The organism is Pseudoalteromonas issachenkonii, from assembly GCF_002310795.1.
In the GTDB taxonomy this organism is placed as follows: Bacteria; Pseudomonadota; Gammaproteobacteria; order Enterobacterales; family Alteromonadaceae; genus Pseudoalteromonas; species Pseudoalteromonas tetraodonis.
In genome coordinates, this window is sequence record NZ_CP011030.1 from 634,384 (window position 1) to 1,095,756 (window position 461,373).

The following is a 461,373-nucleotide window of genomic DNA, read 5'->3' on the forward strand; positions in this document are numbered from 1 at the left end:
GGGGCTCTCACTTAAGTTTTTGCAGAATTTTAGGGATAAGTAATTACACCTGCATGTAATTACTTAATAGTAATGAGTGCTTAGTTAGTCTTTCATTGAGCGCCATGCAAATGTAGATGCTGCAATAACGATCGCAATGGCAATACCTAAGTAGAGTGTTTCTATTGTGCCCCCGAACTCAACTGCGTGCTCTAAAAATAGTATTACCAGTACAACCGAAGTTACTTGTACCAGAGTTATTTTTAAATCATGAAAGTCTTTAATATTAAAAGCAGCAAGAAATTTACTTTCCTCAGGCTTAGATGGTGTTATAAATAGTCGGTACAAGCTAATAGCAATAACTTGTAAGGTAATTCCGATTAGTAGCAAATCAAGAATTTTCAGTAGTTCAACTATTAGGGCTTTACCGGCTTTAGCTGAATCAGGCAGGTCAAATAGTGTTGTTATTACTATATTTGCTACAATATTAATGCATGAAACATAAACGAGTAATGATGATATTGCAGCGGTAATAACGGCGATTACGACCAAAAACCGACTTGTTTGGAATATATTTTCCATGTTGCTCAACTTTATAATTAGACCTGATTTATACGAAACGTAGCTTAAGTTAGATCCCTTACGAACTTTTTACTTTTATATTTGCTTTAACATATTGGCTATTTACTTGTTAAGCATAGAAATAACAAATTTAACTGGAATATTATGAGTAAGAATAACGATGTACCTCAGGCTTATGTTAAGCAAGAGGAAGGTTATAGAATAAAAGCCTTAAGATTATACCCTTGGGTATGCGGGCGTTGTGCTCGTGAGTTTGAGTACTCTAATTTACGAGAGTTAACGGTGCATCATATAGATCATAACCATAGTAATAATCCAGAGGATGGCAGTAACTGGGAGTTATTGTGTATTTATTGCCACGACAATGAGCACAATAAATACCACGAATATATTATGTATGGCGGGTCGACTACAGAGCGAAAAGTTGAGGCTGCAACGCATTCTCCATTTGCCGATTTAAAAGCGATGCTTAATAAATCAAAGTAGCTACTATGATTTCAACTGTTTGGATAAAAACAAGGTTGTTACATCAGCTACTTTAATAAGTGACAGTTTATCTGCATGGCTCCATGAAATTTTTGAGCCAACACTTTCACAACAAATAACACCTAGCGGTTTGTTATCAATAAAGTAGATGTAATCAAGCAAGGAGTAAATGTTTGATGGTTCAAAATAAACCTTGGTAAAGTTTTTAGTGATTTCGTGGTTTCTCGCATCTGATGCGTCTAATACTTTATGCTCTAAAATATAGTCAAAGTATGCAGGAAAGTCTTCAGCTTTTAAAACTGCATTACTTACTATCTCATTTTTTTCATCAAGGCAAATTAAGCTATTAATGGCAGTATAGTCGTGATTAAACAACCATAGACTGACTCTGTCGGCATTTGAAATTAACTTTTTTAGCTCATTGCATATCTGTTTTAGCTTACGTTCACTCGTAATGTTTGGGTTACTAACTTTAACTGCTAAATTTTTGAGATTTGAGTTTTTTGGATTATAAACATTGAGCAAGCTATTTAAATGATCTTTATTAAATGGCTTCGTTAAATAGCCATCCATACCAATATCTAAATAGTGTTCAATATCTGGTTTCATGGTGTTGGCTGTCATGGCAATAATTGGCGTTGTTTTATCTGTTTGTTGCTCTCTAATTATCTTAGTGGCTTGCACTCCATCCATCACTGGCATTTGAATGTCCATAAAAATTAAATCAACATGGTTGGCAAAAAAGTAATCAACGCATTCTTTGCCATTTTCGGTAAATATTACATTCGCACTATGAGCTTGTAGCATTTTACTTACGACAACTTGATTTACTTTATTGTCTTCGGCAACCAAAATAGTGCACCCTTGTAAATCGGTTATTTCTTTATTTGGTTTTAATAATTCATCGGGTTCTGATGTTTCAAAGCTTTGTTGGTAAGTAAATACAGAACCTTTATCTTCTTTACTCGTGAAGTTGATTTTGCCATTCATTAAATCACTTAGCTTGGTGCAAATGGAGAGACCAAGTCCCGTGCCCCCGTACTTTCTAGATGTAGATGAATCGGCCTGATGAAACTCTTGAAATAGGTTTTGCTGCGCTGCTTTACTAATACCAATACCCGTATCGATTATTTCAAATACAATATTTTGCGTGTTTAAGAGATTCTCCTTTACAGTGACTTTAAACTCTACCTGGCCTTGTTGTGTAAATTTAATCGCATTTGAGCATAAGTTATTTAAAATTTGAGAAACTCTGACAGGGTCGCCTTTTAGGGTTGTAGCGATATTTTTATCTATAGATGGAATAAATTTTATGCCTTTATCTGTGGCTTGTTTCATTAGTGGATTAATTACATTGTTAATGACTTCGCTCAGGTTAAAGTTAATATTCTCAATATTTAATTTACCCGCTTCAATTTTTGAAAAGTCTAAAATGTCATTTACAATATTTGAGAGTATATTCGCGGAGCTTAAAATACTCTTTAAGGCGTTATCTTTTTCTATATTTGAAGTCTCTGCTAGTCCAAACTCAGCTAAATTTAAAATGCCGTGTAGCGGGGTTCTTAGCTCATGCGACATATTTGCTAAAAATCGACCTTTTAGAGTGTTAGCTGTATCAGCTTCTTTTTTTAGTTCTTCAAGATTTTTATTATGTATTTGTTGTTGTTTTAATGCAGTGGCCAGCTTTCTGTTGTTTAACCTGAGCTCAAGTTGTGCGATAACTTCTTTGCCAAGTATTTTCAGTGCGTTAATTTGTGTTTGAGTTAGCTTTTTTGGCTGGTCGCTGATAACACATAATGTACCAATTGTGCTGCCACTAGGTGTAACTAGCGGTGTGCCCGCATAAAACCGAATGTTTGGATCGCTGGTTACTAGAGGGTTATCATAAAAACGTTCATCAAGTAGAGCGTTTTGTATTTCAAATACTTGGTCTTGCAGTATTGTATGAGAGCAAAATGCGATATCTCTTTCGGTGGAGTCTACATCGATACCATACTTTGATTTAAACCATTGCCTTTGTGGATCAACTAAGCTTATAAGTGATATGGGGGCTTCACAAATATCAGAAGCAAGTTGAGTTAAATCATCAAATACTTTTTCGGCTTCAGTATCTAATATTTCATACTCGTAAAGGGCCTTTAATCTAGATTCTTCGTCAGCTGGTATTTGTGCTTTTATCATAGTATTGCTCAATATTTATATAGATTCACTATAAGAGTAATTTAGTGATAATGACAACTTTAACATGTAGAACCGGCTAAAAAAAAGACATTGCATTTTGCTACTCTATTATTACTTTATTGAAGTTTTTATAAAACCAGCGAAAGTAAAAAGGATCTTTCCATACTGAACACTCTCAGTAATTAACATCGGAATTAATAGGGATTAAACCAGTCTATAGTTTTACATCATCTGTAAATTTTGAAACTCAGCAGCTCTGCTGGTGGGCAAATTCTGCAACCTTGTGAATCATAAGCTTCTAAAAGCATGTGATGGCTCGAAAAGGCTGATATTTTCCTTGGCATAAGTGATATTTACGAATGAAGTATCACGAAATTCTCACAATTAAATCACGTTTTAACTGTGTATTTCACTTAGTTAAAACTTAATTTGAACACCCGCTCAAGTTGTGCTTTAATCGTTGCTCAATTATTGAGGAACTTTACATGATTAAATTTTATTTTCACCATACGCCTAACCCAATGAAGGTTGCGCTCTTTTTAGAAGAAACAGGCTTACCGTTTGAACTTGTTCCTCTTGATACTTTAAAAGGTGAGCAACATACACCTGAATTTAAAGCAATTAATCCAAACGCTAAAGCGCCAGCAATTGTTGATGGTGAAACACGTGTGTTCGATTCGAATGCTATTTTAATGTACCTTTCTGAAAAGTATGGGAAGCTTGAAGGCAAGGGCGAGGACCGCGCTGAAATGCTGTCGTGGTTAATGTTTATCGCATCTGGTTTAGGTCCGTATTCAGGGCAAAGTGTACACTTTAGACACATGGCGCCAGAAGGGCTTGATTACGCTGTTAATCGCTATTTACGTGAAGCGCAGCGCCATTACGAAGTACTTGATACTCACCTTGAAGGTCGTGACTTTATTGTGGGTGATACGTATACCATTGCTGATGTATCTGCATGGGGCTGGATTGATAAAGCACCGGTTGTATTAGGTGAAGAGGGCTTAGCACCGTATCCAAATCTTAAGCGTTGGTTTGAAAGCATTGATAGCCGCCCAGCGGTTGCACGTGCACGCGTAATTGGTACTGATGTAGCCTTTAAAAAAGAGTTTGATGAAGACGCTAAAAAAGCGTTTTTCCCTTCAAATTACCCTAAAGTATAAAAAGTACTTAATTCTAAACAGCAGATCAGCTAGCTGATCTGCTGTTTAGTATTTCATGGCTGTGTGAGCGGTTCTTTATTTTCATCTGCCACGAATAAATTAACTTCCTCTGTGTGCTGGCTTACGCTATTTCTTTTTAGGGCGATGTATAGGTCTGAGTGAATATATATACCTTCTTTTCCCGACTTCATTCCTGCAATTTCAAACCACGAAAGTAGTTGGCGTTTTCTACCTGCAAGCTCAAGCCTTATATCGCGCTTTTTAAATATAACATCTAGATCGGCAAGCATCGCCATTACGCTTAAATCTAAGTGAGTAAAGCAGGGCACAGCGTCAATTATTACACATTGAGTGTCGCCTTTTTGCCTTGCATATTGCTCAAGTAATCTGCGTTTAAAGTAGCTGGCATTAAAGTAAGTTAAAGGTGAATTAAAGCGATAGATGAACACACCTTGCACTGCTTTTGCTTTATCTGTGGCGTCTAAACTTCTTACTACACCGTTAACATCTACGCCTAATATGTTGTCTGTTGGGCGCATAACAGTGCGAATAAATTGAAATAACCCCAGTAATACAGCAAGTGTGATCCCTGGTATAACGCCAATAAATAACACCGCAAGTAAGGTGGCTGAGGCGAGATAAAATGCCTGTTTGTCTTTTCGTTTTAATTGCCAAACAGCTTTTAAATCGAGTAAGTGTACAGAGGCAATAATAAGTACAATACCTAGCGCTGCGCTTGGAATAAATTCAAGTGGGGCTGTTAAAAATACAGCTATGAGCGCAATAATAGCTGCTGCTATTATTGATACTAACTGCGTTTTACCACCTGTTGCATCGTTAACAGCGGTGCGTGAGTCGGCGCCACTGACGGCAAAACCTTGCGATAGAGCTGACGCTATATTGGCAATACCCAACGCTCTAAATTCTTTATCGGCGTCTATGTCGTAGCCATTTTTAGCAGCAAAGCTGCGGGCAGTTAGCATCATACTAACAAAGCTCACGATGGCTAAGTTAAGTGCGGGTACCACCAGCTCACGAATAATCCCTAAATCAAAAACAGGGGTATTAAAAACGGGGAGCCCGCCAGTTACGGTGCCAATGGTTTTTATATCAAATTGTTTTAAATCAAAAATCCATACCAAAAGCGCACCAAAGGTAATAGCAAACATAGATGCAGGCCACGTGGGCTTTATCCGTTTCATGGCAAAATAGACCGCCAGTGTAAACAAAGCCATTAATAAGGTGGGAACGTGTGTTTGCGCTAGGTATGTGGGCACACCACCGAGGCGTTCAAGTAAGTAGCGCTCATCAAAAGTAAAACCAAATACTTTAGAAAATTGACCAACAATAATAGTGATGGCTACGCCGTTTAGTAAGCCCATTAAAATAGGTTTAGATAAAAAGTCGGCTAATACACCTAACTTAAATTTACTGGCTATAAAGCACCAAAAGCCGGTCATAGCGGTCATGGTGACAACAAGTTGCCAATGCTTAAAGCTGTCACCTGCAGCAAGAGGTGTTACTACAGCGGCAATAACGGCGCAGGTTGCGGCATCAGGGCCGACTATTAATTGTTTTGAAGTACCAAAAAGTGCATATAGCATCATTGGCAGTATGCAAGAATATAACCCTACGGCGGCGTTAACACCGGTTAGTTGTGCGTAAGCAATGGCAACAGGTAAAGCCACTGCAGCTACTGATAGCGCCGCCCTTACATCATCAGCAAACCATTGGCGTTCATAGTGCAGCAATGTATTTAAACCGGGCATAAAATTATATAAACGCGACAGCACTTTAGTTTTCCTGCTAATAGTTACAACGTTTTGATAGTAAATTTAATATTCAAATAAGTATAGCTAGGACGACGGTTATTTTAATAAATTGCAGGTGATTATTTATCAAGATATTAAATTTATAATTTGGTAAAAAAGTGAAAATTGAATTTTCCTGAGGTGTCTTTTAATCAGCTTATGTGCGTAGTATTAATGTACTGATATTGAGCACCTCAGGAAATCACTAAATCTAAAATCTAGTTTTAAATTTTTAAGATTATTTAGCACCACATGCCGGATATAACTCAAGCACCTCTGTTACTACTTGTCCAAATAAGGCTTGTTCTTGCTGTGTTAAATCTATAGCAGGAATAAATGGCATTGTGTCTGTTAATTCCGAGGTAATGATTTGATAAAAGGTCATCGCTGTAAGGACATTCCCAGCATAGGATGCATGATTACCGTCGGCACTATGAAGGTTTATACTAGGCATTATTTCTAATACTCGATTCCATACAAAGCCAACAGGCGCTATGCAGCTAGGTTGTTTTTGACTGATTGCTAAATGGAGGTCGTAAACCTGCTTTGCTTCTGCGGGATCCCCTTTTTGAGGATGCTCTGGAAATAAAATAGGTGTAATTTTATGCTCTTTTGCGTTCGAGATTAATCGCTCAGTTGCGCTTGTAGGGTAGTCAGTCGAACCTGATTGTGAGTACTTTTGGCCTTGAAAAATTGCATGACTCCAGTTATCACTTTTTAATTTATCGACATTCGCATTTACTGCGACTATTTCATCTAAAAATCGACCACTAACAGTCGTTATTTTGACTGAAGTGCTAGGTAACTGGCTTGTAATAATTATTTCTAATAAGCCCCCTAACTGTGAACTATGGCTATTACCATAGATAATTATTTTGTAGTCACTTAAGGGACTGTTATTAATAACCGCTTTTGATTGTGGTATTTCAATGCTTTCAGCCTCTTTTGTTTTACTTCCCCCAGAGCCGCATGCTGTTAATAATAGTAATGATAATGTGATTGATATTGTTGTTATGTATTTTAGAAACATTGTTAATCCTTTTTTCGTACCAATTATAAGTACGACTTTAGAATACTAGACATTTTATAACCAAGCTGCAAGGTTGCTGGTTTTTAGTGCAATGTATGGTGCTTAGTTTGTGCGCTAAAAGTGAAGTGCAGGAGGTTGATATTGTTTACGCGGTATCTAAATTTTAGTTTGAAGTATTATTCAATGATAATTTTATTGCTTTAAATAAATATTTAGTTATAAAAATTGTGCGATGTTTTAACACAAGTGCCACTTTTTTATAGACGTAAAAAAGCCTGCATAAAAGCAGGCTTTAGTTTTTAGGGAAAATTAAAATTTAGCGCGAATACCAAAGCTGTAACGGCGATCCGCTTCAGTGTACTTCCAAGCACCACCTAGTTCAGATAGGTAAATAGAAGGCTCACCCGTTAAGTTGGTCGCATTACCTACTAAGGTCACGTTTTCGTTAATATCCCAGCTTGCAGAGAAGTCTAACTGGCCTCTGTCGTCACGGTAGTTATTACCGTAAACAGTACCTTCTGCTGAAATACTGCCGTCTGAGTTAATATTTTCTACACGTTTCTCGTTTTCAGTATCTAAGAAACTGTCACGGTAGTTATAAGCTAGACGAGTAGAGAAACCTTCGTATTCCCAAAATACTTGTAAGTTATACGTATTTTTAGAAATATCTAATAACGGGTTACCGTTTGGTTGCTCGCTGTCTGCGTATGTGTAGTTTGCGTTAATGCCTAAGCCAGAAAATGCGCCAGGTAGGTCTGTAAAGAACTGTTGATAACCAACTTCAAAGCCTTGTACTGAGCCGTTTTCACCGTTTACATTTTTAACAGTATCGATACCCGTTAGTCCTGCGTCACGTAAGCCTGCTACATGGTTAAAGCCATCAGCATCTACTGGGAAGTCAGTTGCATCCGAGTAAACTAGGTTATCTTGTGAAACACCTGCAACGTCAAGCTGACATACTTGGTTCCATTGAGTTACGTTTTGGCCTGTTGAAGTGCTTGATGCCGCCACACAGCTACTTTCGTTACTTAAGAAAGATTCAACATCTTTATAAAATACTGCGAAAGAAATTACGTTACCTTGGTCAAAGTAATGCTCTACAGATAAGTCGTATTGCGTTGCACGATATGGTTCTAAATCAATAGAGCCTTGCGTTGCACCTGTAATGTCGTTATTAACGTCAAATGCAGGGCTTAGTTCGCTAAAGTCAGCGCGGCGCATAACTTTTGCAGCAGCAAAGCGGAATAATGTTTCGTCTGAGTAGTTATACGTTACGTTTAAGCTTGGTAAAAAGTCGCTGTAGTCATTGTCGCCAGTTACTTTTTCGCCATTAAGAAATACGCTTGATTCTAAATCCGTAGTTACATAACGACCACCCACAATTGCAGTGATGTTATCAAAGTCTAAGTAGGCTGATATATACACGGCAGCTGTATCTTCAACTACGTTACGGTATGCGCTTTCTTGGAACTCTTGGTTATCTGAAAGACTACCTGTTGACGCTAAGTTAGTACCTGCAAGTAACTGCTGAAGTTGAGCGTAAGTATTGGCAGGGTTAGATAAACCGTTGTAGCTTAAAAAGGTTAGTAGGTCGTTTTGTCCCGAATGACCTAATTGGTCAAATGAGTTGTCGTGGCTAACTGTTGTAAAGCTATTTGAAAAAGCAGCGTTGTAGTCATCAACCCATAAAGTGGCTAACGAACCGTCTGAGTCGTTAAATGCATTTTTATAAATGTCTTTAATTTCTACTTTGTATTGCTCATATTCGTAATCGCGGTTAGTAACACGTACACCCACTTTTACTTTAGATACCCAGCTTAAGCTGCTGAGTGGCTCAAACATTTCAACATCAAAACGAATAGCTGTTTCGTCATTGTCTGTTCTTCTATCTTCACTTTTAAACGTACGAAGTGCTAAGTTTTGTGGGTCAGTAAATGCATTAGGATCTGAATGAATGATGCTTGGTAATTTATTACCGTCTTGAGAGAATGCACCATCATATAAATGATTTGTTAGCTGAGTTCCGCCACTTGCTTCAAATGTTGATTTTTCGATTGGGCGAAGTGTAAATTCAGAATCAGGTCTTACGCTTTCTGATGATGCTACCGCAATTTCACCAGAGATTTTGATGCTGTCAGTAAGGTTCCACTCTGCACCAAGTGCATTTGAAAACGAGTCAGTTTCACGAAAGTCACTGTATGTTTTAGGAATACCAAATTCGTTTGTTAACGTGTAATTATTTACGCCGTTAGCATCTTGAGTTGTATTTGCATCTGTTGATAACGAACCTGCGACACCTAAAATAGAGTTACCAGCTTGTTCACCTGAGCGCTTTGTGCCGCTTAAATCAAGATACACCATGCCATTACCTGATTGTGGTGCCCATTGAAGAGATAAATTTACAGCAGTTCGTTTACGTTGTTCTACATATTGTTCAACACTGTGCTCGTCTCTTACGATAGCGTTGCCACTAGGTGTATTACCTTCTTGGCCATTAATTTCGATATCTTGAGGTTTAACACGGCTAGATGTTTCATCTTGGCGAATTTCGCGATCTTGGAATGAAAACATAGCAATGGCACCAAAGGTACCCATTTCATCAAAGTCCCAGTTGTTACCAATTGAACCACTAAAAATAGGTGCTACTTTTTCTGTTTTATCAGCGTATTCGCCATCTAATGAAACTGCGCCTGTTAGTTTATCTAACTCTAATGGGCGAACTGTCTTTAAACTAACTGTTCCGCCTAATGCACCCTCAATCATATCGGCAGTAGGAGACTTAACTACTTCTACTGTTTTTAAGAAGCTTGATGGGTAATCTTGCAAGCTAATGCCGTCACGAGAGTCACCAATAGTAGAGCGACCATTTAATTCAACACGGTTTTGAGGTAAGCCACGAATAGAAACACTGTCACCCACACCAAAATCGGTATTAATAGATACGCCAGTAATACGTTGCAGTGCTTCTGCAATATTATTATCAGGTAACTTACCAATGTCTTCAGCAACAATTGCATCTACAATACGTCCGTCAGTACGCTTAAGCATAGCGGCGGCTTTCATACTGCCTAGCATGCCTTTTACTTCAATTACTTCGATGTCTGCAGCTGCCGTTTCTGAAGCTGCGGGAGCCTCTTGCGCTGCAATATTTGAAGAAGCCATTAGTAAAAGGGCTGCGGCACTGATTGCTGTAGAGCTACTTCTTTTATGTTTATTAATTAATGTTGAAGTAATTTGATTGAGTTTCATGTATCTCTCCCGTTTGGGTACGACTTGCGTCATTGTGTGTGTTGTTACTTGGTTTGGTTAACCAATTTAACTGTTTCTTTCCTGTAGTGTGTCATACAGGTGGTATGGTTGAAATTAATCCAATTCAACTTTATTTACAACCTTTGTTTACCAAAATTTCACAATGTGTATTACAAAAACCTCTTTTATTTTTCTTATATTTAATAAATTTAATGGCTTATAGTATGTTTTTATTTTTTTTATTTTGAATGAATTTTATTGAAGTATCTTTACCAAAGGCATTTTTATATATTATTTGTACTATTTAATACATTTGTTAGTACTATTTAATACATTTGTTAGTACTATTTTTAAATTTTATGCCGTACTTTTATACGTGTTTAGTTTACTTTTTAAGTGATATTGAATTGGAAGAGCGACCATTAAAAGTTCTAAATGATTTATAAATTTGCTAAATAGTGGAGAGGTTAAAATAATTAAAAATAATTTTGGTAATACCAATTTTCTATTGTTTTTATATTGATTTTGTACTAGCTGGGGTGGGGGCGATACACTAGGTAGCGATAAATAGATTTTTACGCAAAAAAAAGCCCAGCATAATAATGCTGGGCTTTCTTACTTTAGATGTATTAGCTTTGTAATTCGCCTGTAGATGATTCTAAATGTGCTCGTATGAACCACTGAAATTGCTCTAAATCGGCTAGTTGGCTGGTGATCATATCTTCAGAGACCGGATCTAGCTCAGAAAGAGTCTCGATTGCTTTACGGTGATCGGCATTAACGCCGTTATATACTTTATCAAGCGCAGCCAAATGTTCGGTTACTAAACCTTTGCCTACAGAGTATTCGTCCCAAGTACGGCGATCTACAATTGATTTTGGTGTGCCAACAGGTACTGCACCAAGAGTCGCAATTCGCTCTGCAATTGTATCTGTCATTTCGCGTACAATGTCTACTTGCGGGTCTATCATTTCGTGTACGCCAATAAAGTTAGGTCCCACTACGTTCCAATGAATATGTTTTAAAGTAAGCTGTAAATCTATCAATGCAACCATGCGGTTATCGAGGGTAGCTATTGTTTTTTGGGCTGATTCGTCACTCATACCTGGCGCGGTAAATTTAGTTGTTTTGTTTGATTCGTTATTGTTACTCATAATTTCTCCTACTTAAGTAATGTGTAGCTCATATAATGTGTTGCGTGATGAGCGTGACTTAAGCTTAATAAAGCAACTGCTATGCCGTAAGTTACTTTATTTTAAAAGTGATTAAAAAACAATTGGTTATATTTTAAATTAAAGTTTTTAAGGCTGCAGAGGAGATTGGATTTTTGAAAAGCCTGCATATATTTGTAAAATATGCAGACTTCGATCTAGTTACTTTTAGGTGTATTTAAACGTTGGCTTTATATTCGTGCGCTTTTAAAACATCGAGCGGCACTATTTCTAATGATTTTTTATTTGTGGATTCAAGTACCACCGGTGGCGCAACGTTTGCTGAAATAGCATGAAGCCATCTTAGCGCACACAAGCACCATTTATCACCGGCTTTTAAACCTTCAAAATCGTAAAGAGGGTTCGGGCTTATTAAATCGTTACCTTGTGATTTTGAATATTGTAAAAACTCATCAGTCATAATTGCACACACACTATGATTGCCAAGATCTGATTCTGGTACATAACAAAACCCTTCACGTGTGTAGCCACCATTACCGCAACATAGTTTTAAGCGTGTGCCGAGTACATTAAATTGATTCGCCATGAAATACCTTAATTAGTGGTGTTTAATAAATTTACTCTATCAGGAGTAACTCGCTTGAGATAGCTATAAAACTTAAAAGAGGGAAGGGCTACACAAACTTAAGCCCGCAGCAAATTGCGGGCTTAGTATTGTTTATTATTTAATACGCAGCGCCATACAATCGCTATGGCCGTTTATGATCATGCTTTTATCAACACGCACGCCACCACCGGAGTATTTACCGGCGGCTGTAAAACTACATATTTGTACAAAGTAATCATCTACTTTAGGCAATGCAAATAGCTGTTGGTATATTTGGTCTTGCTCGGCAAAGTGCCCCATTGTTTTTTCTATAACTTGCTGCTGCTCATCAACAAGTTGAATATTAGCGCCACAGCGTCCCACTATTGGTTTAACTACATATCCGGTTTGTAATAACTCGTCGTTAAGCTCAAACGCGGTATTAAGTAAATATTTATGATTAGGGAATAAGCTCCACAGTATTGGCAAAATAGCCTTGTTACTAGGAATTAATGTCCACAGCGGTTCAAACACCATGACATTTTTACGTAGTAATACATCGACTAAACGTGGCGTTTCACCAGCTTTGAATTGTGGTTCAAAGTTATCACCTAATGATTGGTCGGCTTCGCATTCTTCACGAATTTGATCAAGTGCGGTTTCCCACGACCAGGTTTTCCATACGTAACTCAGTTGTGCGCCATCAGTATCTACTATGTTGCCTGAATCATTCCAGCGAAGTGTGCTTAAGCCAATTACTAGCTTACATTCAAAGCCTGCGGCTTCAATAGCTTCTTTCATAAATAATGCGTGGTAATGTTCTTCTGGTTCATCATCTTGCAGAATATGAACAAGACCCTTTATCTCACTTTTGCGCCATGCTTTTACGAGATCTTTAAATAAATTTTGGCCTGCATCTACACCTGTTTTAACACTAAAGTGTTTTGCCCACTTTCCCTGAACTTTGCCGCTTTCCATGTAACACGATGCCGAATCGCAATTGTATTCGTAAACTTTTAAACCTGCTGCTGTTAAAGCAAAGTCAAACCGACTGGTAATTAATTGGTTCAAGCGGTTATCCCACGATTGGCGAATTTTATTAATCACAACATCGGGTAAATTAAACTTTTTTAATAACTCAGGGTGCTGCAGTACATAGTCGGTTGCATGCATAAATAAGCCATGCAGCTCATTTGTTGCATGCTCAATGCTTTGCTGCGCCGTTTGAGATATTGCAAAGTAATTATGCTGATCTTCATCTACGGATGTAAGTTTATGGCCTTGCATCATTTCTACGTAGGCAGCTTCATCGTCATTCGCAATATTTAACCATGACTTGTTTGCTTGGCCTGTATCTGCTGCTTTATGGGCTTCTATAGTAAATAAGTCAGTGTTTAGCTCAAACGTTGGCTCAGCATATTCTGTTTCATCAGTTTGTGTCATCCAACCTAAAATAGTGGCGTCGCTGTAAGAGCACTCAATCCAATAGTCGCCATCTTTAGTTACTTTTGCTTTTAGTTCACGGCACCAGTTTTGATTTGTTGGCCATATTTGATGCCCTACATTTTGCTCAGCAAGACGTATTTTATCTTCATGCACTTCAACAATGACAGCAACATGGCCTGTTTCTTCAAACTCGCCGCCTTCTTCCCATATAAGTAAACTACCTACTTGAGGGTGATGTTTAGCACCATTTTTAAACGCGTTTAGTGGCAATCTGTTTTGGCTATTTACATCGCGCACTGAACGCAACTCAAAAATATCGTAAGCCATAGCTATGTCATCAAAAATATAACCATGATTGAGGTACATCCATCTACGGGCAAATTCAACGCATTGCCATTTATAGCCCATGTAAATACCGTCTAGGTAACTACGATAGGCACTACGATTAGGATAAATGCTTTCATCAGCCGTATCATAATCAGATGAGTAAACAGCAACATTACCAGGTGCATAACCTAATAAAGTACCAAAATCACTAGCAGGAGCAGAAGATTTCATAAACAAAGATGTTCAAAATAAGGTGTGATAATTTGCTGACTATATGAGCCAAACTGCGTTATAGCAAGATATAAAATATGCTTTTACGAAGGGGGATAAGTAAAAAATTACTCATTCATTAAAGAGTGGAAAGATGGGAGAGTACTTTTACTAATAGTATAAGGTTTGGTACTTTTTGACTTTTAGCTGGTTGAAAGTTAGTAATATTTTTGACGTAATTATTACTGTTTAAATCTCAACTAAAAAATGGAGTAGCTATAGGTAACTTCTCCACTTTGATTATTCATATTTAGTGTTTTTTTATAATATGTAAAGCAGGTCAACGCGCTGCTAAATCATTTCAGCATCTATATGGCGTATTAGGTTTGATACCCAATTAACATATTGGCGGTGAATTTTTTTGCCGTTGTAGTTTAAGTTAATAGAGTCTTTATAGTTGATTGAGTATGCCGTTTTGTCATACGCAATATCGACAGTTAATTGATGTGTGCGAATATCCAGTACACCTTTTATTTTACCTTCACTCAAAGGCGTACACTTCCAACCAAGCTGAATACATGCCTTTAGAATACCTTTTTCTACGTCAGCTTCACTGTTGGTAATTGTTGATGTTTGCGGAATAGGGTTTTGTTCAAAGTCTCTTACTGCAACAGATGTTGAACAACCAGCAAGTACAGTAAGTGCTGCCGCTGTAACTAAAATTGAGTAATTTTTCATAATAATCCTTTGTTTTAATTTCATCCAATTGTGATGTCTCGCAATATATGCGCGCTTAGGTGAGATTATCGGTAAATTTATAGATGAGTGCCAGCAATAATTAGAAAATTAAGAGAGTTAACCGAGGTGTATCTCGGGTATTAGCTTTATTTATGAACTAGTTAAAGTCTAATTATTTAAGCTATAAACCAAGGGGTAAAGCAAAATTATGTGTTGAAAGATTTACATGAGCGATGACATGTTTTGAGGGGAACGCTCTTTCGTTATGTTTTAAAATACTCCTATATCCGTACTTTGGTTAATTTTTTGTTAAACTGTTGCGCTTGGTGTAGCAAAACTAGCTAAAAGTTTTTAAAACAGGAAAAACAATGGAAGACATAATAAACAACATTGATATTAATCAATATTTACCCGCTGCAATTACGTGGGCAACCAACATATTACTAGCAATTGCAATTTTACTTGCGGGCTTATGGTTAGCGGGCAAAGTACGCAATTTAAGTATTGGCTTGTGTCATAAATACACTCATCTTGACGATTCGCTTTTTAGGCAGCATGGCTCGCTACATCATATTAGCGTTCGTTATTATTGCTGTGTTAAATCGCTTTGGTGTACAAACAGCCTCTATTATTGCTTTACTCGGTGCTGCGGGGCTTGCTATAGGCTTGGCGTTACAAGGTGCAATGTCGAACCTTGCCGCGGGCGTTATGTTGCTTGTTTTCAGACCTTATAAAGTGAATGACTTTATTGAGGCAGCAGGGCGTTTTGGTAAAGTAACAGAAGTAGATATGTTCACTACTATTTTACAAACGTTCGATAACCAACAGGTTATTATACCAAATAGTCAAATTTGGGGCGCGCAAATTATAAACCATTCACATCATCCAATTCGTGGTGTGGATATGCATTTTGGTGTTGCTTACGGTGAAGATACAACGGCTGTACGTAAAGTTATAGATGGGGTACTTGCAGCGCACCCACATATACTAAAAGATCCAGCTCCTTTTGTTGAAGTAGAAACACTTAACAACAGCTCAGTAGACTTTTTAGTAAGGCCATTTTGTAAGGGCGAGCATTACTTCGATATTCTTTACACGGTGCCAGAGTTAATTAAAAAAGCACTTGATGAAAACAACATTGAAATACCTTTCCCACATCGTAAAGTTATTTTAGTTAACGAGAATAAAGATTAACTAAATTTAAAAATGCATAAACCTAAGAGCACTTTTAAGTGCTCTTTTTTTATGTGAAAAAGTTACATACCTGTGTAACCTTTTCTTTTATAAATCACCTCAAATACTACATTGTTATCTGTACATCCCTTTTTTACTAGGTTTGATGGCTGGTCTTTATTTTGCATTTGCATAGTCACTTTTAGCTTTAAAGCTCATAAAAACTATCGACCCATTAAATTAAACTGTATGAAGGACTAAACATGGCTGAATCATTTAAATACTCAGGTAATAAAGGGCATGGCGGCGAATTGCATCAAAAAGCGTCGGATCAACACCCTACCATGACCACCGCGCAGGGCTGCCCCGTAAGTGACGATCAAAACTCATTACGTGCAGGAAAGCGTGGCCCCGGATTATTAGAAGATCACATAATGCGCGAGAAGATCTTTCACTTTGATCACGAACGCATTCCTGAGCGTGTAGTGCACGCCAGAGGCTATGGTGCACACGGATATTTTGAAACTTACGACACGCTTGAAGATTTAACCTGTGCAGATATTTTTCAGCGAAAAGGTGAAAAAACGCCTGTGTTTACTCGCTTCTCTACGGTTGCAGGTAATAAAGGGTCTCCAGATTTAGCACGTGATGTACGCGGTTTTGCGGTAAAATTTTATACCCAAGAAGGAAACTGGGATTTAGTGGGTAACAATATACCGGTATTCTTTATTCAAGATGCGATGAAGTTTCCAGACTTAGTTCATTCAGCTAAAGCCGAGCCTGATCGTGGTTTTCCACAAGCGCAAACAGCACATGATAACTTTTGGGACTTTGTGAGTTTGTCACCTGAGTCAATGCACATGGTTATGTGGGCAATGTCTGATAGAGCTATTCCACGCTCTTTACGCTTTATGGAAGGTTTTGGTGTTCATACCTTTAAATTTATTAATGCCAAAGGTGAAGAGAAATTCGTTAAATTTCATTGGAAACCAAAAGGCGGCATGCAATCTGTAGTATGGAACGAAGCACTTAAGCTAAACGGCGCGGACCCTGATTTTCATCGCAGAGACATGTGGGAATCTATTGGTAACGGCGACTTCCCAGAGTGGGAGTTAGGTGTGCAGGTGTTTGATCAGCAATTTGCTGATGAATTTGAATTTGATGTTTTTGATGCCACTAAGCTTATACCTGAAGAGCAAGTACCAGTGCAAATTGTTGGCCGTATGGTGCTTGACCGTGTTGTAGACAACTTTTTTGCAGAAACAGAGCAAGTAGCATTTTGTACTCAAAATATTGTACCGGGGCTCGACTTTACACCTGACCCGCTACTGCAAGGTCGTAACTTTTCATACTTAGATACTCAAACTAAGCGTTTAGGTGGTCCTAACTTTACGCATATTCCGGTCAATGCGCCTAAATGTCCAATGCGTCATTTTCAGCAAGATGGCCACATGGCAATGCACAATCCAAAAGGGCGTGTTAATTATGAGCCAAACTCATGGAGCGGCGACGAAAACAACCCGCGCGAATGCCCAGTACATGGCTTTAAAAGCTCAAAGGAACCTGAAGTAAGTGGCGGTGATAAACTGCGTTATCGCTCAGAAACATTCAGCGATCATTACAGTCAAGCTCGTCAATTTTATTTAAGTCAAACAGAGGTAGAGCAGGCGCATATTCAATCTGCGTACGTGTTTGAGCTGTCTAAAGTTGAGCATTTGCCAATACGAGAACGTTTGGTATCGCACTTGTTAAATATTGACGAAACCCTCGCAAATAAAGTTGCCGAAGGACTTGGCTTGCAAGAAATGCCAGATCCGGCAGAAGCTGCAATGCCAACACGTAAAGACTTACCTGTATCTGATGCGTTAAGTATTTTGAAAAATGCGCCCAACACCTTCAAAGGCCGTAAATTAGGTATTTTAGTAAGTGATGGCTTTAATGCAGAAATTTTTGAATCGGTTACCAATGCACTTAAAAGTGAAGGTGCAAACTTTGAAATTATTGCCCCGCAAGTTGGCGGTGCTAAATGCAGTAAAGGTAAACACTTTAAAGCTGATCAGGTTATTAATGGTGGTCCATCGGTTTTATACGATGCGGTACTTGTACTCACCACCGAAGATGGAGCTAAAAAACTAGCTGCCGTAGCAGAAGCTAAAGACTTTGTAAGTGATGCGTACGCACATATGAAATTTATAGGCTTTACAAATGAGGCTAAGCCTTTATTTAAAGCGGCAGGCCTTGATGGAAAAGTAGATGATGGTTGGATAGATTTAGAGGCACATTCAGCCGATAAATTTATAAATATATTGCGTAATTTAAGATATTGGGAGCGTTAGTAAGCTCAATAATTAAAAAAACCACAGCATGTAATTGTTGTGGTTTTTTTAGCTCACCTAGTTAAGGTATTAGTTCAAGCCAACAATAAATATTGGATATATTATGAAGCTTAATGGCGCTTGTCACTGTGGCAAAGTGGTATTTACGGTCAACTCAAAACACCCTTATCCTTACAATTTATGTTACTGCTCTATATGCCGTAAAACCGCAGGGAGCGGCGGGTTTGTTATTAATTTAAACGCGCAATACAGCACGCTTGAGGTTACAGGGCGTGAACACATAACTATTTATCATGCAAAAATAGGCGATAAAATCAGCCCTGCAGAGCGTCATTTTTGTAAGCATTGTAGTGCTAACTTGTGGTTATACGATGCACGTTGGCCTGAGCAAGTTCACCCCTTTGCTGGTGCAATAGATAGTGAGTTACCCATACCGCCAGAGCGCACTCATTTAATGCTTGGTAGTAAAGCAAATTGGGTAAATGCGCCCATTAATGAAGGTGACAAGCAGTTTGAAGAATACCCTGATGAAAGTATTGCTGCTTGGCATAAACGTTTAAACCTCGAAAAGTAACGCAATTTTTTGTATGAGCTAAGCTTAAATTTAGGGGAAATTAAACGCATATTTAGTTAATTAAATATTAAAAATCACCGCGTAAGTAAAGGAGAATATTATGGCAGTCTCAGCAATACCAAAAGGGTTTCATTCAGTTACACCTTATTTAATTATGAATGACGCACAAAAAGCGATAGATTTTTATTGTGATGCATTTAGTGCTGAACACGTAATGCAGATGCCTTTACCTGATGGTGGGATAGCCCATGCAGAAATAATAATTGGTGATTCGCATATTATGCTTTCAGATAATGGTTCTGAAGAGCATTTAAAAAACCCAAAAGAACTCGGTGGTACAGCGCTAAGCCTTATGCTTTATGTTGAAGATGTTGATACCGTGTTTAAAAAAGCAATTGAGCTTGGTGCAACACTAATAAGACCCGTACATGACCAGTTTTATGGTGATAGGACCGGCACACTACAAGACCCATTTGGTCATATATGGATCATTGGTACACACAAAGAAGATGTTAGTGACGAAGAGTTAAATAATCGAATTGGGAATATAACAAATCAAGAGCAAGACGCATAACTCGCATGCTAATTAGATTTATGTACCTTTATAATTACATTGATGGCTTTAATGGAAGGCTTGTAGCTTTTGCTTCAGCTTAACTAGGTTTTACCTTGTTATCGACACGGTTTTCTTACCTAAAAGTAGCTCACTTAGTAAAGCGAAGTGGTATAGATTACTAGTTAAATTTTAGGCATAAAAAAACCTCAGCCAATAATTAGCTGAGGTTCAAAAAGTGGTACCAGCGGCCGGACTCGAACCGGCACTCCTTTCGGAAGGGGATTTTGAATCCCCCATGTCTACCAATTTCATCACGCTGGCATAATTTTTCTTTAATCTTTTAAGCATAAAAAGATAAAGAAAAACCACTTAAAATAAAAAGGATACTTATATACCTCTTATTCTGTATCCGCATTATACAAACAAAAGAGGGGGCGGCAAGCCTTTTCTTTTATTTGCATAAACAACTGGTTGATAATTAATCGTTTATAGCAAGGAAACTCCATCGGTGAATTTTTTAAGTCTTTTTGGGCTGATATATAAAGCGAATATTTTGGGTTATGAGTACTATTAAACTGTTATGCGATTGAATAAATAAGCAATTGAACTATTGATAATAGTGAATCGTATTATAATAATTATTCCTGCTTTATGCCGATTTTGCGCTTGATTCAGGTATTATTTGTACAACAAGGTTTTTAAGACATTAATTATGACCCAATTAAGTGCCAAACAGAACATTCAATCGATTGTTAAAGCTATTAAGGCAGAAGAAGCATTACTTCGTCAAAAATACCCATTACTTGAACATCAAAATACCTTAGGGTTAATTATTTTATTGCTGTCGCTTAGCGCATTAATTGGTGTTGGTGTTTTATATTATTTAGCCCTAATACCTGCTTGGGTGTGTATAGTGCTTGCGGCTATTGCTGCGTCTATTTCCCATGAGTTAGAGCACGACCTTATACATAAACAATACTTTAGCAATCAGCCTTTCATGCATAACTTAATGATGTTAGCAGTATGGTTAATGCGGCCAAATACTATTAGCCCATGGTACCGACGTAAAATGCATTTACACCATCACAAAACCTCAGGCACACAACAAGACCTAGAAGAACGCTTGGTGGGAAACGGTATTAAAAATCCATTTTTACGTGCGCTAGTTATTGTAGATGGGTTATTAGGGCTAATTATTTCTACTAAACGTTTTAGAAAAGAAATTAATGGCTTTAGTTTTTCGAGTGTTTTTAATGCGGGATTTCCGATAGCGACTGCGTATTTTGCTATTTTATATAGCGTTATTTTATTCCATATTGTTGATTTATTTATACCACTTTCGCTAAATTCACCTAGTTGGTTGTTAAGTACAATGGATGTGTTTGAATTTTTAATGGTTGTGCTCATTGTGCCTAATATTATTCGCTCAAGCTCGCTTAATTTTGTTACCTCAAGCATGCATTACTATGGTGGCGTTAATAACATGCTTGAACAAACTCATGTACTAACGAGTCGTTTATTTATGCCGTTTCACTTGTTTTGTTTTAACTTTGGTAAAACGCATACCATTCATCATTTTGTGCCAAATCAGCCGTTTTATTTACGCCAAATGCTAAGTAAAAAAATACTTAAAGTAATGGCGCAGCACAACGTGCGCTTTAACGATTTTGACAGCATTAAAAATGCTAACGCGTATAAATAATTACTCCCAACATAAGGGGAGGTTCTGCATTGCTATTCTTATTATATAATCTGAATAGCAATTATGTACCAAGCCTATTACTCTCCAGCTTCTTCTATCCACCACCGCGCTTATTAAAACTCACTTTACGTGCGTTGGTTGACTATTCAATGCCATTTTTAAATCAACAAAAGCAAAAATGGTAGGTTTAATTAGCGCTAAATCTTTACACTAAAAATAGATAAAGCCCCCCATAGTTGGGCATCTAACTTAAATGGGATTGATTATTGTAGAGCCTTCAGTAATAGTGGTTATAGAGCGAACTAATTATATTCTCAATAATACATAAGGTCTCGTGCTCATCAATATTATAAAACCAATAAATATAATAAGGACAAACAGGATGAAAAAATCACTAATTTCAGTAGCGCTGGGCTTTGCTGCCCTTAGTGCGTTTAATGCCAATGCAAACATTGATCAGCAAGTGAAAAAGATAGAGCAACAGGTTATTGATTGGCGACGTGATTTTCATCAAAACCCTGAGCTTGGAAATCGCGAAACCCGCATTACTACACTTAAAGTTGAGGTTAACCAGCAAAATGCTCGTCGTGCTGGGGTTAGTTCAAACGATGTTGCCCAAGCATTAGAAACCTACTTTTCGGGACGCACAATCTCTGAGTTTCGTGAAGGTGATGACATATTCCCCATTGTGTTAAGGGCACAAAACAGTGAACGTTACGATCTAGACCGTATTAACAGCGTAAATGTTTATTCTTCGGCTCGAGGGGTTAATGTTCCTTTAATGCAAGTGGCCGACATTCGCTATGAAACGCAATTTGCGCGTATTGCGCGTGAAAATTTATTTCGTACTGTAACAGTACAAGCTAAAAACCAGATTATGTCGGCGCAAAGTATGGTGCCATTAATTGAAGGAAAGCTTGATAAAATAAGAGAAAAATTACCCCCAAGTTATGAAATAGAATATGACGGTGTAATTGGAGACTCTGCGGAATCGCAAGCGTCAATTTTAGCTAACTTACCGCTGTGTATTGCCATTATGGTGTTTATTATTATTGCGCAATTTCGCTCTTACCGTGCAACTAGTATTGTGTTTTTGACTGTGCCATTGATCATCATTGGTGCCGCTTTTGGTTTGTTAATTATGCAGGCAAACTTTGGGTTTATGGTTCTTTTAGGTCTATATGCGCTTGCCGGAATTATCATTAATAATGCGGTGATTTTGATAGATCGAATCAATATTGAACGTAAACAAATTGAGCACAGTGAACAACAAACCGCTGAGCAGTATAATCAGCAAAATTATGAGGCGGTGATTAGCGCTTCTTTAAGACGTTTACGACCTATATTAATGTCTACTTGTACAACAATAATAGGCTTAATGCCGCTCATTTTATCTAAAGATGTTTTGTTTTATGGCCAAGCAAGCACTATTGCGTTTGGTCTTGCAATGGGAACAATTTTAACATTAGGATTTGTTCCGGTTGTGTATACTTTTTTCTTTAAAATAAAGCCGGTTAAAGCAGATAAACAACAAACCCAGCGTGAGTTAGAGCAGGCTTAATACGAAGGGCTGATAATAGTTTTATCCCTATTTAGTGGTGATTTTAGCCACTAAATAGGCCTGTTTTATTCATGCTTTATTTGTTTAGATAAAAACAAGTTAGTAACGTCTGCGACTTTGATTAACGACTCTTTATCAGCTTGACTCCAAGTTACCTTTGAGCCCACACTTTCACAACAAATGACACCTAACGGTTTGCTATTAAGTGTATAAATGTAATCAAGTAAAGAATAAATATCGAGTGGCTCAAAGTAAGAGTGAGAGAACGGCTTGGTTACTTCGTTATTTCTGGCATCAGAAGCGTCAAGTACTTGGTTAGCTAAAATATAGTTGAAATAAGCAGGGGAGTTTTCTGTGTATAGAACAGTTCCACTTGACACGTCATTATTTTCATCAAGGCAAATTAAGCAATTTAATGTACTGTATTCCTTATTAAATAACCAAAGGCTCACTCGATTAGCATTGGGAATAAGCGCTTTTAACTCTTTGCATATTTGCTTTAGCTTCCGGTCGCTAGAAACATTAGGATCGCTAATTTTTACTGCTAAGTTTTTTAGGTTGAGGTTTTTAGGATTATAAACATTGAGTAAGCTATTGATCTTAGCTTTATCAAACGGTTTAGTTAAGTAGCCATCCATACCAATATCTAAATAATGCTCAATGTCTTGTTTTAGGGTATTTGCTGTCATAGCTATAATCGGAACGGTTTTACCTGTAGGAAGCGCTCTAATAGCTTGCGTAGCTTTTATGCCATCCATTTCAGGCATTTGTATATCCATGAAAATTAAGTCTACCGAGTGCTCCTTGAAGTACTTAACGCATTCTTTACCGTCCTCTGCGATAATTAAATTAGCATTATGTGCTTTGAGCATTTTAACAATAATAAGCTGATTTATTTTATTATCTTCGGCAATTAAAACAGTACTACCTTGAAGGTTTGTTATATCAGTGCACTGCTTCGAGGTTGGTGGCAATAAAGCAATCTCAAAGCTTTGCTCATAGGTAAACGTGGAGCCCTTATCTATTTTGCTGGTAAAGCTAAGGTGCCCCTGCATTAACTCACTTAAACGAGCGCAAATTGATAAGCCTAAACCTGTGCCTCCATATTTCCTTGAGGTTGATGAGTCGGCCTGATGAAATTCTTTAAATAAATGCTCTTGAACAGTCTCATTAACACCAAGGCCTGTATCAATAACTTCAAAGGTGAGTACTTGTGTTTGCAATGTACTATTTTTAACACTTATCTTCAGTTCTACTTGGCCAAAGTTGGTAAATTTAATCGCATTTGAGCACAGGTTATTTAAAATTTGCGAAATCCGAAGAGGATCGCCTTTTAAATTGTCTGCTATTTTTGGGTCTATCGATGTAATCAGCTTTATGCCTTTAGCAGATGCCTGCTGTAACAGGGGTTTTATTACATCGCTAATAACCTCATTAAGACTGAAGTTGATATGTTCAATTTCTAATTTGCCAGCCTCAATTTTAGAAAAGTCTAAAATATCGTTAACAATATTTGATAAGTAATGTGCTGACTTTAATATGCTTTTTAAGGTGCTGTTTTTTCCTCTGTTGTGGTCTCTGAGATAGCAAACTCAGCTAAATTTAAAATTCCATGTAATGGGGTTCTCAGCTCATGAGTCATATTTGCCAAAAATTTACTCTTTGTGTTATTGGCGATATCCGCGGCTTCTTTTAACTTTTCTAGCTCTTTATTGTGTTCTTTTTGTTTTTCTAACGCCATAAACAGCTTTTTATTATTAAGCCGAAGCTCTAATTGCGCAATGACCTCTTTGCTCAAAACTGTGAGTGCATTTATTTGTTTGCTTGAAAGCTTTTTTGGTTTATCGCTAATAACACATAACGTACCTATAGCGTTTCCTCTTGGTGTGATCAGAGGTGCACCTGCATAAAAGCGAATATTTGGGTCGTTTGTAACTAAGGGATTATCGTGAAAGCGGGTGTCAGTAAGTGCATTTTGAACTTCGAATACTTGGTTTTCTAGAATTGCGTGAGAACAAAACGAAATATCTCGTGCGGTTTCGGCTACATCAATACCATGCTTTGACTTAAACCATTGCCTGTCAGGATCAACAAGACTTATTAGTGAGATTGGCGTTTCGCAAATATCAGATGCAAGCTGGGTTAAATCGTCAAAGGATTTTTCAGCTTCAGTGTCTAAAACGTCATACTCATATAAGTCTTTTAGCCGTGATAGTTCATCCTCAGGTGTTGACGCTTTTATCATTATGTAACCTTGTTTTTGTTATGCTTAACAATGAGTAATAGAATAAAAATAATAACGCATTAGCTAGGGTCTGTTGACCTTTCAAGGTTAAATTTGCAGCAGTCTGTTTGGCATTTAGGCAAGGCAGCGCCTATGTGGTGTGGTTGTTCCCCATAAATAGGCGATAACGCAGCATCAATACCAAACAGGCGCTGCCCGAAGGGTTCTGCCTAGGGGCGATTTACTCTTTGTTGCTCGGTTTTTACTTAGCCCACTAGGTTACAAACCTCGCGCCGCGATTAAACCGCCCCTAGCTTGAACAAATTTTAATCCGCAAAGGTCAACAGACCCTAGTATAAAATGAAAAAATACGCGTTTAATGTCAATTTGCTTAAAGTGTATTTTTATTTACGAATTTATCTACTGTTGAAAATTTAAGCTAAATTGTTGTGCTTAAGTATTTAGCTTATATGACCTTTTAAATTTTTACGAATTGATTTAAAACAATCCGTCTTATAGCGAGTCAATCAACAATTTTATTTCGACCACTATTTTTTGCCTCGTATAAATAGTCATCAACGTATTTTAAGCTGCTTTGTAGGCTAATTGTGCCATCGTGGGTAAGCAGTCCAATACTGACAGTAAAGCTAATATTTTTATTACGATAGTAAACTTTATGTTCATTCACTGCGTTTTTAATACGCTCAGCGGCTTGCTTAGCTTCGGCTTTGTTTGTGTTAGGCATAATAATTAAAAACTCTTCACCGCCAAGGCGAAATACGGCGTCATTTTTTCTGGTGAGGCCATGTAAAATATTAGCGAGTTCTTTTAAACCCTTATCTCCAGCTTCGTGGCCGTAGTTATCATTTATGGCTTTAAAGTGATCTATATCGAGCATTAATAATGAAATATAGGTATTTTCATCTTGTGTTTTTAATAGCTCATCGGTAAGGAACCTGTATAAGGTTCGCCTATTTAAACATCCTGTAAGTGGGTCTACATTAGCCTGTTTTTCTAACTCTTTGTTAAGTGTAAATAGTTCTTGAGTGCGTGCCTGTATTCTTTGCTCTAAACTGGTATTAAGGGCTATGAGTTTGTGTTCTATGTTTATTTCTTTGCTTACATCGTTTTGCACCGCAAAGTAATAAGCGATTTTTCCATCTCTATAAATCGGCGATATTGCCAACTCATTCCAATAGGGTTCCCCACTTTTGGTGTAGTTTAAAATTCGGGTGCTTATAGGCAGCCCTTTTTTGAGGTGAGTTTTAAGTTTAGCTATCGTTTTTAAATCAGTGTTTTCACCTTGTAAAATAGAGCCGAGCTTTTTGCCTTCAACTTCAAAAAGGCTATACCCTGTCATTTTTTCGAATGATCCATTAACCCAAATAACATGCTTATTTTTATCGGCAATGACCATTCCTACCGTAGTTTCTTTGAGTGCGGTAACTAAAAAGTCTCGTTCAAGGGCTATTTTTTCACTTCCTGTTATATCCTGAAAAATGCCGTATAGCTTAGTAATTTCACCATTTTTATTTCTTGATACGTTACCGCTTGATATCACAGTGCGTTCTTGTTGGTCGTCATCTACAACACGTAATTTTATACAACTCCATTCTTGCCCCGTTAAAAGCGCATTTTCGACAGCGCTGGCTATTTTGGGCTTATCATCTGCATGATAAAAGTTTATTGCAGTATCTAACTGTGGTGAATAGCGACTAGGGGCAACACCATGGATAGTGTAAATTTCATCGGTCCAAAATAATTGGTTGCTATTACAGTCGAGCTGCCAATAACCTACTTTTAAAACTTCGCCTGCGTTTTCTATGATGGTTTGTAATTCGTTATTACTAATAACAGAGGACACTTGGGAAAAATGCTGGTTAAAAACTAAAACCATATATTGGTGTTGGTTTTGATCCACATTATGTAAGCAGCAATTCAGTTTAATAGAGTAATCGGTTGCAAATGTGAGCTCAATATCAAATTGGTCTAACTCATTATGTTGCGATTTTAGTGCGAGAATTTGTTGTTGTAATAGTGTTTTGCTTTGAGTTGTACAACAGGCATACAGGCTTTCAATGGTTGGCATGTTTTTGGTTGTAATATTTAGCTCTGACCACCCATCTGAGAGATAACTGAGCTGATCATGGTTATCAAATACCATTAAAAGAAAGTTGCATTTTTCTAGCAGTGCAATATTTATGTCTTTAATATCCATAAGCTCCCTACATATGAAAAGTATTACAACAATATGGTTAAGTATAGACATCTTCTTTTATTTTTTCCGTTTGAAGGCAGTGTAAATAGTGGTCAGAATTTTTACTAAAAACGTATTTCAGGTTTGTTTTTGTGACTTTCCTGATAAGGTATTGGTTGTATAACAATATTTTAACGTTATTTCGTTGCTGTTAACGAAAAGCGAATCATTGGAGATTTTCATGAGCATATTTCGATTGAGTGTTATTACCTCGATTTTTTTAGCCGCAAATTTTTGCGCCAGCAGTGCACAAGCCAATACTAAAGTGATTCATGCGGGAGAGCTATTAAGCGTCCCTGGCGAAAAATCACAGCAAAAACAAACTGTAGTAATAGAAAATGGTAAAATAGTGTCTGTATCCGCTGGTTTTTTACCGGCCTCTCGATTTGGTGATGATGCTCAATTAATCGATTTATCAACCAGCTTTGTTATGCCAGGGCTTATGGATATGCATGTGCATTTACAAGGTGAGCTTGGGCCAGATAATAAAAAAGAACTGGTTGAAATGTCTGATGCAGATGTAGCAATGCGCAGTGTTTATTTTGCAAATAAAACCCTAATGGCGGGATTTACCACCGTGCGTGATGTAGGTAGCCAAAGCGAGCAAATGTACGCATTACGTAAAGGGGTGGCGAATGGCTGGGTTAATGGCCCGCGTATTATTGCCGGTGCTGGAGTTACTATTACTGGTGGGCATTTAGATGTTGATGGTATGAGTCCTGATTTACTTACCATAAAAACGCCACCAACAGTGTGTGATGGCGCAGTTGAGTGTCGTAAAAAAACACGTTATGCAATTAAGTATGGGGCGGATTTAATTAAAGTGGCCTCTACCGGTGGTGTACTTTCTGATACCACCACGGGGACAGGTCAACAAATGGAAGACGATGAGCTCAAAGCCATTGTAAAAACCGCACATGGGTTAGGACGAAAAGTAGCAAGCCATGCCCATGCTGCACAAGGTATTAATGCCGCACTTCGTGCAGGGGTTGATAGCATTGAACACGGCAGTTACACCGATGAAGAAGGCATCAAGCTCTTTAAAGAAACCGGCGCTTACCTTGTACCAACGTTATTAGCTGGCGATACTGTGGTTAATATGGCAAAAAATTCAGATTTTATGTCTGCACCTATTAAGGCTAAAGCAACGAGAGTGGGGGGCGATATGCTCAACAACTTTACTAAGGCTTACAAAGCCGGCGTTAAAATTGCCTTTGGCACGGACAGTGGCGTATCAAAGCACGGTATTAACGCAAAAGAAGCCGTATTGATGTATGAAGCCGGTATGAGTACCTCCGATATTTTAAAGTCGGCAACCGTCAATGCTGCTGATTTAATTGATATGAGCCAGAGCTTAGGCACTATAGAGCCTGGTAAGTTTGCCGATATTATTGCCTTAGATTCCAGCCCACTTAGCGATATTAGCGCTTTAATGGATGTTGATTTTGTGATGAAAGAAGGCGTAATTTTCAAACAACAATAAACACTATATTTATTTTATTATGAATGACGTTATAACGCTGGTAGGTCGTACAACAAAATGTTTGTAGACGATTGACCAGCGTTATTTTGTTATACCGTTTTTAGGTAAAAAGGAAGTAGTTTATTTTGAAGACCTTAGTGGTTTTATTTTTTAGTGTATGGCCTTTGTTAGCAAATAGTGCCTCGCAGCAACCAGTTGAATTTCCTGATGTTGAAAATAATGTAGCTTATGCAAAAGTGGCTTCATTGGGATTTAACTTAGCCGATGAAAAAATAGCCTACGGCAGTGATGAGTCACAGTACGCATTACTTTGGCGCGCAAAACAAGCACTGGTGCAAACGCCGTTAGTTATTTTACTCCATGGTGGCTGTTGGCTTAGTGAGTACGATATTAAACACACGTATGCGTTAAGTACGGGGCTTGCACAAGCTGGTTTTAACGTGTGGTCATTAGAGTATCGAAGAAGTGGTACAAGCGGTGGTGGCTGGCCTGTCACATTTAATGATATAAAAGCCGGTATTTTAGCGGCAAGTACTTACAATAATGGCGAGTTTAAATTAGCTGACTCGGTTGTGGTAGGACACTCCGCTGGTGGGCATTTAGCTCTACTTGCTGGTGGTGAAATTGATCAGCTCAAAGGGGTTATTGGCTTAGCCCCTATTACTGATATAAAAGCGTATGCACGCGGTAATAACAGCTGTCAAAAAGTGACAAAGGATTTTATGCAAGGTATGCCAACTGATAAACCCAAGGCTTACACGCAAGCTAACCCGAGCGAGCAGTCGCTTCATCCACAGAGTATTATTTTACAAGGTGACCAAGATACCATCGTGCCTGCTTTTAATTTAGAGCAGCTTAAACGACCTGTGGTTATGCTAGATGGTGTGGGGCATTTTGATTGGATCCACCCAGGTTCTGAGGCATTTAAGACACTAATACAAAACTTGAATGAGAAGTAATAATGAATTTTAATGAGATTGTAGCGCTTGATAAAGCCGATCCGCTGGCTAATAAACGTGATGAATTTGATTTACCCGCAGACACTATTTATCTCGATGGTAACTCATTAGGGGCTTTGCCTAAAGCCGTAAAATCGCGCGTAGCTGAGGTGGTAAGTCAGCAATGGGGTAGCCATTTAATTAGAAGTTGGAATGATCACCAATGGATTGATTTACCAACTCAGGTAGGAGAGAAAATAGCGCCGATTATTGGCGCAGCAAAAGGCCAAGTGATTTGTTGTGACTCTATTTCAGTTAACTTATTTAAACTGTTAAGTAGTGCATTATCGTTAAATCCTGAGCGAAATGTGGTGTTATCCACCGAGGATAACTTTCCTACTGACTTATACATGGTACAGGGGCTAAGTGAGCTATTAGGCCCCGACTTATGTCAGCTTAAATTAGTGGCAGAGCAAAGTATTGAGCAAAACCTTAATGATTCAGTGGCTGTGTTGCTATTAACGCAGGTCAACTTTAGAACCGGTCAGTTGCTGGATATGCAAAAGCTCACCCAGTTAGCCCACGAGAAAGGCATTTTGGTGATATGGGATCTAGCCCATAGTGCGGGAGCTTTACAAGTTGAACTTGATAACTGTAATGCTGATTTTGCCGTTGGCTGTGGCTATAAATACTTAAACGGTGGCCCAGGCTCACCTGCATTTTTATATGTGGCTAAACGCCACCAAGCTGCTGTGAAGCAACCCTTATCAGGTTGGATGGGTCATGCCAAACCATTTGCTTTTGATGCAATATATCAAGGTGCTGATACTATAAATCAGTATTTATGTGGCACACCTAGTGTGATTGCGATGAGTGCTTTAGATGCTGCGCTTGATGTATGGCAAGACGTAGACATTTCTCAAGTAAGAGAAAAGTCGATTGCACTTGCCGAGGTATTTATTAAATTAGTACAAACACATTCATGCTTAAGTGATTTACGCTTATGTTCTACTGAGGATTCGAGCCAAAGAGGCAGCCAACTAGCATTTTCACATACCGATGCGTTTGCTATATGCCAAGCGTTAATTGAAAAAGGGGTAATTGCAGATTTTCGTGCGCCTAATATTTTACGTTTTGGTTTTACACCTCTTTACACCTCGTTTGAAGAGATTTGGCAGGCAGTAACTATTTTAGCTGAGGTAGTTAAAAGCCAGCTATATACCCAGCCACGTTTTAATTTAGCGGGTAAAGTGACGTAACTTTATGATGAGCCATTATTATAATGGCTCATAGCGTTTCTCAAGTTAAAAAAGGCATAGCGTTAGCAGAATCACTAGCAGCGCCTTTAGGTTATTATTGCTCTTTTTCTAGATGAAAGTAATTAAGTTGTACTCTCATCTCGGTAGCTTGTTCTGCCATTTGACGTGCCGCCGCCATTGTTTCTTCTGTAATCGCTGAGTTAGCCTGAGTTAGCCCCGTTAACCGTTGTACAACAAGATTAACCTCTTTAATTGCTTGCTCTTGTGCGGAGGTTGAGTGCGCTATATGTATTATATTTTTATTAACATCGCTAACAGCTTGCATTATGTGTTTTAGTTTTTTCCCTGAGGTGTCGGCTAATTCAGTTCCAAGTGCTATTTTTTGATTACTGTTTACAATAATACTTTTTATTTGCTTTGCTGATTTAGCACTACGCCCCGCTAAATCACCGACTTCATTAGCTACTACAGCAAAGCCTCTTCCGTGGTCGCCAGCCCTAGCTGCTTCTACGGCGGCATTAAGTGATAGCAAGTTAGTTTGAAAAGCGAGGTTGTCAATAACCGAAAGTATTTCGTTAATGTCTTTACTGGCTTCATTTACTTCATCAATCGCGCTAACAGTCTGTATTGATAATTGGTTTCCTTCTTCAGCAATTTGCTCTGCATTGCTTGCCAATGCCACGGCACTTTTTGATTGTTCAGATACTTTAGTTAGCTCATCTAGCATTTGCTCAGTACTTGAGCTTGCCTCTTCAAGGTTGGCTGCTTGCTCTTCTGTGCGTTTACTTATTTCAGTATTACTTGAAGCTATTTCACCTGCATTTTGCATAACCTGGCCAGCTGATACTTGAATTTCTTGAATGACATTAGTTAATTTCTCAATGGTCGCGTTGGTGTCGCTTTTAAGGGTATTGAATACGCCTTGATATTGCCCCTCTATATTTTTGGTAAGGTCACCTTTAGCTAAGTTTGACAAAACGCTACTTACTTCATTTATAGCTAATGAAACTAATGAGGTAGACTCATTAACATTATTTTTTAAATCTTCCAATTGGCCTTGCAATGGTTGTTTTAATTGATGAGAAAAATCGCCATTTGCCATTGCAGCCATTACTTGATTAAGATCATTTATGACATGTTCAAGGTTTGTTACCGAGTGGTTTATATCTGTTTTTAAACTATTTAGCTGGCCTGTCATAGTCGATGAAATAGTATGATCAAAGCGCCCCTGACTAATTGCTAGCATGACTGATGAAATTTCAGTTAGAGCATTATCAATAGCAGTAATTGATGTATTGATGTTACTTTTTAACTGCTCAAGTTGACCGCTGGCTTCACCTTTAATCATTTTTTTAAAGTCACCTTTACTAACAAAGGACATGACTTCACCTATTTCATTCATTACATTATTTAAATTAGCCATACTGGAATTAATATCTTGTTTTAAGATATCAAGCTGTCCAGCTAAGGGAGCATCTAATTGCGCTGAAAACTGGCCCTGTCGTAATGCACTCATAACGTCACTAATACCATCTATGGCAATACTTAAGCTATTCACTGAGTTATTCACGCTGTCTTTTAGCTGGGCAAGTTTTCCTTTAGCTGGATAGGTAATTTGCTCTTTAAAGTTACCTTGCTCTACGTTAGCCATAATATCTACGATACTATTCATTGTGTTGTTTATTGAGGAAAGCGATTGGTTAATATTACTTTTTAAGGTGCCTAATTCACCTGACATTGAGACATTAATTTGAATATCAAATTGACCGTCAGCCATAGCAATCGCAATGTTATTTAATTCGTTTATTGCCCCGTTTAGTGAACTTGCGCAATCGTTGGTTGCTTGTTTTAACGTAGCTAACTCTCCTCGACATGGTGCTTCAATACGTTGATCAAATTTACCCGCAGCCATTTGGTTCATAACGCGATTTGTTTCACTAATAGATAACTGTAGAGCATCAAGAAGAGTGTTAAATGCTTGAGTGCTAACGCCTATTTCATCGCTTGAATAGACAGTTGCTCGTAATGAAAAGTCACCTTGTTGCTCCACTTTTTTCATCGTATCAGCCAATGCATGTATTGGCTTCGTGAGTGTTCGCGCAAACCAATATGCGGCAATAGTAACAATAAAAATAGTGACAAAAAGTATCACAATGAGTAGTTGGGAAAGAGTCGTTATTGACTCAAAAGCTTCTTGTTCGTTCATTTCTGCTATGAGTGCCCAGCGAACATTAAATACATTTACAGGTGCAAATGCAGAGAGCACCATTTCATTGTTATAGTCATTTATAACATGCTGCCCTTTTTCATTTTTTAGTGCTTTGATTACAGATAAGGTATTCACAGTGCCTTTATTTGGGTTTCTAAACGAGCTTTCTACAGAGTGATTTTTCGGATCAATATAAGAGTCAGAGCGCATTAACCCTTCAGGGCCAACAAGGTAGGTTTCTCCGCTTTCGCCCAACCCGTCACGTTCTTTCATAATTGAATTAATATCTTCAATCGATAATTGGGCAGCTAAAATAGCAACCGTTTTACCATCAACAACAATAGGCTTTCCTATAAAGCTTGCAGGGGCATTATATGAAGGGGAGTACTGTTTATAATCTGCAAAAGCAATTTTTTGTGGGTTGCTGCTGTCTTTTAATTGTCTAAATAGGTTCGCTAAATTACTTTTAGCGTAGGGGCCTGTTTGCAGCGATGTTGCAAAGTCTACTTCTTTATAAACAGAGTAAACAATATTGCCATTTGCTGGGTCGATAATGAAAATATCGTAGAACTTATTTATATTAGTCATATCGCGTAGATAAGGGTGATATTGGCGGTGCGCTTGCTCGTAACTGTCTGATTGCTCTGTGGTGGTTAGTTTTTGTTTTTCACCGATTGGGTTTGGGTTATTAGCTAGATAACGAGATTGCAGCTCAATACTTTTTGGATTCATTTGCTTTAATAGAGATGAAGAAACTGTATCAGTTGGGTTTAGCTGTTTAAATTTTGGAGCAAAAGACTCTTTATAAAAGCGATTTAGAGACTCTGATGAGGTTGAAGGGGAGGTATCATTAAATCCATCTATAAACTTTGTCGCAATATTGGCCATTTCTGGATTTGCTTGCAGCGCATTAAGCTTTTTTTCAATGTTGTTAAAATAGCGTTTAACAGCGCTTTGTTTTACTTTACTCACAGCGTCTAAACGCGAATAAACCTGTTCTGTCATCGAGTTTGAAGCTGTATTAATTGCGACAATAATAATTATTGTTATTGGCACTAGGGCAACAACTAAAAAGGCGGAGATAAGTTTTTTTGTTAAATTTAAAGAATTAAAAAAGTGATTAATTGTGAGCATTACTATGTCCCTGTAATAAGGTCTGAACCTCAAATGAGCATAGAACACAATTTGTGAAGATCTAGTTAATAATTAAAGTAATGAGTTTTTATTATAAAATAGCCGAGATTGATACAGAGCGCTTTTAATTTTAATGTAATTTCAGCATGCTTTTTTAGCGGTTTAAAGCAAAAAAACGTAGAAGCATTTAAGTGCTCCTACGTTTATTAATTAATAGTCGTTCTAACGTTGAAGTTGAAAAAGCAAACGATGTTAGAGTGCGACTAAACTGCGCTCTAACATAGTTTGAATTTGCTTTACTATTTTAGCTTCAGTTTCGGGTTCAAACTGAGCAATTCGTGGGGTGTGAATATGTCCTGTCGGAATATCTGAATTTAGCTGATTTCGCAGGCGAATACTGCGATACGAAATTTCGTTAGACAAATAACCACCGCCACCGCCTCGCACTGCAATAGCGTCTTTTAATTCATCGAAACTATTAGGCTCAAAGTCTTTTTTTAGGGTAATAACATGATGGTTATCATTAATAGGAAAAGGGCCTTTTGCGCTTAACATAGCGCTAACGGGTAAGCTAAATTCTACAAACTCAGTACCTGGTAATGGGCGGTCGTTCAAGCTTGGAATGAGCGGCGCTGTTTTGGTACCTCCATACACTACATTGGCGTTGTCGGGCGCTGTTACACTGCGGCGCTTGCCTGGAAAGCGCTCAAGGTCAAAGTCTTTACTACCCATACTAACGGTAACCACCATATCAACATTATTAAGTGCGTAATAAGGGGCAAGTAAGGATTCTATAATACCGTGATCAAAGTCTTCATAACGCACAGGCACCATCACTGTGTTTATTTCAGCACTAATACCTTTATAGTTAATGACTTGGCCATCAAGAAGCAGTGCTGCAACACCCGATGGGTTGCTTTGGTTTATATTTCTATCAAGTAAAAACGGGTCAAATCCAGTCAATAATATTTTTTTAGAGGTGTTTTGTGAGTAGCTAAGATCGGTGCGACCCCGGCTGCCATTCTCTAGAAGTGTTAATAACACGGTTTGCTGCGCGGCGCTCAGCGAAAATGCAGGCTTTGTGGTGCGAATAATTTTGCTTGATTGTAAGCGAGCCCAGTAAAGTGCGCGATCATCTAAGTTTTGCGTTGTAGCGATGCGTTTTTTTGCACTAAACCATAATCGTTTTGAGTAGTCATTAACGGTATCTACGGCTTGTGCATAGCTTGAGAGTGACTTGAATTGCTGCTCAAATTGATTAACTTCGCTGGCAAAAGCGCTTAGCACGCTAGGCATCGCTTGGCTGGCTTTTTCAATTCGCAATTCTTCTGGGGTTAGCGGTGTGTTTAAATTAGCTAACGCATTAGAAGAAGAAAAAATTAAGCTTGCAGCAATCAGTGTTTTTATCATGATGGTCCTAAACTGAGTCGTATTTGTTGTCTACTATCCTATGCCTAATAAGTGGGTGCAAATAAAATCGTTGGTTGGTTTTATGTTGCAAGCAGTATAAAACCGGCGTTAAATCAAAAACTACGGGTATTTTATTAAAAAGAGTCGAAACTCTGTGGTGGGTTTAGCTACAATGGTGGCTGTGTATTTTTTAGTTTTTTAATTTTAGGCAACTATGCAACTTATTCAAATAGATAAAGCTCGTTATCGTAAACATTTAAACCGCGTTATAGTCGGTTGTGCCGCAAGCTTAGCGATTGGTAGTTTAGCTATTTCACAAACGCTTATTGCATTATTCCCCGATGAAAGTGGTAGTCATTTTCATTGGAACTTATTAGGCGTTATTGTTACTAGTATTGGTATTGGCTGGTTGTTAAATAAATACCGTACACATCCTTTTATGACCGAGGTGGTGTATGTATGGGAGCTTAAACAAGCGCTTAATAAAATTACCCGCAAGATGGCAAAGCTTAAAGCGGCGGGACGTGAAGGTAATCCTGATGCGCTATTAGCCATTCACTATAGTTATGCAGGTTCACGCTTGTTATGGCAGCTTGACGATAACACCATCACCATGGATGATTTAGCGATTAAACAAGCCGAGTTAGATAGCGTTGCGGCTAAATATAATTTAACTCTTAATGCCGATGACTACGATGACGCAATTTTAAAGCAGTTTTAATTTATAGGAATCACAATGAGCATAATTCTCTATGGTGTCCCGCTTTCTCCCTATGTACGTAAAGTGCGTGTATGTTTAGCGCATAAACAACTCGACTATAAACTGGAAATAGTCTCGCCGTTTAATCAACCTGATTGGTTTTTAGAACTGAACCCTCTAGGGCGAATTCCGGCGCTAAAAGACGACGAGTTAAGTTTGGCGGATTCTAGCGTTATTTGCCAATATCTTGATGAAAAATACCCTAATTCAGCGTCCTTACTCGGTGATACTATAGAGCAACGTGCAGCCGTTCGCTGGTTAGAAAAATACGCAGATTACGAGCTGGCTCCTTTTGCAACATTTACGGTGTTTCAGCAACGTATTATTGCTCCCACAATGCAAAAGCCAACCGATGAAGCCTTAGTGCAAAGTGCATTAAATGAAAAACTACCGCCTTTATTTGATTATTTAGAAGGTTATTTAGGGGATAACGAGTTTTTTGTTGGCGAGAGCTTAACCCTTGCCGACATTGCTGTGAGCTGCCAGTTAATGAATATGGAGCATGGTGGTGAGCAACTTGATGAGTCGCGCTGGCCTAATCTTGCAGCATTGCATAGCCGTGTAAAACAGGGGACTGCCATGCACACAATGCTTGAAGGCGAGCAAAAAATATTAGCCTCGCTTAAGTAGCTTTTTAATGTTGGTGACTGGAATGTCGCTTATTTTACAAAATCTTAAACAATAAAGGAGCTATCATTGAAAAAAGTACTGATTGTTTGTTTGGGTAATATTTGTCGCTCACCGACGGCTGAGGCGGTATTAAAAGCTCGCGCTAAAGAGTTAGGCATTGATTTGCTAGTGGACTCGGCTGGGACTATTGGTCATCATGAAGGTAATCCGCCAGATAAACGCTCTATGCAAGCTGGCGAGAAACGTGGTTATAGTTTTAAAGGTATTTTTTCACGCAAGGTGTGCAGTAGTGATTTTAGCGAGTTTGATTTAATTTTAGCAGCCGATAAACAAAACCTGACGGATCTAACCGCACGCTGCCCCGAGCATTTGCAATATAAGTTGGCGTTATTTTTAGAGTATGGCGAGCAAACACAAAGCGCAATTCCCGATCCTTACTATGGCGGTGATGATGGCTTTGAAAAGGTACTTGATTTAATAGAGGCCGCCAGCGATAACATTTTAGCTAAGTTAAAGTAGAATAAACTAAAAAGGCGCTCAACGCGCCTTTGGTATGTTATTAACGGTTTACTTTAAAGTCGAGCTGTACTTTGGAAGTTGCTGCAACGGCTTTTCCATGTTCAAACTTAGGTGCATAACGCCATTGCGCTAATGCTTCTACTGCCGATTTTTCAAAGGCCACGCCACCTTCAGAACTAAGTACTTGCGGATTTTTTACAAAGCCAGACTCATCCACTTCAAACTCCATAACGACTTTTCCATCTTTACGAAAGCGCGCTTTGTTTGTAGGGTATTTAGGGTTAACGCGGTATAGCGGCGTTTGCTCTTGGCTTTCTTTCCACGGCACCATTTTAGCAATCGCGATGCAGTGTTTGGTGGCTTCATCACTTTTGCCTTGTTTTTCATACAAGCCAATTAATCTTGAGTGTGCGGTAAGCTCGGCGCTGTGATCGTAACTTAAGCTTTCATCAAACACGTTTACTACACGATTAAGCCGTTCAATTGCTTGGTCGTATCTTTTTCGACCTTCCGCAAATGACGCCATTAAAAAATCAGCTTTTATTTGTTCAACTGAGTTTTTAGGTAAGTTAGCCAGATAATACTCATCGGCTTCTTCTAGGTAGTTTTTAGCTTCTCGGTATTTTTCATAGCTGAATTTATTAGCTAATATGGTTGCCGCTTCTAGTTTCATATCAGCCACAAACTTAGGGTTGTTTTGTGTGTTTGCGATTGCTATCACTTGCTCTAAATAATAATCCGCTTTTTGAGCAGAAGGGGCAAAACTAGCCATACCGACTAAAGCATCAATGGTTTCAGGCGATTGCTTACCATGGTTATTAACTAAAATAGTATAGGCTTGTTGATAGAGCGAAAAACGCTTTTCAATCCACTGTTTACCGTATCGATTAATTGATTTTGCATAGTTAATCGCTAAGTTTGCGGTGTTATCAGCATTTTCACCGTAAACAGTTTTACCTAATGTGTAAGCCTGCTCCGCGGCTTGTTGCACATTTTCTTTGGTTTTAATCGCATTTAAATAATTTTGATACGCGTCGTTGAAAACGGTTTGAGCGTTATTTGCTTGCTCGGCAAATGACGTGGTGCTTAATAAAGATAAACTTAAGCCCATCAGTAATGCAAGTTTGTTTAATTTCATAATGATCCCTATTATTTGTCGATAACAAATTAGCAAATCCTTGTGTATATGTCATCACTTTAGGTAAATCAAGGTAAACGCTCGCTAGTAATATATTTGCGGTTTAAGATTGAAAATAGTCGCTACCGTCGCCATATATTTGCCATAAACAGTCTTGTACTACGGTGTATTTAACCTATTTTGTGATATTATCACTTTATCGTGTCGTAGTTTTTTAATATTTGGATTGGTCGTGGCGCAAGTAAGAGCAAGAGTCCAGCTTAATGTTGGCAAAAATAGTGATATTCCTGCAGAAATTATTTCCTTTAGTGGCTTAAAAGATGGCCAAGAGCATGTTGCGTTAGTGTTTAAAAACGCCGATACCGAGCAAGATGTTCCGCTTATTCGTATGCACTCTGAATGCTTAACCGGTGATGTGTTTCACTCGTCACGTTGTGATTGCGGTGAGCAGTTAAATGAGTGTATTGAAATGATGCACGAACAAGGCGGTATTTTACTTTATTTACGCCAAGAAGGGCGTGGTATTGGTTTATACAATAAAATTGATGCGTATGTACTGCAGTCACAAGGTATGAACACTTACGAGGCCAACAATCATTTGGGCTTTGCTGATGATTTACGTGATTTTTCGGATGCTGTATTAATGCTCAATGCGCTCAATTTAAAGCATGTAAAATTAATGACTAACAATCCTAAAAAGCTTAACGCATTAAAAGATGCTGGCATAGAGGTGGACTCTGTTGTGGGCACTCATGCACACATTAAAGCTGGGCTTTCAGGTAACAAGGCGTATTTAGAGACTAAAATTAAGCATGGCTCTCATATGCTAGATATTAAGAAAATTAAAAAACCTTAGGGTCTGTTGACCTTTCAAGGTTAAATTTGCAGCAGTCTGTTTGGTATTTAGGCAAGGCAGAGCCTATGTGGTGTGGTTATTCCCCATAAATAGGCGATAACGCAGCATCAATGCCAAACAGGCGCTGCCCGAAGGGTTCTGCCTAGGGGCGATTTACTCTTTGTTGCCTACATGGATGTAGGTAAGGGGCGTGAGCAGGACGCGGAAGCTTTGCTCGGTTTTGACTTAGCCCACTAGGTTACAAACCTCGCGCCGCGATTAAATCGCCCCTAGTTTGAACAAATTTTAATCCGTAAAGGGCAACAGACCCTAATATTAACGGCATTTATCGCCGCCACCTATGTAATACCAACCAACGCCGAGTTATACTCGGCGTGTTTTGTTTTAATTAAGAGCAAGTATGTCTACACAATTACGAATTTTTAAAGCGGATGCGGCATTAAAATGGTTTAAAGCGGGTTGGCTAATTTTTAAAACTCAGCCATTAACCTTTATCTTTATGCACTTGTTTATTGGCATTGTTGGCTTGTTGTCTTTATTTTTGCCGTTATTACAAATAGTCGCAGCATTGGCTACACCATTTTTAACCGCTGGTTTTTATCAAGCCGTGCTTACCAAGCAGCAAGGCGGAAAAATTATGTTAGCCGACATTTTGAAGCCCTTTTCAGCAAAAGGAAATCGGTTAGGCTTATTTCGCTTAGCGCTTTATCAAATGGGTGCCGGTATTTTAATTGCGCTGCTCGCCAATGGGTTATTTGCCGATGCGATGGCGGTTATGACGCAGCCTGACTTAGATCCTAATACAGCAATTAGCCAAATGCTTGAGAGTATTTCGTTTGCCAATGTGGCACTGTTTTTAATTGCGCTGTCGATATACTTTACTTCGTTTGCCTATGCGGTACCGCTGGTTTACTTTAATAAAGAACAACGTATTTTAAATGCCTTAAAAAGTTCGTTTATGGTGTTTTATTATAATATTTTACCATTGAGTGTTTATGGTATTATTTGCGCATTATTAATTGTGGTGTCGATGTTCTTATCGCTACTACCGCTGTTGATTTTAATGCCAATTTGCTACATTAGTTTCTTTGTTTCTTATCAGGCTATTTTTATGCCCGTTGTGCCACCAAGTGATGACAGTAACATTAAGCCTTTAAGTAGCGAGCAAAGCGGGCGCTTTGACGCTTAATGGATGATACGTTAAAACAAAAGTTAAAAAACTATGTGCTTTGGTTACTAGGAAGGCAAGAGTATTCGCGCCGAGAGTTAACCCAAAAGTTACAGCAAAGAGAAGCAACCGACGAGTTCATAGAAAACCTGCTTGATTGGTGCGAAAAGCACAATTTTATTAACGAGCAGCGTTACTGTGAAGGGTTTGTAAGAAAGCACATATTTAAATGCCATGGCTTAAAGCGAATTCAAAGTGAGGCCATGAGCAAAGGGATTGATAGAGCACTGCTTGAAACAGTGATTGAAGAGCTGGAAATAGATTGGTTTGAGCTCGCGCAGGAAGCGTACAACAAAAAATATTCAACGACACCGGCAAACCTCGAGTACAAAGAAAAAGCTAAGCGCGTGCGCTACTTAATGTATCGAGGATTTAGCTATGATCAAATAAATTTTGCAATGCAAGCACAGTAAATACAGGTGAGACTTTCACATGCAGCATATGACTACCGCACAAATTAGGCAACAGTTTTTAGACTTTTTTGCCAGCAAGCAACACCAAGTTGTTCCTTCTAGTTCGCTTATACCGGGTAACGATGCCACGTTGTTATTTAATAATGCCGGTATGGTGCAATTTAAAGATGTATTTTTAGGCGCTGAAAGCCGCCCTTACACACGCGCAACCAGTTCGCAGCGTTGTGTGCGTGCTGGTGGTAAACATAACGATTTAGAAAACGTAGGTTACACAGCACGTCACCATACCTTTTTTGAAATGCTAGGTAATTTCAGCTTTGGTGATTACTTTAAGCAAGATGCAATTAAATTTGCTTGGGAGTTTTTAACTGAGGTTGTAAAACTACCAAAAGAAAAGCTGTTAGTAACCATTTACCATGATGACGAAGAAGCCTTTGGCTACTGGGCTAACGATATAGGCTTACCTGAAGATCGTATTATTCGTATTGCAACGAGCGATAACTTTTGGTCTATGGGTGATACGGGTCCTTGTGGTCCATGTTCTGAAATATTTTATGATCATGGCGAGCATATTTGGGGCGGTCCTCCGGGCACACCTGAAGAAGATGGTGACCGTTTCATTGAAATTTGGAACTTAGTATTTATGCAATACAACCGTCAAAGCGACGGGACTATGGAGCCACTTCCTAAGCAATCTGTTGATACAGGTATGGGCCTTGAGCGTATTTCAGCTATTTTACAAGGTGTGCATTCAAACTACGAAATCGACTTATTCCAAGGCTTAATTGCGGCCGCTGCAAGCGTTACCAATGCACAAGATATGGATGATAAATCACTTCGCGTGGTAGCCGATCATATTCGTTCGTGTGCATTTTTAATTTCAGATGGGGTTATGCCATCAAATGAAGGCCGTGGTTATGTATTGCGTCGTATTATTCGTCGTGCAGTACGTCACGGTAATAAGTTAGGTGCTAAAGGCGCGTTTTTCTATAAATTGGTTGCTGCACTTATTGAGCAAATGGGTCAAGCGTACCCAGAGCTTGCTAAGCAACAAGAAATTATTGAAAAAGTACTACGTATTGAAGAAGAGCAGTTTGGTAAAACGCTTGAGCGTGGTTTAGCTATTTTAGAAGAAAGCTTAAGTGATTTAACCGGGGATGTGATCCCGGGTGACTTAGTATTTAAGCTTTACGATACCTATGGTTTCCCTGCTGATTTAACAGCCGATGTTGCGCGTGAGCGCCAGATGACGATTGACCATCAAGGTTTTGAAGCATGCATGGCAGTACAACGTAAAACTGCGCAACAAGCGGGTAAGTTTGGGGCTGATTACAATGACCAATTAAAATCAGACAAGCACACTGACTTTAAAGGCTACGATAGCACTCATTACAGTGGCACAGTGGTAGAAATTTTTGCTGGTGGCGAAGCTGTATCATTACTTGAAGATGGTCAACAAGGTATTATTGTTTTAGACCGTACTCCGTTTTACGCTGAATCAGGCGGCCAAATTGGTGATAGCGGAACAATCACAGTAGCCGGCGGTGAGTTTGTGGTGACTAATACCACTAAACTGGGTAATGCTTTTGCTCACCATGGAACAGTTCAAGGGCGTATTGGCGTTAACGATAAAGTGGATGCAACTATTGACGATGCGCGCCGTGACAGTATTAAGAAAAACCACACCGCTACGCATATTTTGCATGAAGCACTGCGTCAGCTTTTAGGTGAGCACGTATCGCAAAAAGGTTCACTTGTGCAGCCAGATCGTCTGCGTTTTGACTTCTCACATTTTGAAGCGGTGACTAAACAAGAACTGCGCGAAATTGAGCGCGTAGTGAATGACGAAATTCGTCGTAACTTTGCTCTTAACACTGAGCTAATGGCAATTGATGATGCTAAAGCAAAAGGTGCAATGGCGCTGTTTGGCGAAAAGTACGATGACGAAGTACGCGTTGTGACTATTGGTGACTACTCAATCGAGCTTTGTGGTGGTACACACGTAGAGCGTGCGGGTGACATTGGTTTATTCAAAATTGTATCTGAAAGCGGTATTGCTGCTGGTGTTCGTCGAATTGAAGCGGTAACAGGTGCAGAGGCAATTGCTTATGTAAGCGAGCAAGAGCAACAATTAGCTGATGTTGCAGCGCTTGTAAAAGGTGACAATGCGTCAGTGCTTGAAAAAGTAACTGCCTTGCTTGAAAAGTCGAAAGGGCTTGAAAAACAAGTTGCCCAGCTTAACGATAAACTAGCCAGTGCGGCAGGTGCATCGTTACTTGATTCAGTGGTTGAAATTAACGGGGTTAAACTGTTAGTGGCCAACGTTGAGGGCACAGAATCAAAAGCGCTTCGCGGTATGGTTGATGACCTTAAAAATAAAATTGGCTCAGGTGTTATTGCCTTAGGTGTTGCCAGCGGCGACAAAGTAAGCCTAATTGCGGGTGTAACTAAAGACTTAACTGGCAAAGTAAAAGCGGGTGAGTTAGTTAATCACATGGCAGGCCAAGTCGGTGGTAAAGGCGGCGGTCGTCCAGATATGGCGCAAGCGGGTGGTTCTGAGCCACAAAATTTAACTGCAGCACTTGATAGCGTAACAGCTTGGTTAACTGAGCGTACTTAAGCTTAAGTGGCACTTATAGTTCAAAAATTTGGCGGCACTTCGGTAGGCTCAATAGAGCGTATTGAAGCGGTCGCCGACCTTGTTGTTAAAACCAAGCAACAAGGCCACCAAGTGGTGGTGGTGCTTTCGGCAATGTCGGGAGAAACCAATCGCTTAATTAATCTTGCCAAACAAATCGACTCTCGCCCGAGTAGTCGTGAACTCGATGTATTACTGAGTACCGGTGAACAAGTCTCTATCGCTTTATTAGCGATGGCCATTATTAAACGCGGCCATTCAGCGGTAAGCTTACTAGCCGATCAAGTGAATATATTAACCGATAACATGTTCGGTAAAGCCCGTGTAGAAGAAGTTGCGGCAACGCGTTTAAAACATGAACTTGAACATAACCGTATTGCTATTATTGCCGGCTTTCAGGGGCGCGATATTGAGGGCAACGTGACCACGCTTGGCCGTGGTGGCACCGATACCTCAGCGGTTGAAATTGCTGGTGCAATAAAAGCCGATGAGTGTCAGATCTATACCGATGTTGATGGCGTATATACTACAGACCCGCGTGTGGAACCTAACGCACGACGTTTAAGTCATGTTACCTTTGCTGAAATGCTTGAGCTGGCAAGTTTAGGCGCTAAAGTATTACATATTCGCTCTGTAGAATCTGCTGGTAAACACAATGTTCCTCTGCGGGTGTTATCTAGCTTTAAACCCGATGAAGGCACGTTAATTAGTTTTGAGGAGAGCGACGTGACAAGCAATGTCGTATCGGGTATTGCATTTAATCGAGATGAGTGCTTAATTAAGGTGCATGGAATGCCGCAAGGCACCAAACATCTTGCAAAAGTTTTGAAACTTTTTGCTGATAATGGCATCGAAATAGATATGATTAATCAAATTAATCATAAAGTTGAAAAAGTCGACTATGCTTTTACTGTGCATTTAAATGATTACTTAAACGCACTTGATTTGTTAACGGCTGAGCAACAGCAATTTGACGCACATGCAATTGACGGATTGACCAATGTGGCGAAAGTGTCAGCGGTGGGTATGGGGATGAAATCTCATTCCGGGGTAGCGAGTTTATTTTTTGATTCGCTAGCACAAGAAAACATTGATGTGATGTTTGTTGCCACCTCAGAGATCAAAATTTCAGTTTTAATAGATGAAAAATACCTAGAGCTGGCTGTTCGTGCATTACATAAGACATTTTTAACAGAAAATGAATAGATTGAGAGTTTTTACTTACTTTTTAGTCTAATTTTAATTAAAATGTTTGTGCGGAATCTTATAATTTTATTGGAACATGGGAGCAAGAGAATGCTAATACTAACTCGTAGAGTAGGCGAGACCCTTATGATTGGTGACGAAGTAACCGTTACTGTTCTAGGTGTTAAAGGAAATCAAGTTCGTATCGGTGTTAACGCACCTAAAGACGTATCAGTTCATCGTGAAGAAATTTACATGCGCATACAAGCTGAAAAGTCTAACCCTAATCCGGGCAATGCTTAATCAACATAGTATAAAATGTGCTAGTTAATATAACTATGACATTTGTAAAAGCCACTCATTGAGTGGCTTTTTTGTTTATAAAATCAATCGTTTCTTCGTCGAGTATTGCCTTAGAAATGTATTGCATACCGCTTTTACTTTTTAACAGTAGCCCGCAATCGGTGGTAATTATTTCGTTAATGTCGTGCCAAGCTAACTGGTAATTTTTGTAATGATTGGTTGATTTTATTCCGTCTTCGTCGAAGGTGAGAGTGACTTCAGAACCAGACGCTCTGCTTAGCATTTGCCTGGTAACCCACCATGGGCGGCGATAGTAAAAGGCGATGCATTCGAGTAGGGCTAGCATCAGCAAAAATGTACCTAGGTAATGATCTCCTAAACCATAAATACCAAATAATCCCAATGCAACAAGCAGTGCTAATAAAAAATATTTAGGTTGCGCGCGTTTACTATAAGGCAGCGATTGGTCGAAGCATTCATAAAAGTAAGGTTTATCGAGTTTATAGGTTGTCGTAAATACCATGCATCTATACTTAAAAGCTATTTTTTATCATTTTAGCAAGCTATGTGGCAAATGCGCAGCTTAAAAAGAATTAATAGTTCAGAGTTTATAATTAATGGGTAGCAACTTGGCGACTAGTACTAAACACAAAAAAAGCGACCAAATGGTCGCTTTTTAAAAAGGGGCTGAATTAGCAATTTGTTTCTTCAGCGTTGACACCTTCTTTTACTTCTTCACAAGCATCTTCTACTTTATTTTGAACATCTGTCACGGCTTCGTCGATGCGTTCACCGGCTTCTTCTGCATGATTGTCTTCACAACCCATAATAAATGCACTTGCGAATAGGCCAATAGCTGCTGCTTTAAGTGTTGATGATTTCATAATGTAATTCCTTGTATATAAATTTAAAAATTTCGTTGTTTCTTATCTACCTGGGGCTTTTACCACGTAAAGCGCCAGAGACAAGTGAAATAACCAGTAAAACTAAAAAGATAAAAAATATGATTTTAGCAATTCCTGCTGCGGCTCCTGCAATACCACCAAATCCTAAAACGGCTGCGATTAGTGCGATCACCAAAAATGTAATTGTCCAGCGTAACATTGTCATCTCCTTGATTTATCTAAGTGTTAAAGTGTTGTTTTTATATAAGCGAGTAATGTGCCAGTATTTTATTTTGTTTTAAATCAATGGTTTAACTTGTATTTTTGAGTTTGGCTTTATATTAGGTTGGTAATTTTTACGGTTTTATCTGTAACTTATTCACAGTGGTGTCTGATGAGATAATAAATAGTTTTTACAGTCGTTATTTTGGTAAGACCAATTAGCATTTTTTTTGGCAGTTTTTATTGGATTAGCTCATTAGGTATATTTTTATGTGTTTTTACAGAATATTATGGTTTTTATATATTCTTTGTTTATAACGAACATTTTTACCATCTATATGTATAGGTTAAATAAGCTATTTTAGATGGTGTTAACCTTATTGGTGATATGTTACTTTTAGATTAATTGGTTTTACCAATTTACAATGTGTAGACAAAAGAATAGTTTTTGTTACTATTGGTGAATATTTATTTAAATAAACTGGTTTTTTATGTATTCAGTTTTGAACAGGGGAGAATTATGGATATAGGGGCTTTGCTCACAACTGCAGGCAATTTAATGCTAACCGGTATGGTGGGTGTGTTTGTATTTCTTTCTTTATTGATTGGTGCAGTGACAGTTATGTCTAAGCTGGCTAGCAAATTTTCTCAGCCAGAACTTGAAGTATCACAGAGAACACCATCTTTTAAATCTCAAGGTGTGCCAAATGAGCACATCGCTGCAATTAGTGCTGCCATTGCTCAGTACAAAACAAATAATAATTAGAGGAGCATACCAATGGCTAAATTAAAAATAACAGAACTCGTACTTCGAGACGCACATCAGTCGCTTTTAGCTACCCGCATGCGATTAGACGACATGTTACCTATTGCAAAAAAAATTGATGACGCAGGTTATTGGTCTATAGAGTCTTGGGGTGGGGCTACCTTTGACTCATGTATTCGTTATTTAGGCGAAGATCCTTGGGAGCGTATTCGCGCGCTTAAAAAGGCGATGCCAAATACACCCCAGCAAATGTTACTTCGCGGTCAAAACTTATTGGGGTATCGCCATTATGCTGATGACGTTGTTGAAAAGTTTGTTGAGCGCGCACACAAAAATGGCGTAGACGTATTTCGTATTTTTGATGCCATGAATGATGTACGTAACTTAGAAACTGCCATAAAAGCGGCGGTTAAAGTAGGCGCGCATGCCCAAGGTACGATTTCTTACACAGTAAGCCCGGTACACACATTGGATATGTGGCTAACACTTGCTAAGCAGCTTGAAGAATTAGGTTGTCATTCAATTTGTATTAAAGATATGGCGGGATTGCTTAAGCCTTACGATGCAGAAAAACTGATTAAAGGCTTAAAAGAAACGGTTTCAATTCCTATTGCCATGCAATGTCATGCAACAACGGGTTTAAGTACCGCAACGTATCAAAAAGCGATTGATGCCGGTATTGATATGCTCGATACGGCTGTATCGTCTATGAGTATGACTTATGGTCATTCAGCAACTGAAACAATTGCTGCAATCGTGGAAGGTACTGAGCGTGATACTGGGCTTGATTTAAACCACCTTGAAGAAATTGCAGCTTACTTTAGAGACGTACGTAAAAAGTACGCTGCGTTTGAAGGCAGTTTAAAAGGTGTTGATGGCCGAATTTTATTAGCCCAAGTGCCAGGTGGTATGTTAACTAACATGGAAAATCAGCTTAAAGAGCAAGGCGCTGCTGATAAACTAAACGAAGTATTACTTGAAATTCCACGGGTGCGTGAGGATTTGGGCTTTATTCCATTAGTTACACCGACCTCGCAAATTGTTGGTACTCAGGCAGTACTTAATGTGCTTACTGGCGAGCGCTATAAAACCATCACCAAAGAAACCGCGGGCGTATTAAAAGGTGAGTATGGTTCAACACCTGCTCCTATGAATAAAGAGTTACAAGAGCGTGTACTTGATGGCAGCGAAGCAATTACCTGTCGCCCTGCAGATGTGATCAAACCTGAACTTGAAACGCTTGAGGCTGAATTAAGTAAACTTGCGCAAGAGCAAGGCTTAACGCTTGCTGATGAGCAAATTGATGATGTGCTCACGTATGCCTTATTCCCACAAATTGGTTTGAAGTTTATTAAAAACCGCAATAACCCTGACGCATTTGAACCTGTTCCTAGCGCTGATGATAGCTCCAATAAAGCACCTGAAAAATCAGCGGCAAACAATAAAGGCGTTAAGGCTGAGCAATACAGCGTTAAAGTAGATGGCAAAGTATACGATGTCGTGGTTGCTCAAGGCGGTGAGCTTAAAGAGGTGACGCTAAAAGACTCTGAGCATATTCCACAGTCGGCATCAGTTGCTTCAGGTGAAACTCTTAATGCGCCACTTGCCGGTAATATCTTTAAAATTAAAGTAAAGCCAGGTCAGGTAGTAAATGAAGGTGATGTGGTGATTATTATGGAAGCCATGAAAATGGAAACCGAAGTACGCGCCATGCATACCGGTACAATTGCAGACGTGCTTGTCTCTGAAGGTGATTCAGTGTCAACCGGCGATGCAATGATTGCATTAGCTTAAGGAGTAATTAGAGGATGGATGGTATTTTAAACCTCTGGCATGCCACAGGCATTGCTAACTTTACATTTCCTGGGCTGATCATGATTGCCGTTGGTTGTTTGTTATTATTTTTAGCTATAGTTAAAAACTTTGAGCCGCTACTATTACTGCCCATTGGTTTTGGGGCTATTTTAACTAATATTCCTGTGGCGGGCTTATCTGACCCTGGTGGCTTACTTTATTATGTTTACTATGTAGGTATTGATACCGGAATTTTTCCGTTATTAATATTTATGGGAGTGGGCGCGCTCACTGACTTTAGTGCCTTAATTGCAAATCCGCGTATGTTGTTATTAGGTGCTGCGGCGCAGTTTGGTATTTTTGCTACCTTATTTGGGGCTATTTTACTTAACTTTATTCCAGGGTTTGAGTTTAGTTTACAAGATGCGTCAGCAATTGCCATTATTGGTGGCGCTGATGGGCCAACCGCTATCTTTTTAGCGTCAAAGCTGGCACCTGATTTATTAGGTGCTATAGCAGTGGCTGCGTACTCGTACATGGCGTTGGTTCCTATTATTCAGCCGCCTATCATGCGTGCGTTTACAACGCCTGAAGAACGTAAAATTCAAATGCCAGAACTGCGTAAAGTATCAAAAAAGGAAAAAATTATTTTTCCGCTGATGGTACTCACTTTAACTGCGCTCTTTTTACCAGCCGCCATTCCACTGGTTGGTATGTTTTGTTTAGGTAACTTAATGCGTGAGTCGGGTGTGGTCGATAGGCTAAGTAACAGTGCTCAAAACGAAATTATTAATATAACCACCATATTTCTAGGACTAGCGGTAGGCTCTAAGCTTGCTGCCGAGCAGTTCTTAACAGTGGAAACCATTGGTATTTTAGTGCTGGGCGCAATGGCGTTTGCTATTGGTACGGCCTCAGGTGTATTTATGGCAAAAGGCTTAAATAAAATTTCAAAAACCCCAATTAATCCATTAATTGGTGCAGCGGGTGTATCGGCTGTTCCTATGGCGGCTCGTGTAGTTAATAAAGTCGGTCTTGAAAATAACCCGCACAACTTTTTACTGATGCATGCCATGGGGCCTAATGTAGCTGGCGTACTGGGAAGTGCTGTTGCTGCAGGTATTTTATTAGCACTTGTTGGCTAGTAATATTTAATCCAACCATTAGCGCAGTTTACTGCGCTTTTTTTTGCCTAAAATTTAATGTTTTAGATTAAGCGGTTTCTTGTATAGGGTTTTTTGTTTAAAGTAATCACTCTTCATTTTTTAAAAGGGCTGTCAAATGTTACACACTCCGCTGGCAAAATATTTACCCAAGGTTAGTAAGCTTGTATTTGGTTGTATGGGTTTAGGAGGTGCTTGGAATAAAGACGCCATCAACAGTGGGCACTTAAAGCAAGCTCATTCATGTATAGACGCAGCATTTGAAAGCGGGATTAACTTTTTTGATCACGCTGATATTTATACCTTAGGCAAAGCTGAGCACGTTTTTGGTAAAGCGTTGGCTGAACGTCCTGAGCTCAGAGAACAAATGTATATTCAGTCTAAGTGTGGTATTCGCTTTGCTGATGAGAAAAACCCGCAGCGTTATGATTTTTCTGCTGATTGGATTGAGCGTTCTGTTGAGGGCTCACTTAAACGATTAAATACCGACTACTTAGATGTGCTAATGTTGCATCGCCCCGATCCATTAATGGAGGTGGAGGAAGTTGCGCAAATATTTAGCTGTTTAAAAGAAAGTGGCAAAGTGCGTCATTTTGCAGTTTCTAATATGTCTCAACATCAAATAAGGTTTTTGCAGCGCGCTTTAGATATGCCAATTGTGGCAAATCAAATAGAGGCCAGTTTACAAAAACATCAGTGGGTTGATGAGGGCATTTATGTAGGTAATGCCGATGGTAAAGATATTAACTTTACCCCAGGGTGTGTTGAGTATTGTCGTGAGCATGACATTCAAATTCAGAGTTGGGGCAGTTTGTGCCAAGGTTTATACTCAGGCGGTGACCTATCAAAAGCGTCACAAGCGGATGTAAACACGAGTATTTTAGTTAGTAAGCTTGCCGTTTTATATGGCACAAGTGCAGAAGCTATTGTATTGGCATGGCTACTTCGCCATCCTGCATCGATTCAGCCAATTATAGGCACAACTAATGTAGATCGTATTAAGGCATCGAGTGATGCAATTAATATTAACTTAAGTCGAGAGCATTGGTATGAGTTATATATTAGCGCGAAAGGCTGCGCTTTGCCGTAAGTTAATACCCGTTTCAATATTATTTAAACGAATTGGTATAATACAAAGGTGTTGATATGAATATATTTGTCATTTTAATTAGCTTAGTGATTGCTTTGGTGATCATTATTCCTTTGCTAGAAAAGTACCAAAGTAAAATGGGGCTAGAGGGTGCTACCAAATACAGCAAGTATATTTGGCCATTAGTCATGATATCTTTGGTTGTGCAGCTAATTTATGTACTTGTAAATTAAGTTTGAAACTTAAATATCACACACAAAAAAGCCTTTGCGGGTAACCCCAACAAAGGCTTTTTTTATTTAATCAGTGAAGTGGTTATCTAAGTGCTAGTTGTAGCTCACGATTACGCTCTAGTTGTGCGATAAAGTTATCAGCAATAGGCTTAAATTTAGCAAGCTCTGAACGAGGTAATGGTTCAGACTTAGGTAGTTTTACGGTTTTAGGGTTACGGTGAACGCCGTTAACCAAAAACTCATAATGTAAATGCGCACCGGTTACACGACCAGTTGAGCCAACAGTACCTATTTTTTCTCCCTGTTTTACCTTTTGCCCCGTTCTGACTAAGCGCTTGTTAAGGTGTAAGTACTTAGTAACATATTGAGTACCATGGCTAATAAATACGTAATTACCATTATATTTGCTATAGCCTGCTTTAATTACTTTACCATTACCCGATGATACAACTGGCGTGCCTGTGCGTGCAGCGTAATCAATGCCGCGATGTGCTTTCACTTGTCCTGTAACAGGGTGTAGGCGGCGAGGGTTAAAGCTTGAACTAATATATTTGAAATTAACAGGCGCACGCAAAAAGGCTTTTTTCATACTACGGCCTTCAGGGGTGTAAAAGTTACCGTCTGTGTGACGAATAGCGGTGTAACGCTCACCTTGGTTTATAAATTCAGCAGCAATAATTTTACCGGTGCCAATAAACTCACCGTCAACAAAATGAGACTCATAAATTAAGCCAAATTCATCACCCTTGCGAATGTCGTTAGCAAAATCGACATCCCAACCAAATATATCGGCAAAGTTCATGATTTGGCGTTCACTTAAACCTGCTGCAATTGCAGAGGTCCAAAAGCTACTTGAAATTTCCCCACCGGCTGTTTTGCTCAGTGTTTCTATTTCTTTGCTGTCAATTGAGGTGTCGTATTGGCCTTCGTCATTAAGTGTGACGAATAGCGTATCCGTTTTAGAAATAACGTAGCGTAATTGAGCTAATGAACCGTCTTCGGCGGTAGCAAAGCTTAACGTTTCACCTGGGTGAATTTTAGTTAGCTTACGTGTTTCAGCGTTGGTGTTTACAAGTTTATGCAGCGTTTGCGCAGAAAAACCGGCACGCTTAAAAATAATTGCTAAGTTGTCACCATTTTTAACTTGGTGATCGACAAAATCATATTCTGGAAGTTTTTGTGCTGCCTGCTCTGAATTTAGGTCTGTGAGTTTTTCGTTCTCACCTACTTTAATTTGTAATTCATAGCGCTTACCAATTTCTAGTGTGTTTTCACTATTGTCTTTGGATGCAGTGGCTTTTTCAGAAGGAAGAAAGGCTAAGGCAACAATAGCAGAAACCAAACCTAGAATAAGCATTTTGTGTTTTTTGGGGAGCGTGTTAACCACGTGAACCATAACGTGCCTTTTTCTGCTGTCAAGATAATAAATAGGTTATATTGCAGGATATAACGAATAATCTGTGAATACTAGTATTTTGTAGATTTAAACTCGAGTTAAATTAGGCTAAAATCATAGGGTATTCAGGCTGTTTGTGTTTAAAGTTGAACTGTTACACTATTTTATATTCTTGGATACTTTGCTTTTTCATCATAATGTTAAATTAGCTTATAAAACGGTTTAATTACGAGAAGTGATTAATTTGTAAACTGTTTTTAGTTTGTGATAAACACTTTTGGCGTATTATTAATCGCTCGTTTATATCCCCTTTTAGAACGTACACCCTGCATTTTAGTTGGTGCTGCGATTAGTTAAAAAAGTTGTTCTAATTAGGTGGAAATTTGTTATGTTAGCTAAATAGTTTTATTTGCTTTGTGATAACGCGCTAGCAATAAACCGTGAGCATATTACACCCCTTCGTTGTCAGAATTTTTTGGAGTAACACACAGTGGATTTACAAACCGCTCTAGCAGAGATAAAACGCGGTGCAGAAGAGATATTAATTGAAGATGAGTTGGTTGAAAAATTAAAGTCGGGGAAAAAGCTAAAAATTAAAGCTGGTTTTGATCCTACGGCTCCAGATTTACACCTAGGTCACACTGTACTCATTAATAAAATGAAAACCTTTCAAGATTTAGGTCATGAGGTTATTTTTTTAATTGGTGATTTTACCGGTATGATTGGTGATCCAACGGGCAAAAATGTGACCCGTAAACCACTTACACGTGATGACGTGCTTGCCAACGCCGAAACCTATAAAGAGCAGGTGTTCAAAATTTTAGACCCGGCTAAAACAACCGTCGCTTTTAACTCTACATGGATGGAGAAATTAGGCGCTGCGGGGATGATAAAATTAGCCGCGCGTCAAACTGTGGCGCGTATGCTTGAGCGTGATGATTTTAAAAAGCGCTATGCTGGCGGTCAATCGATTGCGATTCATGAGTTTTTGTATCCACTGGTGCAAGGCTGGGATTCAGTCGCATTAGAGTCAGATGTTGAGCTAGGCGGCACCGATCAGCGTTTTAACCTATTAATGGGTCGTGAGCTGCAAAAAGATGAAGGTCAAAAACCACAAACAGTATTAATGATGCCTTTACTTGAGGGAACTGACGGCGTTCAGAAAATGTCGAAGTCACTCGGTAATTATATTGGTATTACTGATACACCTTCAGATATGTTCGGTAAAATCATGTCAATTAGTGACGTACTCATGTGGCGTTACTACGATTTGCTAAGTAGCCTTTCTATTGAGCAAATTGCAGCGCAAAAACAGCGTGTAGAGCAGGGCACTAACCCGCGCGATATTAAAATTGAATTAGCTAAAGAGCTAATTGCGCGTTTTCACAGTGAAGCTGATGCGCAAGCTGCTCATGATGACTTCATCCAGCGTTTTCAGAAAAAAGCCTTGCCAGATGAAATCCCTGAGCTGACAGTTAATATTGATGATGAGTCAATTTTAATCGCTAACTTACTTAAAGAAGCGGGCTTAGTGGCGAGTACCTCAGAGGCCATGAGGATGATCAAACAAGGTGCTGTAAAGCTTAACGGCGAGGACAAAATTACAGATACCAAATTGGAAATTGTAAAAGGCACAACGGCTATTTACCAAGTAGGTAAACGCAAATTTGCAAATATCACCGTAGCTTAAAACTGCGGACATTATAAAAACCAGCTACGGCTGGTTTTTTTATGCGAACTTAAAAACGAGAACAGCCTTAATAATTTCAACGCTAATAATAATCAGAAGCCAAAAAAAGCGAGTTTGGTTAAGTGTATTGAGTAGTTGTGGTACGTCATCGGCGTTGGGAAGACGCTCTACACCGACACGCATTTTATTAAAACGCTGTGTATTATAAATAGCAGGCCCACCAAGTTGAACCCCCAAAGATGCAGAACATACACTAAGTAACCAGCCTGTATTGGTTTGATAAAAGTGTCGGCCATAATGCTTAATATAATGCATGCTTTTTTTACTGGCCTTTAGTGAGGCAATTGTCAGCGCGAGTAAACGTATGGGAATGTACTCAACAATAAAAAGAACCAGTTTAAGCGGCATCAAAAAAGAGCTGTTAGGGGCTATATCACTTCGCCACGCCTGTTGAATTAGAGTGATTAAACGATAGGCGAGAGCGGCGACGGGGCCCAATACTAAAAATATGAAAATTACCACAAAGTAATGACGCGCCGTTCTAAGTATGACACTTTCCATAATGGCTTTAATGATCCCGGGGCTTGAAAGTGCATTAACTTCACGGGCTACTAGTGGCTTTAATAATTCGCGTGCTGTCGATTTTTGATTTTTTTTGACTAGCCTAGCTATGCGTATCGCTTTTTTATTCAGGCTACTGTTTTCTAGGCATAAATATAAAATAAGACCTGATAACAGCTCGGGGTAAAAGGCAAGCTGAAGCAGTAAAACTACAATAATAAGCACAGTACTAAGTATAAGCGTACTTGCCATTGAGGCTGCTAAATAATGATATTGCTTGGTGTCTGTTTTTTTATAAATACGCTGGCTTATAGCGCTAAAAATAGCAGAGAGTATGTGGTTAGGGTGATACCAACTTACTAAAGGTAAAAAGCGCTCAGCAAGGAGCGCACAAATAAATACAATAAAGTCCAAATGATTTTGAACAATATTATTGAGCATTTACAGCGTAACCGCCGTTAATTTCTCAAGTAAAGCTACGACCATTTTTGATGAATTTATAGAGGCTGTTTCTAAGTATTCTTCAAATGATTGCGGCGACTCTTTGCCTGCAATATCAGACATTGAGCGAATAACAACAAATGGTGTATTAAGTGCAAAACACGTTTGCGCAATTGATGCACCTTCCATCTCTACTGCTAGCATTGTAGGGAAGTCACTGCGTGCTTTTTCAATACGAACAGGGTCGCACATAAACGAGTCGCCAGTGCAAATTAAACCAACAAGGGTTTTTACTTCACTAATTTGTGCAATTGTTTGCTCGGCTGCTTCTACAAGTTTAGGGTGAGCAGTAAAACCTGCTGGCATTTGTGGTACTTGGCCAATTTCGTAACCAAACGCTGTTACATCAACATCGTGATGACGTACTTCAGATGAAATTACTACATCGCCAACGTTTAGTGATGGGTCGAATCCACCGGCAGAGCCAGTGTTAATAACACAATCTGGATTGAAGTTATCGATAAGTAATGTGGTTGCGATTGTCGAAGCGACTTTACCAATACCTGATTGCACTAAAGTGACGGTATTGCCTGCAAGCTCGCCTGTGTAAAAAGTAAAACCAGCCTTGGTTAAAACTTGTGGATTTTGCATCGCCTCGCGCAAAATTTTAACTTCTGGCTCCATTGCGCCAATAATACCAACATTCATAGTGTTAAATTCCTGAGTTTGAATACGATGATTATACTGCAAAAAATAACGTGGGGTAAAACAAACAAAAATGCGAGCTTAAAAAGCCCGCACTTTATAAACTTATTGATTATATTTCAGCAAGGGCTGTTGATTGTGCCTTTGCTTGAGAAGGAGACAGTACCGCCGGTTTATGAACTCTAGCACGCGTAGGTCGTGAAGGTTTAGATGCCGCTGGCTTACCTAATTTAAACATAATTGCATCGCGTACTTCGCTTGGGCGGTAGCCTGCCTTCACTTTCATACGAATATGTGGAATACCTGCGGCTTCCAATGCGCCATTAACAAACCAGTCGCGCTGTGCTTTGTGGCCATCTTTATTGGCGTTATTAACTAAGTCAACCGCAGCCACTATGGTCATTTTTTCTTTATCTACTAAAACAAAGTCGAGCTGCTTATTTTTTGCTTTAGTCATTGCCGCACGTTTAGATTTGACAGACAGGCCTTGTTTACAGTCAATCACATCGATTAGTTTAACGCGACTAACAATTTTATATTGATCGCCAACAGCGCGCTCTAATAAATTCAGAAACGCTCCTTCTACTTGGGTAAATACACTTTGCTTACGAGTAAAAGGATAAGGGTTTCCGCCGTCATCATTAAATTTTGACGCAACGACAGATGCCCCAACAACTAGCACTAATATTAATAATAAAGCGAATTCCATACGGTAACTCCATAACAACAAATTGACACTGCTTTTCTAAAGCAATTTATGTGCCTAAATAGTTGTTATGGTTGTTTTATTAACGAATGGGGATGAGCACTATTATGCTTTATAACCGCCTTCAATACCTTTTACGGCAATCGCAACTGCATCATGAGCATGTAAAGACTCATAATGGTTAATTTGCAGGAAGTAATCGCTAAACTCTTTTGACTCTAACGTCGTTTTAATTTTTCGTGCTGCGTCTTCACAAAACATTAAATTTTGACCGTTTAAGCGAGCAAACTCTTGTTCGTCTTCACGTTTTACCGCAGCTTGTACTGGTGTTTTTAGCTCACCTTCTAGTAAGTTTATTAAGTTAACCACATCAAACTGTTTAATGTTATTTGCTAATTTAACTTTAACATTAGCAATTGAACGCTGTGAATGCGGGGTTGCTACAATGCCTTGAGTTGTTCCAAGCCACTCTAAAACTTCTGATTGAGTGAGTGTTTCTTGAGAAAACTTTTCGCTGAATGCGTTTTGAATTAATTGGCGAGCCAGTGCTGCAGAGCAGGGGCAAGTTGATGAATAAGTCACATCAACGCTGAGCTCAAAACTAATAACGCCTTGATTTATAGTGCTGGTAAGTACAATGGGATAGCTTTTCCAACCTGCTTTACCACTAAGTAATGACTTACGGCGTAGCGGCAATTCAAATTTAAATTCAATGTGTGCTTTATCACTTAAGCCTTCATGACTGGTGATAAAGGTATCTAAGGCTTGTGCTAAGGTTTGTGGATTGACCTGTTGCTCAGTTGAGAGGTGATCCAACGCTAAAAATAGTCGCGACATATGAATGCCTTTAGCATCTTCTTTGTGTAAATTAACAAAGGCGCGTGCTTTTGCATTAACGGTAACTGGAGCTAAATCAAGAGATTCAAAAATAAAAGGCAGCTCTATATCGCCCATACCTACCCAGTCTAATTTACCTGTTTGTAATGCGGCAGCCGTGTTAGCAATATCTGGCATAGTTTTTTGCATGATACGTTACTCGTTATTTGCAATATTTAAAACGCCGCATTTTACACTAAATAAAGATTTGCTGAAATGCAGCAAATAACACCAAACATGAAATTTTATTGTTTTTGTCGCACAACATGAAAATAGCTGATAGAAAATGCTAAAATTAGCCTTTAACCTTGAAAGGTCAACAGACCCTAAGCATTTAGCTAAGAGAAAAACTGATATATGACTGATTCTTCTTTGAACCCGTGGGTTCGAGTTCTTTCCAGTTCAATAACTCGTTTTGGTGAGTTTAAAACTGCTGCTATTTGCTATGCATTATTACTAACAATATCGCTGGTTTTATCAAGTATGTTTTATTACGTTGCCATAGGCGAAGTAAACTTGGTTGATATACTCGCCGTGGTATTTTTTACCTCGGTTGTTTCTCCTTTAGTTATCAGCATATTATTAAACTCTATTCGGCAACTTGATGCCTCTTATGCTTATTTAGATAGTGCCACAAAACAAGAGAAGCTTTTAAATCAAACCCTCAAAGACAATATTAACCGCTTAAATATTGAAATTGACGAACGTAAAATGGCTTTTCATGCCAAACACCGAGCAATAGAAGAGCTTAGGCGTGAAATTGCAGAGCGTAAAAAAACACAACAAGAACTCGCACAGCAAGGCATGTTACTGCGCTCAATAGTAGACTCCTCGCCGGATTTATTTTATTACCGCGATAACAACGGGGTGTTTGCCGGTTGTAATAAAATGTTTGAAGAGGTAATGGGCAAAACCAGTGGCGAACTTATTGGTAAAGCCGCAGAAGAAATATTCCCAAGCCACTTTTTATCAGAAGTACTCAGAACCGATGAGCAGGTTGAGCGTACGCACCAAGGTTTAACTATAGATGTGGAGTACTCAGTAAACGGTGAAATTAGGTGGTTTGAATTGCGTAAACTTCCCTTTATTAATGAACAAGGGGATTACATTGGTTTACTTGCGTTTGGCCGTGATATAACCAGTCGTAAAGAAGCTGCGCAGGCACTGGAAACAGCTTATAAAGATAAAGGGAAATTTATTGCCACATTAAGCCATGAGTTACGCACACCGCTTAATGGTATTGTGGGCTTAACGCGCATGCTACTGGATACCGAATTAAACAAACAGCAACGCAGTTGGTGTAATACCGTGTTTTCAAGCGCCGAAACGCTAGGTAACATATTCAACGATATTATAGATTTAGATAAAATTGACCGTGAGCAGTTAGATATTGCCGCCAACGAAATTAATGTTTCGGACTTTATCAACGATGTAGTTAACTTTGCAGGCCTTATTGCTGAGCAAAAAGAGCTTTCGTTTGAAGTGAAGCGTTCTGGCATGCTTGACATATATGCTTTGCTTGACCCGACTCGTTTACGCCAAGTGGTGTGGAACTTAATTAATAACGCCGTTAAGTTTACTCAACAAGGGAGCGTAATCTTAGATTGTGCCAGAGAAAACCGTGAAGATGGCCCTTGGCTTATTATTAAAATACTCGATACCGGTGAAGGTATTCCACAAGAGCAACTAACACGCATTTTTGACATGTACTATAAAGCGCCAGATCTTAAAGGCACCAATGCCATAGGTTCAGGTATTGGCTTAGCTGTCACCAAAGCGTTAGTAAGCGCAATGAAAGGCACAATAACGGTTAATAGTACCCCAGGAGAGGGCAGCTGCTTTACGGTACAAATTCCGCTGAATTTATGTAGTGCACCTACCGAACATAGTTATGTTGGCCGTAGCTTATATATTTTATTAGTGGAGGATGTGCCACTTAATGCTGAAATTGCTACTAACCTACTAGAGCAACGTGGACACGAAGTGCTGTGGGCTGAAACGGGGGAAGATGCTTTATCGTTTGTCGAAACTGAAGATGACTTAGATTTAGTATTACTTGATATGCAGTTGCCTGATATTAATGGTGACGAAGTAGCAAGACAAATTCGCGCTCAAAGTCATTTTGATCAGCTACCAATAGTGGCATTAACGGCCAATGTTCGCAGTGCTGAAGAAGAGCTTGAGGGTATATCTATTCAAGGCGCACTAGCTAAACCAATAAACACAAGCAAGTTAGATAATATGCTCGCTGAACTCTTTGGCATTAAGCAAGCGCTAACCGAGGCTCCTCAACGAGTGGTCAATCAAGCGTTATTAAATCAAATTAATACTGACTTGTTGGATGTTGAAACCATTGAAGACTTTGTAAATTCGATGGGCGTTGAAGTATTTAAACGCAGTAGCCAGTTGTTCGCAAAGCTAAATCCGCAGTACCAACAAGAGCTATTAGCTTCGTTAAACGCTGCTGATAGAGAAGAGTACAAATCGGTTGCGCACAAATTAAAAGGTGCCGCTGGTTCGGTGGGTCTTAATGATGTTCAGTTGCATGCAAAGCAAATGGAGCATGGGGCGCTGGAGCAAAGTGACGAAGTGTTAGCTGTGTGGCTTGAGGAGTTAACAGATAAAATAAATGAAGGACAACAGGCCCTTCATTTATTTTTACAGCAATTAGAGTAATAACTAATTAGCTGTCGATTTTACCAATGAAACGGTAACCTTCACCATGGATGGTGCTGATTAACTCAGATGTTGAGTTGTCGCTTTCAAAGTGTTTGCGGATACGACGAATTGTTACGTCAACCGTACGGTCGTTAGCGCGAAGCTCTCGGCCAGTCATGTGTTTAATTAGTTGCTCACGGCTAAATATACGACCCGGAGAGTCAAGCATTAAACGCAGTGCTCTGTATTCGCCTTTAGGTAGACGTTTCGCGTCTCCGTTTGGAGAAGTAAGGCAACGACTGTTTTCGTCAAGTTCCCAACCGTTAAAGGTGATCACGCCATTTGTTTCAATAGCAGACTCTTCACCACCTAATGCAGTACGCGTAATTAAGTTACGAGCACGAATAGTTAATTCACGCGGGTTGAAAGGCTTAGTAATATAGTCATCAGCACCAATTTCAAGACCTAAAATACGGTCTACATCGTTGTCACGGCCTGTTAAGAAAATAAGACCAACTTTGCGTTTTTGGCGTAATTCGCGAGCTAAAATAAGCCCGTTTTTACCTGGCAGGTTGATGTCCATAACTACAAGATTGACGTCATCGTTATTTGTAAGCTTATCATGCATATCATCGCCATCAATGGCTTCAATAACTTTGTAACCTTCGGCTTCAAATAAACTAACGAGGTTTAGTCTAGTTACGTCTTCATCCTCTACGATCAGAATGACTGGCGTTTGCATTTTTAATTAACCTTTTTGGAGTGTGTTTTATTTTAAAATCGGTGTGATCATCAAAACCGACTACTAGAATTATAGGATTATATCTAAATGTTAACAAGTAAAAACAAATTAGATAAAAACAGCTGCGCGCCCAAACCTACTTTGACGTATTATTAAAAACCGCGGCTTAATTGATACTTAACGTTGGATGTATAATTTGAATTATAAAGTCGAAGCCATTTCCCTTTAATAATTGATACATCCATCAACCACCTAAAGATACTTAAAATAATCAGACTAATTCAAAACGAAATTATATCACTTTACAATTTTTCATCAATGTATGTGATATGTTAAACACAATTAAGTTCATTAATTGTGTGAAAATACAGCATTAATGGTACAACTGTTCAATGAGTGCTGTCTTAGTATGGTCATAAAGTCGTAATTCAAGAGCAGGCAACGGATTTATTTCACTTTTTAAAATAGCGTAATAATAAATCGTGCTCCTGATTGATACTCAGTATCTAACACAATCTCTCCAGCCAAAGCCTGGGTCACTAAGTTGTAAACTAAATGCATGCCTAATCCACTGGCTCCTTGACCGCGTTTTGAAGTAACAAAGGGGTCAAAAATTTTCGCTCTTATGTTGCTCTCTACACCTAGGCCGTTGTCGGTGTAGGTAATTTGTGTTTTTGTGTTTGTTGCCACAATATCAATTTGCACTACATTGTCACCGCCAGCTACAAATCCGTGTAGTAGGGAGTTTAAAATTAGTTGATGGAAAACTTGCTGCAGTGGCCCTTTTTTACTTTCAACGGTTAAATCTGCTGGACAATTTATAAGAACTTTAGGATTTTTTATTCTTAACTCTTGCCCCATAGACAATAATGTATCGTTTATGAGCTGCTGTAAGTGAACTGTGCTAGTGATTTCATCATCTTTAATCACGGCCACTTTTTTAAAGTTAGAAATAAGCTCTGCGACACGGTTTAAACTACTGTAGATGAGGTCTAAGTTTTCAATGCCATCGTTAGTAAATTGCTCAAATTGACTGGCAGTCAATGACTTATTTTGAAAGTTAATTTGTAGCTCCGCGAGTTTATCCCTTAGTAAAGTAGAACCGGTGATCCCAAGCCCTATAGGGGTATTTACCTCATGAGCTACACCTGCCACCATTTGCCCTAATGAAGCCATTTTTTTGTTTTCAACAATTTGAGTTTGGTATTGGTGCATCTTTTCAAGTGTAGATAGCAACTCTTTATTTGCTTCTCTGAGCGCGATGGTTCGTTGGCTTACTTTTTCTTCAAGATTTGAGTTTAGTAGCTTAATTTCTTTTTTATCTTCTTCGTGGCGCTCTATTTGTCTTTGTGTTCGCGCCAGCATTACATTTAAGCTGTTAGAAAGCCGGGTTATTTCAGTTAAGTTTGTTAAAGGCGCCCGGGCGTAGTAGTTATGATTTTTAGCTATGTTTTGCAGTAACAAGCTTAAGTTTTCTATTGGGCTGGCTATCCTTTTTTGTAGCCTTAAAATAATCAAAGAGATGAAGATAAGTATTAAAGCGATAATGGCAATATCAATTATAATTTTTTTAGTGATAAGCTTATTTAAGTTATCCAAGCTGCCCCTAATATACACATAACCCAGTAACTGATCATTATTGAGTATTGGAGTAATGTACTCAATAAACTCATCACCTACTTGGGGTTCTATAAAGTCGTTAATACTGTCTGTTTTGATTGGTACAGGTGGCGATTTTCGGGCATTAAAACTGGTAAAAAATACTGGTTTATTTGTTTGCTCATCTAGCGCATAAATATGTAAGTTTGTAACCGATGATACTTGTTGAAGAAGCTTTAACCGCCTTTCTTCTGCAGGTCTATTTTTATTTAGTAATGACGGCATTGCATCAAAGGCAATGATCTCTGACACCAGCACAAGTTTACTAATGAGCTGCTTTTTTTGCTCTTGTGTACTTAAGTAAGTAGAAATAGAAAGAGATAATAGCAAACAGATGGCTGTTATAAGCATGATGGTTTTAAACAATATGCTACGAATGCTATTTTGCTCTACAGTTTTAGGCATTGCGAGAGGGTCATCCGTGTCAATTGTGAATGTAATAAATACTAGTTTAGCAAAAACAGGAAAAAGTGAAGCAAAAAGATTAGCTTAATTACACTATTTATTCTTAGTTAATCTACGTAATAAAGTAAATATGCGGCTAATATACCGCATATTTATGTTTTGATAGGGGATTAATAATAAGTTTTAGCTACTGTATACAGCAAACTTATTATTCTTAAACACCGTTTGATAACTATCAAATTGGGCTTCTAAAATAGGTGGATATTTTAAAAAGCTATTAGCAACAATAGTGAGCTTACCTGTTTTAGTTAGGTGCTGTTTGGCATTATTTAAAAACGATTCGGCCACTGTGTAGTCGGTCGCAATACCGGTATGAAATGGTGGGTTACTAATAATTAAATCAAACTTACCTGCAATGCTGTTTAAACCATCGCTCAGTACGGCTTCACCATTAACGTTATTAAGTTTAAGCGTTTGTGTTGTTGCATAGGCAGCCAGTGCGCTTACATCACTACATGTAAATGTAAGAGCCGGATTTTTTAGCCCTAAAAACGTAGCAATAACCCCCGCGCCACAACCAAAATCAAGAACGTTACCGTGTTTTATATTTGGTGCATTTTCTAATAGCATTTTAGTGCCTGCATCAAGGCCGCCATGGTTAAACACGCCAGGAATACTTACAGCAGTAAACTCAATATCACTTACGTTTACCACAAACTCTTTGTGGTAAGTACTAATATCAAATGTTGAATTCAGGGTTATTTCTGAAAATGAATATAAAACGCAGTGTTTTGCAGAGTCAATTTTATTACTAAACGCCGTTTTATTGGCGAGTTGCTTTTCAATTGATTTTACACCGCTTTTGTTTTCGCCAACGACTAGCAGCTCAGCTTCTTTACTTATCACTGCGCGTATGTTGTCTAATGCCATTAATAGCTCGGGCTTAGACTTGGGGTAATAAAGAATTACTAAATCATATTCACCGGCGTTAATCGTGTGATTAACTTCGACATTTATACCCGATATGTTTTTAGCAAATTCACCATTTGCATGGTTATAGCTAAAAGCCGTTATTTTACTTTGTGGGTTGAGCGTTTTTAGCTCATTTAAAAAGCCATCTTGAACAAAGTTGACCACCAATATTGATTTACCTTTTAGCTCCTCGCTGTTGCGAAGTAATAATAGGCTCGGATTGGTTAATACGCTCATAAATGGCTTTACCTTACTTGATTATTTAATTAACGGTTATTTAGTACGTTCGAACATTAAATCCCATACGCCATGGCCTAAACGATGGCCACGTTGTTCAAACTTAGTCAGCGGACGTAAATCAGGACGAGGTACATAGTCGTTAGTCTCTGATTGGTTTTTGTAACCAGGTGCTGCTTGCATTACTTCAAGCATATGCTCTGCATAGTTTTCCCAATCGGTTGCCATATGAAAAACGCCGCCAATTTTTAATTTAGAACGTAGTTTTTCTGCAAACTCAGTTTGTACAATACGGCGCTTATGGTGACGCTTTTTGTGCCATGGATCAGGGAAGAACAATTGTAAGGTCGATAAGCTTTCATCACTTATACAATCTGCAAGGACTTCAACGGCGTCGTGTTCAAATACACGAAGATTAGTAACGCCTGCTTCGTCGGCATCCATTAAGCACGCGCCAACGCCTGGGCGATGTACTTCTATACCGATAAAGTTCAGATGTGGTGCATTTTTTGCCATTTTAACCAATGACTTGCCCATACCAAAGCCAATTTCTAACACTACATCATTGTCATTGCCAAATACTGCGTTTAAATCGAGCAGGCCGTTTTTATGCTCAAGCCCCATTGTTGGCCAGCATTTTTCGATTGCAGCGGCTTGGCCTTTGGTTAATCGGCCTTCGCGTTTTACAAAACTACGAATAGTGCGGATATACTTACCTTCTTGCTTAGCTTGCTCAAGGTTGTTGTTACTTGATTCACTCATATTATTGGCCTGACAAAACAATGTGTTTAAAAATGGTTGCGTATTATCCCTGACCCGCGCGGGGTTGACAAGCTCTAGGGCGTTATAGCTTGATCTTTTCAACAACTACAATAGACTGAGCCGCCATTAAGCATTAGTAAAAAAGTAAATATGTTGGATTTAAAAAAGCAGCAGTCTGATTGGTTTTCTAACCAAGTAGTTGATTGGTATCATCTCCATGGGCGCAAAACATTGCCATGGCAATTAGCTAAAACACCTTATAAAGTATGGGTGTCTGAGGTGATGCTGCAGCAAACCCAAGTTGTGACTGTTATTCCTTATTTCGAAAAGTTTATGCAAAGCTTTCCCGATATTATTGCTTTAGCAAATGCTGATGAAGATCAGGTTCTGCATCACTGGACTGGTCTAGGTTACTATGCACGCGCGCGCAACTTACATAAAACGGCCAAAATAGTGCGAGACAAATATCAAGGCCAGTTTCCCAGCACACTTGAAGAGGTAATGGATTTACCCGGAATAGGGCGCTCCACTGCCGGTGCTGTTTTATCTTTATCGTTGGGGCAGCATCATCCTATTCTTGATGGTAATGTAAAAAGAGTGCTTGCACGATTTTTCATGGTTGAAGGTTGGTATGGCGTCAAAAAGGTAGAAAATCAGCTGTGGCATTTAAGTGAACAACTTACCCCTAAAAATAATGTGACTGAGTTTAATCAAGCTATGATGGATTTAGGGGCAAGCCTTTGTTCACGAAGTCGTTTTGACTGTGAAGCATGCCCGTTAAAAACACAATGTGGTGCTTTTAATGCGGGTAAGGTTAAAGAGTTTCCACATTCTAAACCTAAAAAAGCAGTGCCTAAAAAAAGTTGTCATCAGTTAATTATTAAACATGACGACAAAGTACTCATGGAAAAGCGCCCAAGTAGCGGTATTTGGGGCGGATTATTTGGATTTTTTGAATTTAATGAGCACAGTGAGCTCGACACTTTTTTAGCACAACAAGGGCTAAAAAATGAGCTTGAGATATTAGCGCCTTTTAGCCATGTGTTCTCACATTTTGAGCTAACCATAAACCCACATGTGCTCAATGTTCAGCAAATCCCTGATGTGGTGAACGACAAGCAATTAATATGGTATCCACTTGATCAATCAATAGAGGTGGGTTTAGCTGCACCGACTAAAAAGTTGGTTAAACAAATGAGCCCAATAGGTTAAACTAGCAGCATTTAGCGTTAGAGAGAATAAATCATGGCACGTACTGTATTTTGTCAAAAGTTACAAAAAGAAGCTGAAGGCCTTGGATTTCAACTTTATCCTGGGGAAATTGGCGAAAAGATTTTTAATAATATATCTAAAGAAGCATGGGGACAGTGGCAGCATAAACAAACGATGCTGATCAACGAAAAGCATTTAAATATGATGGACCCAGAACATCGTACCTTTTTAGAAGAGCAAATGGTTGGCTTTTTATTTGAAGGTAAAGAGGTTGAGATTGAAGGCTATAAGCCAGTAGAAAAATAATCGTTAAAAAAGGGCTATAAAAGCCCTTTTTTGTTGTGCATACCTATGAACAGTTTAGTTAAATCAAGTCATCTTGTTGATCGTGGTTTCTAATTTGTTCTTTTAAAAATTGTGCTGCTCTTGAATATTCAATTTCGAGCTCATCTCTCATCTCAATTAACTCATCGGCATTGATTTCATCAGCCTTACACTTATCCTCAAATGACTGCGCTAAATCAGCCACAATATTAGCCCCCACTGTTTTTGATATAGATTTCAATTGATGGCAGGCAGCTATAATTTCACTTTGACTCTTTTGTAGTACCGCAAAGTTGATTGATTTAATTTGTTCTTGGCTTTGCTCTAAGTACATTTTAAAGAAGCGAATTTTTTTAGCATCATCGCCATTTATATATTTGTTGGCAGACTCCATGTTAATAGGCATGGCTGGCTTTTCAGCTGAGCTAATTTGTTTTGGCTGTTTATTATCTAAATCGCTCCATTGATTTAATATGTCCTCAAGCGCATTTAACTCAATCGGTTTAGTTATAAAGTCATTAATTCCCACAGCTAAACAGCGTTCTCTTTCGCCTTTTAAGGCGTTGGCTGTTACAGCAATAATATAAGGTTGGGCGTCGATTGCTTCTAACAGTGCTGCTTCTTCTCTAATCTTTTCAACCATATCGTAGCCAGACATTTTCGGCATATGTAAATCGGTTAGGATGAGCGAATAGCTGTTTTTACGCCACATCTCTATGCCTTCCTCACCATTATTCGCTACTTCCACACTATACCCTAGTATGTGTAACTGCTCGGTAAGTACCTCTTGGTTTAGTAAGTTATCTTCTACCAATAAAACAAGCCTATTCGCAGCGAGTGCTTCTTCTGAATTTAAGTAATGATTCATGCTTTTAGCTTTTTTTATTTGCTTAGGTTTATGTAAGCCTGCCGCAACCAAAATTGAAAGCATAAAGTTAGATTTGCACAGTGGTGAAGCATTAATATAAAAAATATTTTTATGATTAATAACGGCTTCATCTAGCTTACTTAATACCACCATTTGCTGATTATTATCTTCTAGTGAGTAAAGTAAACTTCTTAGCAAGGTGCTAATGCTACTCATGTCGTCAATACCATCAACAACCCAAATAATATCCTTTGTGTCTTGATGATCTTCTATGTCCTTTTGCTCGTGGGCATAGGTTATTTTGGCCCCCATAAATGACAAGTAACGATAAATTACCTTGCCGCGTTCAGCATTATCACTAACAACAACAACATGTTTGCCATTGAGTGTATTTTTATGAGCAAATTCAGTTTTACCTGCCGTTGAAAAAGGCAGTTCAACGGTAAATTCACTACCAATCCCCTCATGGCTTGTAACATGTATAGTACCAAGCATTAGCTCGGTTAAGCTTTTACAAATTGAAAGCCCAAGTCCTGTACCGCCAAATTCTCGGGTAATTGAGCTTTCAGCTTGAGTAAACGGGCTGAATATTTTCCTTAATTGAGACTGACTCATTCCTTTACCGTTATCAACTACACAAAAACGGAGTGTAAAATGATCGGCAGTGTTGTGTGCAACTTCAACCGATATTTTCACCCTACCTTGAGTAGAGCCGTTAGTGCTGGTAAATTTAATGGCATTGCTACATAAGTTATAAAGTACTTGGCGAACCCTGACTGAGTCGCCCATAAGGTTATTAGGAATATCCGGTGCAATTGATAAATCGAGTTCTAGGTGACGGTTTTTTGCAACAGACGATAACACCTTTGCGACTTCTTCTAGCGTATCTGCAACAGAGAAGGGAGTCGGGTCTATATTGAGCTTTCCTGCTTCAATTTTAGAAAAATCCAAAATATCATCTAAGATACTGAGTAACGAAAATGCAGATTCACGAATAATTGTACTTAAACGTTGCTGTGCACCATCAAGTTCTGTTTGACGAAGTAAATCAATGGTACCGATTACACCATTCATTGGTGTTCTTATTTCATGACTCATAGTGGCTAAAAAGGTGGTTTTAGTTTCACTGGCTTTTAGCGCTTTTTGCGTTTGTTTCTCTAACTCAAAGGTTCTGCTTTGTACTTCTGTTTCAAGGCTTGTTTGTAATTTTTTTAACTCTTTTTTTGCCGCTTGATCGTCAGCTTGAACCTTACTCACCTTTTTGAGTAATAAATTAACTTGTTGAGCTACCGTTTCTAAACCACCCTCTAGTTGCTCATTTAGGGTGCTTTGATAGTTATCATTTTGCGTAATTTCTTTTAGTTCTTGAGTAAGTGAATCTGTATTTTTATGTAATCGCTTGTTAATGTATTTATTCAACATGAATGCTAATAAAAACAGCACCACCAGTGCAGCAAAGGCTACAACATAGGCATTTAGTGGTGAGTGTTGATTTGATGGTGTAACTGAGGGCTGTGTTTGCTTAATAATAAGCTCTCCAATTATCTGCCCCTCTGATGAGATTAAATGATGAAGAGTATTTTGTTCTTTAATATGTTTATTAACAGCTAAAGGCGCAATTGCTTTACTGTTATTGCTATAAACTAACTCGGCTTGATTATTGGCATTAAAACGGTGGAGCGTATATTTATAATCATCATTGAGTAAGGTGGTCATATCGAGTAATTGCGTGACCTTGTCTTGCTCGTATATTGTTAATGCTTCTGCTAAAGGCTGATCAAGACGCTCAGCAAGTTTTGTTAACGATAAAGTAGAGGTTGGAGCAGATGCATTGTTATCAGCATTACTTTGTGAATAAAGCACAAAGGCGACTACAAATAATGCGGTTATTATAAGGTTACTAACTAAGAATAAAGGTAGTAGGCCTTTTATTGCTGAAGAGGGCTTGCTCTGCATGAGTTTTCCTGTGGTCTTATTATTAAAACGGTAAGCCTGTACCGAAAGTTATTATTCAATCGTAACACCTAAAAAAAATAATTCACTACGTTTTTTAAACTCTTTTGTTGGATAAATACACTGTATTAACGAAAATAGCCTCGAGTTGTTTGAAAACCGTTCAAACGATTATAAAGAATAAAAAAAAAGTTGACTTGTAGGGGCAAAACTCGTTTAATACGCCGCACGCCCAGATAGCCAGTCAGTAGAGCTAGCTGGGAATTGCATTAAAAATCCGTTAAGATTTTTAATTAGCACTGTTTAAGTGCCTCGATAGCTCAGTTGGTAGAGCAGAGGATTGAAAATCCTCGTGTCCCTGGTTCGATTCCGGGTCGAGGCACCATTATTAAAGTAATAGTGTTTAAAATCATAAGATTAAACGTTATTACACGTGCCTTAGCACACAGTTTAGTGTGCCGACTTAGCTCAGCTGGTAGAGCAACTGACTTGTAATCAGTAGGTCAACCGTTCGACTCGGTTAGTCGGCACCATTTATAAAAGTGAAATTGCTCAAAGCAGTTCACTAGCACTGTTTAAGTGCCTCGATAGCTCAGTTGGTAGAGCAGAGGATTGAAAATCCTCGTGTCCCTGGTTCGATTCCGGGTCGAGGCACCATTTATTAAAAGTTATCAATCTTTAAAATTGATAAAGTGCCTTAGCACACAGTTTAGTGTGCCGACTTAGCTCAGCTGGTAGAGCAACTGACTTGTAATCAGTAGGTCAACCGTTCGACTCGGTTAGTCGGCACCATTTATTTAAATAGTTAATTTAACTATTTGCACTGTTTAAGTGCCTCGATAGCTCAGTTGGTAGAGCAGAGGATTGAAAATCCTCGTGTCCCTGGTTCGATTCCGGGTCGAGGCACCATTTATACAAAGCCTCGCATATGCGGGGCTTTTTTGTTTCTAAGTTTTTTCTATCCTGCTCTATTTTTCCAGCACGTCATAAACAGTAAGTCCCTCTGTCCTTTTCGTACCTCTTTGAGAACTTTATTCAGCTTTTTTGGCTAAAAATTAGGTTGTTTATTAATTTGTGATCAATATGTTAATACTTGGCGTATCTACGGCACTTATAATTTCATCGCAAAGTATGTAATGTTATGTAAAGTCAATTGAGCAACGTTTGCTAAAGTGCTTGAATAACATTCATAAATAGCATTAATCAGGTTTAAAAATGATGTGGCAATATAAGCCATCTTTATTGGCAATAAGTATTATGCTGCTAAGTGGTTGTGCGAGTAACTTAAACCCGCAACTGCGTGAGCAAGCACCGAATACACTTCCAGAACAGTGGCAACAAACAGCTGTTGAATCAGTAGTTGCTGTCAACGACACATGGTTTAATAAACTTGCTTCACCAACAGTAAAGCAGCTAGTTACTCAAGCGCTAAAAAACAATCAGCAACTATTGCAAAACCGTTTTGATGTAGAAATACAAAAACAGCAATTAATTGTCACCGGTGCCGCTTTATGGCCCAGTTTAGATATTTCAACGCGAGTAGGACGGAGCAAAGATAATCGTCCGGTTAGTTATAATAACTCAAGCTCTGTATCGTTAGAGTTAGGCTATGAAATTGATTTATGGGGTAAACTCTCTGATGCAAAGCGCAGAGACAACCTCAACTACCTTGCTCAGCAAGCTCGCTATGAGCAAACTAAACAACAGCTTATTGCAGATGTTATAACAAATTGGTTTAACTTAATCAGTGCAGAGCAATTACTTGATTTGTTTAAGCGCAGAGAAGCTAACGCCCAGCAAAACCTTGAGATTATTGAGTCGGGTTATCGCCAAGGTTTAAATGAAGCGTTAGATGTTTATTTAGCTCGCAATGAGTTAAACAATGAACGCTCCCGTATAGCAACCCAAAAAGCAAATTTGACTCAAGCTGCACGTAGCCTTGAGCGTTTATTGGGGGAGTATCCAAAAGGATTGATAGCAGCGAATAACGACCTACCTGTAATTAATGACGACATTCCTCTTGGTTTACCGTCGGAGCTTATTACTCGCAAACCTGCGTTGCGTGCTAGTTGGTATCAGTTATTAGCCAGCGACGCTTCGCTTGCGTATGCGCATAAACAGCGTTTTCCGAGTTTAAATTTAGCGGCAGGTTTAAGCGATAGCACTAACAGGGTAAGCGACTTATTTTCTGCTTCAAGTCTTGCGTGGTCACTTATTGGTAGCATTTCAGCGCCTATTTTTGACGCTGGGCGACTCGCTGCGAACGAGGAAATAGCCAGTTTACAAACGCAAAAGCAAGAGCAAGCCTATCTGCAATCTTTATATGATGCATTTGGTGATGTTGAAAATGCTATTACCCAACAACAATCTTTAAAGGCACGCTACCAAAGCACCTTGCAGGCACAAGAAAATGCCTTAGCAGCAGAGCAATTATCGTTTGAACAATATCAAAGTGGTTTAGTGAGCTACACCACCGTATTAGATGCACAAGCACGCTCGTTTGATGCACAAAGTTCACTGATTGAAATTAAAAACCAATTACTCACAAATCGCATTAAATTACATGTTGCTCTTGGGGGCGACTTTGCAAAATCAAGATCCGCACAGGATGAGCAAGCACTATGAAACTAAACAAACAAAAAATAATTGTTCCCGCTGCTATCATTATAGCGACCATTTTTTTGGTGATGTTTATTAAGGGAAACCCGCCTAAAGCATCACGTTTTTCAGCACCGCCAAAAGCAAAAATTAATGTAGCGGTAAAACCATTGCAGTTAATTGACTACCCCGTTGAAATTGATAGCTTTGGTACGGTTAAACCACGGACTCAAAGTATGTTGGTGGCTCAGGTTTCTGGGCTGATTATTGATATAAATGAGCAGTTCCGCGAAGGCGGCTTTTTTGAAAAAGGCGATGTGTTACTTCAGCTAGATGATCGCGATTTAAAAGCGGAAGTTAAATCAGCACAAGCTAATTTGCTCAATGCCGAGCAAAACTTATTAGAAGAGCAAGCACGAGGCCGACAAGCGCTTACTGATTGGCAACGTTTAGGCAATGAGTCTGAACCGAGTATTTTAGTACTTAGAAAGCCACAGCTAGCTGCAGCGCAAGCACAGGTTTTGTCAGCACAAGCACAATTGGAAAAAGCGCAACTAAATCTTGAACGTACTAAAATTAAAGCCCCTTATGCTGGGCGAGTATTAAACCGCAGCGTTGACTTAGGTCAGGTGGTATCTAACAATATGCAGTTAGCGACAATTTATGCAACCGACAGTGTTGAAATACGCTTACCGATAAAGAATAAAGATCTGCCTTTTATTAATTTACCTGAGCAATATCGAGATGGTGCTAAAAATCAGCGTGGCTCAGCGGTTAATTTCACTTCAGATTTAATTGGCGAGCAACAATGGCAAGGCCAACTTATTCGTACTGAGGGCGCAATAGATGAAAGTGCTCAGCAATTGTATGTGGTGGCTAAAATTAATGACCCTTATAAATCAACCAGTGATAATCAATACCCAGTAAAAATAGGACAATACGTTAAAGCTAAAATTAATGGCAAAGTCGCCTCTCAGGTACTCGTTATTCCCAATAGTGCGATATATCAAGGCAGTTATGTTTATGTGGTTGAAAATGGCACACTACAGCGTAAAAATATTGCTTTAGCGTGGCAAAATGCGCTGCAAGGCATTGTGAGTAAAGGTCTTGAAGCGGGTAGTCAATTAGTACTGACGCCACTGGGGCAAGTGAGTTCAGGTACGCCAGTGCAGATAATGGATGCGACTCCTAAAGCACAAAAAACAGGAGAGCAGCCATGATCGCTTGGTTTACTCGTAACCATGTGGCTGCCAACTTATTGCTAATTAGTATTGTGTTGGGCGGCCTATTCAGCCTGTCTTCTAAGTTACCGTTAGAGGTGTTTCCCTCGTTTGTTTCTGATCGTATAAATATTAGTGTGAGTTTACGTGGTTCAACCCCAGAAGATGCTGAAAAAGGGGTCACCATACGAATAGAAGAAGCATTACAAGATCTCGAAGGTATTAAACAAATATCGAGCCGCTCTTCTGAGGGGTCATCACAAGTAAGCGTTGAGGTTGATACTGGCTATGACGAGCGTGAATTGTTAGCGGATATAAAGAGCCGTGTCGATGCCATTAATACCTTTCCAGCCGATGCAGAAAAACCAGTAATAGGGTTAATCCAGCGTAAGCGTGAAGTAATAGCAGTCACTGTTTCAAGTGACTACAACGAAAAAGAAACCCTAGAATATGCAGAGCAAGTCCGTGATGAATTGCTGCGTATTCCGGCGATTACCCAAGTTGAACTTAGTGGCGTACGTAATTATGAGCTGGCAATCGAAGTAAGCCAAGATACGCTGCGCCAATACGATTTAACCTTGGCGCAAATATCCAGTGCCATTGCCAATTCAAGTTCTGATATTTCAGCGGGAAACCTTAAAACAGAGGGCGGCGATGTACTTATTCGCTCTAAAGGGCAAGCTTACCGCAAAGATGAATTTGCAAGCATTGTGATAAAAAATCAAGCCGATGGCACTATTATTCGCTTAAGTGATATTGCAACCATTAACGATGATTTTGAAGAAACCCCCGTGCGCACCCGCTTTAATGGCAAACAAGCCGCATTTATCGATGTGTACCGCATTGGTCCGCAAAGTGCGATAGAAGTGGCCGATGCAGTTAAAAACTATATTACCAGTGAGCAAGCTAATTTACCGCAAGGGTTTTATTTAAGCTATTGGGATGATGACTCTGAGGTAGTAAAAAGCCGTATTGCTACCCTAACTAGCAATGCTTTACAGGGCGGTATTTTGGTACTGGGGTTACTGACTTTATTTTTAAGACCTGCCATCGCGTTTTGGGTATTTATTGGTATTCCGGTTTCATTTATGGGCGCGTTTATGGCAATGGCCGCCTTTGGCGTGACCATAAATGTGATCAGCTTATTTGGTTTTATATTGGTGCTAGGGATTGTGGTGGACGATGCTATTGTTACCGGTGAAAACGTGTATACCCATTTAAAAACCGCCAAATCGGGCGAAGAGGCTGCTATAAAAGGAACTCAAGAAGTAGCCACGCCAGTTACATTTGGCGTGTTAACCACCGTGGCCGCTTTTTTACCGTTAGGTTTTATAGAAGGCGCGCGAGGCGCTATTTTTGCGCAAATACCGGTGGTGGTTATTCCGGTATTATTGTTTTCATTGATTGAATCTAAATTTGTGCTGCCAGCGCATTTAAAATATATCAAACTGCGCCAGCAAAAAGGCAAAGGTTCTAAATTAGAGCAACTCCAACAACGTTTTGCTGATGGTTTTGAGCATGCCATTTTAAAATATTACCAACCCGTATTAGGGCTAGCGCTACGCAACAAACTGGCCACAGTCAGTTTATTTATGGGCGTGTTTTTAATTATTTTAACCATGATCACCAGTGGTTGGACTAAGTTTATTTTCTTCCCACGTATTCCCAGTGAAACAGTTCGGGTTAATTTAACTTTTCCTGCGGGAACACCGTTTGAAGTCACGAATAAATACATTATTGATATGTCAGATAAAGCCAGAGAGCTTCAGCGTAAGTATCAAGATGAAGAAACAGGGCAAAGTATTATCCTTAATATTTTAGCCAGCACTGGCGGGCGAGGCGGTGCGGCTAATTCGGGTAGTGTGCGCTTTGAAATCACCCCAGCAGAACAACGAGAGTCTGATATTGGTTCGCGTGAGTTGGTAAAAGAGTGGCGGCAATTAATAGGGGTGATCCCAGGGGCTGAAAGTCTCACATTTAGAGCAGAAATAGGTAGAAGCTCAAACCCAATTGATATTCAATTATCGGGTAATTCCATAACCACACTGCAAACAGTGGCTGAGCAAATTAAACAACGATTGGCCACTTATCCAAGCGTGTTTGATATTGCCGATAGCATGTCTGATGGTAAAGAAGAGCTACAAATAGAGCTAACAGAGCAAGGGCTTGCACTTGGATTAAATAGAGTTGATGTATCAAGACAAGTGCGTAACTCGTTTTTTGGTGTACAAGTACAGCGCATTCAACGCGGGCGTGATGATGTGCGCGTTATGGTGCGCTTACCTATAGATGAAAGACGCTCAGTTGCTGATTTAAAAGATATATTAATACAAACACCTAATGGTGGGCGAGTGCCGCTGTCACACGTGGCCACTTTAGTACCGGGTCAAAGCCCATCAACCATTACCCGTATTGATCGTTACCGTACTCTTAATGTGTCGGCGGATGTAGAAAAAACCGATACCAATATGACCGTGCTTCAAGCTGATTTAAAAACCTACTTAGATGAACTTGTGCAACAATACCCAGGTGTAAGCCATTCATTAGAAGGTGAAGCCAAAGAGCAGCGCGAATCGTTTGGTTCATTATTGTGGGGAATGGTATTTGTATTTTTTGTAATTTATGGGTTGCTCGCAATTCCCTTTAAATCGTACTTACAGCCACTGGTGGTGATGAGCATTATTCCTTTTGGCATGATTGGCGCAGTAATTGGCCATTGGATCATGACTATGGAGCTTACCATTATGAGTTTGCTGGGAATGCTCGCGTTAATTGGGGTCGTGGTGAACGACTCGTTAGTATTGGTTGATTTTATTAATAAAAAACGCAGTGAAGGGCTCGATTTAATGGAAGCTGTTAAAACCGCCGGCGTAGCGCGTTTTCGCCCGGTTATGCTAACTAGTTTAACCACCTTTATAGGCTTAATGCCGCTGCTGTTTGAAAAGGCGACTCAGGCGCAGTTTTTAATTCCTATGGCAGTAAGCCTAGGTTTTGGGATTATATTTGCGACTTTTATAACCTTATTACTTGTTCCCGTTAACTATATGCTGATGGAGCGCTTTCAAGGTTGGTTTAAGTAGTGTTAGGCATTAAAAAGACAAAGGGATAGGTGTTAGAAACAAGTTTAATATCGGGCTGTGGAGGCGCAGTTCGATATATTTAAAGACGAAAGATAGGGAATGTTTAGTTAAAAAGAAATGCTTGAGAACCTAGAACCTAAGCTATAAAGGAAGGTGTTCCCCGAGAATGCGGTGCCCGGTGTCAGTCCTGAAACCTTGAGGTTTCAGGGCGGAAATCTGCGGTTTACCGTAGGCTTCTCGGTACATGCCGAGCTTGCACAATAGTAAACGAACAAAAATCCTGGTATAAAATTTATCGGCTCAGGGACTTAACCAAGCTCCTGCACCCCAGGGAACAAATTTAGTATATAAGACATATTCCAATCCTTAAACCCCAATCGTAAAAAATTAAACTGTTCGCTCAGTTTTCCTGCAAATTTAATCTTATATTTACTTTTAAGATTGCTTTTTGAACTCAATTTGCTTTTCAATCGCTTGCTTTTGACCTCAGTCATAGAATTCATTGGAGTTGCTTTTTATCGAGTGGTAGCATTGCTTTAATTAGCAAAGCGAAGACGTCATTATGAATAACTTACCAGATTACGAAAAAGCCCAACTTCTTTTAGAGAAAAACGAAATATTTGTATCACCTGCTGAAGCGCATGGCGTTATTAGCGGCTTACTTGCTTGTGGGCTAAGCATTGACGATAAAGAATACTTAGGCTTACTGAGCGACGTATTTAATGATGGCGAGTCGTTTAGCAACGATTTAAAACAGTTTTTTGGTAAAGTTTATCAACAAGTTGTTGAAAGCTTTAACAATGAAGAGTTTCAATTTGATTTGTTTTTACCGAGTGATGACGAAACACTCATCGATCAAGCCAATGGGCTCGTATCATGGGTAGCTGGGTTTATGCTGGGCTTTGGCTTAAAGCAAAAAGACTATGGCAAGCTGTCGGCAGATGTAAAAGAAGTGATTAGCGACTTTAGCGAAATTACGCGCCTTGATACAACCTTTGAAGAAACCGAAGAAGATAGCCAAGCACTGCATGAAGTGATTGAGTACGTACGCGTATCGGCGTTACTGTGTTTTGCTGAACTTGGCAAAGAGCAAAACCCACAAAGCAACAAAAAAACACTGCATTAATTGAGCAACACAATAAAAGTAATGGGTTAGTTATTAATGGTTGAAATACAAAAGTCAGAGTTTAAAGCGCGCCGCGAGCGTTTATTGGCGGCAATGGATAATAACAGTATTGCTATAATTCCCGCTGCAACAGAGCTAACGCGTAGCCGTGATACTCATTATCCGTTTCGACAAGACAGTGACTTTTTTTACTTAACTGGTTTTAACGAACCCGATGCCGTGTTGGTGCTTTGCAAAAACAGTGATACACCCTCACTATTATTTTGTTTAGATAAAGACAAACTTGCAGAGGTATGGCACGGCAGACGCATTGGTTTTGAAAAAGCACAAAGCGAATACTTATTCGACAAAACTTATGCACTTAGTGAGCTAAATGAACAATTATTGAATTTGGTGAACGGCCAACAGATTTTATTTTATGCACAAGGGATGTATCCTGCCTTTGATGGCAAAGTATTTTCAATGCTTAACACTTTGCGCAGTACCCCTAAAAAAGGGGATACAGCACCGAGTACAATTAAAGATATTCGCCCTTTATTGCATGAAATGCGCTTATTTAAATCGCCAGGCGAAATTAACATTATGCGTGAGGGCTGTGAAATAAGCGCTCGAGCACACATGCGAGCCATGCGTTTTTCCCACGTTGGCGCAACCGAGTTTCAACTAGAGGCAGAGCTTCATCATCACTATGCAATGAACGGTGCGCCATATCCTGCTTATGGCACTATTGTCGGCAGTGGCGATAACGCCAATATTTTGCACTACACCCAAAATAGCGATGTATTGAACAATGGCGATTTAGTGCTGATTGATTCAGGCTGTGAGCTACAAGGCTACGCTGCCGATATAACGCGTACTTTCCCCGTTAACGGTAAATTTAGCACTGAGCAAGCTGCGCTTTATAATATTGTACTCAAAGCGCAAGAAGTCGCTTTTAGCGAAATAAAACCCGGTGGCCTTTTATCTCAGGCAAATAAACTCGCTATGCAAGTACTAACCCAAGGGTTACTCGATTTAGGTATTTTAACCGGCGATTTTGATGAGTTAATGGCACAAGGTGCCTGTAAAGAATACTACATGCATGGCCTTGGTCACTGGTTAGGACTTGATGTTCATGATGTGGGCGATTACAAGGTTAATAACCAAGAGCGTGTCTTAGAGCCGGGTATGGTGCTAACCATTGAGCCTGGGCTATATATTAGTAAAGACTCAAATGCGCCTCAAAAATACCAAGGTATAGGTATTCGTATTGAAGATAACTTATTAGTAACTGAGTCGGGTCACGACAACTTAACCATTAGCGTGCCTAAAACAATTAGTGAAATAGAAGCGCTAATGCAAAGCGCTAAAAACGCATAAGCTTGGAGATAAAAGTGGCTAAGCAGTTTGATGTTGTAGTAATTGGTGGTGGTTTAGTCGGCGCAAGTTGTGCTCTGAGTATAAGTAAAAAAAATCCCAGCCTACATATTGCCGTGGTTGAAGCAAATCAAGTAACCACAGATTATCATCCAAGCTTTGATGACAGAAGCATCGCACTTGCCCAGCAATCGGTAGAGTATTTACAAAGCCTCAATTTATTTGAAATGAACGCTCCCTATGCTGCGGCCATAAAAAAAGTGAGTGTGTCAGACAAAGGGCACTTTGGTAAAACCCATATACAGTGTGAGGAGTTTGCAAAACCCTCATTAGGTTATGTAGTAGAGGTAAACCCATTTGGCAGAGTGCTGCATCAGCGCTTAATGCAATCAAACATATCGCTTTTTTGCCCAGATAGCGTAACAGCGATAAAACAAAACGCCGATAGTAATGAACTTACACTACAAAGTGGTGAAAAACTCAGTGCCAAGCTGTTGGTGATTGCTGACGGTGCACAGTCGCCAACTCGTAATTTATTGGGGCTCGGCTTCAATACCCAGCCTTATGAACAAGGTGCGATTATTGCCAATATAGAAGTCGCTGGTGGACACCATCATCAGGCGTTTGAGCGGTTTACCCAAAATGGGCCAATGGCTTTATTACCCATGAGTAAAAACCGCTATTCGTTAGTATGGTGTATGCGCCAAGAACATATTGAGCAGTATATGTCGCTAAGTGAACCAGACTTTATAAGTGCGCTGCAAATTGCCTTTGGTTATCGTGCAGGACAGTTTATAAAAGTCGGTATGCGCGCTAGTTACCCACTGGTTTATGGGCAAATAGAGTCATTAACGACGCACCGCACAGTGGTGATAGGCAACGCGGCACACGCCATTCATCCTATTGCAGGACAAGGCTTTAATTTAGGGTTGCGAGATGTACAAGTGCTGAGTAACTTAATTGCAAACAGTGAACATGATTTAGGTAGCTATGCTTTTACTCGTCAATATTCAATCAAGCGCAGTGATGATATAAACACCGTTATGACATTGACCGATGCCTTGGTTCGACTTTTTTCAAACTCATCACGGGTGTTAGCGCTTGGTCGCAGTATTGGGCTATTTTCAATGGATTTATTCCCCGCATTCAAAGCCCCATTAGCAAAACAATTAATGGGTCAAGTTAAACAAGGTACACGTTTATGAAACAAGTACAGGTTTGTATAGTGGGTGGTGGCTGCGTTGGGTTAACGCTGGCACTTGGGCTTGCTAAAGCGAATATTAGCGTGTTTGTGTTAGATGCAGCGCCAGCTCAAGCTCCACCGAGCGATGATTATGGCTTACGAGTTAGTGCACTAAGCATTGCCAGCCAAACATTGCTCGAGCAGTTAAATGTATGGCCACACATAATAGCTGGGCGTGCTTGTGCTTATACGCACATGGATGTACGCGATGCCGATAGCTTTGGAAAAATAGCCTTTAATAACGAGCAACTTGAGCTTGACCATTTAGGGCACATAGTTGAAAACGACATTATTCGCTTTGCACTAATAAAAGAGCTTGAGCAACAAAGTAATGCCACACTCATGTTTAATACCGAGTATCAGCAAATACATCAAAGTGAGTCTGACGTATTTATTAATTTAAAAACTGGCGAACCTATTATTGCTAAGTTGCTGGTGGCGGCTGATGGCGCAAATTCAGCGATTCGTAAACAGTTTAATATGGCGCTGAGCTTTAAAGATTACGATCACCATGCTTTAGTCGCGACAGTTAAAACCAAAGAGTCACACAAAAATACCGCACGCCAAGTGTTTTTACCAACCGGGCCGTTAGCGTTTTTACCACTAAGCGATGAGCATACTCATTCAATTGTGTGGTCAACTAGCCCGAATCATTGCGATGAATTGTTAGCAATGGACGACACCGCCTTTAATAAAGCAGTTATGGCTGCCATAGATGGGCAGTGTGGTTTATGTGAAGTGCAAAGTAAGCGCGTCGCGTTCCCACTTAAAATGCGTTACGCCCAACAATGGGTCAATGGCAACGTGGTGTTAATGGGCGATGCAGCGCATACCATTCATCCATTAGCAGGGCTCGGTATGAACTTGGGCCTAAAAGATGCCGCTTATTTAATTGAGTTATTAACAAGAGATAGCGAGGAGTTTGCAAGTACGCGGACACTGCGTGATTACGAGCGTACCCGCAAGCTCGACGCACAAAAACACATCGCCATGATGCAAGGGCTAAAAGAGCTATTTGAAGGCGCAAACCCAGTTAAAAAGCTGATTCGTGGAGTAGGGCTTTCACTCGTTGATAACTTAGGCCCAATCAAACACCTATTCGCTAAAGAAGCGATAGGGAAGTGATAAAGACAAGCGGTCAGTTTTTAGCTGTCAGCTTTCAGCCAAAGAAAAACCGATGTTTAGTTTAAGCATCGGTTTTTTTATAGGCTAATGCTTTCTTTAGTGTAGGCTTACAGTTTGCTGACGCGACGATCGAAGCTCGTAATGCTTTTAAATTAATGAGCTACAAATTTTCTTGTACTTCATTCAACATATCTTGCAGTGCATCGATTAACAGCGGGTCACGCGAGTTCTGTTTAGCAAGTTCTAGTGCGTGTTTCATACTAGTGAATGCCTCTTTGAACTGTTTATTAGCAGTGTAGCCTTGCGATAATCGCATGTGAGAGTAAGCAGCATTAGGGTAATCGCGAGTAAAGTGTTTAAGTGTTGTTATCGCTTTTTTAGTGTTGCCAAATTTCTGCTGGCTATGAGCAAATTCTACGTACACATCTTGTGGAATTTTAAGCTCAAATCCGTACTTATCACTAAGTGCTTGGTAATAACCGGTAATCAATGATACATCCGCAAATTTTCCGTGCTCGTCAGTCACTTTAAATATTAGGTCGCTAAATAAGTGAATTAGGCTATCGCTAAGTGCTGGAAGTATGGTGCCCATATGAGTAAAAGAGGGGTAATGCTTATATTCCCATTTTAGCTGCGTGGGCATTTGTTGCTCTAAATTTACTAAAGTATTTAATGCACCTGTATAAAAGCGTGCGCCTTCACTTGCTACACTAATAAATAACGCTTGAGCGCCTTTAGGGTTTTTAGTGTATTTAGTGATATTACTTTTTAACTCTTCATCACTCCACCAACTATTTGGGCTTATGGCTATATAGTTGTTAAATAATTCCGGCTGATTAACTAAAGTATAAAGCGCTAATGTACCAGCATTAGAATGACCAATTAAGGTGTTGTAACCATTAGTTGGGTAGTTGCTATTTATATAGGGCATGAGCTCATCAGACACAAACTTTAAAAAATTATCGGTTTGCCCTGCGTCAGGCCATTTATTTTTAACAAAGGTTTGAAACTCCGTTTTAGGCTCACTTTGTACTTTAGGTAAGTAATCACGAACACGGTTGGTTGTATCAATAGCAACAAGCATTGCATTAGGTATCTGCTCGTAATCAACAAGAGATTTTATAACGCCAGACGCCGTATGAAAGTGCTCAACACCATCAAGTAAATAAATAACATAGAGCGGCTGATCGTCTTTTACATTGTCAGGTATGAATATTCTGATAGGTCTGTCTTCGTTAAGTATTTTTGATTGTAGAATGACCTTTTTACCCACGGTTATGTCGGTTGTAGCGGTGTCTGCATAGCTTAAAACAGGTGTACTAAAAGTAAGTATTAACACAAGCGATAGTAAAAGCTTCATAAATATCCTTATTAAATAATGTGTTGCTCAATAATTGCACGGCTTTAGGTTTGAGTAAATGTTTATATTTTAGAAGCAAATGTAGAGCTTAAATAATTTAAAGCTATGCTTTTCAAGCTCGACGTCTACCTCGTAAATATTAAACACTTATCTTGGAACCCCGAACCCTTTAACGCTTATCTATTAAAGCTTAAAAAACCTGCTTGCTTAATTATCCTACTAAGCGTAAAATGCGCGCTCATTTCGGCTTTTAAACTATTAATTCCTTGCCTTAAACCGACCGGCCGAAACGGTAGAAGGCTCTATTAACCGTAAGGAATATCCATGCGTCATTACGAAATCGTATTCATGGTTCACCCTGATCAGAGTGAGCAAGTATCTGGTATGATCGAACGTTATACTGGTTCTATCACTGAAGCAGGTGGTACTATCCACCGTCTTGAAGACTGGGGCCGTCGTCAACTGGCTTACCCAATCAACAAGCTTCATAAAGCTCATTATGTTCTTATGAACGTTGAAGCACCAACTGAAGTAATCAGCGAGCTAGAAACTACTTTCCGCTACAACGATGCAGTGCTTCGTAACTTAGTTATGCGTACTAAAAACGCTGTAACTGAAGCGTCTCCTCTTGTAAGAGAAGAGAAGAAAGAAGCACCAGCTGCTTAATTGTTTTGAGTCCTAGCATGGCACGTAGTCAGCAGTTAATATAATGGTTAGCCCATATACGAATCAGCTGGTTATATCGGGGGTTGTTTGTAAAACACCCAAGTTTAGCCAAAGCCCCGCGGGCATACCGCATTGTATTTTTGTTGTAGAACATAAATCAATGCAAGTTGAAGCAGATCTTAACCGTAATAGTTATGTGAGGCTTCAGGTGGTTGCCAGTGGTAAGCAAATGCAACAACAGACTCAACATTTGCACGTTGGGCAGGCATTGCAAGTGAGTGGTTTTTTAAATCGCCACGAAGGTCGTAACGGCCTTAGCCAATTGGTTTTGCATGCTCAGCATATAGAAAGAATTATTTGAGGAATTAATCTCATGGCACGTTATTTCAGACGTCGTAAGTTCTGCCGCTTTAAAGCGGAAGGCGTACAACAAATCGATTACAAAGATCTAGCTACTCTTAGAAACTATGTTACAGAAAGTGGCAAAATCGTACCTAGCCGTATCACAGGTACTAGCGCTAAATACCAGCGCCAGCTAGCAACTGCTATTAAGCGTGCTCGCTACTTAGCCCTTCTTCCATACACTGACTTACATAAGTAAGCAGCGGATTAACACGTTTTTAAAAGGTGTAGAAACATGCAAGTTATTCTACTAGATAAGATCGCTAACCTAGGTGGCCTAGGTGACCAGGTTGTTGTTAAATCTGGCTTCGCACGTAACTTCCTTTTCCCACAAGGTAAGGCAGTTCCTGCAACTAAAGCAAACATTGAAACGTTTGACGCACGTCGCGCAGAACTAGAAGCAAAAATCGCTGAACAGTTAACTGCAGCACAAGCACGCGCTGACAAACTTGAAGCATTAGCAGAAGTTACATTAGTATCTAAAGCTGGTGACGAAGGTAAATTATTCGGTTCAATCGGTACTCGTGACATCGCTGACGCTATCTCAGCTGTTGGTGTTGAAGTTGCTAAATCAGAAGTTCGTTTACCTCTAGGTACTATCCGTGAGACTGGCGAATTTGACGTTGCAATCGCAGTACACTCAGACGTAACAGCTACTATTAAAGTAATCGTTATTGCTGAAGCTTAATTTTTAAAATTAAGTTAAAAAAAACCGTGCTTTGCACGGTTTTTTTGTATCTAAAATTTATAACCCAAAGTAATAAATTGTTTGTTGTGGATTAAATCAAACACTTTTCTAAGTTAAACCTTTATTTTCAAAAAAAATTTTATTTCATTTAAACCTTTCTATTTCTCCTCGCGTCTAATAAGTTAAATTGCAATTACATAATTATAAACAGGAAAAATTTGCGATGTTAATGGACGCTAATCAGCCAATAACTGATCAAGTGCAGCAAATGCTTATTGATCAAGTTAAAAACGGCGACCAGTTAGCCTATAAAGCGCTCTATGACATGCATAAAGCAAAAGTTTATGGCTTATGCCTGAGGCTAATTGCCGATGAGGGGCATGCGCAAGATGCAACTCAAGAAGTATTTGTACAGGTATGGCACAAAATAGCGCAATTTGATGGGCGTTCGCAATTTTCTACCTGGCTTTACAGTGTCACCAGTAATATTGCTATTAGCTATGTGCGTAAGCAAAAACATTGGCTTAATAAAGTTATTAGCTTTGAACAAAGCGGTATGGATGAGCAATCTGCAAATGACTGCAATGGCTTAAATAGCTTAGATAAATTAATCGTTAGGCTGCCTGAGCGCGCAAGAATGGTATTTGTACTGTATGCCGTTGAAGGTTATAGGCATGAAGAAATAGCAACCTTGCTAGGCATGGCTGTAGGCTCTAGTAAGGCGCAATATCATCGTGCAAGGCAATTATTAAAACAGTGGTACGAAAATGAGTAAAACAAATTTTGATGACTACTTAAATGAGTCGCTAACACAATTAAATAAAAATATAACACCCGATAAAGAGCTCTGGGATGGGATTGAGCGCGCCATAATGACTAATAAGCAGGCAAGTACAGTTAAGAGTGTAGTTTGGCCGAAGCTAACTGCTATTGCGGCATGTTGTGTGGCTGCTTTGGTTAGCACTATGGTGTTTTTTACATCTCCAGAGACAAATACCGCTGTGGCGATGAGTGATTTTTTTACTAAGCAAAAACAAAATTTACTTGTTCAATACCAAAGCCAAGCGGCACTAACAGATAACTGGCAAGTGCAGCTACAAGAACTTGAAGATGCTGAGCAGGCTATAAAGCAAACACTTGAAAATGAACCACAAAATAAGGCGCTACTGTCTATGTTAGCGCAAGTATATCAACAACAGCTCGACTTAATTAACAAGGTGCATGCACCGCGTTGGCAACAAATCTAGGAGAAATAAATGAAAGCAATAATACTTGGAATCGCTTTATTACCAATGGCTGTATTTGCCGGTGAAAAAATAGAACAACAAATTGAAGTACCAAACGGTGGCGTTATTCATATAGAAAATCAGCGCGGCAATGTAAATATTATGGGCTGGGAGAAAAATCAATTTAAAGTGAGCGGCGAGCTTGATGATAAAGCACAAGGCTACACTCTTAAAACACAGGGTAATAAAACTCAGTTTATTGTAAAAATGCCTGATCTTTCAAACTGGGATAATAACAATAATGGCTCAACGCTAACTATTTTCATGCCGCAAAGCAGTGCGCTGGAGTATGTTGGGGTTAACGCTTCGGTAACTGCAAAAGAGTTAAAAAGAGGCACTGAAATTGATGTAGTCAATGGCGCCATTACAGTAAATGATCTTAACGGCGATATTAAGCTTACTAGTGTTAACGGTGACATCAACGCAAAAAACCTCAGTGGTAAAGTGCAATTTGAAACTGTAAATGGCGCAATTGATGATCAGCAATCTAACGGAGAAGTTCGTTTTAATGCGGTTAATGGGAATATAAAATCAAACTCGACTGCCAATGATATTCGCTTAGAAAACGTAAACGGTGATATCAATCTTACCTTCGATGCAATCAAAGAGTTACAAATAAGCACTGTAAATGGCGAAGTTGAAGTGCGTATTAATCGCCTTTTAAGTGATGCTGATGTAAGTTTTGAATCTGTAAGTGGCAATGCTGAGTTTTACTTTCCAGCTGATTTATCGGCACAATTTGAAGTGCAAGCCCATGCCGGCGGTAAAATTGACAACCAGCTAACGAGCGACCAAGTGCAAAAAGCCAAATATGGCCCAGCAAGTGGAATTAAGTTTAATACTAATGGCACCGATGCCAGTGTAGAAATGAATACCATAAGTGGGACGATTGGACTTAAGCGTCAATAATCATCCATTTTATTTTAAGTTACAAAAAGCAGGAAAGATTTCCTGCTTTGCTATTTGCACAGCCCCGCCAAGTCGATAGAATAGAGCCATTCAATTTTAGTACTGTGAAGTTATGGCCAAACCAGATAAGCAAGTCGACACTCTTAAAGTTCCTCCCCATTCAATAGAAGCTGAACAATCTGTTTTAGGTGGTTTAATGCTTGATAATCAAGCATTTGATCGCGTAGCTGAACTTGTTGTGTCACAGGACTTTTATACCCGTACCCATAAGCTTATTTTTGAGGCAATGACAGCACTGGCTGAAATTGGCGATCCGATTGATTTAATTACTATTTCTGAAAGTTTAGAAAAAAATAATCAGCTTTCAGGGATTGGTGGCTTTGCGTATTTAGCCGAAATAGCTAAAAACACCCCAAGTGCTGCTAATATTGATGCTTACGCTAGCATTGTACGCGAACGTGCAGTTGTGCGTGAAATGATTGGTGTCGCCAATGAAATTGCTGAGGCAGGCTTTAACCCAGAAGGGCGCACAAGTCACGATTTACTCGACTTTGCTGAGAGCAAAGTATTTAAAATTGCTGAGCAACGTACAAAAAGTAGTGATGGCCCGCAAAGCATTCACAACATACTTGAAAAAACCGTTGATAAAATAGAAGAGCTTTATCAGTCACCACAAGATGGTGTTACCGGTGTAAGCACAGGTTACGCTGATTTAGATAAAATGACGACTGGTCTGCAGCCCTCAGATTTAATTATTGTAGCAGCACGTCCATCGATGGGTAAAACTACCTTTGCGATGAACCTTGCTGAGCATGCAGCAATGACCCAAGACAAGCCTGTACTTATCTACTCACTAGAGATGCCCTCTGAACAAATTATGATGAGGATGCTGGCGTCCCTTGGCCGAATTAACCAAACCAAAGTACGTACTGGTCAGCTAGATGACGATGACTGGGCGCGCCTTTCATCAACCATGGGGTTACTCATGGAAAAAGGCAAAATGTATGTTGATGACGCCTCAGGCTTAACACCCACTGATGTACGTTCACGTGCACGTCGTATTGCCCGCGATCATGGTGGTATTAGTATGATCATGGTCGATTACCTACAATTAATGCGCGTACCTAGCTTGTCAGATAATCGTACCTTAGAAATTGCCGAAATTTCACGTTCACTTAAAGCATTAGCAAAAGAATTACAGTGTCCGGTTGTTGCACTATCGCAGCTTAACCGTACCCTAGAGCAACGTGCTGATAAACGCCCAATTAACTCAGATTTGCGTGAGTCGGGCTCTATTGAGCAAGATGCCGATTTAATCATGTTTATTTATCGTGACGAAGTATACAACGAAGACAGTACTGATAAAGGTGTTGCAGAAATTATCATCGGTAAACAGCGTAACGGTCCGATTGGTAAAGTGCGCCTAACCTTCCAAGGTCAATTCTCTCGCTTTGATAATTACGCGGGGCCTGCTGTAGATGATGATTACTAATGCGCTTAGCTATTGCCGAAATTAACTTACAAGCACTTGCTCATAATTTAGCGCAAGTGCGACAGTTTGCGCCTAACAGTAAAGTTATGGCGGTATTAAAAGCCAATGCTTATGGCCATGGTTTAGTAAAAATAGCGCAGCACCTTAATGATGCCGACGCATTTGCAGTGGCACGAATAGATGAAGCGCTCGCACTGCGAGCAGGCGGGCTGACCAAGCCTATTGTGTTGTTGGAAGGTTTTTTCCATCAAGATGACTTGCCGATTTTATTAGCCAATAATTTTCAAACCATAATCCATGATGAAAACCAGCTCAGAGCACTTGAAAATGCAAAGCTCGATGCACCAATCAGTTGCTGGTTAAAAATCAATACGGGTATGCATCGTTTAGGGGTTGCACCAACGCAATTGAATGATTTTTATCAGCGCTTGCAAGCGACTGATAACGCTAAAGATACAATCAATTTAATGACGCACTTTTCCAGTGCCGATGATATTAATGATCCCAAAACAGCTGAGCAAATTGCTTTGTTTGATTCATTAGTGCAAGGCAAACAACAAGCACATTGTTTAGCAAATTCGGCCGGTATTATTGCTTGGCCTGCCGGTCATGGCGAGTGGGTGCGTCCAGGCTTGATGATGTATGGTGTATCACCAATGCTTAACACTTCAGGCAAAGATCATCAGCTTAAGCCGGTGATGCGCTTAACCACTAAGGTCATTGCAATTCGCGATGTTGATGCTGCGCAAGGTGTTGGTTATGGTGGCAGTTGGCAAAGTGCTCAGCCAACTAAGCTTGCAGTGGTTGCTATGGGCTATGGTGATGGTTATCCGCGTCATGCTAAACATGGTACCCCTGTAGTGATTGCTGGCAAACGTTATGGTATTGCTGGCAACATCTCTATGGATATGATCAGTGTTGATATTGGTGAAAATGCTGATGGCATCAAAGTCGGCGATGAGGTAGTAATGTGGGGCCCTGAGTTGCCGGTAGAAGAAATTGCACAATGTGCTGATACTATATCTTACGAGTTATTGTGTAATATTACACCGCGCGTAAGTTATGAGTACCAGCGCTAATATTTATTTTAAAAATACCCATTAAGTTTACATTGCTAGAATGATCGTGATGCTCATTTAATCGGTATCGTTACTCTTTTATAAAGTAAATATCGCTAAAGCCCATGCGAGCAAATTCTTGATCACGAAAGTTACGCACAGCCGATGACCCTTTAGAGGTCATTTCAATTTGGCGTACCATGTTTAAGTAGTTAGTTAAATCGATACCTTCGGCAGCCGCAATAGCCTGATACATATCGTGGTATTTATCTTTGGCGAAGTTAATTTCGCGCGGTTGATTTTTAAAAGTGTAGGTAATTCTGCGTGCCATAATGAGCTCATTTAAATTGAGTGTTAGTGTAATTTTACACTGTATTTAAGTTGCGTTGAATGATTAGTTGAAATCAAATAATTAAAAAGGTGAGTTTGAAATGAAATTATCAGTAGAGATCAGTAAATACCCGCTCCACCAAGATTACATTCCTTTTATTAAAGGCTTTATCGACAGAGTTAATGCCTACGAAGAACTCAAAGTGATCACTAATACGATGTCGACCCAAATATTTGGTGATTATGACCTAGTTATGCAAGTGATCAGCACAGAAATTAAACATTCATATGAGCAATTTGGTAAAGCTATATTTGTGTGTAAATTTATTTCGGGCGATTTATCTCCCGAATAACCTCTTAACAAACACGGTCGTTTTATAATGATGGATTTTGTAACGCAAATACTCAGTGGTTTTACTGCTATGTCGCATTGGGAATATATTGCGGTTGCTTTGTCGATGGCGTATTTATTACTGGCCATTAAAGAGAACTTATGGTGCTGGCCTGCGGCTTTTTTTAGTACGCTTATTTATACCATTATGTATTGGAATGGCGCGCTGCTAATGGAGTCGTTACTAAACTTTTATTATATGTATATGGCGGTGTTTGGTTGGGTCGTGTGGCGCAAAGGCAAGGCTAATCAAGCGCAGCGACTAATTACATCCTGGCCGGTAAACCGACATATTATTTTAATTGTACTGACTACATTAGTGTCATTAGCAATTGGCTATGTAATGCAAAACTATACGCATGCAGATTTTGCGTATCTTGATAGTTTCACAACTTGCTTTGCTGTAGTTACTACGTATCTGGTAGCTAAAAAAGTACTAGAAAATTGGCTCTATTGGATAGTCATTGATGCGGCCTCTATGTATTTGTACTATGAAAAAGGCTATTACCCAACCCTTGTTTTATTTGTATTTTATACCGTTATGGCAGCATGGGGATTTAAAACGTGGTACGAAGAATACGAGCAAAGCCAAGCCAAGCCCATGGCGCAACTTTAATCTATGAATCAGCATTCTCAGTTAGTTAATATTTGTAGCGCGTTTTTAGTACCGAGCACAATAACCTCAACAGAGTATTTGGTTAACGGTTTAAGCAACGATAACTTTTTGATCCGTACTGACAGCCAAGCTTATTTATTAAAGTGTTATAAATCGTATTGGCCACAAGTAGGGTTACATGCCCAGTATGAGCTCAGTAAACAACAAGTTTGCTCTACTCCCATCTGGCTTGATAAGCAAAATAAGCGCGCAGCTTTTAACTATATTGATGGCGACGTCGCTCAGTCTTATTTGGCGATGCCGCTACTGACTAAACTTGTTAAGCTTCATGCGTATACAACTAATAATGAGGCAATGAATATAGCTTTGGAATTGCAAGCCTATCAGCATTTATTAGTGTTTAAACAGTATGAAAAGCTCATAAACAAGACATTAAAAAGCATAGCCAACATGCCCGTAGATAGCGGCTTTTGCCATAACGACTTAGTCAAAGAAAATATCGTGGTAAACCCGCAAGGCGTTTATTTAATCGATTTTGAGTATGCTCAAACAAATGATGTGTATTTTGATCTTGCTGCGTTAGCAGTTAGTTTTAAATTAGATGCTTCAGGCAAGCAGGCTCTGCTTAACAATTACAAAACGCACACCCTATCAGAACAATTTTATTTATCTATGCATAAACTCAATTGCTATCAGTTAGTTTACTTACTGTTATGTATAGGTTGGTATGAGCAACGCGCTATAAACAATCAGGTTGTTGTATTGCGCGCGCAACTGGATGAGCTTATTGCTTTAATGGAGGGTTAAAGTCCGCCAAAGCGTTCCGCAAGCTCTTTGTATTTTGCTACTTCATCAGCGTCAAATTGCATTTCGCCGTTATCATCTTCTGATTTAGCGATTAATAGGCTTTCTCGAGCAAGGCGTTTAACGCGCTCTGCTTTTACACCTAAAAATTCAGCAACTTGCTCTGTTGACATTAACTTCATAATTACTTCCTCGTGTTTAATCTTTCCGTTCAGTGACAATAATAGATAATATGTGTCTAAAGCGTTACTGTTTTTTTATAGAATATAAACAAATAGCGCTTTTTTTACCTTTTGTGAAGTGATTAGTTTAAATTATAGACATGTAAACGAATCATGCTGGCATTTATACAAAGATGCCTTTATTATTGCGCATGCTAAAGCATTGATATCGCGAGTTGATGTGGCGGCAACAAATGTGCTCTCGTGGTGAAATGGATATCACGTGGCCCTCCGGAGGCTGAGTTGTAGGTTCGATCCCTACCGAGAGCGCCATTTGCGTTTAAAGTATCATTTCCTGTTTCTTCCTCAAAATACCTACAATTATTTAAATTAGTCCGCTGCCTTATATTATTTAATTTTCGATAATAAAATATGTAGCAATCTATTTTATACCTTTAGGCGTATATTCATTGCTGAGCTTATGGTTTATTCTTGCTAGTGCGTATAATTATTGATGTTAATCATTTATTATTACCCTGAACTCAAAAGCTAGACTTTTATAGCTAAATAATGCTATTTAAAGTATATATTCATTAATTATAGAAACCCTCATTTTTATGCTAATCACCTTACCTATATCAGAACTCGTTCCAGGCATGTACGTAAATAGCGTTACTAAGCAGCAGGAGAGTGTGGATGGCATAAAAATTAAAACCAGTGGTTTGGTTCGTGATAAATCAATCATTCAGCGTTTAATTACCGAAGGGGTGCTTGAGCTTCTCATCGACTTTACAAAAAGTGATGTCGCCGTACCAGCTAAATACAAAGAAAAACAAAAATCACAAGCTCCTGTAGCAAAGCAGGAGAAGCCTGTTAAGGCAAAGGTTGCTATAAGCTTAGAGCAAGAGTTTGCAAAAGCCAGTGTGAGTTATGATGCGCACAACAGAAAACTACAAAGTATTTTTGGTGACTTAACATCAGGTTTGTCACTTAATATTGAAGCGCTCAATGAAATAAGTAATGAAATAGTGAGCTCTGTATTTCGTAATGAACACGCTATGACTATTTTAACTCGGATCAAAGATAAGCACAGTTACAACTGGCGTCATATGATCAACTGCACCATTTTTACAGCGGTGTTTGCTAAATACTTAGGTTATAAACGCGCTGTTGTGCAAGAGCTTGCAATGGGGGCTTTAATGCATGACTTAGGTCAGGCTAAGTTACCGCAAGGGATATTTTCCAAACCAGGAAAAGTCACGGGTAACGAAATGACGGCAATAAAAAAGCATGTCGCACAAAGCTTAGGATTGTTAAAAGGCGGAAAAGGTATTACGCCTTTAATGCTTGATATGATTGTAAATCATCATGAGCGTCTTGATGGTTCAGGCTATCCAAGAGGTGTAGATGGAAGCAAATTAAGCCGCCCAGCTCGGATCATTGCGATTGTAGACGTATACGATGCATTGACAGCAGATAGACCGCATCAAGAGGGTGATGAGCCAATTAATGCGCTTCGCTATTTGTTAGCTAACAAACAGCTGTTTGATGCAGAGTTAGTACAGTTATTTATTAAGTGTTTAGGTGTACACCCAGTAGGGACTATTGTTAAGTTAACCAATGAGCGATTAGCGTTGGTGCTAGAGGGCAATCATTCAAACCCTATCAAACCTAAAGTGAAGCTTTTTTACAACGCTAAACATAACCATCATGTTACCGCAAAAGATATAGATTTAAGCTTAAATAATAACGAGATAAAAATACAGGCAAGTGTTAAACCTGCTGATTATAAGATTAATTTGCCTCGGCTTTTAAAAGAGCATTTACTGCTTTAGCGTTACATCTTCTTTTTTCGTTTGTTTTAACAGAAATATAGCCACCCAAAAAACAACTTCCCATCAGCGTTAACCACAGTAATGTGCCTAATTCTACATGCAGCGCTAAGCAACAAAAAACCAAAGAAATAATCGCCATGGCAATGGCTGCGAGCCAATATTGATTGACAGGATTGTCACATTTCCCAGCACGCGTACACGCGCAATAATTTGCCTTATAAAAGAAATAAACACTAATGCCGCAAAAAATAAGCCCAGCAATAATAAGTAAAATGATCACAGTTTTCTCCCTTTGTGATTTTAATTGCAGTGTAAATTGCAAAGTATTTTAAGTCAATGCAAATAAGAATTAATCTCATTAGAGTATATACTCTAATACCACACTTCTTGTCCGATGAGTTTTAAATAGTTGTTAAATTGTCGTTAAAAAACGTGTTTTTTGGCTTTTTTTAACGTTTTAGTAAGGTTTTTTATAAAAAATTAAGGTAGGGTACGCAGGTTTGAAACTCTAATAACAACACACATAGCTATCCAAACAGTAAGTTTGGCTAAGGACACAACAATGAAATTTACTAAAACTCTTATTGCGGCATCGCTGGCATTTGTTTCAGCTGATACTTTTGCAGCGGCTTTTCAACTTGCTGAGCAAAACGTATCTGGTTTAGGCCGCGCATACGCAGGTGAAGCGTCTGTAGCAGACGATGCGTCTGTGGTTGCACGTAACCCAGCATTAATGACTTTGTTTAAAGAGAAGCAACTTAGTGTTGCAGCTATTGCTGTAATTCCAGATGTGAGTTTAGAAGGAACCGGTAACGGATATGGTTTAGATAACAGCGTATTAAATGATGACAGCATTGCACCAAGCGCGATTATTCCAGCAGGTTATTTCACTATGCCAGTAAACGATAAAGTATCGGTTGGGTTTGGTGCTTTTTCTAACTTTGGTCTTGCTACTGAGTTTAACGATGATTACGCAGCTGGCCAAATTGCCGGTGAAACTGAAATTGTTACTGTAAACATGAACGCAAGTGTTGCTTATAAAGTATCAGAGCAGTTTAGCTTTGGTATTGGTTTGAATGCAATTTATGCAGAAGCGAAGATTATCCGTAAGTTTGGTTTCGTACCTCCTGTAAACCCTGCTATTGCTTCTATTCCTGCAAGTGCTGATGCGGTTAACCTTGAAGGTGATGATATGGGCTACGGCTTAAACGTTGGCTTAATGTATCAACTAGATGAAAATAGCCGCTTTGGTTTTAACTACCGTACAGAAACAGATATTACTTTTGAAGGTGAATACTCGAATGAACTACCTTCATTTATTCCTGGTGGATTAAACGGACAGCTTGAATTACCGGGCTCTGTTGAAATTACATTACCAGCAATTGCTGAGTTCTCAGGCTCTCATCAGTTAGACGAGAAACTAGGCGTTCACTACAGCGTATTATGGACAGGTTGGAGCAGCTTTGACTCATTAGAAGCGCAAGTTACTGCGCCTACAGGCGATAAGTTCAGTGCCTTCGAAAAAACAGAAGATTTCTCTGATGCAATGCGCTACTCAATCGGTGCTGATTACCAATACAGCGAAAACTTAATGCTTCGTGCCGGCTTTGCGTTTGATGAGTCGCCAGTGTCACAACAGCATTTATCAATTTCTATTCCTGATACAGACCGTTTCTGGTTCTCGTTCGGTGGTAACTACGCGATTGATCAAAACTCAAATGTTGATTTAGGTGTGAGTGTATTACGTGGTAAAACGCAAAAGTTCACTGAAAAAGTAGAAAGCGAAACGCTACCACAGCAATGGTCTTTTGAATCAAAAGGTCATGCAGTATTATTAGGTGCTCAGTACAACTACACATTCTAATTCTGCCTAGAGCCTAGAGCCTAGACACAAAAAAGCCGCTTACAGCAAATGCAGTAAGCGGCTTTTTTTTATACTTATAAATTAACTGGTTACGAATGGCATAAGCCATTCGTACTGGTTTAATTATAAGCTTTCTATTTTAACTTTTTGCTCTAGTAGCTTAGTTTTTGCATCGGTAAATTCAGCTAGCTTAGCATTTTCTTTAGCAAGTACCGCTTCAGGTGCATTGTTAACAAACTTTTCGTTAGCCAGTTTGTTTTGCACTTGCGCTAGGCCTTTCTCAGCTTTTTCAAGTTGCTTGTTAATACGTGCAAGCTCAGCTTCGACATCAATTAACCCCGCCATTGGGATCATAATCTCAAGGTTGCCAACATAAGAGGTTGCACACGCTGGGGCATCGTCTTTGTTTTCAAGCAGAGTAAATGCTTCAAGCTTAGCGAGTGACGCTAAAAACGATTCATTTTCGTTAATACGGCGCACATCGTCGCTCGATGCATTCGCTAGTAATACCGATAGCGGCTTGCTTGGGCTAATATCCATTTCACCACGAATATTACGAATTGCTAAAATGAATTGCTTAACCCACTCTAAGTCATCCATCGCTTGTGAATCAACATTAGCTTGGTTATAAACAGGGAACCCTTGTACCATAATGCTAGTGCCTGTTGTTTCAAGCCCTGCAAGTGGCGCTACACGTTGCCAAATTGTTTCTGTAATGTAAGGCATCATTGGGTGCATTAAACGCAGTAAGCTTTCAAGTACGGTAATAAGTGTATGACGTGTACCACGTTGCTGAGCTTCATTGCCTTTAAATAGTACCGGCTTAGTTAGTTCTAAGTACCAATCACAGAACTGATTCCAGGTGAATTCATATAATGTGTTCGCCGCTAAATCAAAACGGTAGTTATCAAGGTGCTCGGTGTAGGTTTTAACCGTGGCTTCATATTGACCTAAAATCCAGCGATCAGCTAACGAGTACTGCTTTTCGCTATCGTTAAAGCCACAATCTTGCTCTTCTGTGTTCATTAATACGTAACGGCTTGCGTTCCATAATTTGTTACAGAAGTTACGGTAGCCTTCAAGGCGGTTCATATCCCAGTTAATATCACGACCAGTTGAAGCCATCGCTGCTAAGGTAAAGCGCAGTGCGTCGGTACCGTGTGCTTCAATACCGTTTGCAAATACTTTGCGGGTATCTTTTTCAATTTTAGCGGCAAGTTTTGGCTGCATCATATTACCAGTACGTTTTTGTACTAAGTCTTCAAGGCCAATGCCGTCAATCATATCAAGTGGGTCAAGTACGTTACCTTTAGACTTCGACATTTTATCGCCGTTATCGTCACGTATTAAGCCAGTTACATACACGGTTTTAAAAGGAACTTGTGGTTTGCCGTTTTCATCCTTTATAAAGTGCAGCGTCATCATGATCATACGTGCAACCCAGAAGAAAATGATATCAAAACCGGTTACCAACACGTCAGATGGGTGGAAGGTTTTTAAGTCATCGGTATTTTCTGGCCAACCTTGGGTTGAGAAGGTCCACAGTGCTGATGAGAACCACGTATCAAGAACGTCTTCGTCTTGGCTAAGCGCTACGCTATCTGCAATATTGTTATCGCGGCGTACTTCTGCTTCATCACGACCAACGTATACGTTGCCTTCGCTGTCGTACCAAGCTGGAATACGGTGACCCCACCAAAGCTGGCGTGAAATACACCAATCTTGTACGTCGTTCATCCACGAAAAGTACATGTTTTCGTATTGCTTAGGTACAAATTGGATGTCGCCGTTTTTAACTGCGTCTTTTGCAGGTTCAGCAAGTGGTGCAACACGTACATACCATTGGTCAGTAAGTAGTGGTTCAATAACAACACCAGAGCGGTCACCGTAAGGAACAGTTAGGCCATGGTCTTCAATTTTTTCAAGTAGGCCGAGCTCTTCAAATTCAGCAACAATGGTTTTACGTGCGTCAAAACGGTCAAGGCCATGTAAGCGCTCAGGAATTGGCGCATCAAATTTAAGTTCTTTACCATCAAAGGTGTATGTTTCACCTTGGGTTAAAATAGCCGCGTCTTTGTCGAAGATGTTAATCATCGGCATCTTGTGGCGCTTACCAACTTCGTTATCGTTAAAGTCGTGCGCAGGGGTTATTTTTACACAGCCCGTACCTTTGTCTTTATCGGCATGTTCATCGGCAACAATTTTAATACGACGATTAACGATTGGTAGTAAAACCTCTTTACCTATTAGGTCTTGGTAGCGCTCGTCATCTGGGTTTACTGCCACACCTGAGTCACCCAGCATAGTTTCTGGGCGCGTAGTGGCTACAACAATATAGTCTTTACCGTCTTGCGTTTTTACGCCATCAGCTAGTGGGTAACGTAAATTCCACATGTGGCCTTGTTTGTCTTTGTTTTCTACTTCAAGATCAGAAATCGCAGTGTGTAATTTTGGATCCCAGTTTACTAGGCGTTTACCACGGTAAATTAGGTTTTCTTTATGAAGGCGTACAAATACTTCTTTAACAGCTTCTGATAGGCCATCGTCCATGGTAAAACGTTCACGGTCCCAATCAACAGAAGCACCTAAGCGGCGAAGTTGTTTAGTGATTGTGCCACCAGACTCGTTTTTCCATTCCCAAATTTTATCGATAAATGTATCACGGCCTAAATCATGGCGTGTTTTACCTTCTTCTGCCGCAAGCTTACGCTCTACTAGCATTTGTGTGGCAATACCTGCGTGGTCAGTACCTACTTGCCACAACGTATTGTTACCTTGCATACGTTTAAAGCGCGTTAAGGTATCCATGATAGTATCTTGGAAAGCGTGGCCCATGTGTAAGCTACCCGTGACATTTGGCGGCGGGATCATAATTGAATATGGGGTGCCTTGGCCAGATGGCTTAAAGTAGCCTTTTTGTTCCCAGTCTTGATAGAGAGACTGTTCAATATCTTGCGGATTGTAGGTTTTATCCATTACACAGAACCTTAAATAAGTACTTAAATGAGTTAGTTAGCTTTGTACGCAGTGAGCGTTAGCGATTAATATCTTGCGTGGTGATATTGGCACCGAGTTGGCGTAGTTTTTTAAAGCGCTCACGAGCGGCTTGTTTGGCTACGGGCTCTACGGGTACAAAATCAAAAACTTGGTTAAACCGACGAATAAAATCCGGTAAGTGATTGGCCAAGTTAATTAATACTTTACGATTACCAACGGGTGGTGTTGTGCCTATTTCTACAGGTGCGCCGCCTTTTGGGCCTTCGCCTTGTAAATTGTGAGGTACAAAACTGTCGGCATCAAATGTCCAAATAGTTTCGTCAATGCTGTTGGCGGTTTCTTCGCTATCTACAAAAATAAATACGCGTTGACCAAGCCGATACTGTTGCCCAGCTATTTGAGCTGCTAAAGCAAAGTGATCATCGGCTTTAGCTAATGACTCATCTTGTTGCTTTAAAATGAAAAACTGGGCATTCATGTTCATTGTATCGGGATTTCCCATGACATTGATTGTGCTGTTATTAAATACACACAAATTAAGAAGGGGATTTTGCCATATAACGGGGTTTGCTTCAATTAATACCCAATAAATAAGGCGCTTTAAAAGCGCCTTATTTTATACTCTACATTGAGCTGTGAAGCCCTGTGTTGGTTTGTTAGTCGTGAGTTGCTTCGCTAATACCAGCTCGGTTCAATAAATACTGAGTCAGCATAGGAACAGGACGACCTGTTGCGCCTTTTTTAGCGCCGCTGCGCCATGCAGTACCGGCAATATCTAAATGAGCCCAGTTATACTTTTTAGTAAATTTAGATAAGAAACAGGCCGCGGTAATAGTACCTGCAGCGCGCCCACCTAAATTAGTAAAGTCGGCAAACGGGCTTTCAAGTTGATCTTGATAATCATCCCATAATGGCAGTTGCCATGCACGATCGCCACTTTGCTCAGACGCTTTTAATAAGTCATGCGCCAGTGGATTATGATTAGCTAATAAACCCGTAGCATGGGCACCTAAAGCGACAATACACGCACCGGTTAAGGTTGCAACATCAATCACGGTTTCAGGCTCAAAACGTTCAACATAGGTCAGCGCATCACATAATACTAAACGGCCTTCGGCATCGGTGTTAAGTACTTCTACCGTTTGCCCAGACATAGTTGTTAGTATGTCTCCTGGGCGATAGGCGTTTGAGCTTGGCATGTTTTCACAGCCGGCTAAAACACCAATTACGTTTATAGGTAGCTGCATTTGTGCAAGTGAGCGCATAGCGCCAATAACACCAGCTGCGCCCCCCATGTCGTATTTCATTTCATCCATGCCTTCGCCTGGTTTTAATGAAATACCGCCTGAGTCAAAGGTTAAGCCTTTACCAACGAGAACGATAGGCGCTTGGTCATCGCCTGCGCCTTTGTAGTTAATTACTGACATAACTGATTCGTTATCGCTGCCACGACCTACTGCTAGGTATGAGTTCATTCCTAGTTCGGCCATTTTATCTTCGCCAATTAGCTCAACAGTGATGTTATCAAAATTAGCTTCCAGTTCTTTGGCTTGCTCGCCAAGGTACGCTGGATTACAAATATTAGGCGGCATATTAGCAACGTCTTTACACAGCTTACTACCTGCTGCAATCGCTAAACCATGCTCAATGGCACTTTCGCCTATAGTAAGTTCACGGCGTGTAGGCACATTAAACACCATTTTACGTAGTGGGCGGCGAGGGTCTACTTTTTTACTTTTCAGCTGATTAAAGGTGTAAAGGCAATCTTGTGTTGTTTCCACCGCTTGACGTACTTTCCAATAGGTATCACGCCCTTTAACATGTTGTTCAGTTAAAAAGCACACGGCCTCCATTGAACCCGTTTCGTTTAGCGTGTTGATAGTTTTAGAAATAATTTGCTTATATTGTTTATCGTCAAGCTCGCGTTCTTTACCGCAGCCAACAAGTAAAATACGTTCGCTTAAAATATTGGGCACATGATGCAATAGTAGTACTTGTCCTGGCTTACCTTCTAAGTCGCCACGGCGTAATAAATTAGAGATATAACCATCGCTAATTTTATCAAGTTGTTCACCAATGGGGGATAACCTGCGTGGTTCATATACACCCACAACAATACACGCACTGCGTTGTTTTTCTGGGCTACCACTTTTTACGTTGAATTCCATTGTCACTCCTGATTTTGAGTCATCTATAGAAGCTAAATTGGGACTAAAAATGTGTTTTCTAGTCTTTTTACCTAAATTTTTAGGTCTAGCGCTAATATTAGTAGATTTTACTCGACTCTTACTGTGTATTTGAACTTTATATGCTTAAGGGTAACTAATGCAACATTATATCGTGATGTTAGGTAGGATAATTAATATTGATGGCTTATAATATGTGCTTAATACTCATTTAAAATGAGTGAATTAACTAGTTCACTCATCGTTTTTTATTATTATATTGAAATTCCATGTTTAACAGGGGCGAATGTTGCTAATTTTCCGTTATTTGACCACTGAGGTTTTAAAATCGCAGGTCGCCGTATTTTTAACTTTAATGACCATATTTTTGTCGCAAAAGTTTGTTGTTATTCTTGGTGATGCCTCAGAGGGGAGCATCCCAGCAAAACTTGTATTTGCAATGATTGCGCTTAAGTTGCCACAGTTAGCATCATTAATTTTACCCCTGAGTTTATTTTTAGGAATTATTTTAGCTTATAGCCGTATTTACGCTGACAGTGAAATGACAGTACTTAAAGCTTGTGGCGTGAGTGAGTGGTATGTGGTGCGCATTACGCTTATTTCTAGTGTCATCTTAGCGTTACTCGCCGCGGTACTTACCTTGTATGTTGCACCTTGGGCTAGCGAGCAAGAATATCAATTAAAAGAGCAAGCAAAGGCGGATGCTGGATTATCGGCGCTTAGAGCTGGGCGTTTTCAACAAACCGGTAACGAAAAAGCCGTGGTATTTATTCATAATATTGAAAATGGCGGCAAAGAACTTAATAAAGTATTTGTTGCGCAGTTGCCAGATAGTGAAAAAGGCGATTTAGCGCGTTTAGTATACGCTGAGCAAGGCGTTGTAATTGAAGCACAAAATGGTGAGCAGCAGTTAGTACTTACTGATGGTAAACGCTACGAAACTGATGGCGAAGCGCCTTCGCTTAACTTAACTGAGTTTGATGGTTACAGCGTACAAATTCGCGAACAAGAAATAGAGCATCAACGTCGTAAATTAGAAGCTGTGCCAACCCGTGAACTTATTTCAATTAATACTCCCGAAGCAATTGCACAGTGGCAGTGGCGTCTAGCGATCCCACTTTCTATTCCGTTATTAACTTTGCTGGCCGTGCCTTTGAGTGTAGTAAACCCTCGCCAAGGTAAATTTGCAAAATTGGTACCCGCTATCAGCTTGTATTTAGGTTATTTTATTTTACTTAATGCGGCCAAATTTGCAGTAGAGGATGGCAAAATTCCGCCATCAATTGGACTGTGGTGGATTCATTTAAGTGCATTATTTATTGGTAGCTTATTAATTATTAGAGGCCGTCCATTGGGTGCTTGGCTTAAAGCTGTCGTCACTAAGCGGGAGCAAAACCTATGATGAAAACACTTGATTGGTACTTAGGTCGTAGCATTTTGCAAACCACAGGGTTTGCGTTAATGGTGCTCGTGGGTATTAGTACATTAATAAAGTTTATTGAGCAGCTTAAATCTGTAGGGCGCGGGAGCTACGATATAATGACTGCCATGCTGTACACTATTTACAGTATTCCAGATGATTTAGTGGTGTTTTTTCCTATGGCTGCACTTATTGGTGGCTTAACTGGATTAGGAGCGCTTGCCTCAAATAGTGAGTTGGTAGTAATGCAAGCGGCGGGGATGTCGCGATTACAAATTATTGGCTCGGTAATGAAAACAGCTATTTTTATGGCACTTTGCGTAATGGCTTTAGGCGAGTGGGGCGCTCCTGCTGCACAGCTGCACGCTAAGGAAATGCGTAATCAAGCGATTCATGGTGGGGATGTATTTAATGCGCAAAAAGGAGTGTGGGCTAAAGATGGTAATAACTTCATTAACATTGAAGATGTTGACCAAAATGGCATGCTGCGCGGCGTTAATATGTATCATTTTGATAAATCGTTATCACTAACACAAATCACCAAAGCAAAAGAAGCCGTAGGGCGAGATAGTGGTTGGCTATTGCGTGATGTAAATAAAGTGATGATCAGCGAAGAGTTAATTACCACTGAACAAGTTTCTGAAGAGTTTTACCCGTCGCAGCTTACCGCTGAAAAACTGGGCGTGGTATCGGTAAAACCAGAATCACTGTCGTTTTCCGGGCTATGGTCATATTTAGCTTACTTACAACAAAATGAGCAAGACACCAGCACCTATGATTTAGCGCTCTGGCGTAAATTAATGCAGCCCGTGTCTATTGCCGTAATGTTGTTGGTTGCTTTATCGTTTATATTTGGTCCACTACGCACTGTAACTATGGGCGCCCGCATAATTATGGGGGTGGTAACCGGTATTGTGTTTCATCTAACCAATGAGATATTTGGGCCTGTGGTAATGGTATATCAAATTCCTGCAATTATAGGCGCCGTTTTGCCGAGCATCTTATTTACTGGGTTTGCAGCTTATTTAATGAATAAGCGGGTATAACTAAATTTAAAGCTTAAATAAAAAACGCGGCCTTTGTAAAAAGCGCCGCGTTTTTTATTCTTTAGCTTGAGATTATACCAATTCGCTTAATTAAGTATTATTGCGGATTGATATCATAGTTCGCGATAAACGCGTTTATTTTCTTCTTTGGTGAGCGTAACCACTTCAGTTTTTGATAGGTAATCTTGTAGTGCTTTTTTATTTTTAAAATCCACTAATACCACTAAATTACCTAAACCCAGCAATGCGCTGATACTGCGGATAATGGCTTGTGGCCAGCTAATTAAGTTTCCCTGATGGGTTTGTACTTTTAATCGCCACGCACGCATACCGATTGTTTGCCCGCTTTTAGTCCAAAAATAACCAAAAAACACCAAACCAACCAGAACTAACAGTGAGCTGCGAATCCCTGAAAGTAACAGTGAGTCCTGAATACGTGCTGAGACATCTTCAGCGCCATTAAGAGCAATAACATCAAGGGAAATAAGCCCTTGAATAGCAAATAAATACAATACCACCGTTAGCATCGCAAAAGCGATAATAGCTAATGTATCGTACACCAATGACGCAAAACGGCGCCAAAATCCTGCCCGTGGAAACTCAGCCAACATAAATATACTCTCACTGTTAATGTGCGCGATAGTTTAGCAAATAAGCCGTCAAATACTACCTATTCCGCTACGTGCTTAACTCGATATTGGCTCAAATGTTAATGGTTGCCTAAATGTTAAGCGGTTGATCATGCTTAATACATAAAACGCTTGCCGCTTTGCTTATTGTTTGTATAATGCTTAGCAATGAGATGGAAGAGGGTACATAATCTTTCACTCTAAAGTGGTTTTTCTTTATCTTCTCGTGTTTAGAAGGTTAAAGAAAAATGATGCCAGCGTGATGAAATTGGTATACATGGGGGATTCAAAATCCCCTGCCGCAAGGCGTGCCGGTTCAAGTCCGGCCGCTGGTACCACTTTTTATAGCCCCTGCTAGATTTAGCAGGGGTTTTTTTATGCCTTAAATTTGAGTGGCTGGACTTGAGCGGCACGTGAGGTGCCGCTGTTATAAGTAAAAGTCCGGCCGCTGGGTGAGAGTGAACCGAAACGTAGTTTCGCAGTGACTCGAAGTGAGTTCATGGATGAACGATGGATGCAGCTTCAGGGATGAATTATTTATTCAGCTATATACGTTATAGCCCCGACCAAATTAGTTGGGGTTTTTTTATGCCTTAAATTTTAATAGCCTAAAGCCGCCAGAAATGAGAACACTTATTCCTTATGCTGTTCTTTGCTTCCATTAAGAATGTAATTAACCTAAGCTCAACTATAAAGTTTATTAAGAAGTGCCATTGTTAATGTTTGCAAGTTACCATAGTCCAAACAGTTTATCTAAAAAAATGATGCGCGTTATTTTCTCTATCTACTTGTTTGTAACCTGCCTCATAACAAGCATGCAGTTTTTAACTGAATACTTAAAAACACAAGACTCAATCTCCTATGAATTAAAACAGTTGCAAGACACTGTTCAGGGTCCTGTTTCGACGAGTTTGTGGCAATATGACCAAACTCAGTTAGGTGTACTCGTTGATGGGCTTGTTAAAATGCCGGTTATTGAGGGGGTTGATGTTTTTGACAAACATGGCAAAAGCATGATTTCTAAACGTTCTTACACTCAAGCCTCACTTCCTCTCTCAATTTTTGAAACTAAATCTGAGTTGTATTGGACGCTTAATGGTACACGGGTTTTTCTTGGCACATTGGTGCTCTATTCATCGTCTGAGGTGGTTTTAGATCGTGTTTTATTTGGTTTTTTCTTAATTGCTATTACGGCAATGATAAAATTATCAATTTTGTTTGGGTTATTTATTTGGGCTTTCGATCGTTACCTAGCCAGGCCTTTAAAAGAATTGATGCAACAAGTTAATGAGGTCCAATCAAGTAAAAATACACGTAAACGGATCAATCTTTCACATATTGAAAACAACGAGCTCAGCCAGCTCCAAGATCATATGAATACGATGCTCTTTAGTATGGAAAGGGATCGGGAGCGATTACTCGAGGATGAAAAATCTAAACGAGATTGGCTGGAAGAGGCCGTTACAAAACGTACAAAAGATCTACAAGTATTAAATGAAAAACTTAAAACGCTTGCAACAAGAGACTCTCTAACGGGTACTTTAAATCGGGGGAGCTTTTTTGATACAGCAAATCATTTGCTAGAACTTTCTCAGCGACAGAAATTACCCGCATCTTTTATTTTAATTGACTTAGACTACTTTAAAAACATTAACGATACGTATGGACATTTTGTTGGTGATAAGGTGCTTATTCATTTTACCGACACAGTTCAGAGCATGATAAGAGAGTCTGACCTTATTGGTAGAGTGGGTGGAGAGGAGTTTGCACTATTTCTTCCAAACACAGGGCTTGATAACGCATTCAAACTCGCTAGTAAAATAAGAAAGGCTGTGGTTGATTCAACCTTAGAAGTTGATGGTGAAACTGTAATCTATACTGTAAGCATAGGCGTTGCCTCATCCGAGCTAAAAGACTGCTCAGTTATTGAGTTATTCAAAGTCGCTGACTTGAAGCTTTACTGCGCTAAAGACAAAGGACGTGATCGTGTTGAAAAATAGAATGTTTAAAGGTAAAAAAAAGATCTCTCAAGTGTTGCTTATATCCTTATTGTTAGCATTGGGTATAGGTAACTTTAGTCATGCCAATACATTAAAAGTTTGCTACGACCAATGGCCTCCTATGACCAAATTTCCGTCAGAGGGTTTTCCTGCCCGCGGCTTTGTGATTGATATGCTAGAGCAAATATATACATCAAAAGGCTATCAATTAGAATATTACGAAGTGCCTTTGGCAAGGGGACTCGATATGGTTGCGGATGGTCTTTGCGATATGTTGCCAGAATATTTATTTTCGCAAGACACCGAAGTGGGTTTCGAGTACGCCACAGAGGCAACATTTGCATATCCAACTGCTTTTGTTGTTAGGCAGGATGAATCCTGGCGCTATGATGGGATTCAATCTATACAAGGAAAGCGTGTTGCAACAGGGCCTGGGTGGGATTACAGCTCGGTAAGTGTTGATTATCAAAATTATATTGATGATCCAAATAATTCTGATTTAGTGGAAGTAATCGCGGGCTCTAGCGATGTGGTAGAACGGATTTTTCAGATGATTAAAGCGGGCAGAATCGATCTATATGCAGATAATATGCTGGTTTTACAGTACATGTTGAATCGATTTGATTGGAACAATGGATTAAAAATAGTGCGTCCAGGCTTAGAAAATAAATTGGTTGAAATACCTATTTTTTCAAATAAAATGCCCGCTGAAAGAAGGAAAACGCTAATAAATATATGGAACAGTGGCCGTTTATCTATCAAGGGAGATAAACAAAAAATGCTTCTTAAAAAGTATAATGTGGCTTTATAAGTGCTTTAAAATGCCCCAATAGCACGTGCTAAGAAAGTGAGATATTTAATTTGATTATGATCTTATACTTTTTTTCCCCGTAAATTAATAAGTATTAAATTACTTTGTACTGAGTTTTTTACTCGGATATTATATACCTCAACCTCTTGTTGCGAATAAAACATCATGACTCAATTGACCGCAAAACAGAATATTCAAGCCATTGTTAAAGCGATTAAGGCGGAAGAAGCGCTGCTTCGTCAGAAACATCCATTGTTAATGCATCAAAACACCTTGGGAATGGCTATCTTATTGCTCTCGCTAAGTGCGTTAATTGGGGTTGGTACTTTGTATTACTTTGCCATTATCCCTGCTTGGCTTTGTATTATATTAGCCGCTATAGCCACCTCTATTTCGCACGAGCTTGAGCACGATCTTATTCATAAGCAGTACTTTAGCAACCAGCCTTTTTTACACAATTTTATGATGTTTACTGTGTGGTTGATGCGCCCTAATACGATTAGCCCGTGGTATCGTCGCAAGATGCATTTGCATCACCACAAAACGTCGGGCACTGAGCAAGATTTAGAAGAACGTTTGGTAGGTAATGGTATTAAAAACCCGTTTTTACGTGCATTGGTGATTGTTGATGGATTGCTTGGTTTATTAATTAACGCAAAACGTTTTAGTAAAGAAATTAAAGGATTTAGCTTTTTTAAAGTGTTTAACGCAGGTTTTCCAATTACTACTGCTTATTTTGCTATTTTATACAGTGTGATAGCGTTTCATTTAATTAATTTATTTACCCCGATTGCGGCTGACTCACCGGCATTATTGCTCGATGTAATGAATGTGTTCGAGTTTTTAATGGTGGTGCTGATAGTGCCTAACATTGTACGTTCGAGCTCACTTAATTTTGTTACCTCCAGTATGCATTATTACGGCGGTGTTAATAATATGCTTGAGCAAACTCACGTAATTACTAGCCGTTTGTTTATGCCGTTTAATTTGTTTTGTTTTAACTTTGGGCATACTCATACTATTCATCATTTTGTGCCGAATCAGCCGTTTTATTTACGTCAAATGATTAGCAAAAAAATTCTTGAAGTGATGCGCCAGCACGGTGTGCGTTTTAATGATTTTGCTAGTATAAAAAAAGCTAATTTGTATCAATCATAAAGCTCGTTTTTACTCAATCTTCGAGGTTGCTGCTTTATTAACCTTGCCTAGCCTAAGGCTAGGCAATACCCCTAGTAAAGTCAGATAAAGCTTATAAAACTTCCCTTTAATACCAACTTAATCTATTACTCAGACCTTTTTAAATTTAGTCCTTAATTGATCCCACTTAGCGCTTTGTTATGTAATTGAATACTAAGTTTAATTTTTTGATTTTAATTGATTGTTTTTAAAGTTATGGCTTGCCTTATACTCAATTTTTCACCTTTATGTTTTTATGTTATGAATAAAAAAGCACGTTAATCGAATTGAAATATTTCTGTAATATTTAGGTGTTCTAATGCGCTCTGAAACAAAAACGTCATCAAAATGCCATAATCGGTAAGACAAAACTGAGATTTAAACATGAGTGAATCAAAGCGCAATACGCTATTAATAAAAACGCTTAACTGGGCTGCTATCGCCTTTTTAGTTTATTTAGTCCTTGTAGCCGTTGGCACTGTCAGTGGTGGTTTTAAATTAGCGTCGGGCGGTACTGAGGGAGCGAAAGAGATTTTTGCATTCGCAACCAACCCGTTTATCGCATTGTTATTAGGTGCTTTAGCAACCGCTTTAGTGCAATCATCATCAACGGTTACCTCAGTTATAGTGGGGCTAGTTGCTGGCGGTTTACCGTTAAGTATTGCTATTCCAATGGTGATGGGTGCAAATATTGGTACTACTATTACTAACACCTTAGTGTCTATTGGCCATATTCGCTCTAAAGAAGAGTTCCAACGTGCATTTGCGGCATCAACTGTTCATGATTTCTTTAATTTATTTGCCGTTATTATATTTTTACCGCTAGAAATAATGTTTGGTTTGCTGCAAAAAATGTCTGCTGCTTTATCGCACTTATTTATTGGTGATGCCGACTTATCATTAAAGAGCTACAACTTTATTAAACCACTCGTAAAACCAGCTGTTGGCGTAATAAAAGATGCATTTAGTTTTTTAGATACAAAAATGCTAGGTGCAGCGATGGTTATTGCAGGTATTTGTTTGATTTTATTTGCCGTAACTACATTAGGTAAATTACTTAAAAAAGCGCTGGTTGGCACTGCAAAAGATATACTGCATGGAGCCATTGGGCGCGGGCCTATCGCGGGTATCACATCAGGTGCGGCAGTAACAATTATGGTTCAGTCATCATCAACGACAACCAGTTTGATGATCCCACTTGCTGGAAGTGGTGTGTTTACTACGCGTCAAATTTATCCATTCACACTGGGAGCTAACATTGGTACAACCATTACTGCTTTATTAGCGGCCACATCAATTACAGGGCCTATGGCTGAGGTTGCGCTAACTATTGCATTGGTACACGTTATGTTTAATGTATTTGCAGTTGCACTTATTTACGGCGTTCCTGTGCTGCGTGAAATACCGCTTAAACTTGCTGAAAAGCTAGCCGAAATTGGTACAAATAATAAATCAGCAGCATTAGGCTATATACTAGGATCGTTCTTTGTGGTGCCTGGTTTAATTGTGCTGGCCGTTCGATAAGCAGAAATAAACGTATAAAAGGAATGCGCTGTATAATTTATATAGCGCATTTTTTGTTTTACCACTGGTAACTTACAGACAACATGGCATTACGTGGTTTACCTGGGAAGTAACGATCCCCAGTAAAGCTGGTGTAATCGGCGCGCTCAGCGTAGGCTGTGTTAGTTAAGTTTATAATTCGGGCTCTCAGTAATAGCTGTGGACTAATTTGCCACTGGCCGCGCAAGCTTAAAATATCGTGGCCTTGATATTCATGTAAGTTTTCAGGGTCGGAAAAGTAGCGGCTCACATAGTGCCATTGCAGCGCAAGGCTAATACTCTCGTTGGCTTGCCAGTTAAAATCGATATTAGCAACCTTTCGAGGTGCGGTATCAATATCGTTACCTTTAATATTAATGCTGCCAATAACTTGCTCATTCGAGTACGTATGCTTGGCATAGGTGCCTGCAAAATTAACAGATAAGTGCTGATTAAAGCTATGCGCTAATTCAAGCTCAATACCACGATGCCGAGTTTGGCCGTCATTAACAGTAAAAAAGTCACTGTCGCGGTAGATGGTATTGTGCTTGCTCATCGCATACATCGATAAGCCATAGCGAGTATTGTTGTACACCCCTTTAATACCCATCTCAGCATTATTAGCTATTTCTGCGTCTAAGTCGGCAGTACTTTGCTCGCGTTGTAATTGATAGAGCTCAGCCGCTTGGGGGGCTCGATAGCCTCTTGAAAAATTAGCGTATAATGTATTGTTAGTATTAAGCTGATAGCTCACCCCGAGTTTTGGCGAAAGATTACTAAAGCTGTTTTTAGTGCTTTCGGGGCGGCTATAACGACAGCCACCAAAACCACATTCGTTGCCATCCTCTTTTGTACGCCCTGCAAGCATATTATTTTGATAGTCATATTGCATGTGCTCATAACGCAGCCCAGCGCTAATAAGCCAGTCATTAAGCTGCCAATCAATAGCGGCAAATGGAGCGTATAAGGTGGCATCGACTTGGTAATCGTAATGTTTACCTTGCGGCACAGTGGCCACTAAAAACGCAGAGCCTTGGGTGGGGTTATCTTGGGTTTGTAAAAAATCGGCTTGGGTAAACTCACCATCAAAGCCAAGCTTTAAGTTCGTATTGTCGTTCACATAATGTTGATAAAGCGATTGTAGGCCAAACCCCGTTTGACTGTTTTTTTCGAGCGGAGTACCGGGTAAAAAGTGTTTGAAAAAGTCCATGCTTTGGTCACGAATATAAGGAGTAACAACAAGCGTGTTCTCACCTAATTGCCAGCTTGCTTTACTCCAAGCCCTAAGCGATCGGGCTTTTCTAAAGGCGTCAGGATCAAAATTTTGCTGTGCAATATCTTCATCTTTATAGCTTTGAAAGCCACTAATATACCCTGCGGTTTGTTGGTCTAAATTAGTATACGTAAGCCCAGAAACTAAGCTTAGGTTGTTATTATTATAGCGATGGCGCAAATTTATTTTTTGTTGCTTAACGCTTTCATCATCTCGGTAACCGCCATCATCGGTAAAGCTGGCATTAATACCGAACCCTGAATTATCCATAGCATGGCCTGCACGCAATTTATAGCGAGCATAACCGTAAGAGCCATAATCAACACCCAGTAAACCACCACCTTGGGTCGTGTCTGGTGTAATGACGTTAATTACGCCATGCACTGCATTTGAGCCATACAGTGCAGAGCCTGGGCCTTTTAATACTTCAATACGCTGTGCCATCTCACTATGTGCTTCAAACAGCTCATTAATATTACAAAACCCAGCTGCACGAAGTGCAATACCATCTTCAGCAGTTAAAATCCCTCCACAAGCCCCCGTACCAGAAAGCACCTGCGAGCGCAGGGCGGGTAAATACTCTTGACCATTACCACGTTGTACATTGGCACCTGCAACGCGTTGCAGTGCTTCTTCTACATGGGTAGGGGCAATAAGCTCAAGCTGTGATTCGCTTAATACACTGATCACCAAAGGTAATGGGGTGGAAAGCGCTTCACTACGTGATGCTGTGGTTGTGATACGTTCAATTGATTGCGCGGTATCTTCAGCACACGCACTATTAATTAAACTTAACTGACTGCATAACAATAAAGGGGGTAAATAGTAGTATTTCATAAATTCCAGCACATCGGCAATTTGATAAGTTTAGGGTAGGGGATTTTGTGAATTGGTTAAAGCACACTCAACCTATAAACCCGATAAGTAATCGATAAAACAATACAAAAAATGCCGGGCACAACTAAAGTCAGCACTGAGTAATGTTTAAATAGCAATACGCCTACCACTCCGCCGGTTAAAAAACCGGCAATAATTAATACAAAAACAATGCACTTTCTAGTATCGAATGTGTGTCCTTTTAGGGCTTTTCCAAACATTAACCCTAGGTCGGTAAATATACCGGTTAAATGAGTGGTACGCACTACAGCGCCGCTGTAGTTAGTGGCCAAAGCATTTTGTAAGCCGCAGGCAGCAGAGGCAAGTGTAAGTGCGTAAGGGTAAGAATATTGAAGTAGCTGTGCGCTTAACAGCAGTAAAATACCCTCAATAAATAAGAGCGTATCGTAATGGCGGCCTAGCTTAAGTGAACCGCCTGAAAGCATTAAGCCTGTTAATGCCGAGCCGAGTATAAAACTCAGTACAATCGCAACTAAAAATAACGCCGCCTTGATGTTGGTAGTAAGTTCAATAGCTAATGAAGTCACCGACCCTGAAACGTGAGAAATTGCTTGCTGTTCAAACCCTAATAAACCTACTGCGTTTACCATACCGGCAATAAAAGCGAGGGTAAACGCACCATATTCAACCCACTTAGGTAGTTTTGTAAACATCCTTTTAGCTCCGGTTTCAGTGTGTAGATTAATCATACACTTAATTAAAGTTAATAAATGAAAAGAGATTATATTTTTAACATCACAACCAAGTGATGATCGCTAAATTTAACTTTTGCGTATTAACCAAATTTGGAATTAATATGTTTAACCAAGAACAGCAATCACGCATTATAGAAATGGCATGGGAAGACAGAACGCCATTTGAAGCCATTGAAAATCTGTATGGGCTAAATTACTCTCAGTTAGTTAATTTTATGCGTGACCACATATCTAGCGGCTCATTTAAAGTATGGCGTAAGCGCCATGCTGGGCGTAAAACTAAACACCTAAAGTTACGCGACCCCGCGATTATGCGCAGTCATTGTAAAACACAGTACAAGCAGCGTTAATTTTTCTCATTTCATGTAATGTTCAGGCTTAACCGTTAATACTCTTCAGTAATGATCACACTGGAGAATCGCCATGAAATCACTAATCAGTATTTTAGTAATGGTTTTTGCGCTAATGGCAACAAACGCATTTGCTGTACCACACAAAGACAAACATGCGAATAAACACGCAAACAAGCATCACTGGAAAAAGCATAAATATAACCAATACCATGACAAAAAACGAATCTCTAAAAAACAAGCAAGGCATTTAATTCGCCAAGGGTGGACTCCACCAGGGTGGCACACCCGTTATCATCAAGGCGATATCCTCGAGCATGATATTTATAAGCGTGCTAGAGTAGTAGACCGAGAAAGAGACACAGTGCGAATAGAAGTTGATCGCACTATTATTCACCTAGTGCACGACACCCGTGAAATTCTCTCTATTTTACAGCGCCATTAGGCACCATATAAGGACTTATAAATGCTCATAGTATTGGCGGTAATTACTGGCTTTTTGTTGTTAATAACCTTATTGCCGCTGTCATACAGTCAGCACTATTTAGTCCGTAGTTGCGATTTTGTGCGCTTGCAGGTGTGCTACCTAGCAAGCGCTGTAATTATCGTTGCACTAATAGGTATGTGGCAAATCGACTTTATTGCATACTCATTAATAGCGGCTGTTGCTTTAATTATTTGTGCGCTTCAAGCTAAGTGGATTTATCCCTACACTTGGTTTGCTAAAAAAGAAGTATTAACAGCGCCAAAAAGTAGTGATCATAGCATCAGGATTTTATCCGCTAATGTACTGATGTCGAATCGACATAGTGAGCAGTTAATTAACTTAGTCGATAAATATCAGCCCGATTTACTTATCACCTTAGAAAGCGATAGTTGGTGGCAAGATAAATTGTCCGTGCTTAAAAAAAACTACCCTTATCAAGTACAGTGCCCAAAAGATAACCGCTACGGCATGCATGTCTTTAGTAAATTTAACATACTCGATGCACAAATTTGTGAACTTATAGAAGATGACATTCCTTCTATTCATATTTTATTTGAAAACCACCAAGGGTTAAAAATGCAGGGGCATTTTATTCATCCCGCCCCACCAAGCCCAACCGAAGAAGATTCATCGCGTCCGCGCGATAGCGAACTAATAATGGTAGCTAAAGCGCTTAAAAATCCAAGCCGCCCGACGATAGTCGCCGGCGATTTAAATGATGTAGCTTGGTCACGCAGCACCCGTTTATTTATGCAAATCAGTGGCTTTTTAGACCCACGTAAAGGACGGGGCTTTTATAACACTTTTCATGCTGGTTACTTTTTTATGCGCTGGCCGCTCGATCACTTATTTCACTCTACAGGTTTTACTGTAAAGCGTATCAAACGTCTTGCTAAATATGGCTCCGATCACTTTGCTCTGCTTACCGAACTTGTTTATGAAGATGCTAATCAGCAATCACTCGAAACAAAGCCCAGCGAGCTTAAACAGCAAGACATACAAGAGCTTGCTATGAGCAAAGCCGATAAACGTAAAGTGCCTAGGTTTGAAAAAGGCTAGATGAAGTACAGGTATTAGGTTAAAGGCTTTAGGCGAAAGGCAAAATTAATACATTAGGGTCGTGCTTTTAAATTTGCGGGATTTTATATAGCGAGCTATTTAGTTGAGTGTTAATTAACAAAGAGATTCATTATGTTTAATGAAATTATCGACTTTTGGTTTACAGAGCTTGAGCCTAAGCAGTGGTGGCAAAAAGATGAGGCGTTTGATTTGATGATTCAGGCTCGTTTTGGCCAATTACACCAGCAAGCGAGTGCGAGTGAGTTATTTCAATGGCGTGAGAGTGCATTAGGCAGCCTAGCTGAAATTATCGTGCTTGATCAGTTCTCGCGCAATATTTATCGTGACAAGCCAGCATCATTCGCCTGTGATTCAATGGCTTTAGCGTTAGCACAATCGGCCATTACAAAAGGGTTTGATAAGAAGTTGACGGATGAGCAGCGAGTATTTTTGTATATGCCTTTTATGCACAGCGAATCGCAGTTAATTCATAAGGAAGCGGTTAAGTTATATAAGGGATTAGGTATTCAAAATAACTTAGACTTTGAGTATCAACATAAAGCGATTATCGATAAATTTAATCGTTACCCGCATCGTAATAAAATACTGGGGCGGGAGTCTACAGAAGAAGAACGCGAGTTTTTAAAACAGCCCAATTCAGGTTTTTAGATTCATCAGGCAAAAAAACACCGCGCTTATTACAAGCGTGGTGTTTAGTTTTATTAACCAGGTACCTGATATTAGCTATTAATCATGATGCTTTTAACATTCACAAACTCGCGAATACCAAAGCCGCCATGTTCTCTGCCATAGCCACTGTCTTTAACACCGCCAAATGGTAGGTTCGGTTGTGCCAGTCCGTAACCATTTATGTTGATCATACCGGTATCAAAATGCTTTTTAGCCAGCTCAATGGCTTTTTTCTCATCTTTTGAAAAGATACCGCCGCCTAGTCCATAACGGGAGTCGTTGGCAATACGCATAGCGTCGTCATTATCTTTGGCTTTAATCAAAGATGCTACAGGGCCAAATAATTCGTCATCATATGCAGGCATCCCTGGTGATAAATTTTCTAACACGGTAGGCGGGTAGTAATAGCCTGTTTGCTGCGGAATTTCGCCGCCTACAATTACTTTTGCGCCTGCATTTACCGAGTCTTGCACTTGCTGATGAATTTTGTCGCGTAAATCTTCGCGTGCCATAGGACCCAGTTCCGTATCTTTATCCATAGGGTCGCCCATTTTAATTGCTTTAAATTGCTGGCTCAGCGCTTCTTTAAAGTCATTGTATAATGAGTCAACTACCACAAAGCGCTTGGCAGCCACACAGGTTTGCCCATTGTTAATAATGCGGCCCTGCAAACAGGTTTTAACTGCTAGTGCAAGGTCGGCATCATCAAGTACAACATAAGCATCGTTACTGCCAAGCTCCAATACCGTTTTTTTAACGTGCTTACCGGCCTGCTCAGCTACTTTTTTACCTGTGCCATCACTTCCTGTGAAGGTAACGCCACTAATGTGTTTATGAGAGATAAGTGCGCTGGCTGTTTTTCCGTCAATTAGTAAGTTACTAAAGCAATGCTCAGGGAACCCAGCTTGTTTAAATAAGGTATCTATTTTTTCTGCCATACCAAATACATTGCCCGCGTGTTTTAATACCGTGGTATTACCCGCCATAATATTTGCGGCACTGTATCTAATAACTTGATAAAGTGGGAAGTTCCATGGCTGAATACCTAGCAACACGCCAGTGGGGCGATAACTTATAATTGCACGACCGCCTTGCATATCGCGTTCTTCGTCGCTCAGCATATCGGCGCCATGTTCTGCGGTATAACGGCAAATGTCAGCACAAAGCTGCACTTCTTGAAAGCCTTGTTCGTACACTTTACCCATTTCTTCGGTCATCAGTTTAGCAAGCGCTTCTTTTTGCTCTTCAAATAAAGAGGCTAGCTTATTCAGGTATTTAGCGCGCTCAGTAAACGAGGTTAATCGCCATGTTAAGTATGTTTCATGAGACTTTTCGATCACTTGTTCTGCTTGAGCTTGAGAAAGCAGCGTATAGCTATTGATGACTTGCTCGGTTGCGGGATTGATCGTATCTACTGTGTTACTCATTTTACCTCCTAACAAATTATGTAATAGGGTAGGTGCAAAACCAAAGCCAGTTGGGCGATAGTTTATAAAAATTCATAACTTTTTGTTAATAATGGTTTTTATATTACTTTATACAAAAATCTAGATTTTGTTTGTTCGTTGTTTTTGCTATGGTTCTGTAAATACTGCAAGTTGTTGAAAAAGTTACAGGGAGTAGTTAGATGATACAGTCATTGTTTAATATCGATTTACCTCTTATTCAAGCGCCTATGGCGGGCGTACAAAACGTTGAATTGGCTGCAAGCGTTTGTGAAGCTGGCGGGCTAGGGTCGTTGCCTTGCGCTATGTTATCGCCAGCACAGTTAGTTGAACAGCTCGACTTACTTACTCAAAAAACAGATAAACCATTTAATCTAAACTTTTTTTGTCACACGGTTACTGATTACACCAGCCAACAAAAGCAGCAATGGCATAATATGCTGACCCCTTATTTTACAGAGTATGAAATTGACCCGCAAAGTTTAACCGCAGGGGCATCCCGTCAGCCTATAAACCAAACCGTTGTTGATATTATTGCACCCTATAAACCGGCGGTTGTGAGTTTTCATTTTGGTTTACCTAAGCACGCTATTGTGGCGCAAATAAAAAGCTGGGGCACTAAACTAATTTCAACGGCGACCACTTTAGATGAAGCTATTTGGCTCAGTGAAAATGGCGCTGATGCTGTTATTGCTCAGGGTTTAGAAGCTGGAGGGCATCGAGGGCATTTTTTATCAATGGATTTAAGCTTACAACAAACCACTGAGCAGTTAGTTAAGCGTTGTGTTGAGCATTTATCATTACCGATTATTGCAGCAGGAGGTATTGCAACGCCAGATGATGTAAAGCATATGAAAGCGCTGGGAGCCAGTGGAGTTCAAGTTGGTAGCGCTTATTTATTATGTAAAGAGGCAAAAACATCTGCTTTACATCAGCAAGCTATTTTAGAGCAGGCTCAAGATAGCACCGCACTAACTACTTTGTTTTCAGGTCGAGCTGCGCGGGGTATTCAAAACCGCGTCATGCTCGAGTTAGGTACTATGCCTGAGGGCGTGCCTTCGTTTCCCCACGCTAGTAGCGCAATAACAGCATTAAGAACATGCGCTGAAAAAGCAGGCCAAAGTGATTTTTCGCCTTTATGGTGTGGTCAAAAGTATGTGCCTCGGGTGGGGGTATCAGCTGCGGATATTACGCATATTTTAATGGAAAAATGGTAATGTTTAATGTCTGATAACCCACTTTTATCGCTTGGCGATAGTTATGAAGTGCTTATAAATAAGCTTAAAACACAATTGGCAGGTATTTACCCTCAACAGCTTGTCGCGCGCAATACCGTGTTATTGCCCCAAGGCGATGTACAGCGTTATGGCTATTTAATTGTGGAGGGGGTTTTAGGTGCTATTCATGATGATATTGATGGCGGGCAAAAATGCAAAGAGTTTTATTTTAAAAATGAGTTTGCATTGCTGTTTGCCAATTGGATGACCTCAAGCCCCGCTTTTTATCAATTAAAAGTAATTAATGAGGCAAGTGTAATTAAAGTACCGCTAACACTATTTGAGCAAGCACAGTACCAACTCGTTAAGCAGAAGCTAATTGCGCAGCAACTAATATTTAAAGAAGCCAAAGAAGCATTTTTATTACTCAACAGCCCCGAGCAGCGCTACTGTTACTTGCTTAAACATAAACCGCATTGGTTGGCGCAGTTAAGTTTAAGCCAAGTAGCTATGTATATAGGTATTTCGGCCATTTCGTTATCACGAATTCGTAAGCGACTTAACTTAAGTTAAGTGCTGTTTATATAAAGCACTATACACTCCTCATTTTTATGCCTTAAGTGCCTTGGAGTGTTATGTTTTTAATTGCCCAATCATTGGTTGCCGTCGCGACTTTACTCGACTTAGCTTCATTTCAGTTTAAGTCCCGACGCATTATCTTATGTTGTTTATTTACCTCTGTGTTATTAACCTCAGTCCACTTTTTTATTTTGGGTTATAACAGTGCCGGCTGCTTAATGCTTATTGCCGCGTTACGTTATTTTTACTGCATATACTTTAAGCATACTTGGGCCATGTTTGGATTTATGGCAGTGAGTTGTTTAGCCGTTTATTTAACATGGCAAGATTGGTTTAGTGGCTTTGCGCTAGTGGCGACATTAATACAAACCATTGCTTCATTTCAAAATAGAGACTTGCACTTGAGGTTATGTATGGTGGTGGGAACCTCTTTTTGGATAACGCATAATATTTTTGCTGGCTCCCCTGTGGCAATAATTATGGAAAGCCTATTTTTAAGTAGTAACTTATTTGGTTTATATCGATTTTATATTAGTAAAAGTCTTGCCGAACCTCAAGTAGGAACGTAAAATGCAGCAATGTAAACTTATTAAAAGAACTGTTTGGCAATTTCTTTTAATAAAAAGGTTTCTCGAATAATCGACAATCCTTGTTTATCGCTATTAGCTAATGTGCGTTCGTTGTGAGCTATCGCCTCAAAAATATTTACCCATTTAGCTTGCATACCATTTTGTTGCTCATAGTGCTCAAGCTGTGCTTGGCCGAGTTGTTCGTTAATTTCGCATACATAACAGTATGACTTTATATGAATAATATCAAAGTCATCTTTGTACCAAGGACGATATTCTTCATAGAGGCCAAACTCACTGCAGATTTTTATATTTTGCGCGCCAGTTTCTTCATTAAGCTCTCTGATAAGTCCTTGTTCAATGCTTTCGTGTAAGTCTACGCCACCACCGGGTAAACTAAAATCGTCATAGCGCTGAGTGTACATTAATAAAATGTACTGCTGTTTAAATACAATTGCGCGAGCAGTAGGGCGAGTAAACTGACGACCTTGAGTAATATTAATAGTGGGGTGAATAGTGGTTTTTAATAGGCGCATAACGACTCCAGCAATAAAGGTAAATTATATCAGTTGGTTGTATTAATTACTTCATTGTTAAAAAGTAATTAGCTGAAAAGATTGTTAATTTAAGCGTTTATACATATATCTGTAGTTATAATGGCGAACTATTAAAAAATAAAATGTCATTGTTTTAGTCCTGCTCTGAATACCTTTCATTTGTTTAAAGGGGTGAGTAGAATAATAAAAAAGCATAGGGATTAATCATGTTAAATATACTTTTAGTTGATGACGACATCGAATTTAGTGATGTTATTTGTCATATTGTTGAGTTTCTTGGGCATAATATTCAAACTGCAACCAGTTTAGAAGAAGCGCATCAGTGGTTTGAGAATAATTCCTTTGATCATGTATTACTGGATTTCATGTTACCCGATGGTAGCGGCTTGCATTTATTAGATCATTTAAAAATGATTGGTCAATCTCCTAAAGTCACTCTTATTTCAGGGCACCCATCGGTTAAGGGGATTTTAGCCGATATGTGTGAGCCCAATGTAACGCATTTATTAAAGCCGCTGCAGCGAGAAGATTTAGAACTGGTTTTAAATGGTCCTAAAAAAACTGTTAAAAAAGCTAAGAAAAACGCTATCACCCATCATTTTGATACCTTAATTGGTGAATCTGAGGCAATGCAAAAGCTCTATACTATGATAGAGCGCGTAGCTAAAACCAATGCTAACGTTATGCTTATGGGTGAAAGCGGAGCAGGTAAAGAGGTGGTAGCGCAAGCTATTCATAATGCCAGTCAATGCGAAGGACCTTTAGTTGCTAGCAACTGTGGCGCCCTTTCAAAAGAGCTTATTGGCAGTGAATTATTTGGTCACGAAAAAGGCGCATTTACCGGTGCCATTGCCCGTAAAGAGGGCGTGTTTGAACAAGCCGATGGCGGAACGTTATTTCTTGATGAAGTCACTGAAATGCCGATTGATATGCAGCCTAATTTACTGCGTGTACTTGAAACTAAAAAAGTAACACGGGTTGGCGGTAATCGTGAGTTACCAGTAAATTGCCGTGTTATTTCAGCGACTAATCGCTCCCTTACCGATTTAGCGCAGAATAATATTTTACGTGAAGATATTTACTTTAGGCTCGCTGTTTTTCCAATTGATATACCGCCACTACGAGAGCGAAAAGAAGATATTCCATTACTCTCAAAAGCATTTTTAGAGCAGTTGAACGATGAAAATGGTACAGCGTTTGCTTGGGCTAACGAGCAACTTAAAGAGCTGCAAACGTACGACTGGCCAGGTAATGTACGTGAACTTCGTCATGCAATTCATCGCGCTTTTATTATGAGCGATCCACAAACAAGCGATGTGGCACTGCCTGATAACCTAGAGTCACCTTTTTCACGAGTAAATAATCAAGCTCAGGAAAATCAGGTTTCTGCAGGACAAACCATTGAAGAAGTTGAAAAAGAGCTTATTCATGCAACACTCGATAAAGTACAAGGTAATAAAACATTGGCTGCACAAATGTTAGGTATAAGTACTAAAACGCTTTATAACCGCCTTAACGCATATGGTGGCATTGGCGAATATAAATAAAATAACATGAGGATAGTATGGCATTAACTAAACAAATAAAGCCTTTAAACGAATTAGTACATGATGCGCGGGCACCGTTAAATCGTATTTCAATGAATGCTGAGCTTATCAAGCTAGTACTTGAAAACGATATGCCCGTCGAAAAAGCACTCGCCGCACTCGATAAAATAATTGTTAATTGCCAAGCATGTAGTGACAGTTTACAGCTTATTTCAGACTCAAAATAATAAAAACCAGGACGATAAATGATTAAACGCAAACAGCAAGGCAAAGCAAATGTAGTATGGGCGTTATTTATCTCCATAATACTATGCATTATTGTAGGTAATGCATTTTTAGCGGTTAATACCATACAAGGCTTAACGCGTACTCAGCAAAGTTTAGATAACACTAATATGTTAAGCACGGCGATAGAGCAATTGCACCTTTCGGTAGTGCAAGCTGAGTCGGGGCAGCGTGGGTATTTATTAACTCAAACGGATGATTATTTAGTGCCTTACTACGATGCTATCGCACAAATAAAGTCTCAAACGAACCATGTGAGCGCCTTACATTCTGAAATTGACGGGCAGGCTGAGCGTATTGCACAGCTGTTACTCTTGGTTGAAGCTAAAATAGCTGAGCTTAAAAAAACGGTTAAATTAGCATTACATGATAAAGAGCAGCGCGCCTTACTAATACTTAATTCACATGAAGGACGCGACTTATATAGAGAAATTCGTGAGCGAGTTAATGATATTCAAGAGCGCGAACTACTGTTTAAAGTCAGTCACTTTTCGAAATTAGCGCAAATTAAAAAAGAAGCAAAGATCACTTTTGGTATTACTGCAGTTACCAGCGCATTATTGATTTTGGGTATGTTTTTATTGGCGAGGCTGAATTTAAAAAATGCGGCCGTGTATCGCGCCGAGCTGGAAATGCAAAATGAAACCTTAGCGAGTAAAGTAACTGAACGTACCCAAGAGCTTACCTTGTATTCTGATGAATTAAGTCGCAGTAACCGAGAGTTAGAAGAGTTTGCCTTTGTTGCCAGCCATGACTTGCAAGAGCCGCTAAGAAAAATCCAAGCATTTAGTGATCGGCTTGAAAGCATGTTTAAAGACGAGTTGGGCGAAAAAGGCGCAGATTACATTGCCCGCATGAAAAATGCCGCACAAAGGATGTCTAATTTAATTAATGATTTATTAGAGTTCTCTCGAGTAACAACTCGAGGTAAAGATTTTACCGACACCAATCTAAATAGCATACTTAATGATATTTTAAGCGATTTAGAAATAGCCATTAATGAGTCTAATGCGCAAGTGATAACGGTTGATATGCCAATCATTCAGGCTGATCCGAGTCAAATGCATCAGCTGTTTTTAAACTTAATTTCAAATGCAGTGAAGTTTAGAGCGCCTAACGTAAACCCTGTTATTGATATTAGCTTTGAACGAATTAGCGAGTTTAGTGAAGACCATAATAGTAAAGTAAGTTGGCATGTCATTACCGTAAAAGATAATGGTATCGGCTTCTCTGATGAGTACGCGGATAAAATATTTGTGCCATTTCAGCGTTTACATGGCCGTTCAGAATATAAAGGAACCGGCATTGGATTATCTGTGTGTCGCAGAATTGTAGAGCGACATGGCGGAACTATTACAGCAATAAGCACCCCTAACGAAGGCGCAACCTTCATTATTAAACTACCTGTGGATGCAGAGTTATTCACATTACAAGGAGAGGCATAATATGCCATTAACAAACGTAAAACCCATTACCATTTTAATGGCAGACGATGATGAAGATGATCGTTTATTAACCCAAGATGCGCTTGCTGAAAGCCGCGTTTTAAATGAATTACATTTTGTTGAAGACGGTGTTGAACTTTTAGAGTACCTAGAGCGCAAAGGCAAGTTTGTAGATAAAAGCATCTCGCCAAGACCAGGCTTAATTTTACTTGATTTAAACATGCCGAGAATGGATGGTCGTGAAGCGCTTGAAGCTATTAAGGCAAATCCAAACCTAAAGGGCATCCCAGTGGTTATTTTAACTACTTCTAAGCAAGAAGAAGACATGGTTAAAGGTTATAACCTAGGCGCTGCGTCTTACATAACTAAGCCGGTTACGTTTGACGGGTTAGTTGAGTTGATGAAAACGCTGGGTAAATACTGGGTTGAGTTTGTAGAGCTACCAAGCACGTTTAACGATTAAGCATATTATTAAAACAGGAGACGCTATGTTAGCAAAGGCAACGAAACTGCTATTAGTTGAAGACGATGAAGATGATTATATTTTAACTCGTGACTATTTAGAGCAGCTCAGTTCCCATGTGTTTGACATAGACTGGATAAGCTCTCCTGAGCAGGCAATACATGTACTAAGTAAAAATGAGCATGATATTTGCCTGCTTGACTATCGCTTAGGTGCCTCAGATGGCTTAAGTGTTTTAAAGCAAGCGATTAAGAATGGCTTTTGTGGGCCTATTATCATGTTAACGGGGCAATCTAACGATGCGCTAGATTCGGCTGCGCTTGATGCTGGTGCGGTTGATTACTTAGTTAAAAGTGAAATGAGTGGTAGCCGGTTTGCCCGTTCTATTCGTTATGCTCTAGCACGCCGCGATGTAGAAGATGAGCGGGTGGAGCGTTTAAAAGCGGAGGCTGAAAACCGTTCAAAAGACCGCTTTTTAGCGCATTTAAGCCACGAACTGCGAACTCCCTTGTCGTCTATTTTAGGCTATACCGAACTACTTATGCTCAGTGATTTTAGCAAGCAAGCTGAAAATGAGTTGGGCGTTATTTATCGTAATGGCAAACACTTATTGAGCTTACTGAATGATGTTTTAGATTTATCTAAAATTGCAGTCGATAAGCTTGAGCTAAGCTTGGGGGATGTTAATCTTGATAGCCTAATGGCCGACGTGTTTACGTTAATGCGTGTATCAGCCCTTGATAAAGGCTTATCATTAAAATTTGAATCACTGGAGCCTTTGCCATTAGTTATTCGTGTAGACGCTACTCGGGTACGACAAATTCTCATTAACCTGATAAATAATGCGATAAAATTTACCGAGCAAGGCGAAATTATCGTTAACGCATGGACAGAGACGGTGGCTGAACGTGAAATGCTCTTTTTTAGCATTAAAGATTCAGGCTTGGGTATTGCTCCAGAAAAACAAGCACTCATCTTTAAGCCTTTTGAGCAAATTGCCGATGTAGAGTCGCGCTCAGTAGGTGGTGCGGGCTTGGGATTAGCTATTTGTTCTGAGCTACTTAGTCGAATGCAGGGTACTATTTCATTAGATTCTTATGTAGGTGAGGGCTCAACGTTTACCATTTCCTTATACCCTGGTGATATCAGACAGGTAGAGCGCAATTTATTAAAACTTGATTTAACCCCCAACATGCAGCAAAAAGTAGCGCCATGCGAAGTAAGTGGCAAAGTGTTGGTGGTGGATGACTTACGCGATTTACGCGTGTTAGTTGGCCATTTAATTGGCTCAGCGGGTGCAGATGTAGATTATGCTGATAATGGCAAACAAGCGCTTGATAAGGTTAAAAAGCAACTCGTAGAGGGGAGCGCCGCTTACGATATTATATTTTTAGATATTCATATGCCGGTGATGGGCGGAAAAGAAGCAGCCATTGAACTTAGAAAGTTAGGATTTAAAGGGGCGATTATTGCTTTAACCGCGGCCACCATGAAAGGTATTCATAACGAACTAACCGCGCTAGGGTTTGACGATATGATTGCCAAACCTGTGGATTCAAACTTACTGTACCAATGCTTAGAGTCAGTGCTGGGGAAAAAAACACAACGTGTTTCATCGATACAGCCAACGCCAAAACATAATACTAATATAAAGCGTTTTTTATTAGTGGAAGACGATGCTGATGCTGGACAAATTACTCAGTTATTATTAGAAAGTTTGGATGTAGACACGGATATAGCAACAAGTGTCAAAGACTGTAAGGCGACGCTTGAGCATAACAGTAATTACGACAAAGTATTACTCGATATGCATTTACCCGATGGTTCAGGTTTAGAGCTTGCTGGCTTTATTAAAGAACACTATCCTGATATTCAACGAGTTATTATTAGTGGAATGGAGCCTGATGCCGTACACATTAGGCAGCTAGAAATAGAGCAAGTTTTGCTTAAACCAATAAACTTGGCGTTATTAAGTAAACTTGTTTAACGCCACTATTTGCCAATTTATATAATAATTAGCTAGGTAATATTAACGACTGATTGGCGTATGACTAATTCGGGCTGAAATAAAGTTTGAATAGGCTGTACGCTTTTTTGATATACATGGCTCAGTACCCACTGTGCAGCTACTTTTCCCATTTCATCTATTGGGTAATTAATAGTGCTTAAAGGGGGGTATACATGGCGGGTAAAGAACACGTTATCGTAGCCTATTATTGAAAGTTGTGCGGGTAGTTCAATGCCATGCTCTCTGGCACTGACCATTGCACCCGTTGCCATTTCGTCATTGGCGCACACTAAGGCGGTAATGGCGGGATTTTTTTTATAAAGAGCAGTAAATCCTTCGTAGCCGCTGTCCTCTATAAAGTCACCTTCATACAAACTGTTTTCATCAAACTCAATGTCGTGTTCAGCAAGTGCTTGTTTATGTCCGTTTAAACGCTCTTGAGCGTCTTTTTTCCATAAAGGACCGCTAATGTAAGCAATGTTTTTGTGACCAGACTCAAGAATGTATTTAGTCGCTAAATAGCCCCCTTTAATATTATCAAGAATAATACAGCGATCGGCGAGCTCAGGAATATGGCGATTGAGTAAAACAAATGGTGTTTTACCTTTGCTCAGCTTTATTAAATATTCATCGCTAACCGCTTCAACATGCAAAATAAGTGCATCGCAATTACGGCTAATTAAAAACTCTATGCCTTGTTGTTCTCGCTCTGCGTCACTGTGCCCTGCGGTAATAATAACGTGTTTACCTTGTTTTCTGAGGGTGTTTTCTATGCCGCTCATCATAGGGCCATAAAAAGGACCTTTTAACTCAGAAACCAATAAGCCAGCACTATTAGAGCAATTAGAGGCCAGTGATTGCGCAATAGAATTTGGGCGGTAGCCTAATTCTTCCATCGCTAAAGTCACTTTTTTTCTGGTTGCATCACTTACGTTTGCATTGTTGTTCATTACTCTTGAAACAGTGGCAAGTGATACCCCTGCAAGCTTTGACACCTCATAAATGGTGGCCATACTATTCCTTGTTACAAATTACTTTTTTGTGTTAAATCGGCGGTGATTTTTTTTATGGTTTTGTTATCTAAGTTGTATTTAGTCATTATTAAAGCCACAAGTATACTGCCAATAGCAGGGTAGAGTGTAAATGAGGTTAAAATACCGCTTTTAGTTGCTTCGCTTAATTCTACATTGGCTTGATACTGATAATACGCAAGTAACCAACCCGCTATAGCGCCGCCTAATGCGAGCCCCAATTTGATAAAAAATACCACGCTTGCATAAACCATACCTGTGAGTCGTTGACCATTTTGCCAAACTCCGTAGTCAATAGCATCTGCCATTTTTGCCCACAATAAAGGTGTCGCCATTTGAGTGAAAAAGCACCATAAAAAATACATTAAAAAGGCGAGTAAAACTTGCTCATTAGGGACAAAAAAAGCAAAACAGCTCAATATGGCAGAAATATATTGCAGATAAATATAAGCCGTTTTTTTATCTAAGCGTTTACTTAAAGGTTGCGCACACGCACAGCCTATAATATTACCGACCATACCTAAAGTCACAAATTCGGTGATTAAATCTTCTTTTCCAAGAACATACTTTACATAGTAAATAGCTAATGTCGTGCGCAGCACCATACTGGTCAATAATATCAGTGCTGCCATACACAATATTTTAAACGGCTGATTTTGCCATAAAACGTGAAGTTGTGTTTTTAAAGATAATTTATGTGGTGGATTGATCACCCGCTCTTTGGTGTAACGAAAACAAATTAGAAATAACACTACACCAAGGCAACTCATAACCAGCATGGTGAGTTGATAGCCCAACTCGTTATTACCCTCCCCAAACCACTTTACTAAAGGTAAAGTGCAGCTCGTAACCAATAACCCCCCCAGCATGCCAAACACAAATCGATATGATTGAATAGAAACCCGTTCGTTAGGATTGCTACTGAGTACGCCGCCAAGTGCCGAATAAGGAATGTTAATTGCGGTATAAACCAACATTAGCAAGGTGTAGGTAACGAACGCGTAAATAATTTTGTTGCCGTCATCCATCGCGGGGGTAGTAAAGGTAATCACGCTTATAACAGCAAAGGGGATGGCAAGCCAAAGTAGGTACGGTCGGTAGCTACCGTATTTTGTATGAGTGGCATCGGTCAGGGCGCCCATTATTGGGTCTGTAACTGCATCAATGACTCTGACGACTAAAAAAAGGGTACCAACAACAGCAGGCGAAATACCAAAAATGTCGGTGTAAAAAAAGGTTAAAAATAGCATTACGGTTTGAAAAATAATATTACTTGCCGTGTCACCTAGGCCATAAGCTATTTTTTCTTTTTTACTCAGCATAAAAGCCACTCATTATTATTTTTGGCGCTGTTTAAGAAAATCACGATACGCAATTGCGCTTTGTTTTAAGGTGCGTTGTTGAGTTTGGTAATCAACATAGACTAGCCCAAAGCGTTTTTCATAGCCATAGGCCCATTCAAAATTATCCATTAAACTCCATGCAAAGTAGCCTTGCACATTAACGCCTTGCTCAACGGCATTATGAACGGCATTAAGGTGTGTATGGTAGTAATTGATACGATGTATGTCATCTACTTTTCCATCTATTAATACATCGGCCATCGCTGCACCGTTCTCAGTTATATATACTTTGGGTAGCGTGTAACGATCATTTAATGCAAGTAGGAGTTCACACAATCCCTGTGGGTATATTTCCCAGCCCATATCAGTGGTGGCAATATTTTCTAAAGGAGCTTCGCTAAACCAATGATCTGGCGTATTTTTGTAATGGATACGAGTATAGTAATTAACCCCTAAAAAATCGATTTTTTGGCTAATAATTGCCATGTCGCCATTTGCAACATCAGGTTTTGCATCATTTGCAAGCTCCTTAATCACTTCAGGGTAGCGGCCTTCCAGCACTGCTTGAATATACCATTGGTTATGATAGTCATCAGCTAATTTAGCAGCGCGTTCATCGTCAGGAGTAAATGGATAGGCAGGGCTAAAATTAAGCACAATACCGGCCTCTATCTTAGGGCAGTTTTTGCGTATCACTTGCATCGCAAGTCCATGGGCGAGTAATAAGTGGTGCGCCGCTTGGCGTCCTGCTTTTTGACTTTTTATGCCTGGTGCATGTACCCCTATTTCATAGCCTAGGTAGGCACTACAAAACGGTTCGTTTAAGGTCGCATAAGAATCCACTAAGCCCTCTAGTTGCTGAGTTACTATATGAGCGTAATGAGCAAATTGATACGCGGTATCGCGATTTAGCCAACCACCGTTGTCTTCTAAATGTTGTGGCAAATCCCAGTGATATAAAGTGACATAAGTTTTAATATTGCGTGCTTTAAGAGCTTGTAGTAATGACTTATAGAACGCCATGCCCTGAATGTTTAAACTTCCATCTTGGTGTAAAACGCGGGGCCAAGAAATAGAAAGTCGATAGGCATCAACGGCTAAATCGGCAATCATTTGAACGTCTTGTTGCCAATATTTTACATGCTCACAGGCGTGATTGCCGTTACTGTTATCTGCAATGGTGTTTGGTTTGCTACAAAAAGTATCCCAAATACATGGTAGGCGCGTGTTGTGGCTTCCCTCTATTTGAAAAGAGGCCGTGGCAACACCAAAAATAAACGGCGATTTTAAAAGGGCTGACGTGCCTGGCAAAGAAATTGTTTTAAACACAATGAGATACGTCCTTAAGCTTGCAATAATAATGCGCTTTACCGTAATTAGCTAAGCAATAGAAATTGTATAATACAGCAATGTAAGCGCTTACAATATTATTTGTAAATAAATTGATAAATTTTCTCTGTATGCTATAAATGTAAGCGCTTACATTTGGTGTTGCAACTATTATCTGCTTTTTAAGTTTTACTAAACGCAATTAAATAGAGGTAACAATCTGATAATTATAAATAATTAGAGATTATACTATGGCACATATCACACAGCCACTACCGGCAGCAGAAAACAGCCAAAAACCAGGGTCTACACACACCTTTGCGTTAACATCGCTTACGACCTTGTTTTTTATGTGGGGTTTTCTTACCTGCCTGAACGATATTTTAATTCCGTATTTAAAGGGAATGTTCTCCCTTAATTACACCCAAGCAATGTTGGTACAATTTTGTTTTTTTGGTGCCTACTTTGTTATGTCAATTCCTGCAGGAAAACTCGTTAGTAAAATAGGTTACCAATTTGGTATTGTTATTGGTTTGGTTGTTGCTTCGATAGGGTGTGCATTATTTTACCCCGCTGCAGAGGCACATGTTTACGAACTATTTTTACTTGCTTTATTTGTGCTTGCTTCAGGGATCACTATTTTACAAGTCTCTGCTAACCCTTATGTAAGCGTATTAGGGCCTGCAAAAACAGCGTCTTCGCGTTTAACCATGACCCAAGCTTTTAACTCTTTAGGAACAACGGTTGCGCCATTATTTGGTAGTTGGTTGATTTTGTCTGAAATTAGTCAAGCTACAGCCGAAGAAGTTAAGTTCCCTTACTTAATGCTCAGTGCAAGTTTACTAACACTGGCTATTATTTTTGCTTTTTTGAAGTTACCTAAACTCGGTAAAGCGATTGATAGTGAAGCTGAAAATCAAGGTGACACTGAGTTTGTTGACTTAGGCAGTGTTTGGAAATATCGCCATCTTATTTTGGGCGCTATTGGTATTTTTGTTTATGTAGGTGCTGAAGTTGCGATTGGTAGCTTTTTAGTTGGCTTTTTAACCCTTGACCATATTGCAGGTTTACCTGAGCAACAAGCTGCACATTATATTAGCTATTATTTTGCAGGTGCAATGATAGGGCGATTTGCTGGCGCTGCGATTATGCAAAAATTAAATGCAGCCAAGGTGTTAGCTTGTCATGGTATTTTGGCCGGTGTGTTAGTGTTAATTGCAATGACAGGTCAAGGGTCACTCGCTATGTGGGCTATTTTATTGGTTGGTCTGTGTAACTCTATTATGTTCCCTACTATTTTTAGTTTAGCGCTTCAAGGCTTGGGTAAATACACCTCACAGGGGTCGGGTATTTTATGCTTAGCGATTGTAGGTGGAGCTATTATTCCATTACTACAAGGTATGCTGGCTGACAATATCGGTGTGCAGTTAGCGCTTATACTGCCTATTGGCTGCTATTTATATATTACTTACTTCGCGCTGTTTGGTGCAAAAAAAACAACGTCAACTCGTCTTTAAGTTTTAGGTGAATGCTATGATTATTAAACGAACTTTTTCAGTCACTGCACTGATGCTAGCAGCAATAACCAGCAGCGGTTGTTCGCAACCCTCTAACAGTGCTAGCGATGCGACAAGTCAAAAAGAAATTTGGCCAACAATAGAAACCGGTATTAAAAGCGATGCTCAAATGGAGCAAAAAATCGCAGATATGCTAAAGACCATGACACTAGAGCAAAAAATAGCGCAAATGATCCAACCTGAAATTCGTCACATTACGGTTGAAGATATGCGTAAATATGGCTTTGGCTCCTATTTAAATGGCGGTGGCTCGTTTCCAAATAACAATAAACATGCAACCCCCGAAGACTGGGTTGATTTAGCTGAAAAGATGTATCAAGCGTCTATTGATGATTCCCTCGATGGCAGCACGATCCCTACAATGTGGGGCACTGATGCGGTACATGGACACAACAATGTGATTGGTGCGACTTTATTTCCGCATAATATTGGTTTAGGGGCGGCGAACAACCCTGAACTTATTGAAAAAATTGCCGCAGCAACGGCGCGTGAAGTTATGGTTACCGGTATTGACTGGGTATTTGCACCTACGGTTGCCGTAGTGCGAGATGATCGTTGGGGTCGCACTTACGAGGGCTACTCTGAAGACCCTGAAATAGTAAAAGCGTATTCAGCCTCAATTGTTAAAGGCTTACAAGGCGCTGTTGATGAAGACTTTTTGTCAGATACGCGGGTAGTTAGTACGGTTAAGCATTTTTTAGGTGATGGCGGTACTGTGAATGGCGATGATCAAGGTAATAATATCGCCTCTGAAGAAGAATTATTTGCGCTTCATGCTCAAGGTTATGTTGGTGGTTTGGGTGCAGGTGCACAAACGGTAATGGCCTCGTTTAATAGCTGGCATGGTGAAAAAATTCACGGCAGTAAATATTTACTGACCGATGTGCTTAAAGATAAAATGGGTTTTGATGGCTTTGTTGTCGGTGACTGGAATGGCCACGGGCAGGTTAAAGGCTGTTCTAATAGTAACTGTGCTCAAGCGGCTAATGCGGGCTTAGACGTATACATGGCACCGGATGAGTGGAAACCATTATTTAGCAACTTGGTTAACCAAGCTAATAGCGGTGAAATCCCACTCAGTAGAATTAATGATGCAGTAACGCGTATTTTACGCGTTAAAATGCGTGCAGGGTTATTTGATAAACCAAGCCCTGCGAAGCGCCCCCTGTCTGGAAAAACTGAAATTATTGGTAGTAGCGATCACCGTGCAGTGGCTAAACAGGCTGTACGCGAGTCTTTAGTATTACTTAAAAATAAGCAGCAGTTACTGCCATTATCACGTAAAATCAACGTATTAGTCGCAGGCATAGGGGCTGATAACATAGGTATGCAGTCGGGTGGTTGGAGCGTTACGTGGCAAGGTACAGGTAATAAAAACAGTGATTTTCCTGGTGGCAGCTCTATTTATGCAGGTATTAAAGATACTGTAGAGCAAGCTGGTGGCAGTGCAGCGCTGAGCGTTGAAGGGGAATATACTGCACGCCCTGATGTTGCCATTGTGGTGTTTGGTGAGCAACCATACGCAGAGGGTAATGGTGATGTTGATAACCTCGAATACCAGCGCGGTAATAAAAGCGACTTAGCGTTACTACGTAAGTTTAAAGATGCGGGAATTCCTGTTGTTTCATTATTTATAAGCGGTCGCCCTATGTGGGTTAATGCTGAGCTTAACGCCAGTGATGCGTTCGTTGCTATTTGGCTTCCAGGTAGTGAAGGCGATGCAATTAGCGATGTCTTGTTTAAAAATACAGACGGTTCAATTAATCATGACTTTAAAGGCAAGCTATCTTTTTCATGGCCTAATAATCCAATTGATAATGAAAACCGTAACGACGAAGCTTACAGCCCATTACTTCCTTATGGTTTTGGTTTAACTTACAACGATAGTAATGTCTTAAAAGATAACTTGGTGGAGCAAACTCAACAGGCTGAAAAACTGGATGATTTAGTATTGTTTGAGCGTGCAATTAAAGCTCCGTGGTCACTGGTTTTAAAAAGTGGTGAGCAACAAAAAACGGTGGCGAGCAGTCGCGAGTCATTAGGTGCGGTGAGCATCCAAACATTTGATAAAGAGGTGCAAGAAGATGCACGCGCTATTCGTTTTAATGGCCAAGCACTGGCTGGCGTTAATTTAGCCGCTGCGTTTCCATCTGACTTACGTTCATACGTTGAAAACAATGGTCAGCTGCAAATACAAATTAAAGTAGATAAAGCCGCGGCTAGTCCGTTATGGGTTGGTATGGGGTGTGGTGAGAGTTGTCAGGGTAAGTTTGATATTACTGATAACCTTGAGCAATCAGGTCAATGGCAAACATTAAACATCAACTTAAGTTGTTTTGCAGAGCAAGGTGTTGACTTAGCACAAGTGTTCACCCCTTGGCAGTTAAGCACGCAAGGTGATTGGCATGTATCTATTGCTAAGCTGGCTATTACAGCAAATGCTGTCGAGCAAAGTAGTGTTACTTGTAAGTAGTCAATAACCTATTAACAAACATCAATAAGCAGGTACTAAATGTACCTGCTTATTGCTTTAAAACCGCGTATACAAAAACCTACCAAATTAGTCCCTTCTTACTTTTATTCCATTCTATGTGATTGATTATATTCAGCTCAATAGTTATCATAAAAACATAATAAACTGCATTCGCTTTTGCGTTAATAATTTGAGAGTATGCCAAAATATTAAATGCGTTATGTAATTAACAGGTGAGAGAATGAATCAAATAAAGCTGGCTTCGCAGAGCATACAGCCTTCAAAAATAGTCTGTGTGGGGCGCAATTACAGTGCGCATATTGCTGAATTAAACAACGAACACCCTGAGCAAATGGTAATTTTTAATAAGCCTAATAGCGCGATCACTAATACCTTACTCTCTTCCCATAACGGTGATACGCTACATTATGAAACTGAATTATGCTTTGTGGTTAAAAATAAACAACTTGTGGGCGTAGGGATTGGACTTGATTTGACTAAGCGAGCTTTGCAAAGCAGTTTAAAAGAAAAGGGCTTGCCGTGGGAACGTGCTAAAGCATTCGATGGCTCAGCATTATTTAGTGATTTTATTGAGTTAACGCCAGAAATGACATCGTTTATATTTGAATTACATATTGATGGCAAGCCGGTTCAACATGGTGATAGCCAACTTATGTTGCACCAACCTGCACAAATATTGGCTGAGGTTAGTCAGTTTATGAGCCTCGAAGAAGGCGACATTATTATGACTGGCACGCCTGCTGGCGTAGGGATGGTTAGTACTGGACGAGAGTTCAACGTTGCTCTTTATTCTGGTCAGCAGTGTTTATTGGAGCATCATTGGTCTGTGAGTCAAAGTTAATTATGTGTTGATAATATTGTTTATCAAAATTATCGATATGTTCACTTAGCCAGTGTCGCTGGCTTAGTTGATGAGCCGCTGATTCTAGTATGGTACTTTCTAATGCCGCATTAATTTTCTTAATTGCCTGATTAGCAAAATCATTAGGCGCATTAGTCGCACAGCCTACAGCTCCTTTGATTAATGAGCGCGTATTTTGAGCTATGGGTATACTAACGATTTTTATAGGGTGTTGTTGCTGGTTAAAGTAACTGGCCATAAAAGGATAATCGACCGAGTAGTCTAAAAAGCCATGCCTCAACCTATCGATCACAACGCCACTCTCATTATCACTACTTAAGCTCAAGGACACGTTATGATGGCTCAAAGAGTTTTCAATAATCATATTTATGTGTGGTGAAAAACGTCGTGCTGCGGCTTGTCCATAGGTAAAGCGTTCATCGCTAAGTAAACTAATTAAATTTATAGGATTACCATGTGCTTTAGTAAGTGTTTCTGCTTTTTGATTAGTTGTAATAATACTAAACTCAGGGTAGATAGAGGTAGGGCGTGAGTATGTATAGACTTCGTTGGTGCTCTTTTTATGGATTACGCATGGAAAGCAGACATTTTTGCCTTCTTTGATATATTTATTAATTCGTTTTTGTGGAACAAATAATCGAGTATGTTTTACATCCTTTATACTACTGATTAGTTGCTTAGTTAAATTATCACACAAGCCCATTTGAGTATTCCCTGAGTCTAAGTGAAAAGGTGGTGTGTTGCTTTGTAGCCATAAAATTTCAGTAAGCTGATTTTTAGATTGGCTAATACTGTTACTCGAGAATATTAAAAATAGCAGGCAGAAATAACGAGCTGTATCCATAAAAAGCTGATAATTCTTTATTAAATGACTGTATTTAATTATACCTTAGCGCTTAAAAAATAAACATAAAGAATAGCAAAGAATCAACATTATTGAATAACATTTACCCTTTGCTTGATTTCATTAGTAAGGCATTGGGTTTTTTCTGAATATGATATCAATCGCTGATAACACGTCATCGCTCAGTGTTAGGTCAAACGCATCAATGTCTTCCTTTAATTGCGCCATAGTAGTGGCACCAATAATAGATGATGTCACTCCATCGACTTGATTACACCAAGCCAGCGCTAATTGAGCTGGGGTGATAGCGTGTGCATGGGCAAGTTCAACATACTCTTTGGTCGCCTGTTGTGATTCTGGCGTATCACGAAAAATACCGTTACGCTGCATAAATGTCCAGCGGGAGCCTTCAGGGCGTGCTCCATTTAGGTATTTACCGGTTAATAGCCCTGCGGCCAATGGTGACCAAGGTAAATAAGCAATATCTTCATGTACACATTGTTCTATTAAATAAGGCCAATCTTTGGCATGTACTAGGCTAAACTCGTTTTGGATAGACACCATTTTTGGCAAGTTATGCTCTTTTGATAAATTTAAAAATTGGCTAATTCCCCAAGGCGTATCATCAGAAAGCCCACAATGCTTAATTTTTCCTGCTTTAACACACGCATCTAACCCCTCTAAAATATCAAGCATATCAGCGGTGTGTTGTTTTGCATCTACCTCGGTAAATTTAAGCATACCAGGCCATTGCCTAGCAAAGTGAGGGGTACGGCGATTTGGCCAGTGTAGCTGGTATAAATCAATATAGTCGGTTTGTAGGCGTTTTAGAGAATGATCAACCGCATCAATAACAGCTTGGCGGGTAATATTGCCGCCATCACGTACCCAAGAAAGTCCATTCCCTGCAATTTTAGTTGCAATAACAATGTCTTTTCGTTTTTGTGAATTACGTGCTATCCAATTGCCTATAATTTCTTCTGTTTTACCGTAGGTATCGGGAGAGGGAGGAACAGCATACATTTCTGCTGTATCAATAAAGTTCACACCCTGCTCAAGCGCATAGGCTATCTGTTGGTCGGCATCATGTTGGGTGTTTTGTACTCCCCAGGTCATGCTACCTAAACACACTCTTGAAACGCTAACACCACTACTGCCTAATTGACTATATTGCATTGCTAATCCTAATTATTCGGTTTGAGAGTTTGCTTTTAAAGCCGATAACAATGGCTCAGTGATCGTGGCTTTTTGGCCTGTTTTAAAGTCAAACATCACCACTTTTGACATGCCGGTGGTTGTTATCGCGTTTTGCGCATGACTAAACACACTGTAGTTCATTACAAATCGGTCAGATTTAATATCACTAATGGTAATACCTACGCTCAATGTGTCGGGAAAGGTAACGGGACGCTTATAGCGAATATTATTTTCACTGATCACAGGCCCCGTGGCTTTTGAGTTGATGGTATCAAATAAATTTAATTTATTTAAAAAATCGATTCTGGCTATTTCAAAATAACGCAGGTAAACACAGTTATTAACATGCTGTAGGGCATCCATATCGCCCCATGCCACAGTGATATCGGTATGAATAGGGTGTTGTTGTTTAAACGTTTCCATGTATTTATTGCTCTTAGTTTTAAAGCATTTAGATTAGCAATATGGTCGGATGAGCTCAAGGGAATTATAACTAGGGGTAGAGCTACTCTGTATTGCCCTCATGGATGTAAATAAGGGACGTAAGCAAGACATGGAAGCTTTGCGCCTTTTTTATTTAAACAATTAGGCTATAAACCTCGCGCCGTGAGTAAACTGCCTCAGATTGAACAAACCTTAACCTTAAAAAAACAACAGTGCTAAATAAAAACCCTTGAGTAAAAATTGTACCTCTTTAAATTCATGGCTATAGTAACTATTAACACACAAGGAGATAACTATGCAGAATATAATTAATTGGTTATTGGCATGCACCGTTTTTATAGCGTCGTTTACTTGTTACGCTATGGGTAATGAGGCTGGGGCAATTGTTTTGATTTTATTAGGCTTTTCTTTAGAAATTTTATTTTGGATGTATTGTTTTAATAAGCCAAAGAAAAGTAAACGCTCTTTTTAAGCAATAACATGCTTGCTAATTAAAAGTGATTCCACAATAATGGCTGTATAAATAAACAGTTGTTATTGTGTGATGAAAAAGTTTATTCATATAGATATGGACTGCTTTTATGCGGCCGTAGAAATGCGCGACAATCCTAAGCTTGCAAGCGTACCGCTGGCAATTGGCGGAAATAGTCGCCGTGGAGTGCTCTCTACCGCTAACTATATTGCTAGAGAGTATGGGGTGCGCTCTGCTATGTCTAACTATCATGCCAAACAGCTTTGCCCTGACTTAGTTATTGTGCCTGGCAGAATGGCTGTTTATAAACAAGTATCAACACAGATCCGCGCCATTTTTAACCGCTATACTGATCTTGTAGAACCTCTTTCGCTTGATGAAGCATATTTAGATGTGAGCCATAGTACTGCTTTTAAAGGTAGTGCAACGTTAATTGCTAAGCAAATTCGTACCGATATTTTTAATACCACAGGACTGACTGCATCTGCAGGTATTGCCCCAATTAAATTTATAGCCAAAATTGCTAGTGATGAAAATAAGCCCAATGGCCAATTTGTAGTATTGCCTGAGCAGGTTGACTCGTTTTTAGCCCAATTGCCATTAGGTAAAATTCCAGGGGTGGGTAAAGTAACTCTAGAAAAGCTTAATTTAAAAGGGTTATACACGGGGCAAGATGTGCGCGAAAAAGGGGCTAATTGGATGCAACAGCATGTGGGCAATTTTGGTGTGTCGTTATATCAAAAGTGCATGGGGGAGCATATAGGGCGCGTTTCCACCGAGCGAGTACGCAAGTCATTGAGTGTGGAACATACTTATGAATACAATAAAAACAGCCTAGATGAATGCCTTGAACAATTACCGCAACTGTTAGATGAACTCGTGGTTCGATTAAATAAACAGCAACTACAACATAAAATTAATAAATTAAGTGTTAAAGTTAAATTTGCTAATTTTGTAGTGACCTCAGCAGATCAAGCTGCGTATCAATTAAACACGGCTATTTTTAAAGAGTTACTCGCCAAAGCCTATCAACGTGGATTACAACAACCGGTGCGCTTATTAGGAATTGGCGTGGGTATTAAAAATCAACCAGAGCATAATTTACAGCTTAGTATTTTAGATGTGTAAAACGCGTAACTCCAAGTTGCCAGTAAGTAAGTAGGTTATCGCAGTACACTGGTTATAAATTGCTAAATAAATAATAATAGGGACTACGTTTTCTAACAGGATCCTTTTTTATGGCATATCCAAAAGCAGTACTGGCTAAGCCGGTAAGTGCAAGCCTAGATTGTACATCGCATGATGCACTTATTATTATCAGCAACGACTTTTCTCATTTACCAAATACGCCACTGCGTGATGCAATTTTAGACCAAGCCCAAGTAGACTCTCGCATAGGCAATCAAGTCACCTTGTTAGTGATTGCCGGTAAACGTGTCGTGTTAGTGCCAACAGGCCCTTTAAACAGAGATTATGACGACGTTCGTCGTTATTTTGATGCAGCCAAATTAGCCATTAATGAGGCAAAAGCATCAGGTAGTGTTAACCCTGCTATTTATTTACCCGCTTTAAATACGGATAGCCGTTATCAATATGCTCTTGAAGTGGCTTACTTAGGCGCATGCCAAGCATTATGGCAACCCCTAGAAGCGCGTGAGTTTCATGGTCAAGGTATTGAACCTATTACTCAAATAGGCTTAATTGATGCCAATGAGCAAACAATCAAAGCAGTCAATGCGTTAGCTGCGGGGCAATATGCCGCACGTGATTTATGTGGCACCGAGCCTGAACGCATGGCCCCCCCACGTTTTGCTGATTATTGTACTGAGTTATTTGAAAACAGTGCGGTGAGCGTTGATGTGATTGATGATTTAGCTGCCATTGATAAGCATTACCCCATGCTAAGTACCGTTGCTCGCGCATCGTATGCGGTAGAGCGTCATCATCCACGCGTTGTTAAACTTGAATACGTGCCTGAGGGCGAAGTAACCCGAACACTGATGTTTGTTGGTAAAGGTTTAGTCTATGACACGGGCGGTGCAGATTTAAAAGTCGGTGGTTTTATGGCGGGCATGAGCCGCGATAAAGGCGGTGCGGCCTCGGTTGCTGGATTTATGAAAGCAGTAGCCGATTATCAGCCTAAAGGGGTTAAAGTGATTGCCTTTTTAGCGGTTGTACGCAACTCTATTGGTTCAGATTGTTTTGTCCCTGATGAAATAATTACTAGCCGTGAAGGTGTGCGAGTACGTATTGGTAATACCGATGCCGAAGGGCGTTTAGCTATGGGGGATTTACTTAGTGAAATGAAAGATTTAGCTAAAAACGAAATAAATCCAACGTTGTTTACAGTGGCAACCTTAACAGGGCACGCTGCGCGCGCTATGGGGCCTTATGGCGCATATGTTGAGAATGGGCCCGCGCGTAGTGCTAATATTTCACGCCAATTAGCCGATTGTGGTGATTTATGGGCTGACGGTGCTGAAGTGTCGCGTTCACGCCGTGAAGATTATGATTTTATAAAACCACGCACTTTAGCTGACGATGTGCTTTCTAGTAATAATGCAGCTTCTGCTGTCACAGCGCGCGGCCATCAATTCCCTATGGCATTTTTAGCTGTGGTAGGTGGATTAGATAAGCATGGCAGTGAATCTACTTTACCACTTCCTTATGTACATATGGATATTGCTGGTAGTGGCGTTGAAGGCGGCGACTGGCAACATGGTAAACCAACTGCAGCGTCAGTAAGCAGTTTATTTGCCCGCTATTGTTTATAACTCCCTATAAATAATCCTAAAAAGCCCTGAAAATCAGGGCTTTTTAATTGGTGGAAGATATTTATTATCCGGAGTTAAGGTTAACTAAGCTTAAAGCGCGATACCACGCTTGATAACTCAACACTGCTTTGTTTGAGTTTGTCGCTAGCGCGAGTTAAATCTTTGGTGTTACCCAAAGATTGCTCTGTAGATTGTGATAAATCGTTAATTCTTAAATTCACCTCGTCTGCGGCTGATGTTTGCTGCTCTGTGGCGCGAGCAATTTGGCCGTTCATATCGGTGATCACCGATACCAGCCTGTCTATTTCATCAAGTGATGCATTAGCTGAAGAGGCTTGTTCAACCGTAGAAATAGAAATCTCTTGGCTAGATTTTACCGCTTCAACTGCAGCTTTAGCCCCTTCTTGCAGCTTAGCTATCATAGCTTGAATCTCATCAGTGCTTTTACCTGTCCGGCTGGCAAGTGTTCTTACTTCGTCGGCTACAACTGCAAAGCCTCTTCCATGTTCACCTGCTCTTGCAGCTTCAATAGCTGCGTTTAGCGCTAACAGATTGGTTTGTTCAGCAATGCTTCTAATAACATCAAGTACCGAGCCAATATTATTACTCTCTTGAGCAAGGTCGGCGGTCACTTTGCTCACGGTTTCTATATTACTAGAGAGGGTTTCAATGGCGGTAATGGTTTTCGACACTACATTTTTACCCGTTGATGCATTACTAGCAGCATCATTTGCGGCTTGCTCAGCAGCTTCGGCATTACGGCTAACATCATGAATTTGATGAGTCATTTGCTCCATTGCCGCGGCTACTTGGGTGCTACTGTCGTTTTGAAGCTCAATAAACGACTGGCTGGTTTTGCTAGAATCATCTACAGCATGGGCATGCTCGTTTACATCGTTTGCGCTTTTGGCAACCAGCACCAAAGACTCCCTAATTTTGGATACAAATAAGTTAAATGACCGCGACAGCTGAGATATTTCATCATTGCCATTTTCGTTGAGAGTACGGGTTAAATCCCCCTCACCTTGAGATATATCTTTCATCATTTCTGCTGCTAAACGAGTCGGCGTTAAAATACTGCGACCAATAAAGTAGCTAAAAAGTACGACAACGACGATCATAATCATTACATTGATAACGATAATAGTACGTTGCTGCGAAAAGGTGTTGTCTATGGTATCAAGGTAAACGCCCGAGCCGATGATCCATTGCCATTGATTAAAGCCTTTTACATACGCAATTTTATCTACGGGTTTGTCGCTGCCGGGTTTTGGCCACTTGTAAGGCACATAGCCTTCGCCGGATTTTTTAACAACATCAACCATTTCAACAAACAAAGGGGTGCCATCAGGGTCTTTATTATTCGTTAAATCTTTCCCTTCAAGGGCTGGTTTAATTGGGTGCATTACCATGGCTGGCTGATAATTGTTGATCCAAAAATAGTTAGTATCATCGTAACGCAATGAGCGTATTGAGGCCATCGCTTGAGATTGTGCTTGTGCACGAGTGAGTGTTTGACTTTGTTCAAGCGCTGCGTAGTGTGTAATGATGCTATAAGCAGTTTCCACCACATTTTTAGTTTTTAGATATTGCTCATTTTTAAGCGATTTATATTGATTACTTAAACCCGAAATACTCAATACAATTAAACCAAAAATTACAATCCCTACTAAAATGGCTAAACGTTGAAATATAGTAAAACGACGGAGGTTTGGCATATGCATGTTCCCGTATTAGAGCATTATTTCTCTTAAATAAGCATAGTTAAAATATAGGCTAATACGGTTTTATTTTCCTTATATTGTATTTTTAATACTCTCTTTGTTAACTAGTTTGCGTAAATACAATAAAAAGGATAGGCCGAACTTTTATTTAACGGGTGCTTATAATGAATTTAATTATTGTTTGTTGACGTTTCAATATAGCTTATCTGCATAAAAAAAGGCTGATACTTATATCAGCCTTTAGTCGAATAATTAACCCGGTTTTAGTTACTTTGTATTAAAATTACGGTTAAAGAAGTTTGTAATAGTTTGATGTAAATGAGTTTGAACTTGTTTACCGCGAAGGCTATGTTTTGAGCCCGGGTAAGTCATCATTTCAAACTGTTGATTGTTATCTTGCAGCTGTTTAAACAATTTAGTGGCATGGGTAAATAATACGTTGTCATCGGCCATGCCATGGTAAATCATTAATGGGCCTTTTAAGCCTTCAGCGTATGGGAACACAGCACTGTCGATATAGCCTTGGGCATTAGTATCTGGGTGACCCAAATAGCGCTCGGTGTAATGGGTGTCGTATAGAGCCCAGTCGGTAACCGGAGCACCAGATACACCCGCGCTAAAGTAATCGCCTGCTTTAAACATAGTCATCAGCGCCATATAACCACCGTAGCTGTGGCCATAAATACCAATGCGAGCAGGGTCTACGTAATCAAGAGTACGTAAAAACTCAACGCCTTTGATTTGATCCGCCACTTCTACAACGCCGAAGTGCTTATAAATTGCATCTTCAAACTTTTTACCGCGATTGTAAGAGCCTCGGTTATCAAGTTGAAAAATTACATAACCTTGTTGCGCCATGTATTGAAAATATAAATTTTTACTGCGCCAGCTATTGGTTACTCGCTGAGCATGAGGACCACCGTAAACGTTGACAATAACCGGATGCTTTTTACCCTTAGCCATATTTGCTGGTTTAAATAAACGGTAATGCATAATTTGGCCGTCTTCAGCGGTAATTGTTCCGTATTCGGGCTGGGCTAAATCAGTTAGATACGGGGTAAGTGGGTGAGAGTCATCAAGCTTATTCTCTTCAAGCCACGTAATAAACTCACCATTAATTTTGCGCAGTGCAGCTGAATTTGGCTTATTAACCGATGAGCTATTATCAATGAAAGTTTTATTATCTTTCGCTAGAACGACATTATGGTATTGGCCTTTTTCAGTAATGCGCTTCATAGCCCCTTTTTTAAATAAAGGCGCACTGTATAAATGGCTCTCTAGCGGGGTATCTTTACGTGCAGCAAAGTAAACAACGCCATTTTTTTCATCTATCCCTTTTAGGCTATCTACGACCCAATCACCTGCGGTAATCTGGCGGATAAGTTGGCCGTTATTACGATATAAATAAAGGTGCTTAAATCCATCTCGCTCTGAGGCCCATACAAAATGCTTTTTATCTTTTAAAAATTCAAGGTCAAAATGCAAGTTGATCCAGGTATCACTTTTTTCAGTTAAAGCAACGGTTTGCTGTTTTGTTTTAGTGTTGTAAAAACGTAGTTCTAAGTTATGTTGCGAGCGGTTTTGCCATTGATAAGAGAGCGTATTGCTGTCGTTTAGCCACTTAGCGCGGGCAATATAAATATCTTTATCGTCGCCTAAGTCAATCCAGTCAACTGCTTGATCATTAAGCTTTACCACCCCAAGTTGAATGTCAACATTATTGGTGCCAGTAAATGGATAACGCTGGTTAAATAGTTTTACTTCATCAGCATAAATTTCGTTACGAATCGCTTCTTGAACAGGGCTTTCATCAACGCGAGTAAAGGCGATTTTAGATTCATCATTTGCCCACCAATAACCGGTCATACGGCTCATTTCTTCTTGCGCCACAAATTCGGCCATGCCGTTTTTAATTACGCCACCGCCATCTTTACTTAACTGAATTTCTTTACCTGAAGCCAGCTCTAGTGCATATAGGTTTTGCTCTCGGATAAAGGATACGAAATTTCCTTTTGGAGAAAAACGCGCATCGGTTTCAAATGCGTCTGTGTTAGTCAGCTTTTTACTATTTTTAGCATCTAAGTCATAGAAATAAAGATCGCCATTAAGAGGGAATAACAGTGCTTTCCCATCTTTTGACCATTTATATTCAAGGATACCTTTTCCAAAAATACGTTGGCGTTCGCGGCGTGCTTTTTCTTCATCGGAGAGATTTTCTGGGCCTGAAAATAACTGCGCCGAATCAACTAACAACCGGTTGGTATTATCTTTTAAATTATATTCCCATAAATCGTAGCGGTTATAGTCATCGGTTTTACCTTGTAAGTAGGTAACCCGGCTACCATCAGGCGAAAACTTAAGTTGTACCGGAGATTTGCCTGCTAAGCTCGGATCATCAAATATACGCTCAAGCGTTAGCGGCTCAGCTTCTGCGCTTAATGCGCCCGCGAGTAGGGGAATTGCCAGTGAGAGGTGTTTTAGTTTTTTTAACACAGGATTGCCTTTACTTACATAAAATTATCTCGATGGTAAAGCACAAGCGTGTGCAACTGCAACTAAATGCTATAAAGTGTGCGGTAAAATAATCTAAGGACTTTAACATGAGCAAAACATCATTTACCTTAGCACCTGAACTGAAAAGAGATTGTATTGAACTGGCTGATTGGCCACTTTGTAAGGTGTTACTATTAAACGACAGCCAATATCCTTGGTTTGTATTGGTCCCCAGAATAGCGGGCTTAAAAGAGATTATTGATTTAACCGAGCAGCAACAAATTACTTATTTACACGAGTCAGCGAAACTCAGTCATTTGTTAATGGAGGTGTTTAATCCTGATAAGTTAAATGTAGCCGCATTGGGTAATATGGTGCCACAACTACATATTCATCATATCGCGCGTTTTAAAACAGATATTGCGTGGCCTGCGCCGGTATGGGGCAAGTTTCCGAGTGTGCCTTATACTAATGAGCAGATAGAGCAATTAAAAGCGCATTTTTAAAAAATCAAAATGAGTTACTTTGAGGGGATAGTATGAAATTAATCAAACAACTCTGTACAAGTGTATTTATTGCAGCCATTGCAGTGTCAGCAGTGATAGCGGGCGAGCAGCCAGTAGCTGTAGATGTGGTAAATAACGCTAATATTAAAAACTTTGCAGCACATAACAACTTAGTTTTTTCAGCAGCGCAACCGACTGATGAGCAGTTTAAGCAACTATCGCAAGCTAAGGTGAAGCACGTTATTAATTTACGTGCAGCAGATGAGCAAGACTGGGATGAAGGGGCATTAGTCAATTCTTTAGGAATGAGCTATCACGCAATTCCTATTGCAGGTGCACAAGATGTAAACATCGACAATGCAAAACGATTAGCTAGCCTTTTAGAAGAACTTAAAGGTGAGTCAGTGGTTGTTCATTGTGCGAGCAGTAATCGTGTTGGTGCGCTAATGGCTATTTCAGCCCATCAACAAGGTGCAGATATAGAGTCTGCGATTGAAACCGGTAAGCAGTGGGGAATGGCAAGCCTTGAGCCGGTTGTTCGTAAAGTGATGAGTGATAAATAATTAGACTGATAAGTAATAAAAAAAGCGTTACAGTGTAACGCTTTTTTTTATGTGAACTAATTTAGCGCATATTAATTAAGGCCAAGCACATCTTTGCCTTGTTTGAAGGTTACATCTACAGGGATGTTCGCTTTGCTTAACTTTTCTAAATCTTTAGCTAGTTCCGCTTTAATATCGCCATGAGTTGCAATCAGTTGATCAACTTTTTCGTAATCACCGTCACCTTGCAGAGTTAAAATAAGGCGCGATAATTTAGCCATAGCGTCGCCCATTTTATCCATGTTGATTCTATACAAGCCGTCTTCATTTTTAGAGAAGGCACCTTCTTGAGCAAAAAAGTTAAAGCGGATCATGTTTGCTTTACCATGTGCACTTGAAGCACCGAAACGCACAGAGCGGAAAATACCCGCCATAAAGGTGGTGTAGTAATCTTCTAACGTCCCTTCAGTGATTTCCCCTTTTTTAAGTAACTGTTCAACCATGTACAGACCAAGAATATCTGCTTTACCTTCTTCCAAGGCGCTAGCATGCTCTTGTAGAGATTGGCGAACGGTACCTTTGCCGGTAATAGTATTTTTAATTCCTAAACCGTGAGCTACTTCATGGAACATAGTGTTAGCAAAAAATGCATCAAAGGTAATGTGTTTACGTTGCTCTGGCACAATTAACTGCTCTGCGATAGGGACTAAAATTTTATCAAACTTCGCTCGCATTGCATTTTTAAGCTGTAAGCGACGTGTGCCTTTTTCTAGCTGTACTTGCTCATCATTTGGTAAGTTAATTGCAATAGTTTTACTGCCGGCATTTGAGTGCCCAGCATAATAAACAACATCGTAGGCATTTAAGTCAGCATCTGAGCCAGGTACTTCTTGCTTGTACTTGCTATCAACAGGTAAGCCTTTTTGCAGCTCAGGTAAAAAGGCAGCAAATTTAGCCAGGCGTTCGCTCCATTTTAAATCTTTAATTAGTACATACGATTCATAGGCAGCACGGTAACCAAATAATTGGTCTTCGTAGTTTTCAATTGGGCCAATAACAACATCGATAGGATTATTTTTCATATCCATCCAAGCAAAGTCAGAGGCTTGGAAATCATCGCTTTGTATTGCGTCAGCTCGTAAGTTTAGGTAGTTGGCAAATTCTTTGTCGTCAGCTAATTTGCTAGCGTCTCTAAGTAACTTAGCTGCTTGGGCAAGTTCTACGGCATATTCTTCTGAATAAGGCGTGCTGTATAAATTACCTAGTTCATCGCGTTTAATAAGTGAGTAAAGCCCTGTTTTATCTTTTACATCAGCGTTATTAAGCTCTTCTTTGGTGATGTCGGCCGGATAAAAACCTGCCCCAAGCGGCTTTTCTTTATAGCCAGATAAAAATACTTCATCGCCATTTAAGCGATCCCATGGGCCGTAGTTAATATCAGCAAACTGACGTACTTTTTCATCATCTAATTGTGCTAAAAAGCTTTGTTTATCTTCACCAAATGCTTGTTTCCAAAATAAATCGTCCATAATTTTTGAAGCATCAATAAGCTTGGCAACCATGGCTTTTTGGTTCTCAGATAAGTGTGACAAATCGCTTTGTAAGCTAAAGTCTGTGTATATGTCTAAGCGTTGACGGTCAATATTAACGAGTGTTGGCCCTGAAGGCGCTTGAGAAGCCGTTGGCGCTGAGCTTTGCGGCGTATTGTTTGAAGACGGTGCTTGCTCAGAACAGGCACTAAGAAAAACGATGCCAGAGAGCAGTATTGCTTGGCTAATTTTATTTAAGATCATTATATTGCCTTTAAAAAGTCTATTTTATAACTTGTATACTGTAAGTTAAGGTACTGAATGAGTATTAGTGTGCCTTAGCATGCTTGCATTAAAGCAAAACATACTAGCAAATAGCAAGTATTAGACGTTAGAGTGCACTAATGGGGGGCCGCTGGTAAATAATCAATAATTATCTACAATTCTTTCTATTTTAGGTATATGTTTAATACTACTAAGCTTTGAAATAATTAATAATATAAGACTTGCTGTAAAGTGTAGGTCATTAAGCAAAGGAATATTTTATGTCTACAGAAAATGCCTTACTCACTATTTTAGTTGACAGAATTAACAACGACACACTGGTGTTGCCTACGTTACCTGAGGTAGCGATTAAGGTTCGCCAAGCCGCAGATAACCCCGATGTTAATTTGATGCAAATGTCAGATGTGATAGCACATGATCCTGCATTGTCGGCGCGGATGATCAAAGTCGCAAATAGTGCAATTATGGGCCGAGCTGTAAAGGTGTCTAACTTGCACCAAGCCGTAACACGTATTGGGCTTAGGCAAATAAAAAATATTGCCACAGCCATGGCGATGGAGCAGTTATTTGTATCTAACAACGAGTTAATAAAAGGCTACATGGGAAAGGCGTGGCATAAAACGCTGCATGTGGCCTCGCACTCTATTTCATTAATGGAGTTTTACTTAAAAAGAAATACCCATACATCGCTAAATCGCGATGCCATTACATTAGCTTCATTAGTTTATAATATTGGGGTGTTACCCATTTTAACTGAAGCAGAGCGTCACCCTGAAGTGTTTGCAAGCCCCAGCTTTTTAGCCCATGCGATTCAACGTTTAAGTGGTAAAATTGGTGGTTCAATCATGAAAGCATGGGAATTTCCTGATGTGTTTGTTGAGGTCGCGCAGCACTGGGCAGATGTGAATCATCGTACTGCTGAGGTGAGTTATATCGACTTTATTCGTGTTGGTGCAATCCTTGAGGGAACCTTACAAGTATCTGATAAGTCAGCAGCGCTGCAAACGTATATTGATAAAGGCATATTTCCTTCATTAGAAATGTTAGAGAGTGAAGAGTATTTGCATATGGTTGAAGACGTAAAAGAAATGTTTAGTTAATACCAATTTTATTAAAAACATGATTATTCTAGCGTATTAAATAATCCGCTACCTGCGTTAAAAATTATTTATATAGAACAACTATGTATCATAATTTTTGCCTTGTTATCGACTTATTTCTTTGTCGCTATAATAGATCACTAATTTAATGCAATTGGTATAACTTGTTTTTGAACAATAAAAAGCACGATTAATATCGTGCTTTTATTTTTAATACTATTTAATAAAGCTTTTACGCTAAATCGTCAGCATCACCTAAGCCCTGTGTAAGCTCTTCTAGCAATTGCTTAATTTCTTCAGATGCAAGAATAAAATCAGCATCTAGTTTAACCGCCATATCTTCTTTAGGAATATCGGCATTTTCTTCTTTAAGTGTTTCTGAATAGCTTAAACGTTTAATTGAGCCATCGTTTTGTAGCATAAATTTAACGCGCTCTTGCCAATCAAGGGCAAGCTTAGTAACGCGCTTACCACTTTCAAGGTGCGACTTCACTTCGTCACACGATAGGTCATGGCCTTTGAGTTTTACCTGAGCACCACTGTCATCAGCTTCTTCAAGTTCAGCGTCTGATCCAATTGCAAAGCCTTCTGGAGTACTAAAGTTAGTAAGCCAGTCAGTTAAAAATACGTCTAAATCATAATTAGCAAACGCAGGAACAACGGGTAATGTCCCTAATGATTTACGTAATAGAGCAAGTAGTTCCTCTGCTTTATTAAAGCTTGCACTATTAACTACCACCCACCCATTTTCTTGGTCTATAAAAGCAAACTGCAAGCTCGATTTTTTAAATGCTTGTGGCAATAAGGTGTGTAAGATGTTTTCTTTTAGTTCATCTTTTTCTTTTTTCTTTACTGGGCGATTTTCTTCGGCTTCAATCTGATCAACTTTTTCTGCTACCAGCTCATTTATTACCGAGGCTGGTAATACTTTTTCTTCACGTTTAGCGCACACTAAAATACTTTTTTGTGAGAAATGAGAAAGAGTTTCACCATGTTTACCAAATGCTTTTGTCCAACCAAATGTTGCCAACTCTTGGCCAGTACAAGGACGAAATAGATCTTGCTCTAATGCCTTATCAAAGTCTTCTTGTGTGTATGAAACGTCTTGTTTAAAGCGATAGCATATAAGGTTACTAAACCACATAGGGGAATGATCCATTTAAAAAATTTGTGCAATCATAGCAATAAAAGCCGCTTCTAGAAACGGCTGATTTAGCTTAATCGAGTTTAAAAAGTGGCAGGGGAGATGACATGTTTTTAGGGAACGAAATACGGTAGTGTAACCCTTGCCCAGGCTCACTACTTACTTCAATTTTACCATTGAGCGTTTGTTTTACTAAATTAAAAATAATATGGGCACCTAAGCCGCTGCCACCCTCATCACGCTTGGTGGTAAAAAATGGGTCAAATAAACGCTTTAGTTGAGCCGGTTTTAAACCTAAACCGTTATCTTGATAATTAATGATGAGGTCGTTTTCATCAGTATTTACATCTATGGTGATTTGGCCGCTGTTTATATTTTCAAAACCATGCACTAATGAGTTCATAATTAGGTTCGTAAATATTTGACTAATGACTCCCGCAGGTAAGTTAATAATTAAATCATCTGGGCAATGTAGACGAATGCTGTGAGATGTTTTTTTAATTTGTGGGTGCAAAGAGCGTATAACTTCGTTGATGTAGTCTTTAAAATTAATTGTTCTTAGAGCTTCACTGGCCTGATCTACCGCAATTTGTTTAAAGCTGGTTATTAAATCTGAGGCACGTTCTAAGTTGTGAGAGAGTAGTTGAGTACTTTGCGCTGCATCATTAATAAAGCCTTCTAAAGCCGCAGACGATAATGATTTATTTTTATACGCAGTTTCTATTTCGGTTAATCGCTCTTGTAAAAAAGAGGTGGCAGTAACGCCAATACCAATAGGGGTATTAATTTCATGAGTGATCCCCGCCACTAAGCCGCCTAATACCGCCATTTTTTCTGAGCCAACCAGTTGCTCTTGCGCAAAGCTTAATTCATCGAGCGAGCTTTGCAGCTGAGTTTGCTTGCTTAACAGTTCTTGTTCGGTTTGCTTTCGTAAATCGACTTCTTCTGTTAATACTGCTTTTTGTCGCTCTAGTTCATATTTTTGTTGCTGCAGATCGATCATTGCTTGGCTTAAATTTGATGTTTTACGCGCAACATCCTGTTCAAGTTGTAAGTTTTGTTGGTCCAGTTTTTGATTGCTTTCAATTAGGTCATGCTGAGTTTGTTTTAACTCTTTTTTATACTCAACAACCTTCGAAATCAGATTGTTAAAAGAGCGTTCCATTACTTTAAGCTCGTTATTTTCATCGGTGACTATTTTAACCTGTTGACCATCAAGCTCTTCTAACTCAAGGTATTCAATTTGCTCGGTTAATTGAGTAAGGGGCTCGGTGAGTAACTTTCTAAATGCAATTAAAAATAAGATGATTAAAAAGGTTGTTTTAATCATGGCATTACCAATCAAAAAGTAGATAGAGAGCATAATGCGACTAAAAATTACATCGCGACTAGAAAATAAAGTAACATCGCCTACTTGCGTTGCTCGTCCTGAAAACTCAAAAATAAGTGGGAATGTATAGCCAAATAAACCGGCTTTGGTGTCCTCTACCATGACATCTTCTTGCACAAGTTGCTGGCTGTAAAGATTGTGAATATTTAGCGCGCGGCCTAATTGAGAAATAATAGCGCCATTATCGTCACGAATAATAACCCCCTCAACCATAGGTATATCGAGTAATCCTTCGGCGGTTGTGGTGGTTTGCTTTATATTTAGCTCCCAAATTGCTCGGGTTAAACTTCTACCAAAGGTCTTTTGTAATGTGCCAAGTTCATCGCGTATGTAATCTTTAGTATTGACGTACTCTGCGAAAATTTGCCCGCAGGTCACCACAAAGGTCAGTATAAAATAAACTGATAAAACCCGAGTGAGTAACTTTGTTGAAAGACTTTTTTGCGGCATGGGAGGCTTATATTTCCTTAAATTATTCAACTGTTAATGTACGCTTATAAACATTAGTTAATAAATGATTAAAAATAAACATATATTTTATAATATTGCTATTTAGCGTTGTTAAATAAGCAATCATTCTGTTCTATATGCATTGGGTTTCTATTTGAGTACCGTTTGTTTGGATAGGCTGTTTTTTACTTGGAAATAGTTAATTTACTAATTTGTATTGTGCAATTAAGCATTTTATTGATAACGTTTATAAAAGTTACAATAAATAATCTGCTCGTTGCTAATTTGGTTATAATTTTGACTGTTGCGGATTGGGCAACCAACTAATTTTACAGTGGGTTTAGGTGTTTTGTATGAGTTTAATTAATGAGTCATTATGATGCGTTTTTCTATTTTAGTCTGTGATGATTCCACCGTTGCTCGCAAACAGGTAATGCGCTGTTTAAAAGAATGTATTGATGCCGATATTCAGCAAGCAACTAACGGTAAAGAGGCATTGGAGCAATTGCGTCAAAGGCATTTCGATCTCCTGTGTCTTGATTTAACCATGCCTGAAGTTGATGGTATTGAAGTACTTGAGCAAATCAAAATTTCTAAAATAGAGTCTTATGTATTAGTGATCTCTGCTGATATCCAACAAAAAATGCAAGCACGTGTCGCGCAACTAGGCGCAATCGATTTTATTCATAAGCCAATTAATAAAACGCAACTGAGTACAGTTTTGCATAAGTTTGGCATTTATTAATAAATTTCATGATGAAAAAGACTGTTTTATCTGCTAATTTAGGGTTGACAGAATAGCCTTTGTTAAGGCAGTCTTAAGCTTATGAAAACATTTAGTCTTGTAACGACCATTATTATTACAACCACCATTCTTACTGGATAGTGGCATAGGTCGGTGCAACAAATTTAAAGGCCTGTGTTCACTTAGAACACAGGCCTTTTTTCGTTTTATGGAATGAGGAAACATAAAAAATGCGCGTATTAAAATTTGGCGGCTCATCGCTCGCTGATTTTGCCTGTTTAGAGCAAGTTGCTGCACTCGCTAAGGCACAATTAAAAGATGAAATGTTGCTGGTACTGTCAGCCCCAGGAGGCATGACTGACTCGTTAGTTAATTTAGCTAGTACTGCAGAGCAGGGGCATGACTTTAGCGAACAATGGCATTCACTGACTAGCCGATGCAACATGCTCAAAGCAGCGGTAGAGGAAAAGCAAGGAGCAGTTCAAAACTGGCCTGACTTTAACGAACTTAAAAATAAGCTTGATGGTATTGCACTGATAAAGTGCTGCCCTGATAAGGTCAGAGCATTCATTATTAGCTTTGGTGAGCGTGTTAGCGTATCGCTAATGCAAAGTCTATTAGCCGATCATAACGCGCATTATTTACAAGCAACAGATTGTATTGTTTCAACCGGCGGATACATAGACGCAGAAGCGGATTTAGTGGCCAGTAAAGCACGTTTTCAAGCCGTGTTAAAAGAATCCCCTGCGACGGTTTATATTATGCCGGGCTTTACCGCAAGTAATGATGAAGGGGAGCTCACAACGCTTGGTCGTAATGGGTCTGACTACTCGGCGGCGATTGCTGCGGCGTGTTTAGAGGCGCAAGTGTGTCAAATTTGGACTGACGTTGATGGTGTATACAGCGCCGATCCGCGTTATATCAAAAAAGCCACTAAGGTTGATTTCCTGTCTTATAAAGAAGCGATGGAACTTTCTTATTTTGGCGCTAAAGTATTGCACCCTAAAACTATCCTACCGTGTGCAAAAGCAGGGGTGCCATGCGAAATTAAAAACACTCATAACCCAGATGCGCAAGGCTCACTAATTAGTAACGATACGGTATCTGATGAACCAGTAAAAGCACTCTCAAGCCTACAAAATTTAGCTATGCTGACCGTTTCAGGTCCAGGCATGAAAGGTAAAGTGGGCATGGCATCGAAAGTATTTAATGCATTGGCGCATGATAACGTGTCAATTGTACTCATTACCCAGTCATCATGTGAATTTAGCATTAGCTTTTGTGTACATGAAAGCGATTTAAATCTAGCGTTAAGTGCGTTGCAAGTAGCCTTTGATTTAGAGTCAAAAGCGGGGCTCATTGAGCCGGTAAATGTGCAACGTAATTTAGCAATAGTAACGTTAGTCGGTGATAACATGCGTGCCCACAAGGGTTTAGCGGCTAAGTTTTTTGCATCGCTTGCACAAGCGCAAGTAAACATTGTTGCCATAGCGCAAGATTCAACAGAAAGTGCTATTTCAGCCGTTATTGACGGTGAATTATGTAATGACGCGGTTAAAATTTGCCATGAAAACTTCTTTACTCATGTGCCTTCAATTGATGTGTTTTTATTGGGCTGTGGCTTAGTCGGCCAAGAGCTAATTAACCAACTTGAGCGTCAACAAGCATGGCTTGAAAAGCGTAATATTAAATTAAACCTATATGGTGTTGCCAACTCTCGTCAATTACACCTTGATGGTGAGGGGATTGCGTTTGATGATTGGCAGCAAAAACTGGCGCAGTCAGAGCAAGCGTTTGATTTAAAATTGGTCGAGCAGTTTGTTAAGCAAAATCATTTAGTTAATCCAGTGCTAGTTGATTGTACTTCATCAGATGCCTTGGCTGCACAATATGTAGATTTTTTAAATGCAGGTTTTCATGTCGTGGCTGCCAATAAAAAAGCCACCACGAGCTCATATACGTATTACCAAGATTTAATTGCAGCAACACATAAAAATAATCGTAAGTTTTTATACGAAACTAACGTAGGTGCAGGTTTACCTGTAATCGATAATTTGCAATCGTTGTTTGGTGCAGGTGATGAGTTACTTGAGTTTAGTGGTATTTTATCAGGTTCGCTTTCATACATGTTTGGTGCACTAGAAGATGGTTTATCACTTTCTGAAGCAACAATTAAAGCCAAAGAAAGCGGGTTTACAGAGCCCGATCCGCGCGATGACTTATCGGGAACTGACGTAGCACGTAAATTACTGATCATTGCACGCGAAGCCGGTATGAAATTAGAGCTTAGCGATATTGAAGTGGAGTCGGTTTTACCGCCAGGTTTTGCCCAAGGTGACAATGTTGAGCAGTTTATGGCGAAATTACCTAGCTTAGATGCTGGTTTTAACGACCGTGTTCAAAGTGCAGCAAGTGAAGGTAAAGTACTTCGCTATGTAGGCACAATTAAAAATGGTCACTGTAAGGTCGGAATCGAAGCGGTAGATTCATCACATGCATTGAATGTTATTCGTGATGGTGAAAATGCGCTGGCTATTTTAAGCCAATACTACCAACCGCGTCCGTTTGTAATTCGTGGTTATGGGGCTGGCTCTGCAGTAACGGCTGCGGGTGTATTTGCAGACATATTAAAAACATTATCTCGCTAGGAGTCAGTCATGATTGAAGTATATGCTCCGGCGTCTATTGGTAATTTTGCCGTTGGCTTTGATGCGCTGGGCGCCGCACTTGCGCCCATTGATGGCGGTTTATTGGGTGATGTGGCGGTTGTTAGTGCCGCATCGAGTGATGAATTTATTTGTACAGGCGACTATGCACATAAGCTACCTAGTGATGCGCAAGAAAATTTAGCGTATCAGTGTTTAGTGCACTTTAGAGCGCATGTTGCGCCTGATATGCCTGCGGTAAAGCTCGAACTTAGGAAAAATTTGCCGATTGGTTCGGGATTAGGCTCAAGTGCTTGCTCTGTGGTGGCGACATTTGCAGCACTGGATAAATTTGCCAAAACTAATTTAAGCCAAGTAGAGCTCATTGAGCTTATGGCAGATTTTGAAGCCGTTGTAAGTGGGGGGCGCCATTACGATAACATCACACCGTGTTATTTAGGTGGCTTACAGTTAACCGGTGATTTAATTCCTGATAAATCTATTGCTTTACCTATTGATGAAAGCTGGTATTACGTTGCCGCATTTCCGGGCTTTTCGCTCAATACCGCAAAAGCGCGCTCTGTTTTACCAAAAGAGCTAAGTATGCATGCCGGGGTTGAGTTTGCTCAGCGTTTATCGGCGTTTAGTAGCTTACTGTTAACAGGGCGTTTTGATGATGCATTAAGCATTATGAAAGACGAAATAGCAGAGCCATACCGTGCGCCACTTATAAGCGGCTTTAGTGATGCCAAAGCAAGCTTACCAGCACTGGGTGCTGAAGTTGTGAGTATTTCAGGCGCAGGGCCGACCTTGTTTAGTGTATGTAAAACACTTGAAGCGGCAGAGCAATGCGCGCAGTGGCTAGAGGAAAATTACATCAACGAGCAAGGCTTTTGCCATATTTGTAAATTAGATAACGACGGCACGCGTCAATTAAATGTTTTATAGGATAAAGAGTCATGCAATTACATAATTTAAAAGAATATTCACAAAAAGTGTCGTTTGTTGAAGCTGTAAAAACAGGACTAGGGCGTAATCAAGGTGTGTTTTTTCCAGAGTCGTTAGCGCCATTAAGTGATGTTGATGCATTACTAGATATGGACTTTGTTACTCGCAGCGGCAAAATTTTATCGCACCTTATTGGTGACGAGCTACCAAGTGATACTGTTGCCCAGATGGTTAAGAATGCGTTTAACTTTCCGGTTAAGCTGGTGGAAGTTGAAGATAATACCTATTGCTTAGAGTTATTTCACGGCCCAACACTGGCATTTAAAGATTTTGGTGGCCGTTTTATGGCCGAGTGCTTGGCGCAATTTAATCAAGGTGAAAAAGTCACTATTTTAACTGCAACATCGGGTGATACCGGGGCTGCCGTAGCGCATGCTTTTTATAACAAACCAAATATTGATGTCGTTATTTTATACCCTAAAGGTAAAATTTCATTAGCGCAGCAAAAGTTATTTACAACGCTTGGTGACAACATTCACTGTTATGCGATTGAGGGTAGTTTTGATGATTGCCAAGAGTTGGTTAAAAAATCATTTTTAGATGAAGAGCTAAAATCGAAGTTAGGTTTAAACTCAGCAAATTCAATTAACATTAGCCGTTTAGTCGCGCAGGTATGTTATTACTTTGAAGCCATTGCACAGCTGCCAAAAGAAAAGCGTGCTACAGCGCATATTTCAGTACCGAGTGGTAACTTTGGTAATGTGTGTGCGGCTATGATTGGCGCGGTTATTGGTATGCCTGTAGGTAAACTAAGCGCGACTACAAACCAAAACGACACAGTACCGCGCTTTATGCTTGATAAAAATTGGACGCCTAATGCGACAATTGAATCGCTTTCAAATGCAATGGATGTGAGTAAACCTAATAACTGGCCACGTGTGCAATCAATGTTAGATAATAACTGGTTTAGTTATGATAACTTTTATTCGGTGAGTGTTGATGAACAGCAAACACAAACAGTGATGAAAAAAATTCAACAGCTTGGCTATATTGCAGAGCCTCACACCGCAATTGCTTACCAAGGTCTTGTAGAAAATAAGGCGGCAGATGCTGTGGGGGTTTTTTTAGCGACTGCGCATCCGGCCAAATTTAAAGACAGCGTTGAGGATATCCTTAATGTTGAATTAGATATGCCAAAGCCGTTAGCTGATGCATTAGCAAAACCGTGTTTAGCCACTGATATGCACAACGATTATGCTGTTTTGCGTACAGAATTGTTTAAAAAGCTTGCCTAAAAAAGGCCGATAATAAAAGCGGCTTAGGCCGCTTTTTTTGTTTGTTTATGCATCGCTTTAGACATAACGCATAAGCTATATAAATGTAGTAAATAAAATTCATTTAAAATTGTTATTAGTTTATAAAAAAATATCATCATCAAAATGCTGTGAAATAGTTTCAATCCCTGTTTAAATATCCTCAACTTAAGAGCGTAGGCAAAACGTCGTTTTAAGCGTACAATAAAGCCTCTAAAAAATACCCATACACGTTGCCCAGGAGACCCCAATGTTAGAACGTAGCATGAATATTTCGGACTTTGATCCAGAGTTATTTGACGCGATGAGCAAAGAAACATCACGTCAGGAAGAGCATATTGAGTTAATTGCATCTGAAAACTACTGTAGCCCACGCGTACTTGAAGCGCAGGGTTCTCAGCTGACTAACAAATACGCTGAAGGTTACCCGGGCAAACGTTACTACGGTGGCTGTGAGCACGTAGACGTGGTTGAGCAACTTGCTATTGACCGCGCAAATGAATTATTTGGTACAGATTACGCAAACGTACAGCCTCATGCCGGTTCACAAGCGAATGCTGCTGTTTTCCAAGCTCTTTTAAGCCCACTTGATACTGTATTAGGCATGAGCCTAGCGCACGGTGGTCATTTAACGCACGGCTCACACGTTAACTTCTCTGGTAAAACATACAACGCAATTCAGTATGGCCTTAACGAAGAAACTGGCGAAATTGATTACGCACAAGTTGAAGCGTTAGCACTTGAGCACAAACCAAAAATGATTATTGCGGGTTTCTCTGCTTATTCAGGTATTGTTGACTGGGCTAAGTTCCGTGAAATTGCAGACAAAGTAGGTGCATACTTATTTGTTGATATGGCGCACGTTGCAGGTTTAATTGCTGCGGGTGTTTACCCAAGCCCGGTGCCATTTGCTCACGTTGTAACAACCACAACACACAAAACATTAGCGGGTCCTCGCGGTGGTTTAATCATTTCTGCGTGTGGCGATGAAGAAATTTACAAAAAGCTAAACAGCGCTGTTTTCCCAGGTGGCCAAGGTGGTCCTTTATGTCATGTTATTGCTGCTAAAGCGGTCGCATTTAAAGAAGCACTTCAACCTGAGTTTAAAACATACCAAGCACAAGTTGTTAAAAATGCACAAGCAATGGTTGCCGTATTACAAGAGCGCGGCTACAAAGTAGTATCGGGTAAAACTGACAACCACTTATTCTTACTTGATTTAATCGATAAAGATATCACAGGTAAAGATGCAGATGCTGCCCTAGGTAATGCGAATATCACGGTTAACAAAAACTCAGTACCGAACGATCCACGTTCACCATTTGTTACTTCTGGTTTGCGTATTGGTTCACCAGCAATCACTCGTCGTGGCTTTAAAGAAGCAGAGTCAAAAGAGTTAGCGGGCTGGATCTGTGACGTACTAGATAACATCGAAGATGAGTCAGTACAAGCGCAAGTAAAAGAAAAAGTGAAAGCAATTTGTGCAAAATTACCTGTTTACGCTTAATCCAAGAGTAAAATAGTAATTTAGATCACAACTGCACACATTTTTGTTATGATAATGGCCGCTATAATAGCGGCCATTTTTTGTTTTTAAAACGGAAACACACAGTTATGCATTGCCCATTTTGCACCGCCAAAGATACTAAAGTTATTGATTCTCGCCTTGTCGGCGGGGGACACCAAGTACGTAGACGTCGTGAATGTAATGAGTGCCACGAACGATTTACCACCTTTGAAGGGGCTGAATTAGTGATGCCACGGGTCATCAAGCAAGATGGCAGCCGCGAACCGTTTAATGAAGATAAGTTACTAAATGGCTTAACTCGCGCCCTCGAAAAACGCCCCGTAAGCACTGAGCAAGTTGACGAAGTGGTTAATATTATTAAGTCGCAGCTGCGAGCCACTGGCGAACGCGAAGTGTCTAGCCATTTGGTGGGTGAGTGCATTATGGAAGCGCTTAAAAAGTTAGATAAAGTGGCCTATGTAAGATTTGCCTCTGTATATCGCTCGTTTGAAGATATACGCGAATTTGGTGAAGAAATAGCCCGCTTAGGGGAATAGTAATGACCAAGCAAAGTTCGTTTTCAGAGGATGATAAACGCTACATGGCTCGCGCTATTGAACTGGCAAAAAAAGGGCGCTTTACGACAACCCCTAATCCTAATGTTGGCTGCGTACTCGTAAAAAACAATAAAGTAATAGGTGAAGGGTTTCATCAGTTAGCGGGCCAAGGTCATGCAGAGGTAAACGCACTGGCTATGGCTGGCGAAAATGCCAAAGGCGCAACCGCTTATGTAACCCTAGAGCCTTGCAGTCATTATGGTCGAACACCGCCTTGTGCTGAAGGGCTAAAAGCAGCAGGTGTTAAAAAAGTGATTGCCGCAATGGTTGACAGCAACCCGCAAGTTGCAGGCAAAGGTCTGAAAATTTTAGCGGATGCTGGTATAGAAGTCGCTTACGGGTTACTTGAAGCGCAAGCTCGCGCATTAAACCTTGGGTTTTTTAAGCGCATGGAGCAGGGATTACCCTTTGTTACTTGCAAAATGGCCGCAAGTATAGATGGTAAAACGGCGCTTAAAAATGGGCAAAGTAAATGGATAACCGGCCCCGCAGCACGCCAAGATGTGCAACTATACCGAGCACAAAGCTGTGCAATTTTAACCGGTGCCGATACGGTATTAATGGATGATGCAAAATTAAATGTGCGCCCAGAAGAGTTACCGTATTCTTTACCAACTGATTTACCACTGCGCCAACCGGTTCGCGTTGTTATTGACTCACAAAACAGACTTACCCCTGATCTTGCCTTATTTTCAATTCAAAGTGAGGTGATAATATTTACCACCAAGGTTGATAAATCGCATCAGTGGCCTCATTTTGTTAAACAGATTGAAGTACCTGAAAATAATAATAAAGTAGATTTACTGGCCGTGTTAAACACGCTTGCCCAATTGCAGTTTAATAATGTGTGGCTAGAGGCCGGAGCAACACTGGCCGGTAAAATGACAGAACTTGATTTAATTGATGAGTTTGTTTTTTACATTGCTCCTAAATTAATGGGCAGCGATGCTAAAAGTTTACTAAATTTCCCAGAGTTAATGAGTATGCAAAATACCATTAATTTAACTTTTAATGAGTGTGTGCCAATCGGTGATGATTTACGTATCACAGCACTAAAAAAAGCTCATTAATCATTTTATATAAAGAGTAGCACTATGTTTACTGGAATAGTTGAAGCGACAGGTAAAATTGCGTTATTACAAAAAAAACAAGGTGATTTAGCTATTCGTATCCAAAGTAAAAACCTTGATATGAGTGATGTTAAGTTAGGTGACAGTATTGCAACTAATGGTGTCTGCCTGACGGTTGTTGATAAGCATATTGACGGCTTTAGTGCTGACTTATCAAATGAAACGATTAGCTTAACAGGGTTTGCACATTACGCATTAGGGCAAACCGTTAATCTAGAAAAGGCGATGCAACCTGTTTCGCGCCTCGGTGGTCATTTAGTGTCTGGCCATGTAGATGGTATTGCCACTATCACAGCAATTAATGCCAATGCGCGAGCAACAGAATATTGGTTAGCCACCGATGAAAATTTAATGAAATACATTCCTTACAAAGGGTCGGTTTGTATTGATGGTATTAGCCTGACGGTTAATGCTGTTGAAGGTAATAAATTTAAACTGACGATTGTGCCCCACACCAGCGGGCAAACGACCATAGCTGATTTTCAAGTCGGTACCAAAGTGAATTTAGAGGTCGACCAAATAGCACGTTATTTAGAGCGCCTAGTTAGAGGGGCTGAGCAACCTACGGGTTCAGATATTTCGATGAGCTTACTCGCTAAAGCGGGCTTTATAAAATAACGACATTGACAACTTATACGAGCAACTTATGAATTTAAACAGCGCACAAGAAATAATTGATGACATTAAAGCCGGTAAAATGGTTATTTTAATGGATGATGAAGACAGAGAAAATGAAGGCGATTTAATTATTGCTGCTGAACACATTAGTGCAGAAGCCATTAACTTTATGGCGACTCATGGCCGTGGACTAATTTGTTTAACGATGACTCAAGAGCGTTGCTCGCAGCTTGATTTACCATTAATGGTAAAAAATAATGGTGCCGCATTCTCAACTAATTTCACTATGTCGATTGAAGCATCAAAAGGGGTTACCACAGGTATTTCTGCAGCGGATCGTGCCCGCACTGTTCAAGCTGCCATCGCGAAAGGCGCTGTGCCAAGCGATATTGTACAACCAGGTCATATTTTTCCTATTATGGCGCAACCAGGCGGCGTGTTAACACGTGCAGGGCATACAGAAGCGGGGTGTGACTTAGCGCGTTTAGCAGGGCTTGAGCCATCATCAGTGATTGTAGAAATCCTAAATGAAGATGGCACCATGGCGCGTCGTCCTGATTTAGAAGTATTTGCTAAGCAACATGATATTAAAATTGGCACCATTGCTGATTTAATCGAGTACCGCAACCTAAACGAAACCACAATTGAGCAAGTTGCAAAATGTAAATTGCCAACTGAACATGGTGAGTTTGACTTAGTGACATACAAAGACACCATTGATGGGCAGTTACACTATGCATTGCTTAAAGGTGAAATAAAACAACAAGAACCGACCTTAGTGCGTGTGCATTTACAAAGTACCTTTAACGATATTTTACTCTCTGATCGCAACGCTGACCGTAGTTGGGGTTTATCGCAAGCAATGGCTTATATTGCTGAGCATAATGGCGCCTTAGTTATTTTAGGTAAGCAAGAAAGCACTGAAGAGTTAGAAGCCACAGTAAAAGCATTTGCCGCAGCTGATGCGGGTGAAAATGTGACGCCACGTAAATTTCAAGGTACTTCGCGCACCGTAGGTGTGGGTTCGCAAATTCTGGCTGATTTAGGTATTCAAAAAATGCGTTTGATGAGTTTACCTAAAAAATACCATGCATTATCAGGGTTCCATTTAGAAGTGGTTGACTACGTAGAGCCACAATAATTACGCGCTAGGTTATTATTTTATTTATGTGGTATAATGCGCATCAATTTTTGCGCAACCGAAATCGCTTAAACTTATTTTTAGGGTTATCAAATGAAAATTATTGAAGGTAATAAATACGCTCCAGGCAAAAAGTTTGCCATTGTCATTTCTCGTTTTAATGACTTTATTGGTAGTAGCTTGCTTGCAGGTGCTGTTGATGAGCTAAAACGTACTGGTGGAGTATCAGAAGACGATATTACCGTGATTTACGTACCCGGTGCGGTTGAATTACCTTTAGCAGCGAAACGCGTTGCAGCAAAAAAAGAATATGATGCAATTATCGCCTTAGGTGTAGTGATCAGAGGGGGCACGCCTCACTTTGATCTCGTCGCTGGCGAGTCAAATAAAGGGCTTGCACAAGTATCGCTTGAGTATGATATCCCGGTTGCATTTGGCGTATTAACCACTGAAAGCATTGAGCAAGCAATTGAGCGCGCAGGTACCAAAATGGGTAACAAAGGCGGCGAAGCTGCTTTAGGTGCGCTTGAAATGGTTAATGTGTTAGATAAAATTTAAGTTTAAGGAATTTTTGTGAAACCAGCAGCAAGACGTAAAGCACGTATCTTAGCACTTCAAGCCGTGTATTCATGGCAATTAAGCGGCAATGCAATTGCCGATATCGAACAACAAATGTTGATCGAAAACGATGTGACTAAAATTGATGTTGAATATTTTAAAGATTTAGCGCGTGGAGTTGCCGTAAATCATAAGCAACTAGACGAAGCTGTATCGCCTCATTTAACTCGTCCATTTGATGAATTAGACGAAGTTGAACGTGCAATCTTACGTTTAAGCAGCTACGAGCTTAAATTTCGTGAAGATGTTCCTTACAAAGTGGCTATCAATGAAAGCATTGAATTAGCGAAAATGTTTGGCGCTGAAGATAGCCATAAATTTGTAAACGGTGTACTTGATAAAGCTGTAAAACAGTTACGCAAGTCATAACAACTTAAGCTGCATATTAATTTCAGTGAGTTGTTATAAATAACCGTTAAAAAGGAGAGCCGGCATAGGTCGGCTTTTTTGTGTATGAAGGAATTTGAATTAATTAATCACTACTTTAAAGGTCGCGGTATCACTCGTCGCGATGTTAATTTAGGGATTGGAGACGACTGTGCGCTTGTCACAGTACCAGCAAACTGTCAGCTTGCTGTAACAACAGATACCTTAGTTGCTGGGGTGCATTTTTTTCATGATATCTCTCCTCGCGCATTAGGGCATCGAGCTCTGGCAGTAAATTTAAGTGATTTAGCTGCCATGGGTGCAGAGCCTACATGGGTATCGGTTGCACTCACGTTGCCAAGTATCGATCCACAATGGATTGCAGAGCTGACTGACGGCATGCATGAAATTGCTGAGTACTTTAATGTACAAATTATTGGTGGCGATACGACTCAAGGCCCACTCAGTATTACTATTTGTGCAAAAGGCACGGTTCCTGAAGGTAAAGCACTGCGTCGAAGTGGCGCAAAAGTGGGCGACTGGATTTTTGTAACCGGACCGCTAGGTGATGCTGGTTTGGCAATTGAGTCAAAAAAACAAGGTTTGCCAGTTGCACCTGAACATTTAAAGCATATTAATAAATGTTTAAACTTTCCAACGCCACGCGTGGCCGCCGGACAAGCTTTGCGTGGCTTAGCGTCATCAGCTATTGATATTTCAGACGGTTTACTTGCTGATTTAGGTCACATTTTGGATTTGTCACAGGTCAGTGCAACAATCAATATTGAAAATGTACCTACTTCTGATGCGATGCAAGCGAGTCTTGATTTTGAGCAACAGCTTCCTTTTATACTCAACTATGGCGATGACTATGAACTACTTTACACTGTCCCAGACAGTAATAAGAGTATGCTCGATATTAAGTTGCGCCAATACGGTGTAGAAGCAACCTGTATCGGCCAAATCAAAAGTGGTGACGGGAATATAGAATTATTACACCAAGGTGAAAAGTTTGTTTTTGAGCACAAAGGCTTTGAGCACTTTTCCAAGGAGCAGGTTTGAATAAAAACCGATTATTTAATTTAAAACGCCCACATCAATTTTTTGGTTTGGGTTTTGGTACAGGGCTTGCGCCTAAAGCCCCTGGTACATTTGGTACTTTAGCGGCGTTACCATTTATTTTTATTACCATGCATTTTCCGTTATGGTTACAAATTGTATTTGCGGTGGTGATCAGTATATTTGGTATTTGGGCATGTGGAAAAACAGCTGATGACCTTCAAGTTCATGATCATCCAGCTATTGTTTGGGATGAAGTCGCTGGTTACTATATAACGATGATTGGTGCAGCACTGAATTGGCAAACATTATTAGTGGGCTTTTTACTATTTCGCTTTTTTGATATAGCAAAGCCAGGGCCGATTCGTATACTTGATAAACGTGCTCATGGTGGGTTTGGTATTATGGCCGATGATGTACTTGCAGGTATTTTTTCGCTTATTTGTTTGCAAGCATTGATAAAAGTAGGTTTACTACCCTTTTAATTTATTATTTGTTTAACTAGGTGGCAGCACTATGATGCGATTTTTATTGGTTTGTGTACTCTTGATGTGTGCCATGCCAAGTACGGCTTCAATTACTGATTACGTAGTTAAACAATGGAACATTAAAGACGGACTTCCCTCACAATCCCTCAAAAGTGTGGTGCAAGATAACCAAGGCTACATGTGGCTTGGTACGCAATTCGGATTAAGCCGATTTGATGGTAACACTTTTACTAATTACAACACTCAAAATAGTCTGTTTTTACCCAGCAATGGCATCAATAAATTACTGATTGATGGCCAAGGACTATTATGGATAGGCACGAAAAACGGCCTCGTTGTTATAGACCCAGAAAAGCTAACCGCACAAGAGTTTAATATTAAAGGCCCTGTTAGAGATATTCTTGAAGACTCTAAAGGCAGTATTTGGATAGCAGCTAATGGGCTTTATTACATAGACAGAGGCCAGATAGAGCTGCGCGACCAGCTAAACAATCCGAGCCCTATCGTAAATGCCACTGCGATCACCCAAATAGTAGGGTCAGTCAGTAAAATGGCGCTCTCACCAGAGGGAATTTGGCTGGTTAACGATCGTAATTTATTGCGCTTGACGCAAAGCGCGTCTGATTTTTCTAAATTGCGCTTAGAGCTTACCGCTAAAGTGGCCTTGCCTGATCGTTTAGCACAAACAATTGTTCACGACTTATCCTTTTTAAATGGCAATTTATATCTTGCTTCTGAGCTAGGCGCTTACTTTTTAGATTTAGATGATGAGCTACGCCCATTTCCGCTGCCTAACGCTAACAACTCAGCCGTTTATAAGTTTATGAGTGATGGCAATGGTGGCTTGTGGGTATCGACTTATGGGCGCTTATTGTTCAGAGGGAAGTCGGATGATTGGCAATGGGTTGAGCCCAGTCAATTAGATCAAAGTATTTGGTTTGCCGATATATTTAGAGATGATGAAAATAATATATGGTTAGCGAGTTTTAGTGAGGGACTTTGGCTTGCTCACGAAGGGCGAATAGAGCGCCATTCAGCCATTTCTAAAATGACCGAAGCGGTTATGGCCATTAGTAAATCACCAGATGGTAAGTTATGGATTGCCAACAAAAGCGGCGTAGGCTATTTCGATGCCGATAAAACGTTTATCAATGTCATCAACAGTACCAAGTATGGTAACGCCTCAGTACATGACTTACAGTTTGACGGCAATCGTCTTTATGTTGCCACTGGTAGAGGTTTGTTTTTCTACGAGTCGAATACCTTATATAGTTTCCCTGCCCGTGCGCTAAGTGATAATCCTGTATTTGCTATTAGTACGTCGACTAAAGGCGGCTTTTGGGTGGGCACTGGGCGAGGCTTATATCGTTTAAATTACAACGGGTTAAACCCTTTTGCGTACAATGCTTTTTTAGGCAGTAAGTTTGTAACCTATGTTTTAGATAAACCAAATTTTGGGGTGATTGGTACCAGTAAAGGGGCGTATTACTTTACTGAACGCGGGATAGAAAAAATAGGTGACCAAACCACTTTGGAAAGTGCGTACGTTACTAGCATTTTACACATTAAAGGCGTGGGGATTTTAATTGGCTCGCTTAACGATGGTTTGTTTTATCGCAGTGGACAAGGGCTGTGGCAGCAATTAGATGCCGCCAATGGGCTGCCATATGGTTCTATATTTAGTCTTGAGTACGATGATACTACAAAACGCATTTGGGTAAGCACCATGAAAGGGGTTTATCGCATGCCAGTTGAGCAATTCAAAGCCAACATTGAAAGCCTAAAAGTGGAGGAAGTGATCTCTTCATTTGATCGACAGCTCGATGGTAAAGCAAGTCAATGCTGTAATGGTTTAGGCCATGATGCGGTGGTTGATATGGATAATTCAATTTGGTATCCCAGCTTGCAAGGCGTTGTAGAAATTCCTAAAGACGTAGAATTATTTGGACTGCGTTCACTTAAACCAACTATAGAAACTTTAACCACGCCATCACGAAAACTTGCTGCGGCTGCGTTAGGTAAAAAGCCAGTACTTAAAACTGACGAGCGTGACGTAACGCTTACCTATACCGCTATCGATTATTATGCACCTGCAAGTATAGAGTTTAGGTATAAACTCAATGGACTTGATAATGATTGGCGCTATGCAAATACCCGCCGAGAAGCAATTTACACTAACTTACCAGCAGGTATGTTTTTATTTGAATTAGAGACAAAACGTCAAGGTGAAGATTGGGGCAAAGCGCAATCGGCCGAATACGCTTTTGTGGTGCCTGAACGATTTGGTGAAACTATATATTTTAGATTACTGATCACCAGTGGTTTTGTGTTGCTCTTTTATTTGGTGTTTTGGGTATTTAAAGTTCAAGAGCGACGTAAGCAGCAAGTTCTTGAGGGGCTTATTACTGAGCGAACCCTTGAGCTTCGCCAAGCAAACGATAAATTAAACCAAGTAAACTCTCAGCTTAAACTTGTTAGTCACTCTGATGAGCTAACAGGGCTGAGAAGTCGCCGTTTTTTGTTTGATCAACTACCAAAAGATATTGAGCATTTTCAGCGTAACTCGCAGTCATTGCAGGCTCAAGGTAAATCGTTGGTGTTGTTAATTATTAATTTAGATAACTTTAGCCGCATTAACGATGCCTATGGCCCTATTGCTGGAGATAGCTGTTTACAACAAGTAGCGGCATTACTTAACTCGCGTACACAAGGTTCTGATTATGTTGCCCGTTGGAGTGGTGATGAGTTTTTACTGTTATTGCGCGATTTTAAATGTAATTTAATCGACAGCTATGTATCTGAATTATGCCAAGCAATTGCAGATTATTCGTTTCAGCTTCCTAACGGTGAAACAACCAATATAACAGCGTCAGTCGGGTGGTCGTTCTATCCGTTACCTCTCTTAGGTGGGCAAGTTATTAGCTGGGAAACATCAATTAATCTAGCTGACATAGCATTACATCAAGTTAAAAAACGCGGCGGCGATGGCGTCGCTAATATTACCTTTGACGAGCAATTAGATGCATTTGAGTTTGAGCAAAACCCCAATGTTGAACAGCAAATTGGTTTGTTACAAAGCAATGGTCTAGCCGATATTAAGGTATGGATGCGCTAGAGATTATAAGTGAGCAATAAAAAAGGAGCCAATGGCTCCTTTTTTATTAAACACGATAAGTGTTAGCTCATAAATGATTTAATTGAAGTTAAAATACCATGTTCACCTAACCCCATTTCATCGTGCACTTGCTGTTGTGTGCCATGTTTAATGAATTCATCAGGAATACCTAAGTTAAGCACTTTTACATAGGCTTTAATGCTCGCTAAATATTCATTAACTGCAGAGCCTGCACCGCCCGCAATCGCGTTATCTTCAAGGGTTACAATAATATCGTGATCATTAATCAGCTCATTAATTAATGCCGTATCAAGTGGCTTAATAAATCGCATGTTTACTAGAGTGGCATTGAGCTCATCAGTGGCAAGTTGTGCGTTTTCAAGCAAGGTACCAAATGACAATATAGCCACTTTAGTACCTTTTTTAATTACATTCGCTTTACCCATTTCAAGTTGTTGCATAGTGCTTTGAATGTCTGCTGAGCCTGCACTACCACGCGGGTAACGAACAGCAACAGGACAATTAGCTTGATAGCCTGTATAAAGCATATGACGGCATTCGTTAGTATCACTTGGGGCCATAATGACCATATTAGGTATACAGCGCATAAAGCTTAAGTCGTAGGCGCCTTGATGGGTTTCACCATCGGCTCCAACAATACCGGCGCGGTCTATAGCAAATAATACCGGTAGGTTTTGCAGTGCAACGTCGTGAATTAGTTGATCGTACGCGCGTTGTAAAAAGCTAGAATAGATAGCCACAACGGGCTTTAAGCCCTCACAAGCAAAACCTGCAGCAAGAGTAACAGCGTGTTGTTCTGCTATTGCTACGTCAAAGTATTGTTCTGGATACTCTTTAGAAAAACGTACCATGCCTGAACCTTCACGCATAGCTGGCGTGATTGCCATGAGCTTACTGTCTTGCTCGGCCATGTCACAAAGCCAATCACCAAACACATTTGAGAAAGTCGCCGCACCTGGCTTAGATTTTGGTAAGCTTGATGTTGCAGGATCAAATTTTGGTACGCCATGATAACCAATCGGATCGGCTTCGGCAGGCTTGTAACCTTTGCCTTTCTGGGTTTTTATATGTAAAAGCTGTGGGCCTTTTAAGTTACGCATATTGCGCAGCGTATCAACCAACATATTCACATCATGTCCATCAATTGGGCCAATGTAATTTAGACCTAATTCTTCAAAAAAAGTACCCGGGATCATCATCCCTTTAATGTGTTCTTCCATACGGCTGGCAAGCTCTTTTACCGGCGGTACACCAGAGAGCAGCTTTTTACTGCCTTCGCGGATGTTGGTATAAAAGCTACCTGATAAAATACGCGCAAAATGATTGGTTAACGCACCGACATTTTCAGATATCGACATTTCGTTATCGTTCAAAATGATCAGCATGTCTGATTTAACATCGCCAAGGTGGTTCATTGCTTCAAAGGCCATACCAGCAGTAATTGCGCCATCGCCTATTACCGCGACTGTTTTACGCCCTTTGCCTTCTTTTTGTGCAGCAATAGACATACCTAACGCCGCAGAAATTGAGGTACTTGAATGGCCAACACTAAAGGTGTCGTATTCACTTTCATCTCTAAAAGGGAAAGGATGCAATCCGTCTTTTTGGCGAATGGTATGCATTTGATCACGACGGCCAGTCAGTATTTTATGCGGATAAGCTTGATGACCCACATCCCAGACCAAGCGGTCATCGGGTGTGTTGTATACATAATGTAGTGCAACGGTAAGTTCTACGGTTCCTAAACCAGACGCTAAATGGCCGCTACTTTGCGATACCGAATTGAGTAAATAGTCACGCAATTCATGGCTAAATGCAGGAAGCTTATCTTGTGCTAAGTCTCGCAAGTGGGCTGGTTCGTTCACCAAATCAAGTAATGGATACTTGCTGCTATCAAGTGTCATGGTTTTTTATATATCCTTCGCTAATATTAACCCTCCTCAAAACAAACGAGGTTTAAAAGGCGACTTAATATTCAGTAATAATTTTATACTAAGAGTTAATACGTTTTAGCTGTATTTAATGGTCACGTTCAATTAAATAGTTAGCCAATGCCGCTAAATCTGTTGTGTCTGCGTCAATGTTAGCTAATGCCTCATGGGCTTGTTGTATTAAATTTTGTGCTTTTTGCTTAGCGCCTAGCATACCTAATAAAGCGGGGTATGTCGCTTTATTCGCTGCAATATCTGACCCTTGTGGCTTGCCTAAAGTAAGCGTATCGCCCTCAACATCTAAAATATCGTCATGAACTTGAAATGCAAGCCCTATAGCGTATCCAAAAGTTGATAAGTTATCTAAAGTTTGTTGGCTTGTATTAGGGGCGCACAGTGCGCCAAGAGTAATCGCACAATTTATTAGCGCACCGGTTTTAAGTTTATGAATGCGTTCTAACTCATCAACAGTAATAACCTTATCGGTTGCTGCAATATCGCGGCCTTGTCCGGCAACCATACCTTGTAACCCCGATGCATGCGCTAGTGCTGCGATCATTTTTAATTGTGCTTCAGTCGAACATTTAAATGTGTGCTTAGCAATAAGTTCAAATGCTAAAGTTTGCAGTGCATCTCCAGCTAAAATCGCTTGTGCTTCACCGTATACAATATGACATGTAGGGCGACCACGGCGTAAATCATCATCATCCATAGCAGGTAAGTCGTCATGCACTAATGAATAACTATGAATACATTCAATGGCTGCGGCAAGTACATCTAAATCACGCTTGTCAGCACCGAGTATTTTACCTGTGGTGTACACTAAAAACGGGCGCAGTCTTTTACCACCATTCATTACACTGTAATGTGTGGCTTCTTTTATAGTATTGTCGCTTTCAAGAGGTTGTTCAAAATAAAGGTTGAGCGTATTAGCTACATCATCTTGAGCGAGTTTTATTTGTTCTTTTATGCTCACGATTATTCCATATCGTTATCAAACTGAGTAAGCGGTGCTTTTTCGTCATTACCCATTAATATCGACACCTTTTGCTCAGCTTGTTGAAGTTTGCCTGAAGATGCGCTCGCAAGTGCAATACCTCGCTCAAATTGCTTTAAAGACTGTTCAAGCGATAAATCACCTTGTTCCATTTCACTGACAATTGTTGTTAACTCTTCTAGTGCTTGTTCGAAACTTAAATTTTCAGGTTTTTTAGTCGCCATCTTTATTTTCAACTTACATAATAAATTTAGACGCCAATTTTAGGGGGAATGCTAAACTAGGTCAAAGAATGATATTGTTTTTTGATAGATAAATGCTGTTGATTGGGTTTTATTGCGTTTCAACGTTATTTTTTAAAATTATTAATTTTGATTAATTAGATTGATTACCTATGTTGATCTAAAATATAACTAATCTTAATTTTACCGTTTATCATAAAAATCACTTAAGTATTTCAGTATCTTGCCGATAAACAATTAATAACAACGCTTGCGAAGAAAAAATATAAAACCTTTGGAGGGAATGTGGATTTAGCAACCATTATTGGGATCCTTGGCGCAATTGGCTTAATTGTCATGTCCATGTTTATGAGTAGTAGCGGTGAAGTCGCTATGTTTTACAATACCCCTTCTGTGGTTATTGTATTCGGTGGTTCCCTTTTTATCGTTTTATCTAATTTTACCATGTCGCAATTTCTTGGCATTGGTAAAGTATGTGCAAAAGCGTTTATGTTTAAAATTGAGCCTCCTGAAGCATTAATCGAAAAAGCGGTAGAATTAGCTGACTCTGCTCGAAAAGGCGGATTTTTAGCCTTAGAAGAAGCCGAAATCCCAAATCCTTTTATGCGCAAAGGCGTTGATATGCTAGTAGATGGGCATGATGCTGATGTGGTACGAGCAACATTACAAAAAGATATTTCGTTAACCACCACTCGCCATGAAATGGGGGCAACCTTATTTAAATCATTAGGTGATATTGCACCTGCAATGGGGATGATCGGTACGTTGATAGGCTTAGTGGCTATGCTCTCGAACATGGATGACCCCAAAGCTATCGGACCGGCAATGGCGGTTGCGTTGTTAACCACATTATACGGTGCGTTTTTAGCAAACGTTGTAGCCATTCCTATTCAGGTAAAACTAGAACTGCGTAAAGACGAAGAGGCCATGAATCAGCGCTTAATTTTAGATGCAGTATTAGGTATTCAAGACGGGCAAAATCCTAAAGTAATTGAAGGGATCTTGAAAAATTATCTAGCTGAATCAAAACGCGCAGTCAATACTGAGGAATAATTATGTCAGATGAAGAGTGCAAATGCCCACCTCCAGGACTTCCTGCGTGGATGGGAACGTTTGCCGATTTAATGTCATTATTAATGTGCTTTTTCGTACTTTTACTCGCATTTTCTGAAATGGATGTACTTAAATTTAAACAAATTGCAGGCTCAATGAAGTTTGCTTTTGGTGTACAAAATAAAATAGAAGTAAAAGACATTCCAAAAGGGACATCTGTTATTGCTATGGAGTTTACGCCGGGTAAACCTGAGCCAACTCCTATAGAAACCATTCAGCAACAAACGGTTGAAATGACCCAACAAATGCTTGAGTTTCAGGCGGGAGATGAAAGCTCCGCAGGTGGACGTCAAGAGCAACGTGGTGAAAAGCGAGGTGGTGAATCAAGCAGTACCTCAGAGGAAGTTGCTGCAGCTACGGCAGTGTCTGCTGCTGATCAAGAGCAAATAAATGACTTAGTTAAAAAAATTGCGCAACAGCTTGAAAAGCAAATTATTGATGGGGCTATTGAGCTTGAATCTTTAGGGCAGCAAATCATAATTCGTATTAGAGAAAATGGCTCGTTTCCATCGGGGAGTGCATTTTTACAACCACAATTTAAACCTATCATTCAAGATATTGGCCGATTACTTAAAGATGTACCCGGTGAAATTACGGTGTCTGGTCATACGGATGACTTTCAGGTATCCAACGAGCTTTACATTAATAACTGGGATTTATCATCTAAACGCGCAGTTGCGGTAGCGAGTGAATTACAAAAAGTTCCAGGTTTTGATAAAACCAGAATGATGGTGGTAGGGCGTGCAGAAACCAGGCCCTTAGTACCTAATGATTCCCGCGAAGATCGCAGACGTAACCGCCGTGTAGAAATATCAATTTTACAAGGCAAGGCAAAAGAGTCAGCGCCAATTGATGTAAGATAGAATGACTTGGCTATGTACCTTTTTTAGCATAGAATGCAACATTCTTAACAAATGTAATGGGGCGAATATGTTGACTAAGTATTGTAGTATGCCTGGTAACGGCGATGGAACTGATGAAGATACAAAAGCTAAGTAAGGTTATTTAGTTTGCCTGAATGGTTTTTGTATTTTGTAAGTATATTAAGCAAAAGCTGGGTTCTTATTTTGAGTCCGGCTATTTTTATATTCTTTATCCTCAAAGATTATTTAGCTCTTAGGTTCGTTGTTATTACTGCCGCTTTTTTCTTATTTGGCACTGTGACCTACTCAAGTTTAATGGCGTTTGATGATGGTATTTATATATACCGTTACCTTGTATGGGCATTAACAGATATTACTTGGATGGCACTTATTGCTTATTGGGGTCTTAAAGATAAAGTGCATTTGTGGCAATGTGTACTTGGGCAGCTTATTGTTATTGGTGCACCCATTCTTCAATTATTTCGCTTAGTTGACCGACACCTTTGGGATTTATCTTATAGCACTGTGATGTATCAAACATTTATGCCTTTAATAAATATTGCCACTGTTGTTGTCTGCTACCTGCCTCTTTTATATCTTTTTGTTAATAAGCGAAATAAAGCTTTAAGTTAGAAACTATAAAAATATCCCCAGTTTTAAACTGATATGCTAAACTACTGTTTATATGAACAGTGTTAGAGCTTGATTATGAAACTTTATATTGCTGAAAAACCTTCATTAGGGCGTGCTATTGCAGATGCGCTTCCAAAACCTCATAAAAAGCATGATGGTTATATTGAAGTGGCGAATGGTGATTGTGTGTCTTGGTGCATAGGTCATTTGCTCGAGCAAGCAGAACCCGATGACTATGATGAGCGTTTTAAAAAATGGCAATTTGAGCATTTACCTATTGTGCCTGAACACTGGCAATTAAAAGCTAAAACAAAAACCCGTAAGCAGCTTACCATTTTAAAAAAATTAATTAAGCAGGCTACAACACTCGTGCATGCTGGCGATCCTGATCGTGAGGGTCAGCTACTGGTTGATGAAGTAATCGAGCAAGCAAAAATTAGTCAAACTAAAAAGCAAAGTATTCAACGCTTATTGATTAGTGATTTAAACTTAACTGCGGTAAAAAAATCACTCAACTCTATGCGGGCTAACCGTGATTTTATCCCTTTGAGTGTATCTGCTTTAGCACGGTCTCGTGCTGATTGGTTGTTTGGTATGAATTTAACGCGAGCTTATACGCTAGCTGGGCAAAAAGCGGGCTTTGGTAATGTGTTGTCGGTTGGGCGAGTACAAACACCTATTTTAGGTTTAGTTGTAAATCGTGATAATGAAATCGCAAATTTTGTATCCAAACCATTTTATGAAGTACTTGCTCATCTTGTTACACCTGAGCAGCAATCATTTACTGCTAAGTGGATACCGAGTAAAGCGTGCGAACCATATCAAGATGAAGAGGGCAGAGTACTTAATAAAGCCTTAGCCGAAAATGTGACTTCACGCATTGCTAATCAGCCCGCAAATGTAACAGCGCTTGAGCAAAAGCAAAAAAAACAAACCGCGCCTCTTCCTTATAACTTATCTGCTTTACAAATAGATGCTGCTAAAGCTTTTGGGATGCCAGCACAAAAAGTACTCGATATTTGCCAAGTTTTATATGAACGTCATAAATTAATTACCTACCCACGCTCAGATAACCGTTACTTACCGAGAGAGCATCACCAAGATGCACCTGCTATTTTAAAAGCGATAGCCGTAAATGGTGGGCAGTCAGTAGAGCTGGTAAATGAGGCAAATGCAAAACAACGTAGTAAATGTTTTAATGATGCAAAAGTGGCCGCTCATCACGCCATTGTGCCGACAGCTAAACAGTTAAAAAGTGTGAGTTTAGCCAATGATGAAGCAAAAATTTATCAGTTAATAAGTCGACACTATTTAATTCAGTTTTATCCCGACTACATTTACAACGAAAGCAAAGTAGAGGTAACCATAGCTGGTGGTTTATTTAAAGCAAGTGCAAAGCAAGATGTAAGCTTAGGTTTTAAATTGCTCATGGGTAAGTCGGAACTTAAAGAAGAAGCTACATTACCTTATTTAGAAAAAGGCATGGCACTTACTTGTACTAAAGGTGAAGTGGTGCAAAAGCATACATCTCCTCCGGCTCATTTTACCGATGCAACCTTACTTGCTGCTATGACGGGAATTAGCCGTTATGTAAAAGACCTGCAAATCAAAAAAATATTAAAAGAAACAGATGGCCTCGGTACAGAAGCAACGCGTGCAGGCATTATTGAGCTGTTATTTAAACGTCGCTTTTTAAAACGTGAGGGAAAAGCAATTAAAGCAACTGAAACAGGTCTTGCATTAATTAGTGTATTACCAGAGGGATTATCAAGCCCCGACTTAACTGCAAAATGGGAGTCGAGTTTAGGTGATATTGCACAGCAAGCAATGAGTTATCAGCAGTTTATACAACCTTTATTAGCCGATTTAACTAATTTTGTAAGCCAAGCGGCGAACTGCAATAGTCAGGCATTTGCACTGTTACCTAAAACGTCACCTAAAAAGCGCTTTGCCAAACGTACAAAAAAAGCGCCATATAAAAAGTCGAGTTATAAAAAAAGCCCTGCGGTAAATTAATCGCAGGGCTTACATATAGCGTTGGAGGTTACTGATTGAATAGTGCCACAGCGGCGTTACTCATTGCCTTTATTCCTGTAGGCAGTGCTACTTTATAATCAGGCGCAAATTTACTTGAATGTAACGAGGGCAGTGTTTCGTTATTTTTTATTGCCTTGGCGTACTGCTGTTGGTTAACGCCACCTAGCCAAAATAAGGTGATAGGAATATTTTCGTCGGTGCGCCCGTATAATCCAAAGTCTTCACCGGCCATTACCGCTTCTGTTTCGAGCACGTTTTCATCACCTATCGCACTTTTTATAGCGTTTCGAACAAGGTTAGTTTGTACTGGGTTATTGTAAGTTGATGGAATTGATTCATCTTCATGAACTTTCACTACAGGGTAGAGAGATTCCTCGAGGCCTGCACTTTGTGCTATACCTGCAGTAATACGTTTAATTGCCGCTATTTGTGCGTTACGTACATCTGGATTGTAGCTGCGTAGCGTAAGTTGTAACTTAACTTCATCAGAAATAACATTGTGTTTAGAGCCACCATGAATGGAACCCACCGTTATCACTGAAGGTTCAAGTGGAGAAAGCTCTCGACTAGTAATTGTTTGTAGTGCAAGTATTGTTCGAGCTGCGATGATCACAGGGTCGATAGTTGTATGCGGGTAAGCACCATGGCCACCTTTGCCTTTTATACTAATATCAACAGAATCAACACTGGCCATAGTGTATTCATTTTTCATTGCCACTTTACCGGCAGCAACGCTAGCGCTTACATGCAAAGCAATAATATGATCTGGTTTAGCGTATTTGTTAAATAATCCTTCCTTGAGCATTGCTTTTGCACCACCGCCTACTTCTTCAGCGGGTTGAGCAACCATCATTAAAGTACCTTGCCACTTATTTTTATGCGTAATTAATTGCTCAGCAGTACCAATAAAAGAGCTCATATGAATATCATGACCACAGCCATGCATAACGCCAACTTCACTACCTTGATCATTAATTGTGGTAATAGTTGATGCGTAAGTTTTGCCTGTTTGCTCTGTTATAGGCAGGCCATCAGTATCAGTTCTGATCATGACGGTAGGGCCTTGACCATTTTTGTAAATTCCGACTACACCATAGCCACCTACATTATCGGTTACGTCAAACCCTAATTTCTGAAGTCGTTCAGCGATTTTTTTACCTGTTTGCTTTTCCTTATATGACAATTCAGGTGATTGATGTAGGTCTAAGTAAAGTTTTTCTATTGCCGGCATGCTGGTATCAAGATCCAACTTAAGTGCTTGCGCATTCAATAATGGGCTAACCAATAAACACAACGCACTTACATACGCTAATTTCATATTTTCCTCACTACCTTCTATTGTATTTAAATGATTTAAACAGATGACTTGTAATTATTATCTTCATCACCATATAAAAACCTAAATAGATGAACATGGCAATAATTCAATGAGTAATATAGTTAGTCTTAACGCACAAAACCTTCAGCAAGTCTTGGGTGAAACATCACAACAAAAGTTAGTACTACTTAACTTTTTTTCTCCACAAAGCCCAGAGTGTATTAGCCAAGCAGCTATTTTAGATAAGTTAGCTGCTGAATATAGCAACTATATACTAGTCGCAAACTTAGACTGCGATGCCGAGCAAGCACTTGCTTCTCAACTTGCCCAACAAGTTGGATTGCAAACCTTGCCTACTTTAGTGTTATTAAAAGACTCAGCTCCAGTTGATGTATTAGCGGGTGCTCAAACAGAAAGCCAAGTTCGTGATGCATTATCTAAACATTTACCAGCTCAACAAGACTTATTATTAGAGCAGGCTAAGCAAGCACTGATTAATAGCGACTTAAATGCCGCGTTTACTTATGCCAAACAAGCGTATGAACTTGATAGTCGAAATGCGAGGATTAAATTAGTACTGGCAGATATATGTATACAAATCCACAAACTCGATGAAGCCGCTGCGTTAATAGAAACAATAGATGTAAAAGAGCAAAATGCATACTTTAATAATATTAAGGCAAAATGTGAGGCCGCATTAGAGGCAACCGATTCACCGCAGATAAAAGAACTTCAAGAAAAAGTGGCTAAACATCCAAATGAACTTGATTTGCAAATGCAGCTAAGTAACCTTTTAAATGAAGCGGGAAGGAAAGAAGAGGCATTAGAAGCACTCTTTACTATCCTTAAAAAGGATCTTAACTATGATGAAGCCAAACCAAACTTCTTAGCAATAATCGCCTCTTTACCTGACGGCGATGCATTAGCCGCTAAATATCGCCGCAAGCTCTATAGTATTTTATATTAACGGCTAATTAGAACCTTTATAAAAGCATCTAACTAAAGATGCTTTTTTGTTTTCTACATTTAAAAAGAGGATAAATGCAGGGTTATCCACAGGGTTTTGTGGGTAACGTGTGTGTCTAGGTGGGGTATCTTTGGGGTAACAATTAAATGCAAAAAAGCCTTTAAAAACGCTTGCGTTAAAATCGATTCGCCCTATAATGCGACCCCACTGAGACGGGGAACGCCAACGCTTAGCGAGGCGCGAGCTACTCAGTGAGTTGAGCAAAACTTAAGTTTAAATCATCGCAAGAAAGTTTAAAATTAAGTGTTGACTCGAAAAATAAAGGATGTATTATACGCATCCCTAGCGACAACGTCGCAACGTTCTTTAACAATATAAAGCAATCATCTGTGTGGGCACTCGTACAGATTGAGTTCTAACAGCCAAGCTACTTAGGTAGTGAGGCAAACAAATTTAGAGTCTCAATTGAAACTGAGTGACCAACAGAATAGTTACTTCGGTAATTATTCAGCACAGTCAATTCAATATCGAAAGATATTAAATAAATTCAGAATTCATTGAGCTGTCGAAAGACAAAAAACTTTTTAATTGAAGAGTTTGATCATGGCTCAGATTGAACGCTGGCGGCAGGCCTAACACATGCAAGTCGAGCGGTAACATTTCTAGCTTGCTAGAAGATGACGAGCGGCGGACGGGTGAGTAATGCTTGGGAACATGCCTTGAGGTGGGGGACAACAGTTGGAAACGACTGCTAATACCGCATAATGTCTACGGACCAAAGGGGGCTTCGGCTCTCGCCTTTAGATTGGCCCAAGTGGGATTAGCTAGTTGGTGAGGTAATGGCTCACCAAGGCGACGATCCCTAGCTGGTTTGAGAGGATGATCAGCCACACTGGGACTGAGACACGGCCCAGACTCCTACGGGAGGCAGCAGTGGGGAATATTGCACAATGGGCGCAAGCCTGATGCAGCCATGCCGCGTGTGTGAAGAAGGCCTTCGGGTTGTAAAGCACTTTCAGTCAGGAGGAAAGGTTAGTAGTTAATACCTGCTAGCTGTGACGTTACTGACAGAAGAAGCACCGGCTAACTCCGTGCCAGCAGCCGCGGTAATACGGAGGGTGCGAGCGTTAATCGGAATTACTGGGCGTAAAGCGTACGCAGGCGGTTTGTTAAGCGAGATGTGAAAGCCCCGGGCTCAACCTGGGAACTGCATTTCGAACTGGCAAACTAGAGTGTGATAGAGGGTGGTAGAATTTCAGGTGTAGCGGTGAAATGCGTAGAGATCTGAAGGAATACCGATGGCGAAGGCAGCCACCTGGGTCAACACTGACGCTCATGTACGAAAGCGTGGGGAGCAAACAGGATTAGATACCCTGGTAGTCCACGCCGTAAACGATGTCTACTAGAAGCTCGGAACCTCGGTTCTGTTTTTCAAAGCTAACGCATTAAGTAGACCGCCTGGGGAGTACGGCCGCAAGGTTAAAACTCAAATGAATTGACGGGGGCCCGCACAAGCGGTGGAGCATGTGGTTTAATTCGATGCAACGCGAAGAACCTTACCTACACTTGACATACAGAGAACTTACCAGAGATGGTTTGGTGCCTTCGGGAGCTCTGATACAGGTGCTGCATGGCTGTCGTCAGCTCGTGTTGTGAGATGTTGGGTTAAGTCCCGCAACGAGCGCAACCCCTATCCTTAGTTGCTAGCAGGTAATGCTGAGAACTCTAAGGAGACTGCCGGTGATAAACCGGAGGAAGGTGGGGACGACGTCAAGTCATCATGGCCCTTACGTGTAGGGCTACACACGTGCTACAATGGCGCATACAGAGTGCTGCGAACTCGCGAGAGTAAGCGAATCACTTAAAGTGCGTCGTAGTCCGGATTGGAGTCTGCAACTCGACTCCATGAAGTCGGAATCGCTAGTAATCGCGTATCAGAATGACGCGGTGAATACGTTCCCGGGCCTTGTACACACCGCCCGTCACACCATGGGAGTGGGTTGCTCCAGAAGTAGATAGTCTAACCCTCGGGAGGACGTTTACCACGGAGTGATTCATGACTGGGGTGAAGTCGTAACAAGGTAGCCCTAGGGGAACCTGGGGCTGGATCACCTCCTTATACGATTTAGAACTTATTTGTTCGTAGTGTCCACACAGATGATTGTTAGTTAGTTTGCTCTTTGAGTTTACTAATTAATATGCTCTTTAAAAATTTGGAAAAGCTGATAATAAAATTCGTATGAATACATTGTATTTGTACAGAGTTTTCAAAAGTAAAAAAGAATGATAGCAGTATCATTCAGTGCCATTTAATAAACGTTTAATGTTTGTTGATTGGTATCTACTTTAGTATTCAATATTAACTTCTGGCGAAGTTAAACTGTCACAAAACAAAGACCCGTTTGGGTTGTATGGTTAAGTGACTAAGCGTACACGGTGGATGCCTTGGCAGTTGGAGGCGATGAAGGACGTATTAACTTGCGATAAGCCTAGTCAAGCTAGTAAAAAGCACTTGAGACTAGGATTTCCGAATGGGGAAACCCACCTGCTTGCAGGTATCGTTAACTGAATACATAGGTTAACGAGGCGAACGCGGAGAACTGAAACATCTAAGTACCCGTAGGAAAAGAAATCAACCGAGATTCCGATAGTAGCGGCGAGCGAAATCGGAACAGCCCTTAAGCTTATTATGTGTTAATGGAAGGCTCTGGAAAGTGCCACGATACAGGGTGATAGTCCCGTACATGAAAACGCATTTTAAGTGAAATCGAGTAGGTCGGAGCACGTGAAACTTTGACTGAATATAGGTGGACCATCATCTAAGGCTAAATACTCCCAACTGACCGATAGTGAACCAGTACCGTGAGGGAAAGGCGAAAAGAACCCCTGTGAGGGGAGTGAAATAGAACCTGAAACCGTGTACGTACAAGCAGTAGGAGCCCACTTGTTGGGTGACTGCGTACCTTTTGTATAATGGGTCAGCGACTTATATTTTGTAGCGAGGTTAACCGATTAGGGTAGCCGTAGGGAAACCGAGTCTTAACTGGGCGAATAGTTGCAAGGTATAGACCCGAAACCCGGTGATCTAGCCATGGGCAGGTTGAAGGTTGAGTAACATCAACTGGAGGACCGAACCCACTAACGTTGAAAAGTTAGGGGATGACCTGTGGTTAGGAGTGAAAGGCTAATCAAACCGGGAGATAGCTGGTTCTCCCCGAAATCTATTTAGGTAGAGCCTCGGACGAATACTTACGGGGGTAGAGCACTGTTAAGGCTAGGGGGTCATCCCGACTTACCAACCCTTTGCAAACTCCGAATACCGTAAAGTAATATCCGGGAGACACACGGCGGGTGCTAACGTCCGTCGTGAAGAGGGAAACAACCCAGACCGCCAGCTAAGGTCCCAAAGTCATAGTTAAGTGGGAAACGATGTGGAAAGGCCCAGACAGCCAGGAGGTTGGCTTAGAAGCAGCCATCCTTTAAAGAAAGCGTAATAGCTCACTGGTCGAGTCGGTCTGCGCGGAAGATGTAACGGGGCTAAACTATGCACCGAAGCTGCGGATTCAGAATTTATTCTGAGTGGTAGGGGAGCGTTCTGTAAGCGGTTGAAGGTGTACCGGGAGGTATGCTGGACGTATCAGAAGTGCGAATGCTGACATGAGTAACGATAATGCGGGTGAAAAACCCGCACGCCGGAAGACCAAGGGTTCCTATCCCATGTTAATCAGGGTAGGGTAAGTCGACCCCTAAGGCGAGGCCGAAAGGCGTAGTCGATGGGAAACGGATTAATATTTCCGTACTTGGTATAATTGCGATGGGGGGACGGAGCAGGCTAAGCAAGCATGGCGATGGTAGTCCATGTGAAAGTGTGTAGGCTAGTGACTTAGGTAAATCCGGGTTGCTGTTAGGCTGAGACACGAGACGAGTCACCACGGTGATGAAGTTGCTGATGCCATACTTCCAGGAAAAGCCTCTAAGCTTCAGATTATACCGAATCGTACCCCAAACCGACACAGGTGGTCAGGTAGAGAATACTAAGGCGCTTGAGAGAACTCGGGTGAAGGAACTAGGCAAAATCGTACCGTAACTTCGGGAGAAGGTACGCTCCGATTGGTGATGGGACTTGCTCCCTAAGCTGATTGGAGCCGCAGTGACCAGGTGGCTGGGACTGTTTATTAAAAACACAGCACTGTGCAAAATCGCAAGATGACGTATACGGTGTGACACCTGCCCGGTGCCGGAAGGTTAATTGATGGGGTTATCTTCGGAGAAGCTCTTGATCGAAGCCCCGGTAAACGGCGGCCGTAACTATAACGGTCCTAAGGTAGCGAAATTCCTTGTCGGGTAAGTTCCGACCTGCACGAATGGTGTAACCATGGCCACGCTGTCTCCACCCGAGACTCAGTGAAATTGAAATCGCAGTGAAGATGCTGTGTACCCGCGGCTAGACGGAAAGACCCCGTGAACCTTTACTACAGCTTGGCACTGAACATTGAACCTACATGTGTAGGATAGGTGGGAGACTTAGAAGCAGAGACGCTAGTTTTTGTGGAGTCGTCCTTGAAATACCACCCTTGTAGTTTTGATGTTCTAACGTTGGCCCCTGAATCGGGGTTACGGACAGTGCCTGGTGGGTAGTTTGACTGGGGCGGTCTCCTCCCAAAGAGTAACGGAGGAGCACGAAGGTTGGCTAAGTACGGTCGGACATCGTACGGTTAGTGTAATGGTAGAAGCCAGCTTAACTGCGAGACAGACACGTCGAGCAGGTACGAAAGTAGGTCATAGTGATCCGGTGGTTCTGAATGGAAGGGCCATCGCTCAACGGATAAAAGGTACTCCGGGGATAACAGGCTGATACCGCCCAAGAGTTCATATCGACGGCGGTGTTTGGCACCTCGATGTCGGCTCATCACATCCTGGGGCTGAAGTCGGTCCCAAGGGTATGGCTGTTCGCCATTTAAAGTGGTACGCGAGCTGGGTTTAGAACGTCGTGAGACAGTTCGGTCCCTATCTGCCGTGGGCGTTTGAGAATTGAGAGGGGTTGCTCCTAGTACGAGAGGACCGGAGTGAACGAACCGCTGGTGTTCGGGTTGTCATGCCAATGGCATTGCCCGGTAGCTACGTTCGGAACTGATAAGCGCTGAAAGCATCTAAGCGCGAAGCAGGCCTCGAGATGAGTTCTCACTAGACTTTTAAAGTCTCTGAAGGGCCGTTGAAGACTACAACGTTGATAGGCAAGATGTGGAAGTGGTGTGAGCCATTAAGCTAACTTGTACTAATTACCCGTGAGGCTTAACCATACAACGCCAAACGCGTTTTATGTGATAGTTTAAGCGCAGAAGTTAATATAACTAAAGTAGATTTACGATACTCTTTATTATCAGAATTCCAAATTTTAGTAAGCTTGATTAAATCGAACTTACACCAAATTTGCTTGGTGACAATAGCGTTTTGGACCCACCTGACCCCATGCCGAACTCAGTAGTGAAACGAAACAGCGCCGATGATAGTGTAGCATTTGCTATGTGAAAGTAGGACATTTCCTAAATCCCAAGAGCTTATGCTGAACTCAAGGTGGCCTTTCTCGTACATCATGTGCTCCGAGTCATTTGTATTCCTAAACAGCTTGAAGCCCACCCCCCCCCAAGCCCACCCCAGCACTGTGATAGTGTAGCATTGATGATGTTGTAGCAACTGCTGGTGACACCAGGACATTACCAGGATCCAAATAAGAGAAACCCGTTACAGCGATGTGACGGGTTTTTTGCTGTCTGGGATTTAATAAATAGCCAAGAGCCCATGCCGAACTCAGTGGTGGCCTTTCTCGTACACCCTGTGCTCCACGGCATTCGTATTCCTAAACAGCTCGAAGGCGAGCCCCGCACAAGGCCGCCCCGACACAATGATAGTGTCGCATTTGCTATGTGACTTTCTACCGCTGTGGGCACCATGACATTACCAGGATCCAATTAAAGAAACCCGTTACAGCAATGTAACGGGTTTTTTGTTGTCTTAGATAAAGAAAAACATCAAGCCAAGACTGTATATGGAACTTAGTAGTGGCCGCTCTTGCATATCTTGTGCTCCATGGCATTCGTATTCCTATACATCAAACAAAACAGCTTGGATCTAAACAAAATAGTGGGATGTTCTATTGTATTGTCGCTATAAATTAGCGCACTGGCTCCAAATAACAGAACCACGTTACAGCAAAATGCTGGTTTTTTATTGTTTTAAATTTGAAGATGAATTACGCAATATCTTAAAAAAAGAGACTGCCAGCCAATCTCATCATGTATATGCTTCCTATCAGATTACTAATAACTTATAGACTTAACATTCTCATGCAGTTATAGATCCTACGTGTTAAAATTTGATTTTAACTTTGCATATTATTGAGGTGTCTATTGCCAACCAGTGATTATCAACGAGTGCTAAATGAGATAACTCAAGAGGTTAAACCTTTATTGAGCCAAGGTAAGGTTGCTGATTATATCCCTGCTCTTGCTGAAGTTGATCTTGAGCAGTTTTCTATTGCCATTTACACCACTGAGGGGGAGATATTTTGCGCGGGTGATTGTGAACAGCGTTTTACTATTCAATCTGTTTCTAAAGTAATGACTCTTACATTAGCGCTGCAACGTTATGGCGATGAACTATGGAGTAGAGTGGGTAAAGAGCCCTCTGGAACAGCATTTAATTCACTGACACAGCTTGAGTTTGAAAAAGGCATACCCCGTAACCCATTTATTAATGCGGGTGCCATAGTTACTTGTGATGCTTTATATAGTCGTTTATCAGCACCCATGCACTCTATGCTGGAAACATTTCGCGATTTATCTGGTAATCGAAGTATCGTAATAGATAAACAAGTGGCTAATTCAGAGTATGAGTTTAGGCATCGAAATGCGGCAATGGCACACTTAATGAAATCATTCGGTAACTTTGAAAATGAAGTGGATGATGTGCTGTGGTCATACTTTAATTTTTGTGCCATAGAACTTAATTGTATTGAACTTGCTAAGGCTTACAACTTTTTAGCTAATAAAGGGATAGATTACAGCTCTTCTAAACGAGTGCTTTCTAGCCGTCAAAATAAGCAACTAAACTCGTTGTTATTTACCAGTGGTTTATATGATGCGGCGGGTGATTTTGGTTATCGAGTGGGGATGCCTGGAAAATCAGGGGTTTCTGGGACTATATTGGCGGTATTACCGAATAGGTTTACTGTGGCAGTGTATTCCCCAGGATTAAACTCTTTTGGTAACTCGGTGGCAGGAATAGCAGCATTAGAGCTGCTATCTAAAAAGCTTGATATATCTATATTTTAAATACGCTGAGTGCATTGGGATTTTATTGATCCCAATACACTTGCTCTAAGCAATCTTCGCGCTCTGGTAAGCCACGTGATAAGCGTGGAGAATGCTGAACCAGCACTTCGTAACTTGCACGGTTGGCGTATTTACTAATTTGAGCGAGCGAAGAGTAGGTAATCGCTTGTTGCTGATGTTTTGCTGAATTAGCAACGTTCAACTTATGATAAACATTCGCTGATAAGTCATGCAATACAGCGGCTAAAGCACAATCACCAGCGCCGTTGGTATTTTTAATCGAGTCAGGCCCGCCCATAAACGGAGCAGTATGACTATATGCCTTTATTGGGTTTTCACAGTCAACTTTACGCATTGCACGTGAAAACTCATAACGATTAAAATCAGGGATAGCACCAGGCAAAAGTGGATACTCTGTTTCGCGTTTGAAACTGTCATCAACAAAACCGGCCATAAATAAGCCTTTTTCACCGGCAGTACAAATTACTAAATCAACCCAGTCTAATGCTTTGTCGGCAGCTAGTAATGGATCTTCAAATCCAGTAATTGCTTGGCCTTCTTCTTCGTTCATAGCAAGGATATCAACATGCTTTTCTACAAAGTTAGCCCACCATATCGGATCCTGCTCGATAAGAAACTTAGTACCGAGTGTTAATACAACCGGTACATCTGCATCGTTAGCATACTTGATTGCTTGCATGGTCGCTTCGGTCATGGTTTCATCGCCTTGAGTACGCATTAAATAAGCGCTAATCACTAATGCCGATGAGCCTTCGATTAGCTCTTTATCAATTGACTCAGGCTTTAGATAATTCATCAGGCCAGCACTAATGGCAAAGGTGCGTTCACCCGTTTCATCAATCAATGTGAAACAGCGGCCTATAGGACCATCTACAGGCTGTAAGTAGTCTAAGTCTACGCGACTTGAGTTATTACATAAAAAGCGATAAGCATAACTGCCTATTTTTATGTTTTCACTCATTACACCTAATAGCACCGAACGGTCATCAGCAAGTACGGAATAGTTGTGCATCGTGTTGCCAACGGTTCCGCCTGCGAATTCGTAATCGACCATGTCGTTTAGTTTTAAGCGATCGTATAAAGCATTGGTGATGTCATTATCTATAACTTGCGACATCCCTCGGCGCAATTGAAATTCATCGAGAAAAGCTTGGTCAACCTTAGCTTCTATATCAACAACGATTTGATCGATCCCCGTAATATAGCTGCGGTGTAATCGCTCAGTGGCGTTAAGTTGATTGGTCAGTGGATCTTTGGCTTCCACTGGAAAATAATGTTTATGCCTGCGGCGTCCAGGAAATTTCATTTGCTACCCGTGTTGTGAGCTAAATAAAAAAAGCGTGAGATTATAGCGTAAATCCTGCCTTATGAGCCATGACAAACCACTTAAATTTGTTTTATTTTTGCAATAAAGTGATCAATGACGCATTTTATTGCGCTAAGTTGGTATAATTACGGCATAAAAAATAGTTAAGTAATAATAATGACAGAGCCATTTGACGACCAATATTGGATGGAACAAGCGCTTGTGTATGCAAAACAAGCGGAGCAGCTAGATGAGATCCCGGTAGGGGCTATAATTGTTAAAGATAATCAGCTTATTAGCGCAGGCTATAATCGTTCAATTACTGATAACGACCCGTCGGCTCATGCTGAGATGATAGCGGTACGTGAAGCAGGAAAAGTACTTAATAATTACCGCTTAATTGACTGTACTCTTTACGTCACGTTAGAGCCATGCTCAATGTGCGCAGGTTTATTAGTACATAGCCGAATTAAACGCTTAGTATTTGGTGCAGCCGATGCTAAAACGGGTTCTGCCGGTTCAATTATGAACCTTTTACAAGAACCTCGTTTAAACCATCAGGTAGAAATAACGGGTGGGGTATTAGAAACACAATGTGCAGAGACTATTTCTAGTTTTTTTAAGCGTCGCCGAGCACAAATAAAGGCGGCAAAGCAAGCCGCTCGTAATAGTAACAGCGATTAGTCAGCTGCTGCTATTAAGGCGTCTAATTCAGCCATTTGCTGCATAGCAAACATGCGGCGGCGCCAAATTATTTTTTTATGTAAATTTCTTAACATCACTCGACGACGAGTGGCGGTTGAGTGCTTTATACAACGTTTAAGTTGATGTGTACGTCTACGTTTAAGCATGACTTATCCTTATGTGCTTGGTTATGAAACAAAATTTTATACAATTAATCCAGATTATTGAATAATTGATTACAAGTAAACAACTATTTGATTTTCTGATGTTCAGTTAATTACTAAGCTGCGTATTTATTTTTTTTCTTCAGCGGCATTACTTGTACGTTGCTCTGAATCATCTGGTTTAACGATTTTCTCTTCTGTTTCATTTGTTGAGGTAATCGGCGCCATTGCATTATTTTCATCAAGCCAAACAAGCGCATCGTAATAGCGGCGTATATTATCAACATAGGTCACTGCTACATCACCGCGAGCATAGCCATAACGGGTATTACGATAGTGACGTTTTTTTACTAACAATGGTAAGCGCTTTTTAACGTCGGCCCATTTATCAGGGCTAGCTCCCTGTTGCTCGGTAATAATACGGGCATCGTTAACGTGTCCCCAACCTACATTATAGGCGGCAAGTGCAAGCCAAGTACGATCCGGTTGAGGGATTCGATCCGGGACGCGTTTAATTAATTTTGCTAGGTATTGTGCACCACCGCGTATATTTTGCTCTGGTTCTAAGCGGTTTGTTACACCGACTTGTTTTGCTGTGCGTCTTGTTAGCATCATAATACCACGCACACCGGTTGGTGACTTAGCACGCGGGTTCCACATCGACTCTTGATAACTTAATGCTGCCAGTAAGCGCCAATCTAGGCTACCTGCATATTGCATAAACCAAGGTTGATATTTAGGCAGTGTTTCTTTAATTGCGTCTATATAGGCCAAGGTATTAACGTAATTAAATTGGCGGACATGACCGAAATATTTTTCTTCGAGCACATAAAGTTGATTATTTTGTTTTGCTTCACCAAAAAAGGGGACTAATAATGCGTATAGGGAATCATCATTCGACTTTCTTAGTATCCATGCAATTGAATCATTTCGGGTAACTGAAAAGCCAATACTTAAATTAGGGTGATAGCGACGAAATAGCGCTAAAGTATGTGAATCCGCTAAGGTGTAATCTATTTCGCCGTCAATAACTGCTTGCAGTAATTCTTCTTCATCAAACTCTTCGGTTTCATTCCAGCTTAACTTTGGGTTGGTTTGTTGAATTTCTTCTAATGTTAATGAATGGCTACTTTTAGCGATAACGGTGAAGTTTCCGGTTAAATCATCAAAATCACGAGGGCGTTCACGGCCTTGTTTAAAGACTAATTTTTGGCTAATTGTTCTGTATGTAGGGCCATAGCGATAGCGCTCAGCACGTACTTTATTGTAGGTAAGCCCTGAGGCAATTAAATCGAGGTCACCACTGTCCAAGCGCGCAAACATTTCGGATAAATTAAAAAAGGGTACAATTTCAAGCTCTACCCCTAAGTAGTCTGCAAACGCTTGAGAGAGCTCAAATTCAAATCCTTGCTCCCCTTGAACGGCTTGATAGTAATTACTTGCACTGGCAAGTGTACCAATACGAATTTTGTTTTCAGATTTGATTTGGGCAAGCTGTGTTGATTGCTCTTGTGTATTACATGCACACAAAAGTATGACTAACGTAATGATTGTTATTAGCTTTATCTTCAACATATTCGCCTCTTTAGCATCGTATCTCCTGTTATAACAAAACTTACTGATTACGTCACTTATCGTTTAATCGCAGTGAGTAAAAAATAGGTGTAAACAAAAAGAAAAAGTTAATTTAATGAAAAGCGCATTTTTGAGTTAAATCTGAGAGTAATTTGGACTATAATACGCGCCTAAAATATCGTTCAATCCCTAACCCCGGGTGAAATTACTTATGTTGATCCTTCGTGGTGCACCAGCACTTTCAGAGTTCAGAGTTAATAAAATTTTAGCGCGTTGCCAACAATCGCAACTTCCTGTCACCAATGTATATGCCGAATACGCTCACTTTGCCGATTTAACATCGCCATTAAACACTGATGAGCACACCAAACTTGAAAAGTTATTAACCTACGGCCCAACAATTGCTGAGCATGCGCCAGCAGGTCAGTTGGTATTAGTGACGCCTCGTCCTGGTACAATCTCGCCATGGGCTTCAAAAGCGACAGATATCGCTCATAACTGTGGGCTTAAACAAGTTCATCGCGTAGAGCGAGGTATTGCTTACTATGTTGAAGGTGATTTAAGTGCAGAACAGTTAGCACAAGTTGCAGCACTTCTTCATGACCGCATGACTGAAGCTACTCACAGTAAATTAGAAGATGCCGCGCAGTTATTTCGCAGCGATGCACCTCGTCCAATGTCATCAGTTGATATTTTAGGTGGCGGCCGTGAAGCATTAGCCACAGCAAATATAGAGCAAGGGTTTGCGCTTGCTGATGATGAAATTGATTATTTAGTTGAAAACTTTATTAAGTTAGGGCGTAACCCTAACGATATTGAACTGTTTATGTTTGCTCAAGCGAACTCAGAGCATTGTCGTCATAAAATATTTAATGCTGATTGGACTATTGATGGCATTGAACAACCAAAGTCGTTGTTCAAAATGATTAAAAACACCTTTGAGCATAATCCTGAAAATGTATTATCTGCTTATAAAGATAATGCAGCCGTAATGAAAGGCTCAAAGGCGGGTCGCTTCTTCCCGAATGCACAAGGTGAATATGCGTATCACCAAGAAGACATTGAAATATTAATGAAGGTTGAAACCCATAACCACCCAACGGCTATTGCTCCTTTCTCTGGTGCGGCAACAGGGTCGGGCGGTGAGATTCGCGATGAGGGCGCAACTGGTCGTGGTTCAAAACCAAAAGCGGGTTTAGTGGGCTTTACTGTATCTAATTTACGTATTCCTGGTTTTGAACAGCCTTGGGAAAGTGATTTTGGTAAGCCTGGCCGTATTGTTAATGCTCTAGATATTATGACTGAAGGCCCATTAGGTGGTGCTGCGTTTAATAACGAGTTTGGCCGTCCTAATTTATTAGGTTATTTCCGTACTTACGAAGAAAAAGTGACCAGTCACAATGGTGAAGAGGTGCGTGGTTACCACAAGCCAATTATGCTTGCCGGTGGTTTAGGTAATATCCGTGCTGATCATGTTCAAAAAGGCGATATTCCAGTTGGTGCAAAACTCATTGCACTAGGCGGCCCTGCAATGAACATTGGCTTAGGCGGTGGCGCTGCATCAAGTATGGCATCGGGTCAATCAAATGAAGATTTAGATTTTGCCTCTGTACAGCGTGAAAACCCAGAAATGGAACGTCGTTGCCAAGAAGTCATCGACAAATGTTGGCAGCTAGGTGATGCAAATCCAATTGCGTTTATTCATGATGTGGGTGCAGGTGGTTTATCTAACGCATTCCCTGAACTTGTTAGTGACGGTGGACGTGGCGGTAAATTTCAGCTTCGCAATATCCCAAATGATGAACCGGGCATGGCACCACACGAAATTTGGTGTAATGAATCGCAAGAGCGCTATGTACTCGCTGTCGCTGTTGAAGATTTTGATCGTTTTGAAGCTATTTGTAAGCGTGAAAGAGCGCAATATGCGGTTATTGGTGAAGCAACTGCAGAGCCTCATTTAACGGTTGCTGATAGTCACTTTGAAAATAACCCTGTTGATTTACCGCTCGATGTTTTATTAGGGAAAGCACCTAAAATGCATCGTGATGTAACATCACAACAAGTGTTAGGTAAAGCACTCGACGTTGAAAATATCAGTGCTGCTGATGCTGCAGAACGTTTATTACGTTTACCAACCATTGCTGAAAAAACCTTCCTCATTACTATTGGCGATCGTTCGGTAACAGGTTTAGTAGCACGCGATCAAATGGTAGGCCCATGGCAAGTACCAGTAGCTAACTGTGCAGTAACCGCAGCAACGTATGACACTTACCATGGTGAAGCAATGTCACTGGGTGAACGTACGCCTGCAGCACTACTTAACTATGGCGCTTCAGCGCGTTTAGCAGTGGCAGAATCGTTAACGAATATTGCCTGTGCAAACATTGGCTCTCTTGAAAATATTAAGTTATCTGCAAACTGGATGGCCGCAGCGGGACACCCAGGAGAAGATGCCGGTTTATACGAAGCGGTGAAAGCGGTGGGTGAAGAGTTATGTCCGGCACTTGGGTTAACAATTCCTGTAGGTAAAGATTCTATGTCGATGAAAACGACATGGAAGAACGAAGATGATGCTACAGAGCAATCAGTGACATCACCGTTATCGCTTATTATTACTGCGTTTGGTCGTGTTGAAGACGTACGTAAAACAGTGACCCCACAGTTACGAACAGATAAAGGCGATACATCGCTTATTTTAGTTGACTTAGGCGCGGGCAAAAACCGACTGGGCGCATCAAGCCTTGCTCAGGTTTATAAGCAATTAGGTGATACAACACCTGATGTAGATAGCCCAGAGTTACTAAAAGGTTTTTACAACGCAATGCAAGCGCTAGTCGCTGATAGCAAGTTGCTTGCGTACCATGACCGTTCAGACGGTGGTTTATTTAACACTATCGCTGAAATGGCGTTTACCGGTCACACCGGTGTTACCGTTGATTTAGCGACTTTGACCGGCTCTGATATTGAAGCGCTTTATAACGAAGAGCTAGGTGCTGTAATTCAAGTAGCGAATAGCGATTTAGAGGCTGTAAATGCGGTATTTGAGCAGCATGGAGTTGCCGCAATTAGTCATGTGATTGGCTCGCTAAATAACGACGATAACATCGTGTTTAATCGTGGTGAGCAAACAGTACTTAATCATACTCGTACTGAACTTCGTACTATTTGGGCCGAAACTACGTATCAAATGCAAGCGCGTCGTGATAACCCAGATTGCGCTAAGCAAGAGTTTGACGCTAAGTATGACGCAAAAGATCCTGGCTTAAATGTAAAACTTAACTTTGATTTAAATGAAGATGTTGCAGCTCCATATATTGCAACTGGTGCTAAACCGCAAATGGCTATTTTACGTGAGCAAGGTGTAAACTCTCATTTAGAAATGGCAGCTGCATTTAACCGTGCGGGCTTTGCAGCGGTTGATGTGCATATGAGCGATATTTTAGAAGGTCGTTTAACGCTTGAACAGTTTAAAGGCTTAGTGGCGTGTGGTGGCTTCTCTTACGGTGACGTATTAGGTGCGGGTGAAGGTTGGGCTAAGTCAATACTGTTTAATGACATGGCACGCGATCAATTCCAAAGCTTTTTCCATCGTGAAGATACCTTTAGCTTAGGGGTATGTAACGGTTGTCAAATGCTATCAACATTAAAAGAGTTGATCCCAGGTACTGAGCATTGGCCACGCTTTGTAACGAACAAGTCAGAGCGTTTTGAAGCACGCTTTAGCTTAGTTGAAATACAAGAGAATCCATCGGTATTCTTTAATGGTATGGCGGGCTCGCGGATGCCAATTGCGGTATCTCATGGTGAAGGCCATGCAGAGTTTGCAAACGACGCAGCAACAAAAGCAGCGCTTGCAAGTGGTACTGTAGCGGTTAAATTTGTTGATAACTACGGCAACCCTACAACGCAATACCCAGCGAACCCGAACGGCTCGCCAGAAGGTATCACAGGTATTACATCAACAGATGGCCGTGCAACTGTAATGATGCCACATCCAGAGCGTGTATTTCGTACTGTTGCTAACTCTTGGCACCCAGATGAGTGGAAAGAGGATAGCCCATGGATGCGTATGTTCCGTAATGCGCGTAAAAATGTAGGTTAATATACACACTAGATTCATGATCTGGATGTAAAATAAAAAAGGCTGCCTTGTGCAGCCTTTTTTGATTATAGTGATTAAAAAACATGTAAGGATAATATGTTTAAGCGCATTGGTTTAATTGTTGGCACTCTTTTACTGAGTCTATTATTACTCGGGTATGTATTTCGCTTGCCTTTACTACAATGGGCCATTGCCCCTGAACTTAAAAAAGCAGGTGTCACATTAAGCTGCCTCGATTTTTCAATTACCTCAAAGTTAAATATACATGCCGATACTGTGTGTTTAAATTACCAAAACCAACAATTACAACTCTATGATATTACTGCAAATACAAAGCATGTCAGTGTTCAAAGTGCAATATTAACGCTCAATCCATTACCTAAAAGTGATAACGCTAATCAACCGGCTAAACAGCTTAAGATAGCGCTACCTGCAAATCGCCCACTCATTAATATTAAACAGCTTGTAGTAAACAGTAATCAGCTCAGTAAACCATTAAAATTTAGTGTATTAGAACCTGCGCTAAATCAATTTAATGTAACGGGCGATATAAATGCGCGTGCTACTTTAACCTCCAATAAAATAAGTGGTCAGCTAGCAGTTGATGACATTTTGTTAAAACAGGTAATAAACACTAAAAACACCTTACTCGATGCTGTTAACTTTAATACTCAACAAGTGTTTAGTTTTGACGGGATTGAGCTTAAGTTGAACGGGGGGATTAGCGCTCAATTTGCTCATACGTTTGAGCAATGCCAATTTAATTTATTAACCACTGGCCAGATGGCTACTCGCTTTAATTTAAATAACCAAGCGTTAATCCTAGATACCGGTTCACTTAATAACAAAATTAATTTAACCCCTCGCTGTACTGAGTTAATTCCACCAAGTAAGTACGCAGATTTTGTAAGCAAACAAGTTGCTTTAAATTGGCAGGTTAAGCTTTCTCAAGCTCTTCGTTTAGAACAGGGGGAGCTGAGTATTCCAGTAATTAATGTGATGAGTGAAGGTAATAAACACTTTGATATTTTAATAACAGACACCGCACTCTCTATTAACGCTTTGCTTGATAATATGCAGGCAAAGGTGTCTGCTCAAATAAGCACGCCAGATATAAACAGCATTAATATAAGCGCTCAGCTAAATGGTACTAAAGTTAAAGGTGATTACAACGTTGAGCTTGAAAGGCTACCCGCATTTATCCCTGTTACTGCTAATATGCTTAATTTCAGTGGTTACTTTGAATTAAGTGAATTTATTGACTCAAAACCCGTCGGGTACACACAGAGTAAATTTTCCGTTGCTAGCTTTGAAGCTTTTGATGTAAAAGCAGTGCATTATCAAGGTGGTTTAACCGCGAAAATGGATAAACAACTAAATGCAGAAATTACATTAACTAATCAGTTAAAAAATGCGGCATATAAAGAATTTAAACTTACCAATATAAATAATAGTCTCACGGCAAAAGCAAACCTAGGTGTAGGTGAGTTATTTGCTCATTTAACTGCGAAAACGCAAATTAAGGCTCTTAATAGCGCTGATATAAGACTGAATAATATAAAAATAGACTCGAGTGGATTACAAAGCCGTGCACTTAAAGCGTCGCACCATGCGTTTATAGATGATATTGAGTTGGTGGTAAATCATCATATATCGTCACAGGCGCATCCGTTTGAGGTGATTGTGCCAGCGCAAAGTGTGTTGCCATTAAACACCTTTATTAATCAGTTTTATCCACTTGCTAAGCTGACAAAAGGTACTTTTAACGGCAATATTAGTGGCGATGTCAATTTACAAAGGGCATCCTTTGATATAGATATTCGCCAATTAAGTGGACTTTATAATGACTACCTTGCAAGTGATTTTAGTAGTGTATTTAGCGGGGAGTTTAATTCAGGTAGGCTTAATGTAAAACCGACTACCTTTCATTTAAATGAGTTTAGAGCGGGCGCAGTTATCAAAGGCCTTAAAGGGCAATGGCTCGTCAATAACAATAATGTGCTTGTTAGTAATGTTGAAGGTAATGTGCTTGGCGGTACATTTTTATTAGATAACTATACGCTTGGACAAGAAACCCAAGTTAGCACTGTAACGTTTAATAATATTGATGCAAGTAAGCTGATCACCCTTGATGATAAGTCGGGTATTACTTTAACAGGGCGTTTGGCTGGTACACTGCCGGTGAGCGTTAATAAAAATGGTGTGCACATTAGCCAAGGCAGTCTGTTTAGTCAAGGCGAGGGCAATTTAAAAATTAGCAATAATGCTGCATTTGATTCTGTGATGCAGCAACAACAAGAGTTGCAACCTGTACTGGGGTTATTGACTGATTTAGATATTCAAAAACTCAATAGCAGCGTTGTACTTAAAAATGATGGTTGGTTAAAGCTTGGAGTTAATTTACAAGGTTATAATCAGCAAGCGCAGCAGCAAGTTAACTTTAATTACAACCATGAAGAAAACATATTTACGCTTTTACGGGCACTGCGTTTAAGTGATGAAATTACACAAAAAGTTGAGCAACAATTTTCACAAAAAGGAAATGGGCAATGAGACAGTCGTTATCGATAAAAGTGCTGCTCGCGTTAGCAGCAATATCAGCGCTAAGTGCGTGTACGCATCGTGTTGAGGTGTCGGCTAAAGAGCCAATCACTATTAATTTAAATGTTAAGGTTGATCATGAAATTCGTGTCAAAGTAGATAAAGAGCTCGATAATTTATTTAGCGATGACAGTGAGTTATTTTAAGGAGCTAGAATATGAATATTAAAAATAAATTAAATATAGTAACCCTAATTAGTGCCGTTTGTATGTCATTTTCAGTTTGGGCTATGAGTTTAGATGAAGCTAAAAGCCAAGGCTTAGTTGGTGAAAACAGCTCAGGCTACCTTGGATTAGTTGTACAAAATACAGAAGCAAAAGCGGTTGTTGATGACGTTAACGAAAAACGTAAGGCACAGTACTTAAAATTAGCTAAAAAGAATAACTTGTCACTTGCACAAGTTGAGGCATTGGCAGCGGCAAAAACAATCGAAAAAACGCAAAGCGGCCACTACATTGAAGTAAACGGTAGCTGGGTCAAAAAATAAAGTTAATGGGTTAACTAAAGGTATTAAAAGCCGAGCTTATACGCTCGGTTTTTTACAGTTCTCTAATAATTGTTGCCAAAAATCAATACCTTTTCGGCGTGCTAAGTTTATATTATGCTCTGGAATAGACTCAGGTTCGTCATAATTTTCAAGTGCTTCACTCACACTTGCTTCACGAATTAGGTGCAAGGTAGGAAACGGCGCTCTATTTGTGTAGTTGGCCGCATCGGTTTCATCGCTATCGGCAAATACATAATCGGGGTGAAAATTTGCAATTTGATATTTACCTTCAAAGCCTTGTGCAACCAATAGCGCATTTGCTAAATCGACTAAATCTAAAAAGTCTTCAAAGTCACTAAAACCGTTATCGAACATGATTAGCGTGGTTTCTCGTTCGCGCTCGCGGTCAAGCTCGATACATTGCTCAAGCATATCCATTACAGCATCATCGATAGTCTTAGCGTTACTTACAATGTAATGAATACAGTTGTTTTCGACTTCTTTACGAGCAAACGGACAAAAGTTATATTTTACAATAACGGATGAAACCCATTCTCGGGTTTGGCTAATAGCTATGTTATTCACTGTTTTGGCTCTAAGTATTGATTAATAATAGTGAGTGTTTTTTTTATGGCGCCTTGGTTTTTAGCAACACATTGCGCCGCTTTTGTGCCGAGCGTTTGGCATGCCTTTTTATTTTGGCTAAAGGTAATGAGTTGTTGTGCCAGTTCATCTGAATTTTCTACCACGCATGCCCCTTTGAGCTTTGTTAACTCAGGATAGACATGATCAAAGTTATAGGTATGAGGGCCTGTTATTACACCGACCGAAAATGCGGCTGACTCAAGCGGGTTATGACCACCACGACGAATCAAACTACCGCCAATATAACTAACATTAGCCGCGCCGTATAAGCACTGTAATTCACCTAGCGTATCGGCAAGTAAAACGTGTTCGTTTTGGTAATTATTTTGGCTACGACGACTAAAGCTTAAAGTACTTTGTGTGAGTAGTTCAGCCACTTTATCAAATTGCTCGGGGTGTCGCGGGGCAATAATCAATAAAGCATCAGGCTGCTTTTTTAACAACTGCTGGTGGGCATCGAGTATTAATTCATGCTCTATAGGGTGAGTAGAGCCTGCCACCCATATAAAACGTTCTTGGCTATTATAGTACTGTTTGAGCACGCTCACCTTTGTAAGTTGCTCTTGATTGGGGCTTATATCAAACTTGATTGAACCTGTAACATGGCTTTTTGAAGGCTCAAGCCCAAGTGCAATAAAACGCTCTGCATCTGTTTTATTATGACTGGCTAACGCAGTAATAGATTGCATAATACGGTGAGTTAACTGCGCAACCTTTTGATAACCCTGCTGCGACTTTTCAGAAAGTCTCGCATTAACAACCAATACCGGGATTTTTTTGTTATGCGCATTAGCCATAATATTTGGCCACAATTCAGTTTCTAAAATACATAGTAACTGCGGTTTTACGCGTTTTAAAAATCGAGCAGTGGCAAAAGGAAAATCGATAGGTAAATAACTAATAGCGACGGTATCTTTAAATTGTGCTGTTATTTGTGCGCGTCCAGTTGGGGTATTACAAGTGATCAAAATATTTAGCTGCGGGTGCTCATTTTGCAACGCTTTAATTAATGGCGTTGCTGCTAATACCTCACCTACAGAAGCACAATGAATAACAACAGGTTTAGTTTTATTAGAAAATAAACAGCGACGTACAAACCCAAAACGTTCTTTAAAATGCGCGCGATAACCCGAATTTTTTTTACCACGTAATACATATAAATAAAATATGATCAAAGGGCTAATAATGATTAGTGCAAGTGAATAAAAAGTGCGTGCCATACTGAGCTTTGTTTAAGGTAATTGTAGCTAGTTTATCGTGAAACGGCTTATTTCTAAACATACAAAGTATAAAAGTTGGTTTGAGTTCATTTACTAGGGTATAAACTAAATCAATGTCATTCAAATCACGCTATTGCATCAGTTACATGATTTTAGGAAATGCTTATGGTTACTTTTATAACAAAAACGATTTCCATGCAGTAAGCCTTTGATTTTAGTTTCTGTGAAACATCTAATTTAGTTATATAGAGGTGATTTGGCTATAAAATTATGGAATAATGAAATTAATTTTTCCTGCCATTTCAGTTCCAAGAGGAATATCTCATGTCAATTATAGATTCAGTGGCAACCAGCTACCTAGAAAGTTTAAACCGTCATCAAGTATTGTTTGAAACAATGGAGGCGTATCATCAAGAGGTAATGCAGTTGCTAGAAGCATGTCATAGTGCTTTACAAGCTGGTGGTAAGGTTGTTTGGTTTGGTAATGGCGGCAGTGCTGCCGATGCTCAGCATTTAGCTGCAGAGTTTGTGGTGCGTTATAAATTAGAGCGAGGTCCATTAGCGTCTATTGCTTTGACCACAGACACGTCTATTTTAACAGCGCACAGCAACGATTATCATTTTGATACTGTGTTTGAGCGCCAAGTACAGGCGCTATGTAAGCCTGAGGATATCGTGATTGGTTTAACTACATCAGGTACCAGTAAAAATATTAATTTAGCATTAGAAGCTGCTAACAAAATAGGGGCATTCACGGTTGCACTTACTGGCCGTGACGGCGGGCAAGTAAAAGATATTGCAAAGTTACCTATTATTATTAAAAACGACGAAACCGCGCGTATTCAAGAAGCACACATGTTTATTGGCCATTGGTTATGTGAAGCCATGGATATGGTTGTTGCGGAGCAGCAGTAATGGATTTATCTTTACTAAAGAACTTATCAGCAGCACGTATTTTAGTGGTGGGCGACGTGATGCTCGATCGCTATTGGTATGGTGATTCAGGGCGTATCTCACCAGAAGCGCCAGTACCCGTTGTTAAAGTAAGTAAATTTGAAGACAAGGCTGGCGGTGCGGCTAATGTGGCTAAAAATATAGCCCGTTTAGATGGTAAAGTGGGGTTGTTAGGCCTTATTGGCGAGGATGAAAGTGGGCAAATTTTAGAAAATATTTTAGAAGGTGAAAAAATAAATTCACAGCTTGTCAGCGTGTGTGATTTACCGACTATTTCTAAAATGCGTGTAATTAGCCGTCATCAGCAAGTGGTACGTTTAGATTTAGAAGAAACTTTTAACGAATCACATAGCCAGCTTTTATTGAATCGATTAGAGCTTGTGCTAAATGATTACGATTTTATAGTGTTTTCTGATTACAACAAAGGCTCGCTATCGCTGATAAAAGAGATGATAAGTGTGGCCAAAAAAGCAGGTAAAACGGTACTTGTTGATCCTAAATCATCAGATTTACAGTTATATCGCGGTGCTGATTATATAACACCTAATTTAAATGAATTTAAATTAGCAGGCGGGCAAGTGGGCTCAGAAGAGACGCTTGCAAGTAGTGCACGAAACCTCATTAGTGATGCGGGTATAACGGCGATGTTACTTACCCGTTCAGAGCAAGGTATGTCGCTTATAAATGCCACTGAAAAATATGATTTTGCAGCTCAAGAGCTTGAGGTCAGTGACGTAACTGGCGCTGGGGATACTGTTATTGCAACCCTTGCCGTTATGTTAGGTGCGGGCATGACTGCCAAAGATGCAGTCGAAATTGCAAACTTAGCAGCCGGTATTGCGGTGAGTAAATTGGGCGCGGCTACGGTTTCTCCAGAAGAGTTGAGTCGAAAGCTGGGGCAATACTTACAGGCAACTGGCGAGCATTATCAAACCCCGTTTGATGACGTATTGCAGCATATTGAATTTGCTAAGCAAAATGGTGAAACGATTGTATTTACTAATGGTTGCTTTGATATTTTGCATGCAGGGCATGTGCGGTATTTAGCGCAAGCTAAAGCCCGTGGGGACAGATTAGTGGTTGGTTTAAACAATGATGAATCTATTGCTCGTTTGAAAGGCCCAGAACGCCCAATAAACCCATTAGATGAGCGCGCCATGGTCCTCAGTGCACTTGCCTCCGTTGATTGGGTTATCCCGTTTGGAAGTGCTGATGAAAATGACACGCCGGCAAAACTTATCGAGCAAATAAGCCCTGATATTCTTGTCAAAGGCGGCGACTATACGGTAGAACAAATAGCCGGTGCTGAGCATGTGCTGCGCCATGGCGGAAAAGTCGAAGTGCTTGAGTTTTTAGATGGCTGTTCAACATCAAAAGTGATTAGCAAAATAAAAAGCTAGTTCGCTAATCAATAAAGGGGATAAACTGCAGTTTATCCCCTTTTTTAATGTTATTAATGAAACTAAAAGTTGTATTCGAACTTAGCAAATGCAGACGTATCGTTTTCTGCTCCATCGTTATTAGAGGCAAGTCCGCCAAGGGTTAAGCGCCCCCCCATGGCAAGCATTCTGTAACGTACTTCAAGCTGTTTAGAGCTAAATGCTGTTTTGGTAATCGAGTTACCTAAGTCTGGGTTATTTGGGTAACGGTCACGGTTGTCGCTGTTGTAGTCAATATCACGTAATTTTACTTGCCAGTCAGTTCCGCTTGAGAGTTGCCCAAGTACAGTAAGTACTAGTGATTGAGCATCATTATCATAGGTAGAGCCGATAGGGCGACCATGGTAACGGTATCCTGATTGGTAATCAGTGTGCTCATAATAGCAATTTTCGGTCGTTGACCCCGCAGAGCAAGAGACACCTGTATCAATGTATTCTAAGTTGACTAGTAAATTCTGCTCGTAAACACGATGTGTTGTTTGTAAGCCAAATAAGTACGCTCTATCAGCTGGTTTAAACTGTGAGCTCGCATCTTCACCAATCGTACTGGCATAAACGGCATAAGGTTGATTGAACAACGTATCAGACCAGCGAATATCAATACCAGCTAATTGATTACCTATTTTTGACTCTAACTGGCTATCACAATTAGAAGTGCCATCAACACATTTTGTATCACCGGCAATCATATCAATAAAATCACTAGCCGAGCTTGGTTGTCCCTTACCAGCCCATTGTGCTGACCAGCTCAGTGCTATTTCTAATTGTTGAACGGGGCGAAAGTTAACCCGAGTGCTCCACAATAACGCATCAGGAATAACGCGGTTTGATTCAAGTTTAGCCATTTGTGCAGTAAAGCTCCACTGACCAATCCAACTCAGCCAAGGTGTTTCAAATGCACTGCTTTGCTCTCTGCTGATACTTATTGCAGGAAGTGGTTTGGCGTTACCGGACATAATTAGACTGTTATCAACGCCTGGGCCCCAAAACTGTTCAACCGCACCGGCTCTAAATATCCAATTACCCAAACGATACGCTAAATAGCTATCATCAAGTGAGGTATCATTGCAGTCAGTCAGTGCTTGCTCATTGTTAACTATATTGTCTGTTGTTTTACCGTTGATTAAACACTTTTTACCATCACTGCGGTGATTAAGCGCAATTTTGGCTGCAAAGTTATGTCCTAGGTAAGCATAGGCTGCTGTTAATTCTGACTCTTGGGTATTCGTTGCACCAAAGCTGGTGGTCGCTAATGGGTCTGAGCTGGCAAATGCAGAAAGTTGAACACTATGTGAACCACTGTTTTCTGACTTATAACGATGTTTTACACGCAATAACGCATCTTGTAAGCGAGGTGGTAATTGCTCTAGTCCGGCATTATCGATATCAGCAATAAAGCTTTTCCACATTAACGGGTAGGTAGTTACCGGGGCTAAAATAACACCTGCATCGGCAAGTTGCTGGATATCAGCTCTTAACCCAAAATCATCAGGTTTAACCCAGGGTTCAGCATAAACAGGGGTACTCATTGCACAAAAAAGCGAAGAAAGTATAAAAATTTTGTTTCGCAAAGCTCAGATCCTTGTGATTGAAATTGCCGGTAAGTTTAGCAATCTAAGCATCTTATTGCAGTAATTAAATCTAAATTGGTATGTTAAATCATATAGAAAAATGCTTACCATCTATCGCTAAAAAGTTGCCATTGGTATACTGCAGGTCAAATAAGCCAGTGAGATTGTAATGAGCAAAAAACGACTTTTATTTATTCCTGTGTCATCACCAGAAGGTATTGGTGAATATATGCGCTCATTACAGCTGGCTCAAACTTTAAAGGCTGAGTATGGCAAGCAGTTAGATATTCATTTTATCTTAAATAAGCATACGGCTTATGCTAAAAGCTGCCCGTTTTCTAGCTTACTCTTAAACCAATCGGCAACAAAAGAAAATACGCACGTATGTCAGTTTATTGATCAATACAAACCAGATGCGGTGCTTTTTGATTGCGCAGGACGCGCTGAGCAAATGAAAGCGGCAAAAAAAGTGGGTGCTAAAGTTGTTTTTATTTCGCAGCATGCAAAAAAGCGGGCAAAAGGTTTAAAGCTTAATAGGACTGGTCTTATTGATACTCATTGGGTTGTACAACCGGATTACTGTATTGAACCTCTTTCGTGGTATGAAAAGCTAAAATTGAGCATGTTGCCTTTGGCCTATCCTGCTAATGTTGGGCCATTTACAGTATTTGCATCAGCGCAACAAAAATGCGATGCACTAAACCGTTATCACTTGAAAGAAAAAGAATTCTTTATTGTTAACGCGGGCTCTGGTGGTCATACAGTTAATGGCGTAAATTGCGCAGATATATATTTTCAAGCAGGGCTTGTTATTGCTAAACAAACAGGCTTGAAAGGCGTGGTGGTATTTGGCCCTAATTACACTAAGTTGTTACCTAAAACCAATGAGTTAATTTGTTTGCCAAGCCAAGAGGGAACTGAATTTTTAGCCTTACTCAGTCAGGCTAAAATTGCATTACTGAGCGCGGGTGATACTTTACTACAAGCTATTGCTTTGCAAACCCCAACCATTGCTTGTGCTATTTCAAAAGATCAGAGTGATCGAGTCGCACGTTGTGCAGCCACTGGCGTTGTTAAACAAGCTGAGCTTGATATTTTAGACATCACTCAAAAAGTGCAAGAGCTACTTACTGAGCCAAATTATAACAATACACTCAGCCAATATATGTTGTTAGAAAATGTACATAGCTTTGATGTTATAACGAATGGTGTAAAAGTACTGTTGCAGGGGAATAAGCTATGAATATTGTCATTGTAATTGACTCTCTTGTTGGTGGTGGCGCTGAAAAGGTAATGCTTACATTAGCGCAAGAGATGGTATTAAAAGACCACAATGTGACTATCTTGTCATTGGCGCAAAATATTGAATATGACATTCCAACCACTTTGAACGTTGAAAGTTTATTTTCAGGTCGAGCAACAAAAGTAGATCGATTTTGGCAGATAAAAAAGAATATCAGAGTGTTAGAGACATGGTTTGAGCAAAAGTTACGGCAACTTGGGTCTATTGATATAGTACTTTCTAATTTAGATCGTAGTAATAACTTATTAGCGCAGAGTAAAATAAAAAATATCCATTTTGTTGTTCATAACTCAGTTAATGCAGAGCTCGCTAGGCAAAAAAAACTAGGCCCGCTTTCATACTTATATCTTAAAAAGAGTAAACAAAATCTTAATGGTAAATCACTGATCTGCGTGTCCAAAGGGGTTGAAGAAGAAATACAACAAGGCAGCTTAATAACCCCAAGTGCTATTACCACTATTTATAATCCATTCAATTTTAAAACAATCAATGATAAAGCTAATGAGGTGAATACAAATATACCCGATTCTCCCTATCTTATTCATGTGGGACGTTTAGCTAAACAAAAACGCCATGATATTTTATTTTCTGCATTTGCCAAGTTAGATAAAAAATACAAATTAGTGCTATTATGTAACAAAAAAGAAAAGGCATTAAAGTTAGCCAAAGAATATGGTATTGAAAATCAGCTTATTGTTCCGGGATTTGTACAAAACCCATATAACTGGATAAAGCAGGCAAAAGCTTTATTGTTAAGTTCAGACTTTGAAGGGTTTGGTAATGTGCTAGTCGAGGCTTTAGCAGTAGGTACGCCTGCTGTCAGTACTGAGTGCCCTCATGGTCCAAGTGAAATACTTACGGGTGAACTAAGTAAATATCTAGTACCTATTGGCCAAGGTGAGCTCCTAGCGCTCGCAGTTAAGCAAGTGCTCGCAGATAACCCAAATGTAACCAACGCAGCTATTTTAGAAAAGGTGTGTGCCGATAGAGTAACAGAGCAATACTTAGCGTTAGCAAACTAGTTTTTATTAGGTTAACCCATTATGGTAGTGTTTATTTAAACTTTGCCAATCGTTTTCTTGCCAATGAAAGCTGCTATTGCGGCTTTGCTCTTTTAAAAATGAGCGCTGTAGTCGAGACATGTTGCTTTGTTGCCATTTTTTATCGGGTGTTTTTATTTCGCCGCGGTCAAAATCGATAATAAAAACGTTGCCACTGTCATCAAATAAAATATTATTAATATTTAAATCAGCGTGATACACCCCTTTATTATGAAATAACGCAATTGTGCTGGCTATTTTTTTTATTTCAATATCATTCAATGCGCGTTCAATCAGTATATCTAATACGCTTTTAGCGCCGCTAACCGCTTCAGTAATAATATCACCTCGGTAAATAAAACCATGGCGGCTCACTTTAGCGGCAATAGGTTTTGGTACATTTAAACCTAGCTCTATTAATTGTGTCATCAAGCTAAACTCTTTATAAACACGGGTATGCTCAAGCCCCCAGTACAAATACTGATCACTGAGTAGCTTTCCTATCAGGCCGCCACGCCAATAATGGCGCAACACAGCCGTTAAATCTGCGTGTTTAAAAAACCATGCGGTTGCACGTCCCTTTTTAGCGCCAACAATTTTTTGCTGTTGCTGCCAAAAGTCGGGGCTAAACCAATCTAACTCTATCTGGCTGCTATATTGAGGATGGCTCAAAATGACATGGTTATTTTTGACGTGTTGATTAAACATAGCTCATAGGGTTCGCTTTAATATGTGCACATATTAACGTGTTTTAACGCTAAGGATAAGTACTTGCAATGACGCGATTATAATTTAAGATCAGGTTTTATTATTTTACCTCCAAGGAAACGTGTGACTTCAGCGCCTACTTACACTTCAATTTGTATTTTACGTCTTTCTGCTATTGGTGATGTATGCCATGCAGTAAGTGCGGTACAAGCTATTCAAAAAGCACACCCAAATGCCAAAATTACATGGGTTATAGGTAAGGTCGAGGCGATGCTGTTAGCTGACTTACCAGGCGTTGAGCTTGTTGTATTTGATAAAAAACAAGGTAAAGCGGCACTGAAACAGTTAAAGCAAACCTTTAAAGGGCAGTGTTTTGACGTACTGCTTAATATGCAAGTGGCTTTAAGAGCAGGTTTTGTTGCTCGCTGTATTCCTGCCAAAGTTAAAATTGGCTTTGACTGGGCTCGTTCAAAAGAGCTACATAGTTTATTTATTAATAAACGCATTAAAGCCCAATCTCAGGCGCATGTTTTAGAGGGATTTAAAGGCTTTGCCCAAGCGATTGGTGTTGATGATTATGTCCCTGTATGGAATATGCCCTTTACCAACAAAGATCAAGCTAAAGCGGATGAGCTGTTAGGTGACGATTATTTATCAAATAAGCTATTTGTTATTTCGCCAGCAGCAAGTAAAGCACAGCGTAACTGGTTAGCCGATCGCTATGCTGCGCTTGCGGATTATGCACATACACAGGGGTTTAAAATAGTATTAACTGGTGGACCGACTGAACTGGAAATTAATTTAGCAAATAACATCATTAAACACTCTGATTCACCCATTCTGAACTTGGTGGGTAAAACAAAACTCAAAGAATTATTGTGCGTACTTAAGCGTGCAGACTTAGTACTGGCACCTGACACAGGCCCAGCTCATATGGCGGTGACTGTGGGTACGCCCGTTATTGGTTTATATGCGCATTCAAACCCAGCGCGTACGGGGCCTTATTTATACCAAGACTACGTGGTTGAGGTTTACCATCAAAACTTAGTAAAGCAAACAGGTAAAACCGCCGAGCAATTGCCTTGGGGTACTCGTGTTAAAGGCGATGATTTAATGAGTCAAATAACCACCGATGCAGTAAAACAAATGTTTGATCATGTTGTTAAAAAAGAGTCACTGTTATGAATCAAGAAAACACTAACAAGGCGCTTTTTTTAGATCGAGATGGCGTAGTAAATGTTGACCATGGTTATGTGTTTAAAAGCGAAGAGTTTGAATTTATAGACGGTGTGTTTTCAACATGCAAAGCGTTTTATGATGCGGGCTATAAAATAATTATAGTGACTAATCAGTCAGGCATTGGCCGTGGTTATTATTCTGAGAGCGAATTTTTAGCGCTTAGCGAGTGGATGAAAGCGCAGTTTAGCGCTCATCAAATTGAAATTACGGACGTTTATTTTTGTCCTCATCATCCTAAAAACGCATTACCAGATTATTTAAAAGAGTGCGATTGCAGAAAACCAGCGCCTGGCATGTTACTTCAAGGAATAGAAGATCATCATATCAACCCTGCACTTAGTGTGATGGTGGGTGACAAATTAGGTGACATGCACGCTGCCATTAGCGCTAATGTACGTACCAAAGTACTGGTACGTTCAGGGCAAAAATTTGATGACAAAGCTGTAAATTTTGCTGACTATGTTTGTGACTCAATCAACGACCTTCCGGCTTTATTTGCTGATCTAACGTAGTACACATCTCAAGCCTGTAAACTGGCAGCTTTTCCTGCCAGTTAGGCAATTTGCGACGAATGACAAACAGTGCAATTTGGCGCTTAAACTTTTACAATACCCGCATTATAAATAGCAGCAACACGTCTGCTGTTTAACCCGTTCAACCAAATGGAGATCACAGATGAGAGCATCTGCTTTTTTTAGCCAATTACAACAGCAAATCGAAGACGTTAAAGCGGAAGGTTTGTACAAGAATGAACGTGTTATCACTTCGCAGCAGCAAGCTCAAATTGAAGTGGCATCAGGCGAAAAAGTTATTAATTTTTGTGCTAACAACTACTTAGGTTTAGCTAACAGCCCAGAGCTTATTAAAGCGGCGCAACAAGGCTTAGATGACCATGGGTTTGGTGTGGCGTCTGTGCGTTTCATTTGTGGTACACAAGATATTCATAAAACGCTCGAGAAAAAAATCAGTCAATTTTTAGAAACTGAAGACACCATTTTGTACTCATCATGTTTTGATGCCAATACGGGGTTGTTTGAAACCATATTAGGTGCAGACGATGCGATTATTTCTGATTCATTAAACCATGCTTCTATTATTGATGGCGTACGTTTATGTAAAGCAAAACGTTTCCGTTATGCAAATAACGATATGGCTGATTTAGAAAAGCAATTAATGGCAGCCGATGAAGCCGGTGCTAAAACTAAATTAATTGCAACCGATGGCGTATTCTCAATGGATGGCGTTATTTGTAACTTAGAAGCCGTATGCGACTTAGCTGATAAATACGATGCACTTGTTATGGTTGATGACTCACATGCAGTTGGTTTTGTTGGCGAAAACGGTAAAGGTACACCTGAGTACTGCAACGTGCTTGATCGTGTTGATATTATTACTGGTACCTTAGGTAAAGCACTAGGTGGAGCCTCGGGTGGTTATACCTCAGGTAAAAAAGAAATTGTTGAATGGTTACGTCAGCGTTCTCGTCCTTACTTATTCTCAAATTCGTTAGCGCCTTCAATTGTAACGGCGTCAATTAAAGTGTTAGAAATGCTTGAAAATGGCGGTGAGCTTCGCGCTAAGCTATGGTCAAATGCTAAATACTTCCGTGAGCAAATGGAAGCGGCTGGTTTTACCTGTGCAGGTAAAGATCATGCGATTATACCTGTGATGCTAGGAGACGCCAAAGTAGCGTCACTTATGGCTGATAAGTTATTGGCTGAAGGGATTTATGTAACCGGCTTTTCATTCCCTGTTGTACCAAAAGGGCAGGCGCGTATTCGTACCCAAATCTCTGCAGCGCACAGCAAAGAACAGCTTGATACAGCCATTGCAGCATTTACCCGTATTGGTAAAGAGATTGGTGTTATTTAATTTTCTTGTTAAATCGCGGCTGAAGTCGCGATTTTTTAATTGAGTGTGAATTATGAAAGCATTATCAAAGTTAAAAGCAGAGCCAGGCATTTGGATGACAGATGCACCAAAGCCTGAAGTGGGTCATAACGATCTGTTAATTAAGATTCGTAAAACGGCTATTTGTGGCACCGATGTGCATATTTATAAGTGGGATGAGTGGGCACAAAACACTATACCGACGCCTATGGTGGTTGGCCACGAATACGTGGGTGAAGTAATTGACATGGGACAAGAAGTTCGCGGTTTCGAAGTTGGCGACCGTGTATCAGGTGAAGGTCATATAACCTGTGGCCATTGTCGTAACTGTCGTGCTGGGCGCGTTCACTTATGTCGTAATACAACAGGGGTCGGTGTAAACCGCGAAGGCGCATTTGCAGAGTATTTAGTGATTCCTGCATTTAATGCGTTTAAAATCCCAGATAATATTAGCGATGAACTTGCCTCTATTTTTGACCCATTTGGCAATGCAGTACACACGGCTTTATCGTTCGATTTAGTCGGTGAAGATGTCTTGATCACCGGTGCTGGCCCAATTGGTATTATGGCTGCAGCTGTGGCTAAGCATGTGGGTGCACGCCATGTGGTTATTACTGATGTAAATGAATACCGCCTAGACTTAGCACGTAAAATGGGCGCAACGCGTGCTGTAAACGTCGCGAATGAAAAGCTTGAAGATGTAGCTAAAGAGCTGGGCATGACTGAAGGCTTTGATATTGGCCTAGAGATGTCAGGTGTACCAAGTGCATTTAATGCCATGCTAAATAACATGAATCATGGCGGCAAAATTGCCATGTTGGGAATTCCACCTTCAGATATGGCGGTCGATTGGAATCAAGTTATTTTTAAAGGCTTAGTGATCAAAGGTATTTACGGTCGTGAGATGTTTGAAACTTGGTACAAAATGGCTAGTTTGATTCAATCAGGGCTTGATTTAAAACCAATTATTACTCATCAGTATTCAATAGATGACTTCCAAGCTGGCTTTGATATGATGATTTCAGGCCAATCGGGTAAAGTAATTCTTAACTGGGATTAATTACCCCTTGTTAAGAGAATTAAAGGCGGCATTTGTCGCCTTTTTTGTAATTATAAGAGAGTACTATGGCATTTAAACATATATCAATCGCACAAACCCTTGAACTACTCGATAAAGAAGATGTAGTGATTGCTGATATTCGCGATCCTAATTCGTATCAAGCAGGTCATATTCCGGGTTCAGAGGCATTATCTAATGCGAATATTGCCCAATTTATGATGGAAAAGGAGTTTGACCAGCCGATTATTATTGTCTGTTATCACGGCATGAGCTCACAAGGCGCTGCCAGCTACTTAGTAGAGCAAGGCTTTGAAGATGTTTACAGTATGGATGGCGGTTTTACTGCATGGGAAGCCGCTTACAAGGATAAAGTAGCACGATGATAGAGCTAGGCAGCCTAACTAACCCTCGCGCTGCACAGGGCTTTATAGATTACTTAAAAAGCCAAGGGTTTAGCGGGCAAATTCGTACTGAGGATGGCCATACGCTTGTCATTAGTGTGGCACCTGAGGACTTTCATGCGGTTCAACCTTTGTGGAATGAGTTTGCTAAAAACCCTAACCATGAACGTTATCAACAAGCGTCATGGCAAGTAGGCAGCACGCAATCACCATTAAAATATCAAGGCCAGTCGCTTAATTTAGTCGCGCGGTTTAAAGCCTTAAGTTGGCTTAATCAAAGTGTTAGCATACTGAGTATTGTTGTTTATATTGCCTTTTTATTTGGTGCGTTTGAACCTATTTACATGGCGTTGCAGTTCAATCCTGCGTCACCACTTACTTGGTTAACCCCGGCTATTGTGCATTTTAGCGCCATGCATATTGTATTTAACTTAATCTGGTGGGTTTCACTGGGTGACAATATTGAAAAGCAATGTGGTAAGTCGAGTCTAATCGGACTTTTTTTAGTTACCGCTTTAATAAGTAATTGGGCACAGTACTTAATGGTCGGGCCTAACTTTGGTGGGCTTAGCGGTGTTGTATATGGGTTGTTAGGCTTTTGTTGGATTTACAGCACCCTTAACCCTAAACAGCCTGCACTGGTTACAACTGCAATTGTTGGATTTATGCTGGTATGGTTAGTACTTGGTTTTGCAGATGTATTATTTGTTGGAATGGCTAATTGGGCACACTTAGGTGGGCTCGTTAGCGGTATGGCTTTTGCCTATACCGCTCAGCTTTTTAAAACAAAAAGTGCCTAATGATATAAATATTTAGTAAATAAGAGATCACGGATGATCTCATGCCCTGTTTCTTCTTTAAGAAGGCTTTTTAGTTTTTCTGCGCTTTTAAGGCGTATTTGCTCGCGTCCTGTTAAAGACTTTATTTTGTTTTCAGGCTCTTTAGATAAAATCTCTACTAACGCATCACGTAACAGCGGGGTGTGGTGTTCCACGATTGCAATATCTGATGTTTTATTAAGCATTAAATCAACAGTGACACGTACATAGCCCATTTTTTTACTCGATGGGCCAATGTAGTTGGTAATAATATCTGGCTCAAACCCAAAATAACCGACAGTAGACTCAGCACGTGCCGATAAGCTAGTTAAGCTGACTAGAAGAATAAAAAGGCCTGTAAATACTGTTTTTTTCATTTCAAAAGCGTTTCCGTAAACTGGTTACAAATAGTTTATACTTATTAGTAAATAAGATACAGCAAGATGCTGTTATTTGTTGAGTTATGTAAAGGCACTCTGTACTCAAGTTTGGGATAGGCAATAGCGAGAGTCAAATGTTGATTAGCTTTTTATAATAACAGGGTGTGCTTGGTAGTGAGTAAATCGCGCTTTTTCAAATCTCTTAGCAATGTTATGATCTTGCTGATTTTTATCAAGTAGAGCTATTGTGATTACGTTTCCTCTTTCTTTATCTGCTGATTGGCAGAGTACTTCTCAAGTCTGTGGCTTATCTAGCGCTGAGCAAGAGTGGCTATTTGAACCGCATTCTTTAACGGCTAAATTAAAAAGCCAGTCGCAGCGTTTTGCTGTAAAGGTGCTGAGCGAGCAAAAAGTTAACCTCTCGCAACCTCAGCAAGCTTTATTAAGTAATGAGGTGAACACCGTACTTAACCGTGAGGTTTTATTGTTGTGTGATGACAAACCGGTTGTATATGCTCAAAGCTGGTTGCCAATATCAAACAACAATACAAATAATCAGCTGCATAATATGGGTGAACGTCCGTTGGGTGATGTCATATTTCAAGACCCTGCGTTAAAGCGCGCTGATATTGAAATTGCTCGCTTTGATGATAACCACTCATTGCAATCACTGGTGAGCGAACTTAATTTACCCATACACATATTATTAGGGCGACGAAGCGTGTTCTCTTTGCATGACTACAAATTTTTAGTTTGTGAAGTTTTTTTACCAGGAGCCTATTTATACTCATGAAACTAGCCCCTTTATCGGTAAACCATGTACCGTATTACGTTCAGTTAATGCGAATAGATAAGCCCATAGGCACCTTATTATTACTTTGGCCAACTTATTGGGCGCTGTGGATAGCAAATGAAGGGATACCAAGCCTAACAAACTTCATTGTGTTTACCCTTGGGGTAATAGTTATGCGTAGCGCAGGATGCGTTATCAATGATTTTGCTGACAGGAAAATAGATGGCTCAGTAAAACGAACCTGTCAGCGCCCTTTAGCAACTGGGGCTGTGAGTAGTGGGGAAGCAGTTAGTTTGTTTTTGCTGCTGGTTAGTATCGCTTTTATTTTAGTAATAATGCTAAATACCAATACTATCTTGTTATCGTTTGGGGCGCTTGGGCTCGCGTTTTGTTATCCCTTTATGAAACGTTACACACAACTTCCACAGGTTGTATTAGGGGCTGCTTTTGGTTGGGCAATTCCTATGGCATTTATGGCATCAACAAACTCATTGCCTGTGCAAGCTTGGCTATTATTTGTCGCTAATATTTGCTGGACGGTGGCTTATGACACTATGTATGCCATGGTTGATAGAGATGATGATTTAAAAATAGGGGTTAAATCAACCGCTATTTTATTCGCTAGTTACGATCGCCATATTATAGGGTTGCTTAACGTTATATTCTTAATATTAATGACATTGATAGGCTTTATTAGCCAAGTTGGAGCAAGCTTTTGGTTAGGGTTAGCGGTTGCTGCGGCTTTATTATTGTATCAACAGCGTTTGATTCATTTACGTCAACGAGATGCCTGTTTTAAAGCGTTTTTGAATAATCATTATGTGGGACTTACTGTATTTATAGGCTTATTATTTTCTTACCCCGTTTTTTCTTAACGGGGTGGGTCGATAATACCACTAATTGACGCATTTTTTCTGAACCAACCAGCAATCGAATAGCGGTTATCAAAAGCCGGAAGTACTTCATGCACAAAGCGTTCGCTTTCAAATAATACCAAAGTGCCTGCAGTGGGTTTTATAACCACTTCTATGTCTTTACTTTTTGGCTTGTAAATAACCAGCTCCCCGCCTTTCTTAGGAGAGTTTAAATACAATACGGTGGTAAAAACTCGATTTGAACGACCTTTGAACGCATCTACATGTTTTTTGTAAAAATCACCCTGCGTATACTTTGCATAGTGACATTCATAATCAAACAAGCCCATGAAAAAGTTACGATTAAGGGTAGTGCGAACAGCTTCCATTATTTGTTGATAGCTAAGCTGTGCATTTGAGCTGCCATCAAACCAGTAGGTTTTATCTTTACGAACGGAATCATCAATTTGTAAATTGTTTAATCGTCCAATACCGGCAAGGCTAAAGTGAGGATTTATTCTATAGCAATCAGCCATCAACTCGGATATTAAGTCACTATCAATGGCGTTTTCAATAATGGCATAGCCATGCGTTTCAATGTGCTCTAGGTAAATTTCAGCAGCTGTAAAGTTATTCATTAACGCTAGTCATAATATAAGGGAGCGTTAGTGTAGTGAAAAAAAACTTTAATGCCACTAATTTATAGTTGTTATAAAACGCATGGAGTCATTTTTTATGCTCTTGAAACCTTCTTAATTAGCGAGAGTAGGTGGTCAACATGCTCACCTGCCTCTATTTGCTGGCTTGTTTGCACCACAAGTTGTTCATGGCTAATATCGTTATTCGTTTTAAGCTGGATTAAGTTATGGTTTTCTGCCACAGAGCTGGTGTGTTCAATACCTGCAATAGCAAAATGATCTGACTTTTCAAGCCCAGCCATTACCTGCTCGATACTACCTACTTTAATAGTTGAAACTTTATTTAACGAGTCTATTACTTCATTAAGCATTGATTGCACTTGTTTTGACTGCGAAAAACAACTGAACATTGGATAGCTTTCGAGCTCTTTTTTACTAATATCGCTTTTATTTGCTAAAGGGTGTTGTTTTGAACAAAATAAAATAAGTTGATCAGGTAATTGTATATCGCTACCAATGCTATTGACTATTTGCGAGCATACACTAATGTCAATTTCCCCTTGAAGCAGTTTTCTATGAAGCTCAGTTTTATTTTGCAGCTGCATTTCAATTTTAATATGCGGGTACTGACTCAAAAATTCGCCGCATGTGATTGGTACTATGCTGCTGGTTGTTGTGGTGTAGCCAATCACTAATTTTTTTTCTTCTGTGCCATTAATTGATTGAAAAGCGCGATGCTTTATTTGTTCTAGCTCATTGAGCGTATTTTTAGCAAAGTCGAGGAAAAGTTCGCCTGCTTGAGTTAACTTAACCGAGCGAGTAGAGCGGGTGACTAGTTCGTAGCCAAGCTCCGTTTCAAGAGTTTGAATGCTACGGGTTAATGCAGATGTACTAATTTGGGTTTGTTCAGCAGCTTGCCTAAAATGACGAAGCAGGCCAAGTGCTACAAACTGTTCTAATTGTTCAAATCTCACTATATAGTCCTTTTTTATAGGTAAGCTAGGGGAATTACAGATTTAATACTGACTTTATATCCCTACAGATCAGTTGAAATAAGGTTTTTAACCACTTATTAAGATTAACTTTCTTTTAATCGTATTTAAAGAGAATAGTTGCAAAATGTTGTTATACCTTTGGGTAATGTTAAATTACTGTAGTGTTTTATTATTGACCAAATTTATGCAATTTTATAACAACTTTACTAAAGTCTCGTTTGGTTAATTGCTGTTTTTGCTTTTAGGATTAGGCTCAATAAAGTTTTTACTAACTCGGTTACTTAAAGGCTTATTTTCAATGTTTTGTAATTCAATTTCTATGGCATCACAAGAAATATGAATTTCAAATAATGAAGTAAGCAAAGATAAGCTCAAGCAGCTTAAACTGACACCAAATAAAATAATGCCCGTGGTATTAAATTCTATAAATAATGCAAACATAGATAACGTACATAATAAGAAAGAGGCCACTCCGTATACTTGCATGGTCCTTATTAGTTTTATTCGCTTTCTAAGATTAGTTATTTGCGCCACTACAACAGGACGAATAGACTCACCTTCACGGGCATTCAATTCTCGTATTAGTTGCGCAAGTACTAAAAATCGGTTTGTATAGGCAAGTAATAACAATGAGATGGCTGGAAAAAGTAAACCTGGGGTAGTTAGCGTCATAATGTGTCCTTAAATCATATTATTTGCTTTAGGTTACGCGGGCTTATTGTACACATAAAGTAAATGAGGTGGATATTGCAAAATACTAATAATAGCCAATCAAATGTAACATCATTTGATTGGGTGACGCTTTATAATGCAGAAAATAGTTTAGAGGCCAATATAATAAAAGGACTGATTCTTAATGCGGGAATTGAGTGCCAGATAAAAGGTGAAATACTGCAAGGCGCAATGGGCGAGATCCCATTTGAACAAACACAAGTAAGTGTGCAGGTTTATGCGATAAAAGAGCGCCATGCACGTGAAATATTGGTAAACTATCAGCAAGTAAAACAATCCGCTCCAGATTGGGTGTGCCCTAACTGTAATGAGCATAATGGATCAACATTTGATTTTTGTTGGTCATGTGGGACCTTAAAGAATGACAAAAGCGAATAATTTTCAGCGTATTAGAGAGTTAAATTATTTACAAAAAGCGGTATTGGCCAGTGCGTTAATAGAGCGTATGTTGCCTAATTATGGGCTATTTAGTGAGGCTACCGGCTTTGGCGATGAGGTTATTTTACGCAATGCTTTAAATGTATGTTGGGAAAAAATACTCCTTCCTAAAAGTAAAATTGATTTAGAAAAGCAAGTTGAAAAAATAGAACCTAATGTTCCTGAACTTGCCGATTTTGATATGTTTGGTACCTATCCTGCAATCGATGCTGCCACCTCATTACTGAGTTTAATGCATGGCCTTTTAGCACAAGATGAGCAAGAGTTTGTTAATGTGAGTAAAATATCACAGGCCACCGTAGCTCGCTTTATTGAGTACCAAATGACGGTTGAAGGTGATGTTGCCGATAACAAAGCGGTGCGTGAACACCCACTGATGCAATACGAAATAGAGGTATTAGGTGAACTAATTGATTTTGTAGAAGCAATGGGGCGTATCACTGCTGAAAATGTGAAAGCATTGAAAAAGCATGTCCTTGCTGATGGCCAAACTAACATTGGTTTAGCACTGTAAGTTATTTGTTTTAAACACCTTGTTAGGTGGCAGGAGAATTAACAATGCGAATTTTAGGCATTGAATCATCATGCGATGAAACTGGTATTGCTATTTATGATGACGAAAAAGGGCTGCTAGCCCATCAATTATATAGCCAAGTAAAAGTACATGCAGACTATGGTGGTGTAGTACCTGAACTTGCCTCGCGCGATCACGTACGTAAAACATTGCCGCTTATTGATGCGGCATTTGCGCAAGCGGGTTGTGGTCCTGAAGATTTAGATGGTATTGCTTATACGGCAGGGCCAGGTTTAGTAGGGGCTTTGTTAGTAGGTACCTCAATTGGTCGCTCTTTAGCATATGGCTGGGATATCCCAGCGGTGGCAGTGCACCATATGGAAGGGCATTTATTAGCGCCAATGCTTGAGGAAAACGTCCCCGAGTTCCCATTTATTGCCTTATTGGTTTCTGGCGGTCATACCATGATGGTAAAAGTTGCTGGTATTGGTCAATACGAAGTATTGGGTGAGTCGGTAGATGATGCTGCTGGTGAAGCATTTGATAAAACAGCCAAGTTACTTGGGCTTGATTATCCAGGCGGCCCTCGTTTGGCTAAAATGGCTGAACAAGGTGTTGCTAAGCGATTTGTTTTTCCGCGTCCAATGACAGACAAACCTGGCTTAGATTTTAGCTTTAGTGGCCTAAAAACCGCCGCTTCAATTGCTATTCGTGAAAACGACAGTGATGAGCAAACAAAAGCAGATATTGCTCATGCATTTCAAACGGCCGTTATTGATACTTTAGTAATTAAGTGTAAGCGCGCATTAAAACAAACCGGTATTAAGCGCTTAGTAATAGCCGGTGGCGTAAGTGCTAATACGCAATTACGTTTGCAATTAGAGCGTGTGATGCAAGGTATGAAGGGCGAAGTGTTTTACCCTCGTACTGAGTTTTGTACTGACAATGGTGCAATGATAGCGTATGCCGGTATGCAGCGTTTAAAAGCGGGGCAGTTTGCTACGCTTGATATGAAAACTAAACCGCGCTGGCCAATCGATAGCTTAGAAGCAATATAGTTAACCAGAATTCAGGTTAGTTATTACTTCTTATCATCTGTAGGGGCTTGTTTAGTCCCTACTTTTGGTTCTTCCCCTTTAAATAAACGCACAATATTAGTGCGATGCCTAATAATGATCAGTAGCGTAATAAAGGTCACCGGTAAGGTGTATAACGGTTTAATCCACCATGTGTATAAAGGGGCTAGCGTAACGGCCACTAACGCGGCAAGTGATGAGTAACGAGTAATCGCGACAATCAGCAACCAAGTACCAATCAATAACCCTCCTAAAGAAAGCCCTATCGGTAGTAACGAGCCAAATGCAGTTGCAACCGCCTTACCGCCCTTAAAACTAAAGAATAATGGGTACATATGCCCTAGGCATGCAGCAACGGCGATTAAACCAAGCTCTAATGGCTCGAGTTTTAAAAAATAAGCGCCCCAAACAGGGATTGTGCCCTTTAAAATATCGAAGACTAAAACTAAGCATGCAGGAAGTGACCCGCCTAAGCGGTAAACATTGGTTGCACCTGGATTATTGGAGCCATGCGTGCGTGGATCGGGGAGTTTGAATAGCCGCGACACTAAAATGGCCGATGAAATCGAGCCGAGCAAATAGGCTAAAACAAACATTAAAATGACTAACACGCGCTTCCTTATTTTTTAATCATTACTTTTAAGCTATTATTGGCGTCAAAATTTACGGGCTTCTTAAATTACTCGCAATTTTGTAACGATTCTATTGTAGAAGTAATTTTAGTATATTTAAACACTGATTAAAGTATATACAGTATTAATTTGATTGATACAATATGTAATTAACTCAGTGACTTGTTACAGTCATTTGGAGTATCAATGGACAAGGTATTTATATCACAATTGCATGTCGAAACGATTATCGGGGTGTATGATTTTGAAAAGAAAAGTAAACAAAGCCTGTACTTTGATATTGAAATGTTAAGCGACATCAAGCCCGCAGCGCAAAACGACGATATTAACTTGGCACTGGATTACGCTAAGGTAAGTGAGCGTGTTATCGAACACAGTACGGCTAAACCGGTAGAGCTTTTAGAAACACTGGTGGAGCAATTAGCGCAAATCATTTTAACCGAATTTAATACCCCACAAGTGACAATAAAAGTAAGTAAGCCCGCTGCAGTTGCACAAGCGCAAACCGTCGGTGTAGAAATAACGCGTAACAAGGTTCTTGCTTAAATGGCGCAAATATTTATTAGCTTAGGGTCGAATATTAATAAAGCAGAGCATATCAGGCGTGCTTTAGTGGCGTTAAATAAACACTTTAAAAATACACAACATTCTTCGGTATTTGAAAGTGAAGCGGTGGGTTTTGCCGGTAATAACTTTTACAACTCCGTACTCGCTGCCACTACCGAAATGGTGCTTGAAGATGTGTGTGCGTTATTAAAACAAATAGAGCGCGATAATGGTCGCAAAGCAAATGATAAAAAATTTAGCCCGCGCACCTTGGATCTCGATTTACTCTTTTACGATGATGTCATTTGCGAGAGCCCAGCTCAACTACCACGTGACGAAATTACCAAAAATGCCTTTGTATTACAGCCTTTAGCAGAGGTGGCTCCTGATTTTTATCACCCTGTAGCAAAAAAAACGATTGCCCAAATATGGAATGCATATAACAACCCTCAACAAAAACTATGGAAGGTGGAGTTTTCTAACCCATGAGTATTATAGAAATAATTGTTTTAGCCCTAATTCAGGGATTTACTGAATTTTTACCTATATCGAGTTCTGCACACTTAATTTTACCGTCGCAAATTTTAGGCTGGGAAGATCAAGGCTTGGCATTTGATGTTGCCGTTCATGTAGGAACGTTAATTGCTGTTGTTATTTATTTTCGTAAAGAAGTGGCCGATATACTCGGTGCTTGGTTTAAATCGTTTGGTGCACAAGGTACAACAGATGACAGCAAACTAGGCTGGTGGATAATTTTAGGTACTGTGCCTGCCGCTATTTTAGGGCTATTGCTAAAAGATTTTGTTGAACTGTATTTGCGCAGTGCATGGGTGATTGCAACCACAACCATCGTATTTGGTTTGTTGTTGTGGTACGCCGATGCTAAAGGTAAGCAAATAAAAACAATTTATCAGCTTAATTGGAAAACCGCACTCATCATTGGCTTTGCGCAAGCCGTTGCGATGATCCCAGGGACTTCTCGCTCAGGTATTACCATGACCGCGGGTTTAATGCTGGGTATGAATAAGCAAAGTGCAGCCCGTTTTTCGTTTTTGCTGGCTATTCCGATTATTTCAATGATGGGCCTTTATTACACAGCAGAGCTAGCGCTTGGCGATCATATTGTTGATTGGACTGCTTTATTGTTGGGTGTAGTGCTGTCGTTTTTATCAGCTTATGCCTGTATTTTTATGTTTTTAAAAGTGATTGAACGAATGGGTATGCTGCCATTTGTTATTTATCGTTTGTTATTAGGCATCGGCTTAATATTCTTTTTAATGCTATAAGCCATTAATCTTTAAAAAGCCTCCCACCTTGGGAGGCTTTTTTATTTGCGCCAAACATCGCATCGGCGCTGTCTTGTTGAAATACCAAACATCTGCTGCAAATTTACCTAGAAAGCTCAACAGACCCTGATGGTAACTTGATCTAAATTTTGGCATTATAGCGCCATTAAAGTTCGCCTTAGAGCACATTCCGCGCAGGATGAAAGGATAGTAAATGCATATACATATTTTGGGTATTTGTGGCACATTTATGGGTGGTATTGCCGCTATAGCTAAATCATTAGGTCATCACGTTACCGGGTCTGATCAAAACGTTTACCCACCAATGAGTACCCAATTAGAAGAGTTAGGAATCGAGCTAACCCAAGGCTATGATGTATCTCAACTAGAACCGGCACCCGACATAGTCGTCATAGGTAATGCTATGAGCCGAGGGAATCCGTGTGTTGAATATGTATTAGATAAAGGCTTGCCTTATACCTCAGGCCCAGAGTGGCTTAAGCATAATTTACTACAAAAATCATGGGTGCTGGCGGTGGCAGGAACCCATGGTAAAACAACGACTGCCAGTATGCTGGCATGGATATTAGAATATGCAGGTTTAAAACCAGGCTTTTTAATTGGCGGGATCGTGCAAAATTTTGGTCTTTCGGCTCGGGTTGGGCAAACGCCTTTTTTTGTAATAGAAGCCGATGAATACGACACCGCCTTTTTCGATAAACGTAGTAAGTTTGTTCATTATTTACCGCGAACACTCATTTTAAACAATCTTGAATTTGATCATGCTGATATTTTTGAAGATTTAAATGCGATTAAAAAACAATTTCACCATTTGATACGTACACTACCGCAAAGCGGGAAAGTATTGTGGCCAAAAGATGATGAGGCTCTGAGCGATGTTATAGCAAAAGGGCTGTGGAGCGAGAGCGAAACATTAGGCGATGATTGGGATTATCAGCTACTTAAAGCGGATGGTTCTCAATTTAATGTGTTATTAAACACGCAACTGCAAGGTGTAGTTAACTGGCAGGCAATTGGTGAGCATAACGTTAAAAATGCCATGATGGCCATTGCAGCAGCGCGCCATGTAGGAATAGCTATTGAGCACAGTATTGCGGCTTTAGGCGAATTTATCAGCCCAAAAAGGCGGATGGAGCTTAAAGCGGATATAAATAACATTAAAGTGTATGATGATTTTGCCCATCATCCTACCGCGATACAAACAACGCTTGCGGGGCTGCGCGCCAAAGTGGGCAATGACAAAATTATTGCGATTTTAGAGCCGCGTTCTAACACCATGAAAATGGGAGTTCATCAATTTACATTGTTAGACTCATTACGCGATGCGGATGAGGTGCTACTGTTTGAACCAGAAAACTTAAGCTGGTCGCTCAAGGAGCAAGCAGAAAAAGCCGGTATGCAGTGTTTTGATTCTACAATCGCCATTATCGAAACAGTGCTTGAAAGTATTGAGCCAAATCAACATGTTTTAATTATGAGTAATGGTGGTTTTAATGGCCTTCATCAACAACTTGTTGATGGCTTGGCCAATAAATACAGCGGAGAATAATGTGCAATTTAAAGATAAAATCACCTTAGCATTTAGTGGTGCATCAGGCGCTCCATATGGATTGAGGTTGCTAGAAGTGTTGCTTGAGCAGCAGTTTCAAGTGTATGTGCTTATTTCAAGTGCCGCGCGGGTAGTCTTTGATACCGAATCAAATGTTAAACTATCAGCAAATGAAGACAAGGCCACAGAGCAATTAAGTCTGTTATATAACGCAAAACCTGGGCAGTTAAAGGTATTTGGTAAAGATAATTGGTTTAGTCCGGTAGCTTCGGGCTCTGCAGCGCCGAAAAAAATGGTAGTATGTCCATGTAGCGCAGGCTCTGTGTCTGCCATTGCAGTCGGCGCATCAGATAATTTATTAGAGCGCGCCGCCGATGTGGTGATAAAGGAGCGAGGCCAGCTTATTTTAGTGCCACGCGAAACGCCATTTAGCGAAATTCATTTAGAAAACATGCTTAAATTATCGCGTTTAGGTGTAACAATTATGCCTGCAGCACCTGGGTTTTATCATCAACCGCAAAGCATAGAAGACTTGGTTGACTTTATGGTGGCGCGAATTTTAGATCATTTAAATATTGAACATAATCTCACGAAGCGTTGGGGTTATGGTGAGGGTAAGAAATGAATAAGCAAAATATTGCTTTAAATATTGAAGGCCTTACCAAGGTTTACAAAAATGGGGTAGAGGCAGTAAAAGGGGTTGATTTACAAGTTCACGAAGGTGACTTTTTTGCATTACTTGGCCCGAATGGGGCGGGTAAATCAACCACTATTGGGGTAATTTCTTCACTGGTTAATAAGACCAAAGGCAAAGTTGAAGTATTTGGTCACGATATTGATACCGACCTTGAGGCGGCTAAAGCGAATTTAGGCCTAGTACCACAAGAGTTTAACTTTAGTCAGTTTGAAACGCTGAGCCAAATACTCGTTAATCAAGCAGGTTACTACGGTGTACCGCGCGGCGAAGCACATAAACGTGCAGATAAATACTTAGCGCAGCTTGGATTAATCGAGAAAAAAGATAAGCAAGCGCGTACCTTATCTGGTGGTATGAAACGCCGTTTAATGATTGCACGTGCCTTAATGCATGAGCCCAAATTACTTATTTTAGATGAGCCAACAGCGGGGGTTGATATAGAGCTTCGCCGTTCAATGTGGGACTTTTTAAGGCAAATTAACGAACAAGGTGTGACTATTATTTTAACAACCCACTACCTTGAAGAAGCTGAACTGCTTTGTAAAAACATCGCCATTATTGATACCGGGCGAATTGTTGAAAACACCACGATTAAAGCCCTGCTTGCTAAATTAGACAAAGAAACCTTTGTATTGGATTTAAAACAACCGTCTAAACCCGTAACGCTAGATGGATACAAATTTACTATGGGGGATGACCACACCATTGAAGTTGAAGTGGCTAAATCTCAAGGATTAAACGCGGTGTTTACAGCATTGACTGAACAAGGTAATACCGTGCTGAGCATGCGAAACAAAGCGAATCGATTAGAAGAATTATTTGTAGGTTTATTAGAGCAAGGGCGGGGCGAATAAATGTTTAAATATGGCGTAGCCTTAAAAAGTATTTGGATTAAAGAGTGCATTCGCTTTTTGCGTATTTGGGTGCAAACCTTAGTACCGCCAGCGATCACGATGAGTTTATATTTTGTTATTTTTGGTAACCTAATTGGCTCGCGTATTGGTGACATGGGCGGTTTTAGCTATATGGAGTTTATTGTCCCTGGCCTTATTATGATGTCAGTTATAACTAACTCTTATTCAAATGTTGCCTCTAGCTTTTACTCAACTAAGTTTCAAAAAAGTATTGAAGAGTTATTAGTTGCACCTGTGCCTAATTACATCATTGTACTGGGTTATATGGGCGGAGGTATGACCCGTGGCATTATGGTTGGTTTTATCGTAACGTGCGTTTCTTTATTTTTTGTAGATATACAAATACATAATATTTTTGTGATTATAGCCACTGTTATTCTCACCTCGGCGGTGTTTGCCTTGGGTGGATTAATTAACGCTATTTATGCAAACAGCTTTGATGACATAAGTATTATTCCGACCTTTATTTTAACGCCGTTGACCTATTTAGGCGGGGTGTTTTATTCAATCACTTTACTGCCTGATTTTTGGCAAATGGTGTCGCAAATAAACCCAATTATTTATATGGTTAACGCATTTAGATATGGGTTTTTAGGTGTTTCGGATGTAGATTTATCGGTCGCAATGGGTGTGTTGTTGGTGTTTATCAGCGTCCTATTTACTTTAGCACTGACGCTAATTAAAAAAGGTGTGGGGCTAAGACACTAATGAGCGATGCAAATTCACGTAGTATTGTATCTAATCAAGCGGGACTTCATGAAAAGCTTGATGAAATAGTTAATAAACACTTACAGGCTGAGTTTAAAAAGCCAATTGCAACGCATACGCAAACCGCATTTGATGAAGTTAATGCTAAAGTACAAGCCTTTAATGGGCCGCTTATTTTAGACTCCTGTTGTGGGGTCGGAGAGAGCACCGCTAATTTAGCAAAACGTCATCCTGAAGCGTTAGTCATAGGTATTGATAAGTCATCTCATCGACTTGATAAGCATGATGTTGAATATAAACAAAGTGAAAGTGGTCAATACATTTTAGTGCAAGCTGACTTAAATGACTTTTGGCGTTTAGCGGTGGCTGCTAATTGGCAGCCTACGCATCACTATTTGCTTTACCCTAACCCTTGGCCTAAGTCTAAACACATACAAAGGCGCTGGCATGGGGCGGCTATATTCCCGTTTATTGTAAAGTTAGGTGGTTTACTTGAGGTGCGCAGTAATTGGGATATTTATGTTAAAGAGTTTGCCAGAGCGCTTGAATTAGCTGGGCATCCATGTGAAACCGAATTGTTTGAGTCAGACGAAGCAATTACCCCTTTTGAACGTAAGTACTGGGCCAGTGGCCAGCAAAGCCACCGGCTTGTTATAAATCTTAAATAGCCAATTGTTGCTTAAAGTGAGTCACATGTGGCGTTGGTTTACCAAGGTAACTACCTTGCATCAGCGTCACATTTAGTTTATTGAGTAGCTCGGCAATCGTGTTGTTTTCTACCGCTTCAACAACCAATTCAAGTTCAAGCTGCTGGGCTATATCAGCAATATAGGCGATAAATAGTGACGTATTTTCATCATTTACCAGTTGCTTGGTGATCGCACCATCGAGTTTAATACCATCTACCTCAATCTTTAACGTATTGAGCGTATTAATAAATTCATTACCCCAACAATGCATCACGATTTTTGCCCCTTTACTTTTCACCATCGCAATAAATGATTTTATTTCATAGTAGTGTGTAATGACCTGCGACTCTAATATTGAAATAGTAATGTTTTCAGGGTTGGGGTAGCGATGAAGCTCATACGCTATGTGATCATAAATAGTGGGATCTGCAATATTTTCAGCGCACACAGTTAACCCCCAGCTGATTGCTGATTTGCGAAAGCGCGAAATGCATTGAGTAAATAAGGTACGTGTTAACATCCCATCCATACGCAGCCTATTTACTGCATTAGAAAAGGTATCAGGGGTTAAAATCTCCCCATGTGAGGTCACTATTCTTGGTGAGCAGTCATATCTAATAATGGCATTGGTATTGGTATCTATAACAGGTTGAAAATAAGGAACAACGCGATGGGCATCAAACGCTTCACGAATTTCTTTTGCTATTTCTACATTGTATAAATACAGAGATTTAGCGTCGTTAATCGCTTCTGAGTAGTTAACTATGGGTTGAACACCTTGCCTTGATTGCAGCAAAGCAATGTGGGCATTCTTAAGCAGTAATAACTTATTCCCTCTTGCGACTCCAGCGTTGAGCGTAATATAAATAAATGGGTCTGTAATAAAAGGTGTATTTTTATTATGGGATTGAATAATGCTGTAAAGCTCATCAAAAGGTGTTTCTTTACTGGTTAAAATGGCCAGCTTGTTGGTCGCAATACGATAAATACGTGATTGCAGACGGTTTTGCTGCTTAAAGTGACTGAGTAGTTTTTTCATCACTTCATCGGCTGTTTTTGTGCCAAAAAAACGACTGATACTATCAATTTCGTTAACCAAAATAATCGCGATTTGTAGATGATGCTCATTACTTTTTTTTAGCTGCTTTTCCAAGGCAATATGATTTTCAAACCCCGTAGCATGATCCCTCATTAGTGAGCGGCGTACCCCAAAACAATAAAGAGTATAAACCAATAACAATATGAACAGTACGCAACTAAAATGAAGCAGGGCTTGATTCAAACGTGTTATTAAAGCCGTATTGATTTTATCGACGCTAATATCAGCTGCTGTTAAATAGGTTCTGCCATTTTTTGCAATATGAGGAATATACACCGTTTTAGAATGACCACGATGCGCCGTTGACACTTCAAAAATAGGGGCCGTTGATAAAAATGCCGCCATATTAATTGGCGTCGCTTCAGGGTAAAGATCTAAATACTGGGTGACTTTACCGTTATTTTGATCATCTTGGGTGTAACTGGAGGCAGTAAAATAAATATTTTCATCAATTAATATCATTGAATATAAATAATCTATATTTAAATCATTGGCTAAAGCAGAAAGCTGTTCGGCCTTATTTTGATAGCTTGCAAAGCTAATTTCTTGCGATGTTTTGTCGTGGTAATCACTACCTAAAATATACTTTACGCTGGTGGCGGCATTTATTAAGCGATTGTCAATGCTGCGCATTACATCACTTTGAATGGCAGAGTAAGTGTAGTAACCATAAATGATTAAGCTGACCAAAAAAAAGACGGTCCCAAGCGCCAACCGTGTTAATTTTAGATTTCCTTTGAGCATGTATTATCCTTATTTTTGTTGATTTTATTATACTTAAAAATTATAAATGCCCAATATTTTAATTACCCTTTGTACTAAATTTAGAAAATAGTGAAATGTTATCTATTTAGTATTGTCTTTTATGGCTTAAAACGAGACATTTTTGTCATATTGCAGTAAAGTTAGCGCAATTTTTTAGAAATGCCGTTGCTTAAAAAACACCTTATATTAGCGTGTTTTACAAACTAACAGGTGTTTTAGTCACACACTAGGTATGAAGATGGATCAAAAGCGTTGTGCCGTCGCCTCTAAAGAAAGCCTTAAACGGATATTCACCGTTCCAGAGGCGCCAGACTCAACTTTGAGCAAAATAGAGCTTGAAATTTCGAGTAATTTAGCAGGTTTCTTAAACGAAAATATCGCGGCAATTGAAAAACCATTACATGAAATAGAAAAAGATTTTCAATCGGCGGCAATCCCTGAAGAACCGACGTTTGTGTCTTGCTATGCTCAAGATATTATGGAGCAGCTGGTTGCTCATTCTGTTCATACCGCAGCGCCAAGCTTTATTGGCCATATGACATCGGCTCTGCCTCATTTTTTACTACCGTTATCGAAATTAATGGTTGGGTTAAATCAAAACCTAGTAAAAATTGAAACCTCGAAAGCGTTTACCCCATTAGAACGTCAAGTTTTAGGGATGATGCATCATTTAGCTTATGGCCAAAGTGATGGTTTTTATTCTAAATGGATGCACAGTGCAAAAACCTCGTTAGGTGCATTTTGCTCTGGCGGCACCGTGGCAAATATTACTGCACTTTGGATAGCTCGAAACCGTTTATTAAAAGCGGATGGCAATTTTAAAGGTATTGCTGCACAAGGTTTAGTTGCAGGAATGCTTCACTATGGTTACAAAGGGCTGGCAGTTTTAATTTCTGAACGAGGTCATTATTCGCTTGGTAAATCGGTTGATTTATTAGGTATTGGTCGTGAAAATTTAATTGGTATTAAAACTTCTGCCGATAATAAAGTCGATGTTAGTGCAATGCGAGAAAAAGCGTTAGAGCTTGAAGCACAAGGCATTAAAGTGATGGCAATTATTGGAGTCGCAGGAACCACTGAAACCGGTAATATTGACCCACTTGAAGATATGGCTAATTTAGCACAAGAGATTAATTGTCATTTTCATGTTGATGCAGCGTGGGGTGGAGCTACTTTACTGTCTAATACCCATAGGCATTTATTAAAAGGTATTGAGCATGCAGATTCAATCACCATTGATGCGCATAAGCAAATGTATGTGCCGATGGGGGCCGGTTTAGTCTTATTTAAAGACCCTGCTGCAACTGATGCCATCGAGCATCATGCTGAATATATTTTACGTAAAGGCTCTAAAGATTTAGGCAGCCATACGCTTGAGGGAAGTCGCCCTGGGATGGCGATGTTAGTGCATGCTTGTTTACGTGTTATTGGTCGTAAAGGCTATGAAATGCTTATCGATCGCAGTATTAAAAAAGCGCGTTATTTTGCTGATTTAATAAAAGCCGATGAAGATTTTGAGTTAATATCAGAGCCAGAACTTTGCTTACTGACCTATCGCTATGTACCAAAACAAATTAAACATGCGATAGCCCAAGCTGATGCACAAACCCGTTTAGACATTTTTGCCGCGCTTAATCGTTTTACTGCCAGCATGCAAAAACGCCAACGTGAATCGGGTCGCTCATTTGTATCGCGTACGCGTTTAACGCCAGTTCAATATGATAACCAACCAACCGTGGTATTTAGAGTGGTACTTGCGAACCCGCTTACCTCAGGTGCTATATTAAAAGAGATATTAGAAGAGCAGAAAGAACTGGCACAAACTGATCCGGTGTTTAAAAAGTATTTACGAAAATATATGTAATTACAACTACAAATACAATGACAAAAAAGACGCGATTAAGCGTCTTTTTTGTTACTGATTAAAAGCAACTCGCCTTTATAAGGTTGCTGATAATTTGTTGAGAAGGTTTGATTTTTTCCATTGCTAAAAACTCGTCGGGCTGATGCGCTTGGTTAATAGAGCCTGGTCCCATTACGATGGTTTCACAACCGAGTTGCTGTATAAATGGCGCTTCGGTACAGTAGTTAACAGCCACTGCTTTTTGCCCTGCTATATTTTCGGCTAATTTGACTAACGCGCTATCTGTGCTTCCCGTAAATGCTGGAATTGGCTCATGCAAATCAATTACGCTCACAGAGTTAGGGTATTGCTGGTTTATATCGTAGGTTGCATCAAGTACCAGAGCTTGAAGCTCTTGCACGCTTAAACCTGGAAGAGGGCGCATATCAATGTGCATTTCACAGCAGCCACAAATTCGGTTGGCATTGTCACCCCCATGAATATTGCCTAAGTTGAGTGTTGGATAAGGAATTTCAAAGTGGTTTATTGAATATTTATTCTTAAGTTGTTCTTTTAAGATCAGTAATTTTGTAATCACTTTATGCATTACTTCGATGGCATTAAGACCCCGTTCGGGATCAGAGCTATGTCCTGAGCGACCAACGACTCTGATTGCTGTAGTCATATGGCCTTTATGAGTAAATACTGGTGTCATATCAGTGGGTTCACCAATAATACAGCGATTTGGCTTTAAATTTGGGTGCTTACAAATTTGCTGTGCGCCAGCCATAGTGGTTTCTTCATCGGCGGTCGCTAATATTAAAATAGGTTGAGTTTGTTGCTTTTCATCAAGTTCACTAATAGCTTGCAGTACAAAAGCAAAAAAGCCTTTCATATCAATACTGCCTAAACCATATAATTTGTTATCAAGTTCAGTTAATTTAAATGGGTTTTGATTCCAGCGGCTATCATCAAATGGCACCGTATCTGTGTGCCCCGCAAGCATTAATCCGCCATCGCCTTGTCCGCGTTTTGCTAATAAGTTGTAGCGGCCTTTACCACCTTCTAACTCTATTATTTCACAGGTAAAACCTAAGCTTTCACACCACTGAGCGAGTAGTTCAATCACGCTTTTATTGCTCATACACAAATGCTCTTCAATAGCGCTAATAGAGGGGGTAGCAATCAATTGCTGATACATCGAAATAAATGACGGCAGAGACATAAAAAAATCCAAAATAAGTATTCAATTTAATTGCATAACAATATAAAAGTATTTATGATGAATATCAATTCACTTTTTAAGCATAAATATATTAAAGTTACGCCATGAAAATAATACGACGATAGTTATCACTCATTAATTTAATCAGTTTAGCTAGGTTGCAACCTAGTGTAAGTAAATAACATGGAATGTAGTCACTAATTTTATATAAAGAGTAAATAATGAACGTAGTAATTATAGGTGCCAGCGGTTACAGCGGCGCAGAATTGGCTAGCTTAGTTGCCAAACATCCAGCATTAACATTATCAGCATGTTATGTATCAGCGCAAAGCTTAGATAAACATAAATTGCTCAGTGAATTATACCCTGAGCACTTAGGGTTACTTGACTTACCTTTGCAACCACTTAATGAGAGTGCATTGAGTGATATAGCTCATTCAGCAGACTATGTGTGTTTATGCACTGACCATAAAGTAAGTGTTGATTTAGCCCCTCAGTTTTTAGCGATGGGCAAAAAGGTATTTGACCTTTCGGGTGGTTACCGTCTTGAAAGTAATGAAGATTACGTCACTTATTATGGTTTTGAACACCAACATCCAGAACTTCTTAATGAAGCTGCATATGGCCTTGCAGAGTGGAATAGTGAGGCCATTGCAAAGGCGCAGTTAGTTGCTGTAGCTGGCTGCTACCCAACTGCCGCATTAAATGCATTAAAACCTCTTCAGCAAGCTGGGTTACTTAGTGATGAGCGGATTATTATTAATGCTGTATCGGGAGTAACTGGGGCTGGTCGTAAAGCAAGTATTGGCACGCATTTTTGCGAAGTATCGCTAGCTGCTTATGGTTTGTTTAACCATCGTCATGGGCCTGAGATACAGCAGTATCTTGGCCATAACGTGTTATTTACTCCTCATTTAGGTAATTTCCCGCGCGGTATTTTAGAAACCATTTATGTACAGCTAAAACCGGGTGTGACCAGTGAGCAAGTAACTAAAGCGTATCAAGTATTAGCAGATGAGCCGTTAATTCGATTGCTTGGTGGCAAAATCCCCTCAATTAAAGGGGTAGCAAAACAACCCTATGTTGATATTGCATGGCAGCAGCAAGACTCACAATTAATAGTAATGGCAGCGATTGACAATTTACTAAAAGGGGCGGCTGGTCAGACTCTGCAATGTATTAATTTGTCAATGGGTTTGCCTCACACTACAGGTTTAGTAGGAGCGTTTAAATGAGTAGTAAAACGTGGGTTATTAAACTCGGTGGCGCAGTACTCAATACTGAAAATGCCGCTAAAGCGCTTTTTGAGGTTCTTAATGAACAACATGATGCACAATTTGTCATTGTTCATGGCGGTGGCTCATTAGTTGACCATTGGCTAGCAGAAGCCGGTTTTGCCAGTGCTAAACACCAAGGTTTGCGTATCAGCCCTAAAGAACAGATGCCTTATATTGTAGGAGCATTAGCGGGAGCAGCAAACAAACAATTAATGGCGCAAGCAATGACTGCTGGGCACAAACCCGTTGGCTTGAGTTTATATGAAGCTGGAATAACAGCATCACAAAAATTAAAAGCGCTAGGGCAAGTAGGTCAATGCCATAGTAATGATGATTCTATTATTAATGAATTACTCAGTGGCGGGCGTTTACCTATAGTCAGCTCCATCGGTTTTGATGAGCAAGGGCTTTGGTACAACGTCAATGCTGACGAAGCAGCAGCAGCGATTGCGAGTAATTTAAACGCCGAACTTATTTTTATGACAGATGTAGAAGCGGTGCTTGATGCGAATAAGCATCCACTACATCAACTTGACACAAAACACATTGATACTTTAATTGCAGAGGGAGTAATTGTGGGCGGGATGGAGGTCAAAGTTAAGACCAGCCTTCACGCTGCCCAACATTTACGACGCGGTGTGTACATTTCCAGCTGGCAAAAGCCAGAAAATTTAACGGCTTTGCTGCAAGGCGAGCACGTCGGAACTAAAGTGACACCATAGGTTGAATATGTTTAAAGATTTTATAACGGGTCTAGAATTAGACCAACAAGGCGCCCTTAATTTATTAAAATTAGCGCAAGATATTAAAGAAAGCCCTGCAAAGTACAGCCAAGTGTTAGCTGGTAAGTCAGTGGTTACTCTTTTCGAAAAGCAAAGTTTACGTACGCGTTTATCGTTTGATATTGGTATAAACCGTTTAGGCGGTCATGCGGTTTATCTTGATCAACAAAACGGCGCGATGGGAGCTCGTGAATCAATAAAAGATTTTGCCTTGAATATTTCAACTTGGGCTGATGGTATCGTTGCCCGGGTTAACCAGCACAGTACGTTAACTACCTTAGGTGAGTATTCGTCTGTTCCGGTGGTTAATAGTTTGTGTGATTTATATCACCCATGCCAAGCCTTAGCTGATTTTTTAACGCTTCAAGAAGTGCACGGTGATGTTAGTCAGCTAAAGTTGGCTTATTTAGGTGAAGGTAATAACGTAACGCATTCACTGATGCTACTTGCAGCAACTTTAGGTACTGATTTTGTTGCTGTGACGCCAAAAGGCAGTTCGCCCGATTCGCAAATTCTTAAAAAAGCGGAGCAAATTGCCGCAATGAATGGGGCGTCTGTGATGGTAAGTGACAGAGTTGAGGCTGCGGTAGGTGCTAACGCAGTTTACGCTGATACCTGGGTTTCTATGGGAGACACCACACCGCTTGAGCAAGTGAAAGAAAAATACATGCCTTATCAATTAAATCAGGCATTACTTAAAAAAACTGGGGCTACCACGGTATTACATTGCCAACCGGCACACCGTGAGTTTGAAATTACCTCTGAGGTAATGGATGGCCCCGCATCAAAAATTATTCAACAAGCAGAAAATCGTATGCATGCGCAAAATGCTCTGCTTGTTACATTATTAAATCCAAATTTTGTTAAGGAACACCTATGAGTTCAATTAAAAAAGTCGTTTTAGCCTATTCAGGTGGTCTTGATACATCGGCTATCGTGCCATGGTTAAAAGAAAACTACGGCTGTGAAGTTATTGCCTTTGTGGCCGATGTTGGCCAAGGCGCAGAAGAACTTGAAGGCGTAGAAGCGAAAGCCATTGCATCGGGTGCATCTGAATGTTACGTGGTTGATTTGAAAGATGAAATGGTAAGTGATTACATTTACCCAACACTTAAAACAGGCTCTATATACGAAGGAACCTACTTGCTAGGTACTTCTATGGCACGTCCAATCATCGCTAAAGCCCAAGTTGAAATTGCCCGTAAAGTGGGTGCAGATGCACTTTCTCATGGCTGTACGGGTAAAGGTAACGACCAAGTACGTTTTGAGTCATGTTTTGCAGCACTGGCTCCTGATTTAAAAGTGATTGCGCCATGGCGTGAGTGGGATTTATCAAGTCGTGAATCATTGCTTGATTACCTAGCCGAGCGTGATATTCCGTGTTCTGCATCAGCAACTAAAATTTACAGTCGTGATGCTAACGCATGGCATATCTCCCACGAAGGCGGCGAGCTTGAAGACCCTTGGTGTGAGCCAAGTGAGCAAGTATGGACATGGACTAATTCACCAGAGCAAGCGCCCGATAAAGCTGAGCATGTCACTTTATCAGTTGTAGAAGGTGAAGTGGTTGCTGTAAACGGCGAACAATTAAAGCCTTACGACTGTTTAGTTAAACTAAACGACATAGCTGCCCCGCATGGTGTTGGTCGTGTTGATATTGTAGAAAACCGTTTAGTGGGCATGAAATCACGCGGTTGTTACGAAACACCAGGCGGTACAGTGATCATAGCTGCGCTTCAAGCAATTGATGAGCTCGTTCTTGATAAGTCAAGCCGTAAATGGAAAGAGGTACTCGGTGGTGAATTTTCGCATTTAGTTTACGACGGTCGTTGGTTTACGCCGCTTAAAGATTCTATTTTAGCCGGTGCAGAAGCGCTTTCTACGTTAGCAACAGGTGAAGTGGTACTTAAACTTTATAAAGGGCAAGTAACAGCGGTTCAGAAAAAATCACCTAACAGTTTATACAGCGAAGATTTTGCTACTTTCGGTGAAGACGATGTTTATGACCAATCGCACGCAGAAGGCTTTATTCGTTTATTCTCACTATCAAGCAGAATTTCAGCATTAGCTAAAAAGTAATTTTTTATGCCCCTTGAAATTAAGGGGCTATTATCGGGTTTGGAGAGATTTCATGGCATTATGGGGCGGGCGTTTTTCTACGGGTCCAGATGAAGCGTTTAAACAATTTAACGATTCACTTCCCTTCGATTATCAATTAGCAGAGCAAGATATTATTGGCTCTGTTGCATGGGCTGGCGCACTTGAACAAGTGAACGTGTTATCTAATGACGAACACCAAAAGCTGGTATCGGCATTATATGAATTACTTGAAGAGGTAAAAGCAGATCCACACGCTGTTGCCACCTCAGGTGCTGAGGATATTCACTCGCATGTTGAAGCCGCGCTAATTGAAAAAGTGGGTGATTTAGCTAAAAAATTACACACAGGCCGAAGCCGTAACGACCAAGTTGCTACCGACTTTAGATTATGGTGTCGCGATACTGCCGATCATATCTTAAAAGCAATTGCACAACTAAAAGCTGAATTTATTAGCTTGGCTGAACGTGAGCTTGGCACAATATTGCCAGGGTATACGCACTTACAGCGTGCACAGCCGGTGTTATTTAGTCACTGGTGTATGGCTTATGTAGAAATGTTAGAGCGTGATGAAAGCCGGTTGCAAGATGCCCAAGCACGAATGAACTATTGTCCACTCGGCAGTGGCGCTCTTGCGGGAACTGCCTATCCGATTGACCGTCATGCACTTGCACAAGGGTTAGGGTTTACAGGCGCGACTAAAAATAGCCTTGATGGTGTATCTGATCGTGATTTTGTGGTTGAGCTATTAAGCTGTGCGTCTATCTCTATGATCCACTTATCGCGCATGTCTGAAGACTTGATTTTTTATAACTCAGGAGAAGCTGGGTTTATTGAACTGGCTGATAATGTTACATCGGGCTCATCTTTGATGCCGCAGAAAAAGAATCCAGATGCATTAGAGCTAATTCGTGGTAAAACAGGGCGGGTATTTGGTGCGTTTAGTGCAATGATGATGACTCTAAAAGCACTGCCGCTTGCCTACAATAAAGACATGCAAGAAGATAAAGAAGGCATTTTTGACGCTATGCCAACGTGGCTTGCTTGTATTCATATGGCGCAAGCGTGTATTAAGGGTGTAACAGTTAAAGCAGACAAAACCTTAGCAGCGGCAAAAGGTGGCCACGCAAATGCAACCGAGCTTGCTGATTATTTGGTAGCCAAAGGTGTACCGTTTAGAGAAGGGCATCATATTGTTGGGGTGTTGGTGCAATTAGCTATTAGTGAAGGTAAAACGTTAGAGAAGCTTTCACTTGAGCAGTATAAATCAGTAAACCCAGTGTTTGAAGATGATGTGTACCCCGTACTTGAAATTGATGCCTGTATTAAAGCACGTCAAGCACTTGGCGGAACCTCATTAGAACAAGTAAGTAAAGCGGTGAAAGACGCGAAAAAAAAACAGCAAATAACAGTTCGTGATGCAAACCTAGATGACGTGGAAGCAATCGCTAAACTCGTACAACACTGGGCAACAGTCGGCGAAAACTTACCGCGCGCTAAAAGTGACATGGTGCACTCAATTAATGAGTTTGCTGTAACCGAGATAAACGGTCAGGTATCAGGTTGTGCTTCATTATACATTTACGACACTGGATTAGCTGAAATACGCTCATTAGGTATTGACCCTAAAAGCGCAGTAACAGGCCAAGGGCGAGAGCTAGTAGAACATTTATTAGTAAAAGCCAAAAAATTGGCACTCAATCGTGTCATCGTTCTGACTCGTGTACCTGACTTTTTCGAAAATCAGCGGTTTAGTTTCTGTAATAAAGAGAGCCTACCTGAAAAAGTCATGAAAGATTGTGAGTTATGTTTACGTAAAGAAAACTGTGATGAAGTCGCAATGGAATATATGTTAAAGCCAAGTAATAGCATGGAGATCCCCTGTAAAAACGTGGCTTGAGCAATCCCTAGGATAAAAAACGCACGGTGACCCCGATGCGTTTTTTTTTTGAGTAAAATAAAATAATTTTTAAATTAACATGCTATGAATTTAAAGTTGGCATATCGGTTGCATTTATAGTTCTGTAGTGTGTTGTTAAGTCAATTAATCAACGAAGGCAATACGTTACAGAAGTTATTTAGTAACTGCTCCAGGTGGTGTGATTTAAATTTACGCCAATAATAAAAATTTAATACTCAAAAGGATTAATCACATGCAAATTTCAGCTAATAGCCAAGTACAAATGCAAGCATACAATAAAACGCAACAATTAAAGCCTGCAATGGAACAAACTGCTAGCCCTAAAACCCTACAATCTGATACAGTAAGTATCTCTCAAGAGGCGATGGCTGCCGCAAGCGGCGCAGATCTTCAACGTGGTGGTGGCATGATCCCTCCAGTAAGACCTAAATAAATAAGGTAGTAGATGTTATTAACTGAGTTTTTTGGTTTTTTTTCGTTATCAGCATTCATTATGTGGGGATTTCTGATGGCGTTCTTTTTCAACATTTTTGTTTATACTTTAGATGTCAAAAGAAAAACAACTTTATTACTCAGCTCATTTATAATGATGGTGTCTTATACGATATCTGATTATTTTTTTACTTGGTTATCAATAAAGGTAAAAATTTATTTAGACTGGGCTATATATGACATCATGACAATTACAGCTTTGCTGAGTGTTTTTTTTATCATAAAGAAAACAACCCCATCTTTCTTATATTTAATTATAGGTTTAACGATTAATTCAATATTCTTTTTATTGATGTATATAGACATGTATATTAATAACAATCAGGATCATTGGATTCTTTGGGACTTATACATTTATACTGTCAATTCTATAGATCTTATAATGATCATAGCTTTAATAGTAGACCGTGATTTTCTTGGCTTACACACCCTTAAAAATAAACTCATTTCATTATTCAAAACGTCTGAGCTTAACCAAATCCAATAAATGTATTATGTAGACTTATTTTTAGCAGATTATATTGATGCATTTATACAATGGGGCTTTTTAATGGCTTTGTTGTACACATTTGTATCGAGTATAAATACAGCTAATAAATTACTGGTCTATTTAGCTTCAATAATGTTCTTTTCTTACCTTATTGGTGACTTCCTTTTAGTTTTCAAAAACGTTTACCTTAACTGGATTTTTTTTGATTTCGCTACAGTTTGTATTATTTTTATAATAACAAAAGCGTCAAGCTTTGAAAGCGATGTGGCTAAAAACTATATTGTTAGTGGCTTATTGATTAATGCTTGTTTAACGTATGCTATTTACATAGATCTTTATATAAACTGGAACTCAGATCCTTGGTGGTTGTGGAGCCTGTACTCTATGGGGGTTAATGTTGTTGATTTACTAATGATTATTGCTATTTTTATCAATAAAGACTTTTTAGGGCTAATGAAACTTAAAGGTCGTTTATTTAGATTACGCGCTGAGTTTAAAAGCCCATAATGACAGATTTATTATGGCTACTTGTTAAAGTTGGCGAGAATTTAGGTAATTTTATATTGTGGTTATTTTTAATCGCTTTTCTATTTAACCTTTCTTCGAGCATTAATAAACAAGATAAAAGCTTACTGCATATTTCATTAATAATGATGATTTCTTATTTTCTAAGTGCATTTTTAAGCCTCGAAACTTCTACTTATAAAGATTATTTCATATTTGATCTCACAACTATTTTGATACTTTTTTTATGGCGAAAAATCACGTTGCAAAACACGCCTATTGCTTTTTATTACTTAATGCTGGGGTTGGGTGTTAATACCTGTTTATTTTTAGGAATGCATTATGATGTTCAAGTTAAAGCAAACAGTGACTATTGGTGGTTTTGGGCTGCATATGGGTTTGGCGTTATTCTCTTTGATTTTATAATGGCATTGGCACTATTTATCAATAAAGATTTTTTGGGTTTAGTGAGGCTTAAGAACGTTCTGTTTCCAGCAAGAGCGAAGCTACCTAGCGCAATGTAATGATACGCTAGGTGTTGTGTTTAGTGCTTGGTTTTACCCAGCCTTGACTGCAGGGCTTTCATTACTATGGTGTCAACAAACTCACTCACATCCCCGTTATGGCGTGCTACTTCTTTTACTAGTGTTGATGATATAAAGGTATTGCGCTCGGCGGGCGTTAAAAATACGCTTTCTAAATCAGGGTTTAAACGGCGGTTCATATTCGCGAGCTGAAACTCGTAATCAAAATCAGAAACCGCTCTTATGCCTCTGATCAATACATTAGCATTATGGTCACGGGCTAAATCGGCGAGTAGCCCTGAAAAGCCAATGACTTTTACATTATCTAAATGGCTTAAAATCTCATTTGCTAAATCAACGCGTTCTTCTAAAGTAAAACACGGTTTTTTACTTGGGTTATGAGCAATAGCCACAATAACGGTATCGAACATTTTAGCCGCACGCTGAATTAAATCAGTGTGGCCGTTGGTAAGAGGGTCAAATGTGCCTGGGTAGATTGCGGTCACTTTCATAATATTTACTGTGTTATTATTTTTAGCCGTAGTGTAGCAGTGTTTAGTGTGCAAAGCAGCCTTGTGAGTAAATTGTATATAACTGCAGCTGCGCAGTGTTACAAATGCAATGATTTGTTTATACTAGGCGGATTATTTTAATGCAGCATCGTATTTTCGAAAATTGAGTAATGAGTATATGAATACCAAGGATAAAATAATTCAAACCAGTATTTCATTGTTTAATGAACATGGTGAAAGAGCAATATCTACTAATCATATCGCATCGAGTTTAGGTATGAGTCCGGGTAATCTGTACTACCACTTTAAAAATAAAGAAGACATTATTCGCCATATATTTGCACTTTATCGTGACCATTTAAGTACTCATTTTAAGCCGGTCGATCAAGGCGACGATGCTTTTGAACACTTAGGTCCTTATTTAGATTCGCTATTTGAATTGATGTGGCGCTATCATTTTTTTTACGACAACCTTGGCGATATTCTCGCTCGCGATAGTCATTTAAAACAGGGTTACATTGATTTTCAGCAAGAGTTACTTGAGCAGGTGCGTAACATCATTTTGGCTTTACGCGACAGTGAAATTATTGCCATTGATGAACAAGATGCTATCGAACTTGCTCATACGTTAAAATTAACGGTCAGCTTTTGGACACCCTATATGAAAGCAAGAAGACTCAGTGGTGTGCTGGTTGAGCAAGATATTTACCCTGGTATTGTAAAAGTACTGACTTTATTTAAAGCCTACAGCACCGAAAAAAGCGCAAATAAAATTAATCAGTTAAGAGACAAGTACGCACTTTTAGCAAATGCTGCTCCCCAGAATCCTTAAGCCCGTTAAGTTGGTTAGTTCCTAGGCGCTAAATTTTTTGCTATAATCCGCCGCGCCCAATACCTGGGTGCGCGAATTCCCGCAGTCTAAGAGTTAAACTATGCTTAAATTTATCGTCAAACTTCACCCTGAAATAGCCATTAAAAGCCGTTCAGTCCGTAAACGCTTTACTAAAGTGTTAGAAAATAACATTAAAATTGTATTGCGTCGTGTTGACGAAAAAGTACAGGTACGTAATAACTGGGATAACATTTCAGTTGTAACAAAACTTGACGATGCTCAAACTCGCCTTGATTTTATCGACAGCTTACAACGTATACCTGGCATCGTGCAGTTTATTGAAGTGACTGAAACAGACTTTAAAACGATTGATGACATTTATCAAAAAACTATTGAGCTAGTTGGTCACACTATTATTGGTAAAACCTTTTGTGTCCGCGCTAAGCGCATAGGTCAACATGATTTTACTTCAACTGAGCTAGAGCGTTACGTTGGTGGCGGGCTTAATCAACATGTTGAAGGGGCTCGAGTAAAGCTAAGTCGCCCAGAAGTAACGATTCGTTTAGAAATTAAAGACGAAAAAGCCTACATAGTAACGCAAACGCATTTAGGAATGGCGGGCTTTCCACTGCCAACACAAGACGATGTATTATCGCTTATGTCTGGTGGGTTTGATTCTGGCGTTGCCAGTTATCAAATGATCCGTAAAGGTGCTCGCACGCACTTTTTATTCTTTAATTTAGGTGGCGCTGCTCATGAAATTGGGGTTAAACAAGCGAGTTACTATCTATGGAAACAATACAGCTCTACTCACAAAGTTAAGTTTATTACTGTTGATTTTGAGCCAGTGGTTGCTGAAATCTTAGAAAACGTTGAGAACAGCCAAATGGGCGTTGTCCTTAAACGTATGATGATGCGAGCGGGTAGTGCCGTCGCTGAAAAACTAAATATTCAAGCATTGGTTACGGGTGAAAGTATAGGTCAGGTGTCTAGTCAAACCTTAGCTAACTTAAGTGTGATTGACCGCGTAACCGAAACGCTGATTTTACGCCCACTTATCCAACATGATAAGCAAGAAATCATCAATATAGCGCGCCAAATAGGCACTGCAGAAATGGCAGAGACGATGCCTGAATACTGCGGTGTGATCTCTAAAAAGCCGACAGTTAAAGCCAAAATTGAAGTAATTAAAGCAGAAGAAGAAAAGTTTGACTTTGATGTGTTAGATACCGTTATTGATAACGCCCGTGTTATGGATGTGCGCGATATTGATGTTGAGGCTAAGCAAGAGCTTAAAGAGGCAGAATCAGTTACAGAGTTACCTGAAGGAGCGGTTGTTGTTGATATTCGCTCGCCTGAAGAAGAAGATGCGGCGCCGCTGGAAATTGAAGGTATTGAAGTTATCCACTTACCGTTTTTCCGCTTAGCAACAAAGTTTGGCGATTTACCTAAAGGCAAAGATTATTACTTATATTGCCAAAAAGGAGTAATGAGCCAATTACAAGCGCTTATTCTTCACGAAGAAGGCTTTACCACTGTTAGAGTATATCGTCCTTAATGGCTTAATATATTAGATGCGCGGATTTAGTCCGCGCTTTTTTTTGCCAAAATTTCAGTAAGTAAGGCGTCATTATAAGGTGTTGCAATATGGTGCAGTTTTCCTTGCTCACTTATATAGCCACAAATCGCCATGATCTCTGTTTGTCTATTGTGCATTACATCTTGATGCATCGAAGAGTAATTTTCGGCAGTTAAACTCATTACTTTGTAAGCCCGCTCTAGGGCATCTATAAGCTTAATATTGAGTTTTAGCGCGGTTGCAATGTGGCATGCCTCAGCTAATAAATTAATAATTGCACTACTGTATTGCGGTGCACGTAACTGACCATTTTTTATATTGTGGTGAGCGGTTAATGGATTTATTGCAATATTAACCAGTAGCTTTTCAAACCGTAGTTGTTCAATATTGTTACTGACAATTAACTGCGGAATAGTGTGTAATTGCGCACTAAGCTGTTGAATATTTTGAATAGCTAGTTGATTACAGCCCCCTAATACACTTTGCCCGTTTCCGGTATGTTGCACAATATTAGGGTTTGACTTAAATCCAGCCATGCTGGTGGTTAAAAAGTACAACGACTGCTGCTTTGTTAGCTGTTCATTTAATTGTTCAACATTACCCATGCCATTATGACTCAGTATAATATGGGTATTATTGCCTAGATAAGGTTTTACTTGAGCATAGGCTTGTTGCACTGCAAACGCTTTTACCGTGAATAAAACAATATCAAATTCAGGAGTTTGAGATAACTGCTCTTGTGAGATAAAAGTGGCGTTAATTTTTTCAGACGCAGCGTTACTGTGGCTGTAAAAGCGAGTATTAACTGTGCCTTTTCGAGTAAGTATATATATAGCGTGATGTTTGGCTAAAAAATGGCTAAATAACAAGCCAATAGCGCCATCACCTACAACAAGTATGTTAGCCATAATGCTTCTTTTTACGCAGTGTTAACAGGGCTTTAGCTAAAAAGTAGCTCGCTGCACCAATAAAATCGGCAACAAAATCGGCCAGTGATGCTTGTCTGTAAGGAAGGCTATCTTGCATAATTTCTATTGCTGCACCGTAACCAGCGAGTAATAGTATTTGTGCATATAATGGGAGTTTAAACGCTTTATCCATAATAATGGCAAGTAAAAAGAAGATACCAAAATGCGCTACTTTATCAACATGCGGAAATAAGTTTGCCGCGCCCTTTACCTCTTTAGCAAATAAGAAGGTAAACGCAACAATACTAATTAAAAAAATTGCTTGGTAAACACGCCTTGTCACGAAAATTCCTAAAATCGTATAAAAAAGAAGCCTCAGTATATCAAACTAATTTAGTATCGCACCTGAACAAAATGCAGAAAAATGTAAAGATTTATCATTTTAACGTTATAATTGCGGCATAAAATTAAGATTAGATAGTTAGGAGAACGCTATGCCTTCATTTGATATTGTATCTGAAGTAGAAATGAACGAAGCAAAAAATGCGGTTGATAACGCCAACCGTGAACTAGAAACGCGATTTGATTTTAGAGGCGTTGATGCATCAATAGAGCTAAACGATAAAACAATTAAATTAAAAGCTGAAGCAGATGCTCAGGTAATGCAGTTATTTGATATTTTAGCGAGTAAAATCTCTAAACGTGGGATGGATGTTGCAAGCTTAGAGCTACAAGATATTTCTCGTGCGGGCAAAAATGTTTTTCGTAACGTTGCACTTAAACAGGGTATCGAAAAAGACATGGCTAAAAAAGTAGTAAAAGCCATCAAAGACTCTAAAGTAAAAGTACAAGCGGCCATTCAAGGTGAAGAAGTTCGCGTAACAGGTAAAAAGCGTGATGACTTACAAGCGGCTATGCAAGTTGTACGCACTGCTGATTTAGGTCAACCATTTCAGTTTAAAAACTTCCGCGATTAATTTATTGCCTCGAGCTCGGCACTATAGGTGCTGAGCTCAAAGCAACATGTATTTAGCCAAACACGTTATATTGTTTGGCTTTTTTATTTTTAAATCTATGATGAACCCCGAACCCGAACCCCGAACCCCGAACCCCGAACCCCGAACCCCGAACCCCGAACCCAGAACCCCGAACCCCGAACCCCGAACCCCGTATCCAGAACCTTGAATCTTTGGGTTTTTAGATGTTTAGACGTCCGTTGACTTTTTTTAGTAAACAGATAACAATAGCAGCCTATTTTCAAGGTGCTTGCTAAACACTTCAATGGTGTGATTTTTTTAGTAGGATAATCGGGAAGTTGGTGCGTTTTCATTGATGAAGTCAATCCCAACACTGCCCCCGCAACGGTAAAGTTATGCTGTATTAAATTATGGTAACTGAGTCCGGAGACCGGCCTTGATTTAATCTTACTTACTAACATCTTTGCGGTGGGCAGAGATAGGGGACATGATGTTAAATAAAACTGCATTGGGTGTGGCCATTTCGGCTGCACTCTCTATTTCTGTATCTGCTGCAGAACAAACCATTGAAAAAATAACCGTTACTGCGAATAAATTTGAACAACCTATAAATGATGTATTAGCAAGTGTTGCAGTTATCGAGCGCGCTGATATTGAAAAAGCGAATTACCGAGATTTACCAGCAATATTAAATACCATAGCTGGGATAGATATTGTTCGTAATGGTGGGTTAGGTCAAAAGGCAGATATATTTGTTCGCGGGGCCAGCGCTAAATATACCTTAGTATTGGTTGATGGCGTAAGAGTGAGCGATGCAAGTTCAGGTAGTGTATCGCTGACGAATATTCCAGTTAACAGTATCGAGCGTGTTGAGCTTATTAAAGGGGCAAGAGCTGCTATTTATGGCTCCGATGCGGTAGCCGGAGTAATTAATATTATCACCCGTAAAGCCTCAAATAACTCGCTTTCGGCTACTTTAGGCAGCCATAGCTACAGTAATTATCAGCTTGCTGGTGGGCTTGTAAAAGAGGCGCTTAGCTTTAATTATAATTTAGGCTACGAAGAGACGGATGGTTTTGATGTAACTGGCAAAGATCCAGCGGCTGAGTACACAAAAGATCATGATGATGATGGCTACAAAAATAAAAACATTGGCTTTAATTTAGCTTATGAACTTGCTGAGCTAGGCCAATTGAGCCTGCAATCTCAGTATAGTGAAGGTGAAGCACAATATGATAATGCATGGGGTAACGATGCCTACGACTTTGAAAATTACACCGCTAAGCTAGGCTGGAACAAAGCCTCTGATGTATATAGCCAAAGTACTTCGGTGAGCGTTTCGCAAGAAGAAAATACCCAAACAGGTACCGATGTGCAGCAAGTGTATAGCACAGAGCGTGTTGAGTTTGAATATCGAGGGCTTTATACCCTTACTGAAGAACTTGAACTATCGGGTGGCTTTAATTATTTATCTGAGGATTTATCAAACTCGTCAGCAACGTCATCAGAAGAAAAACGCGATAATAAGGCGTTGTTTATAGGCGCGTTTTATAGCCATAACAAATGGTTAGCAAATGCGGTTGTTAGAACCGATGATTATGACTTCCATGGCCGTGCAAACACTTACAGTACAGGACTTGGTTACAAAGCAAATAACTATGTAACACTACGTTTAAATCACGGTACTGCATTTAGAGCTCCTTCGTTAATTAATGCGTTTGTGACTAACAGCCCGTACTATTTACCAAACAATAATATTAAACCTGAAGAAGCCTTAAATAATGAGCTTGGTATAACTTTAGAAACCCAATGGGGCCGTTATGATATTGCTATTTTCGATAACCGTATCAATAATTTGATTAGTAATAATTATGATGCAGACTCAGGTAAATATATTGCCACTAACATAGATAAAGTATCTATGCAGGGATTTGAGCTGTCGGCAGAGTTTTCAGCGCTAGGCTTTGAACACTCGGTTAATTTTAGCTTTTTAGACGCTACAGATGAAAAAACGAATACCGATTTACCACGTAGACCTTCTGAATCGTTTAATTATCAACTCGCTAAAACATGGGGTGATTTTGATGCCAGCTTGGATATGCAATATCGCTCATCGCGTCCTTCGATTGCGTATTATGACTCGGAGCTCGCTGCTTATACGGTATTTAATATAGCAGCCAATTACCAATTGCTAGATAATTTGTCGTTAGCTGCTCGAATAGAGAATATTACTGATAAAGAATATTTTACTGCTGCGACGGGCTTTGCTGCCAGTGGTAAGCTATTAGGTTATAACAGCGCAGGAAGAACTTTCTTTGTAGGGGCAAATTATCAGTTTTAATCGCTAATATAGTGTTTATTAATATACAAAAGCCCGATTTAAATCGGGCTTTTTAATATATTACCCGTTTAAAAACTCGCTAAATTCGGTTTCAAACTTATGTAATTTGGGTGCAATTAAAATACTGCAATAGCCCTGCTCAGGATTTTCATTGTAATAGTCCTGATGGTAGTGCTCTGCGGGGTAAAAAGTGGTTGCTGGGCTCACCTCAGTCACTATAGGTTCGCTAACATGACTTTGCAGCTCTGCAATAACTGCCTGTGTTTGTACTTGTTGTTGCTCATTATGATAATACACAACGCTGCGGTATTGAGTGCCTATATCGTTACCTTGGCGATTTAGTTGTGTGGCATCGTGTAGGGTAAAAAACATCGCGAGTAAGGTTTCAAAGCTGATAACTCTGGCATCAAATTCAACCTTAATTACCTCTGCATGGCCACTGTTGCCAGTGCAAATAGTTTTGTATGTTGGGTTATCAGTATGTCCACCAGTATAACCAGAGCAAACACTGAGTACACCTTTTACACGCCTAAATGCTGCATCAATACACCAAAAACAGCCGCCGCCGAGTGTTGCTACTTCTGTGGTCGAACTCATAAGTACTTCCTCAATTGTTAGGGATATGTGCACTGAATAAAGCGCCGTAACAGCTAGTTACGACGCTCTGAGTGACTTAGATCTCTTTAAGCGGTTTTTCAGCGGCTTGCTTATCAAGTTTTTGTTGTAAAAACTCAGGTGATTGTGTGTTTCGCGCTAGTGTGTAATAAGCGGCTGGCACCACAAACAGAGTTAGTATGGTTGCCACCGTTACGCCGGTAAATACTACCACACCAATTACCATTCTACTTTCCGAGCCTGGACCGGAAGCCAACACCAAAGGTACGGCACTCATAACCGTTGTTAGGGAAGTCATAATAATAGGGCGCAAACGCTGTGTAGCCGCTTGTAAAATAGCCTCACTAAACTCTACGCCTTTATCACGTAACTGGTTGGTAAATTCAACAATCAGTATACCGTTTTTAGCACTTAACCCTATGAGCATAACAATACCTATTTGGCTGTATATATTAAGCGTTAACCCCATACTCCACAGCCCAAACATGGCACCCATTAAACCAAGTGGCACAGTTAACATAATAACAAATGGATGCATAAAACTTTCAAACTGAGCTGCCAGTACTAAAAAGGTCACGGTTAATGCCAGCACAAACACATAGGTCATGGCTGAGGCACCTTCATAAAACAATTGCGACTCACCTTTATAGTCAATGGCACCATCAATGTCGTTTTCCTCTGCGGCAACCTTGTTTAAAAAGTTTAGTGCTTGTTCTAGCGTGTAACCATCAGCGAGGTTGGCACTTAAAGTAATTGCACGCATTCGGTTATAACGGTTTAAACGCGAGGCGGTGGCTTCTTCTTTTAAGCTAATAAGGCTATCAAGAGGAACAAGTTCTCCGCTACGTGATTTTAGGTAAATATTTGAAATATCAGTCGGGTTGGCAAAGTCTTGTTTTGTGCCCTTTAAAATTACATCGTATTCTTCACCGCGGTCAATAAAGGTGGTTACACGGCGTTGGCCAAGCATGGTTTCAAGTGTACGACCCACATCAGAGACTGATACGCCTAAATCAGCGGCTTTATTTTTATCAATACTGACTAAAAACTGAGGGAAGGTTTCTTTATAATCATGATCAATACGCACTAATCCAGGGTTTTTCTCAGCGCGTTTAATAATTCTATCTCGCCAATCGGCAAGTTGAGCATAATCATTACCTTGCAAAACAAATTCAATAGGGCGAGATGAACCACCTCCGCCAATACCACGGCGCATAATAGCAAATGCACGAACGTCGGTGACCTCTTGCATTTTGCCGCTTATTTCATCCATGACTTCCCATGTTGAGCGTTTGCGCTTATCCCAGTCAGCCATGCCAACAATAGCCACGCCGCCACTGCCACCCCAACCTGGGACTCGAACAAGCACTCGACTTAGTTCGCCAGATTCAGAATAAGGCATCAAGCGCTCTTCAATTTTTGCCATATTAGCTGCGTTATTTTCATAACTTGCCCCTTCAGGGCCATTCATAAGCACAAAGAAAGTGCCACGGTCTTCTTTAGGGGTAAGTTCAGAGGGTATTTGTAAAAATAATGAATAACTAACAAACCCAGCCAAAACTAAGCTCAGCATTAAGCCCCATTTACGGGTCATGTTTGACGCTAAAGCGTTACGGTATCCATTTTCTAATTTAGTAAAAAAACGGTCCATAACTTGGCTAAACTTACTTTCTTTTTCAGAGGCCTTTAACACTTTTGAACACAGCGCCGGAGAGAGTGTCAACGCAGTGATACTAGAGAAAAACACGGCAGCACTTACTGCCATAGCAAACTCTGTAAATAGTGCGCCAATTCGTCCTTCCATAAACACTAATGGTACAAACACGGATATAAGCACTAAGGTGGTGGCTATAATTGCAAAGCCTACCTCACGTGCGCCGCGATAAGCTGCCAATAAAGGCGGTTCACCAAGTTCAATACGGCGGTGAATATTCTCTAGCATTACAATGGCATCATCGACCACTAAGCCTATTGCTAACACCAGTGCTAGTAGAGTTAATAAGTTAATTGAATAACCCATTGCTAATAAAAACATGAAACTACTGACTAGGGCGACCGGTACTGTGACCGTGGGAATAAGAGTGGCGCGAATGTTACCTAAAAATATAAAGATAATAAGCACGACTAACCCCATAGAAATTGCTAAAGTTTTATAAACCTCATTAATTGACTCTTTAATAAATACCGAAGAATCATAACTGTCTTCTATGGTGGTGCCTTCAGGTAAATTACGTTTTATTTTTTCCAGTTCACTGCGGGCGTTATCAACCACAGTTAGGGTATTGGCTTTGGCTTGTTTAACAATACCCATACCAATCATATTACGGCCATTACCTCGGAATAAACTTTCATCATCGGCGGCTTCTAGTTTTACGTCAGCCACTTCGCCTAGACGCACTAAATAACCATCTTCACCTCGTTTAATAACTAGGTTTTGAAAATCACGTTGGTTTTTATAGCTGCGGGCAGTGCGAACGGTAAAATCACGATCAACTGATTCAATTTCACCGGCCGGAAGTTCTACATTTTCACTACGCAGTGTTTGCTCAATATCACTGGAGGTAATACCACGGGCGGCCATCGCTTGGCGGTTAAGCCATACTTTCATGGCATACTTTCGCTCCCCCCCAATGCGCACATTCGATACGCCATCAACAACGGCTAATCGATCTACAATAAAACGCTGTGCATAATCAGAAAGTTGCAATGAATCCATGGTTTCGCTGTTAAGTACAAACCACGCGATAGGGCTTTCGTCACTATTTGATTTTGATACTTCAGGAGGACGCACTTGTTCGGGTAGGCTATCTAGTGCACGCGCTACACGTTCACGCACATCGTTGGAGGCATCGTCTATGTCACGGGTAATATTAAACTCAATGGTAATGTTTGAGCGGCCATTACGACTCGATGAGTTAATACTTTTAATACCTTCAATGCCCGAAATACGATTTTCAATAACTTGCGTTATTTTTGTTTCAATAATTTCGGCAGATGCACCGGTATATTCAGTACTAATATTTACAATCGGTGTTTCAATATCTGGATACTCTCGCAAAGGCAACATGCTAAAAGCAACTAAGCCAAATGTGAGTAACAGTAAGTTAATAACAATCGCAAAAACGGGGCGTTTGACGCTAGTATCGGTAATTTTCACGTGTTACCCCTTAACGCTTACTTTACTACCTGAGCGAATTTTAATTATTCCCTCGGTAACAATTTGCTCGCCATTACTTAACCCTTTGTCTATCGCAACCCAGCCATTATTTCTACTTGCAACATGTACTTCTTTACGGTTTGCTATGCCATCTTCAATTTGAAAAACGTAATGCTTATCTTGCAGAGGAATAATGGCCTTTTCAGGCACCATCAGCGCTTGGTTACTGCTTAGCTCTAGTGCAGTTTTAAGCAACATACCTGGGCGAAGTAAACCTGATTTATTAGCAAAACTGGCTGTTACTTCTACACTGCGAGTGATTGAGTCGATACGTGAGCTTATATGGGTTACTTTACCGCTGAAGGTTTGATCAGGGTAAGCATCGTTTTGAGTGCGAACAATCATTCCGTTTTTCAATTGAGCTAAATACTTTTCAGGCACTTTAAAATCAACTTTTATAATACTAATGTCATCGAGGGTTGTGATCACAGTACTATTATTAATATACGCACCCACCGATATTTCGCGTTTCCCCAGTAACCCAGAAAAAGGCGCGGTGATGGCCATTTCATTGAGTTTGGTTTTAGCACTTTCAAGTTGTGCTTCGCTGGCATCAACGCGAGCGAGTTGTTCTTCAAGCAATGACTTGGCCGTCGCTTGCGAGCGAGAAAGCTCGGTCAGTCTGGCTAATTGACGTTTTTCTTCTTGTAAATTAATGCTAAGTTCTTTTACTGCAAATTGTTCTTGTTGGTTTTGCAGTTGTACTAATTTTTGTCCTTTGCTGACCAAGTCGCCATCTTCAAAGTAAATGCTAGTGACATAATCGTTTTGGGCGCTTTTAATGTAGATAGCCTGATTAGCACGAGCACTGCCAATGGCTTCAATCATAATTGCGTTTTCTTGCGATCTTACCGTGTGGGCAGAGACTTGCGTTGTCATTGCCGAGTAATTGGCTTGCTCGCCCTGTGATGCGGGAAAATACAAATAAACGCTAAAAATTATTAGTAACGAAATAATAAATGGAAATAAGGCTTTACCTGATTGTTTAGAGTGCATTGTTTTCATACCTGAAAATAGATTATAAGTATTGTACGAAATCAGGACAAAAAAAGGCGGTTATGTATCTCATTAATTTGTGCGTTAAGCGTAAAAATAACTGATACTTAGTCATTGCGCATATTTAACAGTAATAATGGGAGTTAATTGATGAGCTTTAAAACATCATGCAAACGCTGTTTAACGCTGAGAAAGTTAGTATTGTGGGCTATTATTATGTTTATATTTTATATGGCGTTTTTTCAGTATGGCTAATATAAATAAACAAATACTAAAATACCGAGCGCAAGGCGCTAAAAATGGAATTGAAATATTAGTGGTCGGCAGCATTGGCTTGATTATTATCATGCTGTTTAATTTATTACGCCCAGGCGAAATAAGTATTATCGAAATTTTTTTAGTAAGTTTATGTATTGCTGCAATTTTAATTGGCTTTTTTAAAACACAAGAACCTTTTTATAGTATTATTTTAACTGAGCAGCAATTAATATATCAGCATAAGTATGGACAATGGCATATACACCCAGAGAATTTGCACCATTGTGGTATACCTAAGGTTGATAATGGCATTGATTACCTTGAGCTTAATGCGATTGGTATTAAGTTAAATGATATAGATTCATTCTTGTCTGCTTTAGCTCCAAGAATTGCGGGTAAATTGTTGATAGAGCAGCGACATTTCTTTATGCAAGTTGTTCAAAAAAATTGCAAAAATGGGCATTGCCCATCAGAATGGTTAGTTGAAGATAATAAATATAGGTCAAAAAAAGGAATTGACTATAATGGGCTTATAGCGATGTTTGCTAATAGGGCTAAACATCTTCAGCTTTTAACAGGGTATGACTTACTGTTACCAGCGAGTGTAATAGAAAGTGATATTTGGGAATTTAGCGCAAATTTAAATAAATGGAAGCGCGATCCCTCTCAGTTTATAAAGTCGCAGTGTAAATAATAATATAAGCACTCACTGCGGGATTAGGAATAACTATGAGCCAAGACAGATCTTTCATTAAAAGTGGTCGAAACACCATAATACATAAAGACAGAAAACTAGATTTAGTGATTGTTAATGGTGAGACTCACCCTAAAATTAAAGTAACAGGTAATGGTCTTGAGCCATTTAAAGAAGAACTGCCAAAAAACCGCCGAGATGCAAAAGAGCGTTACCTCGACGTTGTTTATATTACTAGTGCTGATGTATTTAGCGAAGAAAAACAATTGTTGTTTATTCAATCCTTAGATGGCCGCGAATATAAAGTAGATTACAGTAAAGTTGGCACTAAATTATTTGTTCGTATTCATCAAGATAGCTATTTATAATTTATAATGGCATTTTTTTTGCTTAATAGTTTTATTAGATAATTTTAAGACAAAAAGGTGCTGAGTATGAGAGTAATTTCGTTAATACCACTTATGTCATGCTTGCTTTTGGCTGCATGCGGAGGGGGAGGCGGTGCTGATAACAGTGATATAAAAACATCAGTATTTGCAGGTAACGATCTTCAAGTTGTAGAAAAATCAGAGTTTACTATTTCTGCAAAAGGCTCTCCTGCAGATGGTACATTTACTTGGCAGCGTGTAAGTGGCCCTATTATAGATGTGTTTCCGCTTGAAGGGGCTGAACAAACCATTACTGCACCAGATGTAAAGTCTGACAGTGAACTGGTATTAAGAGTTAGCTATCAAACGTCAGATGGCAGTTTAGTGAATGACGACTTGAGTGTTTTCATTGCCTCTAATAATCAGCTTCCTCTTGCTGTTGTTACTCAAGTTGCTCCTGCAAACTTGCCCTCAGTTTATAAGGATACTGTAACCCTTAGTGGTTTAACTTCCACAGACCCCGATGAAAATGGCGAAATTAGCAGTTATTTGTGGCAATTATTGTCAGGGCCGGATTTAACAATTGATAGCTATACCAATCCAACGCTTAGTTTTCCTCATCCATTATTAGAAAATAACACCAACTTAAAATGGCAGCTCACCGTAACAGATGATGAGGGCGGAGTATCTGCATCACAATTTGATATGACCCTTAATAAAACAGCTCAAGTGATTATTGCCGATGCAGGCGCTAATCAAACAGTAGAAGAGTTTGATAAGGTTATTTTAGATGCCACAGCCAGTGAAGCGGCAACTCAATCTTATCAATGTAAGTGGCAACAACTTACCGGTAATACAGAAACCCTGATTGAATCACAGTCATGTACTGCCAGCTTTTTTGCCTCTGATATTGATTTAAATGCAACGCTTAGCTTTGAAGTACAAGTTATGGACTTAAAAGGGCGCACCGACACAGATACCGTATTTATTGATGTAACACCCAAAGCGCTTGGGTTAATAAATGATACAGGGGTAGGAGAGTGTTATAACAATACTCAGCGAATTAATTGTAATAATGATGAATTTCCAGCTCAAGATGCTGATCTTGGGCGCGATAGTTTTGCCAGTCGTTTAGGTAAAGTGGGTAAAGGGAATCTGGCTTTTGATTACACCAAACTTAATGAGTTTGCCGATGAGCTTCTCGATGATGCGCAAAACTTTAGCTGTATTCGTGATAATACTACCGGCCTTGTTTGGGAAGTGAAAAGCCCTTATTCCGGTGTGTTACCAAATACTTCGTTGCGTGATGGACAAAACCGTTATATTTGGCAAGGGACTGTCAATAGTGGCGATGTAGCGGGTAGTGATAATACCACATGCCCGAGCGATACTGATTGTGGATTACAAACCTATATTGATGAAGTTAATGCGCTTGATTTTTGTGGCGGCAGTAACTGGCGTTTACCCACTTATACTGAACTTTTAGGTTTAATTGATTACGGTAAACAAGGGCAAAACGTATTGATAGATACTGCATTTTTCCCTAATACACCATCGACTAACAGTGTAGGGCATTTACGCTACTGGACTTCGCAAACGGCTGTTGATGGTGCCAGTTTATCTCAGGCTTACACTATCGATATGATGGATGGCAATGATTTAGCCTATCCAAAAGATAATACCGCTTACGTGCGCTTAGTTAGAAATCGTTAAGGTGATTATTATGAAATTAATTAAAGTCTCTATGTTATTAGCCTTGGGATTATGCCAGTCACTTGCAGCGCAGCAGTGTTATGAAGAGGTAGCGACTAGCGATGATACCGACCGATTTGTGATTAATATTGATGGCACTGTGTCAGATACTAAAACAGGGCTAATGTGGCAGCGCTGTAACTATGGTCAAGTTTATAATAGCGAAACAACTAGCTGCGATGGCGATACTCAACCATTAAATTGGCAAGCTTCACTTAAAGGCGCACTTAATGACACCACGGCAAATTATAACGACTGGCAAGTGCCGAGTATTAAAGAGTTAGCTAGTATAGTAGATCACCGTTGTACCGATCCAAGTATTAATGCGGGTATTTTTTTAGCAACGCAGTCGCAAAATTATTGGTCTAATACCTCGGGTATTAGCAATATAAATTCGGCATGGGTTTATCAATTCTCCAGTGGTTTAAATAGCTTACATGCTAAAACAAGTAACGTATATTTACGCCTAGTACGCTATGAGAAGTAGTTAATTAATATATTAGCGAATCTAAAAATGCGCTTTTATTTAGTTTAGCCTTTTTATTTACACTATTTTAATAATAAAGCCTGGTTGTAGTTGTCACCCAGGCTATTTTTTTGCCATTATAGGCCGTGAATTAACGACCAAGGACTATAAAGGTGTATTTAAGCTATTTTGGTTTACAAGAAAAACCATTCTCAATTTCGCCTAATCCCCACTACTTATTTTTAAGTGAACGCCACAAAGAAGCATTAGCACACCTTACCTATGGACTAGGTGAAGACGGTGGCTTTGTGCTGCTAACTGGTGAAGTGGGGACGGGTAAAACCACCATAACACGTAGTATGTTAGAGCGACTGCCTGAAAATACCCAAGTAGCCATGATCCATAATCCTGCGTTATCAGAACTTGAACTGTTAGCCAGTATTTGCGATGAATTACAAATAACTTACGACGCCAAAAATGCCACGCTGAAAAGTCTAACGGATGTGATTAAAAAGCACCTTGAGTTTAATAATAAAGCGGGGGGGCATACTATTTTAATTATTGATGAAGCACAGCTACTTGCCCCCGATGTGCTTGAACAACTTCGCTTATTAACCAATATCGAAACCGACCATAAAAAGTTATTACAAATAGTATTAGTTGGGCAGCCTGAGTTACAGGTACTTCTAAAGCGAAATGAGTTAAGGCAACTGGCACAGCGTATTACTGCCAGATATCACTTGTTAGCACTAACACCAGGGCAAACCATTGCTTATATTCAACATCGGCTGCATATTGCAGGTTGTGACAAGAAAATATTTTCAATGGAAGCAATGCAAATGGTGCATCAGCTCACAGGCGGTGTGCCACGATTAATGAATCTGGTGTGTGAACGCGCATTAGTAGGGGCATTTTCGAAACAACAAGAAATTGTTGGCAGTGATATTGTTAAGCAAGCGGCGAGTGAATCTTTACCTATCGACTTTATTGTTACAAATAATAAGGTGAGTAAAACAGGTTCGATTTGGCCTTATAGCGCTGCTGCGTTAATGCTTTTTGGTGCAGGAATTGGCCTGTCTTTTATTTTTTAGTTAGGTGATTCATGTCTTATTTATTAGATGCGTTAAAGCAGTCAAAGCACGATACTATGAGCGCTGAGCAATATGACTTGCAAGCGCAACAATTAAAACAACAACGCCAGTTGATGACCTATCGTCGAATTAGTTTTTTACTCGCAGGAAGTTTATTGGCAACGGGTATATTGGGCAGTGGCTTCTTTGTCGGCAAGTGGGCGCAACAAGAAAACGTAACCGTTAAAAATGAGCCTGTTCAAAATGACCTTAGTCAAAAAGAGTCAGGGGTTGTAGAAAAACCAACAAGCGAAGAAGAGGTACAAAGAACGGTTGCTCAAACAGTAACAACCCCTCAAGCGCCCCTTGTAACAGCTGCGCCTAACAATTCTGTGCCACTGGCAGGGCAGTTGGTTTATGTACAAACCCCAACGGGTGTGCAGCAAATGTTGCTTACGCCACAAGGACAATATTTACCTATGAGCGTTAATCAAGCGTCTCAAGGGCAAACGCAAAATTTCTCGGCGCAGAATAACGTTTCATCTAGTTTTCAATCACCGAGCAGCCAACCGCAAAGTGCACCAACTCAGCCAACGAAAAGAACACTCAGTGCCGATGAGTTGAGTAAATACAAAGTGTTAGGTAAACCACTTAATCAAAATGTGCCTGCTCAGCCAGAATCAACCGCTGAACTAGATACGGTTCCCGACACGCTTAAAAATGCGTTTGCGCAAGCCGTTAATGACACAGAAACAACAGCCGACTACGAAGTAACTCAAGGCTCTCGTCATTCATCACGGGTACAACCCGTTGAGCTACTGCCGGATGGCCTACAAAGTATGTTGCCAAGCATCAAATATCAGGCACATATTTATTCGTCGACAGCAGATAAGCGCTGGATAAAACTCAATGGCAGAGAGCTATATGAAGGGGAGTCTATTGGTGCATTGAGGGTGCTAGAAATAGCACCGGATCAGAGCGTACTTGATTTTGATGGCTATGAATTTAGCTTAAAAGCTCTGCAAGATTGGCCACAGTAGTGGCCAATTAACTAAAGATAGAGTGCTTATAAAAACCCTCTAAATCTATATTATATTCTTTGGGTTTCACTGCTGATTCAAGCGTGTCTTGTGTTCTTTTGCTTGATAAGTCAATATCTTGAACTTCAGTGTAACGCCCATGTTTGGCATTAAAAAACGTTTTTACGACTGGTTTTAATGGTGTTGCAGGATTACTTTGGGTCACCAGCCCCACTTTTTGGCTGGAAAGTTTTACCAGCGTGCCCACTGGGTGAATACCAATGCATTGAATAAACTTATTAAGTAGCACGCCATCAAAGCTATCAGGGCAACCTTGTTTTAATATTTTAAACGCCTTAATCGGCTCCATACCCGCTTTATAAACGCGTTCAGCGGTTAATGCATCATAAACATCAACAATAGAGGCCATACGAACGTACTGGCTTATTTCATCGCCCTTTTTACCAAAGGGGTAGCCTTTGCCATCTAAGCGCTCATGGTGCATACCTGCGATATCAACAGCAATCCCCGTTAATCCTGCGTCTTCTAGTATTTCTTTGCTAAAGCGCGCATGATTTTGCATCACTTTAAATTCTTCGTCACTGTAGCGACCTGGTTTGTTGAGAATCGCGTCAGGTATTTTTATTTTTCCCATATCATGCAATAGGGCACCTGTTGCAAGTTCTTCAATGATTGGTTTTTCAATATTGAGATGTTTTGCAAAAATACTCATTAAAATAGACACATTTATCGAGTGCTCTAATAAATAGGCATCTTTTTGGCGCATTTGCGTAATGCACGCCAGCGCATCTTGATTTCTAAAGACGGAGTCAATAAACCCGCTAGCCAGCTCCCTAAAAGGAGCAACATCAACAGTGCGGCCAGATTCTATATCGCCAAATGCTTTGGTTTGTAAGTTTTTTGCTTCATCGTAAAGCTTTTTAGCTTTACTCATTTCTTGCTCAGCGCTGTGGGTTATTAACCATGGATCGCGCTTTTTGATTTCGTGCTTAGTAGCAGGCGTTGGTTGTGTTTCAGATTCTTCAGAGGTGAGCATTTTATCAGGATCGATTTCAACCTCTAAAATGCCAGATTTTATTAATTTATCAATTCCACTTTGAGTTTTAACCCAGCCTTGGTTTTTTATTCTAATATTACCAGTTTGCTTAACAACTTTTTGTACAAACATACCAGGTTTTAGCTGTGTAGTAGGAATGGTTTTCAAAGTGAACTCTAATTAACAAATATGATTAGAGAAAGTAACAAATAAATTCACATTTAGAAATAAAAAAAGGCATCAAATTGATGCCTTTTTAATTAAATGATGACTATTTTCTATTCATCATCTTCAACAAGCGTCATTAACGAGGTATTACCGCCTGATGCCGTTGTATCGATACTGATTGTTTTTTCAGTAATAAGGCGCTTAATTAGCGTGTCGTAATACTCTGAGCTGATCACTGGCAGTATTGCGCCTTTACGTTGTGCAAGCTGTTGGCTGAAGTAGCCTAAGCGAGAAGAACGTGCAGCAACTACCGCACCCGCTAGGTGAGGGTGTGCCAATATAGCTTGTAACTGGTTTGGTTTAGCTACTTGGAAAACACCTTCAGCAACGCCGGTTGCAATAAACTTATCTCTAAAGGCAACCGCTTCGTCGTAAAATATTTCAGATGCAACAGTAATGACCGTATTACCAGCCGCTAGTGCGGTAATAATCGACAGTGCCCAAAAGTTAAATGAGGTGCTTTTATCTGCGTAACAAACCACACAACCACGTGCTTCAAGGTGAAGTGTATTCGACTCACCTGTTGGCCCTGGCAATGTTGTATATTTACGCATGTGCTTTTCTAAGCGGTTTAACTGAGCGCGAGCATCGGCAAGTGTTAACGCTAAATCGTCCGCGAGGTCGTCAATAATTTCAACCGTCGCTACTTTCGCTAATAACTGACGTACCGCAGAAACACGATCATTCAGTGGCGTTGCACGCCAGATTTTTTCATCGCGCATAGAGTTAACCATCAGCTTTTCTACTTGCTCATTTGCGCCACTGTAGTGGTGTAAATCAAGCTCATCTGGCGTTAGGTTAGTCATTTGTACGTTATCTGGTGAAGCTTTTTCTTTTATTAGGCGTTGTAGGTAGTTTGGTCCACCGGCTTTAGGGCCAGTACCAGAGAGTCCACGGCCACCAAACGGTTGCACGCCAACAATGGCACCAATCATATTACGGTTGATGTATACGTTACCTGCACGCGACATTTTCGCTAAATGTTCACAACGTTCTTCAATGCGAGAATGAATACCCATTGTTAAGCCGTAACCTGTGTTGTTGATTTGGTCGACAACACTATCAAGCTCACTCGATTTAAAGCGAATAACATGCACACACGGGCCAAATACTTCACGTTTCAATACCGATAAGTCTTTAATTTCGTATAAACGTGGTGCAAAGAAAAATGCGCCATTTTCGCTGTTATCAGGAATTTTACACTCATAGTGAAGTGTTGCATTACCCTTGAGGTATTCAACATGGTCGTTGAGTGTTTTAAGCGCTTTTTCATCTATTACTGGGCCTACGTCTGTAGAGAGTAATGATGGGTCGCCAATATGCAACTCAGCAAGTGCGCCTTTAAGCATATCGATAATGCCATCAGCTACGTCTTCTTGAATAAAGAGTACGCGTAATGCTGAACAACGTTGACCCGCACTTTGGAAACCAGAACTGATAACATCATCAACAACTTGCTCAGGAAGCGCTGTTGAGTCAACAATCATACAGTTTTGGCCGCCAGTCTCTGCAATTAAAGGCACCTGAATATCGTTACGTGCCGCTAATGTTTGCGAGATAAGCGTGCCCGTTTCAGTTGAACCAGTAAACATAACAGCTTGAATACGCTCATCAGGAACAATGGTTTTACCTACTTCGCTACCGCGAGCAATGACAGGTTGTACAACGTGCTCAGGTAAACCAACTGATAGCATTAATTCAATGGCACGTAGTGCGATTAAGCTGGTTTGCTCTGCTGGTTTTGCAATAACCGTGTTACCAGTAACAATGGCCGCTGCAACTTGACCCAAGAAAATAGCGAGCGGGAAGTTCCATGGGCTAATACATAAAATAACACCACGGGCTTCAAAGCGTTCATCTTGCGCAAGCTCTTCAGCACGGGCTGCGTAGTAACGACAAAAATCAACGGCTTCACGTACTTCATCAATACCATCTTGTGCTACTTTACCTGCTTCTTTAATACAGATAGCAACAAGCTCATCGTGATGGCGCTCTAAAATATCAGCAACGCGACGTAATAAATTGGCGCGCTCTTTTACCGGTGTTTGTGACCATGATTCAAATGCGGTTTCAGCGTTGGCTAGCAACACTTTCATTTCATCGCTATTTTGTAATTTTATATGGCCAATAATTTCTTTATGGTTTGCAGGGTTTTTAACTGCCAGCGCGCCCTCTGGTACTTGGCTTTCATCAATTAAATGCTCTTCAAACCAAGTGTCTAAATTTTCTTTAAACGGGGTGATCACGTTAATATCAGTTAAGTCCATACCTTTTGAATTGGCACGTTCTTCACCGTATAAATCAATTGGCATTTTTATCTGTGTGTTGTATTTATTACGTAAACCTTGCAGTGTTTCAACAGGATCTGGCAATAATGCTTCAACCGGTTGTGTGGTATCTACAATGGCATTTACAAATGACGAGTTGGCGCCGTTTTCAAGTAAACGACGTACAAGGTAAGCAAGTAGGTCTTCGTGTTGGCCGACCGGTGCGTATACGCGGCACTGAATTTTTTCTTCATCAACGATTTGGTCAAATAAAGATTCACCCATACCGTGAAGACGTTGGAATTCAAAACCTTGGTTATCACCTTTGGCTACTTCTAAAATAGTCGCTGCGGTGTAGGCGTTGTGTGTTGCAAATTGCGGGTAAAGTACATCACGTGCTTCAAGCATTTTAATCGCACACGCTTTATATGATACATCCGTGGTTGCTTTACGGGTAAACACCGGGAAATAATCTAAACCATCTTGTTGTGTGGTTTTGATTTCTGTATCCCAGTATGCGCCTTTTACTAAACGCACCATCATTTTACGACCCACACGGGTTGCTAGGTCGGTCAGCCATTCAATAACAAAAATAGCGCGTTTTTGATAAGCCTGAACCGCTAAACCAAAACCTTGCCAATCGCCTAAATCGTCATCGCTAAATACTGCCTCAATAACATCAAGAGAAATATCTAAACGGTCAGCTTCTTCTGCATCAACAGTAAAGCCGATATCGTATTTTTTAGCGGCAAGGGCTAGTTCTTTTAGTTTTGGAACGATTTCTTCCATTACACGCTCTCTATGAGTGAACTCATATCGAGGGTGAATAGCCGATAACTTTACAGAAATACCTGGGCTTTTTATTGGACCACGGCCATTTGCGGCTTTACCGATAGCATGAATCGCATTCATGTAACTATCAAAGTAACGCTTGGCGTCTTTCATTGTGCGAGCACCTTCGCCTAGCATATCGTAAGAATATACATAGCCTTTTTGCTCTTTTTCAGCAGCACGCTCAATCGCTTCGTTAATGGTACGACCCATTACGAACTGTTTGCCCATTATCTTCATAGCAAAGTTAACAGACTTACGTATAACTGGCTCGCCTAAACGACCAATGGTTTTTTTGAGTATGCCAAACTGTTGCTCTTTAGTCTTGTCGTTATAGTTAACCATTTTACCGGTTACTAATAATCCCCAAGACGAGGCATTAACGAATAAAGAGTCACTACTACCTAAGTGAGAGCTCCAATCGCCGTTTGCTAATTTATCACGTATTAATGTTTCTTGAGTTGCTTTATCAGGAACACGAAGCAGCGCTTCGGCTAAACACATTAATACCACACCTTCTTCACTCGATAGTGAAAATTCATTTAATAGCGCATCAACACCGCTTTGACCGTCTTGGTCTTTACGAATGTTTAAAACTATTTGGCGAGCTCTTTCCCATGCACGGCTTCGTGCTTTAACACCGACTTCTGCAAGTGGTAAAATGTGATCAATAACCGCATTTTCATCTATACGGTAGAAGTCACGGATCTTTTGTCTGATCGGACAAGTCGTTGTTAAATCGCCATTGAATAACATAAGCAACCCTCAGGAGTGTTAAGACTTAGGGTAATTGTTAATTACCGCTAAATGTTGTTGGTGTAAAGCGTGCATTCTAATTAAAATCCAGCAGAATATGCTGGTTAATTTTGCCGTTTTACGATAATTTACAGGGCATATTATTAACTTATCCATATAAAATACTGATATGACTAATCCGAATAGATTACGCCTGCTTGATCGTATCGATATATCAATTTTAGACGTTTTGCAGCGCAATGGTAGAATTTCAAATGTTAACCTCGCAAAACAAGTGAATTTAAGTCCTAGTCCTTGTTTAGATAGAGTTAAACGTCTGGAGCAAGAAGGCTACATTGAGGGATATTTTGCAAAGTTAAGCGAGGAAAAGCTTAATCAAAGCTTAGTGGCGCATGTGCAGGTATCGTTAGTCACCTCAAATACAGCGGTATTTAAAGTGTTTCGCGAACACATTCTTAAAATTAAGCAGGTTGTTGAATGTGACATGGTAGCGGGTGGTTACGACTATTTATTAAAAATTCGTGTCTCTAATATGGACGAATACAGAGAAGTATTAGGTGATTTGGTCGATATTCCGGGAGTGGGTACACACCACACTTACATGGTAATAGAAAAAATAAAACAAGATCCTGGACTGCGTTTAGATATGTAACCTTTGAGTACATTATTGCAGGTATAAAAAATTGCAGGCATAAAAAAAGCATCTTTTTGATGCTTTTTTTATGCCTGCAATATAGGTGGCGCTTACGCCCAACCTTCATAGCGTTTTCTGCGCGATAACACAATAGTTAAAATAATTCCTAAGAACAAACCTAAAAATGCAATAGCACCACCATAAGTGAGTAGCTGACGCTTTTCTTTAGCACTGGTTGCTTGCTTTAATTGTTGTTCTTGAGCAAGCGAGTCTTGTAATTGACTTATTTGTGCTAACAGCTGAGCATTTTGTTCGCTTAGCTGTGAGTTTTGTTCTTGTAGTTCAGGTAATTCTACTTGCGCTTGGCGTAATTTATTTTGCATAGCGCTAATTTCGCTGTTAAGCGCTTGATACTGCTGCTTTAAACCAGCTGATTCGCTGATGAATTTAGCCTCTACCCAGCCTTCACGGTCTTTATCATCTTTAACTTTTATAAAACCGTTTTGTTCATCAGATAATAAAGTCAGTTGCGTGCCTGCATCAATAGAACCGAGTAAGCGATAGTCTTTACTGGCGCCTGAACGCATAAAAGTATACAAGTTATCGATTATATAAGCTGTTTTAGCATTAGTAGGCGGCGTTGATTGAGCTTCCTCTGCTTGGCTCATAAACGGGGCGGCTGTTAAAAGCAGCCATAGTAAACAGTGTTTTAGCATTTATCTACCTTGTTAATCTAGCAGTGTCCGTTGTGAACGTGATTTTTATTTCGCATAAGTATATAGATAGTATGGATTTAATAGTTTAATAGCAAGATAGATATTGTAACCAAAGCATTTTGCTTGCGTGTTTATGACTAAAAAATTTGCAATATAGGTCTGCTTTGTTTATTTTGAGCACTTATTAATTTTAAGGGTAATCCGCAAGCCTAATGGATACTGAGATAGAACTGAAGTTTTTGGTATCAGATGACGTCATTCCACTGATCCCCTCGTTAATTACTCAATTTGCAAAAACAGTCACAAACAAGCCTTCTAAAAGTTTGCAAAATGCTTATTTTGATACGCCAAGCAGAGAGCTGAGAGCACTCGATATTGGTTTTAGAACGCGTTGTACAGACGAGCGCTGTGAGCAAACAATTAAGCTTGCAGGAGACGTGGTGGGGGGATTACATCAACGTCCAGAATATAACCTTCCCATAGAAACAAATCGACCTAATTTAATGGCGTTTGATTCATCAATTTGGCCACACGGCATGCAAATTGATGTTATATCACAAAACCTCTACCCTATATTTAGTACTAATTTTATCCGCCGTACGTGGTTAATTGAAACGCAAAATGGTGCCAAAATTGAAGTGGTATTAGATAAAGGTGAAGTGGCCGCCTCGGGTAAAGTGGAGATTATTAGCGAGCTTGAAATAGAGCTCGTCGAAGGTAGCCGGGATGAGCTATTTGCTTTAGCAGATAAATTAATAAGCCAAAACAGTGTGCGCTTGGGGCTTTATTCAAAAGCAGCAAGAGGCTACCGCCTAGCGGATAACACACCGTTACAACCGAGTAAATCTATCGGTTTTGTTAAACTTACTAAGCAAGCCACTCAAGAGCAAGCACTTATTGAAGCCATGGGCTTTGGTATTCGCTTTGTGCAAAAACATGAGCAATGCTATTTTGATAAGCCAAGTTTAAAAACATTAAAACGTGTGACCGACGGTATTAGTTTAATTCGTCATAACTTTTGGTTATTTGATGATATTGTCAGTAAAGACAGCACCGAGCACCTCAGAACGGAGTTAAAGTGGTTATTGAGTGAATTAGCATGGGTTGAAAATGCCATTCAGTTAAAAACTTACACTTCTAAGCGCCATGCTTTTTATAAAAAAATAAACAGTGCGCCCGCCTTAGCTCAAGTTATTAACGATTTAAAAGAGTTACAACCGAGTATTGATGATATTTTTGCGCTTTTTCATAGTGCGCGTTACAACCGTTTATTGCTGAGCTTAACAACGTGGCTGATAAATAAGCAGTGGCGTAAAGACTGGAGCCAAGCAGAGCTACAAAACGCTGAGCAGCCCGTTATTGATATTGCTCATCGTTTATTTGATAAAGATTGGAAAAATTTACACCGCTTATTGCCTAAAGAGCAAAGTTTAGCGGGCAATGATTATTTAAATTTTCGTACTCAGTTAGAAAATAGCTTACTCAGTGGTAACTGTTTAGGTGCACTGTTTAATAAAGATGAACGATTAGAATTTAGGCTTCCTTGGCTCGATATTTCTCATGGCATGTATGAGCTAAGCACGCTTGATTATTTAAAACAGCTGTGTGGCGGGCAAGAAGATGCTCAACTATCAAAAATACAACTATGGTTGGAACAAAAGTCTGACTTTTTAGTCAGTGCCATGGAGCAAAGTCGACACGCTTCATTTGATACAGAACCGTATTGGCTTTGATGGCTAAGCACTTTTGCACGCTTAACTTGTTGCAAAAGTGCATTATTCTATCGCTTTTGTGTTTTGTTACAAATGTGTATTCACAGCCCTCTTGGCAGCTTTACGAGAGTAAACAGGGGGTGAGTATTTATTTTCAGCGTTTGAGCGATGATACCTTGAAAATGAAAGCTGAAACGGTGGTTGAAAATACCACAGCAGAAGATTTAATCGCCTTACTCAGTGATACCGATGCTGCTCCCCGCTGGATAGAAAATATTGCTAAAGTAAAATTACTGAAATATTTAAGCCCCTCAGAAAACCTTGTTTACAGCTTTATTGACTCCCCTTGGCCCGTTGCAAATAGAGATTTAGTCACGTATTCGTGCTATACAAAACGCAGCGCGTTGCAAACTCAACTTAGTATTCATGCCCGTCCTGATTTTTTACCTCAAACTAAAGGGGTAGTAAGAATAAGCACATTAGATGCGACGTGGTTACTGACTCAGCAAGCGAATAACTTGCATATTGACTATCAGGTTTATGCGTTACAAGGCGGAAGTATACCCAATTGGCTAAATAACCGAGTCGCTCTAAAAAGCACCTTTAACACCCTAATAAATCTAGCTGAAATACTCACGACAAAGCAGTACACAGCAAAGCCAACCGTCATTCGCACCGGTAATTGCACGCATAGCTAATGACCTCAGTTATATACAAAAAAAGTGACCTGAGTGGTCACTTTTTTAATTGTTATAAGCGCATAATCATTAGTATTTAGCGGATTGGCCGTCTTTAGGTATAGACTGTTTTATAAACTCGCGTAAATCGTTGTTAGAGCTTTCTAAATCTGCATGACGTAGGTACATCATGTGGCCACTACGGTAGCCTTTAAAGCTCAATCTATTTTGCATTTTGCCACTTGGATCTAGTTGCCACATTGTGTATTTAGCATCAAAGTAATTGGTTGCACCGTCAAAATAACCCGCCTGAACCATCACATTTAAATAAGGGTTTTGAGCCATAGCTAAACGCAAATTTTCACCGGTATTGTTTCCGCTTCTGTCCCATGGGTGAACGTTACCAAATAAGTTATACTTGATATCGGTCTTGTAATTAAGCTCTTCACGAAGATAATAGTTAATTGCAGGGGTAAAAGAGTGCAGCCACGATGTAAGCTCTGCCCAGTAATCTGGTGACTCACCGGCATCGCGCTTATCAATCCCTAAATAGCGCGAATCCAGTCGCCCGACCATTTGTCCGCGTTCACGTAATAACTCTTTCCAAAAAAACTGTGTTGGAATATCTAAGTTATTTTGGCTAACAAATGTTTCAGATAGACCTGCATATTTGGCCATTTTTTTAATAATACGACGTTTTTCATCTGGGGCAATAAATCCGCCTTTTGCAAGCGCGGGAATGAGCTCATTAACGGTAAACTGTTCCACTTCAGGTAATAGCTCGTCTAAGTCTTTAGCTTGTAAATCAGCGTTTAATGCCTTGTGGTACCAGGCTGTAGCTGCAAAGTAAGGTAGGCGGTTAGCGGCTTTTACAGGACCGTCGCGCTTAATACCAATATCGGTAGGTGAAACGAGTACAACACCGTTAATGTACATCCATTGACTATTTTGTAGCTCATGCGCTAAGCCTGATACACGAGTGGTACCATAGCTTTCACCAATTAAAAATTTAGGAGAGCGCCAGCGTTCATTGCGAGATACAAAAGTATTAAGCCACTCTGCTAGATATTTTATATCGGCATTCACACCAAAAAATAACTCTTTTTGTTTATCCTTTGGTAGAAGGTTACCATCTTTATCTTCAACGACACGCGAATAACCCGTGTTTACAGGGTTTACGTAAACGATGTCGGCTACGTCTAAAACCGAGTAAGGGTTATCTTTAACACCGTAAGGTTGAATAGGGTAGCCTTCGTCGTCAATTTTTAAAACGCGTGGGCCGGTGTATGCTAAATGCATCCAAACTGACGCTGAGCCTGGGCCACCATTGAATGAAATAAGTAATGGGCGCTTTGTTCTATCATCGACCTTATCGCGCGTGTAGTAAGTGTATTGAAGGGTTGCGATGGCGTCTCCCTTGTCATCCCATACCGGTTGTGTGCCAGTTGCTACTGTGTAAGAAAATCGTTCATTATTTATTTTTGCTTTGTGCTGGGTAACCACTTTACTGTCAATATCAATGCGACGTTGATTATCGGCAAACGAGGCGCTACTTAGGGTGAGCACAATAGCGGCAATGGGTAAAAATAGACTTCGACTAAATTTCATAAGTGACCCTTTTTATTTTATGTACTGCAGTTATAGCGATATTTGAGTAAAAAACAAAAGTAATGAGACTAGCTGCCGATAATAATCGTTGAGTTAGCGAGTAACCACCTCTGTTAAGAATAAACTTTGTTTAATAGTTAGACTTTTTTTAAGCGCCTTCTTTGTATTTCATTGATATCGCACCAATCCTGCATTTTGCATAAAAAAAGCGCACCTAAATGGTGCGCTTTTTTGTTTTATATATTATTTATTTTTTTAAGTTTATGTTTTTATTATTAATTTAAAAATGGCACAAAGGTTGGATTGTATAGAGGAAATACAATAACAAGCTAGCGTCCTAAGGGGGCCTTTGTGAAAATGATCAGTGCAATAATAAAGCCATTCAAACTAGATGATGTGCGTGAAGCACTCGCTGATTTAGGCATCGAAGGAATGACAGTGGTTGACGTTAAGGGATTTGGACGTCAAAGAGGGCATACTGAGTTATACCGTGGTGCTGAATATCAGGTTGACTTTATACCTAAAATTAAACTTGAAATTGCTACTCGTAGTGAAAATTGCCAACGCGTTGTAGAAACCATTACCAAAGTCGCTGGAACGGGCAAAATTGGTGACGGCAAAATTTTTGTTTACGACCTAGACCAAATCGTCCGTATTCGTACTGGCGAGCTTGATGATGATGCAATTTAAGGGGGCAACATGGAAAATACAATTATAGAGCTGAAGTTTTCGCTCGATACGTTTTACTTTTTAATGTCTGGCATCTTAGTCATGTGGATGGCAGCCGGTTTTGCAATGTTAGAAGCGGGTTTAGTGCGCTCTAAAAATACCACAGAAATTCTAACTAAAAATATCGCGCTTTATTCTATCGCGTGTACTATGTTTTTGTTGATAGGCTACAACATTATGTACGTAGATAATGTTGAAGGCGGCGTTATTCCTTCGTTTGGTGGCCTAATAGGTAGCCAAGCGGCAGACGCTAATCATTCACTAGAATCTGACTTTTTCTTCCAAGTAGTGTTTGTTGCAACGGCCATGTCTATTGTATCTGGCGCCGTAGCGGAGCGCATGAAGTTATGGGCTTTCTTAGTGTTTACTGTAGTACTAACAGGATTAATTTACCCAATTGAAGGTTACTGGACATGGGGCGGCGGCTTCTTATCTGAATTAGGCTTTGTTGATTTTGCAGGCTCTGCAATTGTACATGCAACTGGTGCGGCTGCAGCGCTTGCGGGTGTAATACTACTGGGTGCACGTAAAGGTAAATATGGTAAAAATGGTGAAATTTACCCAATTCCAGGTTCAAACTTGCCACTTGCTACATTGGGTACGTTTATTTTATGGATGGGTTGGTTTGGCTTTAACGGCGGATCACAGTTATTAATTTCAGATAAAGAAAACGCAACAGCGGTAGGTCAAATATTACTTAATACCAATGCTGCTGCAGCTATGGGGGCAATTTCAGCCTTGTTCTTATGTAAACTTTTATGGGGCAAAGCCGATTTAACCATGGTACTTAATGGTGCACTTGCAGGCTTAGTGGTTATTACTGCAGACCCATTATCACCATCACCACTAATGGCGTGTTTATTTGGCTTACTAGGTGGCTCATTAGTGATACTTAGTATTGTCGCACTGGACAAAGCGAAGATAGATGATCCCGTGGGTGCTATTTCTGTTCATGGTGTGTGTGGAATCCTAGGTATCGTGCTAGTACCTGTTACTAATGCTGAGGCCAGCATTGTTAATCAGTTGATTGGCCTACTATGTATTATTGGTTTTGTGTTTATTGCTTCATTCATTGTATGGGCAATCCTCAAGCAAACCATGGGTATTCGTGTTACCGAAGAAGAAGAGTTAAACGGTATGGATCAACACGATTGTGGTATTGATGCTTATCCAGAGTTTGTATCAGTTAGAAGTAATTAATTAAAAGTATTGTGTGTTCAATCAAAGCCCTACTCTGTTAGGGCTTTTTTGATTTCAGGGGAGGTTAATTTTTCAGGTGCTAGAGTAATGTGATAAGCTCCTCGCGTTAAATTAACCTTCGGAATATATTACACTTAAATGGCTGAAAAAAAGAAAACATCGACCAGTAAACCCTCGACTAAGCGCGCTACAAAGACATCTAAATCATCGGCGCGAAAAAGTGCGACTAAAAAAACTTCAAGCACCGCAAAACGGCCACTTTTTAAAACGTTGTTTTCTATTTTTTGGAAACTGAGTCTGGCGACGTTTATCGCCATTGCACTTTATTTTATTTACCTTGATGCAAAAATAACTCGCCAGTTTGAAGGTAATAAATGGCAACTTCCGGCACAAGTGTATGCTCGCTCAATGACGTTTTTTCCAGGCCAGTTTTTATCAGAGCAAGAAGTATTATGGGAGCTTAAGCGCTTAAACTACACGGCGGTTAATCGCTTAAGCCGGACTGGGCAGTATATTAAAACAGCCAATAGTATTAAGATTTTTCGTCGTGACTTTGAATTTTATGATGGTTTAGAGAGCGCTCATGTTATTGAGTTGCGTTTCTCTGGAGAGAAGGTAGCCAGTATTAAAGATAAGTTTGGCCGTCGCTTAAACACTGCCAGATTAGAGCCTGTACAAATAGCCCGTATTGGTAATGACTCAAAACAAGATAGAGAGTTTGTACCATTAGATAAATTTCCTGACATGCTTAAAAATACCTTATTAGTAGTTGAAGACCGCGATTTTTATGATCATCACGGTGTATCGGTATTTTCAATTTTACGCGCTTTGTATACCAATATTCGCGCAGGGCGCACCGTGCAAGGGGGGAGCACATTAACCCAGCAGCTGGCTAAAAATATTTACCTTACCCGTGAGCGTTCGTTAGTGCGTAAAATTAATGAAGCCTTTATTGCGCTTATTCTTGATTACCGTTACTCAAAAGATCAGATTCTCGAAGCCTATTTAAACGAAGTGTACTTAGGTCAGTCATACAACCAAGGGGTACATGGAATGGGGCTGGCCGCCGAGTTTTACTTTGCCAAACCTGTTGATGAACTCGAGTACGACCAAATTGCCTTGCTGGTGGCTATGGTTAAAGGCCCATCTTATTACAATCCTAGACGTTACAAAGAACGTGCGATGGAGCGTCGTGACCTAGTGCTGCGTTTAATGGTCGATAACAAACTTATTTCTACTAAAGAGTATAGAGCCTCGTTAAAGCGCGCAATTGATATTGCACCAATGAAAGCCAGCTTGCAAAAGTCTTATCCAGGTTACTTAGAGTTGGTTAATCGCGAGCTTAAACAGCTACTACCCGATCAAGACGTATTGGATGCGGGTGTGCGTGTATTTACCTACTTTGATTTACAAAAACAAACCGCGATGGAAGAGTCGATTCAGGCCAGTTTACCTTATTTAGAAAGACGTCCAAATACCAAAGAGTTAGAAGCGGCGATGATCTCCGTTAATGTTGAAAAAGCCGGTGTATCAGCGTTAGTCGCTGGACGTGATGTACGCTACTCAGGATTTAACCGCGTGCTCGATACCAAACGAAATATTGGCTCATTAGTTAAACCTGCAGTGTATTTAAGTGCACTGCAGCTTCCTCATTATAACTTAGCGACGTTACTTGATGACTCGCCTGTTCAAGTCACCAACGAGGAGGGTAACGTATGGCAGCCAGAAAACTTTGATCATCAATACCGTGGTGCCATGCCTCTTTATAAAGCATTTAGCCATAGTATTAATATACCGGCAGTTAACTTAGGGCTTGATGTAGGCGTGGATAAAGTGGCTAACACGCTCAGGGGATTAGGAGCTAAAGGCTATATTAATGAATACCCATCGTTATTATTAGGGGCTATTGAAATGTCGAGCTTTGAAGTGGCACAGCTTTATACCACGATTGCAGCAGACGGTGAATACAGAGAACTGACGTCTATTTCTGCGTTAACCGATTCTGTTGGTAAAGTACTTTATAAGCACAAAGTAATTAACGAGCAACACTTTGATAAAGATGCCATGTACATGACCAAATATGCTATGAAGCGAGTAACTAAAGATGGCACCGCTAAGCGCTTAAACTTACATTTTCCGTCAATCCAGTTGGCAGGTAAAACAGGCACCAGTAATGAATTACGCGACAGCTGGTTTGCTGGATTTGATCAAAATACAGTGACGGTTGCATGGATAGGCCGTGACGATAATAAAAGCACCGGCTTAACCGGCAGTGTTGGCGCGCTTGAAACCTATATTCGTTATTTAAAACCGCTAAACCCGCAAGCAATTGCCGATACCCGTCCGCCTTCAATTAGGTGGGCATTTGTAAACGAGCAAACTGGGAAGCAAGCACCACCGGGCTGTGGCAAAGTGATTCAACTGCCACTTAGAGCCAGTGAGTTTAAACCAAGACCAGAATGTATTCGTTAAATAGTAAAAACAAAAAAAGCCCGAAAGGGCTTTTTTTATGGGTAAGCGTTTTTAAAAACTAAACGTTATAGCTTAGCAAAAGCGCGCTCTGCTGCTTTAATCGTTGCTTGAACTTCTTGCTCTGTGTGCGCAGCACACACAAAACCAGCTTCAAACGCTGAAGGCGCTAAATAAACCCCTTCTTCAAGCATTAAGTGGAAGAACTTTTTAAAGCGCTCTAAATCACATTCAGTGGCTTGTTTGTAAGTAGTTACTTTTTCTGCATCGGTGAAGAAAAAGCCATACATACCGCCAGCGTAGTTAGTCGTTAAGGCAATACCTGCTTTTTTAGCTGCGGCTTCAAAGCCTTCACAAATCGCTTTACTAATGGCTTCTAACTTATCATGCACGCCAGGAGCGCTTAGTAGTTCAAGTGATTTTAAGCCTGCTGCCATCGCAATAGGGTTACCTGAAAGTGTACCCGCTTGATAAACAGGGCCTACAGGAGCTATGTAATCCATGATTTCTGTTTTACCACCAAACGCGCCTACTGGCATGCCACCACCAATTACTTTACCTAAACAGGTTAAGTCTGGTTTGATGTTGTAATACGCTTGAGCGCCACCAAGGGCGACACGAAAACCTGTCATTACTTCATCAAAAATAAGCACGGATTGATACTGATCACATACTTCACGCAGACCTTCTAAAAAGCCGGGCACTGGTGGAATACAGTTCATGTTACCGGCAACTGGTTCAACAATAATACACGCGATTTCATCGGCGTACTTGGCAAAAATCGCTTTCACTTCTTCAATATTGTTAAACGAAACGGTGAGTGTGTGCTTAGCTAAATCTTCAGGAATACCTGGAGAGTTAGGTACACCCATAGTTAATGCGCCAGAGCCGGCTTTTACTAGTAATGAGTCTGCATGGCCATGGTAACACCCTTCAAATTTTAAGATTTTGTCACGACCAGTAAAACCACGGGCTAAACGAATTGCACTCATTGTTGCTTCAGTACCAGAGCTCACCATGCGTACTTTTTCGATTGATGGTACTAGCTCTTTTACTTTTTCAGCCATTAAAATTTCAGCTTCAGTAGGCGCTCCGTAGCTTAAACCATTTTCTACCGCGTCATGCACTGCTTGTTTAATTTCAGGGTGATTGTGGCCCATAATCATTGGACCCCAAGAGCCTACATAATCGATGTAACGGTTGCCATCAGCATCAAATGTAAACGCGCCCTGTGCTTTAGTAATAAACAGCGGAGTACCACCTACACCATTAAATGCACGCACTGGCGAATTTACTCCACCAGGAATAGAGTCTTGAGCTCGTTTAAATAAGTCTTGGCTAATTGTCATGAAAAATCCTATTGTTTTATCACTTTAAAATTAAAAGCTTAGCTGTCGCGTTTGCGGCTAAACCAAGGAACGCTTACTTCATACTGCTCGACTTTGTTTTCTACGCCGAGGGTTAAAGCAAACAGTGCCATACGAATGAGGACGCCATTTTGTACTTGGCGGAATATCGCTAGATTGTCGTTAGCATTTAAGTCGTTATCAAGTTCGTTTGCCTCTAGGCGACTATCGCGAGGAAGCGGGTGCATTAATACTGAATTAGGTTTGCAATGAGTATTATAAATAGACTGGCTAATTCTAAATCCACCACGATACTTATTAGCTTCTTCTTGTGATGGAAAACGCTCTTCTTGGATTCGTGTTTGATAAACGATATCGGCTGCTAAGTTACCTTCCATTTTATCTACCAGTTCAATTTTATGACCGGCATTTTCAACCGCAGATAAAATTGAGTCAGGCATTTGCAAGCCATTAGGGGCAACCATCGAAAACTTAATGTCTTTGTAATGACACAGTAACTTAGAGAGTGAGTGAACAGTACGGCCATATTTTAAATCGCCGACTAGCGCAATATGCATACCATCGATATTTTGATCGAAGCGGATAAGTTCACGCTCAATAGTTAATAAATCAAGCAGTGCTTGGGTAGGGTGCTCATTGGGTCCATCACCACCATTTATTACTGGTACGCTGCAACCTGTTGCAAATTCAGCTACCGAGCCTGAGTCAGGATGGCGCATAGCAACCGCATCAGCATACGCTGAAATAACACGTGCGGTATCATAAAGTGATTCGCCCTTAGCAAGCGCAGAGCTTTGCATGCCGGTGGTTTCACGAACTAGTCCACCGAGTAAATTAAACGCAGTGCCAAAACTAACACGAGTACGTGTACTGGGTTCAAAAAATAGATTTGCTAAAATAGCGCCTTCAAGCACGTTGGTCCGCTTTTGTTTTTTAGCGTATGGCTCCATTTTTTTTGCCACAGCAAATATGCGTTCAATACAGTCTCGGTCGAGTTGATTAACAGAGAGTATATTTTCACCTTGGAAACTGAACATGGGGTTATTCCTAGTTATTCAAAAAGGCGCGATAATCCACAAAGGAGCACGCAATCGCGCGTATTATACAAACTTAGTATGCGACTTGGCAGCGTAATTTATAAGCCTTTGCTAAAAGCTTGGCTTAATAATCGCCAAAGCGACAATAACGAGTAGCGCTAAAACAGGTAGCTCGTTGAAAATGCGATAAAACCGATCGCTTTTGGTATTTCTATCGTGTTTAAAATCAGCTAACAATTTGAAACAGTAGCCATGATAAATATATAAAATAATCACCAGCACGAGTTTGTAATGCAGCCACATGCTGTAACGAAACCATTCTCGGCCGTATTCAACAATAGTCAATACGCCAAATACTGCGGTAAGCACCGCAAAGGGTGTAACAAAATAAAGTAGCCGACGTTCCATTACTTTTAGCATTGAGTTACACGATTTTTCTTCACTCATAGCGTGATAAACAAAAAGTCGAGGTAGGTAAAAAATACCGGCAAACCAAGCAATCATAAAAAATACGTGCAAGGTTTTGTAGATTAATAATGCGCTCATATTGTTCTCATTATTGTTAAAGTAGACTGTTACGTATGGTTAAAATATGGTGGATTTGATCCCACCTTAGTAATCCCATAATTTGTTGATTATCTAATAAGTTATATACATAAAGTGCACCACTGCGTTTATCATTCAAAATTTCAAATGCATCTGCAAGGGTGGCTTGGCTGCTAATACCTTGTAAGCTAATGTATTTTATATTGACCGCCTGATCAGACATTAAACTTAAGTCATATTCAGCTAGGCGATAACCATTTTCTTCATCAAATACAATTAATGGTGTTTGGCTGTCCATGGCATCTAGACTGTTTTTTATTTGCTCTTTATCGTCGGAGTAGAGCAGTTTAAAGTCTTCATCCATGTCATCCATCACTCCTACTTTTTGTAAGGCTTCAGTGGCAGGAGAGACATGATAGGGAAGCCCTTGAAAGTCTAATTGCTGTAAAAATATGGAGCGGTTACCAAATACCTGTAAAGCTGTAACGTAGGCGGTAGTAATGACGATCATCGCTGGCACAATAATTTCCGGTGACGAGGTCAGCTCCATTACGGTGGTCAGTGCCGCTAAGGGGGAGTGTAGTGTGGCCGCTAATAATCCTGCCATGCCCAGCACCCCGTAAGTGCCGGCTATATCGGTGCCGGGGCTAATAAATTGAGCAAAAAATGCCATTAAAGTACCGGTTAAAACGCCCAGCCCAATAACCGGACCTATCAACCCACCAGGAATACCTAAGCCAATAGCAAATAAGGTGGCTAATAACTTAGCAATTAAAATAGTGGTGAGTAGTTGAATATTTTCAGGTGACTCAACCGCAATAGTGATAGCGCTCATACCCGAGCCCATTGCTTGTGGAACTGCATAGGCAATTAAGCTGGCAATACACCCTGCAATCATTAAACGTGGAAACATACTAAGTGGTTTAAAGGTTTTAATAATTAACATTAAATTCTGATTAAAAGCATAAGCCACCGCGCCTAATCCCATACCGCATAAAATTAAATAGGGGTAATGCCACCCACTTAAGGGGGCAATGGTTATTAGCGCAAGTTCTGAGCCTTCACCAAATACAAACTGTGTTGCTAATGCGCCGGTAACGGCTGCGAGCATAATCGGCACAAAAATATGCACTTTGTATTCTCTGAGCACCACTTCCATTACAAAAATAACCGCAGCCAGGGGGGTGTTGAACGATGCAGCAATGCCCGCGGCAACACCACAACCACTGAGGGTACGCATAGCGTTGTGGGGTAAGTGTAGTTTATTTGCTAATATGCTTGCCCCCGCTGCTCCCATATGCACTGAGGGGCCTTCGCGGCCAACAGAAAAACCGCTGATCAGTGCCAGCGCGCCGCCTACAAACTGGTTAACCGTATTATAAAGTGGCATTTGCCCGTAATGACGTTTTATTCTGTGTATTACAAAAGGGATACCCAAGCGGTAATGTTTAAAGCCGGTAAAAGCCGCAAATGTGGCTATCAGAAGTGCAGCAACTAAAGGCATTAATACCCGTTCTAGGGTAGGGAGAGTAGTAAAGTCGTCAGGGGTTTCTAAAAATAAGCTTTGAAAAAATAAAATGGTTAGGCGAAACAGTATAATGAAAAATGCAGCAATTAATCCGGCACTTACGCCCAATAAGCATAACTGTACGGATGTTTTTGGTTTTGCTAATCGACGTCTCAGTCGCTCAAGCCACATGCTTTATTTCCCCGTAGCATTTTTAGGCGTCAAGTTTATCAAAATAGTCTAGGGAAGTCCTTGAGATTTTTAACAACCGATTAATTTAAATTAAATTTATAGTATATTGATTCACAGAACAGATTAAACGCGCATTGTTTTAATTAAAGCTTATAAACGCGAGCTTACTATACTTGATTAAAACACTCAGGTATTAGATAATCTGGTGCATTAGTATAAAGGTATTGAGGGTTATAAAATGTCTGAAGAATTACCCATTAAGTTTAGCGACGCAGCCGCTGTGCGTGTTAAACAGTTAATCGACGAAGAAGAAAACCCAGATCTAAAACTGCGTGTTTATGTCACAGGCGGTGGTTGTTCAGGTTTTCAATACGGTTTTACTTTTGATGAAAAAGCGAATCCTGGCGATTTAGAGATTGTTAAAAACGGGGTTACCTTAGTCATTGACCCAATGAGTATCCAGTATTTAGTTGACGGTGAAGTAGACTACACCGAAGGGTTAGAAGGGGCACGCTTTTTTGTCTCTAACCCTAATGCCACAACAACGTGTGGCTGTGGCGCTAGTTTTAGCGTGTAAAGATACCGTTATTTGAAAAAAAACCGCTTAATTAGCGGTTTTTTTATGTGTTTAAAATCATAACTCAGTTGGTCTGTATTCTGTTATTTGCATTATTAACACAAAAAAACCAAGTACGAATGCAGAGAAAGCTAAAATATAGATAAAGCCTTTTTTACCCTGTTTGATTGGAATTGCATAATGGCGCAAAAAAAAGTACCAGCCCAAGCATAAAATAATAGGCAGTAAAAAAAGTAGTCTAAACATGATTTAGCCTTTTTAAGCAAATAATAAGTTAATAATAAACGGCTTATATTTAAATGAAACAAAAAAGTTATAAAATATTTAACCTTATTCAGAGTTAGTAAATATTTGTTGTTAAACTTTAATCGCATAATTACTAATTAATCATTCAGATCAACGGTGAATGGTATATAATGTATCCAAGAGTGAAACGGGCAAGGTTTCATTTTTCACAATAATAAAGTGTTAATACATATTTGAGCGTTTTTATTGGTTGAATTGTAAGCGTTTACACTGCGCTTTAGTGAGTGGTTGTAGGTTTACAGTGTTGGCGATTTTAAGCGCTTAGCTATATGTATATTTAAACAACGAGTAGGAGTTGTATATGATGGGTAAAACCGTATCTTCGGAAGAAAATGCAAAATTAACAAAGTGGCTTAAAACTAAACGCCATGAAAAAGGCTACACCATGCGCAGCTTAGCGCAAATCTTGGGTACGCCACATTCTTTTATTGGCAAAATTGAAAATCAGGAACGTCGTTTAGATGTAATTGAGTTTGTTCGCTACTGTAATGCATTAGAAGTCGACCCGTATGAAGCATTAAGCTTAATTAAAGCTGACTAACGCTTTCTTTTTGGCTGTAATCGTAAAGTTAAATTAGCGTCTACAGCCAATACTTGTGCAGGGATGCATTAGGTATTTTTATGATAATTTTGCTCTAGTGAATATAGTTTGTGCCTAATTAGAAATAAAAACACTAATGAGGGTAAAACCATAAGTGCAGTTAATACAAAGAACAATGACCAATTTCCCATTAGCCAATCATCAATAACCACGCCACTGTAACTCGATAATAACGTACGCCCTAAATTACCCAATGATGCCAATAGCGCATAATGGGTGGCGCTAAATGCTCTGTCACACAACATAGATATAAAGGCAACCATTGCCACTAAAGACCAAGCTTGGGTAAAGCCATCAACTACAATTGCCATTGCATATAAGTGCTCTTGTGGACCAGCTAAGGCTATCCAAGAAAACATTAAGTTAGATGCTGCCATGGCTACGCCACTAATAAATAAGCCTTTCACAATGCCATATTTATGGTTAAAAATACTGCCCAAAAAGGCAAATACAATGGTGATTAATCCCGTGCCGAGTTTTGAGTAATTTGCTATTTGCGTATTACTAAAGCCAACTTCTTTATAAAATACAATCGACATCCGCGCTAAAAATGCTTCACCAATCTTAAATAAGAAAATAAACGCCAGCAGCGCCAACGCGGTTTTAACGCCATTTTTAGCAAAAAAGGTTTTAAACGGATCAACCACGGTAACGCCTAGCCATGCGAGCGTTTTTGTCAGTGGTGTTTGTTTAGTTGCGGCGAGTTTTTCAAGATAAACACGTTCTAGTTCGGCATGTACGGCTTCGCGATTTGATTGTGGCTCTTTAGCCCAAAATACACAGCTAATTAATAACAGCATAATCGCGGATAAAAAATAATACACCTGTGGCCAGTCAATATTTGGCATATCAGCCATGTAAAAAGGCACAGCTCCTAATAAAGCATAGCCAGTCCACCAACCTGAGGTGGCCATTGCAGCAGCCGCGGTGGCTTTGTGAGATTCATTTTCACTAAGGGTGTCTATTCGAAAGGCATCTATTGCAATATCTTGCGTGGCAGAGGCTATGGCGATTAACAAGCAAAGTGCGGCGGCAGCCGCTAGGTTTGCTTTCAAATCAAGTCCTGCAAGTAGCAATGTGCCAAGCAAAATAAAGCTTTGGCAAAACAGTATCCAACTACGGCGCTGACCAAGCCAATTATATAAAAAGGGCAGTTTAGTGCGGTCGATTAAAGGTGACCATAAAAAGTTGATGCTGTAGGCACCAAACACAATGCCAAATAGGCCAATCATGCTGCGGCTCAAACCTTCATCTTTAAGCCATGCCGACATTACTGAGCCAATTAATACCCACGGAAAGCCACTGCTCATTCCAAATATAAAAACATTAATCAAACGTTTATCTTTAAAATAAGAAAAGTATTCGCTAACAGAAAGTGTGCTATTCATAGGGGCTCATTGGCTTATACAAAGAGCAGTTAAGGCTGCTCTTATTAAAAAAGTTATAAAGGAACTTGCTCAAGCACCTTAATATTTAATATAACGACCGGTTTTTCGGGTACAAAGTTGTAGCCAATTTTGTCATTAAATCCGGTTTTTACAGCCATGATTTTATCGAGTGTTTCATAGCCTTCCATCACACTGCCAAACACTGCAAATCCCCAATCACGGCCAGGGTTTAAATGATCGTTATCATCCATATTAAAAAAGAACTGACGCGTTCCTGAGTGTGGTTCACGGTCTTGATAAGCCATCGCAATGCTATACATATCGTTTGTTAAGCCGTTACCGCTTTCATTAAAAATAGGGTCGTTTTCATGTAGACCATCGTAATCTTTATCATAACCACCGCCTTGAATTACAAAGTCACGATCATTTTCTACGTCGCGTTCTACACGATGAAACACACTGCCTTGATAGCTTTTATCCGACACGTACGTTAAAAAATTATTGACCGTAATAGGAGCTCTTGAGCGGTCTAATTCAACCACAATGCTGCCCAACGATGTCACAATTTCTACCCGAGGAAAAATGTTATCTTTTTGCACAAAACGACCCTCTTGAGCCGCTAAGCTACTAACGCTAAATAATAAGCTTACGCAGATTAAAAAAAGTTGCTTCATTGTTAACCTCCTAAAAATGCAATTAATTCTGGGTCAGATACAATGCGGGTAATTAACTGCTCAGTCAACTTATTGAGCTGACCTTCAACTTTTGCCCTATCGTGACCAAGCGGGCCAGATAAATTAGCATTACCGCTGTAGCGTTTACTAAAATTACTGGTCGGGCGAATCACCCGCACTTCAAATTCAATCTTGGCTTCACTGGTATGGCTCATTAGCGTTTCTGTAACTACCGCTTGCAGCGTGTGAATATCTAACTCAAAACGCAATTGCGCTAAATTAGAAATGCTGGCGCCATTGCGACTCAGCGCACTGTCTAGCGCACTTTTAACCGATTCAGTAATACCCGTACTGGCAATGGTTTTGGTTTTGCTCGATTCAATCAGCTTTAAGGTTGCACTGTCACCACGTAAATCAATCACGCTGGTGTTTAAGCTGCTGTTTATTGAGCTTATTTGACCACTTTTATACACAGGGTTAAGAATAAGCTGATTAGGCTGATTGGCACATCCCGAAAAAACCACTAATGTACAACAGCTCAATAATGCTTTTAAGAGTTTCATTTATAACGTCCCACTATTTTTAGTTGCGCTAAGTACCACAAACTTTTTATTAGAGCCTAATAAAGTACAGTTACCAAACATACGGTTTAGTTTGTCGTGGTAATCTAGATGGCGGTTACCAATAATACGCAGCTCGCCACCTTCTTTTAATGTGTCTTTTGCTTGCTTGAACATTTGCCATGCTATGTGGTCGGTAACCGCTTGTGCTTGGTGAAATGGCGGATTACACAATACAATATCAGCGCTTTCACGTTCAAAGTCAGTTAAACAATCATTCTCTATAAAGGTACATTGTTCAAACTTGTCTTCCATGTTGAGCTCAATGTTGAGTCGAGCTGATTCAACCGCCATATACGACTCATCAACAAAGCTAATATGGGCATTAGGACAGCGCGCTAATGTCATTAAACCAACTACGCCATTGCCACAGCCTAAATCAATAATATTTTTGGCTTTATTTGTTTGTGGCAAATAATTAAAAAAGAAACGCGCGCCAATATCAAGTGAATCACGTGAAAACACATTGGCATGATTACTTATTGTAAAATCAGTGCCTTCGAGCGGCCAGCTCACTGGGAAATCTGCACCTTTATAACCGCCAGCGGCCTGGCTAATAATTAAACGTGATTTTTTTACTGCGAGGCTTGTTTTCGTCTCACCAATAAAATCTTCAAATGCTTTAATCGTAGAGTTATGCACGTCTTTAGTTTTTGCAGCACCAATAACCGGTGTACCGGGCGCCAGTACTTCGCTTAATTCAGATAGCTGATACTGTAAAAAAGCCAACGTGCGTGGTACTTTTACCAACACTAGGTCTACTTGTTCGGGCAAAGCCGATAAACTATCAAGCTGGCTAAACGCAGTTGTTGCGATTTTGTTTTGCGCTAAGTTATAAGCCGCCGCCTGATGGCTAATATAAGAGTCGTTTACTGAACAAACTGTTAATTGTTGCTTGCTAAAGTAACAGCTAAGTGCACCAAAGCTGTCGTTTAAGATCAGTAAAGAGCGACAATCAGGGTAGTGTTCATTAACATAGTCAATGAGGTATTCGTCTGCTGAATCCCACGCTTGTAAGCTGCGGTTTTTTTGATCCAAAGGAAAGCGTTCAAGAGTAAAGGTGTTATCGCCGAGCGTAGCTTGCGTAGTCATAATAGTTTAATGATCGGTAATCAAATGATAGGTAAATTCTAACATGCAACCGCCAAACGCCAACCCCCAACTGTTACCAAATGGCTTTTCTTATCAAAGTAGGGTGCTTAGTGCGCAAAAAAGCCTCGATTTATTTTATTATTTGCAGCAAAACTTAAATTGGCAACAACCAAATATCACGGTGTTTGGCAAAACGGGGCCAATACCAAGGCTGCAATGTTTTATCAGCGAAGAGAATCTTGAGTACGGCTATTCTGGGCATAAACTCGATTTAGAGCCTTGGCCAGACGTATTACTTGCTATGCGAACACGATTAGAAAATCACCTACAGCAACCGTTTAATTCAATTTTGGTTAATTATTATCGAGATGGCCACGATAGTATGGGCTGGCATAGCGATGATGAGGCGCAGCTAGGGCCTGAGCCTACCATAGCCTGTGTATCGCTTGGCGCAGAGCGATTATTTAAACTTAAACACAAAGTAAGTAACAGCATTACTAACATTAAATTACAAAGTGGTAGCTGTTTAATAATGAGCGGCCAAAGCCAACAAAATTACCAACATGCATTGCCCAAACAAACAACGCTTAAACACCCTCGAATAAGTTTAACGTTTCGCTATATTAATAATAGTTTCAGTTAAATAGCATTAGCCATGGTATAGCTGCAGTTGTTATAGTAAGGACATAACTGAATTTTGAGGATGGTTTTTATGTCAATGCAAGAACAAATACGTAACAAGCTAGCCGATGCGATTGCGTGCAAGCATTTAAATGTGATCAACGAAAGCCATATGCACAGTGCTGGGACTGAATCACACTTTAAAGTGATTGTAGTCAGTGAGGAATTTGCTGGTAAGCGATTATTGCAGCGTCATCGTGAAATTAATGAAATTTTAAAAGATGAGCTGGCAAATCATATTCATGCGCTTGCGATGCACACTTATACCCCTGACGAATTTACAGAGCACGACGGCGAAGCGCCGCAGTCACCTAATTGCATGGGCGGCTCAAAAGTTGGATAACAGGTAATAGTGGATTGGTTTGAGCAGTGAGTAACTGATCAGATCAGTTTTTTTTGTTTTAGCCTTTAAACTAGCGCTAATTTTTATTGTAAAAGATATAGGATGATCAATGGTCATTAAGCCTAAAATTCGCGGATTTATCTGCACCAATGCACACCCAGTAGGCTGTGCAGAGCATGTACAAGAACAAATTAATTATGTTAAGCAGCAAGGGGCATTAAAAAATGCACCTAAAAATGTATTAGTTATTGGTGCGTCTACAGGTTATGGCCTAGCGTCTCGCATTACCGCTGCATTTGGTGGTGGCGCTAAAACATTAGGTGTTTTCTTTGAAAAAGAAGGCACTGAGCGTAAAACAGGTTCTGCGGGTTGGTATAATACGGCGGCGTTTCAAGCAGCCGCTGAAGCTGAAGGTTTATGGTCAAAAAATATTAATGGTGATGCGTTTTCTAACGAAATTAAACAAAAAACAATCGACACCATTAAAGCTGAATTAGGTAAAGTTGACTGTATTATCTACAGCTTAGCGTCACCTCGTCGAACTGATCCAAATACCGGCGAAGTGTTTTCTTCAACGCTTAAGCCAATTGGTAATGCGGTAACCACTAAAAACTTAAATACATCAAAGCGTGAAATTGATGAAGTAACCGTTGAAGCGGCGAACCAAGACGATATCGACAACACCATTAAAGTAATGGGTGGCGAAGATTGGGAAATGTGGATTGATGCACTTAAAGACGCTGATGTACTCGCAGATAACTTTAAAACCACGGCTTACACTTATATTGGTAAAGAACTAACGTGGCCAATTTACGGTCATGCAACAATTGGTAAAGCCAAAGAAGATTTAGACCGTGCCACTGCTGCTATTAAAGCTGCTACCCAAGATTTAAATGGTGAAGCCTACGTTTCATCGCTTAATGCGGTTGTTACTCAAGCAAGCTCTGCAATTCCAATCATGCCACTTTATATTTCTGCCTTATTTAAAGTGATGAAGGCTGATGGCACTTACGAGGGCACAATTGAGCAAATTCATGCGCTATTTAGTGAGAACTTATACGGTGATTCACCTCGCTTTGACGAGGGCGGGCATTTATTCCAAAACTATAAAGAACTGGAAGATGACGTTCAATCTCGCGTTCAAGCCATTTGGGATAGTGTAGATACAGACTCAATTGATGAGTTAACCGATTATATTGGTTACCATAATGAATTTTTACGCTTGTTTGGTTTTGGTATTGACGCGGTTGATTATGAACAAGATGTAAATCCTGTTGCACCTATTGCCAATATGATTGACTAACTTGTCGCTGATAGCGCATTTTTGAAAAAGTCGCCTTGTGCGGCTTTTTTGTTTTTTAGCTTTGATTTGAAAAAATATTTGCTAATTGTTGGCTAATTTACCACTTTGGTCTAGCTTGTATTTTATTAATTGTTAATTACAAAACTAAATAAACGTTTCTCTCGTATAATTTTCATAAATACACTCGCATAGTCAGCCACAATAATGTTAAAATCAAAGCAATATGTGAGGAGTTTTACTGCGCTGCTTGTTTGGTATTTATAGCGAGTCATTTTATATAGCTTGCAATAATACAAATAGCGGCGTGGTTAGTACGATTTTTCAGTTTCTTTCCGTTAATGTAGTGCAAGTGCGTATGATCAATATAAAAAAAGGTCTGGATTTACCCTTAGAGGGCGCACCTCAGCAAGTTATTCATGATGGTTCTGCCGTCAAACGTGTAGCTGTGCTAGGTGAAGAGTTTATCGGTATGCGTCCAACCATGCATGTTCGTGTGGATGACCAAGTCAAAAAAGGCCAGGTACTTTTTGAAGATAAAAAGAACCCAGGCGTATTATTTACTGCACCAGCTTCTGGTACAGTAAAAGAAATTAATCGCGGTGCTAAACGTGTTCTGCAATCTGTTGTTATTGAAGTAAACGGCAGTGAGCAAATCACCTTTGGTTCTTTCTCGGAAACTGAGCTTAACAGCTTAGACCGTGAAAAAGCTAAAGAAGTACTAGTTCAATCGGGTCAATGGGTAGCACTTCGTGCTCGTCCATTTAGTAAAGTGGCAGCGTTGGATGCAAATCCGAGCTCTATTTTTGTGACAGCTATCGATACCAATCCACTTGCTGCAGATCCTGCAGTAATTATTGCTGAAAATGCGAAAGCGTTTGAAGCAGGTTTGGCTGTTGTGTCACGTTTAACCGATGGCAAAGTATTTGTTTGTAAGCAAGCAGGTAGTCAAGTTCCTAGTTCACCTATTGCTCAAGTAGAAGTACATGAGTTTGGTGGCGTGCATCCGGCTGGCCTTGTTGGCACTCATATCCATCACCTTGACCCAGTATCTGCTAGTAAGCAAGTTTGGCACATTGGTTACCAAGACGTTATTGCGTATGGTCACCTTTTCCTTACTGGTGAAATTTACACAGACCGTGTGATTTCGCTTGCAGGTCCGCGTGTTAAGAATCCTCGTTTAGTGAAAACACAATTAGGTGCTTCACTTGATGACTTAGTTGCAGGTGAATTAGAAGACGGTGATAACCGTGTTATTTCTGGTTCTGTACTTGCAGGTGCTACGTCGTCTGGCGTTCATGCATTTTTAGGTCGTTACCATGTTCAAGTATCTGTATTACTTGAAGGTCGCGAAAAAGAATTTTTTGGCTGGATTGCACCAGGTAGTGATAAATTCTCTGTAACGCGTACATTCTTGTCTCACCTTACACCGAGTCGTTTATTTAAAATGACAACGTCTACGGGCGGTTCAAAACGTGCCATGGTTCCACTTGGAAGCTATGAGCGTGTTATGCCACTTGATATTTTGCCAACGCTCTTATTACGTGACTTATTGTCTCGTGATTTAGACAGTGCAATTTCATTAGGTGCGCTTGAATTAGATGAAGAAGATTTAGCGTTATGCACCTTCGTTTGTCCTGGCAAATACGAGTACGGCGCAGCCCTACGCGATTGCTTAACTACGATCGAGAAGGAAGGCTAAAATGGGCTTAAAAACTTTCTTAGAAGATATCGAACCGCATTTTGAACCAGGTGGTAAGCATGAGAAATGGTACGCGCTGTATGAAGCCGCTGCGACTATTTTTTACACGCCAGGTTACGTAAACAAAGGTTCAACTCACGTTCGTGATAACATCGACCTAAAACGCATGATGATTTTAGTGTGGATGGCGACGTTCCCTGCCATGTTCTTTGGTATGTTCAATATTGGTCATCAAGCGGCAATCGCGCTTGGTAATGGTTTTGAACTAGCTAACATTTGGCAAGTAGGTTTATTCCAGTTATTAGGCGGTGAGTTAACCGTTGATGCTGGTTGGGGCGCAAAAATGTTCTACGGAGCATGTTTCTTCCTACCTATTTATGCAACAACCTTTATTGTCGGTGGTTTTTGGGAAGTATTGTTTGCTTCTGTGCGTAAGCATGAAGTAAATGAAGGTTTCTTCGTAACCTCTGTATTATTTGCATTAATCCTGCCTGCAACGATTCCTTTATGGCAAGTTGCGCTAGGTATTACTTTTGGTGTAGTTATCGCAAAAGAAATATTTGGTGGTACAGGTCGTAACTTCTTAAACCCTGCGCTTGCTGGTCGTGCGTTTTTATTCTTCGCATACCCTGCACAAATTTCAGGTGACACAGTATGGACTGCCGTAGATTCATTCTCTGGCGCGACTATGCTTGGTCAAGCGTTTGCTGGTACGTTAAATTACGCGACTGATATTGAGCTTTGGTGGAATGCGTTTTACGGATTCATTCAAGGTTCTATGGGCGAAACGTCTACACTAGCAGTGCTTATTGGTGGTTTATTCCTAATTTATGTACGTATCGCGTCTTGGCGTATCGTGCTAGGTGTATTTCTAGGTATGGTAGTAACCTCATCAATACTAAATACTATTGGTTCTGAAACCAATGCTATGTTTGCTATGCCTTGGTACTGGCATATGGTATTAGGTGGTTTTGCATTCGGTATGTTCTTTATGGCAACTGACCCTGTATCTGCTGCATTTACTGATAAAGGTAAATTAGCATACGGTGCGCTTATTGGCTTTATGGTTATCATGATCCGTGTTGTTAACCCTGCATACCCAGAGGGCATCATGCTAGCAATCTTATTTGCTAACTTGTTTGCACCTTTATTCGATCACTTTGTAGTGCAAGCTAATATCAAGCGGAGGTTGGCACGTAATGTCTAGTAATAACGAATCAATTGGCAAAACGCTAGCTGTTGTTGTCTCATTATGTTTAGTGTGTGCAGTTATTGTATCGCTAACATCTGTACAACTACGCCCTCTGCAAAAAGCAAATAAAGCAAAAGATATTCAAAGCAATATCTTAGCTGCTGCTGGTATTGGCAAAGTTGATAACGTTGCAGAAACGTTTGAAGCTAAAATCGAAACCCGCTTTGTTGATATGCAAAGTGGTGAGTTTGCTGAGCCGGTAGAAGATTTCGACTTTGAAAAAAGCAAATATGATGCTGATTTAAGCAAGTCTCTTAAAGAGAATGGTATTAAGGACATCGCCGGTATTCAACGTATTACCAAGCGTGCGCCTGTTTACATCTCTAAAAAAGACGATGGCTCTACTGATGCAATCATCCTTCCTATTCAGGGTTATGGTTTATGGGGTTTAATGTACGGTTTTATCTCGCTTGAAAGCGATGGCGAAACTATTAAAGACATTATTTTCTACAAACATAACGAAACACCTGGTTTAGGTGGTGAAATTCAAAACCCACAGTGGACTGCAACGTGGGAAGGTAAAGAGTTACCAATCCAAATCGTTAAAGGGACTGCAGCTGGTGATGAGCATAAGATCGACGGTCTTTCAGGTGCTACATTAACATCTAACGGTGTTGACCATGCAGTTGACTTTTGGACTGGCGAAAATGGCTTTGGCCCTTTCCTTGCGAAAGTACGTAAAGGAGCATTGAACTAATGGCTGATACTAAAGAAATGAAGGCGGTCCTATTCGGTCCAGTTTTCGCTAACAACCCAATCGCATTACAAGTACTTGGTATTTGTTCTGCGCTAGCGGTAACGTCTAGCTTAAAAAATGCATTAATCATGTCAATCGCATTGACATTGGTAACTGCATTCTCTAGCCTTTTTATCTCGACTATTCGTAACCATATCCCATCATCAGTACGTATCATCGTACAGATGACGATTATTGCATCATTAGTAATCGTGGTTGACCAAGTACTACAAGCTTTCTCTTACGCTACGGCAAAAGAGTTATCTGTATTCGTTGGTCTAATCATTACTAACTGTATCGTAATGGGTCGTGCTGAAGCTTATGCAATGAAGTCGCCGCCATTAATGTCTTTCCTTGATGGTATTGGTAATGGCTTAGGTTACTCTGTAGTGCTTCTTACTGTTGGCTTTATTCGTGAGTTATTCGGGAAAGGTTCACTGTTCGGTGTTGATATTATTCCATTAGTACAAAATGGTGGTTGGTACCAACCTATGGGTCTATTGATCTTACCACCGAGTGCATTCTTCATCATTGGTTTATTCATTTGGGTACTTCGTACTTATAAGAAAGACCAAGTAGAAGCTAAAGCGTAAGGGGCGATAAGTGGAACATTATATTAGTTTATTTGTAAAAGCCGTTTTTATTGAAAACTTAGCGTTAGCATTCTTCCTAGGTATGTGTACTTTCTTAGCCGTGTCTAAAAAAGTAACTACATCAATTGGCCTAGGGGTAGCGGTTATTGTTGTATTAGGTATTTCAGTACCGGTTAATAACTTGGTTTACCATGCGGTATTAGCACCAGGCTCACTTGAGTGGCTTGGTTACCCAGAAGCGGATCTTAGCTTTTTACGTTTCTTAACTTTCATTGGTGTTATTGCTGCACTGGTGCAAATTCTTGAAATGGCATTAGATAAGTTCTTCCCACCACTGTACAACGCATTAGGTATTTTCCTACCACTAATCACAGTTAACTGTGCAATTTTTGGTGCGGTAGCCTTCATGGTTGAGCGTAACTATAACTTCGGCGAGTCTGTTGTTTATGGTATTGGCGCTGGTGTGGGTTGGGCGCTTGCAATTACATTACTTGCAGGTATCCGTGAGAAAATGAAGTATTCAGACGTACCAGATGGTTTACGTGGTCTAGGTATTACCTTTATCACTGTTGGCTTGATGGGTCTTGGCTTTATGTCATTCTCTGGTATTTCACTGTAATAATAGCGAGGTCAATCATGGATATTTTCTTAGGCGTTGGTGTTTTTATCGCTATCGTTGTAATACTAGTTTTAATCATCATTGGTGCTAAATCTAAGCTAGTTGCAAGCGGTGACATCATCATCGGTATTAATGGCGATCCAGACAAAGCCATTAAAACATCAGCAGGTAGTAAGCTATTAGGTGCACTATCTGAGTCAGGTATTTTCGTATCTTCTGCATGTGGTGGCGGTGGCTCTTGTGGTCAGTGTCGCGTTCACATTAAAGAAGGTGGCGGTGATATTCTGCCAACTGAACTTGACCACATCTCTAAAGGTGAAGCACGTGAAGGTTGTCGTTTAGCGTGTCAGGTTAATGTTAAAAATGACATGGAAATTGAACTTGAAGAGTCAATTTTCGGTGTTAAAAAATGGGATTGTGAAGTTATCTCTAACGATAACAAAGCAACGTTCATCAAAGAACTTAAGCTACAAATTCCAGATGGCGAGTCAGTGCCGTTCCGTGCGGGTGGTTACATCCAAATCGAAGCGCCAGCTCACCATGTTAAATACGCTGATTTCGATATTCCTGAAGAGTATCGTGGCGATTGGAACCATTTTGGTTTCTTCGACCTGGAGTCAAAAGTAGACGAAGAAACAATTCGTGCTTACTCAATGGCTAACTACCCAGAAGAAGAAGGCATTATTATGCTTAACGTGCGTATCGCTACGCCGCCGCCAAGAAACCTAAGCCTACCATGTGGTAAAATGTCATCGTACATTTGGTCACTGAAAGAAGGTGATAAAGTAACTATTTCTGGTCCATTTGGTGAGTTCTTCGCTAAAGACACAGACGCTGAAATGGTATTCGTAGGTGGTGGTGCAGGTATGGCACCAATGCGTTCACATATCTTTGACCAACTTAAGCGTTTAAACTCTAAGCGTAAAATTAGTTTCTGGTATGGTGCGCGTTCTAAGCGTGAAATGTTTTATGTTGAAGATTTTGACGGCCTAGCTGAGCAAAATGATAACTTCGTTTGGCATACAGCGCTTTCAGATCCGCAACCAGAAGATAACTGGGAAGGCTACACTGGCTTTATCCACAACGTGTTATTTGAGAACTATCTTAAAGACCACGAAGCGCCTGAAGATTGTGAGTTCTACATGTGTGGTCCTCCAATGATGAATGCGGCAGTTATCTCTATGCTTAAAGATTTAGGTGTAGAAGAAGAAAACATCTTATTAGATGATTTCGGTGGCTAATACCCAAACTAAATAAATTTAGTTAAAATACCAGCCTCATAGCACTAAGTGTTATGAGGCTTTTTTATATCAACTGACTGAGTTTGGCTTTACCGCTGATTTTAGTTGATACTCTATTTAACCTTTATAAGTAGGCTATTATGAATCGATTAAGCACAGTTAAAGGCGTGGTAGCCTTATTTTTAATCATATCCACGTTACTTATCACCGGTTGTGGCAATTCACAACACAACGAAGAAGCTTACCTTGAAGGTAAAACGATGGGGACAACTTACCACATCAAGTTTTACGCTGATCAAGTAGACCCTCAAGCAGTACAAGCAGAAATAGATGCGGTTTTAGTTGATATTAACCAGTCTATGTCGACCTATATTGAAGAGTCAGAAATAAACACCTTTAACCGTTTAGGTGCTAATCAAGTAATGCCAATTAGTGATGATTTTAGAGCGGTTATTGCAGAATCTATACGAATTGGTGATTCAACTAAAACACTCGATGTGACTATGGGACCGCTAATTGATTTATGGGGGTTTGGTCCTGATAAAAAACCAACAAAGCGCCCAACGGATGAAGCACTGGCAAATATGGTCAGTAACATTGGTATAGATAAGCTGGTCCTTAATGAGCAAGGGTTAGCTAAAACAGTTGCTGATTTAGAGCTGTCGTTTTCGGCTACCGCAAAAGGCTATGGTATTGATAAAGTTGCTGAGCTATTACAAAGTAAAGGCATTACAGATTACATGGTTGAAATTGGTGGAGAACTGCGTATTGCTGGTACAAAACCAGACAATCAAGCATGGCGAATAGCAATCGAACAACCTGATGCAAATCCGGGCGAGCGTAAAGTACACCGCGTATTAACACCGGGTAATAATGGTATTGCCACCTCTGGCGATTATAGAATTTTTTATACTATGGATGGTGAAACCTATACGCACCTTATTGATCCGATGACAGGCATGCCAATTAAGCACGATTTAGTCTCTGTTACTGTTTTACACCCAAGTGCAATGACGGCGGACGGTTTAGCGACTGCTTTAACGGTAATGGGTATGGAAAAGGCACAACGCTATGCGCAGCAGCATGATTTACCTGTGTATTTAATTGCGAAATCGGCACAGGGGTTAGTCACCTATTCAAGCCCTGCGTTTAAGCCTTATTTATAGTCTTTAGGTTTATATCCTTATCATGAGGGTATATAATGCAATAAGCTCAGATATGATGTTTGGGCTCATTTTATTGCTGAACAATAGGGGCTAAGCAATGTCACTTTTTTTTCTAACCTTTGGCTTACTTATTTTAATTGTCGCTGCAATGGCGATAGGCATGATAGTACAAAGAAAATCGATGGCGAGTAGCTGCGGAGGCCTAGGCTCTGTAGGTATTGATAAAGCATGTGATTGCGATGATCCATGTGATAAACGCAAAAAGCGTCTAGCCAAAGAGCAAGTATGGAAAGAAAACCAAATTCTTTAAATAGGGTATCCCTGTTTAAACAAAAAACCTCTCGTAGCTCACTACGGGAGGTTTTTTATTTATATCGGCATAAATAAATCACCAGCCGATAAAATAATCGTGTTTTTATCTTGAACAGAAAATTCTCTTTGTTATACTCATGCCCGAACTTTCAGTAAGTTTTGAAAGTTCTATTGATGCGGATCAAAACTAGCTTGGCAAAATAGTGCTAATGCGTTGAGACTGTATTTCATGTCACTGTATAAGGCTTTACGGCTGCAACCTTTTTTGTTGCCACGGTGTACACCGAATTTTGTTATTAGTCATTTTAATAGGTTAATGTTTTTGAACTCACTTTCTTTGTTTCATACCAGCGCTTTGCTTACCTTAGGTAAGTCAGTGTTGCATGAGCGCTTTAAAAAAGCGAAAAAGGGCGTGAGTGTGGCTGTAACATTATTAGTTTTTAATGTCGTTATGTTGCTTAGTGGCGCTATTGAGGATGCCTTTAGGCTTGAAGCATTGGTCAGTGATGGCTTTTTTATAGAGCCATTATTACTGACAATTGCCGAATTTTTAGCTCATCCCATCTTATCGTGTCAGTTACTTATTGGCCTTTGTTGGCTATTGTTCCACATGTTTCCAGCGCGTCGTGCTGGGATAATCCTCCGTAAAGCAGCCTTTGCTTTTAGCGAGGCTAAAGTTCAGCAACCAGTGCAAGCTGCGCATGGTTGTCGTGCTCCACCTAGCTTTACAGGTTGTCTGTTTACCCATTAATTTTATGGGTATAGGTTACACCTGTGGTATCTAATTATTTATTCTTGCTGTAAATAACGATTACTTTCATTGTAGCTTAGTGTTTTTACACACTCTCAGCCAACCATACCTCACCCAAGTTAATTTTTATTGCGTTATATTAATGTGTTTAAAAAAGCTGGGTTGGTTCTGCTAGGTGGTTTTATTAAGCCAGTGGTCAATACTTCATGCTTGCATTCGCTCTGCATTATTGTAATTCAATCTTAATTAACTTGGGTTTTTATCAAATATCGTTGCTAAATATTTTTGGCAGCTAATAAAAACTCTTTAGGTTTTAGGATAGTCCCTTGTTAATTCGTAACCTTTTTAATATTGCTTTAGCTAGTATGGCGCTGATTTTATCAGGCTGTAATGGCGGGGTACTCGACCCAAAAGGGCAGATAGGTATTGATGAAAAAAATCTGATCATCATCGCCACTGTGCTTATGTTGTTAGTTGTGATCCCCGTTATTGTGATGACTTTATATTTTGCTTGGAAATACAGAGACACACAAAACCATGAAATTTACGCACCAAAATGGGCTCACTCTAATAAGATTGAGGCTGTTGTATGGGCGGTTCCTATTGTTATTGTTGTTATTTTAGGTGTGATCACCTGGCAGTCAACGCAAGAGCTTGACCCCTATAAACCGATAGAAGGTAAAGGTGAACATCTTACTGTTGAAGTGGTGTCACTTAATTGGAAATGGTTATTTATTTACCCTGAACAAGGTATTGCTACGGTAAACGAATTGGTATTTCCTGCTAATGTTCCGGTTGAATACAAAATCACGTCAGAAAGCACCATGAACTCGTTTTTCATCCCTCAGTTAGGTAGTCAAATCTACTCAATGGCGGGCATGGAAACTAAGCTGCATTTAATTGCTAATGAGCCAGGCACGTTTAAAGGCTTTTCGGCTAATTACAGTGGCGCGGGTTTTACTGGTATGAAATTTAATGCCATCGCAACGCCAACAAAAGCTGACTTCAACCAGTGGGTTGAACAGGTAAAAACTAACGCTAATAATCTTACTCATGCCAATTATGTTGAGCTTGCAAAAGCAAGTGAGAACAACCCAGTTGCTTATTATGGCAAGGTTGATGGCGGTTTATTTCATACCATAGTGATGAAATACATGCAGGCGCATGGCGATATGAATAAAAAACATCATGCCATGGGTAAACATCAGCAGATGAGTAATGAGCATCAAGCAATGGGTAATCATTCAATGCCATCATCACACAGCCAGGGCGAGGAATAATCATGTCGTTTTTAGGTAAATTATCTATAGATGCAATTCCGTTTCATGAACCTATTATCATGGTTACCATGGCGGTGATTGCTGTTGTCGGGCTTATTATAGCTGGGCTAATAACAAAATATAAAAAATGGGGTGTGCTTTGGCGTGACTGGATCACCTCGGTTGATCATAAACGCTTAGGCGTTATGTACATTTTATTAGCACTAATCATGCTGTTTCGTGGTTTTTCTGATGCCATTATGATGCGTGCGCAGTTAGCGCTTGCTACCAGTGGCGCGCCAGGCTATCTACCGCCAGAGCATTACGACCAAATATTCACCGCTCATGGCGTTATTATGATCATCTTTATGGCGATGCCATTTATGATTGGTTTAATGAATATTGTTGTACCACTGCAAATTGGTGCCCGTGATGTGGCTTTTCCATTTTTAAATAATTTAAGTTTTTGGTTTACTGCTAGTGGCGCCATTTTAATAAATTTATCACTTATATTTGGTGAATTTGCTAAAACAGGCTGGGTTGCTTACCCACCGTTGTCGGAGTTGACCTTTAGCCCTGGGGTGGGGGTCGATTATTATATTTGGGCCTTGCAAATATCGGGGCTCGGTACGCTATTAACCGCTGTTAACTTCCTAGTGACAGTATTTAAAATGCGTGCCCCTGGTATGACTCTGATGAAAATGCCAATTTTCACATGGGCATGTACGTGGGCAAATATCTTAATTGCGGCATCATTTCCAATTTTAACCGCAGTGCTCGCCATGCTAACGCTAGACCGTTATTTAGATTTCCACTTCTTCACTAATGAAGCAGGCGGTAACGCCATGATGTATATCAACCTGTTTTGGGCATGGGGTCACCCAGAGGTATACATTTTAGTATTACCAGCTTTTGGTATCTTCTCTGAAATAGTGTCGACTTTCACTGGTAAACGTTTATTTGGTTATAAATCGATGGTATATGCCAGCGGTGCCATTTCTATTCTTGGCTTTATTGTATGGTTACACCACTTCTTTACTATGGGTTCAAGCGCTAATGTAAATGCCTTCTTTGGGGTAATGACCATGGTCATTGCTGTCCCTACTGGGGTTAAGTTATTTAGTTGGTTGTTTACTATTTACCGTGGTCGCTTGCGCATTACTGTGCCCGTACTGTGGACGCTTGGTTTTATGGTTACCTTCAGTATTGGTGGTATGACGGGGGTATTACTAGCAATCCCTGGTGCCGATTATGTATTGCATAACAGCTTATTCTTAATCGCTCATTTTCATAACACCATTATTGGTGGCGCAGTATTTGGTTACTTAGCTGGTTTTGTTTTTTGGTTCCCCAAAGCAATGGGCTTTAAGCTTGATGAACGTTGGGGTAAAGCATCATTTTGGTGTTGGTTAATCGGTTTCTTTGTAGCCTTTATGCCATTGTACGTACTCGGCTTTTTAGGCATGACTCGTCGCTTAAATCACTCTAATAATCCTGATTGGAATATCTGGCTTTACATTGCTGCAGTGGGCGCCGTGATTATTATGTTCGGTATTATTTGCCAAGTTATTCAGCTTTATGTGAGCTTTAAAAACCGCGAAGCGCTTGATGATACCACCGGCGATCCTTGGAACGGTCACACCCTTGAATGGTCAACGTCATCACCGCCACAATACTATAACTTTGCTGAAATCCCGCATGTTGATGATATTGATACATGGACTGACATGAAAGAAAAAGGCCTAGCTTATCAAGGTAAATCTAGCTATAGCCCAATTCATATGCCAAAAAATACCGCATCGGGTGTGCTTATTGCTGCGAGTTTAACGGCGTTTTGTTTTGCCATGATCTGGCATATTTGGTGGTTAGCAGGGCTTGGTTTTATTGGTGCAATTGCGCTATTTATTAACCGCGCTTACACCAGCGATGTTGATTACTACGTGCAAAACGATGAAATATTACAAATTGAAGGCGCGCATATTGCCAGTAATACGAAGGAGGTAAGCGCATGAGTACGTTATCTGCAACTCAAGGCCATGTAAATTTAGAGCCTCATAGCGTAAGTCATACGCATGAGCATCACGATACCTCTGGCGATACAATCTTTGGCTTTTGGCTTTATTTAATGACCGATTGCCTTTTATTTGCCTCATTTTTTGCAACCTACGCAGTGCTTTATATGAACACCGCAGGTGGTGTATCGGGCAAAGATATTTTTGAGCTTGATTTTGTTGCCGTAGAAACTGCGGCGCTACTTATAAGTAGTATTACCTTTGGTTTTGCCATGATTGCCGCTCAAGGGCAAAAAAAGGCGCTGACGCTTGGTTGGCTCGCGGTTACTTTTTGTTTAGGCGCGGTGTTTATTGGCATGGAAATTTATGAGTTCCATCATTTAATTGTTCATGGCAATGGCCCACAGCAAAGTGCTTTTTTAACATCGTTTTTCTCATTAGTGGGTTTGCATGGTTTACATGTAACTGCAGGCCTTATTTGGATGAGCATAATGATGATAGAAGTGATCAAGCGCGGTTTAGGTAAACAAACCGTCACGCGCTTAAGTTGCTTAAGCTTATTTTGGCACTTTTTAGATATTGTGTGGATTTGTGTATTTACCGTTGTTTATTTAATGGGAGCAATGTAATGAGTCATAGTGAAACGCATGCTTTAACGCAAATGCAAAGCCAACATCATGAACAGTCGCATGGCAGTGTTAAAACCTATCTTATTGGTTTTGTTTTGTCAGTGATTTTAACGGCCATTCCATTTTGGATGGTGATGGAGGGCGATTTTTCAAAAGTCACCACGCTTTGGAGTATCGTTACTTTTGCAATCGTGCAAATTTGGGTGCATTTAAAATACTTTTTACACCTTAATTTCACCACCGATGAAGGCAAAGCGAATACCTTTACCTTCTTGTTTAGCGCGTTGATCATCGTCATGGTGGTTGGACTGTCTGTTTGGATCATTTATGAATCAAACGCAATGATGATGTATTAGAGGTTTCAGATGTTTCGTCGTTATTTAGCTGTTACTAAGCCAGGTATTATTATGGGGAATTTGATCAGCGTTGCCGGTGGTTTTTTACTTGCCGCCCGCGGTGATATAGACCCATGGTTAATGTTGGTTACCTTGGTTGGTTTATCGCTTGTTGTTGCATCGGGATGTGCCATAAACAATGTTATAGATAGAGACATTGATGTTGCTATGGCACGTACTCGCTCACGTGTAACTGTAACGGGCGAAATGTCTGCAAAAGCCGCTTTAAGCCATGGCGTGTTATTAGGGCTAATTGGCTTTGGCTTATTAATCGCCTTTACCACTCAAGCGGCGGTATTTTTTGCCGCCTTTGGCTATGTCATTTATGTAGGGGTGTACAGCCTCTACATGAAACGCAACTCTGTTTACGGCACCTTTATTGGTAGTCTATCGGGCGCAGTTCCACCTGTTGTTGGCTATTGCGCCGTTACGGGTGTGTTCGATATGGGCGCATTAATACTGCTGGTGATGTTTAGTTTGTGGCAAATGCCGCACTCATATGCGATTGCTATTTTTCGCTTTAAAGATTACCAAGCCGCTAATATTCCAGTATTGCCCGTGGCGCAAGGTGTTAACAAAGCTAAGCGCCATATTGTGCTTTATATTGCGGTATATGCTTTAGTGGTGATGCTATTGCCAATTAGTGGTTATACCGGTGCTGCCTTTATGGCCGTTGCCTGTATTACGAGTTTTTGGTGGTTACTCATGGCACTTAGAGGATACCGCTACAACATAGATACTACCCGTTGGGCACGCCAAGTGTTTGCGTTTTCTATTATTAATATTACCGCTTTGAGTATTGCCATGGCGGTAGATTATCAAACAATTGCGCCACAACTAGTGGCGCTAAACTGATCTAAAACGATCAATGAACCGAGTTAATTCCCAAAGTTAACCAAAGGCTCTGAGCATTGCGAGGAGCCTTTTTTCGTCCCTAAAACAAGGCTAAATTATTTACTTAAGCTTTCAGCATCATAAAACATCGGTTTCAATGTGCCACAATTTATAAACTTATAATTGAGCTCACCAGCAGAGGGCACTTCATTTGAGGTGCGAAACTTTTGTAAACAGGCACCACTTAAATCAACAAACATTATATGATGATAGCTTGGTGGCTGAGTTATTTGGTGAATATAAATACGCTCGTTATTTTTTAGCGTAACCATATCGTACTGTTGCCATTTTGAGGCTGGGCTTAAATCAGTTAGCTCACGAGTAAATAACTGCTCGCTAAGCTCTACTAATTTATCACTGTAAACTAAGCTACCTCCTTGTCTAAAATCTCCAAGATACACATCTGCGGTAATCGCGACTTCTTCGCCTCGCATTAAGCGTTGAATATTAAACGGCTTTGATTTTACGGTAACTAACTCAGCGTCACGTACTAAATCTAAAAATGGAATATCAGATACATCTACCTTGTACATAACATGTACATCATAAGGAAGCTCAAAGCTTGGAATGTTAATCGCGTATACACTTGAACCTTTATTAACCAACACCATGGCATGCTCTGCTTCATATTTGGGGTTTAATGGCGGAAGTTCTGGTGGCTCTTCGGCATTAGCAAGCGAGCTGGTACAAAATATAATGCTGATAAATAAATATACGAAGTAGGGTAGCCGCATAATAACCTCAATTAATTTATAGATATAAAGTGTAGTATACATTTATACATAATTATCTTTAGTTATATTTTAGTAAAGCTTAAACGTGATACACACTAAAGCTTTAGCGTGTATCAGTACATTTAGGGTTAGCTATTATCTAATTGCTTTTTTCACTTCGCGCCAGTCAATAATTTTAAAGTTTTGTGGTTGGAGAGGCATGCGATTGTAGCCATCTTGTACTATAAGCATGCCTTCAGGATAACCAGGCACAGCCGTTGCTGTAACGGTTAAACCGTCAGTTTCACCTACGCCATCAATGCCTTTATCTAGGTTTGCAATTACATTAAACTTACCTGCAAAGCTTAGACTAGGCTCTGTGTCATCTGAGATTTTATAAAGCACATAGCTATTATCGCCTTGGCTTGATACTACTAAATAGCGAGCATCATTAGCATGATAAATTTCCATACCTTCAACATCTGCCACCAGTTGCTCATTAACACTTTGTAGCTTTACTGCTTTGTTACCAGCGGTAGGCTCTGCACCGATATACCAAATGCCTGCATCTTCTTCACCTGCAAATAGTTGGCCTAGATTATCATCAGCACTACAGCCTTCAGGTTGGCTTGGTAGAGTAAACTCTCTAACCAGTTCACCACTTAAATTACTTTGCTCACCGGTGAGTTTATACTGCTGAAATAAACCTGATTTATCATTAACAAACACGTAATGGCCAGACTCAGAGGAATACATACACATGCCGTAAATCTCAGGTAGGTTAGTGGCTATTTCTGTCACATGGTTTACTTGGTTATCGCCATCTACAGTAAATACGCTAATGCTATTAAGAGTACGGTTACTGGCAGTGATCCACGTATGGGTCTGGTTGTTTATACCTTGATGTTGACGCACATCAACATTATTTAAACGGCCAACATTAAGCGATTGTACTTTGCTGCCAGCAAGGTCATAAACCATCAAGCCGCGACGTTTATCAGTGCCTAAAATTAAGCTTTTTTTAGCGTCTTGCTCATTAATCCAAATAGCCGGATCATCTGCTGCATCACCAAACGCAGCAACCGGTGTAGTTTGTGAGCTGGCATGAAGGTGAGTCATCGCGACATTGTTTTGTGAAGTCGCTGTTTGCGCTGTGTAGTTAACGTTTGCTTGAATGTAAGCGCCTGTTTCATCATCAATTAATACCAGCTGGGCTTGACTGTCATTGATAAAGCTCGCTGCAACAGACTCTATTGTGTACGCACCTGCCAGTGACCATTGGCTTAGCTTGTCTGTTTGAGCTTGGTAAGCATAAACCACATTACCATCAGTGGCACTCAGCCATAAAGTACCGTCTTGTGATACCGATAGGGCCCCAATTTCACTGTTTAATTCGCCGTAGGGTTGTACCAAAGCCACAGGCTGCTTATTGGCATCAGATTCTGCATCCGCGTTAATAGCCCACACTCCGAGCTCTGCTTCACCCACATACAGAGTTTTGGTGTCATCATTAACAGCACAACCTGAAGCCTCAGTGACTGCAGAGAACTCACGTACTGCGATATTTTTAGCTTGGTTAGTGGCTAAATCATAAATAACCGTTTCGCTGATCAAGCCGCGAACATCTGGCACAAATGCTGATACAGTTTCGTTATTGCTATTTTTAAATAAACACACGGCATCGGGCTGGGCTTGAGGTGGACTAATACGGGTGAGTTCATTTAGCTGCCAAGTTTGGCCATTTTTTATAAGCTTAAAAATAACCACATTATCTTGGTTGTTATCTAGAGTTGCCAATAAAAATTGCTGCGCTGCTATTTTTTTCAGTGAAATTGACTCAAAGTTACCGGCGAGCAACACACGGCTTTTCTCGTTATCGGCAAGTAATAAGCCCTGGCTTTCGCTCGCCATTAGCCATTGATTATTACCTAGAGCTGCTGCTTGTGAGCCTTGCATGTTTTGTTGTGGGCCGAATAATTTGGTTTCAATGTCTGTTTTTTCAATATATGGTTTTGTAACTGCTGCATTATTTGGTGTATCGTCATTACTTGTACAGCCGCTTACTGCAGTCATTAGGAGTGCACTGACAAGCACAGCTGAAATTGTATTTAGTTTAAAGTTCATTATTTTATCCTTTACTTATCTAGGTGCTTTTTAGTGCTAAAACGTACTTCACCAAGGTGATTAATCGCGCTCATTGTTAGCGTTTCGCCATTGATAGAGATACTTAAAAAACCCGGTGTTGCTTCTGCGTAGCGGGTAAATTCACGTTGTTTTACAAACCGTGCTTCACTGCCACCACCAGAGACAAAGTGAGCCACCTTGCTATTTTTTGGTTGATTGTATTGCAAGTCATGCTCGTGCCCTGCGATATAAACGTGCACGTTATGGCGTTCTAAAATAGGTTCTAAAATGTCGCGAAGACCTTGGTTGCGATCAAAGCGTTTACCGCTAGAGTAGAGCGGGTGATGGCCAACAACAATTTTCCATTTTGCGTTACTGCCAGCTAGTTGGGTTTCAAGCCATGCCAATTGTGTTTGATAGTTTTGACTTTGGGTTGAGCGGTATTTTTCACGGGTTTTATATTCAGGTTGAATCGGGTTGGTATCTAAAAAAACCATTAACACTTGCTCGTTGTTTTCAAGTGCAAATGTTTTACTGTAGTACCTTGCTGGTAATTGCCAGCGCTGACTTTTTGCTGTGTAGTCAATTTGTGCTTGAGCATTACCAAGGTAATCGTGATTACCCAAAACAACATACCAATCTTCAAATGTGTGAGGGCCGTGGTATATATTCTCAAAGGCTGATTGCCAAAGAGGATCGTTCACACTTGCCACACCATTTGGGTAAAAGTTATCGCCGGTCGAGACAACAAAATCGGCATCGGTTTGGTACATGGCGATTTCTAGCTGATGAGCCACCTCTTTTTGATAAAAGTGGCCGTTGTGTCCCCAATCACCAATAACCATAAAGTTAAGGCTATTAGATAACGTAGTTAACTTGGCTATTTTTTGTTGTTGATATAGCGTATCTTTATAAATAACGGATTCACCAGCTCTAAGCGCTGATGAGCACAGTAGCGCGGCCATTATGAAAGACAATTTAAACATGTTTTAACTCCAAAAAAGCACGCGATGGCTTGCCAATACGTGCTTAAAATGACAATACGTGTGATTAGAATGCGTAACGTAGCATTACTTGAATCACAGGACCTGCTTCTTCAGACTCAAGCTCGTACTCATCAAAGTTACGATTATTTTGATCATCAAGAGAGTCAAACTTGTTGAAAACTTCATCTTTACTGGCATCAAGTAGGTTTGAACCAACTAGGCGAAGCGTTACATTTTCCCAGCGTTTTTCTACGAATAACTCTAAATCAGCACCATAAGAGGTTGTCACTTCTTCACCCACAAAGCGTCCGTATGCATCACCTTGATTACGGTACGTGGCACCAAATGATGCGCCAAGTGTTGGTAAATCTTGGATAAAGCCTACGTTATAAACATAATCAGATTGGTCATTAAATTTACGCTTACCAAAGCTGTCTTCAACTTCACTGTCGAGCCAAGAGTAGTTTAAGAAGATACCAGTGTTAGGCATGTTCAAGGCGCTTAGTGGAGTTGATAAATCAAACTCAATACCTTGAACTGTGCCATCGCCGGTATTTTGTGGTTGCAGCACAAATGTGCCTTCGCCTTCTGAGCCTTCAACACCGGTACTGGCAATTTCAATAAGGTCGCTAACGTCACGGTAAAATACGTTTACACCAACAACACCACTTTTACCTAAACGGTATTCGTAACCCAAATCGATACCCCAAGATGATTCTGGCTTAAGGTTTGGGTTACCTAAAAAGTCATTATCGGCGAGCTCTTTTTCAAGTAAGGCGGGTGTCATGTAGTCAAAGTCAGGGCGGCGTAAGCTGCGAGCAATAGAGGCACTGACTCGGCCGTTATCGCTGATGCTATAACGAAAGTGAGCCGACGGTAAGAAAAAGTCATAATCATTCTCGGCAGTTACGCCTTCATTGGTATCAGTAATACTTGAATCAGTTGACTCCCAGCGCACCCCCATCTCCCACGAGAACACATCCGCTTCATGCTTGATTAGCGCAAATAAATCAAAACGGTCTTCTTCTAGGGTATTAACGCCACCAGCCACTGGTTCAAAGGCGTTGTCAAAACCGGCAAGAGTCAGTGGATTCTTAGTAAATTGATCCCAATTGGTAAAGTCTTTTTCAAGCTCATCTTCAGCGACAAAAATAGCGGTATCGCGCTCTTTGCCTTGTATAAAAGCACCAAATTGAATTTCTTTTGAATCACCTACTAGTAAGCTGTGCTGCCATTGTAATGACCATTCTTTATCATCGATATCAACGGTTTCTTCTGCTTCTTCAAATACCATTGGAAGTTCTGAGGTATCAAGCTCAACTTCTTGTTCGTAAACAGACTCTTCAAAGCTGGCGTAACCCACTTTAAATTTACTGGTGCCGCCGAGCAGAGGTAATTCATAGCCAGAATTAATGTTGTAGTTGGTTTGATTAATAAACGAAACGTTTGCGTTATCTGAGAGTAAATTACCCCCTTCAACAACAGAGCCTGACGTTGCCGTTGGGTTGTCGTATTCAAAAGAGCGTTCGTCTTCAGTACGGTCGGTATCAACCCACATAGCACTAATGTCAAACTTACCGCCATTATCAAATACCTTCTCAAAGCTGGCATTTAAAGAGGTATCATCGCCATCACGGGTATCAGATTGATCTTCACGGTTATCAAAATCGTCTGTTGCGTAATTCGGGTTATTTTCAGGGCTATCACCATAACGTCTGCTTGATTTTTGTTTTGGGTTATAACGACCTTGTAAATTAGCGCCTAACAGTAAACGCCCACCTGCAAACTCAGTGCCGTAAACGCCCGCAAGGCTCTCTTTTATTTCGCCATCATCATAACGTAAGCCACCAGCGCGAATATAACCGCCGTCTAAGCTATAGCCATCGCGTAGTACAATATTAAGCGTACCTGCTATGGCATCGGCAGAGCGGTTGGCACTAGATGAGCGAATAATTTCTACACGCTCAATTAATTCTGCAGGAATACGGTCAACAAAGAATGAACGGTCAGCACCTGCGCCCGGAACTTCCTCGCCATTAATAAGTACTTTTGTGTAAGCAGGGCTTAAACCGCGCATACGTGCGCCGTCTGACTCCAGTACATCAGATAAAAAAGTAACACTAGGAACACGCTTTAATGCATCACCTGCGGTGAGTGGTTCAAAGCGCTGAAAGTATTCTTGTGAGTATTCAAGCGTGGGCGCTAGTTCTTGCGAGCGGTTGCGATAACCAATCTCGCCATATACCACAAGTTCTTCAGAAACCTTTACTTCAGGTTCTCTTGGTGATGTTTGTTCTTGTGCATTCACGCTAACACTAAATTGGCTCAGTGCTAACGCCGCCACAACAGCATTTAACTTAAATTGTTTCATTGATTTGCTCCGGTTGTCCTTGGTTTGGTGAGCAAACTAAAAAAAGTTAATGACGCTAATGTGACAGTTTTACCGTTAATTCCTGACAAAACGCCAACTTAGTGCTTTTTAAACAGACATTTGAGCTGTTTAAACACGGCTCCAGCGCACTAAAGATGGTTATTACTAGGTTAAATACCTATAAATTTTAATCTCAATGTCATATCAATGAGCCAATATGACCCTGACGAACACAGCATGACTAAGCTAGCATGCAGACCAACATAGACTAAAGAAGCCACCCTAATGCGATATAACCCATTTACCAACCATGCAAAATTAACCAACACCATCATTTTATTGTTAGTTATGGCTGTAGCAATATGTACTTATTTTGGCGAACTTAAGCAATGGCAAGACATTGCGTGGCTCGATATTGTCGGTGAGGGCGGGATTGTGTTGATGACTCTCAGCTGGATAGTTGCATTACTTATTTCACGTCCGCCAGGCAAAGTAACCACCTTATTGGTGCTAGGTTTGGGTTTGTTTATGTTCTCCGCCACGCTCGATTTACTCGATGAGTGGTTAAAACAACCACCACAATTATGGCTCACTTGGTTTGAATCACTGCCAGCGCCGTTTGGTATGTCGCTTACCAGTGTTGGGCTTTATTATTGGCATCAAGAACAATTTGTTTTAAATCGCCAATTGCGTCGTCGAGAAGCGCATCTGCGAGAGCATGAAAAAGTCTGTCCTGTAACAGGGTTATACCGAGTTAACTACTTACATTCACTGATGCAGCAACGCCAAACAGAGCAGCAATCCGCCACTTTAGGTGTTATTGATATTCGTGATTTTGCAAAGTTTAATGCGCAGTTTGGTTTTAGTGAAGGCGATAGGTTACTACGAGAAATTAGTGATTTATTAGTAATGAATTGCCGATTAAACGATGTGCTATGTCGCTATGCCGGTGATTGCTTTATTGTACTTATGCCGAATACCAGCCAAAGCCAAGCCAATGAGCTATTAGCGCAAATGAAAGCGGCGCTTAATCACTGTGCGTTTAAAGTCGCAAAAAGCAAAGGTGCACAGTTTCAGCATATTTTAACCGCCACCATGGCAATGGATTTAGAGCAAGATCCAGTGCAGCAAACCAGCCAGCTACATCAACAATTACAACAACAGAAGGCGCTTGTAGGTGCAGCAGTATATTAGCTTAGACGATAAATACCTCAGCGCCGAGGGGATTATCACTGCGCTGGTGGAGCTTGCTCAAGGACGAGGGATCCCGCTGCATAAATTGCTGCGTGGTACGGGTATTTTTGAGCAAGATTTATATGACCTATCACAGCGTTTTAGTTTATCGCAGTTATTGGCTTTAATTAGCCAGTTTAAAACCTTAATGAAGAGTAACGACAGTGGTTTTTTACTGGGTCATCAATTGGTTAATGATGTTAGCCCTGCGGTGCAAAGTGTGCGTTTAAGCCCAAGTTTAGGTATGGCTTTGAAGCAATTACAACAGATCCGCACTGTTATTGCGCCTTTATTTTTTACCCGTAAGCATATTTTTCAAGATGATTTTTATCTGTACTTGCAACCGAGTATCGGTATGGACGAGTCATTAAAAAATTATTGTTTTGAAATATATAGTGCCGCGTTAATTAGCTTACTTAAAAGAGTGAGTGATCACTACCCACAGTGTTATTTTGATTTTACCTGTAAGCGCCCGCGGCATATTCAAGAGTATGAGCAGCACTTAGGCTTACGGGTTCGGTTTGAACAACCCTACACCCGTTGGCACTTTAATAAACAATTACTTAAGTGCTCAAACCCAGAGTCAAGCCCATTGCGGTGGCAGCAGTGCATAGCGCAAAGTCAATTGCCTAAAAATGTATCTTTGTCTTTTGTTGAGGCAGTTTGCCTATCCATTTACCACAATACAAACAATAATCTCGTTAGTACTGCAGAGCAATTTGCTATGAGCTCGGCGACTTTTAAGCGCAAACTGAAACAGCATGGTTTTAGTTATTCACAATTACAAGATGAACAAAACAAACTTAAAGCGCTTTATTTACTGGGGGTGTGTCAGCAAGGCAATGAAGAAGTCGCGATGCGTTTAGCATTTTATGATATTCCTAATTTTCGCCGTGCATTTAAGCGTTGGACAGGTATTACGCCGAGTCAGTTAAAAGTATAATTAAAAACTGGCAGCTTGCTCTATAACAATGCCATGACGTTTTGCTAGGCGCTGATGATCTCTGTCATAGCCTCCACCAATCACAGTGGCCACCGGGGTGTTATTTGCAAGGCAACGCTTAAGCACTATGTGGTCGCGCTTTTCTATTCCTTGCCAACTAATATCCAGTTTGCCTAAGCCATCCTCTTGCCAAATATCAACCCCAGCATCATACAAAACCAGATCTGGGTTAAGCTCGTTTAATAAAAATTGCAGGGTATCGTCAACAATACCTAAATATTCAGCATCTTGCATATTATTGGCTAAACCAATATCTAAATCGCTAGGAGACTTTCTAAATGGGAAGTTTTTCTCACAGTGTATCGAACAGGTAAACGCATAAGGTTGATGAGCCAGCATGGCTGCGGTGCCATCACCTTGGTGAACATCTAAATCAAAAATCAGTACGTTGGTCACTTCACGGTTTTGAATTAACGTTTGTGCGGTAAAAGCTAAATCGTTCACCATGCAAAAACCCGAGCCAAAATCACTATGGGCATGGTGAGTGCCGCCTGCTAAATGACACGCAAGCCCATTTTTAAGTGCTAAACGCGCGGTTTGCAGTGTCCCTAATGGGGCGGTAAATGTGCGGTTCATTAGTGCTTGTGACCAAGGTAGGCCTATACGGCGCATGGCTTTTTCATCTAGGCGGTTATGCCATAAATCGTGAATGTAGTTTTCACAATGTACTATTTCTAACTCTTCAACACGACCATGTGGTGGCTCAATGATATTATCGCCAGCAAGCCCAAGGGTTTTAACATGCTGGTGTAGCTGTGCAAATTTACTCATTACAAAGCGGTGTTTGGGATCAAAACTAAACGAGTAATTAGGATGATAAACTAAAGGTAGATTGGGATTTAAACTCATATCTGCGTCGTTTAATTATTTTTGATTATGGTAATCAACTTCACGCAGTGCGTCTATTTATGTTTGGTAAATAAGCGTTTCAAGCTCACGGTGTAATAATGTTTCATCAGCAAGGTTTAGTTCAACCAAGCGCTTTAAATGCGTAATGCTGTCTATATCAATGTTATGACATTTAAGACCAATATGATTTTCTTCTATATGACGAATAACCACCGGCATTTTTATTTCAATATCACTTTGTGGCAAGGTAAAACGTAATATTGCTTCGTCATTTTTGTTGCCTGTAAAGGCATCGCTTTTAGTGATCAGTGCACCATGTAAAGAAATATCTAATAGGGTACATGCATACTGGGAGCTAGCCGTTTCCAATTGCGCTGCTGTAGAGAACATAATACGAGAAAATTGCCGACGGTTTTGCATAATAATCTTATAAAGTTGTTATTTATAATAAGCATAGCTGGTAATGCTCAACACGCCAATTTGCTCAAAGATAAAAATAGCTCGCATAAAAAAGCCCCGCATAAAATGCAGGGCTTTTAACTTATTCACTGTGGCTATTAGCCAATTTTTTTGTACTTAATACGCTTAGGCTGTGCAGCTTCTGCGCCAAGGGTCTTTTTAAGCCACTCTTCGTACTCAGTGTAGTTACCATCAAAGAAGTTAATTTGGCCTTCGTCACGGTAATCTAAAATGTGTGTAGCAATACGGTCAAGGAACCAACGGTCATGCGAGATACACATGACACAACCAGGGAATTCCAAAATAGCATTCTCAAGGGCACGTAATGTTTCAACGTCCAAGTCATTGGTTGGCTCATCCAGTAGTACTACGTTGCCGCCTGCTTTTAACAGCTTAGCTAGGTGTAAACGGTTGCGCTCACCACCTGAAAGGTCTTTAACAAACTTTTGTTGATCGTTACCTTTAAAGTTAAAACGGCTAACATAAGCACGGCTTGGGAACTCAAAGTTACCAATTTTTAGTACATCTTGGCCATCAGAGATTTCTTGGAATACCGTTTTGCTTTCGTCCATGTTGCCACGGAACTGATCAACAGTTGCCAGTTCTACTGTTTCACCAATGCTGATATTACCGCTATCTGGCTGCTCTTCACCGCTTAGCATTTTGAATAGCGTTGATTTACCTGCACCATTGGCACCAATAATACCCACAATAGCGCCTTTAGGCATGCTAAAGCTTAAATCATCAATTAAAACACGGTCGCCAAAGCTTTTACGTAAGTTGTTTACTTCTAATACTTGGTCACCTAAACGTGGGCCAGGTGGAATAAACAGCTCGTTGGTTTCGTTACGTTTTTGGTAATCAGACTGTTGTAGCTCGCTAAACTGTGCCATACGTGCTTTTGACTTAGCTTGACGACCTTTAGGGTTTGAACGCACCCACTCAAGTTCTTGTGCAATTGATTTTTGACGTGCTTTTTCAGATTTTTGCTCTTGCTGTAAGCGGGCATCTTTTTGCTCAAGCCAAGACGAGTAGTTACCTTCCCATGGAATACCTTCACCACGGTCAAGCTCTAAAATCCAGCCAGCAACATTATCAAGGAAGTAACGGTCATGCGTTACTGCCACAACGGTGCCTTCGTAGTCATGTAAGAAGCGCTCTAACCAGGCAACCGACTCAGCATCTAAGTGGTTAGTTGGCTCATCGAGAATAAGCATGTCTGGTTTTTCAAGTAACAAACGACAAATAGCAACACGACGACGCTCACCACCCGATAGGTGCTCAATTTTAGCATCCCACTCAGGTAAACGCAGTGCATCGGCAGCACGCTCTAATACGTTATCGATATTATGACCATCATGCGCTTGAATAATCGCTTCTAATTCACCTTGCTCTTTTGCCAGTGCGTCAAAGTCAGCACCTTCCATTGCGTATTCGTTATAAACTTCGTCAAGGCGGTTAAGGGCATGTTTTACTTCACCCACAGCTTCTTCAACAATTTCACGAACTGTTTTGCTTTCGTCCAAAACAGGCTCTTGCGGCAAGTAACCAATTTTAGTGCCTGGTTGAGGGCGAGCTTCACCTTCAAAATCTTCATCAACACCTGCCATAATGCGTAGTAATGATGATTTACCAGAACCATTTAGACCTAGCACACCAATTTTTGCGCCTGGGAAAAAATGCAACGAAATATCTTTTAAGATAGTGCGTTTTGGTGGCACAACCTTAGATACTCGACTCATCGAGAATATAAACTTATCAGGTAAAACCATGGAAGAAGCCTTCAATAATAATAAAAATTTCAATGCTGTATTGTAGTGGCTCACAGGTGAAACAGTCAACGAATGGGGCTGTTTTAAAGTACATATTCAATTTGTACAAAACGCGTGAATAAATTTCATTTAGACATCTATACATCTAGAGGTTGATATTTTTCACATTCTGTTCATAATGAGAGCGTATTAATTCTCGGTTTTTATGAGCAGGAGCTTTAAGAATGCCAATTACAGTAGAAGACGAATTGCCAGCTATTGCACGTTTACGTCATGAAAACGTGTTTGTAATGCCAAAAACACGTGCAAAAACGCAAGAAATACGCCCTATGCGTTTGGCTATTCTTAATCTTATGCCTAATAAAGTAGAAACCGAAGTTCAGTTTATTCGCTTGTTGGCTAATTCTCCGCTGCAAGTAAATGTAGAGCTACTGCGCCTTGACACGCATCGTAGCAGTAGTAACTCAGAGCAACACTTAGATACCTTTTATCGTTACTTTTCAGAAGTGAAAAACAATAATTACGATGCACTATTAATTACCGGTGCGCCGCTCGCACATTTAGAGTATGAAGAGGTGGCGTATTGGGAAGAATTCAAAGTGATTATTGATTGGGCCGAGCAGCATGTAACCTCTACCTTGTTTTCGTGCTGGGCTGCCCACGCGGCTTTATATCACCGTTATAATTTAAAGCGCGATTTAAAAGAAAATAAACTGTGTGGGGTGTTTACCCATCAATGCTACTTTGCCCATGGTGCACTTACCCGCGGCTTTGACGATACCTTTTTAGTGCCGCACTCACGCTATGGCCACATAGATATAAATAAAATAAACGCCTGTGAAGAGCTGGTGGTATTAGCGGGCTCTGAACGAGTCGGGGCTTATTTACTTAAAAATAAATCGGGCAGCCAAGTGTTTATTACCGGCCACCCAGAATACGATGCCGACAGTTTAAAAGCCGAATATGAGCGCGATTTACAAAAAAGCCCTGATGCGCCAAAGCCCGAAAACTATTTTCCTGATGACGATGCCAGCAAGCAACCGTCTAAAACATGGCAAAGCCACGCGTTTTTGCTGTTTTCAAACTGGTTAAATTATTACGTTTACCAAACCACACCCTATGATATTAACTTAGTTAGCCAAGACGTAAGGACTAACAACTATGCCGAATAATCCTCAAAACAATAAGCATCAAGAGCTGAGCGCTGCGCTCAAACAGCGCATTTTAATTTTAGATGGTGCAATGGGAACCATGATCCAAGCGCATAAGCTTGAAGAGCAAGACTACCGTGGTGAACGTTTTAAAGATTGGCACGTGCTTATTAAAGGCAACAACGATTTATTAAGCCTAACCAAGCCAGAAATAATAACTCAAATACACCGTAGCTTTTTAGCCGCTGGTGCCGATATTATCGAAACTAACACCTTTAACTCTACCACCATTTCGATGGAAGATTACGACATGGCGAGTATAAGCCGTGAAGTCAATTTAGAGTCGGCTAAGTTAGCCCGCGCTTCATGTGATGAATTTAGCGCCAAAACCCCAGAAAAACCGCGCTATGTAGCCGGTGTGTTAGGGCCAACGTCTAAAACCTGTTCGTTATCGCCGGATGTAAACGACCCCGGCTATCGTAATATCACCTTTGATAAGTTAGTGACTGCGTATGTTGAGTCAACCCTTGCGCTTATGGAGGGCGGTGTAGATATTATTTTAATCGAAACCATATTCGACACGCTTAATGCAAAAGCCGCCTCGTTCGCAGTAGAAGAAGCGTTTGAACAAGCAGGGCGCACATTGCCAGTGATGATTTCAGGTACTATTACCGATGCCTCAGGCCGTACGCTTTCAGGGCAAACCACCGAAGCATTTTATAACTCTATTCGCCATATTAAGCCGCTTTCAATTGGCTTAAATTGCGCCCTTGGGCCAGATTTACTGCGCCAATACGTTGAAGAGCTATCGCGCGTGTGCGAAACCTTTGTCTCTGTTCACCCTAACGCGGGCTTACCCAATGAGTTTGGAGAATACGACTTAGAAGCAGACGACATGGCAAAAGAGATCATAGATTGGGGTAAATCGGGCTTTATTAATATTGTTGGCGGTTGCTGCGGCACTACGCCTGCGCACATTCGTGCCTTTGCCAAAGGGCTTGAAGGCACAGCACCACGAAAATTACCTGAGCTTGAAGTGCGTATGCGTTTATCAGGCCTAGAAGCCTGTAACTTAAATTAAGGAGCCGCCAATGACCCAACAAATTGCAGTATTTACCAATGTCGGCGAGCGTACTAACGTAACTGGCTCGGCCATGTTTAAACGTTTGATCATGGAAGAAGACTACGAAACAGCCCTTAATGTAGCTCGCGAACAAGTAGAAAATGGCGCCCAAGTTATTGATATCAACATGGACGAAGCCATGCTGGACTCAAAAGCGGCCATGGTGAAGTTTTTAAACTTAATTGCCTCAGAGCCTGATATTTCTAAAGTACCTATTATGGTCGACTCCTCTAAATGGGAAGTAATAGAAGCAGGCTTAAAGTGTATTCAAGGCAAGGCCATTGTTAACTCCATTTCACTCAAAGAGGGTGAAGAGCCGTTTATTCGCCAAGCTAAAATTATAAAACGCTTTGGCGCCGCCGCTGTTGTGATGGCATTTGATACCGACGGCCAAGCCGATACTGCAGACCGTAAGTTTGAAATTTGTGAGCGCAGCTACCGTATTTTAGTCGACGAAATTGGCTTTCCGCCAGAAGATATTATATTCGACCCCAACATATTTGCCGTTGCCACCGGCATAGAAGAGCACGACAACTACGCCGTAGAATTTATTGAAGGCACCCGCCGTATTAAGCAAAACTTACCGCACTGTAAAGTGTCGGGTGGGGTATCAAACGTATCGTTCTCGTTTAGAGGTAATAACCCAGTACGTGAAGCGATTCACTCGGTGTTTTTATACCATGCTATAAAAGCGGGTATGGATATGGGCATAGTAAACGCAGGGCAACTTGCGGTTTACGACGACATCCCCGAGGAACTTCGTAAAGCCGTAGAAGATGTAATACTTAACACCGATCCCGGCGCGGGCGAGCGCCTTGTTGAACTTGCGCCTAAATATTCAGGCATGGCACAAGCCGAGCGGGTAGAAGATTTAGAATGGCGCACATGGCCGGTTGAAAAGCGCCTAGAACACGCCCTTGTAAAAGGCATTACCACCTTTATAGATGAAGACACCGAAGAGTGCCGTGCTGGCGCCGATAAACCTATTCACGTCATTGAAGGGCCGCTCATGGATGGCATGAACGTGGTTGGGGATTTATTTGGTGCCGGTAAAATGTTTTTACCCCAAGTGGTTAAATCGGCTCGTGTGATGAAGCGAGCCGTGGCCTACCTTGACCCATTCATTGAAGCCGAAAAAGAGGAAGGCGCCACCAACGGTAAAATTGTTATGGCTACCGTAAAAGGTGACGTGCACGACATAGGTAAAAACATTGTTGGCGTAGTACTACAATGTAATAACTACGAAGTAATCGACCTTGGCGTAATGGTGCCAGCAGATAAAATACTGCAAACCGCGATTGACGAAAAAGCCGATATTATAGGCCTTTCGGGCTTAATTACCCCATCGCTTGATGAAATGGTACATGTTGCCAAAGAAATGAAACGTCGTGGCTTTGAGCTGCCGCTCATGATTGGTGGGGCAACCACCTCAAAAGCGCATACCGCAGTGAAAATAGAGCCGCAGTACGACAAAGGCGTAGTGTATGTAAATAACGCCAGCCGCGCCGTGGGTGTGGTGTCTAATTTACTTTCTAAAGATCACAAAGCAGAATTTTTAGCTAAAACCACTGCCGAGTACGACAAAGTACGCGAACAACAAGCACGCAAAAAGCCGCGCTCAAAACCAGTTACCATACAGCGCGCCCGCGATAATGCAGCCAAGCTCGATTGGGATAACTACACACCACCCGTGCCTAAAAAGTTGGGCGTGACTGAGTTTAAAAATGTATCAATTTCGACTTTACGTAAATACATAGACTGGACGCCGTACTTTATGACCTGGTCAATCGCCGGTAAATATCCGCGCATATTGACCGACGAAGTAGTGGGCGAACAAGCACAAAGCTTGTTTAAAGATGCCAACGATATGCTCGATGAGCTTGAAAAGTCAGGCACTTTGCAACCATTAGGTGTTATTGGTTTATTCCCAGCAAACCGTGTGGGCGATGATATAGAAATTTACACCGACGAAACGCGAAAAGAGCTATTAACTACCTCATGTCATTTACGCCAGCAAACCGAAAAAACCGACTTTGCTAACTACTGCCTAGCCGATTACATTGCGCCAAAAGGCACACCTGACTACTTTGGTGCGTTTGCGGTAACGGGCGGTTTAGAAGAAGACGACCTCGCTAATGCGTTCGATGCCAAGCAAGACGACTACAATAAAATAATGGTAAAAGCTGTTGCTGATAGGCTCGCCGAAGCCTTTGCTGAATACTTGCACGAACAAGTGCGTAAAGAGTATTGGGGTTATGCACCGGATGAAAACCTGGGTAACGATGAATTAATACGCGAAAACTACCAAGGTATTCGCCCAGCACCGGGTTACCCAGCGTGCCCAGAGCACACCGAGAAAAAGAAAATTTGGCAACTACTCGATACCGAAAAGCGCATTGGTATGCAGCTCACCAGCTCATACGCCATGTGGCCAGGTGCTGCGGTTTCGGGTTGGTACTTTTCACACCCACAAGCGAAATACTACGCCGTTGCTGCAATACAGAAGGATCAGGTAGAAGACTACGCTAAGCGAACAAATATGACGCTCGCAGAAGCCGAAAGGTGGTTATCGCCTAATTTGGGGTATGATCCTGATTAGAAGAGCAGCGGTCAAAAGTTGAAGCGGTCAGTTTTTAGCTGTCAGCTATCAGTAAAACAAAAACGAGCCAAGTTAGGCTCGTTTTTTAAATTACACATAAAAAATCTTTAAGGATTATTAGCGAGTAGCTCATCTACTTTTTTTATAACATCTTCTGGTGTTGGCTCAGTCGTTTGTTGTTTTAACCAATCTATTATTTCTGAGCTGACTCTGTAACCCTTTTCAATGCAGTAGTGTTGAGAGGTAACCCAAATATCTGCCCCCCTAGAGGTGCTATATGAATTACAAACAGTGTAGCCTTCACTTTTAATTTTACTTTCAATAAAGTAGGTATAAGTAGGAACTGAAATCAATAGCAAAATCAGAGTAACCCCACAGACCTTATACCATTTAATTAAAAGCTCAGGCTTTATTTCAATATTTCTTACTTTTAAGAATATCAGTCGAGTAAGCATTGCAAATGCTGGCGTATATAAAATTAAACACGCACTAAAACTCTTCTCCTCAAAGATTAGCTTATGTTGATTCAAAGCTTCAAAAACGAGTGTCACCTCACTGTATGAGATCATAGGCAGAGTAATGGTGAGCACAAAGAAGAAAGTAAATAAAAAAATACCCTTTATATTTTTACTTAACGTTATTCTTTCGTGTTTCATTAAACTCCCTTTAATCATCATTTAAATAAGGTATACAAATAAATCACGGTTAAACTTTATACGGTTTTCGTCATGTGCATTATAAGCAACTCTTAGACTAGCTATAATTTTTTAGTTATCCTATTAGTATAAATTAAACACATAGCTGTTCCTTCAACAAGAGCGCCTACAAGAATAAATAAACTAGACTCCACTTTAAATCTTTCACTGTGAAAAACGAAATAGCAGGCTTTGTTTAGGCTAAAAAAAAGTAAGGTGTCTTATGTCAATTTTAAAAAAGCGTAAAGCAGGTTTAGTTTATATAAAAATATTATCATCGTATCAATTTTTAAGAGCAGAAAAACTAAATGCAAGGATCGCGGACTATTAAAACTCATGAAATTAGCTTGTTAAAAAGAACTCTAAATTTAGCTTTACTATTTACTCATATAATTTTTTTATTTGCAGTAGCTGCCATAGCATTCGATCGTGAGAGTTTTGAGGCAATAAGTAACGCAAGATATGGCAATAGCGCTCCCTTAATGCAATCTAGATTAGCAGATATATTTGTATCATTTTGGTTTGCTTATTTGTGCTTAGCTTTGATCCCATTAACTTTAATAAAAGAGCGGCTCGTGAAAAGCTATAACGTTCGAATTTATTTAAATGTACTAGCTTCGTTTATATGCGGATTAATAATCTATATATTTATTATTAATATTTACAACATCTAAAGTTCTAAGTACGTCTTTATACAGTAAGTTGAGATATAAGCATGCTTCTTTGAAGCATTTTATCTTGAATGGGTTAAAGTTTTGCATTTCATTATAAAAATAAGGATAAATTTAATGGACTGGGCGGAATGTTTTAAAACTAAAATGAAGAATAATAGGGTAGTCGCAGGAATAGTGTTGCTTACGGCTATCATTATAGGGATTTCCCAGTTAACTGATGCTATAGCTAAGATAGTATCTTTTTCAGGAAAGCATATTGAGCCTTTGTTTACTCAGGAGCTCAGTTATAAATTTGATAATGACCTGATTAAATTTAATGGAGGAGATGGCTCTTCTGCTAAAAATGCTATATTGATAATTGGCGCATCTACTACCGATGCCGGAGTAGCTGCTGAGTATTTTTGGCTATCTAAAAAATACCCCGGATATAAACTTATTAAGCAATCAACCTACCCTGAAACTCCGAAACGTGTATTCGTTACAATAGATAATCATTCAGAAAAAAGGGAGTTTACCGTTCTAACTCCAGATAAAGCATTGAAGCAATATGATTTGATCACAATTAAAAAAGGAGAGAGCGAGATTGAAGTACATTTTGATATAACAAGCTTTTTTGGAAAACCAATTCAAGACCCTTTAATTTTAGAGGTTTTGAAGAGTATAAAAGACTATTAATGAAGTATCTAAAGTACATATTTCTTTGCCTATCTCTATTTTTCACATCGAACACATTTGCGCTTGAGCAGAAGTATCACGAGAGTGTTTTACCTGTTATTGCCGCTTTTAAAACGCATGATAAAACTGCGATTGCTGCGCATATTCGCTACCCTCTAAAAAGGCAGTATCCACTTCCTGATATTAAAAATGAAGCTGAGTTTATTAACCGCTTTGATGAAGTGTTTGATGAGGAACTTGTTGCCGTTATTGGCAGCTCTAATATCAATACCGACTGGGATAACGTAGGTTGGCGCGGCATTATGCTAAATAACGGCGTAATGTGGGTAGACACAGACGGCAAAGTTATTGCCGTGAATACACAAAATACCACTGAGCAAGCACATGCAGAAAAGTTAATCGCTCAAGATAAACAATCACTCCATTCAAGTATTAAAACTTTTCAAAAACCAATACTCGATTGGAAAACAGCTAACTATCGTGTTCGCATTGATAATTTAGGCGATGGAAACTTCCGCTATGTATCGTGGAGTATTGATAAAAGCCCAAGCGACAAGCCTGATATCGTTTTAATTAATGGTAATATTACCTTTGAGGGTAGTGGCGGCAATCATCACTATACGTTTAAAAACGGGCGTTACAGTTACGTGTTACATGTCACTACTATTGGTTGCGATACATCTTCACTTGGTTGGCTTGAAGTATATAAAAACGATAAGCAATTGTTATTTGAAGACGTTGTAAGTAAAGGTTAATACAGTAGCGAAAAGAGTACATAGTTACTAATGATTAAACAGAATTAGAAATAAAATATGAAAATAGAAGATATCAAGATCAAAATTGAAAGCTCTGAATTTTATAAAAACAATGATATTAAACAGTTGATTGAACTGGTTATTGATTTATATGAAAGCTACAGAATTGAAAATACTATTTTAGAAAATGACGGCGATATGCTTCTTTTTCAGTGCGGGGAAGATAGCCTGAGTAAAGACTACTTTATTGTTGATATTACACGCCAAATTATTCCTGATTTAGACGACATAGATGAAGCTACAGATGCTATGCAGCAACTTAGTACGACTTTTAAATTTTTACCAAGCGAGGCTGCATTTGCGCTTTCAACAACGAGTCAGTGGTGTTCTGCGTTAAATGAGGTTGATAGTCTTAGGGCGTTTATTGAAAATAGTGATGCTTTTCAATGGGCTATTAAAAATGATGTGGTAAAAGTAGATATTGAATTATCTTATATATAAATATTAAAACAATAATTGTAGTCGCATAAACTACGATAATGAAATTGGTTGTGCAATTAGCTTTTTTAAAAGGATTTACATGAATAAAAAAACTTCAAACTTAGTCATTATATTTTTATCTGCATTCATTACATCGTTTGTTAGCCGCTATTTAACTGATTCAATAATAAACCTAAAAGATCTACCTTTTTATATGGAGTTTTTACTTTTCCTAGCTATTTATTTGGTAATTTATTTCCCACTAAATTGTGTATTCGAAAAATTCGTTGTTAAGTCAACATCTGATAGTTAGCAAAACAGTAAGGCAGAATGAGTCAGAGGGTTCGCTATACAAGGCTTTACAGGTATCTTTGCTTATTGTTTTGTCGCATATCTGTGTAGTAATCGGCTTGCTCTTAACCACTTTTAAACAAGGCAATTTTATGAAAACGATTGGCATGCTCGGAGGTATGAGTTGGGAGTCAACAGCCAGTTATTACAAAGCTTTAAACGAAGGCGTTAAAAACTCATTGGGTGGACTACATAGTGCCAAAATTTGTATGGTGAGCGTCGATTTTGCGGAAATTGAAGCTCTACAGCATCAAGGTGATTGGCAACAAACAGCTAAGTTACTCACCAAGGCAGCTAAATCTGTAGAGGTTGGTGGTGCCGACTTTTTACTTATTTGTACCAACACTATGCATAAAGTGGCCGATGAGATTGCCAGTAATATTACCATTCCTATTTTGCATATTGCCGATGCCACCGCTGAGCAACTAAAGCACGATAACATTACGCGAGTAGGGTTGTTGGGAACGCAATTTACAATGGAGCAAAACTTTTACAAAGAGCGTTTAACTAATAAGCATAACATTGAGGTATTAATACCTGAGCCTAATGAGCGAAAGCGAGTGCACGAGGTTATTTATTCGCAGTTATGCCAAGGGATTATTGATGACGATTCGCGAGCTGATTATGTGCGTATTATAGAGCGCTTATTTGCACAAGGCGCACAGGCTATTATTTTAGGCTGTACTGAAATCGCCTTGTTGGTAAAACCACAACATACGCAGGTTCCGCTTTACGATACCACCAAAATACATGCCGAGGCAGCAGTGAAGTTAGCACTGGCAAAATAGTTAAGCTTGAGATAATAAAAAACCGCCAATTGACGGTTTTTTATTATCAAGTAAAGCTGTTAACACGCTTTATTTTAATGGCCTTTCTCAAAGTCATTTACTTCGCGCTCGGCTTAACTTCCTTTAACCTATACATCTGAAGCTTTAATTATTGTATTTTATATAGGCTTGTTTATCATATGAGGTCTATTTACAAAGGCATGTGAATATTTAAGCTTATAGGGAATCATGTAGCAACCCTCCACAAAATGTTCACGGCCTATTTTTAAGGCTTCTTGTTTATGTCATTTTTAACGACACTTAAAAAGTTTGGTAATCATATTGGTGCTTACAAAGTGCACTTGTGCCCTGAGGTGAAAGGCCAAGTTAGTGAAAAGGGCAAGCCTTTATCTAATGTGAGAATAGACAGAGTATTAAATTTTTCTGATGGCAAATGTGCTGAAGATTTCACTTACACCGATAAGAACGGAAGTTTCTTACTACCTGAAATTAATATCCGTTCTAATCAACCAGCAGTCCCACTTGCTGAGATTTTTACTTCTCAAGCTATTTATTTATCCTACAATCATGAAGAATATTGCCTTTGGGGTTCCAGATTGTCAGGCGCTAAATACCGAGAGGAATATGCAAAAAAATTAAGGCAATTAATAGCCGATACCACTGATGAAAAGGTTCTTTTTAAATTTGAGAATAAAAAAACTGAAGGCTATAAATTTGAAGCTTTAAGTATCTGTCGTTGGTCTGATGATTTTGAAGTAGTGGAAAAAAATGCTTATTTTGACCTTTCAGAAATTGAAACGGATGATAATTAATAAAACAAAACCTAAATTATAAGGAAATATTGATGAATGTTTTAAGCCCTGCAATAGCTGCTAACTTTGCTGCTATCTCATACGAAAGCCTTGATAAAAGAGGCTTAAGAGCTAATCCATATTTTGAAAGGATTAGCTCTTTATTTTCATTCGAATCAGAATCTATAAAAGGTGTAAGTGGTTCTATTCTTGAGCGAGTTTTTAATCACTCGACCAATTTTGGCTGTATTGCAAAAGGTAAGAAGGGTGCATATGAAGATGATTATGTTTTAGCTTTACGTGGCACGGCAAAAATACGTGATGTTGTTACTGACTTACATTGTGGTTTAAGTACTTGTAGTAATAATCAACCTGTACATGCAGGCTTCAACCATACATTTAACTCTTTCAAAAATCAGTTAGAGCTGTATTTTAAACAAAGCACTAAGAAAAAATTAAACATTCATGTTGTAGGTCATAGTTTAGGTGGTGCTTTAGCAAACTTAGCTGCTAACTGGTTAAAGCAACGTTTTGGAGCGAATGTAAAATTATATACTTTTGGTGCGCCGCGAGTTGGTTATAATAGTTTTGCAGTAAAAACTGAGTCCGCAACAGATAATAGCATTTATCGTTGTGTACATGCAGCCGACCCAGTTCCTTTAGTACCTGTGTGGCCATTTATGCATACGGAGCAAGAATATATTTTACACGGTGCTGCCACTATTACTCCAAAAGCACATAGTATGACTAAGGATACGCCAGGATATTTGCATACAGCTAGCAACTTCAAAAGTTATTCTGCTATTAACAAGGGAATGGAAAAACGAATTCAAGAAGAGGTAAGGCTTGATTATGAGAGACGACTCGAATGTAGCCGCACCTCTAAATGGGCTCGGAAAATTGGTGCAGCTTTAATTACTCATTTACGTGAGACTGGTAAATTATATGCGATACAAAATCATTTTTCGAACGCTCTCACAGTATACGATCAGATAGCTAAAGCATTAGCTGATAGCATTGATTTTTCTAAAAATTGTACTAAAGATGTAAAAGGGATTTTAGGGCATATGCTGACATTTTGTGGCTATCCATTTCAGGTGATTTCTTTTACTTACGCTTCTATTAGGCATATTTTGCAATTAATGCTTAAAAATATTTTTGCACTTGCTGGCGAAGCGCTAGCATTAGCAAAACCTTCCTAGAATTAAGGTATACAAAAAACCGCCAATTGGCGGTTTTTTATTATCAAGTAAAGCTGTTAACACGCTTTATTTTAATGGCCTTTCTCAAAGTCATTTACTTCGCCTTCGCGCTCGGCTTTCCTCTTTCGATTTACCGTATTTTTGCTGAATTTTACCAACAAGCTCGGTACGGCTACCTTCAATTTTATCTAAATCATCGTTGGTAAGATCGCCCCATTTTTGCTGCGCTTTACCTTTAAGTTCTTTCCAATTTCCTTCGATACGATCGCTATTCATAATTAGCTCCTTATTAAGAGTGATGATTTTTCATTTTAAAAGCGTTACTAATAAAATGATTTTTAACGTTCACTTACAAAGTTGCAAAGCCTATACCAGAAAGTGAAATGTTTAATTTCATTTATATATCAACTGGTTATGGTTTTTTGATACATAAGATTTTTTAGCTGGTGGCGAGTTTTATAAAAATTCTGCAGGGTGGCTTGTAATTATTTCAGGGACTGTGACTTCAGGGGCTGTTACTTCAAGGGGGATTATTGCAAGTACACTGTGCTGGTTTTTATAAGTACAATAAAAAAGCGAGCTATTAAAGCTCGCTTTGCTGTTTAATAAAGGAATTAATGTCTAAAGCTTGGCATTAGCGCAGGAATGCCTGGCAGCATACCTACCAGTGCCATTACACCGGTTAATAACACAAACATTATAAGTGGGATGACCCAGCGACTCATTCGCGATAAATCAGCACTTCTTTCTTTACAGCCAATAAGGCCCAAGTTATCAAGTAGCATAGTTAGTGACCAACCAAATGCAGGGTTTACTAGGCTTGATGCAAACACCACAATGGCGGCTGATTGGGTGGTTTTACCTTCACGGGTCATTTCCATACCCGCTTCAAGTAGTGGAATAAACACCCCTACAATTAATGCAACACACAATACTGGCTGCCAAATAGCTAAGTCCATTGGATAGCCCCAAACACCCGCGATAATACAAAATAACGCAGTTAAAATTGCGCCTGCAGGAATAGGGCGTTTTGCAATAGCAGCAGGAACAATGTAAGTGCCCCAAGATGACGCAAAGTTAGCACCGCCTAAAAGCGAGCCAAAGGTTTGTCTTGTTGATGCGCTAAGCATGGTATCGTCAATATTCATTTGTACTTTTTCAGTACGCTCAGGGTAACTAATTTTTTGAAATACTTGATGGCCTAAAAAGTCAGGCGACCACATAGCAACTGCTAAAACTGCAAAAGGAAGTACAACTACAAAGCTTTCTGCTGTTGGTAAGCCAAGCATCCAGCCGGTGTTTTCGCCCCACCAGTACATAGGGTTCATGTTTGGTAAGCCCGGTGCAGTATGAAACTCAAACGGTGCACCCAATGCAAAAGCAGTAAAACCACCAATTAAACAGCTCAGTGGCACGGCTAACCAGCGTTTTTTGTAATGCTCCAATAAAGCATAAAGTAAAATTGTGGCTAAGATTACAATAAAGGCAATATGGGTCATTTGAATTTCTTCAGCCCATGCAAACAGCTTTTTAACTTGTGAAATGGTACCCACAAAGCCTAAATAAAGAAGTAGGCCACCACACACCCCTTTACTGGTGAGCTTGGCCATGAGACTGCCGCCTTTACTAAATGCTAATATCAATCCAAAGGCTCCTATGAGCAAACCAAAGGCCATAGGGTGTCCGCCTGCGGCAACCACAATAGGAATTAATGGAATGAGTGGGCCATGAGTACCCGCTAAGTTAGCGGTCGGTAAAATAAAGCCAGAAAATAGTAAAATAAATAACGAAACAATTAAAAGTTCGTAGCGTACGTTTTCAAGTACAAAGCCATCACTTAAGCCTAAAGGGCCTGCAAACGTGGCAGCAATGGCTGCAACCATCACAACTTTACCTATAGTTGCGGCCATCGCTGGAATGGTGTCTTCAAATTCAAAGCGATAATCTCTAAACGGTAAATTTGGACGCCAGCGTTTTGGCTGCATAATTTGCAGTTCGTGCTCTAGATAAGCGTCGCGGCTTTCAAACTCAGAGCTGGGTTTATGAAGATTTTCATAGCTATCGGACGCGGTTTGAGTATCCGCTCCTGGTATAGCATCAGATGAATTATCATCTAGCGGCTTGGTGGTCATGACTTCTCCTGCAACTTAGTTGCTAACTCAAAATAAAAATACAGCTTTTACAAAGCAAATGAACGTTGAGTGCGCAGGGTAAAACAGCTTGCTACATATTGTAATTAGGCAAAAGGTCGTGCATAGCCCAGTTTAACGCTTTGTAAATGTTAACAAAAATAGCAAAGGGATGTGTTGTAACTGGCTTGTTAAATTTAAAAGGTCTTTAAATTCAGTGGTTTATTGTTTTGTTTTTACAGTGTGATCTTGTCATGCAGAATAGCGAAAAGGTCATAAAATCAGCAGATTCAGCAGCAATCATTCTTTAGTCTAATAAAGGTGACGTTAGCCGCTATTTGCTTATTATAAATACAATTAGCCGCAAAGTTGCACAAAAGCTAATAATACTAAGTTTTAGCGGAACAACTATTTTTGGACTCAAGATAGGGTTTTAAAAGGTAATAATAGGAGTAAAGTAAAAATATAGCGCAAAGTGACTAAACAAGAAAATGCCTTTATGTAACGTATTTATAAAGGCATTTCTGGGTAAGCTTGTTTGTTTTCACCGCCAGTTAAGCGCTGTAACAACCGACGCTGGCTTGAGAGTAATTGCCCTGAGCGTTCATTCATTATTTTGCAGGTTTTAGTTTTTAGCTCAAGCTGGTGTAATAATTTTGTAGTGAGCGAGTTTATATCAGCAGGCAGCAACGCGGTTAATTGTGCTAAGCCTTCTTTGCCACCTTGCAAGCCTAAACTCACCAAAAAGCCATCGCGCTGATTATGCGATTCATTTAAGCTTTCTAAAAAGCCAAGCATTTTTTTATTATGTGTTTCTAGCTGCACATTACGTTGGCTTAGCAATTCGTATTGCGTTTCAAGTAATTCAATTAATGCGTCTAGCTTAATAATGTCTTGTTGCAGACTTACAATATACTCTTTTACAGTTTTCATTTTTTATGAAGTTCAACCATAGCGTTAACGGTTTCATCAATGTTAATTTTAAATTCACCACTGGCAATTGCCGCTTTCATTTGGGCTACTTTATCCATATCAACGTCTGGCTTTGCAGCTAAATCTTGAAATGTTGAGTCTATTGATTTACTTAATGCACTCACTGAATTTACTTGCTCTTGTTTAGTCGCTACAGGTTGTTGCTCTGGTTTTGCATCCAGTGAAGAACGCTGGTTTGTTTTTTGGCTTTGCTCAACCGCAGTGGTTGTTATTGCGCTTATATTCATTGTTTATTACCTAATTCGTTTATCGAATTTATATTGCTTAGTTTATATCAGCGACCAAGTACAAGCATTACTTAACTTTTATTTCGACATTTTTTAAAATGTCGCCTCTGCCACACCTTGCGCAATTACTCTACCTTGAACTACTTTTTTTGATGATAAATTTTTTACATTAATAACCTCACCAAGTTGGCCATCTTCAAGAGCAATGGCTTTAACATTGGCCGAGAAAGTTGCGGTATTTATTTGCAGTGAAATATGCTCATTTTTATTGATTAAATACTGCTTTTCTAGGTAGCGGGTGGAGATCACCGTGCCTTTATCAATCTCGCGTTTAACGGTGAGTCCAACTAGCTGATCAATACCGGTTTCGCCTTGATGGCGGTGCTTGCCTAAATCCACGCTTTTATATTCTAAGTCTTGCTTATTAAGCACTTTACCTCGGTTTAAAGTGTGTTTTGCTGCCACTAGGTTTATCCACACACTTACTTTGGCACTGGCTCTAAAGCGCCAAGCAGGCGATGGGCAAGATACAGAAATACTCACCCTGCCTGCAGGTGGCGTGTGACTTTGTGAGCGAGTGATTTGCAACTCATCACAGTTTAGGTTTTCGCTACCTTTAGGAATAAATAGCTCTATGTTTTGCTGCTGACTCTGCGAATTAATCGAGTGCAAATAGCTATTTATTTCACTGTGTAAAAACTGCCGAATTTCTTTATCAAAATTAATGGGGGTGGCCATAGCATGAGCTGGCAGTAGTCCAATAGTTAAAAGTAAGCGGAAAAACCAACGCTTCCCTTGGGGAAGTTCAGCTTCCGTATGTTGGGCTGTTTTTTGCTCTTTTTTTATATAAGTCATTGAAAAAATATACTTTTAAAAGTTGGCATAAAGGTTGTTATACACAAGGTAGAAAGTGTATGCGAAGCGCGAAAGCATACAAGAAACAAAAATTAGAGGCAACAATGGAACTATTTGATAAAGCGTTAGGTGTTCACCCTTTTTCAATGAAATTAAGGTTAGACAGAGCAGAAATCATTGCCAGTAACTTGGCTAATGTTGACACGCCAGGGTTTAAATCTCGAGATGTAGATTACCGTCAAATTATGCAAAGTGTTTCATCCAGTTTTTCGCAAAACAGAGATGTTGATTTTGCTGGCGTACAAACAGATGAACTTAAATATCGCGTTCCTTATCAACCATCAAGTGATGGTAATACTGTTGAGTTAAATATTGAGCAAGCAAAATTTGCTAGCAACAGTATGGATTTTCAAACCAGTTTGACCTTTTTAAATATGAAAATAAATGGCTTACATAAAGTTATTTCAGGGAAATCATAATGTCTTTTAATTCAATTTATGACGCTAGCGGCAGCGCCATGCGCGCTCAAGTTATTCGCCTCGATACCATTGCATCTAACTTAGCGAATGCCGATACCGCAGCCGGTTCAGAAGCCGACGCTTACAAGGCACTTAAACCGGTATTTTCTGCTTTGTACAAACAAACTCAAGACAGCCAATCAATTTCAGCCTCGGTTGATGTACTAGGGATCACTGAGTCAAACCGAGCGGTAGAGCAGCGCTACGAGCCAAACAACCCAATAGCTAACAACGATGGTTATGTATTTTACTCCAACGTAAATGCACTTGAAGAAATGGCAGACATGATGTCTGCAAGTCGCAGCTATCAAACATCTGTTGAAGTAATGGGGCGTGTAAATAGCATGCAGCAAAGCATTCTTAAGTTAGGGCAATAATATTATGCAAGTTAATTCAGCCGTTCCAAGCGCTGCAGACGCCACAAAAAACACCACGAATATTGCCGGTAATAGTTCTGCAGATGAAATGTCGACCATGTTTTTAGAGTTACTCGTTGCGCAAATTAGTAATCAAAATCCATTACAGCCTATGGATGGCACTCAGTATGTGAGCCAGCTTGCAGAGTTTTCGAATGTTGAGTCGTTACAAAGCATTCGCCAAAACACCGCCGATGGCTTGGATTATGTCAGCAGCTTAGCGGTGCTTGAAGCCACTAATATGGTTGGTCAAACGGTTGATGTGCAAGCAAGCAGTATTGCCCTTGAGCAAGATGGCAGTGTCTCAGGCATGGTTAATTTAGGTGAAGCCGCAGACTCTGTCACTGTACAACTTTATAACCAAGATGGTGAGTTAGTTGAAGAAAAACAACTGCCTTATTCAGGAGTCGGTTCGCTGCGTTTTGAATTTGAAAACCAAGAAGCCGGTGCGTATGCAGTCAGAGCGTATGCCACTACAGCCGAGGTGCCAAAGCAGCTTGATACTTGGTTAAGCGGTGAGGTTGAGCGTGTTTCTGTAGGTAAGTCGTTAGAAGATATTTTATTGCAAGTCGATGGTTTGGGTAATTTTGGTATCACTGAAATTAATCAAGTGGCATAAATAAGAGGAATAAATAATATGTCTATGTTCAATATAGGATTAAGTGGTCTTAAAAGTACCCAAACAGGATTAGAAGTAACCAGTAATAATATTGCTAACTCGGGTACTGCTGGTTATAAAAATAACACTGCAGAATTTGCCGCGGTTTATAACGGTAGCCAACGCGGCGGTGTAAAAGTTGCCAATGTTAAAGAAGATTTTGTTACCGGTGGTGAAATTGTGCGCACCGGTAATGCGCTGGATATTGCTATTGATGGCCAAGGTTTTTTTGCCATATCAGAAAACGGCCGTACGGCTTACACCCAAGCAGGCCAGTTTCAGTTAGATAACGACTTAAATATTGTTAATGCCAACGGCGGCAAACTGCAAGGTTTTGGCGTATCTCAAGTTGATGGTGGTGACCCAGCAATTGTACCGGGTGTATTAACTGATTTAAAAATTGAAGCCTCAAACATAGAAGCACAAGGCAGTACCAATATTAACTTTAACGGTAACTTAAGTTCTTCTAGCGACGTGATTGCTTATCCAACAGCTCCTGCGCTATTTGATCCTAAAGATGGTAGCCAATATAACTTTTCTCAATCTACCGAAGTATTCGACTCCTTAGGTAACAGCCATGTAATGACTCAGTATTTTAACCATTCGGGTAGTAACGAATGGCAAGCGATGTTTTTCTTAGATGGTAAACCCCTTACTCAAGGTCAGCTCTCAGCGCTTGGTGCGACGACAGGTTCTCAAGCTATTGATGATGGTGCGGGTGGTTCAATTAACGCCGGAACCATTACACTTAACTTTGATACCGATGGAAAAATGGTGCCGTTTTCAGGCGATTTAACGGCGGTTGATTTAGAAGTGCCTATTACTTCAACACCAGGAAATGCAGAAATAACCAGTGGTGCTGCAGCATTAAATATCGCACTTAAATTCGATGGCACTACGCAGTTTGGTTCAAGTTTCAGTGTTAACGAAAATGATGCCAACGGCTATACCTCAGGAGCGTTTTCTGGTGTGAAAGTTGAAGACGACGGCCGTGTATTTGCAACATTTACTAACGGTGAATCTAAATTACAAGGCCAAGTTGTACTTGCTTCGTTTGCGAATGTTGATGGTTTAGAGCAAGGCAGTAATACCGTGTGGTATCAAACTGAAGAGTCTGGCTCTGCACTCTATGGCGAGCCAGAAAGTGGATCTTTGGGCAAATTGCTATCGGGTTCATTTATGGGCTCAAATGTTGATATTAGTGAGCAGCTGGTTGGCTTAATGTCATTTCAACAAAACTACCAAGCCAACGCAAAAACCATCAGCAGCGCTGATGAAATGATGCAAATTTTATTTAGTAACACCTAAGGAAGCTGAGCGTGGAAAAGTTAATTTATACCGCTGTTTCGGGTGCTGAACTTAATAATACCGCCTTACGTGTTGCTGCAAATAACCTAGCAAATGTTAGCACCGTAGGTTTTAAAGCCGACTTAGAGCAAGCGCAATCAATGATGGTACAAGGCGAGGGCTTTCGTACTCGTTACCACGCGCAACTAACACCAGTAACTACTGATTTATCGTCAGGGCCAATCATGGATACTGGCCGTAATCTTGATATAGCACTAAGCAACGGCGGTTATTTAGAAGTGATGGATGACAATGGCGAACCGGCTTATACCCGCGCGGGTAATTTAGTGGTTGATGCCGATGGCTTTATTACTGTTAATGGCCTACGTGTGCAAGGTGACGGTGGCGATATTCAACTTCCTGAGTTTGGTGATATTGAAATTGGCTCAAACGGCATGATTAACCTAACCCCCATTGGTGGCGGTGTAATTGCAGAAGATGCGCAAATTAAATTAGCCAGCACCGATGCAAACTTAATCAAAGGTGCTGATGGCTTACTCAGAGCTAACGATTTACAGCCTCTTGAGGCCGACGAAACAATCACAGTAAGAACTGGTGCTTTAGAAGGCTCTAATGTGAATGCCGTGGCTGAAATGATCAAAACCATGAATATCAGTCGCCAATTTGAGATGAATGTAAAAATGATGAAGTCTGCTGACGAATTAGCGACCAGCGGTAATAAGCTCATCAGTGGACGTGGATAAACAGGAAGCCAAACATGAATTCAGCATTATGGGTGAGTAAAACCGGTCTTGCAGCGCAAGATTTAAGAATGACAACAATATCTAATAACCTCGCGAACGTGAGCACTGCCGGTTTTAAAAAAGACAGAGCGGTATTTGAAGACTTATTTTACCAAGTACAAAAACAACCTGGCGCGCAGGTAGATGAGCTTAATCAGCTGCCATCTGGGATTCAGGTGGGAACCGGTGTGCGTATTAACGGCACGCAAAAGCAATTTACTGAAGGCAGTTTTGAAACAACCAGCAACCAGTTAGATGTGGCCATTGCTGGGCAAGGTTTCTTTCAAATTGAAAGCCCTGACGGCGAGTTATTATTTACCCGTAACGGTCAGTTTCAACTTAACTCTGAGTCATTACTGGTAAACAGCAACGGCTTACCATTGGCACAAAATATTGCGCTGCCAGAGGGCACCACTAAAGTGAGTATTGGCACCGATGGCACCGTTACTGCGGTAGTGGGTAAAGATGCGCAAGCGGTAGAGTTAGGTCAAATGTTAACGGTTAACTTTGCAAACCCTGCAGGCTTACAAAGTTTAGGTGGCAACTTGTACCGCGAAACAGCGGCATCGGGTGAACCTGTTGAGGGTATCCCTGGCGAAGATGCTTTTGGGGGCTTACAACAATTTACTATTGAAGGCTCAAACGTGAGCGTCGTTGATGAAATGGTGAGCATGATTGCCGTACAGCGCGCTTACGAGATGAACGCTAAAGTAGTCTCTGCGGCAGATGAAATGCTGCGCTTTATAAACCAAAACGTATGATTATGATGAATAAGTTAACATTATTTTTGCTGCTTTTAGGTGTTGCTGGTTGCAGCAACACTCCATCAAAAACTCAAATGGTGGAATGTGAAGTGGTGTATGGGGAAGTGAAATGCCCACAAAATACCACTCAAAAATCAGTTCAAGACTATGAAATAAGCCAAGATGCCTATGCACAGGGTTTGAATCAGCAAGATGGTAGCTTATTTCAAGATAACTATATGTTTTCTTTGTATGCAGATAAACGTGCTTACCGGGTTGGCGATATTTTAACTGTGGTGCTTAACGAGCGCACCCAATCAAGTAAAAGTGCCGATTCGAGTTTAGATAAAAGTACCGACTTGGATGTTTCGGTGCCAGTAGCTGGTGCACTCAATGTAGCTGATTTTAATTTGGGTATAGGCTCGAGTGCTAAGTTTGACGGTGAAAGCAGTGCCAGCCAGCAAAACTTCCTCAGTGGCGCTATTACTGTACGGGTTAATCATGTTTTATCTAATGGGTCGCTGGTTATTAAAGGGCGTAAGCAAATTAAGCTCAACCAAGGTGATGAATACATTGAAATTGAAGGGTTGGTTCGCCCAGGCGATATTGATGTAAGTAACCGTGTTTCGTCGCTTCGTATTGCAGAGGCACAAATAAGTTATACCGGCAAAGGCACTTTGGCAGATGCGAATCGCCCAGGTTGGTTTACCACTTTATTTACCCGATTCTTAAATCCGTTTTAAGGGATTACTGAGGTTTTAATGAAATATTTACTATTAATGCTAGTGTGCTTTTTTAGCCTATTAGCGCCTGCAACTGTAGCCGCCAAAGCTCGTCCATTACTAGATATTGTTGATGTGCTAGGTGTGCGAGAAAACCAACTGGTAGGTTACGGACTAGTGGTAGGTTTACCGGGGTCGGGTGATAAAGCCCAAGTGAAATTTGCCGGCCAATCGTTAAGTAATATGCTAAAGCAATTTGGTGTCTCTGTAGATGAAGAACGATTACCAAAATCAAAAAATATAGCGGCTGTTGCGGTACATGCTACGTTGCCGCCAATGGGAAGCCCAGGCCAAGCCATTGATGTAACTGTGAACTCATTAGGCGATGCAAAAAGCTTACATGGTGGTAGCTTAATGTTGACCCCGTTAAAAGGGGTTGATGGCAAAGTGTATGCGCTAGCACAAGGTAACTTAGTGGTAGGGGGTATTAATGCCAGTGGTAAAAGTGGCTCCTCGGTGACTGTCAATGTGCCTACTTCGGGGCTTATTCCCAATGGCGCCATCATTGAGCGCAGTGTTACGGCTATGTATGAAAGCCAAAGCGATGTAATTCTTAATTTAAAAGATCCAAATTATCAAACTGCTCGCAATGTCGTGCGCGCAATAAACAAAGTATTTGGACCCGATGTGGCCTCTGCTGAAAATTGGGCGCGTTTAGTGGTCAGTGCGCCAAGCGATGCCAATAGTCGCAACACGTTTATGTCGATGCTACAAGACATTAGTGTAGAGCAAGGTTCTGAGCGTCCTAAAATCGTATTTAATAGTCGCACCGGTACTGTAGTAATGAATGATACTGTACGGGTGAATCAGGCGGCTGTTAATCATGGCAATTTAACCATTACCATTAGCGAACAAGAGCAAGTGTCGCAACCTGGGCCGTTTTCAAATGGCCAAACCACAGCTACACAATCAAGTGATATCACGGTAGATCAACAACAAAGAAATATGCTGCTGTGGCCTGAAGGCACCTCTTTAGATGAAATAGTAAAAGCGGTAAATGCACTCGGCGCAACGCCAGCCGAGTTAATGTCGATACTAATTGCACTTGATAATGCTGGGGCTCTAGAAGCCGAGCTATTAGTTATTTAAAGGAAATAGCCATGAAAATAGAGTCATCAACCCAATTATCTCAGTCATTAGCGATAGACCCGACCCATCTTGAAAACATTACCGGCAACAGTGAAGCGGGCGTAAAGCAAGCGGCAGAGCAGTTTGAAGCGATTTTTTTACAACTCGTGTTAAAAAGCATGGACAGCACCACCAAAACTATGGCCGGTGACAATGGTTTTTTTAATAGTAACGAGCAAGCCCAATTTAGAGACATGCATAACGCCCAAACTGCGCAGCACTTAGCCTCAACTCATCAACTGGGTTTAGCCGAAGCGATTATTAAGCAGTTTGATGAGAAAATTACCCCGATAGAAAATACATTTAAGAATAGCCAAACCTTGGTCGCTAATGATCATCATAAAGATGCTGAAAGCGTTGAGCCAACCCAAAGCTATGATATTTATGCAGGGTCGGCGTTTGTTCAGCCATTGAATGCTATTACGATTAGGTAGTTAATTATGTCTATGTTAAATAACGCGTTAAGCGGCCTCAATGCAGCAAATATTGCGCTGACTGTGTCAGGGCAAAATGTGGCGAATGCAGCCGTTGAAGGTTACTCGCGTCAGCAAGCTCAATTTAAAACCTCTAATGTATATTTAGGCGGGGTTGAGGTGGCATCGGTTGACCGGGTTGTTGACGCCTTTTTAAATGATGATATTTGGCGCACTAATTCAGATACCACTTATTATGAAAACAAACAGTCATATCTAGGTTTTATTGAGCAAATAATTGGTACCGACTCACTCAACTTAAATAACTCTCTTGCAAGCCTAACGGATGCACTCAATGCAGCGGCCACTAAGCCTGATTCACAGGCTTTCAGGCAGCAATTTTTATCTTCAGCCGAAGGCTTTATGCAAGATATTGCGCAAATTAATGGCGCACTGGCAGGCCAAGCAACAAAGTTAAATGCACAAATGAGTAACGTGGCGCTTAATGTGTCTTCTATAACTAAGCAAATAGCCGAAATTAACAGTAGCATTGGGTTAGCAACAGCAAATAATCAATCAACCGCAGAGCTAAAAGACAACCGAGAACGCCTAGTAAATCAGTTATCTGGGCATATTGGTGTATCTATTGTTGAGCGAGATAATGGCTTTATTGATATCAGTACCTTAAGTGGTGCCCCGCTGGTGGTAGGGAGTAAAGCGGCATCAATCTCAGTAAATGGAACAACAGTAACGAGTAACTTTATTGGTCAAGAATTCACCCTTGATAAAAACGTTGGTGGTCAATTTGGTGGCTTAATAAGCGTTGATAACGATGTAATAAAACCAACCCTTGCAACCTTAAATAGCTTAGTTGCCGACCTTGCCGATGATATGAATGATGCATTACAAAGTGGTTTTGATTTAAATAACGACCCCGGTGAAGCACTGTTTACATACAATCCATTAAACCCATTAGGGACGATTGAGATTAACCCTGCGATCACCACTGATAAACTTGGTTTTAAAGACAGTAGTACCTCAGGACCTGGTGATAACTCTAATATTGCTAATATTGTTGCTTCAATGGCAGGAAAAGGCGATAAGTTTACGTTATTAGTAGGAGATCTTGCTATTACTAGTAAGCAAAACTTAAATAGCATTACCACCGCTACTAATTTAAGTGAAAACGCCATTGCTGCGCGCGATAGCTACAGCGGGGTGAACCTTGATGAAGAGGCGGCAAACTTAATGCATTTTCAACAAATGTACAGTGCCAATGCCAAAGTAATTAGCACGGCAGATCAAATGTTTAAATCTTTACTGCAAATGTTTTAAAAGGGCAATGTTATGCGAGTTAGTAGTCATCAGTTTCATTTAAATTCAATCAAAAACATTCAAAGTAATACTGAAAACTTTAACGAAAAATCAATTCAGTTAGCAACCAATAAGCGTATTCTTAAGCCCTCAGATGATCCGCTTGGCACTGTAATGATCATGAACCTAGGTTCAGAAATAAAATCGTTAGAGCAATACAAAACCAATATGGATGCAGTTAACTTTTCATTAGGTCAACAAGAAGTACAGCTAACCGGTATTGTTAACCAAATATATTCACTGCAAAGTTTAATTACCACCGCAGCTGATGGTTCAATGGGCGAGGCAGAAATTAAAGCACTCGGCCAAGAAATGAGTGTGGCTTTTCCGGCAATTGTTGATTTACTAAATGCAACCGACAGCGATGGACAATATTATTTTTCGGGTAGTAAAACCGATGAAAAACCGTTTCAAATTGATGCGACGGGTAATTATGTTTATGCCGGTGACGATATTGTCAGAGAAGTCGCTGTATCTGACGACTCAAGTGTAAAAAACAATATCGTAGGTAATGATTTAGACCCCGGTGCAGGTTTTTTAAATGCCATGCAAGACTATCTTGTTGATGTAAATAATCCGCCAGCAGGTGGTGTTGGCAATCAATCACGGGTGATGATAGATAAATTAGCTGACTTTTTAGGTACTATTAGTAGCCAAGTGACCACCATAGGCTCTACTATGGCTTCGCTTGATTCGATTACTACCAGTAATCTAGATATCACCACATTTACGGTTAACTTGCAGGACGATTTGAGTGCTGTAGATTATCCAGAAGCGTTTATTTCGATGAATGAATCTATGGCGGCGTATGAATCATCGATGCAGGTTTACTCGACAGTAAGTAAACTTTCATTGTTTTCATACATTTAAAATTATAATACTTTCAGGAACTAACTATGCTGGTTAAAAGTAGCGAAAAAGCGCAAGCAATTGACTTGGTTAATACCAATAAATCGGATGCACTCGTTACATCAACAAAGGATTCTGCTAACAATTTGTGGAAAAACAAAATTGTTGCCAGAGAGGACCAAGTTAAAGTACTGACTGGCTGGGCGCAGCGCGGGGCACTGAGTCAAGCGCTAGCAAAAGCCGAACAAAGCGAAAGCACTATTCGTAATTTGTATATGGGACTTGAAAAATTAGCACAACAATTAAATACCCAAGCTGCTAATACTCAGCCACAACCTATGCAACAACAGCAAATTAAAGTGCAAATAGCGTCATTACAAAACATAGCAAATAAAAAAGGCTCAGGACTTGATACCCAGCTGAAAATAACGGATCCAAATCGCGCTATTAGCAAACAGCTTAATGCAAATATAGACCTGCTTAGCGCACGTCCACATGAAGAAAATATCCAGTTAGTGATGGGTCGTTCGGGCAAATCATTAAGCTTAAAGATACCAGCCTATCAAGATGAAAAAACCAATTTAACTGCCATTCAAAATGCGTTTGCACCACATCATATAAATGTTGAGCTTAATCGTGAAAACCGTCTGCTTTTTAGTGCGCAAAAAGATAATGCGGCTCCACTTTTAGAGCCTTGGGTGATGAGTGGTCAAGGTGTACGAGTTGCGGCGGGTAACCCGATTTCGTTGCAGCTCAATGATTTAGATAACCCTCTGAATGAACTTGCTAAAATAGCCGATAAAAATGCCACTATTGCTCAGCACCGTGAGCAAATTCAAACTGCGCAGCGCCATTTAAAAGCGAATTTAATAAAAATTCAGGCACAAAAACAACAATTACAAAGCCAACTAGAGCAGCTTGACTCTGCTAGTTCATTAGCTAACACTGATGAACTACTTGCTTTAAGTCTAGGGGTTAAACAGCACATGCAAAACCCAAGTGTAAATAGTGTGGCTGCGATTATGTCGCAAGCAAACATTACTCGTAATATGGTGCAATACTCACTCACCTAATTTTTTAATGCAGCAATTTAGTATTGCTGCATCGTTTTTTATTTCTGCTATTCCTCTTATCTGCTTTTAGCCAACGAAAATGCCTATTTTACTCGCTTTGAACACATAGCTTAAAAAAATATAAAAATAATTAGAAAAAAGTTTAGGTAATTAAAAATATGGTCGCTCTTAGTTATTAGAAGGTGATTTAGGTTCACTAATTACTTTAGCTATTCATTTAAAGAGGAAATAAACATGGCTTTATCAATTCAATCAAACATGGCTTCAATGTCAATCCAAAACCAACTTGGTCGTAGCAACAACGATTTATCTACAGCGCTTGAGCGTTTAGGTTCTGGTTTTAAAATTAACTCTGCAAAAGATGATGCGGCTGGTCTACAAATCGCTTCACGCTTAAATGCACAAGTACGTGGTCAAGACGCTGGTTTATACAACGGTAACAACGCTATGTCTATGATGCAAACTGCTGAAGGTGCGTTTGATGAAATGACTAACATTGCTTACCGCATGAAAGAACTTGCTACCCAAGGTTCAAGTGATACAAACGGTGCAAAAGAATGGGCTGCACAAAGTGCAGAATACACAGCACTAGCTACTGAGCTTACAAACATCATGGACAACACATCGTTTGGTGATGGAACTAAACTTTTAGCAGCTACTGGTAAGTTTGGTGCAGGTGCGGTTAACTTCCAAGTAGGTTCAAGTGCAGCAGAAACCCTTAATGTTGATATTTCTACTCAGTTAGGTGCTGTAACAACAGCCATTGGTTCTGCTGCTGCATTTACTGACGTTGCAACAGCACAAGCGCAGATTGCGTTTGTTGATACTTTAGTTGGCGAAATTGGTACTGCACGTTCAACGCTTGGTGCATCAATGAACCGTCTTGACCATACAATGACTAACGTATCTAACATGAAGCAAAACACTCAAGCTGCTGTAGGTACGTTAATGGACGCTGATTTTGCTGCTGAAACATCAAACATGACTAAGCAACAATTGCTAATGAACTCTGGTATCTCGGTACTGAGCACAGCTAATAGCACAACACAAATGATTGGTTCACTACTTCGTTAATAGTGATTAATCAATTAAGTATGCATAGCTACACCTAAGGTGTAGCTATTATTGTTTATAGTCATAAGTAAAAATATTTACTTTAGATTTTTTTGCTTATAACTAAAATGCTTGGAGATTAAAATGAGCTCTGCAATAGGAATCAATCCTGGGCAATTAGCCTCACAATATACACAAATTGAGCGTAGCGCTAAAGATCAGCAATTAAGTACTAAAAGTAGCCTTTTTAGCAATCAAATTAAGGCGTTTGATAGCCTGAAAAGTAATTTATCAAACTTTTTTGATGACTTACAAACCAATCTTAAAGATACCAGTAGCTTGTTTGCTAACACCGCTACGGTGAGCAATTCATCCGCATTAGCAGTAACAGCAAGCGGCACAGCAGCCAGCGGTGAGTACGATGTATTTGTCGAGCAATTAGCACAAGCACACCAAGTGGCATTGAGTTTTGATCCGGCTAAAGCTTTAACCACGGATGGTGAGTTGAGTATTGATTTGGCAGGCAGTGCGTTTAGTGTTGACTTTGCAAGCCTTGGCGCCGATGCATCATTAACTGATGTTGCTAATGCCATCAACTCACATGTTGATAATAGCGGTGTTAAAGCCTCTGTTGTGCGCTCTGGCACAGAAACCTTTTTAACTTTAACTAGTACTGAGTCGGGTGCTGCTAATCAGGTGGGGGTGAGCTTTACTGAAGGTACGGATGCCAATGGCAGTGATATCACCAATGCTATAACAAACAAACAAGATTTAACCTTAGCGCAAGATGCGATTGTCAAACTAGGGGCTAACTCAGCACTTACCATCACTTCAAGCAGTAATAAACTCGATACGGTTATTGATGGGGTAACGATTGATTTAACGCAGCCGCAGTCGCTGGGCGATCAGCCAATTCATATATCAATTAGCCAAGATCAAGACAGCTCTAAAGAAAACATTCAAAGTTTTGTGGATAAGTTTAATTCGCTCACCAATGGCATTACCAGTAACCAGTACTTAAAACGAGATAATATGGCTGCCGGCCTTGCTCGCTCTTTACGCAACGATTTTCAGGGTACGTTTGAAGGTAAAACCTTGTTCTCTGTGGGTATTGAGTTTGATCGTAGCGGTAACTTAAAAATAGATAATAAAAAACTTGAAGAAGCTATGGCTACTAATCCTGAGCAGTTAACCAGCATGCTGACAGGTGAAAACGGGTTGTTATCTAAGCTGGAAACCCGCGTTGAGCCTTTCACTAAAAGCTATGGTTTGATGACGGATAAAAAGCAGTCATTGCAAGCGAGCTTAAATATAGTCAATAGGCAACAAAAAGATCATGAAGTGTCTATGGAGCAAGTGTACCAACGCTACTTGTCGCAGTTTACACAAATGCAACAGACTATTGCACAATTAGAATCTACAATGGGTCAATTTGGGAGCTAAACATAGATGTTAGATTTAAATGATGGCTTTTCAGCCTATAAAAGTACATCAGTAGATGCAAAAGCGGCCAGTGCCGATATTCATAAATTAGTATTGATGTTATTTGATGGTTTTTCAGATGAGCTTGAAAAAGTCACAGGCCACATAAAACAAAAAAGATACGATAAAAAAGCCGAAAGCATCGAAAAACTAATGCGCATTTTAGGCGGGCTTGAGGCCTCATTAGATCTTGAAAAAGGCGGTGAAGTAGCGCAAAACATGCAAAACCTTTATCAGCATTGTGGGCAAGCATTATTGCAAGCCAGTATAAAAAATGACTTGAGCTATATTGACTCCACCCGTGTAGTGATGACCAACTTGCAAGAAGGGTGGCAAGGCTTAGGTACACAATAAACAAATCTAAACCAGCTACCAATAGCTGGTTTTTTCATTTTTAACACGGCTTTTTTATATCTCCCCCCACTGCCTAAATAATTATTCAATTCATTATTAATAACATATCACTTCCTTCCGAGGTGGAAGTTCCGCTTCCGCTTTTTGGGTTTTTATTTTATTTTTTGTTATAAAACAGCGGCTTAAAGTTGGCTTGTTTATTGCTAAATGAAACATGAACTTATAATGAATTTAGTATTGCTAATGGAACACTCTCAAAAATACGCAGCGCAAAAAATGGAACAATTACTTAGCACCATGGAAGATGCTATCCATGAGAGTAATTGGTATGAGGTTAAATCAGCCGATAAGCAGCTGCTTGCATTTTATAATGAGCTGCAAAATATGCCTTGCTTTAGTTCAATGAAGGCTGAACAAAATAACTTAAAAGCACGTTACGTTGACTTAATCGACCTAGTGAGCCAAAAACAAGCGGCCATTAAAGTAAAAATGCAGCGCCACCAGGAAGATAAAGAAGGTTTAATTGCGTATAAAAAAGTACAACAAGGACAGTCATTATGAGTATCCAAGCAAATACTATGGCGACAAAGACTGACTTTGGCAGTGCCACTAATAAACCAACCATATTAAAAAGTAGTACGCCTGCAGATGCGCAAGAACAACAGAGCGAGCTTGAGCCGTTTACGCTTTCTTCAAAGCAACAGCAAACAAAACAGCAAAATGTGCAAGGTGAACAACCTCAAGAAAGTTCAGAACAACTAGTGCAAGAAGATGCCATTACAGAAACACAAGAAATAATAAATCCGCACTTTTTAAACACTGCAAATTATAATCTTGATAGCAGTAAAATAAACGCGCCTGTCACAAATTTACTCAACTCAAATAGTAACCTTGCTCTTGATAACGGCACTGCAGCAGTGGAAACACCACCAGCACAACTTGTTATTGATGAGCAGTTAAAGAGTAAGCCTTTAGAGACTCTGCATGAAGAAGGCATTATAACTCAAGAGTCAGCTAAAACTGCGTCTGTACAAAATATGACAGTGCATAGTGATGTTTTAACTGTGCCTGCTGCAGCTATAAATGTAACGCCAGCGAATACACCCGTTAATAAAGAATTAAATACACTCGATTTAGCCAAAGCACCACAAACATTGTATTCGCAAGCGCTTTTGAATCGATTAAATCAACCTTCGGTAGTGTTGAATACTTATGGACACGCGCAATCAAGTAGCCCAACCAATGAGCAACTAGCTGCACAACCGAGTATTGGGCTCAGTAAGCTCGAGCTTGCTGCACTGACACAAAACACGCAATCGAAACTTCTCAACGTTGAATCTCGTGAAGGCAGCAGTCAAAAATCAGCATTAGTGAATGCTTTTTCATCTGCCGCCACCGCGCCAGAAACATTTGAGTGGCAAAAAGAGAAATTAAAAGAGGCTCCCAGTGAATGGGGGCAGCGCTTATTGCATGTACTTGGCGACAAGGTAAAGCTGCAAATAGGCCAGCAACTTCAGCGTGCGCAAATTAGATTAGATCCTCCAAACTTAGGCAGCATTGAAATATCTATCAATATTGAAGGTGATAAAACCTCAGTTAGTTTAACTACGAGTAATGCGCAGGTTAGAGATGCCATAGCGCAAACTTTAGAGCAGTTACGTCAGTCTTTGTCGCAAAACTCAAATACCACAGTGGATGTTAATTTGAGTGATAAACAGCAGCAACCTCAACAGCAAAGCGACAATAGCGACATTGCAAATAATCATACCGAGATGCCTTCAATGGATGATGACAACAACACTCGCACGCCTAAATCGCCATTAGATTGGTTGGATTTATTAGTATAACTACCTTGGATTAAGAGAGATAAAAGTGAAAAAAATAATAATAGCCCTAACTGTAATTGCACTTATTGCGGCTGCCTTTTTTGCGGGACAGTTTTTTAACGACAGTGACTCATCAAAAGAAGGTCCGCAAGCAGATATAACAAAAGTCGAATACCACGAAATGGAGCGCTTTATTATAAGCGTATCAGAGGACTCAATTGCCCGTTATTTAGTGCTCGACTTGGTACTTGTGACTTCACCATCTGTATACAACACAGGCACAGAGGCGATGGAGCCGCTTGTAAGAAATGTACTGGTAAAACAGTTTGCCAATATGAGTCATAGCCAAGCAAAAGCCGCTTTTAAAGATATAGATGCGGTTCAAAAAAACTTATTAGAGCAGTTTAATTTAGTGTTAGCGAATACGGTATCTGTTCGATTGGATAACGTACTTATTACGAACGTCTTCATTCAATAGGCCATCGCCATGATGTTGCAAGAAGAGTGGGGCGAGTTAATAACAGAACCACCAGTCACCTTAACGCCACAAAAAGAGACGCAACTATTATCGCAGTACGCTTTTTTGGTGAATAGAGCGGCTGCGCACATGCGTACTCAAGTGGGTGTTATTGTCGATAATGATGATATTTATCAAATAGGCATTATTGCGCTGTTGTCGTCTATTCGTCGCTATGGTCGGGATTTAGATGAGAAGTTTGCTGCATTTGCGTTTAAGCGTATTCGTGGTGCTATGTTAGATGAGTTTAGGCGTGTCGATTGGCGCCCACGACAGTTAAGGCAGCAGTCTCATCAGCTTCGTGATATGAGCCGTTCACTGCAAAAAAAGCTCGGTCGTGATGCAACAGACACCGAAATGTGTGAAGCATTAGGCATAAGCCATAAAGAGCTTATTCAACTGCACTACAGTGAGCAAGCCGAGGCATTTGATAGCCTTGAAGCGCTATTAGAAGCTAACCCTAATTTAGCGCTTACCAGTGCCCATACACACGACAAAGAAGAGACAGCAGCTACGCTAAAAGCGGCCATGAGCAAGCTCAATACCCGAGAAAAGCTGCTCTTACAATTGTATTACATGCACGAAATGAATATGAAAGAAATAGCATTAACACTCGATTTAACAGAGGCACGTGTTTGCCAACTTCATAAACAAGCACTTGAAGCGCTCACACAAGCGCTTCAAAAAATCTAATACCTAAGGAATAAAGAATGCAAAGAGTTATAGGGTTAATAGTGGTACTTGCAACAGTATTAGGTGGTTTTGCGTTTGCCGGCGGTAACATTGCCACTATGTGGCAGCCATACGAGTTTTTAATCATTTTTGGCGCTGGCTTAGGAGCGCTAATTGTGGGTAATTCAAAGTATGTACTGACAGAAATGCTATCGCAATTAAAGTATCAATTTATTAGTGGTAAAGGAACCGATACGTCTGAGCTGTACCATGACTTACTACTCGTTATTTACTCTTTATTAGACTTAGCCAGAGTGAAAGGCATTAAAGGATTAGATGAGCATGTTGAAAACCCAGAAACCAGTTCTATTTTTCTTGCCTACCCTAAAGTGTATGAGTTCCCACAGCTAGTTACTTTTATTTGCGATAACTTACGTTTATTTAGTATGGGAAAAATAAACTCTCATGACTTTGATGCCATGTTAGAGCAAGAGATTTATACCATTGAAGAGCAACGTCTTAAACCTTCTCATTCACTGGCCAATATAGCTGAAGCTATGCCAGGTTTTGGTATTTTAGCAGCGGTTGGCGGCATTATTATTACCATGCAGCATCTTGATGGGCCTTTAAGTGAAATTGGCTACCATGTAGCAGCGGCGTTGGTGGGTACTTTTATTGGTATTTTTGCTTGTTACTGTTTAATTGCACCACTTGCCTCAGCAATGGAGCAGTATGTAAAAAAACAAGTGGCAATGTTTGAATGTGTGCGTGCCATGTTAGTGGCGCATGCTAAAGGGCATGTGCCTATTGTGGCGACTGATTCAGGCCGAAAATTAATTAATGAAGAAATTAAACCGACCTTTACCACCATGGAAGAGTGGATCACTAACAAGGCGGCTTAATGATGGAAAACAAAAATCAAGAAATCGTCATCAAACGCTCTCGTAGAAGAGCAACCGAAAAGCCTCATGGTGGTGCTTGGAAGGTTGCCTTTGCCGATTTTACTTTGGCGATGATGGCGTTTTTTATGGTGATGTGGATCATGGCGATCACCAATGAATCTGAGCGTGAAGAAATAGCACACTATATGCGAACTCACTCAATTTTTGATGGTGGCCCCGCTATTTTTGATCCTCAAAACAGCCCATTCCCCGTTGATTTAGGGGGATCTCCTTCTGTAATTAAGCACTTAGAGTCGGGAATTACGCCTCCGGACTCTCCAAAACCTGGAATGAGTGAAGTATTACAAGTGCCCGATGGCACCGTTGAGCCTAAAGCTGGGCAAGGCGAGAAGTTAAATTCAGCCATTGATAGCCAATTTGAAGCTTCATCTGAGCTGAGCTTATTACTGGAAAGTATTGATGAACTCAGTAAAGAAGAGTTACTAAAAAATAACTTACTAGTTGAAGAAGTGCCCTTGGGGCTCAGAGTGATCATTAGAGACGACAAGCACCACCAAATGTTTGAACGCTCAAAGTCGCAAATGACTCCGTTTTTTGAAGATCTGTTTTTATACCTTGGCGGCTTAGTAAAAGACATTAATAACAAAATTATTATTTCTGGGCACAGCGACGCCAGCCTATTTATTGATGGTAGCTCTCGTAATTGGGATATTTCTGGCGATAGGGCGCAACAGGCCAGAAAAGTGATGACCATGGGCGGAATGCCATCAAGCCAAGTGTTGCAAGTAAATGCATTCTCCTCTAATCGACCACTGAACAAAGAAAACCAAAAAGCCAGTGAAAACAGACGGGTTGAACTACTTATTTTAACTAAAGATGCAGAGGGAAAATTTAATCAGTTGTTTGATGATAGCAATATTAATAACCCAGTAAAAAAATCTGCCAGTGCGGCAACTGCTAATAAACCTGTGCTACGCCTTGAAGAGAATTATGAGTAACCAATCAGAAACTAAACGAAGTTACAAAAGATGGAATTTAAACCTCAAAGATAATTACGAGCTAGAGTCAGTTCAGCTTGGCGGGGTGGGCGTACAGTTACTTCGCCGCTGCTTTATTGATATTCCACTTTGTCATGGCGTTGCAAAAGACATTAGCGTGGGTGGTGTGGGTTTATTAGTGCCTGCTGAAAAGGCTATTCCTGACAAATTTATTGTGGTTTTTGATAAAGCCAATCGATTGACTGGCAAGGTAACGTACCGCCGCGAAGTAAGTGACAAGTTAGTGTTTTTAGGGGTTGAGTGGATAAGTAAAAATGAGCGCCTACGCAGCGATATAGTTAACCATTTACAGTTACAAGCCCAATTAAAAAAAGCAAAAAAAACCAATGCATAGGCAACATAGAAATGAATCAGGAAATACAGTGATATGAGTAAAACGTTAAGCGCTAAAGCAAAGTTAATTAAAGCGAAAGATTCTGAGCATATTACTCCATTTGCACTAACGCTAGAGCAAAGAGCCTACGAACACGCGCAGCAAAAAGCAGCGCAAATAAACGTCAATATTCGTAAAGCATTGGAGTTAGAACTTGCCCAATTATTTAACGACAGCCGCTTTGATGTAGAAATTTCGCCTTGTTCGCATTCAACCATTAATAGTTGGTTTAAAGAATCGCCTAGAATATTTCTTGCCTGTCCTTTATTTGCACCCACTCAAGGCGAAGCTTTCTTAGCGCTTGATTTTCAAAGTGCTCATAAAACAGCTGATTTATGTTTAGGCGGGCAATTCAATAATTCAGATAATTCAAGCCACGATTACTCGCCTACCACGAATGAATTGAGTGCAACAGAGAGCCGTATTTGTGGCCGTTTATTACAACGCCAAGTGCAAGGTATTCAGGGCTTATTATTTAGAGAACGCTCTGCGCTATTAGGTGAAATACAAAAATCACATGCTTTACCAGAAGCATTACAATATTTGGCTTTTAAAGTGCGGTTTATATTAGAAAGCCAAGTAATAAGTTGGTTTTTATGGCTACCAATTAGCTTTTTTTGCGCAGCCGATAGCGAGCAAGACCCAGCAAGTAGCGACACACTCAATACCGATATGTGGGCACAGTTTGCAGTGCAAGGTCAGATTGAAATGGCAAAGAAAAAAGTCACTTTAAAGCAATTAAAAGCTTGTGTGGCCGGCGGTGTCTTACCGATTGAGCTTAATGAAGCGGCGCTATTTAATCTAGGGCATAAACAAATATTTAAAGGCCAAGTCGTTGAGCAAGAGGCTGGCTTAGCATTTCAAATCACACAATTATCAAACAATACAACGAGTAATTAAATTATGAACGAAAACCTTGATAGTGCCTTAGCGGGCTTAGAGCTGGATGCTTTTGATGGATTTGATGATAAATCTGCTAATAAAACGAACGAAGGCAGTATGTCATTTTTTCAAGACGTTCCTTTGTTAGTGACTCTTGAAGTGGCAAGTACTGAAATTACCTTAGGCGAGCTTAGCCAAGCCAAAGAAGGCGACGTGCTTAAACTAGATAAAGTAGCCGGCGAAGCGCTTGATGTAAAAGTGAATGGGGTGTTTTTTGCTAAAGCAGAAGTCGTGATGGTTGAAGGGCAGTATGGTTTGAAATTTGCTCAAACAGATACCGCAAAGGATCAGTAAAAAAATGAATAAACGCGTAATTTTTAAAGTTAGCCTACTGTTGATCATGTTGTTTATACCAAGCTGGCTAAATGCAGAAGAACTTACGCTGTTTTCGCTAAAAGATACGGCCGACGGACAAGACTATAGCGTTAAACTGCAAATACTTTTGTTAATGACGGTATTGAGCTTATTACCTGCGCTATTAATGGTTTTAACGTCTTTTACGAGGATTATCATTGTATTGGCGATTTTACGCCAAGCAATGGGGTTACAACAAAGCCCGCCGAATAAAATTTTAATTGGCATCTCACTGATGCTCACCATGTTGATTATGCGACCGGTTTGGCAAGATATTTATCAAAACGCGTATACGCCTTTTCAGCAGCAAACCATAGGATTAGAAGACGCTTTACTCACCGCTGAAAAGCCTTTACGTGCTTTTATGCTCAGACAAACCCGTGAAAGTGAGTTGCGCCAAGTGCTACTAATTGCCAATGAGCCAACGACACTCACCGCCGAAGAAATTCCGTTTGAAGTGTTAATGCCTGCGTTTGTATTAAGTGAGCTTACTACCGCTTTTCAAATTGGCTTTATGTTGTTTATTCCTTTTTTAATTATTGACTTAGTGGTCAGTAGTGTATTGATGTCTATGGGTATGATGATGCTATCGCCGCTGATCATTAGTTTACCGTTTAAGCTCATGGTGTTTGTACTTGCCGATGGCTGGTCAATGATAGCGGGTACACTGGCGGCTACATTTGGAATGTCACCATGACCCCAGAAATGTCGGTAGAGCTTATTTCAAGCGCAGTTTACACCATCATCAAGCTCATTTTAGTGCTTATTGTACCCGGATTATTGTTGGGTATTGTGGTCGCCATTATTCAAGGTGCTACTTCTATCCAAGAGCAAACTCTGACGTTTTTACCCCGTATGTTATTAACCTTGTTAATGGTGGTATTTGCAGGCCATTGGATGCTACAAATTTTGATTGATTGGTTTGATAAGCTCAAATTTATGTTACCTGGGGTATTTGGTTGAGCTCATTACTCTCTTTAACGTCTACTGATTTAGTCAGCTGGATGGGCACGCTTTGGTGGCCATTTGTGCGTTTTTCTGCACTTTTATGGTCTATGCCGGTATTTGATAATCCGGCGGTAACGCCGCGCTCTCGTATTTTAGTGTCTATGATGTTGGCTTTTTTAGTCGCCCCGCAGTTACCGCTAGCCCCTGCTATTGACTTATTTTCTTTGGATGCGGTCATTTTAACGTTCGAACAAATCATTTTTGGGGTGATGATGGGGCTATCACTGCGCATCTTGTTTGAAGTGATGGCGATGATAGGGCTGATTTTATCCATGCAAATGGGTTTGTCGATGGCGCTTGTTATGGACCCAGGCAGTGGTAATCAAGTTGCCCTGTTAGGGCAATTATTTTGGATTATGTGTGCCTTATTATTTTTTGCTGTTGATGGCCACCTGATAACTCTACAAGTTATGGTGGAGAGTTTTCATAGTTTTCCGATTGGGCGCAGTATTTATGAGTTTGATATTCAATCGATCATTATGCTATTTGCGTGGATGTTCTCCTCTGCTTTACTGCTTTCGCTACCAGGAATAGTCGCCATGTTATTGGTTAACTTAACCTTTGGTGTGGCAAGTAGAGCAGCGCCGTCATTGAATATTTTTGTATTGGGTTTTCCTATGTCGCTGTTGATGGGCTTTTTCTGTGTATTTATGACCTTAGAGTACACTGGAAGTGCGTTTTCAAGGCTAACGTATTATGTGCTAACAACCTTTGCACAGGCGATGAGGTAGCGATATGTCTGAAAATAGCTCGCAAGAAAAAACAGAACAACCCACAGAAAAACGGCTAAAAAAAGCCAAAGAAGACGGCCAAGTTGCGCGCTCAAAAGAGCTTAACACCGCTATTTTATTAATGGTTAGTATTGCTGGGCTATTGTGGTTTGCCAATTTATTTTACAGCTTATTTGTTAACTTAATGAACAGTACCATGGTGCTGGATCACACAATTATAAATAACAAAAAAATGATGCCCATCGCATTGAGTGACGCCATTATGAATATGCTGTCGACCCTTACGCCGTTTTTATTATTAAGCTTTTGCGCAATGTGGATCACTGGGTGTTTACCGGGTGGGTTTGTGTTTTCAAAAAAACTGGTCGCACTAAAAATGAGCAAGCTCAACCCATTAACCGGGTTAGGCAAAATGTTTGGTAAACAGTCGTTAGTTGAGCTGCTTAAATCGATATTAAAAATAACCTTACTGGCGATTTGCTTATATACCTTTTTAACCAAGCTGTGGATGCAGCTGATGATGTTACAAAACTTAGATATCAAAGTGGCGATAGGCCAAGGTATTGAGCTGTTATTTTTATCATTAATGATCACGGTAACTTTGCTGCTTTTTATTGCGGTTATTGATGTGCCTTTTCAGCAAAAACAGATTGCTGATAAAATAAAAATGACCCACCAAGAAGTAAAAGAAGAGCGCAAATCTTCAGACGGTAGCCCTGAGATAAAAAATAAAATTCGGCAAATACAATATCAGCAATCAAACCGAAAAATTGAAGAGCGTGTTCCCACTGCCGATGTCATTGTCACCAATCCAACTCATTATGCTGTGGCAATAAAGTACAGTGAAGAGGCAGCTAAAGCCCCTTATGTTGTCGCCAAAGGCGTGGATGAAATGGCGCTGAGAATACGCGAAGTGGCCCGTATGAATAACAAAGAAATTATAGAAATCCCTGCATTAGCACGGGCTATTTATTTTTCGACCCGGGTCGACCAAGAAGTGCCTAACGGCTTATACAGTGCGGTTGCCTATGTACTGACCTACGTATTGCAACTAAAAGCATACAAGCAAGGGCGTGGGCAAGCACCCGCAGCCTTACCTGAATTAACAATCCCTAAAAACTTACAGAAACCTTAGATGTTGGAGTTATAATTTGAACTGGCGCAGTTTTACTCAACCTTACACCGCTATTCCTATTTTGCTGTTAGCTGTTTTGTCGATGGTTATTTTGCCATTACCAGGATGGTTATTAGATGCATTATTTACCTTCAACATTGTATTGTCAGTGATTGTATTGTTGGTAGCTGTGTCTACTAAAAAACCGCTCGATTTTTCTGTATTTCCGACTATTTTGTTAGTCGCCACCTTGATGCGTTTAACCCTAAATATTGCCTCAACACGGGTAGTACTACTACACGGTCATGAAGGCTCAGATGTCGCTGGTCGCGTTATTCAAGCGTTTGGTGAAGTGGTTATAGGTGGTAACTACGTCGTTGGTATTGTGGTGTTTGTCATTTTAATGGTGATTAACTTTGTGGTTATTACCAAAGGTGGCGAGCGTATTTCTGAGGTGGCAGCTCGCTTTACCTTAGATGCTATGCCCGGTAAGCAAATGGCAATTGATGCCGATTTAAATGCCGGATTAATTGGACCTGAGCAAGCAAAAGAGCGACGTAGCACCATAGCCCAAGAGGCTGATTTTTATGGCTCTATGGATGGTGCCTCAAAGTTTGTGCGCGGTGATGCCATTGCCGGTTTAATTATTTTAGTGATTAACCTACTCGGTGGTGTATCAATAGGTGCTTTTCAACATGGTTTAAGTTTAGCCGAAGCGTTTCAACGTTTTGCCCTATTAACCATAGGTGATGGCTTAGTTGCACAAATTCCCTCGTTGCTGTTAGCCGTTGCTGCTGCAATTATTGTTACGCGAATGAACGATGAAGGTGATGTGAGTGAAGCGGTCGGTAAGCAGTTACTTGCCTCTCCGCGTGTTATTTTTACCGCCGCTTTAATCATGGTCACGCTTGGTATTGTGCCTGGGATGCCAACTGTCGCCTTTTTAGCATTTGCTGCGCCATTGTTTTATGTTGCTTGGCGATTGCAGCGCTCTCTCCCTGATAACTCCTTAATTGAAGCAGAGCAGATGACCGACACCATTTTAAGTGAGCAACAAGCTAACTTAGAGTGGGGAGATATTTCTCATGTTGATAAGCTGTCGGTTGAGCTTGGCTTTCGTTTGGTTTATTTAGCTGATAAAGACAAAGGGGAAGAGCTGGTAAAAACCTTAAGAGGTGTGCGTAAAAATCTCTCTGAACAACTTGGGTTTTTATTACCGGAGATCAGAATAAAAGATAACCTGAAACTAAATCCACAAGAGTACAAAGTAAACTTAGCCGGTGTCCCCGTTGCCAGTGCCAATGTGAATGCCAAAGAGTTACTGGCGTTAAATACCGGGGATGTATATGGCAGCTTAGATGGTGAAATAACCACCGACCCTGCTTATGGGCTTGAAGCTGTATGGATAAAAGATGACAGCAAAACCCAAGCGTTGAATATGGGCTACTCGGTGGTAGATTTAGGCACCATTATTGCCACACACACTGGTAAGGTGATCAAAGAGCATTTAGATGAGCTATTCAGTTATGAGGATGTACAAAAACTCAATGAGCGTTTAAAAGAGATTTCACCTAGCTTAGCGGAAACCTTCGAAAAAGCCTTACCCACTAACTTGCAGCTTAAAGTCATTCGTTTATTGCTTAAAGAGCACATTAGCATTAAAGATATTGTCACCATTGCAGGCACTTTAATAGACAGTGTTGAGGTAACTAAAGATCCTATTCTACTGGTTTCAGATGTGCGCTGTGCTTTGCAAAAAGTATTAGTAAAACAGGTAATGGGTAATCGTGATGAACTCAGTGCTTATAGCTTAGATGAAAAACTAGAAAGTACCTTACAAAGCTCACTCGACCAAGCGATGCAAGCAGGCAAAGTTGTACTGGATAGTTTTGCGGTTGACCCCAATTTACTAGGCCAATTTCAACGCACTATGCCACTGATTGTCGAAGATATGAAATCAAGAGGGGTAACACCTACATTAATTGTGGTGCCACAGTTACGACCCTTGCTGGCACGTTACGCCAAAACCTTTACTAAAGGCAGCTTAGTAGTTCTTTCTTATAATGAAATTCCAGATACCATTCGTGTTGATATACTCGGATCGTTGGGATAATTAGTTAGATTTCATCTATAAAATGAACTTAGCATGAATTTTGTAAGTAATATTTGCAATTAATTCTATTTAACTATAGTCTATTGTTTTTATTATACATAGTTACTAGTTTTTATGTTGGTAAAAAACAATGCATAAGTAAATTAAATGGCAAACTATGCGAAAGCATAGGACGCAAAGCTTCCAGTCTAAGGCAATCGCTACGATCGTGGGGTTACATTAACTTAGTGATATTAATTAATACCTTGTTTGTATTTGTTGTATTTCGCTATTCATTTAAAAAACTTAATTGTTCTCTAAACTTATACGGAATACTCATGAACGGATTTCCTAACATTATTAAATTTGCACTTCCTTGTGCATTATTTTTGACGCAATCAGGGCAGGCTGCAGAACAAAACCTGGTCCAAAGTTATGAAAACTCGACTTGGACTGTTAAGGGCGATTCTTTCGCTTGTTCGCTACAACAGCGCTTTGAAAATTATGCGTTGCTTGAAGTTAAAACCGTGCCAGCACAGCAGCAACAACTTGTGTTTACTTGGCTTTTAAAAGATAAGCCAATAACACGCTTGCACGTTTCATCACGCAAAGCCGATTGGCAATCAGCAAATACAGTACTCACCCCACTTAACTTCACATCAACAGATATCGAAGACAATAAAGTGCAATTTTCAGCGGATGTAAGTGCTTTACTTCGTTTAATTAAGCAAGGTGGTTGGTTAGACACTTTAGTCAGCTTTAAAGATGAGCAGTTGCGCCTAACGTTTACCAATACCCATAGCGATGAAATAGTTGCAGATTATCAACAGTGTTTAAATAACCTTTCTCCGCTTTCTTGGGAGCAAGCACGTGATCATCAGTTACAGTTTGCCAGCGGGCAGCGCACGGTAACAGCTGAAAAAGACTTAAAATTTCTAAAGGATTTAGTGCGTTATATTTCTTTAGACAATCGCGTTAGTAAAGTACTTGTGGATGGCCACACCGATAATACAGGCTCGCCGCTATCTAATCGGCTGCTTTCAAAAGAAAGAGCGGATGACGTAGCTTCAAGACTCATTGAATTTGGTTTACCCAAAGACATGTTAGAAGTGAGAGCGCATGGTCAACGCTACCCCATTATTAAAAATTCAAAGCAGGGCGCATCGTCTAATCGCCGTGTTTTAGTTCGTCTTTTCAGACACTCAAGTTAATTGCATCGTAAGGGAATTATATGAGTCAAAGATACCTCTTATGGATCAGTGAACAACAGCCAACGCCTGAAATTCAGCAAGTTGTATTTGCCGAAAATTTTAAGTTTTTGCATACAAACTCCATCAGCGATGCGGTTAGTCACTGTCTTATTAATAAACCTGAGCTCGTGTTTGTTGATGCTGATACTCAACAACTCGAGCTGGTTGAATTAGTAAAATTACTGCGCAAAACATGCCCAACTTCACAAATTGTGACTTTAGTGGATTCATCGCAAAGTGAAATTGCTTCAAAAACAATTAATACCGGTGGCGCTGTTGATTATCTCTTAAAACCTTTCTTTGCTGAACAGCTTAAAAAAACAATCAGAAACACTGATTCAATGAAGCATGGGTTTGAAGATTTAATCGCTGTTTCTACTAAATCACAGCAAGTATTACGTTTAGCCAACCGCGCTGCACATACCTCAGCAGGCGTGTTAATCACCGGCGAGTCTGGAACAGGTAAAGAAAAGCTCGCGCACTTTATTCATAAAGCTTCAGATCGCAAAGATAAGCCATTTATTGCAGTTAACTGTGCTGCTATCCCAGAAAATATGCTCGAAGCTATGTTATTTGGATTTAATAAAGGTGCGTTTACCGGCGCTGTAAATACCCAGCCAGGCAAATTTGAATTAGCCAATGGCGGTACTATTTTACTCGATGAAATTACTGAACTACCGCTCGATTTACAAGCTAAGTTACTGCGCGTATTGCAAGAGCGCGAAGTTGAAAGACTGGGTAGTCATCAAAAAATCAATTTAGATATACGCATTATTGCCGCCTCCAACCGCGTACTGCGTGAACAGGTTGAGCAAGGCGCTTTTCGTGAAGACTTATTTTATCGTTTAGATGTATTACCACTTAGTTGGCCTGCACTTCGGGATCGTGTTGATGACATCATCCCATTGGCTTATCACTTTATCAAAAAATATGGCAACTCTGAGTTTCACATTAGTAAACAAGCAGAAGATGTGATGCTTTGTTACAACTGGCCAGGGAATGTGCGTGAAATTGAAAACGTAATCCAACGCGCCTTAGTGATGGCCAGAGGGGCAGAGATTCAGGTCGAAGACTTAAATTTACCGCAATGCTCACCGGCGGCGGCAGCTTATTGTGCCACCCAGTTAAAAGAAAATAAAAAGCAGGCAGAATTTGATTACATATACAGTTTGTTGAGTCGATTTAAAGGGCATCGTACCCAAACAGCACAGGCGCTTGGGGTAACTACCCGAGCATTAAGATACAAAATTGCCGCAATGCGTGAATGCGGTATTGATATTGATGCAATTGCATAATTTGAAGGAAAAATAAAATGTCGCCAATTGAAAGTCAACAAATGATGCTGGGCAAAATGATGGACATGCAAAAAATTGCAGGTCCAGAAAGTATAGAGCCGGCTGCTATCAGTAATCAAAATGTAAATATTAGTGAAGATTTTAAGCATGTTATTCGCTCTATCAACGCCCAACAAAATATTGCCGGTGAGATGGTAAAAGCCGTTGATACCGGTGAAAGTGAAGACGTAGTAGGGGCGATGATTGCCAGTCAAAAAGCAGGGCTTAGTTTTTCTATGCTAATGGAAATGCGCAATAAAGTGCTCAATGGCATTGATGATGTCATGCGCATGTCACTGTAGAGGCTGATATGAAAGGAGAATTAGCAAAAGTACCTGAGCAAAATGAGAGTAACCTAAAAGAAAGAGTGGTTAATCTCTCAAATAAATTAAATTTTGGCAGCTCAGGTGACAGAAGTGTCGCGACCATTGCTCTACTAGCGACATTAGTAGCGGCAACCATAGTCCTTATTTTATGGACATCGGCTAAAAACTACGTGCCGCTCTACGGTAACCAAGAAAGCTACGATAAAGCCAATATTTTAGAGATTTTAGATAAAGAGCAAATCACGTTTCGCATTGATACCGATAGCGGCAATATTTTGGTTCCTCAAGAAAAGCTGGCGGATGCACGTATTACGCTTGCGGCCAGAGGAATAAAAGCCTCTATGCCTGAGGGAATTGAAAATATTAGCGATAAAGTGTCTATGGGCACCAGTCAATTTATCGAATCTATGCAATACCAGCATGCCTTAGAAGGTGAGCTGGCGCGCACCATTATTAACATGCAAGGTATTCGTAACGCACGCGTACATTTAGCGGTACCTAAACGCAGCTTGTTTGTTGGTCGTACTGAGCAAAAAACCGCAGCGTCTGTGATGGTTGATTTAGCGCCAGGCCATGAGCTTAAACCGGAACAAGTGGAAGCCATTATTGCACTGATTATTGGCAGTGTGCCAGGGCTTGATTCTCGTTCTGTGTCGGTGGTGGATCAGCGCGGTAAACTACTCAGCGGCGACTTATTTGATACCACCCCAGTAGGCAAAGAAACCGATAAAAAACTCGCCTTTATCGAAAAAGTTGAGCGCAACATAGAGCAACGTGCCTCTATTATGTTGTTGCCAATTTTAGGCGAAGGCAATTTTAGAATTCAGGTTTCAAGTGATGTTGACTTTAGCGTGGTAGAAGAAACCCGTGAAATGGTTGACCCACAAAATGTATTAACACAAGAGTTTATTAAATCTGATAGCACCATGGATCAGCTGGCGGCGGGCATTCCGGGTTCTTTAGCTAATGAGCCACCAGTGCCAAATGAACAAGCTGAAGATGAAAACAACGAGCGTACTTCACAACGAAGTGAGAGCAAGCGACAGTTTGAAAATGGCCGCTCAGTCACTCACACCCAATTTGAAGTAGGCCGAATTAAAAACATGAGCTTATCGGTACTTATTAATGAGCAAGTAGCAGGTACTGCTGATGGCTGGAGCGAAGAAAAGCTCGCTTCATTAGGTGAAATGGTAAAAAAAGCCACGGGGTTTAACGACGCACGCGGCGATCAATTCAACATAACTAGCTTTGCCTTTGTAGAACAAAAAATACTTGCCCCAGGTGAAGGCCTTGAGTGGTGGCAAATGCCAGAGCTTAAAGAGTATGCCCGTTATATTGTTGGCACTTTAATTAGTTTATTGCTGATTTTATTTGGCGTGCGTCCATTAGTTAATCACTTAATTAAAGGCAAAAGTAACGACGCAAACAACGCCATGGCAACCACAGATAATGAGGTTAAGTCAGTCTCTGCAACAGAAAGACAAAGTAGTCCGCTTGATGAAGCCATTAATGCGAAATCGCAAATAGAAAACTTAACTGCCAAAGAGGGCGCAAGCGAACATCAAAATATGTCGTTACCGCAAATAGGCAATGACTTTGAAGAACAGATAGCGCACATGCAGTTACTTGCTAATAAAGAAACCGAGCGTGTCACATCGGTAATAAAATATTGGGTAGAACAAGGAGTTGAAATTGAATCAAGAAAAGCTTGATAAAGGCTCACAATTACCGGCGTTAGATCGCGCCGCTATTTTATTGCTAAGTATGGGCGAGGAAAACGCCGCCAGTGTTATTCGTAAATTAGGCCGCCGTGAAGTGCAGGCTATTTCTGAGCGTATGGCTAAAATTTCAAACGTTACTCAACATGATGTTGCAGGCACCTTGAGTGAATTTTTTGATTGCTACCGCAATGAAAGTGGCGTCAATGGTGCATCGCGTGTGTATTTAGAGCGAGCACTCGATAAAGCCGTCGGTAGAAAGCTTGCCAAAACTATGCTTGATGATATTTATGGTGGTGCCATGAATGACGATTTACGTCGTTTAGAGTGGATCCCGCCTGAACTTATCGTGCGCTTTTTAGAGCAAGAACACGTGCAAATGCAGGCGCTGTTTTTGGCTTTTTTACCGCCAGAGCAAGCCTCTGCCATTATTGTGCTGTTTCCAGAATCCAAGCACGATGACTTACTTTATCGTATTGCGAGTCTTCGTGAAGTGAGTGAACACGTTATTGATGATGTGCGCTTAACGCTTGAATCGTGTATTGAATTTGTTGGCCGCCAAGTTGGCGCGCAGGTCAATGGCGTCGATAAAGCAGTTGAAATTATGAATCGTTACAACGGTAATAAGAGCCAAATTATCGAACTAATGAAAAAACATAACACTAACGTGGCTGATGAAATACAAGAAAAAATGTACGATTTTGACAGCTTAATTAAGCAAACAGACGAGACATTAACCTTGTTGCTTAATGACATTCCTGATGAGTTATGGACGATGTCATTAAAGGGTGTAAACAGTGAGTTTTTAGCGCGTGTTTTAGGTGCACTACCTAAACGTTTAGCGCAAGTGTACCAACAGCAAATTGACGGATTAAGTGCACAACCACTGAGCAAAGTGATTGCCGCCAGAAAAGAAATTATGTCGATTGTCAGAGACATGAGCAAACAAGGTGATATTGAATATCGCTTATTTGAAGAAGAGACTGCAGGCTAACTATGAGTCAAGCATTTAGGTTTCCCACTTTAAATAAAAATGAGCAACATCAAACGCTGCAAGAGCGTTTAGATGCTGCTCAGCGTGTTGGTTTACAGCAGGGCTATGAAGAAGGGCTCGCGCAAGGGGCTGCCAATAAGCAAAGCGAATTAGAGCAGCAAATGGAGCAACAAATAGAGTTGCGTGTTGCTGAGTGTCTTGAAGCGCAAAAAACACAGCTTATTGAACGTTTTAACACTTTATTCGACAAAGCGAATAACGAACTACTTAACTTTAATGATGAGTTTAAACAAGACCTTGCCTTGATGATAAGCAGGTTAGCAGAGCACGTTATTGACTGCGAGCTAAAAGTACGCCCCGAAATACGCGCGCAGCTGATTGAAAAAGCCATTACCTTGCTTAGCAATCGCGATGTAGTAACAAAAGTTATGATCTCAGGGGCTGATCGCCACTGCTTTAATGATGCGCGTTTAGCTGAATTTTCGGTGCCGGTTTACTTTGATGAGGCTCTGATTAGTGGAGACGTTGAACTGGTGGCAGAGCAACAAACACATCGGTTTTCTTTTTCAGAGCGCCTACAAAGCTTACTGGATGAAGTGATACCTGAAATACTCAAAGCGCAGCCACATGACTAACCCCCTACACACTAGCTTAAAATCTGCGCTGACAGCGCTAACCCCGCCTGAATTAGTTAAAAGCTATGGTCGTTTAACACGAGTTAATGGTTTAACACTTACCGCGACGGGTGGGCAATTCGCTATGGGCGAAAAGTACCAAGTTGAGAGTGTTGACGGTCACTGGTATGACGCTGAAGTTGTGGGTTTTAATCTAGATGAAGCCTATTTAATGCCCTTGAAAAAAATACAAAATTTATATTCTGGTGGGCGAGTCAGACCAGTTATAAAAAACAGCCATGTGGCTATTTCAGAAAAGCTATTAGGGCGAGTAATTGATGCGCAAATGCTACCCATTGATAACCTAGGCCCACTTGAACAAGACAGCACAAAAAGCGCCAGTAAATTGGGTAACGATTATTCTTTAACGCCACTGGAGCGCAAAGGCGTTACCGAGCCGTTAGATGTGGGTATTCGCGCTATTAATAGCCTATTTAGTGTGGGTAAAGGCCAGCGTTTAGGGTTATTTGCAGGTTCGGGTGTGGGTAAAAGTAAATTACTTGGCATGATGACCCGTTTTACCTCGGCCGATGTAGTTATTGTAAGCCTAGTCGGTGAGCGTGGTTGGGAAGTAAAAGATTTTATTGAGCAAAGCTTGGGTAAAGAAGGGTTAAAAAAGGCTATTGTGATTGCATCCCCAGCGGACGATTCTCCCTTATTGCGTATTAAAGCCGCCGAGCTTAGTCATAAACTGGCGGCCTATTTTAGAGATAAAAACTCAAATGTATTGCTATTAATGGACTCATTAACCCGCTATGCGCAAGCACAGCGTGAAATTGGCCTATCGGTAGGCGAGCTGCCCGCATCTAAAGGGTACCCGCCATCGGTATTTAGTAAATTAACCCAGTTGGTTGAAAGCTCCGGTAATAGTGAAAAAAGCAAAGGCAGCATGACAGCCATTTATACGGTATTGGCTGAAGGCGACGATCAACAAGACCCAATAGCCGATAACGCCCGAGCAATTCTTGATGGCCATATAGTATTGGATCGCACATTAGCAGAAAAGGGCCACTATCCGGCCATTAATATTGGTTCATCGATTAGTCGAGTGATGCCAAATATAGTGAGCGATGAGCAATTGAGCTTTTGTTATAAATTGAAAAAACTTTATAGCCGCTATATGCAAGTACATGAGCTTATTCCTTTAGGGGCGTATCAGGCAGGTAAAGATCCGGAACTCGACAGTGCGGTAAATTTGTATCCAAAAATCGAATCATTTTTATGCCAAGGATTGAACGAACAAGTGGATTTCTCACAGTCAATAACTCAATTAAATGCAGTGATGGGTGAACTGAATGCTTAATAAATTTTTAGGATTACAACAACAAAAATTAGATAAAATGCTGGCCGAGCAAACTCAATTACAACAAAGAAGTAACTTAGAGCAGCAGCGACTATTGCAGCTACAGCAGCACATAAACAGTATGGATAAAAACCAGCAAATGAGCTCGGCGCTAAGCTTACAAAATTTATCAGGGATGAAACGCATTTTGTCTGGTTTGTCAGCGCAGCAAGAAGCGCGGATTAATGATTCACAGCAAGATGAATTACGTCAACAGCAAGCTTGTTTTAAGCAAATGAGCTTTACCAAAGGCATAGAAGGGATAGTGAGTAATAGGCATCGTGCTTTTCAAAGCCAAGCGCAGCAACAAGAAGCTAAAGTTTTAGATGAAATGATAAGCCAAGCACATAGTCGTACCCTACATAAATAACTGCTAATTTTTGCTACAATGGCGGCAAAGTAATTTAGGGTAAATAGCGTGCTGCCGGTTCAAGAAATATATAACTCACTTATTGATGCATTAAAAGCCAACTCAATCACCTTACTGCAAGCGCCGCCTGGTGCAGGTAAATCAACGTGGTTGCCATTACAGCTTATGCGCGATGGGCATTATAAACACATAGTGATGTTGGAGCCGCGGCGCTTAGCTGCACGTAATATTGCCAATTACCTAGCCCAATGCCAAAACGAATCCCTTGGACAAAGTGTTGGTTTACGGGTGCGAGGTGAGAGTAAAGTAAGTGCGAACACGCGCCTTGAAATAGTCACCGAAGGCATGCTGACACGCATGTTACAAAATGACCCTGAGCTCAGTGATGTTGATTTACTGATTTTTGATGAGTTTCATGAGCGCTCTATCGCAGCAGATACCGCGCTGGCTTTTGCTTTAGAATCGCAAGCGGCGCTACGTGAAGATTTAACCATTATGCTGATGTCGGCCACCCTCGATAGCGATCGTTATACCGCATTTTTTAATTGCCCAGTTATTCAGTCAAGCGGGCGAAGTTACCCGATTGACGAAATATATTGCCCAATAAAAGATGAAAGCCGCTGGCTTGATGCCATCCCCGCTATTATAAAACAAGCACTCAATGAGCAAACCGGCAGTGCGCTGGTATTTTTACCCGGCCAACGAGAAATACTGCGCGTGCAACAAGCATTGAGCGACTTACCTAGTAACTGCCTAGTCGCCACTTTATTTGGTGAGCAAGATAAAGCCAATCAACAAGCTGCAATAGCACCTGCGCCTCAAGGGATGCGAAAAGTAGTACTGACCACCAATGTTGCCGAAACCAGCTTAACCATTGAAGGCATTCGAATTGTGATTGATAGCGGCAAGCGCCGTGCAGCCAGCTTTAATTTAAAAACCGGTGTAACTGAGCTCACTACGCAAAGTATATCTCGTTCATCGGCAGTACAACGCGCAGGGCGTGCAGGACGAATAGAACCAGGGGTTGTGTATCGTTTAGGTTCAAAACAAACTTTTGAGCGACGAAACAGCCACGATAACCCTGATATTCTTACCTCAGATATTAGCCAACTGATGCTTGAGGCGAAGCAGTGGGGCGCAAGCATTAGTGAACTCACCTTACTTGACCCGCCGAGTGAGCAACAATGCAACCAAGCTACCAATTTATTATCTATGCTTGAAGCGATAGATAGCCACGGTAAGCTCACCGCACTGGGGAGTAAAATGTTGGGCTTTGGTGCCGATATTCGCCTAGCGCACATGTTATTAAAAGCGCAAATGCTAGAACCACAGTTAAGCGGAATTTATCGCTTAGCTATTTATTTAGTCGCCTTACTAGAAAGCCGAGTTAGTACTGCCAATGAGCTCAACCTAGCACTGCATAGTCAACAGCAGCGTCCGCATCCTGTGTTTAAGCAACAATTAAATTATTGGTTAAAACGCTTAAAATTTACCGACAGCAAAACAGATTTAAACACCGATCATTTAAGCTTATTAGTGTCGCTTGCCTACCCAGATCGCATCGCTAAAAAACGCGGTAATGGCTATTTACTTGCTAATGGCGCAGGGGCCGAGCTAAACCCTGACTACTGGCATAATGACGAATATATAGCTATTGCCAGTATGGGCGGACACAAAGGCGGGCGAGTTTTTGCGGCCACGGCGCTAAATCCAGTAGCGCTTAAAGAGTATTTACCGCATTTATTCACTGAGTTGATCCGCTGCGAGTTTGATGAAAAAGCTGCTCGGTTTATTCATCAAGATGAAGTAAAACTTGGGGAAATTACCCTTAGTAGCCAACCAAGTAAACATAAGCTTGATAAAACAGAGCGCACCAAGGCATGGCTTAGTGTGTTTGCCAAACAGGGCTTTTCACTGTTTAACGAGCAAAAAGAAAGTGAGCAGTTACTTATTAGAATGTGCCTAGCCAGCAAATTGATGCCAGAACAGTTTCCTGTTATTAATCAGCAGCAGCTCATTGAAACAGCAGGTGATTGGTTAGGGGTATACCTTGAAGATATTAAAACCCTTGAGCAACTTAAAAAGTTTAATTATTTTGAGGCACTACAAAACTGTTTTAATTGGCAACAGCAAAGCGAGCTAAAATCTTTACTCCCACTGCGACTAACAGTACCAAGTGGCTCTAACATAAAAATTGAATACCAACTTGATGGACCTGCCAAGCTTAGTGTGCGCATGCAAGAGGTATATGGTTTAACCAGTACACCTATGTTAGCTAACGGTAAATTAGCATTGCTAATGGAGTTGTTATCGCCAGGCAAGCGTTCACTACAGTTAACCCAAGACTTAGCACATTTTTGGAATAGTAGTTACCGCGAGGTACAAAAAGAGATGAAAGGGCGCTACCCCAAGCACTTTTGGCCAGACGACCCTGCCAATAGCGTTGCCACCAATAGAGTAAAAAGCAGAATGTGATCACGCTTCCTTAATGTCACTTAATGTTAAACGTTGACCATACAAATAACGAACATTTTTGGGCGTTTTACAAGCGACTAAACTATTATTACTTTAATGCTGATATTTTACTTGGTAAGACTTATTACCCTAGTGTACATATGAGCCGTAAGGTAGCGAGCGTTTGTAACTAATTGAAGATGCAGCTAACAATCTAAAAGTGATAATAGAGGGAACATGCATGAAAGGCGTTATCTTTAGAGGGCTTGAGGCACTGGTTATTGAAAAATGTGGCATGGCAGCATGGGACGACTTACTTGAAAAAAATGCACCGGAGGGTCGTGTTTATATTTCTGCAGAAAGTTATCCAGATGAAGAAATAGTTGGTTTAGCACAAGATGTAGCAACTGCACTTTCTATGTCTATGCCAGAGGTATTAAAGGCCTTTGGTGAGTATTTATTTTCTCACTTAAAGGCACGTCATCCAAGCATTGTTGCTAACTTTAATTGTTTTGCTGATCTCATTATTGGTATTGATAAAGTAATTCATGTTGAAGTAGCTAAGCTTTATCATGAGCCTAATTTACCTGAAATTGACGCCCAAATTATTGAAGACGGGTTTATTTTAATGCGTTACAACTCTAAGCGACAGCTTTGTATGTGCGCCGAAGGGCTTATTTTTGGTGCTGCGGCTCATTATGGGGTTGATGCTAAACTTAATCATGCCCAGTGTATGCATGATGGGTTTGATTCGTGTTTAATTGAAATAAAATATGAGACTCCCCATGGCTGAAGACGACTACAATTATAAAAAAGCGTATTTGCGCGAAAAATCAGCCAGAGATCAATTAGAAACCCTACTAGAAGACAAAACACGGGCATTGTTTATTCTTAATCAAGAGCTGGAAGAAAAGCTCGAAACGGTCAAAAACCAACAAATAACCTTAATGCAAAGTGAAAAAATGGCCACGCTAGGGACACTCTCTGCTGGGATGGCCCACGAAATAAATAACCCGCTTGCTTACATAACCAGCAATGTAGAAAGTATAAAATTTATAAAGCCCGTGTTGGTTTCGTTAATGACGGCGGCTCAACAATTTGTAGATAAATCGATTTCAGTATCGCAGTTAGAGTCTATTTTAGTTCAGCTCAATCAAGAGAACGATTTAAGCTTTATTGTGGACGATATTGATGACTTAGTTGATGATACCCAAGAGGGATTAGAACGTATCGCTCATATTGTTAATAACCTTGTTGACTTTGCAAGCCTAAAAGACAACGTAACTGCAATGGCAGATATTACAGAATCACTCAATAGCACACTAAAACTACTCGACAACCAGCTAGGGACATGTGCTATAGAGTTACACATTGAAAAGTTACCTCTAACACGGTGTAATATATCATCGATGAAACAAGTGTTTGTAAACTTATTAATTAATGCCAAACACGCCTGCGATGATTTGCGCGATCAGCAAGGAAAAATAAGTGTTAAGCTGTTTGCCAATGAAAACAATATTTACATAGAGGTGGCAGATAACGGCTGTGGAATGGACGCTGATACACTTAAACAAATGTTCGATCCCTTCTTTACCACTAAACCCGTAGGCCAAGGCACTGGTATGGGGATGGCTATAGTTTACAATGTACTTAAAGAGCACAATGGCACTATAGAGGTTGAAAGTAAAGTGGGTATGGGGTCTTTAATACGTTGTGTAATACCTATTGCTACATAACTTTGTAAGCTTAAAGTTTACAATGCAGGCATGGCTACAAAGTGTGTTGTGGCTATTGAGCGTAGGTATAAGTATCTTAACTCGATACTTCTTGTCCGCCGTGTTGCTCGGCTAAATCATCAAGTTCGGCAACCGTATAATCAAATCCGCTTTCATCATATTCGTAGCTTACTTTAACGCTGTCGCCGCCATTAAAAAGACGTGTTTTTACGTCATTGACTGGCCAATCTTTTAATTCGTGTAAAAAGCGGTTGGCTACTTGTGATGACTCAAACCGATAACTAATCTCTGTTTTCATAAATAATAATACCCTGATAATTTTACCCCCGTAGTTTGTTGATTTTTACCAAGGAGTCAAGTTATCAACTTTAAAAGGGCAATAAATTATGACTTTATAGATACTTATCGGTCATAGTAATCTAAATTGGAGTGTTAACAGTATAAAGCTTGTTTAAAAAACAATAATCATATAACAATAACGGAGTAGGCAATGAAACATTTAGTGACCTTAGTTGGGCTTATCGCTTTTTTAATGGTGGTACTACCGGGACCTCTTTATAAATTTAATATTGTTGAACTAGGTACTGCCTTTGCTGGTTTTAGATTAGGCGTTTATGTTGGTGGGGCAGCATTAGCCTTATTATTAGTTCAAGTGCTATTCATGCGTAAAACAGTGAGCCTAACCAGTGCAGTGGTCACGGTTATTTTTGCAGCTGTTGCGATTGCAATGCCGATTAACATGATGAATACAGCAAAAAGTGTTCCGCCAATTCATGATATTTCTACCGATTTAATTAACCCACCTAAGTTTGTTGCGGTTGTGCCTTTGCGTGCTGATGCACCTAACCCTGTTGCTTACGCGGGTGAAGAAACGGCAGCGCAGCAACGTGAAGCGTACCCAGAACTAAAACCGCTCGAGTACAACCAAACCCAAACAGAGCTGGTGGCAGCAATTACTAAAGCCATGGAAAACTTAGGCTGGGAACTGGTTAATAGTGATGTTAATAATGGCATTGTTGAAGCAACAGACACCACGACCTGGTTTGGCTTTAAAGACGATGTTGTGGTTCGTATTAACGATAAAGGCAGTAAGCGTGTGGTCGACATACGTAGTAAATCACGCATTGGTAAAAGTGATTTAGGTAAAAATGCACAGCGTATTAAAACACTGATTGACGAGTTAAATGCCGTTGTTGTGGAATAATTGAATACTAATAAACAGCCCTGCACTTTATGGGGCTATTTGCAGTTGCACATGATCAGCTTATGTTCATAGCTGACAATGCATACTGTGGATGATTTTTAATAAACTATGGAGTTATTATGAAAACAGTCGGATATGCAGCAAAAAGCCAAGGTTCTGAGCTTACAGAGTTTTCTTTTGAGCGCCGCGATTTACGAAATAACGATGTAGCAATAGAAATTTTATATTGTGGTGTGTGCCATTCAGACTTACACGCAGTGCGTAACGACTGGGGGGGTAGTAATTACCCATTAGTTCCTGGGCACGAAATTGTAGGTAAAGTAATATCAGTCGGTAGTGATGTAAAAAAATACAAACAAGGCGATACCGTTGCCGTAGGGTGTATGGTTGACTCCTGCCAAAGCTGTGACCAATGTGATAATCACGAAGAGCAATTTTGTCGTGAAGGCATGGTCGGTACTTACAGCGGGACCGATAGAGTTAACGGCGAAATGACTCAAGGTGGTTACTCTAAACACGTTGTAGTACGCGAAGAGTTTGTATTATCAGTGCCTGAAAACTTAGAATTATCGCGCGTGGCGCCGTTACTTTGCGCCGGTATTACTACTTATTCACCATTACATAAATGGGGTGTAAAAACAGGTAGCCGTGTTGCAGTGGTAGGCCTTGGTGGATTAGGTCATATGGCGGTTAAAAATGCAGTAGCAATGGGTGCAACCGTTACTGTTATTGGTCGTACTGAGTCTAAAAAAGAAGATGCAATTAAGCTCGGCGCACAGCATTATTTAGTATCAAACAATGATGATGAAATGAAAAATGCGCAGTCAGCGTTTGATGTCATTATTGATACCGTGCCTGTAAAGCATGACTTATCAATTTACACACCACTACTTGATATCGATGGTACCTTGGTTATTGTTGGCCAAGTAGGCCCAGTAGATGAGCTAAACACAGTTCCTCTTTTAATGGGTCGTCGTCGTGTGGCTGGTTCGTTAATTGGCGGCATTGCAGAAACACAGCAAATGCTTGATTTTTGTGGTGAGCACAACGTACTGCCAGAGTGTGAAATGATCAACATAGACGAAATTAACACCGCTTATGAGCGTATGGAACGCTCTGATGTGCGATACCGTTTTGTTATTGATATGTCATCTATTAGCGTTTAATACGCTAAAGAGTAAAATGTAAAAAGAGCCGCTTAGCGGCTCTTTTTGTTTTTATTAACAAGGCTGTGCCTGTTTAGTTTTGTTGCCGCTAATTTGTATATAACTAAGCAGCCACATTAACAGCCCACCTAAAAATAAAGCCGCAGCAACATAGCCTGTTTGATTTGGCGCTGCCCCTTTTGCAATAGCAATGCCGCCAACCCAAGGGCCAATAGCATTTGCAATATTAAACGCACACTGCACTAATGCCCCAATCATGGCGTGGCCGTCAGGTGATACATCCATTAACAGCGTTTGCACTAAGGTTGATAGCCCTAAGCTGCAGCCAATAAAAAATATAACCGCATACAGCAGATAAATATTATAGCTGGCACTGACATATGTAAATGCAAAAACAATGGTAGAGGCAAGCGTAAATCCGGTGGTTTTTATCGCTGATTTATCGGCAGCTTTACCAAGTACGTAGTTACCGAGCGTAGAGCCAATACCAAACATCACCATAGCAATTGAAATTGTATAGGGCGCGCTCTGAGTGACCTCTAAGATCGTATCGGCTACATAGGTATAAATACAAAATACGCCACCAAAGCCAATAATAACAATCCCTAATATTGACCAAACCAGTTTGTTTTTTAGCACCCCTAATTCGTTGAGTAAGTTAGATGTATGGGTGTTTTTAACATTAGGCACCACGTTATACACAAAAATAAAGGCAATAAACGCCAACACCCCAGCCGCAGCGAGGCAATAACGCCAACTAAGATTTTGCCCAACCAATGTCACCACCGGCACACCAACGATAGTGGCTATGGTTAAGCCCATAAACACTTTTGACATAAAGCTAGCGCGTTTTCCTTGCGGTGCTATATCAGAGGCCAGTAATAACGCGGCACCAAAATAAGCGCCATGGGGAAGGCCACTTAAAAACCTAAACAGCACCAGTTGTTCTAACGAGGTCGCTAATGCACTTAAACTGTTTGAAATACACATTAAGCTTAAAAATAATAATAGCGCTCGTCGTTTTCGCATATTTGCCGTTGCCAACATTAAAATGGGTGCGCCAACCACCACCCCAAGAGCATAAGCACTAATAGCATAACCACTTTGTGACGGGGTACTGCCAAAAGCCTCACTAATTAATGGCAACATAGGCATCATAGAAAATTCAGATAACCCCAAAATAAAAGTACCCAACGCCAGCACAATTAAAATAGCGGTTCTATTGGGCTGACCCGACGGCGATGTAGTATCAACGGCCATATAAAATCCTTGAAGATAATAAATAAAATTTAATAACAAACTAAACGCCAGTGCGTTTAAAAATAAAGCACACACGCTTATTTAGTTGAATGTGGAAATGAGGAGTAAAGAGGCATGCATTTTAAATTAAAAGCTCTCTTTCGTCATGGACTAAACCATAATTTAAGATGAATAAAATTTAACTTAAGCCAACCAAAGGATGGTTAAGTAAGTTCAGCAAAGTATTAACGCAATCAAAAATAAGCAGTGTTAAATTTAAAGTGTAATGTTAACTTGACTTTTTGTAAGGTATGAATGATATTTGTAAAGTAAACATTACTTTTAAAAACAGGATAAAGGCAATGAAAGCAGAATTAAATTTAAAACAACGCCAAATTAAAAATACCAGTTACCTAGCTAAATGGACCTTAATATGGCTTTTTACTTTAGCTATTTGCAGCTTTGGCCCCACTTTAATCTGGGATCGTTCAGCGCTAATTAGTGGCTTTTTTATTATTATAAATTTGGCTGCTGGCGTAGGGATGATTTTAGCCAACAAGCGCTATTTGCAAGGCATGGATGAATTAATGCAAAAAATACATCTCAGTGCCATGGGGTTTACCTTAGGTGCAGTGTTAGTAGGCGGGCTGGCATACACCAATTTACAATTGAGTGGTTTAATTGATTTTAAAGCGCAAATACCCGACTTAATGTTTTTAATGGGAGCGGTGTATTTAACTAGTGTGTATGTGCTTAATAAACACTATTGCGCAGGTGATGAATGAAAAATAGATTAAAAGTGTTAAGAGCCGAGCATAATTTCACTCAAGCAAAGTTGGCCGAGCTGTTGGATGTATCGCGCCAAACGATTAATGCCATTGAAAAGGGCAAGTTCGATCCCAGCTTGCCACTGGCTTTTAAGGCCGCAAGGTTGTTTAAACTTAAAATAGAAGACATTTTTGATGACGAACAGGGTTAAAAATTAACAAAGTGCGACAATATGTCGCGCTTTTTAACTTGCCGCAGCACGTATAATTTACCCACAAAATTTTTGTGGTAAATCAATAATGACTGATAAAAAAAATCCCCTAACCTCCTATTTAGTATCGCCTTTGGCACTTGTTATAAGTGGCGTACTATCGCCTGTTGCCTTTGCAGATGACGCCTCAATTGAAGTGATTGAAGTACACGGTCAAGCACAAAACAAACACCTATCGTTAGGTTCATCTGAATCGTTATTAACTGATTTAGGTGTGGACTTTTCAGCCGCCGGTGGCATGGCTAACTTACCTGTTTTAAATGGTTTAATGGGCGATAGAGTGGCGGTACTGGTCGATGGAGCGCAAATCACCGCCGCCTGTGCCAATCAAATGAACCCGCCACTGTCGTATATTTCAGCCAATCAAATTAGTAGCTACAAAGTGGTTGCAGGTATTTCTCCGGTAAGCGCGGGAGGCGATAATATTGCAGGGGTGATCGCGGTTAATTCTATTTCACCTCAGTACAGTGAAAGCAAGCAACTTGGCTGGCACTCTGGCTACGTATCAGCCCAATACAATACGCTAGATAACGGCAAAAAGGTAGGCGCGGGCATGCGCATTGCCAGCGACGTATTCAGTTTTAATTATCAAGGTGCGTTTAGCGATGCTAACAGTTATGAAGATGGTAACGGCGATTTAGTGCTCGATACCCTGTACCGCGCGCAAAACCATAGTTTAAGTGCTGCCATGCGCGATGATAAGCAACAATTAGTTGTTAAGCTAAGCCATCAAAAAATACCCTATCAAGGCTTTGCTAACCAATATATGGATATGACAGATAACACCAGCTATGGCGCTGTTGCCCAGTATAAGCGTGCTTTTACAAACAGTGAGCTTGAAGCGCAGTTAAATTGGCATAGCGTAAAGCATGAAATGGGCTTTTTCAGCGCAGAAAAAACCGGAAAAATGCCAATGAAAACCGACGCCGAAGATATAAGCACTCAGTTAAAATGGCGATTAGCGCTTGATAACAACAGCCAGTTATTACTCGCCCAAGAGTACCATTATATGAATATTGATGATTGGTGGCCTGCGGTTGAAGGCTCAATGATGATGGGGCCAAATGACTACAACAATATTAATAACGGCCGGCGTCAGCGTATTGCCTTGCTTGCTGAATATGAAAGCCAATTAGATACTCGCTGGTGGTTAAATGCAGGCGTTCGATTTGAAAATGTAATGACCAATACCGACGATGTACAAGCATATAACGCAGGTATGGTCGCTATGAGTGCGATGGCCATGGCGATGCCAAGTGATGCAATGGCCGCTAAAGAGTTTAATGATCAGAACAAAAAACAAACAGATAACCTAGTCGATGCAAACGTGCTGATTAACTATCAACTAAGCAATAATGACGAGTTACAAATTGGTTTAGCCCGTAAAAATCGCGCACCTAATTTATACGAACGTTACAGTTGGGGTGTGGGCAATATGGCCACCACCATGATAGGTTGGTATGGCGATGGTAATGGCTATATTGGTAACATTGCCCTTAAACCTGAAACCGCACATACGCTTAGCACTACGTATACCCGTATGGCTAAAGACGACAGCTGGCGTATCAGTGCTAATGCGTGGGTGAGCGATGTAAATGATTATATTGACGCCAACAGAGTAAGAAGCTTTAACCGCACAGTGCTTGCTGCCAATACTCGTAATGTACTTATGTTTAATAACGTAGATGCCACGCTTTATGGAGTAAAGCTAGATGCGGTTGCTACTCTGCACGAGTCTAAGCAGTATGGTAGTTGGTCGTTAAAAGCTAACATTACCAATACCCGTGGTAAGCGCGACGATACCAATCAGCCGCTTTATCAAATTAAGCCACTGCAAACCCAATTTGCGATTAACCAGCAAATAGGCCGCTTTGAAAACGCACTCACGTGGCAGTGGGTCGATAGTAAAACCCGCGTAGATAGCAACCGCCTAGAAAACCAAACCGAGCAGTATCATTTACTTAATTTAAGCTCAAAAGCCAGTTGGGATGCATTGACTGTGAGTGTTGATATTACCAACCTGCTTGATGAGTATTATGAATTACCACTGGGCGGCGTAAGTATTGCTGAGTTTAAACAAGATTCAACGCAGGGATTTAACCAATTAGCAGGGCAGGGTCGTTCTATTAATTTGGCTATGAGTTACGCGTTTTAAGATGAGAGAGTAAGTTAGTGTGAGCTGTCAGATTCGATTTTTGGTTAATCGAATCTGACAGTTAATTACTATTAATTTTTTAAGTCTGCTTGTGACAAAAATCTATAAACTGCGTTAGCAGCGGATTTTTGTATTTGTCTTTATGCATCACTAACCAAAACTGTCTTTGCATGGAGTGGTTTAAGTTAAGCTGCGTAACGCGGCCATCGTTTAAAGCGTACTGTGCCGCGAGTGACGATAAACACCCCAGCCCTAATCCTTCTGCAACGCTGTTGATCAATGCTTCTGTGGTATTGAGCTCAAAGCTTTGGCTCCAATTATCGATATGCGTAGCAAGGTTTTGCAAAAAGAATGAGCGTGAGCCAGAGCCGGTCTCTCTTAATACCCATTGACTGTTTGCTAAGTCATTAAAACTAAGCTGTGGTTTTTTAGCTAAAGGGTGGGATGGCGGCGCAATAATACACATAGAGTCTTGACTAAACACGGTTGAGACTAAGTCACTTTGCTGGGCATGGCCTTCTATTAATGCAATGTCGAGTTCAAAGTCGCGCAGTTTTTGACAAATAAGCTCAGAATTTGAAATAAAAACCTGCTGAGAATAATGCTGCTGTTGTTGGCGAAATCCACTGAGTATAGAGGGTAACACATGATTACCAATGGTATCGCTGGCACCTATTTTTAACGTGCCACTGGCTGTTGCGTGGGACGAAAAAAGCGTATTAATATCATTTGCTCTGTGCAGTAATTCATCGGCCAGGGGCAGTAATTTTTGCCCTTCTTGATTTAAAATTAAGCGATGATTTACCCGGTCAAACAGTGGGTGGCCTAATTGTTTTTCAAGCTCGCTAAGAGACATACTGAGTGCCGCTTTAGACAAGTAAAGTCGCTCTGAGGCTGCGCTAAGCGTTGTATGCTGGGTAATACCTACAAACACTTTAAGTTGTTTAAGAGAAATATTCATGAGCTTGGTGTTTAGTTTTTATGAACGTGTGTTCTATATAATTAGATTTAACTAAACAAAATGCAAGGTTAAACTTCTTTATAAGATAAACAGTGAGTGTGGAGTATAAACATGTTTAATTATATAAAAGCCAAAGTAATAACGGCACCCACCCCAATGGGCGGATTAGCATTAGGCATAGCCAGCCTTGGTTGGGCTTGGGAAAATATGTTCAATGTAAATGGCGCAGCGCAATACACTGGGGCGGCAATTGCAAGCGTATTATTATTAATACTTGGCTTAAAATTTTTACTGCACCCGCAATTACTAAAAGCCGACTTAGCGCACCCTGTTGTAGGCAGTGTGGTGCCTACTTTTGCTATGGCAACGTTGGTGGTATCTAATTCGTTAGGACACGTTAACCTATTAGCTGGCGATGTGCTTTGGGTAGGCGCATTTTTATTGCATTTGGGATTTTTATTGAGCTTTATTATTCATCGTGTTCGTGAGTTTAAAATTGAGCACATGGTGCCAAGTTGGTTTGTCCCACCGGTGGGGATTATTGTTGCCGATGTCGCGTTCTCGGGTAACCCAGCACTGCTATTTTTAGCGCAAGGGGCACTTTATTTTGGCATGTTAATGTACGCAGTTATGCTGCCGATAATGATTTATCGGATAATATTTGCTGAGCAAATTCCTGATGCTGCACAGCCTACACTGGCTATTTTAGCGGCGCCAGCAAGTTTATCGTTAGCGGGGTATTTCACTGTGGTGACTCAACCGTCACCAGTGATTATTGGGGGGTTATTTGGTATTGCCATACTAATGACACTCATTATTTATACGGCATTTTTTAAATTACTACGCCGCAGGTTTTGCCCAGGGTTTGCTGCATTTACCTTTCCCATGGTCATTGGTGCTACAGCGTTATTTAAACTCGCGGATTGGATGCTAACGATGAACGTGGATATGCAGTTTATAAATCAAATACATTACTTAGCGATATTTGAGCTGCTAGTAGCAAGCGCTGTGGTTAGCTATGTAGCGATCCGTTATACGCATTATTTTAACCCTTTGGCTTCAAAGTGGCTTGAATATAAAACGAATAGGTAATTATCAGGTTTTTGTTTATTTAGTTATTATTTTTGCGACAGTTAAAAAAGAGCCCAAAGGGCTCTTAACTGGGGGGATTAATAAGGATTGATAGGGGAATAGAAGTTGGTGTTATTACCATTAATGCTCACGTCTAGTTGCATACCATTATGAGCGTGGCTAACCACATTGTAATTATCACCAGGTAGTAGCTTTATTCTATTAACATTTTGATAGTTAACAGCACTGCCACATTGCAATGTTACTCTTTGCGTATTAGCCGTTTCTTTAAAGATGTAAATTTCATTACTGCCGTCAACAACACCTGTACCAGAGGCATCGATGAACAGTGAGGTTGCCTCACTGGCTGCAATAGAAAAATACTGATTGCTGTGATGGCCTAAAGACACGATGGCGCGCCCCATTCTGTCACGTTCTTGGAAGTGCGTATCGGTTAAGCTATTGTCTAAAACAGGCACATCAATAAAGCGACTGCTGAAGTTAAGTGTCTCATGGCAAAAGTCAGTGACTACTTCATCTGATACTGCACCAGCAACACCATCCGGGTCGTACACGCTGTTTGCCATTAATGCCATGCCTGCAGACGTTCCGCCAACGACACCGCCCTTATCAAAAACGTGTTGCACAGCGGTTTGTACTTTTGTACCTTGCCATTGATTAAGATAATCAGATTGGTCACCGCCTGCAATCCATACAAATTCAGCACTGCGGATAGCCCAGTCAACATAGTCATCATTCGCTTTGTTGCGAGTATCAATGATCAGTGTTTCTACTGAGTCGGCATTCATTAAGTTCAGTAAATAATCGTTGTAGGCGTCAGTACCTGAGGTTCTAAGCACAACAACATCGGCACCGCTGCCAACATGGTTGGCAACGCGATTACTAAATGCTTGATCAACATCGCTGCCACCACCCATTAGTAATACAGCACCTTGATCAGCTGTTAATGTGCTACATGAATCAGCACTGCCACCTTGTAAATATGCTTGTAATGAACCTGGTTTTGCAGGGCGAGAACTATAGCCACAATCACCGTTACCACTTCCGCCACCGGTGTTACTACCTTCACCAAAATTGACTGTTAGATCGTACCAACCTGTACCCGAGTAACGCGTTACTTTTACATAATAAGTACCCGTTGATTGCGCGTTATAACTGCCTGTTTCTGGCACATTACTGGTCGCCCCTTTGGCTAGGGCCGAACCCGTTTCTTGATATAATGCCCAGTCAAAGTCATCACGAGTATGATGATCAAGATTAACTTCAATAGGTCCGGTTTGTGTTAGTTCGAATCTAAACCAATCAGTATCATTTCGACTCAACGAGCCTGCAATGGTGGTATTACTACAAAGTGGGGAATTTGCATTGCTTTCAGTGTCGTTTGATTCAACCTCGTTTGTTAAACAAGCATTACTTGCAAACGAAAAAAACATGCACGCGGCTAGTGATCCATTAAGAATTGAGAGTTTTCTTTTCATTATTGTTACCTGAATTTTAATTACATAGAAGCCTTCCTACTGCGAGGCATTATTGCTTTTAAATTATTCAGGTTTTTTTATTCGTCGAACCATTCACTTAAATGATAGTCGACAGAACATTCTTGAGGAGCACTAGGAGTGATAATAAATAGTTTGTTCATTTATGCCTCCTAAGTGATTATTGGTGTGTTTCAGCATTGTTGCTGAATGTTCAATATTACAGTTAGGTGCTTAGTTTGCAACTATTTATTAACTTTTATTTTACTTTTTGTTCTAGGCTTTTGTTTTTATTGATTTATAAACATGTTTCATCGTTTATAGACTCTATTTGCTGTTCTTGAGCCAGTAATGCTAATTTTTCACGTTCAGCTTTAGACACATAAGCAGGTTTATTACTTTTATGTAATTTTGCATTTGCGCGCTTATCTTTGTTATTAAACTTTGTAATGATCTTTTTTCTGCGATTCATGATTAACCCCGTAATTTTAAGGTGCGCATTATACAGGCATCTTTAGTAAAGCTGTTAGATAAATATAGTGGCGGTTTTACGCTCTGTCGCAAAGCGTTGTTTGTTATTAAATAAGGGCGTTATAATTATGGTTCTTGGTTGTTAATTAAATGGGATTTGTTTTGAAAAAGTTAGCTTTAGCTAGTATCGCTTTATTGGCCTTTAATACTCATGCACAATTAAATAAAATTAATGACAGCGTGGCTGATTACGCTGTAAATACCTACCAAAGTGCGCAAGTACATACACTCACAAATTTGGTGTCTTTTCCAACGGTTAATAAAAGTGATGTTAGCGCACCACAAAATCCCGACTTTATTGGCTTTAAAGCGTTACTAAAAATGAAAGCGGCTGAGCTTGGTTTTGATTATCAAGATTTAGGTTACACCGTACTTATTGGTATGGGGCAACAAACTGAAAAGGTAACCATAGTAACTCATGGCGATGTACAACCTGCTAATGCCAGCAAATGGAAGCAAAGCCCATTTGTTATTGACACCTCAGAGGCGGGTAAGTTGGTTGGTCGAGGTACCGAAGACGACAAAGGCGCTATTGCGACTGCAATGTACGCCATGAAGGCGATAAAAGATAAAGGCATAGCGCTTGATAATCGTATTGAATTAATGATTTACCTAGCGGAGGAGTCTGACTGGGGGCCGTTAACTGAGTTTATGAAAACTTATCAGCAACCAAAGTATGCGGTAACCATTGATGCCTCTTACCCTGTAGTGGTTGCTGAAAAAGGCTGGAGCTTAATTGCGCCAACATTTGATGCAACATCACCACAAACAGGTGTGTATGTCAGTGATGTAACCGGCGGCGCATTTGCCAGTCAAATCCCTGAAGATGCCAGCCTATTACTACATAACGCCAACGAAACATTAATTAATCAATTAAAAGCAAAAGCTAACACACTTAAGCAAGTTGAATTTAATTTTACAGAGCAAAATAACGCGCTGGCCATAAGTGTTAAAGGCATGTCGGCTCACTCATCTGAACCGGAATCAGGCGTTAACGCCATTGCTTATTTAGCTGAAATATTTAAAAACGTTGAGCTTGAAAACAATAGTGATGGCCAGCTCATTGATTTTGTTAATCAGCTTATTGGTTTAGATATTCACGGTAAACAGTTTGGCGAAATTGCTTATGAACATGACTTTATGGGGCCAATGACCGTAGCGCCTACGGTTATTGAACGTGAGGGTAATGCGCTTACTTTAGCGGTCAATGCTCGCCGTCCGGTTGGGAAAGATGAGACGTTACTTAAACAACAAATTGATACTGCGCTTGCTAATTGGCAAACGGCTAATCAGGTTACGTTAGCTAACATTAAAACCACCATTGGTACGCCCATGCTTTTAGATAGCGCACCCCATGCGCAAAAGCTACTTGATATTTTTAAGCATTATACGGGTGATAAAAACGCTGATTTTGTTTCAATAGGGGGCGGTACAAATGCCAAGCTATTTGATAATGCCGTGTCGTTTGGCCCATCTATGCCGGGCAAACGCTACACCGGGCACTCAGAACATGAGTTTATTACCCTTGAGCAATTAGCACTTAATTTACGTATGTACACCGCAATGATGATAGAGTTGGGGAATATGTAATTTTGGATATATAACCTATATCTAATACGAAAAAACCGCCGTAACGGCGGTTTTTTTTATAGCAACGGTGTGCTATTGAAAATCAACTTCTGGCAAGCATTCAAATCCAGGTTTTGCAAATAAATAACCTTGCATTAGCTCAATACCTGCGTGTTTCAACCACTGATATTCTTCAACGGTTTCAATGCCTTCAGCCAGAGCTGTAACATTTAGCGCGCTAAACATGTTTAAACAGTGAGTTACGATTGCCTGGCGATTTTTATCTTTGTCGATATCTCTGATCAGCGCCATATCAAGCTTGATAATATCAGTTTGAAAATCGGCTAATAGGTTTAATCCAGAATAGCCTGAACCAAAGTCATCGGTGGCTGTTTTAAAGCCTAATTCTTGGTAATAGCTCACAACACGTTTTACATGTGCGCTGTCTTCTATTTTTTCGACTTCTGTAAATTCAAACATAATATTTGTTGTAGGGAAGTTATACTTTTTAGCGGCTTCTAGGGTGGTACGAATACAACGCTCTGGCTTGTAGATAGCGTTTGGTAAAAAGTTAATACTAAGCATCGAATCTACACCCAGCTTTGATGCAAGTGCAATCGCTTTAATTCTGCATAACTGATCAAACGTATAGCGGTTAGTATCGTTAACGCGAGAAATAATAGAGTAGGCAGATTCATTATTTAAACCACGGACAAGTGCTTCATATCCAAAAATAGTATTATTTTGACAATTTACAATAGGCTGAAATGCCATGGTAAAGTCAAAATCTAGTTCATTCGAATCAACGCAATTGCTACAAGATACTTTTTCGCAATTTAGTGATTTATCATTCATTCATCGTACCCTTTGTTTTAACCTACAAAATAAGGTGTGGTTAAGCCTGCCCTTAATCCTAACAAAGTATTGATATTTTACATAATCTATTTAACTGTTTTTGTTTAACCTTTTTGTAACTCACCGCGATTAAACAGTGCCTTTATTTCTATGATTAATGAAAAAGTAGCAATAAGGTTATGGCTTTTTTACATGCGCATAACCTTACTTTTTATGGGCTTTAAGCGCTTTGCGCCTAGCTTAATACACTCGGTATTTACTTAAGTATGGCGTTAAGCGAAATCTCAGTATTTAATAATTTTGAGATAGGGCAGCCTTTTTTGGTTTGTTCGCACAATGCTTGAAATTGCTCATTTGAAATATCTGCAATGGTTGCATTTACTTCAAGGGCAATGTGCGTCACGGCAAAGCCATCATCCACTTCGTCTAAACTAACCACTGCTTCGGTGTTTATGTTCTCAGCGGTAAAGCCCGCTTCACCAAGTGCCAGCGATAAAGCCATACCAAAACAGGCACTATGTGCTGCACCCACTAATTCCTCAGGGTTTGAGCCTGGCTTATCTTCAAAGCGGGTATTAAACCCATACGGCTGGTTATCTAATGCGCCACTTTGCGTTGAGATATAACCTTTCCCTTTTTTAATATCACCAGACCATGTTGAACTTGCAGATTTTTTAATCGTCATTATGTTCTCCTTGTTGAGGGTGTAGGCTTTTTAGGTTAATTAGTCATACCGTGTAGTGTTTGCAATACGTTGTAAACACTACACGGTAAAACAGCTAAAAAGCGTTATTTATATAGATAGTTGCAAAATAGAAGCCAAATAATTGAATAAACAAGGTTCACGTTATGTTTGGGATTATTTATTATCCCGAATTTAGGTTATGTCAGCTATTTGCAGGTGATAAGGAGGCGTACTTTCACGGTTTTGAAACGCTAAAATAGCGTTGTTTTTAATTATTCCGTGTTCAATATTGATAGCGCGGCGAATGGTTTCGTCTTTTTGCCATTGCTCTGGGCCGACTAAAACAGTTGGCAAGTATACAATGAGCGCGGCAGAAATAGAGCGCGTTGCACTTTCCCATAAGTAGCTAGGGGTATGATCAACCGCGTAATAATCCGTGGTTTTATAGCTAAACATTGGGTGTTTAAATGTTGTTGGCTTTGCAAAAAAGAATCCCATTCCTTCATCACAGCTTACATCTATTATAAGGCTATTGGGTTTTAAGCAATCGGCTTCAGATTCAATCACAAAATTGACGGGGTTTGCGGTTTCTTGGTAGGTGCCATTAACAATAATGTCAGCTTCGCTAATAAGCTCAGTAAGCGGACGCTGCGAACCATCGTGCTCAACCACTATCATACGAGCTTCGCCTTCAGTGCCTGGGCGTACTTTAACATAATGACAATCAAGTACTTCTTCACGCACTTCATGATCGGGGCGCTGTATACAAATTGTAATATCTCTAAAACCATGAGCTTTTAATGCATAAATAGCGCCTCGGCTAACAGCGCCAAAACTAAAAATAATGGTTTTACGTTGATTACCGTAATGACCATCAATGCCTTTTAGTTGCAGAGCATGTAACACCGCACAATAACCAGCCATTTCATTGTTTTTATAAAAAGTATGACGGCCCACATTCCCCTGTGGTGACCATACAAACATGTCTTCAAAGGCAATAAGAGTAAGCTTTCTATCAAGGGCAGCTTGGGTAATTGCTTGTTGTTGTACGCAATGTACATAGCCCCAAATTGTGCCGCCTTCTTTAAGCTCTTGTAAATCAGCAAGCACTGGTTTGGCAATAATGACGGTGCCTAATTGGGTTAAAATATCACTGCGGGTGGCAATGCCGCCTGTCAGTGCTGCAATTTCTTCGTCGCTCATATTAAATGCCGCGCCATAACCTTGCTCAAAAATCATATTTTTTCTGAGTTTTTCAGGTATACGCATTAAATGCGCAGGATGAATAGGGTAGCGTCTTTCATCTGTTTTACGTGATGTTCCAATTACGCCAATAGTTAATTCACTCATGCTATATCCTTGATTAAAGTATGCTGAGTTTATAAACGAATAATGCTACATCGCTAACAAACAAAGAGGGGTTTTACAGGCAAGATCACGCCATGGCTGTAAAATAAGGCTTGGTAAAGGGTGTTCTTTTAATTAGCTGTGCTAGGTATAATGAATGTTGAGCAGGCAGAGGGTAGAGTGTTAACTTGCATTGAATAACAAGTTGAAACGTTAACCACTATAACAGCTATGTAAGATATAAAGTGAGATTAAAGCGAATATGCGTGTATTGGTTTTTATAAGCGGCTATTTGCTGCGTTTGCACCGCTCTGAGCAATAAATAACGTTATCCCAATCTCGTTGCCACTTTTTACGCCACGCAAACGGCTTATTGCATACTGGGCAAATTTTTTGCGGTAAGTTAAGTTTTTTGTGCGCCATAATTAGGTGTTCTCTTTATTGCTGTTACTGCGAGTTTTGCGTTTTACACGGGTGATTTTTTGAGTCGGAGCTACGTGTTTTTTAAGAATTTTACCTATGGCGCGTTTTACATCGGGCCGCTCTCGGTATTGCCATAGCCGTTCGCGGGCTTCTTTTGAGGCGGTGGTTAAATCAAGCATCGGCTCAGGGTAGTCTTCACCTAGTTTAAAGTCGTTAAATAGCGCTTCCATGGGCGTTTGCTCCCAAGGTTGATGTAAATATTCAATGGGGAGCTTTTCAAGTTCAGGGCACCATTTTTTTATAAACGCACCGGTTGGGTCTTGATCCTCCGATTGCTTTATTGGGTTGTAATGACGAATAGTATTAATACCGGTGACAGAGGCTTGCATTTGAATTTGTGGGTAATGAATTCCCGGTTCAAAGTCTAAAAAGTAATTAGCCAGCGGAAAACTTGCTTGTTGCCAGCTGATGTTTAAATGATGCGTTACAAAGCTAACTAGCATAGCGCGCATTCTAAAATTAATATAACCGGTGGCTTTTAAACAGCGCATGCAGGCATCAATAATAGGAATACCAGTTTGCCCCTGTGCCCAGCGTTCAATATCGCTAGTAACCTGGGCGTCATCACGATACGGAAATGCATGGTAACCCGGATTTAGCGCTTTAAATTCCATGGTGCATTCGCTTTCAAACTTTTGCATAAAATGGCAATGCCAATGCAAGCGCGATACAAACGCGGCAAGTGGGCGCTTCCAGCCTTTTTTATCAGCAGAAGTGCTATGGTATGCGTCAATCGCCATTTGATACACTTGCCTCAGGCTGATATTTCCCCACGCTAAATAGGGCGATAACCTAGAGCAATGCGTACGGCTTAAGCTTGGGCTGGATATTCCTTTTTGATAACTCTTACCGCGTTCAGCAAAAAAGCTTTGCATTACTTCACGGGCAAGTCGAGGGCCCCCGTGCTGAAAATGTTCATTATCTTGCGTGTAGGCGCTCGGCAGTATAGGTGCTTGATAATCAGTAAGAGTAAGTGGTTTTATTTGCTTCCAATTAGGTATAGCAATAGGTGCTTGCATGGTTTGTTGCCAGCGCTCGTTCCAATTACTGCGATTTCTTTTGCCACGTATCACAGCCCCCGTTGGCGACTCTAACCAGTTAATGTGATGGTGTTGGCACCAGGCTTTAATTGCTATGTCACGCTCAAAGGTATTGTTTAGCCCTATTTCTTGGTGGCTAAAGAGGTTTGTGATTTCAAACTGCGAGTGAAGCGATTCAAGCAAGGTTTGCATATCTTCATTAAATATATATACGCGGCTGTTAAAGCGATCCAACTGAGTGTTTAAGTCGCAAATAGATTGATATACAAAGCGCCAATGCCGCTCGTTGTAATGCGCATCGTTAAGCAGTAAAGGTTCGAAATTATAAATTAAGAGGGTAGGCAGGCCGTTACTAAACGCATTTTTTAAAGGCTGATGATCGCTTAGGCGTAAGTCACGTTTAAACCAGACTATGTTTATTTTTATGCGCATGGATTCAATGTATTATTTAAAAATGCTATGAAGTAATTATCTAATTTGTACGCAGCGTAGCGATTTTCCGATTTAGTTTTTTAAGATTAAAAGTGAGAAACCATGTTTTTAGATTTAACCGATAATAGCAACCACTCTGTTTATAGCTACTTAGTAGGCGGTATAAGCCCAAGACCGATTGCGTGGGTAAGCACGTTAAGTGAAAAGGGGGTTGCTAATATAGCGCCTTATTCGTTTTTTACTGTTGCTAGTTGTAACCCGCCGGTTTTAAGCGTCACGCAGGTAAACCCTCGCGATAATGCAAATAAAGATACGTTAAATAATTTACTCGCTACCAAAGAGTGCGTAGTTAATATTGTTAGCCATTCGCTTGTTGATCAAATGAACCAAAGCTGCGCTAACTATCCACGTGACGTGAGTGAATTTGATGCTGCAAATATACAGCGTACCCCCAGCCAATTAGTCAGTGTGCCAAGTGCTGCTGCGTCAAAAGTGCGCTACGAATGTAAGTTGCGAGAGGTGATTACTATTTCAGATGAGCCAAGCGGTGGGCAAATGATGCTGTTAGATGTGGTGGGTATTTTTCTCGACGACACCGTTTTAGTGAACGGATATATTGATCCAACGCGTTTAGATGCGGTGGGTAAAATGGGCGGCGATTATTTTAGTACCACGAAAGACAAATTTGCATTAAAGCGCCCACAGTTATAAAGCAATGTTGGTAACCTATTATTCGGTTTGTGGTAAAAAGAATGCACTTATAGCACCTAAAAAACCAAGGGTGCTGTAAAGTAAAATTAGCTCAGCGGTTGATAAAAAAGCCTCGAGTAAACCAATGCTGCCCAGAAGTAGTAATAACACCCCAATTACCGTGTTACTTACCGATACATAATCGGTGCGTTTATTGCCCTCAGCCATATCAACAAGGTAAGTTTTTCGCCCTAAACGCACGCCTTGGTGTGCAACTGAGAGTAAAAAATACAATATAGGCATAACCCACCAATTTAGCAGTAGTGCGCTATACCAAGTGGCAATAACAAATACGGCTAAGCCATTAAATGTGACTAATATAGCGCTAAGCACTAAAACACGCTGGCTGGATAAGTCACTGAGCCTGCCCCAAATAGGCGCCGAGACTAAACTAGCAAAGCCAGAAACGGCAATAAAAGTGGCAAGCAGAGAAAATTCAAAAGACTGTTTACTGGCTAAAACTATATAAAAAGGGGCACTCAGAGCTGAGCATAAAAGTAGCGCACGGGTAACAACAAAATGGGCAAATTGTTTATCTTTATAAAGCAGCTTAAGTTTAGAAAACGCATGCAGCAAGCCATTTTCACCGCCATCGGTTGCCCCTTTATATTCATTTATTTGGCTGTAAAAAAAAGCCGCGATCACCCACATTATTGCACCGAGTGCTAAGGCTATAATGACGGTGTTTTGATCTTTTTGTTGTGAAAAAAACCACATAAGCAAGCCAAACGTTAAGGTGGCAAAACCGGCAATACTGGCAGCTAAGCCACTAATATTACCGCGCTGTTGCTTAGGAATAACTTTTCCAAGCACATCTTTTGCGGCCACCGAGTTAAACCCCCTAGCTAAGCTAAATAAAATTAATAAACCAATAATGGCGTAACCCGCAAGCTTGCCCTCAAGTGTAAACGCGACACCAACCATAGCCAAAATACATAAAGACTGCACAATAGCGCCAATAACCCACACCCATTTACGAATAGGCAATTGGCGGATAAAGCCAGCAATAGCTAACTGTGGCAGCAGTGAACCCGACTCTCTAATAGGTACTAGCCAAGCAATAAAACTCGCTGGCACGTTTAAGCTTTGCATTAACCACGGCAGCGTTATTTTGGGATTGAGTAGCGCATCAGCAAACTTACTAAACAGTTGGCTTAGCAGTAAAGTAATAAAATTACCGGGGACTTCTTGGCATGCGTTATCGTCAATGGCCTTACACGCGCGAGCATCTTCTTCGTTATTTAAGCGTTTATAAATTTGCTCTTTTGTTAGTTTTTTCACTCTATTTTACCGCTGTATAAGTACAAATATTTATATATATTAAGATGATATGGTTAACATATCTACTTTACTCATTGTTTTTAAGCTCATATGGCAACCACTTTAGAAGTTTTTTAAATAATATGTCTTGTGCAATGGGCTTAGAAATATAGTCGTTCATTCCAACCTGTAAGCACTTAGCTTTATCACCCACCATAGCGTTTGCTGTCATAGCAATAATAGTAATTGGGGGATTTTTACTTCCAGCTTCATTTACTCTTATATGGGTTGTGGCTTGGTAACCATCCATCACTGGCATTTGGCAATCCATTAAAATGAGTGAGTACGGGTTATGGGAAGTTGTTTGTTTTAAATATTCGAGCGCGTGTTGGCCATTTTCTGCAATATCAACGCTGTTAATTCCTATCTTTTTAAGCGTGGTAGAGGCGACGATTTGATTAATGTTGTTATCTTCAACCAGTAAAATACGAATACTTTTGTCCCACACAATATCATCGCTAGACAAAGGCTGAGTGTCAGATAAATCCTCAGTAATGAGGCTGCTATTACTTTGCTGTTTATCGCTAAAGCAGGTCGATAGCATCTTAAAAAGATTTTGTGTGATTATGGGCTTTGTAACAATGGCTGAAAACCGAGGCGCTTGATATAAATCGCGCTGTTTATTTAGCTCACCCGTGGTCATTAAAACAACATGCGCAGCCATAAGATCTACTTCTTTATCAAGGGTTTTACTTAAGGTTAAAGCATCGCCGTCACTTAGCTGCATATCAATCATAATTAAATCAAAACAGAGGTTTTGTTTTTCGATATATTGCTGACATATTTGCACAGCCTGCTTTGCGGATGGGCTGATTACGGCTGTTGCTCCCCATTTAGTAAACTGCTTGTATAAAATAGAAGATTGAGTTTGATTGCTGCACACAATTAAAATATTTAACGATGACATAGCTACAGGAGATAATACTTTTTGTGGGTTTTTACTGCGTTTTAGAACAACATTAAAGCTAAAGTTACTGCCCTTATTTTCTTTAGATTGTACCTGTATATCACCTTCCATTAGGTGGCATAACTTTTTAACAATCGCTAAGCCTAAGCCCGTGCCTCCATATTTTCGTGTTGTTGAAGAGTCAACTTGAGAGAATGATTTAAATAGCTTGGCTTGTTGGGCTGCAGAAATACCAATGCCAGAGTCTATTACTTGGCAGCTAAAACGCATTTGATTGTTGTTAATCGGTGTGAGTTTAGCAATAACTTGCACTTCGCCTTCATGAGTAAATTTAAGCGCATTATTTACTAAGTTTGTTAAAATTTGTTTGAGGCGTCCGGCGTCACCAATGACAAAAGCGTATTCAAGATGCTCTATATCTAGCATTAACGGAATATTTTTACTGTGGGCATGAATTGCTATTGTTTCGATAAAATCGTCGAGCATGTTACAAAGGTTAAACTCTAACTCCTCAAGCTCAAGCTTACCGGCATCCACTTTTGAAAAGTCTAAAATATCGTTGATAATATTTAATAAGGAGTTTGCACTATTGAGTGCAATGCTTACCTGATGGTGTTGTTTTTCATTTAATGAGCTATCTAAAATCAAATTAAGCATGCCTAATACGCCATTCATAGGCGTGCGAATTTCATGACTCATTGCTGCTAAAAACTCGCTTTTGGCAATGTTAGCCTGTTCAGCCGCCGCTTTTGCTTCAATTAATAATTGATTCGCTGCTTTTTGCTCAGTGATATCTTGCTGAATTCCCACATAAGCTGTGAGCTGTTGCTGCTCGTTAAAAACAGGTGAGATTTGTAGGCTATTCCAAAATTCCGTGCCATCTTTTTTATAATTTAGTATTTCTATACGTTGAGTTTTTAATGTTTTTATTGCATTAGTAATAATATCTATTGCGTTCTTATCGGTGTTTGGCCCTTGAAGTAAGCTGCAATTTATTCCTAGCATTTCCTCTTTACTATAGCCTGTTATTTTTTCAAATTCAGAGTTTAAAAAGACTAAAGGAAAGCCTTGCACACTCGCATCGGCTATAGAAATACCCACATTACACGATTCGATTGCCTGCGCTAATAAATCATTTTGCTCTTTTGCTTGTTTTAATGCTTTTTGAGAACGTTTTTGCTCAGTAATGTCAGTTACAGAGCCTGCCATTCTAATTGCTTTATTATGCTCATTGCGCAGTGCCATCCCTTTTACTGTAAAATAACGATAAGCGCCTGATTTAGTTTTTAATCTATAATCGTAATTAAAGGGAGTGTTGCTAATTAAGTGATTTGCTATTTGCTTTTTATGCTTGGTTATATCATCAGGGTGAAGTAACTTATAAAGTGCATCAGCACAGTGAGGCAAAGCGTTTTTATCGTTTTCGTCGTAGCCAAGCAATACGCTAATACGGGGAGAAAAATATACTTCATTTGTAACAATATCCCAATCCCAAATACCATCATTACTGCCCTTAACCGCCAGTTCGTAGCGCGCTTCACTTTGCTTTATAGCTTCTCTTGAGGATTCTAAAAGCTTAAACGGGTTTAGTAGTAAGTGCCGACCAAATACAAACAGGAATAACGACGATAAAGCCATACTTACAATAATTGATATAGCAATATCGATTATGAAGCGAGTAGTTTTAGCAGCAATTAAATTGGCAGTAATGTAGTAGTTTAATGTTATATCTGTATTGCCAATGAGGTTTTGGCCAATACTGACATACTCGTCACCTTGATTTAAATTAGAATAAAAAACCCATGGGCCTGCTAAAGTCAGTCCATGACTTTCACGGTCAAAGTCGGTCGGTAGTAACTGGGTCATTGGCGTATTAAATTGCACCATAAGCACGCCCTCAGTAAAGTTATTATATTTTATAGGCACCGCAATGGTGAATAGGTCAGTATTGGTTGGCTTATTTAATATCACCGCCTTTTCTGTTTGCTCTTCAAGTAAGCTATTTATCCATGGTTGCTCAATTATACTCAGCTCGTTAAGCGAAGGGTCGTTACTAAAAACCACCTCTTTTAGTACGTTTATAATCGTTATTTTTTCGGTGCTCCCCATTATTTTATATTGAAAAAGGTAATCTTGGAGTAGCGCTTTTGAGGTGTCTGACCCCATTATGGCGTTAGATAAAATAGGTTGACGAGCAAGGTCATTAAGAATTTGTGTTCTTGTTTCTAAAAATAGTGTGAGGTAGCTGGTGGTGAGTTTAGATTCAATCTCAAGACTTTTACTTTGCAAATCATAAATAGCTGTATTTGCGCGATGACCAACAAACAGTAAAGAAATAGTCACTGATAATATTAAACTCAATGCTAAAAAAGTATAAAAAGCATTATTTGTTGAGAGCTTAAGTTTTTTATTTATTAATGCTCGCATTACTCAACATTGCCTATTGGGTTTTCGATAATGTGTATTTTTCCATCTGGCTGATAATTCGCCATGCATAAATCGTCAAAACCAAGTGCTTCGTGGGCATCAATATTATTAGCTGACCACACAGCAAAAGGACGTTGGTATTGTTTTATTAAGCCATTAACTGGTATGGTTAAGTTCTCAAGTGCATGTTTAATTTTTGCTCTGTTGTGCTCTGTATTATCGGTTAAAGTTATTTGTGATATGCCCTGTAACAATAGTTTTGTTAAGTCGTAGGCATGAATAAATCCAGCCGGAGAAATTAACTCACTGGGTGCTAAAGGGGTAGGCTTAAGGGATAAGCTTTGTGCTACAACATTTTTAGTTAAAGCGGTTTGCGGCGTTTTTAAAAATGAAAAACAGCTTTGTATAAAATGTAAGCTCAAGTTTGATTTTATGGCTTGCTCAACGTTGGCAAAAAAATCCCCACCCGTTATTCCCCAATGACTCACAATAGGAAGGCGTTCATTTTTGGCAAAACTTGCCATCGCATTTATAAATACAGCCCCCTCAATGGCATTTCCAACAAATAAAATACACTCTGCAGGTGTATTTTTTATTTGATGCAGCATTAATTTGGCGTTATTTATTTTTGTGTTCCAGTTAAACCATTTTACTTGTGGTTTTATGTCACCAAAGGCCTTAAGCATGGTGTTGTTGTTTGATTTTCCCCATGGCGTGTCTTCTAAAAGTAAGAGCGGATTGTTGCAATTTAGAGTTTGCGTTGCAAATTGGGCCATTCTATAACCGGCTTCTGTATCATCTACCGAGAGCCTAAATACCCAGTTATCATCGCTAGGGTATCGGGTAATAGACCCTCCTGCAGCCCAAGGCAGTAGTAGTAATAGTTTGTTTTTATTGATGAACTCTCTGTTTTTTATATAGGGCGGGGAGTGCAATCCTCCAATAAAAACCAGTGCATTGGGGTCTTTTAGAAACTGCTGCATGTGCAATAAGCTGCGATTCGAATTACCTCGGTTGTCTTTTTCAATCAGTGTGAGCTGATAATCTTGTACGTTATTATTAATCTCTGCTAAAGCAGTCAGCACCCCCATCTTCATTGCATAGGCCGATTCGTAATGGTTTGAATAGTCTGAGTCATGGTAGAGCGTTAATGTTTTCAGATCTTCGCTGCGTGCACTTAAAGGAAGTGCTGCAATATAAAGTACACTTAAGAGGAGTACACAAACCAAAGATTGCATAATAAACTTTATGTTAGTAATTTTTATTAAAGTTAGTCTATTTTGGCGTGTTTTCCTGTTTTAAAAGGAAATTATTTAATTTTTTATAAAATATAAAACTGAAATATGATTCAGTATTTTTTTATTAATGGGCATAAAAAAGCCAGCTAAGCAGCTGGCTTCTTGAACTGTTTTGACTTTTATTTAAAGTCTTGGGCAGTGTGGCGCTCTGCCATTTGCTCTTCTTCTGGGCCCCACGTACGATTAACGCGACGACCTCGTTTTACGCCAGGGCGTGCAGCCACTTGTTTAGCCCAGCGCATAACGTGAGTGTAAGAAGCCACATCTAAAAACTCTGCCGCGTCGTATAGGTCACCTAAAACCAGTGAGCCATACCACGGCCAAATAGCAATGTCGGCAATTGAATATTCACTGCCTGCCATGTATTCATTGTCACTTAAATGGCGGTTTAGTACATCAAGCTGGCGCTTAGTTTCCATGGTAAAGCGGTCAATCGGGTATTGCATTTTACTCGGTGCATAACTGTAAAAGTGGCCAAACCCACCGCCTAAGTAAGGTGCTGAGCCCATTTGCCAAAATAGCCAGTTACGACACTCTGTTTTGGCTTTGAGATCATTAGGAATAAAGGCATCAAATTTTTCGCCTAAGTATTGTAAAATAGCACCTGACTCAAATATGCGTGTTGGCGGTGTGGTTGAATGATCCATCAGCGCGGGTATTTTTGAGTTCGGGTTGATATCAACAAAGTCAGAGCCAAACTGATCGCCTTCACCAATATTAATTAAATACGCATCGTATTCGGCATCGGTTAAGCCAAGCTCTAAAAGCTCTTCAAACATAATACTAACTTTTTGGCCATTGGGTGTTGCCAGCGAATAAAGCTGAAATGGATGTTCGCCAATCGGTAATGTTTTGTCATGAGTAGCGCCTGCAATGGGGCGATTTATACTAGCAAATTTACCACCACTTTCACTGTCCCATGTCCATACTTTAGGCGGGATGTATTCGTTGTTTTCACTCATAAATAACCTCTATCTTTATTAAACGCGTGTTTTAGTTGTTGCTTGCTGATTTTTTAATTTATCTGCTTTTGCTAGTTTATAACCTAAAAACAATCCACTTAATGCACCAAAAAAATGGCTCTCAAACGAGATATGAAAACGCTGCGGTAATACGCCCCAGATAAAGCCACTGTATAAAAATGCTACGATAATAGCGATGAAAATCGATTTAAATGAACGTCTTACAATGCCATAGCATAAAATAAAGCCCCACAAACCATAGATGACACCGCTTAGACCCACATGAATATTACTGCGGGCAAACATCCAAACTAATAAGCCACCTACTAAAGCGGTGAATATAAATACACTATAAAAGCGCTGTACGCTGTACTGGCAAATTAACCAGCTTAATACAGCAAATGGCAACATATTACTGGCAAAATGCCACCAGCTACCGTGTAAAAAGGGAGCACAAAGAATACCAACCAACCCTTGAATACTTCTGGGATAAATACCTAAACCGTTTAAATTAATGCCAGGTAGGCTATTAATAAGCTGCAATACAAAACAAATAATAATAATGCTAAAAATAGCAAAGCGGGTACTGGTAATAAGTGAAAGCGTGTTTGGTTTAGTGGCCATAGTGTGATCCTAATTTACCGAAAGTGTTGCCAGTATAGGAATTGTATAAGGTAATGAAAAGCAATTAAAAAAGCACAGCATAAAATGCTGTGCTGATTTGAGTTGTTGGCTGCTATTAACCTAGTTTAGTTAATAGCTTTTTAGCTGCAAGTTCTGAGCTTGCTGGGTTTTGACCGGTGATCAATAAACCATCTTCAAGAGCAAGCACGCCCCAGTCGTCGGTTTTTTGGTAATCGCCACCTTTTTTGATAAGTTCGTCTTCAACTAAAAATGGAACAATGTCAGTAAGTTGTACAGCAGCTTCTTCGCTGTTAGTAAAGCCCGTTACTTTTTTACCGGCGACTAATGCATTGCCATCAGCGTCTTTAACATTTAAAAATACCGCACTTGCATGACACACGCCAGCGACTGGCTTTTGCTCTTTAATAAAGCTTTCAATGAGCGATACAGAATCGGTGTTATCGACTAAATCCCATAAAGGGCCGTGACCACCAGGGTAGAATACGGCGTCATAATCAGAAGAGTTTACTTCGCTTAAAACTTTGGTATTTGCCATCAGTGTTTGTGCACCACTGTCTGCATCGTAACGTTTGGTTGCCTCAGTTTGAAAATCAGCAAGTGTACTAGTTGGGTCAATCGGTGGCTGACCGCCGTTTGGAGAAGCCAATGTCACTTCAATACCTGCATCAACAAATGCGTAATAAGGGGCTGCAAATTCTTCTACCCAAAAACCAGTTTTTTCGCCTGTGTTACCAAGCTCTGCATGTGATGTAAGAACCATTAGTATTTTTTTAGCCATGTAAGGTATTCCTTATGATGATTTAAATTAATTAATCTTGCTTGATAAATACTATATGCACTAAGAGAGCTTTAAACAACGATGATAAATTTAACTTAATTGATTCAATAATTGATACAATAAGAGGGTTGAAGTTAAAACCGCATTGGAGCACCTATGAAAGTCTCGTTTGAACAGTTAAAAAGCATGGTGGTATTTGCACAAATTGTAGAGCAGGGCAGCTTAACTGCAGCGGCAAAACAATTAGGGCTGACCCGTGCTGTAGCGAGTTATCACTTAAAAAAATTAGAAACACAGCTCGAAGTGACGCTACTTAACCGTTCTACCCGCACCATGGCGCTAACCGAAGCCGGAATGGCCTATTATGAGCGTTGCCGTGTTATTACAGAGCAAGCTAATGCCGCTAATCAGCAAATAGAAAATATAAAAAGTGAACCTCAAGGGCTATTAAAAATAAGTTGCCCTGTAAATGTAGGGATGCAGTTAATTGTACCGGCAATAAATACCTTTAAACGTCAGTACCCTAAAATTGATATAGATTTACAGCTCACGGATGACGTTGTGGATATTATTAAGCACGGGTTTGATTTTGCAATTAGAGGGGTTGCACTGCGCGATTCGAACTTACAAGCCACTAAGCTCACCACTATGAGTACCTGTATTTGTGGTGCGCCCGATTATTTTGCGCATTTTGGTAAACCGACCACACCCGATGAGTTGGCAAAGCATCAATGGGTGGTTTATCAATTAAGCAGTAAAACGCTGACCTTACAAAAAGAAGGCAAAAAGGTCGATATTACAATGCAAGGTAGTTTAAGCACCAATAACGCAGCTGCACGCACTGCGTTTGTAGAGGCGGGGCATGGTATTGGTCGTATTCCACTTTACGATGCATGGCCAAAAGTACAAGCGGGTTTGCTGCAAATTATACTCGATGATTATAAAAGCAAAGACATTGAACTTTATGGGGTGTTCCCGCCTGGGGCGGCGGGCTCTAAAAAACTGCGTTTGTTTATTGATTATTTAAAAGCGTATTTTGTAAAGCAACATACCGCATTAGGTATGCTTAAATAATAGCGCTTAAAGCACTCGGTTAAACAAAGCAACGGCTTGTTGATACATGGTGATAGCAAGTGCTGCGTCGTACCGCTCGCCTTCATCACGCATAAAGGCATGTTGCGCGTTCACTTCTTGCCATTGGTAATTAATACCCGTACTAACCGCTTGTTGATAAATTTTGTCGCGACCTTGTTGTGGCACATGGGGGTCTTGTTTTCCCCAAATAAAGTGGATTTCACCTTGTATATCGGCCATACGTTCAAATGAATTATTCCCTTTATGTGCGGGAAGAGTATCGCTATGAATATCAGTGGCATATAAGCAAAAAGCGGCTTTTATTGCGGGGTTTAATGCGGCCCTATAAGCTAAATGCCCACCAATACAAACACCCATTGCACCCACAGAGCCAGTACAATAATCGTGTGTTTGTACAAAGTCGATTAACGCTTGGGTATCGCTGTCGTGAGATTCAAGCGGTTTTGCCCATTTATCGTTATTGCCTTTATCTTTACCCGCATCATCATAAGCAAGCACTGTCCCGATAGGGTTAAGTTCATGAAATACTTCTGGCACAAGTACCACAAAACCATGGCTTGCTAAAATAGCAGCGCTGCGAGCAATCGGTGCGGTTTGCTGAAAAATCTCAGAGTAAAAAATAATGGCTGGGAATTGCCCGTGAGCGTGTGGGCGATAAACCGTGGTGCGCATTAAACCCGTTGGGGTAGGCAAGTCAGCATGGTGGTGTTGGATGATCATAAAAGCGCTCAATTAAATAATATATAAAATATATGGTAACTGAGCGCGATAAAATAAACACGTCTTAAAGTTTAAATACTTGCAGGCATGTTATTACAACTAGCATAGTAACTTACGGTTGCTGGCCAATCGGAAAAGATACCCATTACACCTACGTCTTGCGCTAACACATCAACCACAGTGAACATATCGCCATCGTTATCTATAACATCACTAATTGACTGATAATAATAACCGCCACCTTGTTTTAGAGGGCCTGAGCGCTCAAGACTCCATGCAATGATATTAAGCCCCGCGGCTTTAGCGTCAATGGCATACTGTGAGGGGACAATATTACTGTTGTTATCTATGCTTAATAGCATCCATATGGGTGGCGCAATAATTTTAACGCCGTCGTTTACGAGCTCTGCCATACTTGGCTGCCATGTTGCAGCGTTGTTTGGATCAAACCCTACATTGCTGTCGCGCCCATCTAAATAGACACTCTGCGCTGCAAATTCAGGATTAGTATTAATCCAATATTCTACGTCGGCTAAATTAAATGATTGCGGATACACTCGCGAGGCGGGTACTTCCATTTGCGTGTATTCATCCAGCATTTTTTGTGCGTATTGCGTTTGGGTCATACCGTTAAAAGGCATACTTACTTGAGGGGATTTAAGCTCTGGGGTCATTTTTACTCCCAGCTCTTTAAAGAGTGCAATACTTTGTTTGTGGGTCATGAGTGTACCAGAGGTGGCGTATAAGTCAGTGCGCCAACTGGGTGTACCTTTCATGTAATCGCTAACATTGGTGGCACTGGTGTTTGCGCCATCCATCTTGCCCTCAAGAGTTAAAAATTCTGCCAAACTAATATCACTGGTACAACATTTAGCTGAAGCAGGCGTGCCACTGTTAGAGTTTGCTGGGGTAAATGGTTCACTGCATTTAGCAGCCAATGTTGGAATGGCTAAAATATTGGTGGTGGTGTGCAAGTCGCACTGAGAATGACGACATACTAGCTCTTTATCATTGGTAAAGGTTACATCGCATTCGACAACACCTGCTCCCATACGAGCGGCTGCAATATAAGATTCTTTAGTGTGTTCTGGGTATTGCATGGGAGCACCACGGTGACCAATTGAAAAATCAGTACGGTAAAAAGGACCTTCCTTGCACGATTCTAATTTTGTTTTTAGTGCGCTGCTAGCCATATCGTCAACTAGGTAGTCTGGGCGAGTACCTAGTTGAATATTAGTGCCTTGTGCTACTTCAACAATAACCGGGGTAGGTACTTCAACAATTTCAACGTCAGTGTTGGTAACAACCACTTCTTTTTCGACTATTTTTACATCGTCATCACAGCCAGTAAGTGAGCTTAATAATAAAAAAGTTGTTAGAAAAGGTATGCGCTTCATTATTTGTCCTTAAAAATAAAAGTGGACGCTACCTTACTAATTATTAATGACAATTTCACTACAGAGTGATTAATTTGCTGATTTAGTCATTATTTGGTTTACCACTAAGGCAACCAGCATCACTCCCCCGCCAATGCTTAATCTAAGTAGGTCAGCGTCTCGATTCCAAATAAGCACATTAACAATTATACCGGCAGGAATAAGTAAGTTGTTCATCACCGCCAGCGCACCAACATTGACAAGCGTCGCGCCTTTATTCCACATAAAGTAGCCTAAACCAGAGGCCACAATACCTAAATAAATCAGTATGCCCCATTGAGTTGAGGTACTTGGTAATTTGTTAAGATCACCAAATAAGGCGTAACAGGCGCTTGCAACAATTAGTGCGCCAATAAAAAACCAACCAAATACGGTTTTATCATCGAGTTGTTTATTAAGCATTAATCGTTTGTAGGTTACTTGGCCGATGGCAAAACTAATATTAGCGCCTTGAACCAGTAGTAATCCGACTAAAAAGTTACTGTCTAAGTTTTCATAACGAATGGTAATAGCACCTAGTACGGCAATAAACGCAACGATAAAAAACTGCGGATTAAACTGTTTATTTAGCGCATCGTTTAAAAGCGTAATGTAAAGCGGGGTCATTACAGTAAATAACAGCACTTCTGGCACACTTAAAAACAAAAATGAGTGGTAATAAAAGCCATACATAACCCCCAGTTGCAGTGCGCCTATCAGCATGAGTTTAAACGCAAGTGGGGTAGGGATTTTCTTTAAAAAAGGCAAAAATACTAACGCTGCTAAAGCCACACGAATTAGCACACTAAACCACGCATCAACTTGGCCTGCTAAATACACACCAATTAAACTAAACGAAAACGCCCAAAGAAGGGTAACTGCAAATAAATAGCCCATAACACTCATCTTGTCTTAAATAATGGTGTCAGTTTATCTGTTATATATTGTTCTATAAACAATAAAAGCCCGCAAGCGGGCTTTTATATCAGTTGATTAAAAATATTAATTAATCAACTAAACCACGGCGCTTAAGCAGGGCGTCAGTGGTTGGTTTTTGGCCTCTAAACTCAATGTAGCTTTGCATTAAGTCACGGCTATTACCTTTTGATAGGATCTCTTTACGGAACTTATCGCCATTTTCGCGCGTTAAGCCACCGTTGTTTTCCATGTGAGCAAACGCATCGGCTGCAAATACTTCAGTCCACAGGTAAGCGTAGTAACCTGCTGAGTAACCACCTGCAAACGTATGGCTAAAGTAGTTTGATTTATAACGCGGCGGAACAGGGTAGTAATCAATACCATGTGCCTTTAATGCGTCACTTTCAAACTGCTGTACGTCAGTTATTTTCTTATCAGAACCAAATGAATGCCACTCCATATCCAGTAGTGCTGCTGCTAAATATTCAGTGGTACCAAAACCTTGGTTGAACTTTTGCGACTCAAGTACTTTATCAAGTAGTGCTTGAGGAATTGGCTCTCCAGTTTTGTAATGTTTAGCGTAGTTAGCAAGTACCGTTGGTTCAATCATCCAATCTTCGTGTGCTTGTGATGGAAATTCAACAAAGTCACGTGCTGTTGCAGTACCTGCTAGGCTTGGGTATTTAACGTCAGAGAATAAACCGTGTGCCGCATGACCAAACTCGTGGAACATAGTTGATACTTCGTCAAACGTCATGAGCGTTGGCTCGCCTTCAGCCGGCTTTGGAATGTTTTGTGCGTTGTAAATAACAGGTTTAGTGCCTTTTAAGCCGCTTTGGCTTACGTATGCACTCATCCATGCACCGCCACGCTTACCTTCACGTGCATATGGGTCCATGTAAAATAAACCAATGGCGCTGCCATCGGCGTTAAATACTTCAAATGCCATTACATCGTCGTGGTAAACCGGCAGGTCTTTACGCTCTTTAAAGGTAATACCGTAAAGTTTTTCCATAGCGAAGAACAGGCCGTTATGGATAACCGACTGCATTTCAAAATAAGGCTTAACTAAGGCTGGATCTAGGTCGTATTTCTCAGCGCGTACTTTTTCTGCGTAGAAAGACCAATCCCATGGTTTAAGTTCAAAGTTTTCACCCGAATCATTAATTACTTTTTGAATTGCTTGTGCTTCTGCTTTCGCTTTTTCAACGGCTTTTGGCGCTAAGTCATCTAAAATGCCGTACACGTTATCAGTAGTTTGCGCCATGCGTGAAGTCATTACATAAGAAGCCCAATCTTTAAAGCCTAACAGTTCTGCTTTTTGTGCGCGCAGGTTAGTTTCTTTAATAATGATAGGGCCATTTGTTTTAGCAGCACGATTGGTTGATGCTTTAAAAATTTGCTCACGTAGTTCGCGATTTTCAAGGCTTGCTAAAATAGGTTGTTGCGTGGTGTTCACTAAGGTGATCATGTAGCCATCTTTGCCTGCTTTTTTAGCAGCGGCTGCAAGACCGGCAATTTCACCTTCAGATAAACCCGCTAATTTGCTTTTATCTGTTACTAAAATGACATCTTCTTTAAACGATTTTAATACGTTTTGAGAAAACTCAGTTGATAGTTTTGCAAGCTCTGCGTTGATTTCACGCATTTTTGCTTTTTCAGCATCGTTTAATTTTGCACCGGCTTTTACAAACTGTTTGTAGTAAAAATCGACTAGGCGTTGATCTTCAGCGCTTAACTTATCTTTATTGTCGTATACCGTTTGTACACGTTTAAACAATGCACCATTTAAATAAATGTCATCAGAGTGAGCCGAGAACACAGGCGCCATTTTTTTATCAATGCGTTGGTACTCATCGTTAGAGATAAGACCTGATAAGTTGTAGAATGCAGCTGATGCGCGGTTTAATAACTCACCAGCAAGTTCCATTTCTACCAAGGTATTTTCAAAAGTAGCTGGTTCTGGATTATTGGCAATTGCCAAAATTTCTGCATTATGTTGTGCAATACCTGCATCAAATGCAGCTTCGTATTCAGTGGTACCAAACTTATCAAACTCAGGAGCCATGTATTGTAATGGGCTTGGTTTAAATAATACATTGCTTGCGTTGATATCTTGCACTTGTGCTGTGCTTTGTTGTTTTGTTTCTTGGGTGCTTTCAGAAGAACAGGCAGATAATAAAAGTGCACTAGCAATCGTAGTGGCAATCAGTGTTTTACGCATAATAACTCCATAAAAAATAGTAGCCGAAATAGGCTTTTCGAGTCGAAAACCCAGTTAACTTACCAAATTTTGACTTATATACAACAAAGTTTATCGATTTAAAGCGGGATTTAAACGCAAATTAGGTGATAAAAACTCGGTATGTAAATAAAAAAGTAGAAAAATACAGCAATTATGCAATTAGCTTTAAATTTGTTGCTGCGTATTTAAGCTAACCGCATGCTAAACTTGGGGTATTATTAGCGCATAAAAATAATCGTTTGTGTGCGACCTTACACATGGAAAATCAATGAACTTAGAACAAATTAATCACATTCTCGCCTTCGTATTGTTTAGCTACAACGACATTCACATTACCGTGGCAAAAGTAATTCAAGTGCCGCTAATTTTGTTTACTATGTGGGTTGTGGTGACTCAGATTGGCAAGTTAATTAAAAAGTCATTACTTGCACGAAAAATGAGCCCAGATGCAGTGCATTTATTCACGCGTTTTTATTTTATTTTAAGTATTGCGATTTTACTTTTTACCTCCCTTGAGGTGCTCAACATTCCACTAACCGCATTTGCCTTTGTATCGGGTGCTATTGCCATTGGTGTAGGGTTCGGTGCACAAAATATTATTAATAACTTTATTAGTGGCTGGATATTAATGTGGGAGCGGCCAATCCGTATTGGTGACTTTTTAGAGGTTGGCACTGCAAAAGGGGTGGTTGAAACCATTAATACTCGCTCTACTCGTATTCGCAGGAACGACGGTGTTCATATGCTAATACCCAATAGCCAGTTATTAGAAAACACTGTAACCAACTGGACGCTTATTGACGGTAATGCGCGCTCATCTGTGAGCGTAGGCGTAGCTTATGGCTCTGATGTATTACTGGTTAAAAAGTTAATTCAGCAAGTATTAGATGAACATGAGGCAATATTGGCAACGCCTCAATCAACCGTATTGTTTGATGACTTTGCCGACAGCTCGCTGGTCTTTAATGCTATTTTTTGGGTGTGCGCTGAATCTGAAACTCGCTTAAGACAAGTGCGCAGTGATATTCGCTTTAGTATTTATGAAGTGTTTGAACAACACGATGTGGTGATTGCATTCCCGCAGCGAGATATTCATATTGATGGTGAAATTGCACTGACGCGTTCTTTAGTGAAAAAGTAGTATCTAGAAAGTACCGCTTTATTTAGCTATATTTTTTAACAGTTCATTGTAAGGACATATGTCCGCTTTTTGGCTGTTTAGTTGCTAAAAGTACACTAAAAGTCGGGATAGTGCGCTTAAGTGTTAAAAATAAGTTTATATTTTTAACGCTCAGTATGCGGTAAATTAATTACAGCATGGTATAATCTCGCGCATTCAGTCAGCCTTATTTATGCCGTTTTTGTACTCTCGGTAATAAGGTCCGCGCCGCATAGAGCAAGTCGCGAAAAATTGACTGAATCCGTAATTATGTAATTGCGCAACACATCAACCGTTGAACAAGAGTGCACTAAAAAGGTTAACCCCGACATGAAAGCAATGAAAAGATCTACGTTAGCAACCCTTATCAATGCAACGTTGTTCTCTGCCGTAGCAGGTACTTCAATTTCAGCCCTAGCTGCTGAGCAAGAAACTACTGCTAAGAAGAACCAACTAGAAGTTATTCAAGTAACTGCTCGTAAACGAGTAGAAAACGCTCAAGAAGTACCTGTTGCTGTTTCAGCCCTGCAAGGCGACAGTTTAGATGCTTACAGCTCAGCTGGTATGGATATTCGTTTTATGAATGCGAAAATCCCAAGTTTATCTATTGAATCTTCATTTGGCCGTTCATTCCCACGCTTTTATGTACGTGGTTTAGGTAACACTGATTTCGATTTGAATGCTTCACAGCCTGTGTCACTTGTGGTTGATGAAATTGTACAAGAAAATGCTATTTTAAAAGGTTTCCCTGTATTTGACGTAGCCCGTGTTGAAGTGCTTCGTGGCCCACAAGGTACGTTGTTCGGCCGTAATACGCCAGCTGGTCTAGTTAAATTTGATACCGTTAAACCAAGTCAAGAATTTGAAGGTTATGGCTCTGTATCATACGGTAGCCGTGGCGCAGTTGATTTTGAAGGCGCAGTTGGTGGTTCATTAACAGACCGTTTATCAACGCGTGTTTCAGTACTTTGGCAAGACAAAGACGATTACATTGATAATCGCGCACCGGGCTTTGAACAAAAAGATGCCTTAGGTGGTTACACTGAACAAGCTGCACGTATTCAATTTTTATATGAAGGTGACGATTTCACTGGATTATTTAACTACCATGTCCGTGATTTAGATGGCTCTCCAATTGCCTTTCGTGCCAATACTATCAAGCCTGGCACTAACGACTTAGTTGATGATTTTGAAAATGATGTGGTTTACCACGATGCCGCATCGCGTGCGACGCAACAAGTGGAATCACAAGGTGCAAGCCTTAAACTTGAGTGGGACTTAGCTAACCACACAATAACGTCAATCTCTGGTTGGGAAAGTACAGAAATTTACTCTCGTGCTGACATTGATGGCGGTTACGGTGGATTCTCTATCAATGATGTTCCAGTAGCTATGGGTCCTGGTTTTATTCCTTTTTCTTCAGAAAGTGCTGATGGTATTCCAGACCAAGACCAATACACGCAAGAGTTACGTTTATCAAGCAACTTTGCTGGCGATGTAAATTACCAGGTGGGTGTTTTTTACTTTGATGAAGCACTGACAATTGAAAACTTTAGTTATGATACGGCTAATAATGGCGTATTAAATGGTTTTGTTAGCCAACAGCAAGACACTAAAGCATGGGCTGTGTTTGGCTCAGTTGACTACACCATTACTGATGATTTAAAAGTAACAGCAGGCCTGCGTTACTCTGACGATGAGAAAGAGTTCTCAGCAAATCGTACGCTTAGCCCTGTAGGTGGTGCTGCTACTTACATTGAAAAAAATGTAAGCGATGATCACGTAAGCTGGGATTTATCGGCTAACTACAAAATCAACGATGACGTAAACTGGTATGGTCGTATTGCTAACAGTTTCCGTGCACCGAGTCTTCAAGGTCGTATCTTATTTGGTGATGAAGTAACCGTTGCTGATTCAGAGACTGTTACTTCGTTTGAAACAGGTATTAAATCTGATGTGTTAGATGGCCAAGGCCGTGTTAACGCAACGGTATTTTATTACACCATGGACGACCAACAGCTAACGGCTGTAGGTGGTGGTGCTAACTTTAACCGCTTATTAAATGCTGATAAAACAACTGGCTACGGTTTCGAAATTGATTCTGAGTGGGTGTTAACGGATGAGCTAAATGCCACGTTTAACTTAAGCTACAACAAAACCGAGCTTAAAGACAAAGATTTAGCCGTTGCTGTGTGTGCACAATGTACTGTTACTGATCCTACGTTCCAAGTACCAGGTGCATTTGGTCCTGAAGACCGTGCTATTTTAGATGGTAACAGCTTACCGCATGCTCCAGAGTGGATCTCTAACATCACACTTCGTTACACTAAAGAACTCGCTGAAGGTGAATTCTTCACTTACGCTGATGTGTCGTACCGCAGTGAAATTGACTTTTTCTTATATGAATCAGTTGAGTTTGAAGGTAAGCCACTAACAGAAGTAGGTCTACGTGCTGGTTATGCATGGGCACAAGGCGACTACGAATATGAAGTATCAGCATTCGTGCGTAACCTATTTGACGAGCAACAAGCAATTGGTGGTGTTGATTTCAACAACAACACAGCAATGGTTAACGAAGAGCGTTACATTGGTGCTGAATTTAAAGTTAACTTTTTCTAATCGATTAAATTAACGTTAAATTGTATTTAATGACAAAAGCCTACCATGTGTAGGCTTTTTCTATTTTTGTAGAGCTGCTAAAGTAGCGCTCATATGTTTATTAAAGAGAAAAAGTAATGGCTGGATTTTGGAATTACCGTGTAATTTTTTGTGAAGCAACCAAAGATGAAGCGGCGCAATATCAAATACATGAAGTGGAATATAACCTAAATGGTAAAGTAACTAACTGGTCAGAAACGGGTGCAGCGCCGTTTGGTACCACGTTAGATGAACTAAAAGATGATGCTGAGCGCTTAAAAACCGCATTTGAAAAACCCGTACTTAAAGTGATGCGCAAAGCCCGTGGTTACGAGTTAGTTGATGTAAACACCGGTGAAGACGCTTATGCTGAGCCGCCAGCAGGCTTGACTGAGTAACACACATTAATGAAAGGTGCTTAGGCACCTTTTTTAATATTCAGGGCATAGGCTAAACAGCTAAACAACAAGGAGAAAGTATGTCTATTGAAGCGGTATTATTTGATATGGATGGCACGTTAGTTGATTCTGAAAGTGTGCATTATATCTGCTGGAGCCAATTACTTGCGCCTTTTGGTGTACGTTATGACGAAGATGATTTTTGCCAGCGCTTTTCAGGGCGCCCCACGATTGACGCCGCAAAGGAAATAAAACAAACCCATAACTTGTCTGTGAGTAGTCGCTATTTAGCGGATGAAAAATACCGTTTGTTTAGCAAATACGTTAAAACCAATTTACCGCCTTTAATGCCTTATGCTGCAGATATTTTATTCGCGGTTAAAGAGCAAGGCTTAAAAATGGCGTTAGTAACAGGCAGCGCACGCCATGAAGCTGAGCCAATACTAAAAGGATTAGGGTTTTATGATTTATTTGATACGGTGGTTACAAAAGACGATGTAACCAATCCAAAGCCTGCCGGTGATCCTTATTTACTAGCACTTAAAAATATGAAGGTCGCTGCAAAAAATGCGATTGCTGTTGAAGATACCTTCACTGGTGTAACAGCAGCAAACAATGCAGCCTTAGCCGTTGTAGCGATTGCTAATAAGCACACTGAGCAGCACGACTTCAGTAAAGCAACACAGCAAATGCATAACCTTGAAGAATTTTGGCAATGGCTTCAATCTCAACTATAGTTTAAGCCATATTTAAATTTGCAAGGATGCAGTTATGGTTACTATTCAAAGATACCTATTTATTTTTTTTACGCTTTTTAGTGCGAGTTTATTAGCGCAATTGCCGCAGGTGCAACTCGCTGATGTTTATGATGAAACTAAGCATAACGATATTCGCCAATATTTGGTGAGTGAAAAGTTTGACGGCGTTAGAGCAATATGGACGGGGAAACAATTTGTTACCCGCCAAGGTAATCCAATTAATCCTCCTAAGTGGTTTACCGCCCCTATGCCTGATGTTTGGTTAGACGGTGAGTTATGGACCCAGCGGGGTCAATTTTCTGTTCTCAGTGGTATTGTTAGAACAAAAATACCCAACGACTTACTCTGGCAAACAGTGACTTATCAAGTATTTGATATGCCAGATACAAGCACGCCTTTTCATCGTCGCTATCAAAATTACCTGTCACTCATTACTAAGTTAAATAGCTCACATATTAAGGCGGTTAAGCAATATCAATTTAGCGACAATCAGCAACTAAGTGATTACTTTAATGAGATCACCAAACAAGGTGGCGAGGGCGTTATGCTTCATTTAGCAGAGGCTAAGCATACGAGTGGTCGCTCTAGTGCATTGTTAAAACTCAAACCTTATTTGGATGCTGAAGCGCTAGTTATTGAATATTTACCAGGTAAAGGTAAATACACAGGTATGCTCGGGGCATTGCGAGTGCAAACCAAGCAAGGCGTAACCTTTTCTATTGGCACGGGCTTTAGTGATGAAGAACGCAAGCGTCCGCCAGCCATTGGTTCAACAATCACTTATCGATACCACGGATACACTAAAAATGGTTTACCGCGTTTTGCTAGCTTTTTGCGAGAAAGACCCGAAAAATAAAGAGTGTAGGCCAATTCAGTATATATTTTTTAGCAATTATGCTAAATTGCGCGGCCTTTTTGGTAATGTTTGGTGATCTATGTTTGTTGGTTTTGATTATGGTAGTTCTAATTGTGCTATGGGTGTTTTAAACGAAGAGCGTGTTCAGCTCATCCCTTTAGAGCAAGGCAAACATTATCTTCCATCAACTTTATACACACATCATAGCGCCTTAGTCGTTGATTTTGTTGCGCAGCATTTGCAGGGCTCAGAGCATGAGCATGCCTATAAAACCGCGCGCCAACCCTTACTTAATACACTCCCGCGAATTAAATCAGACCTAGACTTACAAGCCGGCGACGACACCCTATTCATTGGCCGTGAGGCAATTAGTGAATATGTGCAATTTCCTGAAGAAGGTTATTTTGTAAAATCCCCTAAATCATTCTTTGGCGCAACGGGCTTAAAGCAAGGGCAAATCAATTTTTTTGAAGATATTGCCACAGCAATGATTTTAAAAATAAAACAACGTGCTGAATTATCGTTAGGGTATACGCTGAGCCAAACTGTTATTGGTCGCCCAGTGAATTTTCAAGCGGTTGGCGGTGAGCAGTCAAACCAACAAGCTGTGGGCATTTTAACACGCGCAGCAAACCGAGCAGGCTTTAAAGATGTTGAGTTTTTATATGAGCCACTCGCCGCTGGTATTGATTATGAAAGTGATTTAAAGCAAGACCAAAAAGTATTGGTGATTGATATTGGCGGTGGTACCAGTGACTGCTCATTTGTACAAATGGGGCCAAGCTTTAGAGGAAATAGCCAGCGAGATGCAGACTTTTTAGCACATAGTGGTAAACGTGTTGGCGGAAACGATTTAGATATTGCTTTGAGCTACCATGGTTTAATGCCGTTACTCGGGCTTGGCAGTACGTTTAAATCAGGTTTACCGCTACCTAATCAACCATTTTGGCAAGCTTGTAAAATTAACGATGTGAATTTACAGAGCCAGTTTTATAGTGCTCAGCATTATCGTGAACTCAGTGCGCAGTTACGCGATGTCAGCGCCCCTGAACTTTACAAACGACTTATTCACTTACAGCAAAATAAGCAAGGCCACCAATTAGTTCAACAAGCTGAAGCGGCTAAAATTGCATTAACATCCGCAAATAGTTTTAATTGTGATTTAGCCTTTTTAGATAACTCATTAAGCAAAGATATTTCAGTCGCTGATTTAGCGCTTGCTGTTGACGATAGCATTAGTCAGATTGTTACCTTGGCTAAACAGGCAATTACTGATGCGAATACCAATCCCGATGTGATTTACTTAACGGGAGGGAGTGCGCAGTCTCCATTAATTAAAGCGGCGTTGAGTGAGCATTTAGGCAACATAAAAATGGTGAACGGTGATCACTTTGGTAGTGTAACTGCTGGCCTTACTAAATGGGCCAGCATGCTTTATAAGTAAGCTGCTATAGAGATATTTGTCGGGTTGCGAGGTATTTTTCGTAATCTGGCAATGTTCGCTCAAGCTCTATATCCATTAATGGTGAGCTAAGTAGCATATCGGCACTCACTTCATTACACGCCACAGGAATATTCCACACAGCAGCTAAACGTAGCAGAGCTTTAACATCGGGATCATGAGGTTGCGAGGCTAAAGGGTCCCAAAAAAAGACTAATACATGTATTTCATGCTCCGCTATTTTCGCCCCGAGTTGTTGATCGCCGCCCATAGGGCCACTTAATAATTGAATAACATCAAGCCCTGTTGTTTTCTCAATTAAATGCCCAGTAGTCCCTGTGCCATATAAAGTGTGTTTACTTAGAGTGGCCTTATGTTTTTCACACCATAACTTAAGCGCGGCTTTTTTGCCGTCATGTGCTACTAAGGCTATATTTTTTTGCGCAGGTAGAGATTGTATTTTTTGATCCATGCTGATTCTTATTAGTTAGAGTAATAAATTGATAGCCAAGGCAATAAATACAATGCCTGTGAACCTATCAATCCAGAGCTGGCTATTTGGGTGATTTCTAAAAAATTGAGCTATTTTATCGCCGAAATAAATATACGTGCAGTCAATCGGAAAAGCAAAGATTGGATAAAGTAGCCCAAAAAATGCCAGCTGAAAGGTTGCAGATGACAAGCTAGGGTCAACAAATTGTGGGATAAAAGCAATAAAAAACAAAGCCACCTTAGGATTAAGCACTTCTGTCATCATGGCTTGAAACATGACATTTTTGTTTTTATTGGTTGTAACATGCGGTTTATCGCTTTGCTCACAAGATGGTGGCATAAACGTGCCTTTAAGCATCATAAAACCTAAGTAACATAAATAGGCTGCACCTGCATATTGTACGCTGGCATAGGCTGTTTCAGAGGCTTTTAAAATAGCACTTAAACCAATAACTGCAAAAAATGTATGTACTACGCCACCTAAGGCAAAGCCAAAAGCACTTTGCATACCTGCTTTTCGCCCGTTAGCAAATGTTTGTGCCATTAAAAACGCGTTTGATGGCCCAGGCGCAACGGCCATTAAAAAGCTGGCGAGTAAAAATGAGAGCAAAAAGTCAGGGTTGATCATTAAATAGTACGAAAAAGAAGTGGTAAGTGATTTTATCAAGCAATGAGAAAAATAAAAAGCGGGCATATTGCCCGCTAAGTTGAGGATACTAAATTGTTATAAAACTAGCCGTTATGCTTTTAAACATAACGAAGTGCTAAATTTATTAAAAACTAACGGCGATATTATTTGAACACACCGTAGTGCTCAGCGCTTCACATACTTGATATGTATAGGTGCCGCCACCTTTAGTATTAATGCTGTCGGTGTAGACATTATTATTTGCAGTGGTAATGACTTTGCTACCATTGCGGTAGATATCAACTTGGCTTGTTGCTGCGCCATTCCAACTTAAATCAACAAATTTAGTGCCTTTTGATTTGTAACCTGAAGCGCTAAGAGAGATATCATCTACGCCTGGCTCGGGATCAACGCCACCCGCACAGCCGTTTGCTGTAAGGTAAGCATCAGCGTCTGCCGCTTTATACCATAGCCAAAGTAATCATCACGACCAGCAGCCCCTTGATCTTGCGCTGTTGCTTTTAACGCATCGCGAATTTCTGTGCCTGTACAGTCTCTATGGTTAGACCATACTAGCGCAGCAATACCTGAAACTGCAGGCGTTGCCATTGACGTTCCACTCATAAAACCATAATCAGTTGCGCCAATATTAATTGTCACGTTTGTACTAGCAACTAATGCGCTACGATCTTCAAATGCAGCGCCTACAGCAGGAATTGAAGTATCGTTGGTATCACCTAGTGTTGCGTTTAACATGCCGGCTTCATTGTTGATAATAACCGCACCTAAACCGCCTGAGTTTTCACAGTTAGCAACTTTGTCATAAAATGAAACAACGCCGCGGTCAATCATACATACTTTACCAGCCGCTTCTGGATCAACTGTTTCGCCGGTCCCCATAAAGTAGGCACTCGCCGTGACTTGACCTGCATTTTCCATTGCTGATGAATTATATGCTGTGCCATCGGCTGACATACTCGCTGCTGTAGCCATACCTGCAGGGTAGGTTGATAGCGTATCAACACCACCGGCTGTTACTTCTACACAAATGGTTTCATCGTTTGTTGCACGTTTACCACGACCTGATGAACAACTTGGGAATTGTGAAAAATCAGCAATTTGATTATTGGCATCATTAGCACCAACCATCATAACTGACGGGTAGCCTGCAGGATAAGAACGTACGTTATTACCATCATTACCCGCGGCAGCAACAACAAGGCCGCCTGCATTGGTAAAGTTAGCAAACGCATTTGATTCTGTACTGTTTGAGCCGCCGCCCCCTAAGCTCATACTAATAATGTTCGCACCTGCTTGAGAACATAAATCTGCTGCTTGAGCCAAGTCAGATGAGTAACCCCAGCCTGATTCGTTAAATACTTTAATAATGTGCATTGCCACACCCGGTGCCATACCTACCACACCAAGGTTGTTGTCTGCAGCACCAATTGTACCGGCTACGTGAGTACCATGTGGGCCGCCATTATCAAACCAATTACCGGTGCCACTGTCGTTATCACCGGTGATGTTGCCCCAAATAAAGTCAGGGTTTGAGCTATCTAAGCCGGAATCGATAACACAGACTTTCATGCCTGCATTGGCATCAAAAGTTACTTGATCAACCTGTGATTGATAAACGGCATAAGGCGTAATTTGCTGCTGCATTGCATCGCCTACATCATCGTTAAATAATTACATAGGTATACGCTTATGATCTTCTTCAATGAGTTTAATATGTGGGTTGTTGAGTAGGCCTTTTAAGCTACTTAAATCTTGACCAGTAAATTTTGCGGCAATAAATCCATTACCATCTACTTTAATCTCACCACCTAGTTTTTTAGTAAGCGCTTTAACAACACCTTTTTTATTATTATCAACTTGAATGATGAAGCGATCGTTTGCAGCATGGGCAGTTCCGGCTGCAAAAATACCAGTAAGAACTAATGCTAAGGCGAGTTTATTCTTTTTCATATTATAATATCCTAGAATTAATTGGTTAACTTTCTGTTAACTTAAACCGACATTAAAATAATAAAAAGCAAAAAACAAGGTGCTTTATCTACAAAAACGAAATTATTTAACTAAAAATTAATTATTTTTAAACAAAAAATATATGTTTTGTTTGGATTAGGGACGGCTAATCAAGTAGCACCTGAATTAGCCAAAATGAGAGAAGTATTGAAAATGCGTTAGTGGCTAAGCATATTTAGCATAACGAAACAGTAAATAACAAAAAGGAATTAATAATAGAAAGTGCGTACCAATAAGCTCTGGGGTTGATAAGTTTAAGAATTGAGTAATAAAAACCAATAAGCTTGCTCCACTCATTTGCATTGCTCCCAAAAGAGCAGAGGCGGTGCCAGCTTGTTTAGGAAATAAACTCAAAGCACGCCCAGCGGCAGAGCCAAGTGTTAAAGCAAAACCAAATGCTGCAATGAACATAGGGATCATTAATGCCAATGGCGTTTTATATTGGCTTAATAACAACATAAGTAAGCCGGCACTCACTAGCACTAAAAGGCCTATTTTTAAGGCTCTTTTAGGTTGACGTTTAATGTAAATAGGCATAATAAAACTAGCAAGAATACTAAGCACCGCATTGAGCGAGAACCAAAAGGTAAAGTCGGCTACGCTGCCACCTAATTCAGTAATGAGCCAACCGGGAGCCAGTGTTACAAACACCAATATAGCTGACATAGTGACCATACATAACAAGCTATTAAATAAAAATAATGGAGTTGAAATGATGGGGAAAAAGCGTCTTAAATCTAAAATATGCCCCTGGTAATGACTGTCTGCTGGTCGTGTTTCCCTAAACAAGAACAAAGTGACAATAAACCCCAGTAATGCAAAACCGGTTAAAAATAGAAAGTTCATTTGCCAACCAAACTGTACGGTTAGCCAAGCACCTAAAATGGGCGCTAATGCTGGAATAAAGCAAACTATACCGTTTAGATAGGTAATTATTTGGCCACTGCGTTCACTACCAAACTTATCTCTTACTATTGCAAAAGCGACAACAAAGGTAGCGCACGCGCCTAACCCTTGAATAGCACGAGCAAACATCAGTACTAAAAAGCTAGGAGCATAATATGCACCCAATGCCGCCAGTCCATACAAAGCGACCCCAGTTAAGGCGACGGGCTTTCTGCCAAAACGATCAGCGAGTGGACCTGCAATTAACTGCCCCAAACCAACAGTAAGCATAAAAATAGCCACCGTTTGCTGTACTTGCTTTTCGCTCACTGAGAATTGCTCTGCGATAGTGGGAAAGGCAGGCAGGTAAATATCAATGCCCATCGGACAAAAAATGACGAGTAACGCTAATATAAGTAATAAAGTAAAATTGGGTTTAGCGGGCTGTGTATGCATCAGGTCTCCTTTTGTCGGTATTTTAAGTGGCGACTGATGAAAAAGAAAGGGCTTATGGCCGATGTATCAGCCAAGTTACCTACTTTTAACCTTATTATGATTATTTTTGTTTAAGTATCACACTTCTTTAAACTGATCCGATGTGTTAATTTGCTTTTTAAGCAAAGACAATGGAAAAATAATAATGAGTAATGAGTCTGCATTAATAAAAACATGGCATAAATTTAAAAAGTGGCCATGCGGTAACTGGCTTTTCAGTAAAGCAGTGTGTTTCAAGGCACCTTATTTTGGCTCTATGAAACCCACTATTTTAGATTTAAAAGCAGGGCACTGTAGTGCTGTGGTTAAAAACACACGCCGTGTACATAATCACATTGGAACAATTCATGCGATTGCTCAATGTAATTTGGCTGAGCTGTGTGCAGGAGTAATGGTGGATGCGACGGTACCGTATAAAACACACCGTTGGATACCTAAAGGTATGACAGTACACTATTTAGCTAAAGTAGACACAGACGTTACCGCGATTGCTGAAATTGAGTTACCTCATCAATGGATTGATAAAGAAGATTTAGTGGTGCCGGTAAAGCTTTACAATACCCGAAATGAGTTGGTGTTTACTGCAGATATAACCATGTACATCACAAAGAAGAAGTAATTGCTAAATTATATTTTTTATATAAAGCATTAAAAACAATGGTTTAGTTTATTGACTAAACCATTTTTTGTTCAGGTTTAACTTTTTGCAGTAGACGACTTGTTTACAAACGAAAGGCCACTGTCTTCATTATCAACAATGGCTTTTACATCGTTAACCGGTTTTGGTTTATCTTTAGCATGCTCAATGACTTCTTTTTCAAAGCGCTGCTTTAAACTACCTTCAATAATCGCACCGGCTTCTATGCTTAGTGTGTCATGAAAAATATCGCCAAGTACATGGGCATTATTTTCGATCTTCACTTCGCTTGCATTTAAAGAGCCTATGATTTTACCTTTAACAACAACGCTGCTCGCCTCAACAACGCCTTCAACAACACCGGAGGAGCCGATAACTAAATGCTCAGCTTTAATATCACCGTCAATACGTCCATCGAGTTGCACTTCACCTTGGCTAACTAAAGAGCCCGTAATACGCACATCGTTAGAAATAATTGAGGGAGTATGACTCACTCGCTTGATTGATGAGTCCGTTTTTGCTTGTTTATTTTTACCAAACACGAGAAAGCGCCTTTGTTATTTTTAGTGGATTGACATGCTTGTCGTCTATTAATACTTCATAGTGTAAATGAGTACTTGTACTTCTTCCGGTACTGCCCATTAAACCAATGACATCGTGCTTTGCAACAACTTGGCCTTTTTTAACATTAACTTTGTTTAAGTGACCAAAGCGCGTTACAACGCCATTTTTATGTTCTAATTCAATAAAGTTACCATAACCACCATTGCGGCCAGCTCGGCGTACCGTTGCATCGGCAGGGGCAAAAATTTCTGTTTTATGCCAGCCAGCTAAATCAACGCCTTTATGAAATGCGCGTCTTTTATTCATGGGATCTTTTCGAAGCCCAAAGTTGCTCGAAATATAATATTTTGCGGCAGGTAAGGGTAATGTGTTCGGCAAGGCGGTTAAAAAGTTTTCTAGCTGATTTAAAACAAGCAACTTATCGGCAATGGCTAAAAATGTATTGGGTATTTTACTTTCATCAAGTATGTCCAGCGGGCCACCTTGCGCCGTTGTTTGTGCCGCTAATGCGAGGTGCTGTGCAAGTGCATTTTCGAGACCTGTGTCTTGCAATATCTCTAAAATAGCGTCGTGGCGTTGATTAATTTGCGCAGCTAATAAGGTAAAATTAGTATCGTATTGTTCATTTAGTAAAGTATAGCGCTGCTCAAAACTGGTGGCGCTATTATGGGCATGTTTGTTTTGTGACTTGTCGTCTTCGAGCGGCTCATGGAATTCGCTCTCACTCTCATTTATAGGGGAGGAGTCAAGCTCACCCTCTAATTTAATGGCGTCTTTGCTAATAGAAGCAGGCAATGATTCAATCATACCTTGTAATAAAGCTTGTTTTTGTTCTAGTTCAGCTAACTGTTCTTGTTGTAATGCATAGCGTTGCTGCTGCTGCTTTACTTTTTGTTGCCACTGCGCTTGCTTATCAAGTTGAGTTTGTTCGATATGAGATATTTGGTGTGTTTGCATATACACACGAATACTAGAGACACTCATCCACACAATAGCGGTGATAATAATAGCGAGTACAGAAACTTGTAACCATGGTGCCAAAACTACATGCTTTACTTCGCCATTTTGGCGAATAAGCAGCTGGCGAGCTGGGAAGTTTTTATGAAAAAAAGATTTTATGAATACAGACATGTCACATATTTACTGGCTATTAACGGATTCAAGATAGCAATTTCAACTAAAAAAGCCAGAAAAAAATTGTAACTATGGCTTAATTAATAAAAAAGGGCGGCTTATTCGGCCACCCTTTTTTACTAGTTTATTGATTTTACAATTATTTTGCTGGCAATACCGTACTCTCTACGCAGCCGAAGCCAATACGTGCAAAACCTTCTTTTTCACACCAGCCACGCATTATCACGTTGTCGCCGTCTTCCAAGAAGCTACGCTGTTCGCCGTTGCTTAAGGTGATTTTTTCTTTACCACCACGAGAAAGCTCAAGTAATGAACCTGCTTCTTCATGAGTTGGGCCTGATTGCGTTCCAGAGCCCAGCATGTCGCCTGGCATAAAGTTACAACCGTTTACCGTATGGTGAGTCACCATTTGTGCCACAGTCCAGTAAGAATGCTTAAAGCTAGATTTAGACACTTGTGTTGGGTTGTAGCCTTCATCACGCATTTTTTGCGTTTGAATTTTAACATCCATTTGAATATCAAATGCGCCTTGATCACGGTTAGCCGTTGATTCTAAATATTCCAATGGTTGCGGATCATTTTCATCACGCGTCCAGCTTGTTCTAAATGGTGCAAGTGCTTCGGTAGTTACAATCCATGGTGACACGGTTGATGCAAAGTTTTTTGCTAAAAATGGACCAAGCGGTTGGTATTCCCATGCTTGTAAATCACGTGCTGACCAATCGTTGAAAACACAAAAGCCAAACACATGTTTTTCAGCATTTTCAATGGCAATAGCATCACCCAGTTCATTACCCTTACCCAAGTAAATACCCAGTTCAAGTTCGTAATCAAGACGCTTACACGGACCAAATGAAGGTACTTCTGCGTCTGGCGCTTTAGTTTGTCCTTTAGGGCGATGGAACTGCTGACCAGATACGCCAATAGATGACGAACGACCGTGATAACCAATCGGTACCCACTTGTAATTCGGTAGCAGTGGGTTATCAGGGCGAAATAAACTACCTACGGCCGTAGCATGATAAATCGAGGTGTAAAAGTCGGTGTAATCGCCAATGCGACACGGCAGAGCAAATTCAATCTCGCTTTGCGCAATAAGTGCGTGTGTAAGTTGTTCTTGATGCTCAGAACCTTCACGTAATGCTTTCGATAATGCTAAACGTAGGGCTGACCAATATTGCTCACCCAGACCCATAAACTCATTTAGTGTAGGTTTACTTGCTGCAGCAATGGCGACTTGAGCATCGCCACTAAAAATAGCGAGTTCATTTACTTTTGCTAAATCAATAACCTGATCGCCAATGGCAACCGCGCCACGGAAAGCTTCGTTGCTATTTTTGCGACGTACTTCGGCAAAAGGTAGATTTTGGATAGGGAAGTCACATTGTGCATCATTTGCTGATGCAACCCAGCTAGTTAAATTTATATCATGGGTTTCGTTAATTAAACTCATTACATTTCCTTTGGTTTAGTTGGTCGCACATATCAATTTATTAAATAAGAACATAGCACCAGCAAGTTTTAAATATCTACTAGTTATATGGTGATGAAAAGCGCGATTTAAACACGCAAAGAGAGATAAGCTCTCTTAGTTACGATTAAACGACAAAAAGCAGCGAAATACGCTGCTTTTTAGAGTCATAATTTTAATTATAAAACGCCGCGGCGTTCTTGATCTCGCTCGATTGATTCGAACAGCGCTTGGAAGTTACCTTCACCAAAGCCACCATCGTCAACACGTTGAATCATCTCAATGAAGATAGGGCCAAATAAGTTTTTAGAGAAAATTTGCAATAAGTAGCAATCTTCGCTTTGGCTATCAACCAGGATTTGATGCTCACGAATCTTTTCTTTGTCTTCTTTAACCCATGGTACACGGTCAAAAATAGTATCGTAGTACTCAGGGATAATATCTAAAGTGGCGATAGTTGATTTATCTAACTTATCAAGTGAGCTCACTAAGTCGTCAGTTAAAAAGGCTAAATGCTGTACACCTGGGCCATTGTATTCGCCTAGGTATTCATCAATTTGGTTATTGTCGTTACCTTTACCTTCATTGATTGGAATAGAGAAAGTGCCACAAGGTGATTTTAATGCATAAGAGAGTAAGGCTGTTTTTTGGCCTTTAATATCAAAGTAGCGCACTTCGGTAAAACCAAACACGTCTTTATAAAAGTTAGCCCATGTTTCCATTGTGCCTTTATAAACGTTGTTAGTTAAGTGGTCGATACGTAAGAACCCTTTATCATTAACGACGTTTTGCTCAGCTAAATCTTCAAAGTCGTTTGCGTAGATAGAGCCTTTATCGCCAAACTGTTCAATAAAGTATATTAAGCTGTCGCCAATGCCGTAAATAGCAGGGTACGGTAAGTCTTTATTTGCTGCATCAGTAGCTGGCTTAGCGCCACGTTCAACCGCAGCTTCAAACGCCGCTTGAGCGTTCTCTACGCGCCAACCCATAGAACAAATTGCTGGGCCATGATTTTTAGCAAATTCAGCTGAAAAACCATCGCGTTCATTATTTAGTAAAAAATGAATATCGTTTTGGTTGTAATAAACAATGTCTTTACCTTTGAATTTTTTTAACTTTGAAAAACCAAAATCGGTAAACACTTTATCCATGTAATCGGCATCGGGTGTTGCGTACTCGGTAAATTCAATACCAACCAAACCTAAAGGGTTATTTACTTCACTCATTATAATTACTCCCGCAATTAAGCACTGCGATTATTAGTTATCGTATTGCCTGCATGATTAACCAGATTGGTGTTTTGGGGAAGAGGGTGTTGTTATTTAGTAAATAGCGCGTGTGTAAATTTTACGAGACGGTTATCAAAGTATGTTGTTTATTTACATACGAGCAGGTGAAAGTAAAAATTAGGTAGCGAGATGAAAGTGCAGGTTTTCTTGTTAAATTATTGATTGTTAATAGTTTAATTTAATTTATTTATATGTGTTTTTAGTTTTTTTGCGCTTAAAAAAGTGCGGTTTTTGTATTTTATTATTTACACTTTTAATGAGTTTGGTTAGCTGCGATATATATAAAATCAAAGAGTATTGATGGTTTGCTGCTATAAACTCGTTTATGCACAGTGATGAGGTATAAATAATAAACGGCTGAATGTAAAAATTGTGGGGTTTAATCAAGCGGCCATAAAAATACCCCCTGCAGTTAACTACAGGAGGTATTTGATATCATTTATCAAAGCTCATAATTATGCGTGTGATAAATCTAAATTATTGTGTTGGTGCGGTTTGTTCTAAACCTTGTTTTTCCCATATTTTAGCTTTAAAACTCATCAGTACTAAGATGATACCTACACCGATACTAAATAAGGCAATTTGTAGGTAAAGGTTCGGGATTTCTTCAACATTGTTAGGATCAAAGTTACCAGCAAGTAATCCTGAAATAACGTTACCGATAGAGTATGTAAGTACAAATACCCCCATCATTTGACCAGTAAAGCGGCGAGGCGATAATTTACTTACAGCGCTCAATGCAACTGGGCTTAAACAAAGCTCACCCACTGTGTGTAAGAAATACGTAGTAACAAGCCAATAAGGTGCTACTTTTAAGCCTTCAGCGGCATAGTGTGCTGCCATAAACATTACTAAAAAGCCTGAAGCCATAATAACGAGGCCCAACGCACATTTTACGCTGTAAGTAGGCGAGACCATTTTTTTAGATAAATTAATCCAAAAAGCGGCAAAGAATGGCGATAGCGCAATAATGAACAATGAATTTAGAGATTGGAACCAAGTCGTTGGAATTTCAAATGTGCCAACCAGACGGTCTGTATAGTCACGAGCAAACAGATTTAATGAAGAACCGGCTTGTTCAAAGCCAGACCAAAAACAGGCTGAAGCGACACAGACTAAAAATAGCGCCCACATTCTTTGTTTTTCAGCATCGGTTAGTTTGCCTTTGAAGTATATAAGGCCAAAGTAAACGAAAAAGATAACAGTAAATATAACTGCGGTGTACCCTGCAACAATCGATGGGTTAATGACAATAGCACCTGTCATCGCAGCAGCGGTAACACCGGCGGTCGCGATAATAAATGCAGCAATACCGCCCCATGCGCGCGAAGTACCTTTAGGGCTTAATGGGTTAGCAGGTAATGCGCTGTGATCTGGTAAGTTTTTAAGTGTGCGCTTGTATTGAATTAAACCAATACCCATACCAACAGCCGCGGCACCAAATGCCCAGTGCCAACCTACGTTTTCCATAAAGTAACCACACACGTAGTAACCAATTAAAGAACCTAAGTTAATACCCATGTAGTAAATAGCGAAACCACCATCACGGCGCTCATCTTCGTCAGTATAAAGCTGACCAACCATGGCACTGATATTAGGTTTAAGTAAACCAGTACCTGTTGCAACAAAGATCAAACCAATGAAAAATGAATATTCATGTGGCACGGCTAAGATAATATGGCCACACATGATAATAATACCGCCATACCATACTGCTTTTTGGCCACCAAACAATCTATCTGCTAACCAACCACCAGGTAAACCTAAAAAGTATACTGAACCTGTGTATAAGCCATAAATTGCAGCAGCAGAAGCAACGGTAAATCCTAGGCCTTCTTGTTGTAAACTTGCTGTCATAAATAATACGAGCATCGCTCGCATACCGTAGTAACTCATTCGTTCCCACATTTCTGTGAAAAACAGGGTTGAAAGTCCTTTAGGGTGACCAAACCAGCCACTGTCAGAATTTGAACTCATATTTACTTCCTAATTCATTATTGTTTTGATGACCTTGTGGTTTTTTATTTAGCTAAATTTTTACTCATAAAAAGTATAATAAATGCTCGATCATCAGTGTTTTTTATGCAGCTAAGGTAATGGTTTGCTAAACGCAGCTATACGTTTAGGTAAGAGTCACACCCTTATCCTAGTTACAATTGCGCCTAAGTATACATAGACCTTTGTGCGAGGGGAAGCGTTGAGCGCGCTATCATACATCGGTTATGTAATTGTTAAATACCAGTGTGTGAACCCCTATTTGCTGCAGTAAACACCTAAACTTATCAAAAAATATCTTTAACATCATAGGTAACATTGTCATACCAACGTTATCTTTAACACTGTTTAAATACAGCTTGAAAAATAAATAAAAGCTTTGTTTTACGGGTAGTTACAGCTACTAAATTTTTAATAATAGTTAACCTTTACTACTTTAATTTAATAATCACCACTTAGATTAAACATGAGCGAATATTGGCGTATGGACAGTAATGATTCGCTCATTGCAGCATATAATTTATACAAGGCCAGCTTGACTAAATTGAGTTGCAATAACCCCGACTTTTAGTGAACAGCCAAGCTTGAATGCGTTAAGTGCTTGAAAAAGCCCTCTAGTTAGTAAAAAAACATTTTTTCGTCCAAATTTCTTTACAATAAACTATGCTCGTAAACAGAGTTAGCGTATTATTCACGCCAACTAGTTTTTCCTTACCTGAGGGTGTATGCGTTTAGATATTCACTGTGCAGACCGAGTTGGTATTGCTCAAGAGATTCTTAATATTTTAGTTAGCTACAATGTTGACTTAAAGGGGATTGAAGTCGACTCAGTAAATTGTCGTATGTATGTGAGTTTTCCTGAGATTGAATTTGAACAATTTCAAAAAATCATGCCGTCTATTCGCTTAATCGATGGTGTACATGATGTACGCACAACCGCGTTTTTACCGTCTGAACGTGAGCATAATGAACTTAACACCTTATTAAGAGCACTTCCTGATGGCGTTATATCTATTGATGCTAAAGGGTGGGTACGCCTGTGTAACGACGCAGCCTGCAAAGATTTACAACTCACAGAAAAAGAAGTCACCGGTGCTAATATTAATAATTTGCTCAAAGGCTTTAACTTTACCCGTTGGTTAGAGGGCAAAGAAGTACTGGGGCAAACCACGCGTGTTGAAGTAGCTGGTGAAGATTTTATTGCTGATATTCTGCCTATTGCGGTCCCTCAAGGCAGCGAAGGCGATGTATTAGCGGGTGCGGTAATTAATATAAAATCGCAAAGCCGTTTAGGTCAGCAAGTGAGTGCTTTTAGGCGTTATGGCCAAGAAAGCTTCGCGACTATTCATAACTTTAGCACGGCGATGCGCCGTGTGGTTCGCGAAGCGCGAAAAATGGCGCAACTTGAAGCTCCCATTCTTATTACGGGTGAAACGGGGACGGGTAAAGAGTTGCTAGCACGAGCTTGTCACTATGCATCTAACCGCTCAGTAAAACCATTTATTGCTTTATCGTGTGCCTCGTTACCAGATGATGTTGCTGAGTCCGAACTATTCGGTTATGCCGGGTATGAAGAAAACGCAGCGCCTAAACGTGGTGTACTCGAACAAGCGGATGGTGGAACGGTATTTTTAGATGAAGTAGGTGAAATGTCGACGCAGCTACAAACTAAATTGCTACGTTTTTTACAAGACGGTACATTTAGAAAAGTTGGCGACGAAAACGAAGTTAAAGTGAACGTGCGTATTATTGCTGCCACGCAAAAAGATTTACCAGCAATGGTTCAAGAGGGCGTATTTAGAGAAGATTTATACTACCGAATTAATGTATTAACACTGGAAATTGCGCCGCTTAGAGATCGTAAAGCGGATGTTGGGCCACTTGCTGAACACTTTATTCAAAAATATGCGCAGCAAAATGGCCATACAGTCCCCGAGTTATCTGAAGAATGTTTAACGTTTTTACAAGATTACCCATGGCCTGGCAATGTACGCCAATTAGAAAACGCGATTTACCGTGCGGTATCGTTGTTAGAAGACAGTGAACTGCGCGTTGAACATTTACAGTTACCTACGTTTACCCATGATTTAGGCTATTTAGAGTCTGATTTTGAGGGCTCGCTTGATCAAGCGGTTAAGCGTTTTGAAGCCACCTTACTGCGTAAGCTTTATCCTGCCTATCCTAGCTCTCGTCAGTTAGCTAAACGCTTGGGACTGAGTCATACTGCTGTGGCTAATAAATTGCGTGATTACGGCATTAACCGCAAAACGGTTAAAGTTTAAAGATAGATACCCAAACATCCTCATTTAGTGATTGATTCCTTGGTTCAAAAACAACCAAAGGAGTCAATCGCTATGATACACTGATAAAAACTCAACTGGTAAGACCTCTACTGTGAACTTATATTTTAGACTGCTGCTGTTATTTTTTAAAATTAAACGTAATCGTGACTATCAATCGTTGTTAGATATGGTTGATATAGACTACAAAGCATTACCAAGTGACTGCGATATTAATTTGCATTTAACCAATTCGCGCTATTTAGCGATGATGGACTTGTCGCGTACCTGGATGACTGAACGGGTTGGTTTGCTTAAGCAAATAATGAAACGTCGTTGGTTTCCTATTGTTAATGCGACAGCTATTACCTACATCCGCGATATTAAGCCAATGCAACGTTTTACCATTAGTACGCGTTTGGTTGGCTGGGATCATAAATACTTTTACATTGAACAAAAGTTTCATTCTGAGCGGGGCTTACATGCCATTGCTTATGTGCGCGGCGTGTTTAAAAGTAAGAAAGGGGTGGTCAGTGTTGAGCATATGCTCGAGGTTGCAGGCTTTGACGGGGTTGCACCCATTTTACCGGCTGAAATAATTCACTGGAAAGAAATGCTTGAGCAAAAAAAAGTAAATAACTTACCTCGCTAAACACAGGCAAAAAAAAAGGCCTAACGGCCTTTTTAACACACACATAAACGTTATTAAAACGAGTATTTAAGACCAAACATGGCAACAACAGGGTCAAGTGACACGGTTGATGTTAATGCTTTTGCGCCATTAGCATAAACAGTCGCATCAGTATCAATATCCATGATAGATACCATAGCGTGTAGGCCCCATTTTTCATCAATCTTGTAGTTAGCACCTACTTGAGCAACAAAACCAAATGAATCATCTAGTTTTACTTCTACATCGTTAGTTCCTAACGTTGCTTTAAGTGCTGCAGAAGGCTGTTCGTCAAAGAACGTCGTATAGTTAATTCCCACACCTACAAACGGACGAAGTGCATAGCTGCTATCTAAAAAGTGGTATTGTGCAACCAGTGATGGTGGTAAATGTTTAATATCAGCAATTTTATTACCAGCTAAACCACCAGTACCTTCTACATCATGAGAAAACGGCGTTGCTGCAATAAGCTCTAATACCCATTGGTCGTTAAATGCGTAATCTACAGTAATACCTAACTGAGTATCTGAGTCGCCTTTTAAGCCTAGAGTAGGTGCTTCGTTAATTTTTGAACCATCGTTATCTGGATTAACATTAATTGCGCCAACATTAACACTAAAGTTAGCGTGTGCTGCAGGAGAAAGAGCCAGTAAAGAAGTAAGTATTGCAATGCTTAGTTTAGTTTTCATGTTGTTCTCCGTGAACTACTGTGTGACTATTTGTTGATTGAGGCTATTATTGCTCGAGGTTAAAAATAAAAACCTGTTCTAGATCAAAGTTTCAAAAGCGGATGAGTAAAGAGCCTCTATTTATTGATTTAGATTAAACTTTTACTTAATTAGTGCTTAAAAATTATTGACTGATCACTTAAATACAAGCCGCAAACGAAGTATTCATAATATAATCAGCTAGTTTTGTTAAACTAAGGCTATGTTCACGGTTTAATAAAAGTAAGCGACCTCATGACTCCCTCTGGTCAACTATTTCTTCAAGGCTCCATTGCTAAAGCGCTGTTGAAATTAGGTATTCCTATTATCCTCATTAATATATTGCAGTCGGCTTATCAGCTTACGGATGCATTTTGGGTTGGGCGATTAGGAGCAACCCAAGTCGCTGCAGTGTCTATTAGTACCCCGATCACTTTTTTAGTCATTGCTATAGGCTCTGGGCTTGCAATGGCCGGTGCTATATTATCGGCGCAATACATGGGCGCAGGTCAGCAAGATAAAGTGAACCATGTTGCAGCGCAAACGGTGTTAATGGTTGCATTTACCGCCTTAGTGTTAGGGCTTCTAGGTTATGTACTTTCCCCATACTTTTTAAAACTGCTAGGCGTTGAGCAGGCGGTTTACAGTGATGCACTTAAGTTTATGCATGTGTCCTTTATTGGCGTTATTTTTGTGTTTATTTACGCTATGTTCCAATCGCTAATGCGGGGTATAGGGCAAACTAAAGTACCTTTAATCATAGTTAGCACCACAGTGTTACTTAATTTTATTCTCGATCCGCTATTTATTTTTGGTTATGGCCGTTTTGAAGGGCTTGGCGTTATGGGCGCTGCGCTAGCGACTTTAGTTACACAAAGTTTAGCGGCGCTGGCGGGCATTATTATATTTTTACGCGGTCGCCATGGGATTCAATTACAGCTAAAAAGTTTCTATCCCGATTGGCAATATATGAAACGGGCTTTTTTCTTAGGAGCGCCTGGCTCTATTGAATTATCAACACGTGCTTTTGGCTTGATTATCATGTCATTTTTAGTGGCAAGCTTTGGAACCGTTACCATTGCGGCTTATGGCGTGGGCTCTAATATTTTGCAAATGGTGATGATCCCTGCCATGGGTTTATCAATGGCGGTATCAACCTTGGTGGGGCAAAATATGGGCGCCGGCAATATTAAACGGGCTGAGCAAATAACGAAGCTTGCCAGTATGTGGGGATTAATAGGCCTTTCTTTTGTTGGGGGCATTGCTTACTTGTATGCTGATACGCTGGTGGCATTTTTTATTCCCGAAGATAACAGTGTAATAAATAAAGGCGCGCAGTTTGTTCAAGTGATGTGTTTAAGCTGGGGGGGAATTGGTGTTCAGCTTTGTATTGTTGCTGCTTTTCGTGCCTCTGGGAATATGCTTAATGCCATGATTATCGCGTTATTATCACAATGCGTGGTGCAGTTTCCTGCCGCTTATATTCTTTCTAATCACACTTTGCTTGGCGATCAGGGAATATGGTATTCGTTTGCAATTACGAACATAACCATCGCACTGATAGCGTTCGCTTGGTTTATGCGTGGCGCATGGAAAAAAACCAGATTAACCAGAGAAGATAAACACATTGTGCAGGTGACACGAGAAACATTAATAGAAGAGGGCACACGTTAGCCTGTATTTTCATAATGCGGTCATAAAAAGTCGTTGTAATAAATACACTGCTAAAACGAGGTGTGTTTATTATGACAAAAGCTATCAACAAAAAAGTACCCGCGCCGTACTTAACTATTCCACAGTTAAAAACGCTCAGTCACTTACAAACGCTGATCCGATTTAAGTCAATTACGCCTAATTCCGCAGGTGGTATTGAGTGGCTGGCACATCAGCTAACTGATTTAGGTTTTAGCATTGAACAGTTTAGTGCCCATAATGTCACTAATTTAATTGCTAAAATATCTTTTGGAGCAGGCCCTGTGGTGGCATTTTCTGGTCATATTGATGTGGTCCCTGCTGCGCAAGGTGGCTGGTTAGCTGATCCGTTTGACGGAAAAATAATTAATGATGCGATTTATGGGCGTGGTGCCGCTGATATGAAAGGGGGCATTGCAGCCATGCTCAGTGCAACGCAGTCGCTAATACATAGTGCGCAGCAAAAGCAGGGCTCCTTGTATTGGTTGATCACCTCTGATGAAGAAGGTGAAGCAGAGCATGGCTCAGTGTTGATTGCGAAACGCCTAGCACAACAAGGTGTTGTGCTTGATGGCTGTATTGTTGGTGAGCCAACAAGTCATTTGCAAGTGGGCGACACCATAAAAAATGGCCGACGTGGCGCGCTGTCAGCGCGTTTAACTATTCAAGGAAAAGCAGGACACGTGGCCTATCCTGAAAATACCATCAATGCTGCGCATATCAGCGCTGAAGTAGTGAATAGATTAATCCAAATTGATTGGCTTTTAGATGAGCCAAGCTCAAAAACAAGCTTGCAAGTTACCGGTATTAATATTGATAACGTGCTTGATAATTTAGTGCCTGCTCAATGTGATATTACGTTTAATATTCGCTACAGCCATGGGTATAAAAGTACAGATGTGAAACAGCTGGTACTTACTGCACTGAATGATTTAAACGAATATTTAACGGTGCAATGGGAGCGTCCATGTGAACCTTATTATACAAGCCATAGGGCAGAGCGATGCTTACTCGCCCAGCTAGAGCAGGCAATATTTAACGTGACCGGAAGCTATCCAGTACTTAGTACCAGCGGCGGGACTTCAGATGGGCGATTTTTTGCAAGTAAAAACACGCAAGTGATAGAGTGCGGGGTTTTAAACCAGACCATTCATCAAGTTAATGAACATGTACCCATTAGCGACTTGTTACAAATAGAGAAAATATACACCCAACTATTAGTACATATATTTAGCCAATCTAATAATCAGGAGATTAGATAAATATGAAATTGCCTAAGTTTAAGTATTTAACTTTAAGCGCCCAAGCTTAGGCGCTTAAGTTAATATTTTAACGGCAAAGCTTAGTTTATTGAGGCGGTGTCTTGCGCTCCCAAATAGCGTTTTGCTTTACTCGGTTTTACTTTCTCAAGGTCGACCAATACCAATCCATCAATACAATTATTAAATTGCGGATCAATACTAAAACTTAAAAACGTTACCCCATTTGGCTCACATAGCTCGGTGTATTGTTTAAATAGTGTGGGTACATGGGTGCCCATATTAGCCAGTATGTGTTTAAGTTCTACAAAGTCTTCTTTGATGTTGTTACCCATAAACAAATTAGTGCATTGAATCTGCTGCTCACGGGTATGACGAAAAGCATTGTTAGGCGTTGCGAGTGACTTTTCAGAGCCATAATAGTGCTGATAATAATGTACCAGTAAGGATTTTGCTTGCTCTGGCAGTGCGTTTGACACACTCACGGCACCAAATAAGTAACGATACTGAGGGTAGCGGTTAATAAAGGCACCAATGCCATACCATAAATAGTCGAGGCTTTTTCTTCCCCAGTATTTGGGTTGTACAAAACTACGGCCTAATTCTATGCCTTGCTTGAAGTATGGCGTCATCTCTTGGGTATAATTAAATAAGCTATCGGTATAAAGCCCACGTTGAGAGTGCTGTTCAATCACATCCTGCGCGCAGGCTAATCTGTAAGCGCCAACTAGTTCGAGTGATTGTGCATCCCATAAGACTAAGTGTTGATAATGCATGTCGTATTTGTCTATATCACGGCGATTGCCACTGCCTTCACCTACTGCACGAAAGGCAATTTCCCGTAAGCGGCCAAGTTCACGAAATAACGGTGAGCTGCCTTGGTATTGGTATAAATAAATAACCATGCCATCACTGGTTTTACCTAAATGTTCACAGCTTTCGATGGCTTTTTTTAATTCTTTTTTACACTCTGGTGAGGCAATAGGGGCATGAGTTTTTAGTGGCAGTGTTTTTTTAGTGGTTAAACGGTACAGCTGTTTTCGTATAAGCTCGACCACTTCCTTGTCTTTTAAATCGGGTATTAAATAAGATTCAGGAGCAATGGAGGCGCCTATTTCAAATTCGAGCGATTTTTGGCGCTGTTTAAACATTTCTTTGACTAGTAATAAACTGGCAAGCGGTTTATATAGCATAGAGGCACCGTAAAAAAGCGGGCTGTTTCTGGCTTTTATATGTATGGGTAAAATTGGGCTATTGGCTTTTTTAGCGATACGTAAAAACCCGCTGTTCCATTTACAGTCTTTGATCCCTGTTGGTCGAAGTCGAGAAACTTCACCCGCAGGGAAAATAAGTAATGCTCCTTCATTTTTTAAATGCTGGTGGATATTACTAAGCTCTTGTTTTTTACTTTGCCCCGACAAATTATCAACGGGTAGTAATAATGAATGCATTGCATCAACGGTCATTAGCATTCGGTTAGCCACGACTTTTAAATCGGCACGCACCGTCGATAACACATTAATTAATGCAAGCGCATCTAAGGATCCAATTGGATGATTAGCAATAATGACAATTTTCCCTTCACTGGGAATATTTTCTATTTGCTTAGCTTTATAGCGAGTGTCAAAATCAAGTTCATCAAGTACTTGCTCGACAAATTCTATTCCTTGAAGATGGGGATAAGTTGTTGCAAAGTTTGTAAACTCTTGTTCATGTAATAAGTAGCTAAGGCTCTTTTTTACCAGTTTTTTTATTTTAAATGAGTTAGTTAACTGTGGTAAGTTAGTCGCAATTACTTTATCTACACTGATCATACGCACCTCTTTTTTATACTAGGCCAAAGCCAATATGTTTAGCTTAGAGTGCGGATATGACAATACGCGGTCAGTTGTGTGACTTTTTAAAACCGTTTACATACTATTGAATTGAACCATACCAGTACTATTATTTAGGGTTACTTTTTAAGGAATCATCATGTCAGTTTTGGTGGCTATAACAGGCCGAGACAACACAAAATTAATAGCAAAAATGAAATCACGATTGCCTAGTATTCGAATTGAAGAACTTAATGATTGCCAAAATTTAGAGAGTGTAGAGTTCGTTTTAGCGTGGAATGCGCCTGCATCACTGTGGCCCACGTTACCAAACCTAAAGGCTGTGTCATCATTTGGCGCAGGCGTTGATAGCATTGATTTAAGTTTATTACCTGCGGATGTAGAGGTCGTGCGTATTGTTGATAAACAGTTAGCCAACGATATGGCTGAATACGTACTTACCCATGTATTAGCACAAAAATTGCGATTAAAAGAATATGCAATAAAGCAACAGCAAAGTATATGGAAACCTAAAAGAGCGCATAAACATAATCAAGTAAGCATTTTAGGGTTTGGCGAACTAGGTCAAGCATGTGCACAGAGGCTGGTTAATAACGGTTTTAACGTAAATGCTTGGAGCCGAAGCCCTAAAACATCAAACATTGCGACACTCTATCATGGTGATGACGGCTTAACACAGATGCTTGCGCAAACCGATTATTTAGTATGTTTATTACCGCTTACCAGCAGTACCCAAGGCATTATTAATAAACAGTTACTTGAGCAACTGCCTGAACATGCTGTGGTGATTAATGTGGCCAGAGGTGGGCATATAGTAGAAGCTGATTTACTTGATGCACTTAACAATACACGTATACGCGCAGCAACGCTTGATGTGTTTGCCAGTGAACCACTGCCAAGCGAACACCCTTATTGGTTGCATCCAGGTATTACTTTAACACCGCACTGTGCTGCGTTGTCAGATCTGGATAGTGTTATTGAACAAATAGCAGAAAACATTTTGCGTTTAAAAGCGAAACAGCCATTAATAAATTGCATTGATAAGCAGCAAGGTTATTAATTGGCAGTTGTTGGCCTTCAAGGATTAAAATTTGTTTAATTTTTAACAGAAACAGCTTGTTAACATTTGTAATTTTTATTATTGTTAAAAACAGTTCTAACAATAATAAAAAAATAGGATGAATTATGAAACCCAATCAAGGGGGCGCAAAAATTAGCATCGTGGTTGTATCTATCATTATATTAGGAATATCTGCCTGGTTTAATCAAGCCAATGCGGCAGCGCTGCTGATCTGACCCTTATTTTCACAGCAAGATTTAGCTACGCTTGCTGTGTATTTCTCTATTTTGATGCTTTTTATCATCACTTTTCTTCAATAAAACATACGTCGCACCACTTCCTCCATGCTGCCTAAGTGCAGTATGAAACGCTAAAACGCATGGAATTGTTTGTAACCACTGATTTACGTAACTTTTTAATATCCCTGGCTTGGTTTTATTTTTAATACCTATGCCATGGCGAACGAGTACCATTCTTATATTTCGCTGATGGCAGTCTTGAACAAAGGCTAATAATGATGCGTGTGCATTTTTTAAAAGTTGCCCATGTAAATCAAGCGTCGCATCAAGCTGATATTTCGCTAATCTTACATTTTTAAAAACCGCGCTTTGTACGCCCTCTTTTTTAAAGCTTAATATGGCAAGTGGATCGAGTAATTCAAGTGGTTCATCCAACGGATTGAACTGTTCAGAGACTAAATCTGATTGTGCTGCTTTATTTTTTTCTTGCTGGGCGATGACCGCTTTATGGTTTTTAGGTGGTAAGGTCACAGTGTCATGCGTTATGGGGGTAACATCTTCCATAGAAGATAAGAATAAATCGAAATCTGACAATGGCATGGGCTTATCTCAAATTAGGCAAGGGTCTGTTGACCTTTGCGGATTAAAATTTGTTCAAACTAGGGGCGGTTTAATCGCGGCGCGAGGTTTGTAACCTAGTGGGCTAAGTAAAAACCGAGCAACAAAGAGTAAATCGCCCCTAGGTAGAACCCAAAGGGCAGCGCCTGTTTGGCATTGATGCTGCGTTATCACCTATCTATGGGGAATAACCACACCACATAGGCTCTGCCTTGCCTAAATACCAAACAGACTGCTGCAAATTTAACCTTGAAAGGTCAACAGACCCTATTACGAGATAAATTTTAGCTTAGTTCAAACCCAGACCCAAGATTTTTAACAGTGAGATATAAAAAAGCCCAGAAAAACTGGGCTATAAAATATTCTAAGGGGAAGTAATTAATGCTGAGATACGCTAAATTGCCCAAATGTATAAACTTTGAACAAGTAAAATGTGTTGATCAACACTAAACTCATATTTGAAATAATACTCGACGACATAAGATCTAAGCTAAATGATAGGAATAACAAACCACACGCACTAATCGCAGCAACGCGAAGCAGTTTCAGTTGGTTGATAAAGAATGCACCTAAACCTAGTGCAAGTAGTAATGTATTTAAAAGCCAATCTAGCTCGTTTAGCATGGTCGTTTCAATAGTTCAGTTGTTGAAAAAAGGAGCGCCATTATGTTGATCTTTTGCACAGCTTTCAACCAAGTAATTTTAAATTTTCAGATTAGTTTTTTTAATGCTAAAGGTAGGTCATTAATACCGAAAATAATCCCTCTTCAGCAATAACATGATATTTTTGGCAGCTTTGTGGTTGCTGAAGATCTACACAGAGGTATAGTGTTCTGCGATGCTTATCTAGTCTAGGGTGCAGCGTTGAATCCAGTAGCTTTGGTTTATTGGCAAATAGCCCTGGCCAATAAATACTTTTGCTAACCATGGCTGATTTTTTATAGGTGAGTAAACTAGGCTTTGGCGCTAAAACAAATATAAGTAATAATATCGTGAAAATAAAAAATGCGGTTAGTTTGGCGCCACGTTTTACACTTACTGCGCGCGGGTTTGATTGTGAGCCAAGGTTTGCAGGCTTGTTACTAGGTATTGGTTTAACATAGGCCGCTTTATTTTTTTTGCGACGACTCTTTTTTGTATTTTTCGACATAAAGCAAATCTGGCCTTTTTGGCTTAGCTCTCTATAATAAAGTAAATATTTGTATTTTAAGCAAATCACCAATTTCGCAGACACGGCTTTTAGCCTATAAGGATTATATATGAATACGCAGCTATCTATTTTAATAGTTGATGATGTTAGCACGGTGCGTAGCTTTCTAAGTCAAACATTGATGCATTTAGGGATAGAGAATGTAAAAGAAGCGTCTACGGCCGCGCAGTGCATAAGTGAATGCCGTGCAGCAAACTTTAACATTATATTTTTAGATATAGAGCTACCTGACGGCGATGGTAAAGAGCTTATTGCGCAGATAAATGAGTTATCACCAGAGACAAACGTGGTGATGGTGTCGGCGCATTCAGGCGTTGAAAATGTGAAGGATGCAATAGATAGAGGGGCAAAAGGATTTGTGGTTAAGCCATTTTCTCCGAAGAAAATTGCGGCGATGCTGAAAAAGTTTTATCCAGAGCTCGATAACGTTTAAAAAGCGTATTTATTTTGGGCAAAAAAAAACCGGCAAAAGCCGGTTTTTTTAATCTTGCAAAAACAAATTATAGCGCTTTAATTTTAGCAGCTAAACGGCTCTTATGACGAGCAGCTTTGTTTTTGTGGATTAGACCCTTAGTTGCGTAACGGTCTAGGATAGGTGTAGCAACAGAAAAAGCTTGCTGTGCAGCTTCTTTATCGCCAGCTTCAATAGCTACGATTACTTTTTTGAAGTAAGTACGCATCATTGAACGACGGCTTGCGTTGTGCTGACGGTTTTTTTCGCTTGTGATAGCGCGTTTTTTTGCAGACTTGATGTTAGCCAAGGTTTGCTCCTAACAATCTTAAATAAAGCTTAAATTAAAGGCCGTGGAATATGCCTGTTTTTATCATGAATGTCAATTTAATTTTAACAATCCAAGAAAAACTGCTCCTTATAACGAACATCAATTTGCCGCTTTAGCAGTTAATGCCGCTATTGTAACAAAGCAAGGGGTTCGAGCCTAGTGCTTTAAAGCGATTTATAAAAAAGACTATGGCATAATTAACTTAATTGCTGATTTTTAATATGGATTTATAGTGTCAAAAGGTTTGTTTCGTTCCGGGATGATTGTAAGTGCAATGACAATGATCTCGCGTATTTTAGGGCTAGTGCGTGATGCTGTTGTTGCTAACTTGTTGGGGGCAGGGACTGCTGCCGATGTGTTTTTATTTGCAAACCGTATTCCTAATTTTTTACGCCGTTTATTTGCTGAAGGGGCTTTTGCACAGGCGTTTGTACCTGTATTAAGTGAAATCAAAGAACAACAAGGCGATGATAAAGTCAGAATATTTGTTGCGCAGGCGGCAGGTACACTCGGCACAATTTTACTACTCGTTACGCTTTTTGGTGTTGTGGCATCCCCCGTTATCGCCGCTTTATTTGGTACTGGTTGGTTTATTGATTGGTGGCAAGGTGGCCCTGACGCAGAAAAGTTTGAGCTTGCCAGTTCACTATTAAAGCTGACCTTTCCTTATTTATTTTTTGTAAGCTTAGTGGCGCTTAGTGGCGCAGTAATGAATGTGTACAACCGTTTTGCAGTTGCCGCATTTACTCCTGTATTACTTAATGTTTCTATTATTGGTTGTGCCATTTTATTGCATGACCAATTTTCTGTTGGTGCATATGCATTAGCAATAGGCGTATTTTTAGGGGGCGTGGTACAGCTATTATTTCAACTGCCGTTTTTATATAAAGCAAAAATGTTGGCGCGGCCGCGATGGGGTTGGCAAGACGAAAATGTTAAAAAAGTGCGTAAATTAATGCTCCCAGCGTTATTTGGTGTATCAATTAGTCAAATTAACTTATTACTCGATACGGTAATAGCTTCATTATTGATGACAGGCTCTATCGCTTGGCTGTATTACTCAGATAGACTGATTGAATTCCCACTTGGTTTATTTGGTATCGGTATTGCGACGGTTATTTTACCTGCGCTATCAAAATTACACAGCAGTAAAAAAAGTAGCGACTTTCAACATACCCTAGATTGGGGAGTGCGATTTGTGATTTTTTTAGGGCTCCCTGCAATGGTAGGCCTGATGATTATAAGCCCGTTGATTATTACTGTGCTGTTTGATCACGGCGCGTTTAAAGAGGCTGGCATTGATCACGTTAAGGCAGTGAGCTTAGGGGTGGTTGCCTACTCGGTGGGATTAGTCAGCTTTATGTTAATTAAAGTGTTGGCGCCTGGGTTTTATTCTCGCCAAGATACGAAAACACCGGTGCGCATTGGTATTGTCACTTTGGTGCTTAACATGGTGTTTAATATTATGCTGGCGCCCTTTATTGGCTATTTAGGCTTAGCCCTGGCAACCTCTATGTCGGCTAGTTGTAATGCCTACTTACTGTACCGACAGCTTAAAAAAGAGAATGTTTACCAGTTCTCCAGCATGAGTGGCTACTTCACTTTGAAGTGTTTGCTGGCGAGTGTGACGATGGGCGCACTAGTGTGGTTTACCAGTAGACACTATGATTGGCCTAGCTGGCACTTTAGTGAACAAGTTATGTTGTTGGTTGTGTTATTAATTATTGCGGTTGTTAGTTACTTTTTTATGTTGTTTTTGATGGGCGTTAGACTAAATACGATAAAAAGTGTAGCAATTACTGAATCAAATTAAAAAAAAGATTATAATCGGACACTCTGCGACCCAAGGTCGCATTTTATCGCTCGCTGAAAAAGGCATTAGGTGGCATGGAGTTAATTAGAGGTATACACAATATACGCCCACAACACTTTGGTTGTGTGCTAACCATTGGTAATTTTGATGGTGTTCATTTGGGTCATGCTGCCGTATTAAAAGGGCTGTTAGCGGATGCCAAAGAAAATAATTTACCCAGCACTGTAATGTTATTTGAGCCTCAGCCACAAGAGTTTTTTGCAAAAAACAATGCCCCGGCTAGGCTTACTCGACTGCGTGATAAACTTCGTCTTTTGAGTAACTTGGGGATTGAGCGCGTTATTTGTATTAGCTTTAATCAAGCGTTTGCAAACATGCATGCAGAGCAGTTTGTGAGCGATATTTTAATTAAAAAGCTGGGCGTTAAAGCATTAACGGTTGGCGATGATTTTAGATTTGGTAAACAGCGCCAAGGAAATTTTAGCCTATTGGCTAATATGGGTACTCAAGCGGGAATGAGTGTTAAAAGCACTGCCAGCTTTAGGCAATTAAATGCTAGAGTAAGCAGTACCTTAATACGAGAAGCGCTTGCTGAGGGTGACTTGGTTAGTGCAAAAGTCATGCTTGGGCATAATTATGCGATATCTGGGCGAGTCATTCACGGCTGGAAAAAAGGCCGGGAACTAGGCTTTAGAACGGCAAATATTGCCCTAAAGCGTCAAGTTTGTCCGGTTAATGGCGTATTTGCGGTTCAAGTAATGATCGCAGGGAAACACGTTTTTGGGGTAGCTAACATTGGAAACAAACCCACATTTAATGGAACTCGTGCCTTATTAGAAGTACACCTTTTTGATTTTGCACAAGATATTTATGGACAATTTATGCATGTGGAGTTGATTGAAAAACTCCGCAACGAGAAAAAATTCGAGACATTAACACAACTGACGGCACAAATAGCAACCGATGTTGCCGCCGCTAAGCAGTGTTTTGGTTTAAATTAGGTAGCCGATAGAGACGGAAAGTAGGATTAATGAGCGACTACAAACATACTTTGAATTTACCGGAAACAATGTTTCCAATGCGTGGCAATTTGGCACAACGTGAACCAAAAATGCTTAAAGCATGGTATGAAGACGACCTGTATGGTCAAATTCGCAGCGCAAAGAAAGGTAAAAAAACTTTCATTTTGCATGACGGCCCTCCGTATGCAAACGGCGATATCCATTTAGGCCATTCAGTAAATAAAATATTAAAAGATATTATTGTTAAGTCTAAAACCTTATCAGACTTCGATGCGCCATACGTACCGGGTTGGGACTGCCATGGTTTACCAATCGAGTTAATGGTTGAGAAAAAAGTCGGTAAACCCGGTGTTAAGGTAACTGCTGCAGAATTTCGCGAAAAATGTCGTGCCTATGCTAAAAAGCAAGTGGAAGGCCAAAAAGTAGACTTTAAACGTTTAGGCGTTTTTGGTGATTGGGATAAGCCTTACTTAACCATGAACTTTGACTTTGAAGCCAATGCAATTCGTGTACTAGGTCGCATTATAAAAAATGGCCATCTACATAAAGGCGCAAAACCTGTGCATTGGTGTACAGATTGTGGCTCTGCATTAGCAGAAGCAGAAGTTGAATACCAAGATAAACAATCGCCAGCTATCGATGTACGTTTTACTTTTGCTGATCAAGACGCAGTAGTAAATGCGTTTAACTTAGCTGATGGCCATCAAGGCACTGGCAGTGTAGGGACTGTTATTTGGACTACGACACCGTGGACTTTGCCAGCTAACCGTGCGGTTGCTGTGCATGCTGATTTAGAATACGCGCTAGTACAAGTAGACGATGAAGGTGCTCAGCAGCGTCTGATTTTAGGTTCTGAGCTTGTTAAAGATGCGATGGATCGTTTTGGCTTTAACCACTTTCATATCCTTGGCTATGTTAAAGGTGCAGCACTTGAAAACTTAAACGTTGCACACCCATTTTACGACTTTAACGTACCGGTTATTGTAGCTGAACACGTAACCACAGATTCTGGTACGGGTGTTGTGCATACTGCACCTGGTCATGGTCAAGAAGATTTCGTGGCAGGCCTTGAGTATAATCTTGAAGTGGCTAACCCAGTTGGCGCAAACGGAGTGTACTTACCTGACACTGAATTATTTGCCGGTCAACATGTGTTTAAAGCCAATGCGAGTGTAATTGAGGTATTAAAAGAAAATAATGCCTTAATGCATCATCATGCATTAACTCACAGCTACCCACATTGTTGGCGCCATAAAACGCCTATTATCTTCCGTGCCACACCACAATGGTTTGTTAGCATGGATCAGGCTAACTTACGCAAAGATTCACTGGCTGAAATTAAAAATACTCAATGGTTACCTGAATGGGGCGAAAGCCGTATTGCCAACATGGTTGAAGGCCGCCCTGATTGGTGTATTTCGCGTCAACGTACGTGGGGTGTACCTATTGCATTGTTTGTTGATAAAGACACGGGTGCATTACACCCAAATACTCAAGAGCTGATTGAACAAGCTGCAGTACTTGTGGAAAAATCAGGTATTCAAGCATGGTATGACCTAGAGCCTGCTACTTTGCTAGGTGAAGAAGACGCTAAACAGTACATGAAAGTACAAGACACGCTAGATGTGTGGTTTGACTCAGGTGTGACTCATGCCTGTGTTGTTGATGCGCGTGAAGATTTAGTTGGTCCTGCAGATTTATACCTTGAAGGTTCTGATCAACACCGTGGTTGGTTTATGTCATCAATGATGACTTCAGTGGCAATTAATGGTCATGCACCATACAAGCAAGTGCTTACGCATGGCTTTACGGTTGATGAAAACGGCCGCAAAATGTCTAAGTCATTAGGCAATGTTATTTCGCCACAAAATGTGATGAATAAACTGGGCGCTGATATTTTACGTTTATGGGTAGCATCAACTGATTACACGGCAGAAATGACTGTATCCGATGAAATATTCAAACGTTCGGCAGATCGTTACCGTCGTATTCGTAACACCAGCCGTTACTTACTTGCTAACCTAAGTGGTTTTGATCCAAAAACGGATCAAGTTGCTGTTGATGATATGGTTGAGCTTGATAAGTGGATTGTAGGGCGCGCAGCACAGTTACAAGATGATATTTTAGCGGCTTACGATAGCTACCAAATGCTATTAGTAACGCAAAAGCTAATGAACTTCTGTACCGGTGAGCTTGGTTCGTTCTACTTAGACGTTATAAAAGACCGTCAGTACACGGCAAAAAGTGACAGCCATGCACGTCGTTCTTGTCAAACAGCGCTTTATCATATTGCTGAAGCAATGACGCGTTGGATGGCGCCAATCATGAGCTTTACAGCGCAAGAAATTTGGGAAGCACTTCCAGGTGAGCGCAGTGACTATGTATTTACTTCAACATGGTATGAGGGATTACAAGCACCAACAACGACCAAGTTTAGTAATGAAGACTGGCAAGCTATTTTAAATGTGCGTGACGAAGTGAACCGTCTGTTAGAAGCTGCACGTAAAGAAGAAGTGATTGGCGCAACATTACAAGCAACCGTAAACCTGTTTGCCAGCAAAGAGCTTGCAGCAAAACTTGCGGCGTTAGGCGATGAGCTACGTTTTGTGTTGTTAACCTCTGCGGTTAACGTTACCGAGGTAGATAGTCAACCTGCAGATTCACAAACTACTGAAATTGATGGTTTATACATTAGCGTATCAGCAACAGATGCTAAAAAGTGTGAGCGTTGTTGGCATTACGGTGAAGATGTAGGTGTTGAGCCTGCTCATCCCGAAATTTGTGGTCGTTGTGTAAGTAACGTTGACGGTGAAGGTGAAAAGCGTCAATTCGCTTAGGAGTTGTTTTTAGTGAGCAAACTAACCCAAAAAAGTGGTTTAGTGTGGCTTTGGTTGAGTCTATTACTGCTTGTAATAGACTTTGCCAGTAAAACACTGGTTGTAAACACCATGGCTTATGGTGAGTCAATTAATTTACTGCCTGTTTTTAGCATCACTTATGTACATAACTACGGTGCAGCCTATAGCTTTTTAAGCGAAGCGGGTGGCTGGCAGCGTTGGTTTTTAAGTGCAATAGCAATCGCGATTAGTTGTTTGTTGGTGTGGTGGTTAAAACGTCTTCCAGCGTCTAATAAAGTATTATGTGGTGCTTACTCGTTAGTTTTAGCCGGTGCTATTGGTAACTTGTACGACCGCATTGCTTATGGTTACGTTATTGATTTTTTACATGTGTTTTACGAAGACTCACATTTTCCCGTATTTAATATTGCAGACTGCGCTATTTGTATTGGTGCTGCATTATTACTATTTGACGCCTTTACCGGCGAAAATCCAAAGGAGCATAAAGCATGAGCCAAGCTGTAATTGGTGAAAACTCAGACGTTATTTTTCATTTTTCTATTAAACTAGAAGATGGCTCTGCCGCTGACTCAACGAAAGTGCATAACAAGCCGGCTAAGCTCACTATGGGTGATGGCAGCTTAACCGCTAATTTTGAAAAATGTTTACTTGGCCTAACGGCCGGTGAGAGCAAAACATTTGAGCTTGAGCCGGAAGATGCCTTTGGTCAACCAAACCCAGATAATATTTATTATGTAGATCGTAGTAAGTTTGGTGTAGAAACGCCGGCTAAAGTAGGTGCTATTATTGCGTTTACTCAACCTGATGGCACCGAGCTTCCGGGTTTGGTGCGTGAAGTGCAAGGCGAGTCAGTTACTATCGATTTTAATCACCCATTAGCGGGCCAGCGTTTAACGTTTGAAGTTGATATTATTGAGGTGCAAGGTTAATGGAAATATTATTAGCTAATCCACGAGGCTTTTGCGCCGGTGTTGACCGCGCAATTAGCATTGTTGAGCGCGCTTTAGATATTTTTGAAAAACCAATCTATGTGCGCCATGAAGTGGTACACAATCGTTATGTGGTTGATGGCTTAAAAAATCGCGGCGCTGTGTTTGTTGAAGAGCTTGATCAGGTACCGGATGACAGTATTGTTATATTTAGTGCTCATGGTGTATCACAGGCTGTACGCAGTGAAGCAAAACGCCGTGAGCTTAAAGTATTTGATGCAACCTGCCCGTTAGTGACTAAAGTGCATATGGAAGTTACCCGTGCCAGCAGAAAAGGCATTGAATGCATTTTAATTGGTCACCATGGACACCCCGAGGTTGAGGGCACTATGGGTCAATACGACAATCAACAAGGTGGCATTTACCTAGTTGAAACCGTTGATGACGTGTTAAAGCTTGATGTTAAGAATGCAGATAACCTTTTTTATTGCAGCCAAACAACCTTGTCGGTAGATGATACTGCGGATGTGATTGATGCTTTACGCAGCAAGTTTCCTGCTATTGATGGTCCGCGTAAAGATGATATTTGTTATGCAACTCAAAACCGTCAAGATGCAGTACGTGACTTAGCAGACAAAGTCGATGTGCTATTGGTTGTAGGCGCTAAAAATAGCTCTAACTCCAATCGTTTACGAGAACTAGCTGATAAAATGGGCACGCGTGCGTACTTAATTGACGATGCCAGCAATGTTGAAGCGTCATGGTTTGATGGTATCAATAGTGTGGGGGTTACCGCAGGCGCCTCAGCACCTGAAGTGCTAGTTCAGCAAGTGATCACCCGCTTAAAAGAGCTCGGTGGTAACCAAGTAACAGAAAATCCTGGTGAAGAAGAAAACATTGTTTTTGCTGTACCAGTAGAGCTGCGTTAATTTAGAGATAGTTCATAAAAGGAGGGTCGAATGGGTAAGCAACTGTCACCAGATGCACTACTTTTTTCGGCCCTTTTTAATGAGCGTGGTGTGCTTGCATCCCTCGTAGTAACACAGGTTGTGGCTATTATATTAGCTTTTGCTCCTAATGCTGGCGATGACATATGGCTGCATTTGGGGGCGATCAGTTTGTTTCTCCATGTAACTGTGCTGGTCAGTACCTCTTTTTTATATCTTTGTCGTCGATTACTCGCAAAACAGACTCAGTTTATTCAGATCAGTTTTTTTATTGCTTCATATAGTCTCAGTACTGCTGTATTTAGTCTGGTGTTTTCTCATATTGCTTTTGATATTGAAAACGAAAAACAACTGACGTTTTTTGTGCTGCGTAATTGCATTATTGTATTTTTGCTTACCTTACTGTTTGTACAATTTTTGCTTATTCATTTTGAAAAAGAGCAGCAAACCAAAGCACTTTCTCGTGCAGAACTTGATGCTTTGCAGGCACGGATCCGACCCCACTTTTTATATAATAGCTTGAATACGGCGGCAGAATTAACGCATCATGACGTTGAGGCTGCAGAGCATGCAATTTTAGCACTAGCAGCGCTGTCTCAAGCTGCAATGCGTTCAGGTCAAAGTGTATTACTCAGTGATGAAATAACATTAACTAAACAGTATATTGCGCTTGAATCATGGCGCTTTGCAGAGCGCTTAATGGTTGAGTGGTTATTACCAGAACATCTCCCTGCGCTATATATTCCATATCTAACATTACAACCTTTGGTAGAGAACGCAGTATGTCATGGCATTGAGCCAAGCCAAAGTGGTGCTACTATAAGTATTGAACTGCATGTGACAACACATTATTTAACCTTAATTGTAACTAATCCTGTACCTACTGAAACTGAAAATACTAGAGAGCATAATGGTATGGCTCTTGATAATATTCGTTCTCGTTTAAGTATTTATTATAAAGGTCGGGCGCAACTGACAATAACCAACAAAGATAATCAATTTAGAGTCAAAGTAGTCATCCCAAAACAAGCAGAGAATACGTTATGAATGTATTGATTGTAGATGATGAACCCTTAGCAAGGGCACGATTGAAGCGTTTACTCGCTGAGAACCATACATCCATTCATGTGCAAGGAGAGGCTAGTAATGGCAATGACGCTTTAACACAAATGAAAAAGCAGCAGCCTGATTTAGTGTTTTTAGATATTGATATGCCAGGCTTAAATGGCATCGAAGTGGCCAATCAACTCAATGATCTAGCGGTACCTCCGGCTATTATTTTTATAACCGCTCATCCTGAGCATGCACTTGATGCGATGCAGTTAAATGCAGCCGGATATTTGGTAAAACCTATATCAGAAAAAAGTTTGCAACATGCATTACAACAGCTAGGACGTTTAAACAGAGTACACCTGCAACAACAAACAGAAAAAATAACCTATCAATTAGCAGGCACCGTAAGAAGTATAAAAATAGAAAATGTTTTTTATTTTTATGCACAGGAAAAGTATACCAAAGTTGTGTTCGATGGTGGGGAGGCTCTAATTGAAGACAGTTTAAAGCAACTTGAAATGCAATATCCTCGTCACTTATTGCGAATTCATCGAAATACCTTAGTGAATAAAAATAAAATTTTGGCACTCCATACACTTAAAAACCATCAACATGTTATTGAACTCAAAGGGTGTTCACCTTTTTTAGCTGTTAGTCGTCGAGCGCTCAAAAGCGTAAAAAGCGTACTTTAGCACACCGACCTATTAACCGCTTATCAACATAATTAACCGTTGGTCGTGGTCCTAGTTGAATCTATTTTTTTATTGCATACACTTAGTATCAGATAATTATTATTTGGTTTTACTATGTCTTTGAGCACGTTTAAATTGCAAAAAGGTTTTACCCTTATTGAGGTCCTGATTGCGTTTATTATTCTTAGCTTTGGTTTATTGGGGGCTGTAGCCCTGCAAGCAAAAGCAAAACAAGCAAGCTTTGATTCAATGCAACGTGCTGCTGCTGTTGCGCTTGGTAATGATATTATCCAACGTATTCGGGCTAACGATACATCGCAACTAGCTACATTATACGACCTTGAGTTTACCAGCGAGACAAGTATTAATTCCTCTACAACCTGTTTTACAAGTTCATGCAGTAATGCACAAATTGCGAGTTTAGATATAGAGCAGTGGAAGCGTGCTATTCGTGCCCGCGAAAATACGGGATCACTTGATGGTGCCACCGTATGTATTAATCCAGAGTCGGTAGCAGGCTCTGGCGGTAAGGCGTTTAATATTGAGGTCATTGTTTCTTGGCAGGGTCGTCAAGAATTTAAGGCGAGTGAGGCAACAGGCAAAATTAGCTGTGGTGTAGCAGATAAAAGGCGCCGTTTAGTTGTACTTACTAGCTATATTTACGTTAGGAGCTAAGATGAAGCAAGCCGGTTTTACACTCATTGAAATGATGATCTCTTTATTTATAGGGGGATTAATTTTGGGTGGCGTAATGTTTACCTATATTGGTATGAAAGTGACGACCCGCGATACGATGACAATAGGTGAGCTGCAAGAGTCTGGTCGATTAGCCATTAATATCATGCAACGCGATATAGAACAAGTAGGCTTTTGGGGAACATTTTATGATGATTCGTTTACTGCAATAAATACATCATCATTAACAAATCCTACGGGTGATTGCTTTGAAGGTCTCAACAATGGCAGCTTTCCTGATTTAACCAGCAGCAGTAATTTTAAAACCCTTTATGCAAAAACAGCGGCAAGTTCAAGTGAACTTAATTGTGTTAATAACCCTTTAGCGGGTACTGATATTTTACAGGTTAAGTTTTTACAAGGTCACCAACTAGAAGTTGATGCCGCAGGTGTTAATGAAACGCAAAGTGATGAGAATTACTTTATTGCTGAGCAAGAAAATGCACGCTTTGTTCGAGGTGTTATCGACCCTGATAGTTTAAATGTTAATGCCAGTGTTTGGCCTTACAGCCATCATAGTTATTATATTGCTGAGCAAACTTATACAGTCAATAATAAAAGTATTACTGTACCCGCACTCATGCGAAAACGTTTAGTAGCTGGTTCTATGAATACAGAAACTATAATGGAAGGCGTGGAGAATATGCGTTTTGTGTTTGGTTTAGATACCACCACCGACAGTCGCGTGGATACCTATAAAAGCATTAATAACATGACAGCCACAGACTGGGAAAACCGCAAAGGTATTTTAACGGTACAAGTTTTTTTATTGATTAGAGCACTGCAACCGGACCCAGGTATTACACTCAAAAACCAAACCTATGTATTAGGGGAAGATGCTAATAAACGCACCCTTACTTTTTCAGATAACTTTAGACGTACTGTATTCACAACAACTATCCGTTTAAATAACGTGGGAGCAAATTTATGGCGTATTTAATCCCGATGAAAAATAAACAGCAAGGTGTGGTGCTTATCACTGCACTAATAATGGTCATAGCCGTTACAGGTATTGCAGTGACCTTAATGAGTAGCAGTAGTATAGATATTAAAATTACTAATTCAGCACAAGAGCGAGAAGTTGCCGAAAATGAACTTATCGGCGAAGTGCAGCGCATGATTGCCGATGAAGCGAGTAATGGTGCAACAAATCAATTTTTCTTAACGCCAGAGGAAGTAACTACCATGGCGTCTGGCAATGAAAAAGGCATGGTTATAGCCGAACATAATGATATGCAAAGTAGAATGATTAACTTAAATAAAGGCGTGCTTGATTTAGAATGTCCTCGTCGTTTTAGTTTTACAGCTGGGATCTCATGCAACATGGTACAAGTTTCAACAACTATTGAGTATGGCTCTAAAAGTAAGCACCAACTAACAATTGTGACAGGCGTAGCCCAAGAGATGGCTAGCCTAAGCAAGGGGATTTAAAATGAAACTGATACTAAATAAAGCACTCATTTCTTTAATAGGAATAATGCTTAGCATGTCAGCAGGCGCTGAAGATATAGAGCTGTATGTTAATCATAATGTACAAACCAATGAAAAGCCTCGCGTAATCATGATTTTTGATACATCGGGAAGTATGGCATGGGATGTAAATGATGGTGATGCCTGTTATAAAAGAAGCGGTAATAGTTATTACGAGGTTGATTGCTTTGAAAGTAAAGACAGTTATAAACGAAATGAGCAATGTTATAAAAGAACTAGTTACTACAATTATGAACCCACATGTAGTGATAGCCGCTTAAGAGTTGCGCAAAATGCTATCACCCAATTAGTGAACGATAACGATGATATTGAATTTGGTTTAATGCGCTTTAATGGTAGTAATGGTGGGTATGTTTTAGCCAGAGTAGGGGCTGAAAAGTCATTTTTACTAAATAAAGTAGAAGAGTTACCTGCAAGTGGTTCAACTCCATTAACAGAAACACTCTGGGAAGCCTACCTGTATATCACGGGACAAAACGTATATTACGGGGGAAATACTAATGAACGAGATTTTACAGCAGAGTCATCAGGGATATATAAATCACCCTTTGCGCCTGTTACTGGCGAGCCACTTAGGTGTGATAACAGTATTAATATTATTTTAATGACAGACGGCGATCCAACCAACGATTCAAATAGAAATAATGATATATACAACCTTCATAATAGTTATTTCTCTGGTAATCCGCCTGCTGTTAGTAACAGCTATTTGGCGGCGCTAGCAAAAATTATTCACGGTACAGATGATGTAAAAGTTGACTTGTATAGCAAAACTAAGAACGTACTTGATATAGGACGTGTATTTCCTATCGGTTTTGGTACGGGTATGAGTGACTCAGGTAAAAACTTACTTACTGAGACTGCAGATTACGGTGGTGGGCAATACTTACATGCGAATACAGCTGCGCAACTATCTGATGCACTTAAAAATACTATTTCTCGTATTCGTGAAGTAAATGACAGTTTTTCATCGCCGTCAGTGGCGAGTAACAATGTAGATCAAACTCGAAGTCGTGATGCTATTTATTTTGCTATGTTTTATCCAGAAACCGGGGCGCGCTGGCGTGGTAACCTGAAAAAGTTAAAGGTATCGGGCAGCCAAATAGTCGATGCAACCAACAAACAAGCCCTTAATAGTGACGGTTTAATTTCAAAAGAGGCAAAAACATTTTGGTTACCTGCGGGCCACCCCGCTGATGGTAACGTGGTTGCGCAGGGGGGGGTAAACCATTATTTAAGCACCATAGATCCACTTGCTCGTAATTTATTTACGGAGAATCAAGGCTCGATTGTTAGTTTTGATACTTCGGCTGTTAGTGACATTCTCAGTGGCATTGTTAATAACCCGCTGGCCTTATCCACTCAAGATGTTAATTGGGCAAGAGGAGTAGATGTTGATGATGAGGACAAAGATGGCTCATCACAAGACCAACGCGCTGATATATTTGGTGATCCTTTGCATTCAAAACCAATTGCAATTGATTATGGTAATGATGATATTCGCATCCTCATAGGGACAAATGCTGGCTTCTTACATATGTTTAAAGATGCCGGTGAGACTGTAAGTGAAAGTTGGGCATTTATACCTTCAGCACTGTTTGACATTATTAAACCACTTAGAAATAAACAAGCAGATAGTAAAGTATATGGTATGGATGGCCCTATCAGTGTCTACTTTAGTAATAAAAGCTTAAATAGTGAAGGTTTGAATGACGGTATTATAGATGCTAGCAAAGGAGACGAGGTATGGGCTTTTGCAGGAATGCGCCGTGGTGGTAAAAACTACTATGGTTTAGATATTACAAATCCTAATCAGCCAAAACGTCTTTGGAGCAAACCAATTGAAGGGGGTAAAGGCGACTTTACTGAATTGGCACAAACGTGGTCAAAGCCACAAATAGCTTATATTAAAGCTTTTGGTAATAAGCCTTTGCTTGTGTTTGGCGCGGGTTACGATACAAATAAAGATGCGGCAATAAGAGCAGAGGACTCAAAAGGGCGTGGTATTTATATTGTTGAGGCAAAAACAGGCAGCTTAGTTTGGGCGTTAACCCCAGACAGTAATGGCTTTAAAGGTAAACACAGTATTGCTGCTGATTTAACTACGCTTGATTCAGATTATGATGGCTACATTGATAGAATTTATGCCTCAGATACCGGTGGTAATATTTGGCGAATTGATATGCCTGGAGAAGATAGCAGTGAGTTTAGCCATTTCAAACTTGCAGAGCTAGGTAGTAATCAAGATACTCAAGATAGACGATTCTTTTATAAACCATTGGTTGCGCGTACTTTGTTTAGTAAAGTAACAGAGACCACGGTTAATGGTAATAAAGTCATTACTCGTTTAGATACTCCTTATGATGCAGTTGTTATTGGCAGCGGTAACCGTTCAAAACCAACGAATACAAACGAGCAAGATCAATTGTTTATGATCCGTGATGAGAATACTCTGACGCGTTCATTTAAAACTAATGCTCCTGCGCCAATTGTGCCTGCAGATTTAATGGTGATGAATAGTGACCCCTTTGGTAATACTTTAGATGACTTAGATGGTTTCACCCTTGTTGAAGCTGAACTGGCGAAAAAGAAAGGGTGGCGTTATGAGCTAGCGAAAGGTGAAAAGTCATTAGCTGCAGCTACCGTTGTTGGTGGGGTTGCTTATTTTACCTCTTTCACGCCAGCATCTGATGAAGTTGTAGAGAATCAATGTTCTTTAAGCGGCGGTGGCGGCGCACTTTATGCTTTTCATTTGCATTACGGTACTAAAGTGTATGAACAACTAAAATTTGCAACCAGTTATGATGTGCCAGATACACCACAGCTTTATTTTGGTGCGACTAATTCCTGTGCTGATTCTAACAATGATGGAAAATGTGATGATAATCCAGAGGAAGATGTTATCGAAGAGAGCCAGTTTTTTCTAATTGGCCCAGGGATCAAAGGGGAACAAGCTGAAAATCCACTTAAGCCAATAGAAATTACAGGACCTGGCTTAAAAGTGGTAGATGGTAAAATTAAGCTAGTGAATGATAAACAACCCATTGGCTTTGGTTTTAAAACGCAGCAAACATATATTTATAAGCGTGAAGAAAACGATGAGATCAACAATTAAGGGCTGTATATGAATAAGACACAACAAGGATTTACATTAATTGAGTTAATGATCACCGTTGCGATTGTTGGCATCATTGCCGCCATTGCAGTGCCTAATTACAGTGAATATATAAAAAGGGCATCACGCGCAGAAGCCGCTTCTGCACTTTTAGATGCCGCAAACAAGCAAGAGCAATACTTTGTGGATAACCGAGCATATTCAACTTCGTTTAGCGACTTAGGTATTCAAAGTAAAACTGAAAACGGTCATTTTGAGCTAACAATTAATGTGGTTAATAGCAATGAGTTTACAATCACTGCGAAACCCATTGCTGGTGCTGTGAAAGGGGATGCTGATTGCACGTCATTAACCATTAATGACGTTGGCTTAAAAGGAGCAACGGGTAGTAAAGGCAATACCGACATCAACTATTGCTGGGGTAGATAACATTAGTTATTTTTGGCATTTGTTGGTAGATTTTATTCGTATTCGCCCAGTTTGACTTATTGACAGAGCAAGCCCCTCAAGGCTTGCTTTTTCGTTATTTGGGCAATAGATAAAAGTACCGTTTTGAAAGCCGTTTAAAGAGCCGTCGGGTCTAAAAGTGATGGCATCCCGAGGATACTCTAAGCTATCAGAGGGATGGGTATGTTCAAAGGTACTAATAAGGCGCTCGTCATCATCCAAAGAGGTTGACTTGTCGTTATCAATAAAAAGTGACACCTGATTGTCCCAATCATCTTCTAAACACTCATTATTTTTCAAGGCACATAGAGTGACGTAGCTATTATTTTCTATTGCATAAAGACGTGCATAATTAATGTTTCTGTGTAATAGATTAATCTGGTTATCTGCGCGATTGAGCGCCAAGAAATCAGGAAAAAACCATAAAGAGAGTTGGCTTAGTATCGCTATAACTGAAATGGTTACTAGTAATTCTAATAATGTAACGCCACCATTTTTGTGAACACTTATAATTAACTTCATCCCTGAAGCCTTTCATTGAACAGTCCATTATATTAGTTTAGTAAACAATCAAAAAAACGGCAAAGTAAGAAATGGCTTTTAACCACAGCTCTCTGTGGTATCCCCTAAATAAAAAGCGGTGCCTGATTGCGTTAATGTTAACGCTTTTTGGTTTTTGTTGTCGCCGTTAGGACAAAATATGAAGTTCCCAGGATTTGTAGTTATACGTCCGCTGGTATTAAATCGTATACGGGTATCTGTAAATGAAACGCGATCATTAGGACTAATTTCCTCCATGACTCTGATCAAGCTATCTGTTTCATTATTATATTGGCCATTATTATTAGCATCTATAAAGGTAATAATTATTTGATCAACATCCCATTTACTTGAGCAAGTTAGGGTTTTATCATCACTTTTTACTTTTGTACCTGGAGCAGCGCACACAATTACGATCTCATCGGTACTAGCCGCTTGTGAACGTGCAAAACTAATATTACGTTTAAGTTCTAATAAAAAATTTTCACCTCGGTTTTCTTCCAGCATATCGCTACTGTTCCACAACGCAATAGTGGCTATAATGCCAACAATGGCCACGGTGACCATTAACTCTAATAGGGTAAATCCACGGTGCTTAGTTTTCATATAAATCTCATTAACTCGGTGATGTTTTAGTATAGTTATTTTTATTAAAATAATCATACCATGATTATTTTTCACCGGTGCTATTCAATCTCTTTGTTTGCTATGAACCTCATGATTGTCTAAAATCGAGGCAACTGAAGCTTTCAAAAGTAATTACTATGAAAAAAATAGAAGCAATCATTAAACCGTTTAAGCTCGATGATGTGCGTGAAGCATTATCTGATGTAGGCATTACGGGTATGACAGTAAGTGAAGTAAAAGGGTTTGGGCGTCAAAAAGGCCACACAGAGCTATACCGTGGTGCTGAGTACATGGTTGATTTTTTACCTAAAGTAAAATTAGATATTGTGCTAGGCGATGAAGACGTAGAACGTGCTATTGATGTTATTGTTAAAACAGCACAAACTGGCAAAATCGGTGATGGTAAAATATTTGTCACTGACGTAGAACGTGTGGTTCGAATTCGTACTGCAGAAGAGGATGAAGAGGCTATATAGTCGAATAAACCTCGTAAAAAAAGGCGCTAATTTTATAACTAGCGCCTTTTTCGTGTTATTTATTTCTGCTATTAAATTTACGCGTTTGCTCTGCATGCTTGCTTAGTTCAGTCAAGCCAAGCTTCTCGTAACTTTTTTCCATCATGGCGAGTGCCGCATCAAGATAACTACTTTGTGAGTAGTGCTCTACCACATATTTACCGCGATTTGCGGCTGCTAAATAGGCTTCACGTTCGTAATAGTAAGTTGCCACTTTTAGCTCATAACGTGCCATGCGGTTTAATAACCAAACTAAACGACGTTTTGCTTCTGGCGCATAATCACTTTCTGGAAAACGTTTAACCAAAGTTGATAAGTCGGTATAAGCAACACGGGTGCGTTTGGCATCTCTGTCTGCTCTATCTACACCAAAGTATTCTTGGAAAGCATTTTTATCCGCCTTAATATTAACCAAGCCACGCATGTAGTACATGTAATCTAAATCTTTGTGGTTTGGGTTTAAGCGAATAAAACGGTCAATGGTAGCAAGCGCTTGCTCTGTATTACCTGATTGGTAATGCGCGTACACTAAATCCATTTGGACTTGCTTTGAAAACGGACCAAACGGATAGCGAGAGTCAATTGCCGTTAATAATTCAATTGCACGAGCGTATAAACCAGAATCAAGCGTTTGTTTTGCATCTTCGTATAATGCTTGTGCCGATCTGTTGGGTACGCGTTGAATATCTTCTTGGTCAGGTGCAGACGAGCAGGCCCCTAAACTAAGCACTGAAACTGAAAAAACAATGGCGAATGCACGTTTCCCTATTTTATTTATCATTTTATTTGTTACCTTCGATGTCTTCGGCTAGGCCAAGTGGGTAAAACCGAGTAAACTATGCGTATTATGTTATGCTTTTATTAAAAGCGATTCTAACCCAGTCAAGCACAGCTTGCACTGGTAAATTGGGTAAAGTTACTAATGTCAGAGCAAATATCTCTCCAAGCCGAGGTCCCAACAGACTTAGGTGGTAAACGTCTAGACCAAGTATTAGCGCAATTGTTCCCTGATTATTCACGATCACGGATAAAAACGTGGATTTTAGATGATAAAATCACCGTTGATGGCGAAATTTTCAACACCCCGCGTGAAAAACTACTCGGTGGTGAAGTTGTAGCTGTTGAAACAACAATAGAAGCACCTCGTGAATACGAAGCACAAGATATCAAATTAAACATCGTTTATGAAGACGATGATATTTTAGTGATCAACAAACCAATGGGATTAGTGGTTCATCCTGGCGCAGGTAACCCTGATGGTACGGTGTTAAATGCTTTACTACACTACTACCCAGAAATTATTAATGTGCCACGAGCGGGTATTGTGCATCGTTTAGACAAAGACACAACAGGTTTAATGGTTGTCGCTAAAACGATTCAGGCACAAACACATTTAGTTAAAGCACTGCAAAAGCGCGAAAACTTCACACGTGAATATGAAGCGTTATGTAATGGCACTATGACAGCCGGTGGTATGGTTGAAAAACCAATTGGTCGTCATGCTACACAACGTACGCATATGGCAGTACATGAAATGGGTAAACCAGCTATTACGCATTACCGTGTTGCCGAAAAATTCCGTGCCCATACACGTTTGCGTTTACGTCTTGAAACTGGGCGTACACACCAAATTCGTGTGCATATGGCGTACTTAAACCACCCATTAATTGGCGATCAATCTTATGGCGGTCGTCCTCGTCCACCAAAAGGGGCAACGCCTGAGTTATTTGAGTTACTGCGTAGCTTTAAGCGCCAAGCGCTTCATGCCGTTAAATTAAGTATTGCGCATCCAATCACCGGTGAAATGATGACCTGGCAAGCGCCTATCCCTGATGATATGGTGGCGATGACTCAAGCACTGCGTGAAGATACAAAAGCAAATCCAGACATAGCTAGTTAACAATGTTTGGCTTATCAGCTACATGGCAATCTCTTCATGGTGTAGATACATTGAGTACTACACGTGAAGGGGGCGTATCTCAGCCTCCATTCGATAGTTTGAATTTAGGGTTGCATGTAGGTGATAACAGCCAAGATGTATTAAATAACAGAGCACGTGTAAATGCTCATTTTCCTAAACCGGCAATTTGGTTAAATCAGGTTCATAGCGCTGATGTAATTACAGTGGATGAGCGATTTGACCCCAACCAAACACTCACAGCCGATGCGCTATACACGCAATTACGCAATCAACCTTTAGCCATAATGACCGCTGATTGTTTACCTATTTTACTTTCATCGAGTGACGGGCAAGAAGTGGCCGCAATTCATGCTGGTTGGCGAGGGTTAGAGCAAGGGGTGATCAACAATACGCTGGCATGTTTTAAAAACGCCCCGTCGAATATACATGCTTGGTTAGGCCCTGCAATAGGGGCTAATCAATTTCAAGTAGGCCAAGAGGTAGTCGAGTTATTTACAGCAAATAACCCCCTAATGCACAGCGCGTTCAAAGCTCAAAATAATGAAAAGTATTTAGCTGATATCTATCTAATAGCAACTATTTTACTTAATCAACAGGGCGTTATAAACATTAGCGGGGGTGAGCATTGCACTGTTTCTCAAGCTAACTTGTTTTTTTCTTATCGGCGCGATGGCCAAACCGGTCGTATGGCAAGTTTGATCTGGCGCAAGTAAATAATCATTAGGTGATTATTTTTCCCACAATACCTTGAACAAACCCGCTAACATACCCATCTATTAAGTAATTCGTTTTTTTATAGGTAAACTCCCATGCGTTTAGATAGATTTACAAGTAAATTTCAGTCTGCGCTTTCAGATGCGCAATCATTAGCACTAGGTCGCGATCATCAATTTATTGAACCTGTGCATCTAATGTACGCTTTGTTAAAACAAAGTGGCTCAAGTGTGCGTGCACTATTTGCACAAATGAGCATCAGCGTTGATGAACTCAACACTAAATTATCACAAGAGATAGAAAAGTTATTTAAAGTGGAAGGCGTTGGTGGCGATCTACAGTTGTCAAATAACATGGTTTCACTGATAAACCTATGTGATAAATACGCCCAAAAACGTAAAGATAAATACATTTCAAGTGAGTTGTTTGTATTAGTTGCGTGTGAAGATAAAGGCCCGCTTGGCAGTGTTTTTAAAGCACTTAACATTACGGCGAGTAAGGTTGAAACGGCAATTGAAGCGATTCGTGGTGGCCAAAAAGTTGACGATCCTAATGCGGAAGAAACACGTCAAGCACTTGAAAAGTACACCATCGATTTAACTGAGCGTGCAGAGCAAGGTAAGCTTGACCCTGTAATCGGTCGTGATGATGAAATTCGCCGCACTATTCAAGTATTACAACGCCGTACCAAAAATAACCCTGTGTTAATTGGTGAGCCAGGGGTGGGTAAAACAGCCATAGCTGAAGGGCTTGCACAGCGTATTATTAATGGTGAAGTGCCTGAGGGCTTAAAAAACAAGCGCGTATTATCACTTGATTTAGGCGCATTAGTTGCTGGTGCAAAATACCGAGGTGAATTTGAAGAGCGTTTAAAATCAGTACTTAATGAGTTGGCTAAAGAAGAAGGCCAAGTTATTTTATTTATTGATGAAATTCATACCATTGTTGGTGCTGGTAAAAGTGATGGCGCTATGGATGCGGGTAACATGTTAAAACCTGCCTTAGCACGCGGAGAACTCCATTGCGTAGGTGCAACCACTTTAGATGAATACCGTAAATACATTGAAAAAGATGCTGCGCTTGAGCGCCGTTTCCAAAAGGTATTAATAGAAGAGCCTTCAGTAGAAGACACCATTGCTATTCTGCGTGGCTTGAAAGAGCGTTACGAATTACACCATTCAGTGGAGATCACCGACCCTGCAATCGTTGCCGCAGCGCAGTTATCGCATCGTTATATTAGTGATCGCCAATTACCCGATAAAGCAATCGATTTAATTGACGAAGCGGGCTCTTCTATTCGCTTGCAAATTGATTCAAAGCCAGAAGCTTTAGATAAATTAGAGCGTCGCATTATCCAATTAAAAATTGAAGATAACGCATTGGCCAAAGAGAAAGATGAAGCAAGTCAAAAGCGCCGTACAGAAATGGTCGAGCTGATCACTGAGCTTGAAGGGCAATACCGTGAACTAGATGAAGTATGGAATGCAGAAAAAGCGTCTTTACAAGGCACGCAGGTTATTAAAGCTGAGCTAGAGCAGGCACGACTTGATTTAGAAGTGGCTCGCAGAGCAAGTGACTTGCAGCGTATGTCTGAACTGCAATATGGACGTATACCTGAGCTTGAGCGCAAACTCGATTTAGCATCACAAGCAGAAATGCAAGAAATGAGCTTGCTTAAAAATCAGGTGGGCGAAGATGAAATTGCAGAAATTTTATCACGTTGGACCGGGATCCCAGTGGCGCGTATGCTTCAAGGTGAACGTGAAAAACTATTACAAATGGAAGAGCAGTTACATAACAAAGTCATTGGTCAAGATGAGGCCGTCGTTGCGGTGGCTAATGCCATTCGTCGTTCGCGTGCAGGGCTTGCTGATCCCAATCGTCCAATTGGCTCGTTCTTATTTTTAGGGCCTACAGGGGTTGGTAAAACAGAACTTACCAAGGCACTAGCAGGCTATATGTTTGATACCGAAAGTGCCATGGTGCGTATAGATATGTCTGAGTTTATGGAAAAACACTCAGTCGCACGTTTAGTCGGTGCGCCTCCAGGGTACGTAGGTTACGAAGAAGGTGGTTATTTAACCGAAGCTGTTCGTCGTAAACCTTATTCGGTTATTTTGCTTGATGAAATAGAAAAAGCGCATCCAGATGTGTTTAATATTTTATTACAAGTCCTTGATGACGGGCGTTTAACGGATGGCCAAGGGCGTACGGTTGATTTTAAAAATACGGTTATCATTATGACCTCCAACTTGGGCTCAGATATCATTCAAGAGCAAGCGGGAAGTAATGACTATGACGAGCTTAAAGCAAAAGTCATGGGTGTTTTACAGAATGAATTTAGACCCGAGTTCATTAACCGTATTGATGAAACTGTGGTATTTCACTCACTTTCACATAGTCATATTAAAGAAATTGCAGATATTCAGTTAAGCAAATTACGTCAACGATTGACAGAGATGGGGTATTTACTTGAGTTGACAGATGCTGCTCTTGAGCGAATTGCTGCCAGTGGCTTTGATCCTGTCTATGGCGCTCGTCCACTTAAACGGGCAATACAGCAAACCATTGAAAATCCATTAGCACAAAAACTGCTTAATAATGAATTTCAACCAGGTTGTATCATTGTCATTGATGCTAACGAAGACGGCTTAGTGTTTACGAGTCGATAATTTGAGCACAGCAAAAAGCCGCTGTTTACAGCGGCTTTTTTGTTTCTATTTTAGGGCGTTTGTTAAACTTTAAAAGTCAGTAATAAGTCATTCACTTTTCTTGAGCCTTCAACTAGTTCAGCCGCACCGCGTGCTACGCTAAAACTCAATTGTAAATTGTCATCCCCTAAGCCTTTAATCTTTTCAACATTACTACCAATGTCTTTACTTACAACCTGCTGCTGTTCTGCTGCGGCTGAAATATCCGTGGCGAGCTGTGAAATTTCACTAATCTGAATAAAAATACTATCAAGCTCTTGTTGTGTTTGTCCTGTTGTATTAACACAGTCATCGGCTTGTTGTTTTGTGCTCTGCATGATTTTAGACCAGCTAAACAAGGTATCTTGAATTTCTTTAATTGAGCTATGAATTTGTGCTGTGGCGTTTTGAGTTCGTGACGACAGCGCTCTTACCTCATCGGCAACAACGGCAAAACCACGGCCATGCTCACCGGCGCGTGCCGCTTCAATAGCCGCATTGAGTGCCAATAAGTTAGTTTGTTCAGCAATCCCTTCTATTTCACTCATGACTTGGCCAATTTTATCCGCTTCAGAGGCAAGCCCCGTTGCTGTGGCGGCCGCTTGCTCAACTTGTACAGCTAAGTCAGACACCATTTTACTGTTATCTGCAATATGATTCTTGATATCAGAGCAGCTTTGATAAGTAATGCCCACTTTATCAGCCGTGTTATTGGTATTGGTAGAGATTTCACCAATCGTGGTACTCATTTGTGACATGGCTGAAGCAATTTGTTCTAGCTGAGTGCCTTGAGAAGAAATACCTTGCTCGGTCAACGTCGATTGCTGATCTAACCCTTGGGCAATCGAATTAAAACTCAAGGTTGAATCTTTTACCCGCCCTAGTACCGTTCTTAATTTAGCACTGAGCATCTGCTCTCTATACTCACTAATACTATGTGGGTGCGAGCCACTAAACACATAACGAGATACAGAGTCTGCTTGGCTTTTTTGTTGTTTGAGGGTTGCAGGTGTGATTACCAGCTCATCATAATTTAAAACTAAAATAGCAATACATACTAATAAGTTAATCGCGGCAAGCGAAAGAGAGCCCCACATTGCGACACTGGCTAACCAAATTAAAATACCCGCAATGCTCAAACCTTGTCTTAATGATGTGCGTTCGCGCCAGCTGAATAATGATTTATTAGCGTTAATTTTGGCATAGAGCTTTTGCGCTCTGCGTTTTGCGCGTTGCTCTAGTTTTATTCGTACAGACTGATAACCAATAAGTTGGCCATGCTCAAAAATAGGCGTTACAAATGCATCAACCCAATAATAGCGGCCGTCCTTACATAAGTTTTTTACCGCGCCACGCCACGAATGGCCTTGTTTTAAAGTGTCCCACATTTCTTTAAATGCAGCTTTTGGCATATCAGGGTGGCGAACGATATTGTGATTTTTATTTATCAGTTCATCCATCTCGTAGCCTGCGATACTACAAAACTCATGATTGGCATAAGTAATAACACCGCGTAAGTCAGTGGTTGAAACCAACTCTTGGTGTTCTTCGAAGTTAACTTCTTCATCTATTAAGCTTTGATTACGACGCATAGTGACTCTTTATCATTCTTTATTATGGCGGCTATTGTAATTACTAAAACTAATGTATGTTAGTGATATGTGTAAAATAGCAGGAATAAGACATTTTTTTTGATATTTATATGATCTTTATCAATATTAAGCGTAATTGAATTTTTCAGTTATGACAAACTTTTAGGGTTTAACTCTATCTTATCAAAGCGTTTTAAAACGCCATGTTGTCAGCGGGGGGTTATGGCAAATAATATGTAAAAGAAATTGTATATTCGTAGTGGCAATGGCAAGATTATCTTTTATAGCGTGAAACAAAGCGTGTTTAAAATCCAGTAAAAACTATATCTAATAAATTCATATAGTTTTTTCATCGTTTAATCTTGAGTAAAGGTAAAAAGACCCCATAACCTTATGATTAAGCCACTTGGCTCGAGGAAACTTTTTTTTGACAACTTATAATTTAAAGAACACGCTCAACGCGCTATCTAATGCAGATAATCAACAGGCTATTAAAGGCATTATGCGCGGTATTGAGAGAGAATCATTAAGAATTAACCACGATGGTTCTATTTCTAAACAGGCTCATCCTCAAGGTGTGGGCTGTGCGCTCACCAATGGGCATATTACCACTGATTTTTCTGAGTCTTTACTTGAGTTCATTACACCGGTTAGCGAGTCATCAAAGCAAACTTTGCAGCAGCTAAAAGATTTACAAAAGTTCACCCTAGAACATATGGGCGATGAATTGTTGTGGCCAATTAGTATGCCGTGCTTTATAAATCATCAAGACGATATTGTATTGGCACAATTTGGCGACTCTAATGTCGGTAAAATGAAAACCCTATATCGCGAAGGCTTGAAGAATCGTTACGGCAGTATGATGCAAGCGATTGCTGGCGTGCATTTCAATATTTCTTTTCCACAAACGCTATGGCAGTCACTGCACTCATTAAAGCAAAGTAATGCGAAACTTGAAGATTTTATATCGGATAGTTACTTGGCGTTAATTCGTAACTTTAAACGCGAACTGTGGTTAATTAGCTACATGTTTGGCGCATCACCGGCATTATGTAGTTCTTTTTTACAAGGGCGTAAAAGCGACTTACCGTTTAAAAAACTCGGTAAAGGCACTTTATATTTGGAAGTGGGTACCGCATTGCGTTTAGGTAACTTAGGCTATACCAATAGCGCACAATCGTCGTTACGGGTAATGTATAACTCATTAGATGAATATGTTGCAGGACTTAAAAAAGCCATAAATACACCTTCAGATATTTACGGCAGTATTGACGATTACACCAGTGCTACGCCAAAGCAATTAAATAAAAACATTTTGCAAATAGAGAACGAGTTTTACTCGCCAATTCGTCCTAAACGTAATGCAAAAAATGGTGAAACGCCCACCGATGCATTGCTAAGAGCGGGTATAGAGTATATTGAAATTCGTGCATTGGATGTTAACCCGTTTAGTGAAGTTGGCATTGACTTAGAGCAAATACACTTTTTAGATGTGTTTTTAACTTATTGTTTATTAAAAGATTCAGCACCTATGGATTGGCAAGAGCAAACTCGTAGCACTGAAAATCTTGATACGGTGGTTAACCAAGGTAGAGAACAAGGCTTGATGCTTAATTTTAATAATGAGCAGCGCAGCCTAGAATCTTGGGGTGATGAAATATTTAGTCAGCTGAGTGATGTTGCTCAGTGGATGGATACTGCTTACGATGTTGACTACTACTCAAACACCATTAAGCGCATGGCGACTTGGATTCATGATCCGGCATTAACGTATTCTGGTCGTTATGTTGAGCAGTTAAAAGCATCAGGGTTAGATAATGGCCACTTTGCACTGTCACTTGCTCAGAAGTACAAACAAAGCCATGAAACAGCAAGTTATACTGAATTTTCAAAATCGTGGCTAGAGCAACAAGCTGCAGAGTCGTACCAAGCCCAAAAGGCAATTGAACACGCTGATAAACAATCATTTACCGCATTTTTAGATACGTATTTCAGGGTCTGTTGACCTTTGCGGATTACAATTTGTTCAAACTAGGAGCGGTTTAATCGCGGCGCGAGGTTTGTAACCTAGTGGGCTCGATAACTGCTCCTGCGTTATTCTACTGGCTTACATCCATGTAAGAATAAGTAAAAACCGAGCAACAAAGAGTTAATCGCTCCTAGGCAGAACCCGAAGGGCAGCACCTGTTTGGCATTGATGCTGCGTTATCGCCTATTTATGGGGAATAACCACACCACATAGGCTTTGCCTTGCCTAAATACCAAACAAACTGCTGCAAATGCAACCTTGAAAGGTCAACAGACCCAAGTAAGTAGCAGGCAAAAAAAAACGCAGCTCATAGTAGCTGCGTAAATATTCTTTAGGGATGAAACAATGCTGTACTGCTGCATTCATAGATTCAGACCCACACTTTTTTAAAAAGTTCAGTGAGATCTTAAAAAATGAAAAAAAATATTATTACCTTATCTTTGCTGCTCACTATAGCTGGGTGTGCAACAGCTCCCCCAAAGCAACCAGAAGATATTTGTAAAATTTTCGAAGAGAAATCTGACTGGTATTTTGATGCCAAAGACGCGCAGGAAAAGTGGGGCTCCCCAAAACATGTGTTAATGAGCATGATGTATCAAGAAAGTTCTTTTCGCCACGATGCAGCACCGCCTATGGAATACTTCTTATGGATAATCCCTACTGGTCGTGCAAGCGATGCCTATGGCTATTCTCAAGCTAAAACGCCTACTTGGTCTGATTATATTCGTGAAACAGGTAACAGTGGCGCCGACAGAGACGAATTTGAAGATGCGATTGATTTTATGGCGTGGTTTGTTTATAAAACCCATAAAGTTAATGGTGTGTCTAAGTGGGACGCCTACGCACAGTATTTAAATTATCATGAGGGATGGGGCGGTTATAAACGAGGCACCTATCGTAAGAAAAAATGGCTAATGAGCGTTGCCAATAAAGTAAAACATCGGGCAAGCCGTTATGGCGCACAGCTAAGACGCTGCGAAGATGATTTAGATAAAGGTTGGTTAGAGCGATTGTTCTTTTAGATTAGATTAAAAAGGAGCCAGCAGGCTCCTTTTTTATTGGTTTATTTTTTACGTTTGTTTGGTTGAATTTTAACTTGTTTAATCATGTTTTCTTTTACCTCAAGTACTTCAACCGGATAGCCTGCAATACGAATACTTAAATTAGCATCGGGGATATCTTCTAAGTACTCAACAATCAAGCCACTCAATGTTTTAGGGCCGTCTAATGGGAATTCCCAGCCCATTTCTTTATTTAAGTCGCGAACGTTAGCACCGCCGTCGACAATGTAAGAGCCATCGTTTTGTGTGGTTACTTCTTCACTCGGTGTCCGAGTTTGAGTGGTAGTAAAATCACCCACAACTTCTTCAAGAATATCTTCAAGAGTGACTAAGCCCTGAATGTCGCCATATTCATCAACAACAATACCAATACGTTCTTTTGATAACTGAAATTTTAGTAGCTGAGTGTTCAGCGAGGTGCCCTCAGGGATAAAGTAAATTTCACGTACCGCACGCAATAGCGAAGGCTTATCAAACTGCTCTTTAGTTAAAAGGCGAAGCGCATCACGAGAGTGAATAAAGCCAACAGCATCATCAATATTGTCGCGGTATAAAAGCACCCGAGTATGTTGAGCGTGAGTAAGTTGTTTACTGATTATTTTCCAATCGTCATTAATATCAATCGCCACAATTTCATTGCGAGGGATCATAATATCTTCAACGGTAACTTGCTCTAAATCTAAAATAGAGGTCAACATACTTTGGTGACGAGCGGGGATCAGCGCCCCCGATTCATTTAGCACGGTTTTTAATTCTTCTTTACTCATGCTGTGCTCATCTATTTGTGCAGCGCTAATACCAAATAAGCGCAATATACCATTGGTCATCCAGTTAACAACGACAACAAATGGGAAGAGAATTTTTAGTAACCCTTTGAGTATCACCGAACTTGGAAAAGCGACTCGCTCAGGATAGAGGGCGGCCAGTGTTTTTGGCGTTACTTCAGCGAAAATCAGCACCACAAGTGTTAATGCACCTGTTGCTATAGCAATACCTAAATCACCATACAAACGAATACCAATAATGGTGGCAACTTGGGCAGCCGCAATATTGACAAGGTTATTACCAATAAGGATAAGACCTATCAACCTGTCAGGTCGACTGAGTAATTTACTAACGCGTTTCGCAGCACGATGATTCTCTTTAGCGAGGTGTCGTAAACGAATACGGTTGATTGACATGATTCCGGTTTCTGACCCGGAGAAGTAAGCAGAAAAAAGTACCAATAAACCTAAAATGATAAACAGCGTACTTGTCGATATGTCGTCCAACGATGGATCCTTTTTTTATAAACCAATGCGTATTAAGCTAGAGTGAGCTTTCAGAGTCAAGTTAAAACTTATTTAGAACCACTTCTTGTATAAAACGGCTGCCAAAATAAGCGAGTGTGAGTGTAAATGCGGCAATCATAATACTCACTACCACCATTTTCCCTCGCCAACCTCGTTTTACATGGCCAACGGCAATCGTAGCAAAAATAGCCCAAGCAACTAAAGATAAGATTGTTTTATGAATAAACTCTTTGGCAAACATGCCATCAAGAAATACAAACCCTGTAATCAGCGCCACGCTTAATAATACTGTGCCTAAATTTAATAGTTGATAAAGTTGACGCTCTACCACCATTAGTGGCGGTAAATGGCTATGTACTATTGCTAAATCTTTACGTTTCAGACGTTTATCAATAAAGTAAAATTGTACGCCGTAAAGGGTGGCAATAATTAAGATACAGTAGGCTAATAACGACAGTGAAATATGCGCAACTAACGCAAGCTCTACATTAATGCTATGAAGTAAAACGTGATGAGGAATAAACAGGCTAGCAATAGTTAACAGGGCAGCAAAGCCGTATACAACAGGTAATAGCAGTGTCGCAGGGAACTTCAAAGAGACGGTGGTGACACAAAGCACTATTACCCAACAAGTCAGTAATGCAACATTAACAATACTTAAATCTTGGCCATCGGCTCTAAACACCGAGTTTACTAAAAGCAGCATATGCGCCAAAATAGCGACAGTGCTCAGTATTATAGTAATTTTTTGGCTTGGTCCCTGACGATGAAACAATCGCGAAAGCACGTGAGACGTTGCTAACACATAAAATAAACTGGCAATAATAGTTAAACTAATAATCAGCATTTTGCTTTGGCCACTTAATTGAAGTCAAATAATTCGTGTTCGTTATCTGGTCATTGTATTTTATAGCAACGCAAATGCATAGACCCTGTAAAAAGAAACTCAATAAGCAGCACTTCAGCACTGTATTGTATGCCACCATTTACGGTATACTATTTTCAATTGAATTTTAATAACATCGACCTTATTAATAGAGTTGATATAAACGTCTTTTCGGAACCGTTACATGTTTGAGAACCTCCAAGAACGATTAGGTAAAACCCTAAAAAATATTAGTGGCCGTGGTCGCTTAACTGAAGACAACATTAAAGATACACTTCGTGAAGTGCGAATGGCATTTTTAGAAGCCGATGTGGCGTTGCCTGTTGTTCGCGAGTTTGTAAAGCAAGTTAAAGAGCGTGCGGTTGGTGTTGAAGTCACCAAAAGCTTGAGCCCTGGCCAGGTATTTATAAAAATTGTTCGTGAAGAACTTGAAAAAGCCATGGGTGAAGCCAACGAAGAGCTAAGTCTTAATGCACAGCCGCCAGCGGTAGTGATGATGGCTGGTCTTCAAGGTGCGGGTAAAACCACCAGTGTGGGTAAGCTGGCTAAGTTTTTAAAAGAGCGCAAGAAGAAGTCTGTGCTAGTGGTGAGTGCCGATGTGTATCGTCCAGCAGCAATTAAGCAATTAGAAACCTTAGCAACAGAAGTTGATGTAGAATTTTTCCCAAGTGATATTTCGCAAAAACCAGTTGATATTGCAACTGCCGCCATTTCTCATGCGAAAAAGAAATTTATTGATGTTGTATTAGTCGATACTGCGGGTCGTTTGCATGTTGATAGCGACATGATGGATGAAATTAAAGCCTTGCATCATGCAATTAATCCAATCGAAACGCTATTCGTTGTTGATGCAATGACAGGTCAAGATGCGGCAAATACAGCAAAAGCATTTGACGAAGCTTTACCGTTGACCGGTGTGATACTGACTAAAACAGATGGTGATGCCCGAGGTGGTGCTGCTTTATCTATTCGTCATATTACTGGTAAGCCAATTAAGTTTATGGGTGTGGGTGAGCGCACTGATGCCCTTGAGCCTTTCCACCCAGACCGAATTGCTTCACGTATTTTAGGCATGGGTGATGTACTTTCATTAATCGAAGAAGTCGAGATGAAAGTAGACAAAGAACAAGCGGCAAAAGTAGCACAAAAAGTATTTAAAGGTGATGGCTTTACGCTGGATGACTTTGCTGATCAACTAAAGCAAATGAAAAACATGGGTGGCATGATGTCGATGCTCGATAAACTGCCCGGCATGCAAAACATCCCAGATGCGGTTAAAGGGCAAATGGGTGATAAAACCTTTATTCAAATGGAAGCGATTATTAGCTCTATGACCAAAAAAGAGCGTGCACGCCCAGAAATCATCAAAGGTTCGCGTAAAAAGCGTATTGCTGCGGGCTCTGGTACTCAAGTACAAGAGATCAATAAACTGCTTAAGCAATTTACGCAAATGCAAAAAATGATGAAGAAGATGAAAGGTAAAGGTGGCATGCAAAAAATGATGCGTGGCATGAAAGGGATGTTACCACCTGGCATGATGGGTGGCGGTGGTCCAAAATTTTAATAATTTAACCTTTAATACCTCCAATACGAGATAAAAAGTAATCAATAAAGAGGCAAAATGCCTCTTTATTGTTGAATAAACTATGCACAGAATAGCTTATTCATATACTTTTTCATCTTGGATCACGGTTTAATCTACTAAACTGGCTTTTTGCATCACTTCTTACTTGCATTGTTGCTAAAAACTCGTACAATTCACCGGCTCCCCATACTGGGGAGTAAATCTTATTAATGAAAACAGTCAATCTATTTAGAGGACGGTATGGTAACTATTCGTTTGCAACGTGGTGGCGCTAAAAAACGCCCTTTCTATCAAATTGTGGTTGCGGATAGCCGTTTCTCGCGTGACGGTCGCTTCATCGAGAAAGTAGGTTTCTTTAACCCAATTGCTTCAGGTCAAGAAGAAAAACTTCGTTTAGATTTACCACGTGTTGAACACTGGTTAGGTCAAGGCGCAGGTCTTTCAGATCGTGTAGCTAAATTAGTTAAAGACGCTCGTAAAGCGGCTTAATAGGCGTAAGTGTAACCATGAGTCAAGAGAACACCTCATCAATAATTGTCGTAGGAAAGCTCGGCGCCCCATATGGTATAAAGGGCTGGCTTAAGGTGCATTCATTTACTGATGATCCCCAAGGGATCTTCGATTTCAGCCCGTGGTTGATAGGGCAGCAAGGTAAATGGCAATCCTTAGAAGTGGTCGACTGGCGTCGCCACAACAAAGGCTTTATCGCTAAGTTTGCGCAAGTAAATGACAGAGACCAAGCAATGGCTTATACCAATGTTGAAATTTCTGTTGATTCAGCGCAGCTACCAGAATTACCGCAAGGTGAATTCTATTGGCGAGATCTCATCGGCATGTCGGTTGTAACTGATAAAGGTTATAACTTAGGCATTGTTGATGACCTTATGGAGACAGGCTCAAATGATGTACTGGTTGTGAAAGCAAATAGTAAAGATGCATTTGGCCAAGCAGAACGTTTAATTCCTTTTTTAACTGATTCAGTTATTCAAGAAGTTAAATATGATGCGAAAGAAATTACTGTAGATTGGGATCCAAGCTTTTAATGAGTCAAACAAGTTCGTTGTGGGTAGGGGTTATCAGCCTTTTCCCGGATATGTTTGATGCAATTACAACGCAAGGTGTAACCGGTCGTGCTGTTAAAAATGGCTTAATCGATTTTAACTGCTGGAATCCACGTGACTATGCAACTGATAAGCATAGAACCGTAGATGATCGTCCTTACGGGGGCGGGCCAGGCATGTTAATGATGGTTGAACCATTAAAACAAGCCATTCTTGAAGCCAAACAGGCTGCAGGTGATGGTGCAAAAGTAATTTATATGTCGCCACAAGGGCGCAAATTAGATCAGCAAGGGGCTAGCGAACTCGCAAACTCTGAAAAACTGATTTTAATTGCCGGTCGCTATGAAGGTATAGACGAGAGAATAATAGAGTCGTACGTTGACGAAGAATGGTCAATTGGTGATTTTATTTTGAGTGGGGGTGAACTACCTGCCATGACATTAATTGACGCAGTTGCGCGATTAGTGCCAGGGGTGTTAGGACACAACCAGTCAGCAGAGCAAGATTCATTTTCGGATGGCTTGCTAGATTGTCCTCACTATACACGGCCAGAAACATTGGACGACAAACAGGTGCCTGCTGTATTACTCAGCGGAAACCACCAAGAGATAGCAAAATGGCGGCTTATGCAGTCATTAGGTAGAACTTGGCTTCGCCGTCCTGACTTGTTGCATAACCTAGCTCTGACTGAGGAGCAAGCGGTATTACTCGCGAAATTTCAGCAAGAGTACCAAAAAGCTTGTGGCTAGAAGACAGTTACACCTAGGAAAGTGAGAAACATAATGGCAAAAGTAAACCAAAATATTATTAAAGCGCTTGAAGATGAGCAGCTTAAAACAGACGTACCTGCATTCGGCGCTGGTGATACAGTAGTTGTACAGGTAAAAGTAAAAGAAGGTGCTAAAGAGCGTCTACAGGCCTTTGAAGGTGTTGTAATCGCTAAGCGTAATCGTGGTCTTCACTCAGCATTCACAGTTCGTAAAATCTCGAACGGTGAAGGTGTTGAGCGTGTATTCCAAACGCACAGCCCTCTTATTGATAGCGTAACAGTTAAGCGTCGCGGTGCGGTTCGTCGTGCTAAGCTTTACTATCTACGTGAGCGTTCTGGTAAATCTGCACGTATTAGAGAAAAACTTAACTAATACGCGCTGTTTATCAACGCAAAAAAACGGGTTGCAACCTTTGGGTTGCAACCCGTTTTGGTTTTAATGCTATTGCAATTTTTATATCGCTACATTTAAAAACCAATACACACCTTAACCAGCATGCGTTAAAGTGTGGTTCACTTCAAAGCACAATATCTTCTCACTTCTTGCAAAAAATGATGTACAAAAATGAATGATAAAACGATAGTTACGCACAACGGCAATTTTCATGCAGATGATGTTTTTAGTATCGCTGCGCTTAAAATTATTTTCCCTTCTTTTACCCTGATCCGCACACGCGATAATGCGATTATTAATGACGCTGATGTGGTTATTGATGTTGGCGGCCAATATGACCCAGAAACTGACCGGTTTGATCATCATCAGCGCGGCGGTGCCGGTGCTCGCGAAAATGGGATTCCTTTTTCGTCATTTGGCTTGGTGTGGAAAAAATATGGCTTAGCAATATGTGATGATAATCAAGATGTGGCGAATGCAGTTGATGCAGGGCTTGTATCAACTATTGATGCCATTGATTGTGGTCATGTTGAAGGTGTTGCCACAGGAATTAGTTTAAGCCAAACAATTTCTATGTTTAACCCAACATGGGAAGAGGAAAGTAATTTTGATGCTGCTTTTGATCAAGCGGTGGAATTTGCCCACACTTTGCTGCTTCGTTTTGTTGCCTCAGCGCAGGGTGGTTTAAATGCTAAAAAGATTGTTGCTCAAGCAATTAAACAAGCAGACGATCCACGATTAATCGTACTAGAGCGTTATACGCCGTGGAAAAAAACCGTACATAGCTTATCAGAAGAGGCGCTATATGTAGTGTATCCATCGCATTCTGGTAAGTGGATAGTGCAAACGGTACCTGCAGAGCTAGGCTCGTTTGAAGACCGAAAGCCATTACCTGCACCGTGGGCTGGATTATCTGATAGTGAATTTCAAGCAGTGACCGGTATAGATGATGCTATGTTTTGTCACAATGGCTTATTTATCGCCGGTGCAGAATCATTCGAAAGTGTTATGTCGCTTGCGACTATGGCATTGGAATATTAGATAAAAAGTGCTAATTAAAGTGGCTATTAAGCCACTTTAATTTTCATTGTTTAAACTCGGCATAGACTTACATTTTTATATGCTTTTTAATTCACTTTACGCAAGCTGTGTTCTATTCATTTAATTATCCTACCTTGGTCGCAGTTGAGTGACTCATACTGATCTTTTCACTAATTAGCCTTTTAACCCCTAACGTATCCTGTTAGTATTTATCGTATTGATTAGTTTACTTTTTTGTAATTATTAATTTACGATTTTGCTTTTTGGATGGAATGAGAACGTGGCAGAGATAAGTGATTTAGCGCAGCTAAGAAAAGGTATAGATGAATGCGATGCGCAACTGGTTGCCTTACTTGCAAAGCGCAATGGTATTACTCAACAAATTGGCGCAATAAAACAACAAACTGGCGCGCCACTACATGCACCCGATAGAGAAGCTGATTTATTAGCTGCACGACGCCAAGAGGCAATTAATCAAGGTGTAAACCCTGATTTAGTCGAAGACATTCTCAGGCGCATGATGCGTGAAGCTTATCAAAATCAACAGGCCAAATTAGCTTGTGCCGACTCACAACTATCTCCGATTGTCATTGTTGGTGGTGAAGGGGCAATGGGGCAGCTATTTGCAAAACAATTTCAGCGCTCGGGTTACGAAGTTAAAGTTTTAGATAAAGCCCAGCAATCACAGGCAGCAGAGATTTTAAAAGGCGCAAAACTGGTGATGATCAGTGTGCCAATTAATGCCCTCGAAACGGTTGTTAACGCGTTACCTAAACTCGATGATGATTGTTTGCTGGTTGATATTACATCGGTTAAACAAGCGCCGTTAAATGTGCTCAAAAAAGTTCACAATGGCGCTGTTGTTGGCTTACACCCCATGTTTGGTCCTGATATTTCTCATTGGGTGAAACAAACCGTGGTGGTATGTGAAGGGCGTAATCCTGAAGTGGCACAAGGTTTATTAAAGCAGCTACAAATTTGGGGCTGTCAGTTAGTAGAACTTGATGCTAAAAAACACGATGAAGCGATGCAAATCATTCAGGTTATGCGCCATTTAACCACCTTTGTGTACGGTCAGTTTTTAGCAAAACAAGGACATACACTGGCAGAGCTGCGTAGTTGCTCATCACCTATTTATCAGTTAGAGCTGATGATGGTCGGTCGTCTCTTTGCGCAATCGCCAGAGTTGTATACTGATATTATGCTGGCGCAATTTGATAATGTAGAAAGCTTATTAGCGCAGTATCAGTGTTTGTTCTCAGAGACGCTTAAAAAGTTAAAAGCAGGGGATAAGCCAGCCTTAATCGATGCCTTTGCTGATGCAAAAGCCTACTTTTCTGACTCCACAGCGCACTTTTTGACACAAAGTCGCAGTTTATTAAATAAAGCGAACGACGCCAAAGTACTCGATTAAACGTGACAGATTAATTAAAACGAAAAAGGGCCCGCAGGCCCTTTTTTAATGTTGCTTTAGGCTAGCTTTGTACACTCACCGCTTGCAGTGATTCGCTTTGATAACAGCCTAATACGCGTACGTACTGGGTATGCTCTTTAAGCTCTTCTAACGCATGTTTCACTTGGCTATCAGCAAGGTTCGCTTCTAAATCCACATAGAATACTTCTTCCCATGGATTTCCTGGTACAGGGCGAGACTCTAATTTTACTAGATTTATATTATGCTGTTTAAAAATCATCAGCGCATCGGCGAGTGAGCCTGCTTGTTGCTTAGTTGCCATAATTAAACTGGTTTTAGTGGGGATTTGTTTAGATACATGTAGCGGTTTACGTGCAACCACAATGAAGCGACTATGGTTTTCTTTTTGATTAGCAAGATTGGCCTTAATGACTTCAAGCCCTACATTTTTACCTGCTTGTGCAGAGCCAATAGCCGCACTGTTAGGTGTTTCAAGTGCTGATTTTAATGCACTCGATGTTGAATCGCAGGTCTCATGCTGCAAATCGCCAAGCCCTTGTAAAAAACGGCTACATTGAGCAAACGGTTGCGGGTGAGCAAACACTTTGGTTAATTGGTTAAGTTCTGTGTCTGGGGCGGCTAATAAACAATGCTCTACGCTGTGAGTGACTTCGCCGACAATAGAGACTTGCGCGTGCTGGAGTAAATCAAATACTTCATTAATACTGCCTGAGCTGGTATTTTCAATCGGTAACAAGCCAAAGTCGGCTTGGCCATTTTCTACTTTACCGGTGATCTCATCAAAAGAACTACAGCCAATTTCAATTAATTTGCCTGGTCGGCGACTAAAGTACTTATGACACGCAAGTTGACTGTAAGATCCTTGTCCGCCTAAATAGGTCACCCGATGGGTTTCACTTAGCGCATCAGGGTTGAGGTTTTTTTGCAGCATAGCTTGTTGATGTAATACTGAGTCTTCTAATATGGTTTGAAAAACATTATTTACATAGTAGGCATCTAAACCAAGAGATTTACCATAACCGATTAATTTTTCGAGTAATGCTAATTCACGTGCTTCATCACGAATTGGTTTATTATTCGCTATCTTATATTCAACAACACCATGGCTAATACGGCGTCGCTTCGCTAATAACACAAGTAGGTCAGAATCGATTTCATTTATATCGTGCCTAAGCGTGTCTAAAACATCATTGCTCATTTGGTTTTCCTCATTCCAAAAATGTCACTGTATTTAACAGCGTAAACAAAAAAGCCTCCCAGTTGGGAGGCTTTACTATTCGATTGATTTTATCTCACAAACAGGGAAGCCTCTTCTATATAAAGAAGCTAAAAAAAGATAAGAAAGTAAGTGAGTATTTTATATTCATGCCCTTAATGTATGAAGAGTAACCTCTAATGTCAACAAGCACTTATATTAAATAGGTTTTTTACCTGATATATATACAAAACATATTGTTTTTTAAAAACTTTACAAATAATTTATAATTCTGATTTGAGATCTGGTATATTTCTACTACTCGCAAAAATAATAATTATAAATAAGGTTGGCCTTTTGTGTATCGACGCCCTCCATCTCGATTTGGAATAAACTCACTCAGTGTCAAGTTATCACTGTTGATCTCTGGCATTTGTTTAGTTGCAGGTATTTGTGCGGCTGCTTTAATGCTCAAATCAGAAGAGAAACAGCTTGTATTTGAAGAGCATGAGGTATTAAAGCAATCAAATGAATTATTAATAAACCAGTTTAATAATTTGATAGCGACCAAAGTTAAAATAGCTGAGCAAGCTAATATTGTTGTTAGCGAGCAGTTATTTGAGGGGCAATTATCATTTAAGAATAACAATGCCCCGACTATGCAAGTCACCAATGATGGTTCAGTGCGCAGCGCATCTGCCGATGGCTTGTCTGCGGCGTTCATTCCCGAAAATGCTTATTCTCCTTTTTATAAACAGTTAATTGCAGATTCTGAATCGCTTTGGAAAGTGATTTCCCCCACGTTAATTCAAGATTTTTATAATTTTTACCTGATCACCAAAGATAATTTTATCCGTGTTGCGCCACCAAATTGGGCACTTAATGTCCCCGGAGATTACACCTTTAATCAGAGCAAAAGTTTTAATTACGCAAAATCGTTAACAAACCCACAACGCGAGCCGCTGTGGTCACGAGTGTATTACGATGGCGTTTGGAATAAGTGGGTCGTTAGTTTAATTGTACCTATTTATAAAAATGATGAGTTTTTAGGAGTTACGGGTAGTGATATTTCTCTCGACTCCCTCATATCGCAATTGCCCGTCGGCGGAAAAGAAAAACATTTAGTGGTGTTCGATAAGCAAGGGCAGCTATTGGCGCACCCTAATTTAGGAGCCGATAGTTATACCCAATACGGAGAGGCGGGAAAAAAGTTGCTACCTGGCGATTTTATTTCTCCTGAGCTAAAGCGAGTTATTGATAATGCAGGGCAAATACAATTGCCGGAATATGCCGACTCGTTTTCATTAAATGGTGAAGACTACATTATAAATATCCATAAAGTTGAAGGTGTAAATTGGTACGTGGGCGTATATAAAAAGCGCTCTTCTACACTATCGGCACTGAAAGACTTAAAACTGAAGTTTTTTGGCTTGTTTATTCTGTATGCCATTTTAGTTGCTTTGTTATTACACCAAGCACTTTATCAACTAGTTTTAAGACGCCTACATTCACTGGTTTATGCGGTTACTAACTTTGGTAAAGGCCAGTTAGAAATTGATTTTCCAAAAGAAAATAAAGATGAAATTGGCACGCTTAATGGTTCATTCAAAGATATGACCATTGAAATTCGCAAACTCATCGATGGCTTAAACCAGCGCATAATAGAAAAAGAAATTGCAGAAAAGGCTGCAAATCGCTTGTCTAAAGCGGTTGCCTTCTCGGGCACGGGTGTGGTGATCACTGATGAAAACTTTGTGATTGAATATGTTAATCCAAAAATGCTGGAAATGACCGACTTTGCAGAAAGTGATTTCCTGCGCCAGCCACTTCTGACTATTATTGCTAATGAAATGACCATGCTGGTAGAGGACATTGATATTGATTTGCGCAACCGTAATTACTGGCGAGGGGATACCCTTATTGAAGCGCAAAACAAGCCACCCATATGGGTATCGCTGAGTGTGTCACCTATTCGTGAAGATGGTGGAAAAATCACCAGTTACGTTGCTTCAGCGCAAGATATTTCATTTGTAAAAGAAAGCCAACGCAAAATGGAACAGCTCGCTTACTTCGACACATTAACCGGGCTTGCTAATCGTACATTCTTTAGAATGCAGCTTAGAAAGTCGATGGCGCTTGCTGAAAGAGGGCGTTACTCGTTTGCTTTATTTTATTTTGATTTGGATGAATTTAAGCGTATTAACGATACTTTAGGTCATGATGCAGGCGATCAACTATTGGTTGAAGTGGCAACACGCTTAAAGCAGCGCTTACGAGCAGAAGATACTATAGCCCGTTTAGGCGGTGATGAGTTTGCGGTATTACTCAGTGGTATTGAGCATCAAAAAGAAGCATCGGAAGTCGCTGACACCATTCAAAAAACGTTAAATCAGCCAATAAAATTAGGTAGTAACGAAGTGATTGTTAGTGCCAGTATTGGTATTACTTTGGCGCCATTTGATAGCTTAGAAGAAGATCAGTTATTAAAACATGCCGATTTAGCCATGTATGAAGCAAAAGCGAAAGGGCGCAATACGTTCCACTTTTATAGCCAAGATCTAAATGCAGCCGCCAATGAGCGATTATTCCTTGAAAATGAGTTGCGCCATGCAATTAAAGAAAAACAACTCACACTGCATTATCAGCCACAAGTTGATTGTCGCGATAATAGTGTAGTGGGATATGAAGCATTGCTTCGCTGGTTCCATCCTACGCAGGGATTCATTCCACCTACCAAATTTATTCCTATTGCTGAGGCAACGGGTTTAATTGTGGAACTTGGTAAGTGGGTATTACAACAAGCGTGTGAGTTCACTAAACGACTAGAGCAACAAGGTAGAGCGAGCAACATGTCGATAAACCTGTCAGCAAGGCAGTTTAAAGACGCAAGCTTAGTACCTATGCTGAAAAAAATAATCATAGAGACGCAAATTAATGCTAAAAGCCTGCACCTTGAACTGACTGAGAGCATGCTAATGGGTAATGTTGAGGCGGCTATTGATCAGTTACATCAATTGAAAAAGCTGGGTATTTCAATTTCTATTGACGATTTTGGTACAGGCTATTCTTCGTTGAGTTACCTTAAACGTTTTCCTGTTGATATTCTTAAAATTGACCGCTCGTTTGTTAAAGATATCCCTGAAGATGATAATGATATGGAGATCACCGCTGCGATTATTGCGATGGCACAAAAGCTCAAGCT

Annotated in this window: 407 protein-coding genes, 8 tRNA genes, 3 rRNA genes, 1 other RNA gene, 4 pseudogenes, 2 riboswitches and 1 other annotated feature (1 of these 426 only partly in view); of the genes and pseudogenes, 279 read left to right on the plus strand and 144 right to left on the minus strand. The window is 40.2% G+C overall.

From position 1 onward, the window contains the following. Positions 1 to 84 precede the first annotated feature (84 nt). Entirely contained in the window at positions 85 to 561 is a 477-nt protein-coding gene (locus tag PISS_RS02945; RefSeq protein WP_007581432.1) for a YqhA family protein, read from the minus strand. A 144-nt stretch (positions 562 to 705) separates the two neighbouring features. Here PISS_RS02945 and PISS_RS02950 point away from each other — a divergent pair, with 144 nt between their 5' ends. Beyond that, positions 706 to 1,047 carry a YajD family HNH nuclease gene (locus tag PISS_RS02950; protein WP_058154187.1) on the plus strand — a complete coding sequence of 114 codons (342 nt, stop codon included), beginning with the start codon at positions 706 to 708 and terminating at the stop codon, positions 1,045 to 1,047. A gap of 3 nt (positions 1,048 to 1,050) precedes the next feature. On the opposite strand, the gene PISS_RS02955 is transcribed toward PISS_RS02950, so the two are convergent. Next, positions 1,051 to 3,228: a GAF domain-containing hybrid sensor histidine kinase/response regulator gene (locus tag PISS_RS02955; RefSeq protein WP_058154188.1), complete on the minus strand. Its 2,178-nt coding sequence runs from the start codon at positions 3,226 to 3,228 to the stop codon at positions 1,051 to 1,053. Between the two features lie 485 nt (positions 3,229 to 3,713). On the opposite strand from PISS_RS02955, the gene PISS_RS02960 reads away from it, so the two are divergent. Further along, positions 3,714 to 4,391, plus strand: a complete 678-nt coding sequence (locus tag PISS_RS02960) for a glutathione S-transferase family protein (RefSeq protein WP_058154189.1) — start codon at positions 3,714 to 3,716, stop codon at positions 4,389 to 4,391. A 53-nt stretch (positions 4,392 to 4,444) separates the two neighbouring features. Here the strand turns inward: PISS_RS02960 and PISS_RS02965 are convergent, their stop codons facing one another. From PISS_RS02965 to PISS_RS02995, 7 genes are all read right to left on the minus strand, one after another. Then, positions 4,445 to 6,184: a SulP family inorganic anion transporter gene (locus tag PISS_RS02965; protein WP_058154190.1), complete on the minus strand. Its 1,740-nt coding sequence runs from the start codon at positions 6,182 to 6,184 to the stop codon at positions 4,445 to 4,447. Between the two features lie 256 nt (positions 6,185 to 6,440). Then, positions 6,441 to 7,232 carry a hypothetical protein gene (locus PISS_RS02970; protein ID WP_058154191.1) on the minus strand — a complete coding sequence of 264 codons (792 nt, stop codon included), beginning with the start codon at positions 7,230 to 7,232 and terminating at the stop codon, positions 6,441 to 6,443. A 309-nt stretch (positions 7,233 to 7,541) separates the two neighbouring features. Then, positions 7,542 to 10,481, minus strand: coding sequence for a TonB-dependent receptor (locus PISS_RS02975; RefSeq protein WP_058154192.1), 2,940 nt, complete (start codon positions 10,479 to 10,481; stop codon positions 7,542 to 7,544). A 629-nt stretch (positions 10,482 to 11,110) separates the two neighbouring features. After that, positions 11,111 to 11,635 (minus strand): DNA starvation/stationary phase protection protein Dps, encoded by a 525-nt coding sequence (gene dps, locus PISS_RS02980; RefSeq protein WP_024595435.1) that lies wholly within the window; start codon positions 11,633 to 11,635, stop codon positions 11,111 to 11,113. A 235-nt stretch (positions 11,636 to 11,870) separates the two neighbouring features. Continuing rightward, on the minus strand, positions 11,871 to 12,239 hold the full coding sequence (locus PISS_RS02985; RefSeq protein ID WP_058154194.1) for a DUF2237 family protein: 369 nt from the start codon (positions 12,237 to 12,239) through the stop codon (positions 11,871 to 11,873). A gap of 135 nt (positions 12,240 to 12,374) precedes the next feature. After that, positions 12,375 to 14,243: a bifunctional glutathionylspermidine amidase/synthase gene (gene gss / locus PISS_RS02990; RefSeq protein WP_058154195.1), complete on the minus strand. Its 1,869-nt coding sequence runs from the start codon at positions 14,241 to 14,243 to the stop codon at positions 12,375 to 12,377. 330 nt (positions 14,244 to 14,573) lie between these two features. Beyond that, entirely contained in the window at positions 14,574 to 14,960 is a 387-nt protein-coding gene (locus tag PISS_RS02995; RefSeq protein ID WP_058154196.1) for a hypothetical protein, read from the minus strand. A 368-nt stretch (positions 14,961 to 15,328) separates the two neighbouring features. Here PISS_RS02995 and PISS_RS03000 point away from each other — a divergent pair. The 4 genes and pseudogenes from PISS_RS03000 to PISS_RS03015 all read left to right on the plus strand — a co-directional run bounded on the left by PISS_RS03000 (position 15,329) and on the right by PISS_RS03015 (position 19,617). Continuing rightward, positions 15,329 to 16,154: pseudogene (locus tag PISS_RS03000) on the plus strand (mechanosensitive ion channel family protein). Between the two features lie 242 nt (positions 16,155 to 16,396). After that, entirely contained in the window at positions 16,397 to 18,469 is a 2,073-nt protein-coding gene (locus PISS_RS03005) for a catalase (RefSeq protein WP_058154197.1), read from the plus strand. A 103-nt stretch (positions 18,470 to 18,572) separates the two neighbouring features. After that, entirely contained in the window at positions 18,573 to 19,043 is a 471-nt protein-coding gene (locus PISS_RS03010) for a GFA family protein (protein WP_058154198.1), read from the plus strand. A 100-nt stretch (positions 19,044 to 19,143) separates the two neighbouring features. Continuing rightward, complete coding sequence (locus PISS_RS03015) at positions 19,144 to 19,617, plus strand: VOC family protein (RefSeq protein WP_058154199.1); 474 nt, start codon at positions 19,144 to 19,146, stop codon at positions 19,615 to 19,617. 218 nt (positions 19,618 to 19,835) lie between these two features. Here PISS_RS03015 and PISS_RS03020 read toward each other — a convergent pair. Continuing rightward, positions 19,836 to 19,920, minus strand: a tRNA-Leu gene (locus tag PISS_RS03020). 391 nt (positions 19,921 to 20,311) lie between these two features. Here PISS_RS03020 and PISS_RS03025 point away from each other — a divergent pair. Then, positions 20,312 to 21,301, plus strand: coding sequence for a fatty acid desaturase (locus PISS_RS03025; RefSeq protein ID WP_058154200.1), 990 nt, complete (start codon positions 20,312 to 20,314; stop codon positions 21,299 to 21,301). Positions 21,302 to 21,683: 382 nt separating this feature from the next. Beyond that, positions 21,684 to 22,862 carry an efflux RND transporter permease subunit gene (locus PISS_RS03030; RefSeq protein ID WP_058154201.1) on the plus strand — a complete coding sequence of 393 codons (1,179 nt, stop codon included), beginning with the start codon at positions 21,684 to 21,686 and terminating at the stop codon, positions 22,860 to 22,862. Positions 22,863 to 22,927: 65 nt separating this feature from the next. On the opposite strand, the pseudogene PISS_RS19145 reads toward PISS_RS03030, so the two are convergent. After that, positions 22,928 to 25,107 (minus strand): annotated as a pseudogene (locus tag PISS_RS19145) (GAF domain-containing hybrid sensor histidine kinase/response regulator). A gap of 502 nt (positions 25,108 to 25,609) precedes the next feature. Then, positions 25,610 to 27,304 (minus strand): GGDEF domain-containing protein, encoded by a 1,695-nt coding sequence (locus PISS_RS03040; RefSeq protein ID WP_024601244.1) that lies wholly within the window; start codon positions 27,302 to 27,304, stop codon positions 25,610 to 25,612. A 220-nt stretch (positions 27,305 to 27,524) separates the two neighbouring features. Between PISS_RS03040 and PISS_RS03045 the strand changes: the two genes are divergently transcribed. The 3 genes from PISS_RS03045 (at position 27,525) to kynU (ending at position 31,023) form a co-directional block, all read left to right on the plus strand. Continuing rightward, a complete protein-coding gene (locus PISS_RS03045) occupies positions 27,525 to 28,826 on the plus strand; it encodes a metal-dependent hydrolase family protein (protein ID WP_058154202.1) in 1,302 nt (433 codons plus the stop codon). Positions 28,827 to 28,951: 125 nt separating this feature from the next. Continuing rightward, a complete protein-coding gene (locus tag PISS_RS03050; protein WP_058154203.1) occupies positions 28,952 to 29,785 on the plus strand; it encodes an alpha/beta hydrolase family protein in 834 nt (277 codons plus the stop codon). A 2-nt stretch (positions 29,786 to 29,787) separates the two neighbouring features. Beyond that, positions 29,788 to 31,023, plus strand: a complete 1,236-nt coding sequence (gene kynU / locus PISS_RS03055; RefSeq protein ID WP_058154204.1) for a kynureninase — start codon at positions 29,788 to 29,790, stop codon at positions 31,021 to 31,023. A gap of 94 nt (positions 31,024 to 31,117) precedes the next feature. On the opposite strand, the gene PISS_RS03060 is transcribed toward kynU, so the two are convergent. Beyond that, a complete protein-coding gene (locus PISS_RS03060) occupies positions 31,118 to 34,366 on the minus strand; it encodes a methyl-accepting chemotaxis protein (RefSeq protein WP_058154205.1) in 3,249 nt (1,082 codons plus the stop codon). A gap of 252 nt (positions 34,367 to 34,618) precedes the next feature. After that, positions 34,619 to 35,776, minus strand: coding sequence for a hypothetical protein (locus PISS_RS03065; RefSeq protein ID WP_028834388.1), 1,158 nt, complete (start codon positions 35,774 to 35,776; stop codon positions 34,619 to 34,621). Between the two features lie 214 nt (positions 35,777 to 35,990). On the opposite strand from PISS_RS03065, the gene PISS_RS03070 reads away from it, so the two are divergent. From PISS_RS03070 to PISS_RS03080, 3 genes are all read left to right on the plus strand, one after another. Next, on the plus strand, positions 35,991 to 36,497 hold the full coding sequence (locus tag PISS_RS03070) for a DUF3087 domain-containing protein (protein ID WP_008115114.1): 507 nt from the start codon (positions 35,991 to 35,993) through the stop codon (positions 36,495 to 36,497). 15 nt (positions 36,498 to 36,512) lie between these two features. Beyond that, the gene (locus PISS_RS03075; RefSeq protein WP_028834387.1) at positions 36,513 to 37,166 is read left to right on the plus strand and encodes a glutathione S-transferase family protein; all 654 of its coding nucleotides are present in this window, start codon (positions 36,513 to 36,515) and stop codon (positions 37,164 to 37,166) included. A 66-nt stretch (positions 37,167 to 37,232) separates the two neighbouring features. After that, the gene (locus PISS_RS03080; protein WP_058154206.1) at positions 37,233 to 37,685 is read left to right on the plus strand and encodes a low molecular weight protein-tyrosine-phosphatase; all 453 of its coding nucleotides are present in this window, start codon (positions 37,233 to 37,235) and stop codon (positions 37,683 to 37,685) included. 40 nt (positions 37,686 to 37,725) lie between these two features. On the opposite strand, the gene PISS_RS03085 is transcribed toward PISS_RS03080, so the two are convergent. Continuing rightward, the gene (locus PISS_RS03085; RefSeq protein ID WP_058154207.1) at positions 37,726 to 38,823 is read right to left on the minus strand and encodes a TonB family protein; all 1,098 of its coding nucleotides are present in this window, start codon (positions 38,821 to 38,823) and stop codon (positions 37,726 to 37,728) included. 232 nt (positions 38,824 to 39,055) lie between these two features. Here PISS_RS03085 and PISS_RS03090 point away from each other — a divergent pair, with 232 nt between their 5' ends. From PISS_RS03090 to csrA, 6 genes are all read left to right on the plus strand, one after another. After that, positions 39,056 to 39,679, plus strand: coding sequence for a GTP cyclohydrolase II (locus tag PISS_RS03090; protein WP_008465954.1), 624 nt, complete (start codon positions 39,056 to 39,058; stop codon positions 39,677 to 39,679). 400 nt (positions 39,680 to 40,079) lie between these two features. Beyond that, positions 40,080 to 40,868 (plus strand): BPSS1780 family membrane protein, encoded by a 789-nt coding sequence (locus tag PISS_RS03095; protein ID WP_008465956.1) that lies wholly within the window; start codon positions 40,080 to 40,082, stop codon positions 40,866 to 40,868. Next, complete coding sequence (locus PISS_RS03100) at positions 40,868 to 41,320, plus strand: regulatory protein RecX (protein WP_024601253.1); 453 nt, start codon at positions 40,868 to 40,870, stop codon at positions 41,318 to 41,320. The genes PISS_RS03095 and PISS_RS03100 overlap by 1 nt, the downstream gene beginning before the upstream one ends. A 19-nt stretch (positions 41,321 to 41,339) precedes the next feature. Further along, on the plus strand, positions 41,340 to 43,940 hold the full coding sequence (gene alaS, locus PISS_RS03105) for an alanine--tRNA ligase (RefSeq protein ID WP_013464125.1): 2,601 nt from the start codon (positions 41,340 to 41,342) through the stop codon (positions 43,938 to 43,940). 6 nt (positions 43,941 to 43,946) lie between these two features. Further along, a complete protein-coding gene (locus PISS_RS03110; RefSeq protein ID WP_058154208.1) occupies positions 43,947 to 45,164 on the plus strand; it encodes an aspartate kinase in 1,218 nt (405 codons plus the stop codon). Between the two features lie 90 nt (positions 45,165 to 45,254). Then, positions 45,255 to 45,446 carry a carbon storage regulator CsrA gene (csrA, locus tag PISS_RS03115; RefSeq protein WP_004587515.1) on the plus strand — a complete coding sequence of 64 codons (192 nt, stop codon included), beginning with the start codon at positions 45,255 to 45,257 and terminating at the stop codon, positions 45,444 to 45,446. 55 nt (positions 45,447 to 45,501) lie between these two features. On the opposite strand, the gene PISS_RS03120 is transcribed toward csrA, so the two are convergent. The 3 genes from PISS_RS03120 to PISS_RS03130 form a co-directional block, all read right to left on the minus strand. Continuing rightward, the gene (locus tag PISS_RS03120; RefSeq protein WP_058154209.1) at positions 45,502 to 45,969 is read right to left on the minus strand and encodes a YcxB family protein; all 468 of its coding nucleotides are present in this window, start codon (positions 45,967 to 45,969) and stop codon (positions 45,502 to 45,504) included. Positions 45,970 to 46,138: 169 nt separating this feature from the next. Beyond that, entirely contained in the window at positions 46,139 to 46,330 is a 192-nt protein-coding gene (locus tag PISS_RS03125; RefSeq protein WP_013464127.1) for a hypothetical protein, read from the minus strand. 46 nt (positions 46,331 to 46,376) lie between these two features. Next, complete coding sequence (locus PISS_RS03130) at positions 46,377 to 46,550, minus strand: DUF1328 domain-containing protein (RefSeq protein ID WP_002961939.1); 174 nt, start codon at positions 46,548 to 46,550, stop codon at positions 46,377 to 46,379. A gap of 522 nt (positions 46,551 to 47,072) precedes the next feature. On the opposite strand from PISS_RS03130, the gene PISS_RS03135 reads away from it, so the two are divergent. The 5 genes from PISS_RS03135 (at position 47,073) to PISS_RS18870 (ending at position 51,598) form a co-directional block, all read left to right on the plus strand. Continuing rightward, on the plus strand, positions 47,073 to 47,318 hold the full coding sequence (locus PISS_RS03135; RefSeq protein WP_013464128.1) for an OadG family protein: 246 nt from the start codon (positions 47,073 to 47,075) through the stop codon (positions 47,316 to 47,318). 12 nt (positions 47,319 to 47,330) lie between these two features. Further along, complete coding sequence (gene oadA / locus PISS_RS03140; protein ID WP_016900617.1) at positions 47,331 to 49,112, plus strand: sodium-extruding oxaloacetate decarboxylase subunit alpha; 1,782 nt, start codon at positions 47,331 to 47,333, stop codon at positions 49,110 to 49,112. Between the two features lie 14 nt (positions 49,113 to 49,126). Next, positions 49,127 to 50,257 (plus strand): sodium ion-translocating decarboxylase subunit beta, encoded by a 1,131-nt coding sequence (locus PISS_RS03145; RefSeq protein WP_013464130.1) that lies wholly within the window; start codon positions 49,127 to 49,129, stop codon positions 50,255 to 50,257. A 136-nt stretch (positions 50,258 to 50,393) separates the two neighbouring features. After that, positions 50,394 to 51,365, plus strand: coding sequence for an aldo/keto reductase (locus PISS_RS03150; RefSeq protein ID WP_016900618.1), 972 nt, complete (start codon positions 50,394 to 50,396; stop codon positions 51,363 to 51,365). A gap of 56 nt (positions 51,366 to 51,421) precedes the next feature. After that, positions 51,422 to 51,598, plus strand: coding sequence for a hypothetical protein (locus tag PISS_RS18870; protein ID WP_013464132.1), 177 nt, complete (start codon positions 51,422 to 51,424; stop codon positions 51,596 to 51,598). A gap of 82 nt (positions 51,599 to 51,680) precedes the next feature. On the opposite strand, the gene PISS_RS03155 is transcribed toward PISS_RS18870, so the two are convergent. After that, a complete protein-coding gene (locus PISS_RS03155) occupies positions 51,681 to 52,994 on the minus strand; it encodes a peptidoglycan DD-metalloendopeptidase family protein (RefSeq protein WP_013464133.1) in 1,314 nt (437 codons plus the stop codon). A gap of 490 nt (positions 52,995 to 53,484) precedes the next feature. Between PISS_RS03155 and tyrS the strand changes: the two genes are divergently transcribed. Then, complete coding sequence (gene tyrS / locus PISS_RS03160; RefSeq protein ID WP_058154210.1) at positions 53,485 to 54,684, plus strand: tyrosine--tRNA ligase; 1,200 nt, start codon at positions 53,485 to 53,487, stop codon at positions 54,682 to 54,684. A 39-nt stretch (positions 54,685 to 54,723) separates the two neighbouring features. On the opposite strand, the gene PISS_RS03165 is transcribed toward tyrS, so the two are convergent. The 4 genes from PISS_RS03165 to folE2 all read right to left on the minus strand — a co-directional run bounded on the left by PISS_RS03165 (position 54,724) and on the right by folE2 (position 58,123). Next, positions 54,724 to 55,686 carry a cobalamin biosynthesis protein CobD/CbiB gene (locus tag PISS_RS03165; protein WP_058154211.1) on the minus strand — a complete coding sequence of 321 codons (963 nt, stop codon included), beginning with the start codon at positions 55,684 to 55,686 and terminating at the stop codon, positions 54,724 to 54,726. Then, on the minus strand, positions 55,687 to 56,394 hold the full coding sequence (gene mtnN / locus PISS_RS03170) for a 5'-methylthioadenosine/S-adenosylhomocysteine nucleosidase (RefSeq protein WP_016900621.1): 708 nt from the start codon (positions 56,392 to 56,394) through the stop codon (positions 55,687 to 55,689). A 109-nt stretch (positions 56,395 to 56,503) separates the two neighbouring features. Beyond that, a complete protein-coding gene (locus tag PISS_RS03175) occupies positions 56,504 to 57,100 on the minus strand; it encodes a DUF2726 domain-containing protein (protein ID WP_058154212.1) in 597 nt (198 codons plus the stop codon). 102 nt (positions 57,101 to 57,202) lie between these two features. After that, positions 57,203 to 58,123 carry a GTP cyclohydrolase FolE2 gene (gene folE2, locus PISS_RS03180; RefSeq protein WP_058154213.1) on the minus strand — a complete coding sequence of 307 codons (921 nt, stop codon included), beginning with the start codon at positions 58,121 to 58,123 and terminating at the stop codon, positions 57,203 to 57,205. 207 nt (positions 58,124 to 58,330) lie between these two features. Between folE2 and arcB the strand changes: the two genes are divergently transcribed. After that, on the plus strand, positions 58,331 to 60,649 hold the full coding sequence (arcB, locus tag PISS_RS03185; RefSeq protein ID WP_058154214.1) for an aerobic respiration two-component sensor histidine kinase ArcB: 2,319 nt from the start codon (positions 58,331 to 58,333) through the stop codon (positions 60,647 to 60,649). Between the two features lie 7 nt (positions 60,650 to 60,656). Here arcB and arcA read toward each other — a convergent pair whose 3' ends face one another. The 4 genes from arcA to trmB (PISS_RS03205) form a co-directional block, all read right to left on the minus strand. Continuing rightward, positions 60,657 to 61,373, minus strand: coding sequence for a two-component system response regulator ArcA (gene arcA / locus PISS_RS03190; protein WP_008110444.1), 717 nt, complete (start codon positions 61,371 to 61,373; stop codon positions 60,657 to 60,659). Between the two features lie 459 nt (positions 61,374 to 61,832). Continuing rightward, complete coding sequence (locus PISS_RS03195; protein WP_024601260.1) at positions 61,833 to 63,437, minus strand: ATP-binding protein; 1,605 nt, start codon at positions 63,435 to 63,437, stop codon at positions 61,833 to 61,835. Positions 63,438 to 63,620: 183 nt separating this feature from the next. Then, positions 63,621 to 64,646 (minus strand): methyltransferase, encoded by a 1,026-nt coding sequence (locus PISS_RS03200; protein ID WP_058154215.1) that lies wholly within the window; start codon positions 64,644 to 64,646, stop codon positions 63,621 to 63,623. A 36-nt stretch (positions 64,647 to 64,682) separates the two neighbouring features. After that, on the minus strand, positions 64,683 to 65,408 hold the full coding sequence (trmB, locus tag PISS_RS03205; RefSeq protein ID WP_058154216.1) for a tRNA (guanosine(46)-N7)-methyltransferase TrmB: 726 nt from the start codon (positions 65,406 to 65,408) through the stop codon (positions 64,683 to 64,685). Between the two features lie 150 nt (positions 65,409 to 65,558). On the opposite strand from trmB (PISS_RS03205), the gene mutY reads away from it, so the two are divergent. Beyond that, complete coding sequence (gene mutY / locus PISS_RS03210) at positions 65,559 to 66,620, plus strand: A/G-specific adenine glycosylase (protein WP_058154217.1); 1,062 nt, start codon at positions 65,559 to 65,561, stop codon at positions 66,618 to 66,620. 33 nt (positions 66,621 to 66,653) lie between these two features. Beyond that, the gene (locus tag PISS_RS03215) at positions 66,654 to 66,926 is read left to right on the plus strand and encodes an oxidative damage protection protein (RefSeq protein ID WP_013464143.1); all 273 of its coding nucleotides are present in this window, start codon (positions 66,654 to 66,656) and stop codon (positions 66,924 to 66,926) included. 58 nt (positions 66,927 to 66,984) lie between these two features. On the opposite strand, the gene PISS_RS03220 is transcribed toward PISS_RS03215, so the two are convergent. Next, positions 66,985 to 69,768, minus strand: a complete 2,784-nt coding sequence (locus PISS_RS03220) for an ATP-binding protein (RefSeq protein WP_058154218.1) — start codon at positions 69,766 to 69,768, stop codon at positions 66,985 to 66,987. A gap of 306 nt (positions 69,769 to 70,074) precedes the next feature. On the opposite strand from PISS_RS03220, the gene PISS_RS03225 reads away from it, so the two are divergent. The 8 genes from PISS_RS03225 (at position 70,075) to PISS_RS03260 (ending at position 76,663) form a co-directional block, all read left to right on the plus strand. Then, positions 70,075 to 70,150: transfer RNA gene (locus PISS_RS03225), tRNA-Phe, on the plus strand. Between the two features lie 72 nt (positions 70,151 to 70,222). Continuing rightward, positions 70,223 to 70,298: transfer RNA gene (locus tag PISS_RS03230), tRNA-Thr, on the plus strand. A gap of 48 nt (positions 70,299 to 70,346) precedes the next feature. Next, positions 70,347 to 70,422 (plus strand) — tRNA-Phe (locus PISS_RS03235). A 59-nt stretch (positions 70,423 to 70,481) separates the two neighbouring features. After that, a tRNA-Thr gene (locus tag PISS_RS03240) sits at positions 70,482 to 70,557 on the plus strand. 41 nt (positions 70,558 to 70,598) lie between these two features. Next, positions 70,599 to 70,674, plus strand: a tRNA-Phe gene (locus PISS_RS03245). A 306-nt stretch (positions 70,675 to 70,980) separates the two neighbouring features. Then, entirely contained in the window at positions 70,981 to 72,390 is a 1,410-nt protein-coding gene (locus PISS_RS03250) for a TolC family protein (protein ID WP_058154219.1), read from the plus strand. Further along, positions 72,387 to 73,583, plus strand: coding sequence for an efflux RND transporter periplasmic adaptor subunit (locus PISS_RS03255; protein WP_013464147.1), 1,197 nt, complete (start codon positions 72,387 to 72,389; stop codon positions 73,581 to 73,583). The genes PISS_RS03250 and PISS_RS03255 overlap by 4 nt, the downstream gene beginning before the upstream one ends. After that, the gene (locus tag PISS_RS03260; protein WP_013464148.1) at positions 73,580 to 76,663 is read left to right on the plus strand and encodes an efflux RND transporter permease subunit; all 3,084 of its coding nucleotides are present in this window, start codon (positions 73,580 to 73,582) and stop codon (positions 76,661 to 76,663) included. Before PISS_RS03255 ends, PISS_RS03260 begins: the two co-directional genes overlap by 4 nt. A gap of 153 nt (positions 76,664 to 76,816) precedes the next feature. Here PISS_RS03260 and ssrS read toward each other — a convergent pair. Next, positions 76,817 to 77,000, minus strand: a non-coding RNA gene (ssrS, locus tag PISS_RS03265) — 6S RNA. Positions 77,001 to 77,225: 225 nt separating this feature from the next. On the opposite strand from ssrS, the gene PISS_RS03270 reads away from it, so the two are divergent. Genes PISS_RS03270 through PISS_RS03285 form a run of 4 tightly spaced genes read left to right on the plus strand, consistent with a single transcriptional unit; the run spans position 77,226 to position 81,513 of the window. Continuing rightward, positions 77,226 to 77,789, plus strand: coding sequence for a UPF0149 family protein (locus PISS_RS03270; RefSeq protein WP_024600851.1), 564 nt, complete (start codon positions 77,226 to 77,228; stop codon positions 77,787 to 77,789). Positions 77,790 to 77,825: 36 nt separating this feature from the next. Then, positions 77,826 to 79,148: a Xaa-Pro aminopeptidase gene (gene pepP / locus PISS_RS03275; RefSeq protein WP_058154220.1), complete on the plus strand. Its 1,323-nt coding sequence runs from the start codon at positions 77,826 to 77,828 to the stop codon at positions 79,146 to 79,148. Positions 79,149 to 79,162: 14 nt separating this feature from the next. Beyond that, a complete protein-coding gene (ubiH, locus tag PISS_RS03280) occupies positions 79,163 to 80,350 on the plus strand; it encodes a 2-octaprenyl-6-methoxyphenyl hydroxylase (RefSeq protein WP_058154221.1) in 1,188 nt (395 codons plus the stop codon). Beyond that, positions 80,347 to 81,513: an FAD-dependent monooxygenase gene (locus tag PISS_RS03285; protein ID WP_058154222.1), complete on the plus strand. Its 1,167-nt coding sequence runs from the start codon at positions 80,347 to 80,349 to the stop codon at positions 81,511 to 81,513. The genes ubiH and PISS_RS03285 overlap by 4 nt, the downstream gene beginning before the upstream one ends. Positions 81,514 to 81,673: 160 nt before the next feature. Here the strand turns inward: PISS_RS03285 and PISS_RS03290 are convergent, their stop codons facing one another. Continuing rightward, positions 81,674 to 82,873: an alpha/beta hydrolase-fold protein gene (locus tag PISS_RS03290; protein ID WP_058154223.1), complete on the minus strand. Its 1,200-nt coding sequence runs from the start codon at positions 82,871 to 82,873 to the stop codon at positions 81,674 to 81,676. Between the two features lie 324 nt (positions 82,874 to 83,197). On the opposite strand from PISS_RS03290, the gene rpsF reads away from it, so the two are divergent. The 9 genes from rpsF (at position 83,198) to alr (ending at position 89,395) form a co-directional block, all read left to right on the plus strand. Beyond that, positions 83,198 to 83,539 carry a 30S ribosomal protein S6 gene (rpsF, locus tag PISS_RS03295; protein WP_008110420.1) on the plus strand — a complete coding sequence of 114 codons (342 nt, stop codon included), beginning with the start codon at positions 83,198 to 83,200 and terminating at the stop codon, positions 83,537 to 83,539. Positions 83,540 to 83,582: 43 nt separating this feature from the next. Continuing rightward, complete coding sequence (gene priB / locus PISS_RS03300; protein WP_008466122.1) at positions 83,583 to 83,900, plus strand: primosomal replication protein N; 318 nt, start codon at positions 83,583 to 83,585, stop codon at positions 83,898 to 83,900. Positions 83,901 to 83,912: 12 nt separating this feature from the next. Further along, positions 83,913 to 84,140, plus strand: a complete 228-nt coding sequence (gene rpsR, locus PISS_RS03305; RefSeq protein ID WP_002962753.1) for a 30S ribosomal protein S18 — start codon at positions 83,913 to 83,915, stop codon at positions 84,138 to 84,140. Between the two features lie 36 nt (positions 84,141 to 84,176). Beyond that, the gene (gene rplI / locus PISS_RS03310; protein WP_008110407.1) at positions 84,177 to 84,629 is read left to right on the plus strand and encodes a 50S ribosomal protein L9; all 453 of its coding nucleotides are present in this window, start codon (positions 84,177 to 84,179) and stop codon (positions 84,627 to 84,629) included. A gap of 223 nt (positions 84,630 to 84,852) precedes the next feature. Continuing rightward, positions 84,853 to 85,404 carry an RNA polymerase sigma factor gene (locus PISS_RS03315; protein WP_024601518.1) on the plus strand — a complete coding sequence of 184 codons (552 nt, stop codon included), beginning with the start codon at positions 84,853 to 84,855 and terminating at the stop codon, positions 85,402 to 85,404. Continuing rightward, positions 85,397 to 85,876 carry a hypothetical protein gene (locus PISS_RS03320; protein ID WP_058154224.1) on the plus strand — a complete coding sequence of 160 codons (480 nt, stop codon included), beginning with the start codon at positions 85,397 to 85,399 and terminating at the stop codon, positions 85,874 to 85,876. The genes PISS_RS03315 and PISS_RS03320 overlap by 8 nt, the downstream gene beginning before the upstream one ends. 9 nt (positions 85,877 to 85,885) lie before the next feature. After that, entirely contained in the window at positions 85,886 to 86,824 is a 939-nt protein-coding gene (locus PISS_RS03325) for a DUF4097 family beta strand repeat-containing protein (protein ID WP_024601519.1), read from the plus strand. 112 nt (positions 86,825 to 86,936) lie between these two features. Then, a complete protein-coding gene (gene dnaB, locus PISS_RS03330) occupies positions 86,937 to 88,316 on the plus strand; it encodes a replicative DNA helicase (RefSeq protein WP_016900130.1) in 1,380 nt (459 codons plus the stop codon). Beyond that, positions 88,316 to 89,395 (plus strand): alanine racemase, encoded by a 1,080-nt coding sequence (gene alr, locus PISS_RS03335; RefSeq protein ID WP_058154225.1) that lies wholly within the window; start codon positions 88,316 to 88,318, stop codon positions 89,393 to 89,395. The genes dnaB and alr overlap by 1 nt, the downstream gene beginning before the upstream one ends. A 70-nt stretch (positions 89,396 to 89,465) precedes the next feature. Here alr and PISS_RS03340 read toward each other — a convergent pair whose 3' ends face one another. Continuing rightward, entirely contained in the window at positions 89,466 to 89,705 is a 240-nt protein-coding gene (locus tag PISS_RS03340; protein WP_004588463.1) for a DUF2960 domain-containing protein, read from the minus strand. Positions 89,706 to 89,805: 100 nt separating this feature from the next. On the opposite strand from PISS_RS03340, the gene PISS_RS03345 reads away from it, so the two are divergent. From PISS_RS03345 to PISS_RS03355, 3 genes are read left to right on the plus strand one after another with little or no spacing between them, the layout of a single operon-like run. After that, positions 89,806 to 90,057, plus strand: a complete 252-nt coding sequence (locus PISS_RS03345) for a hypothetical protein (protein WP_008110382.1) — start codon at positions 89,806 to 89,808, stop codon at positions 90,055 to 90,057. Between the two features lie 30 nt (positions 90,058 to 90,087). Next, complete coding sequence (gene pnuC, locus PISS_RS03350; protein WP_013464158.1) at positions 90,088 to 90,711, plus strand: nicotinamide riboside transporter PnuC; 624 nt, start codon at positions 90,088 to 90,090, stop codon at positions 90,709 to 90,711. Positions 90,712 to 90,714: 3 nt separating this feature from the next. Then, positions 90,715 to 91,518, plus strand: coding sequence for a phosphotransferase family protein (locus PISS_RS03355; RefSeq protein WP_058154226.1), 804 nt, complete (start codon positions 90,715 to 90,717; stop codon positions 91,516 to 91,518). Here PISS_RS03355 and PISS_RS03360 read toward each other — a convergent pair. Then, entirely contained in the window at positions 91,515 to 91,697 is a 183-nt protein-coding gene (locus PISS_RS03360) for a hypothetical protein (RefSeq protein WP_008110377.1), read from the minus strand. The two genes, PISS_RS03355 and PISS_RS03360, sit on opposite strands and share 4 nt — an antisense overlap. 237 nt (positions 91,698 to 91,934) lie before the next feature. Between PISS_RS03360 and PISS_RS03365 the strand changes: the two genes are divergently transcribed. Together PISS_RS03365 and PISS_RS03370 are read left to right on the plus strand one after the other, a co-directional pair. Then, a tRNA-Arg gene (locus PISS_RS03365) sits at positions 91,935 to 92,009 on the plus strand. 284 nt (positions 92,010 to 92,293) lie between these two features. Continuing rightward, positions 92,294 to 93,511, plus strand: coding sequence for an HD-GYP domain-containing protein (locus tag PISS_RS03370; protein ID WP_096040828.1), 1,218 nt, complete (start codon positions 92,294 to 92,296; stop codon positions 93,509 to 93,511). Here the strand turns inward: PISS_RS03370 and PISS_RS03375 are convergent. Further along, a complete protein-coding gene (locus tag PISS_RS03375) occupies positions 93,471 to 93,791 on the minus strand; it encodes a hypothetical protein (protein ID WP_076922061.1) in 321 nt (106 codons plus the stop codon). The two genes, PISS_RS03370 and PISS_RS03375, sit on opposite strands and share 41 nt — an antisense overlap. Before the next feature lie 282 nt (positions 93,792 to 94,073). Here PISS_RS03375 and PISS_RS03380 point away from each other — a divergent pair, with 282 nt between their 5' ends. Continuing rightward, positions 94,074 to 95,375: an outer membrane protein transport protein gene (locus tag PISS_RS03380; RefSeq protein ID WP_058154227.1), complete on the plus strand. Its 1,302-nt coding sequence runs from the start codon at positions 94,074 to 94,076 to the stop codon at positions 95,373 to 95,375. A 123-nt stretch (positions 95,376 to 95,498) separates the two neighbouring features. On the opposite strand, the gene PISS_RS03385 is transcribed toward PISS_RS03380, so the two are convergent. The 3 genes from PISS_RS03385 to pepA form a co-directional block, all read right to left on the minus strand. Further along, positions 95,499 to 98,351 carry a valine--tRNA ligase gene (locus tag PISS_RS03385; RefSeq protein ID WP_058154228.1) on the minus strand — a complete coding sequence of 951 codons (2,853 nt, stop codon included), beginning with the start codon at positions 98,349 to 98,351 and terminating at the stop codon, positions 95,499 to 95,501. Between the two features lie 58 nt (positions 98,352 to 98,409). Further along, a complete protein-coding gene (locus PISS_RS03390) occupies positions 98,410 to 98,856 on the minus strand; it encodes a DNA polymerase III subunit chi (RefSeq protein WP_013464165.1) in 447 nt (148 codons plus the stop codon). 172 nt (positions 98,857 to 99,028) lie between these two features. Beyond that, positions 99,029 to 100,540, minus strand: coding sequence for a leucyl aminopeptidase (pepA, locus tag PISS_RS03395; RefSeq protein WP_016900137.1), 1,512 nt, complete (start codon positions 100,538 to 100,540; stop codon positions 99,029 to 99,031). Between the two features lie 307 nt (positions 100,541 to 100,847). Here pepA and lptF point away from each other — a divergent pair, with 307 nt between their 5' ends. Both lptF and lptG read left to right on the plus strand, forming a co-directional pair. Next, entirely contained in the window at positions 100,848 to 101,960 is a 1,113-nt protein-coding gene (gene lptF, locus PISS_RS03400; protein WP_028834362.1) for an LPS export ABC transporter permease LptF, read from the plus strand. Further along, positions 101,957 to 103,024 carry an LPS export ABC transporter permease LptG gene (gene lptG / locus PISS_RS03405; protein WP_016900139.1) on the plus strand — a complete coding sequence of 356 codons (1,068 nt, stop codon included), beginning with the start codon at positions 101,957 to 101,959 and terminating at the stop codon, positions 103,022 to 103,024. Before lptF ends, lptG begins: the two co-directional genes overlap by 4 nt. Before the next feature lie 113 nt (positions 103,025 to 103,137). Here lptG and PISS_RS03410 read toward each other — a convergent pair whose 3' ends face one another. Continuing rightward, positions 103,138 to 103,635, minus strand: a complete 498-nt coding sequence (locus PISS_RS03410; RefSeq protein ID WP_024601524.1) for an RDD family protein — start codon at positions 103,633 to 103,635, stop codon at positions 103,138 to 103,140. 271 nt (positions 103,636 to 103,906) lie between these two features. Between PISS_RS03410 and PISS_RS03415 the strand changes: the two genes are divergently transcribed. From PISS_RS03415 to PISS_RS03435, 5 genes are all read left to right on the plus strand, one after another. Further along, a tRNA-Leu gene (locus tag PISS_RS03415) sits at positions 103,907 to 103,991 on the plus strand. A 381-nt stretch (positions 103,992 to 104,372) separates the two neighbouring features. After that, a complete protein-coding gene (locus tag PISS_RS03420; protein ID WP_058154229.1) occupies positions 104,373 to 105,653 on the plus strand; it encodes a diguanylate cyclase in 1,281 nt (426 codons plus the stop codon). A 1-nt stretch (position 105,654) separates the two neighbouring features. Next, the gene (locus PISS_RS03425; RefSeq protein WP_058155460.1) at positions 105,655 to 106,464 is read left to right on the plus strand and encodes a substrate-binding periplasmic protein; all 810 of its coding nucleotides are present in this window, start codon (positions 105,655 to 105,657) and stop codon (positions 106,462 to 106,464) included. A gap of 165 nt (positions 106,465 to 106,629) precedes the next feature. Then, positions 106,630 to 107,622, plus strand: coding sequence for a fatty acid desaturase (locus PISS_RS03430; protein WP_016900142.1), 993 nt, complete (start codon positions 106,630 to 106,632; stop codon positions 107,620 to 107,622). 402 nt (positions 107,623 to 108,024) lie between these two features. Next, on the plus strand, positions 108,025 to 109,164 hold the full coding sequence (locus PISS_RS03435) for a Na/Pi symporter (RefSeq protein WP_013464173.1): 1,140 nt from the start codon (positions 108,025 to 108,027) through the stop codon (positions 109,162 to 109,164). Positions 109,165 to 109,222: 58 nt separating this feature from the next. Here PISS_RS03435 and PISS_RS03440 read toward each other — a convergent pair whose 3' ends face one another. Together PISS_RS03440 and PISS_RS03445 are read right to left on the minus strand one after the other, a co-directional pair. Beyond that, entirely contained in the window at positions 109,223 to 111,292 is a 2,070-nt protein-coding gene (locus PISS_RS03440; protein WP_058154230.1) for a TonB-dependent receptor, read from the minus strand. Between the two features lie 56 nt (positions 111,293 to 111,348). After that, positions 111,349 to 112,005 (minus strand): YoaK family protein, encoded by a 657-nt coding sequence (locus tag PISS_RS03445; RefSeq protein WP_058154231.1) that lies wholly within the window; start codon positions 112,003 to 112,005, stop codon positions 111,349 to 111,351. A gap of 143 nt (positions 112,006 to 112,148) precedes the next feature. On the opposite strand from PISS_RS03445, the gene PISS_RS03450 reads away from it, so the two are divergent. From PISS_RS03450 to PISS_RS03465, 4 genes are all read left to right on the plus strand, one after another. After that, positions 112,149 to 112,397 (plus strand): TIGR03643 family protein, encoded by a 249-nt coding sequence (locus PISS_RS03450; protein ID WP_013464176.1) that lies wholly within the window; start codon positions 112,149 to 112,151, stop codon positions 112,395 to 112,397. Between the two features lie 73 nt (positions 112,398 to 112,470). Then, positions 112,471 to 112,842, plus strand: a complete 372-nt coding sequence (locus PISS_RS03455) for a hypothetical protein (protein ID WP_058154232.1) — start codon at positions 112,471 to 112,473, stop codon at positions 112,840 to 112,842. Between the two features lie 21 nt (positions 112,843 to 112,863). Further along, a complete protein-coding gene (locus PISS_RS03460; RefSeq protein WP_058154233.1) occupies positions 112,864 to 113,943 on the plus strand; it encodes an endonuclease/exonuclease/phosphatase family protein in 1,080 nt (359 codons plus the stop codon). 132 nt (positions 113,944 to 114,075) lie between these two features. Then, positions 114,076 to 114,612: a DUF924 family protein gene (locus PISS_RS03465; protein WP_058154234.1), complete on the plus strand. Its 537-nt coding sequence runs from the start codon at positions 114,076 to 114,078 to the stop codon at positions 114,610 to 114,612. Between the two features lie 71 nt (positions 114,613 to 114,683). Here the strand turns inward: PISS_RS03465 and PISS_RS03470 are convergent, their stop codons facing one another. Continuing rightward, the gene (locus tag PISS_RS03470; protein WP_016900150.1) at positions 114,684 to 116,060 is read right to left on the minus strand and encodes an NAD-dependent succinate-semialdehyde dehydrogenase; all 1,377 of its coding nucleotides are present in this window, start codon (positions 116,058 to 116,060) and stop codon (positions 114,684 to 114,686) included. A 200-nt stretch (positions 116,061 to 116,260) separates the two neighbouring features. Here PISS_RS03470 and PISS_RS03475 point away from each other — a divergent pair, with 200 nt between their 5' ends. The 3 genes from PISS_RS03475 to PISS_RS03485 all read left to right on the plus strand — a co-directional run bounded on the left by PISS_RS03475 (position 116,261) and on the right by PISS_RS03485 (position 118,443). After that, the gene (locus PISS_RS03475; RefSeq protein ID WP_058154235.1) at positions 116,261 to 117,295 is read left to right on the plus strand and encodes an NAD(P)H-dependent flavin oxidoreductase; all 1,035 of its coding nucleotides are present in this window, start codon (positions 116,261 to 116,263) and stop codon (positions 117,293 to 117,295) included. 6 nt (positions 117,296 to 117,301) lie between these two features. Next, complete coding sequence (locus tag PISS_RS03480; protein WP_058154236.1) at positions 117,302 to 117,868, plus strand: Crp/Fnr family transcriptional regulator; 567 nt, start codon at positions 117,302 to 117,304, stop codon at positions 117,866 to 117,868. Positions 117,869 to 117,930: 62 nt separating this feature from the next. Further along, a complete protein-coding gene (locus PISS_RS03485; protein ID WP_058154237.1) occupies positions 117,931 to 118,443 on the plus strand; it encodes a YgjV family protein in 513 nt (170 codons plus the stop codon). 20 nt (positions 118,444 to 118,463) lie between these two features. Here the strand turns inward: PISS_RS03485 and PISS_RS03490 are convergent, their stop codons facing one another. Then, on the minus strand, positions 118,464 to 118,979 hold the full coding sequence (locus PISS_RS03490) for an NUDIX hydrolase (protein WP_013464184.1): 516 nt from the start codon (positions 118,977 to 118,979) through the stop codon (positions 118,464 to 118,466). A 227-nt stretch (positions 118,980 to 119,206) separates the two neighbouring features. Here PISS_RS03490 and PISS_RS03495 point away from each other — a divergent pair, with 227 nt between their 5' ends. Genes PISS_RS03495 through PISS_RS03515 form a run of 5 tightly spaced genes read left to right on the plus strand, consistent with a single transcriptional unit; the run spans position 119,207 to position 124,727 of the window. After that, positions 119,207 to 120,547: a sigma-54-dependent transcriptional regulator gene (locus PISS_RS03495; RefSeq protein WP_016900152.1), complete on the plus strand. Its 1,341-nt coding sequence runs from the start codon at positions 119,207 to 119,209 to the stop codon at positions 120,545 to 120,547. A gap of 17 nt (positions 120,548 to 120,564) precedes the next feature. Beyond that, positions 120,565 to 120,774 (plus strand): hypothetical protein, encoded by a 210-nt coding sequence (locus PISS_RS03500; protein ID WP_024601538.1) that lies wholly within the window; start codon positions 120,565 to 120,567, stop codon positions 120,772 to 120,774. Positions 120,775 to 120,792: 18 nt separating this feature from the next. Continuing rightward, on the plus strand, positions 120,793 to 122,277 hold the full coding sequence (locus tag PISS_RS03505) for a sensor histidine kinase (RefSeq protein ID WP_013464186.1): 1,485 nt from the start codon (positions 120,793 to 120,795) through the stop codon (positions 122,275 to 122,277). 1 nt (position 122,278) lies between these two features. Further along, positions 122,279 to 122,740 (plus strand): response regulator, encoded by a 462-nt coding sequence (locus tag PISS_RS03510; RefSeq protein WP_010390893.1) that lies wholly within the window; start codon positions 122,279 to 122,281, stop codon positions 122,738 to 122,740. 25 nt (positions 122,741 to 122,765) lie between these two features. Next, positions 122,766 to 124,727 (plus strand): response regulator, encoded by a 1,962-nt coding sequence (locus PISS_RS03515; RefSeq protein ID WP_058154238.1) that lies wholly within the window; start codon positions 122,766 to 122,768, stop codon positions 124,725 to 124,727. Between the two features lie 32 nt (positions 124,728 to 124,759). Here PISS_RS03515 and PISS_RS03520 read toward each other — a convergent pair whose 3' ends face one another. The 3 genes from PISS_RS03520 to PISS_RS03530 are packed head-to-tail and all read right to left on the minus strand — an operon-like array spanning position 124,760 to position 128,451. Continuing rightward, positions 124,760 to 125,761 carry a LacI family DNA-binding transcriptional regulator gene (locus tag PISS_RS03520; protein ID WP_028834345.1) on the minus strand — a complete coding sequence of 334 codons (1,002 nt, stop codon included), beginning with the start codon at positions 125,759 to 125,761 and terminating at the stop codon, positions 124,760 to 124,762. 11 nt (positions 125,762 to 125,772) lie between these two features. Continuing rightward, complete coding sequence (locus tag PISS_RS03525) at positions 125,773 to 127,101, minus strand: glycoside-pentoside-hexuronide (GPH):cation symporter (protein ID WP_058154239.1); 1,329 nt, start codon at positions 127,099 to 127,101, stop codon at positions 125,773 to 125,775. 15 nt (positions 127,102 to 127,116) lie between these two features. After that, positions 127,117 to 128,451, minus strand: a complete 1,335-nt coding sequence (locus PISS_RS03530; protein WP_058154240.1) for a GH1 family beta-glucosidase — start codon at positions 128,449 to 128,451, stop codon at positions 127,117 to 127,119. 251 nt (positions 128,452 to 128,702) lie between these two features. On the opposite strand from PISS_RS03530, the gene PISS_RS03535 reads away from it, so the two are divergent. The 3 genes from PISS_RS03535 (at position 128,703) to PISS_RS03545 (ending at position 133,363) form a co-directional block, all read left to right on the plus strand. Next, on the plus strand, positions 128,703 to 129,968 hold the full coding sequence (locus tag PISS_RS03535) for a sugar MFS transporter (protein ID WP_058154241.1): 1,266 nt from the start codon (positions 128,703 to 128,705) through the stop codon (positions 129,966 to 129,968). Positions 129,969 to 129,984: 16 nt separating this feature from the next. Continuing rightward, on the plus strand, positions 129,985 to 132,501 hold the full coding sequence (locus PISS_RS03540; protein WP_058154242.1) for a glycoside hydrolase family 3 protein: 2,517 nt from the start codon (positions 129,985 to 129,987) through the stop codon (positions 132,499 to 132,501). 241 nt (positions 132,502 to 132,742) lie between these two features. Further along, the gene (locus tag PISS_RS03545) at positions 132,743 to 133,363 is read left to right on the plus strand and encodes a fumarylacetoacetate hydrolase family protein (RefSeq protein ID WP_058154243.1); all 621 of its coding nucleotides are present in this window, start codon (positions 132,743 to 132,745) and stop codon (positions 133,361 to 133,363) included. Here the strand turns inward: PISS_RS03545 and PISS_RS03550 are convergent. From PISS_RS03550 to PISS_RS03560, 3 genes are all read right to left on the minus strand, one after another. After that, positions 133,296 to 134,228, minus strand: a complete 933-nt coding sequence (locus PISS_RS03550) for a hypothetical protein (RefSeq protein WP_058154244.1) — start codon at positions 134,226 to 134,228, stop codon at positions 133,296 to 133,298. The genes PISS_RS03545 and PISS_RS03550 overlap by 68 nt on opposite strands. A gap of 123 nt (positions 134,229 to 134,351) precedes the next feature. Next, positions 134,352 to 135,404: an aldo/keto reductase gene (locus PISS_RS03555; protein WP_058154245.1), complete on the minus strand. Its 1,053-nt coding sequence runs from the start codon at positions 135,402 to 135,404 to the stop codon at positions 134,352 to 134,354. A 12-nt stretch (positions 135,405 to 135,416) separates the two neighbouring features. Then, positions 135,417 to 135,848 carry an acyl-CoA thioesterase gene (locus PISS_RS03560; protein WP_028834338.1) on the minus strand — a complete coding sequence of 144 codons (432 nt, stop codon included), beginning with the start codon at positions 135,846 to 135,848 and terminating at the stop codon, positions 135,417 to 135,419. Between the two features lie 316 nt (positions 135,849 to 136,164). Here PISS_RS03560 and PISS_RS18875 point away from each other — a divergent pair, with 316 nt between their 5' ends. The 3 genes from PISS_RS18875 to PISS_RS03570 all read left to right on the plus strand — a co-directional run bounded on the left by PISS_RS18875 (position 136,165) and on the right by PISS_RS03570 (position 139,115). Further along, a complete protein-coding gene (locus PISS_RS18875; protein ID WP_013464196.1) occupies positions 136,165 to 136,341 on the plus strand; it encodes a hypothetical protein in 177 nt (58 codons plus the stop codon). Between the two features lie 72 nt (positions 136,342 to 136,413). Then, a complete protein-coding gene (gene dinB, locus PISS_RS03565; protein ID WP_058154246.1) occupies positions 136,414 to 137,469 on the plus strand; it encodes a DNA polymerase IV in 1,056 nt (351 codons plus the stop codon). Positions 137,470 to 137,579: 110 nt separating this feature from the next. Next, a complete protein-coding gene (locus tag PISS_RS03570) occupies positions 137,580 to 139,115 on the plus strand; it encodes a M17 family metallopeptidase (protein ID WP_058154247.1) in 1,536 nt (511 codons plus the stop codon). A gap of 80 nt (positions 139,116 to 139,195) precedes the next feature. Here PISS_RS03570 and PISS_RS03575 read toward each other — a convergent pair whose 3' ends face one another. Beyond that, positions 139,196 to 140,833: a methyl-accepting chemotaxis protein gene (locus tag PISS_RS03575; RefSeq protein ID WP_058154248.1), complete on the minus strand. Its 1,638-nt coding sequence runs from the start codon at positions 140,831 to 140,833 to the stop codon at positions 139,196 to 139,198. Positions 140,834 to 141,106: 273 nt separating this feature from the next. Further along, complete coding sequence (locus PISS_RS03580; RefSeq protein WP_058154249.1) at positions 141,107 to 143,332, minus strand: S9 family peptidase; 2,226 nt, start codon at positions 143,330 to 143,332, stop codon at positions 141,107 to 141,109. Between the two features lie 107 nt (positions 143,333 to 143,439). On the opposite strand from PISS_RS03580, the gene PISS_RS03585 reads away from it, so the two are divergent. Together PISS_RS03585 and PISS_RS03590 are read left to right on the plus strand one after the other, a co-directional pair. Next, a complete protein-coding gene (locus PISS_RS03585) occupies positions 143,440 to 143,838 on the plus strand; it encodes an HIT domain-containing protein (protein ID WP_013464220.1) in 399 nt (132 codons plus the stop codon). 32 nt (positions 143,839 to 143,870) lie between these two features. Continuing rightward, complete coding sequence (locus tag PISS_RS03590) at positions 143,871 to 144,401, plus strand: protein tyrosine phosphatase family protein (RefSeq protein WP_058154250.1); 531 nt, start codon at positions 143,871 to 143,873, stop codon at positions 144,399 to 144,401. Between the two features lie 71 nt (positions 144,402 to 144,472). Here the strand turns inward: PISS_RS03590 and PISS_RS03595 are convergent, their stop codons facing one another. Beyond that, the gene (locus PISS_RS03595) at positions 144,473 to 146,173 is read right to left on the minus strand and encodes a dipeptidyl-peptidase 3 family protein (RefSeq protein ID WP_058154251.1); all 1,701 of its coding nucleotides are present in this window, start codon (positions 146,171 to 146,173) and stop codon (positions 144,473 to 144,475) included. Between the two features lie 281 nt (positions 146,174 to 146,454). Here PISS_RS03595 and PISS_RS03600 point away from each other — a divergent pair, with 281 nt between their 5' ends. Then, entirely contained in the window at positions 146,455 to 147,294 is an 840-nt protein-coding gene (locus tag PISS_RS03600; protein WP_013464223.1) for an HDOD domain-containing protein, read from the plus strand. Between the two features lie 232 nt (positions 147,295 to 147,526). On the opposite strand, the gene rdgC is transcribed toward PISS_RS03600, so the two are convergent. Beyond that, positions 147,527 to 148,438 (minus strand): recombination-associated protein RdgC, encoded by a 912-nt coding sequence (gene rdgC / locus PISS_RS03605; protein WP_008111993.1) that lies wholly within the window; start codon positions 148,436 to 148,438, stop codon positions 147,527 to 147,529. Between the two features lie 73 nt (positions 148,439 to 148,511). Next, positions 148,512 to 150,278, minus strand: coding sequence for an ATP-binding protein (locus PISS_RS03610; RefSeq protein ID WP_058154252.1), 1,767 nt, complete (start codon positions 150,276 to 150,278; stop codon positions 148,512 to 148,514). 376 nt (positions 150,279 to 150,654) lie between these two features. On the opposite strand from PISS_RS03610, the gene PISS_RS03615 reads away from it, so the two are divergent. The 14 genes from PISS_RS03615 to PISS_RS03680 all read left to right on the plus strand — a co-directional run bounded on the left by PISS_RS03615 (position 150,655) and on the right by PISS_RS03680 (position 166,588). After that, positions 150,655 to 151,023: a response regulator gene (locus PISS_RS03615; RefSeq protein WP_024601555.1), complete on the plus strand. Its 369-nt coding sequence runs from the start codon at positions 150,655 to 150,657 to the stop codon at positions 151,021 to 151,023. 230 nt (positions 151,024 to 151,253) lie between these two features. Further along, complete coding sequence (gene thrA / locus PISS_RS03620) at positions 151,254 to 153,671, plus strand: bifunctional aspartate kinase/homoserine dehydrogenase I (RefSeq protein ID WP_058154253.1); 2,418 nt, start codon at positions 151,254 to 151,256, stop codon at positions 153,669 to 153,671. Positions 153,672 to 153,680: 9 nt separating this feature from the next. After that, positions 153,681 to 154,616: a homoserine kinase gene (gene thrB, locus PISS_RS03625; protein ID WP_058154254.1), complete on the plus strand. Its 936-nt coding sequence runs from the start codon at positions 153,681 to 153,683 to the stop codon at positions 154,614 to 154,616. A gap of 11 nt (positions 154,617 to 154,627) precedes the next feature. Next, complete coding sequence (gene thrC / locus PISS_RS03630) at positions 154,628 to 155,911, plus strand: threonine synthase (RefSeq protein ID WP_058154255.1); 1,284 nt, start codon at positions 154,628 to 154,630, stop codon at positions 155,909 to 155,911. Positions 155,912 to 156,179: 268 nt separating this feature from the next. Further along, positions 156,180 to 157,436: a serine hydroxymethyltransferase gene (gene glyA / locus PISS_RS03635; RefSeq protein ID WP_013464229.1), complete on the plus strand. Its 1,257-nt coding sequence runs from the start codon at positions 156,180 to 156,182 to the stop codon at positions 157,434 to 157,436. A 107-nt stretch (positions 157,437 to 157,543) separates the two neighbouring features. Further along, positions 157,544 to 157,993, plus strand: coding sequence for a transcriptional regulator NrdR (gene nrdR / locus PISS_RS03640; protein WP_010390928.1), 450 nt, complete (start codon positions 157,544 to 157,546; stop codon positions 157,991 to 157,993). 2 nt (positions 157,994 to 157,995) lie between these two features. Continuing rightward, positions 157,996 to 159,123 (plus strand): bifunctional diaminohydroxyphosphoribosylaminopyrimidine deaminase/5-amino-6-(5-phosphoribosylamino)uracil reductase RibD, encoded by a 1,128-nt coding sequence (ribD, locus tag PISS_RS03645; protein ID WP_058154256.1) that lies wholly within the window; start codon positions 157,996 to 157,998, stop codon positions 159,121 to 159,123. 24 nt (positions 159,124 to 159,147) lie between these two features. Continuing rightward, positions 159,148 to 159,801, plus strand: a complete 654-nt coding sequence (locus tag PISS_RS03650; RefSeq protein ID WP_008110218.1) for a riboflavin synthase — start codon at positions 159,148 to 159,150, stop codon at positions 159,799 to 159,801. A gap of 28 nt (positions 159,802 to 159,829) precedes the next feature. Continuing rightward, positions 159,830 to 160,942, plus strand: a complete 1,113-nt coding sequence (gene ribBA / locus PISS_RS03655; protein WP_013464232.1) for a bifunctional 3,4-dihydroxy-2-butanone-4-phosphate synthase/GTP cyclohydrolase II — start codon at positions 159,830 to 159,832, stop codon at positions 160,940 to 160,942. Between the two features lie 93 nt (positions 160,943 to 161,035). After that, complete coding sequence (gene ribH / locus PISS_RS03660) at positions 161,036 to 161,500, plus strand: 6,7-dimethyl-8-ribityllumazine synthase (RefSeq protein WP_008110216.1); 465 nt, start codon at positions 161,036 to 161,038, stop codon at positions 161,498 to 161,500. Positions 161,501 to 161,515: 15 nt separating this feature from the next. After that, positions 161,516 to 161,929 (plus strand): transcription antitermination factor NusB, encoded by a 414-nt coding sequence (gene nusB, locus PISS_RS03665; RefSeq protein WP_008110215.1) that lies wholly within the window; start codon positions 161,516 to 161,518, stop codon positions 161,927 to 161,929. An 84-nt stretch (positions 161,930 to 162,013) separates the two neighbouring features. Next, a complete protein-coding gene (gene thiL, locus PISS_RS03670; protein WP_008110214.1) occupies positions 162,014 to 162,988 on the plus strand; it encodes a thiamine-phosphate kinase in 975 nt (324 codons plus the stop codon). After that, positions 162,985 to 163,470 carry a phosphatidylglycerophosphatase A family protein gene (locus tag PISS_RS03675; protein WP_008110211.1) on the plus strand — a complete coding sequence of 162 codons (486 nt, stop codon included), beginning with the start codon at positions 162,985 to 162,987 and terminating at the stop codon, positions 163,468 to 163,470. The genes thiL and PISS_RS03675 overlap by 4 nt, the downstream gene beginning before the upstream one ends. Positions 163,471 to 163,501: 31 nt before the next feature. Then, positions 163,502 to 166,588: a ligand-binding sensor domain-containing diguanylate cyclase gene (locus PISS_RS03680; protein WP_058154257.1), complete on the plus strand. Its 3,087-nt coding sequence runs from the start codon at positions 163,502 to 163,504 to the stop codon at positions 166,586 to 166,588. Positions 166,589 to 166,650: 62 nt separating this feature from the next. Here the strand turns inward: PISS_RS03680 and dxs are convergent, their stop codons facing one another. The 3 genes from dxs to xseB form a co-directional block, all read right to left on the minus strand. After that, complete coding sequence (dxs, locus tag PISS_RS03685) at positions 166,651 to 168,513, minus strand: 1-deoxy-D-xylulose-5-phosphate synthase (RefSeq protein WP_058154258.1); 1,863 nt, start codon at positions 168,511 to 168,513, stop codon at positions 166,651 to 166,653. Between the two features lie 115 nt (positions 168,514 to 168,628). Then, positions 168,629 to 169,516, minus strand: a complete 888-nt coding sequence (gene ispA, locus PISS_RS03690; protein WP_013464235.1) for a (2E,6E)-farnesyl diphosphate synthase — start codon at positions 169,514 to 169,516, stop codon at positions 168,629 to 168,631. Positions 169,517 to 169,518: 2 nt separating this feature from the next. Further along, positions 169,519 to 169,761, minus strand: a complete 243-nt coding sequence (gene xseB / locus PISS_RS03695) for an exodeoxyribonuclease VII small subunit (RefSeq protein WP_008110204.1) — start codon at positions 169,759 to 169,761, stop codon at positions 169,519 to 169,521. A 303-nt stretch (positions 169,762 to 170,064) separates the two neighbouring features. On the opposite strand from xseB, the gene pomA reads away from it, so the two are divergent. The 4 genes from pomA to PISS_RS03715 all read left to right on the plus strand — a co-directional run bounded on the left by pomA (position 170,065) and on the right by PISS_RS03715 (position 174,404). After that, on the plus strand, positions 170,065 to 170,832 hold the full coding sequence (gene pomA / locus PISS_RS03700; protein ID WP_016900636.1) for a flagellar motor protein PomA: 768 nt from the start codon (positions 170,065 to 170,067) through the stop codon (positions 170,830 to 170,832). A 2-nt stretch (positions 170,833 to 170,834) separates the two neighbouring features. Continuing rightward, positions 170,835 to 171,755 (plus strand): flagellar motor protein MotB, encoded by a 921-nt coding sequence (locus PISS_RS03705; protein WP_028834921.1) that lies wholly within the window; start codon positions 170,835 to 170,837, stop codon positions 171,753 to 171,755. 147 nt (positions 171,756 to 171,902) lie between these two features. Continuing rightward, entirely contained in the window at positions 171,903 to 172,388 is a 486-nt protein-coding gene (locus PISS_RS03710; protein WP_013464238.1) for a hypothetical protein, read from the plus strand. Between the two features lie 75 nt (positions 172,389 to 172,463). Beyond that, positions 172,464 to 174,404, plus strand: a complete 1,941-nt coding sequence (locus PISS_RS03715; protein ID WP_058154259.1) for a DNA topoisomerase III — start codon at positions 172,464 to 172,466, stop codon at positions 174,402 to 174,404. A gap of 28 nt (positions 174,405 to 174,432) precedes the next feature. Here PISS_RS03715 and PISS_RS03720 read toward each other — a convergent pair whose 3' ends face one another. Further along, the gene (locus PISS_RS03720; RefSeq protein WP_058154260.1) at positions 174,433 to 175,743 is read right to left on the minus strand and encodes a M20 metallopeptidase family protein; all 1,311 of its coding nucleotides are present in this window, start codon (positions 175,741 to 175,743) and stop codon (positions 174,433 to 174,435) included. Between the two features lie 109 nt (positions 175,744 to 175,852). On the opposite strand from PISS_RS03720, the gene PISS_RS03725 reads away from it, so the two are divergent. From PISS_RS03725 to glsB, 5 genes are all read left to right on the plus strand, one after another. Continuing rightward, positions 175,853 to 176,710: a tetratricopeptide repeat protein gene (locus PISS_RS03725; RefSeq protein WP_058154261.1), complete on the plus strand. Its 858-nt coding sequence runs from the start codon at positions 175,853 to 175,855 to the stop codon at positions 176,708 to 176,710. Positions 176,711 to 177,295: 585 nt separating this feature from the next. Further along, positions 177,296 to 178,829: ribosomal RNA gene (locus PISS_RS03735) — 16S ribosomal RNA — on the plus strand. Positions 178,830 to 179,123: 294 nt separating this feature from the next. Further along, positions 179,124 to 182,010, plus strand: a 23S ribosomal RNA gene (locus PISS_RS03740). Positions 182,011 to 182,143: 133 nt separating this feature from the next. Beyond that, positions 182,144 to 182,258: ribosomal RNA gene (rrf, locus tag PISS_RS03745) — 5S ribosomal RNA — on the plus strand. The 16S, 23S and 5S rRNA genes sit together here, the layout of an rRNA operon. Positions 182,259 to 183,117: 859 nt before the next feature. Next, the gene (gene glsB / locus PISS_RS03750; protein WP_028835530.1) at positions 183,118 to 184,041 is read left to right on the plus strand and encodes a glutaminase B; all 924 of its coding nucleotides are present in this window, start codon (positions 183,118 to 183,120) and stop codon (positions 184,039 to 184,041) included. A 22-nt stretch (positions 184,042 to 184,063) separates the two neighbouring features. Here glsB and PISS_RS03755 read toward each other — a convergent pair whose 3' ends face one another. Then, positions 184,064 to 185,368 (minus strand): inosine/guanosine kinase, encoded by a 1,305-nt coding sequence (locus PISS_RS03755; protein WP_058154262.1) that lies wholly within the window; start codon positions 185,366 to 185,368, stop codon positions 184,064 to 184,066. Positions 185,369 to 185,545: 177 nt separating this feature from the next. Between PISS_RS03755 and tadA the strand changes: the two genes are divergently transcribed. After that, on the plus strand, positions 185,546 to 186,052 hold the full coding sequence (gene tadA, locus PISS_RS03760; RefSeq protein WP_013464271.1) for a tRNA adenosine(34) deaminase TadA: 507 nt from the start codon (positions 185,546 to 185,548) through the stop codon (positions 186,050 to 186,052). Here tadA and PISS_RS18880 read toward each other — a convergent pair. Both PISS_RS18880 and mltF read right to left on the minus strand, forming a co-directional pair. After that, on the minus strand, positions 186,049 to 186,219 hold the full coding sequence (locus tag PISS_RS18880) for a hypothetical protein (protein WP_008468235.1): 171 nt from the start codon (positions 186,217 to 186,219) through the stop codon (positions 186,049 to 186,051). The genes tadA and PISS_RS18880 overlap by 4 nt on opposite strands. 126 nt (positions 186,220 to 186,345) lie before the next feature. Next, positions 186,346 to 187,791 (minus strand): membrane-bound lytic murein transglycosylase MltF, encoded by a 1,446-nt coding sequence (gene mltF / locus PISS_RS03765; protein ID WP_058154263.1) that lies wholly within the window; start codon positions 187,789 to 187,791, stop codon positions 186,346 to 186,348. Positions 187,792 to 188,002: 211 nt separating this feature from the next. Between mltF and purL the strand changes: the two genes are divergently transcribed. From purL to PISS_RS03785, 4 genes are all read left to right on the plus strand, one after another. Then, positions 188,003 to 191,893 (plus strand): phosphoribosylformylglycinamidine synthase, encoded by a 3,891-nt coding sequence (purL, locus tag PISS_RS03770; RefSeq protein ID WP_058155463.1) that lies wholly within the window; start codon positions 188,003 to 188,005, stop codon positions 191,891 to 191,893. 96 nt (positions 191,894 to 191,989) lie between these two features. Beyond that, positions 191,990 to 194,446 carry an intermembrane phospholipid transport YdbH family protein gene (locus tag PISS_RS03775; protein WP_058154264.1) on the plus strand — a complete coding sequence of 819 codons (2,457 nt, stop codon included), beginning with the start codon at positions 191,990 to 191,992 and terminating at the stop codon, positions 194,444 to 194,446. After that, complete coding sequence (locus tag PISS_RS03780; protein ID WP_028835526.1) at positions 194,443 to 194,640, plus strand: YnbE family lipoprotein; 198 nt, start codon at positions 194,443 to 194,445, stop codon at positions 194,638 to 194,640. Before PISS_RS03775 ends, PISS_RS03780 begins: the two co-directional genes overlap by 4 nt. Positions 194,641 to 194,651: 11 nt before the next feature. Next, positions 194,652 to 194,981 (plus strand): YdbL family probable chaperone protein, encoded by a 330-nt coding sequence (locus tag PISS_RS03785; RefSeq protein ID WP_008468219.1) that lies wholly within the window; start codon positions 194,652 to 194,654, stop codon positions 194,979 to 194,981. Positions 194,982 to 195,017: 36 nt separating this feature from the next. On the opposite strand, the gene PISS_RS03790 is transcribed toward PISS_RS03785, so the two are convergent. Next, positions 195,018 to 195,566, minus strand: a complete 549-nt coding sequence (locus PISS_RS03790) for a DUF1415 domain-containing protein (RefSeq protein WP_058154265.1) — start codon at positions 195,564 to 195,566, stop codon at positions 195,018 to 195,020. After that, positions 195,563 to 196,846 carry a lipid IV(A) 3-deoxy-D-manno-octulosonic acid transferase gene (gene waaA, locus PISS_RS03795; protein WP_058154266.1) on the minus strand — a complete coding sequence of 428 codons (1,284 nt, stop codon included), beginning with the start codon at positions 196,844 to 196,846 and terminating at the stop codon, positions 195,563 to 195,565. Before waaA ends, PISS_RS03790 begins: the two co-directional genes overlap by 4 nt. A gap of 324 nt (positions 196,847 to 197,170) precedes the next feature. On the opposite strand from waaA, the gene PISS_RS03800 reads away from it, so the two are divergent. Then, positions 197,171 to 197,761 carry a D-sedoheptulose-7-phosphate isomerase gene (locus PISS_RS03800; protein ID WP_024601842.1) on the plus strand — a complete coding sequence of 197 codons (591 nt, stop codon included), beginning with the start codon at positions 197,171 to 197,173 and terminating at the stop codon, positions 197,759 to 197,761. After that, a complete protein-coding gene (gene hldE / locus PISS_RS03805) occupies positions 197,761 to 199,200 on the plus strand; it encodes a bifunctional D-glycero-beta-D-manno-heptose-7-phosphate kinase/D-glycero-beta-D-manno-heptose 1-phosphate adenylyltransferase HldE (RefSeq protein ID WP_028835522.1) in 1,440 nt (479 codons plus the stop codon). The genes PISS_RS03800 and hldE overlap by 1 nt, the downstream gene beginning before the upstream one ends. A 62-nt stretch (positions 199,201 to 199,262) precedes the next feature. Here the strand turns inward: hldE and PISS_RS03810 are convergent, their stop codons facing one another. Next, the gene (locus PISS_RS03810) at positions 199,263 to 200,810 is read right to left on the minus strand and encodes a capsule assembly Wzi family protein (RefSeq protein ID WP_058154267.1); all 1,548 of its coding nucleotides are present in this window, start codon (positions 200,808 to 200,810) and stop codon (positions 199,263 to 199,265) included. 169 nt (positions 200,811 to 200,979) lie between these two features. Here PISS_RS03810 and PISS_RS03815 point away from each other — a divergent pair, with 169 nt between their 5' ends. Both PISS_RS03815 and PISS_RS03820 read left to right on the plus strand, forming a co-directional pair. Then, a complete protein-coding gene (locus tag PISS_RS03815) occupies positions 200,980 to 202,053 on the plus strand; it encodes a hypothetical protein (RefSeq protein ID WP_058154268.1) in 1,074 nt (357 codons plus the stop codon). Then, complete coding sequence (locus PISS_RS03820) at positions 202,050 to 203,135, plus strand: glycosyltransferase (protein ID WP_013464282.1); 1,086 nt, start codon at positions 202,050 to 202,052, stop codon at positions 203,133 to 203,135. Before PISS_RS03815 ends, PISS_RS03820 begins: the two co-directional genes overlap by 4 nt. 6 nt (positions 203,136 to 203,141) lie before the next feature. On the opposite strand, the gene PISS_RS03825 is transcribed toward PISS_RS03820, so the two are convergent. Further along, positions 203,142 to 203,861 carry a 3-deoxy-D-manno-octulosonic acid kinase gene (locus PISS_RS03825; RefSeq protein WP_058154269.1) on the minus strand — a complete coding sequence of 240 codons (720 nt, stop codon included), beginning with the start codon at positions 203,859 to 203,861 and terminating at the stop codon, positions 203,142 to 203,144. Positions 203,862 to 203,984: 123 nt separating this feature from the next. On the opposite strand from PISS_RS03825, the gene PISS_RS03830 reads away from it, so the two are divergent. The 6 genes from PISS_RS03830 to glpG all read left to right on the plus strand — a co-directional run bounded on the left by PISS_RS03830 (position 203,985) and on the right by glpG (position 209,251). After that, a complete protein-coding gene (locus PISS_RS03830; RefSeq protein ID WP_058154270.1) occupies positions 203,985 to 205,046 on the plus strand; it encodes a glycosyltransferase family 9 protein in 1,062 nt (353 codons plus the stop codon). Beyond that, entirely contained in the window at positions 205,043 to 205,612 is a 570-nt protein-coding gene (gene gmhB / locus PISS_RS03835) for a D-glycero-beta-D-manno-heptose 1,7-bisphosphate 7-phosphatase (protein WP_024601849.1), read from the plus strand. The genes PISS_RS03830 and gmhB overlap by 4 nt, the downstream gene beginning before the upstream one ends. A gap of 163 nt (positions 205,613 to 205,775) precedes the next feature. Continuing rightward, positions 205,776 to 206,972 carry a glycine C-acetyltransferase gene (locus PISS_RS03840; protein ID WP_058154271.1) on the plus strand — a complete coding sequence of 399 codons (1,197 nt, stop codon included), beginning with the start codon at positions 205,776 to 205,778 and terminating at the stop codon, positions 206,970 to 206,972. Positions 206,973 to 207,024: 52 nt separating this feature from the next. Next, positions 207,025 to 208,050: an L-threonine 3-dehydrogenase gene (tdh, locus tag PISS_RS03845; protein WP_010390995.1), complete on the plus strand. Its 1,026-nt coding sequence runs from the start codon at positions 207,025 to 207,027 to the stop codon at positions 208,048 to 208,050. A gap of 65 nt (positions 208,051 to 208,115) precedes the next feature. Further along, positions 208,116 to 208,433 (plus strand): thiosulfate sulfurtransferase GlpE, encoded by a 318-nt coding sequence (gene glpE / locus PISS_RS03850; RefSeq protein ID WP_033104018.1) that lies wholly within the window; start codon positions 208,116 to 208,118, stop codon positions 208,431 to 208,433. Continuing rightward, complete coding sequence (gene glpG, locus PISS_RS03855) at positions 208,430 to 209,251, plus strand: rhomboid family intramembrane serine protease GlpG (RefSeq protein ID WP_058154272.1); 822 nt, start codon at positions 208,430 to 208,432, stop codon at positions 209,249 to 209,251. The genes glpE and glpG overlap by 4 nt, the downstream gene beginning before the upstream one ends. Here the strand turns inward: glpG and PISS_RS03860 are convergent. Next, entirely contained in the window at positions 209,248 to 209,646 is a 399-nt protein-coding gene (locus PISS_RS03860; RefSeq protein ID WP_008468199.1) for a flagellar basal body-associated protein FliL, read from the minus strand. The genes glpG and PISS_RS03860 overlap by 4 nt on opposite strands. A 250-nt stretch (positions 209,647 to 209,896) precedes the next feature. Between PISS_RS03860 and PISS_RS03865 the strand changes: the two genes are divergently transcribed. Both PISS_RS03865 and ubiA read left to right on the plus strand, forming a co-directional pair. Then, entirely contained in the window at positions 209,897 to 210,442 is a 546-nt protein-coding gene (locus PISS_RS03865) for a chorismate--pyruvate lyase family protein (protein ID WP_013464288.1), read from the plus strand. Next, positions 210,439 to 211,317, plus strand: coding sequence for a 4-hydroxybenzoate octaprenyltransferase (gene ubiA / locus PISS_RS03870; RefSeq protein ID WP_058154273.1), 879 nt, complete (start codon positions 210,439 to 210,441; stop codon positions 211,315 to 211,317). Before PISS_RS03865 ends, ubiA begins: the two co-directional genes overlap by 4 nt. On the opposite strand, the gene PISS_RS03875 is transcribed toward ubiA, so the two are convergent. From PISS_RS03875 to PISS_RS03885, 3 genes are all read right to left on the minus strand, one after another. Beyond that, a complete protein-coding gene (locus tag PISS_RS03875; RefSeq protein ID WP_008468193.1) occupies positions 211,314 to 211,934 on the minus strand; it encodes a 2OG-Fe(II) oxygenase in 621 nt (206 codons plus the stop codon). The genes ubiA and PISS_RS03875 overlap by 4 nt on opposite strands. Before the next feature lie 95 nt (positions 211,935 to 212,029). Continuing rightward, positions 212,030 to 212,908 carry a LysR family transcriptional regulator gene (locus tag PISS_RS03880; RefSeq protein ID WP_008468191.1) on the minus strand — a complete coding sequence of 293 codons (879 nt, stop codon included), beginning with the start codon at positions 212,906 to 212,908 and terminating at the stop codon, positions 212,030 to 212,032. A gap of 243 nt (positions 212,909 to 213,151) precedes the next feature. Continuing rightward, positions 213,152 to 213,601: a DUF2721 domain-containing protein gene (locus PISS_RS03885; RefSeq protein WP_008466063.1), complete on the minus strand. Its 450-nt coding sequence runs from the start codon at positions 213,599 to 213,601 to the stop codon at positions 213,152 to 213,154. Positions 213,602 to 213,676: 75 nt separating this feature from the next. Here PISS_RS03885 and PISS_RS03890 point away from each other — a divergent pair, with 75 nt between their 5' ends. From PISS_RS03890 to tsaD, 3 genes are read left to right on the plus strand one after another with little or no spacing between them, the layout of a single operon-like run. Beyond that, on the plus strand, positions 213,677 to 214,039 hold the full coding sequence (locus PISS_RS03890; RefSeq protein ID WP_008466062.1) for a putative signal transducing protein: 363 nt from the start codon (positions 213,677 to 213,679) through the stop codon (positions 214,037 to 214,039). Then, a complete protein-coding gene (locus tag PISS_RS03895; protein ID WP_008115608.1) occupies positions 214,023 to 214,613 on the plus strand; it encodes a YjaG family protein in 591 nt (196 codons plus the stop codon). The genes PISS_RS03890 and PISS_RS03895 overlap by 17 nt, the downstream gene beginning before the upstream one ends. A gap of 44 nt (positions 214,614 to 214,657) precedes the next feature. Then, positions 214,658 to 215,671, plus strand: a complete 1,014-nt coding sequence (gene tsaD, locus PISS_RS03900) for a tRNA (adenosine(37)-N6)-threonylcarbamoyltransferase complex transferase subunit TsaD (RefSeq protein WP_008466060.1) — start codon at positions 214,658 to 214,660, stop codon at positions 215,669 to 215,671. A gap of 23 nt (positions 215,672 to 215,694) precedes the next feature. Here tsaD and plsY read toward each other — a convergent pair whose 3' ends face one another. Beyond that, positions 215,695 to 216,300, minus strand: a complete 606-nt coding sequence (gene plsY / locus PISS_RS03905) for a glycerol-3-phosphate 1-O-acyltransferase PlsY (protein WP_008466051.1) — start codon at positions 216,298 to 216,300, stop codon at positions 215,695 to 215,697. 207 nt (positions 216,301 to 216,507) lie between these two features. Between plsY and folB the strand changes: the two genes are divergently transcribed. The 8 genes from folB to trmB (PISS_RS03945) all read left to right on the plus strand — a co-directional run bounded on the left by folB (position 216,508) and on the right by trmB (PISS_RS03945) (position 222,710). Continuing rightward, on the plus strand, positions 216,508 to 216,867 hold the full coding sequence (folB, locus tag PISS_RS03910; RefSeq protein ID WP_024601854.1) for a dihydroneopterin aldolase: 360 nt from the start codon (positions 216,508 to 216,510) through the stop codon (positions 216,865 to 216,867). Next, positions 216,868 to 217,356, plus strand: coding sequence for a 2-amino-4-hydroxy-6-hydroxymethyldihydropteridine diphosphokinase (gene folK / locus PISS_RS03915; protein WP_024601855.1), 489 nt, complete (start codon positions 216,868 to 216,870; stop codon positions 217,354 to 217,356). Continuing rightward, a complete protein-coding gene (locus tag PISS_RS03920; protein ID WP_024601856.1) occupies positions 217,353 to 218,153 on the plus strand; it encodes an undecaprenyl-diphosphate phosphatase in 801 nt (266 codons plus the stop codon). The genes folK and PISS_RS03920 overlap by 4 nt, the downstream gene beginning before the upstream one ends. 214 nt (positions 218,154 to 218,367) lie before the next feature. Continuing rightward, positions 218,368 to 219,723 (plus strand): UDP-N-acetylmuramate:L-alanyl-gamma-D-glutamyl-meso-diaminopimelate ligase, encoded by a 1,356-nt coding sequence (mpl, locus tag PISS_RS03925; RefSeq protein ID WP_058154274.1) that lies wholly within the window; start codon positions 218,368 to 218,370, stop codon positions 219,721 to 219,723. 1 nt (position 219,724) lies between these two features. Then, positions 219,725 to 220,348: a flavin prenyltransferase UbiX gene (locus PISS_RS03930; RefSeq protein WP_024601858.1), complete on the plus strand. Its 624-nt coding sequence runs from the start codon at positions 219,725 to 219,727 to the stop codon at positions 220,346 to 220,348. Continuing rightward, positions 220,345 to 221,274, plus strand: coding sequence for an ABC transporter ATP-binding protein (locus PISS_RS03935; RefSeq protein ID WP_013464297.1), 930 nt, complete (start codon positions 220,345 to 220,347; stop codon positions 221,272 to 221,274). Before PISS_RS03930 ends, PISS_RS03935 begins: the two co-directional genes overlap by 4 nt. Further along, positions 221,275 to 222,042 (plus strand): ABC transporter permease, encoded by a 768-nt coding sequence (locus PISS_RS03940; RefSeq protein ID WP_008466038.1) that lies wholly within the window; start codon positions 221,275 to 221,277, stop codon positions 222,040 to 222,042. Beyond that, entirely contained in the window at positions 222,042 to 222,710 is a 669-nt protein-coding gene (gene trmB, locus PISS_RS03945; RefSeq protein ID WP_058154275.1) for a tRNA (guanine(46)-N(7))-methyltransferase TrmB, read from the plus strand. The genes PISS_RS03940 and trmB (PISS_RS03945) overlap by 1 nt, the downstream gene beginning before the upstream one ends. On the opposite strand, the gene PISS_RS03950 is transcribed toward trmB (PISS_RS03945), so the two are convergent. After that, on the minus strand, positions 222,703 to 224,574 hold the full coding sequence (locus PISS_RS03950; RefSeq protein ID WP_058154276.1) for a GGDEF domain-containing protein: 1,872 nt from the start codon (positions 224,572 to 224,574) through the stop codon (positions 222,703 to 222,705). The two genes, trmB (PISS_RS03945) and PISS_RS03950, sit on opposite strands and share 8 nt — an antisense overlap. 259 nt (positions 224,575 to 224,833) lie before the next feature. Here PISS_RS03950 and panP point away from each other — a divergent pair, with 259 nt between their 5' ends. After that, positions 224,834 to 226,459 carry a pyridoxal-dependent aspartate 1-decarboxylase PanP gene (gene panP / locus PISS_RS03955; protein ID WP_058154277.1) on the plus strand — a complete coding sequence of 542 codons (1,626 nt, stop codon included), beginning with the start codon at positions 224,834 to 224,836 and terminating at the stop codon, positions 226,457 to 226,459. 58 nt (positions 226,460 to 226,517) lie between these two features. Here panP and argE read toward each other — a convergent pair whose 3' ends face one another. Then, complete coding sequence (gene argE, locus PISS_RS03960) at positions 226,518 to 227,663, minus strand: acetylornithine deacetylase (RefSeq protein WP_058154278.1); 1,146 nt, start codon at positions 227,661 to 227,663, stop codon at positions 226,518 to 226,520. Positions 227,664 to 227,884: 221 nt separating this feature from the next. Here argE and argC point away from each other — a divergent pair, with 221 nt between their 5' ends. The 8 genes from argC (at position 227,885) to PISS_RS04005 (ending at position 235,750) form a co-directional block, all read left to right on the plus strand. Continuing rightward, positions 227,885 to 228,898 (plus strand): N-acetyl-gamma-glutamyl-phosphate reductase, encoded by a 1,014-nt coding sequence (argC, locus tag PISS_RS03965; RefSeq protein ID WP_058154279.1) that lies wholly within the window; start codon positions 227,885 to 227,887, stop codon positions 228,896 to 228,898. Then, on the plus strand, positions 228,895 to 229,662 hold the full coding sequence (gene argB / locus PISS_RS03970) for an acetylglutamate kinase (protein ID WP_016900251.1): 768 nt from the start codon (positions 228,895 to 228,897) through the stop codon (positions 229,660 to 229,662). Before argC ends, argB begins: the two co-directional genes overlap by 4 nt. 7 nt (positions 229,663 to 229,669) lie before the next feature. Beyond that, entirely contained in the window at positions 229,670 to 230,602 is a 933-nt protein-coding gene (locus PISS_RS03975; RefSeq protein ID WP_016900252.1) for an ornithine carbamoyltransferase, read from the plus strand. After that, positions 230,599 to 231,801 (plus strand): argininosuccinate synthase, encoded by a 1,203-nt coding sequence (locus PISS_RS03980; RefSeq protein WP_024601866.1) that lies wholly within the window; start codon positions 230,599 to 230,601, stop codon positions 231,799 to 231,801. The genes PISS_RS03975 and PISS_RS03980 overlap by 4 nt, the downstream gene beginning before the upstream one ends. Positions 231,802 to 231,853: 52 nt before the next feature. Beyond that, entirely contained in the window at positions 231,854 to 233,719 is a 1,866-nt protein-coding gene (gene argH, locus PISS_RS03985; protein WP_058154280.1) for an argininosuccinate lyase, read from the plus strand. A 253-nt stretch (positions 233,720 to 233,972) separates the two neighbouring features. After that, positions 233,973 to 234,173 carry a hypothetical protein gene (locus PISS_RS03990; protein WP_058154281.1) on the plus strand — a complete coding sequence of 67 codons (201 nt, stop codon included), beginning with the start codon at positions 233,973 to 233,975 and terminating at the stop codon, positions 234,171 to 234,173. 813 nt (positions 234,174 to 234,986) lie between these two features. Then, entirely contained in the window at positions 234,987 to 235,229 is a 243-nt protein-coding gene (locus tag PISS_RS19010; protein ID WP_232311335.1) for a hypothetical protein, read from the plus strand. After that, positions 235,229 to 235,750 (plus strand): hypothetical protein, encoded by a 522-nt coding sequence (locus PISS_RS04005; RefSeq protein ID WP_058154284.1) that lies wholly within the window; start codon positions 235,229 to 235,231, stop codon positions 235,748 to 235,750. Before PISS_RS19010 ends, PISS_RS04005 begins: the two co-directional genes overlap by 1 nt. A gap of 20 nt (positions 235,751 to 235,770) precedes the next feature. Here the strand turns inward: PISS_RS04005 and coaD are convergent, their stop codons facing one another. Further along, positions 235,771 to 236,262 (minus strand): pantetheine-phosphate adenylyltransferase, encoded by a 492-nt coding sequence (gene coaD, locus PISS_RS04010; RefSeq protein ID WP_024601870.1) that lies wholly within the window; start codon positions 236,260 to 236,262, stop codon positions 235,771 to 235,773. Positions 236,263 to 236,440: 178 nt separating this feature from the next. Here coaD and PISS_RS04015 point away from each other — a divergent pair, with 178 nt between their 5' ends. Both PISS_RS04015 and thiI read left to right on the plus strand, forming a co-directional pair. After that, positions 236,441 to 237,094, plus strand: coding sequence for a TetR/AcrR family transcriptional regulator (locus tag PISS_RS04015; protein ID WP_013464311.1), 654 nt, complete (start codon positions 236,441 to 236,443; stop codon positions 237,092 to 237,094). Positions 237,095 to 237,194: 100 nt separating this feature from the next. After that, positions 237,195 to 238,652 (plus strand): tRNA uracil 4-sulfurtransferase ThiI, encoded by a 1,458-nt coding sequence (thiI, locus tag PISS_RS04020; protein ID WP_016900261.1) that lies wholly within the window; start codon positions 237,195 to 237,197, stop codon positions 238,650 to 238,652. A gap of 26 nt (positions 238,653 to 238,678) precedes the next feature. On the opposite strand, the gene PISS_RS04025 is transcribed toward thiI, so the two are convergent. Beyond that, positions 238,679 to 239,581: a ketopantoate reductase family protein gene (locus tag PISS_RS04025; protein ID WP_058154285.1), complete on the minus strand. Its 903-nt coding sequence runs from the start codon at positions 239,579 to 239,581 to the stop codon at positions 238,679 to 238,681. Then, a complete protein-coding gene (locus PISS_RS04030; protein WP_008466003.1) occupies positions 239,574 to 239,924 on the minus strand; it encodes a VanZ family protein in 351 nt (116 codons plus the stop codon). Before PISS_RS04030 ends, PISS_RS04025 begins: the two co-directional genes overlap by 8 nt. Before the next feature lie 151 nt (positions 239,925 to 240,075). Between PISS_RS04030 and PISS_RS04035 the strand changes: the two genes are divergently transcribed. Both PISS_RS04035 and PISS_RS04040 read left to right on the plus strand, forming a co-directional pair. Beyond that, a complete protein-coding gene (locus PISS_RS04035) occupies positions 240,076 to 240,558 on the plus strand; it encodes a YajQ family cyclic di-GMP-binding protein (RefSeq protein ID WP_013464315.1) in 483 nt (160 codons plus the stop codon). A gap of 287 nt (positions 240,559 to 240,845) precedes the next feature. Continuing rightward, positions 240,846 to 241,011, plus strand: a riboswitch (cobalamin riboswitch). A gap of 37 nt (positions 241,012 to 241,048) precedes the next feature. Then, positions 241,049 to 242,899: a TonB-dependent receptor domain-containing protein gene (locus PISS_RS04040; RefSeq protein WP_016899349.1), complete on the plus strand. Its 1,851-nt coding sequence runs from the start codon at positions 241,049 to 241,051 to the stop codon at positions 242,897 to 242,899. Positions 242,900 to 242,959: 60 nt separating this feature from the next. Here the strand turns inward: PISS_RS04040 and msrA are convergent, their stop codons facing one another. From msrA to PISS_RS04055, 3 genes are all read right to left on the minus strand, one after another. Continuing rightward, entirely contained in the window at positions 242,960 to 243,496 is a 537-nt protein-coding gene (msrA, locus tag PISS_RS04045; protein ID WP_058154287.1) for a peptide-methionine (S)-S-oxide reductase MsrA, read from the minus strand. Between the two features lie 76 nt (positions 243,497 to 243,572). Continuing rightward, positions 243,573 to 246,671 carry an efflux RND transporter permease subunit gene (locus PISS_RS04050; RefSeq protein ID WP_016899351.1) on the minus strand — a complete coding sequence of 1,033 codons (3,099 nt, stop codon included), beginning with the start codon at positions 246,669 to 246,671 and terminating at the stop codon, positions 243,573 to 243,575. Between the two features lie 3 nt (positions 246,672 to 246,674). Continuing rightward, positions 246,675 to 247,727, minus strand: coding sequence for an efflux RND transporter periplasmic adaptor subunit (locus PISS_RS04055; RefSeq protein WP_008465994.1), 1,053 nt, complete (start codon positions 247,725 to 247,727; stop codon positions 246,675 to 246,677). A gap of 247 nt (positions 247,728 to 247,974) precedes the next feature. On the opposite strand from PISS_RS04055, the gene PISS_RS04060 reads away from it, so the two are divergent. The 6 genes from PISS_RS04060 to PISS_RS04085 all read left to right on the plus strand — a co-directional run bounded on the left by PISS_RS04060 (position 247,975) and on the right by PISS_RS04085 (position 253,375). Then, positions 247,975 to 248,679 (plus strand): DUF2982 domain-containing protein, encoded by a 705-nt coding sequence (locus PISS_RS04060; RefSeq protein WP_016899352.1) that lies wholly within the window; start codon positions 247,975 to 247,977, stop codon positions 248,677 to 248,679. Between the two features lie 35 nt (positions 248,680 to 248,714). Then, on the plus strand, positions 248,715 to 249,047 hold the full coding sequence (locus PISS_RS04065; RefSeq protein ID WP_013464320.1) for a hypothetical protein: 333 nt from the start codon (positions 248,715 to 248,717) through the stop codon (positions 249,045 to 249,047). Between the two features lie 66 nt (positions 249,048 to 249,113). After that, positions 249,114 to 250,760: an Lcl C-terminal domain-containing protein gene (locus PISS_RS04070; RefSeq protein ID WP_058154288.1), complete on the plus strand. Its 1,647-nt coding sequence runs from the start codon at positions 249,114 to 249,116 to the stop codon at positions 250,758 to 250,760. Positions 250,761 to 250,770: 10 nt separating this feature from the next. After that, a complete protein-coding gene (locus tag PISS_RS04075) occupies positions 250,771 to 251,286 on the plus strand; it encodes an Lcl C-terminal domain-containing protein (protein WP_016899354.1) in 516 nt (171 codons plus the stop codon). A 152-nt stretch (positions 251,287 to 251,438) separates the two neighbouring features. Beyond that, positions 251,439 to 252,356: an ExeA family protein gene (locus PISS_RS04080; protein ID WP_058154289.1), complete on the plus strand. Its 918-nt coding sequence runs from the start codon at positions 251,439 to 251,441 to the stop codon at positions 252,354 to 252,356. 11 nt (positions 252,357 to 252,367) lie between these two features. Beyond that, complete coding sequence (locus tag PISS_RS04085; protein WP_058154290.1) at positions 252,368 to 253,375, plus strand: general secretion pathway protein GspB; 1,008 nt, start codon at positions 252,368 to 252,370, stop codon at positions 253,373 to 253,375. Positions 253,376 to 253,382: 7 nt separating this feature from the next. On the opposite strand, the gene PISS_RS04090 is transcribed toward PISS_RS04085, so the two are convergent. Together PISS_RS04090 and putA are read right to left on the minus strand one after the other, a co-directional pair. Beyond that, positions 253,383 to 254,579 carry a cyclic di-GMP phosphodiesterase gene (locus PISS_RS04090; protein ID WP_033104047.1) on the minus strand — a complete coding sequence of 399 codons (1,197 nt, stop codon included), beginning with the start codon at positions 254,577 to 254,579 and terminating at the stop codon, positions 253,383 to 253,385. Positions 254,580 to 254,689: 110 nt separating this feature from the next. After that, complete coding sequence (gene putA, locus PISS_RS04095; protein ID WP_013464326.1) at positions 254,690 to 258,493, minus strand: bifunctional proline dehydrogenase/L-glutamate gamma-semialdehyde dehydrogenase PutA; 3,804 nt, start codon at positions 258,491 to 258,493, stop codon at positions 254,690 to 254,692. 169 nt (positions 258,494 to 258,662) lie between these two features. On the opposite strand from putA, the gene PISS_RS04100 reads away from it, so the two are divergent. Further along, positions 258,663 to 259,145 carry a winged helix-turn-helix transcriptional regulator gene (locus PISS_RS04100; protein ID WP_016899359.1) on the plus strand — a complete coding sequence of 161 codons (483 nt, stop codon included), beginning with the start codon at positions 258,663 to 258,665 and terminating at the stop codon, positions 259,143 to 259,145. A gap of 92 nt (positions 259,146 to 259,237) precedes the next feature. On the opposite strand, the gene PISS_RS04105 is transcribed toward PISS_RS04100, so the two are convergent. Beyond that, positions 259,238 to 259,843, minus strand: coding sequence for a TIGR04211 family SH3 domain-containing protein (locus PISS_RS04105; RefSeq protein ID WP_058154291.1), 606 nt, complete (start codon positions 259,841 to 259,843; stop codon positions 259,238 to 259,240). Between the two features lie 212 nt (positions 259,844 to 260,055). Between PISS_RS04105 and PISS_RS04110 the strand changes: the two genes are divergently transcribed. Continuing rightward, positions 260,056 to 261,576 (plus strand): CYTH and CHAD domain-containing protein, encoded by a 1,521-nt coding sequence (locus tag PISS_RS04110; protein WP_058154292.1) that lies wholly within the window; start codon positions 260,056 to 260,058, stop codon positions 261,574 to 261,576. Then, complete coding sequence (locus PISS_RS04115) at positions 261,576 to 262,253, plus strand: START domain-containing protein (protein ID WP_058154293.1); 678 nt, start codon at positions 261,576 to 261,578, stop codon at positions 262,251 to 262,253. Before PISS_RS04110 ends, PISS_RS04115 begins: the two co-directional genes overlap by 1 nt. 69 nt (positions 262,254 to 262,322) lie before the next feature. Here the strand turns inward: PISS_RS04115 and PISS_RS04120 are convergent, their stop codons facing one another. Continuing rightward, a complete protein-coding gene (locus PISS_RS04120; RefSeq protein WP_058154294.1) occupies positions 262,323 to 263,840 on the minus strand; it encodes a S10 family peptidase in 1,518 nt (505 codons plus the stop codon). 351 nt (positions 263,841 to 264,191) lie between these two features. On the opposite strand from PISS_RS04120, the gene PISS_RS04125 reads away from it, so the two are divergent. The 3 genes from PISS_RS04125 to mrcB all read left to right on the plus strand — a co-directional run bounded on the left by PISS_RS04125 (position 264,192) and on the right by mrcB (position 268,241). Beyond that, positions 264,192 to 264,530, plus strand: coding sequence for a P-II family nitrogen regulator (locus PISS_RS04125; protein ID WP_010391070.1), 339 nt, complete (start codon positions 264,192 to 264,194; stop codon positions 264,528 to 264,530). 9 nt (positions 264,531 to 264,539) lie between these two features. Next, a complete protein-coding gene (locus tag PISS_RS04130) occupies positions 264,540 to 265,769 on the plus strand; it encodes an ammonium transporter (protein ID WP_016899363.1) in 1,230 nt (409 codons plus the stop codon). A 138-nt stretch (positions 265,770 to 265,907) separates the two neighbouring features. Beyond that, positions 265,908 to 268,241, plus strand: coding sequence for a penicillin-binding protein 1B (mrcB, locus tag PISS_RS04135; RefSeq protein ID WP_058154295.1), 2,334 nt, complete (start codon positions 265,908 to 265,910; stop codon positions 268,239 to 268,241). Positions 268,242 to 268,306: 65 nt separating this feature from the next. Here the strand turns inward: mrcB and hemL are convergent, their stop codons facing one another. The 4 genes from hemL to PISS_RS04155 all read right to left on the minus strand — a co-directional run bounded on the left by hemL (position 268,307) and on the right by PISS_RS04155 (position 272,887). Beyond that, a complete protein-coding gene (gene hemL, locus PISS_RS04140) occupies positions 268,307 to 269,587 on the minus strand; it encodes a glutamate-1-semialdehyde 2,1-aminomutase (RefSeq protein WP_058154296.1) in 1,281 nt (426 codons plus the stop codon). Positions 269,588 to 269,625: 38 nt separating this feature from the next. After that, complete coding sequence (locus PISS_RS04145) at positions 269,626 to 270,642, minus strand: aspartate carbamoyltransferase (RefSeq protein WP_058154297.1); 1,017 nt, start codon at positions 270,640 to 270,642, stop codon at positions 269,626 to 269,628. A gap of 111 nt (positions 270,643 to 270,753) precedes the next feature. Further along, positions 270,754 to 271,188: a CopD family protein gene (locus PISS_RS04150; RefSeq protein WP_010391077.1), complete on the minus strand. Its 435-nt coding sequence runs from the start codon at positions 271,186 to 271,188 to the stop codon at positions 270,754 to 270,756. A gap of 16 nt (positions 271,189 to 271,204) precedes the next feature. Then, positions 271,205 to 272,887 carry a chloride channel protein gene (locus tag PISS_RS04155; RefSeq protein ID WP_013464337.1) on the minus strand — a complete coding sequence of 561 codons (1,683 nt, stop codon included), beginning with the start codon at positions 272,885 to 272,887 and terminating at the stop codon, positions 271,205 to 271,207. A 238-nt stretch (positions 272,888 to 273,125) separates the two neighbouring features. On the opposite strand from PISS_RS04155, the gene erpA reads away from it, so the two are divergent. Continuing rightward, positions 273,126 to 273,464 carry an iron-sulfur cluster insertion protein ErpA gene (gene erpA / locus PISS_RS04160; protein ID WP_002958911.1) on the plus strand — a complete coding sequence of 113 codons (339 nt, stop codon included), beginning with the start codon at positions 273,126 to 273,128 and terminating at the stop codon, positions 273,462 to 273,464. Between the two features lie 57 nt (positions 273,465 to 273,521). Here erpA and PISS_RS04165 read toward each other — a convergent pair whose 3' ends face one another. Further along, positions 273,522 to 273,710, minus strand: a complete 189-nt coding sequence (locus tag PISS_RS04165) for a hypothetical protein (RefSeq protein ID WP_013464338.1) — start codon at positions 273,708 to 273,710, stop codon at positions 273,522 to 273,524. 361 nt (positions 273,711 to 274,071) lie between these two features. Between PISS_RS04165 and PISS_RS04170 the strand changes: the two genes are divergently transcribed. Further along, positions 274,072 to 274,311, plus strand: coding sequence for a helix-turn-helix domain-containing protein (locus PISS_RS04170; protein ID WP_008111877.1), 240 nt, complete (start codon positions 274,072 to 274,074; stop codon positions 274,309 to 274,311). A gap of 68 nt (positions 274,312 to 274,379) precedes the next feature. Here PISS_RS04170 and PISS_RS04175 read toward each other — a convergent pair whose 3' ends face one another. Genes PISS_RS04175 through PISS_RS04190 form a run of 4 tightly spaced genes read right to left on the minus strand, consistent with a single transcriptional unit; the run spans position 274,380 to position 278,145 of the window. Next, positions 274,380 to 275,759: an AmpG family muropeptide MFS transporter gene (locus PISS_RS04175; protein WP_058154298.1), complete on the minus strand. Its 1,380-nt coding sequence runs from the start codon at positions 275,757 to 275,759 to the stop codon at positions 274,380 to 274,382. 53 nt (positions 275,760 to 275,812) lie between these two features. After that, entirely contained in the window at positions 275,813 to 276,433 is a 621-nt protein-coding gene (locus PISS_RS04180) for a peptidylprolyl isomerase (RefSeq protein ID WP_013464341.1), read from the minus strand. Between the two features lie 2 nt (positions 276,434 to 276,435). Further along, positions 276,436 to 276,996 (minus strand): YajG family lipoprotein, encoded by a 561-nt coding sequence (locus PISS_RS04185; protein WP_058154299.1) that lies wholly within the window; start codon positions 276,994 to 276,996, stop codon positions 276,436 to 276,438. Continuing rightward, the gene (locus tag PISS_RS04190; protein WP_013464343.1) at positions 276,997 to 278,145 is read right to left on the minus strand and encodes a methyltransferase; all 1,149 of its coding nucleotides are present in this window, start codon (positions 278,143 to 278,145) and stop codon (positions 276,997 to 276,999) included. A 43-nt stretch (positions 278,146 to 278,188) separates the two neighbouring features. Between PISS_RS04190 and PISS_RS04195 the strand changes: the two genes are divergently transcribed. The 17 genes from PISS_RS04195 to cyoE all read left to right on the plus strand — a co-directional run bounded on the left by PISS_RS04195 (position 278,189) and on the right by cyoE (position 293,991). Then, a complete protein-coding gene (locus tag PISS_RS04195) occupies positions 278,189 to 278,788 on the plus strand; it encodes an alpha-ketoglutarate-dependent dioxygenase AlkB family protein (RefSeq protein ID WP_013464344.1) in 600 nt (199 codons plus the stop codon). A 69-nt stretch (positions 278,789 to 278,857) separates the two neighbouring features. Beyond that, the gene (locus tag PISS_RS04200) at positions 278,858 to 279,169 is read left to right on the plus strand and encodes a BolA family protein (RefSeq protein WP_028835483.1); all 312 of its coding nucleotides are present in this window, start codon (positions 278,858 to 278,860) and stop codon (positions 279,167 to 279,169) included. Positions 279,170 to 279,278: 109 nt separating this feature from the next. Further along, positions 279,279 to 280,472, plus strand: a complete 1,194-nt coding sequence (gene fabV, locus PISS_RS04205) for an enoyl-ACP reductase FabV (RefSeq protein ID WP_058154300.1) — start codon at positions 279,279 to 279,281, stop codon at positions 280,470 to 280,472. 355 nt (positions 280,473 to 280,827) lie between these two features. Beyond that, positions 280,828 to 282,171, plus strand: a complete 1,344-nt coding sequence (locus PISS_RS04210; RefSeq protein WP_024601888.1) for a Na(+)-translocating NADH-quinone reductase subunit A — start codon at positions 280,828 to 280,830, stop codon at positions 282,169 to 282,171. Position 282,172: 1 nt separating this feature from the next. Further along, positions 282,173 to 283,378, plus strand: coding sequence for an NADH:ubiquinone reductase (Na(+)-transporting) subunit B (locus tag PISS_RS04215; RefSeq protein WP_008111893.1), 1,206 nt, complete (start codon positions 282,173 to 282,175; stop codon positions 283,376 to 283,378). Next, positions 283,371 to 284,120, plus strand: coding sequence for a Na(+)-translocating NADH-quinone reductase subunit C (locus PISS_RS04220; protein WP_024601889.1), 750 nt, complete (start codon positions 283,371 to 283,373; stop codon positions 284,118 to 284,120). Before PISS_RS04215 ends, PISS_RS04220 begins: the two co-directional genes overlap by 8 nt. Continuing rightward, complete coding sequence (locus PISS_RS04225) at positions 284,120 to 284,752, plus strand: NADH:ubiquinone reductase (Na(+)-transporting) subunit D (protein ID WP_006791491.1); 633 nt, start codon at positions 284,120 to 284,122, stop codon at positions 284,750 to 284,752. The genes PISS_RS04220 and PISS_RS04225 overlap by 1 nt, the downstream gene beginning before the upstream one ends. Before the next feature lie 10 nt (positions 284,753 to 284,762). Further along, positions 284,763 to 285,371 carry an NADH:ubiquinone reductase (Na(+)-transporting) subunit E gene (nqrE, locus tag PISS_RS04230; RefSeq protein ID WP_006791490.1) on the plus strand — a complete coding sequence of 203 codons (609 nt, stop codon included), beginning with the start codon at positions 284,763 to 284,765 and terminating at the stop codon, positions 285,369 to 285,371. Between the two features lie 17 nt (positions 285,372 to 285,388). Further along, positions 285,389 to 286,612 (plus strand): NADH:ubiquinone reductase (Na(+)-transporting) subunit F, encoded by a 1,224-nt coding sequence (gene nqrF, locus PISS_RS04235; RefSeq protein WP_013464349.1) that lies wholly within the window; start codon positions 285,389 to 285,391, stop codon positions 286,610 to 286,612. Positions 286,613 to 286,752: 140 nt separating this feature from the next. After that, positions 286,753 to 287,778 carry an FAD:protein FMN transferase gene (locus PISS_RS04240; RefSeq protein ID WP_036956789.1) on the plus strand — a complete coding sequence of 342 codons (1,026 nt, stop codon included), beginning with the start codon at positions 286,753 to 286,755 and terminating at the stop codon, positions 287,776 to 287,778. Positions 287,779 to 287,875: 97 nt separating this feature from the next. Beyond that, positions 287,876 to 288,088 (plus strand): (Na+)-NQR maturation NqrM, encoded by a 213-nt coding sequence (gene nqrM / locus PISS_RS04245; protein ID WP_010391098.1) that lies wholly within the window; start codon positions 287,876 to 287,878, stop codon positions 288,086 to 288,088. Between the two features lie 324 nt (positions 288,089 to 288,412). Then, a complete protein-coding gene (locus PISS_RS04250) occupies positions 288,413 to 288,841 on the plus strand; it encodes a hypothetical protein (RefSeq protein ID WP_013464351.1) in 429 nt (142 codons plus the stop codon). Positions 288,842 to 289,167: 326 nt separating this feature from the next. After that, a complete protein-coding gene (gene cyoA / locus PISS_RS04255) occupies positions 289,168 to 290,121 on the plus strand; it encodes a ubiquinol oxidase subunit II (RefSeq protein ID WP_058154301.1) in 954 nt (317 codons plus the stop codon). A gap of 2 nt (positions 290,122 to 290,123) precedes the next feature. Next, complete coding sequence (gene cyoB / locus PISS_RS04260; protein ID WP_024601893.1) at positions 290,124 to 292,112, plus strand: cytochrome o ubiquinol oxidase subunit I; 1,989 nt, start codon at positions 290,124 to 290,126, stop codon at positions 292,110 to 292,112. Then, the gene (gene cyoC / locus PISS_RS04265) at positions 292,109 to 292,741 is read left to right on the plus strand and encodes a cytochrome o ubiquinol oxidase subunit III (RefSeq protein ID WP_008111916.1); all 633 of its coding nucleotides are present in this window, start codon (positions 292,109 to 292,111) and stop codon (positions 292,739 to 292,741) included. The genes cyoB and cyoC overlap by 4 nt, the downstream gene beginning before the upstream one ends. Next, entirely contained in the window at positions 292,741 to 293,097 is a 357-nt protein-coding gene (gene cyoD / locus PISS_RS04270; RefSeq protein ID WP_058154302.1) for a cytochrome o ubiquinol oxidase subunit IV, read from the plus strand. Before cyoC ends, cyoD begins: the two co-directional genes overlap by 1 nt. Positions 293,098 to 293,106: 9 nt before the next feature. After that, positions 293,107 to 293,991, plus strand: a complete 885-nt coding sequence (gene cyoE / locus PISS_RS04275) for a heme o synthase (RefSeq protein WP_008111919.1) — start codon at positions 293,107 to 293,109, stop codon at positions 293,989 to 293,991. Between the two features lie 95 nt (positions 293,992 to 294,086). Here cyoE and PISS_RS04280 read toward each other — a convergent pair whose 3' ends face one another. The 4 genes from PISS_RS04280 to PISS_RS04295 all read right to left on the minus strand — a co-directional run bounded on the left by PISS_RS04280 (position 294,087) and on the right by PISS_RS04295 (position 300,224). Then, positions 294,087 to 294,764: a hypothetical protein gene (locus PISS_RS04280; RefSeq protein ID WP_058155465.1), complete on the minus strand. Its 678-nt coding sequence runs from the start codon at positions 294,762 to 294,764 to the stop codon at positions 294,087 to 294,089. Positions 294,765 to 294,899: 135 nt separating this feature from the next. Continuing rightward, a complete protein-coding gene (locus tag PISS_RS04285; protein WP_058154303.1) occupies positions 294,900 to 296,867 on the minus strand; it encodes a phytase in 1,968 nt (655 codons plus the stop codon). Positions 296,868 to 296,878: 11 nt separating this feature from the next. Further along, positions 296,879 to 297,853 carry a metallophosphoesterase gene (locus tag PISS_RS04290; protein WP_058154304.1) on the minus strand — a complete coding sequence of 325 codons (975 nt, stop codon included), beginning with the start codon at positions 297,851 to 297,853 and terminating at the stop codon, positions 296,879 to 296,881. A gap of 64 nt (positions 297,854 to 297,917) precedes the next feature. Continuing rightward, a complete protein-coding gene (locus PISS_RS04295) occupies positions 297,918 to 300,224 on the minus strand; it encodes a TonB-dependent receptor plug domain-containing protein (RefSeq protein WP_058154305.1) in 2,307 nt (768 codons plus the stop codon). 285 nt (positions 300,225 to 300,509) lie between these two features. Here PISS_RS04295 and PISS_RS04300 point away from each other — a divergent pair, with 285 nt between their 5' ends. Together PISS_RS04300 and PISS_RS04305 are read left to right on the plus strand one after the other, a co-directional pair. Beyond that, positions 300,510 to 301,418: a GGDEF domain-containing protein gene (locus PISS_RS04300; RefSeq protein ID WP_058154306.1), complete on the plus strand. Its 909-nt coding sequence runs from the start codon at positions 300,510 to 300,512 to the stop codon at positions 301,416 to 301,418. Then, positions 301,402 to 302,400, plus strand: a complete 999-nt coding sequence (locus PISS_RS04305) for an AraC family transcriptional regulator (RefSeq protein ID WP_058154307.1) — start codon at positions 301,402 to 301,404, stop codon at positions 302,398 to 302,400. Before PISS_RS04300 ends, PISS_RS04305 begins: the two co-directional genes overlap by 17 nt. Here PISS_RS04305 and PISS_RS04310 read toward each other — a convergent pair whose 3' ends face one another. From PISS_RS04310 to ettA, 3 genes are all read right to left on the minus strand, one after another. Next, a complete protein-coding gene (locus PISS_RS04310; protein ID WP_058154308.1) occupies positions 302,401 to 303,309 on the minus strand; it encodes a histone deacetylase family protein in 909 nt (302 codons plus the stop codon). Positions 303,310 to 303,366: 57 nt separating this feature from the next. Beyond that, complete coding sequence (locus PISS_RS04315) at positions 303,367 to 303,729, minus strand: PilZ domain-containing protein (protein WP_013464365.1); 363 nt, start codon at positions 303,727 to 303,729, stop codon at positions 303,367 to 303,369. Between the two features lie 137 nt (positions 303,730 to 303,866). Continuing rightward, a complete protein-coding gene (gene ettA, locus PISS_RS04320; protein ID WP_024601901.1) occupies positions 303,867 to 305,540 on the minus strand; it encodes an energy-dependent translational throttle protein EttA in 1,674 nt (557 codons plus the stop codon). Between the two features lie 224 nt (positions 305,541 to 305,764). On the opposite strand from ettA, the gene PISS_RS04325 reads away from it, so the two are divergent. From PISS_RS04325 to metH, 3 genes are read left to right on the plus strand one after another with little or no spacing between them, the layout of a single operon-like run. Beyond that, complete coding sequence (locus PISS_RS04325; RefSeq protein WP_028835473.1) at positions 305,765 to 306,712, plus strand: homoserine O-succinyltransferase; 948 nt, start codon at positions 305,765 to 305,767, stop codon at positions 306,710 to 306,712. Further along, entirely contained in the window at positions 306,702 to 307,772 is a 1,071-nt protein-coding gene (locus PISS_RS04330) for a homocysteine S-methyltransferase family protein (RefSeq protein ID WP_058154309.1), read from the plus strand. The genes PISS_RS04325 and PISS_RS04330 overlap by 11 nt, the downstream gene beginning before the upstream one ends. A gap of 10 nt (positions 307,773 to 307,782) precedes the next feature. Beyond that, positions 307,783 to 310,413 (plus strand): methionine synthase, encoded by a 2,631-nt coding sequence (metH, locus tag PISS_RS04335; RefSeq protein ID WP_058154310.1) that lies wholly within the window; start codon positions 307,783 to 307,785, stop codon positions 310,411 to 310,413. 107 nt (positions 310,414 to 310,520) lie between these two features. On the opposite strand, the gene PISS_RS04340 is transcribed toward metH, so the two are convergent. Then, positions 310,521 to 311,069, minus strand: coding sequence for a hypothetical protein (locus PISS_RS04340; RefSeq protein ID WP_058154311.1), 549 nt, complete (start codon positions 311,067 to 311,069; stop codon positions 310,521 to 310,523). 827 nt (positions 311,070 to 311,896) lie between these two features. Between PISS_RS04340 and PISS_RS04350 the strand changes: the two genes are divergently transcribed. The 6 genes from PISS_RS04350 (at position 311,897) to PISS_RS04380 (ending at position 316,824) form a co-directional block, all read left to right on the plus strand. Beyond that, positions 311,897 to 312,457: a hypothetical protein gene (locus PISS_RS04350; protein WP_058154313.1), complete on the plus strand. Its 561-nt coding sequence runs from the start codon at positions 311,897 to 311,899 to the stop codon at positions 312,455 to 312,457. Further along, entirely contained in the window at positions 312,457 to 313,212 is a 756-nt protein-coding gene (locus PISS_RS04355) for a hypothetical protein (RefSeq protein WP_058154314.1), read from the plus strand. Before PISS_RS04350 ends, PISS_RS04355 begins: the two co-directional genes overlap by 1 nt. A gap of 57 nt (positions 313,213 to 313,269) precedes the next feature. Continuing rightward, a complete protein-coding gene (locus tag PISS_RS04360; RefSeq protein WP_058154315.1) occupies positions 313,270 to 313,713 on the plus strand; it encodes a hypothetical protein in 444 nt (147 codons plus the stop codon). A gap of 422 nt (positions 313,714 to 314,135) precedes the next feature. Continuing rightward, a complete protein-coding gene (locus tag PISS_RS04370; protein ID WP_058154316.1) occupies positions 314,136 to 314,831 on the plus strand; it encodes an aspartate/glutamate racemase family protein in 696 nt (231 codons plus the stop codon). 281 nt (positions 314,832 to 315,112) lie between these two features. Beyond that, complete coding sequence (locus PISS_RS04375; protein WP_016899390.1) at positions 315,113 to 315,643, plus strand: DUF6795 domain-containing protein; 531 nt, start codon at positions 315,113 to 315,115, stop codon at positions 315,641 to 315,643. Positions 315,644 to 315,675: 32 nt separating this feature from the next. Next, the gene (locus PISS_RS04380) at positions 315,676 to 316,824 is read left to right on the plus strand and encodes a lipase family protein (protein ID WP_016899391.1); all 1,149 of its coding nucleotides are present in this window, start codon (positions 315,676 to 315,678) and stop codon (positions 316,822 to 316,824) included. A 71-nt stretch (positions 316,825 to 316,895) separates the two neighbouring features. On the opposite strand, the pseudogene PISS_RS04385 reads toward PISS_RS04380, so the two are convergent. The 5 genes and pseudogenes from PISS_RS04385 to flgA form a co-directional block, all read right to left on the minus strand. After that, a pseudogene (locus tag PISS_RS04385) lies at positions 316,896 to 317,100 on the minus strand (CsbD family protein). 338 nt (positions 317,101 to 317,438) lie between these two features. After that, positions 317,439 to 318,956, minus strand: a complete 1,518-nt coding sequence (locus tag PISS_RS04390; protein ID WP_058154317.1) for a DUF3360 family protein — start codon at positions 318,954 to 318,956, stop codon at positions 317,439 to 317,441. A gap of 507 nt (positions 318,957 to 319,463) precedes the next feature. After that, positions 319,464 to 319,886 (minus strand): flagellar export chaperone FlgN, encoded by a 423-nt coding sequence (gene flgN, locus PISS_RS04395; protein WP_016899393.1) that lies wholly within the window; start codon positions 319,884 to 319,886, stop codon positions 319,464 to 319,466. Then, positions 319,883 to 320,173: a flagellar biosynthesis anti-sigma factor FlgM gene (gene flgM / locus PISS_RS04400; RefSeq protein WP_058154318.1), complete on the minus strand. Its 291-nt coding sequence runs from the start codon at positions 320,171 to 320,173 to the stop codon at positions 319,883 to 319,885. The genes flgN and flgM overlap by 4 nt, the downstream gene beginning before the upstream one ends. 93 nt (positions 320,174 to 320,266) lie before the next feature. Continuing rightward, on the minus strand, positions 320,267 to 321,028 hold the full coding sequence (gene flgA / locus PISS_RS04405; protein WP_028835468.1) for a flagellar basal body P-ring formation chaperone FlgA: 762 nt from the start codon (positions 321,026 to 321,028) through the stop codon (positions 320,267 to 320,269). Positions 321,029 to 321,087: 59 nt separating this feature from the next. Here flgA and flgB point away from each other — a divergent pair, with 59 nt between their 5' ends. The 40 genes from flgB (at position 321,088) to PISS_RS04610 (ending at position 357,748) form a co-directional block, all read left to right on the plus strand. Beyond that, complete coding sequence (gene flgB, locus PISS_RS04410; RefSeq protein WP_081745136.1) at positions 321,088 to 321,507, plus strand: flagellar basal body rod protein FlgB; 420 nt, start codon at positions 321,088 to 321,090, stop codon at positions 321,505 to 321,507. After that, positions 321,507 to 321,923, plus strand: a complete 417-nt coding sequence (flgC, locus tag PISS_RS04415) for a flagellar basal body rod protein FlgC (protein ID WP_010391144.1) — start codon at positions 321,507 to 321,509, stop codon at positions 321,921 to 321,923. The genes flgB and flgC overlap by 1 nt, the downstream gene beginning before the upstream one ends. Positions 321,924 to 321,927: 4 nt before the next feature. Then, positions 321,928 to 322,581, plus strand: a complete 654-nt coding sequence (locus PISS_RS04420) for a flagellar hook assembly protein FlgD (protein WP_013464380.1) — start codon at positions 321,928 to 321,930, stop codon at positions 322,579 to 322,581. An 18-nt stretch (positions 322,582 to 322,599) separates the two neighbouring features. Then, positions 322,600 to 323,928 carry a flagellar hook protein FlgE gene (locus PISS_RS04425; protein ID WP_058154319.1) on the plus strand — a complete coding sequence of 443 codons (1,329 nt, stop codon included), beginning with the start codon at positions 322,600 to 322,602 and terminating at the stop codon, positions 323,926 to 323,928. An 11-nt stretch (positions 323,929 to 323,939) separates the two neighbouring features. Then, the gene (locus PISS_RS04430; RefSeq protein ID WP_036956803.1) at positions 323,940 to 324,671 is read left to right on the plus strand and encodes a flagellar basal body rod protein FlgF; all 732 of its coding nucleotides are present in this window, start codon (positions 323,940 to 323,942) and stop codon (positions 324,669 to 324,671) included. Between the two features lie 14 nt (positions 324,672 to 324,685). After that, positions 324,686 to 325,471, plus strand: coding sequence for a flagellar basal-body rod protein FlgG (gene flgG, locus PISS_RS04435; protein WP_010391154.1), 786 nt, complete (start codon positions 324,686 to 324,688; stop codon positions 325,469 to 325,471). A 2-nt stretch (positions 325,472 to 325,473) separates the two neighbouring features. Continuing rightward, entirely contained in the window at positions 325,474 to 326,196 is a 723-nt protein-coding gene (locus tag PISS_RS04440; protein ID WP_013464383.1) for a flagellar basal body L-ring protein FlgH, read from the plus strand. A gap of 18 nt (positions 326,197 to 326,214) precedes the next feature. Next, on the plus strand, positions 326,215 to 327,324 hold the full coding sequence (locus tag PISS_RS04445) for a flagellar basal body P-ring protein FlgI (protein WP_058154320.1): 1,110 nt from the start codon (positions 326,215 to 326,217) through the stop codon (positions 327,322 to 327,324). 11 nt (positions 327,325 to 327,335) lie between these two features. Further along, complete coding sequence (locus PISS_RS04450) at positions 327,336 to 327,797, plus strand: rod-binding protein (protein ID WP_058154321.1); 462 nt, start codon at positions 327,336 to 327,338, stop codon at positions 327,795 to 327,797. 6 nt (positions 327,798 to 327,803) lie between these two features. Then, positions 327,804 to 329,111, plus strand: a complete 1,308-nt coding sequence (gene flgK / locus PISS_RS04455) for a flagellar hook-associated protein FlgK (RefSeq protein ID WP_058154322.1) — start codon at positions 327,804 to 327,806, stop codon at positions 329,109 to 329,111. Positions 329,112 to 329,123: 12 nt separating this feature from the next. Further along, on the plus strand, positions 329,124 to 330,020 hold the full coding sequence (flgL, locus tag PISS_RS04465) for a flagellar hook-associated protein FlgL (RefSeq protein ID WP_013464386.1): 897 nt from the start codon (positions 329,124 to 329,126) through the stop codon (positions 330,018 to 330,020). Positions 330,021 to 330,046: 26 nt separating this feature from the next. Continuing rightward, positions 330,047 to 331,072, plus strand: coding sequence for a hypothetical protein (locus tag PISS_RS04470; RefSeq protein ID WP_058154323.1), 1,026 nt, complete (start codon positions 330,047 to 330,049; stop codon positions 331,070 to 331,072). Between the two features lie 234 nt (positions 331,073 to 331,306). Further along, a complete protein-coding gene (locus PISS_RS04475; protein ID WP_010391170.1) occupies positions 331,307 to 332,146 on the plus strand; it encodes a flagellin N-terminal helical domain-containing protein in 840 nt (279 codons plus the stop codon). 123 nt (positions 332,147 to 332,269) lie between these two features. Continuing rightward, positions 332,270 to 333,568: a flagellar filament capping protein FliD gene (gene fliD / locus PISS_RS04480; protein ID WP_058154324.1), complete on the plus strand. Its 1,299-nt coding sequence runs from the start codon at positions 332,270 to 332,272 to the stop codon at positions 333,566 to 333,568. Positions 333,569 to 333,574: 6 nt separating this feature from the next. After that, positions 333,575 to 333,961 carry a flagellar export chaperone FliS gene (gene fliS, locus PISS_RS04485; protein WP_010391173.1) on the plus strand — a complete coding sequence of 129 codons (387 nt, stop codon included), beginning with the start codon at positions 333,575 to 333,577 and terminating at the stop codon, positions 333,959 to 333,961. Positions 333,962 to 334,204: 243 nt separating this feature from the next. Further along, positions 334,205 to 334,522, plus strand: a complete 318-nt coding sequence (locus PISS_RS04490) for a hypothetical protein (protein WP_232311336.1) — start codon at positions 334,205 to 334,207, stop codon at positions 334,520 to 334,522. Then, positions 334,519 to 335,808 carry a flagellar hook-length control protein FliK gene (locus PISS_RS04495; protein ID WP_058154325.1) on the plus strand — a complete coding sequence of 430 codons (1,290 nt, stop codon included), beginning with the start codon at positions 334,519 to 334,521 and terminating at the stop codon, positions 335,806 to 335,808. The genes PISS_RS04490 and PISS_RS04495 overlap by 4 nt, the downstream gene beginning before the upstream one ends. Positions 335,809 to 335,833: 25 nt before the next feature. Continuing rightward, positions 335,834 to 336,265, plus strand: a complete 432-nt coding sequence (locus tag PISS_RS04500; protein WP_013464390.1) for a flagellar basal body-associated FliL family protein — start codon at positions 335,834 to 335,836, stop codon at positions 336,263 to 336,265. Positions 336,266 to 336,274: 9 nt separating this feature from the next. Continuing rightward, entirely contained in the window at positions 336,275 to 336,997 is a 723-nt protein-coding gene (locus tag PISS_RS04505; RefSeq protein ID WP_058154326.1) for a FliA/WhiG family RNA polymerase sigma factor, read from the plus strand. A 17-nt stretch (positions 336,998 to 337,014) separates the two neighbouring features. Continuing rightward, on the plus strand, positions 337,015 to 337,878 hold the full coding sequence (gene motA, locus PISS_RS04510; RefSeq protein WP_010391179.1) for a flagellar motor stator protein MotA: 864 nt from the start codon (positions 337,015 to 337,017) through the stop codon (positions 337,876 to 337,878). After that, positions 337,878 to 338,876: a flagellar motor protein MotB gene (locus PISS_RS04515; RefSeq protein ID WP_049775587.1), complete on the plus strand. Its 999-nt coding sequence runs from the start codon at positions 337,878 to 337,880 to the stop codon at positions 338,874 to 338,876. The genes motA and PISS_RS04515 overlap by 1 nt, the downstream gene beginning before the upstream one ends. Then, entirely contained in the window at positions 338,869 to 339,270 is a 402-nt protein-coding gene (locus PISS_RS04520; protein WP_058154327.1) for a PilZ domain-containing protein, read from the plus strand. Before PISS_RS04515 ends, PISS_RS04520 begins: the two co-directional genes overlap by 8 nt. 33 nt (positions 339,271 to 339,303) lie before the next feature. Further along, positions 339,304 to 340,209 carry a FliM/FliN family flagellar motor switch protein gene (locus PISS_RS04525; protein ID WP_013464394.1) on the plus strand — a complete coding sequence of 302 codons (906 nt, stop codon included), beginning with the start codon at positions 339,304 to 339,306 and terminating at the stop codon, positions 340,207 to 340,209. A 3-nt stretch (positions 340,210 to 340,212) separates the two neighbouring features. After that, entirely contained in the window at positions 340,213 to 340,545 is a 333-nt protein-coding gene (locus PISS_RS04530) for a FliM/FliN family flagellar motor switch protein (RefSeq protein ID WP_013464395.1), read from the plus strand. Positions 340,546 to 340,549: 4 nt separating this feature from the next. Then, positions 340,550 to 341,302, plus strand: coding sequence for a flagellar type III secretion system pore protein FliP (gene fliP / locus PISS_RS04535; protein ID WP_013464396.1), 753 nt, complete (start codon positions 340,550 to 340,552; stop codon positions 341,300 to 341,302). Beyond that, positions 341,299 to 341,568, plus strand: a complete 270-nt coding sequence (locus tag PISS_RS04540) for a flagellar biosynthetic protein FliQ (protein WP_013464397.1) — start codon at positions 341,299 to 341,301, stop codon at positions 341,566 to 341,568. The genes fliP and PISS_RS04540 overlap by 4 nt, the downstream gene beginning before the upstream one ends. Next, positions 341,565 to 342,344, plus strand: a complete 780-nt coding sequence (gene fliR, locus PISS_RS04545) for a flagellar biosynthetic protein FliR (protein ID WP_028835454.1) — start codon at positions 341,565 to 341,567, stop codon at positions 342,342 to 342,344. The genes PISS_RS04540 and fliR overlap by 4 nt, the downstream gene beginning before the upstream one ends. A gap of 4 nt (positions 342,345 to 342,348) precedes the next feature. Next, entirely contained in the window at positions 342,349 to 343,479 is a 1,131-nt protein-coding gene (gene flhB / locus PISS_RS04550; protein WP_013464399.1) for a flagellar biosynthesis protein FlhB, read from the plus strand. Positions 343,480 to 343,495: 16 nt separating this feature from the next. Continuing rightward, positions 343,496 to 345,571: a flagellar biosynthesis protein FlhA gene (flhA, locus tag PISS_RS04555; RefSeq protein WP_016899411.1), complete on the plus strand. Its 2,076-nt coding sequence runs from the start codon at positions 343,496 to 343,498 to the stop codon at positions 345,569 to 345,571. A gap of 139 nt (positions 345,572 to 345,710) precedes the next feature. Beyond that, positions 345,711 to 345,793, plus strand: a riboswitch (cyclic di-GMP riboswitch). A gap of 95 nt (positions 345,794 to 345,888) precedes the next feature. After that, positions 345,889 to 346,761: an OmpA family protein gene (locus PISS_RS04560; RefSeq protein WP_028835452.1), complete on the plus strand. Its 873-nt coding sequence runs from the start codon at positions 345,889 to 345,891 to the stop codon at positions 346,759 to 346,761. Positions 346,762 to 346,781: 20 nt separating this feature from the next. Beyond that, positions 346,782 to 348,095 (plus strand): sigma-54-dependent transcriptional regulator, encoded by a 1,314-nt coding sequence (locus tag PISS_RS04565; RefSeq protein WP_058154328.1) that lies wholly within the window; start codon positions 346,782 to 346,784, stop codon positions 348,093 to 348,095. Between the two features lie 17 nt (positions 348,096 to 348,112). After that, positions 348,113 to 348,436, plus strand: a complete 324-nt coding sequence (fliE, locus tag PISS_RS04570) for a flagellar hook-basal body complex protein FliE (RefSeq protein ID WP_010391195.1) — start codon at positions 348,113 to 348,115, stop codon at positions 348,434 to 348,436. 8 nt (positions 348,437 to 348,444) lie between these two features. Then, the gene (gene fliF, locus PISS_RS04575) at positions 348,445 to 350,172 is read left to right on the plus strand and encodes a flagellar basal-body MS-ring/collar protein FliF (protein WP_058154329.1); all 1,728 of its coding nucleotides are present in this window, start codon (positions 348,445 to 348,447) and stop codon (positions 350,170 to 350,172) included. Beyond that, on the plus strand, positions 350,153 to 351,172 hold the full coding sequence (locus tag PISS_RS04580) for a FliG C-terminal domain-containing protein (RefSeq protein ID WP_028835449.1): 1,020 nt from the start codon (positions 350,153 to 350,155) through the stop codon (positions 351,170 to 351,172). Before fliF ends, PISS_RS04580 begins: the two co-directional genes overlap by 20 nt. A gap of 2 nt (positions 351,173 to 351,174) precedes the next feature. Beyond that, on the plus strand, positions 351,175 to 351,807 hold the full coding sequence (locus tag PISS_RS04585) for a FliH/SctL family protein (protein WP_036956808.1): 633 nt from the start codon (positions 351,175 to 351,177) through the stop codon (positions 351,805 to 351,807). Further along, entirely contained in the window at positions 351,800 to 353,149 is a 1,350-nt protein-coding gene (locus PISS_RS04590; RefSeq protein ID WP_058154330.1) for a FliI/YscN family ATPase, read from the plus strand. Before PISS_RS04585 ends, PISS_RS04590 begins: the two co-directional genes overlap by 8 nt. Continuing rightward, positions 353,142 to 353,558 carry a hypothetical protein gene (locus PISS_RS04595; RefSeq protein WP_058154331.1) on the plus strand — a complete coding sequence of 139 codons (417 nt, stop codon included), beginning with the start codon at positions 353,142 to 353,144 and terminating at the stop codon, positions 353,556 to 353,558. Before PISS_RS04590 ends, PISS_RS04595 begins: the two co-directional genes overlap by 8 nt. Before the next feature lie 48 nt (positions 353,559 to 353,606). Then, positions 353,607 to 356,033 (plus strand): ATP-dependent helicase HrpB, encoded by a 2,427-nt coding sequence (gene hrpB, locus PISS_RS04600; RefSeq protein ID WP_058154332.1) that lies wholly within the window; start codon positions 353,607 to 353,609, stop codon positions 356,031 to 356,033. Between the two features lie 220 nt (positions 356,034 to 356,253). Then, positions 356,254 to 356,805: a heme NO-binding domain-containing protein gene (locus PISS_RS04605; protein WP_013464409.1), complete on the plus strand. Its 552-nt coding sequence runs from the start codon at positions 356,254 to 356,256 to the stop codon at positions 356,803 to 356,805. Continuing rightward, positions 356,798 to 357,748, plus strand: a complete 951-nt coding sequence (locus PISS_RS04610) for a sensor histidine kinase (RefSeq protein ID WP_058154333.1) — start codon at positions 356,798 to 356,800, stop codon at positions 357,746 to 357,748. Before PISS_RS04605 ends, PISS_RS04610 begins: the two co-directional genes overlap by 8 nt. Positions 357,749 to 357,824: 76 nt before the next feature. Here the strand turns inward: PISS_RS04610 and PISS_RS04615 are convergent, their stop codons facing one another. Further along, positions 357,825 to 358,046: a hypothetical protein gene (locus PISS_RS04615; RefSeq protein WP_008108632.1), complete on the minus strand. Its 222-nt coding sequence runs from the start codon at positions 358,044 to 358,046 to the stop codon at positions 357,825 to 357,827. A 192-nt stretch (positions 358,047 to 358,238) separates the two neighbouring features. On the opposite strand from PISS_RS04615, the gene PISS_RS04620 reads away from it, so the two are divergent. Together PISS_RS04620 and PISS_RS04625 are read left to right on the plus strand one after the other, a co-directional pair. Further along, complete coding sequence (locus tag PISS_RS04620) at positions 358,239 to 358,952, plus strand: DUF1499 domain-containing protein (protein WP_013464411.1); 714 nt, start codon at positions 358,239 to 358,241, stop codon at positions 358,950 to 358,952. Between the two features lie 119 nt (positions 358,953 to 359,071). Next, positions 359,072 to 360,118 carry an NAD(P)-dependent alcohol dehydrogenase gene (locus PISS_RS04625; RefSeq protein WP_013464412.1) on the plus strand — a complete coding sequence of 349 codons (1,047 nt, stop codon included), beginning with the start codon at positions 359,072 to 359,074 and terminating at the stop codon, positions 360,116 to 360,118. 54 nt (positions 360,119 to 360,172) lie between these two features. Here the strand turns inward: PISS_RS04625 and PISS_RS04630 are convergent, their stop codons facing one another. Further along, the gene (locus PISS_RS04630; protein WP_058154334.1) at positions 360,173 to 361,378 is read right to left on the minus strand and encodes an MFS transporter; all 1,206 of its coding nucleotides are present in this window, start codon (positions 361,376 to 361,378) and stop codon (positions 360,173 to 360,175) included. Between the two features lie 341 nt (positions 361,379 to 361,719). Between PISS_RS04630 and PISS_RS04635 the strand changes: the two genes are divergently transcribed. From PISS_RS04635 to PISS_RS04645, 3 genes are all read left to right on the plus strand, one after another. After that, positions 361,720 to 362,142, plus strand: coding sequence for a hypothetical protein (locus PISS_RS04635; protein WP_232311337.1), 423 nt, complete (start codon positions 361,720 to 361,722; stop codon positions 362,140 to 362,142). Further along, positions 362,139 to 362,336, plus strand: coding sequence for a helix-turn-helix transcriptional regulator (locus PISS_RS04640; protein WP_013464415.1), 198 nt, complete (start codon positions 362,139 to 362,141; stop codon positions 362,334 to 362,336). The genes PISS_RS04635 and PISS_RS04640 overlap by 4 nt, the downstream gene beginning before the upstream one ends. Before the next feature lie 88 nt (positions 362,337 to 362,424). Further along, a complete protein-coding gene (locus PISS_RS04645; RefSeq protein WP_058154336.1) occupies positions 362,425 to 364,551 on the plus strand; it encodes a TonB-dependent receptor plug domain-containing protein in 2,127 nt (708 codons plus the stop codon). Positions 364,552 to 364,630: 79 nt separating this feature from the next. Here PISS_RS04645 and PISS_RS04650 read toward each other — a convergent pair whose 3' ends face one another. After that, positions 364,631 to 365,512: a LysR family transcriptional regulator gene (locus PISS_RS04650; protein WP_058154337.1), complete on the minus strand. Its 882-nt coding sequence runs from the start codon at positions 365,510 to 365,512 to the stop codon at positions 364,631 to 364,633. 111 nt (positions 365,513 to 365,623) lie between these two features. On the opposite strand from PISS_RS04650, the gene PISS_RS04655 reads away from it, so the two are divergent. Continuing rightward, entirely contained in the window at positions 365,624 to 366,604 is a 981-nt protein-coding gene (locus PISS_RS04655) for a TDT family transporter (RefSeq protein ID WP_058154338.1), read from the plus strand. A gap of 77 nt (positions 366,605 to 366,681) precedes the next feature. Here PISS_RS04655 and PISS_RS04660 read toward each other — a convergent pair whose 3' ends face one another. Continuing rightward, positions 366,682 to 368,082 (minus strand): pre-peptidase C-terminal domain-containing protein, encoded by a 1,401-nt coding sequence (locus PISS_RS04660; protein ID WP_058154339.1) that lies wholly within the window; start codon positions 368,080 to 368,082, stop codon positions 366,682 to 366,684. Positions 368,083 to 368,377: 295 nt separating this feature from the next. After that, positions 368,378 to 368,551 carry a DUF2986 domain-containing protein gene (locus PISS_RS04665; protein ID WP_013464421.1) on the minus strand — a complete coding sequence of 58 codons (174 nt, stop codon included), beginning with the start codon at positions 368,549 to 368,551 and terminating at the stop codon, positions 368,378 to 368,380. A 161-nt stretch (positions 368,552 to 368,712) separates the two neighbouring features. Between PISS_RS04665 and PISS_RS04670 the strand changes: the two genes are divergently transcribed. After that, positions 368,713 to 370,200 carry a dipeptidase gene (locus PISS_RS04670; protein ID WP_058155468.1) on the plus strand — a complete coding sequence of 496 codons (1,488 nt, stop codon included), beginning with the start codon at positions 368,713 to 368,715 and terminating at the stop codon, positions 370,198 to 370,200. Between the two features lie 72 nt (positions 370,201 to 370,272). On the opposite strand, the gene PISS_RS04675 is transcribed toward PISS_RS04670, so the two are convergent. From PISS_RS04675 to PISS_RS04695, 5 genes are all read right to left on the minus strand, one after another. Continuing rightward, on the minus strand, positions 370,273 to 371,034 hold the full coding sequence (locus PISS_RS04675; RefSeq protein ID WP_058154340.1) for an EAL domain-containing protein: 762 nt from the start codon (positions 371,032 to 371,034) through the stop codon (positions 370,273 to 370,275). 256 nt (positions 371,035 to 371,290) lie between these two features. Then, positions 371,291 to 371,719 carry an OsmC family protein gene (locus PISS_RS04680; RefSeq protein ID WP_058154341.1) on the minus strand — a complete coding sequence of 143 codons (429 nt, stop codon included), beginning with the start codon at positions 371,717 to 371,719 and terminating at the stop codon, positions 371,291 to 371,293. Positions 371,720 to 371,911: 192 nt separating this feature from the next. Beyond that, complete coding sequence (locus tag PISS_RS04685; RefSeq protein ID WP_058154342.1) at positions 371,912 to 373,069, minus strand: N(5)-(carboxyethyl)ornithine synthase; 1,158 nt, start codon at positions 373,067 to 373,069, stop codon at positions 371,912 to 371,914. Positions 373,070 to 373,354: 285 nt separating this feature from the next. Further along, on the minus strand, positions 373,355 to 373,489 hold the full coding sequence (locus tag PISS_RS04690) for a DUF2256 domain-containing protein (RefSeq protein ID WP_010391223.1): 135 nt from the start codon (positions 373,487 to 373,489) through the stop codon (positions 373,355 to 373,357). A 2-nt stretch (positions 373,490 to 373,491) separates the two neighbouring features. Further along, entirely contained in the window at positions 373,492 to 375,021 is a 1,530-nt protein-coding gene (locus tag PISS_RS04695) for a cryptochrome/deoxyribodipyrimidine photo-lyase family protein (protein WP_058154343.1), read from the minus strand. Positions 375,022 to 375,123: 102 nt separating this feature from the next. Here PISS_RS04695 and PISS_RS04700 point away from each other — a divergent pair, with 102 nt between their 5' ends. Further along, positions 375,124 to 375,732, plus strand: coding sequence for a flavin reductase family protein (locus PISS_RS04700; RefSeq protein WP_058154344.1), 609 nt, complete (start codon positions 375,124 to 375,126; stop codon positions 375,730 to 375,732). Positions 375,733 to 375,750: 18 nt separating this feature from the next. Here the strand turns inward: PISS_RS04700 and PISS_RS04705 are convergent, their stop codons facing one another. From PISS_RS04705 to PISS_RS04730, 6 genes are all read right to left on the minus strand, one after another. Next, on the minus strand, positions 375,751 to 377,052 hold the full coding sequence (locus PISS_RS04705; RefSeq protein WP_013464428.1) for an MFS transporter: 1,302 nt from the start codon (positions 377,050 to 377,052) through the stop codon (positions 375,751 to 375,753). Positions 377,053 to 377,119: 67 nt separating this feature from the next. Beyond that, positions 377,120 to 380,425 (minus strand): PAS domain S-box protein, encoded by a 3,306-nt coding sequence (locus PISS_RS04710; RefSeq protein ID WP_058154345.1) that lies wholly within the window; start codon positions 380,423 to 380,425, stop codon positions 377,120 to 377,122. Continuing rightward, the gene (locus PISS_RS04715) at positions 380,425 to 381,663 is read right to left on the minus strand and encodes an ABC transporter substrate-binding protein (RefSeq protein ID WP_058154346.1); all 1,239 of its coding nucleotides are present in this window, start codon (positions 381,661 to 381,663) and stop codon (positions 380,425 to 380,427) included. Before PISS_RS04715 ends, PISS_RS04710 begins: the two co-directional genes overlap by 1 nt. A 179-nt stretch (positions 381,664 to 381,842) precedes the next feature. Further along, the gene (yghU, locus tag PISS_RS04720) at positions 381,843 to 382,685 is read right to left on the minus strand and encodes a glutathione-dependent disulfide-bond oxidoreductase (protein WP_058154347.1); all 843 of its coding nucleotides are present in this window, start codon (positions 382,683 to 382,685) and stop codon (positions 381,843 to 381,845) included. An 18-nt stretch (positions 382,686 to 382,703) separates the two neighbouring features. Next, positions 382,704 to 383,309 (minus strand): rhomboid family intramembrane serine protease, encoded by a 606-nt coding sequence (locus PISS_RS04725; RefSeq protein ID WP_024602859.1) that lies wholly within the window; start codon positions 383,307 to 383,309, stop codon positions 382,704 to 382,706. A 115-nt stretch (positions 383,310 to 383,424) separates the two neighbouring features. Beyond that, on the minus strand, positions 383,425 to 384,108 hold the full coding sequence (locus tag PISS_RS04730) for a type 1 glutamine amidotransferase domain-containing protein (RefSeq protein ID WP_024602858.1): 684 nt from the start codon (positions 384,106 to 384,108) through the stop codon (positions 383,425 to 383,427). Between the two features lie 156 nt (positions 384,109 to 384,264). Between PISS_RS04730 and PISS_RS04735 the strand changes: the two genes are divergently transcribed. Beyond that, positions 384,265 to 385,182: a LysR family transcriptional regulator gene (locus tag PISS_RS04735; RefSeq protein ID WP_024602857.1), complete on the plus strand. Its 918-nt coding sequence runs from the start codon at positions 384,265 to 384,267 to the stop codon at positions 385,180 to 385,182. Between the two features lie 6 nt (positions 385,183 to 385,188). On the opposite strand, the gene PISS_RS04740 is transcribed toward PISS_RS04735, so the two are convergent. The 4 genes from PISS_RS04740 to PISS_RS04755 all read right to left on the minus strand — a co-directional run bounded on the left by PISS_RS04740 (position 385,189) and on the right by PISS_RS04755 (position 390,480). Beyond that, positions 385,189 to 385,923 (minus strand): dienelactone hydrolase family protein, encoded by a 735-nt coding sequence (locus tag PISS_RS04740; RefSeq protein WP_024602856.1) that lies wholly within the window; start codon positions 385,921 to 385,923, stop codon positions 385,189 to 385,191. A 71-nt stretch (positions 385,924 to 385,994) separates the two neighbouring features. Then, positions 385,995 to 387,320 carry a glycerophosphodiester phosphodiesterase family protein gene (locus tag PISS_RS04745; protein WP_058154348.1) on the minus strand — a complete coding sequence of 442 codons (1,326 nt, stop codon included), beginning with the start codon at positions 387,318 to 387,320 and terminating at the stop codon, positions 385,995 to 385,997. Positions 387,321 to 387,389: 69 nt separating this feature from the next. Further along, complete coding sequence (locus PISS_RS04750) at positions 387,390 to 388,244, minus strand: carboxylate/amino acid/amine transporter (RefSeq protein ID WP_058154349.1); 855 nt, start codon at positions 388,242 to 388,244, stop codon at positions 387,390 to 387,392. A gap of 100 nt (positions 388,245 to 388,344) precedes the next feature. Beyond that, on the minus strand, positions 388,345 to 390,480 hold the full coding sequence (locus tag PISS_RS04755; protein ID WP_024602853.1) for a M3 family metallopeptidase: 2,136 nt from the start codon (positions 390,478 to 390,480) through the stop codon (positions 388,345 to 388,347). 289 nt (positions 390,481 to 390,769) lie between these two features. On the opposite strand from PISS_RS04755, the gene PISS_RS04760 reads away from it, so the two are divergent. From PISS_RS04760 to yegD, 6 genes are all read left to right on the plus strand, one after another. Further along, on the plus strand, positions 390,770 to 391,642 hold the full coding sequence (locus tag PISS_RS04760) for a mechanosensitive ion channel family protein (protein WP_016899418.1): 873 nt from the start codon (positions 390,770 to 390,772) through the stop codon (positions 391,640 to 391,642). 348 nt (positions 391,643 to 391,990) lie between these two features. Further along, positions 391,991 to 394,279, plus strand: coding sequence for a TonB-dependent receptor (locus PISS_RS04765; protein WP_058154350.1), 2,289 nt, complete (start codon positions 391,991 to 391,993; stop codon positions 394,277 to 394,279). 116 nt (positions 394,280 to 394,395) lie between these two features. Next, on the plus strand, positions 394,396 to 394,695 hold the full coding sequence (locus tag PISS_RS04770; protein WP_013464441.1) for a hypothetical protein: 300 nt from the start codon (positions 394,396 to 394,398) through the stop codon (positions 394,693 to 394,695). Between the two features lie 80 nt (positions 394,696 to 394,775). Next, positions 394,776 to 395,432: an HAD family hydrolase gene (locus PISS_RS04775; RefSeq protein WP_058154351.1), complete on the plus strand. Its 657-nt coding sequence runs from the start codon at positions 394,776 to 394,778 to the stop codon at positions 395,430 to 395,432. Between the two features lie 34 nt (positions 395,433 to 395,466). Beyond that, the gene (locus tag PISS_RS04780; protein WP_058154352.1) at positions 395,467 to 396,309 is read left to right on the plus strand and encodes a DNA ligase; all 843 of its coding nucleotides are present in this window, start codon (positions 395,467 to 395,469) and stop codon (positions 396,307 to 396,309) included. 79 nt (positions 396,310 to 396,388) lie between these two features. Then, positions 396,389 to 397,753, plus strand: a complete 1,365-nt coding sequence (gene yegD / locus PISS_RS04785; protein WP_058154353.1) for a molecular chaperone — start codon at positions 396,389 to 396,391, stop codon at positions 397,751 to 397,753. A 4-nt stretch (positions 397,754 to 397,757) separates the two neighbouring features. On the opposite strand, the gene PISS_RS04790 is transcribed toward yegD, so the two are convergent. The 4 genes and pseudogenes from PISS_RS04790 to PISS_RS04805 form a co-directional block, all read right to left on the minus strand. Beyond that, positions 397,758 to 398,222 (minus strand): methylglyoxal synthase, encoded by a 465-nt coding sequence (locus PISS_RS04790; RefSeq protein WP_013464445.1) that lies wholly within the window; start codon positions 398,220 to 398,222, stop codon positions 397,758 to 397,760. Positions 398,223 to 398,237: 15 nt separating this feature from the next. Beyond that, positions 398,238 to 398,870 (minus strand): LysE family translocator, encoded by a 633-nt coding sequence (locus PISS_RS04795; RefSeq protein WP_033103913.1) that lies wholly within the window; start codon positions 398,868 to 398,870, stop codon positions 398,238 to 398,240. 145 nt (positions 398,871 to 399,015) lie between these two features. Next, positions 399,016 to 400,841: pseudogene (locus tag PISS_RS04800) on the minus strand (S8 family serine peptidase). Positions 400,842 to 401,066: 225 nt separating this feature from the next. Beyond that, a complete protein-coding gene (locus PISS_RS04805; RefSeq protein ID WP_058154354.1) occupies positions 401,067 to 402,242 on the minus strand; it encodes a multidrug effflux MFS transporter in 1,176 nt (391 codons plus the stop codon). Between the two features lie 184 nt (positions 402,243 to 402,426). On the opposite strand from PISS_RS04805, the gene PISS_RS04810 reads away from it, so the two are divergent. After that, on the plus strand, positions 402,427 to 402,900 hold the full coding sequence (locus tag PISS_RS04810) for a hotdog fold domain-containing protein (RefSeq protein ID WP_058154355.1): 474 nt from the start codon (positions 402,427 to 402,429) through the stop codon (positions 402,898 to 402,900). Positions 402,901 to 402,977: 77 nt separating this feature from the next. Here the strand turns inward: PISS_RS04810 and PISS_RS04815 are convergent, their stop codons facing one another. From PISS_RS04815 to PISS_RS04840, 5 genes are all read right to left on the minus strand, one after another. Beyond that, complete coding sequence (locus tag PISS_RS04815; RefSeq protein WP_013464451.1) at positions 402,978 to 403,460, minus strand: bactofilin family protein; 483 nt, start codon at positions 403,458 to 403,460, stop codon at positions 402,978 to 402,980. Next, on the minus strand, positions 403,450 to 404,613 hold the full coding sequence (locus tag PISS_RS04820) for a M23 family metallopeptidase (RefSeq protein WP_016899427.1): 1,164 nt from the start codon (positions 404,611 to 404,613) through the stop codon (positions 403,450 to 403,452). Before PISS_RS04820 ends, PISS_RS04815 begins: the two co-directional genes overlap by 11 nt. 142 nt (positions 404,614 to 404,755) lie before the next feature. Continuing rightward, positions 404,756 to 406,069, minus strand: a complete 1,314-nt coding sequence (fahA, locus tag PISS_RS04825; RefSeq protein ID WP_028835398.1) for a fumarylacetoacetase — start codon at positions 406,067 to 406,069, stop codon at positions 404,756 to 404,758. A gap of 197 nt (positions 406,070 to 406,266) precedes the next feature. Further along, the gene (gene hppD / locus PISS_RS04830; RefSeq protein WP_016899429.1) at positions 406,267 to 407,313 is read right to left on the minus strand and encodes a 4-hydroxyphenylpyruvate dioxygenase; all 1,047 of its coding nucleotides are present in this window, start codon (positions 407,311 to 407,313) and stop codon (positions 406,267 to 406,269) included. Positions 407,314 to 407,853: 540 nt separating this feature from the next. Continuing rightward, the gene (locus PISS_RS04840; protein WP_036956839.1) at positions 407,854 to 409,353 is read right to left on the minus strand and encodes a peptide MFS transporter; all 1,500 of its coding nucleotides are present in this window, start codon (positions 409,351 to 409,353) and stop codon (positions 407,854 to 407,856) included. Between the two features lie 743 nt (positions 409,354 to 410,096). On the opposite strand from PISS_RS04840, the gene tyrR reads away from it, so the two are divergent. Together tyrR and PISS_RS04850 are read left to right on the plus strand one after the other, a co-directional pair. After that, positions 410,097 to 411,653, plus strand: coding sequence for a transcriptional regulator TyrR (gene tyrR / locus PISS_RS04845; protein ID WP_013464456.1), 1,557 nt, complete (start codon positions 410,097 to 410,099; stop codon positions 411,651 to 411,653). 112 nt (positions 411,654 to 411,765) lie between these two features. After that, on the plus strand, positions 411,766 to 412,302 hold the full coding sequence (locus PISS_RS04850) for a thioesterase family protein (protein WP_058154357.1): 537 nt from the start codon (positions 411,766 to 411,768) through the stop codon (positions 412,300 to 412,302). A 53-nt stretch (positions 412,303 to 412,355) separates the two neighbouring features. Here the strand turns inward: PISS_RS04850 and PISS_RS04855 are convergent, their stop codons facing one another. Continuing rightward, entirely contained in the window at positions 412,356 to 413,009 is a 654-nt protein-coding gene (locus tag PISS_RS04855; RefSeq protein ID WP_013464458.1) for an OmpW/AlkL family protein, read from the minus strand. Positions 413,010 to 413,282: 273 nt separating this feature from the next. On the opposite strand from PISS_RS04855, the gene PISS_RS04860 reads away from it, so the two are divergent. Together PISS_RS04860 and dapE are read left to right on the plus strand one after the other, a co-directional pair. Next, positions 413,283 to 414,701 (plus strand): MATE family efflux transporter, encoded by a 1,419-nt coding sequence (locus tag PISS_RS04860; RefSeq protein ID WP_058154358.1) that lies wholly within the window; start codon positions 413,283 to 413,285, stop codon positions 414,699 to 414,701. Between the two features lie 71 nt (positions 414,702 to 414,772). Continuing rightward, on the plus strand, positions 414,773 to 415,981 hold the full coding sequence (gene dapE, locus PISS_RS04865) for a succinyl-diaminopimelate desuccinylase (protein WP_036956841.1): 1,209 nt from the start codon (positions 414,773 to 414,775) through the stop codon (positions 415,979 to 415,981). Positions 415,982 to 416,061: 80 nt separating this feature from the next. Here dapE and olsF read toward each other — a convergent pair whose 3' ends face one another. Then, on the minus strand, positions 416,062 to 417,792 hold the full coding sequence (olsF, locus tag PISS_RS04870) for a bifunctional ornithine lipid synthase OlsF (protein ID WP_024602838.1): 1,731 nt from the start codon (positions 417,790 to 417,792) through the stop codon (positions 416,062 to 416,064). A 160-nt stretch (positions 417,793 to 417,952) separates the two neighbouring features. Between olsF and PISS_RS04875 the strand changes: the two genes are divergently transcribed. Further along, the gene (locus PISS_RS04875; protein ID WP_058154359.1) at positions 417,953 to 418,873 is read left to right on the plus strand and encodes a 2-hydroxyacid dehydrogenase; all 921 of its coding nucleotides are present in this window, start codon (positions 417,953 to 417,955) and stop codon (positions 418,871 to 418,873) included. A 257-nt stretch (positions 418,874 to 419,130) separates the two neighbouring features. Here PISS_RS04875 and smrA read toward each other — a convergent pair whose 3' ends face one another. The 3 genes from smrA to PISS_RS04890 all read right to left on the minus strand — a co-directional run bounded on the left by smrA (position 419,131) and on the right by PISS_RS04890 (position 420,880). After that, positions 419,131 to 419,712, minus strand: a complete 582-nt coding sequence (gene smrA, locus PISS_RS04880; RefSeq protein WP_028835393.1) for a DNA endonuclease SmrA — start codon at positions 419,710 to 419,712, stop codon at positions 419,131 to 419,133. 396 nt (positions 419,713 to 420,108) lie between these two features. Continuing rightward, on the minus strand, positions 420,109 to 420,354 hold the full coding sequence (locus tag PISS_RS04885; protein ID WP_058154360.1) for a hypothetical protein: 246 nt from the start codon (positions 420,352 to 420,354) through the stop codon (positions 420,109 to 420,111). Positions 420,355 to 420,460: 106 nt separating this feature from the next. Continuing rightward, positions 420,461 to 420,880 (minus strand): hypothetical protein, encoded by a 420-nt coding sequence (locus tag PISS_RS04890; protein ID WP_028835392.1) that lies wholly within the window; start codon positions 420,878 to 420,880, stop codon positions 420,461 to 420,463. A gap of 109 nt (positions 420,881 to 420,989) precedes the next feature. On the opposite strand from PISS_RS04890, the gene PISS_RS04895 reads away from it, so the two are divergent. Then, positions 420,990 to 421,373 (plus strand): response regulator, encoded by a 384-nt coding sequence (locus tag PISS_RS04895; RefSeq protein WP_008114419.1) that lies wholly within the window; start codon positions 420,990 to 420,992, stop codon positions 421,371 to 421,373. A 67-nt stretch (positions 421,374 to 421,440) separates the two neighbouring features. On the opposite strand, the gene rpsT is transcribed toward PISS_RS04895, so the two are convergent. Next, positions 421,441 to 421,701, minus strand: coding sequence for a 30S ribosomal protein S20 (gene rpsT, locus PISS_RS04900; RefSeq protein WP_008114420.1), 261 nt, complete (start codon positions 421,699 to 421,701; stop codon positions 421,441 to 421,443). A 295-nt stretch (positions 421,702 to 421,996) separates the two neighbouring features. Here rpsT and murJ point away from each other — a divergent pair, with 295 nt between their 5' ends. The 13 genes from murJ to PISS_RS04965 all read left to right on the plus strand — a co-directional run bounded on the left by murJ (position 421,997) and on the right by PISS_RS04965 (position 436,806). Continuing rightward, a complete protein-coding gene (murJ, locus tag PISS_RS04905; RefSeq protein WP_036956891.1) occupies positions 421,997 to 423,535 on the plus strand; it encodes a murein biosynthesis integral membrane protein MurJ in 1,539 nt (512 codons plus the stop codon). 74 nt (positions 423,536 to 423,609) lie between these two features. Then, a complete protein-coding gene (gene ribF / locus PISS_RS04910; RefSeq protein ID WP_024602833.1) occupies positions 423,610 to 424,536 on the plus strand; it encodes a bifunctional riboflavin kinase/FAD synthetase in 927 nt (308 codons plus the stop codon). A 29-nt stretch (positions 424,537 to 424,565) separates the two neighbouring features. Next, positions 424,566 to 427,394: an isoleucine--tRNA ligase gene (gene ileS / locus PISS_RS04915; protein WP_058154361.1), complete on the plus strand. Its 2,829-nt coding sequence runs from the start codon at positions 424,566 to 424,568 to the stop codon at positions 427,392 to 427,394. Positions 427,395 to 427,406: 12 nt separating this feature from the next. Continuing rightward, positions 427,407 to 427,907 (plus strand): signal peptidase II, encoded by a 501-nt coding sequence (lspA, locus tag PISS_RS04920; RefSeq protein ID WP_013464471.1) that lies wholly within the window; start codon positions 427,407 to 427,409, stop codon positions 427,905 to 427,907. After that, entirely contained in the window at positions 427,904 to 428,344 is a 441-nt protein-coding gene (gene fkpB / locus PISS_RS04925; protein ID WP_013464472.1) for an FKBP-type peptidyl-prolyl cis-trans isomerase, read from the plus strand. The genes lspA and fkpB overlap by 4 nt, the downstream gene beginning before the upstream one ends. Further along, positions 428,344 to 429,273, plus strand: coding sequence for a 4-hydroxy-3-methylbut-2-enyl diphosphate reductase (gene ispH, locus PISS_RS04930; RefSeq protein ID WP_013464473.1), 930 nt, complete (start codon positions 428,344 to 428,346; stop codon positions 429,271 to 429,273). Before fkpB ends, ispH begins: the two co-directional genes overlap by 1 nt. 30 nt (positions 429,274 to 429,303) lie before the next feature. Then, entirely contained in the window at positions 429,304 to 430,338 is a 1,035-nt protein-coding gene (locus tag PISS_RS04935; protein ID WP_058154362.1) for a sensor histidine kinase, read from the plus strand. Then, positions 430,335 to 431,036 (plus strand): LytR/AlgR family response regulator transcription factor, encoded by a 702-nt coding sequence (locus tag PISS_RS04940; RefSeq protein ID WP_058154363.1) that lies wholly within the window; start codon positions 430,335 to 430,337, stop codon positions 431,034 to 431,036. Before PISS_RS04935 ends, PISS_RS04940 begins: the two co-directional genes overlap by 4 nt. A gap of 114 nt (positions 431,037 to 431,150) precedes the next feature. Then, positions 431,151 to 431,711, plus strand: coding sequence for a type IV pilus modification protein PilV (pilV, locus tag PISS_RS04945; protein WP_024602830.1), 561 nt, complete (start codon positions 431,151 to 431,153; stop codon positions 431,709 to 431,711). Between the two features lies 1 nt (position 431,712). Next, on the plus strand, positions 431,713 to 432,711 hold the full coding sequence (locus tag PISS_RS04950) for a PilW family protein (RefSeq protein ID WP_013464477.1): 999 nt from the start codon (positions 431,713 to 431,715) through the stop codon (positions 432,709 to 432,711). Beyond that, complete coding sequence (locus PISS_RS04955; RefSeq protein WP_016899436.1) at positions 432,699 to 433,202, plus strand: hypothetical protein; 504 nt, start codon at positions 432,699 to 432,701, stop codon at positions 433,200 to 433,202. Before PISS_RS04950 ends, PISS_RS04955 begins: the two co-directional genes overlap by 13 nt. Before the next feature lies 1 nt (position 433,203). Beyond that, on the plus strand, positions 433,204 to 436,377 hold the full coding sequence (locus PISS_RS04960) for a pilus assembly protein (protein WP_096040829.1): 3,174 nt from the start codon (positions 433,204 to 433,206) through the stop codon (positions 436,375 to 436,377). Between the two features lie 9 nt (positions 436,378 to 436,386). After that, positions 436,387 to 436,806: a type IV pilin protein gene (locus tag PISS_RS04965; RefSeq protein WP_013464480.1), complete on the plus strand. Its 420-nt coding sequence runs from the start codon at positions 436,387 to 436,389 to the stop codon at positions 436,804 to 436,806. Between the two features lie 6 nt (positions 436,807 to 436,812). Here PISS_RS04965 and PISS_RS04970 read toward each other — a convergent pair whose 3' ends face one another. Beyond that, positions 436,813 to 437,346, minus strand: coding sequence for a GspH/FimT family pseudopilin (locus PISS_RS04970; protein WP_028835385.1), 534 nt, complete (start codon positions 437,344 to 437,346; stop codon positions 436,813 to 436,815). A 78-nt stretch (positions 437,347 to 437,424) separates the two neighbouring features. After that, positions 437,425 to 437,970 carry a GspH/FimT family pseudopilin gene (locus tag PISS_RS04975; protein ID WP_013464482.1) on the minus strand — a complete coding sequence of 182 codons (546 nt, stop codon included), beginning with the start codon at positions 437,968 to 437,970 and terminating at the stop codon, positions 437,425 to 437,427. A gap of 158 nt (positions 437,971 to 438,128) precedes the next feature. On the opposite strand from PISS_RS04975, the gene PISS_RS04980 reads away from it, so the two are divergent. Beyond that, positions 438,129 to 438,467, plus strand: a complete 339-nt coding sequence (locus PISS_RS04980) for a P-II family nitrogen regulator (RefSeq protein ID WP_013464483.1) — start codon at positions 438,129 to 438,131, stop codon at positions 438,465 to 438,467. A gap of 55 nt (positions 438,468 to 438,522) precedes the next feature. On the opposite strand, the gene PISS_RS04985 is transcribed toward PISS_RS04980, so the two are convergent. Beyond that, positions 438,523 to 439,287, minus strand: coding sequence for an outer membrane protein assembly factor BamD (locus PISS_RS04985; RefSeq protein WP_058154364.1), 765 nt, complete (start codon positions 439,285 to 439,287; stop codon positions 438,523 to 438,525). 141 nt (positions 439,288 to 439,428) lie between these two features. Between PISS_RS04985 and rluD the strand changes: the two genes are divergently transcribed. The 3 genes from rluD to clpB all read left to right on the plus strand — a co-directional run bounded on the left by rluD (position 439,429) and on the right by clpB (position 443,813). Further along, entirely contained in the window at positions 439,429 to 440,406 is a 978-nt protein-coding gene (gene rluD, locus PISS_RS04990) for a 23S rRNA pseudouridine(1911/1915/1917) synthase RluD (RefSeq protein WP_028835384.1), read from the plus strand. A gap of 2 nt (positions 440,407 to 440,408) precedes the next feature. Continuing rightward, entirely contained in the window at positions 440,409 to 441,140 is a 732-nt protein-coding gene (gene pgeF, locus PISS_RS04995; protein WP_058154365.1) for a peptidoglycan editing factor PgeF, read from the plus strand. A gap of 96 nt (positions 441,141 to 441,236) precedes the next feature. Continuing rightward, the gene (clpB, locus tag PISS_RS05000; RefSeq protein WP_058154366.1) at positions 441,237 to 443,813 is read left to right on the plus strand and encodes an ATP-dependent chaperone ClpB; all 2,577 of its coding nucleotides are present in this window, start codon (positions 441,237 to 441,239) and stop codon (positions 443,811 to 443,813) included. Between the two features lie 62 nt (positions 443,814 to 443,875). Here clpB and PISS_RS05005 read toward each other — a convergent pair whose 3' ends face one another. Further along, on the minus strand, positions 443,876 to 445,423 hold the full coding sequence (locus PISS_RS05005; protein WP_058154367.1) for a methyl-accepting chemotaxis protein: 1,548 nt from the start codon (positions 445,421 to 445,423) through the stop codon (positions 443,876 to 443,878). Positions 445,424 to 445,850: 427 nt separating this feature from the next. Between PISS_RS05005 and gshA the strand changes: the two genes are divergently transcribed. After that, the gene (gene gshA / locus PISS_RS05010) at positions 445,851 to 447,428 is read left to right on the plus strand and encodes a glutamate--cysteine ligase (RefSeq protein WP_058154368.1); all 1,578 of its coding nucleotides are present in this window, start codon (positions 445,851 to 445,853) and stop codon (positions 447,426 to 447,428) included. Positions 447,429 to 447,865: 437 nt separating this feature from the next. Then, entirely contained in the window at positions 447,866 to 448,474 is a 609-nt protein-coding gene (locus PISS_RS05020; protein WP_013464490.1) for a transglycosylase SLT domain-containing protein, read from the plus strand. 41 nt (positions 448,475 to 448,515) lie between these two features. Here the strand turns inward: PISS_RS05020 and PISS_RS05025 are convergent, their stop codons facing one another. Both PISS_RS05025 and PISS_RS05030 read right to left on the minus strand, forming a co-directional pair. Continuing rightward, entirely contained in the window at positions 448,516 to 449,784 is a 1,269-nt protein-coding gene (locus PISS_RS05025) for an HlyC/CorC family transporter (RefSeq protein WP_013464491.1), read from the minus strand. A gap of 61 nt (positions 449,785 to 449,845) precedes the next feature. Further along, on the minus strand, positions 449,846 to 450,652 hold the full coding sequence (locus tag PISS_RS05030; RefSeq protein ID WP_013464492.1) for a cytochrome C assembly family protein: 807 nt from the start codon (positions 450,650 to 450,652) through the stop codon (positions 449,846 to 449,848). A gap of 223 nt (positions 450,653 to 450,875) precedes the next feature. Between PISS_RS05030 and ffh the strand changes: the two genes are divergently transcribed. The 7 genes from ffh to tyrA all read left to right on the plus strand — a co-directional run bounded on the left by ffh (position 450,876) and on the right by tyrA (position 456,955). Then, positions 450,876 to 452,255 (plus strand): signal recognition particle protein, encoded by a 1,380-nt coding sequence (ffh, locus tag PISS_RS05035; RefSeq protein ID WP_008464738.1) that lies wholly within the window; start codon positions 450,876 to 450,878, stop codon positions 452,253 to 452,255. A gap of 261 nt (positions 452,256 to 452,516) precedes the next feature. Continuing rightward, complete coding sequence (gene rpsP, locus PISS_RS05040) at positions 452,517 to 452,765, plus strand: 30S ribosomal protein S16 (RefSeq protein ID WP_008114468.1); 249 nt, start codon at positions 452,517 to 452,519, stop codon at positions 452,763 to 452,765. A gap of 17 nt (positions 452,766 to 452,782) precedes the next feature. Continuing rightward, the gene (gene rimM, locus PISS_RS05045; protein ID WP_008114470.1) at positions 452,783 to 453,319 is read left to right on the plus strand and encodes a ribosome maturation factor RimM; all 537 of its coding nucleotides are present in this window, start codon (positions 452,783 to 452,785) and stop codon (positions 453,317 to 453,319) included. Beyond that, on the plus strand, positions 453,319 to 454,086 hold the full coding sequence (trmD, locus tag PISS_RS05050; protein ID WP_008114471.1) for a tRNA (guanosine(37)-N1)-methyltransferase TrmD: 768 nt from the start codon (positions 453,319 to 453,321) through the stop codon (positions 454,084 to 454,086). The genes rimM and trmD overlap by 1 nt, the downstream gene beginning before the upstream one ends. Positions 454,087 to 454,119: 33 nt before the next feature. Beyond that, positions 454,120 to 454,479 (plus strand): 50S ribosomal protein L19, encoded by a 360-nt coding sequence (gene rplS, locus PISS_RS05055; RefSeq protein ID WP_011327636.1) that lies wholly within the window; start codon positions 454,120 to 454,122, stop codon positions 454,477 to 454,479. 192 nt (positions 454,480 to 454,671) lie between these two features. Then, positions 454,672 to 455,541 carry an MYG1 family protein gene (locus PISS_RS05060; RefSeq protein WP_013464495.1) on the plus strand — a complete coding sequence of 290 codons (870 nt, stop codon included), beginning with the start codon at positions 454,672 to 454,674 and terminating at the stop codon, positions 455,539 to 455,541. A gap of 280 nt (positions 455,542 to 455,821) precedes the next feature. Continuing rightward, the gene (gene tyrA / locus PISS_RS05065; protein WP_013464496.1) at positions 455,822 to 456,955 is read left to right on the plus strand and encodes a bifunctional chorismate mutase/prephenate dehydrogenase; all 1,134 of its coding nucleotides are present in this window, start codon (positions 455,822 to 455,824) and stop codon (positions 456,953 to 456,955) included. A gap of 61 nt (positions 456,956 to 457,016) precedes the next feature. Here tyrA and PISS_RS05070 read toward each other — a convergent pair whose 3' ends face one another. Then, positions 457,017 to 458,174, minus strand: coding sequence for a chorismate mutase (locus PISS_RS05070; protein ID WP_013464497.1), 1,158 nt, complete (start codon positions 458,172 to 458,174; stop codon positions 457,017 to 457,019). Between the two features lie 44 nt (positions 458,175 to 458,218). Beyond that, positions 458,219 to 458,341 (minus strand) — a sequence feature (Phe leader region). A gap of 189 nt (positions 458,342 to 458,530) precedes the next feature. On the opposite strand from PISS_RS05070, the gene PISS_RS05075 reads away from it, so the two are divergent. Then, positions 458,531 to 461,373, plus strand: the 5' portion of a protein-coding gene (locus tag PISS_RS05075) for a bifunctional diguanylate cyclase/phosphodiesterase (RefSeq protein WP_033103858.1). The gene runs 160 nt beyond the window's last position; the window shows 2,843 of its 3,003 coding nt (coding positions 1-2,843); the start codon lies at positions 458,531 to 458,533; its stop codon lies off the right edge, out of view.

Coding starts and splice junctions, on each gene's coding strand:
- PISS_RS04750 (WP_058154349.1), bottom strand. CDS start 388,244: ATGAGTGTTATGGGCTATTTATTTGCAGTTACCCTTCTTTGGGCGTTT.
- PISS_RS04515 (WP_049775587.1), top strand. CDS start 337,878: ATGATGGAAAACAAAAATCAAGAAATCGTCATCAAACGCTCTCGTAGA.
- PISS_RS03895 (WP_008115608.1), top strand. CDS start 214,023: ATGACAAAAGCGAATAATTTTCAGCGTATTAGAGAGTTAAATTATTTA.
- trmB (WP_058154216.1), bottom strand. CDS start 65,408: ATGAGTGAATCAAGTAACAACAACCTTGAGCAAGCTAAGCAAGAAGGT.
- PISS_RS04100 (WP_016899359.1), top strand. CDS start 258,663: ATGACTAATCCGAATAGATTACGCCTGCTTGATCGTATCGATATATCA.
- panP (WP_058154277.1), top strand. CDS start 224,834: ATGGATCAAAAGCGTTGTGCCGTCGCCTCTAAAGAAAGCCTTAAACGG.
- ribF (WP_024602833.1), top strand. CDS start 423,610: ATGGAGTTAATTAGAGGTATACACAATATACGCCCACAACACTTTGGT.
- PISS_RS04795 (WP_033103913.1), bottom strand. CDS start 398,870: ATGATCAACCCTGACTTTTTGCTCTCATTTTTACTCGCCAGCTTTTTA.
- PISS_RS03380 (WP_058154227.1), top strand. CDS start 94,074: ATGAAATTTACTAAAACTCTTATTGCGGCATCGCTGGCATTTGTTTCA.
- PISS_RS04955 (WP_016899436.1), top strand. CDS start 432,699: ATGGCGTATTTAATCCCGATGAAAAATAAACAGCAAGGTGTGGTGCTT.
- PISS_RS03270 (WP_024600851.1), top strand. CDS start 77,226: ATGAATAACTTACCAGATTACGAAAAAGCCCAACTTCTTTTAGAGAAA.
- PISS_RS03010 (WP_058154198.1), top strand. CDS start 18,573: ATGAAGCTTAATGGCGCTTGTCACTGTGGCAAAGTGGTATTTACGGTC.
- PISS_RS04295 (WP_058154305.1), bottom strand. CDS start 300,224: ATGAAACAATTTAAGTTAAATGCTGTTGTGGCGGCGTTAGCACTGAGC.
- PISS_RS03425 (WP_058155460.1), top strand. CDS start 105,655: ATGTTTAAAGGTAAAAAAAAGATCTCTCAAGTGTTGCTTATATCCTTA.
- PISS_RS02985 (WP_058154194.1), bottom strand. CDS start 12,239: ATGGCGAATCAATTTAATGTACTCGGCACACGCTTAAAACTATGTTGC.
- PISS_RS05030 (WP_013464492.1), bottom strand. CDS start 450,652: ATGCTGATTATTAGTTTAACTATTATTGCCAGTTTATTTTATGTGTTA.
- coaD (WP_024601870.1), bottom strand. CDS start 236,262: ATGAAAGTGACCGCAATCTACCCAGGCACATTTGACCCTCTTACCAAC.
- PISS_RS04200 (WP_028835483.1), top strand. CDS start 278,858: ATGTCAATGCAAGAACAAATACGTAACAAGCTAGCCGATGCGATTGCG.
- flgB (WP_081745136.1), top strand. CDS start 321,088: ATGCGAAGCGCGAAAGCATACAAGAAACAAAAATTAGAGGCAACAATG.
- fahA (WP_028835398.1), bottom strand. CDS start 406,069: ATGAGTTTAATTAACGAAACCCATGATATAAATTTAACTAGCTGGGTT.
- mtnN (WP_016900621.1), bottom strand. CDS start 56,394: ATGAATGTTGGTATTATTGGCGCAATGGAGCCAGAAGTTAAAATTTTG.
- PISS_RS04675 (WP_058154340.1), bottom strand. CDS start 371,034: ATGAATGATAAATCACTAAATTGCGAAAAAGTATCTTGTAGCAATTGC.
- PISS_RS03195 (WP_024601260.1), bottom strand. CDS start 63,437: ATGCCTAAAACTGTAGAGCAAAATAGCATTCGTAGCATATTGTTTAAA.
- PISS_RS03450 (WP_013464176.1), top strand. CDS start 112,149: ATGTTTAACCAAGAACAGCAATCACGCATTATAGAAATGGCATGGGAA.
- PISS_RS04035 (WP_013464315.1), top strand. CDS start 240,076: ATGCCTTCATTTGATATTGTATCTGAAGTAGAAATGAACGAAGCAAAA.
- PISS_RS04770 (WP_013464441.1), top strand. CDS start 394,396: ATGGCTGGATTTTGGAATTACCGTGTAATTTTTTGTGAAGCAACCAAA.
- tadA (WP_013464271.1), top strand. CDS start 185,546: ATGACAGAGCCATTTGACGACCAATATTGGATGGAACAAGCGCTTGTG.
- PISS_RS04060 (WP_016899352.1), top strand. CDS start 247,975: ATGGCTAATATAAATAAACAAATACTAAAATACCGAGCGCAAGGCGCT.
- PISS_RS04530 (WP_013464395.1), top strand. CDS start 340,213: ATGAACGAAAACCTTGATAGTGCCTTAGCGGGCTTAGAGCTGGATGCT.
- PISS_RS04370 (WP_058154316.1), top strand. CDS start 314,136: ATGAAAACGATTGGCATGCTCGGAGGTATGAGTTGGGAGTCAACAGCC.
- PISS_RS03155 (WP_013464133.1), bottom strand. CDS start 52,994: ATGGTTCACGTGGTTAACACGCTCCCCAAAAAACACAAAATGCTTATT.
- PISS_RS04355 (WP_058154314.1), top strand. CDS start 312,457: ATGAAGTATCTAAAGTACATATTTCTTTGCCTATCTCTATTTTTCACA.
- PISS_RS03875 (WP_008468193.1), bottom strand. CDS start 211,934: ATGAATAACTTTACAGCTGCTGAAATTTACCTAGAGCACATTGAAACG.
- PISS_RS04780 (WP_058154352.1), top strand. CDS start 395,467: ATGGTTACTATTCAAAGATACCTATTTATTTTTTTTACGCTTTTTAGT.
- PISS_RS04315 (WP_013464365.1), bottom strand. CDS start 303,729: ATGCAAAACCGTCGGCAATTTTCTCGTATTATGTTCTCTACAGCAGCG.
- motA (WP_010391179.1), top strand. CDS start 337,015: ATGCAAAGAGTTATAGGGTTAATAGTGGTACTTGCAACAGTATTAGGT.
- PISS_RS03715 (WP_058154259.1), top strand. CDS start 172,464: ATGAAACTTTATATTGCTGAAAAACCTTCATTAGGGCGTGCTATTGCA.
- fkpB (WP_013464472.1), top strand. CDS start 427,904: ATGAGCCAAGCTGTAATTGGTGAAAACTCAGACGTTATTTTTCATTTT.
- PISS_RS03470 (WP_016900150.1), bottom strand. CDS start 116,060: ATGAGTAACACAGTAGATACGATCAATCCCGCAACCGAGCAAGTCATC.
- glpG (WP_058154272.1), top strand. CDS start 208,430: ATGATAGAGCTAGGCAGCCTAACTAACCCTCGCGCTGCACAGGGCTTT.
- PISS_RS03505 (WP_013464186.1), top strand. CDS start 120,793: ATGATTAAACGCAAACAGCAAGGCAAAGCAAATGTAGTATGGGCGTTA.
- PISS_RS02975 (WP_058154192.1), bottom strand. CDS start 10,481: ATGAAACTCAATCAAATTACTTCAACATTAATTAATAAACATAAAAGA.
- PISS_RS04130 (WP_016899363.1), top strand. CDS start 264,540: ATGGAAAATACAATTATAGAGCTGAAGTTTTCGCTCGATACGTTTTAC.
- PISS_RS04605 (WP_013464409.1), top strand. CDS start 356,254: ATGAAAGGCGTTATCTTTAGAGGGCTTGAGGCACTGGTTATTGAAAAA.
- PISS_RS04015 (WP_013464311.1), top strand. CDS start 236,441: ATGAATACCAAGGATAAAATAATTCAAACCAGTATTTCATTGTTTAAT.
- PISS_RS04195 (WP_013464344.1), top strand. CDS start 278,189: ATGCAACCGCCAAACGCCAACCCCCAACTGTTACCAAATGGCTTTTCT.
- PISS_RS04310 (WP_058154308.1), bottom strand. CDS start 303,309: ATGAGTTTAAATCCCAATCTACCTTTAGTTTATCATCCTAATTACTCG.
- tsaD (WP_008466060.1), top strand. CDS start 214,658: ATGCGAATTTTAGGCATTGAATCATCATGCGATGAAACTGGTATTGCT.
- PISS_RS03990 (WP_058154281.1), top strand. CDS start 233,973: ATGCAAATTTCAGCTAATAGCCAAGTACAAATGCAAGCATACAATAAA.
- PISS_RS04695 (WP_058154343.1), bottom strand. CDS start 375,021: ATGCGCATAAAAATAAACATAGTCTGGTTTAAACGTGACTTACGCCTA.
- PISS_RS04190 (WP_013464343.1), bottom strand. CDS start 278,145: ATGACTACGCAAGCTACGCTCGGCGATAACACCTTTACTCTTGAACGC.
- PISS_RS03535 (WP_058154241.1), top strand. CDS start 128,703: ATGGCACATATCACACAGCCACTACCGGCAGCAGAAAACAGCCAAAAA.
- PISS_RS04240 (WP_036956789.1), top strand. CDS start 286,753: ATGAATCGATTAAGCACAGTTAAAGGCGTGGTAGCCTTATTTTTAATC.
- PISS_RS04505 (WP_058154326.1), top strand. CDS start 336,275: ATGATGTTGCAAGAAGAGTGGGGCGAGTTAATAACAGAACCACCAGTC.
- ileS (WP_058154361.1), top strand. CDS start 424,566: ATGAGCGACTACAAACATACTTTGAATTTACCGGAAACAATGTTTCCA.
- PISS_RS03320 (WP_058154224.1), top strand. CDS start 85,397: ATGAGTAAAACAAATTTTGATGACTACTTAAATGAGTCGCTAACACAA.
- PISS_RS04300 (WP_058154306.1), top strand. CDS start 300,510: ATGCGATATAACCCATTTACCAACCATGCAAAATTAACCAACACCATC.
- msrA (WP_058154287.1), bottom strand. CDS start 243,496: ATGAGTTCGACCACAGAAGTAGCAACACTCGGCGGCGGCTGTTTTTGG.
- PISS_RS04965 (WP_013464480.1), top strand. CDS start 436,387: ATGAATAAGACACAACAAGGATTTACATTAATTGAGTTAATGATCACC.
- PISS_RS03060 (WP_058154205.1), bottom strand. CDS start 34,366: ATGCTCACAATTAATCACTTTTTTAATTCTTTAAATTTAACAAAAAAA.
- PISS_RS04680 (WP_058154341.1), bottom strand. CDS start 371,719: ATGACGATTAAAAAATCTGCAAGTTCAACATGGTCTGGTGATATTAAA.
- arcB (WP_058154214.1), top strand. CDS start 58,331: ATGACTGATTCTTCTTTGAACCCGTGGGTTCGAGTTCTTTCCAGTTCA.
- PISS_RS03455 (WP_058154232.1), top strand. CDS start 112,471: ATGAAATCACTAATCAGTATTTTAGTAATGGTTTTTGCGCTAATGGCA.
- PISS_RS03410 (WP_024601524.1), bottom strand. CDS start 103,635: ATGTTGGCTGAGTTTCCACGGGCAGGATTTTGGCGCCGTTTTGCGTCA.
- PISS_RS03510 (WP_010390893.1), top strand. CDS start 122,279: ATGCCATTAACAAACGTAAAACCCATTACCATTTTAATGGCAGACGAT.
- ribBA (WP_013464232.1), top strand. CDS start 159,830: ATGAATTTAAACAGCGCACAAGAAATAATTGATGACATTAAAGCCGGT.
- PISS_RS02960 (WP_058154189.1), top strand. CDS start 3,714: ATGATTAAATTTTATTTTCACCATACGCCTAACCCAATGAAGGTTGCG.
- lptG (WP_016900139.1), top strand. CDS start 101,957: ATGATGAAAACACTTGATTGGTACTTAGGTCGTAGCATTTTGCAAACC.
- nqrM (WP_010391098.1), top strand. CDS start 287,876: ATGTCACTTTTTTTTCTAACCTTTGGCTTACTTATTTTAATTGTCGCT.
- cyoC (WP_008111916.1), top strand. CDS start 292,109: ATGAGTACGTTATCTGCAACTCAAGGCCATGTAAATTTAGAGCCTCAT.
- PISS_RS18880 (WP_008468235.1), bottom strand. CDS start 186,219: ATGCTTAAACGTAGACGTACACATCAACTTAAACGTTGTATAAAGCAC.
- PISS_RS03485 (WP_058154237.1), top strand. CDS start 117,931: ATGTTTTTAATTGCCCAATCATTGGTTGCCGTCGCGACTTTACTCGAC.
- flhB (WP_013464399.1), top strand. CDS start 342,349: ATGTCTGAAAATAGCTCGCAAGAAAAAACAGAACAACCCACAGAAAAA.
- PISS_RS03325 (WP_024601519.1), top strand. CDS start 85,886: ATGAAAGCAATAATACTTGGAATCGCTTTATTACCAATGGCTGTATTT.
- PISS_RS02950 (WP_058154187.1), top strand. CDS start 706: ATGAGTAAGAATAACGATGTACCTCAGGCTTATGTTAAGCAAGAGGAA.
- PISS_RS04445 (WP_058154320.1), top strand. CDS start 326,215: ATGAAATATTTACTATTAATGCTAGTGTGCTTTTTTAGCCTATTAGCG.
- glpE (WP_033104018.1), top strand. CDS start 208,116: ATGGCATTTAAACATATATCAATCGCACAAACCCTTGAACTACTCGAT.
- thrC (WP_058154255.1), top strand. CDS start 154,628: ATGCAATTACATAATTTAAAAGAATATTCACAAAAAGTGTCGTTTGTT.
- PISS_RS04390 (WP_058154317.1), bottom strand. CDS start 318,956: ATGACCACCAAGCCGCTAGATGATAATTCATCTGATGCTATACCAGGA.
- thrA (WP_058154253.1), top strand. CDS start 151,254: ATGCGCGTATTAAAATTTGGCGGCTCATCGCTCGCTGATTTTGCCTGT.
- rpsF (WP_008110420.1), top strand. CDS start 83,198: ATGCGTCATTACGAAATCGTATTCATGGTTCACCCTGATCAGAGTGAG.
- PISS_RS03975 (WP_016900252.1), top strand. CDS start 229,670: ATGTTTAAAGATTTTATAACGGGTCTAGAATTAGACCAACAAGGCGCC.
- oadA (WP_016900617.1), top strand. CDS start 47,331: ATGGCTAAATTAAAAATAACAGAACTCGTACTTCGAGACGCACATCAG.
- PISS_RS03260 (WP_013464148.1), top strand. CDS start 73,580: ATGATCGCTTGGTTTACTCGTAACCATGTGGCTGCCAACTTATTGCTA.
- PISS_RS03390 (WP_013464165.1), bottom strand. CDS start 98,856: ATGAACATGAATGCCCAGTTTTTCATTTTAAAGCAACAAGATGAGTCA.
- PISS_RS04105 (WP_058154291.1), bottom strand. CDS start 259,843: ATGCTAAAACACTGTTTACTATGGCTGCTTTTAACAGCCGCCCCGTTT.
- trmB (WP_058154275.1), top strand. CDS start 222,042: ATGAGCGATGCAAATTCACGTAGTATTGTATCTAATCAAGCGGGACTT.
- PISS_RS03785 (WP_008468219.1), top strand. CDS start 194,652: ATGAATATTAAAAATAAATTAAATATAGTAACCCTAATTAGTGCCGTT.
- rimM (WP_008114470.1), top strand. CDS start 452,783: ATGAGTCAAGAGAACACCTCATCAATAATTGTCGTAGGAAAGCTCGGC.
- PISS_RS03720 (WP_058154260.1), bottom strand. CDS start 175,743: ATGAAATTAGCGTATGTAAGTGCGTTGTGTTTATTGGTTAGCCCATTA.
- gmhB (WP_024601849.1), top strand. CDS start 205,043: ATGAATCAAGAAAACACTAACAAGGCGCTTTTTTTAGATCGAGATGGC.
- PISS_RS03585 (WP_013464220.1), top strand. CDS start 143,440: ATGAGCAAAACATCATTTACCTTAGCACCTGAACTGAAAAGAGATTGT.
- PISS_RS03820 (WP_013464282.1), top strand. CDS start 202,050: ATGAATATTGTCATTGTAATTGACTCTCTTGTTGGTGGTGGCGCTGAA.
- PISS_RS03430 (WP_016900142.1), top strand. CDS start 106,630: ATGACTCAATTGACCGCAAAACAGAATATTCAAGCCATTGTTAAAGCG.
- PISS_RS03165 (WP_058154211.1), bottom strand. CDS start 55,686: ATGCTCAATAATATTGTTCAAAATCATTTGGACTTTATTGTATTTATT.
- argH (WP_058154280.1), top strand. CDS start 231,854: ATGGCATTATGGGGCGGGCGTTTTTCTACGGGTCCAGATGAAGCGTTT.
- PISS_RS04840 (WP_036956839.1), bottom strand. CDS start 409,353: ATGAGTTCAAATTCTGACAGTGGCTGGTTTGGTCACCCTAAAGGACTT.
- PISS_RS04490 (WP_232311336.1), top strand. CDS start 334,205: ATGGAACACTCTCAAAAATACGCAGCGCAAAAAATGGAACAATTACTT.
- PISS_RS18875 (WP_013464196.1), top strand. CDS start 136,165: ATGCAGAATATAATTAATTGGTTATTGGCATGCACCGTTTTTATAGCG.
- PISS_RS04285 (WP_058154303.1), bottom strand. CDS start 296,867: ATGAACTTTAAACTAAATACAATTTCAGCTGTGCTTGTCAGTGCACTC.
- PISS_RS04085 (WP_058154290.1), top strand. CDS start 252,368: ATGTCTTATTTATTAGATGCGTTAAAGCAGTCAAAGCACGATACTATG.
- olsF (WP_024602838.1), bottom strand. CDS start 417,792: ATGATCAGTGTAGATAAAGTAATTGCGACTAACTTACCACAGTTAACT.
- rplI (WP_008110407.1), top strand. CDS start 84,177: ATGCAAGTTATTCTACTAGATAAGATCGCTAACCTAGGTGGCCTAGGT.
- PISS_RS04665 (WP_013464421.1), bottom strand. CDS start 368,551: ATGAATCGCAGAAAAAAGATCATTACAAAGTTTAATAACAAAGATAAG.
- ispH (WP_013464473.1), top strand. CDS start 428,344: ATGGAAATATTATTAGCTAATCCACGAGGCTTTTGCGCCGGTGTTGAC.
- PISS_RS04710 (WP_058154345.1), bottom strand. CDS start 380,425: ATGCGAGCATTAATAAATAAAAAACTTAAGCTCTCAACAAATAATGCT.
- PISS_RS03475 (WP_058154235.1), top strand. CDS start 116,261: ATGATACAGTCATTGTTTAATATCGATTTACCTCTTATTCAAGCGCCT.
- nqrF (WP_013464349.1), top strand. CDS start 285,389: ATGGATATTTTCTTAGGCGTTGGTGTTTTTATCGCTATCGTTGTAATA.
- PISS_RS03515 (WP_058154238.1), top strand. CDS start 122,766: ATGTTAGCAAAGGCAACGAAACTGCTATTAGTTGAAGACGATGAAGAT.
- PISS_RS03555 (WP_058154245.1), bottom strand. CDS start 135,404: ATGCAATATAGTCAATTAGGCAGTAGTGGTGTTAGCGTTTCAAGAGTG.
- PISS_RS04115 (WP_058154293.1), top strand. CDS start 261,576: ATGGCTAAGCACTTTTGCACGCTTAACTTGTTGCAAAAGTGCATTATT.
- PISS_RS03215 (WP_013464143.1), top strand. CDS start 66,654: ATGGCACGTACTGTATTTTGTCAAAAGTTACAAAAAGAAGCTGAAGGC.
- yegD (WP_058154353.1), top strand. CDS start 396,389: ATGTTTGTTGGTTTTGATTATGGTAGTTCTAATTGTGCTATGGGTGTT.
- ubiA (WP_058154273.1), top strand. CDS start 210,439: ATGAAACTAGCCCCTTTATCGGTAAACCATGTACCGTATTACGTTCAG.
- fabV (WP_058154300.1), top strand. CDS start 279,279: ATGGTCATTAAGCCTAAAATTCGCGGATTTATCTGCACCAATGCACAC.
- kynU (WP_058154204.1), top strand. CDS start 29,788: ATGAATTTTAATGAGATTGTAGCGCTTGATAAAGCCGATCCGCTGGCT.
- gss (WP_058154195.1), bottom strand. CDS start 14,243: ATGAAATCTTCTGCTCCTGCTAGTGATTTTGGTACTTTATTAGGTTAT.
- PISS_RS04640 (WP_013464415.1), top strand. CDS start 362,139: ATGAAAAATAGATTAAAAGTGTTAAGAGCCGAGCATAATTTCACTCAA.
- folB (WP_024601854.1), top strand. CDS start 216,508: ATGGACAAGGTATTTATATCACAATTGCATGTCGAAACGATTATCGGG.
- PISS_RS03255 (WP_013464147.1), top strand. CDS start 72,387: ATGAAACTAAACAAACAAAAAATAATTGTTCCCGCTGCTATCATTATA.
- mutY (WP_058154217.1), top strand. CDS start 65,559: ATGTTGGATTTAAAAAAGCAGCAGTCTGATTGGTTTTCTAACCAAGTA.
- PISS_RS03480 (WP_058154236.1), top strand. CDS start 117,302: ATGTCTGATAACCCACTTTTATCGCTTGGCGATAGTTATGAAGTGCTT.
- csrA (WP_004587515.1), top strand. CDS start 45,255: ATGCTAATACTAACTCGTAGAGTAGGCGAGACCCTTATGATTGGTGAC.
- PISS_RS04170 (WP_008111877.1), top strand. CDS start 274,072: ATGATGGGTAAAACCGTATCTTCGGAAGAAAATGCAAAATTAACAAAG.
- PISS_RS04645 (WP_058154336.1), top strand. CDS start 362,425: ATGACTGATAAAAAAAATCCCCTAACCTCCTATTTAGTATCGCCTTTG.
- PISS_RS04775 (WP_058154351.1), top strand. CDS start 394,776: ATGTCTATTGAAGCGGTATTATTTGATATGGATGGCACGTTAGTTGAT.
- cyoB (WP_024601893.1), top strand. CDS start 290,124: ATGTCGTTTTTAGGTAAATTATCTATAGATGCAATTCCGTTTCATGAA.
- cyoD (WP_058154302.1), top strand. CDS start 292,741: ATGAGTCATAGTGAAACGCATGCTTTAACGCAAATGCAAAGCCAACAT.
- PISS_RS03100 (WP_024601253.1), top strand. CDS start 40,868: ATGGATGATACGTTAAAACAAAAGTTAAAAAACTATGTGCTTTGGTTA.
- PISS_RS03340 (WP_004588463.1), bottom strand. CDS start 89,705: ATGGCACGCAGAATTACCTACACTTTTAAAAATCAACCGCGCGAAATT.
- PISS_RS03085 (WP_058154207.1), bottom strand. CDS start 38,823: ATGAAATTAAACAAACTTGCATTACTGATGGGCTTAAGTTTATCTTTA.
- PISS_RS04630 (WP_058154334.1), bottom strand. CDS start 361,378: ATGGCCGTTGATACTACATCGCCGTCGGGTCAGCCCAATAGAACCGCT.
- PISS_RS04540 (WP_013464397.1), top strand. CDS start 341,299: ATGACCCCAGAAATGTCGGTAGAGCTTATTTCAAGCGCAGTTTACACC.
- argC (WP_058154279.1), top strand. CDS start 227,885: ATGAACGTAGTAATTATAGGTGCCAGCGGTTACAGCGGCGCAGAATTG.
- PISS_RS04950 (WP_013464477.1), top strand. CDS start 431,713: ATGAAGCAAGCCGGTTTTACACTCATTGAAATGATGATCTCTTTATTT.
- mltF (WP_058154263.1), bottom strand. CDS start 187,791: ATGTTGAAGATAAAGCTAATAACAATCATTACGTTAGTCATACTTTTG.
- PISS_RS03680 (WP_058154257.1), top strand. CDS start 163,502: ATGATGCGATTTTTATTGGTTTGTGTACTCTTGATGTGTGCCATGCCA.
- yghU (WP_058154347.1), bottom strand. CDS start 382,685: ATGAGTGAAAACAACGAATACATCCCGCCTAAAGTATGGACATGGGAC.
- PISS_RS04005 (WP_058154284.1), top strand. CDS start 235,229: ATGACAGATTTATTATGGCTACTTGTTAAAGTTGGCGAGAATTTAGGT.
- PISS_RS04885 (WP_058154360.1), bottom strand. CDS start 420,354: ATGCTAAACGAGCTAGATTGGCTTTTAAATACATTACTACTTGCACTA.
- pepP (WP_058154220.1), top strand. CDS start 77,826: ATGGTTGAAATACAAAAGTCAGAGTTTAAAGCGCGCCGCGAGCGTTTA.
- PISS_RS04145 (WP_058154297.1), bottom strand. CDS start 270,642: ATGTTCAGTTTCCAAGGTGAAAATATACTCTCTGTTAATCAACTCGAC.
- hemL (WP_058154296.1), bottom strand. CDS start 269,587: ATGACAATTAGCCAAGACTTATTTAAACGAGCTCAAGACTCTATTCCT.
- dxs (WP_058154258.1), bottom strand. CDS start 168,513: ATGACACTTGATAGCAGCAAGTATCCATTACTTGATTTGGTGAACGAA.
- fliD (WP_058154324.1), top strand. CDS start 332,270: ATGAGCTCTGCAATAGGAATCAATCCTGGGCAATTAGCCTCACAATAT.
- fliE (WP_010391195.1), top strand. CDS start 348,113: ATGTCGCCAATTGAAAGTCAACAAATGATGCTGGGCAAAATGATGGAC.
- PISS_RS03840 (WP_058154271.1), top strand. CDS start 205,776: ATGAGAGCATCTGCTTTTTTTAGCCAATTACAACAGCAAATCGAAGAC.
- thiL (WP_008110214.1), top strand. CDS start 162,014: ATGAAGGAATTTGAATTAATTAATCACTACTTTAAAGGTCGCGGTATC.
- PISS_RS03520 (WP_028834345.1), bottom strand. CDS start 125,761: ATGGCCACCATTTATGAGGTGTCAAAGCTTGCAGGGGTATCACTTGCC.
- PISS_RS04215 (WP_008111893.1), top strand. CDS start 282,173: ATGGGCTTAAAAACTTTCTTAGAAGATATCGAACCGCATTTTGAACCA.
- PISS_RS04735 (WP_024602857.1), top strand. CDS start 384,265: ATGAAAGTCTCGTTTGAACAGTTAAAAAGCATGGTGGTATTTGCACAA.
- PISS_RS03125 (WP_013464127.1), bottom strand. CDS start 46,330: ATGAAATCATCAACACTTAAAGCAGCAGCTATTGGCCTATTCGCAAGT.
- murJ (WP_036956891.1), top strand. CDS start 421,997: ATGACAATGATCTCGCGTATTTTAGGGCTAGTGCGTGATGCTGTTGTT.
- glyA (WP_013464229.1), top strand. CDS start 156,180: ATGTTAGAACGTAGCATGAATATTTCGGACTTTGATCCAGAGTTATTT.
- PISS_RS04350 (WP_058154313.1), top strand. CDS start 311,897: ATGGACTGGGCGGAATGTTTTAAAACTAAAATGAAGAATAATAGGGTA.
- folE2 (WP_058154213.1), bottom strand. CDS start 58,123: ATGCAAAAAACTATGCCAGATATTGCTAACACGGCTGCCGCATTACAA.
- PISS_RS02995 (WP_058154196.1), bottom strand. CDS start 14,960: ATGAAAAATTACTCAATTTTAGTTACAGCGGCAGCACTTACTGTACTT.
- PISS_RS04120 (WP_058154294.1), bottom strand. CDS start 263,840: ATGAAATTTAGTCGAAGTCTATTTTTACCCATTGCCGCTATTGTGCTC.
- PISS_RS04810 (WP_058154355.1), top strand. CDS start 402,427: ATGAGTAATGAGTCTGCATTAATAAAAACATGGCATAAATTTAAAAAG.
- PISS_RS03650 (WP_008110218.1), top strand. CDS start 159,148: ATGTTTACTGGAATAGTTGAAGCGACAGGTAAAATTGCGTTATTACAA.
- flgM (WP_058154318.1), bottom strand. CDS start 320,173: ATGAATATAAGCGCAATAACAACCACTGCGGTTGAGCAAAGCCAAAAA.
- PISS_RS02955 (WP_058154188.1), bottom strand. CDS start 3,228: ATGATAAAAGCACAAATACCAGCTGACGAAGAATCTAGATTAAAGGCC.
- tdh (WP_010390995.1), top strand. CDS start 207,025: ATGAAAGCATTATCAAAGTTAAAAGCAGAGCCAGGCATTTGGATGACA.
- PISS_RS03355 (WP_058154226.1), top strand. CDS start 90,715: ATGAATCAGCATTCTCAGTTAGTTAATATTTGTAGCGCGTTTTTAGTA.
- PISS_RS03780 (WP_028835526.1), top strand. CDS start 194,443: ATGAGACAGTCGTTATCGATAAAAGTGCTGCTCGCGTTAGCAGCAATA.
- PISS_RS03135 (WP_013464128.1), top strand. CDS start 47,073: ATGGATATAGGGGCTTTGCTCACAACTGCAGGCAATTTAATGCTAACC.
- PISS_RS03940 (WP_008466038.1), top strand. CDS start 221,275: ATGTTTAAATATGGCGTAGCCTTAAAAAGTATTTGGATTAAAGAGTGC.
- PISS_RS03885 (WP_008466063.1), bottom strand. CDS start 213,601: ATGACGCTAACTACCCCAGGTTTACTTTTTCCAGCCATCTCATTGTTA.
- PISS_RS03815 (WP_058154268.1), top strand. CDS start 200,980: ATGAGCAAAAAACGACTTTTATTTATTCCTGTGTCATCACCAGAAGGT.
- purL (WP_058155463.1), top strand. CDS start 188,003: ATGTTGATCCTTCGTGGTGCACCAGCACTTTCAGAGTTCAGAGTTAAT.
- PISS_RS03935 (WP_013464297.1), top strand. CDS start 220,345: ATGAATAAGCAAAATATTGCTTTAAATATTGAAGGCCTTACCAAGGTT.
- PISS_RS04895 (WP_008114419.1), top strand. CDS start 420,990: ATGAATACGCAGCTATCTATTTTAATAGTTGATGATGTTAGCACGGTG.
- PISS_RS04615 (WP_008108632.1), bottom strand. CDS start 358,046: ATGAAAACAGAGATTAGTTATCGGTTTGAGTCATCACAAGTAGCCAAC.
- PISS_RS03950 (WP_058154276.1), bottom strand. CDS start 224,574: ATGCTCAAAGGAAATCTAAAATTAACACGGTTGGCGCTTGGGACCGTC.
- PISS_RS04520 (WP_058154327.1), top strand. CDS start 338,869: ATGAGTAACCAATCAGAAACTAAACGAAGTTACAAAAGATGGAATTTA.
- PISS_RS04740 (WP_024602856.1), bottom strand. CDS start 385,923: ATGATCATCCAACACCACCATGCTGACTTGCCTACCCCAACGGGTTTA.
- PISS_RS03370 (WP_096040828.1), top strand. CDS start 92,294: ATGCTAATCACCTTACCTATATCAGAACTCGTTCCAGGCATGTACGTA.
- PISS_RS04820 (WP_016899427.1), bottom strand. CDS start 404,613: ATGTCTGTATTCATAAAATCTTTTTTTCATAAAAACTTCCCAGCTCGC.
- erpA (WP_002958911.1), top strand. CDS start 273,126: ATGTCTGAAGAATTACCCATTAAGTTTAGCGACGCAGCCGCTGTGCGT.
- PISS_RS03360 (WP_008110377.1), bottom strand. CDS start 91,697: ATGAAGTTAATGTCAACAGAGCAAGTTGCTGAATTTTTAGGTGTAAAA.
- PISS_RS04805 (WP_058154354.1), bottom strand. CDS start 402,242: ATGCATACACAGCCCGCTAAACCCAATTTTACTTTATTACTTATATTA.
- PISS_RS04560 (WP_028835452.1), top strand. CDS start 345,889: ATGAACGGATTTCCTAACATTATTAAATTTGCACTTCCTTGTGCATTA.
- rluD (WP_028835384.1), top strand. CDS start 439,429: ATGTCAGAGCAAATATCTCTCCAAGCCGAGGTCCCAACAGACTTAGGT.
- PISS_RS04650 (WP_058154337.1), bottom strand. CDS start 365,512: ATGAATATTTCTCTTAAACAACTTAAAGTGTTTGTAGGTATTACCCAG.
- PISS_RS04765 (WP_058154350.1), top strand. CDS start 391,991: ATGAAAGCAATGAAAAGATCTACGTTAGCAACCCTTATCAATGCAACG.
- PISS_RS03065 (WP_028834388.1), bottom strand. CDS start 35,776: ATGATAAAAACACTGATTGCTGCAAGCTTAATTTTTTCTTCTTCTAAT.
- PISS_RS03095 (WP_008465956.1), top strand. CDS start 40,080: ATGTCTACACAATTACGAATTTTTAAAGCGGATGCGGCATTAAAATGG.
- PISS_RS03040 (WP_024601244.1), bottom strand. CDS start 27,304: ATGGATATTAAAGACATAAATATTGCACTGCTAGAAAAATGCAACTTT.
- PISS_RS02945 (WP_007581432.1), bottom strand. CDS start 561: ATGGAAAATATATTCCAAACAAGTCGGTTTTTGGTCGTAATCGCCGTT.
- PISS_RS04495 (WP_058154325.1), top strand. CDS start 334,519: ATGAGTATCCAAGCAAATACTATGGCGACAAAGACTGACTTTGGCAGT.
- PISS_RS04970 (WP_028835385.1), bottom strand. CDS start 437,346: ATGAAGTTAATTATAAGTGTTCACAAAAATGGTGGCGTTACATTATTA.
- rpsP (WP_008114468.1), top strand. CDS start 452,517: ATGGTAACTATTCGTTTGCAACGTGGTGGCGCTAAAAAACGCCCTTTC.
- PISS_RS03285 (WP_058154222.1), top strand. CDS start 80,347: ATGAAACAAGTACAGGTTTGTATAGTGGGTGGTGGCTGCGTTGGGTTA.
- PISS_RS03860 (WP_008468199.1), bottom strand. CDS start 209,646: ATGAAAAAAACAGTATTTACAGGCCTTTTTATTCTTCTAGTCAGCTTA.
- alaS (WP_013464125.1), top strand. CDS start 41,340: ATGCAGCATATGACTACCGCACAAATTAGGCAACAGTTTTTAGACTTT.
- pgeF (WP_058154365.1), top strand. CDS start 440,409: ATGTTTGGCTTATCAGCTACATGGCAATCTCTTCATGGTGTAGATACA.
- mpl (WP_058154274.1), top strand. CDS start 218,368: ATGCATATACATATTTTGGGTATTTGTGGCACATTTATGGGTGGTATT.
- argE (WP_058154278.1), bottom strand. CDS start 227,663: ATGTCTCTGCCGTCATTTATTTCGATGTATCAGCAATTGATTGCTACC.
- PISS_RS04595 (WP_058154331.1), top strand. CDS start 353,142: ATGCTTAATAAATTTTTAGGATTACAACAACAAAAATTAGATAAAATG.
- PISS_RS04185 (WP_058154299.1), bottom strand. CDS start 276,996: ATGAAACTCTTAAAAGCATTATTGAGCTGTTGTACATTAGTGGTTTTT.
- PISS_RS04330 (WP_058154309.1), top strand. CDS start 306,702: ATGCCGAATAATCCTCAAAACAATAAGCATCAAGAGCTGAGCGCTGCG.
- PISS_RS03800 (WP_024601842.1), top strand. CDS start 197,171: ATGTCAATTATAGATTCAGTGGCAACCAGCTACCTAGAAAGTTTAAAC.
- PISS_RS04975 (WP_013464482.1), bottom strand. CDS start 437,970: ATGAAAACTAAGCACCGTGGATTTACCCTATTAGAGTTAATGGTCACC.
- PISS_RS04585 (WP_036956808.1), top strand. CDS start 351,175: ATGAGTCAAGCATTTAGGTTTCCCACTTTAAATAAAAATGAGCAACAT.
- PISS_RS03575 (WP_058154248.1), bottom strand. CDS start 140,833: ATGCCAAACCTCCGTCGTTTTACTATATTTCAACGTTTAGCCATTTTA.
- priB (WP_008466122.1), top strand. CDS start 83,583: ATGGTTAGCCCATATACGAATCAGCTGGTTATATCGGGGGTTGTTTGT.
- PISS_RS04715 (WP_058154346.1), bottom strand. CDS start 381,663: ATGCAATCTTTGGTTTGTGTACTCCTCTTAAGTGTACTTTATATTGCA.
- flgA (WP_028835468.1), bottom strand. CDS start 321,028: ATGACTTATATAAAAAAAGAGCAAAAAACAGCCCAACATACGGAAGCT.
- PISS_RS05060 (WP_013464495.1), top strand. CDS start 454,672: ATGAATGATAAAACGATAGTTACGCACAACGGCAATTTTCATGCAGAT.
- flgL (WP_013464386.1), top strand. CDS start 329,124: ATGCGAGTTAGTAGTCATCAGTTTCATTTAAATTCAATCAAAAACATT.
- arcA (WP_008110444.1), bottom strand. CDS start 61,373: ATGCAAACGCCAGTCATTCTGATCGTAGAGGATGAAGACGTAACTAGA.
- PISS_RS03435 (WP_013464173.1), top strand. CDS start 108,025: ATGAGTGAATCAAAGCGCAATACGCTATTAATAAAAACGCTTAACTGG.
- PISS_RS03490 (WP_013464184.1), bottom strand. CDS start 118,979: ATGCGCCTATTAAAAACCACTATTCACCCCACTATTAATATTACTCAA.
- xseB (WP_008110204.1), bottom strand. CDS start 169,761: ATGGCGACTAAAAAACCTGAAAATTTAAGTTTCGAACAAGCACTAGAA.
- PISS_RS02970 (WP_058154191.1), bottom strand. CDS start 7,232: ATGTTTCTAAAATACATAACAACAATATCAATCACATTATCATTACTA.
- PISS_RS04760 (WP_016899418.1), top strand. CDS start 390,770: ATGAACTTAGAACAAATTAATCACATTCTCGCCTTCGTATTGTTTAGC.
- smrA (WP_028835393.1), bottom strand. CDS start 419,712: ATGCCATTGTCAGATTTCGATTTATTCTTATCTTCTATGGAAGATGTT.
- PISS_RS04980 (WP_013464483.1), top strand. CDS start 438,129: ATGAAAAAAATAGAAGCAATCATTAAACCGTTTAAGCTCGATGATGTG.
- flgN (WP_016899393.1), bottom strand. CDS start 319,886: ATGAAAACTGTAAAAGAGTATATTGTAAGTCTGCAACAAGACATTATT.
- PISS_RS04960 (WP_096040829.1), top strand. CDS start 433,204: ATGAAACTGATACTAAATAAAGCACTCATTTCTTTAATAGGAATAATG.
- PISS_RS04625 (WP_013464412.1), top strand. CDS start 359,072: ATGAAAACAGTCGGATATGCAGCAAAAAGCCAAGGTTCTGAGCTTACA.
- PISS_RS03030 (WP_058154201.1), top strand. CDS start 21,684: ATGAAAAAATCACTAATTTCAGTAGCGCTGGGCTTTGCTGCCCTTAGT.
- PISS_RS03590 (WP_058154250.1), top strand. CDS start 143,871: ATGAAATTAATCAAACAACTCTGTACAAGTGTATTTATTGCAGCCATT.
- PISS_RS03045 (WP_058154202.1), top strand. CDS start 27,525: ATGAGCATATTTCGATTGAGTGTTATTACCTCGATTTTTTTAGCCGCA.
- PISS_RS03025 (WP_058154200.1), top strand. CDS start 20,312: ATGACCCAATTAAGTGCCAAACAGAACATTCAATCGATTGTTAAAGCT.
- PISS_RS04860 (WP_058154358.1), top strand. CDS start 413,283: ATGACTCCCTCTGGTCAACTATTTCTTCAAGGCTCCATTGCTAAAGCG.
- PISS_RS04985 (WP_058154364.1), bottom strand. CDS start 439,287: ATGATAAATAAAATAGGGAAACGTGCATTCGCCATTGTTTTTTCAGTT.
- PISS_RS03465 (WP_058154234.1), top strand. CDS start 114,076: ATGTTTAATGAAATTATCGACTTTTGGTTTACAGAGCTTGAGCCTAAG.
- PISS_RS03150 (WP_016900618.1), top strand. CDS start 50,394: ATGTTACACACTCCGCTGGCAAAATATTTACCCAAGGTTAGTAAGCTT.
- PISS_RS03755 (WP_058154262.1), bottom strand. CDS start 185,368: ATGAAATTTCCTGGACGCCGCAGGCATAAACATTATTTTCCAGTGGAA.
- PISS_RS04070 (WP_058154288.1), top strand. CDS start 249,114: ATGAGAGTAATTTCGTTAATACCACTTATGTCATGCTTGCTTTTGGCT.
- PISS_RS04635 (WP_232311337.1), top strand. CDS start 361,720: ATGAAAGCAGAATTAAATTTAAAACAACGCCAAATTAAAAATACCAGT.
- PISS_RS04420 (WP_013464380.1), top strand. CDS start 321,928: ATGCAAGTTAATTCAGCCGTTCCAAGCGCTGCAGACGCCACAAAAAAC.
- PISS_RS03385 (WP_058154228.1), bottom strand. CDS start 98,351: ATGGATAAAACCTACAATCCGCAAGATATTGAACAGTCTCTCTATCAA.
- PISS_RS03175 (WP_058154212.1), bottom strand. CDS start 57,100: ATGGAATTCGCTTTATTATTAATATTAGTGCTAGTTGTTGGGGCATCT.
- hppD (WP_016899429.1), bottom strand. CDS start 407,313: ATGAGTGAAGTAAATAACCCTTTAGGTTTGGTTGGTATTGAATTTACC.
- PISS_RS04700 (WP_058154344.1), top strand. CDS start 375,124: ATGTTTTTAGATTTAACCGATAATAGCAACCACTCTGTTTATAGCTAC.
- PISS_RS03120 (WP_058154209.1), bottom strand. CDS start 45,969: ATGGTATTTACGACAACCTATAAACTCGATAAACCTTACTTTTATGAA.
- flgC (WP_010391144.1), top strand. CDS start 321,507: ATGTCTTTTAATTCAATTTATGACGCTAGCGGCAGCGCCATGCGCGCT.
- PISS_RS04065 (WP_013464320.1), top strand. CDS start 248,715: ATGAGCCAAGACAGATCTTTCATTAAAAGTGGTCGAAACACCATAATA.
- PISS_RS04855 (WP_013464458.1), bottom strand. CDS start 413,009: ATGAAAACTAAACTAAGCATTGCAATACTTACTTCTTTACTGGCTCTT.
- PISS_RS04210 (WP_024601888.1), top strand. CDS start 280,828: ATGATCAATATAAAAAAAGGTCTGGATTTACCCTTAGAGGGCGCACCT.
- PISS_RS04075 (WP_016899354.1), top strand. CDS start 250,771: ATGAAATTAATTAAAGTCTCTATGTTATTAGCCTTGGGATTATGCCAG.
- PISS_RS03595 (WP_058154251.1), bottom strand. CDS start 146,173: ATGATCTTAAATAAAATTAGCCAAGCAATACTGCTCTCTGGCATCGTT.
- PISS_RS03420 (WP_058154229.1), top strand. CDS start 104,373: ATGTTTGCAAGTTACCATAGTCCAAACAGTTTATCTAAAAAAATGATG.
- ffh (WP_008464738.1), top strand. CDS start 450,876: ATGTTTGAGAACCTCCAAGAACGATTAGGTAAAACCCTAAAAAATATT.
- pilV (WP_024602830.1), top strand. CDS start 431,151: ATGTCTTTGAGCACGTTTAAATTGCAAAAAGGTTTTACCCTTATTGAG.
- PISS_RS03315 (WP_024601518.1), top strand. CDS start 84,853: ATGTTAATGGACGCTAATCAGCCAATAACTGATCAAGTGCAGCAAATG.
- PISS_RS03560 (WP_028834338.1), bottom strand. CDS start 135,848: ATGGAAACGTTTAAACAACAACACCCTATTCATACCGATATCACTGTG.
- tyrR (WP_013464456.1), top strand. CDS start 410,097: ATGCGTTTAGATATTCACTGTGCAGACCGAGTTGGTATTGCTCAAGAG.
- PISS_RS03725 (WP_058154261.1), top strand. CDS start 175,853: ATGAGTAATATAGTTAGTCTTAACGCACAAAACCTTCAGCAAGTCTTG.
- ettA (WP_024601901.1), bottom strand. CDS start 305,540: ATGGTTTTACCTGATAAGTTTATATTCTCGATGAGTCGAGTATCTAAG.
- PISS_RS04040 (WP_016899349.1), top strand. CDS start 241,049: ATGTTAAATAAAACTGCATTGGGTGTGGCCATTTCGGCTGCACTCTCT.
- PISS_RS04610 (WP_058154333.1), top strand. CDS start 356,798: ATGGCTGAAGACGACTACAATTATAAAAAAGCGTATTTGCGCGAAAAA.
- PISS_RS03540 (WP_058154242.1), top strand. CDS start 129,985: ATGATTATTAAACGAACTTTTTCAGTCACTGCACTGATGCTAGCAGCA.
- PISS_RS04180 (WP_013464341.1), bottom strand. CDS start 276,433: ATGAAGCAACTTTTTTTAATCTGCGTAAGCTTATTATTTAGCGTTAGT.
- fliP (WP_013464396.1), top strand. CDS start 340,550: ATGAATAAACGCGTAATTTTTAAAGTTAGCCTACTGTTGATCATGTTG.
- PISS_RS04150 (WP_010391077.1), bottom strand. CDS start 271,188: ATGAGCGCATTATTAATCTACAAAACCTTGCACGTATTTTTTATGATT.
- rpsR (WP_002962753.1), top strand. CDS start 83,913: ATGGCACGTTATTTCAGACGTCGTAAGTTCTGCCGCTTTAAAGCGGAA.
- PISS_RS03015 (WP_058154199.1), top strand. CDS start 19,144: ATGGCAGTCTCAGCAATACCAAAAGGGTTTCATTCAGTTACACCTTAT.
- PISS_RS04620 (WP_013464411.1), top strand. CDS start 358,239: ATGAAACATTTAGTGACCTTAGTTGGGCTTATCGCTTTTTTAATGGTG.
- cyoE (WP_008111919.1), top strand. CDS start 293,107: ATGTTTCGTCGTTATTTAGCTGTTACTAAGCCAGGTATTATTATGGGG.
- PISS_RS03610 (WP_058154252.1), bottom strand. CDS start 150,278: ATGCCGCAAAAAAGTCTTTCAACAAAGTTACTCACTCGGGTTTTATCA.
- PISS_RS03920 (WP_024601856.1), top strand. CDS start 217,353: ATGAGTATTATAGAAATAATTGTTTTAGCCCTAATTCAGGGATTTACT.
- PISS_RS03440 (WP_058154230.1), bottom strand. CDS start 111,292: ATGAAATACTACTATTTACCCCCTTTATTGTTATGCAGTCAGTTAAGT.
- PISS_RS03075 (WP_028834387.1), top strand. CDS start 36,513: ATGAGCATAATTCTCTATGGTGTCCCGCTTTCTCCCTATGTACGTAAA.
- PISS_RS04655 (WP_058154338.1), top strand. CDS start 365,624: ATGTTTAATTATATAAAAGCCAAAGTAATAACGGCACCCACCCCAATG.
- PISS_RS04790 (WP_013464445.1), bottom strand. CDS start 398,222: ATGGATCAAAAAATACAATCTCTACCTGCGCAAAAAAATATAGCCTTA.
- PISS_RS03445 (WP_058154231.1), bottom strand. CDS start 112,005: ATGTTTACAAAACTACCTAAGTGGGTTGAATATGGTGCGTTTACCCTC.
- PISS_RS05005 (WP_058154367.1), bottom strand. CDS start 445,423: ATGCGTCGTAATCAAAGCTTAATAGATGAAGAAGTTAACTTCGAAGAA.
- PISS_RS03145 (WP_013464130.1), top strand. CDS start 49,127: ATGGATGGTATTTTAAACCTCTGGCATGCCACAGGCATTGCTAACTTT.
- thrB (WP_058154254.1), top strand. CDS start 153,681: ATGATTGAAGTATATGCTCCGGCGTCTATTGGTAATTTTGCCGTTGGC.
- PISS_RS04165 (WP_013464338.1), bottom strand. CDS start 273,710: ATGTTTAGACTACTTTTTTTACTGCCTATTATTTTATGCTTGGGCTGG.
- PISS_RS04290 (WP_058154304.1), bottom strand. CDS start 297,853: ATGTTTAAATTGTCTTTCATAATGGCCGCGCTACTGTGCTCATCAGCG.
- hldE (WP_028835522.1), top strand. CDS start 197,761: ATGGATTTATCTTTACTAAAGAACTTATCAGCAGCACGTATTTTAGTG.
- PISS_RS04425 (WP_058154319.1), top strand. CDS start 322,600: ATGTCTATGTTCAATATAGGATTAAGTGGTCTTAAAAGTACCCAAACA.
- PISS_RS04590 (WP_058154330.1), top strand. CDS start 351,800: ATGACTAACCCCCTACACACTAGCTTAAAATCTGCGCTGACAGCGCTA.
- PISS_RS04450 (WP_058154321.1), top strand. CDS start 327,336: ATGAAAATAGAGTCATCAACCCAATTATCTCAGTCATTAGCGATAGAC.
- putA (WP_013464326.1), bottom strand. CDS start 258,493: ATGTTATTCAATGGCGATTTAACAACGACTTGTCCGATCAGACAAAAG.
- PISS_RS03615 (WP_024601555.1), top strand. CDS start 150,655: ATGATGCGTTTTTCTATTTTAGTCTGTGATGATTCCACCGTTGCTCGC.
- PISS_RS04440 (WP_013464383.1), top strand. CDS start 325,474: ATGATGAATAAGTTAACATTATTTTTGCTGCTTTTAGGTGTTGCTGGT.
- ribD (WP_058154256.1), top strand. CDS start 157,996: ATGACCAAGCAAAGTTCGTTTTCAGAGGATGATAAACGCTACATGGCT.
- PISS_RS04730 (WP_024602858.1), bottom strand. CDS start 384,108: ATGGCTAAAAAAATACTAATGGTTCTTACATCACATGCAGAGCTTGGT.
- PISS_RS04175 (WP_058154298.1), bottom strand. CDS start 275,759: ATGAATAGCACACTTTCTGTTAGCGAATACTTTTCTTATTTTAAAGAT.
- argB (WP_016900251.1), top strand. CDS start 228,895: ATGAGTAGTAAAACGTGGGTTATTAAACTCGGTGGCGCAGTACTCAAT.
- PISS_RS03495 (WP_016900152.1), top strand. CDS start 119,207: ATGTTAAATATACTTTTAGTTGATGACGACATCGAATTTAGTGATGTT.
- PISS_RS03525 (WP_058154239.1), bottom strand. CDS start 127,101: ATGCTGAGTAAAAAAGAAAAAATAGCTTATGGCCTAGGTGACACGGCA.
- thiI (WP_016900261.1), top strand. CDS start 237,195: ATGCTTAAATTTATCGTCAAACTTCACCCTGAAATAGCCATTAAAAGC.
- PISS_RS04340 (WP_058154311.1), bottom strand. CDS start 311,069: ATGAAACACGAAAGAATAACGTTAAGTAAAAATATAAAGGGTATTTTT.
- PISS_RS03570 (WP_058154247.1), top strand. CDS start 137,580: ATGGCATATCCAAAAGCAGTACTGGCTAAGCCGGTAAGTGCAAGCCTA.
- dapE (WP_036956841.1), top strand. CDS start 414,773: ATGACAAAAGCTATCAACAAAAAAGTACCCGCGCCGTACTTAACTATT.
- trmD (WP_008114471.1), top strand. CDS start 453,319: ATGAGTCAAACAAGTTCGTTGTGGGTAGGGGTTATCAGCCTTTTCCCG.
- PISS_RS04565 (WP_058154328.1), top strand. CDS start 346,782: ATGAGTCAAAGATACCTCTTATGGATCAGTGAACAACAGCCAACGCCT.
- PISS_RS04110 (WP_058154292.1), top strand. CDS start 260,056: ATGGATACTGAGATAGAACTGAAGTTTTTGGTATCAGATGACGTCATT.
- PISS_RS04475 (WP_010391170.1), top strand. CDS start 331,307: ATGGCTTTATCAATTCAATCAAACATGGCTTCAATGTCAATCCAAAAC.
- PISS_RS05070 (WP_013464497.1), bottom strand. CDS start 458,174: ATGAGCAATGATGTTTTAGACACGCTTAGGCACGATATAAATGAAATC.
- PISS_RS03290 (WP_058154223.1), bottom strand. CDS start 82,873: ATGAAGCTTTTACTATCGCTTGTGTTAATACTTACTTTTAGTACACCT.
- dinB (WP_058154246.1), top strand. CDS start 136,414: ATGAAAAAGTTTATTCATATAGATATGGACTGCTTTTATGCGGCCGTA.
- ribH (WP_008110216.1), top strand. CDS start 161,036: ATGAAAATTATTGAAGGTAATAAATACGCTCCAGGCAAAAAGTTTGCC.
- PISS_RS03545 (WP_058154243.1), top strand. CDS start 132,743: ATGAATCAAATAAAGCTGGCTTCGCAGAGCATACAGCCTTCAAAAATA.
- pnuC (WP_013464158.1), top strand. CDS start 90,088: ATGGATTTTGTAACGCAAATACTCAGTGGTTTTACTGCTATGTCGCAT.
- PISS_RS04220 (WP_024601889.1), top strand. CDS start 283,371: ATGTCTAGTAATAACGAATCAATTGGCAAAACGCTAGCTGTTGTTGTC.
- PISS_RS04660 (WP_058154339.1), bottom strand. CDS start 368,082: ATGAAAAGAAAACTCTCAATTCTTAATGGATCACTAGCCGCGTGCATG.
- alr (WP_058154225.1), top strand. CDS start 88,316: ATGCGCTTAGCTATTGCCGAAATTAACTTACAAGCACTTGCTCATAAT.
- flgK (WP_058154322.1), top strand. CDS start 327,804: ATGTCTATGTTAAATAACGCGTTAAGCGGCCTCAATGCAGCAAATATT.
- PISS_RS03200 (WP_058154215.1), bottom strand. CDS start 64,646: ATGAGCGTATTAACCAATCCGAGCCTATTATTACTTCGCAACAGCGAG.
- PISS_RS03345 (WP_008110382.1), top strand. CDS start 89,806: ATGAAATTATCAGTAGAGATCAGTAAATACCCGCTCCACCAAGATTAC.
- PISS_RS03005 (WP_058154197.1), top strand. CDS start 16,397: ATGGCTGAATCATTTAAATACTCAGGTAATAAAGGGCATGGCGGCGAA.
- PISS_RS04380 (WP_016899391.1), top strand. CDS start 315,676: ATGAATGTTTTAAGCCCTGCAATAGCTGCTAACTTTGCTGCTATCTCA.
- rdgC (WP_008111993.1), bottom strand. CDS start 148,438: ATGTGGTTTAGTAACCTTATATGCTATCGCTTTAAACAAGACGTTTCA.
- PISS_RS03600 (WP_013464223.1), top strand. CDS start 146,455: ATGTCTACAGAAAATGCCTTACTCACTATTTTAGTTGACAGAATTAAC.
- rplS (WP_011327636.1), top strand. CDS start 454,120: ATGGCAAAAGTAAACCAAAATATTATTAAAGCGCTTGAAGATGAGCAG.
- PISS_RS05020 (WP_013464490.1), top strand. CDS start 447,866: ATGAAAAAAAATATTATTACCTTATCTTTGCTGCTCACTATAGCTGGG.
- PISS_RS03130 (WP_002961939.1), bottom strand. CDS start 46,550: ATGTTACGCTGGACAATTACATTTTTGGTGATCGCACTAATCGCAGCC.
- metH (WP_058154310.1), top strand. CDS start 307,783: ATGACCCAACAAATTGCAGTATTTACCAATGTCGGCGAGCGTACTAAC.
- PISS_RS03460 (WP_058154233.1), top strand. CDS start 112,864: ATGCTCATAGTATTGGCGGTAATTACTGGCTTTTTGTTGTTAATAACC.
- fliS (WP_010391173.1), top strand. CDS start 333,575: ATGTTAGATTTAAATGATGGCTTTTCAGCCTATAAAAGTACATCAGTA.
- PISS_RS04470 (WP_058154323.1), top strand. CDS start 330,047: ATGCTGGTTAAAAGTAGCGAAAAAGCGCAAGCAATTGACTTGGTTAAT.
- PISS_RS03775 (WP_058154264.1), top strand. CDS start 191,990: ATGTTTAAGCGCATTGGTTTAATTGTTGGCACTCTTTTACTGAGTCTA.
- PISS_RS04525 (WP_013464394.1), top strand. CDS start 339,304: ATGAGTAAAACGTTAAGCGCTAAAGCAAAGTTAATTAAAGCGAAAGAT.
- PISS_RS04325 (WP_028835473.1), top strand. CDS start 305,765: ATGCCAATTACAGTAGAAGACGAATTGCCAGCTATTGCACGTTTACGT.
- PISS_RS03250 (WP_058154219.1), top strand. CDS start 70,981: ATGATGTGGCAATATAAGCCATCTTTATTGGCAATAAGTATTATGCTG.
- PISS_RS03705 (WP_028834921.1), top strand. CDS start 170,835: ATGTCAGATGAAGAGTGCAAATGCCCACCTCCAGGACTTCCTGCGTGG.
- PISS_RS04025 (WP_058154285.1), bottom strand. CDS start 239,581: ATGGCTAACATACTTGTTGTAGGTGATGGCGCTATTGGCTTGTTATTT.
- waaA (WP_058154266.1), bottom strand. CDS start 196,846: ATGGCACGCACTTTTTATTCACTTGCACTAATCATTATTAGCCCTTTG.
- PISS_RS04875 (WP_058154359.1), top strand. CDS start 417,953: ATGTCAGTTTTGGTGGCTATAACAGGCCGAGACAACACAAAATTAATA.
- PISS_RS04690 (WP_010391223.1), bottom strand. CDS start 373,489: ATGGCGCACAAAAAACTTAACTTACCGCAAAAAATTTGCCCAGTATGC.
- PISS_RS04685 (WP_058154342.1), bottom strand. CDS start 373,069: ATGAGTGAATTAACTATTGGCGTAATTGGAACATCACGTAAAACAGAT.
- mrcB (WP_058154295.1), top strand. CDS start 265,908: ATGGCTGAAAAAAAGAAAACATCGACCAGTAAACCCTCGACTAAGCGC.
- fliF (WP_058154329.1), top strand. CDS start 348,445: ATGAAAGGAGAATTAGCAAAAGTACCTGAGCAAAATGAGAGTAACCTA.
- clpB (WP_058154366.1), top strand. CDS start 441,237: ATGCGTTTAGATAGATTTACAAGTAAATTTCAGTCTGCGCTTTCAGAT.
- PISS_RS03550 (WP_058154244.1), bottom strand. CDS start 134,228: ATGGATACAGCTCGTTATTTCTGCCTGCTATTTTTAATATTCTCGAGT.
- PISS_RS03220 (WP_058154218.1), bottom strand. CDS start 69,768: ATGCAGAGCAAGCCCTCTTCAGCAATAAAAGGCCTACTACCTTTATTC.
- PISS_RS03825 (WP_058154269.1), bottom strand. CDS start 203,861: ATGTTTAATCAACACGTCAAAAATAACCATGTCATTTTGAGCCATCCT.
- PISS_RS04755 (WP_024602853.1), bottom strand. CDS start 390,480: ATGCGTAAAACACTGATTGCCACTACGATTGCTAGTGCACTTTTATTA.
- PISS_RS03070 (WP_008115114.1), top strand. CDS start 35,991: ATGCAACTTATTCAAATAGATAAAGCTCGTTATCGTAAACATTTAAAC.
- PISS_RS04745 (WP_058154348.1), bottom strand. CDS start 387,320: ATGAAGCGCATACCTTTTCTAACAACTTTTTTATTATTAAGCTCACTT.
- PISS_RS04280 (WP_058155465.1), bottom strand. CDS start 294,764: ATGCGGCTACCCTACTTCGTATATTTATTTATCAGCATTATATTTTGT.
- flgG (WP_010391154.1), top strand. CDS start 324,686: ATGAATTCAGCATTATGGGTGAGTAAAACCGGTCTTGCAGCGCAAGAT.
- PISS_RS04375 (WP_016899390.1), top strand. CDS start 315,113: ATGTCATTTTTAACGACACTTAAAAAGTTTGGTAATCATATTGGTGCT.
- dnaB (WP_016900130.1), top strand. CDS start 86,937: ATGGCCAAACCAGATAAGCAAGTCGACACTCTTAAAGTTCCTCCCCAT.
- PISS_RS18870 (WP_013464132.1), top strand. CDS start 51,422: ATGAATATATTTGTCATTTTAATTAGCTTAGTGATTGCTTTGGTGATC.
- PISS_RS04935 (WP_058154362.1), top strand. CDS start 429,304: ATGGGTAAGCAACTGTCACCAGATGCACTACTTTTTTCGGCCCTTTTT.
- dps (WP_024595435.1), bottom strand. CDS start 11,635: ATGAGTAACAATAACGAATCAAACAAAACAACTAAATTTACCGCGCCA.
- PISS_RS04725 (WP_024602859.1), bottom strand. CDS start 383,309: ATGGCCACTAAACCAAACACGCTTTCACTTATTACCAGTACCCGCTTT.
- PISS_RS04940 (WP_058154363.1), top strand. CDS start 430,335: ATGAATGTATTGATTGTAGATGATGAACCCTTAGCAAGGGCACGATTG.
- nrdR (WP_010390928.1), top strand. CDS start 157,544: ATGCATTGCCCATTTTGCACCGCCAAAGATACTAAAGTTATTGATTCT.
- PISS_RS04360 (WP_058154315.1), top strand. CDS start 313,270: ATGAAAATAGAAGATATCAAGATCAAAATTGAAAGCTCTGAATTTTAT.
- PISS_RS03500 (WP_024601538.1), top strand. CDS start 120,565: ATGGCATTAACTAAACAAATAAAGCCTTTAAACGAATTAGTACATGAT.
- PISS_RS04225 (WP_006791491.1), top strand. CDS start 284,120: ATGGCTGATACTAAAGAAATGAAGGCGGTCCTATTCGGTCCAGTTTTC.
- PISS_RS03980 (WP_024601866.1), top strand. CDS start 230,599: ATGAGTTCAATTAAAAAAGTCGTTTTAGCCTATTCAGGTGGTCTTGAT.
- folK (WP_024601855.1), top strand. CDS start 216,868: ATGGCGCAAATATTTATTAGCTTAGGGTCGAATATTAATAAAGCAGAG.
- PISS_RS04155 (WP_013464337.1), bottom strand. CDS start 272,887: ATGTGGCTTGAGCGACTGAGACGTCGATTAGCAAAACCAAAAACATCC.
- PISS_RS04890 (WP_028835392.1), bottom strand. CDS start 420,880: ATGTCGAAAAATACAAAAAAGAGTCGTCGCAAAAAAAATAAAGCGGCC.
- pepA (WP_016900137.1), bottom strand. CDS start 100,540: ATGGAATTCAACGTAAAAAGTGGTAGCCCAGAAAAACAACGCAGTGCG.
- PISS_RS04055 (WP_008465994.1), bottom strand. CDS start 247,727: ATGCACTCTAAACAATCAGGTAAAGCCTTATTTCCATTTATTATTTCG.